Annotated in this window: 475 protein-coding genes, 1 tRNA gene, 10 pseudogenes, 2 riboswitches and 11 other annotated features (2 of these 499 only partly in view); of the genes and pseudogenes, 129 read left to right on the forward strand and 357 right to left on the reverse strand. The window is 36.5% G+C overall.

Translation table 11 applies throughout. From position 1 onward, the window contains the following. On the reverse strand, nucleotides 1-1,255 hold the 5' portion of the coding sequence (locus EGX95_RS20515) for an alkaline phosphatase (RefSeq protein ID WP_123805738.1). Its footprint begins 131 nt before the window's first position; 1,255 of the gene's 1,386 nt are visible here — the first part of the coding sequence; it begins with the start codon at nucleotides 1,253-1,255; the stop codon falls past the left edge of the window. Between the two features lie 261 nt (nucleotides 1,256-1,516). On the opposite strand from EGX95_RS20515, the gene EGX95_RS20520 reads away from it, so the two are divergent. Continuing rightward, nucleotides 1,517-2,350, forward strand: a complete 834-nt coding sequence (locus tag EGX95_RS20520) for a GNAT family N-acetyltransferase (protein ID WP_000691513.1) — start codon at nucleotides 1,517-1,519, stop codon at nucleotides 2,348-2,350. A gap of 15 nt (nucleotides 2,351-2,365) precedes the next feature. Continuing rightward, complete coding sequence (locus EGX95_RS20525; protein ID WP_000819828.1) at nucleotides 2,366-3,250, forward strand: alpha/beta fold hydrolase; 885 nt, start codon at nucleotides 2,366-2,368, stop codon at nucleotides 3,248-3,250. 36 nt (nucleotides 3,251-3,286) lie between these two features. Here EGX95_RS20525 and EGX95_RS20530 read toward each other — a convergent pair whose 3' ends face one another. The 3 genes from EGX95_RS20530 to EGX95_RS20540 all read right to left on the reverse strand — a co-directional run bounded on the left by EGX95_RS20530 (nucleotide 3,287) and on the right by EGX95_RS20540 (nucleotide 5,210). Continuing rightward, on the reverse strand, nucleotides 3,287-3,787 hold the full coding sequence (locus EGX95_RS20530) for a DoxX family protein (RefSeq protein WP_123805740.1): 501 nt from the start codon (nucleotides 3,785-3,787) through the stop codon (nucleotides 3,287-3,289). Between the two features lie 265 nt (nucleotides 3,788-4,052). Then, nucleotides 4,053-4,589, reverse strand: a complete 537-nt coding sequence (locus EGX95_RS20535) for a hypothetical protein (RefSeq protein WP_000267386.1) — start codon at nucleotides 4,587-4,589, stop codon at nucleotides 4,053-4,055. Between the two features lie 18 nt (nucleotides 4,590-4,607). Further along, nucleotides 4,608-5,210 (reverse strand): histidine phosphatase family protein, encoded by a 603-nt coding sequence (locus tag EGX95_RS20540; RefSeq protein WP_000766606.1) that lies wholly within the window; start codon nucleotides 5,208-5,210, stop codon nucleotides 4,608-4,610. A 170-nt stretch (nucleotides 5,211-5,380) separates the two neighbouring features. Between EGX95_RS20540 and EGX95_RS20545 the strand changes: the two genes are divergently transcribed. Together EGX95_RS20545 and EGX95_RS20550 are read left to right on the forward strand one after the other, a co-directional pair. Beyond that, nucleotides 5,381-5,719: a hypothetical protein gene (locus tag EGX95_RS20545; RefSeq protein WP_000871756.1), complete on the forward strand. Its 339-nt coding sequence runs from the start codon at nucleotides 5,381-5,383 to the stop codon at nucleotides 5,717-5,719. A gap of 75 nt (nucleotides 5,720-5,794) precedes the next feature. Next, a complete protein-coding gene (locus EGX95_RS20550; protein ID WP_000071861.1) occupies nucleotides 5,795-5,917 on the forward strand; it encodes a DUF4023 domain-containing protein in 123 nt (40 codons plus the stop codon). Nucleotides 5,918-5,964: 47 nt separating this feature from the next. Here the strand turns inward: EGX95_RS20550 and EGX95_RS20555 are convergent, their stop codons facing one another. Next, entirely contained in the window at nucleotides 5,965-7,197 is a 1,233-nt protein-coding gene (locus EGX95_RS20555; protein WP_000819448.1) for an eIF2A-related protein, read from the reverse strand. A 228-nt stretch (nucleotides 7,198-7,425) separates the two neighbouring features. Here EGX95_RS20555 and EGX95_RS20560 point away from each other — a divergent pair, with 228 nt between their 5' ends. The 3 genes from EGX95_RS20560 to EGX95_RS20570 all read left to right on the forward strand — a co-directional run bounded on the left by EGX95_RS20560 (nucleotide 7,426) and on the right by EGX95_RS20570 (nucleotide 12,420). Then, entirely contained in the window at nucleotides 7,426-10,179 is a 2,754-nt protein-coding gene (locus tag EGX95_RS20560; RefSeq protein ID WP_000754137.1) for a S8 family serine peptidase, read from the forward strand. 191 nt (nucleotides 10,180-10,370) lie between these two features. Further along, the gene (locus EGX95_RS20565) at nucleotides 10,371-12,125 is read left to right on the forward strand and encodes an aromatic amino acid hydroxylase (RefSeq protein WP_000163097.1); all 1,755 of its coding nucleotides are present in this window, start codon (nucleotides 10,371-10,373) and stop codon (nucleotides 12,123-12,125) included. Next, nucleotides 12,106-12,420 carry a 4a-hydroxytetrahydrobiopterin dehydratase gene (locus tag EGX95_RS20570; RefSeq protein ID WP_000979545.1) on the forward strand — a complete coding sequence of 105 codons (315 nt, stop codon included), beginning with the start codon at nucleotides 12,106-12,108 and terminating at the stop codon, nucleotides 12,418-12,420. Before EGX95_RS20565 ends, EGX95_RS20570 begins: the two co-directional genes overlap by 20 nt. A 16-nt stretch (nucleotides 12,421-12,436) precedes the next feature. Here EGX95_RS20570 and EGX95_RS20575 read toward each other — a convergent pair whose 3' ends face one another. Both EGX95_RS20575 and EGX95_RS20580 read right to left on the reverse strand, forming a co-directional pair. Further along, on the reverse strand, nucleotides 12,437-13,294 hold the full coding sequence (locus EGX95_RS20575; protein WP_000009820.1) for a VOC family protein: 858 nt from the start codon (nucleotides 13,292-13,294) through the stop codon (nucleotides 12,437-12,439). Nucleotides 13,295-13,315: 21 nt separating this feature from the next. Further along, nucleotides 13,316-13,720, reverse strand: a complete 405-nt coding sequence (locus EGX95_RS20580; RefSeq protein ID WP_001071560.1) for a DoxX family protein — start codon at nucleotides 13,718-13,720, stop codon at nucleotides 13,316-13,318. Between the two features lie 156 nt (nucleotides 13,721-13,876). On the opposite strand from EGX95_RS20580, the gene EGX95_RS20585 reads away from it, so the two are divergent. Then, on the forward strand, nucleotides 13,877-14,422 hold the full coding sequence (locus tag EGX95_RS20585; protein WP_001020700.1) for a helix-turn-helix domain-containing protein: 546 nt from the start codon (nucleotides 13,877-13,879) through the stop codon (nucleotides 14,420-14,422). Between the two features lie 32 nt (nucleotides 14,423-14,454). On the opposite strand, the gene EGX95_RS20590 is transcribed toward EGX95_RS20585, so the two are convergent. The 13 genes from EGX95_RS20590 to EGX95_RS20650 form a co-directional block, all read right to left on the reverse strand. Further along, nucleotides 14,455-14,832, reverse strand: coding sequence for a hotdog family protein (locus EGX95_RS20590; protein WP_000025005.1), 378 nt, complete (start codon nucleotides 14,830-14,832; stop codon nucleotides 14,455-14,457). A gap of 127 nt (nucleotides 14,833-14,959) precedes the next feature. Next, entirely contained in the window at nucleotides 14,960-15,418 is a 459-nt protein-coding gene (locus EGX95_RS20595; RefSeq protein ID WP_000276115.1) for a GNAT family N-acetyltransferase, read from the reverse strand. Nucleotides 15,419-15,474: 56 nt separating this feature from the next. Then, nucleotides 15,475-15,981 carry a GNAT family N-acetyltransferase gene (locus EGX95_RS20600; protein ID WP_000469123.1) on the reverse strand — a complete coding sequence of 169 codons (507 nt, stop codon included), beginning with the start codon at nucleotides 15,979-15,981 and terminating at the stop codon, nucleotides 15,475-15,477. 306 nt (nucleotides 15,982-16,287) lie between these two features. Next, complete coding sequence (locus EGX95_RS20605) at nucleotides 16,288-16,686, reverse strand: ankyrin repeat domain-containing protein (RefSeq protein ID WP_001258430.1); 399 nt, start codon at nucleotides 16,684-16,686, stop codon at nucleotides 16,288-16,290. After that, nucleotides 16,653-17,471 carry an ABC transporter ATP-binding protein gene (locus EGX95_RS20610; RefSeq protein ID WP_000626548.1) on the reverse strand — a complete coding sequence of 273 codons (819 nt, stop codon included), beginning with the start codon at nucleotides 17,469-17,471 and terminating at the stop codon, nucleotides 16,653-16,655. The genes EGX95_RS20605 and EGX95_RS20610 overlap by 34 nt, the downstream gene beginning before the upstream one ends. Further along, nucleotides 17,458-18,486 (reverse strand): FecCD family ABC transporter permease, encoded by a 1,029-nt coding sequence (locus tag EGX95_RS20615; protein ID WP_000445956.1) that lies wholly within the window; start codon nucleotides 18,484-18,486, stop codon nucleotides 17,458-17,460. Before EGX95_RS20615 ends, EGX95_RS20610 begins: the two co-directional genes overlap by 14 nt. A 5-nt stretch (nucleotides 18,487-18,491) precedes the next feature. Continuing rightward, a complete protein-coding gene (locus tag EGX95_RS20620; RefSeq protein WP_000748490.1) occupies nucleotides 18,492-19,439 on the reverse strand; it encodes a helical backbone metal receptor in 948 nt (315 codons plus the stop codon). Nucleotides 19,440-19,598: 159 nt separating this feature from the next. Further along, a complete protein-coding gene (locus EGX95_RS20625; protein WP_000661449.1) occupies nucleotides 19,599-19,826 on the reverse strand; it encodes a YrhC family protein in 228 nt (75 codons plus the stop codon). A gap of 126 nt (nucleotides 19,827-19,952) precedes the next feature. After that, nucleotides 19,953-22,556, reverse strand: coding sequence for a bifunctional acetaldehyde-CoA/alcohol dehydrogenase (adhE, locus tag EGX95_RS20630; protein ID WP_000260467.1), 2,604 nt, complete (start codon nucleotides 22,554-22,556; stop codon nucleotides 19,953-19,955). Nucleotides 22,557-22,815: 259 nt separating this feature from the next. Then, nucleotides 22,816-23,949: a bifunctional cystathionine gamma-lyase/homocysteine desulfhydrase gene (locus tag EGX95_RS20635; RefSeq protein WP_001201909.1), complete on the reverse strand. Its 1,134-nt coding sequence runs from the start codon at nucleotides 23,947-23,949 to the stop codon at nucleotides 22,816-22,818. 3 nt (nucleotides 23,950-23,952) lie between these two features. Further along, nucleotides 23,953-24,876, reverse strand: a complete 924-nt coding sequence (locus tag EGX95_RS20640; RefSeq protein ID WP_001103857.1) for an O-acetylserine dependent cystathionine beta-synthase — start codon at nucleotides 24,874-24,876, stop codon at nucleotides 23,953-23,955. An 82-nt stretch (nucleotides 24,877-24,958) separates the two neighbouring features. Beyond that, nucleotides 24,959-25,654 carry a 5'-methylthioadenosine/S-adenosylhomocysteine nucleosidase gene (gene mtnN / locus EGX95_RS20645; RefSeq protein ID WP_001217039.1) on the reverse strand — a complete coding sequence of 232 codons (696 nt, stop codon included), beginning with the start codon at nucleotides 25,652-25,654 and terminating at the stop codon, nucleotides 24,959-24,961. Between the two features lie 14 nt (nucleotides 25,655-25,668). Then, nucleotides 25,669-26,307, reverse strand: a complete 639-nt coding sequence (locus tag EGX95_RS20650) for a class I SAM-dependent methyltransferase (RefSeq protein WP_000536319.1) — start codon at nucleotides 26,305-26,307, stop codon at nucleotides 25,669-25,671. Nucleotides 26,308-26,443: 136 nt separating this feature from the next. Here EGX95_RS20650 and EGX95_RS20655 point away from each other — a divergent pair, with 136 nt between their 5' ends. Then, entirely contained in the window at nucleotides 26,444-26,659 is a 216-nt protein-coding gene (locus tag EGX95_RS20655; protein ID WP_000010984.1) for a YrzA family protein, read from the forward strand. A gap of 35 nt (nucleotides 26,660-26,694) precedes the next feature. Here EGX95_RS20655 and EGX95_RS20660 read toward each other — a convergent pair whose 3' ends face one another. From EGX95_RS20660 to alaS, 12 genes are all read right to left on the reverse strand, one after another. Next, nucleotides 26,695-27,345, reverse strand: a complete 651-nt coding sequence (locus tag EGX95_RS20660; protein ID WP_000897107.1) for a YrrS family protein — start codon at nucleotides 27,343-27,345, stop codon at nucleotides 26,695-26,697. A gap of 116 nt (nucleotides 27,346-27,461) precedes the next feature. Beyond that, the gene (locus tag EGX95_RS20665) at nucleotides 27,462-29,216 is read right to left on the reverse strand and encodes a peptidoglycan D,D-transpeptidase FtsI family protein (protein ID WP_000403940.1); all 1,755 of its coding nucleotides are present in this window, start codon (nucleotides 29,214-29,216) and stop codon (nucleotides 27,462-27,464) included. 92 nt (nucleotides 29,217-29,308) lie between these two features. Then, nucleotides 29,309-29,785 (reverse strand): transcription elongation factor GreA, encoded by a 477-nt coding sequence (gene greA / locus EGX95_RS20670; RefSeq protein ID WP_000179963.1) that lies wholly within the window; start codon nucleotides 29,783-29,785, stop codon nucleotides 29,309-29,311. Nucleotides 29,786-30,063: 278 nt separating this feature from the next. Next, on the reverse strand, nucleotides 30,064-30,702 hold the full coding sequence (gene udk, locus EGX95_RS20675; RefSeq protein ID WP_000537087.1) for a uridine kinase: 639 nt from the start codon (nucleotides 30,700-30,702) through the stop codon (nucleotides 30,064-30,066). Nucleotides 30,703-30,719: 17 nt separating this feature from the next. Then, nucleotides 30,720-32,000 (reverse strand): peptidase U32 family protein, encoded by a 1,281-nt coding sequence (locus tag EGX95_RS20680; RefSeq protein ID WP_000217969.1) that lies wholly within the window; start codon nucleotides 31,998-32,000, stop codon nucleotides 30,720-30,722. Between the two features lie 18 nt (nucleotides 32,001-32,018). After that, the gene (locus EGX95_RS20685) at nucleotides 32,019-32,948 is read right to left on the reverse strand and encodes a peptidase U32 family protein (RefSeq protein ID WP_000742781.1); all 930 of its coding nucleotides are present in this window, start codon (nucleotides 32,946-32,948) and stop codon (nucleotides 32,019-32,021) included. Between the two features lie 7 nt (nucleotides 32,949-32,955). Next, the gene (locus EGX95_RS20690) at nucleotides 32,956-33,597 is read right to left on the reverse strand and encodes an O-methyltransferase (protein ID WP_000389089.1); all 642 of its coding nucleotides are present in this window, start codon (nucleotides 33,595-33,597) and stop codon (nucleotides 32,956-32,958) included. 202 nt (nucleotides 33,598-33,799) lie between these two features. Further along, nucleotides 33,800-34,870 carry an endolytic transglycosylase MltG gene (gene mltG / locus EGX95_RS20695; RefSeq protein WP_063246698.1) on the reverse strand — a complete coding sequence of 357 codons (1,071 nt, stop codon included), beginning with the start codon at nucleotides 34,868-34,870 and terminating at the stop codon, nucleotides 33,800-33,802. A 215-nt stretch (nucleotides 34,871-35,085) separates the two neighbouring features. Further along, nucleotides 35,086-35,364, reverse strand: coding sequence for a DUF1292 domain-containing protein (locus EGX95_RS20700; protein WP_000392731.1), 279 nt, complete (start codon nucleotides 35,362-35,364; stop codon nucleotides 35,086-35,088). 12 nt (nucleotides 35,365-35,376) lie between these two features. After that, nucleotides 35,377-35,790 (reverse strand): Holliday junction resolvase RuvX, encoded by a 414-nt coding sequence (gene ruvX, locus EGX95_RS20705; protein WP_001221196.1) that lies wholly within the window; start codon nucleotides 35,788-35,790, stop codon nucleotides 35,377-35,379. A gap of 3 nt (nucleotides 35,791-35,793) precedes the next feature. Then, complete coding sequence (locus tag EGX95_RS20710; protein WP_000348590.1) at nucleotides 35,794-36,060, reverse strand: IreB family regulatory phosphoprotein; 267 nt, start codon at nucleotides 36,058-36,060, stop codon at nucleotides 35,794-35,796. Between the two features lie 76 nt (nucleotides 36,061-36,136). Next, nucleotides 36,137-38,779: an alanine--tRNA ligase gene (alaS, locus tag EGX95_RS20715; protein ID WP_000811836.1), complete on the reverse strand. Its 2,643-nt coding sequence runs from the start codon at nucleotides 38,777-38,779 to the stop codon at nucleotides 36,137-36,139. A gap of 40 nt (nucleotides 38,780-38,819) precedes the next feature. Then, nucleotides 38,820-39,039: a binding site (T-box leader), on the reverse strand. A 222-nt stretch (nucleotides 39,040-39,261) separates the two neighbouring features. Here alaS and EGX95_RS20720 point away from each other — a divergent pair. Next, the gene (locus tag EGX95_RS20720; protein ID WP_000209430.1) at nucleotides 39,262-39,606 is read left to right on the forward strand and encodes a PH domain-containing protein; all 345 of its coding nucleotides are present in this window, start codon (nucleotides 39,262-39,264) and stop codon (nucleotides 39,604-39,606) included. Nucleotides 39,607-39,645: 39 nt separating this feature from the next. Here EGX95_RS20720 and EGX95_RS20725 read toward each other — a convergent pair whose 3' ends face one another. Next, a complete protein-coding gene (locus EGX95_RS20725) occupies nucleotides 39,646-40,713 on the reverse strand; it encodes an AI-2E family transporter (RefSeq protein WP_000793110.1) in 1,068 nt (355 codons plus the stop codon). 176 nt (nucleotides 40,714-40,889) lie between these two features. Here EGX95_RS20725 and EGX95_RS20730 point away from each other — a divergent pair, with 176 nt between their 5' ends. Further along, nucleotides 40,890-41,102, forward strand: coding sequence for a hypothetical protein (locus EGX95_RS20730; protein ID WP_000242543.1), 213 nt, complete (start codon nucleotides 40,890-40,892; stop codon nucleotides 41,100-41,102). 35 nt (nucleotides 41,103-41,137) lie between these two features. Here EGX95_RS20730 and EGX95_RS20735 read toward each other — a convergent pair whose 3' ends face one another. The 7 genes from EGX95_RS20735 to cymR form a co-directional block, all read right to left on the reverse strand. Beyond that, nucleotides 41,138-41,266, reverse strand: a complete 129-nt coding sequence (locus tag EGX95_RS20735) for a YrzQ family protein (protein ID WP_001053553.1) — start codon at nucleotides 41,264-41,266, stop codon at nucleotides 41,138-41,140. Nucleotides 41,267-41,284: 18 nt separating this feature from the next. After that, entirely contained in the window at nucleotides 41,285-41,473 is a 189-nt protein-coding gene (locus EGX95_RS20740) for a hypothetical protein (RefSeq protein WP_000469281.1), read from the reverse strand. 127 nt (nucleotides 41,474-41,600) lie between these two features. After that, complete coding sequence (locus EGX95_RS20745) at nucleotides 41,601-43,937, reverse strand: SF1B family DNA helicase RecD2 (RefSeq protein ID WP_000528072.1); 2,337 nt, start codon at nucleotides 43,935-43,937, stop codon at nucleotides 41,601-41,603. Between the two features lie 95 nt (nucleotides 43,938-44,032). Further along, nucleotides 44,033-44,692 carry a tetratricopeptide repeat protein gene (locus EGX95_RS20750; RefSeq protein ID WP_000066391.1) on the reverse strand — a complete coding sequence of 220 codons (660 nt, stop codon included), beginning with the start codon at nucleotides 44,690-44,692 and terminating at the stop codon, nucleotides 44,033-44,035. 109 nt (nucleotides 44,693-44,801) lie between these two features. Beyond that, a complete protein-coding gene (mnmA, locus tag EGX95_RS20755; protein WP_001038006.1) occupies nucleotides 44,802-45,917 on the reverse strand; it encodes a tRNA 2-thiouridine(34) synthase MnmA in 1,116 nt (371 codons plus the stop codon). A gap of 16 nt (nucleotides 45,918-45,933) precedes the next feature. Further along, a complete protein-coding gene (locus EGX95_RS20760; protein ID WP_000439906.1) occupies nucleotides 45,934-47,079 on the reverse strand; it encodes a cysteine desulfurase family protein in 1,146 nt (381 codons plus the stop codon). 35 nt (nucleotides 47,080-47,114) lie between these two features. Continuing rightward, a complete protein-coding gene (gene cymR / locus EGX95_RS20765) occupies nucleotides 47,115-47,531 on the reverse strand; it encodes a cysteine metabolism transcriptional regulator CymR (RefSeq protein WP_000704116.1) in 417 nt (138 codons plus the stop codon). A gap of 292 nt (nucleotides 47,532-47,823) precedes the next feature. Here cymR and EGX95_RS20770 point away from each other — a divergent pair, with 292 nt between their 5' ends. Then, nucleotides 47,824-49,110, forward strand: a complete 1,287-nt coding sequence (locus EGX95_RS20770; RefSeq protein WP_000812930.1) for a replication-associated recombination protein A — start codon at nucleotides 47,824-47,826, stop codon at nucleotides 49,108-49,110. Between the two features lie 37 nt (nucleotides 49,111-49,147). Continuing rightward, complete coding sequence (locus EGX95_RS20775; RefSeq protein ID WP_000857699.1) at nucleotides 49,148-49,789, forward strand: RsfA family transcriptional regulator; 642 nt, start codon at nucleotides 49,148-49,150, stop codon at nucleotides 49,787-49,789. A 514-nt stretch (nucleotides 49,790-50,303) separates the two neighbouring features. Here the strand turns inward: EGX95_RS20775 and EGX95_RS20785 are convergent. The 13 genes from EGX95_RS20785 to EGX95_RS20835 all read right to left on the reverse strand — a co-directional run bounded on the left by EGX95_RS20785 (nucleotide 50,304) and on the right by EGX95_RS20835 (nucleotide 66,270). Further along, nucleotides 50,304-51,071 carry a tRNA threonylcarbamoyladenosine dehydratase gene (locus EGX95_RS20785; RefSeq protein ID WP_000903179.1) on the reverse strand — a complete coding sequence of 256 codons (768 nt, stop codon included), beginning with the start codon at nucleotides 51,069-51,071 and terminating at the stop codon, nucleotides 50,304-50,306. 656 nt (nucleotides 51,072-51,727) lie between these two features. Continuing rightward, nucleotides 51,728-53,503 carry an aspartate--tRNA ligase gene (gene aspS / locus EGX95_RS20790; protein WP_000840908.1) on the reverse strand — a complete coding sequence of 592 codons (1,776 nt, stop codon included), beginning with the start codon at nucleotides 53,501-53,503 and terminating at the stop codon, nucleotides 51,728-51,730. A 12-nt stretch (nucleotides 53,504-53,515) separates the two neighbouring features. Further along, nucleotides 53,516-54,787: a histidine--tRNA ligase gene (gene hisS / locus EGX95_RS20795; protein ID WP_000027087.1), complete on the reverse strand. Its 1,272-nt coding sequence runs from the start codon at nucleotides 54,785-54,787 to the stop codon at nucleotides 53,516-53,518. A 69-nt stretch (nucleotides 54,788-54,856) separates the two neighbouring features. After that, nucleotides 54,857-55,088 (reverse strand) — a binding site (T-box leader). Between the two features lie 54 nt (nucleotides 55,089-55,142). Then, the gene (locus tag EGX95_RS30505) at nucleotides 55,143-55,319 is read right to left on the reverse strand and encodes a hypothetical protein (protein WP_001242605.1); all 177 of its coding nucleotides are present in this window, start codon (nucleotides 55,317-55,319) and stop codon (nucleotides 55,143-55,145) included. Nucleotides 55,320-55,433: 114 nt separating this feature from the next. Beyond that, nucleotides 55,434-55,574: a hypothetical protein gene (locus EGX95_RS30510; protein ID WP_000271105.1), complete on the reverse strand. Its 141-nt coding sequence runs from the start codon at nucleotides 55,572-55,574 to the stop codon at nucleotides 55,434-55,436. Further along, on the reverse strand, nucleotides 55,574-56,269 hold the full coding sequence (locus tag EGX95_RS20800) for an alpha/beta fold hydrolase (RefSeq protein ID WP_000447391.1): 696 nt from the start codon (nucleotides 56,267-56,269) through the stop codon (nucleotides 55,574-55,576). Before EGX95_RS20800 ends, EGX95_RS30510 begins: the two co-directional genes overlap by 1 nt. A gap of 128 nt (nucleotides 56,270-56,397) precedes the next feature. Then, nucleotides 56,398-56,838, reverse strand: coding sequence for a D-tyrosyl-tRNA(Tyr) deacylase (locus tag EGX95_RS20805; protein ID WP_001266956.1), 441 nt, complete (start codon nucleotides 56,836-56,838; stop codon nucleotides 56,398-56,400). A gap of 17 nt (nucleotides 56,839-56,855) precedes the next feature. Continuing rightward, on the reverse strand, nucleotides 56,856-59,039 hold the full coding sequence (gene relA / locus EGX95_RS20810; protein ID WP_001262809.1) for a GTP diphosphokinase: 2,184 nt from the start codon (nucleotides 59,037-59,039) through the stop codon (nucleotides 56,856-56,858). A gap of 210 nt (nucleotides 59,040-59,249) precedes the next feature. Beyond that, complete coding sequence (locus EGX95_RS20815; RefSeq protein ID WP_000346214.1) at nucleotides 59,250-59,762, reverse strand: adenine phosphoribosyltransferase; 513 nt, start codon at nucleotides 59,760-59,762, stop codon at nucleotides 59,250-59,252. A 47-nt stretch (nucleotides 59,763-59,809) separates the two neighbouring features. Beyond that, on the reverse strand, nucleotides 59,810-62,149 hold the full coding sequence (recJ, locus tag EGX95_RS20820; RefSeq protein WP_000941259.1) for a single-stranded-DNA-specific exonuclease RecJ: 2,340 nt from the start codon (nucleotides 62,147-62,149) through the stop codon (nucleotides 59,810-59,812). A gap of 101 nt (nucleotides 62,150-62,250) precedes the next feature. Continuing rightward, nucleotides 62,251-63,144: a cation diffusion facilitator family transporter gene (locus tag EGX95_RS20825; RefSeq protein ID WP_001993152.1), complete on the reverse strand. Its 894-nt coding sequence runs from the start codon at nucleotides 63,142-63,144 to the stop codon at nucleotides 62,251-62,253. Between the two features lie 306 nt (nucleotides 63,145-63,450). Next, nucleotides 63,451-65,715, reverse strand: coding sequence for a protein translocase subunit SecDF (gene secDF / locus EGX95_RS20830; protein ID WP_001119088.1), 2,265 nt, complete (start codon nucleotides 65,713-65,715; stop codon nucleotides 63,451-63,453). A 270-nt stretch (nucleotides 65,716-65,985) separates the two neighbouring features. Then, nucleotides 65,986-66,270, reverse strand: a complete 285-nt coding sequence (locus tag EGX95_RS20835) for a post-transcriptional regulator (protein WP_000886980.1) — start codon at nucleotides 66,268-66,270, stop codon at nucleotides 65,986-65,988. A 172-nt stretch (nucleotides 66,271-66,442) separates the two neighbouring features. Here EGX95_RS20835 and spoVB point away from each other — a divergent pair, with 172 nt between their 5' ends. After that, nucleotides 66,443-68,002 (forward strand): stage V sporulation protein B, encoded by a 1,560-nt coding sequence (gene spoVB, locus EGX95_RS20840; protein ID WP_000198288.1) that lies wholly within the window; start codon nucleotides 66,443-66,445, stop codon nucleotides 68,000-68,002. A gap of 29 nt (nucleotides 68,003-68,031) precedes the next feature. Here spoVB and EGX95_RS20845 read toward each other — a convergent pair whose 3' ends face one another. Beyond that, nucleotides 68,032-68,679: a DUF421 domain-containing protein gene (locus EGX95_RS20845; protein ID WP_000455384.1), complete on the reverse strand. Its 648-nt coding sequence runs from the start codon at nucleotides 68,677-68,679 to the stop codon at nucleotides 68,032-68,034. A gap of 102 nt (nucleotides 68,680-68,781) precedes the next feature. On the opposite strand from EGX95_RS20845, the gene EGX95_RS20850 reads away from it, so the two are divergent. After that, the gene (locus EGX95_RS20850) at nucleotides 68,782-69,165 is read left to right on the forward strand and encodes a TIGR04086 family membrane protein (protein ID WP_000349147.1); all 384 of its coding nucleotides are present in this window, start codon (nucleotides 68,782-68,784) and stop codon (nucleotides 69,163-69,165) included. Between the two features lie 36 nt (nucleotides 69,166-69,201). On the opposite strand, the gene yajC is transcribed toward EGX95_RS20850, so the two are convergent. From yajC to EGX95_RS20885, 7 genes are all read right to left on the reverse strand, one after another. Continuing rightward, the gene (gene yajC, locus EGX95_RS20855) at nucleotides 69,202-69,462 is read right to left on the reverse strand and encodes a preprotein translocase subunit YajC (RefSeq protein ID WP_001068066.1); all 261 of its coding nucleotides are present in this window, start codon (nucleotides 69,460-69,462) and stop codon (nucleotides 69,202-69,204) included. 27 nt (nucleotides 69,463-69,489) lie between these two features. After that, nucleotides 69,490-70,629 carry a tRNA guanosine(34) transglycosylase Tgt gene (gene tgt / locus EGX95_RS20860; RefSeq protein WP_000125362.1) on the reverse strand — a complete coding sequence of 380 codons (1,140 nt, stop codon included), beginning with the start codon at nucleotides 70,627-70,629 and terminating at the stop codon, nucleotides 69,490-69,492. A gap of 12 nt (nucleotides 70,630-70,641) precedes the next feature. Further along, the gene (gene queA / locus EGX95_RS20865; protein ID WP_000354028.1) at nucleotides 70,642-71,694 is read right to left on the reverse strand and encodes a tRNA preQ1(34) S-adenosylmethionine ribosyltransferase-isomerase QueA; all 1,053 of its coding nucleotides are present in this window, start codon (nucleotides 71,692-71,694) and stop codon (nucleotides 70,642-70,644) included. A 19-nt stretch (nucleotides 71,695-71,713) separates the two neighbouring features. Further along, nucleotides 71,714-71,914 carry a DUF2905 domain-containing protein gene (locus EGX95_RS20870; protein ID WP_000138162.1) on the reverse strand — a complete coding sequence of 67 codons (201 nt, stop codon included), beginning with the start codon at nucleotides 71,912-71,914 and terminating at the stop codon, nucleotides 71,714-71,716. Next, nucleotides 71,911-72,912 (reverse strand): Holliday junction branch migration DNA helicase RuvB, encoded by a 1,002-nt coding sequence (ruvB, locus tag EGX95_RS20875; RefSeq protein WP_000344461.1) that lies wholly within the window; start codon nucleotides 72,910-72,912, stop codon nucleotides 71,911-71,913. Before ruvB ends, EGX95_RS20870 begins: the two co-directional genes overlap by 4 nt. A 5-nt stretch (nucleotides 72,913-72,917) precedes the next feature. After that, the gene (ruvA, locus tag EGX95_RS20880) at nucleotides 72,918-73,535 is read right to left on the reverse strand and encodes a Holliday junction DNA helicase RuvA (protein WP_000464508.1); all 618 of its coding nucleotides are present in this window, start codon (nucleotides 73,533-73,535) and stop codon (nucleotides 72,918-72,920) included. Between the two features lie 201 nt (nucleotides 73,536-73,736). Then, nucleotides 73,737-74,267 (reverse strand): BofC C-terminal domain-containing protein, encoded by a 531-nt coding sequence (locus EGX95_RS20885; protein ID WP_000871195.1) that lies wholly within the window; start codon nucleotides 74,265-74,267, stop codon nucleotides 73,737-73,739. Between the two features lie 451 nt (nucleotides 74,268-74,718). On the opposite strand from EGX95_RS20885, the gene EGX95_RS20890 reads away from it, so the two are divergent. Next, nucleotides 74,719-75,087, forward strand: a complete 369-nt coding sequence (locus EGX95_RS20890; protein ID WP_001033734.1) for a hypothetical protein — start codon at nucleotides 74,719-74,721, stop codon at nucleotides 75,085-75,087. Nucleotides 75,088-75,161: 74 nt separating this feature from the next. Here the strand turns inward: EGX95_RS20890 and EGX95_RS20895 are convergent, their stop codons facing one another. From EGX95_RS20895 to nadB, 5 genes and pseudogenes are all read right to left on the reverse strand, one after another. Next, nucleotides 75,162-75,803, reverse strand: a complete 642-nt coding sequence (locus EGX95_RS20895; protein WP_001093542.1) for a YhcN/YlaJ family sporulation lipoprotein — start codon at nucleotides 75,801-75,803, stop codon at nucleotides 75,162-75,164. A gap of 1,864 nt (nucleotides 75,804-77,667) precedes the next feature. Continuing rightward, nucleotides 77,668-77,824: pseudogene (gene safA, locus EGX95_RS31160) on the reverse strand (SafA/ExsA family spore coat assembly protein); the annotation flags it as partial. A 225-nt stretch (nucleotides 77,825-78,049) separates the two neighbouring features. Continuing rightward, a complete protein-coding gene (nadA, locus tag EGX95_RS20905; protein WP_000025295.1) occupies nucleotides 78,050-79,156 on the reverse strand; it encodes a quinolinate synthase NadA in 1,107 nt (368 codons plus the stop codon). Nucleotides 79,157-79,186: 30 nt separating this feature from the next. Continuing rightward, the gene (nadC, locus tag EGX95_RS20910) at nucleotides 79,187-80,020 is read right to left on the reverse strand and encodes a carboxylating nicotinate-nucleotide diphosphorylase (protein ID WP_001092218.1); all 834 of its coding nucleotides are present in this window, start codon (nucleotides 80,018-80,020) and stop codon (nucleotides 79,187-79,189) included. Between the two features lie 19 nt (nucleotides 80,021-80,039). Further along, nucleotides 80,040-81,569 (reverse strand): L-aspartate oxidase, encoded by a 1,530-nt coding sequence (gene nadB / locus EGX95_RS20915; RefSeq protein WP_001138550.1) that lies wholly within the window; start codon nucleotides 81,567-81,569, stop codon nucleotides 80,040-80,042. A 153-nt stretch (nucleotides 81,570-81,722) separates the two neighbouring features. Between nadB and EGX95_RS20920 the strand changes: the two genes are divergently transcribed. From EGX95_RS20920 to EGX95_RS20930, 3 genes are all read left to right on the forward strand, one after another. Further along, the gene (locus tag EGX95_RS20920; protein ID WP_000973746.1) at nucleotides 81,723-82,865 is read left to right on the forward strand and encodes an IscS subfamily cysteine desulfurase; all 1,143 of its coding nucleotides are present in this window, start codon (nucleotides 81,723-81,725) and stop codon (nucleotides 82,863-82,865) included. Continuing rightward, nucleotides 82,865-83,407: a transcription repressor NadR gene (locus tag EGX95_RS20925; RefSeq protein WP_000812272.1), complete on the forward strand. Its 543-nt coding sequence runs from the start codon at nucleotides 82,865-82,867 to the stop codon at nucleotides 83,405-83,407. Before EGX95_RS20920 ends, EGX95_RS20925 begins: the two co-directional genes overlap by 1 nt. 79 nt (nucleotides 83,408-83,486) lie before the next feature. Then, nucleotides 83,487-84,134 (forward strand): MOSC domain-containing protein, encoded by a 648-nt coding sequence (locus EGX95_RS20930; protein WP_001217663.1) that lies wholly within the window; start codon nucleotides 83,487-83,489, stop codon nucleotides 84,132-84,134. 63 nt (nucleotides 84,135-84,197) lie between these two features. On the opposite strand, the gene pheA is transcribed toward EGX95_RS20930, so the two are convergent. From pheA to hemA, 34 genes are all read right to left on the reverse strand, one after another. Next, nucleotides 84,198-85,049: a prephenate dehydratase gene (gene pheA, locus EGX95_RS20935; RefSeq protein WP_000621734.1), complete on the reverse strand. Its 852-nt coding sequence runs from the start codon at nucleotides 85,047-85,049 to the stop codon at nucleotides 84,198-84,200. Between the two features lie 96 nt (nucleotides 85,050-85,145). Beyond that, nucleotides 85,146-87,059: an ABC transporter permease gene (locus EGX95_RS20940; protein WP_001026323.1), complete on the reverse strand. Its 1,914-nt coding sequence runs from the start codon at nucleotides 87,057-87,059 to the stop codon at nucleotides 85,146-85,148. A 49-nt stretch (nucleotides 87,060-87,108) separates the two neighbouring features. After that, nucleotides 87,109-89,031, reverse strand: coding sequence for an ABC transporter permease (locus EGX95_RS20945; protein ID WP_001011383.1), 1,923 nt, complete (start codon nucleotides 89,029-89,031; stop codon nucleotides 87,109-87,111). Continuing rightward, nucleotides 89,006-89,782, reverse strand: coding sequence for an ABC transporter ATP-binding protein (locus tag EGX95_RS20950; protein WP_000114533.1), 777 nt, complete (start codon nucleotides 89,780-89,782; stop codon nucleotides 89,006-89,008). Before EGX95_RS20950 ends, EGX95_RS20945 begins: the two co-directional genes overlap by 26 nt. 93 nt (nucleotides 89,783-89,875) lie before the next feature. Further along, on the reverse strand, nucleotides 89,876-90,958 hold the full coding sequence (locus EGX95_RS20955; protein ID WP_000864967.1) for a HAMP domain-containing histidine kinase: 1,083 nt from the start codon (nucleotides 90,956-90,958) through the stop codon (nucleotides 89,876-89,878). Then, the gene (locus EGX95_RS20960; protein WP_000276715.1) at nucleotides 90,948-91,655 is read right to left on the reverse strand and encodes a response regulator transcription factor; all 708 of its coding nucleotides are present in this window, start codon (nucleotides 91,653-91,655) and stop codon (nucleotides 90,948-90,950) included. Before EGX95_RS20960 ends, EGX95_RS20955 begins: the two co-directional genes overlap by 11 nt. 139 nt (nucleotides 91,656-91,794) lie before the next feature. Beyond that, nucleotides 91,795-93,081 carry a GTPase ObgE gene (gene obgE, locus EGX95_RS20965; RefSeq protein WP_000497126.1) on the reverse strand — a complete coding sequence of 429 codons (1,287 nt, stop codon included), beginning with the start codon at nucleotides 93,079-93,081 and terminating at the stop codon, nucleotides 91,795-91,797. After that, on the reverse strand, nucleotides 93,081-93,629 hold the full coding sequence (locus EGX95_RS20970) for a sporulation initiation phosphotransferase B (RefSeq protein ID WP_001037006.1): 549 nt from the start codon (nucleotides 93,627-93,629) through the stop codon (nucleotides 93,081-93,083). The genes obgE and EGX95_RS20970 overlap by 1 nt, the downstream gene beginning before the upstream one ends. A 63-nt stretch (nucleotides 93,630-93,692) precedes the next feature. Beyond that, entirely contained in the window at nucleotides 93,693-93,983 is a 291-nt protein-coding gene (gene rpmA, locus EGX95_RS30515; RefSeq protein ID WP_000944958.1) for a 50S ribosomal protein L27, read from the reverse strand. Nucleotides 93,984-93,986: 3 nt separating this feature from the next. After that, entirely contained in the window at nucleotides 93,987-94,331 is a 345-nt protein-coding gene (locus EGX95_RS30520; protein WP_001993153.1) for a ribosomal-processing cysteine protease Prp, read from the reverse strand. An 11-nt stretch (nucleotides 94,332-94,342) separates the two neighbouring features. Further along, complete coding sequence (gene rplU / locus EGX95_RS20980; protein ID WP_000270908.1) at nucleotides 94,343-94,651, reverse strand: 50S ribosomal protein L21; 309 nt, start codon at nucleotides 94,649-94,651, stop codon at nucleotides 94,343-94,345. A 14-nt stretch (nucleotides 94,652-94,665) separates the two neighbouring features. Further along, nucleotides 94,666-94,743, reverse strand: a sequence feature (ribosomal protein L21 leader region). 77 nt (nucleotides 94,744-94,820) lie between these two features. Then, entirely contained in the window at nucleotides 94,821-96,209 is a 1,389-nt protein-coding gene (locus EGX95_RS20985) for an Rne/Rng family ribonuclease (protein WP_000855434.1), read from the reverse strand. 67 nt (nucleotides 96,210-96,276) lie between these two features. Continuing rightward, nucleotides 96,277-97,137, reverse strand: coding sequence for a stage IV sporulation intramembrane metalloprotease SpoIVFB (spoIVFB, locus tag EGX95_RS20990; protein WP_000599049.1), 861 nt, complete (start codon nucleotides 97,135-97,137; stop codon nucleotides 96,277-96,279). Then, nucleotides 97,130-97,876, reverse strand: a complete 747-nt coding sequence (gene spoIVFA / locus EGX95_RS20995; RefSeq protein WP_000797474.1) for a stage IV sporulation protein SpoIVFA — start codon at nucleotides 97,874-97,876, stop codon at nucleotides 97,130-97,132. Before spoIVFA ends, spoIVFB begins: the two co-directional genes overlap by 8 nt. 133 nt (nucleotides 97,877-98,009) lie before the next feature. Continuing rightward, nucleotides 98,010-98,807 carry a septum site-determining protein MinD gene (gene minD / locus EGX95_RS21000; RefSeq protein ID WP_000503310.1) on the reverse strand — a complete coding sequence of 266 codons (798 nt, stop codon included), beginning with the start codon at nucleotides 98,805-98,807 and terminating at the stop codon, nucleotides 98,010-98,012. 2 nt (nucleotides 98,808-98,809) lie between these two features. Continuing rightward, a complete protein-coding gene (minC, locus tag EGX95_RS21005) occupies nucleotides 98,810-99,496 on the reverse strand; it encodes a septum site-determining protein MinC (RefSeq protein WP_000391517.1) in 687 nt (228 codons plus the stop codon). 35 nt (nucleotides 99,497-99,531) lie between these two features. Beyond that, nucleotides 99,532-100,077, reverse strand: coding sequence for a rod shape-determining protein MreD (mreD, locus tag EGX95_RS21010; RefSeq protein WP_000975746.1), 546 nt, complete (start codon nucleotides 100,075-100,077; stop codon nucleotides 99,532-99,534). 14 nt (nucleotides 100,078-100,091) lie between these two features. Then, nucleotides 100,092-100,943 (reverse strand): rod shape-determining protein MreC, encoded by an 852-nt coding sequence (gene mreC, locus EGX95_RS21015; RefSeq protein ID WP_001135483.1) that lies wholly within the window; start codon nucleotides 100,941-100,943, stop codon nucleotides 100,092-100,094. A 41-nt stretch (nucleotides 100,944-100,984) separates the two neighbouring features. After that, entirely contained in the window at nucleotides 100,985-102,004 is a 1,020-nt protein-coding gene (gene mreB, locus EGX95_RS21020; protein ID WP_000466737.1) for a cell shape-determining protein MreB, read from the reverse strand. 157 nt (nucleotides 102,005-102,161) lie between these two features. Further along, nucleotides 102,162-102,839, reverse strand: a complete 678-nt coding sequence (radC, locus tag EGX95_RS21025) for a DNA repair protein RadC (protein ID WP_001013367.1) — start codon at nucleotides 102,837-102,839, stop codon at nucleotides 102,162-102,164. A 46-nt stretch (nucleotides 102,840-102,885) separates the two neighbouring features. Beyond that, the gene (locus EGX95_RS21030; protein WP_001226287.1) at nucleotides 102,886-103,461 is read right to left on the reverse strand and encodes a Maf family protein; all 576 of its coding nucleotides are present in this window, start codon (nucleotides 103,459-103,461) and stop codon (nucleotides 102,886-102,888) included. Between the two features lie 221 nt (nucleotides 103,462-103,682). Next, the gene (locus tag EGX95_RS21040; protein WP_000360988.1) at nucleotides 103,683-104,645 is read right to left on the reverse strand and encodes a hypothetical protein; all 963 of its coding nucleotides are present in this window, start codon (nucleotides 104,643-104,645) and stop codon (nucleotides 103,683-103,685) included. Between the two features lie 165 nt (nucleotides 104,646-104,810). Continuing rightward, the gene (locus EGX95_RS21045) at nucleotides 104,811-106,112 is read right to left on the reverse strand and encodes a bifunctional folylpolyglutamate synthase/dihydrofolate synthase (protein ID WP_000582085.1); all 1,302 of its coding nucleotides are present in this window, start codon (nucleotides 106,110-106,112) and stop codon (nucleotides 104,811-104,813) included. 93 nt (nucleotides 106,113-106,205) lie between these two features. Beyond that, nucleotides 106,206-108,851, reverse strand: a complete 2,646-nt coding sequence (locus tag EGX95_RS21050) for a valine--tRNA ligase (protein WP_000072232.1) — start codon at nucleotides 108,849-108,851, stop codon at nucleotides 106,206-106,208. Nucleotides 108,852-108,889: 38 nt separating this feature from the next. Then, nucleotides 108,890-109,122: a binding site (T-box leader), on the reverse strand. 113 nt (nucleotides 109,123-109,235) lie between these two features. Continuing rightward, nucleotides 109,236-109,643, reverse strand: a complete 408-nt coding sequence (locus tag EGX95_RS21055) for a hypothetical protein (protein ID WP_001206774.1) — start codon at nucleotides 109,641-109,643, stop codon at nucleotides 109,236-109,238. Between the two features lie 70 nt (nucleotides 109,644-109,713). Further along, on the reverse strand, nucleotides 109,714-110,136 hold the full coding sequence (locus tag EGX95_RS21060; RefSeq protein WP_000721399.1) for a hypothetical protein: 423 nt from the start codon (nucleotides 110,134-110,136) through the stop codon (nucleotides 109,714-109,716). A gap of 486 nt (nucleotides 110,137-110,622) precedes the next feature. Then, complete coding sequence (gene ysxE / locus EGX95_RS21065) at nucleotides 110,623-111,648, reverse strand: spore coat protein YsxE (protein WP_000367001.1); 1,026 nt, start codon at nucleotides 111,646-111,648, stop codon at nucleotides 110,623-110,625. A gap of 62 nt (nucleotides 111,649-111,710) precedes the next feature. Next, nucleotides 111,711-112,724: a stage VI sporulation protein D gene (spoVID, locus tag EGX95_RS21070; RefSeq protein WP_001973756.1), complete on the reverse strand. Its 1,014-nt coding sequence runs from the start codon at nucleotides 112,722-112,724 to the stop codon at nucleotides 111,711-111,713. A 79-nt stretch (nucleotides 112,725-112,803) separates the two neighbouring features. After that, complete coding sequence (hemL, locus tag EGX95_RS21075) at nucleotides 112,804-114,093, reverse strand: glutamate-1-semialdehyde 2,1-aminomutase (RefSeq protein ID WP_000712928.1); 1,290 nt, start codon at nucleotides 114,091-114,093, stop codon at nucleotides 112,804-112,806. Then, the gene (hemB, locus tag EGX95_RS21080) at nucleotides 114,093-115,082 is read right to left on the reverse strand and encodes a porphobilinogen synthase (RefSeq protein ID WP_001087058.1); all 990 of its coding nucleotides are present in this window, start codon (nucleotides 115,080-115,082) and stop codon (nucleotides 114,093-114,095) included. The genes hemL and hemB overlap by 1 nt, the downstream gene beginning before the upstream one ends. A 20-nt stretch (nucleotides 115,083-115,102) precedes the next feature. Further along, nucleotides 115,103-115,855, reverse strand: coding sequence for a uroporphyrinogen-III synthase (gene hemD / locus EGX95_RS21085; protein ID WP_000992370.1), 753 nt, complete (start codon nucleotides 115,853-115,855; stop codon nucleotides 115,103-115,105). 2 nt (nucleotides 115,856-115,857) lie between these two features. Then, nucleotides 115,858-116,787 (reverse strand): hydroxymethylbilane synthase, encoded by a 930-nt coding sequence (hemC, locus tag EGX95_RS21090; RefSeq protein ID WP_001226410.1) that lies wholly within the window; start codon nucleotides 116,785-116,787, stop codon nucleotides 115,858-115,860. 15 nt (nucleotides 116,788-116,802) lie between these two features. After that, nucleotides 116,803-117,636 carry a cytochrome C assembly family protein gene (locus EGX95_RS21095; RefSeq protein WP_000008995.1) on the reverse strand — a complete coding sequence of 278 codons (834 nt, stop codon included), beginning with the start codon at nucleotides 117,634-117,636 and terminating at the stop codon, nucleotides 116,803-116,805. Between the two features lie 17 nt (nucleotides 117,637-117,653). Beyond that, the gene (hemA, locus tag EGX95_RS21100; RefSeq protein WP_000547852.1) at nucleotides 117,654-118,988 is read right to left on the reverse strand and encodes a glutamyl-tRNA reductase; all 1,335 of its coding nucleotides are present in this window, start codon (nucleotides 118,986-118,988) and stop codon (nucleotides 117,654-117,656) included. Between the two features lie 416 nt (nucleotides 118,989-119,404). Here hemA and EGX95_RS21105 point away from each other — a divergent pair, with 416 nt between their 5' ends. Together EGX95_RS21105 and EGX95_RS21110 are read left to right on the forward strand one after the other, a co-directional pair. After that, on the forward strand, nucleotides 119,405-119,857 hold the full coding sequence (locus EGX95_RS21105; protein ID WP_000133918.1) for a MarR family winged helix-turn-helix transcriptional regulator: 453 nt from the start codon (nucleotides 119,405-119,407) through the stop codon (nucleotides 119,855-119,857). Nucleotides 119,858-119,859: 2 nt separating this feature from the next. Then, complete coding sequence (locus tag EGX95_RS21110; protein WP_000359780.1) at nucleotides 119,860-120,276, forward strand: organic hydroperoxide resistance protein; 417 nt, start codon at nucleotides 119,860-119,862, stop codon at nucleotides 120,274-120,276. Between the two features lie 32 nt (nucleotides 120,277-120,308). On the opposite strand, the gene ysxC is transcribed toward EGX95_RS21110, so the two are convergent. The 8 genes from ysxC to EGX95_RS21150 form a co-directional block, all read right to left on the reverse strand. Beyond that, complete coding sequence (gene ysxC, locus EGX95_RS21115) at nucleotides 120,309-120,905, reverse strand: ribosome biogenesis GTP-binding protein YsxC (RefSeq protein WP_000869113.1); 597 nt, start codon at nucleotides 120,903-120,905, stop codon at nucleotides 120,309-120,311. Next, entirely contained in the window at nucleotides 120,902-123,250 is a 2,349-nt protein-coding gene (gene lon, locus EGX95_RS21120; RefSeq protein ID WP_123805744.1) for an endopeptidase La, read from the reverse strand. The genes ysxC and lon overlap by 4 nt, the downstream gene beginning before the upstream one ends. A 182-nt stretch (nucleotides 123,251-123,432) precedes the next feature. Then, nucleotides 123,433-125,103, reverse strand: a complete 1,671-nt coding sequence (lonB, locus tag EGX95_RS21125; RefSeq protein ID WP_025991615.1) for an ATP-dependent protease LonB — start codon at nucleotides 125,101-125,103, stop codon at nucleotides 123,433-123,435. A 106-nt stretch (nucleotides 125,104-125,209) separates the two neighbouring features. After that, complete coding sequence (gene clpX, locus EGX95_RS21130; RefSeq protein WP_000472282.1) at nucleotides 125,210-126,469, reverse strand: ATP-dependent protease ATP-binding subunit ClpX; 1,260 nt, start codon at nucleotides 126,467-126,469, stop codon at nucleotides 125,210-125,212. Nucleotides 126,470-126,733: 264 nt separating this feature from the next. After that, entirely contained in the window at nucleotides 126,734-128,011 is a 1,278-nt protein-coding gene (gene tig / locus EGX95_RS21135) for a trigger factor (protein ID WP_000729258.1), read from the reverse strand. A gap of 309 nt (nucleotides 128,012-128,320) precedes the next feature. Beyond that, nucleotides 128,321-129,319, reverse strand: a complete 999-nt coding sequence (locus tag EGX95_RS21140) for a hypothetical protein (RefSeq protein WP_000358268.1) — start codon at nucleotides 129,317-129,319, stop codon at nucleotides 128,321-128,323. Between the two features lie 197 nt (nucleotides 129,320-129,516). After that, complete coding sequence (locus EGX95_RS21145; RefSeq protein WP_001993185.1) at nucleotides 129,517-129,765, reverse strand: hypothetical protein; 249 nt, start codon at nucleotides 129,763-129,765, stop codon at nucleotides 129,517-129,519. Nucleotides 129,766-130,051: 286 nt separating this feature from the next. Beyond that, nucleotides 130,052-130,465: a group I intron-associated PD-(D/E)XK endonuclease gene (locus tag EGX95_RS21150; protein WP_000274735.1), complete on the reverse strand. Its 414-nt coding sequence runs from the start codon at nucleotides 130,463-130,465 to the stop codon at nucleotides 130,052-130,054. A gap of 156 nt (nucleotides 130,466-130,621) precedes the next feature. Here EGX95_RS21150 and EGX95_RS21155 point away from each other — a divergent pair, with 156 nt between their 5' ends. After that, entirely contained in the window at nucleotides 130,622-131,236 is a 615-nt protein-coding gene (locus EGX95_RS21155; protein ID WP_000475206.1) for a PH domain-containing protein, read from the forward strand. 205 nt (nucleotides 131,237-131,441) lie between these two features. On the opposite strand, the gene EGX95_RS21160 is transcribed toward EGX95_RS21155, so the two are convergent. The 10 genes from EGX95_RS21160 to EGX95_RS21205 all read right to left on the reverse strand — a co-directional run bounded on the left by EGX95_RS21160 (nucleotide 131,442) and on the right by EGX95_RS21205 (nucleotide 139,552). Next, on the reverse strand, nucleotides 131,442-132,311 hold the full coding sequence (locus EGX95_RS21160; RefSeq protein WP_002028537.1) for a hypothetical protein: 870 nt from the start codon (nucleotides 132,309-132,311) through the stop codon (nucleotides 131,442-131,444). Nucleotides 132,312-132,351: 40 nt separating this feature from the next. Then, nucleotides 132,352-132,537, reverse strand: coding sequence for a hypothetical protein (locus EGX95_RS21165; protein ID WP_000715456.1), 186 nt, complete (start codon nucleotides 132,535-132,537; stop codon nucleotides 132,352-132,354). 327 nt (nucleotides 132,538-132,864) lie between these two features. Further along, a complete protein-coding gene (locus tag EGX95_RS21170; protein WP_000124456.1) occupies nucleotides 132,865-133,065 on the reverse strand; it encodes a hypothetical protein in 201 nt (66 codons plus the stop codon). A 774-nt stretch (nucleotides 133,066-133,839) separates the two neighbouring features. After that, nucleotides 133,840-133,913, reverse strand: a tRNA-Gly gene (locus tag EGX95_RS21175). Nucleotides 133,914-134,022: 109 nt separating this feature from the next. Then, nucleotides 134,023-134,526: a metallophosphoesterase gene (locus EGX95_RS21180; protein ID WP_000645498.1), complete on the reverse strand. Its 504-nt coding sequence runs from the start codon at nucleotides 134,524-134,526 to the stop codon at nucleotides 134,023-134,025. 13 nt (nucleotides 134,527-134,539) lie between these two features. After that, nucleotides 134,540-135,148 carry an XTP/dITP diphosphatase gene (locus EGX95_RS21185; RefSeq protein WP_000815941.1) on the reverse strand — a complete coding sequence of 203 codons (609 nt, stop codon included), beginning with the start codon at nucleotides 135,146-135,148 and terminating at the stop codon, nucleotides 134,540-134,542. A gap of 11 nt (nucleotides 135,149-135,159) precedes the next feature. Further along, nucleotides 135,160-135,897, reverse strand: coding sequence for a ribonuclease PH (rph, locus tag EGX95_RS21190; protein WP_001261765.1), 738 nt, complete (start codon nucleotides 135,895-135,897; stop codon nucleotides 135,160-135,162). Nucleotides 135,898-136,025: 128 nt separating this feature from the next. Continuing rightward, nucleotides 136,026-137,075 carry a spore germination protein GerM gene (gerM, locus tag EGX95_RS21195; RefSeq protein ID WP_001126764.1) on the reverse strand — a complete coding sequence of 350 codons (1,050 nt, stop codon included), beginning with the start codon at nucleotides 137,073-137,075 and terminating at the stop codon, nucleotides 136,026-136,028. Between the two features lie 131 nt (nucleotides 137,076-137,206). Then, nucleotides 137,207-138,016 (reverse strand): glutamate racemase, encoded by an 810-nt coding sequence (racE, locus tag EGX95_RS21200; RefSeq protein WP_000773996.1) that lies wholly within the window; start codon nucleotides 138,014-138,016, stop codon nucleotides 137,207-137,209. A 210-nt stretch (nucleotides 138,017-138,226) separates the two neighbouring features. After that, a complete protein-coding gene (locus EGX95_RS21205; RefSeq protein WP_000503383.1) occupies nucleotides 138,227-139,552 on the reverse strand; it encodes an MFS transporter in 1,326 nt (441 codons plus the stop codon). A 361-nt stretch (nucleotides 139,553-139,913) separates the two neighbouring features. On the opposite strand from EGX95_RS21205, the gene EGX95_RS21210 reads away from it, so the two are divergent. Then, on the forward strand, nucleotides 139,914-140,603 hold the full coding sequence (locus EGX95_RS21210; RefSeq protein WP_000728513.1) for a type 1 glutamine amidotransferase domain-containing protein: 690 nt from the start codon (nucleotides 139,914-139,916) through the stop codon (nucleotides 140,601-140,603). A gap of 43 nt (nucleotides 140,604-140,646) precedes the next feature. Here the strand turns inward: EGX95_RS21210 and EGX95_RS21215 are convergent, their stop codons facing one another. The 6 genes and pseudogenes from EGX95_RS21215 to EGX95_RS21240 all read right to left on the reverse strand — a co-directional run bounded on the left by EGX95_RS21215 (nucleotide 140,647) and on the right by EGX95_RS21240 (nucleotide 145,729). Next, complete coding sequence (locus tag EGX95_RS21215; RefSeq protein ID WP_001233027.1) at nucleotides 140,647-141,285, reverse strand: TetR/AcrR family transcriptional regulator; 639 nt, start codon at nucleotides 141,283-141,285, stop codon at nucleotides 140,647-140,649. A 156-nt stretch (nucleotides 141,286-141,441) separates the two neighbouring features. Continuing rightward, nucleotides 141,442-142,104 carry a type 1 glutamine amidotransferase domain-containing protein gene (locus tag EGX95_RS21220; protein WP_000919613.1) on the reverse strand — a complete coding sequence of 221 codons (663 nt, stop codon included), beginning with the start codon at nucleotides 142,102-142,104 and terminating at the stop codon, nucleotides 141,442-141,444. A gap of 154 nt (nucleotides 142,105-142,258) precedes the next feature. After that, the gene (locus EGX95_RS21225; protein ID WP_000780754.1) at nucleotides 142,259-142,546 is read right to left on the reverse strand and encodes a hypothetical protein; all 288 of its coding nucleotides are present in this window, start codon (nucleotides 142,544-142,546) and stop codon (nucleotides 142,259-142,261) included. A gap of 158 nt (nucleotides 142,547-142,704) precedes the next feature. After that, nucleotides 142,705-142,929 (reverse strand): spore germination transcription factor GerE, encoded by a 225-nt coding sequence (gerE, locus tag EGX95_RS21230; protein WP_000659484.1) that lies wholly within the window; start codon nucleotides 142,927-142,929, stop codon nucleotides 142,705-142,707. A 165-nt stretch (nucleotides 142,930-143,094) separates the two neighbouring features. After that, the gene (locus EGX95_RS21235; protein WP_000792693.1) at nucleotides 143,095-144,390 is read right to left on the reverse strand and encodes a purine/pyrimidine permease; all 1,296 of its coding nucleotides are present in this window, start codon (nucleotides 144,388-144,390) and stop codon (nucleotides 143,095-143,097) included. 97 nt (nucleotides 144,391-144,487) lie between these two features. After that, nucleotides 144,488-145,729 (reverse strand): annotated as a pseudogene (locus EGX95_RS21240) (amidohydrolase family protein). Nucleotides 145,730-145,909: 180 nt separating this feature from the next. Between EGX95_RS21240 and EGX95_RS21245 the strand changes: the two are divergent. Continuing rightward, complete coding sequence (locus EGX95_RS21245; RefSeq protein WP_000044337.1) at nucleotides 145,910-146,095, forward strand: PspC domain-containing protein; 186 nt, start codon at nucleotides 145,910-145,912, stop codon at nucleotides 146,093-146,095. A 70-nt stretch (nucleotides 146,096-146,165) separates the two neighbouring features. On the opposite strand, the gene EGX95_RS21250 is transcribed toward EGX95_RS21245, so the two are convergent. Next, on the reverse strand, nucleotides 146,166-146,738 hold the full coding sequence (locus EGX95_RS21250) for a helix-turn-helix domain-containing protein (RefSeq protein ID WP_000658051.1): 573 nt from the start codon (nucleotides 146,736-146,738) through the stop codon (nucleotides 146,166-146,168). 100 nt (nucleotides 146,739-146,838) lie between these two features. Between EGX95_RS21250 and EGX95_RS21255 the strand changes: the two genes are divergently transcribed. Both EGX95_RS21255 and EGX95_RS21260 read left to right on the forward strand, forming a co-directional pair. After that, nucleotides 146,839-147,804, forward strand: a complete 966-nt coding sequence (locus EGX95_RS21255) for a DMT family transporter (protein WP_001201652.1) — start codon at nucleotides 146,839-146,841, stop codon at nucleotides 147,802-147,804. A 143-nt stretch (nucleotides 147,805-147,947) separates the two neighbouring features. Further along, nucleotides 147,948-148,613, forward strand: coding sequence for an MIP/aquaporin family protein (locus EGX95_RS21260; RefSeq protein ID WP_000913198.1), 666 nt, complete (start codon nucleotides 147,948-147,950; stop codon nucleotides 148,611-148,613). A gap of 59 nt (nucleotides 148,614-148,672) precedes the next feature. On the opposite strand, the gene EGX95_RS21265 is transcribed toward EGX95_RS21260, so the two are convergent. The 3 genes from EGX95_RS21265 to EGX95_RS21275 form a co-directional block, all read right to left on the reverse strand. Next, nucleotides 148,673-149,104, reverse strand: coding sequence for an Rrf2 family transcriptional regulator (locus tag EGX95_RS21265; protein ID WP_000512998.1), 432 nt, complete (start codon nucleotides 149,102-149,104; stop codon nucleotides 148,673-148,675). 118 nt (nucleotides 149,105-149,222) lie between these two features. Further along, complete coding sequence (locus EGX95_RS21270; protein ID WP_001224962.1) at nucleotides 149,223-150,446, reverse strand: ABC transporter permease; 1,224 nt, start codon at nucleotides 150,444-150,446, stop codon at nucleotides 149,223-149,225. A gap of 2 nt (nucleotides 150,447-150,448) precedes the next feature. Next, a complete protein-coding gene (locus tag EGX95_RS21275) occupies nucleotides 150,449-151,333 on the reverse strand; it encodes an ABC transporter ATP-binding protein (protein WP_000058122.1) in 885 nt (294 codons plus the stop codon). Nucleotides 151,334-151,677: 344 nt separating this feature from the next. Here EGX95_RS21275 and EGX95_RS21280 point away from each other — a divergent pair, with 344 nt between their 5' ends. After that, on the forward strand, nucleotides 151,678-152,505 hold the full coding sequence (locus EGX95_RS21280; protein WP_000782776.1) for a 5'-nucleotidase, lipoprotein e(P4) family: 828 nt from the start codon (nucleotides 151,678-151,680) through the stop codon (nucleotides 152,503-152,505). A gap of 26 nt (nucleotides 152,506-152,531) precedes the next feature. Here EGX95_RS21280 and motB read toward each other — a convergent pair whose 3' ends face one another. Both motB and motA read right to left on the reverse strand, forming a co-directional pair. Then, nucleotides 152,532-153,317, reverse strand: a complete 786-nt coding sequence (gene motB / locus EGX95_RS21285) for a flagellar motor protein MotB (RefSeq protein ID WP_001256753.1) — start codon at nucleotides 153,315-153,317, stop codon at nucleotides 152,532-152,534. After that, entirely contained in the window at nucleotides 153,307-154,101 is a 795-nt protein-coding gene (motA, locus tag EGX95_RS21290; RefSeq protein ID WP_000344867.1) for a flagellar motor stator protein MotA, read from the reverse strand. The genes motB and motA overlap by 11 nt, the downstream gene beginning before the upstream one ends. A 265-nt stretch (nucleotides 154,102-154,366) precedes the next feature. On the opposite strand from motA, the gene EGX95_RS21295 reads away from it, so the two are divergent. Beyond that, the gene (locus EGX95_RS21295) at nucleotides 154,367-155,146 is read left to right on the forward strand and encodes a M15 family metallopeptidase (RefSeq protein WP_000720579.1); all 780 of its coding nucleotides are present in this window, start codon (nucleotides 154,367-154,369) and stop codon (nucleotides 155,144-155,146) included. Between the two features lie 36 nt (nucleotides 155,147-155,182). Here EGX95_RS21295 and EGX95_RS21300 read toward each other — a convergent pair whose 3' ends face one another. The 4 genes from EGX95_RS21300 to sdhC all read right to left on the reverse strand — a co-directional run bounded on the left by EGX95_RS21300 (nucleotide 155,183) and on the right by sdhC (nucleotide 158,909). Next, a complete protein-coding gene (locus tag EGX95_RS21300) occupies nucleotides 155,183-155,629 on the reverse strand; it encodes an acyl-CoA thioesterase (RefSeq protein ID WP_000822740.1) in 447 nt (148 codons plus the stop codon). Between the two features lie 92 nt (nucleotides 155,630-155,721). Further along, on the reverse strand, nucleotides 155,722-156,483 hold the full coding sequence (gene sdhB, locus EGX95_RS21305) for a succinate dehydrogenase iron-sulfur subunit (RefSeq protein WP_001291826.1): 762 nt from the start codon (nucleotides 156,481-156,483) through the stop codon (nucleotides 155,722-155,724). Further along, complete coding sequence (gene sdhA / locus EGX95_RS21310; RefSeq protein ID WP_000676735.1) at nucleotides 156,476-158,269, reverse strand: succinate dehydrogenase flavoprotein subunit; 1,794 nt, start codon at nucleotides 158,267-158,269, stop codon at nucleotides 156,476-156,478. Before sdhA ends, sdhB begins: the two co-directional genes overlap by 8 nt. A 13-nt stretch (nucleotides 158,270-158,282) precedes the next feature. Beyond that, entirely contained in the window at nucleotides 158,283-158,909 is a 627-nt protein-coding gene (sdhC, locus tag EGX95_RS21315) for a succinate dehydrogenase cytochrome B558 (protein WP_000678352.1), read from the reverse strand. A 300-nt stretch (nucleotides 158,910-159,209) separates the two neighbouring features. Here sdhC and EGX95_RS21320 point away from each other — a divergent pair, with 300 nt between their 5' ends. Further along, nucleotides 159,210-159,659, forward strand: a complete 450-nt coding sequence (locus tag EGX95_RS21320) for a YslB family protein (protein ID WP_000042220.1) — start codon at nucleotides 159,210-159,212, stop codon at nucleotides 159,657-159,659. Nucleotides 159,660-159,772: 113 nt separating this feature from the next. Here EGX95_RS21320 and uvrC read toward each other — a convergent pair whose 3' ends face one another. From uvrC to EGX95_RS21360, 8 genes are all read right to left on the reverse strand, one after another. Beyond that, nucleotides 159,773-161,557, reverse strand: a complete 1,785-nt coding sequence (uvrC, locus tag EGX95_RS21325; RefSeq protein ID WP_000544272.1) for an excinuclease ABC subunit C — start codon at nucleotides 161,555-161,557, stop codon at nucleotides 159,773-159,775. Nucleotides 161,558-161,706: 149 nt separating this feature from the next. Next, nucleotides 161,707-162,021 (reverse strand): thioredoxin, encoded by a 315-nt coding sequence (gene trxA / locus EGX95_RS21330; RefSeq protein ID WP_001018943.1) that lies wholly within the window; start codon nucleotides 162,019-162,021, stop codon nucleotides 161,707-161,709. Between the two features lie 211 nt (nucleotides 162,022-162,232). Continuing rightward, nucleotides 162,233-163,210 (reverse strand): electron transfer flavoprotein subunit alpha, encoded by a 978-nt coding sequence (gene etfA / locus EGX95_RS21335; protein ID WP_000101965.1) that lies wholly within the window; start codon nucleotides 163,208-163,210, stop codon nucleotides 162,233-162,235. Nucleotides 163,211-163,246: 36 nt separating this feature from the next. Next, on the reverse strand, nucleotides 163,247-164,020 hold the full coding sequence (gene etfB / locus EGX95_RS21340) for an electron transfer flavoprotein subunit beta (RefSeq protein ID WP_001029030.1): 774 nt from the start codon (nucleotides 164,018-164,020) through the stop codon (nucleotides 163,247-163,249). A 78-nt stretch (nucleotides 164,021-164,098) separates the two neighbouring features. Then, nucleotides 164,099-164,875, reverse strand: coding sequence for an enoyl-CoA hydratase (locus tag EGX95_RS21345; RefSeq protein WP_000911295.1), 777 nt, complete (start codon nucleotides 164,873-164,875; stop codon nucleotides 164,099-164,101). Nucleotides 164,876-164,886: 11 nt separating this feature from the next. After that, nucleotides 164,887-165,519 (reverse strand): fatty acid metabolism transcriptional regulator FadR, encoded by a 633-nt coding sequence (locus EGX95_RS21350; RefSeq protein ID WP_002001012.1) that lies wholly within the window; start codon nucleotides 165,517-165,519, stop codon nucleotides 164,887-164,889. Between the two features lie 61 nt (nucleotides 165,520-165,580). Continuing rightward, the gene (locus EGX95_RS21355) at nucleotides 165,581-167,266 is read right to left on the reverse strand and encodes a long-chain-fatty-acid--CoA ligase (protein ID WP_000414713.1); all 1,686 of its coding nucleotides are present in this window, start codon (nucleotides 167,264-167,266) and stop codon (nucleotides 165,581-165,583) included. A 188-nt stretch (nucleotides 167,267-167,454) separates the two neighbouring features. Then, nucleotides 167,455-168,762, reverse strand: coding sequence for a BclA C-terminal domain-containing protein (locus EGX95_RS21360; RefSeq protein ID WP_123805746.1), 1,308 nt, complete (start codon nucleotides 168,760-168,762; stop codon nucleotides 167,455-167,457). 362 nt (nucleotides 168,763-169,124) lie between these two features. Here EGX95_RS21360 and EGX95_RS21365 point away from each other — a divergent pair, with 362 nt between their 5' ends. Continuing rightward, complete coding sequence (locus EGX95_RS21365) at nucleotides 169,125-169,628, forward strand: DinB family protein (protein ID WP_000284986.1); 504 nt, start codon at nucleotides 169,125-169,127, stop codon at nucleotides 169,626-169,628. An 80-nt stretch (nucleotides 169,629-169,708) separates the two neighbouring features. Here the strand turns inward: EGX95_RS21365 and EGX95_RS21370 are convergent, their stop codons facing one another. The 7 genes from EGX95_RS21370 to EGX95_RS21395 form a co-directional block, all read right to left on the reverse strand. After that, on the reverse strand, nucleotides 169,709-170,404 hold the full coding sequence (locus EGX95_RS21370) for an ABC transporter permease (RefSeq protein WP_000945204.1): 696 nt from the start codon (nucleotides 170,402-170,404) through the stop codon (nucleotides 169,709-169,711). A 24-nt stretch (nucleotides 170,405-170,428) separates the two neighbouring features. Then, nucleotides 170,429-171,298 (reverse strand): DUF4097 family beta strand repeat-containing protein, encoded by an 870-nt coding sequence (locus tag EGX95_RS21375; protein ID WP_000720985.1) that lies wholly within the window; start codon nucleotides 171,296-171,298, stop codon nucleotides 170,429-170,431. 26 nt (nucleotides 171,299-171,324) lie between these two features. Next, entirely contained in the window at nucleotides 171,325-172,029 is a 705-nt protein-coding gene (locus EGX95_RS21380; protein WP_000475537.1) for an ABC transporter permease, read from the reverse strand. A gap of 34 nt (nucleotides 172,030-172,063) precedes the next feature. Then, nucleotides 172,064-172,225, reverse strand: a complete 162-nt coding sequence (locus tag EGX95_RS30525; RefSeq protein WP_000931765.1) for a hypothetical protein — start codon at nucleotides 172,223-172,225, stop codon at nucleotides 172,064-172,066. Next, entirely contained in the window at nucleotides 172,218-173,141 is a 924-nt protein-coding gene (locus EGX95_RS21385; RefSeq protein WP_000221086.1) for an ABC transporter ATP-binding protein, read from the reverse strand. Before EGX95_RS21385 ends, EGX95_RS30525 begins: the two co-directional genes overlap by 8 nt. Before the next feature lie 126 nt (nucleotides 173,142-173,267). Further along, entirely contained in the window at nucleotides 173,268-174,203 is a 936-nt protein-coding gene (locus EGX95_RS21390; protein ID WP_000247660.1) for a HAMP domain-containing histidine kinase, read from the reverse strand. 1 nt (nucleotide 174,204) lies between these two features. After that, nucleotides 174,205-174,897 (reverse strand): response regulator transcription factor, encoded by a 693-nt coding sequence (locus EGX95_RS21395; RefSeq protein ID WP_000018054.1) that lies wholly within the window; start codon nucleotides 174,895-174,897, stop codon nucleotides 174,205-174,207. A gap of 169 nt (nucleotides 174,898-175,066) precedes the next feature. Between EGX95_RS21395 and EGX95_RS30530 the strand changes: the two genes are divergently transcribed. Together EGX95_RS30530 and EGX95_RS21400 are read left to right on the forward strand one after the other, a co-directional pair. Then, nucleotides 175,067-175,240, forward strand: coding sequence for a hypothetical protein (locus EGX95_RS30530; protein WP_001293581.1), 174 nt, complete (start codon nucleotides 175,067-175,069; stop codon nucleotides 175,238-175,240). Further along, nucleotides 175,241-175,435, forward strand: coding sequence for a YwbE family protein (locus tag EGX95_RS21400; RefSeq protein ID WP_001014318.1), 195 nt, complete (start codon nucleotides 175,241-175,243; stop codon nucleotides 175,433-175,435). A 39-nt stretch (nucleotides 175,436-175,474) separates the two neighbouring features. On the opposite strand, the gene EGX95_RS21405 is transcribed toward EGX95_RS21400, so the two are convergent. Both EGX95_RS21405 and EGX95_RS21410 read right to left on the reverse strand, forming a co-directional pair. Next, nucleotides 175,475-176,674: a class I SAM-dependent rRNA methyltransferase gene (locus EGX95_RS21405; RefSeq protein WP_123805749.1), complete on the reverse strand. Its 1,200-nt coding sequence runs from the start codon at nucleotides 176,672-176,674 to the stop codon at nucleotides 175,475-175,477. Between the two features lie 90 nt (nucleotides 176,675-176,764). After that, on the reverse strand, nucleotides 176,765-178,555 hold the full coding sequence (locus EGX95_RS21410) for a cation:proton antiporter (protein ID WP_000230342.1): 1,791 nt from the start codon (nucleotides 178,553-178,555) through the stop codon (nucleotides 176,765-176,767). Nucleotides 178,556-178,898: 343 nt separating this feature from the next. On the opposite strand from EGX95_RS21410, the gene isdG reads away from it, so the two are divergent. After that, a complete protein-coding gene (isdG, locus tag EGX95_RS21415; protein ID WP_000587815.1) occupies nucleotides 178,899-179,222 on the forward strand; it encodes a heme oxygenase in 324 nt (107 codons plus the stop codon). Nucleotides 179,223-179,287: 65 nt separating this feature from the next. On the opposite strand, the gene srtB is transcribed toward isdG, so the two are convergent. The 12 genes from srtB to zapA all read right to left on the reverse strand — a co-directional run bounded on the left by srtB (nucleotide 179,288) and on the right by zapA (nucleotide 194,542). After that, nucleotides 179,288-180,052 carry a class B sortase gene (gene srtB / locus EGX95_RS21420; RefSeq protein WP_001086115.1) on the reverse strand — a complete coding sequence of 255 codons (765 nt, stop codon included), beginning with the start codon at nucleotides 180,050-180,052 and terminating at the stop codon, nucleotides 179,288-179,290. Between the two features lie 32 nt (nucleotides 180,053-180,084). Further along, entirely contained in the window at nucleotides 180,085-180,855 is a 771-nt protein-coding gene (locus EGX95_RS21425; RefSeq protein WP_000403771.1) for an ABC transporter ATP-binding protein, read from the reverse strand. Continuing rightward, entirely contained in the window at nucleotides 180,845-181,828 is a 984-nt protein-coding gene (locus tag EGX95_RS21430) for a FecCD family ABC transporter permease (RefSeq protein WP_001036818.1), read from the reverse strand. Before EGX95_RS21430 ends, EGX95_RS21425 begins: the two co-directional genes overlap by 11 nt. Before the next feature lie 27 nt (nucleotides 181,829-181,855). Further along, nucleotides 181,856-182,737 carry a heme ABC transporter substrate-binding protein IsdE gene (isdE, locus tag EGX95_RS21435; RefSeq protein ID WP_002081080.1) on the reverse strand — a complete coding sequence of 294 codons (882 nt, stop codon included), beginning with the start codon at nucleotides 182,735-182,737 and terminating at the stop codon, nucleotides 181,856-181,858. A 69-nt stretch (nucleotides 182,738-182,806) separates the two neighbouring features. Next, nucleotides 182,807-185,608, reverse strand: a complete 2,802-nt coding sequence (locus EGX95_RS21440; RefSeq protein ID WP_123805823.1) for an NEAT domain-containing protein — start codon at nucleotides 185,606-185,608, stop codon at nucleotides 182,807-182,809. A gap of 51 nt (nucleotides 185,609-185,659) precedes the next feature. Beyond that, nucleotides 185,660-186,385 (reverse strand): heme uptake protein IsdC, encoded by a 726-nt coding sequence (gene isdC, locus EGX95_RS21445; RefSeq protein WP_001226894.1) that lies wholly within the window; start codon nucleotides 186,383-186,385, stop codon nucleotides 185,660-185,662. Nucleotides 186,386-186,885: 500 nt separating this feature from the next. Next, nucleotides 186,886-188,211, reverse strand: a complete 1,326-nt coding sequence (gene brnQ6, locus EGX95_RS21450; protein ID WP_000842666.1) for a branched-chain amino acid transport system II carrier protein BrnQ6 — start codon at nucleotides 188,209-188,211, stop codon at nucleotides 186,886-186,888. Between the two features lie 117 nt (nucleotides 188,212-188,328). Further along, nucleotides 188,329-188,584, reverse strand: a binding site (T-box leader). Nucleotides 188,585-188,692: 108 nt separating this feature from the next. Next, a complete protein-coding gene (locus EGX95_RS21455) occupies nucleotides 188,693-189,382 on the reverse strand; it encodes a 23S rRNA pseudouridine(2604) synthase RluF (protein ID WP_000700731.1) in 690 nt (229 codons plus the stop codon). A 195-nt stretch (nucleotides 189,383-189,577) separates the two neighbouring features. Next, nucleotides 189,578-191,938 carry an endonuclease MutS2 gene (locus tag EGX95_RS21460; RefSeq protein ID WP_000893744.1) on the reverse strand — a complete coding sequence of 787 codons (2,361 nt, stop codon included), beginning with the start codon at nucleotides 191,936-191,938 and terminating at the stop codon, nucleotides 189,578-189,580. Nucleotides 191,939-191,957: 19 nt separating this feature from the next. Further along, entirely contained in the window at nucleotides 191,958-193,676 is a 1,719-nt protein-coding gene (gene polX / locus EGX95_RS21465) for a DNA polymerase/3'-5' exonuclease PolX (protein ID WP_000867556.1), read from the reverse strand. A 55-nt stretch (nucleotides 193,677-193,731) separates the two neighbouring features. Next, complete coding sequence (locus tag EGX95_RS21470) at nucleotides 193,732-194,271, reverse strand: CvpA family protein (protein ID WP_000565413.1); 540 nt, start codon at nucleotides 194,269-194,271, stop codon at nucleotides 193,732-193,734. Between the two features lies 1 nt (nucleotide 194,272). Continuing rightward, on the reverse strand, nucleotides 194,273-194,542 hold the full coding sequence (gene zapA, locus EGX95_RS21475) for a cell division protein ZapA (protein ID WP_000082701.1): 270 nt from the start codon (nucleotides 194,540-194,542) through the stop codon (nucleotides 194,273-194,275). Between the two features lie 124 nt (nucleotides 194,543-194,666). Between zapA and rnhC the strand changes: the two genes are divergently transcribed. From rnhC to EGX95_RS21490, 3 genes are all read left to right on the forward strand, one after another. Beyond that, nucleotides 194,667-195,602: a ribonuclease HIII gene (gene rnhC, locus EGX95_RS21480; RefSeq protein WP_000071600.1), complete on the forward strand. Its 936-nt coding sequence runs from the start codon at nucleotides 194,667-194,669 to the stop codon at nucleotides 195,600-195,602. Nucleotides 195,603-195,718: 116 nt separating this feature from the next. Then, nucleotides 195,719-195,988, forward strand: coding sequence for a hypothetical protein (locus EGX95_RS21485; protein ID WP_000925558.1), 270 nt, complete (start codon nucleotides 195,719-195,721; stop codon nucleotides 195,986-195,988). Further along, nucleotides 195,985-196,236 carry a hypothetical protein gene (locus EGX95_RS21490; protein ID WP_000994761.1) on the forward strand — a complete coding sequence of 84 codons (252 nt, stop codon included), beginning with the start codon at nucleotides 195,985-195,987 and terminating at the stop codon, nucleotides 196,234-196,236. Before EGX95_RS21485 ends, EGX95_RS21490 begins: the two co-directional genes overlap by 4 nt. Nucleotides 196,237-196,275: 39 nt before the next feature. On the opposite strand, the gene EGX95_RS21495 is transcribed toward EGX95_RS21490, so the two are convergent. The 5 genes from EGX95_RS21495 to EGX95_RS21515 all read right to left on the reverse strand — a co-directional run bounded on the left by EGX95_RS21495 (nucleotide 196,276) and on the right by EGX95_RS21515 (nucleotide 203,035). After that, the gene (locus tag EGX95_RS21495) at nucleotides 196,276-196,410 is read right to left on the reverse strand and encodes a YuzL family protein (RefSeq protein ID WP_000039587.1); all 135 of its coding nucleotides are present in this window, start codon (nucleotides 196,408-196,410) and stop codon (nucleotides 196,276-196,278) included. Between the two features lie 92 nt (nucleotides 196,411-196,502). Then, a complete protein-coding gene (asnS, locus tag EGX95_RS21500) occupies nucleotides 196,503-197,894 on the reverse strand; it encodes an asparagine--tRNA ligase (RefSeq protein ID WP_000432166.1) in 1,392 nt (463 codons plus the stop codon). Nucleotides 197,895-197,946: 52 nt separating this feature from the next. Then, nucleotides 197,947-198,198 (reverse strand) — a binding site (T-box leader). A gap of 245 nt (nucleotides 198,199-198,443) precedes the next feature. Then, nucleotides 198,444-200,864 carry a phenylalanine--tRNA ligase subunit beta gene (gene pheT, locus EGX95_RS21505; RefSeq protein ID WP_000498169.1) on the reverse strand — a complete coding sequence of 807 codons (2,421 nt, stop codon included), beginning with the start codon at nucleotides 200,862-200,864 and terminating at the stop codon, nucleotides 198,444-198,446. 18 nt (nucleotides 200,865-200,882) lie between these two features. Continuing rightward, nucleotides 200,883-201,917 (reverse strand): phenylalanine--tRNA ligase subunit alpha, encoded by a 1,035-nt coding sequence (pheS, locus tag EGX95_RS21510; protein WP_000388219.1) that lies wholly within the window; start codon nucleotides 201,915-201,917, stop codon nucleotides 200,883-200,885. 43 nt (nucleotides 201,918-201,960) lie between these two features. Further along, nucleotides 201,961-202,189 (reverse strand) — a binding site (T-box leader). Nucleotides 202,190-202,237: 48 nt separating this feature from the next. Further along, nucleotides 202,238-203,035, reverse strand: coding sequence for a TrmH family RNA methyltransferase (locus tag EGX95_RS21515; protein ID WP_001993769.1), 798 nt, complete (start codon nucleotides 203,033-203,035; stop codon nucleotides 202,238-202,240). An 82-nt stretch (nucleotides 203,036-203,117) separates the two neighbouring features. Here EGX95_RS21515 and sspI point away from each other — a divergent pair, with 82 nt between their 5' ends. The 3 genes from sspI to EGX95_RS21530 all read left to right on the forward strand — a co-directional run bounded on the left by sspI (nucleotide 203,118) and on the right by EGX95_RS21530 (nucleotide 204,900). Beyond that, complete coding sequence (sspI, locus tag EGX95_RS21520; RefSeq protein ID WP_000009513.1) at nucleotides 203,118-203,327, forward strand: small acid-soluble spore protein SspI; 210 nt, start codon at nucleotides 203,118-203,120, stop codon at nucleotides 203,325-203,327. Between the two features lie 161 nt (nucleotides 203,328-203,488). Continuing rightward, on the forward strand, nucleotides 203,489-204,046 hold the full coding sequence (locus EGX95_RS21525; RefSeq protein ID WP_000554789.1) for an HD domain-containing protein: 558 nt from the start codon (nucleotides 203,489-203,491) through the stop codon (nucleotides 204,044-204,046). 140 nt (nucleotides 204,047-204,186) lie between these two features. Continuing rightward, nucleotides 204,187-204,900 (forward strand): CPBP family intramembrane glutamic endopeptidase, encoded by a 714-nt coding sequence (locus EGX95_RS21530; RefSeq protein WP_001183249.1) that lies wholly within the window; start codon nucleotides 204,187-204,189, stop codon nucleotides 204,898-204,900. Between the two features lie 137 nt (nucleotides 204,901-205,037). Here the strand turns inward: EGX95_RS21530 and EGX95_RS21535 are convergent, their stop codons facing one another. Both EGX95_RS21535 and EGX95_RS21540 read right to left on the reverse strand, forming a co-directional pair. Next, complete coding sequence (locus EGX95_RS21535; RefSeq protein ID WP_000095287.1) at nucleotides 205,038-206,837, reverse strand: DHA2 family efflux MFS transporter permease subunit; 1,800 nt, start codon at nucleotides 206,835-206,837, stop codon at nucleotides 205,038-205,040. A gap of 12 nt (nucleotides 206,838-206,849) precedes the next feature. Continuing rightward, a complete protein-coding gene (locus tag EGX95_RS21540) occupies nucleotides 206,850-207,503 on the reverse strand; it encodes an HlyD family secretion protein (RefSeq protein WP_001071404.1) in 654 nt (217 codons plus the stop codon). A 297-nt stretch (nucleotides 207,504-207,800) separates the two neighbouring features. On the opposite strand from EGX95_RS21540, the gene EGX95_RS21545 reads away from it, so the two are divergent. Next, nucleotides 207,801-208,418, forward strand: a complete 618-nt coding sequence (locus tag EGX95_RS21545; RefSeq protein WP_000023670.1) for a TetR/AcrR family transcriptional regulator — start codon at nucleotides 207,801-207,803, stop codon at nucleotides 208,416-208,418. A 41-nt stretch (nucleotides 208,419-208,459) separates the two neighbouring features. Here EGX95_RS21545 and EGX95_RS21550 read toward each other — a convergent pair whose 3' ends face one another. The 24 genes from EGX95_RS21550 to EGX95_RS21670 form a co-directional block, all read right to left on the reverse strand. Then, nucleotides 208,460-209,545, reverse strand: coding sequence for a M42 family metallopeptidase (locus EGX95_RS21550; RefSeq protein ID WP_000163568.1), 1,086 nt, complete (start codon nucleotides 209,543-209,545; stop codon nucleotides 208,460-208,462). A 69-nt stretch (nucleotides 209,546-209,614) separates the two neighbouring features. Continuing rightward, nucleotides 209,615-210,106, reverse strand: a complete 492-nt coding sequence (locus tag EGX95_RS21555) for a dUTP diphosphatase (protein ID WP_000365050.1) — start codon at nucleotides 210,104-210,106, stop codon at nucleotides 209,615-209,617. Nucleotides 210,107-210,575: 469 nt separating this feature from the next. Continuing rightward, nucleotides 210,576-210,932 carry a 50S ribosomal protein L20 gene (gene rplT / locus EGX95_RS21560; RefSeq protein ID WP_001138362.1) on the reverse strand — a complete coding sequence of 119 codons (357 nt, stop codon included), beginning with the start codon at nucleotides 210,930-210,932 and terminating at the stop codon, nucleotides 210,576-210,578. Between the two features lie 37 nt (nucleotides 210,933-210,969). Further along, nucleotides 210,970-211,170, reverse strand: a complete 201-nt coding sequence (gene rpmI / locus EGX95_RS21565) for a 50S ribosomal protein L35 (RefSeq protein ID WP_001125945.1) — start codon at nucleotides 211,168-211,170, stop codon at nucleotides 210,970-210,972. A gap of 21 nt (nucleotides 211,171-211,191) precedes the next feature. Next, on the reverse strand, nucleotides 211,192-211,695 hold the full coding sequence (gene infC, locus EGX95_RS21570; RefSeq protein ID WP_000973214.1) for a translation initiation factor IF-3: 504 nt from the start codon (nucleotides 211,693-211,695) through the stop codon (nucleotides 211,192-211,194). 62 nt (nucleotides 211,696-211,757) lie between these two features. Continuing rightward, nucleotides 211,758-211,878: a sequence feature (ribosomal protein L20 leader region), on the reverse strand. A gap of 210 nt (nucleotides 211,879-212,088) precedes the next feature. Beyond that, complete coding sequence (thrS, locus tag EGX95_RS21575; RefSeq protein ID WP_000786084.1) at nucleotides 212,089-214,026, reverse strand: threonine--tRNA ligase; 1,938 nt, start codon at nucleotides 214,024-214,026, stop codon at nucleotides 212,089-212,091. A gap of 47 nt (nucleotides 214,027-214,073) precedes the next feature. After that, nucleotides 214,074-214,302 (reverse strand) — a binding site (T-box leader). A 31-nt stretch (nucleotides 214,303-214,333) separates the two neighbouring features. After that, on the reverse strand, nucleotides 214,334-215,215 hold the full coding sequence (gene ytxC / locus EGX95_RS21580; RefSeq protein WP_000569621.1) for a putative sporulation protein YtxC: 882 nt from the start codon (nucleotides 215,213-215,215) through the stop codon (nucleotides 214,334-214,336). 279 nt (nucleotides 215,216-215,494) lie between these two features. Next, nucleotides 215,495-216,433, reverse strand: a complete 939-nt coding sequence (dnaI, locus tag EGX95_RS21585; RefSeq protein ID WP_000400101.1) for a primosomal protein DnaI — start codon at nucleotides 216,431-216,433, stop codon at nucleotides 215,495-215,497. Between the two features lie 33 nt (nucleotides 216,434-216,466). Continuing rightward, nucleotides 216,467-217,873 (reverse strand): replication initiation and membrane attachment family protein, encoded by a 1,407-nt coding sequence (locus EGX95_RS21590; protein ID WP_000415043.1) that lies wholly within the window; start codon nucleotides 217,871-217,873, stop codon nucleotides 216,467-216,469. A 126-nt stretch (nucleotides 217,874-217,999) separates the two neighbouring features. Next, on the reverse strand, nucleotides 218,000-218,461 hold the full coding sequence (gene nrdR / locus EGX95_RS21595; RefSeq protein WP_001203687.1) for a transcriptional regulator NrdR: 462 nt from the start codon (nucleotides 218,459-218,461) through the stop codon (nucleotides 218,000-218,002). Nucleotides 218,462-218,746: 285 nt separating this feature from the next. Further along, nucleotides 218,747-219,130 (reverse strand): adenosylmethionine decarboxylase, encoded by a 384-nt coding sequence (gene speD, locus EGX95_RS21600; RefSeq protein WP_176504723.1) that lies wholly within the window; start codon nucleotides 219,128-219,130, stop codon nucleotides 218,747-218,749. A 389-nt stretch (nucleotides 219,131-219,519) separates the two neighbouring features. Beyond that, a complete protein-coding gene (locus EGX95_RS21605; protein WP_000198972.1) occupies nucleotides 219,520-220,548 on the reverse strand; it encodes a glyceraldehyde-3-phosphate dehydrogenase in 1,029 nt (342 codons plus the stop codon). 109 nt (nucleotides 220,549-220,657) lie between these two features. Next, on the reverse strand, nucleotides 220,658-221,260 hold the full coding sequence (gene coaE / locus EGX95_RS21610; RefSeq protein ID WP_000219296.1) for a dephospho-CoA kinase: 603 nt from the start codon (nucleotides 221,258-221,260) through the stop codon (nucleotides 220,658-220,660). Between the two features lie 53 nt (nucleotides 221,261-221,313). After that, complete coding sequence (gene ytaF, locus EGX95_RS21615) at nucleotides 221,314-221,946, reverse strand: sporulation membrane protein YtaF (RefSeq protein ID WP_000281751.1); 633 nt, start codon at nucleotides 221,944-221,946, stop codon at nucleotides 221,314-221,316. A gap of 72 nt (nucleotides 221,947-222,018) precedes the next feature. After that, the gene (gene mutM, locus EGX95_RS21620; protein WP_001114483.1) at nucleotides 222,019-222,849 is read right to left on the reverse strand and encodes a DNA-formamidopyrimidine glycosylase; all 831 of its coding nucleotides are present in this window, start codon (nucleotides 222,847-222,849) and stop codon (nucleotides 222,019-222,021) included. 12 nt (nucleotides 222,850-222,861) lie between these two features. After that, the gene (gene polA, locus EGX95_RS21625) at nucleotides 222,862-225,495 is read right to left on the reverse strand and encodes a DNA polymerase I (protein WP_000412813.1); all 2,634 of its coding nucleotides are present in this window, start codon (nucleotides 225,493-225,495) and stop codon (nucleotides 222,862-222,864) included. Nucleotides 225,496-225,780: 285 nt separating this feature from the next. Continuing rightward, nucleotides 225,781-227,544 carry a sensory box histidine kinase PhoR gene (gene phoR, locus EGX95_RS21630; protein ID WP_001032133.1) on the reverse strand — a complete coding sequence of 588 codons (1,764 nt, stop codon included), beginning with the start codon at nucleotides 227,542-227,544 and terminating at the stop codon, nucleotides 225,781-225,783. Then, nucleotides 227,537-228,256, reverse strand: coding sequence for a two-component system response regulator PhoP (gene phoP, locus EGX95_RS21635; protein WP_001065226.1), 720 nt, complete (start codon nucleotides 228,254-228,256; stop codon nucleotides 227,537-227,539). The genes phoR and phoP overlap by 8 nt, the downstream gene beginning before the upstream one ends. 148 nt (nucleotides 228,257-228,404) lie before the next feature. After that, nucleotides 228,405-228,641 carry a hypothetical protein gene (locus EGX95_RS21640; protein WP_000871418.1) on the reverse strand — a complete coding sequence of 79 codons (237 nt, stop codon included), beginning with the start codon at nucleotides 228,639-228,641 and terminating at the stop codon, nucleotides 228,405-228,407. A gap of 275 nt (nucleotides 228,642-228,916) precedes the next feature. Further along, nucleotides 228,917-229,390, reverse strand: a complete 474-nt coding sequence (locus tag EGX95_RS21645; RefSeq protein WP_000914181.1) for a MaoC family dehydratase — start codon at nucleotides 229,388-229,390, stop codon at nucleotides 228,917-228,919. A 216-nt stretch (nucleotides 229,391-229,606) separates the two neighbouring features. Further along, entirely contained in the window at nucleotides 229,607-230,545 is a 939-nt protein-coding gene (mdh, locus tag EGX95_RS21650; RefSeq protein WP_000153232.1) for a malate dehydrogenase, read from the reverse strand. A gap of 19 nt (nucleotides 230,546-230,564) precedes the next feature. After that, complete coding sequence (gene icd, locus EGX95_RS21655) at nucleotides 230,565-231,857, reverse strand: NADP-dependent isocitrate dehydrogenase (RefSeq protein ID WP_000206898.1); 1,293 nt, start codon at nucleotides 231,855-231,857, stop codon at nucleotides 230,565-230,567. A gap of 160 nt (nucleotides 231,858-232,017) precedes the next feature. Then, nucleotides 232,018-233,166 (reverse strand): citrate synthase, encoded by a 1,149-nt coding sequence (citZ, locus tag EGX95_RS21660; RefSeq protein WP_000503660.1) that lies wholly within the window; start codon nucleotides 233,164-233,166, stop codon nucleotides 232,018-232,020. Nucleotides 233,167-233,553: 387 nt separating this feature from the next. Next, nucleotides 233,554-234,015 (reverse strand): DUF441 domain-containing protein, encoded by a 462-nt coding sequence (locus tag EGX95_RS21670; RefSeq protein ID WP_000625507.1) that lies wholly within the window; start codon nucleotides 234,013-234,015, stop codon nucleotides 233,554-233,556. 419 nt (nucleotides 234,016-234,434) lie between these two features. Between EGX95_RS21670 and ytvI the strand changes: the two genes are divergently transcribed. Next, nucleotides 234,435-235,553: a sporulation integral membrane protein YtvI gene (ytvI, locus tag EGX95_RS21675; protein ID WP_001081397.1), complete on the forward strand. Its 1,119-nt coding sequence runs from the start codon at nucleotides 234,435-234,437 to the stop codon at nucleotides 235,551-235,553. A 574-nt stretch (nucleotides 235,554-236,127) separates the two neighbouring features. Here ytvI and EGX95_RS21680 read toward each other — a convergent pair. The 8 genes from EGX95_RS21680 to dnaE all read right to left on the reverse strand — a co-directional run bounded on the left by EGX95_RS21680 (nucleotide 236,128) and on the right by dnaE (nucleotide 246,960). Then, nucleotides 236,128-236,517 (reverse strand): FxsA family protein, encoded by a 390-nt coding sequence (locus EGX95_RS21680; protein WP_000871624.1) that lies wholly within the window; start codon nucleotides 236,515-236,517, stop codon nucleotides 236,128-236,130. Nucleotides 236,518-236,716: 199 nt separating this feature from the next. Then, the gene (gene pyk / locus EGX95_RS21685) at nucleotides 236,717-238,474 is read right to left on the reverse strand and encodes a pyruvate kinase (RefSeq protein WP_001232662.1); all 1,758 of its coding nucleotides are present in this window, start codon (nucleotides 238,472-238,474) and stop codon (nucleotides 236,717-236,719) included. Between the two features lie 53 nt (nucleotides 238,475-238,527). Continuing rightward, nucleotides 238,528-239,487: a 6-phosphofructokinase gene (gene pfkA / locus EGX95_RS21690; RefSeq protein ID WP_000821163.1), complete on the reverse strand. Its 960-nt coding sequence runs from the start codon at nucleotides 239,485-239,487 to the stop codon at nucleotides 238,528-238,530. A 128-nt stretch (nucleotides 239,488-239,615) separates the two neighbouring features. Next, entirely contained in the window at nucleotides 239,616-240,590 is a 975-nt protein-coding gene (accA, locus tag EGX95_RS21695; protein WP_000818794.1) for an acetyl-CoA carboxylase carboxyl transferase subunit alpha, read from the reverse strand. Next, the gene (accD, locus tag EGX95_RS21700) at nucleotides 240,578-241,447 is read right to left on the reverse strand and encodes an acetyl-CoA carboxylase, carboxyltransferase subunit beta (protein ID WP_000942861.1); all 870 of its coding nucleotides are present in this window, start codon (nucleotides 241,445-241,447) and stop codon (nucleotides 240,578-240,580) included. Before accD ends, accA begins: the two co-directional genes overlap by 13 nt. A gap of 185 nt (nucleotides 241,448-241,632) precedes the next feature. Beyond that, a complete protein-coding gene (locus EGX95_RS21705) occupies nucleotides 241,633-242,277 on the reverse strand; it encodes a FadR/GntR family transcriptional regulator (protein WP_000204437.1) in 645 nt (214 codons plus the stop codon). A gap of 14 nt (nucleotides 242,278-242,291) precedes the next feature. Then, nucleotides 242,292-243,500, reverse strand: a complete 1,209-nt coding sequence (locus EGX95_RS21710; RefSeq protein ID WP_011199012.1) for an NADP-dependent malic enzyme — start codon at nucleotides 243,498-243,500, stop codon at nucleotides 242,292-242,294. 133 nt (nucleotides 243,501-243,633) lie between these two features. Next, the gene (gene dnaE / locus EGX95_RS21715; RefSeq protein WP_000673755.1) at nucleotides 243,634-246,960 is read right to left on the reverse strand and encodes a DNA polymerase III subunit alpha; all 3,327 of its coding nucleotides are present in this window, start codon (nucleotides 246,958-246,960) and stop codon (nucleotides 243,634-243,636) included. 42 nt (nucleotides 246,961-247,002) lie between these two features. Here dnaE and EGX95_RS21720 point away from each other — a divergent pair, with 42 nt between their 5' ends. Continuing rightward, the gene (locus EGX95_RS21720; protein WP_002003648.1) at nucleotides 247,003-247,416 is read left to right on the forward strand and encodes a YtrH family sporulation protein; all 414 of its coding nucleotides are present in this window, start codon (nucleotides 247,003-247,005) and stop codon (nucleotides 247,414-247,416) included. Beyond that, nucleotides 247,413-247,916, forward strand: a complete 504-nt coding sequence (gene ytrI, locus EGX95_RS21725) for a sporulation membrane protein YtrI (RefSeq protein WP_001265736.1) — start codon at nucleotides 247,413-247,415, stop codon at nucleotides 247,914-247,916. Before EGX95_RS21720 ends, ytrI begins: the two co-directional genes overlap by 4 nt. Before the next feature lie 51 nt (nucleotides 247,917-247,967). Here ytrI and EGX95_RS21730 read toward each other — a convergent pair whose 3' ends face one another. Next, nucleotides 247,968-248,900, reverse strand: a complete 933-nt coding sequence (locus EGX95_RS21730; RefSeq protein WP_000545143.1) for a DHH family phosphoesterase — start codon at nucleotides 248,898-248,900, stop codon at nucleotides 247,968-247,970. Between the two features lie 236 nt (nucleotides 248,901-249,136). Between EGX95_RS21730 and EGX95_RS21740 the strand changes: the two genes are divergently transcribed. Further along, on the forward strand, nucleotides 249,137-249,442 hold the full coding sequence (locus EGX95_RS21740; protein WP_001144762.1) for a YtpI family protein: 306 nt from the start codon (nucleotides 249,137-249,139) through the stop codon (nucleotides 249,440-249,442). A gap of 7 nt (nucleotides 249,443-249,449) precedes the next feature. Here the strand turns inward: EGX95_RS21740 and EGX95_RS21745 are convergent, their stop codons facing one another. From EGX95_RS21745 to EGX95_RS21760, 4 genes and pseudogenes are all read right to left on the reverse strand, one after another. Beyond that, nucleotides 249,450-249,713, reverse strand: a complete 264-nt coding sequence (locus EGX95_RS21745) for a DUF3949 domain-containing protein (RefSeq protein ID WP_000099739.1) — start codon at nucleotides 249,711-249,713, stop codon at nucleotides 249,450-249,452. A gap of 88 nt (nucleotides 249,714-249,801) precedes the next feature. Then, nucleotides 249,802-249,981 (reverse strand): annotated as a pseudogene (locus EGX95_RS21750) (hypothetical protein); the annotation flags it as partial. A gap of 62 nt (nucleotides 249,982-250,043) precedes the next feature. Continuing rightward, nucleotides 250,044-250,367 carry a hypothetical protein gene (locus EGX95_RS21755; protein ID WP_000538201.1) on the reverse strand — a complete coding sequence of 108 codons (324 nt, stop codon included), beginning with the start codon at nucleotides 250,365-250,367 and terminating at the stop codon, nucleotides 250,044-250,046. A 198-nt stretch (nucleotides 250,368-250,565) separates the two neighbouring features. Continuing rightward, nucleotides 250,566-251,879: a CBS domain-containing protein gene (locus EGX95_RS21760; RefSeq protein ID WP_000201583.1), complete on the reverse strand. Its 1,314-nt coding sequence runs from the start codon at nucleotides 251,877-251,879 to the stop codon at nucleotides 250,566-250,568. Nucleotides 251,880-252,123: 244 nt separating this feature from the next. Between EGX95_RS21760 and EGX95_RS30535 the strand changes: the two genes are divergently transcribed. Continuing rightward, the gene (locus EGX95_RS30535; protein WP_000976309.1) at nucleotides 252,124-252,285 is read left to right on the forward strand and encodes a hypothetical protein; all 162 of its coding nucleotides are present in this window, start codon (nucleotides 252,124-252,126) and stop codon (nucleotides 252,283-252,285) included. Nucleotides 252,286-252,325: 40 nt separating this feature from the next. On the opposite strand, the gene EGX95_RS21765 is transcribed toward EGX95_RS30535, so the two are convergent. Further along, complete coding sequence (locus EGX95_RS21765) at nucleotides 252,326-253,009, reverse strand: metal-dependent hydrolase (protein ID WP_000868954.1); 684 nt, start codon at nucleotides 253,007-253,009, stop codon at nucleotides 252,326-252,328. A 149-nt stretch (nucleotides 253,010-253,158) separates the two neighbouring features. Between EGX95_RS21765 and pepQ the strand changes: the two genes are divergently transcribed. Then, nucleotides 253,159-254,256, forward strand: a complete 1,098-nt coding sequence (gene pepQ, locus EGX95_RS21770) for a Xaa-Pro dipeptidase (RefSeq protein ID WP_000994045.1) — start codon at nucleotides 253,159-253,161, stop codon at nucleotides 254,254-254,256. A 27-nt stretch (nucleotides 254,257-254,283) separates the two neighbouring features. Here pepQ and EGX95_RS21775 read toward each other — a convergent pair whose 3' ends face one another. The 11 genes and pseudogenes from EGX95_RS21775 to EGX95_RS21825 all read right to left on the reverse strand — a co-directional run bounded on the left by EGX95_RS21775 (nucleotide 254,284) and on the right by EGX95_RS21825 (nucleotide 260,999). Beyond that, complete coding sequence (locus EGX95_RS21775) at nucleotides 254,284-254,652, reverse strand: DUF3221 domain-containing protein (RefSeq protein WP_001038933.1); 369 nt, start codon at nucleotides 254,650-254,652, stop codon at nucleotides 254,284-254,286. Between the two features lie 20 nt (nucleotides 254,653-254,672). Then, the gene (locus EGX95_RS21780; RefSeq protein ID WP_000863717.1) at nucleotides 254,673-255,038 is read right to left on the reverse strand and encodes a hypothetical protein; all 366 of its coding nucleotides are present in this window, start codon (nucleotides 255,036-255,038) and stop codon (nucleotides 254,673-254,675) included. Continuing rightward, a complete protein-coding gene (locus tag EGX95_RS21785; protein ID WP_001248905.1) occupies nucleotides 255,039-255,245 on the reverse strand; it encodes a hypothetical protein in 207 nt (68 codons plus the stop codon). Between the two features lie 63 nt (nucleotides 255,246-255,308). Beyond that, nucleotides 255,309-256,322: an anti-sigma factor C-terminal domain-containing protein gene (locus EGX95_RS21790; RefSeq protein WP_000087163.1), complete on the reverse strand. Its 1,014-nt coding sequence runs from the start codon at nucleotides 256,320-256,322 to the stop codon at nucleotides 255,309-255,311. Then, entirely contained in the window at nucleotides 256,303-256,812 is a 510-nt protein-coding gene (locus EGX95_RS21795; RefSeq protein ID WP_000017722.1) for an RNA polymerase sigma factor, read from the reverse strand. Before EGX95_RS21795 ends, EGX95_RS21790 begins: the two co-directional genes overlap by 20 nt. Nucleotides 256,813-256,935: 123 nt before the next feature. Further along, a complete protein-coding gene (locus EGX95_RS21800; protein ID WP_001100222.1) occupies nucleotides 256,936-257,280 on the reverse strand; it encodes a DUF6176 family protein in 345 nt (114 codons plus the stop codon). Between the two features lie 86 nt (nucleotides 257,281-257,366). Further along, nucleotides 257,367-258,070 (reverse strand): annotated as a pseudogene (locus EGX95_RS21805) (GNAT family N-acetyltransferase); the annotation flags it as partial. Beyond that, on the reverse strand, nucleotides 258,067-258,399 hold the full coding sequence (locus tag EGX95_RS21810) for a cupin domain-containing protein (protein ID WP_000411496.1): 333 nt from the start codon (nucleotides 258,397-258,399) through the stop codon (nucleotides 258,067-258,069). The pseudogene EGX95_RS21805 and the gene EGX95_RS21810, both read right to left, overlap by 4 nt. A gap of 146 nt (nucleotides 258,400-258,545) precedes the next feature. Beyond that, nucleotides 258,546-258,755 (reverse strand): hypothetical protein, encoded by a 210-nt coding sequence (locus EGX95_RS21815; RefSeq protein WP_000540691.1) that lies wholly within the window; start codon nucleotides 258,753-258,755, stop codon nucleotides 258,546-258,548. A 105-nt stretch (nucleotides 258,756-258,860) separates the two neighbouring features. Further along, nucleotides 258,861-259,994, reverse strand: a complete 1,134-nt coding sequence (ald, locus tag EGX95_RS21820; RefSeq protein ID WP_001219405.1) for an alanine dehydrogenase — start codon at nucleotides 259,992-259,994, stop codon at nucleotides 258,861-258,863. 213 nt (nucleotides 259,995-260,207) lie between these two features. Then, a complete protein-coding gene (locus EGX95_RS21825; protein WP_002028605.1) occupies nucleotides 260,208-260,999 on the reverse strand; it encodes an SDR family oxidoreductase in 792 nt (263 codons plus the stop codon). A 147-nt stretch (nucleotides 261,000-261,146) separates the two neighbouring features. On the opposite strand from EGX95_RS21825, the gene EGX95_RS21830 reads away from it, so the two are divergent. The 3 genes from EGX95_RS21830 to EGX95_RS21840 all read left to right on the forward strand — a co-directional run bounded on the left by EGX95_RS21830 (nucleotide 261,147) and on the right by EGX95_RS21840 (nucleotide 264,000). Continuing rightward, nucleotides 261,147-261,605: a universal stress protein gene (locus EGX95_RS21830; protein ID WP_001066673.1), complete on the forward strand. Its 459-nt coding sequence runs from the start codon at nucleotides 261,147-261,149 to the stop codon at nucleotides 261,603-261,605. Between the two features lie 500 nt (nucleotides 261,606-262,105). After that, the gene (locus EGX95_RS21835; protein ID WP_226809500.1) at nucleotides 262,106-262,606 is read left to right on the forward strand and encodes an ArsR/SmtB family transcription factor; all 501 of its coding nucleotides are present in this window, start codon (nucleotides 262,106-262,108) and stop codon (nucleotides 262,604-262,606) included. Between the two features lie 104 nt (nucleotides 262,607-262,710). Next, a complete protein-coding gene (locus tag EGX95_RS21840) occupies nucleotides 262,711-264,000 on the forward strand; it encodes an MFS transporter (protein WP_000749779.1) in 1,290 nt (429 codons plus the stop codon). Between the two features lie 137 nt (nucleotides 264,001-264,137). Here the strand turns inward: EGX95_RS21840 and EGX95_RS21845 are convergent, their stop codons facing one another. The 5 genes from EGX95_RS21845 to EGX95_RS21855 all read right to left on the reverse strand — a co-directional run bounded on the left by EGX95_RS21845 (nucleotide 264,138) and on the right by EGX95_RS21855 (nucleotide 268,764). Continuing rightward, nucleotides 264,138-266,687 carry a class III lanthionine synthetase LanKC N-terminal domain-containing protein gene (locus EGX95_RS21845; protein ID WP_014298008.1) on the reverse strand — a complete coding sequence of 850 codons (2,550 nt, stop codon included), beginning with the start codon at nucleotides 266,685-266,687 and terminating at the stop codon, nucleotides 264,138-264,140. Nucleotides 266,688-266,722: 35 nt separating this feature from the next. Then, nucleotides 266,723-267,232, reverse strand: a complete 510-nt coding sequence (locus EGX95_RS21850; protein WP_000528928.1) for a GNAT family N-acetyltransferase — start codon at nucleotides 267,230-267,232, stop codon at nucleotides 266,723-266,725. A 64-nt stretch (nucleotides 267,233-267,296) separates the two neighbouring features. Next, a complete protein-coding gene (locus tag EGX95_RS30540) occupies nucleotides 267,297-267,386 on the reverse strand; it encodes a class III lanthipeptide (RefSeq protein WP_000994778.1) in 90 nt (29 codons plus the stop codon). Nucleotides 267,387-267,430: 44 nt separating this feature from the next. Beyond that, on the reverse strand, nucleotides 267,431-267,520 hold the full coding sequence (locus EGX95_RS30545; protein WP_000994777.1) for a class III lanthipeptide: 90 nt from the start codon (nucleotides 267,518-267,520) through the stop codon (nucleotides 267,431-267,433). A gap of 548 nt (nucleotides 267,521-268,068) precedes the next feature. Continuing rightward, nucleotides 268,069-268,764, reverse strand: coding sequence for a hypothetical protein (locus tag EGX95_RS21855; protein ID WP_001252900.1), 696 nt, complete (start codon nucleotides 268,762-268,764; stop codon nucleotides 268,069-268,071). Nucleotides 268,765-268,859: 95 nt separating this feature from the next. Between EGX95_RS21855 and EGX95_RS21860 the strand changes: the two genes are divergently transcribed. Next, on the forward strand, nucleotides 268,860-269,039 hold the full coding sequence (locus EGX95_RS21860) for a hypothetical protein (RefSeq protein ID WP_000342760.1): 180 nt from the start codon (nucleotides 268,860-268,862) through the stop codon (nucleotides 269,037-269,039). A gap of 95 nt (nucleotides 269,040-269,134) precedes the next feature. Further along, entirely contained in the window at nucleotides 269,135-269,701 is a 567-nt protein-coding gene (locus tag EGX95_RS21865; protein WP_000834361.1) for a DinB family protein, read from the forward strand. A gap of 54 nt (nucleotides 269,702-269,755) precedes the next feature. Here the strand turns inward: EGX95_RS21865 and argH are convergent, their stop codons facing one another. Beyond that, nucleotides 269,756-271,147, reverse strand: coding sequence for an argininosuccinate lyase (gene argH, locus EGX95_RS21870; protein ID WP_000041272.1), 1,392 nt, complete (start codon nucleotides 271,145-271,147; stop codon nucleotides 269,756-269,758). Then, a complete protein-coding gene (locus EGX95_RS21875; RefSeq protein WP_063246731.1) occupies nucleotides 271,144-272,349 on the reverse strand; it encodes an argininosuccinate synthase in 1,206 nt (401 codons plus the stop codon). Before EGX95_RS21875 ends, argH begins: the two co-directional genes overlap by 4 nt. Nucleotides 272,350-272,515: 166 nt before the next feature. On the opposite strand from EGX95_RS21875, the gene EGX95_RS21880 reads away from it, so the two are divergent. Beyond that, a complete protein-coding gene (locus EGX95_RS21880) occupies nucleotides 272,516-272,833 on the forward strand; it encodes a hypothetical protein (protein ID WP_000417212.1) in 318 nt (105 codons plus the stop codon). A gap of 28 nt (nucleotides 272,834-272,861) precedes the next feature. Here the strand turns inward: EGX95_RS21880 and EGX95_RS21885 are convergent, their stop codons facing one another. Further along, nucleotides 272,862-273,056 (reverse strand): hypothetical protein, encoded by a 195-nt coding sequence (locus EGX95_RS21885; protein WP_000910278.1) that lies wholly within the window; start codon nucleotides 273,054-273,056, stop codon nucleotides 272,862-272,864. 842 nt (nucleotides 273,057-273,898) lie between these two features. On the opposite strand from EGX95_RS21885, the gene EGX95_RS21895 reads away from it, so the two are divergent. After that, nucleotides 273,899-274,561 carry a YitT family protein gene (locus EGX95_RS21895; protein ID WP_001244517.1) on the forward strand — a complete coding sequence of 221 codons (663 nt, stop codon included), beginning with the start codon at nucleotides 273,899-273,901 and terminating at the stop codon, nucleotides 274,559-274,561. Between the two features lie 31 nt (nucleotides 274,562-274,592). On the opposite strand, the gene EGX95_RS21900 is transcribed toward EGX95_RS21895, so the two are convergent. Next, a complete protein-coding gene (locus tag EGX95_RS21900; RefSeq protein ID WP_001256869.1) occupies nucleotides 274,593-275,426 on the reverse strand; it encodes an EcsC family protein in 834 nt (277 codons plus the stop codon). A gap of 136 nt (nucleotides 275,427-275,562) precedes the next feature. Between EGX95_RS21900 and EGX95_RS21905 the strand changes: the two genes are divergently transcribed. Continuing rightward, on the forward strand, nucleotides 275,563-276,198 hold the full coding sequence (locus tag EGX95_RS21905; protein ID WP_001053723.1) for a DUF1796 family putative cysteine peptidase: 636 nt from the start codon (nucleotides 275,563-275,565) through the stop codon (nucleotides 276,196-276,198). A 226-nt stretch (nucleotides 276,199-276,424) separates the two neighbouring features. Further along, nucleotides 276,425-276,859, forward strand: coding sequence for an NUDIX hydrolase (locus EGX95_RS21910; protein ID WP_000283491.1), 435 nt, complete (start codon nucleotides 276,425-276,427; stop codon nucleotides 276,857-276,859). A 23-nt stretch (nucleotides 276,860-276,882) separates the two neighbouring features. Here the strand turns inward: EGX95_RS21910 and ackA are convergent, their stop codons facing one another. The 5 genes from ackA to EGX95_RS21935 form a co-directional block, all read right to left on the reverse strand. Continuing rightward, nucleotides 276,883-278,076, reverse strand: coding sequence for an acetate kinase (ackA, locus tag EGX95_RS21915; RefSeq protein ID WP_000034576.1), 1,194 nt, complete (start codon nucleotides 278,074-278,076; stop codon nucleotides 276,883-276,885). A gap of 299 nt (nucleotides 278,077-278,375) precedes the next feature. Continuing rightward, complete coding sequence (locus EGX95_RS21920) at nucleotides 278,376-279,362, reverse strand: class I SAM-dependent methyltransferase (protein WP_000084357.1); 987 nt, start codon at nucleotides 279,360-279,362, stop codon at nucleotides 278,376-278,378. 197 nt (nucleotides 279,363-279,559) lie between these two features. Next, the gene (gene tpx / locus EGX95_RS21925; RefSeq protein WP_000024528.1) at nucleotides 279,560-280,060 is read right to left on the reverse strand and encodes a thiol peroxidase; all 501 of its coding nucleotides are present in this window, start codon (nucleotides 280,058-280,060) and stop codon (nucleotides 279,560-279,562) included. Nucleotides 280,061-280,194: 134 nt separating this feature from the next. Further along, nucleotides 280,195-280,590, reverse strand: a complete 396-nt coding sequence (gene ytfJ / locus EGX95_RS21930) for a GerW family sporulation protein (RefSeq protein WP_000350002.1) — start codon at nucleotides 280,588-280,590, stop codon at nucleotides 280,195-280,197. 12 nt (nucleotides 280,591-280,602) lie between these two features. Next, nucleotides 280,603-281,241 (reverse strand): DUF2953 domain-containing protein, encoded by a 639-nt coding sequence (locus tag EGX95_RS21935; RefSeq protein ID WP_000620650.1) that lies wholly within the window; start codon nucleotides 281,239-281,241, stop codon nucleotides 280,603-280,605. Nucleotides 281,242-281,446: 205 nt separating this feature from the next. Here EGX95_RS21935 and EGX95_RS21940 point away from each other — a divergent pair, with 205 nt between their 5' ends. Beyond that, nucleotides 281,447-282,250 carry an NAD kinase gene (locus EGX95_RS21940; protein ID WP_000785168.1) on the forward strand — a complete coding sequence of 268 codons (804 nt, stop codon included), beginning with the start codon at nucleotides 281,447-281,449 and terminating at the stop codon, nucleotides 282,248-282,250. A gap of 234 nt (nucleotides 282,251-282,484) precedes the next feature. On the opposite strand, the gene EGX95_RS21945 is transcribed toward EGX95_RS21940, so the two are convergent. From EGX95_RS21945 to EGX95_RS21980, 8 genes are all read right to left on the reverse strand, one after another. Next, nucleotides 282,485-284,053 carry an amidohydrolase gene (locus tag EGX95_RS21945; RefSeq protein WP_000503956.1) on the reverse strand — a complete coding sequence of 523 codons (1,569 nt, stop codon included), beginning with the start codon at nucleotides 284,051-284,053 and terminating at the stop codon, nucleotides 282,485-282,487. Nucleotides 284,054-284,124: 71 nt separating this feature from the next. Then, on the reverse strand, nucleotides 284,125-284,556 hold the full coding sequence (locus EGX95_RS21950) for a VOC family protein (RefSeq protein ID WP_000600363.1): 432 nt from the start codon (nucleotides 284,554-284,556) through the stop codon (nucleotides 284,125-284,127). Between the two features lie 102 nt (nucleotides 284,557-284,658). Further along, a complete protein-coding gene (gene mbcS, locus EGX95_RS21955) occupies nucleotides 284,659-286,245 on the reverse strand; it encodes an acyl-CoA synthetase MbcS (protein WP_000817739.1) in 1,587 nt (528 codons plus the stop codon). A 222-nt stretch (nucleotides 286,246-286,467) separates the two neighbouring features. Then, nucleotides 286,468-286,665 (reverse strand): alpha/beta-type small acid-soluble spore protein, encoded by a 198-nt coding sequence (locus tag EGX95_RS21960; RefSeq protein WP_000124489.1) that lies wholly within the window; start codon nucleotides 286,663-286,665, stop codon nucleotides 286,468-286,470. Between the two features lie 80 nt (nucleotides 286,666-286,745). Continuing rightward, nucleotides 286,746-287,960, reverse strand: a complete 1,215-nt coding sequence (thiI, locus tag EGX95_RS21965) for a tRNA uracil 4-sulfurtransferase ThiI (RefSeq protein ID WP_000989282.1) — start codon at nucleotides 287,958-287,960, stop codon at nucleotides 286,746-286,748. Nucleotides 287,961-287,966: 6 nt separating this feature from the next. Next, nucleotides 287,967-289,109 carry a cysteine desulfurase family protein gene (locus EGX95_RS21970; RefSeq protein WP_000638965.1) on the reverse strand — a complete coding sequence of 381 codons (1,143 nt, stop codon included), beginning with the start codon at nucleotides 289,107-289,109 and terminating at the stop codon, nucleotides 287,967-287,969. Between the two features lie 168 nt (nucleotides 289,110-289,277). Continuing rightward, nucleotides 289,278-290,990, reverse strand: a complete 1,713-nt coding sequence (gene ezrA / locus EGX95_RS21975; protein ID WP_000377296.1) for a septation ring formation regulator EzrA — start codon at nucleotides 290,988-290,990, stop codon at nucleotides 289,278-289,280. 207 nt (nucleotides 290,991-291,197) lie between these two features. Continuing rightward, the gene (locus EGX95_RS21980; protein WP_000362562.1) at nucleotides 291,198-292,040 is read right to left on the reverse strand and encodes a LysR family transcriptional regulator; all 843 of its coding nucleotides are present in this window, start codon (nucleotides 292,038-292,040) and stop codon (nucleotides 291,198-291,200) included. Nucleotides 292,041-292,164: 124 nt separating this feature from the next. On the opposite strand from EGX95_RS21980, the gene EGX95_RS21985 reads away from it, so the two are divergent. Beyond that, nucleotides 292,165-293,109, forward strand: coding sequence for a DMT family transporter (locus tag EGX95_RS21985; RefSeq protein ID WP_001036060.1), 945 nt, complete (start codon nucleotides 292,165-292,167; stop codon nucleotides 293,107-293,109). 11 nt (nucleotides 293,110-293,120) lie between these two features. Here EGX95_RS21985 and refZ read toward each other — a convergent pair whose 3' ends face one another. After that, nucleotides 293,121-293,759 carry a forespore capture DNA-binding protein RefZ gene (refZ, locus tag EGX95_RS21990; protein WP_000814931.1) on the reverse strand — a complete coding sequence of 213 codons (639 nt, stop codon included), beginning with the start codon at nucleotides 293,757-293,759 and terminating at the stop codon, nucleotides 293,121-293,123. Between the two features lie 147 nt (nucleotides 293,760-293,906). Here refZ and EGX95_RS21995 point away from each other — a divergent pair, with 147 nt between their 5' ends. Further along, nucleotides 293,907-294,386 carry a GAF domain-containing protein gene (locus tag EGX95_RS21995; RefSeq protein WP_000494345.1) on the forward strand — a complete coding sequence of 160 codons (480 nt, stop codon included), beginning with the start codon at nucleotides 293,907-293,909 and terminating at the stop codon, nucleotides 294,384-294,386. Nucleotides 294,387-294,447: 61 nt separating this feature from the next. Here the strand turns inward: EGX95_RS21995 and megL are convergent, their stop codons facing one another. Then, a complete protein-coding gene (gene megL / locus EGX95_RS22000) occupies nucleotides 294,448-295,626 on the reverse strand; it encodes a methionine gamma-lyase (RefSeq protein ID WP_000726578.1) in 1,179 nt (392 codons plus the stop codon). Nucleotides 295,627-296,023: 397 nt separating this feature from the next. On the opposite strand from megL, the gene rpsD reads away from it, so the two are divergent. After that, the gene (gene rpsD / locus EGX95_RS22005; protein ID WP_000135319.1) at nucleotides 296,024-296,626 is read left to right on the forward strand and encodes a 30S ribosomal protein S4; all 603 of its coding nucleotides are present in this window, start codon (nucleotides 296,024-296,026) and stop codon (nucleotides 296,624-296,626) included. 54 nt (nucleotides 296,627-296,680) lie between these two features. Here rpsD and EGX95_RS22010 read toward each other — a convergent pair whose 3' ends face one another. Continuing rightward, on the reverse strand, nucleotides 296,681-296,809 hold the full coding sequence (locus tag EGX95_RS22010) for a hypothetical protein (RefSeq protein ID WP_000050944.1): 129 nt from the start codon (nucleotides 296,807-296,809) through the stop codon (nucleotides 296,681-296,683). Between the two features lie 150 nt (nucleotides 296,810-296,959). Between EGX95_RS22010 and EGX95_RS22015 the strand changes: the two genes are divergently transcribed. Then, nucleotides 296,960-297,262 (forward strand): YjdJ family protein, encoded by a 303-nt coding sequence (locus EGX95_RS22015; RefSeq protein ID WP_000154635.1) that lies wholly within the window; start codon nucleotides 296,960-296,962, stop codon nucleotides 297,260-297,262. A 78-nt stretch (nucleotides 297,263-297,340) separates the two neighbouring features. Here EGX95_RS22015 and tyrS read toward each other — a convergent pair whose 3' ends face one another. The 5 genes from tyrS to acsA all read right to left on the reverse strand — a co-directional run bounded on the left by tyrS (nucleotide 297,341) and on the right by acsA (nucleotide 302,177). After that, the gene (tyrS, locus tag EGX95_RS22020; RefSeq protein ID WP_000512078.1) at nucleotides 297,341-298,597 is read right to left on the reverse strand and encodes a tyrosine--tRNA ligase; all 1,257 of its coding nucleotides are present in this window, start codon (nucleotides 298,595-298,597) and stop codon (nucleotides 297,341-297,343) included. Between the two features lie 70 nt (nucleotides 298,598-298,667). Beyond that, nucleotides 298,668-298,897 (reverse strand) — a binding site (T-box leader). Nucleotides 298,898-298,973: 76 nt separating this feature from the next. Beyond that, nucleotides 298,974-299,219, reverse strand: a complete 246-nt coding sequence (locus EGX95_RS22025; protein WP_001293796.1) for a hypothetical protein — start codon at nucleotides 299,217-299,219, stop codon at nucleotides 298,974-298,976. Further along, a complete protein-coding gene (locus tag EGX95_RS22030) occupies nucleotides 299,200-299,745 on the reverse strand; it encodes an RNA polymerase sigma factor (RefSeq protein ID WP_000057178.1) in 546 nt (181 codons plus the stop codon). Before EGX95_RS22030 ends, EGX95_RS22025 begins: the two co-directional genes overlap by 20 nt. Further along, entirely contained in the window at nucleotides 299,726-300,181 is a 456-nt protein-coding gene (locus EGX95_RS22035; RefSeq protein WP_000066453.1) for a hypothetical protein, read from the reverse strand. The genes EGX95_RS22030 and EGX95_RS22035 overlap by 20 nt, the downstream gene beginning before the upstream one ends. 277 nt (nucleotides 300,182-300,458) lie before the next feature. Then, nucleotides 300,459-302,177 (reverse strand): acetate--CoA ligase, encoded by a 1,719-nt coding sequence (acsA, locus tag EGX95_RS22045; RefSeq protein WP_000862052.1) that lies wholly within the window; start codon nucleotides 302,175-302,177, stop codon nucleotides 300,459-300,461. A 176-nt stretch (nucleotides 302,178-302,353) separates the two neighbouring features. On the opposite strand from acsA, the gene acuA reads away from it, so the two are divergent. The 4 genes from acuA to EGX95_RS22065 all read left to right on the forward strand — a co-directional run bounded on the left by acuA (nucleotide 302,354) and on the right by EGX95_RS22065 (nucleotide 305,839). Continuing rightward, nucleotides 302,354-302,986 carry an acetoin utilization protein acetyltransferase AcuA gene (gene acuA / locus EGX95_RS22050; protein ID WP_000581401.1) on the forward strand — a complete coding sequence of 211 codons (633 nt, stop codon included), beginning with the start codon at nucleotides 302,354-302,356 and terminating at the stop codon, nucleotides 302,984-302,986. A 17-nt stretch (nucleotides 302,987-303,003) separates the two neighbouring features. Beyond that, a complete protein-coding gene (locus tag EGX95_RS22055; protein WP_000634569.1) occupies nucleotides 303,004-303,648 on the forward strand; it encodes an acetoin utilization AcuB family protein in 645 nt (214 codons plus the stop codon). After that, nucleotides 303,645-304,811: an acetoin utilization protein AcuC gene (acuC, locus tag EGX95_RS22060; RefSeq protein ID WP_000092805.1), complete on the forward strand. Its 1,167-nt coding sequence runs from the start codon at nucleotides 303,645-303,647 to the stop codon at nucleotides 304,809-304,811. The genes EGX95_RS22055 and acuC overlap by 4 nt, the downstream gene beginning before the upstream one ends. A gap of 152 nt (nucleotides 304,812-304,963) precedes the next feature. Then, the gene (locus EGX95_RS22065; protein ID WP_000515266.1) at nucleotides 304,964-305,839 is read left to right on the forward strand and encodes an alpha/beta fold hydrolase; all 876 of its coding nucleotides are present in this window, start codon (nucleotides 304,964-304,966) and stop codon (nucleotides 305,837-305,839) included. Nucleotides 305,840-305,890: 51 nt separating this feature from the next. On the opposite strand, the gene EGX95_RS22070 is transcribed toward EGX95_RS22065, so the two are convergent. From EGX95_RS22070 to EGX95_RS22080, 3 genes are all read right to left on the reverse strand, one after another. Next, complete coding sequence (locus tag EGX95_RS22070) at nucleotides 305,891-306,163, reverse strand: hypothetical protein (RefSeq protein ID WP_000502324.1); 273 nt, start codon at nucleotides 306,161-306,163, stop codon at nucleotides 305,891-305,893. Between the two features lie 118 nt (nucleotides 306,164-306,281). Next, nucleotides 306,282-306,971, reverse strand: a complete 690-nt coding sequence (locus EGX95_RS22075) for a response regulator transcription factor (protein ID WP_001993852.1) — start codon at nucleotides 306,969-306,971, stop codon at nucleotides 306,282-306,284. A gap of 1 nt (nucleotide 306,972) precedes the next feature. After that, nucleotides 306,973-308,427 carry a sensor histidine kinase gene (locus EGX95_RS22080; RefSeq protein ID WP_000023837.1) on the reverse strand — a complete coding sequence of 485 codons (1,455 nt, stop codon included), beginning with the start codon at nucleotides 308,425-308,427 and terminating at the stop codon, nucleotides 306,973-306,975. A 319-nt stretch (nucleotides 308,428-308,746) separates the two neighbouring features. On the opposite strand from EGX95_RS22080, the gene EGX95_RS22085 reads away from it, so the two are divergent. Together EGX95_RS22085 and mscL are read left to right on the forward strand one after the other, a co-directional pair. Then, nucleotides 308,747-309,673 (forward strand): Gfo/Idh/MocA family protein, encoded by a 927-nt coding sequence (locus EGX95_RS22085; RefSeq protein WP_063246732.1) that lies wholly within the window; start codon nucleotides 308,747-308,749, stop codon nucleotides 309,671-309,673. A 128-nt stretch (nucleotides 309,674-309,801) separates the two neighbouring features. Then, on the forward strand, nucleotides 309,802-310,203 hold the full coding sequence (mscL, locus tag EGX95_RS22090) for a large-conductance mechanosensitive channel protein MscL (protein ID WP_000267020.1): 402 nt from the start codon (nucleotides 309,802-309,804) through the stop codon (nucleotides 310,201-310,203). Nucleotides 310,204-310,253: 50 nt separating this feature from the next. Here mscL and EGX95_RS22095 read toward each other — a convergent pair whose 3' ends face one another. After that, entirely contained in the window at nucleotides 310,254-310,526 is a 273-nt protein-coding gene (locus EGX95_RS22095; protein WP_000636593.1) for a DUF3917 domain-containing protein, read from the reverse strand. A gap of 150 nt (nucleotides 310,527-310,676) precedes the next feature. Between EGX95_RS22095 and EGX95_RS22100 the strand changes: the two genes are divergently transcribed. The 3 genes from EGX95_RS22100 to EGX95_RS22110 all read left to right on the forward strand — a co-directional run bounded on the left by EGX95_RS22100 (nucleotide 310,677) and on the right by EGX95_RS22110 (nucleotide 311,655). Continuing rightward, on the forward strand, nucleotides 310,677-310,973 hold the full coding sequence (locus EGX95_RS22100) for a protein Dhp61 (protein ID WP_000389135.1): 297 nt from the start codon (nucleotides 310,677-310,679) through the stop codon (nucleotides 310,971-310,973). 81 nt (nucleotides 310,974-311,054) lie between these two features. Next, complete coding sequence (locus EGX95_RS22105) at nucleotides 311,055-311,291, forward strand: DUF3949 domain-containing protein (RefSeq protein WP_000637883.1); 237 nt, start codon at nucleotides 311,055-311,057, stop codon at nucleotides 311,289-311,291. Nucleotide 311,292: 1 nt separating this feature from the next. Next, nucleotides 311,293-311,655: a DUF4288 domain-containing protein gene (locus EGX95_RS22110; protein ID WP_033670313.1), complete on the forward strand. Its 363-nt coding sequence runs from the start codon at nucleotides 311,293-311,295 to the stop codon at nucleotides 311,653-311,655. Between the two features lie 34 nt (nucleotides 311,656-311,689). Here the strand turns inward: EGX95_RS22110 and ccpA are convergent, their stop codons facing one another. From ccpA to EGX95_RS22135, 4 genes are all read right to left on the reverse strand, one after another. Next, entirely contained in the window at nucleotides 311,690-312,688 is a 999-nt protein-coding gene (gene ccpA / locus EGX95_RS22115; protein ID WP_001103294.1) for a catabolite control protein A, read from the reverse strand. Between the two features lie 553 nt (nucleotides 312,689-313,241). Continuing rightward, on the reverse strand, nucleotides 313,242-314,258 hold the full coding sequence (locus EGX95_RS22125) for a CamS family sex pheromone protein (RefSeq protein WP_000738017.1): 1,017 nt from the start codon (nucleotides 314,256-314,258) through the stop codon (nucleotides 313,242-313,244). Between the two features lie 117 nt (nucleotides 314,259-314,375). Beyond that, nucleotides 314,376-314,702, reverse strand: a complete 327-nt coding sequence (gene ytxJ, locus EGX95_RS22130) for a bacillithiol system redox-active protein YtxJ (protein ID WP_001057466.1) — start codon at nucleotides 314,700-314,702, stop codon at nucleotides 314,376-314,378. After that, nucleotides 314,702-315,214 (reverse strand): DUF948 domain-containing protein, encoded by a 513-nt coding sequence (locus EGX95_RS22135; protein ID WP_001197726.1) that lies wholly within the window; start codon nucleotides 315,212-315,214, stop codon nucleotides 314,702-314,704. The genes ytxJ and EGX95_RS22135 overlap by 1 nt, the downstream gene beginning before the upstream one ends. A gap of 187 nt (nucleotides 315,215-315,401) precedes the next feature. Here EGX95_RS22135 and EGX95_RS22140 point away from each other — a divergent pair, with 187 nt between their 5' ends. After that, nucleotides 315,402-316,517, forward strand: coding sequence for an aminopeptidase (locus EGX95_RS22140; RefSeq protein ID WP_000654739.1), 1,116 nt, complete (start codon nucleotides 315,402-315,404; stop codon nucleotides 316,515-316,517). Between the two features lie 34 nt (nucleotides 316,518-316,551). Here EGX95_RS22140 and EGX95_RS22145 read toward each other — a convergent pair whose 3' ends face one another. From EGX95_RS22145 to EGX95_RS22205, 13 genes are all read right to left on the reverse strand, one after another. After that, the gene (locus tag EGX95_RS22145) at nucleotides 316,552-316,971 is read right to left on the reverse strand and encodes a hypothetical protein (protein WP_000899722.1); all 420 of its coding nucleotides are present in this window, start codon (nucleotides 316,969-316,971) and stop codon (nucleotides 316,552-316,554) included. 203 nt (nucleotides 316,972-317,174) lie between these two features. Next, nucleotides 317,175-317,579: a PH domain-containing protein gene (locus tag EGX95_RS22150; RefSeq protein WP_001010637.1), complete on the reverse strand. Its 405-nt coding sequence runs from the start codon at nucleotides 317,577-317,579 to the stop codon at nucleotides 317,175-317,177. Between the two features lie 77 nt (nucleotides 317,580-317,656). Next, on the reverse strand, nucleotides 317,657-318,148 hold the full coding sequence (locus EGX95_RS22155) for a GNAT family N-acetyltransferase (protein ID WP_001003138.1): 492 nt from the start codon (nucleotides 318,146-318,148) through the stop codon (nucleotides 317,657-317,659). Next, the gene (locus EGX95_RS22160) at nucleotides 318,145-318,693 is read right to left on the reverse strand and encodes a GNAT family N-acetyltransferase (protein ID WP_000494674.1); all 549 of its coding nucleotides are present in this window, start codon (nucleotides 318,691-318,693) and stop codon (nucleotides 318,145-318,147) included. The genes EGX95_RS22155 and EGX95_RS22160 overlap by 4 nt, the downstream gene beginning before the upstream one ends. A 198-nt stretch (nucleotides 318,694-318,891) precedes the next feature. After that, nucleotides 318,892-320,202, reverse strand: coding sequence for a UDP-N-acetylmuramate--L-alanine ligase (murC, locus tag EGX95_RS22165; protein WP_000219470.1), 1,311 nt, complete (start codon nucleotides 320,200-320,202; stop codon nucleotides 318,892-318,894). Nucleotides 320,203-320,454: 252 nt separating this feature from the next. After that, nucleotides 320,455-321,573, reverse strand: coding sequence for a nicotinate phosphoribosyltransferase (locus EGX95_RS22170; RefSeq protein WP_000658369.1), 1,119 nt, complete (start codon nucleotides 321,571-321,573; stop codon nucleotides 320,455-320,457). Between the two features lie 61 nt (nucleotides 321,574-321,634). After that, a complete protein-coding gene (locus tag EGX95_RS22175) occupies nucleotides 321,635-325,624 on the reverse strand; it encodes a DNA translocase FtsK (protein ID WP_123805751.1) in 3,990 nt (1,329 codons plus the stop codon). Between the two features lie 221 nt (nucleotides 325,625-325,845). Next, nucleotides 325,846-326,190: a hypothetical protein gene (locus EGX95_RS22180; RefSeq protein WP_000813326.1), complete on the reverse strand. Its 345-nt coding sequence runs from the start codon at nucleotides 326,188-326,190 to the stop codon at nucleotides 325,846-325,848. A gap of 222 nt (nucleotides 326,191-326,412) precedes the next feature. Beyond that, nucleotides 326,413-327,027, reverse strand: coding sequence for a YtpR family tRNA-binding protein (gene ytpR / locus EGX95_RS22185; protein WP_001006759.1), 615 nt, complete (start codon nucleotides 327,025-327,027; stop codon nucleotides 326,413-326,415). Further along, nucleotides 327,024-327,836, reverse strand: a complete 813-nt coding sequence (locus EGX95_RS22190) for a DUF1444 domain-containing protein (protein ID WP_000784614.1) — start codon at nucleotides 327,834-327,836, stop codon at nucleotides 327,024-327,026. Before EGX95_RS22190 ends, ytpR begins: the two co-directional genes overlap by 4 nt. A gap of 78 nt (nucleotides 327,837-327,914) precedes the next feature. Further along, nucleotides 327,915-328,229 carry a thioredoxin family protein gene (locus EGX95_RS22195; protein ID WP_000838188.1) on the reverse strand — a complete coding sequence of 105 codons (315 nt, stop codon included), beginning with the start codon at nucleotides 328,227-328,229 and terminating at the stop codon, nucleotides 327,915-327,917. An 83-nt stretch (nucleotides 328,230-328,312) separates the two neighbouring features. Then, complete coding sequence (locus EGX95_RS22200; protein WP_000869930.1) at nucleotides 328,313-328,822, reverse strand: DUF84 family protein; 510 nt, start codon at nucleotides 328,820-328,822, stop codon at nucleotides 328,313-328,315. A gap of 279 nt (nucleotides 328,823-329,101) precedes the next feature. After that, nucleotides 329,102-330,175 carry a M42 family metallopeptidase gene (locus tag EGX95_RS22205; protein WP_001031510.1) on the reverse strand — a complete coding sequence of 358 codons (1,074 nt, stop codon included), beginning with the start codon at nucleotides 330,173-330,175 and terminating at the stop codon, nucleotides 329,102-329,104. Nucleotides 330,176-330,323: 148 nt separating this feature from the next. On the opposite strand from EGX95_RS22205, the gene EGX95_RS22210 reads away from it, so the two are divergent. Next, the gene (locus EGX95_RS22210; RefSeq protein ID WP_000118540.1) at nucleotides 330,324-330,635 is read left to right on the forward strand and encodes a PepSY domain-containing protein; all 312 of its coding nucleotides are present in this window, start codon (nucleotides 330,324-330,326) and stop codon (nucleotides 330,633-330,635) included. 236 nt (nucleotides 330,636-330,871) lie between these two features. Here EGX95_RS22210 and EGX95_RS22215 read toward each other — a convergent pair whose 3' ends face one another. After that, the gene (locus EGX95_RS22215; RefSeq protein ID WP_000436882.1) at nucleotides 330,872-331,726 is read right to left on the reverse strand and encodes a YtnP family quorum-quenching lactonase; all 855 of its coding nucleotides are present in this window, start codon (nucleotides 331,724-331,726) and stop codon (nucleotides 330,872-330,874) included. 71 nt (nucleotides 331,727-331,797) lie between these two features. Further along, nucleotides 331,798-332,451: a tRNA (guanosine(46)-N7)-methyltransferase TrmB gene (gene trmB / locus EGX95_RS22220; protein WP_001239380.1), complete on the reverse strand. Its 654-nt coding sequence runs from the start codon at nucleotides 332,449-332,451 to the stop codon at nucleotides 331,798-331,800. Nucleotides 332,452-332,684: 233 nt separating this feature from the next. Between trmB and EGX95_RS22225 the strand changes: the two genes are divergently transcribed. Then, on the forward strand, nucleotides 332,685-332,963 hold the full coding sequence (locus EGX95_RS22225) for a YtzH-like family protein (protein ID WP_001122234.1): 279 nt from the start codon (nucleotides 332,685-332,687) through the stop codon (nucleotides 332,961-332,963). 3 nt (nucleotides 332,964-332,966) lie between these two features. Here EGX95_RS22225 and EGX95_RS22230 read toward each other — a convergent pair whose 3' ends face one another. The 4 genes from EGX95_RS22230 to pepV form a co-directional block, all read right to left on the reverse strand. After that, nucleotides 332,967-333,764, reverse strand: a complete 798-nt coding sequence (locus tag EGX95_RS22230; protein ID WP_001055736.1) for a phosphotransferase family protein — start codon at nucleotides 333,762-333,764, stop codon at nucleotides 332,967-332,969. Nucleotides 333,765-333,993: 229 nt separating this feature from the next. After that, complete coding sequence (gene pulA, locus EGX95_RS22235) at nucleotides 333,994-336,135, reverse strand: type I pullulanase (protein ID WP_000921722.1); 2,142 nt, start codon at nucleotides 336,133-336,135, stop codon at nucleotides 333,994-333,996. Between the two features lie 138 nt (nucleotides 336,136-336,273). Then, nucleotides 336,274-336,819: an RNA 2',3'-cyclic phosphodiesterase gene (gene thpR, locus EGX95_RS22240; RefSeq protein WP_000419004.1), complete on the reverse strand. Its 546-nt coding sequence runs from the start codon at nucleotides 336,817-336,819 to the stop codon at nucleotides 336,274-336,276. Between the two features lie 219 nt (nucleotides 336,820-337,038). Continuing rightward, nucleotides 337,039-338,445, reverse strand: a complete 1,407-nt coding sequence (gene pepV, locus EGX95_RS22245; RefSeq protein ID WP_001274281.1) for a dipeptidase PepV — start codon at nucleotides 338,443-338,445, stop codon at nucleotides 337,039-337,041. Nucleotides 338,446-338,802: 357 nt separating this feature from the next. Here pepV and EGX95_RS22250 point away from each other — a divergent pair, with 357 nt between their 5' ends. Next, nucleotides 338,803-339,024: a DeoR family transcriptional regulator gene (locus tag EGX95_RS22250; protein ID WP_000805512.1), complete on the forward strand. Its 222-nt coding sequence runs from the start codon at nucleotides 338,803-338,805 to the stop codon at nucleotides 339,022-339,024. 81 nt (nucleotides 339,025-339,105) lie between these two features. On the opposite strand, the gene EGX95_RS22255 is transcribed toward EGX95_RS22250, so the two are convergent. Both EGX95_RS22255 and EGX95_RS22260 read right to left on the reverse strand, forming a co-directional pair. Further along, nucleotides 339,106-339,834, reverse strand: coding sequence for a pseudouridine synthase (locus EGX95_RS22255; protein ID WP_001234935.1), 729 nt, complete (start codon nucleotides 339,832-339,834; stop codon nucleotides 339,106-339,108). A gap of 41 nt (nucleotides 339,835-339,875) precedes the next feature. Then, nucleotides 339,876-341,528 (reverse strand): putative polysaccharide biosynthesis protein, encoded by a 1,653-nt coding sequence (locus tag EGX95_RS22260; protein ID WP_001284042.1) that lies wholly within the window; start codon nucleotides 341,526-341,528, stop codon nucleotides 339,876-339,878. Between the two features lie 399 nt (nucleotides 341,529-341,927). Between EGX95_RS22260 and EGX95_RS22265 the strand changes: the two genes are divergently transcribed. Next, nucleotides 341,928-343,199 carry a BaiN/RdsA family NAD(P)/FAD-dependent oxidoreductase gene (locus tag EGX95_RS22265; protein WP_000558880.1) on the forward strand — a complete coding sequence of 424 codons (1,272 nt, stop codon included), beginning with the start codon at nucleotides 341,928-341,930 and terminating at the stop codon, nucleotides 343,197-343,199. A 284-nt stretch (nucleotides 343,200-343,483) separates the two neighbouring features. Then, nucleotides 343,484-344,920, forward strand: a complete 1,437-nt coding sequence (locus EGX95_RS22270) for an MDR family MFS transporter (protein WP_063246708.1) — start codon at nucleotides 343,484-343,486, stop codon at nucleotides 344,918-344,920. A 31-nt stretch (nucleotides 344,921-344,951) separates the two neighbouring features. On the opposite strand, the gene EGX95_RS22275 is transcribed toward EGX95_RS22270, so the two are convergent. Both EGX95_RS22275 and EGX95_RS22280 read right to left on the reverse strand, forming a co-directional pair. Continuing rightward, nucleotides 344,952-345,275: an ArsR/SmtB family transcription factor gene (locus EGX95_RS22275; RefSeq protein WP_000098837.1), complete on the reverse strand. Its 324-nt coding sequence runs from the start codon at nucleotides 345,273-345,275 to the stop codon at nucleotides 344,952-344,954. Next, nucleotides 345,276-345,707, reverse strand: a complete 432-nt coding sequence (locus EGX95_RS22280) for an SRPBCC family protein (protein WP_000441069.1) — start codon at nucleotides 345,705-345,707, stop codon at nucleotides 345,276-345,278. A gap of 424 nt (nucleotides 345,708-346,131) precedes the next feature. On the opposite strand from EGX95_RS22280, the gene EGX95_RS22290 reads away from it, so the two are divergent. Continuing rightward, nucleotides 346,132-346,359 carry a DUF3973 domain-containing protein gene (locus EGX95_RS22290; RefSeq protein WP_000498984.1) on the forward strand — a complete coding sequence of 76 codons (228 nt, stop codon included), beginning with the start codon at nucleotides 346,132-346,134 and terminating at the stop codon, nucleotides 346,357-346,359. Between the two features lie 34 nt (nucleotides 346,360-346,393). Here EGX95_RS22290 and EGX95_RS22295 read toward each other — a convergent pair whose 3' ends face one another. Next, nucleotides 346,394-346,576 carry a sporulation protein Cse60 gene (locus EGX95_RS22295; RefSeq protein ID WP_000621751.1) on the reverse strand — a complete coding sequence of 61 codons (183 nt, stop codon included), beginning with the start codon at nucleotides 346,574-346,576 and terminating at the stop codon, nucleotides 346,394-346,396. Nucleotide 346,577: 1 nt separating this feature from the next. Continuing rightward, nucleotides 346,578-346,814, reverse strand: a complete 237-nt coding sequence (locus EGX95_RS22300; protein ID WP_000533800.1) for a DUF2553 family protein — start codon at nucleotides 346,812-346,814, stop codon at nucleotides 346,578-346,580. Nucleotides 346,815-347,069: 255 nt separating this feature from the next. Between EGX95_RS22300 and EGX95_RS22305 the strand changes: the two genes are divergently transcribed. After that, complete coding sequence (locus tag EGX95_RS22305; protein WP_001993652.1) at nucleotides 347,070-347,564, forward strand: CarD family transcriptional regulator; 495 nt, start codon at nucleotides 347,070-347,072, stop codon at nucleotides 347,562-347,564. A 71-nt stretch (nucleotides 347,565-347,635) separates the two neighbouring features. On the opposite strand, the gene EGX95_RS22310 is transcribed toward EGX95_RS22305, so the two are convergent. From EGX95_RS22310 to moeA, 7 genes are all read right to left on the reverse strand, one after another. Then, nucleotides 347,636-348,421 (reverse strand): glucose 1-dehydrogenase, encoded by a 786-nt coding sequence (locus EGX95_RS22310; protein ID WP_000286685.1) that lies wholly within the window; start codon nucleotides 348,419-348,421, stop codon nucleotides 347,636-347,638. A 13-nt stretch (nucleotides 348,422-348,434) separates the two neighbouring features. Next, nucleotides 348,435-349,292 carry a glucose uptake protein GlcU gene (gene glcU, locus EGX95_RS22315; RefSeq protein ID WP_000350870.1) on the reverse strand — a complete coding sequence of 286 codons (858 nt, stop codon included), beginning with the start codon at nucleotides 349,290-349,292 and terminating at the stop codon, nucleotides 348,435-348,437. A 36-nt stretch (nucleotides 349,293-349,328) separates the two neighbouring features. After that, a complete protein-coding gene (locus tag EGX95_RS22320) occupies nucleotides 349,329-349,748 on the reverse strand; it encodes a DUF3888 domain-containing protein (protein ID WP_000717681.1) in 420 nt (139 codons plus the stop codon). Nucleotides 349,749-349,841: 93 nt separating this feature from the next. Beyond that, nucleotides 349,842-350,075: a molybdopterin converting factor subunit 1 gene (gene moaD / locus EGX95_RS22325; protein ID WP_000621786.1), complete on the reverse strand. Its 234-nt coding sequence runs from the start codon at nucleotides 350,073-350,075 to the stop codon at nucleotides 349,842-349,844. Nucleotides 350,076-350,077: 2 nt separating this feature from the next. Continuing rightward, nucleotides 350,078-350,542 (reverse strand): molybdopterin synthase catalytic subunit MoaE, encoded by a 465-nt coding sequence (moaE, locus tag EGX95_RS22330; protein ID WP_000185941.1) that lies wholly within the window; start codon nucleotides 350,540-350,542, stop codon nucleotides 350,078-350,080. A 17-nt stretch (nucleotides 350,543-350,559) separates the two neighbouring features. Continuing rightward, complete coding sequence (gene mobB / locus EGX95_RS22335) at nucleotides 350,560-351,054, reverse strand: molybdopterin-guanine dinucleotide biosynthesis protein B (RefSeq protein ID WP_000513620.1); 495 nt, start codon at nucleotides 351,052-351,054, stop codon at nucleotides 350,560-350,562. Beyond that, nucleotides 351,024-352,313 carry a molybdopterin molybdotransferase MoeA gene (gene moeA / locus EGX95_RS22340; protein ID WP_000229663.1) on the reverse strand — a complete coding sequence of 430 codons (1,290 nt, stop codon included), beginning with the start codon at nucleotides 352,311-352,313 and terminating at the stop codon, nucleotides 351,024-351,026. Before moeA ends, mobB begins: the two co-directional genes overlap by 31 nt. An 83-nt stretch (nucleotides 352,314-352,396) precedes the next feature. Here moeA and moaC point away from each other — a divergent pair, with 83 nt between their 5' ends. Continuing rightward, nucleotides 352,397-352,882: a cyclic pyranopterin monophosphate synthase MoaC gene (gene moaC, locus EGX95_RS22345; RefSeq protein ID WP_000094140.1), complete on the forward strand. Its 486-nt coding sequence runs from the start codon at nucleotides 352,397-352,399 to the stop codon at nucleotides 352,880-352,882. A gap of 38 nt (nucleotides 352,883-352,920) precedes the next feature. Here the strand turns inward: moaC and EGX95_RS22350 are convergent, their stop codons facing one another. From EGX95_RS22350 to EGX95_RS22380, 6 genes and pseudogenes are all read right to left on the reverse strand, one after another. Next, on the reverse strand, nucleotides 352,921-353,934 hold the full coding sequence (locus tag EGX95_RS22350; RefSeq protein ID WP_001158102.1) for a molybdopterin-synthase adenylyltransferase MoeB: 1,014 nt from the start codon (nucleotides 353,932-353,934) through the stop codon (nucleotides 352,921-352,923). Between the two features lie 16 nt (nucleotides 353,935-353,950). After that, the gene (gene moaA, locus EGX95_RS22355) at nucleotides 353,951-354,964 is read right to left on the reverse strand and encodes a GTP 3',8-cyclase MoaA (RefSeq protein WP_001157137.1); all 1,014 of its coding nucleotides are present in this window, start codon (nucleotides 354,962-354,964) and stop codon (nucleotides 353,951-353,953) included. A gap of 173 nt (nucleotides 354,965-355,137) precedes the next feature. After that, nucleotides 355,138-358,924 (reverse strand): annotated as a pseudogene (locus EGX95_RS22365) (BclA-related collagen-like exosporium protein). Nucleotides 358,925-359,040: 116 nt separating this feature from the next. After that, nucleotides 359,041-359,364, reverse strand: a complete 324-nt coding sequence (locus EGX95_RS22370; RefSeq protein ID WP_001110857.1) for a hypothetical protein — start codon at nucleotides 359,362-359,364, stop codon at nucleotides 359,041-359,043. 20 nt (nucleotides 359,365-359,384) lie between these two features. Beyond that, entirely contained in the window at nucleotides 359,385-359,609 is a 225-nt protein-coding gene (locus EGX95_RS22375; protein ID WP_000512463.1) for a spore germination protein, read from the reverse strand. Between the two features lie 77 nt (nucleotides 359,610-359,686). Beyond that, the gene (locus EGX95_RS22380) at nucleotides 359,687-359,992 is read right to left on the reverse strand and encodes a rhodanese-like domain-containing protein (protein ID WP_000141211.1); all 306 of its coding nucleotides are present in this window, start codon (nucleotides 359,990-359,992) and stop codon (nucleotides 359,687-359,689) included. Between the two features lie 200 nt (nucleotides 359,993-360,192). Here EGX95_RS22380 and EGX95_RS22385 point away from each other — a divergent pair, with 200 nt between their 5' ends. Further along, nucleotides 360,193-360,375: a hypothetical protein gene (locus EGX95_RS22385; RefSeq protein WP_000171887.1), complete on the forward strand. Its 183-nt coding sequence runs from the start codon at nucleotides 360,193-360,195 to the stop codon at nucleotides 360,373-360,375. Nucleotides 360,376-360,424: 49 nt separating this feature from the next. Here the strand turns inward: EGX95_RS22385 and EGX95_RS22390 are convergent, their stop codons facing one another. Beyond that, on the reverse strand, nucleotides 360,425-361,549 hold the full coding sequence (locus EGX95_RS22390; RefSeq protein ID WP_000706680.1) for a homoserine O-acetyltransferase family protein: 1,125 nt from the start codon (nucleotides 361,547-361,549) through the stop codon (nucleotides 360,425-360,427). Between the two features lie 152 nt (nucleotides 361,550-361,701). On the opposite strand from EGX95_RS22390, the gene EGX95_RS22395 reads away from it, so the two are divergent. The 5 genes from EGX95_RS22395 to EGX95_RS22415 all read left to right on the forward strand — a co-directional run bounded on the left by EGX95_RS22395 (nucleotide 361,702) and on the right by EGX95_RS22415 (nucleotide 366,666). After that, nucleotides 361,702-363,696, forward strand: coding sequence for a spore germination protein (locus EGX95_RS22395; RefSeq protein ID WP_000638103.1), 1,995 nt, complete (start codon nucleotides 361,702-361,704; stop codon nucleotides 363,694-363,696). A gap of 17 nt (nucleotides 363,697-363,713) precedes the next feature. After that, nucleotides 363,714-364,814 (forward strand): spore germination protein, encoded by a 1,101-nt coding sequence (locus tag EGX95_RS22400; protein ID WP_000049086.1) that lies wholly within the window; start codon nucleotides 363,714-363,716, stop codon nucleotides 364,812-364,814. Continuing rightward, nucleotides 364,784-365,869: a spore germination protein GerHC gene (gene gerHC / locus EGX95_RS22405; protein ID WP_000411404.1), complete on the forward strand. Its 1,086-nt coding sequence runs from the start codon at nucleotides 364,784-364,786 to the stop codon at nucleotides 365,867-365,869. The genes EGX95_RS22400 and gerHC overlap by 31 nt, the downstream gene beginning before the upstream one ends. 90 nt (nucleotides 365,870-365,959) lie before the next feature. Further along, nucleotides 365,960-366,145 carry a hypothetical protein gene (locus EGX95_RS22410; protein WP_000038783.1) on the forward strand — a complete coding sequence of 62 codons (186 nt, stop codon included), beginning with the start codon at nucleotides 365,960-365,962 and terminating at the stop codon, nucleotides 366,143-366,145. A 98-nt stretch (nucleotides 366,146-366,243) separates the two neighbouring features. Next, on the forward strand, nucleotides 366,244-366,666 hold the full coding sequence (locus EGX95_RS22415; protein ID WP_000180554.1) for a pyrophosphohydrolase domain-containing protein: 423 nt from the start codon (nucleotides 366,244-366,246) through the stop codon (nucleotides 366,664-366,666). Between the two features lie 44 nt (nucleotides 366,667-366,710). Here the strand turns inward: EGX95_RS22415 and EGX95_RS22420 are convergent, their stop codons facing one another. From EGX95_RS22420 to EGX95_RS22475, 11 genes are all read right to left on the reverse strand, one after another. Further along, nucleotides 366,711-367,661 (reverse strand): hypothetical protein, encoded by a 951-nt coding sequence (locus EGX95_RS22420; RefSeq protein ID WP_000677610.1) that lies wholly within the window; start codon nucleotides 367,659-367,661, stop codon nucleotides 366,711-366,713. Between the two features lie 203 nt (nucleotides 367,662-367,864). Then, nucleotides 367,865-370,273, reverse strand: coding sequence for a leucine--tRNA ligase (gene leuS, locus EGX95_RS22425; RefSeq protein WP_000009457.1), 2,409 nt, complete (start codon nucleotides 370,271-370,273; stop codon nucleotides 367,865-367,867). Nucleotides 370,274-370,338: 65 nt separating this feature from the next. Next, nucleotides 370,339-370,558 (reverse strand) — a binding site (T-box leader). A gap of 188 nt (nucleotides 370,559-370,746) precedes the next feature. Beyond that, nucleotides 370,747-371,940 (reverse strand): MDR family MFS transporter, encoded by a 1,194-nt coding sequence (locus EGX95_RS22430; RefSeq protein WP_001137564.1) that lies wholly within the window; start codon nucleotides 371,938-371,940, stop codon nucleotides 370,747-370,749. Between the two features lie 287 nt (nucleotides 371,941-372,227). Continuing rightward, nucleotides 372,228-373,451 carry a cation:proton antiporter gene (locus EGX95_RS22435; protein ID WP_000380202.1) on the reverse strand — a complete coding sequence of 408 codons (1,224 nt, stop codon included), beginning with the start codon at nucleotides 373,449-373,451 and terminating at the stop codon, nucleotides 372,228-372,230. A gap of 3 nt (nucleotides 373,452-373,454) precedes the next feature. After that, nucleotides 373,455-373,952 (reverse strand): cation:proton antiporter regulatory subunit, encoded by a 498-nt coding sequence (locus tag EGX95_RS22440; protein WP_001026045.1) that lies wholly within the window; start codon nucleotides 373,950-373,952, stop codon nucleotides 373,455-373,457. Nucleotides 373,953-373,986: 34 nt separating this feature from the next. Then, nucleotides 373,987-374,553 carry a tyrosine-type recombinase/integrase gene (locus EGX95_RS22445; RefSeq protein WP_000454219.1) on the reverse strand — a complete coding sequence of 189 codons (567 nt, stop codon included), beginning with the start codon at nucleotides 374,551-374,553 and terminating at the stop codon, nucleotides 373,987-373,989. A 331-nt stretch (nucleotides 374,554-374,884) separates the two neighbouring features. Then, nucleotides 374,885-376,729 (reverse strand): FtsX-like permease family protein, encoded by a 1,845-nt coding sequence (locus tag EGX95_RS22455; RefSeq protein WP_000897810.1) that lies wholly within the window; start codon nucleotides 376,727-376,729, stop codon nucleotides 374,885-374,887. Between the two features lie 16 nt (nucleotides 376,730-376,745). Beyond that, a complete protein-coding gene (locus EGX95_RS22460) occupies nucleotides 376,746-377,507 on the reverse strand; it encodes an ABC transporter ATP-binding protein (RefSeq protein ID WP_000165854.1) in 762 nt (253 codons plus the stop codon). Nucleotides 377,508-377,804: 297 nt separating this feature from the next. Next, nucleotides 377,805-378,827, reverse strand: coding sequence for a DUF418 domain-containing protein (locus EGX95_RS22465; RefSeq protein ID WP_000527722.1), 1,023 nt, complete (start codon nucleotides 378,825-378,827; stop codon nucleotides 377,805-377,807). 136 nt (nucleotides 378,828-378,963) lie between these two features. Next, nucleotides 378,964-379,113, reverse strand: coding sequence for a hypothetical protein (locus tag EGX95_RS22470; protein WP_001129345.1), 150 nt, complete (start codon nucleotides 379,111-379,113; stop codon nucleotides 378,964-378,966). Between the two features lie 15 nt (nucleotides 379,114-379,128). Next, nucleotides 379,129-379,392 (reverse strand): YtzC family protein, encoded by a 264-nt coding sequence (locus EGX95_RS22475; protein ID WP_000840865.1) that lies wholly within the window; start codon nucleotides 379,390-379,392, stop codon nucleotides 379,129-379,131. A 111-nt stretch (nucleotides 379,393-379,503) separates the two neighbouring features. On the opposite strand from EGX95_RS22475, the gene EGX95_RS22480 reads away from it, so the two are divergent. From EGX95_RS22480 to EGX95_RS22520, 7 genes are all read left to right on the forward strand, one after another. Next, nucleotides 379,504-380,463 carry a tRNA modification radical SAM protein MnmL/YtqA gene (locus tag EGX95_RS22480; protein WP_000868017.1) on the forward strand — a complete coding sequence of 320 codons (960 nt, stop codon included), beginning with the start codon at nucleotides 379,504-379,506 and terminating at the stop codon, nucleotides 380,461-380,463. Next, a complete protein-coding gene (locus tag EGX95_RS22485; RefSeq protein WP_000764489.1) occupies nucleotides 380,460-381,032 on the forward strand; it encodes a tRNA 5-(aminomethyl)-2-thiouridylate-methyltransferase MnmM in 573 nt (190 codons plus the stop codon). Before EGX95_RS22480 ends, EGX95_RS22485 begins: the two co-directional genes overlap by 4 nt. A 192-nt stretch (nucleotides 381,033-381,224) precedes the next feature. Beyond that, nucleotides 381,225-382,058 carry an ABC transporter ATP-binding protein gene (locus tag EGX95_RS22495; protein ID WP_000959711.1) on the forward strand — a complete coding sequence of 278 codons (834 nt, stop codon included), beginning with the start codon at nucleotides 381,225-381,227 and terminating at the stop codon, nucleotides 382,056-382,058. Nucleotides 382,059-382,076: 18 nt separating this feature from the next. After that, nucleotides 382,077-382,757, forward strand: coding sequence for a hypothetical protein (locus EGX95_RS22500; protein WP_000457763.1), 681 nt, complete (start codon nucleotides 382,077-382,079; stop codon nucleotides 382,755-382,757). A gap of 24 nt (nucleotides 382,758-382,781) precedes the next feature. Beyond that, nucleotides 382,782-383,456: an aspartate/glutamate racemase family protein gene (locus EGX95_RS22505; RefSeq protein ID WP_000579331.1), complete on the forward strand. Its 675-nt coding sequence runs from the start codon at nucleotides 382,782-382,784 to the stop codon at nucleotides 383,454-383,456. Continuing rightward, nucleotides 383,453-383,977 carry a tetratricopeptide repeat protein gene (locus tag EGX95_RS22510; protein WP_001024983.1) on the forward strand — a complete coding sequence of 175 codons (525 nt, stop codon included), beginning with the start codon at nucleotides 383,453-383,455 and terminating at the stop codon, nucleotides 383,975-383,977. The genes EGX95_RS22505 and EGX95_RS22510 overlap by 4 nt, the downstream gene beginning before the upstream one ends. Before the next feature lie 112 nt (nucleotides 383,978-384,089). Further along, entirely contained in the window at nucleotides 384,090-385,391 is a 1,302-nt protein-coding gene (locus tag EGX95_RS22520) for a PepSY-associated TM helix domain-containing protein (protein ID WP_000867806.1), read from the forward strand. 35 nt (nucleotides 385,392-385,426) lie between these two features. Here EGX95_RS22520 and EGX95_RS22525 read toward each other — a convergent pair whose 3' ends face one another. Genes EGX95_RS22525 through EGX95_RS22535 form a run of 3 tightly spaced genes read right to left on the reverse strand, consistent with a single transcriptional unit; the run spans nucleotide 385,427 to nucleotide 387,606 of the window. Then, nucleotides 385,427-385,660 (reverse strand): hypothetical protein, encoded by a 234-nt coding sequence (locus tag EGX95_RS22525; RefSeq protein WP_001993676.1) that lies wholly within the window; start codon nucleotides 385,658-385,660, stop codon nucleotides 385,427-385,429. Between the two features lie 40 nt (nucleotides 385,661-385,700). Then, nucleotides 385,701-386,765 carry a tetraprenyl-beta-curcumene synthase family protein gene (locus EGX95_RS22530; RefSeq protein WP_001102457.1) on the reverse strand — a complete coding sequence of 355 codons (1,065 nt, stop codon included), beginning with the start codon at nucleotides 386,763-386,765 and terminating at the stop codon, nucleotides 385,701-385,703. A 37-nt stretch (nucleotides 386,766-386,802) separates the two neighbouring features. Next, nucleotides 386,803-387,606: an alpha/beta hydrolase gene (locus EGX95_RS22535; RefSeq protein WP_000267415.1), complete on the reverse strand. Its 804-nt coding sequence runs from the start codon at nucleotides 387,604-387,606 to the stop codon at nucleotides 386,803-386,805. 74 nt (nucleotides 387,607-387,680) lie between these two features. On the opposite strand from EGX95_RS22535, the gene EGX95_RS22540 reads away from it, so the two are divergent. The 3 genes from EGX95_RS22540 to EGX95_RS22550 all read left to right on the forward strand — a co-directional run bounded on the left by EGX95_RS22540 (nucleotide 387,681) and on the right by EGX95_RS22550 (nucleotide 390,025). Beyond that, a complete protein-coding gene (locus EGX95_RS22540; RefSeq protein ID WP_000640212.1) occupies nucleotides 387,681-388,193 on the forward strand; it encodes a gamma carbonic anhydrase in 513 nt (170 codons plus the stop codon). Between the two features lie 143 nt (nucleotides 388,194-388,336). Continuing rightward, on the forward strand, nucleotides 388,337-388,870 hold the full coding sequence (locus tag EGX95_RS22545) for a phosphatase PAP2 family protein (protein ID WP_000868576.1): 534 nt from the start codon (nucleotides 388,337-388,339) through the stop codon (nucleotides 388,868-388,870). A 12-nt stretch (nucleotides 388,871-388,882) separates the two neighbouring features. Further along, nucleotides 388,883-390,025, forward strand: coding sequence for a glycosyltransferase family 4 protein (locus EGX95_RS22550; RefSeq protein ID WP_001261635.1), 1,143 nt, complete (start codon nucleotides 388,883-388,885; stop codon nucleotides 390,023-390,025). A 432-nt stretch (nucleotides 390,026-390,457) separates the two neighbouring features. Here EGX95_RS22550 and EGX95_RS22555 read toward each other — a convergent pair whose 3' ends face one another. Together EGX95_RS22555 and EGX95_RS22560 are read right to left on the reverse strand one after the other, a co-directional pair. After that, nucleotides 390,458-391,060, reverse strand: coding sequence for a molybdenum cofactor guanylyltransferase (locus EGX95_RS22555; RefSeq protein WP_000049609.1), 603 nt, complete (start codon nucleotides 391,058-391,060; stop codon nucleotides 390,458-390,460). Further along, a complete protein-coding gene (locus EGX95_RS22560; protein ID WP_000117134.1) occupies nucleotides 391,057-391,566 on the reverse strand; it encodes a MogA/MoaB family molybdenum cofactor biosynthesis protein in 510 nt (169 codons plus the stop codon). Before EGX95_RS22560 ends, EGX95_RS22555 begins: the two co-directional genes overlap by 4 nt. A gap of 239 nt (nucleotides 391,567-391,805) precedes the next feature. On the opposite strand from EGX95_RS22560, the gene EGX95_RS22565 reads away from it, so the two are divergent. From EGX95_RS22565 to EGX95_RS22570, 3 genes and pseudogenes are all read left to right on the forward strand, one after another. Then, nucleotides 391,806-391,985 carry a hypothetical protein gene (locus tag EGX95_RS22565; RefSeq protein ID WP_000424796.1) on the forward strand — a complete coding sequence of 60 codons (180 nt, stop codon included), beginning with the start codon at nucleotides 391,806-391,808 and terminating at the stop codon, nucleotides 391,983-391,985. Between the two features lie 6 nt (nucleotides 391,986-391,991). Continuing rightward, nucleotides 391,992-392,168, forward strand: coding sequence for a hypothetical protein (locus tag EGX95_RS30550; protein ID WP_000486791.1), 177 nt, complete (start codon nucleotides 391,992-391,994; stop codon nucleotides 392,166-392,168). Between the two features lie 23 nt (nucleotides 392,169-392,191). Beyond that, nucleotides 392,192-392,710 (forward strand): annotated as a pseudogene (locus EGX95_RS22570) (GNAT family N-acetyltransferase); the annotation flags it as partial. Nucleotides 392,711-392,757: 47 nt separating this feature from the next. On the opposite strand, the gene metK reads toward EGX95_RS22570, so the two are convergent. Further along, entirely contained in the window at nucleotides 392,758-393,957 is a 1,200-nt protein-coding gene (gene metK, locus EGX95_RS22575) for a methionine adenosyltransferase (RefSeq protein WP_000163127.1), read from the reverse strand. Between the two features lie 169 nt (nucleotides 393,958-394,126). Continuing rightward, nucleotides 394,127-394,248: riboswitch (SAM riboswitch) on the reverse strand. A 228-nt stretch (nucleotides 394,249-394,476) separates the two neighbouring features. On the opposite strand from metK, the gene pckA reads away from it, so the two are divergent. After that, nucleotides 394,477-396,063: a phosphoenolpyruvate carboxykinase (ATP) gene (gene pckA, locus EGX95_RS22580; protein ID WP_000108804.1), complete on the forward strand. Its 1,587-nt coding sequence runs from the start codon at nucleotides 394,477-394,479 to the stop codon at nucleotides 396,061-396,063. A gap of 290 nt (nucleotides 396,064-396,353) precedes the next feature. Further along, complete coding sequence (locus EGX95_RS22585) at nucleotides 396,354-396,551, forward strand: hypothetical protein (protein ID WP_000410593.1); 198 nt, start codon at nucleotides 396,354-396,356, stop codon at nucleotides 396,549-396,551. Nucleotides 396,552-396,785: 234 nt separating this feature from the next. On the opposite strand, the gene EGX95_RS22590 is transcribed toward EGX95_RS22585, so the two are convergent. Continuing rightward, the gene (locus EGX95_RS22590) at nucleotides 396,786-397,169 is read right to left on the reverse strand and encodes an ATP synthase subunit I (protein WP_000624930.1); all 384 of its coding nucleotides are present in this window, start codon (nucleotides 397,167-397,169) and stop codon (nucleotides 396,786-396,788) included. Between the two features lie 278 nt (nucleotides 397,170-397,447). Between EGX95_RS22590 and EGX95_RS22595 the strand changes: the two genes are divergently transcribed. Continuing rightward, nucleotides 397,448-397,669 (forward strand): hypothetical protein, encoded by a 222-nt coding sequence (locus tag EGX95_RS22595; protein WP_000639042.1) that lies wholly within the window; start codon nucleotides 397,448-397,450, stop codon nucleotides 397,667-397,669. A 28-nt stretch (nucleotides 397,670-397,697) separates the two neighbouring features. Here the strand turns inward: EGX95_RS22595 and EGX95_RS22600 are convergent, their stop codons facing one another. The 3 genes from EGX95_RS22600 to EGX95_RS30945 all read right to left on the reverse strand — a co-directional run bounded on the left by EGX95_RS22600 (nucleotide 397,698) and on the right by EGX95_RS30945 (nucleotide 399,711). Beyond that, the gene (locus tag EGX95_RS22600) at nucleotides 397,698-398,603 is read right to left on the reverse strand and encodes a DMT family transporter (RefSeq protein ID WP_001255383.1); all 906 of its coding nucleotides are present in this window, start codon (nucleotides 398,601-398,603) and stop codon (nucleotides 397,698-397,700) included. 217 nt (nucleotides 398,604-398,820) lie between these two features. Beyond that, the gene (locus EGX95_RS22605; RefSeq protein WP_000289577.1) at nucleotides 398,821-399,144 is read right to left on the reverse strand and encodes an iron-sulfur cluster biosynthesis family protein; all 324 of its coding nucleotides are present in this window, start codon (nucleotides 399,142-399,144) and stop codon (nucleotides 398,821-398,823) included. A gap of 372 nt (nucleotides 399,145-399,516) precedes the next feature. Beyond that, a complete protein-coding gene (locus EGX95_RS30945) occupies nucleotides 399,517-399,711 on the reverse strand; it encodes a hypothetical protein (protein WP_088294454.1) in 195 nt (64 codons plus the stop codon). A gap of 256 nt (nucleotides 399,712-399,967) precedes the next feature. On the opposite strand from EGX95_RS30945, the gene EGX95_RS31165 reads away from it, so the two are divergent. Further along, nucleotides 399,968-401,098: a collagen-like protein gene (locus tag EGX95_RS31165; protein WP_372684178.1), complete on the forward strand. Its 1,131-nt coding sequence runs from the start codon at nucleotides 399,968-399,970 to the stop codon at nucleotides 401,096-401,098. Between the two features lie 238 nt (nucleotides 401,099-401,336). Here the strand turns inward: EGX95_RS31165 and EGX95_RS22615 are convergent, their stop codons facing one another. Together EGX95_RS22615 and EGX95_RS22620 are read right to left on the reverse strand one after the other, a co-directional pair. Next, nucleotides 401,337-402,557 (reverse strand): ATP-binding protein, encoded by a 1,221-nt coding sequence (locus EGX95_RS22615; RefSeq protein ID WP_001030587.1) that lies wholly within the window; start codon nucleotides 402,555-402,557, stop codon nucleotides 401,337-401,339. After that, nucleotides 402,554-403,810: an ATP-binding protein gene (locus EGX95_RS22620; RefSeq protein ID WP_000664872.1), complete on the reverse strand. Its 1,257-nt coding sequence runs from the start codon at nucleotides 403,808-403,810 to the stop codon at nucleotides 402,554-402,556. Before EGX95_RS22620 ends, EGX95_RS22615 begins: the two co-directional genes overlap by 4 nt. Before the next feature lie 268 nt (nucleotides 403,811-404,078). Here EGX95_RS22620 and EGX95_RS22625 point away from each other — a divergent pair, with 268 nt between their 5' ends. Then, nucleotides 404,079-404,888 carry an alpha/beta fold hydrolase gene (locus EGX95_RS22625; RefSeq protein ID WP_000498290.1) on the forward strand — a complete coding sequence of 270 codons (810 nt, stop codon included), beginning with the start codon at nucleotides 404,079-404,081 and terminating at the stop codon, nucleotides 404,886-404,888. Nucleotides 404,889-405,094: 206 nt separating this feature from the next. On the opposite strand, the gene EGX95_RS22630 is transcribed toward EGX95_RS22625, so the two are convergent. Beyond that, a complete protein-coding gene (locus EGX95_RS22630) occupies nucleotides 405,095-407,164 on the reverse strand; it encodes an LTA synthase family protein (RefSeq protein ID WP_000873613.1) in 2,070 nt (689 codons plus the stop codon). Between the two features lie 290 nt (nucleotides 407,165-407,454). Here EGX95_RS22630 and EGX95_RS22635 point away from each other — a divergent pair, with 290 nt between their 5' ends. Further along, nucleotides 407,455-408,708, forward strand: a complete 1,254-nt coding sequence (locus EGX95_RS22635) for a glycosyltransferase family 39 protein (RefSeq protein ID WP_000956217.1) — start codon at nucleotides 407,455-407,457, stop codon at nucleotides 408,706-408,708. A gap of 275 nt (nucleotides 408,709-408,983) precedes the next feature. Here EGX95_RS22635 and EGX95_RS22640 read toward each other — a convergent pair whose 3' ends face one another. Together EGX95_RS22640 and EGX95_RS22645 are read right to left on the reverse strand one after the other, a co-directional pair. Beyond that, nucleotides 408,984-409,214 carry a hypothetical protein gene (locus EGX95_RS22640; protein ID WP_000227425.1) on the reverse strand — a complete coding sequence of 77 codons (231 nt, stop codon included), beginning with the start codon at nucleotides 409,212-409,214 and terminating at the stop codon, nucleotides 408,984-408,986. Nucleotides 409,215-409,225: 11 nt separating this feature from the next. Then, nucleotides 409,226-409,522: a DUF3986 family protein gene (locus EGX95_RS22645; RefSeq protein ID WP_000455572.1), complete on the reverse strand. Its 297-nt coding sequence runs from the start codon at nucleotides 409,520-409,522 to the stop codon at nucleotides 409,226-409,228. Nucleotides 409,523-409,642: 120 nt separating this feature from the next. Here EGX95_RS22645 and EGX95_RS22650 point away from each other — a divergent pair, with 120 nt between their 5' ends. The 3 genes from EGX95_RS22650 to EGX95_RS22660 are packed head-to-tail and all read left to right on the forward strand — an operon-like array spanning nucleotide 409,643 to nucleotide 412,225. Beyond that, nucleotides 409,643-410,650 carry an ABC transporter substrate-binding protein gene (locus EGX95_RS22650; RefSeq protein WP_000733213.1) on the forward strand — a complete coding sequence of 336 codons (1,008 nt, stop codon included), beginning with the start codon at nucleotides 409,643-409,645 and terminating at the stop codon, nucleotides 410,648-410,650. An 11-nt stretch (nucleotides 410,651-410,661) separates the two neighbouring features. Further along, a complete protein-coding gene (locus tag EGX95_RS22655) occupies nucleotides 410,662-411,426 on the forward strand; it encodes an ABC transporter ATP-binding protein (RefSeq protein ID WP_000009050.1) in 765 nt (254 codons plus the stop codon). Then, entirely contained in the window at nucleotides 411,419-412,225 is an 807-nt protein-coding gene (locus tag EGX95_RS22660) for an ABC transporter permease (protein WP_000368795.1), read from the forward strand. Before EGX95_RS22655 ends, EGX95_RS22660 begins: the two co-directional genes overlap by 8 nt. A 34-nt stretch (nucleotides 412,226-412,259) precedes the next feature. Here the strand turns inward: EGX95_RS22660 and EGX95_RS22665 are convergent, their stop codons facing one another. After that, entirely contained in the window at nucleotides 412,260-412,487 is a 228-nt protein-coding gene (locus tag EGX95_RS22665) for a hypothetical protein (RefSeq protein ID WP_000849111.1), read from the reverse strand. 214 nt (nucleotides 412,488-412,701) lie between these two features. Continuing rightward, nucleotides 412,702-413,817 carry a hypothetical protein gene (locus tag EGX95_RS22670; RefSeq protein ID WP_000827081.1) on the reverse strand — a complete coding sequence of 372 codons (1,116 nt, stop codon included), beginning with the start codon at nucleotides 413,815-413,817 and terminating at the stop codon, nucleotides 412,702-412,704. Between the two features lie 93 nt (nucleotides 413,818-413,910). Here EGX95_RS22670 and EGX95_RS22675 point away from each other — a divergent pair, with 93 nt between their 5' ends. Next, nucleotides 413,911-414,585 (forward strand): HAD family hydrolase, encoded by a 675-nt coding sequence (locus EGX95_RS22675; RefSeq protein ID WP_000617302.1) that lies wholly within the window; start codon nucleotides 413,911-413,913, stop codon nucleotides 414,583-414,585. A gap of 38 nt (nucleotides 414,586-414,623) precedes the next feature. Here EGX95_RS22675 and EGX95_RS22680 read toward each other — a convergent pair whose 3' ends face one another. The 3 genes from EGX95_RS22680 to EGX95_RS22690 form a co-directional block, all read right to left on the reverse strand. Next, a complete protein-coding gene (locus EGX95_RS22680) occupies nucleotides 414,624-415,163 on the reverse strand; it encodes a DUF3267 domain-containing protein (RefSeq protein WP_000370315.1) in 540 nt (179 codons plus the stop codon). Nucleotides 415,164-415,271: 108 nt separating this feature from the next. Next, nucleotides 415,272-415,751, reverse strand: coding sequence for an antimutator 8-oxo-(dGTP/GTP)ase (gene mutTA, locus EGX95_RS22685; protein WP_000276386.1), 480 nt, complete (start codon nucleotides 415,749-415,751; stop codon nucleotides 415,272-415,274). 84 nt (nucleotides 415,752-415,835) lie between these two features. Continuing rightward, nucleotides 415,836-416,153 carry a hypothetical protein gene (locus EGX95_RS22690; protein WP_000435818.1) on the reverse strand — a complete coding sequence of 106 codons (318 nt, stop codon included), beginning with the start codon at nucleotides 416,151-416,153 and terminating at the stop codon, nucleotides 415,836-415,838. Between the two features lie 83 nt (nucleotides 416,154-416,236). Here EGX95_RS22690 and ytzI point away from each other — a divergent pair, with 83 nt between their 5' ends. The 3 genes from ytzI to EGX95_RS22705 are packed head-to-tail and all read left to right on the forward strand — an operon-like array spanning nucleotide 416,237 to nucleotide 416,830. After that, complete coding sequence (gene ytzI, locus EGX95_RS22695; protein WP_000472802.1) at nucleotides 416,237-416,386, forward strand: YtzI protein; 150 nt, start codon at nucleotides 416,237-416,239, stop codon at nucleotides 416,384-416,386. Beyond that, nucleotides 416,379-416,585, forward strand: coding sequence for a DUF3953 domain-containing protein (locus EGX95_RS22700; protein WP_046940845.1), 207 nt, complete (start codon nucleotides 416,379-416,381; stop codon nucleotides 416,583-416,585). Before ytzI ends, EGX95_RS22700 begins: the two co-directional genes overlap by 8 nt. Before the next feature lie 14 nt (nucleotides 416,586-416,599). Next, nucleotides 416,600-416,830: a YczI family protein gene (locus EGX95_RS22705; RefSeq protein ID WP_000911961.1), complete on the forward strand. Its 231-nt coding sequence runs from the start codon at nucleotides 416,600-416,602 to the stop codon at nucleotides 416,828-416,830. Nucleotides 416,831-417,325: 495 nt separating this feature from the next. Here the strand turns inward: EGX95_RS22705 and luxS are convergent, their stop codons facing one another. Beyond that, entirely contained in the window at nucleotides 417,326-417,799 is a 474-nt protein-coding gene (gene luxS / locus EGX95_RS22710) for an S-ribosylhomocysteine lyase LuxS (protein ID WP_001141369.1), read from the reverse strand. A 128-nt stretch (nucleotides 417,800-417,927) separates the two neighbouring features. Between luxS and yidD the strand changes: the two genes are divergently transcribed. Further along, nucleotides 417,928-418,164 carry a membrane protein insertion efficiency factor YidD gene (gene yidD / locus EGX95_RS22715; protein ID WP_000809333.1) on the forward strand — a complete coding sequence of 79 codons (237 nt, stop codon included), beginning with the start codon at nucleotides 417,928-417,930 and terminating at the stop codon, nucleotides 418,162-418,164. On the opposite strand, the gene EGX95_RS22720 is transcribed toward yidD, so the two are convergent. After that, nucleotides 418,161-418,724, reverse strand: a complete 564-nt coding sequence (locus EGX95_RS22720) for a beta-class carbonic anhydrase (RefSeq protein ID WP_000838159.1) — start codon at nucleotides 418,722-418,724, stop codon at nucleotides 418,161-418,163. The two genes, yidD and EGX95_RS22720, sit on opposite strands and share 4 nt — an antisense overlap. 224 nt (nucleotides 418,725-418,948) lie before the next feature. On the opposite strand from EGX95_RS22720, the gene cydA reads away from it, so the two are divergent. Beyond that, nucleotides 418,949-420,298: a cytochrome ubiquinol oxidase subunit I gene (gene cydA / locus EGX95_RS22725; protein WP_001286199.1), complete on the forward strand. Its 1,350-nt coding sequence runs from the start codon at nucleotides 418,949-418,951 to the stop codon at nucleotides 420,296-420,298. Then, complete coding sequence (gene cydB / locus EGX95_RS22730) at nucleotides 420,288-421,316, forward strand: cytochrome d ubiquinol oxidase subunit II (RefSeq protein ID WP_000017662.1); 1,029 nt, start codon at nucleotides 420,288-420,290, stop codon at nucleotides 421,314-421,316. The genes cydA and cydB overlap by 11 nt, the downstream gene beginning before the upstream one ends. A 166-nt stretch (nucleotides 421,317-421,482) precedes the next feature. Here the strand turns inward: cydB and EGX95_RS22735 are convergent, their stop codons facing one another. Both EGX95_RS22735 and EGX95_RS22740 read right to left on the reverse strand, forming a co-directional pair. Beyond that, nucleotides 421,483-421,716 carry a spore germination protein gene (locus EGX95_RS22735; RefSeq protein ID WP_002028687.1) on the reverse strand — a complete coding sequence of 78 codons (234 nt, stop codon included), beginning with the start codon at nucleotides 421,714-421,716 and terminating at the stop codon, nucleotides 421,483-421,485. Between the two features lie 82 nt (nucleotides 421,717-421,798). Beyond that, nucleotides 421,799-422,617 carry an S-layer homology domain-containing protein gene (locus EGX95_RS22740; RefSeq protein WP_001211242.1) on the reverse strand — a complete coding sequence of 273 codons (819 nt, stop codon included), beginning with the start codon at nucleotides 422,615-422,617 and terminating at the stop codon, nucleotides 421,799-421,801. A gap of 710 nt (nucleotides 422,618-423,327) precedes the next feature. On the opposite strand from EGX95_RS22740, the gene EGX95_RS22745 reads away from it, so the two are divergent. Next, a complete protein-coding gene (locus EGX95_RS22745; protein ID WP_000007819.1) occupies nucleotides 423,328-424,362 on the forward strand; it encodes a YdcF family protein in 1,035 nt (344 codons plus the stop codon). 187 nt (nucleotides 424,363-424,549) lie between these two features. Further along, nucleotides 424,550-425,422 (forward strand): YitT family protein, encoded by an 873-nt coding sequence (locus tag EGX95_RS22750; RefSeq protein ID WP_000411240.1) that lies wholly within the window; start codon nucleotides 424,550-424,552, stop codon nucleotides 425,420-425,422. Between the two features lie 96 nt (nucleotides 425,423-425,518). Here EGX95_RS22750 and EGX95_RS22755 read toward each other — a convergent pair whose 3' ends face one another. From EGX95_RS22755 to EGX95_RS22775, 5 genes are all read right to left on the reverse strand, one after another. Beyond that, the gene (locus tag EGX95_RS22755; RefSeq protein ID WP_000180098.1) at nucleotides 425,519-425,737 is read right to left on the reverse strand and encodes a hypothetical protein; all 219 of its coding nucleotides are present in this window, start codon (nucleotides 425,735-425,737) and stop codon (nucleotides 425,519-425,521) included. 100 nt (nucleotides 425,738-425,837) lie between these two features. Then, a complete protein-coding gene (locus EGX95_RS22760) occupies nucleotides 425,838-426,653 on the reverse strand; it encodes a DUF4247 domain-containing protein (RefSeq protein ID WP_000071209.1) in 816 nt (271 codons plus the stop codon). Nucleotides 426,654-426,665: 12 nt separating this feature from the next. After that, entirely contained in the window at nucleotides 426,666-427,172 is a 507-nt protein-coding gene (locus tag EGX95_RS22765) for a DUF4178 domain-containing protein (RefSeq protein ID WP_000051759.1), read from the reverse strand. Between the two features lie 21 nt (nucleotides 427,173-427,193). Beyond that, nucleotides 427,194-427,598 carry a DUF350 domain-containing protein gene (locus EGX95_RS22770; protein WP_000220322.1) on the reverse strand — a complete coding sequence of 135 codons (405 nt, stop codon included), beginning with the start codon at nucleotides 427,596-427,598 and terminating at the stop codon, nucleotides 427,194-427,196. 228 nt (nucleotides 427,599-427,826) lie between these two features. Beyond that, a complete protein-coding gene (locus tag EGX95_RS22775) occupies nucleotides 427,827-428,492 on the reverse strand; it encodes a PspA/IM30 family protein (RefSeq protein ID WP_000110282.1) in 666 nt (221 codons plus the stop codon). A gap of 404 nt (nucleotides 428,493-428,896) precedes the next feature. Here EGX95_RS22775 and EGX95_RS22780 point away from each other — a divergent pair, with 404 nt between their 5' ends. Then, nucleotides 428,897-429,475, forward strand: a complete 579-nt coding sequence (locus tag EGX95_RS22780) for a lipoprotein BA_5634 family protein (protein WP_000737506.1) — start codon at nucleotides 428,897-428,899, stop codon at nucleotides 429,473-429,475. Nucleotides 429,476-429,589: 114 nt separating this feature from the next. Continuing rightward, nucleotides 429,590-429,709: pseudogene (locus EGX95_RS30840) on the forward strand (IS3 family transposase); the annotation flags it as partial. Nucleotides 429,710-429,765: 56 nt separating this feature from the next. Here the strand turns inward: EGX95_RS30840 and EGX95_RS22790 are convergent. The 3 genes from EGX95_RS22790 to EGX95_RS22800 are packed head-to-tail and all read right to left on the reverse strand — an operon-like array spanning nucleotide 429,766 to nucleotide 432,162. After that, nucleotides 429,766-429,933 (reverse strand): FeoB-associated Cys-rich membrane protein, encoded by a 168-nt coding sequence (locus tag EGX95_RS22790; RefSeq protein ID WP_000989595.1) that lies wholly within the window; start codon nucleotides 429,931-429,933, stop codon nucleotides 429,766-429,768. A gap of 16 nt (nucleotides 429,934-429,949) precedes the next feature. Next, complete coding sequence (feoB, locus tag EGX95_RS22795) at nucleotides 429,950-431,938, reverse strand: ferrous iron transport protein B (RefSeq protein WP_001044827.1); 1,989 nt, start codon at nucleotides 431,936-431,938, stop codon at nucleotides 429,950-429,952. Continuing rightward, nucleotides 431,935-432,162: a FeoA family protein gene (locus tag EGX95_RS22800; RefSeq protein WP_000060512.1), complete on the reverse strand. Its 228-nt coding sequence runs from the start codon at nucleotides 432,160-432,162 to the stop codon at nucleotides 431,935-431,937. The genes feoB and EGX95_RS22800 overlap by 4 nt, the downstream gene beginning before the upstream one ends. Before the next feature lie 194 nt (nucleotides 432,163-432,356). After that, nucleotides 432,357-432,458: riboswitch (TPP riboswitch) on the forward strand. Between the two features lie 87 nt (nucleotides 432,459-432,545). Between EGX95_RS22800 and thiT the strand changes: the two genes are divergently transcribed. Beyond that, on the forward strand, nucleotides 432,546-433,214 hold the full coding sequence (thiT, locus tag EGX95_RS22805; RefSeq protein WP_001246599.1) for an energy-coupled thiamine transporter ThiT: 669 nt from the start codon (nucleotides 432,546-432,548) through the stop codon (nucleotides 433,212-433,214). A gap of 207 nt (nucleotides 433,215-433,421) precedes the next feature. Here thiT and EGX95_RS22810 read toward each other — a convergent pair whose 3' ends face one another. The 7 genes from EGX95_RS22810 to EGX95_RS22840 all read right to left on the reverse strand — a co-directional run bounded on the left by EGX95_RS22810 (nucleotide 433,422) and on the right by EGX95_RS22840 (nucleotide 440,920). Beyond that, nucleotides 433,422-435,275, reverse strand: coding sequence for a sensor histidine kinase (locus EGX95_RS22810; RefSeq protein ID WP_001225363.1), 1,854 nt, complete (start codon nucleotides 435,273-435,275; stop codon nucleotides 433,422-433,424). Beyond that, nucleotides 435,272-435,961, reverse strand: a complete 690-nt coding sequence (locus EGX95_RS22815) for a response regulator transcription factor (protein ID WP_001097108.1) — start codon at nucleotides 435,959-435,961, stop codon at nucleotides 435,272-435,274. The genes EGX95_RS22810 and EGX95_RS22815 overlap by 4 nt, the downstream gene beginning before the upstream one ends. Before the next feature lie 37 nt (nucleotides 435,962-435,998). Next, nucleotides 435,999-436,619: a class D sortase gene (locus EGX95_RS22820; RefSeq protein WP_000771568.1), complete on the reverse strand. Its 621-nt coding sequence runs from the start codon at nucleotides 436,617-436,619 to the stop codon at nucleotides 435,999-436,001. Between the two features lie 89 nt (nucleotides 436,620-436,708). Beyond that, entirely contained in the window at nucleotides 436,709-437,113 is a 405-nt protein-coding gene (locus EGX95_RS22825) for an LPXTG cell wall anchor domain-containing protein (RefSeq protein ID WP_000728036.1), read from the reverse strand. 160 nt (nucleotides 437,114-437,273) lie between these two features. Next, on the reverse strand, nucleotides 437,274-440,018 hold the full coding sequence (locus EGX95_RS22830) for an S-layer homology domain-containing protein (protein WP_012580598.1): 2,745 nt from the start codon (nucleotides 440,016-440,018) through the stop codon (nucleotides 437,274-437,276). Nucleotides 440,019-440,186: 168 nt separating this feature from the next. Next, nucleotides 440,187-440,519, reverse strand: a complete 333-nt coding sequence (locus EGX95_RS22835; RefSeq protein WP_000415604.1) for a hypothetical protein — start codon at nucleotides 440,517-440,519, stop codon at nucleotides 440,187-440,189. Nucleotides 440,520-440,704: 185 nt separating this feature from the next. Then, on the reverse strand, nucleotides 440,705-440,920 hold the full coding sequence (locus EGX95_RS22840; RefSeq protein WP_002156638.1) for a hypothetical protein: 216 nt from the start codon (nucleotides 440,918-440,920) through the stop codon (nucleotides 440,705-440,707). Between the two features lie 160 nt (nucleotides 440,921-441,080). Between EGX95_RS22840 and hpt the strand changes: the two genes are divergently transcribed. Next, complete coding sequence (gene hpt / locus EGX95_RS22845) at nucleotides 441,081-441,608, forward strand: hypoxanthine phosphoribosyltransferase (protein ID WP_001019304.1); 528 nt, start codon at nucleotides 441,081-441,083, stop codon at nucleotides 441,606-441,608. 257 nt (nucleotides 441,609-441,865) lie between these two features. Beyond that, entirely contained in the window at nucleotides 441,866-442,768 is a 903-nt protein-coding gene (locus tag EGX95_RS22850; RefSeq protein WP_000167906.1) for a diacylglycerol/lipid kinase family protein, read from the forward strand. Nucleotides 442,769-442,828: 60 nt separating this feature from the next. Here EGX95_RS22850 and EGX95_RS22855 read toward each other — a convergent pair whose 3' ends face one another. Continuing rightward, nucleotides 442,829-443,509, reverse strand: a complete 681-nt coding sequence (locus tag EGX95_RS22855; RefSeq protein WP_001168098.1) for a DUF7003 family protein — start codon at nucleotides 443,507-443,509, stop codon at nucleotides 442,829-442,831. Nucleotides 443,510-443,690: 181 nt separating this feature from the next. On the opposite strand from EGX95_RS22855, the pseudogene EGX95_RS22860 reads away from it, so the two are divergent. Together EGX95_RS22860 and EGX95_RS22865 are read left to right on the forward strand one after the other, a co-directional pair. Continuing rightward, nucleotides 443,691-443,972: pseudogene (locus EGX95_RS22860) on the forward strand (Rpn family recombination-promoting nuclease/putative transposase); the annotation flags it as partial. Between the two features lie 152 nt (nucleotides 443,973-444,124). After that, nucleotides 444,125-444,814: pseudogene (locus EGX95_RS22865) on the forward strand (Rpn family recombination-promoting nuclease/putative transposase); the annotation flags it as partial. 53 nt (nucleotides 444,815-444,867) lie between these two features. Here EGX95_RS22865 and EGX95_RS22870 read toward each other — a convergent pair. The 6 genes from EGX95_RS22870 to EGX95_RS22895 all read right to left on the reverse strand — a co-directional run bounded on the left by EGX95_RS22870 (nucleotide 444,868) and on the right by EGX95_RS22895 (nucleotide 449,813). Then, nucleotides 444,868-446,772 (reverse strand): ABC transporter permease, encoded by a 1,905-nt coding sequence (locus EGX95_RS22870; protein ID WP_000059449.1) that lies wholly within the window; start codon nucleotides 446,770-446,772, stop codon nucleotides 444,868-444,870. After that, nucleotides 446,759-447,529, reverse strand: coding sequence for an ABC transporter ATP-binding protein (locus EGX95_RS22875; RefSeq protein WP_000855638.1), 771 nt, complete (start codon nucleotides 447,527-447,529; stop codon nucleotides 446,759-446,761). The genes EGX95_RS22870 and EGX95_RS22875 overlap by 14 nt, the downstream gene beginning before the upstream one ends. A gap of 215 nt (nucleotides 447,530-447,744) precedes the next feature. Then, entirely contained in the window at nucleotides 447,745-447,924 is a 180-nt protein-coding gene (locus EGX95_RS22880; protein ID WP_000928043.1) for a hypothetical protein, read from the reverse strand. A 75-nt stretch (nucleotides 447,925-447,999) separates the two neighbouring features. Next, the gene (locus EGX95_RS22885; RefSeq protein ID WP_000819355.1) at nucleotides 448,000-448,347 is read right to left on the reverse strand and encodes a YxeA family protein; all 348 of its coding nucleotides are present in this window, start codon (nucleotides 448,345-448,347) and stop codon (nucleotides 448,000-448,002) included. A gap of 297 nt (nucleotides 448,348-448,644) precedes the next feature. Continuing rightward, on the reverse strand, nucleotides 448,645-449,235 hold the full coding sequence (locus EGX95_RS22890; protein WP_000418912.1) for a DedA family protein: 591 nt from the start codon (nucleotides 449,233-449,235) through the stop codon (nucleotides 448,645-448,647). Further along, entirely contained in the window at nucleotides 449,235-449,813 is a 579-nt protein-coding gene (locus EGX95_RS22895; RefSeq protein WP_001176059.1) for a class I SAM-dependent methyltransferase, read from the reverse strand. Before EGX95_RS22895 ends, EGX95_RS22890 begins: the two co-directional genes overlap by 1 nt. 380 nt (nucleotides 449,814-450,193) lie before the next feature. Between EGX95_RS22895 and EGX95_RS22900 the strand changes: the two genes are divergently transcribed. Together EGX95_RS22900 and EGX95_RS22905 are read left to right on the forward strand one after the other, a co-directional pair. Then, nucleotides 450,194-451,423, forward strand: coding sequence for a helix-turn-helix domain-containing protein (locus EGX95_RS22900; RefSeq protein ID WP_001065630.1), 1,230 nt, complete (start codon nucleotides 450,194-450,196; stop codon nucleotides 451,421-451,423). Between the two features lie 413 nt (nucleotides 451,424-451,836). Next, the gene (locus EGX95_RS22905; protein WP_000099610.1) at nucleotides 451,837-452,136 is read left to right on the forward strand and encodes a YolD-like family protein; all 300 of its coding nucleotides are present in this window, start codon (nucleotides 451,837-451,839) and stop codon (nucleotides 452,134-452,136) included. 92 nt (nucleotides 452,137-452,228) lie between these two features. Here EGX95_RS22905 and EGX95_RS22910 read toward each other — a convergent pair whose 3' ends face one another. After that, a complete protein-coding gene (locus EGX95_RS22910; RefSeq protein ID WP_000176117.1) occupies nucleotides 452,229-454,178 on the reverse strand; it encodes an ABC transporter permease in 1,950 nt (649 codons plus the stop codon). Then, on the reverse strand, nucleotides 454,165-454,935 hold the full coding sequence (locus tag EGX95_RS22915; protein ID WP_000859654.1) for an ABC transporter ATP-binding protein: 771 nt from the start codon (nucleotides 454,933-454,935) through the stop codon (nucleotides 454,165-454,167). The genes EGX95_RS22910 and EGX95_RS22915 overlap by 14 nt, the downstream gene beginning before the upstream one ends. A gap of 305 nt (nucleotides 454,936-455,240) precedes the next feature. Between EGX95_RS22915 and EGX95_RS22920 the strand changes: the two genes are divergently transcribed. Then, on the forward strand, nucleotides 455,241-456,113 hold the full coding sequence (locus EGX95_RS22920) for an AraC family transcriptional regulator (RefSeq protein ID WP_046952054.1): 873 nt from the start codon (nucleotides 455,241-455,243) through the stop codon (nucleotides 456,111-456,113). Nucleotides 456,114-456,158: 45 nt separating this feature from the next. On the opposite strand, the gene EGX95_RS22925 is transcribed toward EGX95_RS22920, so the two are convergent. After that, entirely contained in the window at nucleotides 456,159-456,797 is a 639-nt protein-coding gene (locus EGX95_RS22925) for an SdpI family protein (RefSeq protein WP_001225598.1), read from the reverse strand. Beyond that, entirely contained in the window at nucleotides 456,794-457,066 is a 273-nt protein-coding gene (locus EGX95_RS22930; protein WP_001070531.1) for an autorepressor SdpR family transcription factor, read from the reverse strand. Before EGX95_RS22930 ends, EGX95_RS22925 begins: the two co-directional genes overlap by 4 nt. A gap of 208 nt (nucleotides 457,067-457,274) precedes the next feature. On the opposite strand from EGX95_RS22930, the gene EGX95_RS22935 reads away from it, so the two are divergent. The 4 genes and pseudogenes from EGX95_RS22935 to EGX95_RS22950 all read left to right on the forward strand — a co-directional run. Then, nucleotides 457,275-457,970 (forward strand): response regulator transcription factor, encoded by a 696-nt coding sequence (locus EGX95_RS22935; RefSeq protein WP_000276737.1) that lies wholly within the window; start codon nucleotides 457,275-457,277, stop codon nucleotides 457,968-457,970. Nucleotides 457,971-457,972: 2 nt separating this feature from the next. Beyond that, on the forward strand, nucleotides 457,973-458,995 hold the full coding sequence (locus EGX95_RS22940; RefSeq protein WP_000765352.1) for a sensor histidine kinase: 1,023 nt from the start codon (nucleotides 457,973-457,975) through the stop codon (nucleotides 458,993-458,995). A 94-nt stretch (nucleotides 458,996-459,089) separates the two neighbouring features. After that, nucleotides 459,090-461,063 (forward strand): annotated as a pseudogene (locus EGX95_RS22945) (FtsX-like permease family protein). A 79-nt stretch (nucleotides 461,064-461,142) separates the two neighbouring features. Next, nucleotides 461,143-461,373 carry the start of an ABC transporter permease gene (locus EGX95_RS22950; RefSeq protein WP_123805753.1) on the forward strand. Its footprint extends 1,725 nt past the window's final position, so 231 of the gene's 1,956 nt are visible here — the first part of the coding sequence; its start codon is at nucleotides 461,143-461,145; its stop codon lies beyond the right edge, outside the window.

The raw sequence follows: 461,373 nt of genomic DNA on the forward strand, positions 1-461,373 counted from the left end.
CTGTATGTCCACCTGTTGTCCATCCTGTAACCGAACGCTTATTGAAAATATCTTCAATCGCATTATCAATCTTTGTTACATCTTTTGAAGGAGCAATATCATTTACCGCTTTAATTTCTTCAGGTGTTAATTGTAAATCAATATATTTTTTCAATGTTTCTTCTACATTTGCACCGTTTGCAATCTCATTTGCCATAAAGTCTGGTGTGCGTTTTGCAGCTTTAATTGGATCTACTTTAAAGTTATACTCACCATTTGCACCTAAAGATAATCCACCAGTAGCGTGGTCTGCCGTTGCAATAACTAACGTATTTTTATCTTTTTTCGCAAACTCAATCGCAGCTTTAAATGCTTTTTCAAAGTCTTCCATTTCACTCATTGCACCAACGATATCATTATCGTGTCCTGCCCAGTCAATTTGACTTCCTTCAACCATTAAAAAGAAACCTTTTTTATTTTTGTTCAAACGCTCAATTGCTGCATTTGTCATTTCTTCTAATGAAGGTGTCTTCTCATTGCGGTCAATCATTTTATCTAAACCGCCTGGTGCAAATAAACCAAGAATTTGATCATTTTTATCATTTAACAATTGATCTCGATCTGTTACGTAACTATAACCAGATTTCTTAAATTCTTCTGTAAGATTGCGATCTTTTCTAACAAAGTTTTTTACGCCGCCGCCAAGCATAACATCTACTTTATGCTTCCCTTTAATTTTCTCATCAAAATAATCATTTGCAATTGCGTCCATATTTTTACGACTAATGTCATGCGCACCGAAAGCAGCTGGTGTTGCATGTGTAATTTCAGAAGTAGCAACTAGTCCTGTTGATTTCCCCTTTTCTTTCGCTTGTTCAAGAACAGTCTTCACTTCTGCTTTATCATTATCAACTGCAATTGCCGCATTATATGTTTTAATTCCTGCTGACATAGCTGTTGCTGCAGATGCAGAGTCTGTGATATTTTCATGTTCATCTTCTGGATATGTCTTTTGTGTTCCTACAAGATGTTTATCAAACTCTGTAGATTCCATCTCAAAAGTTTTTGGATTATCTTTCATATAACGGTGAGCTGTCATATATGAAGGGCCCATACCATCCCCAATTAATACAATGACATTTTTAATCTTTGTATTGCTTCCGTTCTCATCTGCACTCACTTCACTAGAACGTGTAAAATTCCATGTTGCTACCGAAGTAACTGCTAATGATGCCACAACTGCAAATGGCCATGCTTTTTTCACAAACTTTTTCACTGTCTTGTCCCCCTAATTAGGTTATTCATTTCCCACTATCAAATTTAATAGAAGACTATTAAGAGAAAATTAGTTATATGTAAATTTTTTGTTAACTTATGTAAATATCAGTTATAATTTGTATAAGTTTGTCTTTTCATATCAACCATCTTCACCTTTACAATCAAAATATAAACAAGTTGGATTTCATTTAACGTAAATCTCTTATTTAACATTTTCCATCTACTTTTATGCAAATTAATAGAAATGTGGTGAGCATTTATGAAAATAATAAAGCTTGATGAATCTTTTATTTTTGATTTACTCGACCTTTGTAAAGCTATTGGATGGTTACAAAATAAAGCATTTATGAAAAAACAATTCGAAATGTATCTTTCTCTCGGTACACTTGTCGGTTATATGCATGAAAATAAACTGATTGCAGCTGGAGGAGTCTTTTCTTTTAAAGAAAGTTTTTCTACTATTGGCATGTTAATCGTCCATCCTCATTTTCAAAGACAAGGCATCGGGCGTATTTTGCTTAATCACTGCTTAGAACACACTCTTACAAAACAACCAATTGCACTTATTGCAACAAAAGCTGGCGAGCCTCTGTATACATCATGCGGATTTCAAACAGTAACGACGATTCATCGTTTTGAAAAACAAACTACTAAGACACATATCACTCATACAAAACAAATAAAAGAAAAAGATCTTATATCGCTTATTTCCCTCGATCAAATTACAACTGGTGCCGATCGTTCTTTACTTTATTCATTACTATTACCAAGAACGAGCCACTCTTTTAAAATTGAGAGACATAACTGTATAGAAGCTTTTTCCTTATGCATACAAAAAGATAATATATTATGTATCAATCCACTTATCGCCAAAAGAGAAGAAGATGCTATTCAATTACTACAAAACATATGTGAATGTTGGAATGGTACAGTAAGAATTGATGTCCCACATTCACAATTTTCATTTCGCAAATTTCTTCAAATAGAAAATTTCCAAGAAACGCTCCTTTCACCTCTTATGATAAAAAATGGTAGCGAACTTCCTGGAAATCGTAATATGCTATTTGCTATGATAGATACAGCGTTATGTTAGAAAGGGGACACCTAATTGAAGCGATTTAGCTATTTTATGGTAGGTTGTCTTACTCTTACACTATTAGTAGGATGTAGTGCAGCAGAAAAGCCAGTAGAACAAGTAAAACAAGTTAAAAATACACTTACAGCAAAACTAGCTACCGAGGAAAAAATGGTAGAAATAGATGGTCAAACCATTTACTTCAAAAAGATTGGCAATGAAAAACCACCTTTACTTATGATCCATGGATTTGGAGGATCGTCAGATGGTTTTCAAAAGATTTACTCAGACTTAGCAAAAGATCATACAATTATTTCTGTAGATGCTTTAGGATTCGGGCGCTCATCTAAGCCGATGGATTTTTATTATTCTTTCCCAACTCATGCAAATTTGTATTATAAATTAATGAAAAAACTAGGTTACGATTCGTTTGCAATATTGGGCCACTCAATGGGCGGAGAAATTTCTCTTAATTTAACATATTTATATCCAGAATCCGTTACCCACCTTATTTTAACTGATGCTACGGGCGGTCCTCATACACTCGTTAATAAACAAGGATCACCAAGACCACAGTTGTCGACTGATTTAAATACCGTTTCTGCCATTGCAGATTATGATGAGAGCAAAGTGAAATTTAAACGTAATGATGAAGAGCATTACAATAAAATGAAATTATGGCCTAGACGTCTTCAAATCAACGCAAATGAAATAAAACAACCGACCTTAATTATATGGGGAAGAAATGATAGTAGCGTTTCGTGGAAAGAAGGAGAAACGTATCATCAATTCTTAAAAAATAGCACTTTCCATATTATCGAGAAAGGCTATCACGCACCATTTCGTCAGGAACCACAGGAGTTTGTAGGGTATGTGAAAGATTTCTTTGGCAAAAACCCTATAATAACTGAAAAATAAACGGGTATCTCATTTTGAGATACCCGCTTTCATATATTAAGCAGCTTGCTTTTGGCGTTTTTGAGTTTTTGAACCTAATACTTTTGGAATAGCGAAACCATCTATTCCAAATTTCCCAGCGTTCATACCGGACACAAGAACAAACATAGATAAGATAACCATTTCAGGGTTCACACCAATTGACCCACTAAACATATAGGAAAAGTTCATTACAAGACCGAAAAAGACCGCTGTTTTTGTTAAACAGCCTACAATTAAACCAATTCCGACTAAAATTTCTCCCCACGTTACAAGTGTATTAAATAGATCAACGTTTGGAATTGCGAAATCTTGTAAAAATGATGCCCACCAAGATTGAACAGCCGGTTGTGCTCCTTTAGATTTTTCAATTGCACCTTGTAAATAACCCGTTGCATCGAATCCTTTCCCTTGTAGTTTTCCAATTCCAGCCATTAACCATGTGTAACCAAGATACACTCGAATTACCGCTAACACAAAAGAAACTGCTTTGTTTTCTCTTAAAAATTGAATAACCATATATTCCTCCTAAATTTGTAATTAAGTTAGTTACAAGTTATAAAATAACATTAGTTACTTATTTTTTAAAATGTTAATTATGAATAATTCGTGAAATGTGTAGGAAACATCAAAAACTAACGTTTATATAGTAACTTTTATTACCTGTAAAAACTTGAACATATCATACCATAAGTGATAATGGTTTTCATTGAAGAAAATGTAAAAAAAATGTGAGTTAAATGTGAAACACGTTTATTCGAATATAGAATAAACGTGTTTCACACTACTTATATAATCGAAATGTATGTGTCTCTTTATCAATTAACCGTGCTTCTTCAAAAGCCTCTCCTAACGTTTTTTCATGGTTAATAAGCCCGTAAAATAAGCGTATTGTAAACATAAGTGCTGCATTTGCATCTACATAATCTATCGATCCAATATACGATTTCGCTCCACTGCGTAAAAAAGATTCTGCTAGTTTTTTCTCCCCTAACGTACACCCGCTATTTACAATATTTGTATTATGCAATTTTGCATATTTATAAATTTCTTCTGCACCAAAGTATCCGCTCGGTTCATCTTGTTCATATATATCTTCACCTAACTCTTCCATGACAAACTTGCCTTCCTCACCATGAAAGCAAAAGACGACATAATTAATATCGTTATATAAACCCTTTCCAGAAAGAATATCGATGAATTCTTTCGGTCTACCAATCCAGTACGTTATAACTTTCGCCCCAAAGTATTCAAGTGATGCTCGGATTGATTGTGCCTCTAAATCAGAATTAAAGCCAACTACTAGTGCAACATTCCACATACACCCACCATCCTATAATTAGATCTCCTCAATCAAAATTTTAAGGGATACATCCATTTCATATATACCCGTTTCTTGCAAAAAATCAGCTCTAGTTAAAACGACTTTTTGTAAATATTGCCGATACGCAGTAATTGTCCCGTCGTGAGATACAATGCAAATTCTTTCAGCGCCTAGCTGACAACACCAAAGAAGAAATTCATCTACGATTTGCTGAAAACGATTCTCTGGAATAGTATTTATACCTTCCGTCCATAGCTGTTTATTTGTACTTTTCTCTATCAGAAAATGTGGAAATAAATTTGTTATTACCCCCTGATCTACTATGTGGTCACATGGTAATGTTTTTGCTCCTTCTCGATAAGGAAAAATACGTGGGGATGCATATGGATGGACGATTTTTTGACAAGCTACTTTCTCACTCCATATCGCCGCCGTTTGTAAAGTTCTAATTGTAGGGCTAGCGATTAATATATCCGTTTCCTGTAATGGTACATTGTATTGAATGAATCCAGCCTGATTCCTTCCCTCATCCGTTAATGGTGGATGAAGCACTTTTAAACTTGCCGGCAAATCTTTTGTATGTTCTCCTTCACCGTGCCGAACAAAGATGAGTTTCATACCCATCCTCCTCTCACTATAAAATCCTCTTACATATTTCTTCCCTATTCCATCCTTTATTCCTGCTATATGAAACATCGATATGTAAAAAATATTTGACACAACGAATTGGAAAACATTACAATTATATGTGTAAAATACTTTTTACAAGAGAGAGGAGAAACATGCATATGAAATGGCTAACCATCTTAATTGGCATGATTATATGGGGATATATAAACGGATTTTTTAGCAGTGATAAAACTGCTAACCCTTGGATTACAGATGATGAACGCGAAACAAAAATTAAGCAAAAGGCAATCATTGCAAGCTGGTCCGGTGTTTTTATGTTTTGTACCATTAATCTCTTAAACAAATGGTTAGGTATAGAAACGAGTAATACATCACCATACTTACCAACTTCTGTCGCAACTATTTTAAAAGAAAATGTAGAGTTACAAATTTTATTTATGCTATTTATTACGTATGGCATATTTTACGTATACTATCGAAGAAAATTAAGCGCTTAACTTTTTATCTCATGATTATCCTCCTAAATGGTTATAGTAATTAGGACAAGATGAAAGGAAAGGAGCGATAGAAAAATGAGTAACTCGAATGACTTTTTAGATACACTGCATGAAAAACAAGCAAAAGATGAACAAAATAGAAAACGTCAGGGAAACGGAAACCCAGCGAAAAAGAAGCCAAATAAAACGCATAAATAATAATAAAAAATCTGCTTAAAATTATCTTTTAGGCAGATTTTTTATTGTTATTTCACCGATATAACATTTCCCCAATTCCATTTCTCATAATACCACTCTGGTACATCTATATTTTCAATCCACTTCATTTCATGCTTTCCATCTCTATGAGCAAGCCATACATCTGCTTTCTTACGGTCTGAACGTATCCATATTAATTGATTGCTCTTCTTCATAAAGATTGGATGATAATCACCCTGCTTATGAGGTGGCTTTGTGATTCGATGCTGTACATTGCTTGTACTATCAACCTCATATAAAGATGGTAGTGGCCTTTTTTCTGGCAATGTTTCAAATCCTCCCTCTTTTGCTCGAGAGACGATAATTACGTTATCGTTCTTCCATGCAAAATCCCAATCAACATATCCTTGCGGCGTAAATGTGTTCTGCTGAAGTGCTGGCAGTTCTTTTACTTTTAAATGTTTATTCTCTAACGCAACTCTCCCGCTTCCTTCAATATAGGCCAATATATTGTTGGCTGGCGCCCATTTGAACCATTGTGTGTTTAATAACATTTGATCTACCTTTTCAAAACGACTACCATCTGCACGAACTAAGCAAAGCGTATTGCTATCAGCTGACCATGAAGCTGTCGGTACTGCTAAAAATGAAATCCACTTTTGATCTGGCGACCACTGAAAGCCACTTGCAACTAATGCTAGGAAATCATCATGTTCATTTGGTAATGCATACAAATGCTTCATTTTGTGAGGATTCATATGTGCATCTTTTTGCACTTCATATAGCTGAGCCCCTGTCCATCCTGTTGGAAGTAAGTGTGCTTCAGAGGATACAAAAAACTTCTTTCCATCAGGATACCATGCATAATCTCCTACACCTGCCGATACATTTTCAAAATCTGTATTCTTTTTTTCTACATCAAATGTATGTAATGTACCTGTAAATATAAATGCAATTATATTTTCTGTTGGTGACCATTGATAATTCGATGCTTCTGAGTGAAACGGCGTAACTTTCTTTCCATCTTTCAGCCGATATAACTCAAGACTACCTTGTTTCTTTCCTTTTACATATGCCAGCCACTCTCCATCATGAGACCACTTTGGCCCTGTTATATACTCTCCTTTTGTAAGTTGTTTTTCTTTTCCATCAACTTTAATCCAGAGGTCATGATGACGAATAAAAGCAATTTTCGCTTCATTATTTTCTGCGCTACTATTAATGGATGAACATAAAAATACGACTAACATTGTACCAACGCTTACTATGAACCGTTTCATAACACCCCTCCATTTCCCTCATAGCATTCCTCAATGTCCACCTACAATATGTAAAAAATACCTATTCGACATAATCAGAAAAAATTTCCCAAGAAATTTTAAATTCATAGAGGATTGGTATGAATTATGTCGAAAATATAGTTTAGCTAACATCCGATTATGTAATTCGAGATAAATTTGTAAGATTATTTTTCGGAATATTAGCACTTTTTATTAGGGGGAGTTTCAATGAAAAAAACTACATCTACACTATTAAGTATGGCGCTCGTCTTTTCCAGTTTTGGAGCTTTAAGCGCACATGCTGAATCGCTACAAAAGGAGAAGCAATTTAGTCCACAGTTAAAAGCGAACATTGAACAATGGGGAGAAAACAAAATTGCGCAAAATGTTGAAACAAAAACATCAAAAGAAATTTCTGTCATTGTAGAATTGCAACATGCTCCACTCGCTTCACAAAGTAACATTCAGCATGCTCCAGATTTACAAAATAATCATGCACAGTCTTATCATACCGAGCTTAAAAAAGCACAAGAAGATACGACTAAGAAAATAAAAGAAAAAGCACCTGGTGCAAAAATTAAAGAAGTGTATAATACGTTATTTTCTGGATTCTCTATTTCAGTTCCTGGAGATCAAATTACCGCTCTTGCTTCTTTACCCGAAGTAAAAGCAGTCTACCCGAACTTAACATATAAATTACATGAAACATCAAAAAGCACTACTAATGAAGAGGCACCAAATATCGGCGGACCGACAATTGGTGCAACTGAAGCATGGAATTTAAAAGACCCATCTGGCAAACCGCTTGATGGAAAAGGTATGAAAGTAGCGATTATCGACTCTGGTGTAGACTATACACACCCTGACTTAAAAGCAAATTATATCGGTGGATATGACACAGTTGATGAAGATAACGATCCAATGGATGGTAACGTACATGGTACTCATGTAGCTGGAATTATTGCTGGTAACGGAAAAATTAAAGGCGTTGCTCCAAATGCTTCTATTCTAGCCTATCGTGTAATGAATGATGGTGGAACTGGTACAACAGAAGATATCATTCAAGGTATTGAACGAGCAATCCAAGACGGTGCTGACGTTTTAAATTTATCTCTTGGACAAAGCTTAAATACACCTGATCAGCCTGTAACATTAACATTAGAACGTGCAGCAAAACTTGGGGTTACTGCAGTTGTTTCAAATGGAAATGATGGCCCACATCCTTGGTCTGTTGATGCACCTGGAAATGCAAGCAGCGTTATATCAGTTGGAGCATCTACTGTTTCTATTCCGTTTCCAACGTTCCAAGTAGCTGGTTCCAGCAAAACATATCAAGGGTTACCGTTATCAAAGTCCGATTTCCCAATAGGAAATGATTCCCCTCTTGTATACGTTGGCTATGGTAATCCAAGTGATTATGCAAAACAAGATGTGAAAGGGAAATTTGCACTTGTTTTACAAGGTACTTCTAGTACGTTAGTAAAAGCAGAACAAGCGAAACAAGCTGGTGCAGTTGGTGTACTATTCATTTCTACAGAAAAAGAAATCAATATTATGCCAGAATATTTTATGCGTGAAAATCTAGCCCTTCCAGTTATGCAATTATCAAATATAAACGGTGAAGAGTTGAAAAACTTAATTACAAAGCGTAAGAAAAATATAAAAATTGGCCAACCAAATCCAACCGAATTGATTGCTAACTTCAGTTCCAGAGGTCCGTCACAAGGAAGTTGGCTTATAAAACCAGATATAATTGCACCTGGCGTACAAATTACGAGTACAGTACCGAGAGGCGGCTATGAATCTCATAATGGTACAAGTATGGCTGCTCCACAAGTAGCTGGAGCGGTTGCCCTCTTGCGTCAAATGCATCCTGATTGGACGACAGAGCAATTAAAAGCATCCCTTGCCAATACCGCAAAAACTTTAAAAGATGTGAATGAAAATACATATCCTATTATGACACAAGGATCTGGTTTAATTAACATCCCGAAAGCAGCTCAAACAGATGTATTAGTCAAACCTAACAATGTGAGCTTCGGTCTTATTAAGCCAAACAGTGGTAAAGTAAAACTGACGCAAAATATTACGTTACAAAATCTATCTAGTAAAAAGAAAAGTTTTTCAACTCGTGTGGAATTGCTAGATACAAACACAAAAACAAAAGTAAAAACTTCTGTACCTTCATCGATTAGCATACAGCCGAATAGTAGTACCGAAAAACCATTTACTATCACTGTCGATAGTTCGCTACCCCAAGGTGTCTATACTGGAAATGTGTATATAAAAGAACAAGGTAAGAAGGAAGAAACTCGCATTCCATTTACATTTAGTATCGATCCTAAAGATTACAAACGTATAGATGGACTCGAAATTATTAATTCTACATTTAGTCCAAATGGTGACCAAATATTAGACGATAATCTCATCAACTACTATTTAGTTGCACCTGTGGATGATGTAACATTGCATGCAAATTTAGTTACAAAAGAACGTGTAACGTACCAAGGGATTATCCATCAAGCTAAAAATGAAACAGCTGGATACAAACCTTTCAAATGGGATGGTACAAAAGCAGATGGTACTCCGTTAGCTGACGGTCTATACCAAATCGAAGCAGTTGCCTCTAATTCTGGTGGGGAAACAAAACAAACAGCTGCTGTATTTCTTGATAGAACTGCACCTAAGTTAACATACGAAATTGACCAAGAAAACCTTGTAATCACAGGAAAAGTGGATGATATCTTACTAGATTGGATGACAGAATCTGGTTGGGTAGCACCTGGAATTCCAGTGAGACTACAGTATGAAATCAACGGAAATGGTGTATGGGAAAGTGCATTCCTAAATCCTTGGGAGAAAAATTACGGCATTTATTTAGATCGTACTCAATTACAAGAAGGTAAAAATACAATTCACATTGTAGCAACAGATGCAGCTGGAAATACATCTAATTTAAATGTTGATTTAGATGTGAAATAAGGTAGTAACCCGATTCTTTCGCCCCTATCGGATTTTCCGATAGGGGCTTTTTCTATTTCTCACAGAAACAAATGTTAAATAATTCCGAATCTTATGATAAAATTTTATAAGCGCTTACAATTTTGAAAGGGGGTGATACAAGCTATACGAAACCGATACTTAATTTTATTTAAAAAAAGGAGGATGTCTAAATGACAAAGAAAAGAGAAATTCCATCGCATTTAAAACCATTCGTATCCACACAGCATTATGATCAATACACACCGGTGAATCACGCTGTGTGGCGTTACATTATGAGACAAAATCATAGTTTCTTAAAAGACGTTGCTCATCCAGCCTATGTAAACGGATTACAATCATCTGGTATTAATATAGATGCAATTCCAAAGGTAGAAGAAATGAATGAGTGTTTAGCACCAAGCGGCTGGGGTGCTGTAACGATTGACGGGCTTATTCCTGGCGTAGCCTTCTTCGATTTTCAAGGACACGGATTATTACCAATCGCAACAGATATTCGCAAAGTAGAAAACATCGAGTATACACCTGCTCCAGATATTGTACACGAAGCTGCAGGACACGCACCTATTTTACTTGATCCTACATATGCAAAATATGTGAAACGATTTGGACAAATTGGTGCAAAAGCTTTCTCTACAAAAGAAGAACATGATGCATTCGAAGCTGTTCGTACATTAACGATTGTAAAGGAAAGCCCTACTTCTACTCCTGATGAAGTTACAGCTGCTGAAAATAATGTACTTGAAAAACAAAAGTTAGTTTCTGGCTTATCAGAAGCAGAACAAATTTCACGTCTTTTCTGGTGGACAGTAGAATATGGATTAATCGGAAATATAGATGCTCCAAAAATATATGGTGCTGGTCTCCTTTCTTCTGTTGGCGAAAGCAAACATTGCTTAACAGACGCTGTAGAAAAGGTTCCATTCTCTATAGAGGCATGTACAAGTACAACTTATGACGTAACAAAAATGCAACCACAACTATTTGTTTGCGAATCATTTGAAGAATTAACAGAAGCACTTGAGAAATTCTCTGAAACGATGGCCTTTAAAACAGGTGGTAAAGAAGGATTAGAAAAAGCAATTCGCTCTGAAAATCATGCAACTGCTGAATTAAATAGCGGATTACAAATTACAGGCACATTTACCGAGACAATTGAAAACGATGCAGACGAATTGATTTACATGCGAACGAATTCGCCAACAGCATTAGCAATTCACAATAAACAACTAGCGAATCATTCTACGTCTGTACACAGTGACGGGTTTGGAACACCAATTGGATTACTCACTGAAAATATTGCATTAGAAAATTGTACAGATGAACAATTACAATCATTAGGAATTACAATCGGAAATAAAGCAGCATTTACTTTTGCAAGTGGTATTCATGTAAAAGGAACAGTAACAGATATTGTAAAAAACGATAAAAAAATTGCGCTTATTTCCTTTATCAATTGCACAGTTACTTATAACGACCGCGTTTTATTTGATGCTTCATGGGGCTCATTTGATATGGCTGTTGGTTCAACAATCACTTCGGTATTCCCAGGTGCCGCAGATGCTGCAGCATTTTTCCCAATGGATGAAGAAATCCAAGAAATTCCTGCTCCACTTGTACTGAATGAACTTGAACGTATGTATCAAACCGTTCGCGATATCCGAAATGAAGGTATTTTACACGACGCGCATATCGAGCAATTAGTTGCAATTCAAGAAGTATTAAATAAATTGTATCCGAAAGAATGGTTACTTCGCCTTGAAATATTAGAATTGCTTTTAGAGCATAACAAAGGGCATGAAACATCAGCAGCATTATTACAACAACTTTCTACTTTCACAACGGATGAAGCTGTAACACGTCTTATTAACAATGGTCTTACGCTACTTCCAGTAAAGGATGTGAAAAATGATGCTACGATTAACTGAAGAGGAAGTTCAAGAAGAATTATTGAGGTTAGATAAATGGGTAGTAAAAGATGAAAAATGGATTGAAAGAAAATATATGTTTTCCGACTACTTAAAAGGAGTCGAATTTGTCTCTGAAGCCGCCAAACTATCAGAAGAACATAATCACCACCCATTTATCCTTATCCAGTATAAAGCAGTCATTATTACTTTGTCATCTTGGAATGCAAAAGGTTTAACGAAACTCGATTTTGAGCTTGCGAAGCAATTTGATGAACTATTTGTCCAAAATGAAAAAGCCATTATAAGAAAGTAAAAAGGAGAAGCCTTTATTAGGCTTCTCCTTTTATTTTGAAATGGATACAATGTCCAAATGGATCCTCTACTTGTAATATTCCATCTTTGTACGTAGCAATCTTGCCAATATTTTTTAAGCTTTCACATACTTGCTCTTTTTGTTTTTCATTTGCTAATACAATTGTGAAATATTTCAAGCCAACGGAATTTGGCATTTGCGGTAGTATTCCTTCACCTTGCCACGTATTTAAACCGATATGGTGATGGTAGCCACCTGCCGATACAAAGAGCGCCCCATTACGAGCTGGGATCGTTACTTCAAAACCAAGACCATCCACATAGAAACGTTTCGCTTCTTCCAAATCAGCTACATGGAAATGAATATGTCCCATCACAGTACCAGCTGGAAATCCATTCCATGTAATTCCTTGCTGCAATAATTCTTCACCAGCTAACGGGTTACTAACAAATGGTAGCTCTCCATTCTCATCACGCCAAACTTCTTTTTGACGATCATGATAAATTTCAATCCCGTTCCCATCTGGATCAGCTAAATAAAGGGCCTCACTAAAGTAATGGTCAGCTCCGCCGTGCAGTGGATATACCATTGCTACAAGATGACGAAGGATATTCGCTAAATCCTGTCTACTCGGTAATAAAATTGCGTAATGATATAAACCAGTTCTCCCTCTTTGTTTTGGTAAAGCTTCTTTCTTTTCTTCAATGATCAGGAGTGGTTCGTTATTTTCATTCCCAAATGTAACGACCATTTCATCTTCTTTTAGTACTTTCATACGTAGTACTTCTGTATAAAACTCTAGTGATTTCTTTATATTTGATACATATAAATGAACAACATCAAGTGTTGTATCGGGATGAAGTTGAAAACTCATCTTGTTAGCCTCCCATTTAAATTAGTTCTTCTTTGACATTTTCTCTTTTAAGAAATTATCTACAAAACCATCCGCTTTCGCAACAAATAAGTAAACACCCATCGCTAACAACGCAAGCTCTAATTCGAAGCCAGGATTTTTTCCATCTCCTAATAAACCAGCTGACCATTTTACTTTTACAATTGCTCCAACCATAACTAGTGCAAATAATAATCCAATATATCTTACACCTAAACCTAGAATTAATAATAGACCGCCAACTAATTCAACTGTTGCTACACCGTATGCAAGTCCTCCTGGTAAACCAATGCTTGTGAACCACCCTGCAATATTGTCAATTCCCGATTGGAATTTTGTTAAACCGTGCATAAAGAACGTTACCCCTAACACGATACGAATAATTAAGTTACCAATATGTTGATTCATTTCTTTCTCTCCTTTATAGTTTTCTTATACAAAACTTTTATTTACATTACAAAACATACACTAATTTTTTTTATTCGTCAATTCATTTTCACTGGGAAAATATATATTTTTTTTGCTATGATACAAATAGTTGTTTATAAAAAGGAGCTTGATTTTATGAATATTGGTTCTGCAATACGTGAAATTCGTCAACGTAGAGGCATAACAATTGCACAAATTTGTGAAGGAACAGGTCTTTCTAAAGGATTTATGAGTCAGGTTGAAAATAATAAAACATCACCATCTATCTCAACTTTAGAAACAATCTCCAATTTTTTAAACGTTCCTCTTCCCTATTTATTGTTAGAACAAAAAGATCGATTGAAAGTTGTCAAAAAGGTAGAGCGTAAATATAGTGTATACGGAAAAGATGAACAAAGAATTGAACATGTTGCAGAGCAAGGTGGCCTTCGCCTAAATCTCGTAGAAATTCCTGCTGGGTTTCCGAAAGAAAACACACCAAATGCCCATGAAGGGGAAGAATGTCACCTTGTATTACGCGGAAAACTAGAAGTTCAACATGGTGAAGATATTGCAATTGTAGAAGAAGGGGATTCTTTCTCCTGGAATGCATGTGTTCCTCATATCGTTCGTAATATAGGAGAAGAAACTGCATTATTACTCATCTCTAGTCATGCAGAAAATCGAAAACGTGTTTATTAAATAAAAAAGAAGCCTGTAAATCAGGCTTCTTTTTATCCTCTTATAACTCCATAGCTTGTCCCAACTAGTACAGTCTTTTCGTGTTGATTACGATAAACTGACTCGATTGAAACCTTTTTGTATCCTTCCATCTGTTCAACATTCGTTAAAGTTAATTCACAAGTGATCGTATCTCCTGCAAAAACTGGTCTAATAAACTCACTTACTAATTCTCTTGCTATGTAATGTAATTCTTCTCCTACTTTCGTTCCAATACTAGCAGTCAATAAACCATGAACCATTAAACGTCCATTTTCATCATATTCCATATGATGCCTACCTTTATCCCCTGTAATGTTTGCAAATTCAAAAACTTCTTCCTCAGTAAATCTTCTTTCATATTTAAATACATCCCCAACTTTTATACTCATTTTTATCCTCCTAATAATAAACAGAATTTTCTTTCATTTTATCATAAAATGAGTCTCAATTCATTTTCTATTATAAAAAGAATGAAAAATACTTATAGCTGTACTATTTTTTTTGCTTTTCACTCCTTTACCGATGCCCATCCCTTTTTGCGGCTTGGTATCCATAGTACGCACATGTTCCATTTCTCGATAACTCTCTCACCTCAAAACCACAACTTCTATAAAAATCAAAATTACTCGCAGAAGTATGCGCAAACCAGTCACCATGTGGCAATTTTTGCAAACAAAGAGCAACAAGTTTCTTACCTAATCCCTTCCCTCTATATTCACATTTCACAACTAAATTTACTATGTTGGCGACCATGATTCCATCAGAAATGACTCTAACCATCGCAATCATCTCTTCTTCATCCCAAATTGTGAATGCCCATGTTGAATTTTCAAATGCTATCGTGAATTTTTCAATTTGCCAAGAAGGGATATTATCATTGCTCCAACCGGCATCTTCGAATAAAGTTTTAATTGCATATGCAGGTACACCATTCGTTCCCTCACGAATAATAAGTCCATTATGATAAATGTACATGTAATCCCCCCTTTATTTTTATATACCATTCTTCAAAAGATGCAATTAACCTTTTTTCATCCAACGCGCTTAATGGAATAAACGAGAACATCCATCCCATGAAATGAAGTTGTTTTCTCATAACTAAGCCCCGTTTTTCTAGCAACAAAGATTGAGGCGGGGTGATCCGGATTAATAAGAGAAATTAATTTATTCATTCGTAACGCTTGGAAGCCATAATCTCGAAATGCTGCCGCTGCTTCTTTCGCATACCCTTTTCCCCAATATTTAGGTAATAACCAATAACCAATTTCAATTTCCTCTTTTCCATTTATTTGCTGCTTAACTAATCCTGCATGACCAATTCGTATTCCCGTTTCCTTTTCAATCAATACAAATAAACCGAGACCGTTTTCATAGCTAGGAATCACCCACTCTTCCAAACTTTTTTTACACTGCATATATGTTTTTAACGTCCCATTTCCAATATAGCGCATTACCTTCTCATTTCCCCATAATGAAGCGTAGAACTGTAAATCATCCATTGTATATTTGCGAATTTGTAAACGATCTGTATGAAACATTTCTGCACTCCTTCCCACGAATTTGTACTTACCTATACGATCATGTTTTGGATATATACTAAATGTTACTATCTATTATAAAGGAACTAAATAATAAATACAGAATATTCAATCTCTAAAGAATTAAAAAAAGGCAGTAGACAAATATTGTCTACTGCATCCATATCATAACTAGCATAAAGAAAACTACAATTGAGGGGGGTGTAGGATTTTCAAATACACTAGGTATTTATCCCGTTCTAACGGGCGGTAAACTTTCCAATTATATGAAAGTGAAAAGTTTACCGCACATAAGAACTTTGGCGGTCATTGAGAAAGCACCGTTAAGTAGTCAAATACACGCTGTGCTTTTTCTCCGCCCATTCGTGCATGTTGAAGAAGAGAAATACCATGGGGGCCAGATGCATGTAATGCTTCTGGTTGTGCTACTAAAATAGCTTGTACAACTTCTAATTCTCCAAGCATAGCGGCCGCGAAAATATCCATTCGAGCACCCTTTTCTAGTAAATAGAGAGCAATATCTTTACGACCTACATGTGCCGCTGCTCCTAACGCACTTTCCCAATCTGATCCGCCCCAATTGTAAGAGGCATGAAGTAAAATTGGCGATTCAGCTAACAGTTCTTGTACTTTTTCTAAATCTCCGTGAGCTGCCATAACAAATTCCCTTACTAACTCAGTGGTAATACATTCTTCTGTTCGCATCTTGCTCCTCCTTTTTTAGAAATTCGTTTTGGTGTAAAAAATGGCTTGTCGCTTTCTTGAAAAATATCTACATCTATGCCAAATACATGCTGAAACATTTCATGACATAACACTTCTTCTGGTATACCGTCATACTGAAGCTGCCCTCGCTTTAATACGAGTAAACGATCACTATATTGAGCCGCTTGGTTAATATCATGTAAAACCATTACAATTGTCATGCCAAATTCCTCATTTAATCGTTTCACAAGTTCCATTACTTCCAACTGATGAACGATATCTAAAAAAGTTGTTGGCTCATCCAATAATAAGATGTTCGTACGTTGTGCTAGCGTCATTGCAATCCAAGCACGTTGTCTTTCTCCTCCTGATAAAGATTGTAAAAGACGATATTCATACCCTTCAAGATTTGTAACAGACAATGCCCAATCAACAATTTCTTCATCCTCTTTATTTAAACGATCTCTCCATGATTTATGAGGGCCTCTTCCAAATTCAATTAATTCTCTCACTGTTAAATCTAATTGATGATCATGCATTTGTGGTAACATCGCTAATTGCTTCGCTACATCAGCACTTTTCATCGTATGAATACTTTTTCCATCTAAAACGATATCTCCTTCGCTTTGTTTAAGTAGTCTTGCCATTAAACGAAGCAAAGTAGATTTCCCCGATCCATTCGGTCCAATTAAACTAACGACCTCTCCAGCTTTAATATGTACATTCATATTTTGCATTTGAAATCTTTCAGAATGTGCGTAAAACACTTTATTAACGGAAATCACGCTGTTTTCCCCCTCTATGAATTAAATATAAGAAGAACGGACCACCTAAGAAGGATAGTAAAATACCGACAGGTAATTCAATTGGATCGAACCAACTTCGAGCTATCGCATCTGCGAAAACAAGTAATATACCTCCGCCAAGGCATGATAATGGCAGTAAATATTTATAGTCATTTCCAACCAATAAACGTAACATATGTGGTACGACAAGGCCGACAAATCCAATAAGACCAGAAACACTAACTGCTATTCCAGCTAATAATGTGCTTACTACTATTAAATAAAAACGGCTTCTCTCCACGTTATGACCTAATAATTTCGCCATTTCATCCCCAAGCATTAATACTCGAATATGCTTAATACCAAAGAAAGCCAATACAATAGCGAATATTGCATAATAAATAATCATGTTTAAATGTGCCCAACTCACGCCACCAATGCCACCCGCTAACCACGGTAATACGGATTGTACTTTGTCACTATGTAATAACATTAATGCTGACGTCGCTGCACCAATTAATGCATTAATTGACACACCTACTAAGACAATTCTTGAAGGTGGTGCCCCTTTTTGCCATGATAAAGCATAAATGATCATCGCCGTTATGAAAGCTCCTAAAAACGCACCGAGTGGTAAAAACGCCATATGCTGAGGGAATAAAATCATAATTACAATTGCGACAAGGCCTGCTCCAGATGACACCCCGATAATACCAGGGTCTGCAAGAGGATTTCTCATCACCCCTTGCAGGAGTGCGCCAGATGCAGCTAAACATGTTCCTACTATAAATCCAACGAGCACTCTTGGTATACGAAGGTCCCATACAATTCGATGAACTGTCGAACCTTCATCTTGTATCCCTGTTAGAATATCACGTAAAGAAAAGGATAAGCTTCCTGCGAAAAGGCCGTAAAAAAGACCTAAAATCGTTAATAGCACTAAACTAACTGCTATGATCCACCTTTTTTTGGCAAAAGGATGTTCCTTTTCCCTTACTACTTCACTACTTTCCATACTTATCATTTCCTTACATCTTGTATACTTTTATACATAAAGTCCATCGCTTCTGTAACTTTTGTTCCAGGATTTGATCCAAATAAGTCTGGTGGCAAAATAACTACGCGATTTTGTTTTACTGCATCTAAATTTTTCCACGCTTCATTTTTCATCATTTCGCCTTCAAATGCTTTTTTAACGCTATTTGGATCTCCATGTGTAATTAAATAAATCACATCAGGATTCGCCTCAATAATGCGTTCTACACTTAGCTGTGCATATTGCGGATATTCCTTCATTTCTGGAAAATCAGCTGCAATATTTTTCCCACCTGTTTTTTCTAAAATATCACCTGATAAAGAGGTTGGTAATGCTGCTAAATAAGTACCAGGTGCTCCATACACTAGCAATGCTTTCACATCACTCTTTTTCTCATATGTCTTCATTTGATTCGTAATTTTTTGGTTAAGTTCTTTCGCTTTATCTTCTTTCTTCATTATCGTTCCGTATAGTTCAATATTCTTTTGAATATCTTGTACAGAATTCGCAGAAGAAATCATTACTTTCGTTCCTTGCCCTTCAACCGTTGGAACATTCTTTTGGAACCCATTATTAGCAATAAGTACATCTGGCTTTAAGCTAGCAATTTGCTCAAAATTCGGCTGATGTGCATTCCCGATTACTTGTACTTTCTTTATATCCTCTGGAAGAGTTATTTTTGCATCCGGACGACCCACTATTTTTCCGCCTAAAGCATGAATAATATTCATGTCTCCCATACTTAATGTTGCAAAACTCTCTGGCACTTTATCGAATGTTACCTTTCTTCCTGACAGGTCGGTAACTTCTATTTTCTCTTTTCCTTTTTCTGTTTTTGTTGCCGCTGTTCTTTCGTCTCCTTTTGCACTGCAACCTATTAATAAGAAAAAAACAGATAAAATCGCTGTAAATAGCGTAATAGATTTTTTCATTCTTCCACCTCTAATTGATAATGATAATCATTAACTACTATTCTACTTTAATTGATAAGGATTATCATTGTCAATATAAAACGCATACATTTTCTAGAAAAAAAACAAAAAGCGTTACAAAAAAGATTCCCTCTTTTTGTAACGCACTATTTACCAATATTATTCACATTCGTTTCCCTCTAACTCGTCTCGCATCACTTTCACACGCTGAAAGAAAAAGAAAGATAAACTTAAAAATATAACAATGCTTCCCATCATAACAAAAAATTGTATCGTTTCTTTTGCTCCAGTCGGGATCAATAAGCCAACCATTAACAATGTACTTACAGCGAGAAGAATTTGTCCGAACCGAGTATAATCTTCTATCTTTTCTTGTAATTCCTTCATTATATTCTCACTCCTCCATTTCACTGTATCATATTCTATTAAACTGAAAGACAAGTAAATACAGCCATTCGGGGAGATGTTTTCCAAAAGAAAAAGAGCCGCTTTATTGCGACTCTTTTATAACCATTACTCACCTTTATATGCTTTCATATAAATTTCTTTCAGCTCTGAAATGAGAGGTAATTTGGGATTAGCTGTTGTACATTGATCTTCAAAAGCTCTTTCTGCTAATAATCCAACAACCTCTTCAAATTGGTCTTTAGCAACTCCTTGTCCTGCAATACTCATATTTATATTTAAACTTTTTCCGAGCTCAATAATTGCTTTGACAAGTGATTCCACACCTTCTGCAGTCGAACTTGCTGGAAGCCCGAGCATTCTCGCAATATGTGCATAGCGTTCATCGGCTACAAAGTGCTCATATTTTGGGAACAATGCGTGTTTTCTTGGCTTAATAGCATTATAGCGAACTACGTGCGGCATAAGAATTGCATTCGCACGCCCATGTGGAATATGAAATTCTGGTCCAATTTTATGTGCTAAGCTGTGATTAATACCTAGAAAAGCATTTGCAAATGCCATTCCTGCGATTGCAGAAGCATTGTGCATTTTTTCTCGTGCTTCTTCATCATTTCCATCTTTAAATGCTCTTGGTAAATATTTAAATACGAGATCAATGGCCTTTAATGCTAATCCATCTGTATAGTCATTTGCTAAAACAGACACATACGCCTCGATTGCATGCGTTAATACGTCCATGCCAGTGTCTGCTGTTACATGTGGTGGTACTGTCATTACAAATTGTGGATCAACAATTGCTACATCTGGCGTTAATTCATAATCCGCGAGTGGATACTTTATATTATTTTTCTTATCTGTAATAACCGCAAATGGTGTCACTTCTGATCCTGTTCCAGATGTTGTTGGAATGGCAACAAACTGCGCCTTACTTCCTAATTCCGGATATTTACATGTACGTTTTCTTATATCTAAAAACTTCTGTTTAATTCCATAGAATGTTGTTTCTGGGTGCTCATAGAAAAGCCACATCCCTTTTGCTGCATCCATCGCTGAACCACCACCAAGTGCGATAATTACATCCGGCTGAAAACTTCTCATCATTTCCGCACCTTTAAACACAGTTTCATCTGATGGATCTGGCTCAACCTCAAAGAAAACTTCAACTTTCACATCATTTGCATGTTTACGTAAATAATGCGAGACCGTATCTACATATCCGTGCTCAACCATTCCTGGATCTGTTACAATAAATGCACGTGAAATGTTAGGCATATTTGCTAAATATGCTGTCGCATGTTTTTCAAAATAAATTTTTGGTGGTAATTTGAACCACTGCATATTCTTTTTTCTATTTGCCAACCTTTTTATATTTAATAAATGCGTCGCTGTTACGTTTTGAGAAACCGAGTTTTTCCCGTAGGAACCGCAACCAAGCGTAAGTGATGGAATAAATCCATTATATATGTCACCGATTCCACCTTGTGATGAAGGGGCATTTACAATAAGGCGGCAAGCTTTCATACGTAATCCAAATTGCTTTTGCACTTCTTTATTTACAGAATGGATAACTGCTGAATGTCCTAAACCACCGAGGTTTAACATTTCTTCACAATATGTAAATCCTTCTTCTAATGAATTTGCTTTTACACAAGCTAATACTGGACTTAACTTCTCACGAGATAGTGGATATGCGGCTCCGATGCCTTGTATTTCAGCTACAAGCATTTTTGTATTTTTAGGTACAGTAATTCCAACTAATTCGGCAATATACTGTGCGGGTTTCCCTACAATATCACTATTTACTGCACATGTATTTTCATTAATAACAAGCTTTTCTAATTTACTTCCCTCTTCCTCGGTTACAAAATAACAATCATTTGCAATCATTTCTGTTTTCACATCATCATAAATTTCCTTGTCTACAATAATTGCTTGTTCTGATGCACAAATCATACCATTATCAAATGTTTTAGATAAAATCAAATCATTAACCGCTCGTTTTATATGCGCTGATTTCTCTATATAACATGGTACATTACCAGGACCTACACCTAACGCTGGTTTTCCAGTAGAATAAGCTGATTTCACCATACCAGCCCCTCCAGTTGCCAAAACAAGAGCAACACCTTCATGGTTCATTAATTGTTTCGTTGCTTCGACAGAAGGTTTTTCAATCCACTGTATACAATGTTTTGGTGCCCCCGCCTTCACCGCTGCATCATATACTGTTTTTGCGGCTGCAATAGAACAGTTTTGTGCTGAAGGATGAAATGCGAAAATAATTGGATTTCTCGTTTTTATCGCGATTAATGCTTTAAACATTGTTGTCGATGTTGGATTCGTTACTGGTGTTACCCCAGCTACTACACCGACGGGCTCCGCAATTTCTATTATTTCTTCATGAGGATCTTCGTGAATAATCCCTACTGTTTTATCTTTCTTTATGCTATGCCAAATATATTCAGTAGCAAAAATATTTTTAATACATTTATCTTCGTATACACCACGACCTGTTTCTTCAACAGCCAACTTCGCAAGCGGCATATGTTGATCAACACCTGCTAATGCCATTTCATGAACAATGTTGTCAATTTGCTCTTGTGTAAAACTTTCTAATGCTTGTAAAGCTCTCTGACCGTTATTCACTAACGTATCAATCATCTCTTTTACTTCCTGCATTTCATTTACAACTTTCTCTTTGACTACCATGTAAATTCCTCCTACTCTGCTATCTTGGACTAAATAAGACCCTACAGGTCATAATTAGTCCTGATTAGCGCAAAAAAATAGAATTGCTTTCCTACATGAACCTCATCGTTTGTGAAACATTTCACAAGTTTGTTCGTGGGTAACACTTCATGAATTCAATATACATGAAATCATTTCATTTGTGTATGTCTATTTTGTGAAATGTTTCACAAAATAGACGTAATAAAAATGCACTGCCTATATTAGCAGTGCATTTTTATTATGCTAACGCTTGTGCTAAATCTTCAATTAAATCTTCTCCGTCTTCAATACCGACAGAAATTCGAATTAATGTATCTGTAATTCCTAATTCTTTACGACGATCTGCTGGAATTGATGCATGCGTCATTTGAGAGGGGATAGAAATTAAACTTTCTACTGCTCCTAAACTTTCAGCCAGCGTAAAGTATTGTAATCTCTCAAGTACTTTATTTAATGTTTCTTCGCTATCTACATCAAATGAGATAATAGCACCAAATCCATTTGCCTGTTCTGTTGCCAGTTCATGGTTTTGATGTGACTCAAGGCCTGGGTAATATACTTTATTTACTTTTGGGTGGTTATTTAAAAACTCAGCAATTGCACGTGAATTCGTTTCATGCTCTTCCATTCGAATTCCTAATGTTTTTAAACCACGAAGTAGTAAGAAACTATCTTGCGGACCAAGAATGCCACCTGTTGAGTTTTGTACAAAGTGAAGGTCTTCTGCTAATTGCGGGCTATTTACAACTACTAGACCTGCAACTACGTCACTATGACCTCCTAAATATTTCGTTGCACTATGAAGTACAATGTCTGCTCCTAAAGAAATCGGCGACTGCCAATATGGCGTCATGAATGTGTTATCAATAATTGTTAATAAATCTTTCTCTTTAGCAAGAGTAGATATTTTTTTAATATCAGTAATTTTTAGTAACGGATTCGTTGGTGTTTCTACATAAATCGCTTTCGTATTTGGACGAATCGCTTCTTCAACTTCCTCTAAGTTTGTTGTATCTACAAATGTATGCTCAATACCGAAGCGGTTTAACACTTTCGTAATCACGCGGTACGTTCCGCCATACACATCATCTGTTAAAATAACGTGGTCACCTTTTGAAAACAACATAATTGTAGCTGTAATAGCCGCCATTCCTGAACCAAATGCGAAACCAGCATGGCCGTTTTCTAATACCGCAATCATTTCTTCTAAAGCTGCACGTGTTGGGTTTCCTGTACGTGAATATTCATATCCTTGATGCTTACCAACTGCTTCTTGTTTGTACGTACTCGTTTGATAAATCGGTACATTTACAGATCCAGTTGAAGGTTCTCCTATGCGAATACCATGAATTAACTTTGTCTTTGCTCTCATTTTTTATTCCCATCCTTTGTATATGTCTTTACTTAAATAGCGCTCACTACTATCAGGAAAAATCGTTACAATATTTGTACCTGGCGCCGCTTTCTCTGCTTCAAGTAAACTTGCATGAAATGCTGCTCCTGAAGAGCTCCCAACAAGAAGTCCTTCTTTTTGCGCTAATTCTTTCACTCGTAAAAATGCATTTCGATCAGAAATCGTATGAATTTCATCAAAATAAGATGTTTTCAAAAATGGCGGGATGAATTCAAGGCCAATCCCTTCTGTTTCATGTGAGCCAGCTTTACCACCATTTAAAATAGATCCTTCTGGTTCCACAATAACCGTTTTTATATCTACATTTTTTTCTTTTAAATAAGATGCAGTCCCCATAAACGTACCGCCAGTTCCTGCTCCAGCAACAAATATGTTAATCTCTCCATTAAGTGCCGACCAAAGTTCAGGTCCTAATGTTTTAAAATATGCACGAGGATTTGCCTCATTTGCGAACTGACTTGGAGAGTATGAATTCGGTATCTCATTTACTAACTCTTTTGCTTTTGCAATTGCACCGGTCATTCCTTGCTCAGTCGGCGTATGCACGACCGTTGCGCCTAGTGCTTTCATTAATTCTTGTTTTTCAATGCTAAATTTCTCTGGTACACAAACGATAACGTGTAAATCATGTTGTAACGCTGCGAGTGCCAGTCCAATACCAGTATTTCCAGCTGTCGGTTCAATAATTGTTCCGCCCTCTGTAACAAGCCCTTTTTCTAGCGCATCTTCGATTAATTCTCTTCCTAATCGGTCCTTAACGCTTCCGCCTGGGTTATAAAATTCAAGCTTTGCAAATAAACGGACCCCTTCTGGAAGTGAAAAACGAGTAATTTCCACAATTGGTGTATGACCAATTAACTCATGAACTCCACGATATACATTCATCGTGTTCTCCCCCTTATTTGCCAATAAAGAAAAGGCAACTGTATGTATTTTCTTTATATGAGACAGTTGCCTTTTTGTTACATTACTTTAACTCTTCTAATACTTTTACGATAAAGTTTGTAGAATGAAGAGCTGCTTGATCTAAAAATTGATCAAATGAAACATTTGATTCTTTACCAGCAATATCAGAAAGTGCACGAATGATAACAAACGGAACTTCATATTGGTGGCATACTTGTGCAACAGCTGCTGCTTCCATTTCTACTGCATAAAGGTTTTCAAATTTATCACGAATGGCTGCAACTCGGTTCGGATCACTCATAAATGAATCACCTGTTGCAATCATACCTTTTACAACTTGAATATTTTCTTCTGCCTGCATACATTTTTCAGCTAATGCAACTAATGCTTCATCAGCTTTAAATCCAGGCGGCATTCCTGGTACTTGACCATACTCATAGTTAAATGCTGTTACATCTACGTCATGGTGACGAACTTCTGTTGAAATAACGACATCCCCAACATTTAGAGAATGATGGAATCCACCAGCTGAACCAGTATTAATGACTTTTTCAGGCTTATATCTTTCTAATAAAATTGTCGTTGACATCGCTGCATTTACTTTACCAATACCAGACTTTAACAAGATTACTTCATGTCCTGCTAATTGCCCTTTCGTAAATTCACAACCCGCAACCGTTTCTGTTTCTGCTTGTTCTAATTTATCACGTAAAATACGTACTTCTTCTTCCATTGCTCCAATTACAGCAATTCTCAATCTAATCCCTCTTTCTATTGCTTAGTTGCCTCCATTACCCACACGAAATGATTTAATCTCGTAAACGTTACATGGAAGCCATTGTTTTCAAAAATAGTCTGCATAACTGGAATACGTGTATAGTATTCCGTTTGCAAATCGTTTGCTAACTGATGAAAACCTCTTTGTTTTGCTGCTTCAACAGTTTTATCATATGCATCTTGATCTGCAAATATCGTATCAGCAAACACTATTTTACCACCTTTGTTTAGCAATTGACTATACTTCGCAATCGCTACATTTTTTTCATCATCTGTTAAATGATGAAATGCATAGGTGCTTACTATGGTATCAATGGAATTCGGGACTTCAAACGAAAGAAAATCACCTTCTGTAATGGAAAACTCTTTTGGCAATTTCTCTTTTGCAATCATGCGCATTTCACGTGACGGTTCTATACCGTAAACTGTGCGGCCAGCAAGTAATAATTTATTTGTTAAATTACCTGTACCGACACCAAATTCTAATACGTTACCAAATGACTTGTTAACTACATCCTCTAGAATGTCCTCATAATGGGCGAAAACTTCTTTATATTGTATATCTTCGCCTTGTACAAATGAGTCGTACGTATGAGCCCACTCATCAAATAAACCATTAAATTCTGTACCCATAAAAATTCCCCTTTTTCTTATCGGTTTTATCAGTATGATATTCCCTCTTTCTAAAAATGTCAATTGAAATGTACATGGTATTTCCTTCTTTTCTTTGTTACACTATAGTTGATTACATAGGAGAGGGGCCGTCTTCATGTCATTTACCTTTGAAATGTTAGAAGATAAAGTAGAATTTTTTGAAGCGGGAGACTTAGCTTCTTTAGAACGTAAAATCAGTGAACAAATCGATAATAATAAAGCACTTATGCTTGAAGTTCATCACATCTCGCATCAAATGGTTATGGATCCTGAAAGTAAAAGACCATATTATAGCGCGGTTGTTCATTTTAAATTAAAGAAATTACGCTAACTAAAAAAGAGAAGCTCCTAAGGAGCTTCTCTTTTTTAGTTTAGAGTTTGAACAAGTACTGGTTTCCAGCCTTCATTGTCTACCCAATCAATATTTACATAATATCTTTTACCTGTTTGTTTATCTTGTACGTTACCGTAAGCTTTATTCTTACCGTTATTTCCGATTCGATGAATAATTAATTGCTCTACTGGAACGTCAATTGCAGCTGAAATCGCTTGATTCATCTCATTCCAATCTGCTGTACCTTTTTTAAACGTCATCGCAGGTGTTGCACCTTGCTCTGTGCCTACTGGCTTCCAAGAAGGTTTCGTATAAGCGTCAGTTGCCTTTGGCTGTGTTTTTTCAGCTGGTACTTTCTCGTTAGCTTTCGCTTCTTCTTCAGCTTTTTTCTGTTCTTCTTCAGCCTTTAGCTTCTCTTCTTCTTCTTTCTTCTTAGCCTCTGTTTTCTCTTGTTCATTCTTCTTCGTCTCTTCTTTGCCTTTAGCTTTCTCAGACTTATTCTCTTTCGTTGTTTGCTGAGCTACCTTTTTATCGCTAGAAGACGCTTGCTCTTTCGTGTCAGGAACAAACAATTGATATGCTACAATAGCTACTGCTACTAGTACAATAGCGATTGCAATATTTAAAACACCGTTTTGACGACGTTTTTGTTGTTTCTGTTGGAATCTAGATCCTCCTGCCATTCTTCAAACCTCCATGCAGTTTTTCATACTTGCTATTGTAACATTAAATCTAGAAAGGTTGAACATTTACAATAATATTTTCATGAAATGAAAACATTTTACCATGAATTGCAAGATTACTTTTCATTCTCTAATCGATAGATTGATTCTACGATTGCTTTAAAAATAGGTGTAACTGCATTTACATTGCTACTCGTTTCTATATCCACGACAACTAAAGCATATCTTGGATTTTCATATGGAAAATAACCTGCAAACCAACGATTCTCTTTCGTTCCTTTTCCTGTTTGTGCTGTCCCAGATTTTCCAGCAACGCTTAATGGTAATGAACTAAATGCTGCTCCTGTGCCTTTCTCCGTTGTTACAACGCTCCTTAATAACTGTTGTAATGTTTTCACTGTTTCATATGAAAGCTGTTTTCCACCTAATGTATGGTCTTCAAATGTATAAAAATCCGTTCCATTTTTATACATTATTTTTTCAACAGCTTTCACTTCCATCTTTTCTCCCCCTCTAGCAATCGTCGCCATCATATTTGCAATCGCTAGAGGTGACATACGTACATCTTTCTGTCCAATTGCTGTTTGCGCTACCGCTTTTTTACTATTCTTATTTCCTTCACTCCCCCAAATCGTAACACTTTTCTCCTCTGGCATTTGCTCAAAATGAGTTGTATGAAATACAGAACCTCTCCATCCAACCTTCTCAGCGCCTCCTAAAGCCTCTACATAAGTTTCTAACACCATCTTATCCTTTTGTATTAGCTCATTTCCTAACTCTGAAAATGTCCTGTTACAGCTTCTAGCAAAGCTCTCTTTAAAACTAAGTGTCCCCATCCTAACTTGTGGGTGATCTTCACCATATAAATCTTTATTACAATTAAATACGCGATTAAAAACATTTTCATTTTGATCAATCGCTGCGGCCGCAATTATTGTTTTAAAAACAGAACCGGGAAAGTGTGGTGTTAACATTTGATTTTCAAGTGTAGTTTTATATAAACTCTCATCTTTCACCTGTACAGATGGTTTGCTAACCATTGCTAAAATTTCATTTTTCTTTACATCAAGTAGCACTACTCCTCCCTTCTTAATTTCACTTGCTTCAACTACTTCTTCTGCTTTTTTCTGTAACTCGTTATGTAAAGTAGTTTGAATCGTCACTGGATAAAACGGATTTCCAGGCGATGTATATTTCGCTTGTTTTCCAAAAATCGGTTCTCCTTGCCGATCCACTTGATACAATACTTTTGCCTCTCCATCGGTCAAAAGAAATTCATCAAATGATTGCTGCAATCCTGAAATGCCAATCGGTGTTTGTTTTGAAATTTTTCTAACTTCTCCGTATCGTTTTTGAAATTCTCGTTCATTCTCACCCACATCACCAATTAAATGATTCATCACGCTAGTTTGCCGCAAACGAACTTCAGCTGCTACAATGCCTAATACATTTAATTGATTCACCTTCTCCATCTGCTCTCGTTCCAAGCGAAGTGGTTCATTTCCTCTTTGCAGGATAAATGCACTTTTCTTATGTTTCATTTGACTTTCAATCTCTTGTCTCGACATACCAATGATATGCGCAATTTTCTCCAACATGTTATTTTTTAATTGTAGAAATGGAAAAACAATTAAAACAGGATACTTTTTCTCACCTATCTCCTTACCATTACGATCTATAAAATGGCCGCGTCCATCATCTACCGTAATGGATTGCGTCCGTTGTGTAACACTTTTTTCAATTAAGTTAATCTTACGATCCGTAAATGATTCCGTATCGATAATTTGTATTTGAATTAAACGACAAAGTAACATAAACATGACACATATAAAACAAATTAAAACAATTGTAATTCTCCGTTTTATTTCCATAAAAAAACACCTCGTCTAGTATAGTTTGGACGGAGTGTTTCATCTTTTATACAAATAAAAAAATCACTCGCTTTTACACGAGTGATTTTTAATTATTTTACAGAGATAATCTCTACTTGCATTTCTCCACCTGGAGTTTGGATTGCTACCTTCTCGCCAATTTGCTTACCTAATAAGCTTTTTGCGATTGGAGAATCGTTAGAAATTCTCCCTTCAAATGGATCTGCTTCTGCGCTACCTACGATTGTGTAAGCTTCTTCATCTCCATCTGGTAGTTCTTTAAATGTTACTGTTTTACCTAATGTAACAACTGTAGATTCTTCACCGTTATCTGTGATGATAACTGCGTTACGAATCATGTTTTCTAATTGTGTAATACGTCCTTCTACGAACGCTTGCTCATCTTTCGCTGCATCATACTCAGAGTTCTCAGAAAGATCTCCGAAGCTACGTGCAATCTTAATGCGCTCTACAACTTCTTTACGTTTTACCGTTTTTAAATCCTCAAGTTCGTTCTCTAGCTTTTGCTTACCCTCTTGCGTCATAGGGTATGTTTTTTCTGTTGCCATATTTTCCACTCCTTTTATATACCAATCCCCCGAAAAAAAGAGGAGTTCCATATGAAAACTCCCCCGCTTATATGTAAAGCGGAGGTTTCTAGCACGCCTGTACTAGCGGAGTTGTCACATACAACCCCGTATTCCCAATTCTTCTTTATATAAAGAAGATATGTATGGAAAGTTGATATAAATATGCCCTCACCTATATATAGATGAGGTTGCATGTTTCATTGTATTCGATAGGAAGGGAAAAAATCCCTTCCTACCGTATATCTTTTACTATGCTATTACAAATTTACTTTTTGTTCAAGAATTGTTGCAATTTTTGTAACCATAATATCAATTGCAACGTGGTTTTGTCCACCTTCAGGGATAATAATATCCGCAAATTTCTTAGAAGGCTCAATAAATTGATTGTGCATTGGACGTACAACATTTACATATTGATCAATAACTGAATCCATCGTACGACCACGTTCTTTAATATCACGCTGCATGCGGCGCAGGATACGAAGGTCAGCATCTGTATCAACGAATAACTTAATGTCCATTAACTCACAAAGACGTGGGTCTTCTAAAATAAGAATTCCTTCTAAAATGATTACATCTTTCGGCTCAACTGGAATAATTTCATCTGAACGCGTATGCAATGTATAGTCATATACAGGTTTCTCTACTTGTTTATATGCAAGCAACTGCTGCAAATGTTCAATTAACAAATCATTATCAAACGCTAATGGATGATCATAATTTGTTTTTAAACGTTCTTCCATTGGTAAATGGCTTTGATCTTTGTAATAATAATCTTGCTCTAAGATTAAAATGGAATGACCTTTAAAATGGTCAAAAATCGCTTTCGTTACACTTGTCTTACCTGACCCTGAACCACCAGCAATTCCAATTACAACAGGCTTATTCGTCCCCATTCGACTATCACTCTTTCTTATTGAAGTATGCTTTTGCGCATCATATTATTCACATACACTGGTTGATCCACTTTGAATTTCACGATCTGCAACGGATGTCTCGCTGCATCTAATTCGTTTCCATCCTCATCCCAAATTTTCTCCACCGTCTGCGTAAAGTTTTCTATTTCTGGTCCAAAGAACTCCACTTCATGTCCTGGTTTGAAATGATTACGTTGCTCAATCGTTACGATGCCCGTTTCTTCATTATAATCTAACACTAAACCAGCGAAATCATACGTTGTTTTCTTACTATGATTTCCAAACATTTGCTCTTGATGTCCTGGAACCCCTTCAAAGAATGCAGGAGCTGTATCACGATTTGCACATTTATCAAGCTCATCTAACCATTCTTGTTTAAACTCAAAGTTATCAGGATCCGCACAATATGCATCAATTACTTTACGGTATACTGTCGCTACAGTAGCTACGTAATGGATTGATTTCATACGTCCTTCAACTTTTAAGCTATCAATTCCAATTTCAATCATTTTCGGAATTGATAAAATTAAATTTAAGTCTTTTGGACTCATTGCAAAGTGAGCATCTTCTTCTTGAAATAGAGGAAGCTCTTTTGCATCTTTATGTTGTGATACTGTTTGAACTAAATCATAGTCCCAGCGACAAGATTGACAACAACCACCACGGTTAGAGTCACGCGCTGTCATATGGTTACTTAGCGTACATCTTCCTGAATATGCGATACACATTGCACCATGGACGAATGCTTCAATTTCAATATCCACTTTTTCTTTAATCTCTTTCATTTCTTCATAGCTTGCTTCACGAGCTAATACAAGACGATGTAAACCTTCTTCTTTCCAATACTGTGCTGCTTTCCAGTTGGATAGTGATTGCTGTGTGCTTAAATGCACCTCAACAGAAGGCGCTACACGTTTACAAGTCTCAATGATAAGCGGATCAGCAACGATAATTCCCGTTACGCCAGCTTTTTCAATCCCTTTTAAATATTCCTCTAGCCCGTCCATATTTTCATTATGTGCAAAGATATTTGTTGTTACATATATTTTTGCTCCATATTTCTTTGCAAATTCCACACCTTCTGCCATTTCTTCCAGTGTAAAGTTACCTGCATTCGAACGAAGACCAAATTCTTGTCCACCTAAATATACAGCATCTGCCCCGTAATGGATAGCTACTTTTAATTTTTCTAAGTTACCCGCAGGGATTAACAGTTCAGGTTTCTTCACAATAACGCGTTTGCCATCGATCACTCGTGAAATTTCTTGTACAGTCATTTCCTACACCCTCCTCGTTTAGTAAACCGTCTCTTTAAAGAAGAATCCTGTATCTAACGGACGATTCACCGGTTGCATTTCTTCTATCTCTTTATATAAGTCGTCTTTCACGTCGTAATACGCATCACGATCTTCTACACATAAATCAATTGCTTTACGATATTTCTTCGTTACCTCAATAATGTATGCAGAGCTTTTTAGTACACCATCAACTTTTAAGCTATCAATTTCAGCATCAATTAGCTCTTCTAACTCATCGATGAAACAAATATCATTTGGACTCATAATGTGAGTACCATTTTCATCTTCATAAATTGGATATTTATTGTTACGCTCTGGGTCATATAAGAACATATTCTCTTCATATTTTTTCTTTTCAATGTCAAGATGACGTCCTTGATACTCAAAGTAGTTTCCTACTAACGAACGCTTCGACTGGAACATACAAGTCATACCGTGAATTTGCACTTCAAGTTCCACTTCAGCATTTTCTTTTAATTCAACAATTTCATCTAAGCTAAGCTCGCGAGCTAATACAGCACGTTTTGCTCCTCTTTGTCCCCAGTAGTTACAAGTAAACCAGTTTGTTGCTGTTGTTTCTGTATTCCAGTGCAATTGCATATTTGGCGCTACTTCGCGAACCGCCATTAATACTGCTGGATCTCCGAAAACAATTGCATCTACATGTACTTCGTTTAAAAATGCAACATAGTCTGTTAATTCTTCTACTTTATCGTTGTGGAACATAGCGTTCATTGCTACGTATACTTTTACACCATTTTCATGTGCAATCTTCACAGCTTGTTTCACATCTTCACGTGAAAATTCCCCTGCTAAACGTAAACCAAACTTTTGCTCACCGATCATTACCGCATCTGCTCCTGCTTTCGCAAGAGGTTCGATATCCGCCACTGCTTTTGGTGTTACTAACAATTCTGGTTTCTTCATACCTTGGTCACCCTTTCTTTTTACTAACAGCTACTCCATCACCAATTGGGAAAATCGTTGTATCATATCCTTCATGGTTCATAAGCCATTCATTGTACGTCTTAATACGACGGATTAAACCACGTGTACGTCTGTTTTCAATTTTCTCTTTCGTCGTTACAAGGCCATGGTACATAACATTATCTGAAATAATTACGCCACCAGGATTTAATAACGGTTCATATAAGTCAAAAAAGCGACGATATTGTCCTTTTGCTGCGTCAATAAAAATAACGTCAAATGTTCCATGTTCTTCTACTTGCTCGCCTGTTTCTAACGCATCACCGTAAATAACGGAAATACGTTCTTTAACTGGTGAACGTTCTATATATTCAAGTGCTTTTTCATATCGATCGCGATTGCGCTCAACTGTCACAATGCGAGAATTTGGAATAGCTTGCATCATACGAATACTAGAATAGCCAATTGCTGTACCTAGCTCTAAAATGCTCTTCGGTCCAATTAAACGTAAAAATTGCAACATAAATTCCATTCCAAGTCGATCCATAATTGGCACATGATTTTCTTTCGCATAGTCTTCCATTTCAAGAATTAATTTATCTTTCGGATCAATAAATGATAATAGGTACTCGTTAACTGCATCCTCCATAATGGTCCTCCTTATTTACATGGAGAAGTGCCTCTATGACGTCTTTTCACACATAGAATGCAATAAAAATACAAGCCAGCTTTATCCTTAGCTTGTACGTCCCGTTTTGATATTAAAAACGATTCTTCTGCCAGTTTTTAACCCGATATATTTTACCACAAAAAAGAGGGATGTGCGACCTTTTTCGCTATCCCTCCCCATTTCACTGCTTTTTCGTAATATATTTTTGCTTTAGTGCATTATGCTCTTCCAATGTTTTCGCATAGTACACTTCACCAGTTGGTGCAGCTAAGAAATAATAATAATCTGTTTGCGCAGGCTCTAGCGCTGCTTCCATTGAATGTTTACCAGAGTTTGCAATCGGGCCCACCGGCAATCCTTTCACAACGTACGTATTGTACGGTGAGTTTATCTTTAAATCTTCGTATAATACACGTTGTTTATGCTTTCCAAGTGCGTATAATACCGTTGGATCCGTTTGAAGCGGCATACCTTTTGCTAAACGATTATAAAAGACACTAGAGATCTTTTGACGATCTGTAAAGCCTGTTGCCTCTTCTTCAATAAGTGAAGACAATGTTAAAAGCTGATGCACATCCCAGTTTTTCGCTTTCATTTTTGCTTCGTTTTGAACAATGATTGCATTCGTTTTCTCAAGCATTTGGATAACAATTTCTTCTAAAGTTGTATCTTTTTTATAGAAAGAGTACGTCGCAGGATATAAATAACCTTCTAATGGATATTTAATATTGCTATCAAAGATTTTATCCGTTAACAGCTTGGGATACTTTTGCTGCATTTTTTGAATAAATGCTTTATCGTTTAATTGACGTACAACATCATCTTTATTCCACTTTAATTCGTTTGCAACCGTTTCTGCAATTTCAGTTACTTGTGCCCCTTCTTTTACCGTCACTTTATAAAGAGCTGGACGATGTACATTACCAGATGACATTTGCTCAATAACATCTTTTGCACTCATTGAAGGATTTAATAAATATGTACCCGCTTGTAAATTTTTAGATTTAGCCTTTGTATAAAAACTAAAAACTGTACCGTTTTTCACAGCACCTTTTTCTTCTAAAATCTCACCAATTTTACTAGTAGATGATCCCTTTGGAATTTCTACTTCAATCTCTTTTTTATTCCCGCTATCAACCGGTCCTAATGCGGATGAAATATACGCATAGACTGAACCACAAACTAAAAGCAGTGCAATAATCGAAAATAAAAAAATGCGTCTGCGCTTCTTTTTCACTTGATTCTCTACCAAAACTCTTCCTCCTTATTCAATTGTAGGCCATATGTACATCTTTCTATACAAAACGATGAAAAATCACAATACATTTACCTATCATTTTTGACAGATACTTTATTTTCTACAATCCGTCTCATTATACTACAAAGGATTACGCAGTTTCGACAAAAAATCTTTCATTTTACATATAAAAAAGGCGGACGATATACCGTCCACCTTTTCAGTACTTATTATTCAGCTTCTTGCTCATCAGCAATAGTGTTAAATGTTTCTTGTACCATTTCCCACTCTTCTTCAGATTCGATTGGAAGTAATACTCCGCCCTCTTCTTCATTTTGCTCATAAGCCATTGCATCATAAATTGGGTCTCCATCTTCGTCTACTTCACCGATTGGAGAGAAGATTACGTATGATTTTTTACCAAATTTTTCAGCATCAAAAGTGAAAATAATTTCACATAAATGTTCGTTACCTTTTTCGTCTACAATTGTAATTTGACGTTCTTCCATTTTGGTCACCTCTTATTTTCTATCTAAAAATCCTTGTAAGATTACGACTGCAGCCATCTTATCAATTACTTGCTTTCGCTTCTTACGGCTTACATCGGCTGAAATGAGTAGACGTTCCGCTGCCATCGTTGACAAACGCTCGTCCCACATTACAACGTCTAATTGTAACAGCTCTCGTAGGTTTTCTGCAAATTGTTGGCATGCTTCACCACGCGGGCCAATTGTACCATTCATATTTTTAGGTAAACCTACTACTATCTTGTCCACATCATACTGTTTTACTAACTCAGAAATGCGGTCAAAACCAAATTGACCTCGTTCTTCGTTAATCTTGATTGTTTCAAGCCCTTGCGCTGTCCAGCCCATTTCGTCACTAATTGCAACTCCGACTGTTTTTGTACCTACATCTAAACCTAATATCCGCATAAATTACTCCTCACGATGATGTTTCAAGTAAGACTTCACAAGCTCTTCAATTAATTCATCACGTTCAAGCTTGCGAATGATGCTTCGTGCATCTTTATGGCGAGGTATGTATGCTGGGTCTCCACTTAATAAATAACCGACGATTTGGTTAATCGGATTATAGCCTTTTTCTTGAAGTGCATCATACACAGTTAAAAGTACATCATTTACATGGACACTCTGTTTTTCATCTTGAATGCTAAACTTCATTGTTTTATCAAAACCGTCCATTTCAAGCACCTCACTTATATAGTAAGTATAGGGAGAAGAACTTCTCCTCTCCCTACCATTGTACACTACTATCTGTTTATTTTGAAACAGATTTAACGTACTCTTGTACAAATGCTAAAGCTTCCTCAACTTGCGCTGGGTTTTTACCGCCCGCTTGTGCCATATCAGGACGGCCACCACCGCCACCGCCACAACGAGAAGCTACTTCTTTCACAAGTTTACCAGCATGGTAACCTTGGCTAATTAAATCTTTCGTTACGCCAGCTAAGATGTTTACTTTGTCATCATTTACAGACGCTAATACGACAACCGCAGATTCTAATTTATTCTTCAGATCATCCATCATCGTACGTAAGTTATTCATATCTGCAACATTTACTTTCGCTGCTAATACGTTCACGCCATCAACTGTCATTACAGAATCCGTTAAGTTTCCAGCTTCGATATTGCTTAATTTCGCAGCAAGAGATTCATTTTCTTTTTGCAATTGTTTCACTTCAGCAAATAGACCATCAACTCTTGTTAAAATGTCTTTTGGATTTGTTTTCATTTTTCCAGCTGCTTCTTTTAATAAACCTACTTGATCGTTCATTAATTCATAAGCAGACTTACCAGTTACTGCTTCAATACGACGAGTTCCTGCACCGATACCAGACTCAGCAACGATTTTGAAAATACCGATAGAAGCTGTATTATCAACGTGACAACCACCACAAAGCTCTAAGCTGTAATCGCCAACTTGTACAACGCGTACAACATCACCGTATTTTTCACCGAATAATGCCATTGCGCCCATTTCTTTCGCTTCTTCAATTGCTTTTTGAGAAATCTCAACATCAATACTTTCCCAAATTTTCTCGTTTACGATACGCTCAATTTTTTCTAATTCGTCAGCTTGTACTTGACCAAAGTGAGAGAAGTCAAAGCGTAGACGTTCAGAAGTTACAAGAGAACCTGCTTGGTTAACGTGTGTTCCAAGTACGTCTTTTAATGCTTGGTGTAGTAAGTGAGTTGCTGTATGGTTCTTCACAACGCTACTACGGTTTTTCGTATCGATAATAGCTTTTACAGCCGCATCTTTCGTTAATGTACCTTCTTCAACTACAACTTTGTGCAAGTTTTGGCCGTTTGGTGCTTTTTGTACGTCTTTTACAAGAACTTTCACGCCATCAGCAAGAAGATAACCACGGTCTGCAATTTGTCCACCGCTCTCAGCATAGAATGGTGTTACATCAAGCATTAATTGTCCTTCTTCACCAACTTGTAAGCTGTCTGTGTATTCACCGTTTTTCACAAGTGCAACAACATTACTTTCTGTTGCAACTGTACCGTAACCAACGAACTCGCTCGCTACTTTCACTTCTCCAAGGACACCGCCTTGAACTTGCATAGAATCAACATCTTGACGAGCAGCACGTGCGCGCTCACGTTGTTTTTCCATTTCATTTTCAAAACCTTCATGATCAACAGTCATACCAGCTTCTTCTGCATATTCTTCTGTTAATTCAATTGGGAAACCGTATGTGTCATATAGACGGAACGCATCTACTCCAGAAATAACCGTTGTTTTTTCTTCTTTAGCTTTTGCGATAACTTCAGCTAAAATTGCTTCACCATCATGAAGTGTTTCGTGGAAACGCTCTTCTTCATTTTTCACAACTTTTGCAATGAAATCTTTCTTTTCAAGTACTTCTGGATAGAAGTCTTTCATTACTTCTCCAACAACCGGTACTAATTCAAACATGAATGGACGGTTGATGTTTAATTTCTTCGAATAACGAACCGCACGGCGTAATAAACGACGTAATACATAACCACGGCCTTCGTTAGATGGAAGAGCACCGTCACCAACAGCGAATGTTACTGTACGGATATGGTCAGCAATTACTTTAAACGCCATATCTTTTTCTAAGTCACCATTACGATATTTCTCACCAGAGATTGTTTCTGTTGCACCAATCATTGGCATGAATAAGTCTGTGTCAAAGTTTGTAGGCACATCTTGAACGATAGATGTCATACGCTCTAGACCCATCCCTGTATCGATGTTTTTCTTAGGAAGTGGTGTATATGAACCGTCTGGATTATGGTTAAATTGAGAGAATACAAGGTTCCATACTTCTAAGTAACGCTCATTTTCTCCGCCTGGATATAATTCTGGGTCACTAAAGTCATTACCGTAAGCTTCTCCACGGTCATAGAAAATCTCTGTATTCGGTCCACTTGGTCCTTCACCGATATCCCAGAAGTTTTCTTCTAAGCGGATGATGCGCTCTTTTGGAACGCCCATTTTCTCATTCCAAATTGTGAATGCTTCTTCATCTTCTGGATGGATTGTAACGGATAGTAATTCTTTATCGAATCCGATCCATTTGTCGCTCGTTAAGAATTCCCAAGCCCATGTAATTGCTTCTTCTTTGAAGTAATCACCGATTGAGAAGTTTCCTAACATTTCAAAGAATGTATGGTGACGAGCTGTTTTCCCTACGTTTTCAATATCGTTTGTACGAATTGATTTTTGAGCATTTGTAATACGTGGATTTTGCGGGATTACACGTCCATCAAAATATTTTTTTAATGTTGCTACACCACTGTTAATCCATAGAAGAGATGGATCTTCATGTGGAACTAGTGATGCACTAGGTTCTACTGCATGTCCTTTTTCTTGGAAAAAGTCTAAAAACATTTGACGAATTTGTGCGCCTGTTAGTTGTTTCATTGTATTTTCCTCCTTAAATATAAAAAACTCCCGCCCCTATAAAAGGGACGAGAGTTAACTCGCGATACCACCCTAATTATGAATTGATTGCTATACGAATCAATTCATCACCTCATGGTGCCGTAACGTGGCAAGACGGCAGTGATTAGCTGCTCTCAGGATTAGCTTTCTGTTACCCTTCATTTAAAGCTTCTTTCAGCCATATGGAAGCTTCTCTCTATAAATGGACTGTAACGTACTTGTTCCGTCATTGATTTAATGTATTATATGACTAAATATAATAGAATTCTCTTAAGTTTGTCAATGTAGATAATCATTTATATTATATCAATTACTTATTAATCATAACTATTCTACTATTCATTTTTAACAGCCATTTCATATATTATGCATGTATTAATAAATTGTACTACCCCTAAATTTTTTTCTGAATATTTTATTTTTGTTATAATTAAATTATCAATAATAAAGGAGCGATTATAATGACAACCTTATTGGATAAAGCTAAAAATATGTTAACGACTGACGAAACAATACTATTTTACACAGCATGTTCACTAGATATATTTATTTATCGTTCCGTCGCAAGGCCGGGATTGTTAATTTTAACGAACAAACGCCTCTTCTTTTATGGACCAGATGTAAGTAAGAACCCATTATTTGAAGAGTACTCTTTCGCGAAAATTTCTAATTTAAAAGAACAACAGCGACTTTTCAGCAATCAAATTGTATTTATGTATGATAATGAATGGAAAAAAATAAAACATATTCAAACAAATGATGTAAGCTCTCTCGTTCAAAAAATAAACGAACAACTCTCTAAATAATGATAAGCCCTCTACTTTTATAAGTAGAGGGCCTTCCTATTACACATCTTCTTTTTTCCAAAGAGGCCTTACATGAACAATCACTGTACGAATGACCGCTAAAACAGGAACTGATATTAATAACCCTACAATTCCTGCCACTTCTCCCCCAACTAGTAGTGCAAGCATAATAACGACAGGATGCATGCGAAGCGACTTACCAACGATATAAGGGGATAAAATGTTACTTTCTACGAATTGCAAAATAGCAATCGTAATCCCCGCTTTAATGAGTAAACTTGTTGATACCGTTGCTGCAATCATCAACGCTGGAATCGCTCCTAAAATAGGGCCAAAGTATGGGATTATATCTGTTATCCCGATGATGATGCCAAGTAATAATGGATATTTCATACCGATAAACCAAAAAGAAAGAACCGATACTCCTCCTAATACTAAACAAACGAATAACTGTCCGCGAATATAACTTCCAAGTGATTTATCTATTTCTTTCGCCAGTATTTGCCCCGTACTACGCCACTTACTCGGGACTAGTTTCCAAAAAATATGATAAAATTCGCCGTAATCTTTTAATATGTAAAATACAATGAACGGAATCAAGAAAATAATGAGTAACGAATCCAGTACACCACGAGCTGTGCTCATCACTTTATTTAAAAGCGCTTGTATCTTCGTCTCTACTCCAATAAAAATTTGTTTCACCTTTTCATGAATAAATGATGGAAAATTCGCTGTTTGTTCTGTAACACCATCCATCCAAGAATCATACATTTTTGTAAACTGCGGGAATTGTTCATTGATTTCTTGTAATTGCTTAATCACAACCGGCGTTCCTTTATAAATTCCATAACCAATTCCGCCAAAGAAAAGGATGTAAATGAGCAAAATAGCGAGTGTGCGCGGCATCCCTTCCTTATGAATTTTTTCAATTAAAGGATGCAATAAATACGCAATGAAACATGCAATAAGAAACGGTGTAATGGCCACTTTACATACAAAAATAATCGGTGCCCATAGCGGCTTAATTTTTAAAAAGACGAGCAAACAAAGAAAAACAAGTAACAATAACCCTAAACGATATATCCAAATGATTTTAAGATTCTTCACACGAAAAACCTCCTCCACCTTTATTTTGAAAATAAATAGGGTAGGTTATGTGCAAAAGTTTTAAAATCTTTTCGTGCAGACCATACTGTTTTGTAAAGATGTACATATACATAACATAACAAGGACAACCACCCCTAAGAATGCAGCATGAAACATTATAATCAGGAGGGCTCATAATGGTTTTATTTATGCTCATATTATCTGCACTTTTTATGATTCTTGAATGGATTTGTATCGGGTTTGGTATTTGGAAAGGCTTCTTTATTCGTTCCTCACGAAAAGAAAAAGCGAAGCAATTATTTCATTACGGAATGCTTGGCGTTGGATGTTACGGCCTATCTTATCTCTTCTCTGAAATTGGACTTTTATATTTGCATACAAGTGCATAAAAAAACTCCCTTATCATGAAGGGAGTTTTTTACGCTTATAAATAAGATTTAATCATCTTACGTGCTTTTTTCATATTACGTTTTGAAAATACATCTTGTTTGCGAGCATATTGATATGCTGCCGCTCCAACACCTAATGCGATTAATGAATTGCGTAGATTCAAAGTAAATCCCCCTTTTCGTTATCCGATCGTTCTTTCATTCTCATCAAATAAATCATCAAGAGAGCTTAGTGAACCATCTTCTTCTACTTGATGCGTATGGATTTTCCCCTTTGAAACCGATAATTCGATATAACAATTCCAGCAATAAAATTGGTTGACACCTATTTTTCCAATGTCTTTTCCTTTGCAATTTGGACAAATAAACATATGGCGTTCATCTCCTTACAGTCTCCCGGATTCTATTCGCCATTATGTCCAAACTGCATTCATTTATACATTGCTGGATCCTTTCAACGTTATACGTTTGAAAGTTTCACTATATAATTTCACCTTGTTACATGAAATCATACGGTGAAATGTTTTCCACGTCCATTTCTTCGCCGTTAACCGTTACCATCTGTACTTCTCCTTGTGATTCTTGCAATCGACTAGCTAAAGTCGTTTGACGCATTGCATCATCAAGGCGATTTACACCAGACTGGAAAGCAGCTTCCTCCCCGCAAATAATAAGGAACTTCTTACTTCTTGTAATACCAGTATAAATTAAATTACGACGTAACATACGATTATAACTTTTTACTATCGGCATAATCACAATCGGAAATTCACTACCTTGTGATTTATGAATCGAACAGCAATAGGCATGTGTAATTTGATTTAAATCTGGTTTTGTATATGTTACCTCAATTCCATCAAATGAAACGATAATCATATCTTGTTGCTCAACGTTCTCTTTCGCATAAAACACCGAAACAATTTCGCCGATATCACCATTAAACACTTGGCTCTCCGGCTGATTAACAAGTTGCAAGACTTTATCGCCTCTTCGGTATACAACATCACCGTAAGCAATTTCTTTACTCTTTTCCCTTTTCGGATTAAACACTTCTTGCAACGCTTCGTTTAGTACATTAATACCCGCCGGTCCACGATACATCGGGGCTAATACTTGTACATCTCTTGCGCTAAACCCTTTTGTCTTCGCATTCTCACAAACCTTCTTAACAACCTCAACAATTTGAGCTCCTGTACAACCGATAAATGAACGATCTTTTTGGTTTTGCGCTAAATCTGGTGGGAGCGTTCCATTTTTTATCGCATGGGCAAGTTGAATTACTGATGAACCTTCCGCTTGACGATAAATCTCAGTAAGCTTTACTGTTGGAACTGCACCTGCATTCAATAAATCTTTTAATACTTGTCCAGGTCCTACAGATGGTAATTGATCTTCATCGCCTACAACGATAACTTGAATGTTAGTCGGCAATGACTTAAACAGCTGATTTGCAAGCCAAATATCAACCATTGAAAATTCATCAATAATGAGTAATTTCCCTTGTACCGGATCTGTTTCATTCCGCTGGAAAGACCCTTCTGGCGTCCAGCCAAGTAAACGGTGAATTGTACAAGCTGGAAGCCCTGTTGATTCACTCATTCGCTTCGCTGCCCTTCCTGTTGGAGCCGTTAATAATATCGGAAATGGATTATCATCACTGTATTCATTCGGATTTAACGATAGCCCGTGAAGTGACGCATACATTTCAACAATTCCTTTAATAACTGTTGTTTTTCCTGTTCCTGGTCCACCTGTCAATAACATCATCGGTTTATGAAGTGCCGTTTGAATTGCTTCTTGCTGAAACGGTGCATATTGTACGTTCAGTTGTTCTTCAATTTCACCTAATGTTTTTAACACTTCTGCCTCTGGAAATGAAGGTGTTTCTTCTTGATTCATAAGCCTGCGAATGGACTTTACAACACCTTTTTCAGAGTAGAATAACGTTGCTAAATACACTCGCTCTTCTTCTATGATGACTTTCCCTTCACTTTGCATCGTTTCAATACAACCTACAATATCTTCCTCAGTCACTCTTCCTTCTTGATTGTTTAAAAGTGACATCGTTTCTCTTACAAGTTGGTCTTTCCTCATATAAACGTGACCAAGTTGTAATGAGACATTCTCTAACGTGTAAAAACATCCTGCGCGTACACGGTCGTCGTGATTACCCGATATCCCTAACGCACGCCCGATATCATCCGCTCTTCCAAAACCAATTCCGTCCACTTCTTCAATAAGTTGGTACGGGTTATTACGAATTACTTCTAATGTCATCTCTTTATATTGCTGATAAATCTTAATAGAAAGCTTCGTTCCAAAACCGTAGCCATTTAAAAAGCTCATTACTTTCTCTAGCCCTTGATGTTCAACAATTGTCTCATAAATTTCTTGTGCTTTTTGCTTGTTGACAACACCATTTAAAGCCTCAGGATCATCCATAATTTTAGAAATAGCATGTTCCCCCAGATGGTCCACAATTTTTTCAGCTGTACGCTTTCCTATCCCTTTAAATAAATCACTCGCTAAATATTGCACCATACCGGCTTTCGTTTGCGGCAATTCTTTCTTAAACGTTTCAACTAAATATTGTTTCCCATACTTTGGATGGTCTTTAAAATGACCTGTCAACGTAAACACTTCATCTTCATGCATGCGGGGAAAATGACCGTTTATCATCACTTTTTTTTCGTCGTACGTTTCATTCGTTTCAATGACTTTCATACTGACAACGGAATAGAGGTTTTCTTCGTTGTGGAAAATGGTATGAAGAACTTGCGCTTTTATAAACTTTTTCTCTTCCTCAAACAAATCCATTGCATGTTGATTTCCCATCTTTCCTCTCCTTTCCGGTTTCGTTTCACTTTAATGAGCAGTACATCCCCCACCTATTTAGATGAGGGATAACTACCCATTAAACTACATTTTCCTTATTCAGCTTCTTGCTCTAATAAACGAACACCATTACCCGCTAAAAAGTGATCCGGCTGAATTTCAGTTGCTTTCTTAAATAAAGCGAGAGCCTTCTCATTTTTTTCCTCAAATACGTAGGCAACACCTAAATTATAATACGCATCTGCATGCTCTTCATCCATTTCTAATACCTTTTCAAAATAAGGTTTCGCCTCTTGAATATGTTCTAGTCGTGCAAAGCAAAGTCCGCACTGGAACAAAGCTTCTACATCGTTTTCGTCTAATTCTGTTGCTCTTTGTAAAAACGGCAGTGCAAGACGATCATTTCCAAGTTGCACATGTGTAATACCTAACATAAACGTTACATCAGCTGATTGTAATCCAGCTTGCATCGCTTGTTCAAATACAGCTTTCGCCTCTGCAAATTGCTCTTGACCGTAATATACGTTTCCTAATCCATAATACGCAGCCGCTGATTTATCATCTAACTCTAATGCACGTTTATAAAATAAAATTGCTCTCTCACTGTCACCTAGTACATCTAATAAGTTCGCAAAATTAATATATCCAAGCGCATCTTTCGGATTTTCTTCGATTGCTTCTGTGAAATTTTTAGCAGCTTCTTCCCAGTTTCCTTCTTGCATATATTGAATACCTGTTTCAAGTTTGTTTGACATGTCCTTCACCTCTACAACAAATTATAACAAAGAATGTATTTTCCAAGCGAACGAAAATTCGCCTTATGTAAAAGAAACCTCTAACCGCGAATCGGCAGAGGCTTCTCTTTTATCCTAAATAATCCAATTTCTTACCGCTACGGTACACTTCATCAATTGTAGCACCGCCTAAGCACTCATCTCCATCATAGAAAACAACTGCTTGTCCTGGTGTAATTGCACGAATTGGCTCGTCACAAAGAATACGAACTGTATTTTCATCAACGATTTGAACCGTTACTTTATTGTCTTCTTGACGATAACGGAATTTCGCTGTGCACTTAAATTCTTTTTCTTTCGCTTCATTACTTACCCAGCCAACATTCGTAGCAATAACTTCATCGCCATATAGAAGTTCGTTATGGAATCCTTGATCAACATATAAAATGTTTTCTTTCAAGTTTTTCCCAACAGCAAACCACGGATCACCGTTACCACCAATACCAAGGCCATGACGTTGTCCAATTGTATAGTACATTAAACCGTCATGCTTGCCTTTCACTTCGCCAGATAATGTTTGCATCACACCTGGTTGTGCTGGTAAATAGTTACTTAAGAAATCTTTAAAGTTACGCTCACCAATGAAGCAAATACCAGTACTATCTTTCTTCGCCGCTGTCGCTAAACCAGCTTCTTTCGCCATTTCACGAATTTGTGGTTTCTTCAGTTCCCCCAGCGGGAACATTGTTTTTGATAATTGCTCTTGGCTTAATTGATTTAAGAAATACGTTTGGTCTTTATTGTCATCAACGCCGCGAAGCATTTTATATTCGCCGTCCATATAAGCAACGCGTGCATAATGACCTGTCGCTACATAATCAGCACCAAGCGCTATTGCATGCTCTAAAAATGCTTTAAATTTAATTTCTTTATTACACATTACATCTGGGTTTGGTGTACGACCAGCTCGGTATTCATCTAAGAAGTACGTAAATACTTTATCCCAGTATTGTTTTTCAAAGTTTACTGCATAATACGGAATACCAATTTGGTTACACACTTCGATTACATCATTGTAATCTTCTGTTGCTGTGCAGACACCATTCTCATCTGTATCATCCCAGTTTTTCATAAAAATTCCGATTACATCATAACCTTGCTCTTTTAATAAAAGAGCCGCTACAGATGAATCGACGCCACCGGACATCCCGATGACAACGCGTGTTTCGTGAGGTAGTTTGTTCATCATGTCACCTCCCATGCTAATTTTGTGTTAATCGCTTCACGATTTTCACTGTTTCGTACGCCGCTTTCTCAACTTGCTCTTTCGTATTTCCAAGTCCGAAACTAAAGCGTACGGATGAACGTATTTGATCGGAGTCTTTTCCGAACATCGCCACTAATACATGTGATGGATCAATTGAACCAGCTGTACAAGCCGAACCACTTGATACTGCAATGCCAGCTAAGTCTAAGTTCACAAGAAACGGTTCAATGTTCATTCCTGTAAAACTAATATTAAGCACATGTGGTAAGCGATATTCTAAGTTTCCGTTTACCTCGAAAGTAATGTCTTCATTTTTGAAGACAGATACCATTATATCTTTAAACTCTTCATATTGGGCATTTTTTTGCTCACGAGTTTTTTCAGCTAGCAAAATTGCATGATGCAACCCAACGATACTCGGCACATTTTCAGTACCAGCACGGCGTTTTCTTTCTTGCTCCCCGCCTATTAATAACGGTTCAAATTTCACATTTGCACCAGCGTATAAGAACCCGACACCTTTTGGCCCGTTAATTTTATGAGCTGAAATTGATAATAAATCAATACCAAACTCTTTCACATTAATTTCTACTAAACCGTAAGCTTGTACCGCATCTGTATGGAAATAAGCTTGATGCTCTTTTAGCAGCTTACCTATTTCCGCAATTGGTTGCATCGTCCCAACTTCATTATTCCCAAACATAATAGATACAAGAATTGTCTCTTCTGTTAATGCCTTCTGTATGTCAGAAACTTGAACTCGTCCTGTTTCATCAACAGGTAAATATGTCACTTCAAATCCTTCACGCTCTAACAATTCACACGTATGCAAAATTGCATGATGTTCAATTTGTGTCGTTATAATATGGTTACCTTTATGACGGTTCGCACGCGCTACACCGATAAGCGCTAAATTATCAGCTTCCGTACCACCGCTCGTAAATATAATTTCATTCGGATTCGCATGAATGCTACGTGCACATGCGCGTCTCGCCTCATCTACTGCATGGCGCGTTTGACGTCCATAAAAGTGAATACTAGACGGGTTTCCGAATGTTTCTGTCATATATGGAATCATCTTTTCGACCACTTCTGGGTGAGTCGGAGATGTCGCAGCATGATCTAAGTAAATGCGTTCCATTAAATCTCCTTCTTTCCAAATCGTTTCACAAGGAATTAAATGTAAAACATATAGCCCCCGTGATTTTCTTCCTCATAACGTACTAAATCTTCTAACGTTGTACTATCTAACACTTCTTGCACCGCATCACGAACACGCATCCATAATTGGCGTTGTGCTGGTTCTTCTTCTTCTATCATTTCTACAACACTAATCGGACCCTCTAATACACGGATTACATCTCCAGCTGTAATGTTAGCCGGCTGATCTGATAGTACATATCCGCCATATGCCCCGCGTGTACTCTTTACTAGACGCGCGTTACGAAGTGGTGAAATTAATTGCTCTAAGTAATGTTCCGATAAATCATGTGCCTGCGCAATTGATTTTAAGGAAATTGGACCTTCACCAAACTTTTTTGCAAGATCGATCATAATTGTTAAGCCGTAGCGGCCTTTTGTTGAAATCTTCATCTATTTTGCACCTCTTTTCAAATTTTCACTTCTATTGGTTATATCTTATTTGTAAAAGAACACAATTTAAAATCCTATGAAATTATAGCATAATATAGTATTATAAGAAATTTCAACTTGTGTATCAAAATGATAACATAAAATCACATTGAAAAACTCGGAAATTATTACAATTGAAAGAAAAATGAAAATATTCACATTCATTTTTCCCACAAAACAGCATCCTATTTCAAATTCCACTAAAAAAAATGATACGATAGAAAGAGATTATACATTAAGGGAGACGGTAAAAATGAAACAACCACTCGCACATCGAATGCGCCCTACAAATATTCAAGAAATTATCGGACAACAACATTTAGTTGGTGAAGGAAAAATTTTATGGCGAATGGTCCAAGCAAATCATTTTCAATCTATGATTTTATATGGTCCTCCAGGCACTGGAAAAACATCCATCGCGAGCGCAATTGCAGGAAGTACCGGAACCCCTTTTCGCCTATTAAACGCTGTTACTCATAATAAAAAAGATATGGAAGTTGTCGTACAAGAGGCAAAAATGCATCGACACCTCGTTTTAATTTTAGATGAAGTACACCGTCTAGATAAAGCAAAACAGGATTTTCTATTACCTCATTTAGAAAGTGGACTCCTTACCTTAATTGGTGCGACGACGAGTAATCCGTTCCATGCTATTAATTCTGCTATTCGAAGTCGGTGTCAAATCTTCGAATTACACGCATTAACAGAAGATGATCTTTTAATTGGCTTAAAACGAGCACTTGAAGATAAAGAAAAAGGTCTTGGGGAATATGATGTAACTGTTACGCCTGAAGCATTACATCACTTCGCAAATGCATCAGGCGGAGATATGCGTTCCGCTTATAATGCACTGGAACTAGCTGTTTTATCTAGCTTTACAACTGATGACAAAGCTGCGGAAATTACGCTGGAAATCGCCGAAGAATGCTTACAAAAAAAGAGCTTCGTTCATGACAAAGGCGGAGATGCTCATTATGACGTATTATCGGCATTTCAAAAATCGGTGCGCGGAAGTGATGTAAATGCAGCACTTCACTATTTAGCACGTCTTATTGAAGCTGGTGACCTACAAAGCATCGGTAGACGTCTTCTTATTATGGCATATGAAGATATTGGACTTGCTAGCCCGCAAGCTGGACCGCGTACGCTAGCAGCTATAGAATCAGCGGAACGAGTTGGATTCCCAGAAGCACGCATACCACTTGCAAATGCCGTTATTGAGCTTTGCCTATCACCAAAATCAAACTCAGCTTATAAAGCACTTGACGCTGCCTTACACGATTTACGTAACGGGCAAACAGGTGACATCCCAAGTCATTTAAAAGATAGTCATTACAAAGGCGCAGAGGCACTTGGAAGAGGCATTGGCTACTTATATCCACACGACCATCCAAATGGTTGGGTACCGCAACAATACTTACCTGATAAAATAAAAAACAAACAATATTATAAACCGAAAATGACAGGGAAATTTGAACAAGCACTTTCTACTGTATATGAAAGATTACAAAGTTCGAATAAAACGAAAAATAAAGGGTAACATAAGCGAAAACGTCACCATTATGGAGGCTTCGCTTATGAAAACACGTCAAGATGCATGGACAAAAGAAGACGATCTCCTTTTAGCAGAAACTGTTTTACGACATATTCGCAGCGGCAGTACACAAATAAAAGCATTCGATGAAGTCGGCGATGCTTTAAACCGCACTTCCGCAGCTTGCGGTTTTAGATGGAATGCTGAAGTAAGACCGAATTATGAAGATGCGGTGCAGCTTGCGAAAAAACAACGTAAAGAATTAAAGCGTTCTGAAGCTAAAATAGAAAAAGATCAGTTCACAAAAACGAAACAACTCGTAATCGATGCTGAGTTTTCAGAAGATATTGTACCAAGTAAACAAGAACTTACAATGCAAAATGTCATCTCGTTTTTGCAAAACTTAGAGCACAATAATCCTTCACTCGCAAAGTTACAAACTGAAAATGAAGTATTACAAACTCAGCTCACTTCCTTGCAAAAAACGAATGATGAGCTTGAAACTAAATTAGCCGCACTCACAAAAAAACAACAAGCAATCGAAGAAGATTACGCAATGCTCGTTAGAATTATGGACCGTGCTCGAAAACTTGTTTCAGTTGAAGAACAAGAAGAACAAATCGCTCCCATTTTTAAGACAGATCAAAATGGTAATTTAGATATTATTTATTCTGCAGAGAATTAAAAAAGATGTCACCTAGCCCAATTTTCCGGCTAAGTGACATCCTTTTTTTGTCTCTTCGGTGGATAACATATTGGTAAATGAAATTATATCGACGATTTTTCGAATATATCTATCATAACTTACAATATATCAACGATTTTTTAATTATATCGACTATTCGACAAGGAATATCGATTTACCGACAAATATTTACAAAATAAGCAAACCCGCTATACAAAGAACTCCCTGAATCAACTGGATATTTTTTACTTAAATGTTACTATAAACATATACGATTGAAAGGAGCTGATTGCCATTTCATTAGTAGCCTTCAAAATAACACTCGGTATTCTCGTTCTAACGTTAGGCCTTTTTACCATTCACAGTTTAAAAAAGACCTCAGGTTATAAATCAGACAAATATGATTATTACTTACTGACCTTGCTTGCATTTGAACTAGTAGCAATGCAAATCCCCCTATTTCTTTAGCACATCTAAAAAAGCATATATCCAAAAATGGATATATGCTTTCACTTTATTCTTGCCCTACACGTTTCACTTCTACATTTTTAATGCGTTCACGTACAACGTGACTTGCCATAATTAAGCCTGCCACAGATGGTACGAATGCATTTGATGAAGGTGGTAATTTCGCTTTACGAATTTTTGCATTTTCGTCTGGTACGATTTCTTTACGTACTTCTTCACGAATTACGATTGGATTTTCGTCAGAGAAGACAACTTTTACACCTTTTTTAATGCCCTCTTTACGAAGCTTCGTACGAATGACTTTCGCAATTGGATCTGTATGTGTTTTAGAGATGTCCGCAATACGGAAACGAGTTGGGTCCATTTTATTTGCTGCACCCATACTTGAGATAATTTTAATTTTACGACGTAAACATTGTTTAATTAAATGAATTTTGAACGTAATCGTATCAGATGCATCCACTACAAAGTCTAAACCGTACTTAAAGAACTCTTCATATGTTTCATCTGTGTAAAACATTTCTAGTCCAATTACTTCACACTCTGGGTTAATGTCTGCAATACGCTCTTTCATTAATTCTACTTTTGAACGTCCTACAGTAGATACTAAAGCGTGAATTTGACGGTTTACGTTTGTAATATCTACAACATCTTTATCTACTAATACGAGACGCCCAACTCCAGAACGTGCTAACGCTTCAGCTGCAAAAGAACCTACGCCGCCAATTCCTAAAATACCGACTGTACTATTTTTTAATATTTCAAGTCCTTCTTTACCGAAGGCTAATTCATTACGTGAAAATTGATGTAACATTCAGCTCTACACTCCTATTACAAAAATGGTCTACCATGTATTCTAGCGTTTTTCCGACTATTTGTATAGAAAAAGTTATAGAATTCCTAAAAATACATATTTCAAAAATAAAAACATAGTGTAAACCGGGATTTTATTTCTTCCTAAATACACGTTTAAAAAGGAGGATTTAGAGAACCGAGCAGATCGAGGCGCTGAAGCCAGGAGGAGCACAGTGTAGCGTTACTACTCGAGCACCGGACTGGCGAAGCAACGATGAGATGCGACAGTTATCTGAACCGGACTTTTTAAACTCCCTTCCAATACACGTTTAAAAAGGAGGATTCAGAGGGCCGAGCAGATCGAGGCGCTGAAGCCAGGAGGAGCACAGTGTAGCGTTACTACTCGAGCACCGGACTGGCGAAGCAACGATGAGATGCGACAGTTATCTGAACCGGACTTTTTAAACTTCCTTCCAATACACGTTTAAAAAGGAGGATTCAGAGGGCCGAGCAGATCGAGGCGCTGAAGCCAGGAGGAGCACAGTGTAGCGTTACTACTCGAGCACCGGACTGGCGAAGCAACGATGAGATGCGACAGTTATCTGAACCGGACTTTTTAAACAACCTCTCAAAAAAAGCCTAGATGGTATTAGTATAACCATCTAGACCCTATTCTTACTTCTCTTCTTTTAAGCTTAATTTTAAGTTTAACTCTTCAAGCTGTGCTTCTGCAACTGGGCTTGGAGCTTCTGTTAATAAGCAGCTTGCGCTTGCTGTTTTCGGGAATGCAATTGTATCACGAAGGTTCGTACGACCTGCAAGTAACATAACAAGACGGTCTAAACCTAATGCAATACCGCCGTGTGGTGGCGTACCGTATTCGAATGCTTCTAATAAGAATCCGAATTGCTCTTGTGCTTCTTCTTGTGAGAATCCAAGCGCTTTGAACATTTTTTCTTGTACGTCACGCTCGTAAATACGAAGTGATCCACCACCAAGCTCATAACCGTTTAATACAAGGTCATATGCTTGCGCACGTGCTTTTTCTGGTGCTGTTTCTAATAGCTCAACATCTTCACGGAATGGCATTGTGAATGGGTGGTGAGCTGCGAAGTAACGATCTGCATCTTCATCGTACTCAAGAAGCGGCCAATCCGTTACCCATAGGAAGTTAAATTTACTTTCGTCAATTAACTCAAGCTCTTTACCTAGACGTAAACGAAGTGCACCTAAGCTATCTGCAACAACGCTCTTCTTATCTGCTACGAATAGTAATAAGTCACCAGCAGTAGCTTCTAATGTATTCATTAACACGTTTGCATCTTCTTCACCGAAGAATTTCGCGATCGGTCCTTTTAAGCCGTCTTCTTCCACTTTAAGCCAAGCTAAACCTTTTGCACCGTATACTTTTACGAATTCAGTTAATGCATCGATGTCTTTACGAGAGTATTTGCTCGCAGCACCTTTTGCATTAATTGCTTTTACTTGTCCGCCGCTTTCTACAGCACTTGTAAATACTTTAAATCCACAACCTGCTGCAAACTCAGATAAGTCTGTTAGTTCCATTTCAAAGCGTGTATCTGGCTTATCAGAACCGTAACGAGCCATTGCATCAGCGTAAGTCATACGAGGGAATGGTGCACTAATCTCTACACCTTTCGCATCCTTCATAACTTTCGTCATCATGCGCTCCATCATATCTAAAATTTCTTCTTGTGTTAAGAATGAAGCTTCAATATCGATTTGCGTAAATTCTGGTTGACGGTCTGCACGTAAATCTTCATCACGGAAACAGCGTGCTACTTGATAGTAACGTTCAAATCCGCCGACCATAAGAAGCTGTTTAAATAGCTGTGGAGATTGTGGTAATGCATAGAATTCACCATCATGTACACGACTTGGTACTAAATAATCACGAGCTCCTTCTGGCGTGCTCTTCGTTAAAATTGGTGTTTCCACTTCTAAGAATTCTTCTGTGTCTAAGAAGTTACGAATTGTTTTTGTTACGTCATGACGCATTTTGAATGTGTTGAACATTACAGGACGACGTAAGTCTAAATAACGATATTTTAAACGCACATCTTCTGATGCATCTGTATCATCAGCAATAATGATTGGCGTTGTTTTCGCTGCATTTAATACATTTACTTTCGTTGCTTGTACTTCAATACGACCCGTTGCCATATTGTCATTAATTGCGCCTTCACCACGCTCAACAACTGTACCTTCTACGTGTAGTACGTATTCGCTACGAATTGTTTCTGCTACTTCTAGCGCCTCTTTTGATGTTTCTGGGTTAAATACAACTTGTACGATACCTGTACGGTCACGTAAGTCGATAAAGATTAATCCACCTAAATCACGGCGTTTTTGTACCCAACCTTTTAATTGAACTGTTTGTCCAACTGCTTCTACTGTTACTTTTCCACATGCATGCGTTCTTTCAGCCACTGTAAGTTCCCCCTATATTAATTTCTCTGCTACGTATGAAGCAAATACATCTAATGCTACTTCTTCTTGTTCGCCTGTTGCCATATCTTTTAAGTTGATGATACCTTTATCTAACTCATCTTCCCCTAATACAGCTACAAATTTCGCTTTTAGACGATCTGCTGATTTAAATTGTGCTTTCATTTTGCGATCTAAATAATCTTTTTCAACTGATAATCCAGCTTTACGAAGATCAAACGCAACTTTTGCAGCATGGTCTTTTGCTTTTTCACCAAGCGCTACAACGTAACAATCAATGCTATGTTCGATTGGCAATTCAATGTTTTCAGCTTTTAGTGCCATAATTAAACGTTCAATACTCATCGCAAAACCGATACCTGGCATTTCTGGTCCACCGATTTCTTGTACAAGTCCGTTGTAACGTCCACCACCGCTTAATGTAGTAATAGCACCGAAACCTTCTGCCTCACTCATAATTTCAAATACAGTGTGTTGGTAGTAGTCTAAACCACGTACTAAGTTCGGATCTTTTTCAAATGGAACATCCATCATCGTTAATAGTTCTTGAACTTTTTCGTAGTATACTGCTGAATCTTCGTTTAAGTATTCTGTAATAGATGGTGCTGTTCCCATTAATTCATGGTTACGGTCCTTCTTACAATCTAAAATACGAAGAGGGTTCTTTTCTAAACGAGATTGACAGTCAGAACAGAATTCGCCGATACGTGGCTCAAAGTGTGCGATTAATGCATCACGGTGTGCTTGACGGCTTGCTGCATCACCTAAGCTGTTTAATACAACTTTAATATTTTTTAAGCCCATGCCGCGGTAAAACTCTACAGCAAGTGCAATGACTTCTGCATCAATTGCAGGATCGTTACTACCGATTGCTTCAATACCGAATTGTACGAATTGACGATAGCGACCTGCTTGCGGTCTTTCGTAACGGAACATTTGACCGATATAATATAATTTCGTTGGTTGCGTTGCGTCACCGAACATTTTATTTTCAACGTAAGAACGTACAACAGGTGCAGTACCTTCTGGACGTAATGTTAAACTACGCTCTCCACGATCTTGGAATGAGTACATTTCTTTTTGTACGATATCTGTCGTATCACCAACACCACGTAAAAATAGCTCAGTGTGTTCAAAAATTGGTGTACGAATTTCTTTGTAATTGTAACGACGGCAAATTTCGCGTGCTTGCCCTTCGATATACTGCCATAACTCAACAGTACCTGGAAGAATATCTTGCGTTCCGCGTGGGATTTGAATAGACATATTCAGTTCCTCCTCAAATTGTTTTAATCTTAATAAAAATAAAAAAACTCCCGCCTCTACTGTTTGAACAGTAGGGACGAGAGTATTATACCCGTGGTGCCACCCTAATTGAAGCACGTATGCTTCCACTTTTTTTAATAACGCTTAAATGTGCGTTCATCCCTACTAAGCGTATACGCCGTTCAAGTTGAAACCTCTAGAGTGTCATTCAATCAGTCATCATGTAGAAATGTTTTCAGCCTAAGACATTTCTTCTCTTTCCATGTGTGTCTCATTTACTCTTCTCTATCAAAGGTTATATTCATATGTAAATATAAAATTACTATACGTTTGTTCAGTAGGATTGTCAAGTGCTCTAAGAGCGTTCAATCTGCTTCTTTAGACGCTTTACATCTTGAAGAGAAATCCCAAACTCAGAAGCAAGCTCCATCGAAGTATTGTTTTGCTCTTTTGAAATAAAATCATGAAAATTTACGTTAAACAGTTGATTTGCACCATTTGTAACAGAATGCCCTTTTTCATTCATACGCATACGTATATCCCTCACATTCAATATGGATGTTTTACTTTTTATTGTTCCATATTGATTAGAGAGTTATACATAAACGAAAAAGCTATTGACTCAAAATAAACATTAGTATTGGATTTATAACAATGAGCTAGTCCACTTGCTAGCATATGATGCTTCAAATAATATAACGATACCTACCCCAATTACGAGAATTTCTAACATTACATGTAATACAACTTGCGCGGCCATTTCTTCTATAGGAAGTAAAGCATACATTAAATTACTTCTACACTCTGATTCAATATACGGACCAATGCCTCTGGATTAGTTTCCATTACCCAATGCCCACCAACTTCAATAGAAAAAACCTCCCATTTTCTATCTCTTGCTTTTTTTGCTGATTCTAAAAAGATAGACGTCATTGGCCAATGTTCTGGATTATCCTTTACTTCTACGTATATATGCGGTATACATTGTGCTTTAGAGTTTTTTATTTCAACCGATTGTGTAAAAGCCAACAATGGCATCGCTGATTTTCTTTCATCTATTGTATTTCTAGGAAGAACACGCCATCCCTCCCCGTATACTTTTACTTCTTCTATAAAATGCGCGGCCATTTCCGGTCCAGAAATATCCATAACAGAATCACCATCTTCCGGAAGCATTGCATCCACGTATACTAGCTCCTTAATGAACTCGGGAATCACTTCTGCCACCCCTGTAATTACCATACCAGAATAACTATGTCCTACCAAAATTACATCTTTTAGACCCTGATATTTAATAGTATTAACAATGTCTTGAATAAATGTCTTCAACCCTATATTAGGTTGCATAAGATGTGTTCGTTCCCCAAGTCCAGTTAATGTAGGAGTATATACACTATGACCCTCTTCCCTTAAAAGTTCAGCTAGTTTTTTCCAAACATAACCGCCATCCCATGCTCCATGAACGAGTACAAATGTTTCCATAAGTTTTACCTCCCATAATCCCCCGATTATATCGTTTATTTTCTTAACTATCATAACAATAATTAACAAAATATACCATTAAAAACCATAAAAGAAGAGAGGGGCTCATCCCCTCTCTTCTTGCAACACTATTTACTTTCCACAATTAAGGTAACCGGACCATCATTGATTAAAGAAACATCCATCATTGCTCCGAACTTCCCTGTTTCTACATGCAATCCTTGCTTACGTACTTCTTCATTAAAGAAATCATATAAACGCTCTGCATAGTCAGGTTTAGCTGCATCCATAAAGTTTGGACGTCTTCCCTTGCGGCAATCTCCGTATAATGTGAATTGCGAAATGGATAGAACTTGTCCTTCTACATCAAGTACAGAATGGTTCATCTTTCCGCTCTCATCTTCAAAAATACGTAAGTTCGCAATTTTTTCTGCAATGTAAGTTGCATCTTTTTCTGTATCTTCATGCGTAATGCCAACTAGTAATGTTAAACCGAACGGAATTTGTCCTACGATCTCACCGTCTACTGTGACAGACGCTTCTTTTGATCGTTGTAAAACAACTCTCATCTTTTCTACACTCCCTATTAATGCATCATGCGTCGTACTGCATAAATTTCTGGAACACGTTTAATGCGTTCTACTACTTTTTTCAAGTGCTGTAAGTTACGAATAGAGATTGACATATTAATTGTTGCCATCTTATTACGGTCACTTCTACCAGAAACTGCTGAAATGTACGTTTTCGTCTCTGTAACAGCTTGTAATACTTCGTTTAATAAACCACGGCGATCGTAACCTGAAATTTCAATATCAACGTTATACTCAATTTCTTTTTCAGGGCTACCTTCCCACTCTACTTCTAATAAACGTTCTATAGCTTCTTCTGTATGAACATTTACACAGTCACGGCGGTGAATCGATACGCCTCGGCCTTTCGTAATATACCCAACGATATCATCACCAGGTACTGGGTTACAGCATTTTGATAAACGAATTAATAAATTATCTGCACCACTTACTTTAACGCCAGAATCCCATTTTCGAATTTTCATCGGTTTACGAACTTCTTTAACTTCAACAATCTCTTCTTCTTCACGTTGCTTACGGAACTTGTCCGTTAGTCGCGTAACAATTTGCGATGCAGTGATACCATTATATCCAACTGCCGCAAACATATCTTCTTCATTTGCAAAGTTGAATTTTTCAGCAACTCGTTTTAAATTGTCAGGCGCTAACACTTCTTTCATCTCATACTCTAGGCTACGCACTTCTTTCTCAACAAGTTCACGGCCTTTTTCAATATTTTCATCTCTACGTTGTTTCTTAAAGAACTGACGTATTTTGTTTTTTGCATGAGATGTTTGAGCAAGTTTCACCCAATCTTGACTTGGTCCATACGAATGTTTCGATGTTAAAATCTCAATGATGTCACCTGTTTTTAATTTATAGTCAAGTGTCACCATTTTCCCGTTTACTTTTGCACCAATTGTTTTATTCCCAATCTCTGAATGCACACGATATGCAAAGTCAATTGGAACAGATCCAAGTGGTAATTCCATTACATCGCCTTTCGGTGTAAAGACGAATACCATGTCAGAGAATAAATCAATTTTTAACGACTCCATAAACTCTTCTGCATTAGAAGCTTCATTTTGCCATTCTAATATTTGACGGAACCATGTAAGTTTCTTCTCTAATGTACCTGTTGTTTCTGCTGTTTTTCCTTCTTTATACGCCCAGTGTGCCGCGATCCCGAATTCTGCAATCTCATGCATTTCTTTCGTACGAATTTGCACTTCAAGCGGATCACCTTTCGGTCCAATTACAGTCGTATGAAGAGATTGGTATAGATTTGCTTTCGGCATTGCAATATAATCTTTAAAACGACCTGGCATCGGCTTCCAGCACGTATGAATAATTCCAAGTACTGCATAACAATCTTTAATACTATTTACAACGACACGTACAGCTAATAAATCGTAAATTTCATTGAACTGTTTATTTTGCAGTGCCATTTTACGATAAATACTGTAAATATGTTTTGGTCTTCCAGAAATTTCAGGTTGAATTGCAACTTCGTCTAATTTCTCACGAATACCAGTCATTACTTCGTCTAAATACTCTTCACGTTCTGCACGTTTACGCTTCATTAAATTTACAATACGATAATATTGCTGTGGATTTAAGTAGCGAAGTGACGTATCCTCTAGCTCCCATTTAATAGTACTAATTCCGAGTCTATGTGCTAAAGGCGCAAAGATTTCTAACGTTTCATTCGCAATGCGACGCTGCTTCTCTTGAGGCAAATGTTTCAATGTACGCATGTTATGAAGACGATCAGCTAGTTTAATTAAAATAACTCGAATATCTTGAGCCATTGCAATAAACATTTTGCGATGGTTTTCTGCTTGTTGTTGCTCATGAGATTTATATTTAATCTTTCCAAGCTTTGTCACACCATCAACAAGCATAGCAATTTCTTTATTAAATTCCCGTTCAATATCTTCTAATGTAATCTCTGTATCTTCTACTACATCATGTAAGAAACCTGCTGATACTGTAGCTGGATCCATGTGTAAATCAACTAAAATACCTGCAACTTGAATTGGATGAATAATGTATGGTTCACCCGATTTTCTGTATTGTTCGCTATGCGCATCGCGTGCATATTCATAGGCACGTGCTACTAGCTCAATATCTTCATCCACTAAATATTGACTTGCTTTCTCGAGTACCTGTTCAGCTGTTAGTACCTGCTCATTTGCCATCGAATCACCTTTTATTGAAAATTGACTTTATCTTTATTAAATAGAATAAATTATATTCTATCATTATAACCCAATGATTGTGAATTGTGAAAAGGAAAAGATTTTACTGACATTTCACTATAATTTTTGGTTCAATTATACAAAAGTACCCGCTCCTCTCCAAGAGATTCACGGGTACTTTTTATCACCGTAGTTCTACCTATATAGTGATTAGTATTTTTCTAATACTAATACATCGTAACCATCTAACATTTTACGACCATCTAAGTAAGTAAGTTCTACTAAGAATGCAATTCCTGCTACAACTCCGCCTAGCTCTTCAACTAACTTAATTGTCGCTTCAATTGTTCCACCTGTAGCTAATAAGTCATCTGTAATTAATACGCGTTGACCTGGTTTAATTGCATCTTTATGGATTGTTAAAACATCTTTACCATATTCTTTACCGTAGTCAACTGTAATTACTTCACGTGGTAATTTTCCTAATTTACGAACTGGCGCAAATCCTACTTCTAATGCGTAAGAAACTGGGCAACCAATAATAAAGCCACGAGCTTCTGGACCTACTACAAGGTCGATGTCTCTCTCTTTTGCATACTCAACGATTGCATCTGTTGCTGCTTTGTATGCTTTACCGTCGTTCATTAACGGTGTAATGTCTTTAAACACAATACCTTCTTTTGGATAGTCCGGTACAATTGCGATATGTTGCTTGAAATCCATATTTCTGAATCCTCCTCAGATCTAAAAGGTTTGTAAATACAAATCCTTTACCCTAACTGTTCTACTTCTTTATGATTACGAATCGTTTCAAACCATGTATATAGTTGCTGATATGTGCTATAAACCAATTCTTTTTCTAATTGTAAGTGGTTCATTTTCTCACGATATGTGTTCGATTCAATTAAATCACGCTTTTGTTTTTTGTCTGCCATAAAAATGACGCCATCTTTTATTGTAACAAATTCTAACTCAAAAAACACCTGTGTCATGAAATTTACTGTATCTTTTGACCAACCTTTATGTTGACATAGTTGTTCTCCATATTGTCTTAAAGAAAATGGTGATTTTTGGCTCAAGAATGAATAGTACCATTTAAAGTGATCCCTCGTTGGAACAGTACTAAATAAATGATTATTCTCTTGATAAAATAGCGTATAAATTCGCGACGGGAACCCAACTTTAAATAGATCTCGTAATTCATCTGTTCCTTTTGGTAAATCAAGTAACACGATGTATTGCTCATCTAACTCGGTTACTTCTGATGCATGCATCATATGCTCTTTATAGTCTTCTAAAGAAAATTTATGCAATACCTCTTTAGAAAAATACACCATCGTGATTTTTTCTTTCGGAAGTTCTGCTAAATTTGCTTCTACGTTACGCATACTACGCCAATCAAATAATTGCCATGCCTCTACAGCAATATCTTGCACCATTAATTGCGGCTTCTTAAAATTATTCCATTCATTGATAGACGCTTCTCCTATTACAGATACTTTTGCAACTGGAGAAATTTCTTTCGCGTACGCACCAAAACCGAATCCAATTGTATCCAATGTTGCTTGTCCATCACGAAGAGACATCTTTAAATGAGAACCGTCTGATCCGATTGCACGAATACTTTCTAACTCCGCATCTTTCACTGCAATACGTGGCTTTGGATTTCCAACACCAAATGGCGCTAACTTTTGCATATCTTCAATTGCTGCAAGTGTTACGTCCTCCACTTTGCAAAAAGCATCGACAGCTGTAATTGGAATAAAATCTTCTTCCGTTAAAATTGTATCTGCCTGTTCATTTAAACGGCGGCGTAATTCATCTACATCATTCATATGTAGCGTCATTCCCGCTGCCATCGGATGTCCCCCGAAGTGTGGCAATAACTCTCTACAATCTGACAAGTTTGCAAACAAATCGAATCCTGCAATACTACGCGCTGAACCTTTTGCAGTTTCTTTTACAGGATCAATGCATAATACAATCGTTGGGCGATAAAAACGTTCAACTAATTTAGAAGCAACAATTCCAATTACACCTGGATTCCACCCTTCTTTTGCAAGCACTAATACTTTATTGTCTTCAGGCGGGAAATTATTTTCCACCTCAGCGATAGCTTCTTCTGTAATTTGCTTTACAATATCTTTTCGCAGTTTGTTCAGCTCATCAATTTCTTCAGCCAGCTCTTTCGCTTCTTCGGGATCCTCTGATAATAAAAGATGTACAGCCGGCGTAGCATCTTCTAAACGTCCAACTGCATTAATACGAGGTGCGATTGAGAAGCCAATACTCTCTTCTGTAATTTCACTTTGCGAAACGTTAGCAACTTTAAATAGCGCCTTTAGTCCAATATTTTTCGTCATGCGCATATGTTTTAAACCGCGCTTCACTAGCAATCTATTTTCACCGTGAAGTGATACTAAATCGGCTACTGTACCAATTACTGCAATTTCTAATAAATGTTCTGGTACACGGCCCAGTAGTGCATGCGCAACTTTAAACGCAACACCAACGCCCGCTAAATAGTGAAACGGATACACACCGCCATCTAATTTCGGATGAATAATCGCAAGTGCTTCTGGCAATTCTGGTGGTGGCTCATGGTGATCTGTAATAATTAGATCTATCCCAAGTTCCTTCGCTACTTTCGCTTCATGTACAGCTGCGATACCAGTATCGACAGTAATAATTAATGAGAATCCTGCGCTATGCGCCCAACGGAATGCTTCTTCGTTTGGTCCATAACCTTCTGTAAAACGGTTTGGGATATAAAATTCTACGTCTGCACCTAATTCTTGTAAGGCAAGATATAATACAGTCGTACTACTTACTCCGTCCGCATCGTAGTCACCAAATATTAATATTTGCTCTCCATTTTGAATCGCCTTATTTACACGTTCTACCGTTCTATCCATTCCTTCTAATAAAAATGGATCATGAAATTCTTGATTTTCTGTATTTAAAAAATCTAAAATCTTATCTTCTGTATCTAGTCCTCTACCGAGGAATAACGAAACGACAAGTGGTGATAATTGTAATTTACTTGCTAATTCACTCACTCGCTCGCCATTATATTCTTTTTCTTTCCAACGCGTCTTCGGTTGTAACACGAAATCACCCCTTAACCTGTTCATTATACAAGACAGATTAAGGGGTGACAATATAATGCAAACTACGATGCAATATCTATATACTAAAATGTTAATAATGTTTAATTTGGAGAATACGGATTTATATGTACAAACACATTTTGTACGTTATCTTGTTTCATAAGCGTTTCTTTCACATGCTTTCCAATGCGATGCCCTTCTTCTACAGTAATGTATGGATCTACAGAAACTTTAATATCAACAATAACGTAATGACCATGTTCCCTTGCGTATAAAGAACCAATTTTTTTTACACCATCTATTTGAAGTACTGCTTCTCTAAGTGGAATAACATCTTCCTCATGAAGAACATGATCAAGCGTTGCATGAATTGCTTCTGCCCCAATACTCCATGCCATTTTTGCAACAAGAAGTGAAACAAATAATCCTGCAATTGGATCGGCATACACAAGCCAATCTAACCCGAACTTACCACCAATAATCGCTGCACAAATACCGATTAAAGCTGCAATTGAAGAAAACACATCTGAACGGTGCTCATATGCATTTGCAATAATTGCATCACTATTTACCTTTTTCCCTAATCGGAATTTATATTGAAACATTCCTTCTTTCACGATAATTGAAAGAACGACAGCAAAAATTGTAATCCCTTTCGGCGGTTCTAGTTCCTGTGAAAAAGCTTTTATGGACGAAATCGCTATCTCGATTCCCACAATAAATAATAATACTGCAACAATAATCGCTGAAATCGATTCCGCTTTACCATGACCATACGGATGATCTTCATCGGGCGGCTGCTTTGCTGCTCGTAACCCAAACAGTACAGCTAGCGAACCAATTACATCTGATGCAGAATGCACCGCATCTGCTAATAGCGCTTTACTGTTCCCAATATAACCAATTACCGCCTTTATAATCGCTAATATAATATTACCAACGATCCCGACAATAGCACCAAACTCGGCCTGTTTAAAACGTTCATCTTTTTCCATCATTAAAATCCCTTCTTTTCTTAACCTATCTTTTTATCCCACTTTAATGGGCAGTAAGACCCCTACCTCAAAATTCAGTGAAAGCAAAAAATTTAGGTGGGGGTCGGGCTGCCCATAAAATTCCGATTGGTGAAGGCTAATAATCAGTGGGGGATGAAGAAAACCCCCACTGATTAAAGTTTCACTTTATTGTAACAAAAACAGCGATAACATCACCACTTTCTTCCATTTCATCATTTCAAAGTAACTATCTTATTGTATCCACAAACGAAAAAAGAGATGCCTCATAAAGAGACATCATCTTTTTTATACTTGCGGTTCAGATTCTACTTTCTCAACCTTTTTCTTGTTTTTGCCCTTTTTCAAACGACGGTTTTCAAGCATTAACCAAATTTGAGAAGCAACGAAAACAGAAGAATACGTACCTACAACTAGTCCAACAAGTAACGCAAACGAGAAGTTACGTAGTGACTCACTACCGAAGATAAGCAGTGCAATTACTGGGAATAACACTGTTAATACGGTGTTAATCGAACGACCAAGCGTTTGGCGAATACTTGCATTTACGATTTCTTCTAAGTCTTTTATATCGCGAACTCGTTTTTTCTGTTTGTATAATTCACGGTTTCTATCAAACGTAACAATTGAGTCATTAATAGAATAACCGATGATTGTTAACACGGCAGCGATAAACGTTAAGTCTACCTCCAATTGGAAAATACTAAATATAACAATCATAACGAATGCATCATGTAATAATGCAAGCACTGCAGATAATGCGTACGTAAATCGGAATCGAATACTTACGTATAAAATGATAACTGCAGAAGCAATTAATACTGCGATAAATGCATTTCTTGCAATTTCTTTACCAATTGTCGGCGAAACTGTACTTACGTTTGGATCTGTACCATATTTATCGTGGAAGAATGTTTTTGTTTTCGCAATTTCATCTTTTGATAGAACACCTAATGTACGAACTGCGAATCCCTTATTGTCATCTCCAGTCGGTACAATGTTTTCTTCCTTCACGTCAATGTTCAATTCTTTAAAATCTTTATGAACATCAGACACAGTAACTGATTGTTTTGATTGCAAGTCGATACGTGTACCACTCGCAAAGTCAATACCAAGATTCAATTTGAAAATTGGTAAAATAATTGCACCTGCAATTACAACTACCAGCGAGAAGATAAGGAATTTATGACCGACATTTACGAAGTTAATACGATCAAATCTTGTCGGTGGATGTACTACACCTTTTGTTAATGGAATAATATCCTTTTGTTTCACACCAAAGTATCCTGGTTTTTTATCGAAGTAACGGCTCTTTACAAGTAAACTTAGTAAGAAACGAGTACCGAATACGTTCGTAATAAAACCGACTAAAATACTTACGATTAAACTTGTTGCGAACCCTTTTACAGAGCTATTACCATAAACGAATAATACACCAGCTGCTGCAAGTGTTGTAATGTTCGCATCTAAAATAGTTGCTAATGAACGATGGTTACCAGCACGGAATGCCGACATCATTGACTTACCAATTTTCAGCTCTTCTTTCAGTCTCTCGTACGTAATAATATTCGCATCAACCGCGATACCTACCCCGAGCACTAACGCCGCAATACCTGGCAACGTAAGAACTGCATGCATCCAGTTAAAGACAAGTAATGTAACGAAAATGTATAAACCTAACATAATAACCGCTACAAGTCCTGGTAAACGGTAGAATACAAGCATAAATAAGAAAATAAGAGCGATACCAATCGCACTAGCGAAAATTGTTTGCTCTAACGCTTGTTGACCAAACTTCGCTCCAACAGATGTTGAATACATTTCTTTTAAATCAACAGGAAGTGCACCTGCATTTAATAAAGATGAAAGTTGTTTCGCGCTTTCAACTGTAAAGTTTCCACCCACGATAGATACTTCAGCTTGGTTAAACACTTGGTTTACTGTTGCTGCTGATAAGAACTTCGGATTCGGTTTTGCAGATTCTGCTTTGTACGAATCTTTTCCTTCTTCAAAATCAAGCCAAATTACCATTAAATTCGTTGGTGGTGGCATTTTTGAAATTTTTTCAGTTACTTCACGGAATTTTTCAGCGCTTTTTAGTGTAAGACCTACACTCGCACGACCTTGCTCATCAAATGTTTGCTTCGCTCCGCCGCCTTTTAAATCCGTTCCATCCATAAGAAGGTTGTCATCTACATCACGGAATGTTAATTTCGCTTGTGTTGATAACATTTCACGTGCTTTTTGCTGATCTTGTACACCAGCAAGCTGTACACGAATTCGGTCTTGCCCTTCAATTTGAATGTTCGGTTCACTTACACCAAGTACATTGACACGATTTTCAAGAGCACCTACTGTACTTACAAGTGCCTCTCGGTCAATTTTATCACCTTTTTTGGCTGGTTTTACTTCATAAAGAATTTCAAAACCACCGCGAAGGTCTAGTCCTAGACTAATTCCTTTTGCTATGTCTTTTCCTGCCGCACCAATTACTCCACCGATTAATAAAACGATGAGGAAAAAGGCGGCAATTCTCGTACCACGCTTTGCCATATGTACCCTCTTTCCGCTACTAACACTTCAAATAAATCTTTTACGATTCACCTTCACACGTGTGCATACGCCTAGTTAGTAGACTTCCTTTCTATAATTTTGCTAGTTCCTCACCAGCTGTGTCGGTAAGTTTTTCACATTACCTACACTTTCATTATTTGTTTTCTCTCTTCACTACCTCCTTTATATATGATCTTAGACATAATTATTTCCTCATTATCAATACCTATCATTATACTGCAAAAGGAAGAACAAACCAATTGCAGTCGGTTATTTATTTTCATATTCATCAAATGACCAAAGCGGGGCTTGATATGCTTCAACAGTTAAATACGTCATATATTCATTAGCTGTTACTGTTAATACGTCATTAACTAATTCATACAATCTAACGTCACTGTCTATCTTCTTCCACTTTTTCACTTTAAGAAACTTCCAAATGTCATCATCTGTTACTCGGTCGTAGCCGAACATTTGGAACTCTTCTACTTTACTTTCTAAAACGACTTGTAACTGTCCGCGGTATGATTCTACCAAAGCCTCTCTATCTAACATATATAACATCTCCTTCTTATTTCAGCACGAAAAGTCGCTTTTAATCCCGCTCTAATGGACAGCAATAACTACTTTCAAGAGTACTCTCTTAAATGCTTGTCATTCTTGTCTCGTACGTGCATATAAATTATTGTAAATCATTCCACTGATTTTGAGAAGGTAGGAGAAGACCATGACGAGACAAAGCTTTTTAAAAGGCGCATTTATTTTAATGATAGCCGGCTTTATTACCAAAATTCTAGGATTTATTAATCGTATTGTAATGGCACGTATTTTAGGAGAAGAAGGCGTTGGCCTTTATATGATGGCCGTCCCTACATTTATTCTAGCAATTACATTAACACAAATCGGTCTTCCTGTCGCAATCGCAAAATTTGTAGCAGAAGCAGAAGCTGTGAATGATAAACAAAAAGTTAAAAAAATATTAACAGTATCATTAGCTGTTACATCTGTTATTAGTATCATTTTAACAATTGGAATTATGCTCCTCACACCTATTTTAGCAAAAACATTATTAACTGATGAACGAACGTACTATCCATTAATGGCCATTTTGCCTGTCGTTCCTGTTATTGCTGTTTCTTCTGTTTTACGTGGCTATTTCCAAGGGAAACAAAATATGAAACCTAGCGCTTACGCCCAAGTGATAGAACAAATTGTCCGCATTACAATTATCGCTATATGTATTCAATTATTTTTACCTTACGGCGTAGAATATGCTGCAGCTGGTGCTATGTTATCAGCCGTTCTCGGTGAAGTGGCATCGTTATTATTTTTACTCACTTTATTCCAGCGCGAAAAACATTTATCTATACGCTCGGGATTTTTCACTACTGTAAAGGAAAGCAAGGGGACATTTTATTCTCTTATGGATATTGCACTTCCAACTACAGGAAGTCGTTTAATCGGTTCCGTTTCCTATTTTTTTGAACCTATCGTCGTTATGCAAAGCTTAGCGATTGCCGGCGTTGCTGCCTCCGTCGCAACTCAGCAATACGGTATATTAAACGGGTATGCATTCCCGCTTCTTTCACTACCAGCCTTTATTACATACGCTCTTTCGACAGCACTCGTTCCATCTATTAGCGAGGCAATGGCAAAAAGACAGCATAAATTAGTAGAACACCGCTTACAACAAGCTCTTCGGATCTCACTCATTACTGGCGGGTGGTCAGTCGTTATATTATACGTATTTGCTTCTCCTGTTTTAACTCTTATGTATGGATCGGATAGTGCAACAGCGTTCATCCAGCTTCTTGCACCTTGCTTTTTATTTCATTATTTTCAAAGTCCACTTACCTCTGTTTTACAAGCTTTAAACTTAGCACGTGCGGCCATGATGAATACGTTTATTGGTGCAATCGTGAAATTAATCGTTATTTTCGTACTAGCTTCAAGGCCAGAGTTTCAAATGATGGGGGTTGCCCTTGCAATTGCAGCAAATATCGTAACGGTAACATTTCTTCATTATGCTACTGTTTTAAAGAAAATTACATTTACCATTTACGCAAAAGACTATATTTTTGGCGGACTTACCATCGGTATCGCAGGCTCCTTCGGTTTTTACCTTCATAAGTATATAGTTTTCTCTCATTCACTTGGCATACAAACATTATGGGAAATCGCTTTAACAACACTCGTTTATATTGTGCTCCTCTTCATTTTCAAGCTCATTCGAAAAGAAGAGTTAAGTCGTCTCCCTATCATTCGAAAACTTTCATTTTTGAAGTAAATAGGCTTACTATTCCATATAGTAAGCCTCTAGTTTTCTTTCAAATCAACAAAAAATTGTCCATTTTGAAAGCTACAGTATAAAATTTGTGTTACATCGTTATAGCCTAAGTTTTTTAATTTTCCAACAAGCCACTCATCTGTATGTTCAATCATTTGCAAATGATTCGATTGAATTTCGCCATCGATAATAAGAGGAAGAGTAAACTGTAATACATCCTGCCCGCCTTTTTGTTTTTGAAAGACAGATAACTTCCCAGATGGTTCTAAAATAGCGTATTCTACATCCCGGATGTCTCCAACTCCTTGTTCCCTTAATTGCATCATTAAATCATCTATATTATAACGTTGCTTTCTCATCTTCTTTTCATCAATCTTTCCCGCATTTACAAGAATAGCCGGCTCACCTTCTATTAAATGCCGAAATCGTTGATACTTTAACGAAATAACTGACAAAATAATTTGTATACACATGAGAAAAGTCATCGGAACTAATTGGTGCCAAAGTGATTTATCGGTATTTTCAATTGCGACTACTGCCATTTCACCAAGCATAATGAATACGACTAAATCTAATACACTTAGCTCTCCAATTTCACGTTTACCCATAAGACGAAAAATAATTAAGATGATGATATACAAAAGCATCGTCCGGCCAATGATTGATACCCATTCCATTTCTACATCTCCTTTTTACGTATAGACTCCCCTATAAAAAAGAAAATAGTCTAACTTAGGCAAAAGGAAAATATGCTTGTATTAAAAAGGGGGAATGTATAAATGGATGGAACGAAAAAATTATCAACTGCAATCGGCTTCGGTATCGTTATCCTATTAATTCTCGCAACAGTTACTAGCATGATTATGGCTCTTTTATTAAAATTTACAGATATGAATGAAGGAACATTAGCTGTTACTATTTTTATACTAGCACTTTTATCTATGCTTATATCCGGGTTTACTGCCGGCAAAAAAGCACAAGGGAAAGGTTGGCTAGTAGGCTTCTCAACAGGACTTACATTCACTATACTTGTTTTTCTAGTTAACTATTTAGGTTTCTCTCAAACTTTATCGAACTCACAGTTACTTTACCAATTAGCATTAATGGGTGCGAGTACACTTGGTGGCATTTTCGGTGTAAATATGTCCAAACAAAATAACTAAAAAAAGCCCTGCACATTTCATGCAGGGCCTTCCTCATTAGTTTTTCACAACTTCACGAATCGCATTACGATCGAAAGTTAAGTGTGAACCACCAGATTTAATAACGATTTTCGTCTCATCTACTGATTCGATTGTACCGTGTAAGCCACCGATTGTTACGATAGCATCACCTTTTTTTAACTCACTTTGCATTTGAGCAACTGCTTTTTGACGTTTTTGTTGCGGGCGAATTAATAAGAAATAGAAAATCGCAAACATCGCAACGATCATAACGATATTCATCATACCTGGATTCATCTTTTGTTCCTCCTTTTAAATTATGTATTAGAAGTTTTTAGCATTCGGTTTATTAAAGCCATACTGTTCAAAGAATTCTTCGCGGAAATCGCCAAGACGGTCTTCACGAATAGCTTGTCTCACCTGCTCCATTAAGTTTAACAGAAAATGAAGGTTGTGATAAGACGTTAAACGAATTCCGAACGTTTCATCACATTTCATTAAGTGACGAATGTACGCACGAGAGTAATTTTTACATGTATAGCAATCACAGTTTGGATCAAGCGGACCGAAGTCTCTTGCGAATTTCGCATTTTTGACAACTAGACGGCCTTCACTTGTCATACATGTACCATTTCGAGCGATACGAGTTGGAAGTACGCAGTCAAACATATCGATACCACGAATTGCACCATCGATTAATGAGTCAGGAGAACCTACTCCCATTAAGTAACGTGGCTTATTGTCTGGAAGAAGTGGTGTTGTAAACTCAAGTACACGGTTCATAATATCTTTCGGCTCACCTACAGATAAACCACCTACCGCGTAACCAGGGAAGTCCATTGAAACAAGGTCTTTTGCACTTTGACGGCGAAGCTCTTCAAACTCCCCACCCTGTACAATACCGAATAAACCTTGATCTTGTGGACGTTCATGCGCTTTTAAACAACGCTCTGCCCAGCGGCTTGTACGCTCTACAGACTTCTTCATATATTCAAAAGTAGCTGGGAATGGAGGACATTCATCAAATGCCATCATAATATCTGATCCTAATGCATTTTGAATTTCCATTGCTTTTTCTGGTGATAAGAATAATTTATCTCCATTTAAGTGATTACGGAAGTGAACGCCTTCCTCTTCAATACGACGGAAGTCACTTAAACTGAATACTTGGAAACCACCAGAGTCCGTTAAGATTGCACGATCCCAGTTCATAAATTTATGCAAACCGCCTGCTTCACGAATGATTTCGTGACCTGGACGTAACCATAAATGATACGTATTACTTAAAATAATGCCAGAATCCATTGCTTTTAATTCTTCTGGTGACATTGTCTTAACTGTTGCAAGTGTACCAACTGGCATAAATGTTGGTGTATCAAATGAACCGTGCGGCGTATGTACACGTCCTAAACGGGCACCTGTTTGTTTACAAGTTTTAATAAATTCATAACGAATTGCTGTCATAATTTACTCCTTTTATTTGTTTCCCATTTTAGCGTGAGAGGCAACGAACATTGCATCACCAAAGCTAAAGAAACGATATTTTTCTTTTACTGCTTCATTATAAGCATGAAGTACATTATCTCTGTTTGCAAATGCACTTACAAGCATAATTAATGTTGATTTCGGTAAATGGAAGTTTGTAATTAAACCATCAATTGCTTTAAATTCATAACCTGGGTACATGAAAATGTCTGTCCAACCAGAAGCAGCACAAAGCTTGCCGTCATGATCTGTCGCAATTGTTTCTAACGTACGAGTTGAAGTCGTACCTACCGTAATAATACGTCCACCATTCTCTTTTACACGGTTTAATAATGCCGCCGTCTCTTCAGACATATGGTAATATTCTGCGTGCATATGGTGTTCTTCAATCGTATCAGCAGAAACTGGTCTAAATGTTCCAAGCCCTACGTGAAGTGTAATGAAAGCTAACTCAACGCCTTTTTGTTTTAACTTCTCCAGTAACTCTTCTGTAAAGTGAAGTCCTGCTGTCGGCGCTGCTGCTGAACCGATTTCTTTCGCATATACTGTTTGATAGCGATCGCGATCTTCTAGCGTCTCTTTAATATATGGAGGAAGTGGCATTTCTCCAAGTTCATCTAAAATTTCATAGAAGATGCCGTCATATGAAAATTCAAGCTGACGTCCACCTTGATCTGCAGTTCCTGTGCAAGTTGCTTTTAATTTTCCTTCGCCAAAAGAGATAACAGTTCCTTCTTTTACACGTTTCGCTGGCTTAACAAGCGTCTCCCACTTATCGCCTTCTTCTTGTTTTAAAAGAAGTACTTCAATGTGTGCGCCTGTATCTTCTTTCACACCGTGCAGACGAGCAGGCATTACTTTCGTTTCATTTAAAACTAAGCAATCCCCCTCATGTAAGTAAGAAAGAATGTCCGTAAAATGTTTATGCTCAATATCGCCTGTTTCACGGTCTAACACCATTAATCTTGATGTTTCACGCTCTTCTAATGGGACTTGTGCAATAAGTTCTTCTGGTAAATGAAAATCAAACAGATTAATATCCATAACTATATCCACCTATTTCTTATTTGAATCGATTTATTATATACATAATAAAAGATAATACAATACTTAACACAATACATGTAATGATAGGAAAATAAAAGGTAACGTTTCCTTTTTTCACAAAAATATCGCCTGGAAGTCTTCCAATGAACTTCCAAGCTAAGCCAACAACGATAAGTAAGATCCCTGCTGTAATAAGCAATTTTGGCATCTCCGTCATACTTTTGGCATCTCCATTCCGAAATGCTCATATGCAAGTGGCGTTACAATTCGACCCCTTGGCGTTCGTTGTAAAAAGCCAATTTGTAATAAATACGGCTCATACACATCTTCAATCGTATGAGATTCTTCTCCAATCGTTGCCGAAACCGTTTCTAATCCAACTGGACCACCACGGAACTTCTCAATAATACCAAGCAATAATTTATGGTCAATATGATCTAGACCTAATTTATCTACTTGCAGCAATTCTAATGCCATTTGTGTAATTTCCATCGTAACCGTTCCGTTACCACGAACTTGTGCAAAATCTCGTACACGTCGTAATAAACGATTTGCAATACGAGGTGTACCACGAGCACGTCTTGCAATTTCTAGTGCGGCTAACGAGTCAATTTCAACTTCGAATACTTCTGCTGTACGTTCAACAATCTCAGAAAGCTGATCTACTGTATAATACTCTAATCTTGAAAGCACACCGAAACGGTCACGAAGCGGCGCTGATAACGCACCTGCACGCGTCGTTGCTCCAACTAATGTAAATGGCGGTAAATCTAAACGTACAGACCGTGCTGAAGGTCCTTTTCCAATTACAATATCAAGGCAAAAATCTTCCATCGCAGGATATAGTACTTCTTCAATTGATCTATGCAAACGATGAATTTCATCAATAAATAATACATCCCCTGGTTGAAGCGATGTTAATACAGCTGCTAAATCACCTGGTCTTTCAATTGCCGGTCCTGAAGTTGTTCTAACATTTACGCCCATTTCATTGGCAATAATATTCGCAAGCGTCGTTTTACCAAGACCTGGTGGTCCATATAAAAGCACGTGATCTAACGTTTCTTCACGCATTTTCGCCGCTTCAATAAACACTTCTAAATTATGTTTCGCTTTATCTTGGCCAATATACTGACGGAGCGTCTGTGGCCGTAATGAATATTCTAAATCCGCATCTTCATATGCAGATTCCCCTGAAAGGAGACGTTCGTCCATTATACTCACCTCTTACCATTTAGTAAAAGACTAAGTGCCTTTTTAATATACTGATCCGTCGTCAATGATTCTTTTAATAACTCTGGTACAACGCGAGAAACTTCTCGTTCTGCGTATCCAAGTGCGCGCAGAGCTTCCAGCGCCTCATCAAGCTCAGCTGACGAACCTTTCTTCTCATCAAAACGTTCTTCGTCTGAGAATAAATCAACAAATGCATCTGGTACAACGTCTGCTAGTTTTCCTTTTAAATCTAAAATCATTTGGCGTGCTGTTTTCTTTCCGACGCCCGGGAACTTCACTAAAAACTTCTCGTCTTCATGTTCAATCGCTTGAACGACCTGTCCTGTTTGACCAGAAGCTAAAATTGCAAGAGCGCCTTTTGGTCCAATACCAGACACACCTAACAACTTTGTAAATAATAAACGCTCTTCACGTGTTTTAAACCCGTAAAGCGCCATAATATCTTCTCTCACATAATGATATGTATAGACACGGATTTCTTGCTTACTTCTTTGAAATACATACGGATTCGGTGTGAAAATTTGATAACCAATTCCATTATGATCAATTACGACATATTCCGGTCCTACATACTCCACGTAACCTGTAACATATTCAAACAAAATACGATCTCTCCCTCTTAAATCATGTATTCCATTTTAACATATTTAATGATAGAAAAGCGAGACTGCCCCAACAAATGTTCTCTATTTGAAACTTCTGTTATTTTCCTACGAAAGCTTTCAATCCAATCGGAAAAGATATGCTAATCGATGAAATCGCAAAACAAATTTTAGATAAAAATAAATAAGAAAAAAAGCAGCTCACCATGAGCTGCTTTTTTTCTTATTTTGCACTGCATATTGTTTCATTTTTTCAATCGTCTTCACAAAACCTTCTTTTGATTTAATACGAATACCACGTTTCAATTTCGCACGCTCATAACTCTCGAGCTTTTTCATATCAATTTGAAAGAAGGAATGAATCGCATTATCGCTTTTCGGTACACCTTTGAAAATTTGTAATATCCCTTCCTCTGACACTCCAAAATAACCGCTCGTTTTTAATAACGGAGAAATATCGTCAACTTTCTTTTGTAATACGATTTGTACATCATCACGATCAACGAGCTGCCATTCTTTATACTGCTGTAAAAACTTTTCTAAGTTTGCTACTTTTTCTGTAAAGATTTCCTCACTTACTTCTCCATCAACATACATTCGCTCTAATAAAATTGTAACTTGAGGGTCTTTCTCTGTTACTTCTGGTACTGGCCCTTCCGCCTTCGCACTCGTTCCATAAACGAAACAAAACATCATAACGAAAGCTTGCATCGCAATCAGTATCCATTTCATTTCCGTTCACCTCTTTTAGGCAAGATCATACTTTCATTAGTAGTTTTTCCGGAAATGGGGGTTTTATCCATATAAATGACCGTATTACATTTCTCTCAAAAATAAAAAAATGCAGATAAAGTTTTATCCTTATCTGCACTAGCATTTGTTTTATATAAAATGAAAGACGCCTGCAAAGCAGGCGTCTTGATGCGTTTACGGCGAGAGACCAGGCGACCACATTCGCGTGTTTAGCACTTAAGCATATCTCTCGTCTTACGTAAATTAGCTCATCGCTTTGCTAATATAACATTAATAAAAATAAAAAACAAGATATTTTTTATTATCTTTGTTTTGTATTTATTCTATATATATTTTCTATTCAATAAAAATGGTTTTATATGGAATTAAAAGCTTTAAAATGCAATAATTGATTAATCGAATTTTAAAATAGAATTGGAGAAAAGTTATTATGAACAAAATACTACAACTAACCTTACTTATTACATCTCTATTCATCTTATCAAGTTGCTCAAATGATTCAATAAAAGATGACATTTACGAAAACGATTCATATCTTAATACCAATCCCATTAATGATGAAGACAACGAAGATGATGATTCCGTTAATAACACCTCTTCTGAATATGATATTGATATTTCCAGTGAAAATAATAATTCAGAATACAATACTAAATCTTCCTCAAGTAACGGTTGTCCAGAGTTTCTAAATAGCGATGAATGTAAAGAGTATAACAAATGGGATTCCCATTATAAAAACAATCCTGATAAAATAAAAGAAGATGGTGAAAAAATGCTAGAAGAAGCACTCTATAGATAAAGTATATAGAGTTCAAATGTATACTATAGTCAAAAGCAATAAAGAGGCAGGGCTACCCTTCCTCTTTTATTTCGCTATCGTACTGTACCAGTTAAACCGTAACGAATGTCTCGGAACATATTTACTATGTCACGATTAAAGTCGTTTGTAACTGTACCGTTACGTAAGCGTGTACTCATTGCATCGACACGAGTAAACATGTCATTTCTTACAGAAACATATACGTTTCTGTTTCCAACTTCATTTGCAACAGCTTGACGAATTTCGTTCGCCATCGCCGTTTCATTTGTCACTGTGTTACGTGGTTTTACCGCAATCGCCACATCGTTTCCATATACAACTGTAGACACACGGTCTACGTTATTCATACGTTTCACACGATTTGTAATTCTTTCTGCAGTTTTACCATCATTGTTAATGTATGAATTGTTCATTGTAATATTACGTGTTGGATGCGGATTAGCAATTTGACCGTTGTAATTTACATCACGGTAATAGTTATATCCTGTATCGTTACGACCATTTCTATATGTTACATAGTCTGTATAACGATCGTTACGCGTCACATTATCACGATACTGGTGTGTATCATTATAAGATGTACGCTCGTAATTGTAGTTACGTCCATCCATTGCATTGTTTTTTGGTGTACCACATGCAGCTAATGCACTAGTAACTAACAAAGAAGCAGCAATCACTTTTACTTTCGTATTCAATACAAAAACCCCCTCTGTTAGAATGAACTTCTCTTCTGAAAAGCTCCCTCTTATGATGAGTAACAGAGAAGGTTTTTACACTGTTAATATTTCACTGGGGATTTTCTAACATTTGGTGTAAATCTTCCGTTTCCAGAACGAATCTACATACAAAAAAGGTGGGAATCATCCCACCTTTTTTAAACTTCTTCATCCTCTTCTTCTGAAACTGGCTCCCCAAATACATTTGGTGGATCTGGTTGATAATACATCGTTCCTGGCTGTGGTGCATATGCTGATTGAGTTGGTTGATAATATAAAGGATTCGCGTATTGTGGCCCTCCAGGTTGCGGACTATATAGCCTACTCTCTCCTCCGCATCCACAATCTTCCTCTCCTTGCACGAGCGGCGGCATATTATTATCTGTCGGCATCATATTTGGATTTGGCATAGACGTATATTGCGGTCCAAACGGTGCTCCTTGCTGATATGGCATTTGATATGGATTTTGTTGTTGATAATACGGATTCGGCGGCATCATAGGCTGTTGGTACGGCATTTGATATGGCATCATATTCGGTGGTTGATTATTATCCATAATCGGCATCATGTTTGGCATTTGATTGTTATCCATAATTGGCATCATGTTTGGCATTTGATTGTTATCCATAATTGGCATCATGTTCGGCATTTGATTGTTATCCATAATTGGCATCATGTTTGGCATTTGATTGTTATCCATAATTGGCATCATATTTGGTATTTGATTATTATCCATAATTGGCATTATATTTGGTGGTTGATTGTTATCCATGATTGGCATGATGTTTGGTGGTTGATTGTTATCCATGATTGGCATGATGTTTGGTGGCTGATTATTATCCATGATTGGCATGATGTTTGGTGGCTGATTGTTATCCATAATTGGCATTATATTTGGTGGCTGATTGTTATCCATAATTGGCATTATATTTGGTGGCTGATTGTTATCCAACATTGGCATGATGTTTGGCACTTGAATATTTGGCGGTATTACTTGCGGAATCACTACATTTTCTTTCGATACATTTGGTGACACTATATTTCCTACATTTTCTTTCTTTACTTGTGGTGATACTATGTTTCCTATATTTTCTTTCTTCACTTGCGGTGACACTATGTTTCCTATATTTTCTTTCTTTATTTGTGGTGACACTATATTCCCTACATTCTCTTTCTTCACTTGTGGTGACACTATGTTTCCTACATTCTCTTTCTTCACTTGCGGTGATACTATATTTCCTACATTTTCTTTCTTTACTTGCGGTGATATTATATTATCTTTTTTCGTTTGCGGAGAAATGATGTTATTAGGTTTCATTTTAGTAATTTGAGGAGCAATTAACTCGCTTCCTTTTTTAATTACATCTGAAATTTTATATTCTTTTTTCGTTTTTATTGGTGGTTGCGGCGGCTGCGGTAACACATTTACCGAAAACTTCGTATTTTCTTTTTCCGCTGGTTTTTGTTTTTCTATAACAGGTGGTTTTTGAATCACTGACGGTTTTTCAACTGGTTTTTCTTTTTGAATTGGCTGTTCTTTTTGCACCTCTTTTTGCGGTTTCACCTGTACTTCCTTTTGTGGCTTCACTTGTATTTCCTTCTGTGGTTTTACCTGTACTTCTTTTTGTGGTTTCACTTGCATTTCCTTCTGTGGTTTTACTTGCACTTCTTTTTGAGTTTGTTGCATAGCAGGCTGCTGCGTAATTGGCGCTGATTGATACGTAACTTCTTCTTCATCTTCTATTCCAAGCGGCGTTGGCGTTGCTGCAAATTCTTTTTGTTGTACTTCTTTTACGTATTGTTTTGGAGGTGCTGAGCCTGCACCAGCATGTTGTTTCACGTGAACACTGTTTGATGGTACTTTAATTTTCATACCTGGCATGATTAAATCTGGATTACTAAGTTGTGTATTTGTTTTTTTCAGCGTATCAAAATCCACTCCGTACTTTTTCGCAATTTTCCAAAGGGTATCCCCTTTTTGCACGATATGAATTTTCAAATTTTCCCCCTCCTGTATAACTTATCTATAAGTAACAAATCTCATGAAGTAACTCTTTCTACATAACGTTAACTTCTTTTCACTTTCATCACTTCTTCGATTTTCAATATCATTTGAATTGGAATAAGCATAAAAAAATCGCAATGATTTCTTCAAAACAATGTATGCCCATTTCGTTCTCGTTATGATTATGTGTATGAAAAAAAGCACCGGAATCCCGCTGCTTCATACACGCTCTAACATACGATTTAATGCAAGAACCGCTTCTTCGGTCACTTGTTTATCTACGCTAATAACGTTAATTTCTTCTCCTCTTTCTATCGTTTCAAGCGCCCATAATAAGTGTGGCAAATCAATTCGGTTCATCGTTAAACACGGACACATAAAGGGGTTAAGTGAAACAATTTCTTTATCTGGATGTTGTTGAATAATGCGGTTCACTAAATTCATTTCTGTACCAATCGCCCATTTACTTCCAGATGGGGCCGATTCAATCATATCAATAATGTATTTCGTTGAACCTGCATAATCCGAAGCAGCTACAACTTCATAGCAACATTCCGGATGCACAATAATATTCATATCCGGATGATTTTTTCGTACATTCTCTATATTTTTCACTGTAAAGTTTTGATGAACTGAACAATGCCCTTTCCATAAAATCACTTGAATTTCTTCTATATCTCCATCGTACTCTAATGAATCAGTATGCGGATCCCATACTGCCATTTTATCTAACGGGATACCTAAATCATACGCTGTATTTCTTCCTAAATGTTGATCTGGTAAAAAGACGAGACGCTCTTTTTGTGTAAACGCCCAAGATACCATTTGTTTTGCATTAGAAGAAGTTACTGTTGCTCCGCCATTACGACCGCAAAACGCTTTAATTGCAGCCGTAGAGTTTACATACGTTAACGGAATCATCGTATCTCCAAATAATTTCGTGAGCTCTTTCCATGCTCTTTCTGTTTGTTCAATATCTGCCATATCTGCCATCGAACAACCTGCACGCATATCTGGTAAGATGACAACTTGTTCATCTGTCGTTAACATATCTGCTGTTTCTGCCATAAAATGTACACCGCAAAATACAATATATTTCGCCTCTTTATTGCTCGCTGCAACTTGCGCAAGCTGAAGTGAATCTCCTGCTGCATCAGAAAATTGTACCACTTCATCTTTTTGGTAATGATGGCCTGGAATAAATAGTGTTTCCCCCATTTTTTCTTTAATTTCACGAACCCGCTTTTCCATATCTTCTGTTGACATCGTGTAATAACGCTCTGGTAACATCGTTTCAATTGGTTGCACTTTTTCTAAAATACTCATATTTCTTTCTCCCCCTCTAAACCACTTTCCTTACGCCTCAATATTGAAACTAATATCAAGTGCTTTCACTGAATGTGTTAATGCTCCAAGTGAAATATAATCTACCCCTGTTTTTCCGTATTTCGATAAATCTTCAATGGTAATACCTCCTGAAGCTTCGGTAACAATGGCACTTGGTACAATCTTTGAAAACTCTCGAATCTCATCTGGCGTACGGTTATCAAACATAATAATATCTGCACCAGCAGCTACAGCCTCCCTCACTTGTTCCTCAGTTTCTGTTTCTACTTCTACTTTCACCATATGTCCTAATTTTTCTTTCACCGATGTAACAGCTTTCGTAATAGAACCAGCAAAAGCAATATGATTGTCTTTGATCATGACACCGTCATATAAGCCGAAACGGTGATTAAATCCGCCTCCGCATACAACTGCATACTTATCAAACATACGTAGCCCTGGCATCGTTTTTCGCGTATCACAAATGCGTGTATGGCTGCTATCTAAAGCAAAAACAGCTTTATGTGTCATTGTCGCTATCCCGCTCATACGCTGGATAACGTTTAATATAACGCGCTCTGCCGTTAATAACGATGCGATTGGTCCTTGGACAGTTGCAATTATTTCGCCTTTTTCTACAAGATCTCCATCTTTTTTATGAAGCTCCACTTTAATTCTCTCATCAATTAATTTAAACCCTTCTTCAATGACTAAACGTCCCGCAAAGACTCCTGTATCCTTTGCAAGAAACGTTCCTTTTGAAAGTAAATTATCTGGAAAAATAAGCTGAGATGTTACATCTCTTTCTCCTATATCTTCTAGAAAAAATCGATTTAATGCTTCTTTAACCTTTATCGTATTCATAAAGCCCCTCTTCCCCTCATTACACAAGTTGTAGTTTTCTTTTCACTCGAACGATTTCTTTTTTTACGCTATTTCTATGTGGGTAATCACTTCGATAATGGCCACCAATGCTTTCTTCTCTTTGCAAAGCTGATACGACGATAAGCTCACAAACTGTTAACATATTCATAAGCGTTATCTCTTCATTTGTAAGAACATCATGTTGTAATATCATATTTCGAACACCGTACTTACTAAGCCATCTCTTTGCATAAGATAAACTCTGCTCTGTTCGCACAATCCCAACATATTTCATCATGCATTCTTGTATTTCTTCTTTCGTCGGCAAATGATTCAGAACGATAAACTTCTTTTCCTTCTCAGCAAAGTTGTTCAATCTGTCTTTTGTCGCTTTCGTTAAAAGATGCTGTCCTATTCTTTTTCCAAACACAAGACCTTCTAATAATGAATTACTCGCTAATCTATTTGCTCCATGAACCCCATTACAAGCTACTTCACCGACTGCATATAAATTTGGAATAGACGTCTCCCCATCAATGTTTGTTTTCACGCCACCCATATGAAAATGAGCACCGGGTACGACTGGAATGCGTTTTTTAGTAATATCAACACCATTCTTTTTACACAATGCTGATACAGTTGGAAAACGTTCTTCGAAATTTTGAATAGACTCGATATTCAAATACACTTTTTCACCCGACAAAAGCTGTTCATGAATCGCCCTTGCCACTACATCACGCGGTGCGAGATCATGATCTGGATGTATATCCATCATAAAACGCTGCCCTTTTCCGTTTATAAGGACAGCTCCTTCACCGCGGACTGCTTCAGAGACGAGACCGCAACATCGCTCGCTCGCGTATAACATCGTTGGATGGAATTGTACAAACTCTAAATCTACGAGCTCCCCACCTGCGCGGTACACCATTGCAAGTCCATCACCCGTAATTGTTTTGTCATTAGAAGTAAAGGCGTATAGACCGCCAATCCCCCCTGAAGCTAACACCGTATAATCTGCATCATAACGCTTCAACTTCCCTTCACTATCTCGCGTTAAAACTCCAGCACATTTTTCGTTTTCTATAATAAAATCAAGCACCATTTCCTGTTCCACTACCGTAACATGCGGAACTACTTCTTGAATGAAATGCTCTAATAAATTCTTTCCTGTCGCATCGCCACCTGCATGTAAAATGCGGCGTTTTCGATGTGCACCTTCTTTTCCAAGGTGAGGACCCGTTTCATCTCCATCAAATTTCATTCCACTTTCAATGAGATGATTCATTTCTTTCGGCCCTTCTTCAACTAAATAACGAACCGCATCTTCATTGTTATAATGACATCCTGCTACTAACGTATCTTCAAAATGATCATTTGGATTGTCATATGTAGCTACGGCTGCGGCAATTCCACCTTGCGCTAAATATGTATTATTATTACGATTTGTTTCCTTTGTGATAATAATCACATTCTTTTCGTGACAAATCTCTTTTGCAACACGAAGTGCCGCAACGCCACTTCCAATAATTAAGACATCTGCACTTGGCATAATTGTTGCCTCCTACTTTACACTTTTCAACTGTCTTGACACCTATATTTACATAGTTTTAAAATAATGACAAGAGTTTTTTTATAATTCTTATTTTCACTACCATTTAAAAAAATAAAAGAAATGTAACTCTTACTAGAGAGAGGAACTTACATGATGATATATCTTGATTATGCAGCTACTACACCTATGAGCGCGGAAGCATTACAAACATATACGAAAGCAGCATCGCAATACTTCGGAAATGAACAAAGTTTACACGATATTGGAGGAACGGCCTCTTCTTTACTACAAGTTTGTAGAAAAACATTTGCCGAAATGATTGGCGGAAAGGAACAAGGGATATTCTTCACGAGCGGTGGATCAGAATCGAACTACCTTGCGATTCAGTCCCTTCTCAATGCCCAAAATAAGAAGCATATTATTACGACACCTATGGAACATGCATCCATTCGAAGTTATTTTCAATCCTTACAATCAAAAGGGTATACAATTACTGAAATTCCTGTTGATAAAAATGGACTCATTCGTTTAATAGATTTAGAAGAAGCTATTACAGAAGATACTGTTCTAGCAAGTATACAGCACGGAAACTCTGAAATCGGAACCGTTCAAAATATCGCAGAGATTGGGGCACTTTTAAAAAAATATAACGTTTTATTTCATTCAGATTGTGTACAAACCTTTGGTAAACTTCCTATCCATGTTTTTGAGATGGGGATTGATAGTCTTTCTGTTTCAGCACATAAGATATACGGACCGAAGGGTGTTGGCGCTTGCTATATCAATCCGCAAGTTCGCTGGACACAAATATTTCCGGGGACTTCTCACGAAAAAGGATTTCGTCCAGGTACAGTGAACGTTCCTGGCATCGCAGCTTTTTTAACAGCTGCTGAGAATATATTAAAAAATCAACAAGAAGAAAGTTTACGTTTTAAAGGGTTACGATCTTACTTTTTAGAGCAAATACGAACACTTCCACTAAAAATTGAAGTAGAAGGTCATTCTACTTCTTGTTTACCACATATTATTGGGGTTACAATAAAAGGAATAGAAGGCCAATATACAATGCTAGAATGTAATCGCCATGGTATTGCCATTTCTACCGGAAGTGCTTGCCAAGTTGGTAAACAAGAACCTTCGAAAACAATGCTTGCAATTGGAAAAACGTATGAAGAGGCAAAACAATATGTCCGCTTCTCTTTCGGACAACAAACAACGAAAGATCAAATTGATACTACTATTCATGCACTACACACAATTGGAAATCAATTTTATAGAGGTGTTAAATCATAATGAAACAAAATGAACAAAAAAAGATTTTAGGTGAAGAAAGACGACAGCTTATCCTTCAGTGGCTTCTCGCTGCAAATGAACCGTTATCGGGGAATGAACTATCGAAAAAGACAAACGTAAGTAGACAAGTTATCGTGCAAGATATTTCCTTGCTTAAAGCACGAAACGAACCGATCATTGCGACTGCTCAAGGCTATTTATATTTAAAACCACAAGAAAAACAGCAAGCTTTCGAACGCGTAATTGTATGCCAACATAAGCCAGCAGAAGTACGTCAAGAACTTACAATGCTTGTTGACCACGGCGTTACAATTAAAGATGTAAAAGTAGAGCATCCTGTATACGGTGACTTAACAGCATCTATCATGGTAAGCAATCGCTTTGATGTAGAGCAATATTTACAAAAAATCGAAAACACAAATGCTTCCTATCTATCGCAATTAACAGACGGTATTCACTTACATACTATTGAGGCAGATTCAAAAGAAAAATTAGATGCTGCTTGCGAGGCTTTAGATAAAGCAGGATTTCTCGTTTATTAATGTAAAGCACAGAGTTTTTATAATTCTCTGTGCTTTTTTAATGCTATAATATTGTAATCAATTGTAAAGGAGATCAAATATGAGAATTGAACTCGTTCACTTTAGCATTGGCAAACCGAAACAAATGAAATATGGCGAAGATAAAGAAATGATAACAGGTATATGTAAAGATTCTACGGAAGAAGCTTTTCTCTCAAAAGATGGCTTCCTTGGTGATGACGTAGCGGATTTAAAACACCATGGGGGACCTGATCGCGCCGTTTGCGTGTATCCACACGAGCATTACGCACTATGGAAAGAAGAATTCCAAACAACACTCCCCGCTTCTGCATTTGGCGAAAACATTACCGTAACAAATATGTTAGAGCGTGATGTTTGCATCGGAGATACATACAAATTAGGTGAAGCAATCATTCAGGTGACACAAGCAAGAGTACCTTGTAGTACGATTTCAAAACGCCTCGGTATTCCTGGCATACTGCCGCGCATTGTAGCAACTGGATTTACTGGCTACCTATGCCGCGTTCTTCAGGAAGGTACTGTACGTAAAGATTCAAAAATCAAATTACTAGAACGTCAACCGGGTAATGTTTCTGTCTTGTTCTCTAACGAAATTTATTTTCATAATAGAAAAGATAGAGATGGCATCGAAAAGATTCTTGCTGTTCCAGAACTAGCTGACGTTTGGCGTGGTCAATTAGAAGAGCGTCTTGCGAAGTTAAAATAAAGAATCCCACCATCTATAGGTGGGATTTTATTAATCTATCACACGGTATAACCTAACTCCCCCTTATAACCAATAAGAAGAATAACTCCCCAGCACCGTCACAGAAAAACCGAGTGCTTCAAGTTCCATCGTTACGCCTGGCAATAATACGTCATCGTATGCTTTGTCGACATCGATTAAGAAAAAGTAATTTCCAAGTCCTGTTTTCATCGGACGCGATTCGATTTTTGATAAGTTTAGTTTTCTCCATGCGAAAGCTGATAACACTTGATATAGTGCTCCTGCATAATCAGCAGGTAACGTTATCATAAGCGTCGTTTTCTCTCCGCGGTTTTCTCCATTATTTGAGAGTATTGCTTTCTTTTTCTTATGGAGCACTAGGAAACGTGTATGATTATTTTTATGTGTATGAATGCTTCGCCTTACAATCGTTAATCCGTATTTCTCTGCAGCTGCTTCATTTGCAATGGCAGCAATTTTTTCTTCAGGATGTTCTTTTACATATTGCGCAGCAGCACTTGTTGATGTCATATCTCGGGCAGTTATTCCTTTTAATTCTTCATTTAAAAACTTATGACATTGTGCAATAGCGTGTGGATGAGAATGCACTGCATATACTTCTTCCCACACTTCTGCATACTGCGGATGTACAAGTAAATGTTGCTGAATGGGCACTGTAATTTCTCCTACAATAGAAAGTGGTTGCTCATGTACAAGATAATCAACCGTTATATTCACTGAACCTTCTATGGCGTTTTCCAATGGTACCACTGCATAATCTACATTTCCATTTGCAGCTGCATCCATACAGTCTGGAATCGTTCGATACGATACATGCTCTGCTTCCGGAAAAAAACGACTCACCGCCATATTTGTAAATGTTGCTTCTGGTCCTAAATATCCTACTCGAATCATCGTCTTTTCCCCTCTTTTTCGTTTTCTTACTGTTATACCATACTTTTTTATATTCTTCTATGTAAATTTCGAATATTAAAAAAAGACTAGCATTTGCTAGTCTAAATGTTTCCTATATTCTCTTTGAGCAAAAAAGAAATAAACGATGCATGCAACAATATAAAATAGAATAAACAAGCCTACTTTTCGTAATGAACCATCCATAAAGATTGTATTATGAAATGTATATAACGCAACCGCACTATGCATACTCCCGACTATAATAGGCGCAAAAAATAGCATACACAATTGCCAGCGAGAAATCTTCCACACTTCTTCTTTCGTCATTCCAAGCTTAGATAGCGCTTCGTACTGCTTTCTATCCGATGAAATATTATGAAACCATTTAAAATATACGATACTACATGAAGTAAGAAAGAATAATATACTAATGAATGAGCCTACAAATAGAGTAATATCGCCGAACTCTTTCATATTCACATATAACTCCATATTACTTCGAAATGCGTTATTATCATCTTGTTTTATATGTTTCCGTAAAGCTTCATTTAATTTTTTCGTATTTTCGATATTTGGTAATGTATATCCTCTATACATCATTTTTTCAGAATCCGGAACCTTATTTGCTATTCTGTCAAAATCTTCATCATTCATGACGAAAAACAGACCGTTAATGTGCGCAAGATGATAGTTAAATTGCACCCCTTCTTTCTGACCGTTAAATACGAATGGATACGTTTGATTCATTACTTGTAATTGAATCTCTTTTTGATTATATATATTCGAACGATTGTATTTATTATAAAAAACAAGTGTAACAGTTCCTTTTTTAGGATGATACGTTTTCTGTTTTTGTTTTCTTGCCTCCTGATTGTATTCACTTTCTTTAATGAGCGGCGCTACTTCTGCTTCTCCCTTGTTGGACTGAAAAGATGCATACACTCCAACAAAACTCATAAATTGAAAATCATCATATCCATATTGATGCAGTAATTGTTCAACCGTACCTTCCTCAAAGACTTCATGGGTAGAAACACCTTTTTCTATGTATGAAAATGAGTGTGCGCCCCCATCTCGCCACATATCTTGCATGCTAGAAAAATATAAGAACACCGTACCTGTTGCTGTAACTACAAATGTCGTTGCCATAGAAAGCATAAAGAAAAAGCGACCATTTTCCTTCATTCGATGTGACAATTGATTCACTATAAATACATACGGATATGTATACATAATCTTTTTATTTCGTTTTATTATTTCTAATATTTGAGCAGTGCCGTGTGTAAAAGAAAAATACGTTCCGAAAGAGACAAGTATAGACACAGGGAAAAAGTAGACCGCTATCGTTAGTATGGTCGCTTGTAACGCTAACGCATATCCTATACCTAAACAAATAAATCCGAATATACAAAGCCACATTGATGCTTTCTTCTCTTTTTTATCTGCTCGAAATTCTTTCAATAACCGAATGATTTTTATATTCCATATACGTAAAGCACTTATAAATGATAAGACAATAAATACGACCATATACGCAATAAATGTTCCCCCAATTGCTCTCAAGTCAAATATGACAGGGAGTTCTTTCGGAAGCCCCAGTAACATACTAAACACCATAAAGAAGAGCTTTAAAAAAATCATGCCAAGCCCAATACCAAAAATATTAGCAAATACCCCGATCAACATTTGCTCGGTCATAATTACACCAATTACGTTAGATTTCGTTGCTCCCATTAACATATATAATCCTAATTCTTTCTTACGTGCCTCTATGAAAATAGAAGTGGAGTACAAAATAAATATGACGAAAAAAGAAATGATAATAACATTACATATAACAAGTCCCCAGCGTACGTTTTGATACCACAGTGTCTCTTGCATATACGGATGTACAATAACAGACATGTATGCAAAAGACGCAAATATTGCAAAGCAACTACTTAAGAAAAACACTTTATAATTACGCCAATTTCCTTTTATATTTTGCAGCGCTAGTTGCCGAATGTTCATCTATCGTCCTCCTGTAACTTACTACATAGGCAAAAAGCTAGAGGTTCCCCTAGCTTTTTACGTGTTTTAAATATCCTCTTTGCGCGATCATAAAGTAAATCGCAGAAGCTAAAATGTATGCTCCAATTACAAGCGCACCTGATTTCCATAAATCGAGATAAAGCATTTTTCCTAACGTATGAAGAGCAAATCCACTATGAATGGCACCAATTACAATTGGGATAAAGAAGATAACGCCCATTTGTCGAATTGCAATTTTACGAATTTCTTTATCTGTCATACCGATTCTCTTTAACGATTTAAATTGAATACGATCTTGTTCTTTATCGTTAAACCATTTAAAGTATGTCATACTACAAGCGAAGAAGAAGAATAGTACAGCTACGAAGAAACCGATGAACATTGTAATTGCACCACCTTCTCTTATAGCCTTATACGCAAACACTGAATTTCTCAATTCCCCTTGCTTTTCTGGTGCAATTTCCTTTTTCAAATCTAGCACAAGATCTTCGGTACTTTTCCAATCTTCAATATAATAACCATAATATTTCGTCTTTTCTTCATCTGGTACAAGCTTTGCATATTTCTCAAAGTCTTGATCATTCACAATAAGATATTCGCTATCGTTAAAAACAGAATATGACGTTGGCTCGTTTAATTGAACAGACTGCTTTTGTCCGTTAATCTTAAATTCATACGGTTTCGTACGATCTATTTTCATAAGTTCATTTGCTGCATCAACCATAACCATCGTCGCGCTACCTGGTGCATTATGAACCTCTGTAATTTGCTCTTTCTTTTGTTTACGCACTTCCGCGTTATATTCTTTTTCTGAAATAATCGCCATTGGTACTTCACGTTCACTGTTAAACAACATTATTTTCTGTGTTGCAGGTAGTTTTACATAGGTTACTTTTCGTGCATCTTCAAACCCATTTCTTTTTACAATCTCTTGTACTTTTTCTTCATTAATAAGGCTATGCGTATTTAATCCCTTTTCCTCATATGAAATAGCATGTGGCGTAAGCTCTATCGTTTTCGCACTCATATTTTCAAAATATACGTACAGTGTACCTACTGCTGAAGATACTACCGCCGTAATGATAGAAATTACAAATAAAAAACGAGCATTATCCTTCATTTTATAAATAAGATTGCTAAGTACGAACATATTTGGGTATGTATAAAAAGATTGTTTTCGTTTTTGCAATGCTTTTAATACAACTGTACTTCCTTGTGTAAATAGTAAATACGTTCCGCCAATGGTCAATCCTACAATTGGTAAGAAATATATAATAAAATTCATAATGGTTACTTGGAAACAAAGAACATATGCAGCAATAATACATCCTATACCAACTATGCATAACCATGTAAATGCAAAAGGCTCTACTTTTTGTTTTCTTGCTTCTCTTAATAAATCAATAATTTGCAAGCGCCCTACTGTCCAAACACTAAACAATGATAGGATTAAAAAGAGAATAAAGTACACACCAGCTGTAATAAGAACTGCTTTACTATTCCATACGAGCGGTAGTGTTTTATCAATTTTTAGTAATACACTCAGTGCTTGGAAAAATAGTTTTGAGCAAAGCATTCCGACCCCAATACCAACTACAATTGCAATACTACCTAACATCAGTTGCTCTAATATAATCATTCGGCCGAGCTGCGATTTCGTTCCGCCTATTAATGTTAGTAGACCAAACTCTTTTTTTCTTGCTCGTAAAAACGTTGAATTTGCATATAAAATAAAGAGTGCCGAGAAGATGACGACAATATAATTCATCGATTCTAACCCTTTTGAAATCATCTCCCTCATACTAATATTACCGCCTACAACATCTGGATGATAAATGAAGGAAGCATACATGAAAAATACGACTATCGATAAACAACTACTTATAAGAAACGCTTTATAATTACGCCAATTTCCTTTTACATTATTAAGCGCGAGCTGGCGAAAGTTCATGATATTCCCCTCCTAGCATCGCAAGTACGTCCAGAATTTCTTGGAAAAAGGCTTGTTTCGTTCTTCCCTTATGTATTTCTGAGAAAATCTCTCCATCACGTATGAAAAGAATACGTTCGCAATAACTCGCCGCTACTGGATCATGCGTTACCATTGCAATTGTTACTTTCTTTTGTTCATGCAAATCTTGCAACGCGCTCATTAATGATTTTGCCGACTTAGAATCTAAGTTTCCAGTTGGCTCATCTGCTAAAATTAGCGTCGGTTCATGAATAATCGCTCTCGCAGCTGCTGCACGTTGTTGTTGGCCACCGGATACTTCATATACCTTTTTATTTAAAATGCCCTCGATATTTAAAAACTTTGCAATCTCAAGCACTTTTGCATCGATTTCATTTACAGATTTCTTCGCCATTACAAGTGGTAAAATGATATTTTCTTTAATCGATAACGTATCAAGTAAGTTAAAATCTTGGAAAATGAATCCTAAATGTGTACGGCGAAACTCCGCTAATTTTGCAGCACGCATTTGATTAATTTCTTCCCCATTTACAAGCACATGACCTGAAGTTTGCTTATCAATTGTTGCTAATAAATTTAAAAGCGTTGTTTTTCCGCTCCCTGAAGGACCCATAATCCCTACAAATTCGCCTTCTTCTATTTTAAAATTTATATCATTTAAAGCAGTCGTTGCTACTGAACCTTTTGATTGGTACACCTTCGTTAATCCTTTTACTTCAAGAACACTCATTTCTAATCCCCCTATGTGTTTTCTTCTTACATTTACTATAAGAAAAATAAGAAAAAGAAACGAGTGATTTCCCTTACAAAACGTTTTGTTATCTTACAGTTTTGTCATTTTTCTCATTAATGTATGATATTCTTCATCTTTTGCAAATTGGAACGTGAATGTTGTCCCTTCCCCTTCAGCCGATTGCACATACATACCGTGATGTAAATTATCACAAATTTCCTTCGTAATATATAAACCCATTCCAGTCGCTTCTCTCGTTTTCCGGCCATTTACCCCTGTAAAGAATGGATCAAATATACGCTTTACATCTTGCTCTGGAATACCGATTCCATTGTCCTTAATATGTAATAACACCTTTTGATCTTTCTCTTCAATTTGAAATTGAATTTCCTTTTTCTCTGCTTCCGAAATTTTTGTATACTTAATTGCATTTACAACAATTTGTCCTATAGCAATACTGAGCCATTTTCTATCAGAGGCAACCATACAAGTATCTTCCTCAAACATCACTTTCGGAAATACAGACGATTGAATGAAAGACTTTCTATTTTCATTAATAATACCTCTAATAATATCTATCACATTTACTACTTCTACTTTATAATCTTTCGCAAACTGTTCTAACCTTGCCATATGTAACGCTAAATCTAAACCATTTAGTATGCGATTATTTTCTTCACGAATACTTTCAACTGTTGCCCTTGCTTCACGATGCTCTTTACCAAACTTCTGTAATAGTAACTCAATAACAGATACCGGTGTTTTCATTTGATGAATCCATTGGTTCATAAATATCATTTGCTGTTGTTCTTTTGCATGTTGTTTATGAACTTCATTCATATATTGCTGTCTTAATAGCGTAAACGATTCAACGACCATCTCTTGCTCTGCCGTATAAGAAGTATCAATAAGTAAGGAATCATGTAATGTATTTCCGCCAGTAACATACTTTTCAATCCTCTTTAAAAACACACTCCGTTTTCGGTAATCGTAAATGAGATATACAGTAAAAACAACTGTCCCTAATAAAAGTCCGTATAACCACGTATTCCAATCAATAGATCGCTTTTCTAAAAGACTTTGCAACTGCAAAACGAGCCCAAATAAACAGAGGCTAACAATGTAAGAAAGAATTAAAGAAAAGCGGTCCATGAGGTAATCTTTAACCTTCATGGCCTTCTCCCCACTCTGTAAGAAGCGCATAACCGTATCCACGTTTCGTTACAATTGCATTTTTAATGCCTAGCTCCTCTAGTTTCTTTCTTACACGTTTTACATTTACGGTTAATGTATTATCATCAACAAAAGCTACCTCATCCCAGAGGGCTTCTAACAATTCTTCGCGCGTTACATATTGATCTGCTTGTTTCATTAAACACTCTAATAAGTAAAATTCATTTTTTGTCAGTTCTGTTTGTTGCCCTTGCCACTCAACAACGTGCTGAGATGGGAATAACAACAGTCCATTTACACCTAAACAATCGCTTTCTGCCGCAGAAGCATACTCACCATACCCACGACGAAGTGCACTTTTTACCTTAGCCATTACAATGTCTAAATGGAATGGCTTCGTAATGTAATCATCTCCGCCATTTTCAATTGCCATTACTTGATCCATTTCCCCCGTTCTTGCAGAAACAAAAATAATTGGTGCATTCGATACAGTGCGGATTTGACGACACCAATAGAAACCATCAAAATACGGTAAATTAATATCAAGTAACACGAGATGTGGATTTACTTTTACAAACTCATCTTTTATATGTCGTAAATCACTTGCTCTAAATGACTGATAGCCATACCTTTCTAAATGTTCCTCTAATATCCCCGCGATTTTCTCATCATCTTCTACAATTAATATTTTATACATTTTCACTTTCTCCCCATAAAATGTTCTTATAAAACTACTTCTTTTTCTATTATAAATTGAAAATTTAATTAGTGGGGATTTTTTCCTGTATAAATCAGACTTTTACGATATAAAAAAAGACTGCCGTATTTCGGCAGTCTTAGTCGATAAATTCAAATTCATATTCAAGAATTTTTACAATATCTCCGTCTTTTGCACCACGTGCACGAAGCGCTTCATCAATACCCATTCCGCGCATTTGACGAGCGAAACGACGTACAGATTCATCACGTGAGAAGTCTGTCATCTTGAATGTTTTCTCGATATCGTAACCAGAGATAACAAACGTGCCATCACTTTCACGTGTAATTTCAAATTTAACACCTTCAGTATCAAATTTGTACATTACACTTGTATCAGACTCATCCGCAACTTCATGTATTGGGAATTCTGGTGTTGTTTCTATTAAGTTCGCTACTTCAAACAGTAAGTCACGAACACCTTGTCTTGTTACAGCTGAGATTGGGAAGATTTTTACTTCGTCTCCCACTTTCTCTTTAAATGCTTGTAAGTTTTCTTCTGCATCTGGCATATCCATTTTGTTTGCAACAACAACTTGTGGACGCTCCGTTAAGCGAAGATTGTATTCTTTTAATTCATTATTAATCGTTACGTAATCTTCATATGGATCACGGCCTTCTAAACCAGACATATCAATTACATGCACGATTACACGTGTACGCTCAATATGACGCAGGAATTGATGACCAAGTCCAACGCCGGCATGTGCGCCTTCAATTAGTCCAGGAAGGTCAGCCATAACGAAGCTGCGGTTATCACCAGTTTCAACAACACCAAGATTTGGAACGATTGTTGTGAAGTGATACTCTGCAATTTTCGGACGTGCTGATGATACGACAGATAATAATGTAGATTTACCTACACTTGGGAATCCAACAAGTCCAACGTCTGCTAGTACTTTAAGTTCTAGAATGACATCACGTTCTTGACCTGGTTCCCCATTCTCAGCGATTTCTGGCGCTGGGTTCGTAGCTGTTGCGAAACGTGAGTTACCACGGCCGCCGCGGCCACCTTTTGCAATTACAGCTGTTTGTCCATGTGTTACTAAATCCGCAAGAATTTGACCAGTTTTTTCATCTTTTACTACTGTTCCTGGCGGAACTTTAACGATTAAATCTTCAGATTTACGGCCGTGCTGACCTTTACTCATTCCGTGCTGACCGCGATCAGCTTTGAAATGACGTTGGTAGCGGAAGTCCATTAATGTACGTAAGCCTTCTTCAACAACGAAAACAACATCTGCACCTTTACCACCGTCGCCACCTGCTGGACCACCTTTTGGAACATACTTCTCACGACGATACGCAACCATTCCGTTACCACCGTCGCCGCCTTTTACATATATCTTGACCTGATCTACAAACATTATTTCACCACACTTTTTTCAATTGGTTGTAATATAACTGAGACTTCTTCGTCTCTTACTGTATAAGAAATGGAATACCATTTATTGTTTTGGTTCGCAAGCCAATTCTGTAGTTCTTCTACACTCGTTAGCTTACCACGAAAATCAAAAAAGAAACGAGCATTCTCCGCGTCACATTCAATTGTGATACAAACATAATTTTCAACATATACGTCTAAACTATGCTGAAGCATTGAGAAAAATTGATTCGTCCATGTACATACAGTCTCATCTAAGTGAGATAAGTTATGTAAATTCCCTAATACTTCGTACTCCAATAAGCACGGCTGCTGTTTCCAATTATATGTTAAAATCCACTCTGAAAATAAAGGCATTGATAGCCCCATCAGATTGGATTCTTGTCTCGCTTCTTGGACAAAACGATCGATGAGACTATGAATTTCTTCCACTTTTCCAAGGGAAAGGTTTCCTTTCACCATCTGCATACGATTGAGCCAATCATGTCTTGAATGGCGCAATGCATCTATAATTGTCCATTTTTTATTCATTTAGATACTCCTTAATATAGAAAAACTCTAACCTGCACTCAGGTTAGAGTTTTCCGTGAGTTCTTATGCTTCTTGAGCAACAGGATATACGCTCACTTGTTTGCGGTCACGGCCAAGACGCTCGAAGCGTACTACGCCGTCAACTTTCGCGTATAAAGTGTCATCGCCACCACGACCAACGTTAACACCTGGATAAATTTTTGTACCGCGTTGACGGTAAAGAATTGAACCACCTGTAACCGTTTGACCATCTGCGCGTTTAGCACCAAGACGTTTTGACTGAGAGTCACGACCGTTCTTTGTACTACCTACACCTTTCTTAGATGCGAAAAACTGAAGATCTAATCTTAACATACGTTACACCTCCTGCACTTTTTCTATTAAACGGATATACTTTCCGTAATCAAGTTCGATCGTCTTAAGCGAAACAACCAATCCTTCTAAAAGTATCTGTGCTTTTTCTGCTGTATGAACGTCTAAATCATTAGGCAATTCATACGTTAAGAATCCACCATCACTTCCGAGTTCAATAGTTGCCTGCACATTACAAAGTTCTTCCACAGCATTTATGGAACCAAACACAACCGCTGTAGTTCCAGCACAGACAAGATCTTGTCCATGTGGCGCATAATCGGCATGTCCAGTCATTTTAAATGATTGGATACTTCCTAATTTCGTGCGACTTATCGTAATTTTAATCATGTTAACCAGAATTAAGCGTTGATAGCTTCAACAACTAGCTTAGTGTAAGGTTGACGATGACCTTGTTTCTTACGATTGTTCTTTTTCGCTTTGTATTTGAAAACGATGATTTTCTTAGCGCGACCGTGTTTTTCAACTTTCGCAGTAACTGTTGCACCTTCTACAACTGGGCTACCAACTTTCACGTTTTCGCCACCAACGAAAAGAACTTTGTCAAAAGTAACAGTTTCACCAGCTTCAACATCTAATTTTTCAATGTAGATTTCTTGACCAGCTTCAACTTTGATTTGTTTTCCACCTGTTTCGATAATTGCGTACATACTTGCACCTCCTCTTAATTACTAAGACTCGCCAAAAACGAGGTAGACATAAATGCCTTTAAGGAACCTGTCTTGTGCGGTTGTAGCATATAGCCGTTTAGGTGCTATAAACTATAACATAAAGATGTTATCATGAATCATAGACTATTGTCAATGAAAGTTCTAATAACTATTTTTTCCGTTCTATAATTTCTTTTTTACTTCCAAAACGGATAATAGCGTACTTTTCGATCATATCATCTTTGAAATAAATTTCAAATGGAATATTTTTTTGTAATTCTTTTTGCAAAAATTGTTTTTGTAATTCTTTAGGTGCAGAGATTAATACTGCCTCATCTTCTATATTGCCATATGTAATTAGCTCTCTCTCTAGCTCATACGCAATCGTTTCATATGACATGACATAACCCGTCGCTTTGCACGGTGCACACTCTTCAAGTAATACGTCGCGTAAAGAATGTTTTTTACGTTTACGTGTCATCTCTAAAATCCCTAACTCTGTGAACCCGAGCACTCTTGTATATGTGCGATCATGTTGCATAGCAGCGATGAGACATTCTCTTATCTTTTCTTTATCTTCTCTTCTTTTCATATTAATAAAGTCAATTAATATCATACCACCAATATCACGGAGTCTTAATTGACGCGCTATCTCTTCAGCTGCTACTTCATTTGTACGAAGGACTGTATCTTGTAAATTCTGTTTTCCAGTAAACTTACCCGTATTCACATCAATTACAGTCATCGTCTCCATTTGTTCCACAATTAAATAAGCACCATTTGGGAGCCACACAATTTTTTGAAGTGCTTTCTCAATCTCACGCTCTATGCCAAAATGGTTAAATATTGAAGACTTTTCATTATAAAAAGATATTTTTTCTTTGCCGACTTTTTCTTCTAATTCTTTTACTATACTTCTTGTATCTACAACTACTTTTTCAATCGTTTCAATTGGATTCTCTTGAAATACACGATCTAAAAAGGTTGCTGGCCGATGGACTAGTAACGGTGCCTTTCCTTGGCCCTCTTTTCTTTTTAACTCTTCATATAACTGCTGTAACCTTTGCATTTCAGCTTGTATTTCTTCAATTTCTCCTTTTTCAGAAGCTGAGCGGAAAATATAACCTCCTTTCCCTTCTACTTCAATTTGGAGTAATTGTTGCCTTCTTTTATTGTTTTTTATTTTCCGAGAAACCGCACGCATTTCATCATATGGCATATAAACGACATATTTCCCGGTAAATTCTATATTTGCTGTCAATTTTGGTCCTTTCGTATCAATTGCCTCTTTTACAACTTGTACGAGTACCGCTTTTCCTTCATGTATATGATAAGAAGATGGTACATCATCGTACGAAAGATAAGCATGTTTTTCTAAACCTATATTTACAAAAGCCGCATTCATTCCAGCAATCGTTCTTACGATACGTCCAACATAAATATGCCCAACAATCTCTTGTTCTTCATTTCGTTTCCATAAAAACTCAACAATTTTCTTCTTCTCTTCAATTGCAACGCGTTTTTCCGATCCAGCGTAGTTCATATATAACGTTTTCAAAATACTTTCCTCACTTTATAATCTTCTTTGCTTTTACAATAATAAAAGGTTAGTGCTAACGTCAACACTAACCGATTAATTCTTCAACAGATGAAGTTGTTCGTTTTTCAGTAAAATACGCATAAAGCAATTCATTTTCATCCAATGTGTAATGTTCTTTATATTTTCCGCGGACGATAATAGAATGCTTATATCCTCTACGAAATTTTGTGAATATCTTATATAAATGATCTTCTGATTGCACCTCAATCGGTGCAATCTTTTCAATTCCTCTTTTGTTCCCATAATAACGTTCTAATAAAAAACGCATAAAGGCATACCGTCTTTGCTTCCATTCTTGATATAACGACACCGCTAAAAATATGAGTAGTACCCACATCATAATATTATTACTATTCCAAAGTAACTGCCACCCTAGTATGACACTAAAAAAAACACATGATAATTTCATCATCTTTTCATGTGCTTGTAAATAAGGAAAACGATATGATAGTACGTTAAACAATACTTTTCCACCATCAAGAGGCCAAATAGGTAGTAAATTAAACGCTAAAATAATTATATTATTCCACATAAAGAAATAATATAATTCCGCATGAAGCCAACCAGCTTCAAACAACATATAGCCTACCGCCATCATCCAAATATGTTGAATAGGTCCTGCAATTACAACAACTAGTTCCTCTTTCAATGATTTATTCCCATGTTCCTCAAGCTCAGCCACACCACCAAACGGCAAAAGTTGAATCTTCTTAATACGCCAATTATAGTGTGCCGCTGCAAAAGCATGCCCAAGTTCATGGATGAGAACGATACAAAATAACAGTAGTAACTCTTTAAAACGTGCCGTGAAAATACCAATGACAATAATAACCCAAAACAACGGATGTACTGAAATCTTTGTTAAAACATCTCTATATTTAATCAAATGAAATCACCTGAATCGGATCAATAAATTTTTCGTCCTTTTTTATTGCGAAATAAAACTTACCATTTTTATTATTCGCATCATTATTCACTGTTCCAATTTTTTGTTTCTTTGAAACATAATCATATAATTTCACTGACATATCATTTAAATTTGCATACCATGACTCCGTACCATCTGCATGCTGAATTTGAACTGTATTACCAAGTTCCTCTTTCTTGCCCGCAAAAACTACTAGCCCTTCATTCACTGACTCAACAGTTGCATTTGTAGCTGTTTGTACAAATACACCTTGGCCATTTTTTTGAAACCCTTGCATCACCTTTCCGGAAGCAGGAATGGCATAATCTTTTTGCTGAATCATTTCTTCTTTTTTCTCATTAGGCGAATAGAACACGAGCGGTTTTCCAAACTGTTTTTCGTACCATTTCGCTACAGTAGCAAACTGAAATTCTTCTTTCATCACTTTTTCTGTAACAGCTTTAGCACCGTCGAAAGAAGCTGGTGCATTCTTATATAAAATAGCGACAGAAAGAACTAATATTGCTGATAACAATACTTTGAAGAAAAACACTTCTTTTCGAAATAAAGGATGAATTTCCTTTTCTCCATCTTCAATAAATACTGTTTCACTATCAAAATTCCCTCCAGTAAAATACTGCTCTTCCTCCATCCTTTCTTGCTCTGCCTTCCTCTTCGCAATCCGTTTTTTAATTTCTTCTACACGTCTATTCTTCATACTGTCTCCTTTCTTTCGTTAAGCTAATGTACATAGAAACAGTTGTATACAGTTTGTACATATGTATGAGCTAGGTATGGAAGATATTCGTGTGAAGAAAAAAGAAAGCACTCCGCAAATATGCGAAGTGCTTTTAACGGATTCCAAAGAAGTTTTTCATCTTTGTAAATACCGATACCTTTTCTTGTTCAAATGCTTGTAATGGGACATTCTCACCCAACAAACGTCTTGCAATATTACGATAAGCTAACGCTGCTTTTCCGCTCGGTTGCAACGCTACAGGTTCACCTGTATTTGTAGCACGAATAACTTCATCATCATCTTCGACAACACCAAGAAGCTCGATTGACAATGTACGTACGATTTCATCAACATCTAACATATCCTGTTCATGAAGCATATGACTACGCACACGATTAATAACAAGTTTCGGTGGTTCAATATCCTCTTTTTCTAAAAGCCCGATAATACGATCCGCATCGCGCATTGAGGATACTTCTGGCGTCGTAACAACAATTGCTTTATCCGCACCAGCTACCGCGTTTTTAAATCCCTGCTCAATCCCCGCAGGACAATCAATTAATATGTAATCATAATCTTGACGTAATACTTGTATTAATTCATCCATTTGTTCAGGTGTTACCGCTGATTTATCACTCGTTTGTGCTGCAGGTAATAAATAAAGATCATCAAAACGTTTATCTTTAATAAGAGCCTGAGGTAAACGGCAACGCCCTTCAACGACATCAACAAGATCAAATACAATACGATTTTCCAGCCCCATTACTACGTCTAAGTTTCGAAGACCGATATCTGTGTCAATTAAGCACACTTTCTTTCCAGATAACGCTAGGGCTGTCCCAATGTTCGCAGACGTTGTAGTTTTACCTACACCGCCTTTTCCAGATGTAATTACTATTGCCTCTCCCACAGCTATACAATTCCCCTTTCTAACTTTGTTAAATTAGGTCTAAGATGAGTGAGAAGTTGCAGTCGATCGACAACAATGTGATTGTTCTCATTAATATACGCACATTCTGCCGCCTCCGCTCCGTCTTCTTTCTCTTCCGGAGCCCGCATTGCCACATCACTAATTCGAAGTTGCATCGGGTTCATAACAGATGCAGCGATTACAGCATCTGAATCCCCATAATACCCCGCATGTGCAATTCCTCTTAATGATCCTACGACAAAAATATTCCCCCCAGCGATAACCGTTCCGCCTGGATTAACATCACCAATTAACAATAAATTTCCTTTTACATGTAAAACTTGTCCAGAGCGAACAATTTTGGAAATAGGGACGATTTCTGTTTCTTCTTTCCAAGCTATTGCTTCCTCTTTCGTTATAACATCACTTTCAATCGAATCCACAACGAGATTCTTTTTATTACGAATTAACGTACGAATCTCTTCTTGTTGGACTTCTGTTAAATAACGGTTTCCTACTTTCACATGCACTTCAATTAAAGAGCGTCCATCACCATCATAGTAATGTGTAGAAAGCTTTTCATCCAATTCCTTCAATAATTCAGAGAATGAACAACAATCATCTAAATGAAGGGTTATTCCGTCTTTTGTCCCTTTTATTGTTACATTTTGTTGCTTTTTTTCTTCCACTAAAGTTCACCCCACCGATTCAATTCGACATAAAATTAGAAAATCCTTTTTTCTTTTTCTTCCATCGCTTTTGAAAGACGCACTAAATATCGTCTCAGTGGGAAACAAACTATCAATAAGAAAATTGCATTTAGCAATAAAGTAGACAGGAGACGATCTGTGAAAAAGACATACGCCGACATATGAGTACGTCCTAACAAAGTTAAAAATCCATACACATAATACTCTAATGCTACTATGCTAGCTAGTACGATAGAAGTAACAATAAATAAATTCAATTGTAGTACCTTCATCACACTATAAACTAAATAAACTAAAATCGGATACGCAAAAATATATATACCAACAAGTTCCGTGTATACGGTATCAAATAAGAAACCAAATAATAGTCCGTAATAAATCCCTTGGACCGGACTATAGTACACAGTAATAAAACATAACACAATGATAAAGAAATGAGGTGATGCTATACTGTCTTTCCAAAAAACCTCTGTTGGAACAATAGTAGCAAACATATTTTCAAATAAAAAAGCAAAAAGGAGCAAAAGAGGAAGAGCTGCTCTTTTTAAAATCTTCATCATCTCTTCTCCCCCTCCTATTCTAATGGCGCTGAAGGCGTTTCACGTTTCGCAACTACAACATGCTCTACGTCATTTAAATCAGCGGCTGGCTTTACATAAGCTGTTTTTGTTAAACCGTATGGATCCTGCTGAACTTCAACGATTTTTCCAATTACAAGACCTTTCGGGAAAATATCACCGAGCCCAGATGTTACAACTAGTTGATCCTTATCTACCGGTGCATCAGAACCAATCTTTGTGAAAAGAAGTAAGTGCTTTTCTTTATCGTAACCTTCAATCAATCCAAAGATTTTCTCATTCCCTTGTACGATAGCAGAAACACGATTTGTTCGGCTCATAGAACTTAACAATTCTACTGATGATGTAAACTGAGATACACTTTTCACTCGTCCCACTAAACCTTGTGGAGTTAATACAGCCATATCTTTTTTTATTCCTTGCTGTGCCCCTTTATCAAGTCCAACTAAATCGTACCATTTATCTGGATTACGAGAAACAACAGTCGCTGGAATTTCAGTATAACCGCTATTTAACTTATCTTTACCCGTTAACTCTTGTAACTTCTTGTTATCATCTTCTAATTGTTTTACTTTCCCTGATAGACCTGCATAATTGTCTAATTTTGCTTTTAATTCTTTATTCTCTTCATACGTGCGCTTTACATCCTCTACATTTTCGAAGAATCCAGCTACGTATTTCGCTGGCTTTTGGAATACACGTTCTACAACACCGACAGTGTCTTTAACAAACTGCTCTGGCCATGTTAAACTGTTCCGTTCTTTCAATGAGATTCCAATCAATGCCACGAGAAGAATAATACTAACTAACAAAACAATTAATCTTTTGTTTAAGAAAAACTGTGGCACGTTCACACCCTCTTAATTTCATTGATTTTTATTTTGCAATATTATCGAGCAGCAGTTTTGAAAAGATCGATATTGTCTAATGCTTTACCCGTTCCAATTGCTACGCAATCTAATGGATCTTCTGCAACAAGAACTGGCATATTTGTTTCTTCACTAATTACTTTATCTAAATTACGTAGTAATGCTCCGCCACCTGTTAATACGATGCCACGGTCCATAATGTCTGCCGCTAATTCTGGTGGAGTTTTCTCTAACGTATTTTTAACAGATTCTACAATGGCATCTACTGTATCTTTTAATGCATCTGCAATTTCTTCTGGTTGAATTAGTACTGTTTTTGGTAAACCACTTACTAAATCACGACCACGAATTTCCATAGGCTCGATACCTTCTGGCTCGCCTGCAGAACCGATTTCTAATTTTAATGCTTCAGCTGTTCTTTCACCGATCATTAAGTTGTAGCTTTTCTTAATGTACTGAATGATTGAATCATCCATATCATCACCAGCAACACGAACTGATTGACTTGTTACAATACCACCTAAAGAAATGATTGCAACTTCTGTTGTACCGCCACCGATATCAACAACCATGCTACCAGTTGGTTCCCAAACAGGTAAGTTTGCACCAATTGCTGCTGCAAATGGTTCTTCGATAGGATAAGCATCACGAGCACCAGCTTGACGAGTCGCATCGATTACTGCACGTCTTTCTACAGCTGTAATACCAGATGGTACACATACCATTACATAAGGCTTACGTGAGAAGAATCCATTTGATTTTTGAGCTTGTTGAATGTAATATTTCATCATTGTTGCTGTCGTTTCGTAATCAGCAATTACACCGTCTTTCATCGGGCGAAGTGCCACAACGTTTCCTGGTGTACGACCAATCATTTGTTTTGCATCGCTACCTACAGCAACGATTTGTTTCGTATCAGTTTGTAACGCTACTACTGAAGGTTCACGTAAAACTACACCTTTTCCCTTTACATATACAAGCGTGTTCGCAGTTCCTAAGTCTATTCCAAGATCGCGAGTAAAGCCACCAAATCCAAACATATTATTTATCTTCCTTTCTTGTTTTCACGGACTCATTTTTTCTTACTTTATATTATAAAAACAGTACGTTTTTTATATCTTTATCCTTTTTGTAGATAATTTTCTACAAAAAACTCATAAATCACATTATAAAACAAAATAAGTAAAAAGCATAGTCTTAAATATGACCTTTTTCCTTTAAACTCACGAATTTATGGTCACCTATTATAATATGATCGAGCACTTCAATTCCGATAATCCTGCCGCATTCTACTAAGCGTTTTGTTACTTCAATATCTTCTCGGCTCGGCGCAGGGTCTCCTGAGGGATGGTTATGAAGACATATGATAGAGGCTGCTGCACGGCGAAATGCTTCTTTAAAAACTTCCCTGGGATGTACAATTGAAGAGTTTAAACTTCCAATAAAAATCGTTTGCCTATGTATAACTTGATTCTTTGTGTTCAAATAGAGACATACAAAATGCTCCTGCTGCAGGAAGCGCATTTCTTCCATCATATATCTGGCGCAATCTTCCGGGCTTCGAATGCTGTATCTATTTTGATATTCTAAACGCACCATTCTTCTACCGAGTTCAAAAGCAGCGATGAGCTGTGATGCCTTCGCAACTCCAACACCATGTATACTCACTAACTCTTCTAGCGTTGCGTCTTTCAACATACGTAAACCATCAAAATGATGCAAAATTTTATCCGATAACTTTAAAACTGTTTCGTCTTTAGAACCTGTTCTGAGTAACACTGCAAGAAGCTCCCGATTGGATAAACTTCCAGCCCCTTCTAACAATAAACGCTCCCGTGGCTGTTCTTCTTTGACAACATCACGAATACCGTTCATTTCTCCACCCCTTTATTTGTTCTCTCAAAGAAAATCCCATGCAGTTTTACGCATGGGTTACATCAATATTAAATTGTTTTAATTCCCGAACAAGACGTGAAATTGGTAACCCAACTACACTATAGTAGTCCCCTTGAATATGTTGAACAAAAATAGACCCTTTACCTTGAATCCCATAACTTCCTGCTTTATCCAAAGGCTCTTTTGATGCAATGTATGCGTCAATTTCCTCTTCTGTTAATTCCCAAAACGTAACTTCTGTACGCTCGTAAAAAGTGACTGTTTTGTCTTTTGCTATAATTGCAACACCTGTATACACTTCATGTGTTTTCCCTGATAACAATTGCAACATTTCTTTCGCCTCAGCCTCATTAGATGGCTTTCCAAGAATACGCGATTCATATGTAACAATTGTATCTGCACCTAACACAATATGATCACTGTTATATTCTGCTACCGCAGATGCTTTTTGCAGGGCGAGGGACATAACAATATCAGAAGGTGATGAATACGCACCAATCGTTTCTTCTACTTCACTTACAATAATTTCAAATGGTACACTCGCTAACTCAAGCAATTCCTTCCTGCGAGGTGATCCTGAAGCTAAAATAATTTTTCTCATATTTTCTCCTTCCTTTCTCACATGAAGCAGAATCATTTATATCAATCGTATCAAAGGAATAGTTTGTCCACAAATAAAAGAAATATTATTTTCTCTAAACAAAATAATACTTCCTTACTAAAACACGATTATATTCCTGTCATAGAGAAAGCACTTTACTCTAAATTCAAAAGAAAAGAAAGAAGCCTCTACACTTCTTCCTTCGTCATTTCATTATCCTATTATTTCACCTTTTGTGAAACAATTTTTTCGTATGAAAGTATACCATCAATGATAACTTGATTTAATTTCGCCAAAGACTCCTTATCACCTTTGCCGTCCTTCACTGTTTGCACAGCTACTGAAGTGTACATATACAATTTCTTTGCTTCCTCCTGCTTCATACTTTTCCCTTCTTTTTCAATCGCTTTCCACTCTTTTTCGATCGCACTTATATCTTTTGCATTACTTTTTTCACTAGCTTGTACGCTAGAAGCATATTTTGCTAAATGAGTATATAATGGCTGTACTTTTGTTAAAAACGCCCCAACTTCTTTATCATCTTTCAGTAACGCTTTATCTGTTATATCCCAGTCCTTTTTCAATACGGAGACATTATCATTTTTATACTGCGTCATTAATTGGTTTATGCCTTGTTCATCGCTAGCAATACCAACAACTAATGCATACTTATCACCGCTCGGTTTTAAGGCTGCTACACCTCCATTACCTTTCCACTCTTCAAGAGCGGCCTGTCCCTTTTCTTCAGAAGAATAGATTCCTCCTTGAACAAAAAATAATTTCATTGGATCTAATGACGTTCCTGTCTGTGCTTTTGTTTTTTCCTCTTTTGGTGCTGGTGTTTGTTCTGCCGTTCCACCCACCTTTGATTCTTCCTTTCGCATCTGCTTCGAAGCTGTTACTTCGCTTCCTCCTGTGGCACCTTGTCCTTTCAGTAACTGTAGCATCCCCATCCCAAACGCCGTACCAATAATAATTGCAGTTGCAACGATTGCAATTAACGTATTGCTCCACTTCTTTCGATTTTTTTCCGTAGACGCTACTTTCGATTTTTGAAACGGAACAACGTTTTTTGGCCTTTCACTTTCTACTACCATCCAGTCAAATTCATCTTTCTTCTTCTCCTCATACTTCGCTTCTGTTCCATTCACTTTCACTGAGATCGTTCGTGATTGCTTGTCCATACACTCACACCTCACCTCTTATCGTTGTCCGCATCATATCATATTCATTTCACAAAAAAACGAGATATTTGTCAGAGGAATTCGCCAAATAACCCTATATATTTATCTTATATGTATGCATTTGACTTCATTTGTAGAACAAAAAAACTAGATAGCAAAGACTATCTAGTTTTTTTCGCGAATATATTTTCGAACTTCCGAAATGAAATAAAGAGAACCTGTTATGATAAAAACATCATTTTCTCCAAGCATTTCAACCTTCGTATCAATTGCCTCTTTCCAATTGTCAAAAACTAATTTTGACTCTTCCTTTGCATACGATGCAAGCTCGCCTGCTGAAATAGCACGATCAAAGGCGAATGTTGTAAAAATAATTTCATCGGCGATGCTTTCTAATTGACCTACCATATTGTGCAATTGTTTATCACCAAGGGCAGTAAATAAAACTATTACATTTTTATCTTTGTAATGTGATTCTACCGTTTTCACAAGACTTTCAATACCTTCTGGGTTATGAGCACCATCTATAATAATATCCGGATTACTTTGCAGTTTTTCAAAGCGCCCCACCCAATACGCTTCCTGTAATCCAGTTCTTATTTCTTCTTCCTCAATTAAAAATGATAAGTATATTTTTACATACATGACTGCCATAAGTGCAAGTGCTGCGTTTCCTACTTGATGGCTGCCTTTCATTGTGATTCGCACATCTTCAAAAGAGGCGAAAGGACAAGTGAAATCGAACTGTTCTCCATCTTCACTAGACTGTTTATGTAACGATGTAAAATGGTTGCCCATCTCGTATAAGTTTGCCTGATTTTCCTTTGCAACTTTTTGAATGACTTGCAACGCTTCCTCATCTTGCACACCAGTAATAACCGGAACACCAGATTTAATAATCCCCGCCTTTTCATATGCAATTTCTCCTAATGTATTACCTAAAATATGCATATGATCGTGACCGATATTCGTAATAATCGTGAGAACTGGATGAATCACATTCGTAGAATCAAAGCGCCCTCCAAGCCCTGTTTCAAATAAAACAACATCACAGAAATTAACTTTACCGAAATAACAAATTGCCATAACAGTAATAATTTCAAACTCAGTCGCTTCCCCTAAATCCGTCTCATCTAGTTTTTCAACGACTGGCTTTACCATCTTTACAAGTTCAGTAATCTCTTCATCTGCAATTGGCGTTCCATTCACACTAATACGCTCGTTAAATGTTTCAATATAAGGGGAGGTAAATGTTCCTACCTTATATTTTGCATTTTCTAACATGTAGCGCATATATGTTAACGTTGAACCTTTTCCATTTGTACCAGCAAGATGAACACATTTTATGTGACGTTCTGGATTTCCGAGTTCTTCTAGCATCCATCTCATTCTTTCTAATCCTGGTTTAATACCAAACTTCAATCGGCTATGAATCCACCCTATCGCTTCTTCGTATGTATGTATCACGTATGCTTTCCCCTTTCAAAAAACAACCTTCATCATTCTATTATACGCAAAGAAAAGAGACTCACCAATATAGTGAGTCTCTAAAAAACATTTTTATTTCTCAAGATCCGCTAGACGTTGACGAACTGCTTCGCGTTTTTCTAGGTAATCTTGCTCTTTCGCACGCTCTCCTTCAATAACTGCTGCAGGAGCTTTCGCTACGAAACCTTGGTTTGAAAGTTTCTTCTGTACACGTTCTACTTCTTTATCGAACTTCTCAAGCTCTTTCTCAAGACGTGCTCTCTCTTCATCAAGATTGATAAGATCAGCTAACGGTAAGAATAACTCTGCACCTGTTACGATTGCAGTCATTGCTTTTTCTGGCGCTTGTAAGTCCGTTTGAATTGTTAATTCGCTTGGGTTACAGAAACGCTCAATGTAAGAGCTGTTTTTCGTAAGTTGAGCAAGTACAGCCTCGTCTTTTGCTTTAATTTGCATTTGAACTTTTTTGCTCATTGGCGTATTAACTTCTGCACGAATGTTACGAACAGAGCGAATGATATCAACTAGAAGGTGCATTTCTGCTGCAGCTTCTGTATCTTGTAAATCTTCGCGAACTGTTGGCCACGCTGCTACTGTAATAGATTCGCCTTCGTGCGGTAAATGTTGCCAAATCTTCTCTGTTACGAATGGCATGAATGGGTGTAATAGACGCATTGTTTGGTCTAATACGTAAGCTAAAATAGAACGAGTTGTTTTCTTAGCTGCTTCATCTTCACCGTATAGAGGAAGTTTCGCCATTTCAATGTACCAGTCACAGAAATCATCCCAAATAAAGTTGTATAATGAGCGACCAGCTTCACCGAACTCATATTTATCCATGTTACGTGTTACGCTTTCGATTGTTTCATTTAAGCGAGTTAAAATCCACTTATCTGCAACTGATTTTTCACCAGTTAAATCGATTTCTTCATATTTCATGTCATCCATGTTCATTAATACGAAACGTGATGCATTCCAAATTTTATTAATGAAGTTCCAAGTAGATTCTACTTTCTCCATGCTGAAGCGTAAATCTTGACCTGGTGCACTTCCCGTTGATAAGAAGAAACGCATTGCATCTGCACCGTACTTCTCGATAACTTCCATTGGGTCAATACCGTTACCAAGAGATTTACTCATTTTACGTCCTTGCTCATCACGAACTAAACCGTGAATTAATACATCTTTAAATGGACGCTCGCCTGTAAACTCTAAACCTTGGAAAATCATACGAGATACCCAGAAGAAGATGATGTCATAACCAGTTACTAGTGCATCTGTTGAATAGTAACGCTTGAAGTCTGCTGCATCTTCATTTGGCCAACCAAGTGTTGAGAATGGCCATAGTGCTGAACTGAACCATGTATCAAGTACGTCGTTATCTTGATTCCAGTTTTCAATATCTGCTGGTGCTTCTGTACCTACGTATACTTCACCAGTTTCTTTATGATACCAAGCTGGAATACGGTGTCCCCACCATAATTGACGAGAAATACACCAGTCGTGAATATTTTCCATCCAACGTAAATATGTGTTTTCGAAACGCTCTGGTACGAACGTTACTTTCTCTTCTTCTTTTTGCTGAAGCGCTACTGCCTTCTCAGCAAGTGGAGCCATTTTTACGAACCATTGTGTTGATAAGTAAGGCTCAACAACTGCACCACTACGCTCACTATGACCTACTGAATGCATATGAGGCTCGATTTCTACTAATACGCCCACTTCTTGTAAATCTTTTACTAACGCTTTACGGCACTCGAAACGATCCATACCGTTATACTTACCAGCTTTTTCGTTCATCGTTCCATCTTCGTTCATTACTAAGATACGTGGTAAGTCATGACGGTTACCTACTTCAAAGTCATTCGGGTCATGAGCTGGCGTAATTTTTACAACACCTGTTCCGAAATCTTTTTCTACATACTCATCAGCAATAATCGGAATCTCACGGCCTACGATTGGAAGTGTAACTGTTTTTCCGATTAAATGCTTGTAACGATCGTCTTCTGGATGAACTGCTACCGCTGTATCACCAAGCATCGTTTCTGGACGAGTTGTTGCAAGACGAATGTGGCCAGATCCATCTGTTAACGGATAGTTCATATGGTAGAATGCACCTTGAACTTCTTTATGAATTACTTCAATATCAGAAAGAGCTGTGCGTGTTGCCGGGTCCCAGTTGATAATATATTCACCGCGGTAAATTAAGCCTTTTTCGTATAATTGAACGAATACTTTATTAACCGCATCAGATAAACCTTCGTCTAATGTGAAACGTTCGCGAGAATAGTCTAGTCCTAAACCAACTTTCCCCCATTGTTGACGAATGTGAGAAGCGTATTCTTCTTTCCATTCCCAAGCCTTTTCAAGGAATTTCTCACGGCCAAGATCGTAACGTGAAATACCTTCTTCACGAAGTTTCCCTTCTACTTTTGCTTGTGTTGCGATACCCGCATGGTCCATTCCTGGAAGCCACAATACATCGTAACCTTGCATACGCTTCGTACGAGTTAAAATATCTTGAAGAGTTGTATCCCAAGCATGACCTAAGTGTAACTTACCAGTTACGTTCGGAGGTGGAATTACAATTGTATACGGTTGTTTCTTCTCGTCTCCTGTTGCTTCAAAATATTTGCCTTCTAACCACCACTGATAAAGGCCTTCTTCAACGGACATATGATCATATTTAGTTGGTAAATTCTTTTCCGTGTTTGACATTATTTTCCCTCCTTAAAATAAAAAATGCCCCTCATCCAAAAAAGGACGAGGGACATCGCGGTACCACCTTTATTTACAAACAAATTCAGGAATTTGCTTATACTCTTAATTTGATAACGGACAAATCCGTCTTTTCCTAATGAGAACTATTCCGTTCAGAAAAGATGCTCCAGGGCTACCTTCTAACATAACTATCTAGAGAATCTCCCAGCTAATGATTCTCCTCTCTGAAGACGTTTCTTGTTATACTCTTCCCCTTCAAGGCATTTATATGATTGTTAATTATTATATACAATAGTGTAAAAAACGAAACCTTATTCGTCAAGATAAATTTGAAACTACGACTTTTATCTCTTTATAGACTTGTTAAAAAATACAGATTTGTTATTTATCATTTTTCTCTAACTGTTCCCCCTTTTTTTGAATCCCTATTAAAAATATAATGATAAATATTATATATACAACCAATCCTTGACTAGAGAATAAAATTCCTTTTATCTTTGTATCTAACCAAATAATAAAATAAGAAAATAAAATTACATTTAATAACGCAACCAAAAGATTTAATATCGCTTTATTTCTAACACGAATACTATGTAGTAGTGATATTACCTCATATGGAATCATCCAAAAAAAAGTTCCAAGCGAAAAAAATACAATCGATTTCCACTCCAATATACGTATGCCTAAAAATGATATTAAACTCAATAAATAGATAAAAAAAGAGACACTAACTATATAAAAACAAATAATAATAAAAGCAACACTAGCAAAACTAAATATTTCTCGCATTATACTCCCCCTTATAAATAAAAACATAATGTTCCCCGTACTTTAATTAAGATACGGGAAACATTATGTTTTATAACACAAACGCTACTATAATTTTAGCCAAAGCTTTAGCTACATCATCAGGTAAGCCAACGGATCTAAGCCCACTTGCTACTACTAATATTGATACTTCTGTAATTTCATCTAACTTATCTGCAATGGCTTTAGATTTGGAACGAATTATACTCGCGTTTGCTTTACTAAAAGGTTTTATGATTTGTTCCAGTAACCATCCACCGCTTCTAAAAGCAACAGAAATAGATTTAAGCTTGACCCCATGAGCTGTATAATCACCTTGACTATTATAAACTTGATAAGACGAATTCACCGGAGTCTGTTCAATTTTTTTCGGAACAGATGCTGTTGCAGCAAAAGTGTTAGTAGACGGTATAACAACCAATGAAAACATAGTAGCAGCTGATAAAACGAGTATAGGTTTTTTGATTTTTTTCACAATAAAAGCAACTCCTTATAAAATGTTTTTATTACACGTGGTAAATTCTACAAAAAAAAAAACCATTTCTCCTTCTTTTTTTGAAAACAAATACAAAAAATTCTAAAAATTACCTTATCTTTAAATACAACCATAACGGCGTTAGAAATCCCTCTTATTTCGGATTGTTTCTCCCACCGTATCCCTCTCCTAAAGTAGATGAATATAACTATTAATCATCATATAAAAAAACAAAAACATTCCAGTAATATAAACGACTCTTTCAGCATTAATTAAATTGCCAGATGCTTTTATATTTCGATGATAATCCACATCCAAATCCTTGCAAGTCCTTTACACAATTAGAAAATGAAAAACTGTAAATCACTATAGATATCAACCCAATACAAAGAAGATGACTTCCGCCTCAACAGAAATCATCTTCTTTGTATTACATATTTTTTCGAAATATTCTTTAATAAATTAAAGCACCCTCTACTTACCGTTTTATCCGTTCCCTTGCTGGGCAGCTTGTAATTGCGAAAGAAAATATTCTATATTACTAACGAGCCAATGCGCTTGTTGCAAACTCTTTACTCCGAGAAGTTCATTTTCCTCATTACGCCGCTCTCTTCTTTTCTTATAAGACTGGATTTGCCGAATAAATTGCGATGGATACGTCATATACGCAAACATGAGTAGTTGCTCTTCTTTCGTAAAAGGGAAATTTTTTTGATACATTTGATACCATTCAAACCGATCACTTCGCGCAATTGGATATGTGTTTAAAGACCGAGAATAAAAGCCTACAATATCTTGCACAGGTGTTGCAAACTTCGATTTTTCTAAACTAATAAAATAGCCATTCCGTTCATAATCAAATAAAAAATGATTAAGCGATACGTTACCATGTACAAAAGTAATGCGCGTTGTTTCTTTTTCTTTCATTGCATCGTTCCACTCATTTAATTGCTTCGTTGCAAACTCACGCGCCCTCATTACATGATGATAGTACGTACAATATTGCAATTCAAACGGAGACATATACCACTTCGCTTCAGATTCTACAAGAAACTCTTCTAACATCTCTCCATCACTTTCCCAGCGATCGGATATATTTGTATAATGTTTTTCTAAATCCTCTTCTGTATACGTTTCTTCTTTTACCGTTTTTTGATGCAACGTTCCGAGAGTCTGAAACATTTTATGGTATTGATCATTATCCTCGCCGTTCCCTTCCGCACGCTCTAACCAAGGCATTAAATAATAATTATACGTACCGTCACTTAAAATATAATTTCCGTCCGTCGCATGATATATAGGTACATAATTTGAAAAGCCTTTCTCCTTTAAATATTGAATATGATGCAAAAAGTTATTCCGCTCTAACTTCCTGCCTTCTATTTTCTTGAGCGCATATGGACCTTGATTCGTATAAATTTTCGTCACGCTTCCGTGTTCTTCCATATGCTGTGTATCCAATCTATATTGCCTTACAATGGGTTCATAGCGATTTCGTAATTCCATATCCATACGAATAACCCTTTCTATTCAAAACATAGCCTTTAGAAAAATAAGTGAGTGAAAACACTCACTTATTTCGCTTTTGCTCTTGAAACAGGAATATAAATAATTTGTCCTGTAGTTAAATATATATCTTCTGTTTGATTGACACGGTATAAGTTTTGTACAGATGTTTCATAACGTTCTGCAACAGATTCAATCGTATCTCCTTCTTGCACGAAATACATTCTTAACTTTGTAAATTCTTCTTCCGGTTCTTTCGTAAATAATTTCGTTAAATAAAGCGCATTTTCATCTCGCTGTGAATACGTTTCTTCTTCTTGCTCTTCTTGTTTTTTCGCTTTTTCTTTCTTGAAATCTTTTCGTCCGAACAATTCAAATTGCGGCGTTGTTTCTTTCTCCTCTTCACGCTCTACAAATTCATGTTCTTCTATTTCCTCTTCTTCTACTTCCTGCTCTTTTCTTTCTTCTAGTTGGAACGGTTCAAACGCGTAATCTTCCCACTCATCTGATTCCTTATAAGCTGGTTCTTCTACTTGCGGCGTCGGTCTATTTTCATCCTCTTGCGCTGAATCAACTTCCAACTCAGCATACGCCGTTTCTTCCTCTTCCTCTTCATCCTCGATTCGTTCTTCATCACATAAACCTGTAATAGATATATCCGCTAATAATTGTAAGCAACCATTTTCCTTTAGTTCATAATCAAATTCCTCGATAGATACATATAGTTCTTCAATTACTTTCACACGGTTTCTCGGGATTGATATTTCAAGCGGAAAGGAATGAACAAGTTCATTAACCCCATCTTCTCTCGTTTCTACATAATCTATTGACTTCGCTGGCGATAAATCTCTTAATGAATAAGCTGAATCATCTTGCCTTGCAACATACTCTCCCGTTAAATCTAATTGCCCTCTCACAATTACCTCATGATCAAGCTCTTCTATCTCAACGTCTGGATCTAACGAAATTGACAAAAGTTCTTCGACTTCCTGTCCTTTTTGGAACCAAACAGATTCTTTTAATGAAAAACGTAATGAATGATCTGTTGCCACTTCTTTTCCCCCTCCCAAACTATATGTCATTACAGATTTATGTACGGAAAGCTGACTTTATGAATAAAAAAAATCGCCCCCCTTACGGAGAGCGATTTTCTTTATTCAATTAAGCTTTTAATTTTGACATGGCAATTTCAGCCGCTGCAATCGTCGCTTCAATATCTGCATCACTATGTGCTGTCGATAAGAATAAACCTTCGAATTGAGATGGTGGCAAGAATACACCTTGTTCTACCATTTCACGATAGTAAGCTGCAAAGAATTCTAAGTTTGAAGATTTTGCTGCATCGTAATTAATAACTGGTTCGTCTGTAAAGAAGATACCAATCATAGAACCCGCACGGTTAATATGATGCGGAATGCCATGTTTTTCAGCCGCTTTACGTAAACCAGCTTCTAACATTTCAGCTTTACGCTCGAATTCTACATACGATTCTGGCGTTAACTGTACTAACGTTTCATAACCTGCTGCCATTGCTAGTGGGTTACCTGATAAAGTACCCGCTTGATAAATTGGTCCGCTCGGTGCAACTTGGCGCATAATTTCTGCTTTACCACCGTATGCTCCTACCGGTAATCCACCACCGATTACTTTACCTAAACAAGTTAAATCAGGTGTTACACCGTAATAACCTTGTCCGCAATTATAAGCAACACGGAATCCTGTCATTACTTCATCAAAAATAAGCAATGCACCATTTTGCTCTGTTACTTCACGAAGACCTTCTAAAAATCCTGGTTGCGGAGGAACAACACCCATATTCCCTGCTACTGGTTCTACAATGACACAAGCAATATCATCACCGAATTGTTCGAAAGCGTATTTCACACTTTCTAAATCGTTATACGCTACTGTAATCGTATTTTTCGCTACACCTTCTGGTACACCAGGGCTATCTGGTAAACCTAGCGTTGCTACCCCAGAACCCGCTTTAATTAATAACGAGTCACCATGACCGTGATAACAACCGATAAATTTCAAAATTTTGTTACGGCCTGTATAACCACGAGCTAAACGTAGTGCACTCATTGTTGCTTCTGTTCCAGAGTTAACCATACGTACAATCTCAATTGATGGTACACGCTCAATAACAAGTTTCGCTAATTTATTTTCAATTTCCGTTGGGGCACCGAAGCTTGTACCTCTTTCAGCAACAGCTTTTAAAGCCTCAACAACACGATCATTTGCATGACCATGAATTAAAGGACCCCATGATAATACGTAATCGATGTATTCATTTCCATCGATATCATATACTTTAGAGCCTTTTCCACGCTCCATAAACAACGGATTCATACCGACAGACTTAAAAGCACGAACTGGGCTATTTACGCCACCAGGCATTAAATCTTGAGCCTCTTCAAACGCTGCAATCGACTTATCAAACTTTTTCATTATTTAGCACCTCCTTCTTGTAACCATCTTGCTGCATCTTTCGCATGATACGTAATAATTAAATCTGCTCCTGCGCGTTTCATACTAATTAATTTTTCAAGTACAACTTCTTTTTCATTAATCCAGCCATTTTGCGCTGCCGCTTTAATCATTGAATATTCACCGCTTACGTTATAAGCAACGACTGGTAAATTAAAGTTATTTTTCACATCACGAACGATATCTAAGTAAGAAAGAGCTGGCTTTACAATTAAGAAATCTGCCCCTTCCATTACATCTGATTCTGCTTCACGGAATGCTTCCATGCGGTTCGCTGGGTCCATTTGATATGTTTTACGATCACCAAATTGCGGTGCACCATGCGCCGCATCACGGAATGGTCCGTAAAATGCTGATGAATATTTAACAGCGTACGACATAACTGGTACATGTCCAAAACCATTTTCATCTAATGCGTGGCGAATTGCTGTTACGAATCCGTCCATCATGTTTGATGGCGCAATAATGTCCGCTCCTGCTTTCGCTTGGCTTACAGCTGTTTTTGCAAGAACTGCAAGAGACTCGTCATTTAAAATAATACCATCTTCAATTACACCGCAATGACCATGGCTTGTGAATTGACATAAACATGTATCCGCAACTACTACTAGATCAGGGAATTCACCTTTAATTTGCTGAATCGCACGTTGCACAATTCCATGATCACAATATGCTGATGATCCAACTTCATCTTTTTCAGCAGGTAAACCAAATACAATAACAGAACGAATACCTAAATCAACAACTTCTTGCATTTCAGCTTGCAATAAATCTAAAGATATTTGATATACGCCTGGCATAGAAGGCACTTCATTACGAACATTCTCTCCTTCTAATACAAAAATAGGGTAAATAAAATCTTCCGTATGTAAAAACGTTTCACGCACAAGCGCACGCATGCCTCCACTTTGTCTTAAGCGACGATGACGATTAAATTGTAAAGAGTTCATAGATTTCTATCCCCATTCTTTTATTTTATAGATTCACAAACACATTGTAGTAATGCTTCTACAGTGTACTCTTTCGGCATAATAATATGCGAAAAATAAAGGCTCGCCTCTTTTTCCGTAATAGGCCCTATACAAGCAATTGTACATTTTTTTGTCCATTCTCTCCAGTTTGTATCCTCAAGTAAACGAACAAAACTCGTAACAGTGGAAGGGCTCGTAAATGTAATAATGTCTACTTTCCCTACTTCTAACGCTTCTATAAGCTCTTGCCTTTTCTCTACATTTTCTTTCGTACCATATACGATAAGCTCATCTAGAGAAACACCCATTTCACGAAGCGCAACTGGAATTACGTCTCTTGCTAAATTCCCTTTCGGAAATAAAATACGTTCGTTTCCACTTAATCTTTTTACAAACTCTTCTGCAAATACTTCTGCAACAAATGAAGTTGGAACAAAATCCACTCGATAGCCTCGCTTTTCTAACTCTAACTTTGTTTTCACACCTACTGCAGCAATTTTAGTCGTTACAGGTAGCTTCTGTCTCAAACGATCTAGAAAAAAAGCTACCCCATTTTTACTCGTAAAAATAACCCAGTCATACGAATGTAACTGCCCTGCTATATGTTGAATTTGCCTATGAGACATACCTTCCATACGCAAAAGCGGAATTTCCAATGGAATTCCGCTCTTTTCTTTCACCGCTACACTCATTTGTTTTGCTTGATGCTGGGCACGCGTAACCAATACCGTTTTGCCAGCGAGAGCGTTCATACTTATTGTTGCTCCTTATTTGCAGCAAGAATGAGTTCTTTTGCGCCTTGGTTAATTAAACGGTCCGCAGCCTCTAATCCTACTTTCTCTGGATCAGTTCCTACTACTTTCTCTTTCAATAAAACAGAACCGTCCATAGACCCGACAAGAGCTGTTAATTCGATTGCATCGTTTTCCGTAAGAGTTGCATATCCAGCGATCGGAACTTGGCATCCCCCTTCAAGTTTATGAAGAAATACGCGTTCTGCTGCCACTGTTTTTTCTGTTACTCCATCATTCATATGAGCTAACAACTGCAGTAAATCTTTATCATCCTCACGACACTCAATCGCTAATGCACCTTGTCCTACAGCAGGTACACATAACGTCTCATCTAAATGTTCTGTAATAACTTCATTATCCCAGCCCATTCTTTGTAATCCCGCTGTCGCTAAAATAATTGCATCGTAATCTTCTTCTTTTAATTTGCGTAAACGTGTATCGATATTTCCACGAATCCACTTCACTTGTAAGTCTGGTCTCGCAGCGAGTAGCTGTGCACTACGTCTTAAACTACTCGTACCTAAAATAGCGCCTTCTGCTAACTCTTTAAACGACGCTCCGTTTTTTGAGATAAAAGCATCACGAGGGTCAACACGCTTTGGTGTACAACCAATCATTAATCCTTCTGGAAGTACGGCCGGCATATCTTTCATACTATGTACAGCCATATCAATTTCTTTCGTAAGTAGCGCATGTTCAATCTCTTTCACAAACAAGCCTTTGCCACCTACTTTTGAAAGAGTAACATCTAAAATTACATCGCCTTTTGTGACGATTTCTTTCACTTCAAATTCATATGGTAAACCTAGCGCTTTTAACTGATCAATAAACCAGTTTGTTTGCGTTAATGCTAATTTACTCTTTCGTGACCCTACAATAATTTTGCGCATAATTTTCTCTCCTCATTATAAATACCAAAAGTGGAAGTTGGATAAACTGCTTAATAGAAAAATGTTAATTAGCATTACGAGAAATGCTCCGATGTTCCACTGCACGATTTTCTTCCCTAGCAATACATCTGCCGCTCGTAAATAAAGACCCGCACAATATACAAATAGAACGACAAAAGACCCGATTACTTTCGTATCATACCAATGGAAATTGTCCAATTTTGTATATCCCCATATGCATCCTAATAAAATAGCTAGTAAGAAAAATGGAACAGAAAATAAATTTAATCCGTAAGACATCGATTCTAGCTTCGGTAAATTCCCTAACCTTCTTAATCTCGCATTCCATTTTTTCTTTTTTAATAGGCGATATTGCAATAAATACATAATAGAAAAAATGAACGATACAGTAAAAGTTGCATAAGAAATAATAGCCATACCGACATGTACATATACAAGCTCCGAAACTAATTGCTCTGCAAGTACCGGCGACATCTTTCCAAGCGGCGTAAAAATAGAAAAAGCGCTTACGCCAAATGCAACAACATTTGTAAAAAAGACTAAAAAATCGATTCTCATAAATCGATTAATGACTAACGACATCGTAATCAATAGCCAAACATAAAAATAAATGCCTGATAATAAGGTTAAAAGGGGGTTCGTTTCTGAATCTGTAGCTCTAAGCAACATAAAAATAGAATGCAGAACCCATACAATCGAAAGTAACCAAAAAGCAAATCGGTTCGCCTTTCGGTTACTTTGGAAATAATCTATAAAATATAAACTAATGCTACAAGCATATAAAATAATTGCAATATGATAAATAATACTGTTATTTAAAAAGCTCATCCGATCATCCTTCCAAATTATAAAGATGGAACGGATGGTGTCCACGCTCTTTTATGTTCTACTTCTTCCGCACGACTCTCTACGTCTTCCATTTCTAAATCGAAAATCTTTGCAAATAACGCTAATTTTTCGTCTGCTCCCTCTTCAGCAGCTATTTCTTTCGCTACTAAAATTGGGTCTTTTAATAATTGATTAATAATACTTTTCGTATGCTTACTAATTACTTTTCTCTCACGATCACTAAGAGTTGGTATTTTTCGTTCCAAACTTTCCATCGTTTCACTTTGAATAGCAAGTGCCTTATCACGAAGAGCTGATATTAACGGAACGACACCAAGTGTACTTAACCACGTTTTAAATACAACAATTTCCTCTTCAATCATAAATTGAATTTTCTCTGCTTCTTTTAAACGTTCAGCACGGTTCGCTTCCACTACTCCTTGCAAATCATCAATGTCATACAAGAAAGAACCTTCTAGCTCATCAATTGCTGGATCAATATCACGCGGCACTGCAATATCAACCATAAATAATGGACGACCAGAGCGCATTTTCTCTACCTTGGTCATCATCTCTTTCGTAATGACATAATCCGATGCACCAGTTGAACTAATTAAAATATCAGCTTCTAATAATGCACATTGTAATTCACTTAAAGGTTTTGCGTGTCCCATATATTTCTCAGCCATTATTTCTGCTTTTGAAAGCGTTCTATTCATGACTGTTACTTTACGAGCACCACTTCCATATAAGTTTTGTAGTGCAAGTTCACCCATTTTACCAGCACCAAGAATAAGTACGTGACAATCTGTTAACTCGCCAAATATTTTCTTCCCAAGCTCAACAGCAGCATAACTAACAGACATCGCGCTTTCACCAATTGTCGTTTCTGAGTGAGCACGTTTCGCCAATGTAATAACTTGCTTAAACAATTCATTAAAAATTGTCCCTGTTGCTTTTACTTGTTGCGCTTCTAAAAAGCTATCTTTTATTTGACCTAAAATTTGCGTCTCTCCAACTACCATAGAATCTAAACCGCACGTTACGCGGAATAAATGATCGATTGCACCATCTTGTTCAAAAATAGTTAAATATGGTGCGACTTCTTCTATTTCAAGCTGAAACCAATCAGCTAAAAACTTCTTAATATAATACCGTCCCGTGTGTAATTGATCGACAACAGCATAAACCTCAGTGCGATTACAAGTTGATACAATGACATTCTCTAACACGCTCTTTTGATTTTGTAATGTAGTCATTGCTTGCTCTAGCTCTGCTGCCTGAAATGTGAGTTTCTCACGAAATTCTACAGGGGCTGTTCGATAATTTACACTAACAACAAGAATATGCACGCAGCATGTCCCCCTTCACCCGTTTTATCACTTTATCTACTATCATAATACAACTTTCCTCTTATGAATCTGACAATCGTGTGAACAACCGATTATTTTTTTATTTATTCTCCATATGTAAGAAAGGAGATTCAGTAAAATGAATAAAATTTTTCTACTTTATAATGATTATAAATTAATAACTCTATTTGTACGTTACCAAAAAAAGCCCTCATAATCAAGTGATGGAAACTATTCCATATAAATTATAACATCATCTTTCCTATCTTCTTTCATCATGAAGGAAAATATGTATGATTGTTCCAAATTGTAGCACAAACTTTCTCAATACAATGTATTTGACATTGTATTTCTTTTTCGTTATATTGATTTTACAAAATTAAATTGTGCACAACTTAATTAGAAAGGAGTCATTCATGACAGAAGATTCTTTGCATCTAGATAATCAACTTTGTTTTTCTATTTATGCTTGTTCTAGAGAGGTTACACGCTTTTACCGACCATATTTAGAAGAAATGGGCATTACGTATCCACAGTACATTACTTTACTCGTACTATGGGAGCAAGATGGACTCACAGTAAAAGAAATTGGAGAACGTCTATTTTTAGATTCCGGTACGTTAACACCTATGTTAAAACGAATGGAATCATTAAACCTTGTAAAACGCGTTCGTTCCAAAGAAGATGAGCGAAAAGTGTGTATTGAATTAACAGAAAAAGGAAAAGATTTACAAGATAAGGCTTGTTCATTGCCGACAACGATGGCAACAAATTTAGGAATTACAGAACAAGAATATCGTTCTTTATTAATTCAATTAAATAAACTAATTGAAACAATGAAAACAATTAATGATAGAAAAGGGGAATAAACATGGATAAATTATATACTGCTTCAGTAACTGCTACAGGTGGAAGAAATGGAAAAGTAGTATCAGATGATGGCATATTAAATCTTGATGTGAAAATGCCGAAAGCACTAGGTGGTGCAGGCGGAGAGGCAACAAATCCAGAACAACTATTTGCTGCTGGTTACGCTGCTTGTTTTGATAGTGCATTACAACTTGTCATTCGTACGAAACGTGTGAAAGTAGAAAGTACAGAAGTAACTGCTCACGTTTCTATCGGAAAAGATACAGATGGTGGTTTCGGCCTATCTGCTGTACTTGATGTACATGTCGCTGGCGTTTCACATAGCGAAGCACAAGAACTTGTAGAAGCCGCTCACGGCGTATGTCCTTACTCTAAAGCAACACGAGGAAATATTGAGGTTACATTAAACGTACACTAAAAGTGTATAAAGAAAAAAACGCGCGACATTCGTCACGCGTTTTTTGTTTTTGTAAATTTATGAATTGCTTTCCATGCTTCTTCTTTCCCAAGTCCTGTTTCAGAAGAGAATAGAACGACTTCATCGCCACTTTCAATATCAAGCGTTTCTTTTACAACTTTTAAATGCTTTTGCCATTTCCCTTTCGGAATTTTATCGGCTTTCGTTGCAATAATAATGGTTGGAATGTCATAATGCTTTAAGAAATCATACATCATTACATCATCATTTGTTGGTTTGTGACGTAAATCAACTACTAATACAGCTGCATCTAATTGCTCACGTGTTGTAAAATACGTTTCAATCATTTTACCCCAAGCCGCGCGCTCTGTTTTAGATACTTTCGCATATCCGTAACCTGGAACGTCCACAAAGTGCATCATCTCGTTAATTAAGAAGAAGTTTAATGTTTGTGTTTTTCCTGGTTTAGAAGAAATACGTACTAACTTTTTACGATTTAAAATTTTATTAATAAAGGAAGACTTCCCGACATTTGAACGACCTGCTAATGCAATTTCCGGTAAGTCACCGTCTGGATATTGTTCTGGTTTAACAGCACTAATTACAATGTCTGCTTTTGTTACTTTCATTGTTTCACTCCTACTAATGCGTGCTCCAATACTTCATCTAAATGAGATGCAAGCACAAACGTAAGGTTTTCTTTTACGCTCTCTGGAATATCATCTAAATCTTTCTCATTTTCCGCTGGTAAAATAATCTTTGTTAAACCTGCGCGGTGAGCACTTAATGTTTTTTCTTTTAAACCACCAATCGGTAATACACGACCACGAAGTGTAATTTCACCTGTCATCCCCACTTCTTTACTTACAGGAATACCTGTTAGCGCAGAAATAAGTGCCGTTGCCATCGTAATACCTGCTGACGGTCCATCCTTTGGAACTGCTCCTTCTGGAACATGAATATGAATATCATTTTTCTCATGGAAATCAGGATCAATCTGAAGCTCTTCTGCACGAGAACGAATATAGCTAAACGCTGCTTGCGCGGATTCTTTCATAACATCCCCAAGTTTCCCTGTTAAAATTAATTTCCCTTTACCTGGCGCTACAGACACTTCAATCGCCAGTGTATCGCCACCTGCTGCCGTATACGCTAAACCTGTCGCCATACCAACTTGGTCTGTTTTTTCAGCTTGCCCATAACGGAATATGTGCTTACCAAGTAAATCAACAACGTTTTTCTCTGTTACTACAATACGCTTACGTTCTGCTGTAACGATAATCTTTGCTGCTTTACGACAAACCTTTGCAATTTGGCGCTCTAATGTACGAACACCAGCCTCACGTGTATAATAGCGGATAATTTCAAGAAGCGCTTCATCACGTACTTGTAAATTACCTTTTCGTAAGCCATGCTCTTTTAATTGTTTCGGCAATAAATGTTCACGAGCAATGTGAACCTTTTCAAGCTCTGTATAGCCAGCAATCGAAATAATTTCCATACGGTCAAGTAACGGACCTGGAATACTTGAAAGTGTATTCGCAGTTGCTACAAACATAACTTTCGATAGATCATATGGTTCTTCAATATAATGATCACTGAAGTTATGGTTTTGTTCTGGGTCTAACACTTCAAGTAATGCTGCTGAAGGATCTCCACGGAAATCGTTAGACATTTTATCAATTTCATCTAATAAGAAGACTGGATTAACTGATTTCGCCTTTTTCATACCTTGAATAATACGTCCTGGCATTGCTCCAACGTACGTACGACGGTGACCACGAATTTCAGATTCATCACGCACACCACCAAGGGATACACGGACAAAATTACGATTTAATGATGTTGCAATAGAACGCGCTAACGAAGTTTTTCCGACCCCAGGTGGTCCTACTAAACAAAGGATAGGCCCTTTTAATGAATTCGTTAACTTCTGTACCGCTAAATATTCAAGTACGCGCTCTTTCACTTTCTCAAGACCGTAATGATCTTTGTTTAAAATCTCTTCAGAATGAGCAAGATCAATCATATCTTCTGTTGCCTCTGTCCACGGAAGTGCTAATAACCAATCGATATAATTGCGAATAACACCGCTCTCCGCAGAACTTGCTGGTAACTTTTCATAACGATCTAATTCTTTCAGTGCGGCCTTCATTGTTTCTTCAGGCATTCCTGACTGTTCAATTTTCTCACGAAGTTCTTCAACTTCCCCGCCCTTACCTTCTTTATCGCCAAGTTCAGTTTGAATCGCCTTCATTTGCTCACGTAAAAAATATTCTTTTTGCGTGCGCTCCATTGAACGTTTCACTTTTTGTCCAATTTTCTTTTCTAAACTAAGTAATTCTTGTTCATCTTGAATAATTGAAATAAGTGTATGTAATCGTTCTTTCACAGATATGATTTCTAAAATTTCTTGTTTCTGCTTCGTTTTAATTGGCAAGTGAGAAGCAATTAAATCCGCTAATCTTCCTGGCTCTTCTACATCAGCTACCGTTGCAAATGTTTCATTTGAAACCTTTTTCGAAACTTTAATATATTGTTCGAAATGCTCCAGTAATGTGCGCATAAGAGCTTTCTCTTCTAAATCAGCTTCCACTTCTTCCGTTATCGTTTTAATAGAAACTTGCACTACATTTTCTTCTTCGATAAACTCTACTTCTTCGATAAACTCTACTACTTCTGCTCTATGTAAACCTTCTACAAGGACACGAAGCGTACCGTTCGGCAATTTTAACATTTGCTTCACTTTCGCCACTGTACCTACACTATATATGTCATCTTCTTTCGGATCATCGATATTCATTTCTTTTTGCATTGCTAAAAAGATGATATTTTCATCCATTGCCGCCTGCTCTAGTGCTTGTATCGATTTATCACGTCCTACATCAAGATGCAGAACCATCGTTGGATATACGAGAACGCCTCTTAATGGTAGGAGGGGCACGATTCTTTCATTCGTATTCATACTAGACATAGCACCTCCATAATAAATTAAACTCCTGTTCAACTATTTTATATTACAATACATCTAGATGCAATTGCAGAGATTCTCCGCAACTGTAAATCTCTCGTTTTTTCTCCCTTATAAAAGAAAAAAGACTCCGCTTAAGCATACAAACTTAAACGAAGTCTGGCAAATACTATTATCGTTCATTCTCACATTGATTGTGCATCTGTTTCGTCTATCGTAGTATGTACATCGAGCTCTCGATGTATATTTTCCTGTATAAACGTTAGCTCAAATACTTCCTTCAACTTCCGAACAGGAATAATTTCAATTCCTTTTATTGTATACAAAAATGGTTGCATGTTTTCAGCAGGAATGATAACTTTCTTAGCTCCTGCCTTTTTCGCAGCTTTTATTTTTGCGTACACACCACCGATAGGTTTCACTTCCCCGTGTATACTTATCTCACCAGTCATCGCTACTTCATTATTCACATACGTATGATGCACTGCTGAATACACACCTGTTGCCATAGCAATTCCCGCCGAAGGCCCATCAATCGGGATACCACCTGGAAAATTAATATGTATATCGTACCCTTCTGGCAATACATCTAGAGATCGAAGCACTGTTAATACATTATCTACAGAACCTTTCGCCATACTTTTACGACGAATGGATTTCGTTTGACTACCAATACTTTCCTCTTCAACAATTCCGGTAACATTTACCGATCCTTTATCTTTCGCCTTGATTGCTGTTACTTCAATTTCTAATAACGCACCTGTATTTGGTCCGTATACAGCAAGTCCATTTACAAGACCGATTCTCGGAATAGGGTAAATGCGTTTTTCATACTTCGGTGTAAGTTGACTAGAGTGAACAACCCACTCTATATCTTCATCTTTAATGAAAGGACGTTCTTCATTTATTGCCATTCCAGCAGAAATTTGTACAAGATTAATCGCTTCTCGCCCATTTCTTGCATACATCCCGATCATTTCAATACCATTTTCACCGATTTGCATTTCCACTTTGTCAGCCGCATTCTTCGCTACTTTTTGAATTTCTTCTGTATCTAACTCACGGAAGAACACTTCTAAACAGCGCGACCGAATAGCAGGAGGAATCTCCTCTGGCGAACGTGTCGTCGCCCCAACTAAGCGAAAATCGGCTGGTAAACCTTTTTGAAAAATGTCATGTATATACGTTGGAATCATCGTATTCTCTTCACTGTAGTATGCACTTTCCAAAAATACTTTTCGATCTTCTAGCACCTTTAACATTTTGTTCATTTGAATCGGATGTAATTCACCTATCTCATCAATAAACAAAATACCACCGTGAGCATCTGTTACCGCACCTTTTTTCGGTTGCGGAATACCTGCTTGCCCCATCGCACCAGCACCTTGATAAATTGGATCATGCACCGAACCAATTAAAGGGTCTGCAATACCACGTTCATCAAACCGAGCTGTCGTCGCATCCAGTTCAATAAATGTTGCATTTGTGCGAAATGGAGATTTTGGATTTCGTTTCGCTTCTTCTAATACGAGACGTGCTGCCGCTGTCTTTCCGACACCTGGCGGACCATATATAATCACATGTTGCGGGTTCGGACCACAAAGAGCCGCTTTTAACGACTTAATCCCGTCCTCTTGCCCTACAATATCTAAAAAGGATGTAGGACGCACCTTTTCCGCAAGCGGCTCTGTTAAAGAAATCTCGCGCATTTTACGAAGCTGTTCTAATTCTTTTTTCGATTCTCGATCAATTGAAACTTTTTGTGTTCGCTGATTTCGAAGTAAATGCCAAAAATACAATCCGACAATTACACCAAAAACAAGTTGAACAAGTAAAAATATATTTGTCCAGCTCATCATTTATTTCCTCCCGCAATGTTTTATCTCTTAGTATTTCCGCGGAGGAACATAGCTAAACATAAAGAAAAACAGCAATTATAAAAATTGCTGTTTCTCCTTCGCATTATGCAGATGTTTTTGTATCAAGTACAGTACCGTCTTGTAACACCAATTTTGGTGCTGCATTATCAGCTACTGTTTCTTTTGTAAGAATACACTTCTCGATATCTTTGCGAGATGGTAGCTCGAACATTACCTCAAGCATTAAGCCTTCAATAATAGAACGAAGTCCACGAGCACCTGTTTTACGTTCAATTGCTTTTTTCGCAATCTCAATTAGTGCGCCTTCTTCAAACTCTAACTCAACATCGTCAAGCTCCAATAGTTTTTGGAATTGCTTAACAAGTGCATTTTTCGGTTTCGTTAAAATATCAACAAGAGCATCTTCATCAAGCGGCTCTAGGTTCGCAATAACTGGAAGACGACCGATAAACTCTGGAATTAAACCAAATCTTAAAAGGTCCTCTGGTAATACGTGAGATAAAACATGCTTCTCATTTACATCAGCATTTTTCTTCTCAGAACCAAATCCAATTACTTTTTCACCAAGACGACGTTTAATAATTGGCTCGATGCCATCAAACGCTCCACCACAGATGAATAAGATATTCGTTGTATCAATTTGAATAAACTCTTGATGCGGATGCTTACGGCCACCTTGAGGTGGAACGCTTGCTACAGTACCTTCTAAAATTTTCAGAAGTGCCTGCTGCACACCTTCACCAGATACATCACGTGTAATTGATGGATTTTCGGACTTACGTGCCACTTTATCAATCTCATCAATATAAATGATTCCTTTTTCCGCTTTCTCTACATCATAATCAGCTGCTTGGATTAATTTAAGTAAGATGTTTTCTACATCTTCCCCAACGTACCCAGCTTCAGTTAAAGATGTTGCGTCCGCGATTGCAAATGGAACATTTAAAATACGCGCTAACGTTTGTGCCAGTAATGTTTTACCACTACCTGTTGGCCCGATAAGTGCGATATTACTCTTCGCTAATTCTACATCATCAATTTTGCTGTTAGAATTAATGCGTTTGTAATGGTTATATACCGCTACCGCTAGTGCTTTTTTCGCGTTATCTTGTCCGATGACATACTCATCTAAAATTTCACGAATTTCTACCGGTTTCGGTACATCTTTGAATTCTACTTCTTCGTCTTTCGCAAGCTCCTCTTGTACAATTTCAGTACAAAGTTCGATACACTCGTCACAAATGTAAACACCTGGACCTGCAACTAACTTTCGGACTTGCGTTTGTGTTTTACCACAGAAAGAACATTTTAATTGCCCTTTTTCATCATTAAATTTAAACATATTTTCACACCCCTTACAAAGTGCTAACCTCTTGCCTTCGTATGTACACGATAAATGTATCGTATGTAAATACATATTATGTCACTACGTGGCGAGAAATACAAATAATATGACTAGTTATGTACAAATAAAAAGTTTTTAAAACTTTTGAAATATGTATATTCGACTTATTAAGGAAGTTTTCCTTCTTCATCGAAAAGTTTTATAAATATATTTCTATATTTATAAAACAAGGCACGATTAAAATCGCGCCTTGTTATTTTATTATGCAGCGTTTTCTACTAAGAAGTCTACAGCTTTACGAACTTTAAGATCTTCAGCTAAAGCGTCTACGCTTCCAAGAGCTTGCTTGATAGCGTCTACTGGCATACCGTACATTTCAGCCATTTTTTCAACTTCTGCAGTTACTTCTTCTTCAGTAACTTCGATGTTTTCAGCTTCAATGATAGCTTCAAGAACAAGGTTGATTCTTACGCGTTTTTGAGCGTCTTCTTTCATTTGCTCTTTTAACTTGTCAGCATCAGTACCTGTGAATTGGTAGTAAAGCTCAAGGTTCATACCTTGTTGGCTTAAACGTTGCTCGAATTCACGAACCATACGATCTAACTCAGTGTCGATCATAGCTTCTGGAATGTCGATTTCAGCGTTAGCAGCAGCTAATTCTACTACTTCGTCACGTACTTTGTGCTCAGCTTCGTGCTTTTTGCCTTCTTCTAAGTTTGTGCGAAGTTTTGCTTTTAATTCATCAAGAGTTGCAACCGCTTCGTCAGCTTCTTTAGCGAACTCGTCGTTTAACTCAGGAAGTTCTTTTGTTTTGATTTCGTGAACTGTTACTTTGAATGTTGCTGGTTTGCCAGCTAATTCAGCAGCATGGTACTCTTCTGGGAATGATACTTCAACGTCTTTAGACTCACCAGATTTAAGACCAATTAATTGCTCTTCGAAACCTGGGATGAATGTACCAGAACCGATTGCTAGAGAGTAGTTTTCGCCTTTTCCGCCTTCAAATGCTTCGCCATCAACGAAACCTTCGAAGTCGATTACAGCTGTATCACCGTTTTCAACAGTTCCTTCTTCTTTAACAACTAGCTCAGCTTGACGCTCTTGTAAAGATTTTAATTCGTTCTCTACATCTTCGTCAGTTACAGTTGTTTCAACTTTTTCTACTGCTAAACCTTTGTACTCACCTAATTTAACTTCAGGTTTCACTGTAACTTTTGCAGTGAAGATAAGGTTAGCATTTTTTTCGAACTTCTCAATGTCGATTTCAGGATGAGCAACTGGGAAGATACCAGCTTCATCGATTGCTTCACCGTATGCTTTTGGTAAGATGATATCTAAAGCATCTTGGTATAAAGATTCAACACCAAAGCGTTGTTCGAATAACGGACGAGGCATTTTTCCTTTACGGAAACCTGGTACGTTGATTGTTTTTACTACTTTTTTGAACGCAGCGTCGATAGAGTTGTTTACTTCTTTAGCATCAACTTCGATTGTTAAAACGCCTACGTTACCTTCTAATTTTTCCCATTTTGCAGCCATTTATTCTTTCCCTCCAACTATAATAATGTATGCACATACCTCTATAGATTAAGATCTTCATTATCTCTTTTTTGAAATAACAAAAGTACAAATAATCCTCTAGCAAAAGCTTTCAGATATAATGTTCCAATCTACTAATTGCCTAAAAGACAACTACGGTATATTTTGTTCGAGAATAATATGAAACATATTAAGTAAGAGAATTACACTTCTCTTCTCTTACAAACAGGCAGATTTCTGCCTTTTGCAACCCTTACATTATAACATAGAATATGCTCGTTTCAAGAACCGAACGATTCTTTTTCATAATTATACGGGCAAATATCCTTCTCTTTCGACACGTAATAACCATTGATAGGCAATATGAAACTCTTCTAATTCAATATTATACGCTGTCATAAGCTCTTCTTCATCAATAGTCAACCCGAAACGCTTCCTACCAATTCTCTCTAAAACAGCAGCCCAAATCTCCACTTTATCCATTAATAGAGCGAATGGGAAAATGCTAATTTGCAATTCTTTCCAATATGTAACCATCGCATCAAATATATCAGGATAATTTTGCTCTAATCGACTTGATAATCTATGTATAATGTTATCGGATTGCTCCTCATTATGACCTGTAAATGCCGGAATTACTTTGATCGTATTCCCAAACTTTTCTACCTCTATCTCTTCTTCTATTTGATTTTCTATCATTTTATACAAAATAGAAGTTTTCAAATAAGGGTGCTGTTTTTCGTCTATTAAAAATTTCTTTAAAATAGGTAATGCAAGATCCAAGTCTTTTAACGAAAGTTGCTGAATCGCTCTTAGCTTTTGCCCAAAGTTTTCTCCAAATATTTCATTAGTAAATTCATCTAACTCAAAATTCGAATCAACTCGTGATGTATCTACTTCATGTAACATACCTTCTGCAAATAAAGCGAGCTGTGCTAATTTTTCCTTTTGCTCAGGCATTACATCTTTCGTTTGCAAAACTTTTTCAACAGTTTCAATAACGCCTTCATAATCATTTGTTTGAACTAAAATTGTCACATACGTTTCAAGAATATCACCAAATAAGACCGCTCCTGTTTCCAGTAACTGTTCACATTTCTCTTTCGCTTCTTCCATATGTTTTAATTCTAACAAACAAATAACCGAAGCTAGTTCCGTTTGTTCCGTTTCTGCATTATACTGACGTAATATTTCAAAGCAGCGCAATGCATCTTCGAATTTCCGCTCTTTCAGCGCTAAAAAACCTTCATCAATATAGCGCTCTGATAATTGCGGAAACAATACGACCGTATTTTCTTTTTTATCCATACGTCCGCCTCTTTTTCTAGATTTTAATTATCTTTAAAGTAAATATATCAAATGAGTAATGAGAACACAACATCCCGAAACCCTTTGTTTGAAATATAGAAATATTTAATTTTTACATTTCAATACAAGTGAATTCCTACTCAAAATTAAAAATATGCAAATAAAAACCCTCAGCAATTCAAGCAGAGGATTCATCATTAATGGAAAGCTTTTATAATAGTGGGGTATATAACAAGGGTAATAATTTGGAGAACAATAATTGCCATAACAATCATGCTAAAGTAGAAGATTGGTTTACTTCGCTTCATTAAAAACATAATGATGAGCATTGTACAAGCAAACAAACTTAAGAAGAACAAACTCGTTGTCGAACTAAGTATACCACTTGGGACAAAGAACAATAACGCAACACTACAAGTACCTATAATTCCAAATAACCATTCCATTCATTCACTCATTCCCTTTCCCTCTCATGGTAGTTTCCTCTACGCGATTAAATGTTTTACAACATCAACTACATACGTTAATTTCTCATACGCTACAAATCCAAAAGCAACTGTTAAACCCGTTACGATTAATCCCTTCATTATTTCTTCCTCCTCGTTTTATCGTTGTTACCTTCATTATAGAGGATTAACAATTTGTTACCATCGAACTACCTTACAGTTACCTTACAGAATTGTAAGATTTCAAAGAGAGATTGAAAAACACCCCATATCGCTTGAGGTGCTTTCACGGAATTTCTCTATAATCACTTGCAAAATTAACTTTTTTCTCTTGTTTATTTTTCGGAGAATCCACTCTTAAACTAATAGATTTACTAAATAATTTCGGATTGAAATAATAACAACAATCCGTTTGAGGACAATATACACAATACACGTCTATTTCTTCTTTATTCACTTCTTTTGTAGCGACTCCGCTTGCTGTAGAATAACTAGATCGGAATCTTACTTCCAGTATCCCTCTTGCATTCAACTCTCTATATTTCACTTGCACCCTTTTAAATACCCCGCCCTTATATACTACAAGATCAAAGGGCGAATGCTCTGTTTGTGGTATTAAAATCATATATCCTTTTTCATACAAATCAACTTGTGCCTTTAAAACAGCTAAATCTCCTTTTGTTTTTGTATGATGGTACACTTTTTCTCAGCACCTTTTTACATATTTTCAAAATAATATTCGTTCCTTTTCTTAACTTACCTCCCAACATTTTCTCATTAAAAGAAAACTCTTTGTTAAAACCATGTTAATATATTTTTGTATAATTAAGAATTTAATTTACAAGGGGGATTATATATGTTCAAAAAAGTAGCTGCTGATGTTTTAGGGTTAAGTGATGTAGGTTCTGTAATTACACCGAAAGATTATGACAAGGTCGATGCTGATGATTACGTAATGCATGAAGATGGAGAGAAAATTTATTTTCTAATTAAATCGAAATCAGATGAATATTGCTTCACAAACAAAGGATTACTTCACCTAGATGGTACAAGTGCGACAAGCAAAAAACGTACACTACGCCGCTTTAGCTATAGTAAATATCAAATTAAAAACGTAGCGCTTGAAACTGCGGGAACGATTGATTTAGATGTAGAAATTAAATTTCAAATGGGAGATGAACATTATTCAATTGATGTTCATAAAAAACATATCGAGGAATTAAAAGATTTATATAAAGCTTTACTTAAAATCGAAGAAATTTCATACGACAACGACATTACATTGCAGTATGCACATAAAAGTTTAGATATGGCATCTAACGCTTTTAGCCGTATTTCAAACGCACAAGTAAATTTAGCAGAGCAGTTTAAAGAAATGAATGAGATTGCCTTTAACTGGCTTGTTGATACGAAGAAACAATATAATGTGAAAGATTATGGTTTTGTATTTGAGAAGTTTATTAATAACTAATTTAAAATACACAAAAAACCTTGTTATCAAAAGATAACAAGGTTTTTATCTCAGGAGAAAGTTAAATTCCTGATCCATCTATTACCTATGTTCTATTACAATCCAGCAAAAATTTCTTTCCTTCCGCACTAATCTTCTACTCAGATTAGTGATATATAATAAAATTAAATTTCTTATTATATATACAAATGAAATATACGTTACTTTATTCCTGACTTTCCATCTCTTTCATTTCATCTTGCCACGTACCACCGATACCACCGCTAGGCGTATTCCAACGTTTTTCCTGTCTTTTGATTCTCATCTTGTCTTCTTCAGATAGTTCATATTGTTCCATTTCTTTACGTTGTTGTTCCTCATATTCTCTTTCCTGTTGTTCTATATGCCTTCTATGAGCTTCCCTATCAATAATCTTGTCGCAGCCGTGTGCTAACTCCTTCGTTTCATCATGTCCGTGTCCACAATAATCGTTCGGAATTTTAGCATTAGATTTCGTAGCTGGTTTAGAATCACGCTCATGGTTGCTTGTAACTCGACCTTCGTTTCCTCCGTTAGCTGTCGCATCTTGAATCCTAGTATTTCTAAGGCCATCTTGCTCTTTCTTCGTTACACTACCATCAGGATTAAACGTTATAGTCATGGTACCTTCTCCACCATGACCTAAATACCCGTAAATAGAAAACGACTTATATTTCTCGATAAATCTAGGCGCACCCGCTATTTCTTTAACTTTATTCGCAGACATTCCAACCTTAATTCCTTCGTACTGTTCTAACGACACGGTTGGTGCATCATTATTCGCATCTTTATAATATGGACGCCTGTCGTTAATCTCCTTATCTTCTTTTGTCGTTTCCTCCACTTGTTGTAACTCCTCGTCCTTAGCAGGTTCTTCGTCAATCTTCTCGCCCTTATCCGAATTAGATGTGCCCTCTTCCCTCTGCGCATTTTCAACAGATTCATGTTTCTTATATGGCTCATAGTTCGCTTTTTCTTTCGCGGAGCAAGCACTAAGAGTTAATAGAGACATGGCACCTAGTAAAAACAACTTTTTAAATGCTTTCTTATTAAACATCACAGTATAATTCCTCTCTTTACCTTCTTTGAATCGAACTTCAAGAGTCTTCTTTCCTCTTTCGTATAAAATTGCCAATCCGTGCAGTAATAACCGTAGCGACTACAGCCATTGCTAACACTACCGCAAGCCCACCTAATATTGAATTTCCTATAATACCTGTAACTATTAGCATCAGCAATGCAATTGTCATTAGATTGATAGTATCCTTCTTTCCCTTTTTCATTGTAATTTTGCTACACCAACTTTTCTATTACTTCTTTTTCGTATCCTCTGGCCTAGATCCTCGCACCATACCTCTAGCCGAATCAAACAAGTAACTTAATCACGTATCTTATTCTACAGAAATAGTCGACTACTCCATTTAATCAGCAATATGTAATACGATTTTATTTTTTCTATATAATTATTATCACATATTCCATTGTGATAATCTTCCATTTTTAATCAAAAATCAATTTTTAAACAAACAGAAAACCTTGTTATCAAAAGATAACAAGGTTTTGTTAGCGCCCTAGGAGAGGTTCGAACTCTCCACCCGCCCATTTCCGTACTATTTTATATATTTTGATCGCAGTCTTAATATATCTTCCTCTTCTCGAATACCTGCCGATCCTTTCCTCACATTTTTTACGATAGTCCAATCCGGGTTGGTTTCATCACCGATGTTCTGTACTGTAAAGTTGCCATCACCATATTTTCGGTGACCTTCTGCCAATTTCTCCGTTAAATCGTTCTCATTTGATCTCGCCATCTTTGCGCCATCTCCCTTTTTTATACAACCTTCTTAAACTGTCTAACCAATCACAGGTCTAGTCAATTGGAGATTCTCGTTTTCCGCTTCTATTCATTGTAACACACTAACGGGGATAAGTTTCGATAACGGTTGCTCAATCGTACGAGGGCGGTAAAAAGTTTTATAATATTGTAAGTGAACAGTTAGGAGAATCTGGATATGGATTTGAGTTCCATCATAAACCTATTGATTCTTGAAATGAAATAAGAGGAATAGGGCGCATAAATGGCACTCTTTTCTTCATGCACTTTAATCCGTTACACATAATAATTACCACATATTACGTTACATTTTTTACACCTTTTGCACATACATCAATTTGTAGACAAACAAAAAACCTTGTTATCAAAAGATAACAAGGTTTTCTTAGCGTCCCAGGAGAGATTCGAACTCCCGACCGACGGCTTAGCTTACCACCATAGCTTTCGCTACCAGCAATTACTGTTTGTAGTCTGGACTATATCTTCACCATTTCAGGTGCGACACGTGTAGTCTCTACGGAACCTCACGATGATTTTCATCATACTTCAGAGTCTTTACCATTAAGTTTTACTTAATCATTCAAAACTCCTTAATCTTTTTCAAGATCGTAAGTTTCCTCGGTATTACCATCAGCCGAACTGTTAAGGCTTCACCGATATAGTGTCGTCCACTTTATAGGTTCTTGTTTCCCTATAAAGGCTCCTATTTTTCTTGAAGGCCGTTGCTCTATCCTGCTGAGCTACTGGGACATGGAGCGGGTGAAGAGAATCGAACTCTCGACCAGAGCTTGGAAGGCTCTTGTTTTACCACTAAACTACACCCGCATATGTTATTTTATTTTTCTTCGTTAGCGCCGTTGCCCTATCGACAATATTTATTATATGTATAACCATACATAAAGTCAACACCTTTTTTAAAAGAGGATAATTTTTCTTATCCTCTTTTAAAAACTGCTTGTTCAACTAGCTGTCCGTCTAGTGTTTCAAAACGAACTTCCATTTGATTTTCATCCATTTCTAATAAAGCAAATGTTTTTTCTACACGCTGACGCGGTAATAAAATACTGCCTGGATTAATAAATAAAACGCCGTCGATTAATTCCGCACCTAATACGTGAGAGTGTCCGAAGCATGCAACTTGCGCCCCTACCTCTTCAGCATGGTACGCTAATGTTTGTAACGTCATTTTCACGTTATGACGATGTCCGTGCACAACTATGAAACGAACACCATCTACATCAGTTACAATTTCGTCTTGAAAGTTAGCATAATCACAATTCCCTTTTACAACATGGAAACCTTGCAACTCTTCATGAGCAGGCGTTAGCTCTGAATCACCGCAATGAATCATGATATCTACTTTCCCTTCATACTTCTCTTTTAACTGCTGTAATTCCTTCACAGAGCTATGACTATCGCTTACGATTAAAGCTTTCATCAATCTCTCTCCCTTATTCTCCTAAAAACCATTCAGGGATTTTTTCTTCTAGCTTACGTAGAGCACGTCCGCGGTGACTAATAGCATTTTTCTCATCTGAACTTAGTTCCGCCATCGATTTTTTATATTCTTCCACATAAAAAATCGGATCATATCCGAAGCCGTTTTCCCCGCGGCGTTGTTCTAAAATAAAACCTTCGCACGTCCCATTTACAATGACAGGCTTTTTATCCCCTTCAGGGAAAGCCACTGCTAATGCACAGTAGAAGCGAGCTTTACGCTTATCAAACGGTATTTCATTTAATTCTTGTAAAACTTTATCAATATTTGCTTGATCATCTTTCGGCTCTCCAGCAAAACGTGCTGAATACACACCTGGTTTCCCGTTTAAAGCATCTACAATAAGACCTGAATCATCCGCAATTACAATTGCATTCAATTGTCTACTCAAACTGTCCGCTTTTAAGATTGCATTTTCTTCAAATGTTTCACCAGTTTCTTCGACTTCTTCAATATGAGGAAAATCGTGTAATGATTTCACTTCTAAATCAAATCGCTCAAATAACTCAGCAAATTCACGTACTTTCCCCATATTTTTTGTCGCTACAACAACTTGTTTCATTTTTTCCACCTCTACTCTATATGAGATACGATGTCACCTAACGCTTCTTTTTGCATATCAATCAGTTGGAAAATGCCTTGTTCTGCAGCATCAAGTAATTCATTTAACTGCGCTCTACTAAACGTCGCTTCTTCTCCAGTTCCTTGCACTTCAACGAACTGACCTTTTCCAGTCATAATTACGTTCATATCAACGTCTGCTTTAGAATCTTCTGCATAGTTCAAATCTAAAACAACACCTTGCTCTTCAACAATCCCTACTGACGTTGCTGCTAAATAATCTTTTACTGGAATTTTAGATACTTTTTCTGCTTGTAATAACTTCTCAAACGCTAATACCATCGCTACGTATGCACCTGTAATAGAAGCAGTTCGCGTTCCACCATCCGCTTGAATAACATCACAATCAATCCAAACCGTTCTCTCACCAAGCGCTTCTAAGTCAACTACCGCACGTAATGCTCGTCCAATTAAGCGCTGGATTTCCATTGTACGTCCTGTTACTTTCCCTTTACTTGACTCCCTAATTGTACGTTGTTCTGTCGCACGTGGAATCATCGCATATTCAGCTGTTACCCAGCCCTTTCCTTCTCCACGCATAAAAGGCGGGACGCGCTCTTCAATTGTCGCTGAGCAAATTACCTTTGTATCCCCAACCTCAATTAACACTGATCCTTCTGGATGTTTTAAATAATTCGTATGAATATGTATATGGCGTAATTCTGTTTTTTCTCTACCATCTACTCGCATAAAAATAACCTCCTCATAACTACTTGTTAGTATAGCCAAATTTAAATGTATGATATGTATACAATAAAAGAAGAGGAACCCAAAAAGCAATTCCTCTTTCTTACTTAAGTATATCAAATTATTGACGATTAAAAACTACCTGTATTCACGTTTTCTGGACGATCTACAGGTTTTATTAACTTTCCGCCCTTTTCATCTACAAGATTTGCTTTACCATTCACTTCAATAGAAACGCTTTTCACACCTTTCTTTTCAGTTAAAGATAAAACTAATGACTTCAATACATAATTTGAAACCATATTTTTATCTGGGTTTATAAATATATTTTCGTTAAAGTTTAATGTAAGATTTCCGTCTTGTAATTTTGGATTCGTAATCAGCTTAACTCCTGGATTAAAATCATTTAGGAGCGATTGATGAATCGGCCCTTTTACAAGTTCATCTACAATTGCTGCATAATCATTTTCTTTTCCTTCTACAACGCGGCGTGTTACTGGTACGTAGTATTGCTGTTTATTATTATTTTGTGCCATAAAATAAAGTGTTACTGGTTTTGTATTTGTTACATCCGCTACTTGCTCATCATCGAAGTTAATACCGTTCGCACGGCTCACCCCTTCACCAAGCGGTGTACCACTAACAGGCATCTTCGCTAATTTTTCACCATTTATTTGGAACTGCACTTGTTTTATTTCTTTAAATTGCGTCAACGTCCATGCAATAGATTCAACGATTTGACGTTCTTCTTCTTTTGCATAGTTTTTCATTTCTTTAGAAAAATCAATGACTGCCGTCCCATCTTTTTTCAAGTTTAGGGTCATCGATGTATTCGCCGGAATGACTGCACGGAACCCATTCGGTAACAAATTCGTTACCGGTCCATCTTTCACAAGGTACTCTAACGTTTGCTGAATAACCTCATTTGCTTTCGGAGTAGGTATAGCTAACGTTTGCGGTACAACATAGCCATTTTTATCAACAAGGTATAGTTCTCTATTCACCGTTTGTCCTTGCTTATCTTTCTTAGATACTTCTTTCTTTCCACCCTCTGTATACGTAACTTGTTTTGGCGGATCAATTTGCTCCGTTGCTTTCTCTTGATTTATAAAGCCACACCCTGTTAGTAAAACAGCGCTCACAGTAGCACCAACAACCCATTTAAAAGTGGATTTAGGCATGCCATTCCCCCCTAAAATCTAAGTTTGTACTATTATGTATACGAGCTGTTTCATGTTTTAGAACAAGCTGTGCTCCCTATAAACAAAAAAACTCCTGATTTCTCAGGAGTTCACTTATATGAATTCTATTATTATTCTTTTTCTAAATAAATATGTTTCACATTTTCAATCGGTTGACCGAACCATTTTGATGCAATTTCTTTAAATAGGCCTATTTTTCCTGTTGTTAAGAAGAGATGATCACTTTGTTCCTCTCCCTCATTCAACATTTTACTATGGTATAAAATGGTACTTACTTCACGTGCCGTTTCATCACCAGAACTAATGAGTTGCACTTTATCTCCCATTACTTGTTTAATAACAGGACCTAAAATTGGATAATGTGTACAGCCTAAAATAAGCGTATCAATATCAGTGTTTTTCAGCGGTTGCAACGTTTCTCTTACAACTTCATACGCCATTTCACTTTCGAAATTACCGCTCTCTACAAGCTCAACAAAAGGTGGACACGCTAAACTTTCTACCATAACACGATTATTAATAGACTTTAACGCTTCTTCGTATGCACCACTTTTCACCGTTCCAATCGTTCCAATAATCCCAACATGATACGTGTTTGTCATTTTTAAAGCTGTACGTGATCCTGGGTGAATAACTCCTACCACTGGAATTGGTAATTGTTTCTGCATCTCTTCTAATACAACTGCAGTTGCTGTATTACATGCAATAACTAACATTTTGATATTTAAATCTAGTAAATGCTCCGTCATTTCCCACGTAAATTGACGCACTTCTTCTCGAGAACGTGGACCATAAGGGCAACGTGCTGTATCCCCTAAATATATAATGCGCTCTTTCGGCAACTGACGAATTAATTCCTTCGCCACTGTTAAACCGCCAACTCCTGAATCGATAACACCGATTGCTCTATTCAACTTCATCACCCGTTTTCTCATTCATCATCTTATTTTATCATTATATTTTTCACACTTTAAGTTCGCTCACTTAAACTGCTTCTATATGAAAATTTTCATTTGTACCTGTATAGACTAGGACCTTTTTTATTTTGCTCCTTTTTTTCATAATTTGCAAGACAGAAAAACAACCGACCTTCTATATGAAAGTCGGTTTCTTCTATATAAAGTACATCTTTAATGCTCCATCTTTTTTTGGAAAGAAGACATTCCTATTAATAAGAAGAAATGAGCAGAAATTAACATGACGATTAAAATAAAATTGAAACGATAACTATTTGTAGATTCCATAATTTTGCTCGCAACAGCTGGTCCAAATGCCATACCGAAAAAGTTAATTAAATTATATAAGCCGAGACCGACTCCAACTTTAGCTGCATGTAATGTTTTCGGTATAAATGTGTTCAATGATACTTGAATGGCAGAATAACTCATAAATGTCAAAATAATCGCCAATACAATAACGACTATACTTCCATTCGGAATAAACCCTAAAATTAAAAAGCCAACAATCATAATGACAGACGCTACATAAATCATATTCACATTTCCAAACGAAGGGACAATCTTTCCAGTAATAAAACTAGACACAATACCAAAGAGTGATGCAACAAATAATACAATTCCGATAACAAATGGAGACAATCCGTGCTCTCTTCCTAACAGTAATGGCAACAATAATAAATTAGCACATAACGCCACATTAATTATAAATCCGACTGTTATTAAACGAAGAAATGCTTTGTTCGAAAACAACTCAATATCGATAAATGGATGCTCCGCTTTCTTCATACGAACCGTGAATAAAAATAAAGAAATTATCGATAACACAAATAGCCAACGATTCATATTGATACCTAGTAAAACAGTCGTAATGAATGCAAATAGTAACGCCGCTCCAATATAATCAAAATGAAACGTTTCATCCGTATGCTGCATTTCTTCTGGCATAAATTTTATAAGCAAGAAAATCCCCACTACTGAAATAACCATAAATAAAAATAAATATGGCCATCCTAGTGTATTTGTAATAGCCCCGCCAACTAAAGGGCCAATACCTATTGCTAATGCAATAGAAGAACTAATCATCGCTAACGCACCAGGCTTCTTATGAGGAACAACTAATTTTGCCACCGCGATCATACTAAGCGCAATAAACGCCGCACCCCCGCTCGCCTGCACTAATCTTGCAAAAATGACAATCGCATAAGATTGATTTACAAATCCAATAATGGATCCAGCTACAAATATGATGATTGAAATAATCAATAGTTTTTTTACACTGTAACGATCAGCAAGCTTCCCATATATCATCGAACCAATACCGACAACTAAGGAATAGCCTACTACAACCCAACTTACTTTCGATTGACTAATGGATAAATCATGAGCAATATCCTCTAACGCAACATTAAATAAAACCGCATTCATCGGTCCTAATAAAACGATAAAACATAATGTGAAAACAAACCATTTTGAATGATTGTTTATATCTTCCCCCATGTGTAACACCTCTCCTGATTGTAGTAATTGAAAACGAAAAATGAAGTTGTTTAGCTCTTCTATTATCACTAGACAACTTCATCAAATGTATACATTTATCGCGCGACAAATTGAATTCGAAACGAAACATGTACGTTGTTCGATATTCATGGAACTATCATAGTTTCAGCATTACAGTTTGTCAACGAAAAATATACAAAGTAAACTAATTTAGTGTTTTTAGTTTACTTTGTTCGAAAATTGTTATACACTAATTTCGAATCCGATATAAGGAGGACTAACACGGTTATTCAAATTTGCAATTTCTAACTTAATAAAATAATGAACTTGTATACGGAAGAAACATTACAGGAGGATTATGATGAAGAAAAAAATGTTAGTTGTATTAACGAGCGTTGAAAAATATCCAAATTTAAATCGAGCTACTGGCCTTTGGCTTGGTGAAGCTGTCCATTTCGTTAAAAAAGTTGAAGAAGCTGGTTACGAAGTAGATTATGTTAGCCCACAAGGTGGTTATACACCGATTGATCCGCATAGTTTAGCAATGGCGGAGAGCATCGATTGGGAATGGTATCAAAAGAAAGAATTTATGAATCGCCTCGGTTCTACAATGAAACCGAGTGAGGTGAATCCAGAAGACTATGCTGTTATTTATTACGCAGGTGGTCACGGTGTGATTTGGGACTTCCCTGAAAATAAAGAACTCCAAATGATTAGCCGTAGCATCTATGAAAATGGCGGAATTGTTTCCTCTGTTTGTCACGGAACTGCTGGTTTATTTCATATTACATTAAGTAATGGGGAACGTTTAATTAGCGGTAAAAAAGTAACAGGATTCTCAAATGAAGAGGAAAAACTAGCTGAATTAGATCAATTCGTTCCATTTTTAACAGAAGATGAACTTATTAAAAATGGAGGACTTTACGAAAAAGCAGCGCAGCCTTGGGACGCTTTCGCTGTAGAAGATAGTCGTGTTATCACTGGTCAAAACCCAGCTTCAGGTGGTCCAGTAGCTGAATTAGTATTACAACACTTAAAAAAGAACATGTAATAAAAAAAGCAGATTTTCCATTCATATAGGAAAATCTGCTTTTTTACGAAATCATTTGCAAAATAGCCATAACTTCTTTTTCAATTTCCGAATCATCAATTGCTTCTATATACTCCGGTTTAAACAGTTGATACTTCTTTAGTTGATAAAAATCAAGTATCGCTTTCTTTAACGTAATATCGTACTGAATACAAAAAGAATGATCTATAATACGCCTTAACATCACATCATCTTGCACCATAAATAATTGTGCGTTCATCTTATTAAAGTAGCCTTGTTCCATACCAGCTTCAAAAAACATTTGCAAATTATGATTACGATTTTGTTGTGCAGCGACTAACCGATCAGATAAGTGCGGATATGCCTCTTTCAAATCTTGTAAAAAGACATCTGAAATGTATGTCACACATTTTAAAGAGTGAATAAACGTCTTTTGGAAACGTTCTGCAAAAGACATACTTTCATCTTGATTATCCGCATCCCCTTCAAGAAGATAGTTCATAAAATCTTCTACCACAGCTTCAATAATCTCATCTTTTGAAGAAAAACGTTTATATAAAGTAGCTTTACTAATATCCATATACTTCGCAATTTCATCTATTTTCAATTGACTAAAACTCGTTTTTCTAATAACGGGCTTTATTTTATTAATATAAGTATTTGCACACGCAACTTTTCTCATTAAAAGAGCCTCCCCTTTTGTCCATACAAAATAGTATAGCAAATTCACGATTAATTATAAATGAAGTCACTATACTCAATACATCTTTTTAGTTTAAGGGGTCATTTATCCTATAGAAAAAGTGCCCGCTACCTTTATGAGTAACGAGCACTTTTTCTATACTTTATTTACAGCTCTTCTTATAGCTTTCCCTATTTCCATACTAGACTGCGGATTTTGCCCTGTAATTAAACGCCCATCTACTACGACGTGCGGCGTAAAGTTTGGAGCAACATAAAACAAAGCCCCTTCTTCTTTCAATTTATTTTCTAACAAAAACGGCACTCGCTTTTCTAAATGTACAGCTTTTTCCTCATCATTTGTATAACCTGTTATATGCTTACCCGCACTAAAAAACGAGCCGTCCTTATTTTTCACACCGACTAAAGAACTTACTCCGTGACAAACAGCCGCTACAATTCGGTTGTTGTTGTACATATTCACAATTAAGTTTGCAACATATGGATTACCTGGAAAATCTACAATCGCCCCGTGTCCACCACCAAATAAAACCGCATCATAATCCGAAAAATGAACATTTGAGATTGGCTTCGTATTTTGCAATAAAGAAGCGACATGCTTAAATTCACGAGGTATCCCGTTCGGAATAGAAACTCTATCAATCGGCACTCTACCGCCCTGTATCGACACAATATCAACATCGAACTTAGCTTTTTTAAACAAGTTATAAGGAGCTGCGAGCTCTTCCAGCCACAAACCAGTCGGGTGTCCATTCATATCATGAGCGCTTGTTGAAACTAACAATATCCTTTTCAACATATCCCCTCCTTACTACCTATTTATGTATGGAGTGTTCTTATCATTCATATAGCAAGCGAAAAAACGATAACAATAAGCTGACCTTTTGTAAAAAGTGAGCTTATTGTTATCGTTTGAATTCTTTCATACGAAGATGTTCACAACTGTATAGCTTTTATCTCCAACGCCACGCAATTGTTGTATCCTCCATATGAATAGCAGGTATATCAATCCCTAAATACCGCTGAGCATCCTCATCAAAAATAGACCAATTTTCTTCATATAAAAATTCAGGGTCTATGCTTTCAAAATCAAATATACTATCTTCGTCTACCATCTCACGAAAATATTTTTGGAAAGGCTTACTATTCTCGAATAAACGAATTGTTCCATACATCCATGGCATGTCTCCAAAAACATCTTTAATTTCACCTATCTCCATATCCTTAAAATACAACTTCATATTTGCACCTTCTTATCCATGAATGACAAGGACACCTCATCATATGTTAAAATGGTTATTTTTAACACATCTTCTCCCTCACAGTCTGAGATACCTTTTTTAAGTTCAAAATATAAACAGAAAAATAGCCGACTCTCTTATAAAAGTCGGCTTTCTTTTTATAACTCGAGCTCTCCCATACGAAGAAGCTCAACAACTGCTTGTGAACGTCCTTTAACCCCTAGCTTTTGCATTGCGTTTGAGATGTGGTTGCGAACTGTCTTTTCACTGATAAAAAGTTCACCTGCAATTTCCTTCGTTGTTTTATCTTGAACCAGTAATTCAAATACTTCTCTCTCTCTCTTTGTGAGTAAAGGTTTAGATTGATACGCTTTTTCCTTCAACTGGTATAACCCTCCTTGCTTAAGCCAGAGCTGTGTATGTGTAAGTTGGGTGTTTATTTAGTCAAGATATTGTATGAACGAAATGTGCGGGTGGTGAATGAAAATGGGCTTTATTTCACATGTTATTTTAGACTTTTATACAGTGCGTTCACTCTTTGTATCCACTTACTTTTCGGTACGCCATATTTGTTCTAGTAATATGCTGACAACTGTACCTACGAACAAACCATTTCCAAATATATATTGTATGACAGACGGCAAGGACTGGAGCGCCCCAGACGGTAAAAACATAACGCCGCTACCAAATAATACTGCAACGCCTAAAATTGTTACATTCCTTTCATTAAGCTCCACTTGTTTTATATTATTTAACCCAATTCCAATTAACTGTACGAAAGAAGCCATTAAAACCGCAGATGCGACAGCGGGTGGTAAAGATGCTAAATAACGAATAATACTTGGAAACAGCGACATTACGACTAGTAACATACATGCTAATAAGAACGAACGTATATATTTTTGTTTCGTTAAACGTATAAATCCTGCCGTTGCCGGTAACGGCACGACACCTACAGTTGAAAATATGGAAGAAATGATGTGTGAAATCCCTCCAACCCACGTGCCATCCTTTAACTGTTTCTGTTCAATAGTCGCTTTTTGAATGGTAGCTTGATTAATGGCTATAATAGCTGCCACTGTATTTGAAACTAAAATACATACCATAACGAAACTTGATACTGCCATACCTGTATTCCATTTTGGAAGTCCCCAAGCAAATATTTGCGGAAGTTGCACAAAATGAGTTACTTGAGATGGAATCGTCACTTTTCCTGCAATGAGAAAAAGAATCCACCCACTAATTAATCCTATTAAAACCGCATAACTTTTGACAAAACCTTTTCCAAAATTAGATAGTATAACAACGAACAAAAATATACTAAACGCGATTATCGCTGTAAATCCATCGATTTGCGAAGCAGTAGCAGTAATTCCTAGCATTCCCTTTAAAAATACACCGCTTAATTGTAAACATAATAAAAGTAAAAACGTCCCTGTCACAAGTGGCGTAAATAAAAATAAAATACGTCCGATGAAACCAGTTACTCCTAGTCCTATTAAAATAACACCAGAAATAATCATTCCTAATTCTAAAATTTGCAATGTACTGTGTAATTGATCTTGTCCGGCCGTTGCGTAAGCAAGTACAGTAAATACTCCAACCCAAGATCCAGCTGGTCCATCTGCAATTGGTAGTCTATGTCCAAGCCACCCTTGTAAAAAAGAAGATATACCAACTACAAAAAATGTACGCTGCATTAAATAAAATATTTCCTCCGTCGTAAGATGAAATAATCCGCCAACGACAATTGGTAATGCGATTGAATTCGCTAATAAAAATATAAACCATTGCAAAGTTCCCATAATATGATTTTGGTTATGTTGATTGTCCAAATTTTTCATCCCTTCTAGCTTCCTTATAAAAAATATATTGTAAGCATAAAAAAGAAGGGTTCTACACACACAATTAGAACCCTTCCAAAACATTTAAACGATTCCTTTACACAAGATTATTTAATTCCACCTCATTTAAACTTCCAACAACAATATTTCCTTTATGCACGACTAAACGCTTCTCTGTTTGACGCGCTACCGCTTCAGCGACACATGTTGCATTCGTCAAAACAAAACTCGCTTCATCTCCTACATTCGGCCAAACTCGCTTCCCATCATCGTTTAACGTTTCTTTTCCTCCCGTAATAAAGCGAAGTGCCTTTCCTAAAGACCTTTCATCACTCCATCCGAAACGTTCCGCTAATCGATTTGCCTTTTGCAGCATATCACCCGTTCCAAACGGTGACCAATGATCTGTAATACTATCGTTTCCTAATGAAACTTTCACACCTTTTTTATCTAATAACGGAATTGGAATTACTTGTTTCCCAATTGGAACCGTTGAAGTAATATCAATGTTTAAAGCAGCTAGTCTTTCTGCCACTTCTTCAGCTTCTTTATCCGTAACACCACCAAGTCAAAGCGCATGACTAACTGTTACGCGCCCTTGCCATCCCGCTTCCTCTGTTAAACTTGCCAATCTTTTCATCGTAAACGTTCCAAGATTGTTCGCATCATGCAGATGAATATCAACGTCCGCATTAAATTCTACCGCGATATCCATAATGGTATGTAATGATTTTTCAATATCATTATCCACTGTAGCTGGATCCACTCCACCAACTAGTTGCGCACCCATACGCATCGCATCTTTCACGAGTTGCACAGAATTACTGCGCAATAATCCATGTTGCGGAAACGCAACGATTCTACTAGAAACCTGATCTTTATATGTTTCCAACGCCGCTAACGTCGCCTCCAAATTACCAAGTCCAATAATCGGATCAACATTACAATGCGTTCTTATATTCGTCGCACCGTTTCGAAGCAATAACGCTAGCATATTTTCCGCTCTATCTTGAGCAGTTGCTAGTTGCTTTGGCAAAATCTTTTCTTCTTCTTTAAAACGTGTAAAGATACTTTCTGCTGGCATACAAGCTTTCCACGGGCCACTATAATAGGTTTTATCAATATGAATATGCATCTCTTCAAAAGCCGGTAAAATTAATAAGCGATTGGCATCAAGAATGAGTAAACCTTCCTCTTGAACAGTCCCTGCTATGATGTTTTTAATTCGTCCCTCTTCAATAAGTAAACTACATAACTCTGTTTCTGTTTTTGAAATTCTTCCCTCTTCATATGTATACCCCGATTCAAGCGTTACATTAGTCAACCAATATGCTGTCATCTCTATTTCCCCACCCTTTATTAAAAGTTACGTCTTACTATAATTTTAATATCAACTGAAAATTAAGACAATTAATATGACTGTCCCCTAAAAAAATGTAATACAACCTCATAGTTTCCTCATAGATTTCCATATAGAATAAAAGTATAGAGTTTGCTATAAAAAGGAGTGTATTGGAAGATGTCAAAAAGATTATGTAAATCCGAAACTGATAAAATGCTATTTGGTATATGCGGTGGTTTAGGAGAATATTTTGATATTAGCTCTACTCTCATTCGCATACTTTGGGTCATTGCAGTTTTATGTTTTGGGACGGGGTTTTTAGTTTATTTTATTTGTTTATTACTTATGCCACGCTCTTACTAATAACATTCTTTCGTATATTTGAGCATAGTGTATACAAAATCCCCTATAGATTTTTCTATAGGGAATTTTTTCATGAAGAATATTTCATCGTTAAATGTAATACCGCCACTTCATCTTCTTCATTCTTATAACTATGTTTCTTATTCGCTTCAAATTGAATCGAGTCAAACTCATTTAATTCGTATACATCGCTTTCTACTTGAATCGATACTTTCCCTTTCATTACCGTTACAAGCTCAATAGCACCTTCATGATGAGCTTCTGGTTCATATATACTATTCGACCTTAAACAAGCACGATGCATTTCCATACCCGTTTCTTTCGTATAACGGAACATTGTTTCTAAATGCCATGCTTGTCCTACGTCTACTGCAAATCCTTCTCCGCAGCGCGCAACCGCTACAGGTTCTCCAACGACCATCAATCTCGATAAAGGAATCGATAACCCTTTCGTTATTTTCCAAATGACAGCTAACGTCGGATTCGTTTCGCCTCTTTCAATCTTTCCTAATGTTAATTTACTAACCCCTGTTTTTTGAGCTAATTCTTCTAAACTTAATTTTTGTTCATTTCGAATTTGCCTTAATAACTGACCTACTTGCTGAATGACTTCTTTCGTTTGCATATCTTCATGTTCTTTCATCTATAAAACCACCTTAAAATATAAAATAGTTTACTTTTATCTAGATAAAGTATATTATACTATACATAATCATTAAATTCCGAAAGGAGTGCTATACTTCATGCGCGCAATTTTATTAGGCCTTTTATCATCAGCCTTTTTTTCCGCAACTTTTATTATAAATCGAGCGATGAATGTATCTGGAACGAGCTGGGCTTGGACAGCTTCCTTCCGTTTTTTATTTGCTCTCCCTATTTTATTCCTTATCGTTTTATTTCGCAAAAACTTAAGGGAGTTATGGGAAGAATTAAAGAAACATCCATTGGCTTGGATCGGGTGGGGTTCTGTTGCTGGTATTGGTTTCTATTCTTTATTAAGTTTTGCAGCTGTCTTTTCTCCAGCTTGGCTCGTTGCTGGAACTTGGCAAGTTACTATATTAGCAGGTTTACTACTCTCGCCATTATTTTTCGTTAAAATAGAAACGAAATCAGGTACGAAACTTGTACGCGGAAAAATTCCACTTCGTAGTTTATACGTTGCATTATTTATTTTACTTGGTGTAATTTGTATGCAAGCAACTGCAGCAGGTCACATTACAATAACTCAGTTTATTTCAGGGTTTTTACCTGTCGTGTTAGCTGCTTTCTTATATCCGTTCGGTAACCGAAAAATGATGGAACTTGTTGGTGGGCGCCTTGATACATTCCAACGTGTATTAGGAATGGCAATAGGCAGTCTTCCTATAACAATTTTACTTGGTATATACGGATTTTCTACTACTGGTATTCCAACATCAAGCCAAATGCTACAAGGATTTTTGTTAGCATTATGTTCTGGCGTTATAGCGACAATGACATTTTTCTTTGCTACTGACTTAGCCAAAGATAATCTCGCTCTACTTGGAGCTGTTGAAGCAACGCAAGCTGGAACGATGGTCTTTACCGTGCTTGGCGAAATTGTTTTCTTAAATGGTTCATTTCCTGGGGGGCTTTCCCTACTTGGAATGATTATTATTATGTTAGGAATGGTTGCAAATAGCATTTTAAACCGTTCTGTTCCAGTCGTTAAACAGAAAAAAACAGCATAAAAAAAGAGTATGGTTCTGTGACAAAGAACTATACTCTTTTTTATTGTCCCCCTATTGCGCCTTATCAGAATAGTATTTCATTAACGGTTTATACTAAAACCTATGTTATAATACGGTTCATGCGCAACAATAGGAGGTAAATTATGTTAAAAAAAGCAATCGCTGAATTTATTGGTACATTTGTACTAGTATTATTCGGAACTGGAGTAGCTGTCATTGGCGGCGGAATTGAAGGAATTGGAACATTAGGAATCGCCATGGCTTTCGGTCTATCTATTGTGGCTATGGCATATAGCATCGGAACAATTTCTGGATGTCACATTAACCCAGCAGTATCAGTAGCTATGTTCATCAATAAAAGAATGAACGCTATGGAACTTTGTTATTATGTATTAGCTCAAATTTTAGGTGGTTTATTAGGAACTGCAACGTTAGTAACAATTTTAAAATCTGCTAAAACACCTTTAGATAATTTAGGACAAAACGGTTTTGGAACTCTTGGTTTATCTGGAGCATTTCTAGTTGAATTTATTTTAACTTTCGTATTCATTTTAGTGATCGTTGCTGTAACAGGTAAAAAAGGAAGTTCTTCTCTAGCAGGATTAGTAATTGGTTTCACATTAGTTTTAGTTCACTTATTAGGTATTCCGTTAACTGGAACTTCTGTTAACCCAGCTCGTAGTATCGCCCCAGCTTTATTCGCTGGCGGAGAAGCCCTTTCTCAACTATGGGTATTCATCATCGCACCAATTCTTGGTGGTATCGTAGCAGCTATCGTAGGTAAATTCATTTTAAATACTGAAAAATAGAATTTTCAATATTTCTGAATAAAAAAAGGCGAGCCCTCATTATGAGGATGCTCGCTTTTTTACTCTTTCATTTTAGACTTTAAATTTGTAACTAGTTGATCTACCGTTACATTTGCAAGTACATTTTCCATCGCTTCTTGTGCTTGCATTAAAATAATTTCTAATACTGATTGAATATTAGCTCCTACTGGACATTCAATGTTGGGATTTTCATGGAAGGAAAATAGCTGTCCTTCTTCTACAACTTCCACTGCTTTATATACATCAAGTAATGTAATTTCTTCTAAATCACGAGCAAGTGTCGTACCACCTTTACCAGCTTGTACATCAACAAGTCCTGCTCTCTTCAACATTCCTGTAATGCGACGAATCACAACTGGATTTGTATTCACACTACCGGCAATCCATTCAGAGGTACAGCGAGAGTTTCGATCTATCGCAAGTAATGTCAGCATATGAACACCTACTGTAAAACGACTACTAATCCCCATCTGCACACCCTCCTTTTTATTCATTCTATTAAAAGACGACTCTTATTATTATATACTATTTTTAATTTATACATAAAGAAAAAGCATGATTTCAATAGGAAATCATGCTTTTCTCTCATTATTGACGCTTTATAAATTTCGCTAAATCTTTAAATTTCACTTTATCTGAGTAATTCATTACGCCGTTTACGTAAATGCGGCTTGTAACAGCACTTAATATACCGATTGTCGCTAAAAGCCCCGCCAATGTTATCATAATTTCTAACATACCAGTTTCGCCAGCTACAAAGCGTGAGAATGTAACCATCGGGGTAAAGAATGGAACATAAGAGCTTATAACAACGATAGTACTATTTGGGTCGCCTAATGATTTAAGACTTATAAAGAATGCTGCAATTATTAAAATTGAAATCGGTAGCATTACACCTTGCAAATCCTCAGTCTTAGAAACAACCGCACCAGCAGCTGCATACATCATCGCATACAGGAAATATCCTGTAACAAAATAAATTAAGAACATACCGATTATTTTTGCATCTAACTTTGTAACATCAATTACGCCAAATAATGAACCATTTTCTAAATCTATCCACCCTAGTAAATAAGGAACTAAATAACCACATGCTAATATGATAAGTTGCAATAACGCCGTTGAAACAACCGCTAAAATTTTTGCATACATCATCGTAAGAGGTTTTACTTTCGGAATCATAACTTCCATAACGCGAGAAGCTTTTTCAGAAGCAATATTCATCGCAATTGTGCTTCCGAACGCAACAATAAACATATATAAAGCGAATATGAAGAAATATGCAATTCCGGCAGAGGCAGAACGATCTTTTATTGCTTCTTGTTTCACGGAAATGTCCGTTTGTAATTGTTGTGCAATTTCTGGTGAAACATTATGCTTAGCAACAGTTACCGCCATATATTGTCCCTTTAAATAACTACCTATAATTGTAGAAGTTGTTTCACTAGCGAACCCATTAAACATATACGTAATTTCTGGAACTCCATTCTTTTCAGTTACACGAAACAAGCCGTCTAACTCGCCTTCTTCTACTTGTTTATGTAGTTTATTAAAATCTTCTTTTGAACCAATTGTTAATTTAGCTGATGGTAATAACTTAGTTAACTCTTCTTTTTGGATTTTATATGTAGAACTCTCTGACACAACTGCAATTTTATCTTTATCCTTATTTTTATCATTATTTGAAGTAAGATGATTGAACGCAAAAATTCCAAAAACAATTAAAAATAAAATTGCGCTCATAATTAATGATTTTTTAGATAAAAATGCTTCTCTAAAATAAAATGAAAATACGTGAGAAAATTTACGCATCGTTATTTCGCCCTCTCTACAAAAATTTCGTTTAACGTCGGCTCTAACATTTTAAATTGTCGTAAGGTAATACCTTGTTCTTGTAATTGTTGTAAAATGTTTAGAGCTTCTGCATCATCTTGTACTCGCACATAAAGAAGGCCTTGTTGTTTTTCATACGATACATGTATAGATTCTAATCCCTTCCCATTCTCTTCTGTATCTTCAATCGTTAAATTACGAAAACCATATTGTTTTTTAATATCACTTAACTGGCCTTTTACGACTGCTTCGCCTTTTTTCAAAATACATACATGTTGGCAAAAAGCCTCTACTTGTTCCATACGATGACTAGATAAAATAATTGTCTTTCCGCTCTGTACTTGTTCTTCAATAATGCTAGCTAACATTCCAGCATTCACTGGATCCAGTCCGCTAAATGGCTCATCTAAAATGAGAAGTTCTGGATTATGAAGAAGAGCAGCAATTAATTGAATTTTTTGCTGGTTCCCTTTTGAAAGCTCTCCTGCTGTTTTAAATTTATATTCTGGTATTGCTAATCGATCTAACCAGTGATCAATAGCAAGATCTACTTCTTTTTTCGTCATTCCTTCTAATCTACCAAAATATCGCAACTGGTCTATTACTCTACTTTTAGTATATAAACCTCTTTCTTCTGGTAAGTATCCTATCGTTACCCCACTAGTCCCAAATGGTTTTCCATCCCATGTAATAGAGCCTTCATTAGGCGTTAATAATCCGAGAAGCATTTTGATTGTCGTTGTTTTTCCTGCACCATTTCGTCCAAGTAATCCTAACACTTCACCTTTTGGTAACGAAATTTGCAAGCCGTTAACTGCTTTTGATTCCCCAAATTGTTTCGTTAAGTTTTGAATTTGTAAACTCAAAGTATAAAGCCTCCCCTTTAGTATCATTCATACTCTCTTTCAAAGACTATGTTTATTCAGGATAAAATATAGCACTACACTCCATCCTCTTATTATGTAGCATCTCTCTAATCCATCATTTGTTTCATTTAGTTAAAATTGTAAATAAAATTACATGATTTGTCAATTATTATTGTCATTTCGACAATTAAACTTGTCAAAATAATTCCCATCATTTTTTCTCATCTTTCTAATATAGGACATACTACTATATATACAAAAGACAATATGCAAATGTTCATACAAAAAATATTATTTTTCGATATATAATATTAACTGGTTTTCTAACATCAAGGAGGGTACATATGAAGATGAAAAGGGGCATTACCACTTTATTATCTGTAGCGGTTCTATCTACATCGCTTGTAGCATGTTCAGGAACACAAGAGAAAACAGTGGCGAAAGAAGAGAAAGTAAAATTAACAGACCAGCAATTAATGGCTGATTTATGGTATCAAACAGCCGGTGAAACGAAAGCACTGTACTACCAAGGATACAATATCGGTCAATTGAAACTTGATGCAGCTCTTGCAAAAGGAACCGAGAAAAAACCCGCTATCGTACTTGATTTAGATGAAACTGTTTTAGATAACAGTCCTCATCAAGCAATGAGCGTAAAAACAGGAAAAGGCTATCCGTATAAATGGGATGATTGGATTAATAAGGCTGAAGCTGAGGCCCTTCCAGGTGCAATTGATTTCTTAAAATATACAGAGTCTAAAGGTGTAGATATTTACTACATCTCAAATCGTAAAACGAACCAACTAGATGCAACAATTAAAAATCTTGAGCGTGTAGGCGCTCCTCAAGCAACAAAAGAACATATATTACTACAAGACCCGAAAGAAAAAGGAAAAGAAAAACGACGTGAACTCGTTTCTCAAACACATGATATCGTCTTATTCTTCGGTGATAACTTATCTGACTTCACTGGTTTTGATGGAAAGTCTGTAAAGGACCGAAACCAAGCAGTAGCAGATTCAAAAGCACAATTTGGTGAGAAATTTATTATTTTCCCTAATCCGATGTATGGTGATTGGGAAGGCGCTTTATATGATTATGATTTCAAAAAATCAGATGCAGAAAAAGATAAAATCCGCCATGACAACTTAAAATCATTTGATGCAAAATAAAAGAGGATGGCATGTGCCCTCCTCTTTTATTGCATATTTCTCGTTAAAGGTAAAATAAACACTTCTACACGTCTATTTTTCGCTTTTCCTTCTTGCGTATCATTTGGAGCAATTGACCGATATTCTCCGTAACCAACTGCACTAAATTTTCCTGGTTGTAATTCTTTATTTTGCAGTAATACTTGCATAAAATTAACTGCCCGCTGCGTACTTAATTCCCAGTTCGATGCAAATTGCGCATTTGCAATAGGAACATTATCTGTATGTCCAGATACTGTGATTTCACGAGGTGATGCTGAAACAAGTAAATTAGACATTTCTTTCGCAATACTTAACGATTCTAATTTTACGTCCGCTTTCCCAGAATCAAATAGTACATTTTCTAATATCGTTACCTTCAATCCCTTTTCTGTTAAATCAGTTTTAAAAGAAGAAGATAATCGATTTTCCTCAATATACTTATCAATACCTTTTTGTACCGCTTTTAATTCGTTCATTTCTTGTTGCTTTACTTCAGCTTCAGCATTCTTTTTAATCTTCTCAGACTCTAAACTACTTGCTGATAATTCCTTTTCATCATTTGGCTTCTGATCACTTAAAAATTCTTTGTTACCTGTTCCACCAGCTAATTCACTTCGAAAAGCAACAGCCATCTGTTTAAACTTAGCAGCATCTATACTGCTCATTGCGAATAAAACGATGAACAATGCAAACAACAACGTTAACATATCAGAATAAGGGATTAGCCAAGTTTCATCGATATGTTCTTCGTGTTTTTTCTTTTTACTTCTTCTATTTTTTTTACTCCGCATTTTTTTCTGCCCCTTTTTCAAGCTTTTTGCGCTCAGTTGCAGAAAGTGCACCTAAAATGCGGTTCTTCATAATAAACGGATATGTACCTTCTTGTAACATTAATAAACAATCAATAATTAAACGTTTTTTCTCTAATTCAGCTGCAGATTTTTGCTTTAATTTATTTGCAAATGGATGCCATAGTATATAACCTGAGAAAATACCAAAAATCGTTGCAATAAATGCACCCGAAATAGCGTGACCTAACTTTTCAATATCAGTTAAATTACCAAGTGCAGCTACAAGACCAATAACAGCACCTAAAACCCCTAATGTTGGTGCATATGTACCAGCTTGAGAAAAAATTGCTGCCCCCTTTGCATGCCTTTCTTCAATTGCTTCTAATTCAGCTTCTAAAATCTGTTCTAAATCTTCTGCAGATACGCCATCAATCACAAACTTCATACCACGCAAAAGAAATTCATCTTGAATTTTGTCTAATTGCTGCTCTAAAGACAAAATACCGTATTTTCTACTTTCAGATGTCCAATGAACAAACAATTCTAGCAACTGTTCATAACTTAAATCTTTTTTATTAGAACCAAAAAGAACTTTAAATAATTTTGGAATCTTTTTTAATTGATCCATCGGAAATGCGATACATACTGCAGCAAATGTACCTACAAAAATAATTAATGCTGCGGCAGGATTAACTAAGGCCATTACGTCAGCGCCCTTGACGACCATCCCTACAACTACCGCCACTACTCCTAAAATGATTCCAATAAGTGTTGCAAAATCCATTCCCATTCACTCCTAGTCTATACAAGAAGTTCTTTATTCTCGATAATCGCTACATCTTCTTATGTATATATATTACATAAAAAATGAATTTCATGAAAGATAAGAAATGAATTATATAAAAAAATACTACAATTCCACACATTTTCTGACATTTTCTTTGCATTTCTATTACGTTACGACTCTTATATTTCTTTTTCAGTAAACTAGACTTATAATAAAAAACGATACATATTTTATTAAGAAAGGATCGTGATTACAAGGCATCATGAAAAAAATAATCCTTATTTCTGCCGCTACTATTGTAATCGGTATCACTTCTTTCGCTTACTTTGATTCTAAATCGCCACTACAAAATGAGGCGAAAGCTGTCGAAAGTCAACAGCATAATAATCACCAAAAAGAAGAGATTCCTGCTTTTCCAAAAGCTGATCATAACGCCAAGAAGCTAGACAATGATTTTTCCGTTGTAACAAATCCAGATTCTAACCTTGTATTAGTTAATAAACATCGAAAACTACCAGATGGATACACACCTGAAGACTTAACAAGACCAAATGTACCATTTACTAGTCCAAAAGATAAAGAAAAAACATTGCTACGCAAAGATGCTGCAGATGCGCTTGAAAATATGTTTGCAGCAGCAAAAAAAGAAGGACTTGAACTTACAGCTGTATCTGGTTATCGTTCATACAAACGCCAAAAATCATTACATGATACATACGTTAGACGTCAAGGAAAAGCTGAGGCAGATTCAGTAAGCGCCATTCCTGGTACGAGTGAACATCAAACTGGTTTAGCAATGGATATTAGTTCAAAATCTGCTAAATTCCAATTAGAGCCTATTTTTGGAGAGACAGCCGAAGGTAAATGGGTTGCAAAACATGCTCATGAATTTGGCTTTGTCATTCGTTATTTAGAAGATAAAACAGAAACAACAGAATACTCATATGAACCGTGGCATTTGCGCTACGTTGGAAATCCATACGCTACATACATATATAAACATCATTTAACATTAGAAGAAGCGATGGAAGACAAAAAATAAGAGAGCATGTTGCTCTCTTATTTTTCTTTCACTCTATTATTGTAGTAATTTTTTCTTCCACTCTTCAGGCCACGGTTCGCCTCTTCCTGTTTTTTTCGACGCTTGGACCATCATTCCACGACCAACTAAACAAACCTCTCCTTCTGCATTCTTCACCATATAATGCAAATCTAATGAAGAATTTCCAACTGATCCCGCTTTTACATACACCTTCAACTGTTCATCAAAATATATTTGTTTAATAAAATTACATTGTAAATCCGCAACAACAATCATCGTTTCTGAAGATTCATGCGTCCATTCTTGCATAAATCCAAGTTCTTTAAACAATGCGATACGCGCTTCTTCAAAATAGGTGAAGGCAACGACATTATTTACATGTCCAAACATATCTACTTCACCAAAACGAACCTTTACAGGATTGTAAAACGAAAAACCACTTTCCCATTGCTCAAAGTCTTCAATATAAGAAATCCTCTTCATTGTTCCCTCTCCTTTTCGCTTTAAAATAAACAGAATAAACAGAAAAATACAGTTATAAATATTGCCCCTTCGAAATGAAGAGGCAATATTTTTTAATAGTTATTGTCGCTACCAAAGAAATCTTTGAACGATTGAATTGTTGTATCACGGTTTAACGCCGCAATTGAAGTTGTTAATGGAATACCCTTTGGACATGATTGCACACAGTTTTGAGAGTTACCACAGTTTGCAAGTCCTCCATCACCCATAATTGCACGTAAGCGATCTGCTTTATGCATTTCACCCGTTGGATGTGAGTTAAATAAACGAGCTTGTGATAACGGTGCTGGTCCAATAAAGTCCGATTTACTATTTACGTTTGGACATGATTCTAAGCAAACACCACATGTCATACATTTTGAAAGCTCATAAGCCCATTGACGTTTCTTCTCTGGCATCCTTGGTCCTGGTCCTAAGTCATACGTACCATCAATTGGAATCCAAGCTTTAACACGTTTTAGAGCATTAAACATGCGACTACGGTCAACTTGTAAGTCACGAACAACCGGGAATGTCTTCATCGGTTTTAAGCGAATTGGTTGTTCTAATTGATCGATAAGCGCTGTACATGATTGACGTGGTTTTCCGTTAATCACCATCGAACATGCACCACATACTTCCTCTAAACAGTTCATATCCCATGCAATCGGAGTTGTTTTGTTTCCTTTTGAATCAACAGGATTACGACGAATTTCCATAAGCGCCGAAATAATATTCATATTCGGACGATACGGAATTTCAAACTCTTGGTCAAACGCTTGCGCATCTGGTCCGTCTTGTCTCGTAATGATGAGGCGGATTGTTTTCTCAGACATGTTGTTTATCCCCCTTCTCTTCACTCTTAGCAGCTACATCGTGTTTTGAAGAATAATCACGTTTACGTGGTTTAATTAATGAAATATCCACGTCTTCGTAATGGAATGCCGGTGCATTTCCTTCTCCTTCAAATTTCGCCATCGTAGTTTTTAAGAAGTTTGCATCATCACGATTTGGGAATTCAGGTTTGTAATGCGCCCCACGGCTCTCATTACGGTTATATGCACCAATTGTAATAACACGTGCTAATTCAAACATATTTGCAAGTTGGCGTGTAAATGAAGCACCTTGGTTGCTCCATCTCGCTGTATCGTTAATGTTAATACGTTTGTAGCGAGCCATTAACTCTTCAATTTTTGCATCTGTTTCTAATAATTTTTTATTTTCACGAACTACTGTAACGTTATCTGTCATCCATTCTCCAAGCTCTTTATGAAGAACATACGCATTTTCGTTACCATCGAGCGTTAAAATATTGTTAAATTTCTCTGTTTCGATTAATTCATTTTGTTCATACACAGTAGATGAAACAGCATCTGATGATTTAGAAAGACCTTTCATATATTCAATTGCATTTGGTCCTGCTACCATACCACCGTAAATTGCTGATAATAGTGAGTTCGCGCCAAGACGGTTACCACCGTGCATAGAATAATCACACTCACCTGCTGCAAATAAACCTGGAATGCTTGTCATCTGCTTATAATCAACCCATAGCCCGCCCATTGAATAGTGAACAGCTGGGAAGATTTTCATTGGTAGTTTACGAGGATCATCACCTGTAAATTTCTCATAGATTTCAATAATTCCACCAAGTTTAATATCTAGTTCTTTCGGATCTTTATGAGAAAGATCTAAGTACACCATGTTTTCACCGTTAATACCTAGTTTTTGCTCTACGCAAACATCAAAGATTTCACGCGTTGCGATATCACGAGGTACAAGGTTTCCGTAAGCCGGATATTTTTCTTCTAAGAAATACCATGGTTTACCATCTTTATATGTCCAAACACGTCCACCTTCACCACGTGCAGATTCACTCATCAGACGTAATTTATCGTCTCCAGGAATTGCCGTTGGGTGAATTTGAATGAACTCACCGTTTGCATAATATGCGCCTTGTTGATATACAGCAGAAGCTGCTGTACCTGTATTGATAATGGAGTTTGTTGATTTTCCGAAGATGATACCAGGGCCCCCTGTTGCCATAATCACGGCATCAGCTCGGAAACTTCTAATCTCCATAGTTTGTAAGTCTTGTGCAACGATTCCTCGGCACACACCTTCATCATCAATAACAGCTCGTAAGAAATCCCAACCTTCATATTTCGTTACAAGTCCTGCTACTTCGTGACGACGTACTTGCTCATCTAATGCGTATAGTAATTGCTGTCCAGTTGTTGCACCAGCAAATGCTGTACGGTGATGTTGAGTTCCACCAAAACGACGGAAATCAAGAAGTCCTTCTTCCGTACGGTTGAACATAACACCCATACGGTCCATTAAATGAATGATACCAGGTGCTGCTTCACACATTGCTTTAACTGGTGGTTGGTTCGCTAAGAAGTCCCCACCATAAATTGTATCGTCAAAGTGGATCCATGGAGAATCCCCTTCACCTTTCGTATTTACGGCACCGTTAATTCCACCTTGGGCACATACAGAATGCGAACGTTTTACTGGTACTAAAGAGAACAGTTCAACATTTACTCCTGCTTCCGCCGCTTTAATCGTTGCCATTAAGCCAGCCAAGCCACCGCCGACTACTATAAGTTTCCCTTTCATGCTCTCCCACTCCTTACTGGTTTGCTAGCTGTGGATCGATGAACGCTAATAATGCACTCACACCTACATAAGATAGACCTAAGAAAATAGCTAATGTTACATAAGTAGAGATTCTTTGTGAACGTGGAGATACTGTAATTCCCCAGCTGATGCAGAATGTCCATAGTCCATTTGCAAAGTGGAAAATTGTTGAAACAACACCAACTAAGTAGAATGCAAACATAGCTGGATTGTTTAAAATATCTGCCATCATGTCATAGTTTACCTCTTTACCTAACGCTGCTTGAATACGAGTTTCCCAGACGTGCCAAGAAATGAAAATCAGTGTAACGATACCTGAAATTCTTTGGAAGACGAACATCCAGTTGCGGAAATAACCGTAAGAAACCGCATTGTTCTTAGCTGTAAATGCAATATATAAGCCATATATAGCATGGTACAGTATTGGTAAAAAGATAATGAAAATTTCTAGCGCATACCGGAATGGAAGGAGCTCCATAAAGCCTGCAGCTTTGTTAAAAGCCTCTGCTCCTCGTGTTGCAAAGTTGTTTACAATTAAATGTTGCGTCAAAAAGACACCAACCGGGATGACCCCCATTAATGAGTGCCACTTACGAAACGTATACTCGCGGCCTTTCATGTCCCCATTACCCCCCTTGAATGATTGACTGCTGTTTTCAGATTAGTTTATGGCAATAATGTTTTTTCACTATTGGCATAAGAAAAACTGAAAAAATTATTCGAAATATTTCAGCATAATTTGATACCAAGTTCATTTTACTCCTATTTTTGTCGAAGCGTCAAGAAAACGTATACATAATTTGCATATAATTTGCCAATTCTTTTTTTCTTCTTATATATTCAGATTTTCCCAAAGAAAAATCTGTTTTTATAAATGAGAAATGTTATATAATAATCCCTATAGAAAGAGGGGAATATTGTGAGTAAAAATACAATCGATACAACATCTTTAGAAGATGTTTCATTGAACGCCTTCGCTTACGAATTGCTACGTGAAGAATTACTACCTGATTTAATCGGTAACGATCTAGATGGTATTTTATACTGGTCCGGTAGAAACCTTGCAAGAAAATATCCACTAGACACAATTGAAGAAGTCATTCAGTTCTTTGAAAAAGCTGGCTGGGGCACTTTAAGCATTATTGAACATAAGCGTCGTGAAATGCAGTTCCAACTTAAAGGCACACTCATCGCTGAACGTCAAAAACAAAAAAGACATTCTTCTTATCAATTAGAAGCTGGGTTCATCGCTGAACAAATTCAAAAGCAACGAAACGTCGTTGCAGAGTCCTACGAAGAAAAGAAAAAACGTTCAGACTCTATTACATTTCTCGTAAAATGGGATATAAAAGACCTCATTGAAGTGTAGCATTACCCACAGTCAACTAGACATATCAGTTTAGTTGACTTTTTGCATTTTCATTCATTTGAATTTATTTTAAATCTTCAGAAATTATACCAAAAAATAGAAGACGTTGTAAACTACAACGTCTTCTTATCCGCTAAATAACTATAAATCGTCTCTGCGACATTTTTCGGCATACCCGCTTCGACAAATTCTGTTACAGAAGCCTCTTTCATCTTTTTTAGCGATCCGAAATGTTTTAACAATATCTTTTTTCGTTTATCTCCAATTCCAGGAATATCATCGAGTGCCGATTGAATGACAGATTTCCCGTGTAATTGACGATGGAATGTAATTGCAAATCGATGCACTTCATCTTGAATGCGCTGCAATAAATAAAATTCTTGGCTATTTCTCTCAAGCATCACAGGTTCAGGTGGATCTCCAATAATTAAATGAGATGTTTTATGTTTGTCATCTTTTACAAGACCTGCCATCGGAATATATAAACCGAGCTCATTTTCTAAAACATCACTTGCAGCCGCCAGATGACCTTTTCCGCCATCAATAATGATTAAATCTGGTAAAGGTAACCCCTCTTTCAGCGCCCTTGTATAACGGCGTCTCACAACTTCTCTCATAGACTCATAATCATCTGGTCCTTGAACTGTTTTAATTTTATATTTCCTGTATTCTTTCTTAGCTGGTTTCCCATCAATAAAAGCAATCATTGCCGAAACAGGATTTGTCCCTTGAATATTTGAGTTATCAAACGCTTCAATACGATAAGGCGTTTCAATTCCAAGCTGCTTCCCTAAATTCTCTACCGCTTTAATCGTTCGTTCTTCATCACGTTCAATTAAATAGAATTTCTCTTCCAAGGCAATCTTCGCATTTTTATTTGCCAGTTCTACAAGATCTTTTTTCTTACCGCGTTTCGGCTGTGTCGCTTCCACTTCTAAAAAGCGTTCTACTAATTCAGAGTCTATACTTCCTGGAACGACAATTTCCTTCGGCTTAAAATGACTGCTGTTTTCATAAAATTGACCGATAAACGTTAAGAACCCCTCTTCTGGTTCATCGTAGATTGGAAACATAGAAACATCACGTTCAATTAGCTTTCCTTTTCGAACGAAGAAAACTTGAACACACATCCACCCTTTATCAACTGCATAGCCAAACACATCACGATCCACTAAATCACTCATAATCATCTTTTGCTTTTCCATAATCGCATCGATATGAGCAATTTGATCACGTAACTCTTTTGCACGTTCAAACTCTAGTTTCTCTGAAGCTTCATACATTTTTGTTTCTAATTCTGAACGAACTTCTTTATGTCCACCATTTAAAAACTTAATAATTTCATCTACAATTTCTTTATTTTGTTCTTCCGTAACTTCTTTCACACAAGGTGCTAAACATTGACCCATATGATAATATAAACAAACTTTATCGGGCATATTTGAGCACTTACGAAGCGGGTACATACGATCTAGCAGTTTTTTCGTTTCATGAGCTGATTGTGCATTCGGATAAGGACCAAAATACTTTCCCTTATCCTTTTTTACATTTCGCGTAATGAGTAATCGCGGCTGTTTCTCAGCTGTAATTTTAATAAAAGGATATGTTTTATCATCTTTTAATTGAATATTATATTTTGGATCATGTTTTTTTATTAAGTTTAACTCTAAAATGAGAGCCTCTAGATTTGAGGAGGTTACAATATATTCAAAATCTACAATTTCTCCTACTAACCGAAGTGTTTTCCCATCATGCGAACCAGTAAAGTACGAGCGCACACGATTTTTAAGCACTTTTGCCTTTCCGACATATATAACCGTTCCTTGCTTATCTTTCATTAAATAACAACCAGGTTGATCTGGTAAAATGGCCAATTTTTCTTTTAAATGTTCGTGCACTCGTTACCCTCCATTTCTACATGCTTAGCATTTTTATTTTCACATGAAAACATACTATGCCAAAATACCCAACATACGTTCTTTCATTGTAACGGAAAGGTGTAAAAAAGGAAAATAAAAAAAGCTACCAAATGGTAGCCTTTTTTATTTTAGAAGTGTTTAGAAACTAATTCTACTAACGCTTCTTTCGGTTTGTAACCTAACGCTTGATCAACTACTTTACCGTCTTTTAATACGAAAAGAGCTGGAATGCTCATTACTTCGAATTGACGAGCAGTTTCTTGATTTTCATCCACGTCTACTTTTACTACTTTTACTTTTTCGCCTAGTTCTGCATCAATTTCCTCTAATACAGGAGCGATCATTTTACAAGGTCCACACCAAGGTGCCCAGAAATCTAATAATACAACACCTTCGCTAGTTTCTGCTGCGAAGCTTTGGTCATTTGCGTTTACAATTGCCATTTTATTTCCTCCTTCAAGTATATTCTACCAAGAGTATATCATTAACTTATATACGTGGCGAATAATATGTATCGTTATGTATTGTAACAAAAAAGTGTTCCTTTATACTATATAAAAATACGGATTAAATACTAAAAAGATGAGAGACAGGGGATCTCTCACCTTTTTCTATATATAGGGGTACTTCACTTGGAACTCAAGGGTACTCAAATCATGAATGTACTTTTAACTTTTTAAACTCTTCTGTTAAAAGAGGTACCACTTCAAATAGATCGCCAACAATACCGTAGTCAGCTACTTTGAAGATACTTGCTTCTGGGTCTTTATTAATCGCAACGATTATTTTTGAGTTAGACATACCAGCTAAATGCTGAATCGCTCCAGAAATACCGCATGCAATGTATAGGTCTGGCGTAACAACTTTACCAGTTTGACCAATTTGTAATGAGTAATCGCAATACTCAGCGTCACAAGCACCACGAGATGCTCCAACAGCGCCGCCTAATACGTCAGCTAACTCTTTTAATGGTTTGAACCCTTCTTCGCTCTTCACACCGCGTCCGCCAGCGATAATAACTTTTGCTTCAGAAAGATCAACGCCTTCTGCCGTCTTACGAACGACATCTTGAATGATTGTACGCAAGTCTTTCACATCTACTGTAATAGAAGACACGTCACCACTGCGAGACTCATCTTTTTCGAGCGTTGCGATGTTATTTGGACGCACTGTCGCAAATAAGATGCCGTCTGTTACAATCTTCTTCTCAAACGCTTTACCAGAGTAAATTGGACGAGTAAAGATAACATTTCCACCTTCAACTTCTAAAGCAGTTACGTCAGAAACTAGACCAGCTTCAAGCTTCGCTGCTAATTTTGGTGATAAATCTTTACCAAGTGCTGTATGTCCAAATACAATTCCTTCTGGATTTTCTTCAGCATATACAGCTAAAAATGCTTGTGCATAGCCATCAGATGTATATGATTTTAATTTATCATTTTCAACTGTCACAACGCGATCTGCACCGTAATGAATCAATTCATTTGCAAAAGAAGCAACGCTATCTCCAACTAGAAGACCTACTACTTCACCGCCTTCTGCAATTGTTTTTGCTGCTGCTACCGCTTCAAACGAAACGTTACGTAGCGATCCATCACGAACTTCACCCATTACTAATACTTTACGAGCCATAGATTTTCCCTCCTGCATATATAATTTCGTATTTTATTAGATTACTTTCGCTTCTGTATGGAGCAACGATACAAGTTCTTTTACTTGATCTTGCAGCTCGCCTTGTAACACTTTTCCTGCATCTTTCTTAGGAGGCAAATAGATTTCAATTGTTTTTGTCTTTGCTTCCACATCATCTTCTTCTAAATCTAAATCATCTAATTCTAATTCTTCTAGTGGCTTTTTCTTCGCTTTCATAATACCTGGAAGCGATGGATAACGAGGTTCATTTAAACCTTGCTGTGCTGTTACTAAAACTGGTAATGAAGTTTCAATCACTTCTGTATCACCTTCAACATCGCGCTCAATCTTCACGTTTGTACCGTCAATTTCAAGTTTTGTAATTGTCGTTACGTACGGAATATTTAACGCTTCAGCTACACGCGGACCAACTTGTCCAGATGCACCATCAATTGCAACGTTTCCGCCTAAAATTAAATCTGCATCTTTATCTTTTAAATATTCAGCAAGCACTTTTGCTGTCGTGAACTGGTCACCATTTTCTACATCATCTTCAATATTAATTAATACCGCTTTATCGCAGCCCATCGCTAACGCCGTACGAAGTTCTTTCTCACTATCTTCGCCACCAACTGTTACGACAGTAACTTCTCCACCTTGTGCGTCTCTTACTTGAATTGCTTCTTCAATTGCATATTCATCGTAAGGGTTGATGATGAATTCCGCTTCGCCATCGTAAATTGCACCGTTTTTAATTACGATTTTTTCTTCTGTATCAAATGTTCGTTTCATGAGTACGTAGATGTTCATTCCATTTACCCCCTTGTTTTTCAGAAAGATTCTATCAATTTTAATTTTCTGTTAATTTATATTAAAAAAATAATTGAACTACCTGCCGCTAAATGAAGGCTTACGTTTTTCTAAAAACGCTGCTACACCTTCTCTTCCATCTTCACTCGTAAATACTTCACCAAAGATTTGAGCTTCGCGTTGTACACCTTCATAATAATGAGACGATTTCGTCGTTTGCAATAACTCTAGTACAGCACGAGTCGTCGCTGGGCTTTTTCCAGCAATCTGTTTTGCAACTTTAAGCGTATCATCTAAAAATGTTTCTTCAGCAAAAACTCCGTTAACTAGTCCCCATTTTAATGCTTCTGCACCAGTAATCGGTGTACTTGTTAACATCATTTCACAAGCTTTCGCTTTCCCAACATAACGCGGTAATCGCTGTGTACCTGCAAATCCAGGAATTAATCCAAGTGTTAATTCAGGTAAACCAAGTTTTGCACTTTCAGTTGCAAAGCGCATGTGGCAAGACATAGCAAACTCAAGGCCGCCGCCAAGTGCCGCTCCATGAATTGCCGCGATAACTGGTTTTGAACATTTTTCAACGCGCTCAAACGTAACTTGTCCAAGCTGCGCTAATTCAGTCGCTTGTTTCGCTTCAGTAACAGATGTAAATTCTTTAATATCTGCTCCCGCCGAGAAGAAGCGCCCTTCACCGTGAATAACAACAACACGAATGTTATCATCCTTCTCCACTTGATCAATTAATTCAGTAACGTCATGCATAACTTGTGAAGACATCGCGTTAGCTGGCGCATGATTTAACGTAGCCACCGCGATATGATCTTCAACTCTTACAGATAGGAACTTCAACATGATCCCTCCCATTATTGACGATAACCACAAGCTGCAATAAGTAGCCCATGTACCGTTTTTGAAAGTGCGACCAGATCATACTTATGATCGCTCATTACCCAATTGGTCACAACTTCATCTACTGTTCCAAAGATCATTTGTCTTGCCACGCGAACATTTAAATCCGCTTGGAATTCACCTTGCTTTATACCTGTCTCTAAAATCTCATCCATAACTTGTAAGTAGCCTTTTAATACTTCATTTATTTTCAGGCGTAAGTCTTGATTGGACTGTCTCAGCTCTAATTGCGTAACGATAGCAAGAGGATCATTTTGCGACAACAGCAAGAAGTGCGTTTCTACCAACATGAATAACTTCGATACAGCGCTTTCAATTCCTGCTGTTTTTTGACGAATTGTTTCGACAAATTCTCCCATCTTCTCTTGGAATAAGGATATTAATATATCTTCTTTATTTTTAAAATATAAATAAATCGTGCCATCAGCTACCCCAGCTTGCTTTGCTATTTTAGAAACTTGCGCTTGGTGGTACCCATTCTCCGCAATCACAATGACTGCCGCATCAATAATTTGATTGTATTTCGGTCTATTTTTCTTCACTTTACTGTCCCCTTCAAGAAGATGACTGAATGAATAGTCATTCATATTCTTATAATACTGACTATTTAGAAAAGTGTCAATCCTATTTTTTCAAAAAGAAAGGGCCTTAGCCCGTTTGCTCATCCTCATTCTTTCTTTTCTCTTCATCAATTAGGACACGGCGTAAAATTTTTCCAACTGTCGTTTTCGGCAGTTCATCTCTAAACTCATATACTTTCGGCACTTTATAGGCCGCTAAATATTTACGAGCAAACTGATTTAATTCTTCCTCAGAACACTCCGTACCTTCTTTTAACACAACAAACGCTTTAACTGTCTCTCCTCGGTATGGATCGGGAACTCCAATCGTCACTACTTCTTGCACTTTTTCATGCTCATATAATACTTCTTCTACTTCACGAGGATACACATTAAACCCACTCGCAACAATCATATCTTTCTTACGATCTTTCACATAGAAAAAGCCATCTTCATCCATGTAGCCAACATCCCCTGTATGGAGCCATCCATCTTGCAGTACAGCTGCTGTTTCTTCTGGCTTATTCCAATACCCTTTCATAATTTGAGGACCTTTTACTACAATTTCACCGATTTCTCCCGGTGGTAATGCCTCACCAGTTTCAAGCGACATAATCATTGCTTCTGTATCTGGCCACGGAACTCCAATGCTACCTGGCACTCGCTTTTCCCATAAAAAATTACTATGTGTAACTGGAGATGATTCTGTTAAACCATATCCTTCTACTAGTTTACCACCTGTAACTGTTTCGAACTTTTCCTGTACTTCTACTGGCAGTGGTGCTGATCCACTAATACAAGCACGAATAGACGAAATATCGTATTCTTTTAAAAGCGGGCTATTTAAAAGAGCGATATAAATAGTTGGTGCCCCCGGAAACAATGTCACTTTATGCTTCTTAATCGCTTCAAAAACCATTTTCATATCAAATTTTGGGATAAGAACCATTTTGTATCCTTGCATAATACTTAAATTCATAACAGCCGTCATGCCGTACACGTGGAAAAATGGAAGAACCCCAAGAACGACTTCTTCTCCTTCTTTGCAATTATATAACCATTGAACTCCCATCAAAGTGTTAGAAACGAGGTTTTTATGCGTTAACATAACGCCTTTCGGAAATCCAGTTGTTCCTCCTGTGTACTGTAAAAGTGCTAGATCGTTTTCAGGATCACACGGCAACTCAACATCCGTATTCACTTCTTTTTCTACTGAGTTCCAAAGGTGAATCGTTTCACTCTCTGATACTTTCACAACTAAATTCGACTGTTTTTTCTGCACAAATGGATACAATAGATTTTTAGGGAAGGGTAAAAAGTCCGCAATACGCGTTACGATAATATGCTCAACTTTTGTAGCAGATTGAACATTCGTTACTCTTGGAAATACTAAATCGAGGCAAAGAATTACTTTTGCTCCCGAATCATGAAGCTGATATTCTAATTCTCTTTCTGTATATAGTGGATTTGTTTGTACTACGATACCTCCTGCAAGTAATGTACCGTAATAACCAATTACAGCTTGCGGACAATTCGGCAACATAATAGCAACTCTATCACCCTTTTCCACACCGAGCTTTTGAAGATAATTTGCAAACTTCTTCACCTTATCATGGAAGTCCGAAAATGTAATATCCTTCCCCAAAAAGTGAAGCGCTTTCTTTTCTGGATAGCGAGAAGCCATCTGTTCTACATATTTATGAAGCGGCTGAATATCATAAGAAATCGTACTTGGAATTTCCTCTGGATAATTTTTCAACCATGGTTTTTCCACCTTCATTCCCCCTTCAAATACATAAAAATAAATGAATGTTCATTCATGAGGTTGTTTTCATTATATTATAGTCACCATAACGTTACAATCATAATATTCTGACTTTTATATAACTATGCTTCACTCCATTAACTTCTTATTATATGTACAAACTCTCCTAATCTATAAAAAAATAAGAGAGTTATTATTTAGCTTAATCTTATTATCGTTAACACAGCTCCTGGTGTAGTTGTTGATAATGTTGCAACAGCTAACAAACCAAATAGTTGCAAACTAATAGCATCTCCTGCTGCAAGAGTTGTAATAATTGTTGCGCTAAATGATGTAGTTGCTAACGCAGGAGAATTGATCGTTCCAGCAAGTGGTGCTCCATTAATTGTAATACGAGAACTGACTAATAATGAAGCCGTTATATTAATCGTATATGAAATATAATAATTCCCAGCATTTGCAACCGTAAATACTGTATTTCCACCAGAAACAGTAATTCCTGGACCGATGTTTTGATTATTCGGAAGCGGGACATTCGTTCCACCAAGAAGTACCGATATCGCTGAACCCGACGTATTATTTGCAAATGCATACGTCGCCGTGATACTTGTACCTGTTATTCCCGTTGGGCCGGTTGAACCTGTTGAACCCGTCGCTCCGGTTGGACCCGTTGCTCCCGTTACTCCCGTTGCTCCCGTTATTCCTGTTGCTCCGGTTGGACCTGTTGAACCTGTTGCTCCGGTCGGACCTGTTGCTCCCGTTGGACCTGTTGCTCCCGTTGGACCCGTTGCTCCTGTTATTCCTGTCGCTCCGGTCGGACCTGTTGCTCCCGTTATTCCTGTCGCTCCCGTTGCTCCCGTTATTCCTGTCGCTCCGGTCGGACCTGTTGCTCCCGTTGAACCTGTTGCTCCCGTTGCTCCCGTTATTCCTGTCACTCCGGTTGGACCTGTTGCTCCTGTTGCTCCCGTTACTCCCGTCACTCCGGTTGGACCTGTTGCTCCCGTTATTCCTGTCACTCCGGTTGGACCTGTTGCTCCTGTTGCTCCCGTTGCTCCCGTTATTCCTGTCGCTCCCGTTGAACCTGTCACTCCGGTTGGACCTGTTGCTCCCGTTGAACCTGTTGCTCCCGTTACTCCCGTCACTCCGGTTGGACCTGTTGCTCCCGTTATTCCTGTTGCTCCTGTTGCTCCCGTTGCTCCCGTTATTCCTGTTGCTCCTGTTGCTCCCATTGCTCCCGTTATTCCTGTCGCTCCCGTTGAACCTGTCACTCCGGTTGGACCTGTTGCTCCCGTTGGACCCGTCGCCCCAGTTGGACCTGTCGCTCCCGTTGGACCCGTTGCTCCCATTGGACCTGTCGCTCCCGTTGGACCCGTTGCTCCCGTCGGACCAGTTGGACCTAGCTTAGGCACTGTCCCATCGCAACTAAAACAACACGAATCAACATGTACACCATTTTGATTATTACACTCACAATACCCATTTATATTATTGCGCCATGAAGACATGTTGATCCCCTCCTTCAAATTCAATCTTTTAAGTATAAGCAACAAATAAAAAAACACCTATCAAATACCCCAGAATAACTTTACTCCGTACATTCTAATAATTATTACATGCGATTTTTACCCCTTTTGCTTGTACTTTTGCCTTCTTACTCAAACGAAATTCTTTTTCTTAATAAAACCACTTGATGTTCTCGTACTTGGAGCACCTTATTTCTTATAGTTGATGAGGGAGAGTGGGAAGAAAGTTAATAAAAAAGAGGCTTCTTGTTAGGAGTCTTCTTTTTTATTTGTTCTTATAGGCCAAAAGGAAACTATCTTTTTTTCACGAATGTAACCTATGAACATAACTAGGAGGGATAACTATGTACCAAACAATTGAAGGCTTCTTACAATCGTGGACATACGAGGCTGAATCTACTCAAAAGATGCTCGATGTACTAACAGATGAATCTTTGTCACAAGAAATTGCACCTGGACATTGGACGTTAGGAAGAGTCGCTTGGCATATCGTGACGGCAATTCCTGTTATACTATCTGGCACAGGGCTAAAGTTTGAAGGAGAAACGAAAGATTATCCTGTTCCAACTTCTGCAAAAACAATTGCAGCTGAATACCGTAAAGTAAACGCGGCTTTTGTTGAAACACTTCAAAGTAAATGGACTGATAAAGACTTAGCTACTATTAATGACTTCTTTGGTCGCCCTATGCCGAATTCTATATTTTTAATGACACTCATCAATCATCAAAATCACCACCGCGGACAAATGACAGTTTTAATGCGCCAGGCTGGCTTAACAGTTCCTGGCGTATATGGTCCTGCAAAAGAAGAATGGGCTACAGCTGGAATGGAAGCTCCTAAAATGTAACTACAGAAAAAGACAAGGTGTTTACACATCTTGTCTTTTTCTGTAACTTGTTTCATGTGAAACTATTTTACGTATTCTTATCATACAGTTATATCTTCCTTCTCTATATTTTTAATTCCGTAATATGCAATGGCAACTCCAATTGCTGCCAATGCTAGTTGAAGGGGAAGAAAAGTTGCCGTTGAAAACATTGGGGTGTTATTAATTGCAATTGATACAACGATAATTGATGAAACAATTGTAGTTGGCACTGAACGTTTACGCATTCCGAAATATAGTGGGATTAAACTTATTCCCGCAGTTGCAACGGCTAAAGGAACAAGGTTTATCCCTTCTTGCATCAATTGATCTACTGTGAATGAATGAGGAAGAATTGAAAAATAGCTATCTATCCCAAAGAAAACTCCTACTACTAAAATATTAGATAAAATAACTGTTATAAATGTTAATGTTGCTGTAATAATCAACTTACTAACCATCATTTTCTTTCGGTTAATTGGATAAGAAAACATAAGTAGTATTGTTTTGTTTTTATATTCACCAATTATTAACCTTGCGATTAACACACTACCAAAAATAATAAACGTTGCTCTTACTAATGTACTAGCCATTAACAAAACCATCTGTGGATCTCTTATTTCTGGATCGCCTTCTATTTGAGAAACGATGCTCGTAAAGATCAGTAATGTCAGTATAGCGATATTTGCAATAATCGCTCCCCTTACATACCATCCAAGCTTAAACTTCTTCATTTCTAGCTTCATAAGACGTAGCATAATAGTCCTCCTTTCATTTGAAATTTAATCGATATAAATCGCTCCTGTTTTACTTAAAATCTTCATTTCGTTTTTCGCATCACCAATGGTTCCTGCTTTTACATGTTCTGTATTTTTATCTTTCTTAAGTCCTTTTACATTCACCATTACGTCAGACGAATTACTTTTAGCCGTAAGTTTTAAAGAAGTCGGAACACCTTTATACCGTACGCCAATATCTCCTGATTTTGTTTCTACAAATAACGATTTTCCTTCTTTCATATCCTTCAGTAATACTTCTCCCGATGTTGAAGTGATGTTCATATTTGAGTTACTTACATTTGTTATATAGTTATCACCAGTCGTAGACTTTATATTTAATTCTTGTACTGAACTATCTTTTACAGCTAACTCTCCACTTTGCGATATGAATTCACCTTTCTCAGCTGATAGTCCTACAACCATTTCATCTCCAGACTTGCTTTTTGTCACGATACTTTTTACTACTATATCGCTTATTTTCACATCACCCGATTTATTATTTAATACAATTTTATCTATTTCTTTCTTCGGAATAGCTATACATATACTATTTTTCTTCCTAAACGTGAAACCATTAAAAAATCTGGTCGCCTTTTGTTTTTGCTTAACTATAACTTTATTCCCTGCCTGTTCTATTTCGACAGGATCTACCTCTTTATCTAAACGTTTACCTTGAGCCGAAATGACTATTTTGTTAGCTTCTGTACTTTTAAATTCAATATCCCAGTTTTCATTGTCCACTTCTATTTCTTTTATATTATTTATCTCAAAAGACTTTTCTTTCTTAAAATCTTTCCCCTGAAATACTTTAAAACAAAAAAACGCACTAGCAATTGTAATGAATAATATTGCAATTACTATTATTTTTTTCACTATTCATACCCCAGTTCGTTATTGTTTTATGCTACATCGATCTTGTCGATTTTACGATACGATAAATAACTAATAAAAATTCCTAATAAACAGAGTACAATTGGGATAAATATAAAATCATACATACTTACTTGACCGCTTCCAGGACCTACGTTACTGTTCATTAGCATCCCAATTATTACTGCAGAAGTAATTGTTGTCGGTGTAGATTTCTTTCTCATCCCAAAAAATAAAGGAATTAAGCTTATACCAGATATCATAAATGCACTTATAAAGGTAGCTGGAACAGTAGCTATTATTTCACCCATCGTAATAGGTGTTTCAATTAACCCCATCATTGGGTTCATAAAAAATATGAGCAAACTAATAGTGAACGTAGCAATAATCATGCTGATAAAACAAAAACTAAAAACAATTGTTAATTTCGCCCTCATTAGCAATTTCCTTTGTAATGGGTACATAAACAATAGTTGCATTGTTTTGTTCTTATATTCATCAATTACTAAACGCGATAAAATGACTGCACTAAAAATAAGAAATGTCATTCTTATAAAAATGTTTGCTAAAGTCATATATTTTGTGAAATCAGTGAGGGCTGCGTCTACTTCACCTTTCACTCCCATCCCCATAAGACTTACCGCAGCAAAAATTGCTATAATACAAATTGCTACCCCTTTAAAATAACTAGATAATTTATGTTTCTTCCATTCAAGTTTCATCAATTTAAACATATAAACCAAGCCTCCATTACTGACATAACTATCTCTATGCTACTAACATTCTAATTCCAGCAGTAACTACGCTCATCATTCCTATCACTATTATAATTAACAACCATTTCCGCTTAGGTTTTCTATAATATAAAATTGCACTTATAAACATTACGATTAATCCACTCACTAGATTCACTAACAATCCATTAAGCATGAATGCCCTCTCCATCCATTACATTTAAGAAATACTCTTCTAAGGAACTATGTTTCTTATTCATACTTTCTATTTCCACATCGTTCATAATAAGTGCTTTTGAAATAGCCTGCTGTGTCGCCTTCAATTCATACACGCGAATCATATTTCCACTCATTATTTTGTAATTTTTTATACCGAGTTTATCTTCTAAAATATAAGCTGCACGCTTCACATCAGGAACAGTAATTTCAATGTACTCTGTTTGTTTTCCGTTAATACTCTGCATTGAAACTTCTTTTATTAGTTTTCCATTTTGAATTACACCAATTGTATCCGCCATTAGTTCCATCTCACCTAAAATATGACTAGAAACTAATAACGTAATGCCATATTCTTTGCAGAGCATTTTAAATAAGTCTCGTAACTCTTTAATACCAATTGGATCTAAACCGTTAATTGGCTCATCTAAAATGAGTAATTCTGGCTTTGTCATGATCGCCCTTGCAATACCAAGTCGTTGCTTCATCCCTAATGAAAAATTTTTTACTTTTTTATTATCGATCCCTTGCAATTTTACTAAATGTAAAGCATGGTCAATTGCGTTTTTATCGTAATAGCCCATATATTCACAATGTAATTCTAAGTTTTCTTTCGCCGTTAATTTATCATAAAAGATTGGATATTCGATAATTGTCCCCATGCGCTTTAATACTTCATAAGATGTATCCGTTAACTTCTCACCGAAAATTTCAATATCACCGCTCGTCGGTTTTATTAAATTTGTGATCATTTTCATAATCGTTGTTTTACCAGCACCATTCGGTCCTAAGAAACCGTATATCTCTCCTTTTTTCACATGCATGTTAACGCTAGAAATAACTTCTTTCCCCTTAAACACTTTCGTTAACTGATTCGTTTTTAATATATATGTCATGTCGTTTTCTCCTTTCGCACTACTTTATACTTCTATAATAGACAACGGAAATCTCTTTTTTCTTACCCGTTCCTTACAAATTCCTTACGCTGAAAAAAAAGCTTGTAGAATCTACTTCTCTACAAGCTAAAACTGCATCTTTGTTAATACAATTGTAAAAATTGTTTTTTCATATGGCTTACTAAAAAGATGTATTTCTCCGTCCATCGCTTCTACAAGCCTTTTCGTAATCGTTAAACCTAGACCGCTTCCTTGGTACAATCTATTTCTGGAATCTTCAAGTGTGTACATACGCTCAAACACTTTATCAATATGAGATTCATCAATTCCTTTTCCTGTATCCCATACATCTATATACACATTCGTTTCATCATCTCTTAACGTCATACCGAGCGTCTTTCCATCATCTCCATATGTAATTGCATTTGATATTAAATTATTCAATACTCTACCTAATACTTCTACATTTCCAAGTGCATATATATTTTTTTCTGGTATATTAATATGAACATGAAAACCTTTCGTCGTCACTAAATCATAAAAAGATAAAATTTTCTCACGGCAAACTTCATTCATATTTACTTTTGTCATCTCGATTGCCTTGTCACCAGATTCTAGTTTTGCTAAATCAAAAAACTTATGAATCAGTTCCATTACTTCTAATGTTTTCACATGCACCTTTTCAAGTAATATTTGTTGTTCTTCTTTATTTATCGTTTTATCCTTATTTAACATTTCTGTATATCCAAGAATAACTGTTAGTGGTGTTTTCAAGTCATGTGAAATATTTGAAAGCATTTTTCTCATCGAAATTTCTACTTTCGCATGATCTGCATTCGTTTTCTGTTTCGCATCTAACAATTGATTAATTGCCACTAACAACTTTTGCAATTCTAGATCATCTGTCATAACGAGTAACTTCTCGCCTGTTTTTTCATTAACAATACTTTCTAATTTTTCATATGTGTATCGCAAATTTTTGCTACTATTTTTCCTCATTTTATATTGTATGTAAATGATACATAACAATATAAAAATAATACCTATTAACAAATTGACCATATTACATCACTTCCAATTTATAGCCGATGCCCCATAACGTTTTAATATATTCTGGATTAGATGGATCACTTTCGATTTTCTCACGCAATCTTCTCATATGAACATTAATAACGTTATCGTCACCGTAATACTCTTCGTTCCAAATTAGCGTATATATTTGCGCTTTCGTAAATACACGATTTTGATTCTTTACAAACAGTTTTAAAATCTCAAATTCTTTTAAAGTAAGTTTGAGAGGCTTCCCGTTTTTTTCCACAGTAAAATTAATTGGATCGATTGTTAAATCGCCAATTTGAATCATCTTTTCTGTTGTTTCTGTAGCTGAATATTTCGTAGACCTCCGAATACCCGCTTTTACACGCGCCGCCAATTCAATCATAGAAAACGGCTTACAAATGTAATCATCTGCTCCTAGTCCTAATCCAACAGCTTTATCAACATCTGTATCTTTTGCCGACATCATTAAAATCGGTACTGCACTTTTTTCTCGAATAATTCGTACAACCTCTAAGCCATCTAACTTTGGCATCATAATGTCGAGGATAATCAAATCAAATGAACCTTGTAAATATGTGTTCACGCCTTCCTCTCCATCAGACGCGATTGTAACTTGAAAGCCCTCTTTTATTAAATACTTCTGCACCATCTCTTGAATTGAAATATCATCTTCCACTAATAAAATATGATGTGACATATATCTATCCCCTTTTTTACAAACATTAACATTTTAATTGTATCGTAACTACTACAGACTGGAAACAATTATATGAATTTTCAAACCAACTTCCCTTCCTTCCATAACAATGATATGATGAAATTTACTACGATAGTTCATAATTAACTTTATATAAAGGAGACTTATCATGTCAGAAAACAAAAAAGTAAGCTTAGCTGATTTAATGCGTGAACAACTTGCAAAGAAAAAGCAAGGTAACGGTAATGGTCAAAATACAAAAAACCAAAGCCAAGAAACAAAAAAACTACAAAACCAACAAACAAAGAAAACAAACAACCAACGTAGACGTACAGGTGTATAAATGAACGGACAAAAACGTTCTAATATCGTACCCGGCCTTGAAGTTGATATTGTATTAAAACAAAATCAACGAACTGGCAAATTAACACGTGGCATTGTAAAAGATATTTTAACGAACTCCCCTTCTCATCCGCATGGCATTAAAGTGCGCTTGCAGGACGGGCAAGTCGGCAGAGTACAAAATATCGTTCAATAAGAAAAGGAGCTCAACTAAACTCGAGCTCCTTTTTCTTTATTACCCTTTAATTTTCTCAATGAAAACTACTTTTAAATAGTCTCCTTCTTTAAATTGATCGATTGTACGGAAATCTTCTGGTAAAGAATGTTCTTCTAATATTTTATATTTGCCATTCATTTCTTTAAATGCTGTATCGATAAAGCCTTTAAACTTTTTCATATCGAATGCGTTACAATTTGTTGAAGCAACGATAATCCCGTTATTTTCTGTAATGGCAATTGTTTCTTTTAATAAGTTTTTATAATCTTTCGCTGCACTAAATGTATATTTTTTTGAACGCGCAAAGCTTGGAGGGTCAAGTACGACCATATCAAATTTCATTTTTTTCTTCGCTGCATATTTGAAGTAAAGAAATACATCTTCTACAATGATATCTTGCGCTTCATAATCAACTTCATTTACACTAAACTGCTCAATCGTTTTACTTAAACTACGATTTGCAAGGTCGACACTCGTCGTTTTGCTCGCTCCACCAAGCGCTGCAAATACAGAAAAGGCACCTGTATAAGAGAACATATTTAACACTGTTCTTCCCTTCGCATACTTATCACGAATTTGTTTTCGTACGTTACGCTGATCTAAAAATACCCCAACCATCGCTCCGTCATTTAAATAAACAGCAAAGTTCACACCATTCTCTTTTACGATAAGCGGGAACTCACCGCGCTCTCCTGCTACGAAATCATCGCCTTCAATGTATTTCCCTTTCGTATCAAAACGCTTCTTCTCATAAATACCTTTAAAATTTGCTACTTTTTGAAGAGCTGCTATAATCTCATCCCTGAAAGTATAAATCCCTTCGCTATACCAACTAACTACATAATAACCATCATAATAATCGATGATTAAGCCTCCAAGCCCATCACCTTCACCGTTTAGGGCGCGGAATGCTGTCGTATCACTTGATTTGTAAAATTGTTTTCGTTTATGTAAGGCAGATTTAATTTTACTTTCAAAGAAAGATTGATTAATTTGTTCACTCTCTTTTCTCGTTAAAATCCAGCCGTATCCTTTATTTTGTTTTCCATAATAACCTTTTCCGACAAAGTGGTTTTTCTCATCTACCACTTTAATGATTGTTCCTTCTTCCTGAACATCATTTAAATTTTGAATCGCATCTTTTAAAATAAGCGGATATCCACTTTTAATTTCTTTTATAAATTTCGGTTTTATTTTTACAGTTACTTCTGATCGCATATCATAACTTCCTTTCCATTTGCATGCTTTCTCTATAGGAAGCATTTGAAAAACGAGACTGAAAAAACAGCCTCGTTTCACTATACCATATTATTGCTTTGCTAGTACAACTAGCTCATCCCCTGGCATAACAGCTATATATTTATACAATGTTGAAAAAGTAAGACTACCATCTCTATGGCGAATAAATAGTATTAAATCCTCTGAATCGATTTCTTCTTTATTAATCTTTTGTTCTTCTACAACTTGTATCGTTTTAAACGTATAACCATCTTCAATTTTTCTATTTAATTCTTCATAAATTTCATTTTGACCAAACAGTAAATGAGCTTTTTTCGAAAGGGAAATGCGTTCTTGTTCGATCTTTTCCACATCATGGATTGGAAGTAAAAATGTATTATGATGTCCAAACTGCGGTACGTATGTATTTGCGACTAATACATTATAAGAATCCGTATCTGTAACTGCAATTAAGTATTCGTACTGATTCATATCAACTTCAAATTGTAATTGTTCAGAAAGTACTTGGCCATTATATGTATTAAGCCCTTTCACCTTTGCACATTGCAAATGCTCTTCTGATACATCTACAATTAAGCTCGGAATACCCATCTCTTTACAGTGCAATGCAAAAGCAGATGAGAATGTACTCGCACCTGAAATTAAAATTCCTGGTGGCTCCGTATTCGCCAATCCCAATCTTTTCGCTAAAAATCCAATTGAAAATCCATGAGCACAAACCGTCGTAATAACGAGTGCAAATGTAAGTGCCGTTAATATAGAAGCATCTTTATAACCTTCTTGTAATAACTCCGTCGCAAAGTAACTTGAAACCGTTAATGCAACAATACCTCGCGGCGCAATCCAGCCAACTAGCGCCCGTTCTGCTTTTGTTAACTCTGTGCCGATTGTCGATATCCAAATCGATAAAGGGCGTACAACAAATAGCATCATAAGTACGAAGCTTATAATAGGCCAGCTGAAAATCTCCATAATCGTTGTTCTTGGAAGGGATGCTGTTAATATGATAAAAACAGTCGACGTTAGTAGCACAGAAATATTTTCGTTAAAATGACGAATATCACCGATAGAAGAAATATATTTTTTCATCCGCGCAAGCGTAATCCCCATTACTGTCACAGCTAGCATACCTGTTTCATGCATCACTTCATCCGCAATGCCAAAACATAACAGTACCGTAACTAGCAAAATTGGGGCTTTTAAATATTCTGGTACTTTTCCCTTTAAAATCATATAGCTCATAAAAATACTAAATACATAACCGAGTACCATTGCAAATAATGAACCTGCAAAGAAGTACAGCAACGTATGTAATTGTACATTTTCTTTCGTTAAGAAATTTACAATTTGAAAGGCGAATACAGCAAGCAAAGCGCCAAATGGATCAACGATAATCCCTTCCCATTTTAAAATTGCAGCTGTTCTTGGTTTTAATCGCGCTTGGCGTAACAACGGAATAATTACCGTTGGACCTGTCACAATAAAAAGTCCTCCAATAATAAATGCAACCGCCCAATCTAATCCAGCGACGTAATGAGCTGCAAGCGAGCCAGCAATCCACGCGATAAACGCACCAAACGTAACGATACGAAATACTGGTTTTGATAGCCCCCTCAGTTCACGTATATCTAAACTTAAACTACCCTCAAACAATATAATCGCAACAGAGAGTGATACGAGTGGACTAAAAACATCCCCAAGCACCTCTTTTGGATTAATAATACCGAAAACCGGACCAATTAATAATCCAGCAACTGCCATAACAACAATCGCAGGAAGCTGGAAGCGCCATGCAGTCCATTGTGAAGCAATACCTAATGTAATAATAATAACGATACTAAGTAAAAGTGATTCAACCATAATGCCCTCCTTGTTCATAGTATTGCGACAGCAAAGTATAAACCATACTTTACTTCTATATATTTTCGATTGATTCTATTTTCATAATATATAACTAAGTTAAATATATAGTCAACAGGAGGATATTATACTACATAAAGTGAAACTTTAATCAGCCCGCCCTCCACTTAACTTCTTCGCTTTCGCTAAATTTTGAGGTGGGGGTCTTACTGCCCAACAAATAGCGGGATTAAAAATATTATCATAATTTAAGATTACCATTGACAATGATAATGATTTTCATTATCATTTAATGTATATGAATTCTCGAAAATAAAGGCTACAACTTATAGGAGGAATAAACATGATTATTGTTACAAATACAGCTAAAATTACAAAGGGAAATGGACATAAATTAATTGATCGTTTTAATAAAGTAGGTCAAGTCGAAACAATGCCAGGATTTTTAGGATTAGAAGTTCTTCTAACGCAAAATACAGTTGATTATGACGAGGTAACAATTAGCACGCGCTGGAATGCAAAAGAAGATTTCCAAGGTTGGACAAAGAGCCCAGCATTTAAAGCTGCTCACTCCCATCAAGGCGGAATGCCAGATTATATTCTTGATAATAAAATCTCTTACTATGATGTAAAAGTTGTACGTATGCCAATGGCTGCAGCACAGTAAAAACTGTTTTTTAAAGTATAGAATATGAGAAGCGTTACCACTTCTCATATTCTATACTTTTTTATTTACTGTCTTTTTACTAGTTTCGCATGTACGACTAATCTTCCTGCTTCTGGATCAAGTGCATAGTCACATGTAGAAAGTGTTATAATTTCATCATTAGCCGTCAATTTCGTATCCGTTTTGTAAAGGGATTTATCTTGAATCTGCTTTAAGAACGCTGTATACGCTGCATCGCTTTCAAAATCCGTTTCAATGTAATAAAAGTCCGTCGTTGTCGTATATACTGAAAAAACTTCAACGTCGTATCCTTCAAATAATGTATCGTAATACAATTTACGATGGGACATGAAGAAATCTTCATCCAACATCTTTTTTAAACTTCCAAACATAGAACCGTCCTTCATACGATGACCATATAAAATAGTATTTCGGTTTTGAGATTTCACATCATTACGATAATCCATAAAAATACTTCCCGCTCTCATATCCTCGCCTTTATAATTACGAAATAAATAGTAATCATTATCCTTCGCTTGAACGATTGGATAATTGATTTGTGTATCATCCATCGTAATCCATCCCACTATTTCTGGATTAATTTTTTGGAGAGCTTGAAACTGTTTACGTACTTCCCCATCTCCTGATTTTTCTTCCATTGGACTTCTTTTATAAATATGTTGCGCTTCAGCCATTACTTTACGATTTTCATAATAATCCATGAAAATCCCACCCAATTCATACATTGAATAGAAAAAGATTCCTAAAAATACAATTGTAAGTATTCGTTGAAAAAAAGAATTCTTTTTCCGTTCTTTCTTACTATTCAAATTATCACCTCAAAACGGATTATGCCCAGCCTTTAAATTCCCATTGGTACCATGTATAACCCTGTATCTTCGTCTTGTTTTACAACGACATCTACACCATATATTGCTTTAACCATTTCTTCTGTTATTACCTCATTAGGATTACCTTTCGTAACAATTTCCCCATCTTTCATAACGATAATATGATCACTATAGCGAATTGCCTGATTAATATCGTGTAATACCATAACGATCGTCAATCCATGTACTTCATTTAACTCTTTTACTAGCTCTAATATTTCAAGTTGATAATAAATATCTAAATAGGTCGTCGGTTCATCTAAAAAGAGCATTGGTGTTTTCTGAGCTAACGTCATAGCAATCCAAACACGTTGTCTTTCTCCACCAGATAAAGCATGAATCTCTTTATCACGTTTGCTTAGCAAATTCGTACATGCTAAAGCCCTTTCGATTGCTTCTCTATCTTCATCGGTTTGCGCGGAAAAAATATTTTTATGGGGCATACGACCAAAGCTTATTAGTTTTTTCACTGTAATATCTGCTGGCGCCTCATTTTGTTGATGGACAACAGCTAACTTTCTAGCAAACTCTTTCGGTTTATACTCACTAATCGTTTTTCCATCAAGTATTACTTCCCCACTATTAGGAGCATGATTTCTAGACATAACACCAAGTAATGTTGATTTTCCGCAACCATTCGGACCAATGATTGTTGTAATTTTCCTAATCTCTATTTCACTACTAACAGACTTTAAACGATTTGTTACATTATCGTATGAAAAGGTTACATTTTTAATTTCCATGAACTTTATCACTCTTTCTAAGCAAGAATATTAAGAATGGGCCACCAATAACTGCCATAATCGTCGCCGCTGGAATTTCGTTAGGTGGTACAATTAACCTTCCAATCGTATCCGCCGTCAAAATTAATAACGCTCCTGCAAGAGCAGAAAATGGAATTAATACTTTATGATCTGAACCGACTAATTGCCTTGAAATGTGCGGAACAAGTAATCCTACAAAAGCAATAACACCTGCAATCGCTGTTGATACTGCAGCTAAGAGTACTGCAATAGCAGAAATAATAAGACGAACTCTCGTCACGTGCAAACCTAAGTTTTTCGCAGTCTTATCTTGTAGCGATAATAAATTACACCAAGCTCCTACAAACAGTGCAAGAATAAGACCAATTGTTCCATACGTAACCATTATTTCTACATCGCTCCACGTCTTCATCGTTATATTAGAAGTCGTCGTTTGCTTAATACTCTTAATGAAATATCCACAAATCGTAATGAAAGATTCATTTAATCCAGTAAACATCGCATTAATAGCTATACCAACTAAAATAATACGAAGTGGACTTAACCCTGACTTCCATGAAAAGGCATAAACGAGATAACACGCAAACGCACCACCTAAAAAGGCGAATACTGGTGTCCAGAAAAAGAATTGCGGGAATAACGTAATAATAACAAGTGTCATAAAACTTGCTCCTGAAGATATACCGATCACTCCAGCATCAGCGAGTGGATTTTTCATAACAGCTTGAAAAAGCACACCAGAAACAGCAAGAGCTGCCCCAGTGAACAGTGCAATAATAATGCGCGGGAAACGTAAATCTTTAATGACCTCAACATCTTCATTTGCCCCTGTAAATATCCCTTGTAAAAGGTCAACGATACCAACCTCTAAACTTCCTTTCATCGCTGACAATGACGTCATAACAATAAGCAATACAGTAACAATGAAGAAACTCCAAGTTTTTTTATTCATTTCACTCTTCCTTTATATGAAAATGCATCACGGATACATCATTTTCTTCAATTCATCTAAAGCTTCGATTGCTGCTAAATTTCCTGTCGTTCCAAATAAACGCTCTTCTAAATCGTAAACACGATTATTTTTAACTGCAGCGAAGTGTTTCCAAATATCATTTGTTTTAAATTCTTTATCAAACATTTTTACAACTTCATCAGGCATACCATGAGCTGCTCGTAAAATAATATCCGGATCAGCTTTCTTTAAATACTCTGTATTAGAAGCTAAATATTCTACTTGTTCACCTTGTACAATATTTTTACCACCTAATTGTTTCACTAAATCTCCAATATAGGAATGCTCTGTTGCTACTAAATAGCTCCCCGGCACACCTAGTAAAATAAGTACTGTCGGTTCTTTCTTTCCTTTTACTTCTTTTCGAATGCTAGCGACTTTTTTATCTAACTTAGTTACAACTTCTTCAGCTTGCTTTTCGCGTCCATATTTCTTACCTAAATCGCTAATGGAATTTTGCATATTTTTCAAGCTTGTTAAATCTAAAAAGTTTGCTTTCATGCCCACGCCATCAAAAACCGGCTTTAATTCATATTCAAGTGTTGTCACAGATAACACTTCTGATGGCTTTAATGATTTTACTTTTTCCATATCTGGACTCATTGGATTCCCGACTTCAGGTAAACCTTTATATCGCTTCGGTAAGGTTTTAGAACTAGTTGGAACACCAACTAGTTCTACTTCTAACGCATCCATAATTTCAGTAACAGCGACTGTCGTTGCAACAATTCGCTCTTTACTTTCACTCTTTACTTGCTTCGCGGTTTCTTTTTTAGGTGATGAGCACCCAGCTATACTCATTAACAGAATGATAACCATTAGTACACTTGCAATTTTCTTCACTCTCAATCACCACTCCTTTCAAAACAATATGAAACAAGTCTTGATGCACGCGAACATGCATCAAGACTCCAAAAATTACAATCTACCTGCTCTATATTTACGAACTAGTAAAGCAAGTGAACCTAGCAGTAACACCATGTATAAACCAAGTTGTGCTGTATCTGCAGTTTTTGAGTTTTTCTCTTTTTTCGAATCATTATTTGTAGCTTCGTTTTTCTTTTTACCATCTGCATTTCGGTTAAAATCAGGAGTTCCTACTGTTTTTACATTATCTACTTTTGGTGTAGTTACTGGGTTTTTCGGTTCATTCTTTGGCTCTTCTTTTACCGTTCCTACAGCGCCAATCTTCGTCGTATCAAATTGAATTTGTACGTCGTAGAAATGATGGTAATTCATTGAATCGATATCTACTTTTACTTTTGCATTTAATTTTGCAAATAAATCATTAGCTTCAAATTCTACGACTCTTGTATTGGCAGCCTTATCTTCACTTACTACTTTTGCATCTGCAAATCCACCATTATTTTCTGTTTGGAATTTCGTAATCCAGTCACTATTTTTCAGTGTCATTGCAACATACTTCTTGCCATCTTTCACTGTTAATCTTGCTGGACTTACAACATATTGATTCATCATTGAAATTTCTTCTGTCTTATCTTTTAACACTTTAAAGGCAATATCGTACTGACCATCTTTTAAATTTTTCGGATCAACTGTTGGGTTTTCATTTAGATTATTCGTTCCACCTTGGTTGTCGTTTCCGCCTTGGTTGTCGCTTCCGACTTGATTACCATTACCATCTTGGTTAGTATCTCCACCTTGGTTACCTAAAGCTTTAATACTTCCTTTATCGAATGCAAATTGAATATCATAGAAATGATGATAATTCATTGCATCGATATCTACCTTCACTTTTGCATTTAACTTTTTCGATAAATCATCTACTTCCACTTCTACTACTCTTGTATCTTTCTCTTTATTTGTACCTAATACTTGCGCATCGACGAACGCACCATTCTTTTCAAACTCAAACTTCGTAATCCATGAGCTATTTGTTAATGTGAAGGATACATATTTCTTTCCATCTTTCACTTTTAATACACCTGGATTCTTCGTATATGTGTTCATCATTGAATTTTCTTCTGTTTTATCTTTTAACACTTTAAAACCGATACTGTATTCACCGTCTTTAAGAGCGTTTGGATCAATTGCTGTGTTATCGTCTTGGCTGTCGTTTCCGCCTTGGTCGTTATTTCCACCTTGGTTGTCGTTTCCACCTTGATGGTCATTTCCACCTTGGTTGTCGTTTCCATCTTGGTTGTCATTTTCACCTTGGTTGTTGTTTCCACCTTGGTTGTTGTTTCCACCTTGGTTGTTGTTTCCACCTTGGTTGTCATTTTCGCCTTGGTTGTCTAACGGTTGAATACTATCATTATCAAATGCAAATTGAATGTCATAGAAATGGTGATAATTCATTGAATCAATATCTACTTTCACTTTTGCATTTAGTTTCTTAGATAAATCAGCTACTTCCACTTCTACTACACGTGTATCAGCTTTCTTATCTTCACTTAATACACTTGCATCAACAAATGAATTATTCTTTTCAAATTCAAACTTTGTAATCCACGAGCTATTCGTTAATGTGAAGGATACATATTTCTTTCCATCTTTCACTTTTAATACACCTGGACTCTTCGTGTACGTATTCATCATTGAAATTTCTTCTGTTTTATCTTTCAATACTTTAAAACCAATATTGTATTCACCATCTTTAATGGTATCTCCGCCTGATTGTTTATCTCCGTCTGGTTGTTTGCCTCCGTCTGGTTGTTTACCTCCGTCTGGTTGTTTACCTCCGTCTGGTTGTTTGTCTCCGTCTGGTTGTTTATCTCCGTCTGGTTGTTTGCCTCCGTCTGGTTGTTTGTCTCCGTCTGGTTGTTTGTCTTCACTTTTAATAGCTTCCAATTTGTCTTGTTCAAATACAAGTTGTACGTCATGCGTTTGTTTATAATTTCTTGATGCCATCTCAATAAATACTTTTGTATTAAGTTTTTTCGATAAATCAGTTACTTCAAACTCTACTACTCTTGTATCTTTTTCTTTATCTTCACTCACTACTTTTGCATCAACAAATGCACCATCTTTTTCCGTTTGGAAATTTTTAATTAATGAGCTACTTTTTAACGTTACAACCGCTTTTTTCTTACTATTTTCTACTTTCAATACTCCTGGATTTTCCATGTAACTATTCATTTTAGATTCTTCATCTGTTTGATCTTTTAACACTTTGAAAGGAATGCTGTACGCACCATCTTCAATTGTGTTAGAATTTGGTTGTTGATCTGGGTCAGGCTTTTGGTCGGGCTTCTGACCTGGATCCGTAGTTTCATTTGGATCTGGCTTATTAGCTGGGTCCTCTTTTTCATCTGGTTTTTCTACATGAATTGGTGTAATGCTATTTTGATCAAATGCAATACGAACATCATATTTATGATGATAGTTCAGAAAATCAATATCTACTTTTACTTTCGCTTTTAATATCTTCTCTACATCTTCCACATCGAATTCTACTACTCTTGTATCTTTTTCTTTATCTTCACTAATTACATTTGTCTCAACAAGTTGACCTGCTTTGTCTGTTTCAAATTTCGTAATCCATGAACTATTTTTTAATGTAAAGGACACTTTCTTTTTCCCATCCTTCACTTTTAAAGTTCCTGGACTTACAGAGTATTCATTCATCATGGATACTTCATCCGATGCGTCTTTAAGAACTTTAAAACCGATTGAGTATTCACCGTCAGCTAATTGAGTAGCTGCTTGAACTGCAAGTGGTTGTAGTGTTGATACGAATGTAAATATCATTAAAAACATAGCAACAACAATCTTAAGATACCTGTTCAATGAAATAACGCTCCTTTTTATTTATTTACTAAACTTCACGTTACGAATTAAGAAAACACCTGAAATAAGAATTAACACCGCAAATAATCCGATACGTGCTTCATCGCCTGTTTTAGGATTATCTGTTTTTTCAGCTTTACCATTTTCATTTTTTGTATCTTTATTTGTTTCTTTGTTCGCTTCTTTTGTTGTTTCTTTATTCTCTACTTTTGTTTTCTCTTCTTTGACTTGTGTACCTGTTTTCGTTTGATCATTGTTTTTTGTTGTAGCAGCCGCGCCGTTATCTCCACCTACAGCTTTTACATTTGCATCAAAAGCAAAACGAATTGTGTAGTGGTGGTCATAGTTTGCACTTGGTACGACAACATGAATTTTTACTCCTAATGGTTTTGATAAATCATCAATTTTAAATTCAACCGTTCTTTTATCAGCAGCCTCGTCCTTGCTAACTACTTTTGCATCAACAAAATTCCCGTTTTCAGGTGCTTTAAATTCTGTAATCCAAGCACTATGATTCATCGGGATTTGCACTCTCATCTCACCATTTTTCACAATTAGCTTAGCTGGTTTTTCAAAATAATCATTTGCCATTGAAGCTGAATCATTTTCCGCTTTTTGAATGACATAGTTAATATCATACGTACCGTCAGCTAGTTGTGCTGCAACTTTCCCATATGGCATGACAAGAAAAGCTAGCATACATACGAACGTTATAATAAAAGCGGGTAATACAGAAATCTTTCTCATTTGGCTTACTTCCTCCTTGTTTATCTTTCATCCATACTTTTTTTGAAAATGATAATTATTCTCATTATATTAGAAAAAAATAATAATCTTCTATCCTTATTTAATTGTAATTTGTTTATGTAATACAGATATTATTGATTATCATTCTCAATTCATGTTAAAAATAATATCCCTCTCTATTCTTTATAAAGAGCGATTCTTATTTTAACATAAGTCTCTATTTATTTTATTGATTATCATTCTCAATGAATCTCAAAAAAATAAAACTATCCATCTTCCTACTTGATCACCTCTATCTACAAAAATAATATTGTTATAGAAAACCTTATACCTTTCACTCCTCACTTTCCTTCCAATATTTCCACAACTAAGTCAATCTTAGCCTACTCATAATTTTTTTGTCAACTATATTACGTATAAAACTTTAAATATCTGAATTTCCTTATATGTGGCTTTTTCTACAAAAAAAGAGGCTTTCTTTCATAGAAAGCCTCTTTTCTCTATTTTTCTACAGCAACTTCTTGCTTTTGAAACAATGAAATGACATATCCAATTACAATACCTACTAGAGCAGGAACGAACCAACCAATCCCAACACTATATAATGGAATTTTATTTAAAATTGGTGTTAATGCTGTAATCTCAAGATTTGCATTGTGTAATCCATCAAAGAAGCTAATCATGAATGCTCCTACAATACCACCTACATACATTACTAAAGGAAGACGAATATAGTTTTCAACCAGTGATAATATAATTAGCACGATACCAATTGGGTAAATTGCGATTAAGATTGGTAATGCTAATGCATTTAACTGAGTTAAACCAAGATTCGCTACCATAAATGCTAATACACAGAAAATGAAAACAACTTTTTGATAAGAAAGCTTCGGTAATAAAGAAGAGAAATATTCTCCGCAAGCTGCGACAATCCCTACTGAAGTTGTTAAACATGCTGCTGAAATTGCGATTCCTAATAATAAAGTTCCGTAACTACCGAATAAATGATTTACAACGTTTGTTAAAATAATTCCGCCGTTTGCTCCCATTCCAAGAGAGACACTAGAAGCTCCGAGATAAGCAAGCGCTAAGTAAACGAGTAGTAAACCAAGTGCTGCAATAAATCCTGCAAAAATTGTTACTTTTGCAATGCTATTTTTATTTGTAATACCTTTTTCTTTTAACGCATGAATTACAACATTTCCGAATACAAGTGCTGCAAGTCCATCTAAAGTTAAATATCCGTCAATAAAACCTTTAAATAGCGGAGCACTATATGCTTCTGTTGGTGCACCAAATTCACCCATTGGTGTAATAAGTGCTTTCACTATAATAATTGCAATAACAGCTAATAAAATCGGAGTTAATACTTTACCGATGCGGCCCACTAATTTTGATGGGTTTAAAGCTAAATAAAAAGTTACAGCAAAGAAAATAAATGTAAAGATAACAAGTGGATACGATTGACCAGCTATCTCACTTGGTAAGAACGGTGCAACACTCATTTCATAAGCAACTGTTCCTGTACGCGGCACACTTACGAATACGCCTAAACATAAATAAATTGCAGTAATAAAAACTAGTGCGAATATAGGGTGTACACGCCCTGCTAGCTCATTAATATCTCCCTTTAAAGCTATAACGATAACTCCTAATAAAGGCAATCCAACGCCTGTTACGACAAAACCAAATAGCGCGATCCATACATCTGTTCCAGCGCCTTGTCCTAATGCTGGTGGAAAAATCATATTACCCGCACCGAAAAATAGTGCAAATAACATTAAACTTATTGCAAACATCTCAGAAAACTTTAAAGATGATTTCATTTCTACTAACCTCCTACATAATTATAAATTAACAAAATATTCTGAATTAAAATCCGTCACATATCCTCTTTCAAGCATACTTCCCCGTAAAAGAACGCAAAAAACACCCGTCCCTAACAAAGGGACGAGTGTTGAAATCGTGGTTCCACCCTTATTCTAATAAAATGAATTTATAGCGAAATAAGCTCATTTTATAGCTCGTGTAAATTGATAACGGTTTTATCCGCCAAGAATTACAATGCATCATGTATGCAGTTCACTCTTGAAGTTTAGAGGTGGTAAGCTTGTCTTTTCGTATTAGGAAGCTCACAGCCTAAGGCTTCCCTCTCTGAGAATCGTAAAAAACAACTCATGTCCTCATCATTACTTTTATAAAATATCTTGTCGAAACTTGTTGTTTTTTATTATATGGGCTATTTTTTAAAAAATCAATAGTTTTATTTTTTCTGACAAAAAAATATAGGGAGAAAATTTCCCCTCCCTATAACTGCCCTATTAAAATTTCTAACTCTTCAGCTGTAACGCTCCGCCACTTTCCAACTTCAAGCTCATTTAGCTCTATATTCATAATGCGTACTCGCTTTAACTTTGTTACAGTAAACCCGAAAACACGGCTCATTCTACGAATTTGTCTGTTCATTCCTTGCGTTAAAACGATGCGAAATGTAGACTGGTCCACTCTCGTCACTTTACATGGCTTCGTCATTCCATCTTTAATCTTTACACCGCTGGACATCTCATCAATAAACCAGTCCGTAAAAGGTTTATCGACTGTGACAACATATTCCTTCTCGTGCTCATGATCACCATGTAAAATTTGATTCGCAATGCCGCCATCATTCGTTAATAAGATAAGTCCTTCTGACGCTTTATCTAATCGCCCAACTGGAAAGATTCGCTCTGGGTAATTGATATAATCAATAATATTATCTTCAATATGATCGGCTGCTGTACAAGTAATTCCGACTGGTTTATGAAATGCGATATACACTTTTTCTTTCTCTTCTTTTACAATAACTTGCCCATCAATCGTTACCCTATCACCATCGCTTACGAGTGCACCGTGCGTACATATTTCGCCGTTAATAGCCACGCGTCCAGCTTTAATAAGGCGATCTGTTTCCCGTCTTGAACAGGATTTTGCTTCGCTTATGTATTGGTTGATTTTCATGTTTTATTCCTTTTCACATATATTAAAAGCGTCAATCTATGGCAATATCATTATGCCACGATTGACGCTCGTTTACTTCGCAAAAACAACTAAATAAATAACCCCAATCACCAAAAATATTCCGCAACAAGCTAACAATACTTTTGCAAGTTTGTCCATAAACATATAATGGTTTCCCCTTTGTTTCGTTGTTTTCTATTTTAATTCGACAACTGTTACGCCTAGGCCTCCCTCGCCCATGTCACCGTAACGGAATGTTTTCACACCGCGGTGCTTCTTCAAGTAATCTTGAACACCTTGGCGAAGTGCTCCTGTTCCTTTACCGTGAATGATTGATACGCGAGGATAGCTTGCAAGCTGGGCATCGTCTAAATATTTCTCGACGCGCGCCATTGCATTTTCAAATCGTTCACCACGAAGGTCAAGTTCTAGCGAAACATGATAGTCTCTACCCTTTACTGTTGCAACTGCTTTTTTCTCTGTTTGTTTCGGTGTATTAATGTATTCCATATTAGATTCTTTTACTTTCATCTTCAGAATACCGATTTGTACGCTCCACTCTGTATCGCTTACTTTTTCGAGTAATTGACCTTTTTGACCGAACGTTAATACTTTTACTTCATCACCTGCACGTAACTGTTGTTTCGGCGCAGTGTTTTTCACATTTACTTTTTGTTTTTTCACAAGCTCTGGTGCTGCGCCTTCTAGACGGCTCTTCGCTTCAATTAGCTCGTGATCTTTTACATTTGCAAGTTGGGCTTTACGCAATTGACGAAGTTCTTGAATAATGCCTTCTGCTTCTTTCTTTGCAGCTTCGACTTTTTCTTCCCCTTCTTTTTGCGCTTTTAACAATCGTTCATCACGCTCTTCGTTAAATTCAATAATTTGACGTTGTAATTCACGATGCAGTTTTTCAGATTGCTTACGAAGTGCTTCTGCTTCGTTCCAGTCACGCTCTGCATTCTTTTGACTTTCTTCTAACTTCGCAATCATATTTTCAATTTTGTTTGTATCTGTACTAATGTGATTGCGTGCTTGCTCAATGACGCGATCAGATAATCCAAGACGTTTCGAAATTTCAAAGGCATTACTACGCCCTGGTACACCGATTAATAATTTATACGTTGGGCTTAATGTATTTACATCAAACTCAACGCTCGCATTAATAACTTGCTCACGATTATATCCGTATGCTTTTAATTCTGGGTAATGCGTTGTAGCAACAACGCGAGCACCGCGGTTACATACTTCATCTAAAATTGAAATGGCTAGTGCAGCCCCTTCTTGCGGGTCTGTTCCAGCACCTAATTCATCAAATAAAACTAAGCTTTCAAAATCAGCTTTTTCTAAAATATCAACAATGTTCACCATATGTGAGGAGAACGTACTTAAACTTTGTTCAATCGATTGCTCATCACCGATATCAGCAAAGATATTTTTGAATACACAAATCTCTGACTCATCCATTACTGGAATATGAAGGCCAGATTGCGCCATTAATACACAAATACCAACTGTTTTCAGCGTAACTGTTTTACCACCTGTATTCGGTCCTGTAATAACAATTGTCGTGAAATCTTTACCTAGCATAATGTTATTTGGCACAATAATTTCTGGATCGATTAGCGGATGACGAGCTTGTTTTAAATCCATGTAACGCTCGTTATTTACGATTGGTTTCGTTGCTTTAATTCGCTTCGCATAGAAAGCTTTCGCAAAAATGAAGTCAAGATTTGCAACTACTTCTACGTTTGATAAAACGATATCGGCTTCTACTGCCACTTCTTCTGTTAACATTAATAAGATGCGTTCGATTTCTTGTTTTTCTTTCACACGTGCTTCTTGGAGCGCGTTATTTAACTCTACAATGACTTGCGGTTCAATAAATAACGTTTGTCCCGAAGCTGATTGATCATGAACAATACCGCCATATACGCCGCGGTATTCTTGTTTTACTGGGATTACGTAACGTTCATTACGAATCGTTACAATTGAGTCAGACAGCATCTTTTGCGCGTTTGAAGAACGCGTCATATTTTCTAACTTTTCACGAATACGGCTTTCCGCAGTACGAATTTGAGTACGAATACCACGTAGTTTATCACTTGCGCTATCGACTACTTCACCACCATCACCGATACAATTTGTGATTTTCTTTTCTAAATCATATAAAGATACAATTTGAGCGACATGAGTTGCTAAAATGGGAAGCTCGACACCATTATCAACCATATCTTCAATGAAACGTTTCATATTGCGACTACCATACATCGTATTCGCAATATCAAGTAGTTCATTTGGACTTAACATACTTCCAATCTTTGCACGCTTCACATTGGAGCGAATATCCGTAATACCACCTAATGGCGCACTACCTTTTAAACGAATGACTTTCGCTGCTTCATCCGTTGTATCTTGCATCTCTACAATTTCTTCAAAATCAGTGCTCGGCACTAAGTTCTTCACTTTGTCACGACCAAGTGAAGATGCTGTATGTTCAAGTAATTGTTCTTTTACTTTATTATATTCTAATACACGCAACGTTCTTTCTAACATGTTGCAGGTCCCCCTTGTGTTACTTATTACGTTTAATATAGTCTAATAAACGTTCAATATCCCACGTGTTAATCACGTTATCTTTTTGAATCCAACCTTTACGTGCTGCCGCTACACCTGTTTCCATATCTTCTAACATTTCAAGTGTATGAGCATCCGTATTAATCGCTACTTTTACACCGGCATCTTGTGCTTGTTTTAATAATTTTGCGCTTAAATCTAGACGGTTTGGATTCGCATTTAATTCTAAAACTGTATTTGTTTCTTTTGCGAGTTCGATTAATAAGTCTGTATCTACACCATAACCCTCACGGCGTCCAAGAAGACGTCCTGTCGGATGAGCAATCATTGTGACATGCTTATTCTCTAGCGCAGCACGAAGACGTTTCATAATCGTTTCACGGTCTTGTGAGAAGCTAGAGTGAATTGCTCCAATGACATAATCTAATTCAGCTAATACTTCATCATCAAAATCAAGCGAGGCATCCGGTAAAATATCCATTTCAATTCCACGTAAAATTGTAATGTCTGGATACTTTTCATTCATACGTTCAATTTCTTTCGCTTGTTCACGAAGGCGCTCTTTCGTTAAACCGTTCGCCACTTTCAAGTATTGTGAGTGATCCGTAATTGCCATAAACTTATATCCACGAGCACGGCACGCTTGTACCATCTCTTCAATTGAAAAGGCACCGTCACTCCATGTTGTATGCATATGTAAATCACCTTGTATGTCAGAGAACTGAATTAAGTTAGGATACTCTTTAATTAATTCAATTTCTTTTCCATCTTCACGCACTTCTGGCGGGATAAATGGAAGACCGAAATGAGCAAAGAATTCTTCTTCCGTCTCAAATGTTTTCACTTCACCTGTTTCCAAGTTCTCTACACCGTACTCACTAATTTTCTCGCCTTTATCTTTTGCGATTTGACGCATTTTTACGTTATGGTCTTTGGATCCTGTGAAATGGTGAAGAGTTGTAATAAACTCTTCTGGTTTTACTAAGCGAAAATCAATTGAAATATCATATTCATATTGAAGACGAACAGAAACTTTCGTATCCCCGCTCGCGATTACTTCAATCATATTATCAAATTGTAGTAAATGCTCACGTACTGCAGCTGGTTCTGTCGTTGCAATAATAAAGTCTAAATCTTTTACTGTTTCACGAACACGGCGCAAACTACCAGCGCGAGAGAAACGAATTACCTCAGCAATATTCGACAATTTCTCCTCTATTTCCCCGGCAATAGGCAATACCATCGCGATTGGTAAACGCTCTGGACGAGATCCTACTTGATCGATTGCTTCTAATATTTTCTCTTCTGTTTTTTTGCCGAAACCAGCTAAAGCTTGTACTTTATTTTCCTCACAAACCGCTTTTAGCGATTCCATATCAACAACACCAAGTTCTTTATATAACTTAGCTACCTTTTTACCACCAAGGCCTGGCAATTTTAATAACGGTAATAAGCTACTTGGCACTTCTTGTTCAAGCTCTTGTAATACTTCAGATGTTCCCGACTCTATATATTCTTGAATAACTGCCGCTGTTCCTTTTCCAATGCCCGGAATCTTCGTGAAATCTTCAATCTCAGAAAGACTACGATCATCACTTTCTAATGCTGCTGCCGCTTTACGAAATGCAGATATTTTAAATGGATTCGCGCCCTTTAGTTCCATAAAAAGCCCGATTGTCTCTAATAATTTGATAACTTGTTTTTTATTTACTTTCATCATTACCCCGCCTTTCTTTCATAGAAAAAAACTTCTCTTTCCGAAAAAAGAGAAGTTATACTCTGCTACCTGTCTGCCATAGTTCCTTCACCTTTTCAGAGAGAATCGGTGTATCGTCTACAATTATTTTGCTAATTGATGATTGTTGTAATGGTGTTTGTAATTGTTCAATCGGAAGAATGTTTCCAATGATAATTAAGACAAACAAAATAATATATACTTCTAAAAATCCGAGGAGTGCCCCCGCAAACGCATTTACTTGCTTTAAAACCGGTATTTCTGCAAACATATTTAACAAATTACCAAGTAATGAAAGTGCAATTTTTGTAATAATAAACAATATGATAAACGCAAGCGCTTGATAAAATACTGTCTCAATATTATTTGCATCAATCCATTCTGGAACAGATACGTTTTTATCAAATGGATACGGAATAAATTTCGCAAGTGCTGGCGCTAAATCTTTACAGTACCAGTATGCAACAAGGTATGCGATAATAAAGCTTGTTAACTTTACAAGTTGCAGAATAAACCCTCTGCGTAAGCCGAGGAAAAATCCCATAACAAGCAGTAAAATGATAATAATATCAATCATGTTATTCCATTCCTTTTTTTGTCATACTTTCTTTCAATTTCTCATGTTCTTCTTTTAATTTTATGTAATCGTGTATGACGTTTACCGCCGTCAATACCGCTAGTCTACTCGTGTCAAGCGAAGGATTCTTGGCATTGAGTTCGCGCATTTTATCATCCACAATCGCTGCTACCATGCGGATATGACTTGTACTTTCATCGCCAACAACTGAATATTGCTGACCATAGATTTCTACATTAATTCGACTTTTCTTTCCCTTTTGTTGTGACAACTCACCGGCCTCCAATCACGTACAGAATCCTAAAGTTTATCATACCATGAACCTTCATAATATGGAAACAGAAAGAACAATCCGATATGATAAAAATAACAATATAAAAAAAGGGGTGACCATTATGTCAAATTCTATCGTAATTCAAACAAATTCTACAGTAATTGAAGACATGAAACAACAATATAAACATTCGCTTAGCCCGAAAACTCCACAAGGCGGAATCTTCATGGCAAAAGTGCCATCTTGCACAATCACAGCGTATAAATCTGGAAAAGTAATGTTCCAAGGTGGACGTGCTGAAGCAGAAGCTTCTCGTTGGCAAACTGTCTCTCAAACACCGAAAACAGCTGTAAAAAGATCTGTTGATTCACACCGTTATGCACCGCCTGCTTCCATCGGTACAATGTCGATCGTAGGGTCAGATGAAGTGGGGACTGGTGATTTCTTCGGACCGATGACAGTCGTTGCTGTATATGTGGATGCGAAGCAAATTCCACTACTAAAAGAACTTGGTGTAAAAGACTCTAAAAACTTAAATGACGAACAAATTACTGCCATTGCAAAACAACTTCTACACGTTGTTCCTTACAGCTCTCTCGTTCTTCATAACGAAAAATATAACGAGCTATTTGATAAAGGAAACAACCAAGGTAAACTAAAAGCTTTGCTACATAATAAAGCTATTACAAACTTATTAGCTAAAATGGCACCTATAAAACCTGAAGGCGTCTTAATCGACCAATTCACACAGCCTGATACATACTACAAATATTTAGCAAAACAAAAACAGGTACAACGTGAAAATGTTTACTTCGCAACGAAAGGCGAAAGCGTCCATTTAGCAGTAGCCGCCGCCTCCATTTTAGCTCGTTACTCATTCGTAAAACAATTTAACGAACTAAGCAAAAAAGCTGGTATGCCCCTTCCAAAAGGTGCAGGTAAACAAGTTGATATCGCCGCCGCTAAATTAATTCAAAAGCTTGGTAAAGAACGATTACCTGAGTTTGTGAAACTGCATTTTGCTAATACGGAAAAGGCGTTTCGCTTACTAAAATAGTATCGACAAAAACAGGAGCCTACAAACTCCTGTTTTTTGTTTTACCCTACTATTATCCTTATAGTTTTGTTATAATTATAATATACAGATTATTCTAACATAGGAGGGGATCCCTATTGCTACTTCTACAAATGATTCTAAATATTTTACTAGGTAATCCACACGAAAGACAGTTCGAAATTAGGGAAAACATTCAGCTGCTAAGTGAACAACGAGCGTTCAACGATTTAATAGAGCGCTATGGCCGATCTTTCTTATTAAACTTTCGGATTCGAAGATTTATCGGGAAACACGATGCCCGCTTGTTAATACATAATCCAGCAAAACTACAACACTTCTGTGAGGAACTTGAATGTATGATTAGAAAAAGGCGGTCTTTCATATGAACGCTGTAAAAGTTAAAAAGGTACTTTATGCATCCGTACACATCGTAGGTCCTCTTTCTTATCTCACTATTTCTACCATTTGGGGCGCTTTTTTCACTACTAAATCTACATTTGAAAATATATCTGATAATCTTGGCGTGATGGCCATCTATTACGTGTTCATGAGTTTACTGTGGTTTTTCTATTTCGATCGATTAGACAAAGATGTAGATACTATTACAAAAGAGATTCATGATAAAAAGATGTAACACATAAAAAGGAGAGTCGCCAAGACTCTCCTTTTTATGTTAGCTTTGTTTCTGCTTCTTATTAGATGAAGGTACTTTATGAGAACCTGTTTCATGTGTCGTCGTTCCTTGTCCTTCTACTTCTGGAGAACCGAGGCCCGATCTTGAATGATCTTTTTTCACTTTTTTACTCATTTATATTCACCCCTTCGCGTTACTTTTTGCTACGAGGCAGTAAACTATACAAAATAAAAAGCGAGAGGAAATCCTCTCGCTTTTTTCATATTTTAGAATTCAGAAGAACCTGGAGTTCTTGGGAATGGAATTACGTCACGGATGTTAGCCATACCAGTGATGTACATTAGGAAGCGCTCGAAACCTAGACCGAATCCAGCGTGTTTTGTACCGCCGTATTTTCTAAGTTCTAAGTACCACCAGTAGTCCTCTTCTTTCATGCCTAATTCTTTAATTCTATCTACTAAAACGTCCATTCTTTCTTCACGTTGACTTCCGCCGATTAATTCGCCGATGCCAGGAACTAGAAGGTCAGTAGCAGCTACTGTTTTACCGTCGTCATTTAAGCGCATGTAGAATGCTTTAATGTCCTTCGGATAGTCAGTTACGAATACAGGGCGTTTGAAGATTTCTTCTGATAAGTATCTTTCGTGCTCTGTTTGTAAGTCAATACCCCATTCTACTGGGTATTTGAAGTCAGCACCTGATTCTTGAAGTACTTTAATTGCTTCTGTATAAGTGATACGACCGAAGTCAGAGTTAATTACGTTGTTCATACGCTCTAAAACTGTTTTATCAACGAAGCTGTTGAAGAATTCCATTTCTTCTGGTGCATGCTCTAATACGTATTTCATTGCATATTTCAGCATATCTTCTGTAAGGTTCATTACGTCACCTAGTTCAGCAAATGCAATCTCAGGCTCAACCATCCAGAACTCAGCTGCGTGGCGAGTTGTGTTTGAGTTTTCTGCACGGAATGTAGGTCCGAATGTGTATACATCACGGAATGCTAATGCATAAGCTTCAGCGTTCAGCTGTCCACTTACTGTTAAGTTTGTTTCTTTGCCGAAGAAGTCTTTTGATTCATCAACTTGTCCGTCTTCGCCTTTTGGTACGTTGTTTAAATCTTGCGTTGTTACGCGGAACATTTCGCCCGCACCTTCTGTATCACTACCAGTAATGATTGGTGTGTGAACATGTACGAATCCACGCTCTTGGAAGAATTGGTGAATCGCAAATGCTGCGATAGAACGTACGCGGAACGTTGCAGAGAATGCATTTGTTCTTGGACGTAAGTGAGCAATTGTACGTAAGTATTCAAACGTATGACGTTTCTTTTGAAGTGGGTAATCAGAATCTGATAAGCCCTCAATATCAATTTTTTCTGCTTTAATTTCAAATGGTTGTTTCGCTCCAGGCGTTACAATTACTTTACCTTCTACTTTAACTGAAGAGCTAAGTGGAAGTTTTGCAATTTCTTTGAAGTTATCTAATTCTGTATCGAAAACGATTTGAACGCTTTTGAAGAAGCTACCGTCGTTTAATTCGATGAAGCCAAATGCTTTTGAATCACGTAAATTACGAATCCACCCTGATACTTGTACTGTTTGACCTGCGTATTTATCTGTATCTCTATACAGACTTTTTACTAATGTGTTTTCCATAGTGAAATTCTCCTTTGCTGATATATTTAAATACAAAAAAACCTTTCATCCATAAAGGGACGAAAGGTTAAACTTCGCGGTACCACCCAATTTGTCATAAAGACCAACTTTAACTCGTATGTAATACATACTTCCCGGTTTGTAACAGGCCGGATTCCCGTCTAAGTCTACTCTTGAATACAAGATTCAATTTCGGTTAGCAACTCCAAGGTGTTCTTCACATATACCGCCTCATCAGGCTCTCACCGTCCCTGACTCGCTTTGGATTATAGTATATACTACTTTTCCTTATCATCGTCTTTCATTTTGTTAAACTAAAATTAATGTACTACATTCGAGAGAAAGATGCAAGATGTCGGAAAATATATCAGCGATTTTTGTAATATATCGATCGTAACTCCAAATATATCAGCGATTTTTATAATATATCGATCGTAACTCCAAATATATCGGCGATTTTTGTAATATATCGACTTACCGACATTTTCCGACATTTTCCGACAACCAATCCAATAAAAAAATTGCCGGAATAAATCCGGCAATTTCTTATTACTTACGTAACTCCGCACCAAATTTCTCTTCTACCGCTGTTAACACGCGGTTATGTGCTTCTGTTACTTCTTCATCTGTTAACGTACGCTCTGGATCGAAGTAGTTCATAGAGAATGCAAGTGATTTCTTGCCTTCTTCCATTTTTTCACCTTCGTATAAGTCAAATAGCGTTACGTCTTTCAGAAGTTCTCCACCAGCTTCAGCAATAACTTGCTTCATTTCGCCAGCTTTTGTTTCTTTCGTTACGACAACAGCCATGTCACGTGTCATAGATGGGAAACGTGGAATTGCTGAGTAGTAAGTTTCTTCAGCGTCTGCACCGAATACTTTTACAAGAGATAGTTCGAATACGAATGTATTTTTCACATCTAATTGTTTTTCTGCTTCTGGGTGCAATTGACCGATGAAACCAATTACTTCGCCTTCTAATACGATGTCAGCTGTACGACCTGGGTGCATACCTTCACGTTTTGCTGGTGCATATGTGATTTGGTTTGAAACGCCAAGTACGTCAAATAGACCTTCTAGTACACCTTTCACAACGAAGAAGTCTACTACTTTTTTCTCACCTTGCCATGCATGGTGAAGAGCAAGACCTGTCATAACACCCGCAAGATGTTGTTCTTCTTTCGGAAGTTCTCCTTCTTCTGTCGGTAAGAAGATAGAACCTACTTCGTATAAAGCAACGCTATCGTTTTTACGAGCGACATTGTATGAAACTGCTTCTAACAATTGTGGCACTAAGCTTAAACGAAGTTGGCTGCGTTCTTCACTCATTGGAAGTGCAAGAGCTACAGGCGCTTTTTCGTTTGGCTCCACCATATATTGTTTCGCTTTGTCAGCGCTTGTTAATGAATACGTGATTGCTTCATATAAACCAGCACCTTCTAAGAAGCGACGTACTTTACGACGTTTCGTTTGTGCTGCTGTTAATTTACCACGAGTCATTGTTCCAGAAGGTAATGTAACTGGAATGTGGTCATAACCGTATAGACGGCCCACTTCTTCTACTAAGTCTTCTGAAATTGTAATATCAGGACGACGTGCTGGTACATTCACGTGGAATGTTCCTTCTACTTCTGTGAATGGGAATTTCAAGTTTGTGAATATTGTACCCATTTCACTCGCAGAAATATTTGTGCCTAATACTCGGTTTACTTTTTCAGCAGTAACAGATACTGTACGCTCCTGTACTTGTAAGTTATCAACTTCTACGACACCTTCAAGCGCTTCTCCGCCAGCATATTTCGCCATTAAAGCGGCTGCGTGTTGAATTGCTTCAAATGTACGTGTTGGATCGATTCCTTTTTCGAAACGTGCACTTGATTCACTGCGAAGACCTAAGTCTTTTGATGTACGACGTACTGTTTGACCTGCAAAGTATGCAGACTCAATTAGAACGTTTACTGTCTCATTTGTAACTTCTGAATCCGCTCCGCCCATTACACCAGCAACAGCTAACGCTTTTGTGCCGTTTGTAATAACAAGGTGGTGGCTTTGTAACGTACGTTCTTGATCATCTAACGTTTCAATTTTTTCGCCTTCTTTTGCAAGACGAACAACGATTTCTTTTGAACCTAATTTATCGTAATCGAATGCATGTAACGGTTGACCGTATTCCATTAGAATGTAGTTTGTAATATCAACTACGTTGCTAATCGGACGAATGCCAGCTGCCATAAGGCGAGTTTGCATCCACATTGGTGATGGACCAATTTTTACGTTCTTCACCATTTTTGCAATGTATAATGGATTTTCTTCTTTCGCTTCTACACTTACAGAAATGTAATCGGCAGTTTTTTCTGCTGTTTCTTGTAAGTCGATAGCTGGAAGTTTTACTTCACGGCCGTAAATAGCAGCTACTTCATATGCAACACCTAACATGTTTAAGCAATCTGCACGGTTTGGTGTTAAACCAAGCTCAAGTACTTCATCATGTAAGTTTAAAATTTCAAGTGCATCTGCACCAACTTCAGCGTCACTTGGGAAGATGAAGATACCATCTGCGTATTCTTTTGAAACTAACTTTCCATCAATGCCAAGCTCTTGAAGAGCACAAACCATACCGTGAGAAGCTTCACCACGTAGTTTTGCTTTTTTAATTTTGAAATTACCAGGAAGTACAGCGCCAACTTTTGCAACTGGTACTTTTAAACCTTTTGCAATGTTAGCAGCACCACAAATAATTTGAACTGGTTCTTCTTCGCCGATGTCAATTAAGCATTTGCTTAACTTATCAGCTTCTGGGTGTTTTTCACATTCTAATACGTGACCAACTACAACACCTTTTACACCTTTATTTAATACTTCAACACCTTCTACTTCAATACCACTTTTCGTGATTTTGTCTGCTAGTTCTTGTGCCGTTACATCTTTAATATCTACATACTCTTGTAACCAACGATATGATACGAACATACTTATCCTCTCCTTCCCTTACGCTCGTTTGAATTGTTGTAAGAAACGTACATCATTTGTATAGAAATGACGAATGTCATCTACGCCGTATTTCAACATTGCGATACGCTCTGCGCCCATACCGAATGCGAAACCTTGATATTCTTTTGAATCATAACCAGCCATTTCAAGTACGTTCGGGTGAACCATACCTGCGCCTAAAATTTCAATCCAACCAGTTCCTTTACAAGTGCCGCAACCTTTGCCGTGACACATCATACAAGAAATATCCATCTCTACAGATGGCTCTGTGAATGGGAAGAAACTTGGACGAAGACGGATTTCACGATCTTCACCGAACATCTTTTTCACGAATACTTGCAGTGTACCTTTTAAGTCACTCATACGAATATTTTTATCAATTACAAGACCTTCAATTTGCATGAACTGGTGTGAATGCGTCGCATCATCGTCATCACGGCGATACACTTTACCAGGACAAATAATTTTAATTGGGCCTTTTTCTTTATTATTTTCCATCGTACGTGCTTGCACAGAAGATGTATGTGTACGTAGTAACGTTTCTTCTGTAATGTAGAATGTATCTTGCATATCACGCGCTGGGTGATCTTTCGGTAAGTTTAATGCTTCGAAGTTGTAGTAGTCTTTTTCTACTTCTGTTCCTTCCGCTACTTCATAACCCATACCGATGAATACATCTTCAATTTGTTCAACAACAGCTGTTAACGGATGGTGACAACCTGTTTCAACAGGACGACCTGGCAATGTAACATCAATTGTTTCAGTTGCTAATTTCGCTTCAATTACTGCTTTTTCTAAGTTGCTGATTTTGTCGTCTAGACGCGTTTGAATCGCTTCACGTACTTCATTTACTAATGCTCCCATACGTGGACGCTCTTCTGCTGATAATTTTCCCATGCCGCGTAATACTTCTGTAATTGGACCTTTTTTTCCTAAATACGCTACGCGTACGTCGTTTAAGCCTTTTAGCTCTTTCGCTTCTTCAATAAGCTCTAACGCTTTTTGCTTTAGCTCTTTTAAACGTGCTTCCATTTGGAACCCTCCTAATTTTAAAAATAAAAAAACCTCGCTCCCAAAAAGGGACGAGGTAAATTCGCGGTACCACCCTAAATTGACAGAACATGTCTGCCCACTCATTAGTTATAACGATCAATTCTGACCGGAACGCCTTTACATATACATGGTCCTGGCGTCAACTCCAGAGGTGAATTCACTTCCGTCTACCATAAGAATGCTTTCAGTCTACGGCATTCTCTCCCTATATGGCGATTTTGTAAGCTACTCTTCTCTATCAACGTTTTTCGTTATTTAACTTTTAATATAATGTACTTCAACTTATTATAAGAAGTTTTTTATTTGTTCGCAACCGGGCTTTGCAAATAATACGTTAAAATCCCTGCTGCAACTGCAACATTTAATGATTCTGCCCCGCCGTAAATCGGAATATACAAGTTTCGATCCGTTTTTGCAAGAATTTCTTGGCGTACGCCGTTTCCTTCATTTCCTACAATTAATGCAAAGCTACCAGCTGGTGTTACTTCCCCGTACGGAACTCCATTTTCAAGAGCTGTTCCATATACAGGAACGTTATTTTCTTTTAGCTTGTCTACCCATTCTTCTAAGTTCCCTTTTACAATTGGTAAGTGAAAAATAGAACCTTGTGTAGAACGGAGTACTTTACTATTATAAACATCAACACAACCTTCTCCAAGCACAACGGCATGAATACCAGCTGCATCAGCTGTACGAATAATTGTCCCTAAGTTACCTGGGTCTTGCAGGCCATCTAATAAAAGAAACTTCCCATCAGCAAGAGCTACTTCCTTCTCATGCTTTTCACAAACAGCAAATACACCTTGCGTCGTTTCTGTTTCACGAAGTACTTTTACGATTGCTTCCGGTACGATATACATTTCTACATCATTAACTGTCCAATCTTTCGGAAGGTCTGTCTGATCTGAAACGATAAGTTCTGTTACAACTCCTGCTTTTAAAGCTTCCTCCACTAAATGGAATCCTTCTACAAAAAATAAACCTTTTTTATCGCGCTCTTTCTTCGTTTGCAGCTTTTTCCACTGCTTCACACGCGGATTTTGTACTGAATCAATGTTTTTCATAATATGTATTTCCCTCTCTTCTTGTCTTATCATTATAGCCTATTTTTCATACATATTTACAGAAAAAAGAACAAAAACTAACGTCAGTTTCAATTCTGAAGAAGAGGTGAAAACAATGAGTTTTAATTTACGCGGTGCTGTATTAGCAAATGTATCTGGTAATACACAAGATCAATTACAAGAAACAATTGTCGATGCAATTCAAAGCGGTGAAGAGAAAATGCTTCCAGGTCTTGGTGTCTTATTTGAAGTCATTTGGAAAAACGCTGATGAAAATGAAAAGCATGAAATGTTAGAAACACTAGAGCAAGGATTAAAAAAATAAGCAATTTAAAAATCACCTTTGCATAAGCTAAGGTGATTTTTTTCTTCTCCTAAACATTTCTACTTTACTAACGCTACTCGATGGAGTACAATGTTCAAAATACATTTAAACCGATCGATTTTTCTTCATATACACCATTAGATAAAAGGAGTGAATGTTTTATGCACCGTATTACGCTTGAACAAATTTTTAAACACCACATTACACAAAAATACGTAAATCGTTCTGGGATGGTCCACGCGATCGCTGTCGCTTACCATGCGTTTCACTTAGCTAAAAAGCATCACGCCTCAGTCGATGCTGCGACAAAAGCCGGTTTCCTTCATGATATCGGACATCATACATGGTACACAGGCGGCGAATGGGACTATGATTTATATAAAAAGAATGATATACACGCAATTAAAGGAGCAGAAAGAGCTCATAAATTGCTTATTAGATTAGGAGAACACCCTAAACTAGCAAAAGAAATTTCTATCGCCATTCTTCTTCATACAGATTCTTTCTTAGTGGAACAAGAAATTGAAAGAACGTCTCTTCAAAATATTATTAAATGGGCAGACGAAGCAGATGAAGAACCGGGCGGAGCGCATCATTATCGAACAATTTCTTATGAAAAAGCACTAAAAGCAATTCAACAGTTAGATCGATTGGTAGAGCGTGAATTACAAATAGAGCAATCGAAATCAAACAACAAAACAGAACATAGTTATCAATGAGAAAGAGGCATCACTATAGGGTGATACCTCTTTTATTATTTTATGGAAAATACACCTTTATATGTAATATTTAAATGTTACATTCAAAAATCAAATACTTTATAATTAAATATACAAATATAAAGAGGTGGTTTAAACATATGCAACCTACTACACAACTTCCGCACGAACAAAAACAATCCATGTCATGGGGACAATTTATCCCCTCTACTCTATTTGCATTTTGGGGCACTGGTTTTATAACTACATTCCTTATACTCCCACTAATAATGTATAAAAGTATATTTGCAGATAAAACACAAATCGCCTTATACGAATCTATTATAGATACGACAGGTACTGCACTACAACTAATTATTCTATTGTTTTTCATATTTAAATACGAGCCTGCCAAAACATTATTATTACCATCATTTGACTTTAGTGTATTAAAAAAATATCGTACATACGCATACTTGTTCATTATCTTTTCATTAAGTATCCTTTTCAATTCATTCGTATTACAACACGTATTTCCAGATGCATCAGAAGAACAATCGTCTGCGTTAAACTTACATATTTTAAGCCAATATCAAATATTGTTACTTATCGGGTCCGCAATACTTACACCCATTTTTGAAGAACTCATTTTCAGAGGTTTTATGCTTCGCTTCTTCTCAGAACGGTTCCCATTCTGGATTGCTGCAATTTTGACAAGTTTATTTTTCGGAGTCGCCCATACATACTCACTGGGAATAATGGTGAGTGCGTTCTTCGCAGGGCTAATGATGGCTTTTTTATACAGGAAAACAAATTCCATCATTCCAACCATACTATTTCATATTATAAATAATATAGTAGCACTTTTAAGTTAAAGAGAGATATCATCACGATTTCTCTCTTTATTCTTTTATAACAACTTCAAATTCCTCTTTCTTTAACATTTTTCAATAATTTGGATCGTTATTTCTCATTTATTTATTAATACTATCCAAAATAAAAAGCAGGGAAATTAATTCCCTGCTTTTCTATTTGGTTTATTGCCTGATGGTAAGAAGAACGATAACACCCAAGCAATCCCTGCAAGTATCGTTGCAATTAAGAAGGCATCGTTAATACCGTTAATTGCAGATAACTTTGAAATTTGTCCGAATAATAGTTGCGTGCTCATCGCATCTCCTGCTTGTGCTGAGCCGGCTAAGGCCGCTAAGCTTTGCCCCATGCCGTGTACTTTATCAACTAAAATTGGGTTTGACGTTGTTAACATGTTGCCATAATCTGCTACGTGAGCAGTCGTTTGTTGCGTCATAAGTGTAATTAATATCGCTGTTCCAATTGAACCAGCTACTTGTCTTGACGTATTTTGCGTTGCTGTACCGTGAGAAATTAATTTCATCGGTAGCGCGTTCATACCAGCTGTCATAATTGGCATCATAATGAATGACATACCAATTGAGCGTATAATATAATCCGTCATAATAACGCTATACGGTGTATCCATCGATAATTTTGTAAATTCATATGTCGCATACGTCGTAATTGCCAATCCAATTATCGCTAATGGACGAATGCCATATTTATCGAATAATTTACCCGCTACTGGTCCCATGATCCCCATAATTAATGATCCTGGAAGAAGTAGTAAACCAGATTCAATTGGCGTAAAGCCACGAATGTTTTGCAGATATACCGGAAGTAATAACATACCTCCGAATAATGCCATTGTAACGATTGCGTTAATTACTAAAGTGAAAGTAAATACTGGATATTTAAATACTTGTAAATCAAGCATTTTATTGTCCGTTGTTAACTCTCTCCAAATAAATAACGCTAAACCAATTACACCGATAATAAGTGAAATAACAACTTCTGCACTAGTCCAACTATTATTTCCAGCTTCACTAAATCCGTACAATAAGCTTCCTAGTCCAATACTTGAACTAACCACACCGAATATATCTAATTTTGTTTTAGACACCGGCTGAGCTAGTGTAAAGAATTTTAAAGATAGGAACGTAATAATTAAACCGATAATAAACATCGCATAGAACATTAAGTTCCAGCTGTAATTTTCAATTACCCAACCTGTTACAGTTGGTCCGATAGCTGGTGCTAAAATCATTGCTACGCCTAGTAATCCCATCGCTGCTCCGCGCTTATGAGGCGGGAATAGTGTCATGAAGATATTCATACCAACCGGCATTAAAATACCCGCGCCAACCGCTTGAATAACACGGCCCGTCATCATCATTGTAAAGTTTCCTGAAGTAGCACAAATGATAGATCCTACCGTGAAGAATAACATTGCTGCTACGAATAATTTACGATACGTAAATCGTGAAACTAAAAAGGCACTAATCGGTACTAAAATACCATTTACAAGCATGAAGCCTGTAATTAACCATTGTGCTGTTGAAGTTGATACGTTAAATTCATTCATTAACGGAGGCAATGCAACGTTAATGATTGTTTGGTTTAAAATAGAAACGAACATGCCGAGAATTAATACAGCTACCACTGCTTTTACGTTCACATTCTCTACAGGCATAGACATTTGTTTTTTCGGCACTTCTTTTTCTTGCTTTACTTCTTCTTGCTTTCCTGTTTCCAACTCAACTACATTAGAAATTTCTGGTTCTTGCTTTCGTTCAATGTCTTTCTCTTCTGTTTCAACTTTACTTACTTCTATTTTACTTACGGCTGGGACTTGTTCTTCTCCCATTTTCGTTTTTTTCTTTCGTAAAAGACGATTTACAAGGAAGAAGACGATTATACAAAATAGTGCATATCCTGCAATTACAATTGAGGACATCTCATCTCCCCCTTACTTATGAATACGAACTGTCACATTCATGCCAGGAACAATATTTACTGATTTACTATGATCTAAAGAAATTTTAACTGGTACTACTTGTGTTACTTTCGTATAGTTCGCTGTTGCGTTGCTTGATGGTAACATAGAGAATGTGTTCGCTGTTGTTAAGCCAACTTGTTCTACTTTTCCTGTTAACGTTGTATCTGGGTATGCATCTACATACACATCTACATCTTGACCTTTTTGAACATCATCAACATCTGTTTCTTCAATATTTGCTGTTACCCATAAATTGTTCATATCAAATGCATAAGCGATTGGGCTACCTGCTCCAACGAAAGCATTTGTTGTTGCGTTTGATTGTACAACTGTTGCATTTTGTGGAATTGTTACATCTACTGTTTGTTCTCCATTCGCTGCTGCTACAGTCACAGCACCTAATTTATCATTCTCGTTGTAGTTCTTACCTACTTCAGCTTTCCAGTCAGTTAATTTCCCTGCTACTGGTGATGCAATCGGAATTACCTTTCCATCAATTTTTGCATTGTCTGTTTTTAAGTAATTTTCCGCTTGATTGTAATAGTAATAACCGCCAATACCGCCGCCAACTAGTACAATTAATGTGATAATGTTGATAATCACCATTCTTCGAAACTGATTCATTGCATTCCTCTCCTTATATCGCATATAATTTTTTTCTAAACTATTTACGTCCTTATTGTTTAGATTGTTTAATTGTTAATTATATTAACTTTTAAACAAAAAAATCACACCATCTGCAGTGTAAATCGAAATTTATCTACCTGCGAGCGGTGCTGATTTCTGAAGGACTATCGTTTATAATTATAAATAATTATTTCAAATCTACAACCGACAATTTACGTATGAAATGTCGCTTAAACAACAATATGATACCGATATGTTGTTTAAATACAGAAAATTAAACGAGGTGAAGTAAAAATGTCTATTAAAAATACAAATGATCCACGTGTAAAACGGACGAGACAACTCATACAGGATGCTTTTGTCGCTTTAGTAGGCGAAAAAGGGTTTGAAAATGTAACTGTTCAACATATTGCAGAACGTGCTCCTGTAAATCGCGCTACGTTTTATAGCCATTACCACGATAAATATGACTTACTAGACAAAAGCATTGAAGAAATGTTAGAGAAGCTAACAGAAGTTATTAAACCGAAAAATAGAAATAAAGAAGATTTTCAACTTACATTTGATTCACCACATCCAAATTTCTTGTCTTTATTTGAACATATCGCAGAAAATGCGAACTTCTATAACGTCATGCTTGGTGATAAAGCTGCCGGAAACTTTACGTATAAAATGATGAAAGCCATTCAGACACATTTAACATTAAGCCTCTCTATTGCACAGCCTAACGATGAAAAACTAATGGTTCCACGTGATATTCTCCTTAGTTATGTTACTGGTGCCCATCTCGGCATGATTATGTCATGGCTAAAAAAAGGGATGATATATACCCCGCATTTTATGGCCATGCAATTAACTCGTTTAATCATTTTAGGGGCTCATACTGCCGCGGGATTAGAACGACCTTTTTAAAACACAAAAAAAGCGAAGGAGAGGCTCCTTCGCTTTTTCTATTAATTAAATGTAATGTTATGTACAGCCTCTTTATCAAGACGTTTAATAACTTCTACAATTAACTTCACTGCATTTTCATAATCATCACGGTGTAACATTGCCGCATGAGAATGAATGTAACGGGTTGCAATCGTAATTGCCATAGACGGAATACCATTTACAGCAATATGAATTGCACCTGCATCCGTTCCACCGCCCGCTACTGAATCATATTGGTATGGAATTTGTAATTCATCAGCAACATCAACTACAAAGTCACGTAAACCTGTATGACCAATAACAGAAGCATCATATAAAATGATCTGTGGTCCATCACCCATTTTACTTTGCGCTTCTTTTGACGTTACACCAGGTGTGTCACCAGCAATACCAACATCTACCGCGAACGCGATATCTGGTTTAATATAGTTTGCAGATGTTTTTGCACCACGAAGACCAACTTCTTCTTGTACAGTCCCTACGCCATATACAACGTTTGGATGCTTTTCATCTTTTAATTGTTTTAATACGTCAATTGCAATTGCACAACCAATTCGGTTATCCCATGCTTTTGCAAGTAACATTTTTTCATTCTTCATCACTTGGAATTCAAAATAAGGTACAACTTGATCTCCTGGTCGTACACCCCACTCCATTGCTTCTTCTTGGCTAGAAGCACCAATATCGATGAACATGTCTTTAATTTCAACTGGCTTTTTACGCGCTTCTGGAGGTAAGATATGCGGTGGTTTTGAACCGATAACACCTGTTACATCTCCTTTACGCGTTACAATTGTTACGCGCTGTGCAAGCATAACTTGTGACCACCAGCCACCAACCGTTTGGAAACGAAGGAAACCTTTGTCATCGATTTGTGTAATCATAAATCCAACTTCATCTAAATGACCTGCAACCATAATTTTCGGGCCGTTTTCTTCCCCTACTTTTTTCGCAACTAAACTTCCTAAATTATCAGTAGAAAGTTCGTCCGCAAACGGCTCAATATATTTCTTCATTACTTCGCGTGGTTCACGCTCGTTACCCGCAATACCACGTGCATCTGTTAATTCTTTTAGCATTGTCAATGTCTCGTCTAATTTTGTCATTGCCAACACCCTCCTTTTTCTTCAGTCACTTCATTATACAAAAGGAAATTGAAATATTCAAAAATTAACTTAGTATCCTTGTGTTTGACGCTGATGATTTACTTCGTTTTTATCTAAATATGCCTTTTCAATCTCTTCTTGTTCAAACTCAAGTGCTTGTCCAAGTCGAAGGTAGCTTGTAAATAATTCAATATAGTTCGTAATAGATGGTTGATCTGTAAAACGAATCACCTTCGCATACGTGTCTAAGAAAATTTCTACTTGTGTTTTATTCGTCTGTGCACACTTATAGAATAAGAAGTTTTTATCAATACCTAAATCAATTCCGATTGATAAAATAAAATGTAAACCATCTACGTATTCTTCTAGTATGACTTCACGTTCTGATGCTGGTTTGTTGCTCCAATATTTAAAACAACGTGTTTCATTTGCAAGTTCTCCAATTTCTACAAGAAGAGCTAACATTTTCTCTTTTAACAATTTTTTCGGTTGTAAGTCATGTTCTTTCGCAATACGGTCATCTAATTCTTTTTGTAATTTAAATAGTTGTAGTAAGTCCACTCTATTGTCCTCCTCCAACATCGCATTTTACGCAACAATGTTGTTTCATCTCAAAGTTCATTATTATTTTTCGTTTCTTATTAATAAGTCAGCCATTTACCTCTTTACAAAATAGCTTGTCCTTAATTTACAAATACGTTTCAATCATCACGATTAGATTGTTCACTCCGATTGGTGATAGTTAATAATTATCCAGGAATTGCCCACTATTAAAAATATTATTTTATCTGATGAAAGTTCCATATCATCTTTCCATTATAGCAGTGTCGTTTCAGGTAGGAAAGATACTCTTCTTTCCAGAGGATGATAATTAAAAGAAGCCAGGAGGATTCTCCTGACTTCATATGCATATTCTTCTATATTGCTATAACTTTTATATTGATTTTGTCATATCGATAACGACACACTTCTCTTTGCATACAAATAAAAAACCTTAGAAGAAAAATCTTCTAAGGTTTCAACTAATTAATTAGTTAATGTTGTTTTTTGCAACTGTTGCTAATTCAGCGAAAGCTTTTTCGTCATGAACAGCTAAGTCAGCAAGCATCTTGCGGTTAACTTCGATGCCAGCATTTTTAAGACCGTGCATTAAGCGGCTGTAAGAAAGACCATTCATACGAGCTGCTGCGTTGATACGTGTAATCCATAATTTACGGAAGTCACGTTTCTTTTGACGGCGGTCACGGAATGCATACATTAGAGATTTCATAACCTGTTGGTTAGCAACCTTGAATAATGTATTTTTTGAACCGTAGTAACCTTTTGCTAATTTAATTACTTTTTTACGACGTTGACGAGTAACTGTACCACCTTTTACTCTTGGCATAATATTACCTCCTAATTGTTCTATATATCAGCCGAACTTATTTTAAGTTGTCAAGCATTTGACGAATGCGTTTGAAGTCACCAGCGCTTACTACACCAGCTTTACGTAGTTTACGTTTAGCTTTTGTAGATTTGTTAGCGAATAAATGGCTTGTGTAAGCGTGAGAACGTTTCAGTTTACCTGATCCAGTCTTTTTGAAACGCTTTGCAGCGCCGCGATGAGTTTTTTGTTTAGGCATAGGTATTTCCTCCTCTATCTATTACTTATCGTTTTTCGGTGCTAAAACTAAGAACATACTGCGTCCTTCCATTTTAGGCTTAGATTCGATTGTACTAACTTCAGCACAAGCTTCTGAGAAGCGATCTAAAACACGTTGACCGATTTCTTTATGAGTAATGGCACGTCCTTTAAAGCGAATTGACGCTTTAACCTTGTCGCCTTTCTCTAAAAACTTGATAGCATTACGAAGTTTTGTGTTAAAGTCGTGTTCATCAATTGTTGGACTTAAACGAACTTCTTTCATGCTAATTACTTTTTGATTTTTGCGCTGTTCTTTTTCTTTCTTCTGTTGCTCAAAGCGGAATTTACCGTAGTCCATAATGCGGCATACTGGCGGTTTCGCATTTGGAGCAACTAATACTAAATCAAGATTAAGATTTGCAGCTAAGTCTAAAGCGTCATTACGAGACTTGATTCCAAGTTGATCGCCATTTGCGCCAACTAAACGTACTTCACGTGCACGAATTTGCTCGTTAATCATCATATCCTTGCTAATAGTAAGCCACCTCCAAGGTTTTCTCAGAACATAGTTTGTAGTCATAGAACCCGACAAAAAAAGTGCGGGCATACGACACCCACACTTGTAAAATCTTAAGTAAGAAATACATTTACCTGTAAACTGCGAATGCGTCCATCAGGTGAGAAGCGGGTGCTTCTACTTGTTCCACAAAACAATATTCTATTATCCTTGATGAGTTTATCATAGGACATGACGTCTGTCAAGAAGACGCGATGTGTTTTACTAACAACAAGAAATATTGTAACAAACAACTAACATACTTGCAATACTTTTTTACGATAAGTGTTACATGGTTTTTTTTTCTAATTTTTCTTACTCATATTACATAGAAAAGCCGCGGTATACCGCGGCTTTTTCTTATCGTTTTCCTTCTACTTTAATCATATCAACAAAAGCATCTAATGCGATTGTTTCTGATTTTTGTTCACCGTATTTACGTACGTTTACGCCGTTTTCAGTTACTTCATTGTCACCTACTACAAGCATGTACGGAATTTTTTGCATTTGTGCTTCACGGATTTTGTAACCAATTTTCTCTTCACGAGTATCTAATTCAACACGCATACCAGCACGGCGTAATTCGTCTTGTACTTTCTTCGCATAGTCTAAATGTACTTGCGGAGAAACTGGAATTACTTGTACTTGAACTGGAGCTAACCAAGTTGGGAATGCACCTTTGTATTCTTCAATTAAGAAGGCTACGAAACGTTCCATAGTAGATACAACACCACGGTGAATTACAACTGGACGATGTTGTTTACCGTCTTCACCAACGTAAGATAGTTCAAAGCGTTCTGGAAGTAAGAAGTCTAATTGTACAGTTGAAAGTGTTTCGTCTTTTCCAAGAGCAGTACGAACTTGAACGTCAAGTTTTGGACCGTAGAATGCCGCTTCACCTTCAGCTTCATAGTAATCAAGACCCATTTCATCCATAGCTTCTTTTAACATACCTTGTGCTTTTTCCCACATCTCATCATCAGCATAGTACTTTTTAGTATCTGCTGGGTCGCGATAAGATAGACGGAATGAGTAGTTCTCTAAACCGAAATCTTTGTACACTTCTAGAGTTAAGTTTACAACACGTTTTAATTCTTCTTTAATTTGATCTGGGCGTACGAAAATGTGCGCATCGTTTAAAGTCATTCCGCGTACACGTTGTAATCCAGATAACGCACCTGACATTTCATAGCGGTGCATTGTTCCAAGTTCCGCAATACGGATTGGTAATTCACGGTAGCTGTGAATATCGTTTTTATAAACCATCATGTGGTGAGGGCAGTTCATCGGACGAAGAACTAACTCTTCATTATCCATTTCCATTGATGGGAACATACCATCACGGTAGTGGTTCCAGTGACCAGAAGTTTCATAAAGCTCTCTGCTTCCTAGTACTGGAGTGTATACGTGATCATAGCCTAAGCTTGCTTCTTTATCAACGATGTAACGCTCGATAATGCGGCGGATTGTTGCACCCTTTGGTAACCAAAGTGGTAAACCTTGTCCTACTTTTTGGCTATTAGTAAATAGTTTTAATTCTTTACCTAATTTACGGTGATCGCGCTCTTTCGCTTCTTCAAGCATGCGTAAATGCTCATCTAATTCTGCTTTCTTAACGAATGCAGTACCGTAAATACGTTGTAACATTTTATTATTGCTATCGCCGCGCCAGTAAGCACCCGCAACGCTTAATAATTTAAATACTTTAATTTTCCCTGTAGATGGAAGGTGAACGCCACGGCAAAGGTCGAAGAATTCGCCTTGCTCATAGATTGAAATAACAGCATCTTCTGGAAGATCGTTAATTAAATCTAATTTTAACTCATCGCCGATTTCTTCAAAACGACGAATTGCTTCTGCACGTGGTACTTCATGACGAACGATTTCTAAGTTCTCGTTCACAATTTTTTGCATTTCTTTTTCGATTTTCTTGAAGTCTTCAACTGTAATTGCTTCTTCCATATCAATATCGTAGTAGAAGCCATTTTCAATTACTGGACCAATGCCAAGCTCAACCTTAACATCTTTATATAAACGTTTTAACGCTTGCGCTAAAAGGTGAGCTGTTGAGTGGCGTAAAATATATAAGCCATCTTCAGAATCTAATGTAATGATAGAAACTGCACCATCTTCTTCGATTGGTGTAACAAGATCAATCATCTCATCATTTAATTTTCCAGCCACAGCTTTTTTCTTTAAGCCTGGGCTAATAGAAGCTGCGATTTCTTCAGTTGTTACGCCTTTTGGAAACTCCTTCACAGCTCCATCAGGGAAAGTAATTTTAACTACATCTGCCATCACTGGTCACTCCTCTTTTTCTCAAAATAAAAAACACTCATCCCGTAAAAAGGGACGAGTGTTGAATTCGTGGTTCCACCCTTGTTCCAATTAACATAATTGTTAATTGCTCAAGTTCAACATAACGGTGTTGTCCGTTAGCAATTACTTGAAAAACCGTTCACTGCTAAAGTTTAGAGGTGGTAAGTAATAATCCCGTACTAGGAAGCTCACACCCTAAGGCTTCCCTCTCTGAAAATCGTAGAAAATTACTCATGTCCTCATCATGACATTTCAATATATTTCATTTATGTAGGTAATTATATGCTCAAAAACTTAGAAAATCAAGGGCGTTACCTTTATTTTTTAAATTTTTCACATTGCGCTCAAACTCATGTAATCCATGTAATTGTACCCGTTCTTGAAATACATTTCGCAAAGTAATAATCATATTATGGTCTTGTTCTTTCGTATATAAATAAATTTTTTTCGGCGAAATAGAAAGAAGTGGTGCAATTACTTTCGTATCAATATATACATCCTTTTGTTTTAATAAGTCTTCATCTATATATTGAACCAATTTCTCTTGTTTTAAACGTCTACCTTTATCATCATAGAAAATAAAACTTTCATCAAAAATAAGATGTACACATGACAAACGTGATTTCCGGCTACGGACTTGTTGCCGGAGCGTCTCAATAAACATTTGATATTCTTGTTCTAACTTATACTCATCAATCGCAACTTCAGCAAGCTTAGCTACCATTTCCCTATATGTACGAAGACGAAAACGAACATATGATGAAAACGAGAATGAAAGCGGATCACAAAGCCAGTTATTTAAAGAGGATTTAATATATGATTCAAATGTGTGACGTGTTAATTCACGAGCAATTCCTTTTCTTCTTCCTTTTAAAATCTCTTGTGCCATATGCAATATTTGATGGCACTCTTCCTCTTCTTCATAAAAAAACTTCTCTTTTAAGATTGTATATATCCACTCATTTTGTTTCACATTCACAATGAAATATACCATTACTGGCAATAAAATCTTTTCAATATAATTTGATTCACGTACTGGTATGTGAATCACCACTTTTTGTTCCTGTAAATACACACTCGTTTCCTTATATAACAGTTCCGCTCTTTTCAATAGTTGTCTATATACGTGCATAGCATCATTTTTTTCTTCGAAGCAAATTTCAATCACTTTTGTCCCCCCTTTTATCCCTGCTCTAAAGGACTGTATCTATACGTTACAAATCCTATAAGAGTCCGTCCCGCTTGAAAGTTCACTCTTAGTAGAATTACCTTTCCTATCGTTAGAAAATCTACTCGATATGGCTTGCTAATTTTATATATATTAAGGGAGGGAGAAAAAAATGATACAAGCTAATAGGAATTTTCAATAAGAACTTTTCATTTTATAATTCGACTACTTTAAAAAGCGTTTAACTACAAAAAAAGAGCAAGCTTTTCAGCTTGCTCTTTACTTATGACGACGGTTTTTCCCGCCAATCGGAATTGGTTTCGCCAAATATTTAATGCGTTCCATAATACGAGCTGCTTTCATTTCTTCCGCTTCACCGCGCTGCGTATATGTTAAATGATGTTCTAGCTGTTTAAAATCAAAGTTAGACGTAAAGAACGTCGGTAAGTTTTCTAACATACGGAATTGCAAAATTGCACCGAGTACATCATCACGCACAAAGCTTGACATCGCTTCTGCTCCAATATCATCTAACATTAAAACTTGTACGCGTTTCACCGCATCAATCTTTTCCCCAATCGAATTATCTTGAATTGAACTTTTAATTTCACGTAAAAATTCAGGGAAATATACGAGCATTGAACTTATTTTCTTTCGAGCAAGCTCATTCGCAATTGCTCCTAATAAATACGTTTTCCCTACACCAAATTTACCGTACAAATATAAACCTTGTACTTTTTTACCAGGTTCATATGTACTTAAAAATTCATTAGCTGCACCAATTGCATCAATACGCGCATCTAAATCTGAAGGATCTAAGTTTTCCATCGTTGCTTGTAAAATATCAGTTGGCATATATACACTTTGAACGAGCTTTTCATATTTCTTCCTCTCGTCATATGCTACTTTTCTAACGCAACGATCATATTGAATATCAATCATCTTCCCTTGGATAACGAGCTTTGGCTCATATCCTTGCAGCATGTTTTTACACGAACCTAGATCCGGACAATCCGCGCAACCTACACTTTGTCCAATATATTCGTATAATTTCACAAGACTGCGTTCAATCATAGACGTTGTTACTTCCCCTTTATGTTCGTCTATAAATTCTTTCACACGCGGATGTGCCATTACTTCCGCCTTTAATACTTCATATCTATTTTTAAAATTTTCATTTTCCATTAATTTTGCAAATGAATTTTGAATATGCTCCATTTCCTCACCTCAAAGAGCGTTCATTCTCTTCTATTAATCACGCTTATATTTTTTTAACACTTCTTCTAGTCGTTTCCGTTCATCCTCTAACGTACTTGCACCTTTTTCAGCACTTGCATCTTTTTTCACAGTTTCTTTCTCTTGTTCTTTCGGCTCTTCTTTCAGCCAATCTGGTACCATTTCTTTTCGTACCGTTTTCTTCGATGTACGGCCTTTCTTCTTCGTCTCAGCCCATTCTTGATATTGACGGTTTTCTTCTTTCGCTAATGCCATCGCTTCAGCTACTGTACCGACCTTTTTACGTGCCCAATGTCCAGCAATCTTCTCCACATACGTTTTCGCAAGTTTCATATCTGAGCGTAGCATAACGTAATAAATAAGTACATTCACAACACCTGGCGTTAATTTTTGATTGATCATTACATCTTCAACAATTTGCAAGTCAGCCTTCGTCGCCTCTGCACCACCAGAGATTTCTTTCAATAGTTGTTTTGGTGAGATTTCCTCTAGCTGTTTGATTAACATCTCTTCTTGCGTAGAAGGCTCTTTTTCTTTCATCATACGTGCAGCGTGAGGCTGTACTCTTTCACTTAATACAGGTAACGCTTGGCCGTTTTCGAACTGATACCAATCACGTGCTCCTTTTCTAAGCCTTTCGATATCAATTGTCTGCATCTCTGTCACCGCACCAAGAACGATATTTTGCATCGATAACACATCTACATCATACACGTAAGCAAGTGTAATGACACATTCTCGCACTTGATCTGTAATCGCCTTTTTAGGAACAAGAGCGGACAAGCCATCTACAAATAAGGAGAAATCAAAGAAATCATTCCAAACTTTTGGAGCGTCTCCCTTTTCATTACTTGGCATAGCTGTCGTTTTTGGAATACGAAGGTCTTCTTGCGCATGCTCAAGCTGCCCTGGATTAAACGAACCAAACACATCATTAAAAGAACGCGTAACATTTTCATAAGATGCAAAATCAAATTCTTCTTCTAAGAAATAATGCTTTACTTGATTATATTTTGTCCGACTCAATCGATTGTATAAAAAGATACTTAAAACAATATCATCAAAAAACTGCTTCGGAGATAAAGGTGGTTGCAGCTCATATATAAACATTCGAATATCTTTTTCTTTCTTAATATATACTTTCAAAAGTCCAATTGCCTCTAACTTTACTCGTTCCTCATATACTTCAGGAAGCTGCATTTGCATGGTCACCATAAGGGAATGATGCGTATTCTCTTTTCCAAATACACGATCTTGTTCTAACTCTCCCCATAGCGTCATGTACAAGCTAAAAGCTCTACTACCTATTAACGGCTGATATAACATCGTTAACACTTTTCGGTCGTAATTATGCAATAATCCTTTCGCACTTACTTTATAACGATCAATCGGCAATAGCTCCATCCATGACTGTTTTTCCATTCTTGCTTTCCTTTCTCTCATCCAATCTTCACTATATAATTTATTAGCGAAAAAGAGCTATTAGCTTTCGCTTCTAGCTCTCTTATCTCATTACTTACGGTATGTAAAGAGAATACGATACAGATTCTACTCTCTTTCTTTTTGCAGTATATCTTTTAATTCTTCAATAAATACATTTAAATCTTTAAATTGGCGATATACAGAAGCAAAACGCACGTAAGCAACATCATCGATATCACGTAGTTCTTCCATAACAATTTCACCAATCATATCACTTTTCACTTCTGATATACCTAAATTACGAAGTTCACGTTCCACACTTTGAGTTACTTCTTCTAATTGTCTTAAAGATACTGGTCTTTTTTCACACGCTTTAATTAAGCCACGTAAAATCTTTTCTTTATTAAACTCTTCTCGTGTTCCTTCTTTTTTTACAACGATAAGAGGTGACTCTTCCACTCTTTCAAATGTCGTAAAGCGGCTTAAACAGCTTTCACACTCTCTCCTTCTTCGAATAGAGCGCCCCTCGTCTACCGGACGCGAATCTAACACTCTTGTACCATTATGAGAACAGGATGGACAACGCAATATATTCACTCCTTTACACTATACTCTTTATTTTTTCTCTACTTACTTCATCTGACAATATATATACATTATTATATAACTCATTTTAACTCTCTTACCACTTTAAGTTTAAACGCATTATGTTATCATCTCGTTTTCAAAAATAAGATAGTAGATAGGGCGTTAACTCATTCGTAAGAGCTCCATTTATTCAACTAACGAGTACGTTATATTTTCCCTTTTTTATAAACTAAAAAAGAGGTGCATTATACACCTCTTTACATTTTAAATCAATTATGTTCTTTTTTAAAGAGCTTTTGTTTCTCTCTGCTTAATTTCGAAGCTACCAGTGCCTCGAGGAAGCTCGATGCTCTCACGCGTTTTCGCGCTTAAACCTTCTGCAATATATTCTGCAGCAACATTTGGATCAATACGATCCCCACAAGTATAAACATCAATACTTGCGTAACCGTGCTCCGGAAAGCTATGAATTGTTAAATGTGATTCCGAGATAATTACTACTCCACTTACACCTTGTGGTGCAAATTTATGGAAAGCAACCTCACGCACTTCAGCACCAGCTCTTAGTGCTGCATCCACAAATAATTGTTCAATATACGGCATGTCATTAAGCTTGTCGAAATCGCAATCCCAAAGTTCAGCGATCACGTGACGACCCATCGTATCCATAGTATCCATTCTACAGTTCCCCCTTGTAAATTTATTCTAACTGTTCGAATTGAAAACTAATTTGCAATTTGGCTTGCTCCACTACCACGGGGGAAAGTTAGTCCAGAGAGGTCCTAACCCTTTAAGTAGTGACTACGTACCTCAGCTCTTAAGTTTACGAGTGTTAGTATACTTTGTTTATTTTCATTTTGCAACAACAGTTTTTTCGATTTTCTGTCATATTTTCCTCTTTACTTTTCCCTAAAAAAAATAAATGATTCACAAATACAGTAACCCCAACGTTTCGTGGTATGTCCACTTTCAAAAATATACTCCTGTAATTTTTTTCCTTTTCAGAAAAAAATAAAAAAAAGAGGGCAAATATTCCACTTGCCCTCTCCCTTATTCACTTAAATATGTTGCACATTTTCTTGCTTCGCTAATTCGTCAACAACTAACGTTACAAGATCTACAACACGACGAGAGTAGCCCCACTCGTTATCATACCAAGCCAGCACTTTCACTTTACGATCACCCATTACCATTGTAGATAAACCATCAATGATAGCTGAGTGTGTATTTGTATTAAAGTCAATAGATACTAAAGGCTCTTCGCTGAATTCTACAATGCCTTTTAACGCACCGTTTGCAACAGTTTTGAATGCATCGTTAATAGCTTCAACTGTTACATCACGTTTTACATCTACTACTAAGTCAACAAGAGACACGTTTGGTGTTGGTACACGAAGTGCCATACCATGAAGTTTTCCATTTAAATGTGGAAGAACTTTTGCTAGCGCTTTCGCAGCACCTGTCGTTGTCGGAATAATTGATTGTCCGCAAGCACGTGCTCTTCTTAAATCTTTATGTGGGTTATCAATATTTTTTTGGTCATTTGTATAAGCGTGAACTGTCGTCATTAAACCGTTTTCAATTCCAAACTGCTCATCTAACACCTTCACAACAGGTGCTAAACAGTTTGTTGTACAAGATGCATTTGAAATAACAGTATGTTTTGTAATATCTAATTGGTCTTCGTTCACACCTACTACAATTGTTACATCTTCATTTTTACCAGGCGCTGTTAAAATAACTTTTTTCGCTCCAGCTTCAACGTGAAGAATTGCTTTTTCTTTTGAATTAAATTTACCAGTTGCTTCAATTACAACTTCAACACCTAAATCTGTCCAAGGCAATTCCTTTGGATCGCGGTTGTTTAAAAGGCGAATCATTTTCCCATCAACTAATAAGTGATCTTCAAATGCTTCTACTGTTCCGTCAAACTTGCCGTGAACTGTATCATATTTAATTAAATGTGCTAACGTTTCAGATGGATAGCTTGCATTGATTGCTACAATTTCGAATGCGCTTTCTTTTATTGCCTGACGAAATACCATTCTCCCAATACGTCCAAATCCATTAATTGCCACACGAGTCATAATATGTTATCCCCCTTGAATGCGTTATACTATTTATCTCCAATCCCAATAATAGTATAACACAAAAAGGGGATATGTCACTAAGCATTTTCATTAATTTCACAATTTTTTAGTCAATAACGTTCCAATTCTTTAAAATCACCTGCAATTGTGTTTTCGTTCCCATAATTGTGCCATCATTATTTATTACTTCATCTGCATGCTTCACTTTTTCTTCTAACGGCATTTGAGATTGAATACGAGCTGTTGCTTCTTCTTCTGAAAAATTATTTCGCTTCATTAAACGTTCTAATTGCGTATGCGGCTTAACTGCTACAACTAAAACGCGGTCAACGAGACTTGTTAATTTACTTTCAAATAAGAGAGGAATATCTAACACAACCGCTTGCATACCTTCTTTTATGTACATTTCCTTTTGCCTATTCATTTCCTCACGCACTGCAGGATGAACAATTTTGTTTAACTGCAATCGTTTCTCTTCATTATAGAAAACGACACTTCCTAATTTCGGTCGATCCAGTTCTCCATCTTCTTGTAGTACTTCCGTTCCAAACACTTCTACAATTTTGTTATATGCTGGCTTTCCTCGTTCTACAACTTCTCGCGCAATAATATCTGCATCAATAACTGGTATATTTAGCTCGCGAAACATTTGAGATACTGTACTTTTTCCGCTTGCAATACCTCCCGTTAATCCAATTACTACTGTCATCATATAATCCTCCTCATAATAAAAGGCGCGAAACTAATGTTCCACGCCCGTACTTACATTTTCCAAATTCCAATAATAATGAGTAATACCCCAGGCAGGAATGTAAATTTTTGCAACCATTTCATATTTGATAAAACCGTTCCAAGTTTCATTCCAATAAATAAAAACAAAGAACTCATCACTGCAACTAATATCGCCATCATAGCAGGTGCATACCCTAATAAAGATGCACCAATTCCAGCACCAAATGAATCTACAGAAAGAGCGATACCAAGAAGTAACGCTTCTCCTGCAGAAATGGTGCCTGATTTATCGAAATCTGCTACAGTCGGTTTCCGTAAAATTTGAATGACTAACCCAAGCGAGGCAATCTCTAATTTCCATACCTTCTCCTCTTGCTTCGGTTCTTCTTTTTTCTCACTTCGAAAAAATTGGTATAATACCCAAATCCCTATTCCAATAAGAACAAGCCCACCGATACGCGTTGCGATAACAGGTGAAAATACTTTCGCGATCATATGTCCAATTCCCATTGAAACAAGCATAACAGCCGCTGAACACATTCCGATAATTACAATTGATCTTAGTGGAATTCTTACGCTTCTTAAACCATATGTTAGCCCTACACTACAGCTATCTAAGCTTAATGTAAAAGCTAATAAAATAAGAGATAAATAAAGGTACATCGGTAAGCTCCTCCCTTATACATAGCTCTGCTGTATGTATATGACAAATGCCTATCCGATGTTATCTCTTTTCTATATTCTTGGCTGACAAATTGGGCAGTAATGCGTTCCTCTTCCACCAACAACTGTTTTTTCTAATATCGTACCGCAAGTCACACACGGTTCTCCTTTTTTTCCATATACATTTAGAAGTTCTTGGAATGAGCCAATTTGCCCTTGTGAGTTGATATACGTTCGAATTGTACTTCCGCCACGCTTCACTGCTTCGCCTAACGTTGTAACAGTCGCCTCATAAATTCGCTCAATTTCTTCTACTGTTAAAGATGATGCTTCTCGTTCTGGATGAATTTGAGAACGGAATAAAACTTCATCTACATATATATTTCCAAGTCCTACTAAAAGACGCTGGTCTAATAATACAACTTTTATTTTACGATTTGTCTTCTGCAATCTCTCTTGTAAATACTGTGGTGTCAATTCAGCATCAAATGGCTCCGGACCTAAGTCAGCAAGAGGCATTTGATTCATTTCCTCACCTTTTTTAAAGAGATGCATCGTACCAAACTTTCTCACATCTTTATAATGTAATTCAGTTCCATCTGTAAATAAGAAACGGACGTGCGTATGCTTATCAATTGGCTCATCCTCTTGATGCAGTAAAAACTTACCTTCCATACGCAAATGTGAAACAATGACATAATTTGTTACATATAAAAGCAAAAACTTTCCTCTTCGCTTTATATTTTCAATCGTCTCGCCTTTTAGCATTTCTTTAAAGATTTCTGCATCATCCGGTCGTTTCACTATTTTCGGATAAGTAACAATAACATCCTCAATCGTTTTTCCTGTTACAAGATTTTCAAGTGTCCGTCTGACGTTTTCAACCTCTGGTAATTCAGGCATTTCATCACTTCCTTATTTTGCGTCGTACCAAGTTGGACCGTAAGAATAATCAACTTTCAACGGAACTGCGAGTTCAATTGCATGCTCCATTACTTCTGGTACAAGCTTCTCTAATTTTTCAATTTCTTCTTTTGGTGCTTCAAATATTAATTCATCGTGTACTTGCAATAGAAGACGCGCTTGTAATCCTTCTTCTTCTAAACGATCTGCCATAATAATCATCGCTTTTTTAATAATATCTGCTGCAGTACCTTGAATTGGTGTATTCATAGCTGTACGCTCAGCAAAGCTACGCAAGTTAAAATTACGACTCGTAATTTCCGGAATGTAACGGCGGCGATTTAATAATGTAGCTACATATCCTTTTTGTTTCGCATCTTTTACGATGTCATCCATGTATTCTTGTACACCTGGGAAACTTTCTAAATACTTTTCAATAAATTCCGCTGCTGCTTTTCTTGTAATTCCTAAGTTTTGTGAAAGACCATAATCACTAATACCATACACAATTCCGAAGTTAACAGCTTTCGCTTGTCGTCTCATATTTGAAGTTACTTCATCTTTTTCAACGCCAAATACATCCATAGCTGTTTTCGTATGAATATCCATGTCATGTTGGAACGCGTCGACTAGCCCTTTATCATTTGCAATATGAGCTAATACACGAAGTTCAATTTGTGAATAATCCGCTGCGTACATAATCCACCCTTCTTCTGATGGAACGAATGCCTGACGAATCTTTCTTCCTTCTTCTAATCGAATCGGGATATTTTGTAAGTTTGGATCCGTTGAACTTAATCGGCCCGTTTGCGTTAATACTTGATTGAAACGAGTATGGATTTTAGATGAATCTTCATGTACAACTTTTAATAAACCTTCAATATAAGTTGAATTTAGTTTCCCTAATTGACGGTAATGTAAAATGTTTGGAATAATTTCATGGTGATCCATCAGCTTGTCTAGTACATCAGCTGACGTAGAATAACCTGTTTTCGTCTTCTTAATAACCGGTAAGTTTAAATTCTCAAACAGAATAACACCAAGCTGCTTCGGTGAATTAATATTAAATTCTGTTCCCGCCAGCTTATAAATTTCCTGTTCCATTTCCTTTAATCTACCTGCAAGTTCTTCTCCCATATTACGAAGACGTTCTGTATCAACTTTTACACCTTTTACTTCCATATCAGCTAATACACGTGCAAGTGGTAATTCTAACTCTGTAAACAGTTCATATTGCTCATTCTTTTCTAACTCTTCAACGAATGTTTGCTTCACATCATATAATACATGCACTTTACGAGCTACATGCTCCGCTACTATCTCTAGCTCTGGAACAGCACGCTTCGCACCTTTTCCGTAAACTTCTTCATCAGATTTCACAGCATGTGTTTCTTTCATTTTCGCTACAGTACGGAAATCTTTATCTGTATCAGCCGGGTCAAGTAAGTAAGCAGCAATTAATAGATCAAAGTCAATCCCTTGCATATCTATACCGTTCCATTTCAGTGCAACGATCGCACGCTTCGCATCAAATGTATACTTTCTCATTTCTCCATCTGCAAGCCACTCTTTAAAAGCATCTGATTTAAGTGCAATATCTGTCTGAATAAAGTAACATCCATTTTCATTTTGAATACCGAAACCTTGAATGTCTGCTTTATGATAATTATCTTCTTGTACTTCAACGATAAGCGCACTATCTTGCTGAAGCATTTCTTCTGTAACTTCTTCCACAATATCAAATGTAATATCATCTAATTCAGCTGGAGCCGTTTCTTCTGGAGTAACACCTAATTTATTTAAAAGAGATGTGAATCCTAAATTCTCGAACATTGGAATGACATCACTTGGCTCATATCCTTTATACTCCATATCATCCACATGCACAGTAATCGGTGCGTCTGTAATAATGGTTGCAAGATCTTTACTCATAAGAGCTTGGTCTTTATTTGCTTCCAGCTTTTCTTTTAATTTCTTCCCGCTTACTTGATCTATATTTTCATACACTTCTTCAACCGTTCCAAACTGTGTTAACAATTTAATCGCAGTTTTTTCACCAACTCCTGGTACACCTGGAATATTATCTGATTGGTCTCCCATTAAACCTTTCATATCGATAATTTGCTTCGGTGATAAGCTGTATTTCTCAAATAAAGCTTCTTTCGTATATTCATCTACTTCCGTAATCCCTTTTCTAGGAATGCATACAAGCGTGTTATCAGAAACAAGTTGAAGTAAATCTTTATCTCCTGAAATAACTTTTACACTAGCTCCTTGTTCACTCGCTTCTTTCGCTAGCGTTCCCATAATGTCATCCGCTTCATAATTTTCTAATTCATAACGCGGTACATTGAATGCATCAAGCATCTCACGAATAAATGGGAATTGCTCTGATAACTCAGGCGGAGTCTTTTGACGTCCTCCTTTATACTCACTATACGTTTTGTGACGGAACGTTGTTTTACCCGCATCAAATGCAACTAACATATGCGTCGGTTTTTCTTCCTCTAATATTCTCATTAACATCATTGTAAAACCGTAAATTGCGTTCGTATGTATACCTTTGTCGTTATTTAAAAGCGGTAGTGCAAAGAAAGCACGATACGCGATATTATTACCATCTACTAATACGACCTTTTTTTCCAAATCAGAAACCTCCCCATACAAATTTGAAATGATTTTTTTCACAGAAAAAAACCGTTTCTTTCCTCTCTCTATATTAACATGACTAATAGAGAGAAGAAAAATAACGGTTATTTTCTTTCATATATAAAACAGACTGATATTGGCATAAAGGGAAGTGACGAGAACAGCTTAACTATTCTCGTCCAAAATTACTCCTTGGATGAAGGGGTTTTCATGTATTATATTAACAGAGCTTTATTAATATTTAATTAAGCCATTGTTAATATATTGTAAACATCCTTCATCCTATTTTTCAGTTGCTGATTTTGGTAAAACAACTGTAAATGTTGTCCCTTCCCCAATTTCACTATCCACTGTAATTGTACCGTGGTGCGCCTCAACTAAATGCTTTACAATCGATAACCCAAGGCCTGTACCACCAGTATTTCTACTTCTCGCTTTATCCACTCGGTAAAAGCGTTCAAAAATACGTGGAATTTCATCTTTACTAATACCAATTCCAGTATCCGACACTTTTATATAAGCATTATATTTATCTTCTACTAATTCTACAGAAACAACGCCTCCAGCCGGTGTATATACGATTGCGTTATTCATTAAATTAATAAAGATTTGCTGCAAACGACTTGGATCTCCAATGACAGAGACACGTTTTAATGCATTTACTTGTAAAGAGATTTCTTTTTCTCCCGCTTTATTATCAAGCACCATATGAATATCTTCAAGAAGTCCCTTCATATCAACGGTACCCATATTCAATTTAAATCCTTGTTGCTCAATCTTTGATAAATCTAATAAATCTTCAATTAATCCTTGCATACGTTCACTTTCTTTTAAAATAATGTGCAAGAAATGTTCGCAGAATTTTTTATTATCCATAGCACCGTCTAAAAGTGTTTCTGAAAAACCTTTAATAGAAGTAATCGGCGTTTTTAGTTCATGAGAAACATTCGCTAAAAAGTCTTTTCTCATTTGTTCTAACTTTTTCAGCTCAGTAATGTCATGGAATACAAGGACAATCCCTTTCCATTCATGGTTCGTCCCGATAATCGGTGCTCCATATACCTCGAAATGCTTTCGCTCAATTCCAAGTGGCAATAACATTTGTTTGCGCACTTTCACTTCTGTCATAAAGATTTCTTCCACAAGTTCTATAATTTCCGGATGATGAAACGACTCATAATATAAACGATCTAAATATTCTTCATCTGTGACGTGGAAAGTTTCCTTATACGAACGGTTTACAAGGTTGATATAACCGCGGCTATCAATTAAAATCATTCCGCTTCCCATATTTTCAATTAACGTATGCAGACGATCTTGTTGCATTTCTTGCTCAAGTGTCATCTCTTGTAAATTACGAGCTAAAATATTAATCGCTTTACTTAACATTCCCGTTTCATCCGAATGACTTTCATAAGCGCGTGCTTTATAATTCCCCTTCGCTAATTCGATGGCAACTTTCGTAACGGACTCAATCGGCCTAATATATTGCCCTGTAATTTTCATACCTAAAAATACGACTACAAGACACGCAATAACAAATCCGATAATTAATAATCCCCACGTTTTTTGATGAACGTCTTTCAAAGGCTCAATTGTGCTCTTCACCAAAATGTATCCTTGTTTCCCTGCTACATCTTGCACGAACACCGCATGGTAAAATTCATTATTTTGATCTGTTTCTTTCGTAATGACTTTATTTCTTTGTTTCGTTGTTTCAGAGGAAAGTTCTTTTATTATCCCTTGGCTAAAAGCAGACGATTCTCCCCCGCTATATTGAACCTTCTTTTTTTCATCTACAAATGCAATTGAAGCCTGTATTTTTTCTTCTAACTTCTCAAATACATATGGATTTTTTAAAACATCATCAAAACCTTGTTCTTCTGCTAATACCGCAACATACTCTGTCTCTTTTACCATTCTCTCTTTCGCATGATCTATATAATAGTTTTCAAACACGGTTTCCAGCAATAAACCGAGTCCGACTAAAATAAAAACAATAAGAGAAACAAATGTAAAAAGAAGCCTGGAACGAAATTTATTCATCCCCTTTTGGCTCCTCTAATTTATATCCTAAACCACGTATCGTTTTAATGTACGTCGGTTTTTTCGTATTTTGTTCAATTTTATCACGCAAATGGCTAATATGAACGTCAACAATTCGTGTATCACCAGCGAAATCATAATTCCATACAGCACTTAATAATTGATCACGCGTTAATACGCGACTTTTATTTTTCGCAAGATAAACAAGTAGTTCAAATTCTTTTGGTGTTAATTCAAGCTTTCTTCCTTGGAAATAAGCCTCATAAAACTCTGGTAAAATTTTGAGTTCAGCAATCGTGATGCTCTCTTCATCTGACGTTTCTGTAACTTGCTCTTCTTGTTGTAATTTCGTACGGCGTAAGATTGCCTTCACACGTGCAACAACTTCCCTTGGGCTAAATGGCTTCGTCATATAATCATCTGCTCCAAGTTCAAGACCTAACACCTTATCAAATTCATCATCTTTTGCTGTTAACATTAAAATTGGCGTCATAACGCGCTGCAATCGTAATTCTTTACACACTTCCATACCATCCATTTTTGGAAGCATTAAATCTAATATAATTAAATCTGGGCGTTCTGTTGTCGCTTTTTGAAGCGCCATTTCTCCATCCATCGCTGTTATCACTTCAAACCCAGCTTGTTGTAAATTAAATTCAATTAAAGTTAAGATAAATTCCTCATCATCAACTACTAAAATACGATTGTTCATTCTTTTCCTCCAAGTTATAGACTTGAAACCTTCTTCATCCTAGTATTTTCCCCGTTATTCTCATCATACTAGAAAACAAGGTCCCTCTCAATATAATTGTCTATTCATGGATTCGGATTGTGCCATTGTTATTACTCATTCACTTCCATTAACGTGTTGTTATCCATACTTTATACACATCTATATTTTCATTCCATTCTACTTCCGTATGAATATTGAATTCTCGATTTTGCGCTAGAAAAAAAGAAAGAGCATACGCTATTTTATAATCTAGCGTTTCATATCCATCAAATAGTCTTCCATGCATTTCATTCGCAACCCCGTCCGCCCACACTTCAGCTTCTCTTATCGTTTCAAAGATAACGTCTTCTCTCTTCCACTTCATCTTAAAAAACCCCTTTAATTGACTTTAATTATCAATTTATATATTATTAATTTTAATATATAAATAAACACAACAAAGGAGCTATTATGCGAATATTACTACCTATTTTAACTTTAGTAGTAACATGTTTCCTTACTTTTAACGTACCGAGCTGGGGATACGATTAAAACGGGGTGTTCAGATTTTGCTGAAGGGTTCAAAGAGGGATTCTTTAACTAAAAATAGCGCTAGCTCCCTTATAAAAGGTATGCTAGCGCTATTCATATTTTCATGTTTTAAAAATTATCTAATGCTTTTTCCATAATAGAGACTGATTTATAAGGTGGCGTTACTGTTAAGGAACCTTTTACAACCGTTTCTCCTTTTTCATCATGAGCAGATACAAGCATATCAATTGTATGTTCCTCCTCAGAAACAGCCACAACTTCAAAGTGGATTTGTAACGTTTCATAATGGTGAACATGTTTCACGAATGTAAGGTCCTTTCTCGTAATATGACTTCCTGGACCCGGTAAATATTTCGTAACCGCCGTTGTAATCATTCCCGTTAGCATAATGCTTGGTACAATCGGCTTTTCATACGGAGTTTGGGATGCGTAATCATGCTGAATATATAATGGATTGGCATCATTCGTTAACCCTAAGTACAATAACAAATCTTTATCCTCAATTTTTTCAGTGATAGATAATTTCTCTCCTACTGTAATTTCATCCATTTTACGACCAATTTGAACTTTTTTCTTTAACATGTTACAACCCCCTCCGATTTTTTCACCTTATTATCCTACTAAAAGCGATACTTGATCCGACATTTACTATGATGAGGGCAATGTATAGTATAAATCTACAGTTTCATTATAGGATATTACAAATGATAGCGTTTTCATGTTATTTCAAAAAAACATTTGTATAAATAGTAGAAAAAGATTCGGGGCCCCGAATCTTTTTCTACTTAGATTTAATGATTAAACAAGAACCTTCATAACATTACGTACAGATTCTACAGAGCGATCTAACGCTTCTTTTTCATCTGCAAGAAGTTCTAATTCAATAATTTTTTCAATTCCGTTACCACCTAGAATTACTGGTACCCCTAAGTAAAGGTCACTATAACCGTATTCACCTTCAAGGTACGCAATAGCCGGTAATACACGGCGTTGATCTTTTAAGATTGCTTCTGTCATTTCAACTAAAGAAGCAGCTGGTGCGTAATATGCACTACCGTTTCCTAATAAGCCTACAATCTCGCCGCCACCTTTACGGGTACGTTCTACGATTGCTTCTAAACGCTCTTTCGGAATTAACGTTTCTAACGGAATGCCACCTGCATAAGAATAACGTACAAGAGGTACCATATCGTCACCGTGTCCACCAAGAACAAATCCTGTAATGTCTTTCACAGAAAGATTTAATTCTTGTGCGATGAATGTACGGAAACGAGCTGTATCTAATACGCCCGATTGACCGATAACACGCTCTTTCGGGAATCCAGCTTCTTTAAATACAGAATATGTCATTGCATCAACTGGATTTGTTAACACAACAATAATTGCATTTGGTGAATGTTTTGCAATGTCGCGCGTAATACTTTTCATAATTTTGGAATTTGTTGCTACTAAATCATCACGGCTCATACCAGGCTTACGCGCAATACCTGCTGTAATCACAACAACGTCAGAATCAGCAGTATCTGCGTAATCAGATGTTCCAATAATGTTAGCATCAAAACCTTGTACTGGGCTCGCTTCTAACATATCTAACGCTTTCCCTTTTGTTGGATTTTCCAGCTGTGGAATGTCCACTAATACAACATCTGCAAGTTCTTTTTGTGCTAATAAGAATGCTGTTGTTGCTCCTGTAAATCCTGCACCGATGACTGAAACTTTCTTGCGTTTGATTGTCATAATTTACCCCCCACTTTAATTATGCGTTTTTGATTATCGCTACATCCATGTTTTTAATAAGTTCATTAGCAAACTCAGAACATTTCACTTCTGTTGCACCTTCCATTAAGCGTGCGAAATCATAAGTTACTACTTTTGAAGCAATTGTCTTCTCAACTGAAGCAGTTACTAATTTCGCAGCTTCGTTCCATCCTAAGTGTTCTAATAATAATACACCAGAAAGAAGAACTGAAGATGGGTTTACTTTATCTAAACCTGCATATTTTGGAGCTGTACCGTGCGTAGCTTCAAAGATAGCATGTCCAGTTACATAGTTAATGTTTGCACCAGGTGCAATACCAATTCCACCTACTTGTGCAGCAAGTGCATCAGAGATGTAGTCACCGTTTAAGTTCATTGTTGCAACAACATCGAACTCACGTGGACGAGTTAAAATTTGTTGTAAGAAGATGTCTGCAATAGAATCTTTTACGATGATTTTTCCAGCCACTTCAGCGTCTGCCATCGCTTTATTCGCTGCATCTTTACCATCTTTCTCAACGATACGATCATATTCAGCCCAAGTAAATACTTTGTCGCCGAATTCTTGTTCCGCTACTTCGTAACCCCAGTTTTTGAAAGCACCTTCTGTAAATTTCATAATGTTTCCTTTATGAACTAATGTAACAGAAGAGCGTTTTTCGTTAATTGCATATTGAATTGCAGCACGAACAAGACGCTTTGTCCCTTCTTCTGAAATTGGTTTAATACCAATACCAGATGTTTCTGGGAAGCGGATTTTATTAACACCCATTGCTTCTTTTAAGAAAGCAAGAACTTTTTCTGCTTCTGGAGATCCTTGCGCATATTCAATTCCAGCATAAATGTCTTCTGTATTTTCACGGAAAATAACCATATCAGTATCTTCCGGACGTTTTACAGGTGAAGGAACACCTTCAAAATAACGAACTGGACGTAGACATACATATAAATCTAATTCTTGACGAAGTGCTACGTTTAGAGAACGAATACCACCGCCAACTGGAGTTGTAAGTGGACCTTTAATCGCGATTAAATATTCACGAATTAAATTTAAAGTTTCTTCTGGTAACCACTCGCCTGTTTGGTTGAATGCTTTTTCCCCTGCAAGCACTTCTTTCCAAACGATTTTCTTCTCACCATCATAAGCTTTTTCAACTGCTGCTTCTAGTACACGAGATGCAGCTGCCCAAATATCAGGACCAATTCCATCTCCTTCGATAAATGGAATAATCGGATTGTTTGGTACATTCATAACACCATTAGTTACAGTAATTTTTTCACCTGTCGTCAATGTGATAACCCCCATGTTTGAAATTTCATATGTATGAAACTGAGGGAATAACCCCTCAGTTCAAACCGTTAGTCAAATTAAAATATTCTAATCATTACATCTTTCCGAAAAAATCAGACTTTTGAAAGCGTATTTTCACTATCAAAATAGTGTTATTCGCTTATCGTTGTGCAATTGGAACATACACTTGATGTGTTGGTCCATTATAATCAGCACGCGGACGGATTAAACGGTTATTTTCATATTGTTCTAGAATATGAGCTAACCAGCCTGACATACGGCTAATTGCAAAAATAGGTGTAAATAAGTCATGGTCAATTCCTAAACAATGGTATACAGAAGCTGAATAGAAATCAACATTTGGTGGAAGACCTTTTTCTTTTGTTACAATGTCTTCAATTTTGATAGACATATTATACCATTTCTCTTCTCCTAAAAGCACGCATAATCTCTTAGACATTTCGCGTAAATGTTTTGCACGCGGATCACCCTGCTCATATACACGGTGGCCAAAGCCCATGATTTTCACTTTATTTTGAAGAGCATTATGAATATATGATTCTACATTTTCTTCTTCGCCAATTTCAGTTAACATCTTCATTACATTTTCATTTGCCCCACCGTGAAGAGGACCTTTTAACGCACCGATTGCTGCTGTAATGCCAGAATATACATCTGAAAGTGTAGCTACACAAACGCGTGCAGTAAATGTAGAAGCGTTTAACTCATGATCTGCGTGAAGTACAAGCGCCTTATCAAAAGCTTCAATTTCAACTTCATTTGGCTCGCGATCATTTAACATGTACAAGAAGTTTGCAGCTAATGATAAATCATTTCTAGGCTCAACAACATCTAAACCTTTACGGATTCTTGCATAAGCAGCAACTAAAGTACCCACTTGAGCCTGTAATTTAACCGCTTTCAAATAATTGGACTTTTCATCCATAATTTCAGCGCTCTCATCGTATAATGATAGCATGGAAATTGCAGTTCGTAAAACAGACATCGGATGTGCGATTTTTAAATCTACTTGTTTCAAATATGCTAAAATCTCACCTGGAACTTTATAGTATTCCGATACAATCTCATTAAATTTCGCTAGTTCTTGCTCGTTAGGAAGCTTGCGATGCCATAATAAGTACACTACTTCTTCAAATGTAGCATTCTCAGCTAAATCATCAATATTATACCCAACATAAGTTAATGTATCATCAATAATAGAGCTCACAGATGATGTTGTTGCTACTACCCCTTCTAAACCTCGAATAACAGTCATGACATTCTCTCCTTTTCCTGAAAATTCTCCCAACCTTGCTCCTTATATCTATTTGCTCCCCTTTTGAATTATGAACGCCCGTTCACTCTTTAGGCAAGCAAAATGCACGATCATGCAAATTTGTTGCGATGTTCCCCTCTTATTGTCCATTGTCTACATGGAAAGCATGAGCGTGAATGTCTCCCCGAATCCTCACGCTCAAAACAACAAGTTAGTGAGGAAAATGAATTCCGAAGAGTTTTATGATAAAAACAACATAAAACAATATCATTATAAAATTGTTTTATGTTGTTTTTATTTTATCTGGTGTAAAGTCTCTGCTGTTATGTAACTTTTCAAAGTTTCTAATCCTATTATAAACAATTATCTGACTTTTGTGAACAGAAAGAATTCAAAAATTTTATATTACTATAAAATTCCTTATTTAAACATCTGTATAATACTCATTACTGCATAGGCAATTCCAGCCCCAATTAATGGACCTACAGCGACCCCATTAAATAAAGCAACTGCTATAATTGTCCCGAAAACGAGCGCAGTTGTAATATGAGGATCTGTCGTTAATAATTGTACGCCACCTTTTGCTAACAGAGCAACTGCTACCCCTGAAGCTAAAGCAATCCATGCATAATACGATTTCGCTGCTTCTCCAAGTTGCTTAAACCCTATTTCCCCCGTCGCAATCGGTACGAGTACTGCTATTGTAATAACCGTAACACCGAGGTTAATCCCTTTCGTTTGTAGATAAGGAAAGACTTTATCCCCTAGAAATGTAAATTTTAATAGAAATAACACACCAATAGCTACAGTAAGCGATTGGTTTTTCGCAATAAGCCCTATAATAAGTAGTATGAATAAAAATAACGTTGACTGACTAATCATGTTTGCACTTCCTTTCTGAAAATAATGAACTCATTTCCAAACAAAAATACCTTTAAACCTATCGTTATACATGCTATATCGATGCCTATTCAACATGAATCACTTCATTTTTTTACGCATTTTAAAATGACAAACTGAGACTTTCACCATCCAAATGCAAGCATGTATACATTTTAAAAAACGGGCGTCTCTCCTTTCTTTTCTAATTAGAAACAGGTAAAATAAAAAGAAGAGAAAATGAAGTTTTTACCATATAGTAGAAGCATCAACACCAAGCTTTCACAGTCACTCACATACTGAAAAAGCAGGAAAATCCATCATTCCACTATAACATAAAGTGAAACTTTAATCAGTGGGGCACACTCGTTATAAGTTGAACGAATTAGGATAATCCAAATTGGAATGGGAGGTATACATCTTTGAATCGAAACTTACTATATATGATATTGCGACTCGTATTTGTCATTGTAGCGACGGTAGCCGGGTTCTATGCATTACTATATATGTCAGGACTTATCTATCCTTTTATTATCGCTTTCGCATTTGCTTATTTAATTAATCCTGTCGTCAATTTCCTGAATCAAAAACTACAATTTCCTCGCGCACTCGCAGTACTCGTTAGCTTAATTCTCGTATTTGGAGCTATCGTCGGACTCGTTACATATCTTGTAACAGAAGCAATATCTGCCACAACATACTTACTACAACTTGTTACAGTAAAATTTCCGGATATCGTTGCATTCGCTCAGCAGTTTGCACTTAATCATATTATGCCTCTCTACGATGATTTAATCTCTAAATTTAATCATCTTGGGGAACCGCAGCGCTATACGATTACACAAAACATTCAAAACTTAGGAACCGAAGCAACGACGCAAATGAAAGAACTTTTAACCGCTATTATAAGCGGGTTAACAAATTTTATTAGTGCACTACCAACTACTTTAACTGTACTTGTATTCGTTTTATTAGCCACTTTCTTCATTAGTTACGATTGGCATCGTCTTGCTCAGAAAGTAAGAAAGTTTTTGCCCAACCGTGTTCATGGCTATGGAAAAACTATTTTTGTGGATTTAAGAAAAGCTTTATTCGGTTTTGTTAAAGCGCAACTTACACTCGTATCTATGACAACTGTTATTGTACTAATCGGACTTTTAATATTACGCGTACCATACGCCATTACTATCGCGATTATTACAGGGGTTGTAGATTTACTCCCGTATTTAGGAACAGGAGCTGTCTTCGTTCCTTGGGTTATATACGTATTTTTCACTGGCGACACTGCTTTCGCCATCGGTCTTCTCATTTTATACATCGTCGTGATTGTCCAAAGACAAATTATGGAGCCGAAGGTACTTTCATCTAATATCGGCCTTGATCCATTAGCAACACTGATTGCTCTATTTGTCGGCTTTAAGCTCTTTGGCTTCTTAGGATTAATCATCGGTCCAGTCACCTTAGTACTACTTAATACATTACACAAAGCTCGTGTATTCCATGATTTATGGAAATATATTAAAGGCTCACCTTCAAAATAATAGTTTCTAATTCATACACAACCAAAAACTTACATGTAATCAGTGGGAAATTCCCACTGATTATTCCTTGTACTTATTTTTCATACTCATTACATAAAACAAGAGAATTGCACTCAAAAAAGATAATTCTCTTGTTTTTTTGCATAAAAAACGCATATTTCGTGGTGTTTTTACATATTTATTCTATTAATTTTATAATTATTACTTACATTTATTACTTTTTATGTAAATGAATAAATATACAAAATAGCGCAGAATGAGACTTAAACTGACCATTTCCCTGCCCTTATTTAACTTTTTTCATTCCAATTCATTCTTTTACATACAAAAACAATCTTAAGTTCAGATTCCCACTTTAAACACACTGATTAAGAGCTAATAACTCCTCAAATCGAAAAAATACACAACAAATACAACAAAGTAAAACTTTAATCTACAAGGATCCTATCCCCATCGATTATTAACCGTCACATTCGCCGCATATTAAAACACATCTTTCATTAACTGAACTTTAACCACTCTCTCATCCTTTTACAGACAAAAAAATAGTGCTTAGATCGCTATAATCTAAGCACTATTTCTGCACAATAATAGTTGAGTTTTTTCTAAACTTCCATTCCATCCACTTCATAACAAACGGCTTCAATAAAGCCCTCGTCATAGGGATAACAAAGATGAAACCTATTATATCCGTTACATATCCAGGAAGCACTAAAAGAATACCCCCTACAAAGATAAAAATACCATCTAAAACCGCTGCTCCTGGCATTTCTCCTCTATTCAACTTAGATTGAATCTCTCCAAGTACTTTAAACCCTTGTCTTTTCGCCAAATACACACCTACAACGCCTGTAAATACGATCATAGCGAACGTAGACCACAAACCTATTACATGACTCGATCCAATTAAGACTGTAATCTCAATAGCCGGTATTAATATAAACAAGAATAGTAACCACTTCATAGCTCTACACTCCTTTCATATCCTATCACTTTAAACACCCTCACAACGTCCATATACACCATATAAAAGCTAAACGCACTTTCCCATCAAACTTCATAATAAACAGCTTTTAAAAGCAATTTCAGACGTTTAAAGCTAGTTTCACCTCATTTTTGTGTAAAAAAAAAGAGAAGGACTCCGATCCTTCTCTCCGTATTACTTATAGCACTTCCGCATGTCCATTATAAACAATTCCGCGTGCTGCATCAACTGTTACTTCTTGGCCATTTTTTAAAGTTGCTGTTACGCCGTTTACACCAACGATAACAGGAATACCGATTGATACACCTACAACAGCCGCATGGCTTGTTAGGCCGCCTTCTTCTACAACTAGAGCAGCAGCTTTTTCAATTGCAGGAATCATATCTTTATCAGTGCTTGTTGTAACAAGGATATCACCTTCGTTTACGTTTTCTACAGCTTCAGCAGCTGTTTTCGCTACAACTACTTTACCTTTTGCAGCTTTACGACCGATCCCTTGCCCTTTAGCAACTTCTTCACCAACAACGTGGATTTTCATTAAGTTTGTTGTACCAGTTTCAGCAACCGGAACACCAGCAGTGATTACTACAGTGTCTCCAAGTCCGATTAGACCTGCATCCATACCTGTTTGAATCGCTGTATCTAACATTTCGTCAGTAGAAGCTGCGCGCTTCTCAGCCATAAATGCTTGTACACCCCAAACAAGTGCAAGACGACGTCCTACTTGCTCGTCAGATGTTACAGCTACGATTGGAGATTTTGGACGGTATTTAGAGATCATTTTCGCAGTATATCCACTTTCTGTTGGAGCTACGATTGCAGCTACATCAAGAGCAAGTGCTGTATGCGCAACAGATTGGCTAATTGCATCTGTAATTGTTGGAGTGAACTCTTTAATACGTTTTTTGAACATATCTTCATATTGTAATGATTTTTCAACACGTACTGCAATGTTAGCCATCATTGTTACTGCTTCTACTGGGTATTGTCCAGCAGCTGTTTCACCTGAAAGCATGATTGCGTCTGTACCATCGAAGATTGCGTTAGCTACGTCACTTGCTTCCGCACGAGTTGGACGTGGGTTACGTTGCATAGAATCTAACATTTGTGTTGCAGTAATAACTGGTTTACCTAACACGTTACATTTTTTGATTAGACGTTTTTGTACTAATGGTACTTCTTCTGGTGGAATTTCTACACCCATATCACCACGAGCTACCATTAAACCGTCAGAAACCTCTAAGATTGAATCGATGTTGTCGATACCCTCTTGGTTTTCGATTTTTGGTACGATTTGGATGTATTGAGCGTTATGCTCTTCTAGTAATTCACGGATTTCTAATACGTCAGCTGCTTTACGTACGAATGAAGCTGCGATGAAATCAACTTTTTGCTCGATACCGAAGATGATATCTTTTACGTCTTTTTCAGTGATACCAGGAAGCTTAATGCTTACGTTTGGTACGTTAACACCTTTTTTATTTTTTACAGTTCCGCTGTTAAGAACTTTTGTACGGATGTTTCCGTCAGCTTTTTCGATTACTTCTAGCTCGATAAGACCGTCATCGATTAGAATACGAGAACCTGGGTTTACATCGTCATAAAGACCAGCATAAGATACAGAGAACTTCTCTGCAGTACCTAATACTTGCTCAGTAGAAATAACTACTTCTGCACCTGTTACAAGCTCAGCTTGTCCGTCTACGAAGTCGTGAGTACGGATTTCTGGACCTTTTGTATCAAGTAAGATACCAACTGTTTTACCAGTTTTCTTTGAAGCTTCACGAATGTTTTTAATACGAGCGCCGTGTTCTTCATGGCTACCATGAGAGAAGTTTAAACGAGCAACGTTCATACCTGCTTCGATTAATTGCTCTAATTTTTCAATACTTTCACTAGCAGGACCTATAGTACATACAATTTTAGTTTTACGCATATTGCACCTCCGAAAATTATGAAACCGTTCCCAAATATCCGACATTACGCCGATTAGATGGATAATTCTTTAGATAATTGATACATATCTTTATCGATTGTATGCTTTTGAGCTAACGCTTCGATAATATCATGATCAACAAGTTTGTTATCTTGAATACCGACACAACGTCCACCTTTACCAGCAATTAATAATTCAACTGCTCTTGCACCAAGACGGCTTGCTAATACACGGTCTTGTGCACTTGGTGATCCACCACGTTGTACGTGACCTAATACAGTTACGCGAGTATCAAAGTTTGTTGCTTCTTCAATGTGCTTACCGATGTCAATTGCACTTCCAACACCTTCAGCTACAACGATAATACTGTGTTTTTTACCACGTTCACTACCGCGCTTCAGACGAGCGATAACATCTTCCATGTCATACTCTTCTTCTGGAATTAAGATTGTTTCCGCACCATCAGCTAAACCAGCCCATAATGCGATATCACCAGCGTGACGTCCCATTACTTCGATAACATATGTACGTTCATGAGATGTAGCTGTGTCACGAATTTTATCAATTGCATCAATAACAGTGTTTAAAGCTGTATCGAAACCAATTGTGAAGTCTGTTCCAGGGATATCATTGTCAATTGTACCTGGTACACCAACACATGGGAATCCTTGTTCAGTTAATTTTTTAGCGCCTTGGTAAGAACCATCTCCACCAATAACAACAAGTCCTTCGATACCGTGTTTCTTTAATTGCTCGATACCTTTTAGTCGTACTTCTGGGTCTTTAAACTCAGGACATCTTGCTGTATATAATTTCGTACCACCGCGGTGGATAATATCGCCAACAGAACCTAGTTCTAATTTTTCAATGTGACCAGAAATTAATCCAGCGTATCCATGGTAAATACCATATACTTCAATATCATGGAAAATCGCTTTACGAACAACTGCACGAATGGCAGCATTCATACCAGGTGAATCTCCACCACTTGTTAATACACCAATACGTTTCATTTGTACTCACCTCATAAAGATTATTTGCCTTATAATAAAATAACACGAAAAAATATAAAAATACAATGGAGAAGATGTGTCTTTTCATAATAAAAACGTGCATTCGCGAAGTGGAACGCACGCTTTTCTTATTTTATCCAAATGGAAGCGTTTGAAAACGAAACTTGCCCAATTTTCATATATTTTTCATAACGTTTTTCGATTAATTCATCTTTCGAAATTCCGTTTAATTGTTCAAAAGTTTTTCTAAGCATTAAATCTATATTTTCTGACTGTTTCAAAACATTACGGTGTGCTCCACCTTTTGCCTCTGGAATAATTTCGTCAATTACACCTAATTCTTTCAAATCTGCTGCTGTAATTCTCATCGCCTCTGCAGCTTCCTTTGCTTTTCCTGCATCTTTCCAAAGAATTGCCGCTGCACCCTCTGGCGTAATAACAGAATAAGTGGAATTTTCTAGCATATGAATGTAATCTCCTACTCCAAGACCTAGTGCACCACCACTACCACCTTCGCCGATAACGATACAAATAACAGGCACCGTTAAGCCTGCCATTTCAAATAAATTGCGGGCGATCGCTTCACTTTGACCACGTTCTTCAGCAGCTTTACCAGGATAAGCTCCTTTCGTATCAATAAAACAAATAATTGGACGATTGAACTTTTCCGCCTGCTTCATTAAACGCAATGCTTTTCGATATCCTTCTGGGTGAGGCATCCCAAAATTACGGCGAATATTTTCTTTCGTATCTTTTCCGCGTTGATGCCCGATTACAGTTACAGGCATCCCTTTATACTTCGCAATGCCGCCGACAATCGCTGCATCATCGCCAAATAGACGATCTCCATGACATTCAAAAAAATCAGTAAATAAGTGCTCAATATAATCGAGCGTTGTCGGTCGTTCTGCATGACGAGCAATTTGAACACGGTCCCATACTTTCATATTGCCGTATATATCTTCCTCTAAATTTTCTAGCTTGTCTTCCAAAATACGAATCTCCTCACTGAAGTCCATCTGGCTGTTTTTCGTATAGTCTTTCAGTTCACGAATCTTATTTCTTAGCTCAACAACTGGTTTCTCAAATTCTAGCTCTGCCATACAGCCATTTCCCCTCCTTGATGAACTTCTAAAATCTTACGAAGCGATTCTCTCATATCATCACGATGTACCACCGCATCTAATTGACCATGTTCTAGTAAGAATTCTGCCGTTTGGAAATCTTCCGGTAGTTTCTCACGCACCGTTTGTTCAATTACACGTCTACCAGCAAATCCGATCAGCGCCCCTGGTTCTGCAAGATTATAATCACCAAGTGAAGCGAAACTCGCTGAAACCCCGCCCGTCGTTGGGTGAGTCATAACAGAAATAAATAATCCTCCTGCATTACTATGCTTTTTCAAAGCTACGCTTGTTTTTGCCATTTGCATTAAACTTAATATCCCTTCTTGCATACGGGCACCACCCGAAGCAGTAAAGATAATAAATGGAACTTGTAAGTCGTACGCCTTTTCAACCGCACGGGCAATTTTTTCTCCTACAACAGAGCCCATGCTCCCCATTCGAAAACGAGAATCCATTACTGCAACAACAACAAGCATGTCATCAATTGTTCCTTCACCAGTTACAACCGCTTCGTTCAAGTCAGTCTTCTTACGATCGCTCTCTAGTTTCTCTTCATAATCTGGAAACTCGAGTGGATTTAATGAAACCATTTCTTTGTCATACTCACGGAATGACCCTTCGTCCAATATACTATCAAGACGTTCCCATGCATTCATAGGATGATGATATCCACAATTCACACATACTTTTAAATTTTTTAGAAGCTCTTTCGTATACATGATTTTTTTACATTTCGGACATTTTGTCATAACGCCGTCTGGTACATCTTTTCGTACTTGTTCTGAAGGTATTGCAGCGTACTTTTTCTTTTTCACGAATAAATCTCTTAGCACAATTTGACCCCCTTCGTTGAGAGCTAAGGTTAGCGCAAGAAGAAAATTGGGCTAACACCAAAGTTTGATGTTAGCCTTATCTTCTCAATCTGTCTAATAACCTCACTCTTTACGTTTAACTTTAACCGCTACGCGATAGAATGTTTGTCATAACGTGTCATGGTCATTTCGACAAATTTTATACATTACGAGTGAAACTGTATATTCTCTACTAATTCATCGTAAATTTTTAGTGCATCATTTTCTTGTTTTTCTTCCAAAGTAGCATAAAGCTTTCTATACATATCGATAGAATCTCCTGAAACTTTACAAGAAAGCGTTGATACGTAATCATTTACGATCATCCAAATGCGATATAGTAAATAATTATCGACTTGTTCAATAAGTGTTTTAAAGAACGTTTGGTGAAGCATTGGAATTGAGTTTTCATTTCCTTCAAGCACTTGATGTAATTTACTTAGCACTTTAGAAAACGTTTCTTTCGGTAAATTACATACAATTCGAATCATATCTTTCTCAAGCAATCGTTTTGTTTGTAATAAATCACGAATTGTTTTCTCATCTTGCAGCAAGAACGGAGCAATCAATTGTACAAGACCGTTATCGTAAAAGTTTCGAATAAATGTCCCTTCACCACGTCTCGTTTCAATTAATCCTACAAGTTCTAAAGCACGCAACGCTTCTCTTACAGAGGAACGCCCTACATTTAAACGTGAACTTAACTCACGCTCAGACGGCAAACGATCCCCTGCTACCAATCCATCCTCTTCCATAATGGAACGGATTTTTTTTACAATTTCGAGATATACTTTTGTATTTGATGATGTCAATGGAAATTCCTCGCTTATTCTTTACCAATCAGCGCTAATTGTTTTGTTTTCTCAGCAACTTCATTTGGATCTACTTGACGGCGAGCTACTCCTGTCTCCATTGCAGCTTTCGCAACGTAAGCTGCCACTTGAGGCGCTACACGCGCATCAAACGGTGCTGGAATGATATAGTCTGCATTTAACTCATCTTCTGCTACAAGCTCAGCAATAGCCTGTACAGCTGCCATCTTCATTTCTTCATTAATTTGTGTCGCATGTACGTCAAGTGCACCGCGGAAAATACCAGGGAACGCTAGTACATTATTTACTTGGTTTGCGAAGTCAGAACGACCCGTTCCAACAACAGCTGCGCCCGCTGCTTTTGCCAATTCTGGCATAATTTCTGGAACTGGATTCGCCATTGCAAAAATAATTGCATCGTCATTCATTGTACGAACCATTTCTTCTGTTAATGCACCTTCTGCAGATACACCAATGAATACGTCCGCACCTTGTACAACATCAGCTAAAGAACCTTCGATACGATTCTTATTTGTATATTTTGCAACTTCATCCTTCACCGGATTCATACCTGTAGGACGACCTTCATAGATTGCCCCTTTACGGTCACACATAATAATGTCGCGTACGCCATAGCGATATAAAAGCTTAATAATTGCAATACCTGCTGCACCTGCGCCATTTGCGACAACTTTAATGTCAGACATTTTCTTTCCAACTAGTTTTAGCGCGTTCACAAGACCCGCTACTGTTACGATAGCTGTTCCGTGTTGATCATCATGGAAGATAGGAATATTTGTTTCTTTTTTCAAACGTTCTTCAATAATGAAGCAGTTTGGTGCTGCGATATCCTCTAAGTTAACGCCGCCAAAAGTTGGCTCCATTAATTTTACAGTTTCAACAATTTTATCTACATCGTTTGTATTTAAGGCAATTGGGAATGCATCTACACCAGCAAAGCTCTTGAATAATACAGCTTTACCTTCCATTACTGGAAGAGATGCTTCAGGTCCGATGTTACCAAGACCAAGTACAGCCGTTCCATCAGTCACAACTGCTACCATATTTCCCTTCATCGTATATTCATATACCTTACTTTTATCGTCATAAATTTCTTTACAAGGTTCTGCAACCCCTGGAGAATATGCAAGACTTAAATCTTTTGCATTTTCTACTTTTACTTTTGATACAGTTTCTAATTTTCCTTGATGCACTTTATGCATGTGAAGTGCTTCTTCACGAAGTGTTGACAAACTATCCACTCTCCTCAAATTATTCTTGCTGATATCAATTTCTCCAAGTGGTCTGACCACGAACACTACTACTATAATAATCGAAGTGTAGGGAAATTGTCCATTATATTTTCACAACCACATTTTCTTCCCCGACAATTTCACGAAGTGCTCCTAAACATTCTTCACTTGGATGAATCGATAAACTTCGTGATAATTGTACCATTTTATGTTCCTTTTCATAATAAATTAGTACTTTCGCAAAACCCGAATAGTCAAACAATATTTTAGTAACCTGATTTAAAAGCTTTTTCTCATATTGAGACGGCAATTTCACGTAAACAGACGCATCTTTCTTTTCTTCATACACATCCATTTCTTCTAACGGATATAGTCCATTTACAATCCATTGCAGCTTATGATTTCTAAGCTCAATCATGCCGTCAACTAAAACAATTGCTCCTTCTTGTAACTTATCTGAGAAATGTATATACGTTTCGGGGAAAAGAACTGCTTCCATTTCATCATTTTGATCACAAAATGTAATAAATGCCATCTTTTGCAACTTTTTCGTACGAATCACTCTCACGCTTGTTATGTACACGATAGCTCTTTGTACTTTTTTCTTATGTCGCATCGCCTGAGCGAGAGTTGGAATTTCTAATTCTTTCGCTAACTTCACATACTGCGCTGTCGGATAGCTTGATAAATAAAAACCTAGTACTTCCTTCTCTTTATTTAACTGTTCAATAAAAGAGAGCTCTTCTCCTTGTACGTATTTTGATTTCGGAACAGCATCTCCTAAATCACGTGCAAGATTGGCATACTCTAACGCTCCTTTAAGACTTTTCCATAAATTCGTTCTCGAAACACCGAAATCGTCAAAACACCCAGACCAGACGAACGCCTCTAAATTTCGCTCTGTTACAAACTTTGATGGCATGCGCAGACAAAATTCAAATAAATCTTCAAACATTTTTTTCTCTCGTTCTTCGATTAATGCTGTCACTGTAGCCATTCCGATGTTTCGAATGGAAAGTAAGCTGTAACGTATCGCATTTCCTTCTATTTGGAAATTGTAACCACTTCTCTGAAGAGACGGCGGCAAAACATGAAAACCTTTTCGCTTCGTTTCTCGTATATACTGCACAATCTTATCTTCATTTCCAATTGCACTCGATAATAGCGCCGTCATAAATTCCAACGTATAATTCGCTTTTAAATAGGCAAGCTGATATCCAATCATACTGTAGGCTACAGCGTGACTTCGGTTAAAACCGTAATTTGCGAATCTTACAATTAAATCGTAAATTTTCTCTGCAGATGTCTCGTCATAACCATTTTGTAAACAACCTTGCACAAAATGCTTACGTTCCTGGTCTAAAATATCACGATTTTTTTTACTAACTGCACGGCGTAATAAATCTGCTTCTCCGAGCGAGAAGCCCGCTAACTTCGACGCAATTTGCATAATTTGTTCTTGGTATACAATTACACCGTATGTTCTTTCTAAAATCGGTTTTAAGTCCGGATGTATATATTCAATTTTTCTTTTTCCATGCTTTGATTCAATAAAGGTTGGAATTTGTTCCATCGGTCCTGGTCTATATAACGAGTTAACAGCGACAATATCTTCAAATTCATTCGGCTTTAACCCGCGAAGTACATTTCGCATACCACCTGATTCAAGCTGGAATACACCTGTTGTATCCCCTCTACCTAACAATTGGAACGTCTTTTCATCTTGAAGTGGTAAATTTCTTATATCGATTTCTTTCCCTGTTTTTTGCACGATAAACTTTATAATATTTTCAAGTAACGTTAAATTACGTAATCCTAAAAAGTCCATCTTGAGCAACCCAAGTTCTTCTAACGCATCAGCTGGGTATTGCGTAACATACACATCGTTATGCCCTTCTTGAATCGCTACACTTCCCGTTAACGGTTCTTGACTCATAATAACGCCAGCTGCATGAATAGACGTATGACGCGGTAAGCCTTCTACACGTTTTGCAATCTCAAATACACGCTCATGTAAAAGATTTCCTTGAATAAACTCACGAAGCGATTGCGACTCTTCATAAGCATCTTTTAACGTTATCCCAAGCTTTGATGGAATAAGTTTTGAGAATATATCAATATCTCTCGGCGGAAGCCCCATTACACGCGCAATATCTCTAATTGCCGCTTTCGCTGCAAGCGTCCCAAACGTTACAATTTGCGCAACACGAAGCTGACCATATTTATCTTTCACATATCGAATCATCTCATCACGTCTTATATCCGGAAAATCGATATCAATATCTGGAAGTGTCACACGTTCGGGGTTTAAAAATCTTTCAAATAATAGATCGTATTCAATTGGATCAATATCTGTAATTTCTAATACGTAAGAAACGAGTGAGCCAGCCGCCGATCCACGGCCTGGTCCTGTTAATATATGATTTTCATGCGCATACTTCATAAAATCCCATACGATGAGGAAATAATCACTAAACCCCATACTAGAAATAACGTTTAATTCATGATTCAAACGGTTTATATGTACTTCTTTCGGCGTACCATAACGTTTCTGTAATCCCTCTTCACAAACGCGGCGCAAATACATATCATTCGTCTCGTTAGATGGAACAGGGAATTTCGGTAATTGATTTACATGAAACGGTATTTCTACTCTGCAACGTTCTGCAATTTCTACTGTGTTATAAATCGCTTCTTCTACGTGAGAAAATAGGGCTTCCATTTCATCTGATGATTTTAAATAATATTGATCTGTTTTCAGCCTCGGCCTATCGGGATCTGTCATTTTCGTTCCACTTTCAACAGATAATAAACATTCATGAACAAGTGCATCACTTTGATTGATGTAGCGTACATCGTTCGTCGCTACAACCGGAATATTTACCCTATTCATAAATGCAGGTAATTTTTCTTGCAGAAGCAGTTCATCTTGAATCGCATGATGCTGTAAACTCATATAAAAATTGCCGAACATATTTTGATATGCACGAGCTACTTCTTCAGCCTGACTTTCTTTGTTTTCTAATAATAATTGTTCAATTTCTCCATCTTTCCCTGGTGAAATTGCAATTAGCCCTTTCGCATAATGCGCAAGCCATTTCTTCGGAATACCTTCTTTTGACTTCGTCATAATGCTACTAGAAATCTTTAATAAATTTTGATAACCTATTTCATTTTCAGCAAGTAAGACAAGCGGATAAGACTTTTCTTCTTCTTCACTAAAAATAGAAGCTGTTAAGCCGATAATAGGATGTATACCATGTTTCTTACATGCTTTATAAAACGGAATCACGCCATACATAACATTTTCATCCGTAATAGCAAGTGATGAATAACCGAGCTCTTTCGCCCTAACTACAAGTTCATCAATTTTACAAGCACTTTTTAATAAACTAAAAACGGTTTGACATTGTAAATGCACAAACTTCACTGTTGTACCCTCTCTTTACCTATTTGACTACTTTTATTATAGGTGAAGAGGAAAGCGGAAATCAAAACATACTTCTTATACTTTGTCCATATATATGAAGAAGAAAGGGGAATGACGATGGATGTAAGAGAACATACTTTTTTCTCTCTGCTTATTATTAGTTATTTTATTGCCTTTGGGGTTATACTTGGTGGTTCATTAATTGGTGGATTTGGTGCGTTTCTTATCGGAAAACCAACTCTAACGTACATTAATCAATTCGCCCAAAATTTAAGAATTTGGGCACTCGTTGCAGCGATCGGCGGAACATTTGATACTTTTTATAGCTTTGAAAGAAGTTTCTTTGGCGGGGATATGAAAGATATCGTAAAACAAATTCTCCTTATTTTTTTCGCAACGGGTGGTATGCAAACCGGTCTTATTATTATTAAATGGCTAACGCAGGAACATGTATGAGAGTACCAAGTGCCAATACAGCAAAAAGATGGTATTTAGTTTTAGCTGGGGCTGCTGTTGGAGGCGTGTTGAGCTGGTTTATTTTTTTGTACATATACGGTGTTTTTCAAGAAGAACAAGCTAGTAAAATAGCAGAACAAAGAGAAATTATAGAAAAACAAGAAGCAAAGCTCCACGTCCTTCTCGAAGATCAAGAAAAATTAAATACTGAAAATAAACGGCTCTTAACCATTCAAGAGATTAAAATAAAACTTATAAATCGAGAAAAATACGATTTAGACAATCTTACACTCGAAAATATGACTACATCTATCCATAATGACCTCCAGCATCTTTTAACGAAAAACATACAAAGTATCGCAAAAAATAAAGACCTACTCAAAAAGGTAATCGAAAACAAGACGTACAAACATTACGATCGGCTATACCGTTTTAAAGTCGATACAATATCTTTCGATACCGTGCTTGAAATTAGCATTACGATAGAGAAAGAAAAATAAAGAAGGAGGGGTTTAGCGCCACTCCTTCTTTTCGTTCTAACATATAATTTCTTATTTACAAATCTCACGTAAATCAGCAAATAGACGATCCGCTTCTTCCCAAGAAGATGCTTTTGCACCAGAAGCCATCGGATGTCCTCCGCCGTTATATTGCATTGCTAATTTATTTATAACTGGTCCTTTTGAACGAAGGCGAACACGAATCACATCGTCTTCCTCTAAAAATAGAACCCATGCCTTTAATCCATCAATATTACCAAGTGCTCCAACAACGCCGGATGCCTCAGAAGGAAGTACATCAAACTCTTCTAATACTTCTTTCGTTAATTTAATGTAAGCTGCTCCTTCTTCTACCATCGTAAAGTTTTGTAAAATATAACCGTTTAAACGAGCGATTTTTTCTTTTGTCTTATACATTTCATTGTATAAATCTGTGAATTTCACACCCATGTCAACAAGCTCACTTACGTAACGAAGTGTTTTTGCTGTTGTATTCGGGAATAAGAAACGACCTGTATCCCCAACAATACCCGCTAAAATAAGACGAGCTGCTTCTTTCGTTATTTTTAATCCTTTATCTTTTCCATAATTATAAAACTCATAAATCATTTCACTTGTAGAACTTGCTGTCGTATCTACCCACGTAATGTCTCCGTATGGATCTTCATTTGGATGATGATCAATTTTGATTAACATCTTCCCTTTTGTATAGCGTTGATCGTCAACACGTTCTTGGTTTGCTGTATCACAAACGATAACGAGCGCATTTTCGTATATACTATCTTCAATATCATCCATTACTCGTAAATATGCTAATGACGGTTCATTGTACCCAACCGTATAAATATTTTTCTCTGGAAACGATTCTTGTAGAATTGTACTAAGACCGCCCTGTGAACCTAACGCATCTGGATCCGGACGCACATGACGATGAATAATAATTGTATCAAACTCTTTAATTGCTCCTAAAATTTGCTCATGCATATGTATAATCTCCTTTTTATTCAACTTCTTCACTTCAACGTGCAGTAAAAGCCCAATGAATGTGGGCTAATCATTAGCGCGGAAACATCCCTACACTAATGAAAGTCTCACTTTATCCTCCATTATAACGGAAAGTATTTCATACATGCGAACAATTGCTTTATAATAAAAATTAGAAAGTTTAGATATTTCTTTTTTCTCTACTATTTTTTCATAAAGCGATGGGAGTGTGCATGATGCCAGTATTAGTCTTCTGTATTATCGTCTCATTTATGTTGTACCTCTTCTACAAAACAAAATACTTTCGTACAAACCGCCCAATGGAGAAAGGTTGGCTCTCAGGAAAATCCGCAATGGCACTCGGTTCATTCGTCTTATTCTTCGGGATAAACCAATTCTTTTTAGAACTTTCAACCGCTCGTATTATCGTTGGTATCTTATTCGTTCTATTTGGCAGTGCAAGTGCCTTTAATGGATTTCGCCAATACAAACATTTCTTACCATTAGCAGTTGAAGAAGCCGAAGCTTATGAAGCAACGTAAAAAAGCATCAACATTGTGATGCTTTTTTACGTCCTCTAACTTTTAAAATCATATATGCGACAAACGCAGAAGGAATATTGAATGGATTGCCTTGCACATGGAGATGTAATTGTTCTTCCCCAAAAGACATTTTTTCATATAGCTCTCGCTGAGATAATCCTGTTTTTTTCTTTTTTTCATGTAAACCTTGTAAGTATAAATATTGAATCGGTATCATCACAAGGAAGTAAAATAGTGCGATACTACCAAAAAAGAGTACTGTTGATGACATCATGCATACCACCTTTCAGGAATCCATTTTCTTACAATTAAATTATAACATAGTCTAGAATCCAAATGAATTAATATTCTGTTTTTTATCAGACAATTGTCTTACTGCATAACTCCTCTTCCGCATACTGAATATATCGGCGAATGAAATAATCAGGATTCTTTTTAATAGGTTCAATATCAAGTCTTAATGGTATTTTCCCTGCCATATAAAAGATTCTTGAAGCAGTTCCAAGTCGAATGGCTGCTTCTGAAATATTTCCCCCATACAACAATGAAACTTTCTTATCGACTAATCACCAATTTTCTATCCGCACCGATACATATCCTGCTATTTTTTCACTTCTCTCCCAAAACTCTGACCGAACTTAAGTAATAGCTTCAAAATCCAATAAAACAAAATAAAGTTAAAGAAAAAACCTAATGGATTAAATAAAAATTCCCATCCGCCATAATAAACAAATGTTTCAGCTGGTACACCAAAGTAAAGAAAATCGCTCTTATTTTCTCCAGTTGTAGGGATAAAGGAACAAATAATAGCGAAAATCAAACTTATTACATACAATTTCTTTTTACTTAAATCCATTATTCTATGAGTTATCACATGAACAGTAATTACAAGTATGAAACCTAAAAAGAAAAATATGACTCCCATTCGACACCTCCACAATTATTGTTCGAGCATCTGCAAATGATTACACGCTTCTATTTATAAATATGAAACAGAACGTAATTTACCTTTTTCTTTTGCAATTCAAAACATAATAGATTCAGTTGATAACTAAATTTTAAAAAGCTCTACTATACCTTCTTAAAAAAAATGGAACAAACCAAAGCGGCTTGCTCCATCTTTTTATTTATCGATCAATTGCACCATAAGTAATGCTTTCCCAACAACATTACCTTCATGATGCACTTCTACATCAACCTTACCAAATTTACGTCCAATTTCTAATACTTTCGGATGAACCGATACAACATTATCAATTTGAACTGGTTTTACGAAATAAATTGTTAAGTTCTCAACAATTAAATCGCTCTTCTTTTGCGCACGAATAACGCGATTCGTTGCTTCTGTCACAATCGTTGCAAATACACCGTAAGATAACGTTCCGATTGAATTCGTCATTTGCGGTGTCACTGAAAATTGATATAGATGCTCATTTTTCGCTTCTTTCGGCGTCATAAATTGATTCGTTACAATATCATCAATTGTTTCACCGACTTGCGGTTGACGCTGAATCATTTGCAACGCCTGAAGTACATCTTGACGGCTAATAATACCTTGCAACTTATTTCCTTCATCAACAACTGGAAGTAACTCAATACCTTCCCACACCATCATACGTGCCGCAGCTGCGACAGACATTTTTCCATTTACCGTAATCGGATGTTTTGTCATCACTTTATCAATTGGTGTTTCTTTCGCTACACCGATCATATCTTTTGAAGTTACAATACCTAATACCTTTTTATTTTCATCAACAATCGGATATCTTCCGTGCATCGTCTCTTCGTTATACGCATGCCATTGCTGCACTGTATCATCTGGCTTTAAATATAACGTTTCTTCAATTGGCGTTAAAATATCTTCAACGAGTACAATTTCTTTCTTAATAAGCTGATCGTAAATCGCACGGTTAATTAACGTTGCAACTGTAAATGTATCGTAACTACTTGAAATAATCGGCAGTTTTAATTCATCTGCTAATTTCTTCACATGATCTTCCGTATCAAATCCGCCCGTAATTAACACCGCAGCTCCGGTTTCTAACGCTAATTGATGTGCGTTCGTACGATTACCGACAATAAGTAAGTTTCCAGCTTCTGTATAGCGCATCATCGCTTCTAATTTCATTGCTCCGATTACGAATTTATTTAACGTTTTATGTAGTCCTTCTCTGCCTCCAAGTACTTGACCATCGACAATGTTAACGACTTCTGCATATGTCAGCTTTTCAATATTTTCTTTCTTCTTTTGTTCAATTCGAATTGTTCCGACACGTTCAATCGTACTAACATACCCTTTATTTTCTGCATCTTTAATTGCACGATAAGCTGTACCTTCACTTACACTCAAATCTTTTGCAATTTGCCTTACAGAAATTTTATGCCCTACTGGCAGGCTATTAATATGTTCTAAAATTTGGTTATGCTTGGTAGCCAAAAGGTTTCACCATACTTTCTTTTCCCTAAATTCTTCATGTGTTGTATTTTCAGTATACTATATTTTCAAAACTGTTACACTCTCTCTTTGTATATCTGTACTATTTTTTTTATAACAAAATACACCTTACATTACACCACTTCTTCTATTACAACAATGTAATGGTATTGTCATCTCGTTCGATAGTTTGTCCAGCCACTTCCATATACAATGAAGACAAGAAATGAAACAAAGGAGCGGATACATGATGAAAAAATTATTAGAAGTTGTAGGTGCTGTATTGTTAGCTTTCGTAGACGGGAAAAAAGTTGCAATGGAATTGAATGAAACACCTGAACAGCCACTTCCAAAAAGAAAAGAATCATCAAAACAAGTACAACCTTTAAAAGCTGTCCTACACACGTAAAAAACCCTTCACTTGTCTTTTCAAATGAAGGGTTTCTTTTCTATAGTGTAATACTTTCTCCAGCTTCTAATACTTTCCCTGTACAATTTTGTAGCTTTTCTACAAATTGATATGGATCTTGTTCAATAACCGGGAACGTATTGTAATGCATCGGTACAACAGTTTTCGCTTGAACCCATTTTGCTGCTAAAACAGCATCTTCTGGTCCCATCGTGAAATTATCACCAATTGGTAAAAATGCTACATCAACGTTATTGAGTTCCCCAATTAGTTTCATATCAGAGAATAGAGCAGTATCCCCTGCATGATACACAGTTTTCTCTTCTGCTGTAAATAAAATACCCGCTGGCATACCTGTATATGTAATCGTCTTATTTTCTTCATCAATATAACTAGAGCCGTGGAATGCTTGTGTAAACTTCACTTTTCCGAAGTCAAATTCATGTGAACCACCAATATGCATCGGATGTGTTTTTACACCTTGCCAACTTAAAAATGTCGCTAGTTCAAATGGCGCCACTACAACTGCATTATTTTTCTTCGCAAGCTCTACTGTATCTCCAACATGATCACCATGACCGTGGGATAAAAGAATCGCATCTACTTTTACATCTTCAGCCTTTAAATCTGTTTTCGGATTTCCCGTTAAAAATGGATCAATTACAATCACTTTTCCATTCGTTTCAATCTTTACAACTGAATGCCCATGATAAGATACTTTCATTATTACATTCCTCCCCTATTCACATTCTCACTTTTTATTCTACATGATTTTTCAATTCCCTGTCTTTTCTAACATCTATTTACTTGTCATAACGCTTTCTTCCGAGTTAAAGTTATATTTGTAATTAAATATCTCGGGGGTGCCAATCGATGAATGCTAGATTAGAAAATTTAATGCAATGGCTAAAAGAAAAAAACGTAGAAGCTGCGTTCTTAACTTCTACACCAAACGTCTTCTACATGACAAACTTCCACTGTGAACCACACGAAAGACTTCTTGGTATGTTTGTATTCCAAGAAAAAGAACCTATTTTAATTTGCCCTAAAATGGAAGAAGGCCAAGCACGTAACGCTGGCTGGGCACATGAAATTATCGGATTTACTGATACTGACAGACCATGGGATATGATTGCAAAAGCAATTAAAGACCGCGGTATCAATGCAAATGCAGTTGCAATTGAAAAAGAACATTTAAACGTAGAGCGCTACGAAGAATTAACAAAATTATTCCCAAATGCAGCTTTCACGTCAGCTGAGGAAAAAGTTCGTGAACTTCGTTTAATTAAAGACGAAAAAGAACTTTCTATTTTACGCGAAGCAGCTAAAATGGCAGACTATGCTGTTGAAGTTGGTGTAAATGCAATTAAAGAAGATCGTAGCGAACTAGAAGTATTAGCAATTATTGAACACGAATTAAAAACAAAAGGCATACATAAAATGTCATTTGATACGATGGTATTAGCTGGTGCAAACTCTGCTCTTCCACACGGTATTCCAGGTGCAAACAAAATGAAACGCGGCGATTTCGTACTATTTGATTTAGGCGTAATCATTGATGGCTATTGCTCTGACATTACACGTACAGTAGCATTCGGCGAGATTTCTGAAGAACAAACTCGTATTTACAACACTGTACTTGCTGGACAACTACAAGCAGTTGAAGCATGTAAACCAGGTGTTACGCTTGGCACAATCGACAACGCTGCTCGTTCTGTTATCGCAGATGCAGGTTACGGCGACTTCTTCCCGCACCGTCTTGGTCACGGACTTGGAATTAGCGTACATGAATATCCAGATGTAAAAGCTGGCAACGAATCTCCATTAAAAGAAGGTATGGTCTTCACAATCGAGCCAGGTATTTACGTACCAAACGTAGGTGGTGTTCGTATTGAAGATGATATTTATATCACAAAAGACGGATCAGAAATTTTAACGAAATTCCCGAAAGAATTACAATTTGTAAAATAATAAAAAGGCAGCTTAATTGCTGCCTTTTTATTTCTCTACTATTTCAAATTTCTCTACTATCATTTTCGCTGGATAACTCTCAAGCGTTTGAGAAGACCATACTTTTATTTTATCCCCTGTTTTTAATTGATTATATGCGTCTTTATCCTTAAAACTCAACACTATATCTGATGGATGCTCTTTATTCATTTGTTTTTCCATATAATGTTGCAACTCTACTTTTGTATGAAACATTCTATCACCGACAAAAAATACCGCATCATTTCTTACTATGATATACCCTTCTTCAGGTACTTTTTTTACCTCTACTTGTTTTGTAGTACACGCTGATAATACGAGTAGAAATATACTAAAAAATATATACATAGAAACTCTCTTATTCTTATTCTTATTCATTTTCACCCCCTCACTCTATGCTATTTCCGATTTAAAACCATCTTCTCTTCATACTTATCATCCCATTTAATCACAATCTCTATCGGTTCATCTTTAGATAGAGGTGCACAACTTACACAAGAAGACTTCATTTCAATCTTTGCTCCTTTATGATTTTCTGACGTTTGTGTCATTGTGCTAAAGGCTCCATTAATAGCAATCTCTAAATTTTTAAATTCTGTATTTCCATCTCCGCCCTTATACCGAAATGTAAACATTCCATCTTCACTGTCATCCTTAATATGGCCTTTATATTGTCCCGTCCAACTTTTGCTCTCGCTAGAAAAAGTAACATACCAAATCGAGCAGCTTCCTAAAAAGAAAATACTAATGAAAAAGAAGGCCACTTAAAAAGTGCCTTCTTCTATTTCACTAATATTTAATTGAAATTTCACGATCCAAACTGAGAAAAGGTGGACAAGAAGCGCAAACGCCATACATGCTCCGCTTAAAAAAGTTAGTATAGGATGCGAATACACGTGCCCTAATCCATAAGATATCGCCACGAAAAACATTGTTATGTAAATATAAATTGCTCCATGTATTTGCCTCATATGAACCTCCTTTTCATATATTATAACATAAATTTTCTGATTATTCACATTAATAGACTGTAATTAATATTTCTCAACTGTTACACCTCTAACAGCAGCCTTAATATATGGTGCTCCTTGTAAACTTTGTAAATCCTCTGTTTTGCCTGTTACGACTACACCGTATATTGGTAGGTCTTTCGGTTCGAAGTTTTTCATTTCATTATAATTTTCCCTAAAATATTCTTGATATCCCCCTTTATTTTCGCTTAAAGATTTCATAGCATCAATAAACCCCATTGAGTTCCCTTCAATATCCTTGTACTCGTCTTCCTTCTTATCAGCATAACTACCCTCAAAGCCAAAAATGTTCATTGATACCTCTGCATTTAACACTGCTCCAGTTTCAGGATCCGTTAACCCAGTATACGTCTCTGCTTTCGTTTCATCATATGTATCTACCCAAAGCCACACAGGTCGTATTCCTTCAGGGAGCATTTTTACTACTTCCTCCGCTGTATATGCCTTATCAAAAGATAGAGCTACCTCTGCGACTTTATTCTGCAATTCACTAATTCTCTCTAAATCATTCACATAGTTTAAATACTTTACAAAAGGTAAATAAAACCGCATTTCTCTTTGCATTGTCTGTCTATTGTAATCTTGCCTTGTAGCAAATTCTGATTGTTTATTTATATTCTCTTCTTCTAAACCTGTATTTCCATTATCATTTTTTTGACTGTAACCAAAAATCGAATACTCATAAATTTCATCAATCCATTTAACTGGTTGTCCTTGAATGTTTTTATAGGAACTGTACATCATTGTACCGCTAGCTATTCCCATGCTTAACTTTGTATGTCCATTAAAAATAATATTAGGCCCTTGAACACTGTGTCTGAAATATACTCTCTGATCCATTTCCTGCTTATTCTTTTCATTAAAATAAATTAATAAACTAATACCACCTACAATCAAGACTACTGTCACAACTACTGAGATTACTAGATTTCTCCAAAACTGCTTCCTCTTCGCTCTCTTCATCAAAGCTTTCATCTGTTTATCATCCATATTCAAATCAAAGTCCTTCCGACTCATCATTTCTCCTCCTATACAATTTTTTAAATTGATTCCTTGCACGGTACAAACTTGTTTTCACTGTTTCTTCTTTCATATTTAATAAAATGGCAATTTCCTTATAAGATAGTTCATATTCATATTTCAACAGTAAAATATGGCGATATTCCTCCGTCATCGTCTCCAATATTTCTTGTACCTCGCCTTGTAGTTCACTTGTTAAAAGCACTTCATCTAATGACTTTTGACCAATAAGAACGACAGATTCAATCGCAATTGGATTTAGTCTTTTTTCTTTTCGGTGTAAATCTCGGTGCTGATTGATCGCAACTCTAAAGAGCCACGGTGTTAAATGTTCTAACGGTATTTCCTCCATAAGCAATAAAGCTTTATACAACGTATCTTGTACAATATCTTCTGCTTCTTTTCTATTTGCTCCAATCTTAATTAAGTATCCAAACACAGCTTTTGACTTCTCTATTAATAACGATTCAAATGTATCATGGCTCATCTAGCTCTCCTTTCTATATACTCAACGTTTGAGAGCGTAAAATGTATACAGCTTTTCTTAAAAAAATTTTAATAATAAAAAGCACATCCATTTTGATGTGCTTCTCTCAAAAATACTATTCTATTATTTCATCGCGTCCTTCACAACATCTTGAATCATAACGACTTCTGTTTTCATATCAACAGACGGTACTTCTTCATCAATACACTCATACCAAAATTCCAAGTGCTTTTTATCAATTTCATGATGAGAATTTTCGACAAGAGCCCCGCCTTCTCCTTGCACAGAATACCAATATAAGTACTCTTCCCCATCTCTTATTTCCCGGAAAATTGTCTCAACGTACATCTTTTCGTCGTTTAATGTCAAAAGTACTTCTTTCATATTGTCATTCAGAAGCTGCATCCATTCATCTACACGATGACTTTTATCTTGTTTCACTTTAAATCTCGTTAACTCCACATTCATTTTTATTCCCCCTTTTTCTTACGTACAAACAATCTATATTCTATTGGATTATAAAAACTTAATTTACTAGCTAATTTTTGCGAAGGAATATTGTCTACATAACAATCCCAGCACGGTATAATATCATTTTGTATGCAATGTTCAATAAAACTTGCTGCAACAGCTTGGGCTAATCCTTTCCCTTGATATGCTTTATGCGCACAATATCAATTTCAGCAAATCCGTTCCCACTAAATATTGAAACACATTCCGCTACAATTATTCCCTCTAGTTCTATACAAAATCCAAAACCACCGTTTAAAAACGTTTCTTTTGATCCCCAATATTCTTTGTAGTACTCCTCTGTAAATTCACCGCTTCGTTCTATATCTCTTCTATCAATACGCTTCACTTCATATATATTTTTGTTACAATCTCGTTTTCTCTCTTCAAAGGTTACGCTTTGAAATTTCATTCGCGGAATGTTTCGAAGTACATGACTAAAACGTTCTTCTATCATCATTTCCCACTCGTCACTCGAAGAGAACAATGTAAATCTCTTCTCTGTTTTTTCAATAGCCTTTTTTATAAACGAAAATAAATCTTCGTTATAATTTTGATCATCCGTATGACCAAATACATAATAAATACCGTTAACTGTACGAATTAGTCCTGCTGTTAATTTCTCGTTTGCAAAAACCTCACCATCTATTACTTGATCACATACCGCATAAGCAAACGTTGTCGTTTTTGTATGACTTTCTAAAATCGGAAAGATCTTTCTATACTCGGCTACAGATAATTTTTTCATAATTGCTCCACTTTAATCGTATCCGCCTCTATATGTTCAAAACAAAGATTTACCGTTCTCTTTAATGCTCTCGTTCTATGAATCGTACATGCTGGAATTAAAATAGAATCATTTGGCTTTAATACCGCTGTTTCTCCATCTTCAAAATCAATAAGTAATTCTCCCTCTAACACAATAAATAATTCATCTGAATTAGAATGATAGTGCCAATCATATTCACCAGTAAACACAGCGATTCGTAAACAATGACTATTTACATTTGAAACGACGAAGTTTTTATGTTGATCTTGAATGTCTTTTGTTAGCTCTATTAAATTTATTTTTTCCATAGAATCTCTCCCCTTTACACCCCTTTATATACTTATCTTAAAATTAGCATAAGAGGTATTTTACTAACAAGAAAAAAATCCCATATTCTGAAATCAAAAAAGATCCCTAATCTTTCCTAACTATAAGAAAAATTAAAGATCTTTTTTTATTTTATCGGAAATGTACTATCTCCAGCAGAAAGTACACCTTTCATATAACCTTTTGCAAAATCAGGCAATCCAATAATAAGTACTGCGGTTACAATTCCAATACCAATACCTCTTAGTTTCGGATTATTCTTCTTTTTACCTAAAATCATTGTAATAATTCCTGCTATAAGCAAAACAGATGACAAAATATCATAAATATACCCCATGTCGTGCCTCCCATTCTTATCCTAATTTCTCATTATTTATATTATAAGATATTTTTATTTTAAATAAAAGCCCTCCTAAAAAAAGGAAGGCTACATATATTTTAATTATGATAAAGCAGGAGCTTTTTCAAGAAGCTCTTTCGCATCAGCGTATTGTAAACCGTGAGCTTCTGCAACTGCTTCGAATGTTACGTATCCATCTAATGTGTTAATACCTTTTAGTAATGCAGTGTTGCCTAAGCAAGCATCTTTGTAGCCTTTGTTCGCAATTTGTACTGCATATGGTACTGTTACATTTGTTAATGCAAGAGTTGATGTACGTGGAACCGCACCTGGCATATTAGCAACTGCATAATGAACAACGCCATGTTTTTCGTAAGTTGGGTTGTCATGAGTTGTAATACGGTCAGTTGTTTCGAAAATACCACCTTGGTCAATCGCGATATCTACAACGACAGAACCTGGTTCCATTGATTGAATCATTTCTTCTGTTACAAGTTTTGGCGCTTTTGCACCTGGAATTAATACTGCACCAATAACAAGATCAGATTCTTTTACAGCTTCTGCGATGTTGTATGGATTAGACATTAACGTTTTTACTTGGTTACCGAAAATGTCATCTAGTTGACGAAGACGTTCTGCACTTAAGTCGATGATTGTTACATCTGCACCTAAACCTACTGCAATCTTCGCTGCGTTTGTACCAGCTTGACCACCACCGATAATTGTTACTTTGCCGCGTTTTACCCCTGGAACGCCTGCAAGTAAAATACCTTTACCACCCTTGTTTTTCTCAAGGAATTGTGCACCGATTTGTGCAGACATACGACCTGCTACTTCACTCATAGGTGCAAGTAATGGTAATGAACGATTGTCTAATTGTACTGTTTCGTATGCAATTGATACAACTTTGTTATCAATTAATGCTTTCGTTAATTCTGGTTCTGGAGCTAAGTGTAAGTATGTGAATAAAATTAAACCTTCACGGAAATAACCGTATTCACTTGCTACTGGCTCTTTTACCTTCATAACCATATCTTGATTCCATGCTTCTTCAGCAGTTTCAACAAGTTTCGCACCAGCTTGTACGTATTCTTCATCCGTAAAGCCAGATCCTAAACCTGCTCCTTTTTGAACAAAAACTTCATGACCATTTTGTACTAAATGTACTGCTCCCGCTGGCGTCATTGCCACGCGGTTTTCATTGTTTTTAATTTCTGTTGGAATACCGATACGCATTATTAGTTCCCCCTTGAGTTATGAAATGACCCCTGAATCATTTTTTAAAGCGCTTTCTACGCTCTTATATTTTAACATAATATCTCAATATTTGACAAAAAATAATACAAGTTTTCCGATAGATTTAATTTTATATTAAAGGACAGTATTATCCGCACCTCTTTGCATAAAGGATAAACTGTCCAATTATTCGAAACTTCTCTTTATTTTTCTCTATCGATGTCTATGAATAACATCAACTGCACCAGTCACTTCAATAATTGTACCGGTAATCATATCGGAATCGTCCTCACATAAAAACGCAATCGTTCTTGCAATATCTTCACCTGTTCCAGATCTACCAACTGGTGTGTTACGTTCTTTCAACTGACGTGCTTCTTGAATCGTCGCTTCTTTCATTTCACCAATAATATCACCAGGACATACCATGTTTGCAGTAATACCATATTCAGCTTCTTCGTAAGCCACTGTTTTCGTTAATGAAACAAGTCCTACTTTCGCTGCGGCAAAAGCTGAACGATAAATCCATCCCGGTGCGCTATCCGCCCCTTGAAATCCGTAATTAATAATACGGCCAAAGTTCTGTTTTCTCATAATCGGAACGACAAGTTTCAACAAATGAAACACCGCTGTTAAATTACCCTGAATCATTTCATTCCATTCATCTTCTTCATAATCGACTAACTTTTTTCGTTCAAATACATATGGACCAGCATTATTAACTAAGAAATCGATTTTGCCAAAACGGCTTATCGCTTCTTCTACTATTTTATGTAAATCTTCCTTTTTCGTGACATCCGCTTGTACGAATTGTAGACGCTCTTCCATATTTTTATATGTTTCTTTCATCTTTTCCATAGCCGTGATATCGCTATGATATGTTACTGTTACTGAATAGCCTTTAGCCAATAATTTTTCTGTTACTTGCTTTCCTAAACCTTTCGTACCGGCTGTAATGAGCGCGTGTCTCACAAAACGGCCCCCTTTTAAATTGCTATAGTTCATATGTAACAAGTTCTCGCACCAATTACAACTAAAATGAATCAAAACAGAGTTTTCGAAATTCTGTAACGTTTCCGACAAGCACATTACCAAAATTTGTTTTATAATAAAGTTGTAAACGGTAATAAAAATGATTGGGAGGAATTTACTATGAATAATACATATACAAATATTTTAATCGCGGTGGATGGTTCTAAAGAAGCAGAAAAAGCCTTTAAAAAAGCAATTCAAGTCGCAAAACGCAACAATGCAACATTAACTATTGCTCATATCGTTGATGTAAAAGCATACTCAGCAGTAGAAGCTTATAGCCGTGCAATTGCTGAACGTGCAAATCTATTTGCAGAAGACTTATTAGAAGACTACAAAAAAACTGCGCTTGAAGCTGGCCTTGAAAAAATTGAAACTGTATTAGAATTTGGTAATCCTAAATCAAAAATTTCAAAAGAAATCGCTCCAAATCATAAAGTAGATTTAATTATGTGTGGTGCAACTGGTTTAAATGCTGTTGAGCGTTTCCTAATTGGTAGCGTCTCTGAACATATTATTCGCTATGCGAAATGCGATGTCCTTGTTGTTCGTGGTGATGAGGAGCAAGGTGAGCTTTAATTTATAAATAAAACTTCAAATCAAATTTGTAATACTGAATCTAAAGGAATTAAAGATAAATACGCTAAATTACACGACAACACATGTTATTTTACAATATATTTTTAAGGCGTATCTAACAATGTTTTAGATACGTCTATTTTTTTATGCTTTTATCGCTTGTTTATTACTACATTTAGTGCTTTTTAATCCGCTCTATTTTCTGAATAAAGATCATCATTCATACTAATATTAGAAGGAGTTATGAACGACTAAAATAACAAAGAAATACTAAATCAAATGAATTTTTTTGTTTCTTATACAACCAAAGTTCATTTTTACCATTTTGGGAAAGAACGTGTTTCTTTATTTGATAGTGATGTAGTGGTACTCTAAAATGATTAATAACCATAACTGAAAATATCTCATTTTAATAAGTCGTGAAATTCATATAGATGTGATATGTATAGTCTATTAAAACCACAAAAAAAAAACGTTACTGTTTAAAAAAATTGACTGTTATGAAAGTTGATGATATACTAAAAAAAATTGGAAGGATGGTATTATTAATGAAAGAAATTTACATGATAGATAGCTTAGAACAACTTAAAAGTATTAGCGATCCTCTCCGAGTGAAAATTATACACCTAATTGGTATAAAACCTCTAACAAGCCAAATGTTGAGTGATGAACTTGAAGTTCCACGTTCTAAAATTCATTATCATTTAAAAGAATTGGAAAAAAACGGTTTAATAGAAGTAGTCAAAACTGAACAAGTCCGAAATTTCATACAAATGTTTTATCAGCCAATTGCTCAATCCATCATCGCTTCTCCTGATTTGCTACTTAAACAAAATGAATCTAATAATAATTTTATTAAAGCATTCAACGTTCAATTTGGTGAGAGTCTAGCTGAAGAATTTTATGAATCCCTTAAACAGCTTTGCAAAAATTTTGAAGAAAAATCATCTCAAAATGATTCTAAAATACAAATGCATATTTCTTTAACAAAAGTAGATTAGAAGTACTTATATAAGTACTTTTAATTTTTAATATACAGTTTATTTTTTTTTACTGTAACAAAAAAATAAACAGTATAAGAACTAAAACGAAGGGGACATGTGTTTTGAAAAAATCATCTTTATTTCAAATAATAAAAGTATTAACAAGCCACTTTATTAGTAATTTTGGTAGCCAAGTGTTTTCATTTGGTATAGGTTTATTTGTCTTAAAAGAAACTGGATCTGCATTAAGTTTTGGGATAACAATATTGATTGGACCTTTAATATCCCTTCTACTAACCCCCTTAGTGGGATATACGGTCGATAAATTAAACCGTAAAATAATTGTACAAGGAGCTCAAATATTAAGCATATTATCATTGATATTCTTTTTTATTTTTTCAAAATCATTTGATTCATATATGTATATTACAACTATATTATTATTAATTGTTTTACATACGTGTGATAAATTTTTAAGCGTTGCATTTAACGCTTCCATTAGTTCACTTGTCTTTAATAAAGATATTCAGAGGACTAATTCCTTTCTACAAGTATCATCATCTTTATCTATGATTTTAGCACCAGTGTTCGGCAGTTTGTTGTATGCCTACCAAGAATTCCCTTCATTTGTATTAACAATAATTTTTACAGAAGCACTTTCTTTTGTTGTTAATATCATTATTAATTTTAACTTTAATAAAAGTGTTAACGAATCCACTGAATACGAAAAAAATGAAGAGGGCATTTGGTTATCTTTTCTTTCAGGTATGAATTATATTAGGGGAAATTCTATTATTAAATTTGTTATTGGTATGGCGGTATTTGTTAACTTATTCATTACTGCTTTGTTTATAGGGTTACCTTTTGTAGCAATTAAAACCTTTCAGGTCAACGATATTCAATATGGATTAATTGAATCAGGAATCGCAATTGGGATATTTATTGCCGGTATTATTATGAGTATAAGAAAAGATATAGAAGATCCTTTAGGAAACTTACAACTTGGTATTATCGGTATTGGCATATTAGTATCTTTAATAAGTATTCCTTTCCTATTCTCGTTAAATAATACATGGATAACTGTATACTATTTTATAATAAATGCCTTAATTGGAGGTATAACTACAAGTGTAAATATACCAATTATGGTCATCTTACATAAAACTATTAAAGAAGAATTTAAAGGAAGGGTTTTTAGTATATTTTTTACTTCCGTTCAATTGTTTAATCCGCTAGGAATAGTTATTTTTGGTATTCTTTTTGAAAAGATAAATCCTAATATGATATTTATTTCTGTAGGAATCTCGATAATTCTAACAGTAAATCTTTCTACCTATCAACTCTTAAAAAAAGAAAGAAGATTAATCTTAGAGAAAAGTGTGTTACGTAAAGGTAACAAGATTATTTCTTAGTTGAAAATATATTTAAAATCCTTTCATATAGAGGAGAAAGCCGGATGGTATCTAATACCATCCGGCTTTCTCCTCTCGATTATTACTTATCATCCAGTCTATTAGTATAGAAAGTTATATATGAATATTATGTATAATCAACAGGAAGTATTTTGTAATAAAGAATTATCTTTAGATTTCATTGTTTGATTTAATTTTTTATAAAAATAGAGAATACCCGCTAATCCTTTTTCAAAATCCAAACCTAAATTCAGTAAGTCAACTCCTGGATAATAATGATTCCCTTCAAATGGCACCTTAAATGATTGTATACTCTGGAATATTTCATATGCTTTTTGTAGATATAATTCATTATTAAAATAATGGTAAGCATCAAGAAAAGCATCGCCAATACCAGCTAATCCATAGAAGTATGACGGGTTAGAGGCGAATTTACTATCTATTCCATCCAAGAGTAGGAGTAGATATTTTTCAAATACATCTTTACTTGCAGTACTATAGTTCAAATGCCTTATTATTGTTTTTACTAATCCGGCTCCACCATTGGCTAAATATGGTGAAAAAACATTTGAATTGGATTTAATTGGAAGTGAAATTCCCTTAAAAATATTTTTTTTATGAGACAGTATTTTTTTTATAAGAGATTCAGATAAAACTAAATATTTAGTTTCTAAAGTAAATTCATATAAATATGTATAGAAATATGCAACCCCCGTCAATCCATCTAACAATCCTAAGTTTATTCCTATTAAGTCTTTTTCAAGTTCAGAGATAACTAATTTCTGAATCCTTTTTTCTAAATCTATAGCTTTAGTAAGAAATGATTTATCTTGTGATTTTTTATACATGTGTAAGTAAGTAATACCAATACCACATAAACCATTGCGTATATTTATATCAGATAAATGTTTAATTTCATTATCAATTTTTTTTATATAGCTTTCAATATCCTTGAATTGACCGATTAAAGACTTGTAAAATAGGTATCCAGAAATACCATTAGCTAGACTTATATCATTAATTTTTAAAATTTGATCCTTCATATGATTTTCTTCTGAAATATGAATTCCACCCATTAAGGATATTAATGGATATCCGTATAATAAACTATAATCATTTTTCTCAGGAGAATTAATAGGATAAAAAGCTTTGCTATGTTTATTATAGTGGTATTGGATAGTTTTCTTTAAGCTATTAATTTCTTCTGATAAACAGGGATAAATTTCTTTTTTGATAGCATTATCATATGTAACTTTTAAATTATCATTTTCAAGTAACTTCAAGACATATTCAAGCTCAATATTTTTAGACTTTATCAGCAGATTTATGATTTCCACAAAAATTTTCGGTACTTGATATTCAATAGCAAAGGATTGGAAAATACGATCTGTCATCCCTCCGGTTCGATCTAAATAGAGCAGTTTATTACTATTACTAAACATATTTAAGAATAAATATCCTAACTTTTGTTTATCCTGATTTTTAAGGCTTAATTCATCTATTCCCTCATTATAAAATCCAACTGTTTTCGCATTAAATTGAGGCTTTTTATCAATTAATTGTGCATCTTCTAGATCAATAAAAGTAATACTCGTATTATTTACTATTATATTATCAGAAGAAATATCTCCTAATACTATTTCAGATTTATGAAATTCAATAACCGCTTTTAAAATATTTATAAATATTTCTTTAATTTTTTTATAACAATGAATAAGTTCTTGTTTATTTTCTTTATGCATCACCGCTGGTCCAGCTGATGCAGCATAATCACTGAAATTAATACCTTCAATATATTCTAGAGCTATATAGTAATGTTCCCACTCCCAAAATTCATCTATTATATTAGGAGTATAAGGAGACGAAGCCAATATTCCAAGATTTCTTTTCTCATTCTTCCGAAAATATATACTTGTTAGTTCTTCTGAAATTCCAACGTATGGACGTGCTTCTTTTAAGACCACTTTTTTATGCATCTCTTTTGCATAAGCTATATATATTCCTCCACTATTATTAATATTTATAGCACTTTCAACTAAATACTTTTTAGATAAATATTTAGGTTCCTGTATCAGCTCCTCACTAAAAGGAGGGGTAACAAAATCGGGCTGAAAATAGTAACAGTCTTTTAGATCCTTTATTGTCTCTCCATCAGGACCAATTAAATAATCTTGATAGGAATCACTTTGAGGATTAATTAAACCATATCTATAATATATAACTTTTGCGTCAAGATATCTTTTATCAGTCAATATGTATGGACCATTAAATAATTTTAATTCATCATATAAAGATTCCAATATGTATTTGAAGCTTTTTTCATCATCTGGATAAATTGTAATGTATTTACCAGCACTAAATCTATTAGCAGATTTCTCAAGAAGAGAAAAAAGAATATTCGTGTTATTTATGTATTTAAATGTAATTTTATTTCTAAAACAATAATCACTAACTATATTTAATATATCTTGATAGTTATCATAGTAACAGGAAATGTGTATTTTCCAGCCCTGTCTAGGTAATGGTTTAAGCGACAAATCAAATTGAGTGAAGAAATTATAATCACAAGATACATCTTTCATAAACGAGTTTTTTATATATATATTTTTTTCCGTTTTATTATTTTGACTATAATAAAAAAAAGAATCATTCATTTGCGATAAATCCCGTTCATTCAAATTATTCACACTACTTTCTATATTTTTTCTTATGCATTTTAACTTTAAGTTAACCAAGTAGAATATATTTTAAAGTCATAAAATTGATTATTTTTCTTTATATGTTTTTGAAAAGTACATTCATTTATAAACCCTTTTTTTTCTATAAATCGTATTGCAAGTGGATTATATTCAAATACCTCTGCTGAAATTTTAATAATAGCTTCTTTTTCTTTTAACTTCTCCATTAAAAAATTAAAAATTACGCTTCCAAATCCTTCGTTAGTGCAGTCTTTCAATAAAGATATTCCAATTTTTGCCCTTTGATGAAACTTGGAGTAATCGTAAATTATACCAACACCAATGGGTTTAGTATGATTTTTAACAATATAAAGGGCTCCATTAGATTCGTCTCTTAAAAATTCTATCGTATCTAATAAATTTTCAGGGTTATTTAACTTAATGTCTGGACTTAATGCCTGCTCCACAACTTCATCTGATGTATATAATTTAAAAAGAAAATCTAAATCCTTTTCTTCAGCTTTTTTAAAAGATATATTTTGATAATTCCCCATCTGAATTCCTCCAAAAAAATTATAGAAAAAATGGATAGATCAATATCTATCCATTTTCACTCTATTAATCAGCCATTTTGCATCTTTTAGTAATAATGATACCTTTTTTCTCAACTTCTACATTCATTTTTTGTAGGTTTAATACAGCATTCATTAGAATCTCTCCTAGTATTTGATTTATTAGTAATTTCTTTTAAATTAACCTTCGTATTTGCATTTACGAGTATAAATAATACCTTTTTCTTCAACTTTAGCACTAATTTTTTGTAAGTTTAATACAGCATTCATTAGAATCCCTCCTAGCATTTGATTTAAGATTAAATTTTTTCAGTAAATTCAATCTGTTGGTAATATCTTACCATTTCATTTTAACTTTATCAATAAAAAAAAATGAATAGTTATTTTTTTTTATTACTGTTTGTTTTTTTAAACAGTAATCTTTTTAAAACTCACATTTCCTATGAGTTAACTATGTTATAGAATATTAAATCACAATTTTAGTAAAATATAAAGGTGCATGAAGCTGGTTATACGACAATATCCGAAACTATCAATGAAGCTAAATTATTTTCTTTTAATATTTATAAAAATATATTAAACTACTTATCCTCTAAATTTCTTACTAATCTTGAAAATTTAATTAACATAAATACAAGGTTCATAACCATTTCTCTAAAAAATTACTTGTCCTCAAAAACGAAGAAAATGATTTAAATCTCTAAAAATAATTGTAAAGATATAAAGTTTGGTACTGTGCTAAGAATCATTTTTTTATCAAGGTCAAAAAAGCATAACCCCGCACTAAATTTAGTACGGGGTTATGCTTTTTAACTCTTCTATGTGAGATACTTCACTATAAATACAAGACAAACTACCACAACAATAGCAATCGCCAACACATAAGGCGGAAGAAACTTCAAAGACCATAATGCCATCATAATCGTAGCTACTGTTAAATAAGATTGCCTTGCATCTTCTGTCATTTTTTTACGAAGGCAGAATACATACAAATAACCGATTGGCGGCGTAATAAAGCAAAGAACATATATAATTTTAGATTTCAAATACCATTTTTGTTCCCCAAGTTTCTGTATATCTCCTTCTATTCTCTTATGCTCTTGTTCTCTCGCTTCTTCTACAAGCGGATCTTCCCCTTCTCCTCGCTTTTCTTTCATATAAGGAAGAAAATGCATGAAAAAATAGTATGCAAATACGAACGCTCCAAATCCAATATTTACTCTTTCTAATGGAATATGTTCACTAAAACAAGCAGCGGCAATCACTAAAGAAAAACAATACGTCGTTATCCAAAATGAACGTTTTCTCTTTTTTCGTTCCATTTCTTTTTTATCTTGTACAGGTTTTCTTTTCGAAAGCCATATCGAAATACAGCAGTCTACTACAAATAGAATAAAGATAAATATCCCGATATGTACTGTTTCTACATCCTCAAATGAAAAGATATTTGGGAATGCAACGTGCAATACAATTAGCGTATACAAAATTAACCCTATAAAATAAATACGTCTCATTTTCCATCCCCTTCTTATTTCCTAACATTAGGTTAACATACATTTTTTAGAAATAGACGGACAAAATATATATGTTTAAAAAAGGAGGATGCCACATGGATGATTCTGAACGTATTATTTTAGATGTGAATGGGAAAGAAATCGAAATGTTAGATACGATTCGTACTCATTTTAAAGAGAAACATGGAGTTGAACTAAGTAACGGTGCACTGCTTAGAGATTTGATGGATATTGAGTATATTCGAATTACGGAAGATCGACATAAGTATGATTAATCGATACATTTTAGGCCTAGAGCAAATTGCTCTAGGCCTACCTACATCCACACGAAAAATGCTATAATTAGGAAAAATGTGGAGGGTGTCAAAATATGAAATCCGAAAATATCTCAAAACATTTTCAAACATTACATGTACAAAGGAACGAGTTCCTTCCTCATCTCCATTCACTATCTCAAGAACAACTATGGTATCGCCCGCAGAATGGAAAATGGTCTATTGGGGAGCATTTTTATCACTTATATTTAATTGCAAAAATGCTCAAAGTAGCGATTAAATTCTCATTCACCCTTATCCCTTATGCAAAGCTAAGAAAAAATGCCTCATTTTCCACTGAAATACATGACATTTATGCCGAATATAAAGAAAAGCATGGCAAAGGAATGAAAGCACCTTGGATTTTAATCCCTTCAAAAAAAGTCTATCAATCTATGAATGTAACTCAATTAGAAGAATTACTTACACGTGAAACAAATGAAATAAAAAAACTCGTTCAAAATATAGAAGAAAATGTTGCAGGGCATATCGTATTTTTAGATCCAATTGCTCACTATCCTAATTTGATTCAATCTATTCAACTATTAGCGATACATGAGAAACATCATTTTATGATTATGAAAAATAATTATGAAATGATAGATACTCCCCTGAAAATCTAAATATAAAAAGATAAGGTGCTTTCTAAAAAAGCACCTTACCTTCTATCTCATACATCATTTAATTCCTACAAACTCTCCAACCAATCCCTTCGCCTTCTCCAAAGCTTTTTCAATTTGCTCAAATCCAGTCCCGCCAGCACTGTTACGACGCTTTACAGCTGCATATGGTGACAGCACTTCATACAAATCTTCTTCAAATAACGAGCTCATTTCTTTATACGTTTCAAGTGGTACATCTACTAAATAAATTCCTTTTTGTGTACAGTGCAGCACTAGCTTTCCAACAATTTCATGAGCTTGACGGAATGGTAGTCCTTTGTTTGCTAAGTAGTCAGCAATTTCTGTTGCGTTAGAGAAATCTTGCGTTACAGCTTGCCCCATTTTTTCTTTGTTGACAGTCATCGTCTCTAGCATGCCTGCCATAATATGAAGGCATCCTTCTACTGTTTTTACTGTATCAAACATTCCTTCTTTATCTTCTTGCAAGTCTTTATTGTAAGCGAGCGGCAATCCTTTCATTACTGTAAGTAAGCTAAATAAATTACCGTACACTCTGCCTGTTTTACCACGAATAAGTTCCGCCATATCTGGATTTTTCTTTTGCGGCATAATGCTGCTTCCCGTTGCGTATTGATCGCTCATTTCAATAAATTGAAACTCTTGGCTACTCCATAAAATAAGTTCTTCGCAAAAGCGTGATAAGTGCATCATAAGCATAGATGAGTTACTGAGGAACTCCAATATGAAATCGCGATCGCTTACTGCATCTAAACTATTTTCATAGATTCCATTAAATCCAAGAAGCTCCGCACTATATTCTCGGTCAATCGGGAATGTTGTCCCAGCTAACGCTCCTGCTCCTAATGGTGAAATGTTAATACGCTTTAATGAATCTTCATAACGATTCACATCGCGCTCTAACATCCAAAAATAAGCGAGAATATGATGCGCAAATGAAATTGGCTGGGCACGCTGTAAGTGCGTATAGCCAGGCATAATCGTTTCAATATTATTTTCTGCTTGATGAACAAGAACAGTTTGCAATTGTTTTGTAGCTTTTATAATATGCTCTACTTTTTCATTTAAATATAAGTGCATATCTGTCGCTACTTGATCGTTACGACTTCGGCCAGTATGAAGTTTCCCGCCTACTTCACCGATTTTTTCAATTAACATCTTTTCGATATTTAAATGAATGTCTTCCGCTTCAACGGAAAAATGCAATTTATTTTGTTTCGCTTCTTCTAATAAATATTGAAGACCTATCTTTATTTTCTCTGCTTCTTCTTTCGTAACGATGCCTTGCTTTGCTAGCATCGTTACGTGCGCAATACTCCCGTTTATATCTTGATTTACTAATTGTTGATCGAAGGAAATGGATGCCCCGAACTCTTCAACCCACGCTTCCGCTTCTTCTGTAAAACGTCCGCCCCAAAGTTTGCTCACGCTTCCACCTTCTTTTGATTCACTTGGCTGTATACTTTCGTCGGTAAACCGAATAATGAAATGAATCCAACTGCTGCATCATGATTAAATTCATCCTGAGCAGTATACGTTGCTAATTTTTCATCGTATAAAGAGTACTCAGATTTACGTCCTTCTACAATTGCATGACCTTTAAATAATTTCACACGCACCATGCCTGTTACATTCTTTTGCGTTTCTTGTAAGAAAGCATGAAGCGCTTGTTTTAAAGGCGAGAACCATAAACCGTTATAAATAAGCTCTGTTATTTTTTGCTCAATCATCGGTTTAAAATGTGCTACTTCTTTTACGAGTGTTAAATCTTCAAGTTCTTTATGCGCCGTAATTAATGTCATTGCTGCTGGGCATTCGTATACTTCACGCGATTTAATACCGACAAGACGATTTTCTACGTGATCGATACGTCCAACGCCATGTTTTCCAGCAAATGCATTTAACGTTTTAATAAGTTCTGAAAGTGGGTATGCAGTACCATTTAAAGTCGTCGGTACGCCTGCTTCAAAGCCGATTTCTACAAACTCTGGTTTATTCGGTGTATCTTCTAATGCTAATGTCATCTCATATGCATCTTCTGGCGGTGCTGCCCATGGATCTTCTAAAATGCCACATTCATTACTGCGTCCCCATAAGTTTTGATCGATTGAAAATGGGCTGTCTAAATTAATCGGAATTGGTACATCGTTTTCTTTTGCATAGGCAATTTCTTCTTCACGTGACCATTTCCATTCACGTACAGGCGCAATCACTTCTAAGTAAGGATTTAACGCTTGAATAGAAACTTCAAAACGAACTTGATCATTCCCTTTCCCTGTACATCCGTGTGCCACTGCAGTCGCTCCTTCTTGTTCTGCAATCTCTACTAATTTCTTTGCGATAAGTGGACGAGATAACGCCGAAATGAGAGGATATTTCCCTTCATATAACGTGTGTGCTTGCATCGCCATCAATGCATATTCGTTTGCAAATTCTTCTTGAACATCAATCATATATGATTTAATTGCACCTACTGAAAGTGCTTTTTCTTTTACAAATGCTAAGTCTTTACCTTCCCCTAAGTCTAAACAAAGCGCAATAATATCATAATTCTTCTCTTGTAACCATTTAATTGCAACGGAAGTATCAAGGCCTCCAGAATATGCTAATACAACTTTTTTCTTCTCCATTTTGCATCCCCCTAAAGAATAAATATTCACTTTCTTTTATAATAATTCACACTTTAACACCTTTTACAAAATGTATCAAGAGTCATTTTCAAATTTTTTCAAACAATTTCGTCGAACTTCTTTCTGTTTTTTTGTACAATATAAGCAGGAAAACGGGGGTGAACTTATGGAAAAGTATTTCTTATACGATGAACATCTCGGAATTGAAATTCCGCATTTACAAGAAGACTGGGAAGATATCCCCGAAAAAATGCAACATGCGATTTTATTAAAATGGGAACAAGTTCGCGGAAAGATTCCTGATCGTATAAAAGAACTCGAACATTATATTAATGCAAAACAGCATCATTTAAATAACGAAGAAGACTTCGAAATTTCTTGCAAACTGAATTCAGAAATTGCCGATCTCGCTTCCATCATTAATGACCTTTGGCTTTGGTATCGACTCACTCAAAATGTATCTGAGGGGAAAGCACACCAATAAAAAAAGCATGCCCCTCAATTACTTTGGGTCATGCTTTTTTGTCGTAACACGATTTACAATATATTTCTTGTGCTGTTTTTGCCAAACACACATCAAATGGACCAACTAATATACTTCTTTCTTTCGGCAACTTTACAAAAGCAACAAGCTCTTCTTCATATTGAATCTTTTTCTGACATGAAACGCATATTAACTCTTTTCTTTTAAACATGTCTTTTAGCATATTCTCACTCTCCTCTTCATCTATCTATATTAATATACTCTCATAATAGTTAAAACTTGTAAAAAAATGACACATTATAAAGTAAATGATTCATATACTATGTACAAAAGGAGGCCTTACACTTATGCGCGCTTTCGTTATTATCGCTTTAACTTTTTTAAGTGTGATTAGCTGGGATGCGTTTTTTAAAGATAAAAATACAACTGAATAGAAACTCTTCTTTTCTTACTTATTGGACAAACTAAAAAAACGGTCCAATTCTCCAAAATAACTTAGGCTTTTCTACAAAAATATTTAAACATAACAATTTTTGTAGATTTCCTCCGTTTATTGTCGGTTTCCATCCGCATACATTTTTTGAAAGTATGATATAATAATATAAATCTTGAAGGAAGGGATTTTGATATCATGATCGCTCGAAGGAGCATGTGGCATCGTATTGACGAATCATACACGTAGCGTATTTTCCAGCTCAGATACTTTAGTCTAGCGAAAAAAATACGAGAGTGGGGAAATTATGATTGCCCGAAGGATAATTTGGCAAAAAAAAGACTCTTCTTACACATAGCGTTTTGTTTAGGGCTTAATTGTTACTAGCTAAACAAAACAAAGAAGAGTAGGATTGCTAAATGAAGAATCCTACTCCACGTTTTGTTTAGTCGTTTTAAGACTTAAACTAAAACGAAAGTAGGGAGAATTGATGGACGAGAGGATTATTCGTTATTTCTTCAGCGACATATAGCGTAGTTAGTTTTTTCGTAAACTAACTGAAAGCTACATGTGAGCTCGTAGTTAGTTTACAACACAAAAAGGACTACTAACTACGGAAAGAAGGAATAACGATGAGGAACATCCAAAGTCGACAAATTATTAAAGAAATTTTTATGGTTTTAATCGGTTCATTTATTTTAGCAGCAGCGCTATATCACATTCACTTCCAAAACCACTTAACAGAAGGTGGCTTTGTAGGTATTGCACTATTCATCCAAAATTTTTATGATATTTCACCATCTATTTCAACTGTAATGATGGATATCCCAATTATTCTACTATGCGCTTCATTGTTAGGTAGAAAAATGGTTGGCTATTCATTCTTAGGTTCAATTTCATTCGGAGTATTTTATTCTCTTATGGAAAATTATTCTCCATTTACGGTCGATTTATCAAACAATTTATTTATAGCTGCAGTAGTTGGCGGTGCGTTAGCTGGTATTGGACTCGGTTTTATATTGCGATTTGGCGGTGCAACCGGTGGGGACGATATTTTAACAATTGTATTAAGTAAAAAAACACGTTTTACAATTGGGCAAATTTTCTTCGTCTTTGACGCGATTGTTCTTGCGCTTTCATTATATTATTTAAATTGGACAGAAATTGCTTTTACTATTCTTTCGATTGCCGTACAGGCAAAAACATTGGATTTAATTTATTATCCAAAAACAGAAAAAGCAGAAGAAAAGCAGCCAGTATCTATTCCAATGTCCAAAAAGCATGCAACAAATTAAAAAAGCGAAAGGCTTCGGCCTCTCGCTTTTTTTATGCTCTTTTTTCCTTCTCGACTATGTGGCGCACTTGATAAAATCTATTTGCAAATTCAGTAACGTTTCTTGTTAAACGATAATTCACTGTAGACCCGATTGCCATTCCAATTACCGGAATACCTTGGAATAATTTACGACGAAGAGCATAAATCGAAAATGTTTTCAAAATTTGTTTTAAAATAATTTCAGTCGAAGCTGGTTGTAACACCGCTTCATCTCCTTCGTAGAAGAAGGAATCTTCTTGTTCTAGCTCTTGCAGTAAATTGTACCATGCGTATTGCTGAAGTCTTCCTGGTAGTAATGACGCATGAAATACCTTTAACGCAAGCATCATTTCATAAGGCTTGTTCACATCATGCCCAAATGACGTTGCAATAAGTTGGACAGCCTTCACATTTAACGCAATCATAACAGGAAAATCAGCTGTTAATAATAATAAACCTCCAGCACCCGTTGCTCCGCCTTGTACGAATGAATATAGGCGATGGCGTGCTGTTTGCTGCTCTGCTATGTATGTTAATTGATCAATAGATAATGCTTTTAAATCCTCTAGTTGCTCAATCGATTCATCAAATAATCTCGATGTTCCTAAAATACGATTACGCGCCTCTAACTGTGATTGTGAACTTTGAATCAATGCATGCAAATGAAAGAGCCATCCATCTGCTTTCGTAAAGAAATCTTTTCGTTTTTTCTCAGGTAGTTTCGCAATTGTATTATGTACCCATTTATCAAACAGTTTTTGAAAATCAGTCGCTTCTTGCTCAACTAATTGCGATTCCCATTCTTTTATATTGTCTAAAATGGCTTGTTCTCGCTTCGATCGCATCGTAACAACCACCTCGTTCGATTTTTTTCTATTGTAACATATTTCTGCTTATTCTTTGCAAATATGCTTGTCTATCTTTATTCACATACCACTTTTAGTGACATAAAATATTAACAAAAAGGATGAGATAAATCACATGAATCTATCCGATATAAAAAAAGAATATCATGCAGTATTTAGTTTAGGACAAAACTGCTGGCCTGCTTGGGCGTTATATCAATTCAAATTATCGCCATTTTTTGGCGTTATTGATTTTATGCTAAGCCCATCATTAGAAAAGGTGAATATATTATTACAAAATCGATTTGACCGTTTTTTACAGTTAGAAAACTTATCCTTCATCTCATTTTGGGATGATGATGCGAAATTAAGACTACGGGACAATCTATATGAAATCGACTCCTGCCACGACTTTAAAACAGATGTAAACACACCAACTTCTTGGCCTTCTTATACAGAAATTAAGTTAAATTATGAGCACCGAATTAATCGTTTTCTAACAACAATTGACACAGCACAATCCATATTATTTATTCGAACTGGAGGAACATACGAAGAAGCACGTTCCTTGGAACACATTTTATCTCAAATCGTTACACATACATTCTCTGTCCTATTACTCATTCCTGAAGATGTACCAACTGTTACGGAAGAAGATTGGGGATTGCAAAATATTTGCGTTATAAAATGTCCTATTATGGATGTATTTCAGTACAATGAAGCATTTTGGAATGACTTATTTAATGGCATTGTAATTCGACCACATTCTTAAATACACGACACTTTTATTACGCAATACATTATAATCATCCTTATACAAAATAAAGTGAAACTTTAATCAGTGGGGGTTTTGTTCATCCCCCACTGATTATCAGCCCTCACCAATCGGACTTTTACGGACAGCCCGACCCCCACCTAACTTCTTTGCTTCCGCTGAATTTTGAGGTGGGGGTCTTACTGCCTGTTAAAGCGGGATAAATAAGGAGTGATTGTATTATATGTATCCACGTGCAAAAGCTTTCGGTCTTGCTTTACATCACGAGCGGCTTCTCGTACAAGAATATCATACAGGCGATGAAACATATTACCGGCCTCTTGGCGGTTCAATTGAACTTGGTGAAAAATCAGCACATACCGTTATTCGTGAATTTCAAGAAGAGCTTCATACAGAAGTGGAGATCACTGCTTATTTAGGTTGCTTAGAAAACATCTTTCACCTTGATGGAGAAATTGCTCATGAAATCATTCAGTTATATTCTTTACGCTTATTAGACACGTCACTATATGGAATGGAAGTACTGAATATACAAGATGAACAAACAGTATCGTATGCGAAGTGGATTCCCATTACAGCATTCATTCAGGAGAAAAAAGCACTATATCCAGATGGAATCTTAAACTATATCCAAAAGAAAAAAGACGAAATCCTATAGGACTTCGTCTTTCTTTTCATATATTAACCGATGTTTCCAAGACGTAGTACGTCACGAGCGATCATAACTTCTTCGTCAGTTGGAATTACAATAATTTTTACTGGAGAATGTGGGAAGTTGATGAATGCTTCCTCACCGAATACGTTATTGCGTTTTGCATCGAAGTATACGCCCATGTATTCAAGGCCTTCTAATACGCGTTCACGAATAATCGCACTGTTTTCACCTACACCAGCTGTGAAGATGATTGCATCTACACCTTTCATACGAGCAGTGTAAGAACCGATGTATTTGTGGATACGGCTTACGAATACATCAAGTGCTACTTTCGCACGGTGATCGCCTTCTTCTTCTTTCGCAATGATGTCACGTAGGTCACTAGAGTAACCAGTAAGACCTAACATACCACTCTTCTTGTTTAATACGTTAACTACTTCTTCTACTGTTTGGCCTGTTTTTTCCATGATGTATGGAATTAACGCAGGGTCAATGTTACCAGAACGTGTACCCATTGTTACACCAGCAAGTGGAGTGAAGCCCATAGAAGTATCGATAGATTTACCGCCTTCTACTGCTGCGATACTTGCACCGTTACCTAAGTGACAAGAAAGTAAGCTTAAGCTTTCAAGTGGACGACCTAATAGTTCAGCCGCACGTTCAGTTACATATTTATGAGAAGTTCCGTGGAAACCGTATTTACGGATACCGAATTTTTCATAGTACTCATATGGTAAGCTGTATAGGAATGCAGATTCCGGCATTGTTTGGTGGAATGCTGTATCGAATACTGCTACTGCTGGTACGTTTGGTAATACTTCTTGGAATGCTTTAATACCAACAACGTTTGCTGGGTTGTGAAGTGGTGCTAAATCGCTTAATTCTTCGATATCAGCTAATACTTCATCAGTAATTAGAACAGAGTCAGCAAATTTTTCGCCGCCGTGAACAACACGGTGACCGATACCGCCAATCTCATCTAGAGATTTAACGATTCCGTTTTCAGTTAATTTTTTAAGAAGCATATTAACTGCTACTGCGTGATCTGGAATGTTTGTAATTTCTTTTTGTTTTTCGCCATCTACAGTAATAGTGAAGATACTATCTTCTAAACCGATACGTTCTACTAAACCTTTTGTTAATACTGTTTCACTTGGCATTTCAAATAATTGGAATTTTAAGGAAGAGCTTCCTGCGTTAATCGCGATGATTTTTGACATCTAGTCTTTCGCCCCTTTTTCTCTTGGTAGTTGTGTGGATGTTTCCACAAACCGCTCGATTTTATCTGATCAAATTTACTAAATATGAAAACGTTTCATCATTAGTAAATTTTATACTCACGATTTTAATTTAAACATCGTACGACATATATTTCAAGTGAAAAAATTGTAACACCAAGAAAAAAAATATATTACAGATTTCAAAAAAATTCAGTTAAATCTTGTATATATTTAAAAATATGACATATCATATAAAACTGTACTACATGAATTACTAACCCTGTTACATATACCTAGCCTTATTTATGCGTTGCAAACCAAGTATTTAATTGGTCCATAATGTCCTCCATCGCCTTCATGTTGGAGAATTTAGGTAACTCCACTAATAACGCCTGTTTTGGCATCGTTACACTAGGACCTTTCTTTTGGAGAACAAATATACTTTTTGCATTTTTCTCGTTTTTAAACATGGAAACAGGTAGCTGTAATAACCCCTGAATAAAGCATGTTTCTTTAATAAATGCATGTAATTTCGGTGCTTGATCACTTTCAAAAATGAAGTTCGGTACTAGGAAGAATAAGTATCCGCCTTCTTTCGTATGCTTCACACTTTGTTCAATAAATAGGTGGTGGGCATATGACATTCCTTCATCTGCTTTTAACTTATATTCACTTGCACCGATTTCATTTGGATAGTAACCAACCGGTAAGTCTGAAACGACTGCATCAACTGGATCGATATAAAGCGGTGCTAGTCCATCTTGATGGAAGAATTCGATTGCATGCTTTTGTAAATTCGCATTTACTAAAGCAAGTTTAATTAGCACTTCGTCCACTTCTACACCAAATCCACTCATCGTAACGTTTTCTTGAGCACTATTGAAAACTGTCGTCATCAAGTTACCTGTTCCAATTGCAGGGTCTAACACAGTAATTTCATTTTGACCCTTCATAAATTTATGGAATAAGTAACTCATGAACATACCAACTGCATCAGGCGTCATTTCGTGATTCGCTTGTACGCCTTCCTTCATTCCTTTTAAGATGGCTAACTGAAATGCTTTACGAATTTCTTCACCTTTATATGTTTCTTCATTAAACGTACTATATTCACGATTCAGCCTTTCAATTGCTGATTCTGATAATTCCTCTTGTAAAATCGCTCCTTCAAACAAGTTATCCCCTGTTTCTACAAGCGCCTCTAAATATGTTACATCTAATTCTTTACGTAAAACTACCGCAGAAGAATCAAAAATAGAAAATAAAGTTTCTACTGTCTGACTCACGTACATTCCTCCTTCTCTCTTTTACACATAACTTATATCATACCATAATCTGATTTTTTCCCAAAAGAAAAAGCGACCTCTTTTTAAGAGCTCCCTTTTTAGTGATGTATGATGTAACGTCTTCTCTCGTATATCGATTCCATATAGCAATATATGAGAGAAGACGACCTCTTACAAAGAGGTCATCTTCGTTCACATTATTTTGCAGCTTTTGCTGCTTCTAATGCTGCTTCATAGTTTGGATGGCTTGTACCTTCGCTTACGTATTCTACGTAAACTACTTTGTCATTGCTATCTACTACGAATACTGCACGAGCAAGTAAACGAAGCTCTTTCATTACTAAGCCGTAAGCTTCACCGAATGAAAGGTCACGGTGGTCAGAAAGTGTAACAACATTTTCTAAACCGTTTGCTGCACACCAACGTTTTTGAGCGAATGGTAAGTCAGCGCTAATCGTTAATACTTTCGCGTTTTCAATACCTGCTGCATCTTGGTTAAAACGACGTGTTTGTGCATCACATACACCTGTGTCGATAGAAGGTACAACACTAATTAATTTCACTTCACCTTTGTATGTTTCTAAACTTACTGGAGATAAGTCATTTGCTAACACTTGGAAGTTTGGCGCTTGATCGCCAACTTTAACTTCTGTTCCAACTAAAGTCATTGGGTTACCTTTAAAAGTTACGTTTGCCACTTGAAAATCCTCCCTTATTTAAACAAAATATGTACAATGTAAATGATAGTTTGTCCCTATCGATAATGCAAATAAAATCGCTTTATTTACAAAAAAATTAAAGAAGCTAATCTATTGATCAGCTTCTTTATTCGTTAAATTTGAAATTCAGGATCGTCTTCTTTTCGTTTATCCATCATTTCTTTCACTTTATCAACAGCTTGTGGCGCTAATTCAATTATTTTATCGATGACGTGTGTTTGCTTATCTAAGTGCAACACTTTTACGCCTTCTCCATTTATAACAAGAAAAGCAACAGGATTAATAGAAACTCCTCCACCGCTTCCCCCGCCAAATGGATGGCGGCCTGAATGTTCTATTTTACCAAATTCACTTCCACCAGCCGCAAATCCGAAGCTAACTTTTGAAACGGTAAGAATTACACTTCCATCAGCAGCTTTAATTGGATCGCCGACAATTGTATTTACATCAGTCATTTGTTTTAAATGCTGCATTGCAGTTGTCATTAAACCTTGAATTGGATGGTCCATTCTATATCCCCCCTATGCTTGAACAGATTTTTCTGTCGTACCAGATCTTTGTCTTCTCATAAACACGAGTAATTTCACCGCTGTTTTTATAGTACGGAATATACGAAAAGATGCTGTTAACTCACATCTTGATGCAAATCCTTTCCCTTGAAAAACAGGAGTAATTTCAAATTCTGGTACGTCGACAATATGCATATATTGTCCTACAACTCCAGCAGCCATTCCTTTTGTCCCCCATGCATATCCGGTGACAATTCCAGTACTAGCTGCGTCGCCTGCTCCAATTTGCGTATGCCATTTCCAACCATTGATTTTCACTCGTTTGAGAAAATCTTTAACGATAGTATGAACTTCTTGAAGCTTTTTTATCAGTTCCCCCATACTATCAAGTTGTGCCATAATTTTATTGTCTAGTCCGCCGTCCTCTTCAGCTTTTTCGATTTTTTGTCCTGTTTTCTTCTGCTGTTTCTCAATTCTTTCCAACACATCAAATGTATATCGAATCATCCATATTTTCACTTGAAGCAAACATTGCTTTTCCATTTCTGAATATAAAAATGTCACTTTAAGCTTTATTTTCGACAATAGTATAAACAAAATAAAAAGGAGAAGAATTATTATTCCAATTACGAGCCACTTCATACGTATCATCCTTTCACTCCGTACCCATTATCGACAACTTTATTCATCATTAAACAGCGTTTCATAAGATTGAATATAAAAATTTTTCTAAAAATAAAAAGGTATTTTGACAATTTATATCGAAATATATTATTTGAACATATCATCAGGGAACGGACTCTAATGATATGTAGCACGAAGCATAGAAAATTTAACTGCAGTGGAGGGATACATAATGGCAGATCGTCGCAATTTATTTTTCTTTTATGGTGATGACAAAGCAAAGCTCGTTGAAAAAATGAAACCAATCTATCGTATTTTAGAAGAGAATGGATTTACCATATTAGATCATCCAAAAAATGCAAACGCTATCGTCAGTGTTGGAGATGATGCAACTTTCTTACAAGCCGTTCGTAAAACTGGTTTTAGGGAAGATTGTTTATACGCAGGGATTTCTACGAAAGATGAAATTTCATTCTACTGCGATTTCCATATTGATCACGTTGATACAGCCCTTCAAGAAATTACAAAAAATGAAATTGAAGTGCGAAAATATCCAACAATTGAGGTAGATGTAGATGGTAGCACATCTTTCCATTGTTTAAATGAGTTCTCATTACGTTCTAGCATTATTAAAACGTTCGTTGTAGATGTTCACGTTGATGATTTATATTTCGAAACTTTTAGAGGTGACGGTTTAGTTGTTTCTACCCCAACAGGAAGTACAGCTTACAATAAATCGTTACGTGGTGCAGTTGTTGATCCGCTTATCCCTTGCTTCCAAGTAAGTGAATTAGCATCTTTAAATAACAACACATATCGTACACTTGGTTCACCGTTCATTTTAAATCACGAACGTACATTAACTTTAAAACTAAGACCAGACGGTAACGATTATCCTGTTATCGGCATGGATAACGAAGCGCTTAGCATTAAACAAGTGGAAAAAGCTGTTGTACGCTTAAGCGATAAACAAATTAAAACAGTTAAATTAAAAAACAACTCTTTCTGGGAAAAAGTACAGAGAACGTTTTTATAGTATTAAAATAACCGTAGAATTATGGTGGCCCATAATTCTACGGTTATTTATTTACCCTGATTGGTGCGAGCAACAACCTCTCGCTATCCGGCCGATATTCTTGTCAGTTTTTGTCGGTAAGTCGATATATTCTAATAATCGCTCATATATTTGGAGTTACGGTCGATATATTTCAATAATCGCTGATATAATTCAGGTTACGGTCGATATATTCCGATAATCGCTCATATATTTTTACGCACCTTTTCTATAGACGACTTTGCCATCTATTACGGTCATCTCTGCTTGTACTTCTTTTATTTCCTCTGCCTCTATTTCAAAAATATCGCGGTCTAATATTGTAAAGTCTGCCTCATATCCTTTTGTAATTCGCCCTCGCTTCGCTTCTTTTCCGATTGCATAGGCACTTCCTGTTGTAAATAAAGAAACAGCCTCATATACCGTTAATCTTTCTTCTGGCATATAACATAAACCGTCAATAAAACTTCTACGTGTAACAGCGCTATATATGCCTAGAAACGGATTTACTTGCTCGATCGGAGCATCAGATCCCCCGTTACAGTGTAATCCCGCTTCCAGTAACGTCTTCCAAGCATACGCATAACGAAGACGTTGCTCGCCTAGTTTTTCAATGACTGATGGAAAATCCGATGAAACAAAGACTGGTTGTATATCAATAATGGCTTGTAAGTTTTTCATTCTTTCAATCAACTCTTCACGAGCTAGCTGACAATGAATAATACGGTCACGTAATCCTTCTGCTGGCGGATACAATTCAAGTGCATCAATGACATATTCAAGCGATAAGTCACCGATAGTATGAATCGCAACTGGCATATATAAATCTCGTGCTTTCTTCACTAATTCCGCAAGTTCTTCACGTGAGAAAATCGCAACCCCATTCGTTTCCTTCGCATCTTCATACGGTTCACTTAATAATGCGGTTCTTCCGCCAAAAGAACCGTCAGAAAAAATTTTCATTGCCCCAAATTCAATATAATGCTCATTTTCATATTCCTTTCGTTCATGTGCTACTTCATGGTGAACGAGTAAATGTGCTTTAAATGGCATTTCCTTTATGACATGAGAAAACGCATTATGCGTCTTTCTAAAACCACCGTAATAATTTAAATCTTCCGTATGCCCGCCAACGAGTCCATATTGCCAGCAGTCTTTAATTGCTGTTTGCAAAGCACTTTGTAAGTAGGCTTCATCAATTTCAGGCTGGACATGTTTGATTAACTCTTGGCCTTGTTCATATAAAAGTCCTGTTAATTTATTGAATGAGTCCCGTCCAACTTTCCCGCCTTTTGGATCTTCTGCCTTTTCTGTTATGTTCGCTTCTTGCAGTATGTATGAGTTCACCCATGTAACATGGCGACAAACTCTCTTTAATAAAATGGGATGTTCTTTCGAAATTTCATCTAAATCACGCGCGTGAACATCTTTCGTATCCTTAAAATTATTTTCGTTCCAGCCCTCTCCGATAATCCAAGAACCTTTCGGCGCTTCTTCTACTCGCTTCCGAACGAGAGTCAGCACTTCTCTATAAGATGTGCAGTTTGATAAATCTAAACGAAGTAACCTCTCCCCGTGACCAATAAGATGCATATGGCTATCAACGAGACCTGGAATCATCGTTTTGCCTTTTAAATCGCGCAATTTAGCCACAGCATATCGGTTTTCTAACTCTTTTTTACTTCCAACATCAACAATCATACCGTTTTCAACGTAAATAGCGTCCACTTTTTCATTTTCTTCTCTCATTGTGTAAATGTTGCCACCATACCAAATTTCCCCCATATATTTCATCTCCTTTATTTTTTATTGTATAAAAAAAAGCACCATTTCAAAACATGGTGCTTTTCTAAACATTACTTTTGTTCAGTAGTAGACGTTGTAACTTGCCATTCAATATTAAATTTATCTTTTACTTGTCCGTATGCTGGGCTCCAGAACGTTTCTTGAAGGGGCATAATAACTTCGCCACCTTCTTGTAACTTATCGAATACTTCTTTCGCTTTTTCTGCGTTACTAATTTGAATTGCGATTGTTACTTGAGATCCAATTGCATGCCCTTGACCTGGGAATGTATCAGAAATCATAAGATCCGTATTACCAACTTTTAAAGTAGCGTGTAAAACGCGTTCTTTCGCTTCAGCTGGAACCGGGTATTCTGGATTTTCAGGCATATCACCAAAAGTTTGCATGACTTCCACTTTTGCATCTAACGCCTCTTTATAAAACTGTACAGCTTCTTGCCCACTACCATCTAAAACTAAGTACGGATTAATACCTAAAATCATACGGACACCTCTTTTTTCAATTTATAAAATCGAACTTGTGTTCGTTTTTATATTATCATTGTTTGCCATTTCATTCAACTATTTCCTTCACTGTTTTCAAATTTATTTTGACGGAATCTCCATCTCTTGTTTTCTAAGCTCAATACGGCGGATTTTTCCAGAAATCGTTTTTGGTAGTTCATCTACAAATTCAATTTTGCGAGGGTATTTATATGGTGCAGTAAGTTCTTTGACGTGTTGTTGGAGTATTGGAATTAATGTTTCTTCGTTCTTTTCTATATTCTCTCTTAATACGATAAATGCCTTCACGACACTTCCGCGAATTTCATCAGGACTTGCGACAACCGCACATTCTCTCACGTAAGGGTGCTTTACGAGCGCATCTTCTACTTCAAACGGCCCGATTGTATAACCAGAGCTAATAATAATATCATCACCGCGCCCTTCAAACCAGAAATAGCCGTCTTCATCTTTTTTCGCTTTATCACCTGTAATATAATAATCACCGCGGAATTGCATCGCTGTACGCTCATCGTCTTTGTAATATTGTTTAAAGAGTGCCGGCGTTTCAATGTGAACTGCAATATCACCAACTTCGCCTACCTGTACCGGAATACCTTCCTCATTTACAATATCAACGTGGTTACCCGGCGTCGGTTTCCCCATTGATCCTGGTCTAATATCCATTCCTTTCATTACACCAACAAGCAATGTGTTTTCCGTTTGCCCATAGCCGTCTCTTACTGTAATATGAAAGTGCTTTTGGAACGTTTCAATGACTTCTCTATTTAACGGCTCACCTGCGGATACAGCGCTATGTAACGCTTCTAAATTGTATTCACTTAAATTTTCTACTTTTGCCATTAATCTATACTCAGTCGGCGTACAACAAAGCACATTCACCTTATTATCGTCTAATAAATTTAAATACGTTTTTGGTTCAAACTTACCGTGGTATACAAATCCTGTTGCCCCCGAGCCTAGAGTTGCTAAAAACGGGCTCCAAATCCACTTCTGCCAGCCTGGACTAGCTGTTGCCCACACAACATCATTCTCTTCAATTCCGAGCCAATTTGGAGCGCTCGTACGTAAATGAGCGTATGCCCACGCATGTGTATGAACAACACCTTTTGGATTTCCCGTCGTTCCTGACGTGTAAGATAAAAAGACCATATCTTCTTTATCTGTCTTCGCCATTTCTAACATGTCACTTTCTGTTTCTAACGCTGTTTTTAAATTGATCCATCCATCTACTGGCTGCTCGCTCAGAACGAATTTTTGAAGGGATTCCATCGCTTCTATATCATCAAACTGTCCAATGTACGGCTCATAACTTACGATTGCTTTTACTTCCCCATGTCCAATGCGGTACTCGATATCCTTTTTGCGTAACATTTCCGAACTCGGAATTACGACAAATCCTGCTTTAATCGCAGCGATATACGTCATGTATGCTTCAATTAAACGCGGCATCATAATGAGGAGCTTGTCCCCCTTTTGCAGACCACTCTTTATAAAAGCGTTTCCAATTTTATTTGCACCTTTCATTAACTCCGCGTATGTAACTTCTCGGCGATTCCCTTTATCATCTTGCCAAATTAAAGCAAGCTTCTCTTTATCACCTGTATATTTCTCTATTTCAGAAACTAAATTATAAGACGGTGGTGCCAACAATTCCTCTCTCTTCATAAACATCCTCCTTTTTCTTTATGCCTCCCTTATATAATAAAGAATTTTCTGTTAATTTTGAACCCTCATCTTTTGACAAATTTTTTAGTTCTGTCGAATATATCAAACACAACTTAGAATATATTAACAAAAAATTAAATATATCAATTTACCGACAAATGGCGCCACAACATAAAAAAGAAAGAGCGGGAGAACCCGCTCTTTCTAAGCCATCATATGGGATTATTTTTGGTAACCGCCTAATTGTTGCTCAGCTAGTGAAACTAGACGTTTAGTGATTTCACCACCAACAGAACCGTTAGCGCGAGCTGTTGCATCAGCTCCAAGTTGAACACCAAACTCTTGAGCGATTTCGTATTTCATTTGGTCTAATGCTGATTCAGCACCAGGAACCGCTAATTTATTTGTGCTACGTGCCATGTTATATCACCTCCTTGTGAGTATAGAGTGTGATAAATAACATGACTTCATACACGGTTTACATATGGTAATTTATGGTTTTAGAAAAGTTCTTCGAATTTTTCTTCTTCCGCCACTACTTCTACCGTTTGTAATACCATAGTTTCTTTGTTCGCTACAGCTTCATCGATTAATGGTGTGAAATCGTATTTCGCTTCAAAACGATTCGCTTTTTCACGCTTCGGCTTCGTCGCTGGGCTTGCTGGTGTGAATACTGTACAGCAATCTTCGTACGGACGAATTGAAATATCATATGTGCCGATTTCTTCAGCGATTTTAATAATCTCTAATTTATCCATCGTAATAAGCGGACGAATAATTGGATAGTTTGTTACTTCGTTAATCGTATGCATACTATCTAACGTTTGACTTGCTACTTGTCCAAGACTTTCACCAGTCGTGATTGCTAGAGCGTTACGCTCCTCTGCGATACGCTCTGTAATACGCATCATCATACGGCGCATAACTGTCATTGAGTAACTAGATGGGATTTCTTTATTAATCGTTTTTTGCACTTCTGTAAATGGAACAAGGTGAAGTGTTACACGTTTACAGTATTTCGTTAACTCTTGTGCTAAATCGATTACTTTTTGTTTTGCGCGCTCACTTGTGAAAGGTGGGCTATGGAAGTGAACTGCTTCCACAGATACGCCGCGTTTCATCGTTAAGTACGCTGCTACTGGGCTATCAATACCGCCAGAAAGAAGTACCATTACTTTTCCGCCAACGCCAACTGGTAAACCGCCAGCTCCCATACGCTCATCGCACATAATGTAGCTATAGCCACTGCGAATTTCTACACGTACATTTACATCTGGATTATGAACATCTACAGTAATATCTTCTGTATTTTCTAGAATGTGTCCACCAATCTCAGGTAATAATTCCATCGTTCTCATTGGGAAATGCTTATAAGAACGGTGTACAGTAATTTTAAATGTTTTCACATCGCCTTTTACTTGTAAGAAAGCTGCTAATGCACCTTTTTTAATGTCTTCTAATTCTGATGGTACTTTCATCGCTAAGTTAAACTTATGAATACCAAACACATCTTTTAATCTTTCAGATACCGCTTCATGATCTTCGCCATTTAATTGGATATACATACGATCATGTGTTGCATCGATTTTAATATTTGGGAATTTTTTCAGTTTGAACTTTACGTTATCTTTTAATGTGCTTACAAATTTAGAACGGTTCTTACCTTTAGTCGTCATCTCTCCATAACGAACTAAAATATATTCATATGTCATCATATTCCTTTACCTCATCACTTCATATAATTTTGGCATCGTCTCTTTCACAATACCTTCAAATTGCTTTACTTCTTCCATCGTGTTTTCTGGTGCTAAACTAATGCGAATAGCACTTGCAGCAGCGGCATGTGGTACTCCCATTGACACTAACACTCTGCTCACTTCATTTGCTTTTGAAGAACAAGCAGATTTCGTTGATACATATACACCGTGCTCTTCTAAAGCATGAACGACCACTTCTGGTTTTAAACCTACAAATGATACATTTAAAATGTGCGGTGCTGCATATGCAAGCGACGTATTAATCGTTACATCTTCCATCTCTTTAAAGAAACGAACAAGCTCTGCTTGTAAACTTTGCAAATGAGCTACCTTTTCTTTCACTTGCTCCATTGTCATGCGAAGTGCTTTCACCATCGCTACAATGCCAGGTAAGTTCTCTGTACCAGAGCGATACTTCAGCTCTTGTTGACCACCTGATAAAATTGGATCTAACCTTACGCCATCACGTACATAAAGAAGACCCGTTCCTTTTACACTGTGGAATTTATGTCCAGATATTGAGCAAAGATCAATATGAGAAGCGTATAAATTAAGCGGTACTTTTCCTATCCCTTGTACATGGTCCACATGGAATCTTATTTTCGGATAATTCGATAATAACGTTCCAATTTCAGCAACAGGCTGAATTGCTCCAGTCTCGTTGTTCACGTGAATAATTGACACAAGAATCGTATCTTCACGAAGCGCTCGTTTTACATCCTCTACCGATACAACACCATGCTCATTAACCGGTAAATATGTTACATCAAAACCGAGATCTTCTAATTGTTTATATGCTTCAAACACAGACGCGTGTTCAATATTTGTTGTAATGATATGTTTACCGCGCGAACGATTCCTCATCGCTATTCCTTTAATCGCAAGGTTATTCCCTTCCGTTCCACCTGATGTGAAAATAATTTCAGAAGGCTTAACGTGAAGAAGCTGCGCTGCAATTGTTCTTGATTGTGTTAATAGACGCTCTGCCTCTCCTCCAAGCGAATGAATAGAAGAAGGATTCCCAAAATATTTCCCCGCAACCGTTACGTACGATTGAAGAGCTTCTGGATATGGCTTTGTCGTCGCACTATTATCAAAATAGATCATCGTTCTTCCCCTTTCAGCGCTGTCACATCATATAATCATATCACAAATACGTGTCATTACGCTAAGACTACTCAAAGGTTCCGTTATATTTTAAAACGAATAACCTTACTGTATTCCGCTATTCATTATAGCAACATCGCCTGCAAAATTACACAAAAAAACAAACCCTTATGAAAGGGTTTGTTCATTGTCTACATATTCAGCTATTTTTTGAACAACGCCAGGCTCAAGTTGCTCTAGTACAGAAGCCGCTTGTTCTAAAGCCGCATCGTATTGATATTCACGGAATAATTTCTCCGCATAATTTAAGCTATCTGCAAGGTTCTCATCATGACTGCGGTAACGATTACCGTATTGAATTAATTTTTCAACTAAATATGCCTGTCCAATTAACTCTTCTGTCATTTCAGCAACACCATTAACAGTTGTGTAAGCTTCTTCTAAACTACTATTTACAGCATTCATATTTAACGGCTTCACTTCTAATTGTTCATATACAGCTTGCATTGCCATTTGTCCTCTTTTTAAATCTTCCATAATACTCTCTGGAAGACCTGGCAAATTCGACTTTTGCATAAAGCGTTTCGTTTCGAAAATAGTATTTCGCATTTCTTGTAACTTCTCACGCGCTTCAAATTCTTCTTTACGCATCGTTTGCAGCATTTCTTTATATTCTGCATGAAGTACTTTTAATGTTTCACATTGCTCATAAATCTCTTCTAGTTCCTCACGAATAATAGAGAAGGCAATATCTTGTTCCGCAACCCGTAATTGCAACATTTCAAAACGTTTCATTAAAATGTGCATTTGCTTTTCAATTACTTTTTGAGACTCAATGTCCTTATCTTGTAACTGATAGCTTTGTTTCACGAGCTGTGTTTCTGCTTTTGTTTCAATCGTTTCAATGCGAATTTCTTCTAAGTCTTCATAAACAGAAAGTGTTTTTTGCTCCACATAATGTCTCGCATGTACTTCTTGTTCTAGTTGATCATAGAAGCTATCTAAACTTGTTTTTAAGTTTTCTACTTTTTCAGCCGCTTCTGTTATGTGAAGCTCCTGTATATCCATTAAACATATTTGTAGTTGTTTCTTCATATCGCGAACTTCTTTAGGAATTTCCAAATACTCTAATACATAACCTTGTCTTACCATATCATTATGTCCGTGTAATAAATCTTCCAACTGAACCGGTAACGTCGCTTGACACTCTACCAATAAATCTGGAATTTGGTGAATAATGATTTCTAAATCTGCTAAACCTTCTTCCAAACTAATAACAATTTCTCTCGCTTTTAAATAGTCGCCATTGTTTGTTGCTTCTTCAAAGGTTTTAAATTTCTCAGATTCAGCGTCTAGCATCTCTTCGATTTTCTGCTCTGCTGCTCCATACATATGTCTATGAGCAAGAACACTCTTCTTCATACTACGATATGTATCACGTAACCCTTCGATTTCCGAGCTATTTTTTTCATGGCTTTCTAACAATTGCTGTAATTCATTTAAAATGTCTGTAATACGATTATCAGCGTCATCTAAACCACTTATGGATTCATTCATCGCATGCTTTGCTTTTCGGAAGGAGAATTGCGAGGCGAATTTTCGCGCTTGCGCTAAATCTTTTTCAGCTTTCGGAATGGTTGTTGATACAATTTCATCCCATTCTTCACGCCATTTACCAAACAGTTCTTCTGTTTGACCCGTCATATTTAAATCTTTCACCCGTTTTAGCTCATCTGCCACAGGTTTATCTTTTATCTCTTGTTTCCACTGCTCAAGTGCTTCAATATCTTTATATGAACGATTTCTTATCACAAGCTCTATCATGAGCAGCACTAGAATAGAGCTTACTACAATGATAACGATCGTCAGGATAGAATCCATGCAAAAAAGCCTCCTAGTTATATCTCTTTTTTTGTCCGTTCCGTTTATGAAATGGAAGGCATTATGTATAAAAAGGGAATTCCCCTATATTTAACAACTAACAATGTACTAATCATACCATGTAATCGTTTGTTTTTGACCTAGTTTTTTTTAAAATTTCATGTTTCTTTCAATGCAATTGTAATCTTTCTCAATATTCCGTTTGGATTACCTCTCATCAGCAAATGAATGCAGCAAAGGGCCTTCTTCCATATGAGATGCGAAATATATTTTACGTACAATTGTCGGTTCAATAGAAATCGCATGCACATTTCCTTGTCTTACCGCTTGCTCTACTGCTATTTCTGGAAGTAACGTGATGCCAAGTCCAGCACTGACCATCGCAAGCATCGGTTCTGCATAAGAAGTTTCAAATGCAATAATCGGTTTCGCACCTATCCCTTGAAACAGATTCGTAATCATTTTCCTTACATCGCAGATTTCTGGGTATACGATTAACTTTTCATTTTGCAAATCTTCCATTCGAATTACTGTTTTCTCTTTATAAAGATGATCATTTGAAACGACACACACAATTTTTTCTTCTCGTATTTCTTTTATACACGTAGCACCTTCTACTACTGAATCGATGAACATCGCTTCAATCTTCCGTTCTTTAAAAAGTCCTATCAGTACTTTCGTATGCTCAATTTTCCATTCTATTTCGAACCCGTCACCTAATATATCTTTACATTTCGCTATGTAATGTGCTGCTAAACTTGGCAATATGCCTATAGAAATGTTCCGCTTCTCTTGAAATTTCTTCATTTCGGCTTTCACTTCATGTATGTGTCCCAAAATCGGTAACATTCTTGTTATAAATAGCTCTCCAGCACTTGTTAATTCGACTCCTTGCGCGGAACGTTTTAATAAAGTAACCTCTAAATCCGCTTCTAACCTTTGAATTTGTTTACTAAGCGCCGGCTGAGAAATATGTAAAATCTTACTCGCCTTTGATAAACTTCGCGTATTCTTCACTTCAATAAACGATCGTACTGCCTCTAGATCCATCGTACACACCTCTAACAAAAAGTTATAACTGTCATAAAAAATCGATATTTCCTTCTATAAACAATTACTCTTTATACTTATTTCATCAACTTACTATAACGAAATGTAAAGGGGAAAGATACTCTTGAACAAAAAACAAATGCTACTCGGGTCCCTCCTATGCTTACTTGCCGTAACGGCTTGGGGATTTATGTTTCCTGTCATGGCAAACGCCTTACAGTTTATCGATCCGTTCTTCTTCACAACGATTCGCTATGGATCAGCAGCTATTATTTTTCTTATTCTGCTATTACTTACCGAAGGGACAAAGTCACTCCGCTTAGAAAAGAAAACACTTTCGTTACTCTTTTACGGAACAGTCGGTTTCGCAGGATATGGTTTTCTCGTTTTCTATGGACAACAACTTGCCGGACCGTCTGGAGCCATCCATGCCGCGATGATTCAGTCTCTTATGCCACTCATCGCTTTATTATTGCAGTGGATAACAAAAAATAAACGCCCACAAAACTATACATTCCTTTGTATGTTTGTTGCATTATTCGGTGTTATGCTTGTCATTTCAAAAGGAAATATTCACTTATTATTTGGAGCTGCCAGCCATCTCTCAACAAATATACTTATGCTGTGCGGCGTTACTTGCTGGGTCATTTATACAAACGGTGGTGCTAGTTTTCAATCTTGGTCGCCACTTAGGTATACGACGTTAACTTGTTTATTTGGCTCAATTTCACTCATCACTATCGTCACTTTTTTAACTTATACAAACGTCGTTACTGTACCTTCACTATCGACAATTATGAACGTTCGTTTTGAACTCTTATATATGTCTATTATTGCAGGCGTTATCGCAGTATTTTGCTGGAACGCAGGAAATCGCTATATTTCATCCATTAATGGCATATTATTTATGAATTTAGTTCCTGTACTTGCACTTATCGGTTCCATCTTTCGAGGTTATACAGTCGACAAAATTGAAGTTGCTGGAGCCTCATTAACAATTATCGCGCTATTATGCAACAATTTATGGCAAAGAAAAGAAAGCACAAAAATCCCCACCTCAGTTCGTTAGGTGGGGATTTCTCACATATGAACAGCTCTTGGCCATTCATAATACATATTCGTTATACATAATGTTTGTTCCATCCATTGTTCAATTTCTTTCGTGTACATTTCTAAGAAAAAGGTCTCAGATGGAAAAGAATGCAACACTTCTGATATATATTGCGGATATAAAAACGGCATATTTATCATGCCTTTTAATTGCGTCATAAACATTGTAAAAGATACCTTTTTAAATTCTTGTTTCATTTGTCCTTGTCTAATCATTTGCTCTATATAATATCTTTCTTTAGAAAAATAAACGGTCATCACTTCGCGAATTAATGTCGTATCAAGCGACAGCTCTCGGTAAAAGAAACGTGTCAGCTCCCTATTATCAAATTGATATCGTAAAATCCCGCGCACCATTTGCACCATCACATCTTTAGCCGACAAATATTCTCTCTGTTCAAAGGACGTTTCAATCACATGAATATACCCTTCTAAAAAATTAGTAATAAGCTGCTCTAATAGGCCTTGCTTTCCAGCAAAATAATATGAAATATTCGCTACATTCACATCCGCTCGCTTTGCAATGTCTCGCACCGACGTTCCATCATAACCTTTCGTGTTAAACAACGATATTGCCGCATCAATTACTTTTTGTTTCGTCTGTTTCATGCGCTCACTTCCTCTCACTGAACAGCTATAGTGTAAATTTCTTGACTTTTAAGACAAATTCCTTTAATTTTCTATCGACAAAGTCATGTGAAATACATCGTATTTTGCTAATGTTTTACACATCTCGATAAAAAAGGAGCTGTTTCCATGTTTACTAAAGAAAGTTATACAGGATCTCGCGTGCAGCAATATGAGACAGTAATAAAACAACTGGATGCATTATTAACTGGCGAATCAAACGTAGTCGCAAACTTATCAAATGCGTCCGCATTATTAAACCAATTTTTGGATCGTGTTAATTGGGTTGGCTTTTACGTAACAGAAGGAAATCAGCTTGTTCTTGGACCATTCCAAGGAATGCCTGCTTGCGTGCGCATTCCATTTGGACGAGGCGTTTGCGGCGTTGCAGCTGAAACGAAAACAACACAGCTTGTAGCAGACGTTCATCAATTCCCAGGACACATCGCTTGCGACAGTGCTTCAAATTCAGAAATCGTCGTACCGATTATTAAGGATGGGAATGTCATTGGTGTACTTGATATTGATAGCCCTGAAAAAAAACGTTTCGACGAAGTAGATCAGCGCTATTTAGAAAAGTTTGTGGAAACACTCCTAAAACATATGTAACAAAAAAGAGCTAGTTATCGATTAAGTACATGACGTACAAAACCGATAGCTAGCTCTTTTTTTATTGATTACTAACAGTAGATATTTTCTTTAACGCTTGCTCTAAATCAGAAACAATATCCTCCCACGATTCTAAACCGACAGATAAACGTATTAAATTATCATAAATGCCCATTTCTTGTCTTAACGCAGCTGGAATCGCGGCGTGCGTCATCGTTGCTGGGTGCTGAATTAACGTTTCTGTATCTCCTAAACTTACCGCAATTGTAATAAAGTGAAGGTCATTAATAAACGCCTGCGTCTCTTCTTTCCCGCCTTTAATTGAAAAAGATATAACACCGCCCCCACGTTTCATTTGGCGAGATGCTAACTCTCCTTCTGGATACCAAACACCTTCTACCGCATCATGATTTTTTAGGAACGATACAATTTTTTCTGCATTATCACAATGACGATCCATTCTTACTGCTAGTGTCTTTAATCCGCGTAACAATAACCATGCGTCAAACGGTGCCATAATACCGCCGATATCTTTTCGCATCGGGCGGATTTTTTCAGCTAACGCTTTCGTTTTACAAATTGTTACACCCGCCACAACATCACCGTGACCACCAATATATTTTGTCGCACTATGAACAACCGCGTCACAGCCAAGTTCAAGCGGTCTTTGTAAATAAGGTGAACAAAACGTATTATCAACAATAACAAGTAACCCATTTCGCTTCGCAACCCGAATCACTTGTTTTAAATCAATTAATTTCATTGTCGGATTAATCGGTGTTTCAACGAAAATAAGCTTTGTATTCGGGCGAATTTTATTTTCCATATCAGCCTCTGTCTCCATATCACAAAACGAATGCGTAATCATAAATTTTTCTTCTAACACTTCTAAAAAACCGTATGTGCAGCCGTATAATCCATTTGAACAAATAATATGATCTCCAGCTTTTAGAAAACCAATTAACGTTGCGGAAATAGCTGCCATACCAGATCCGAAAGCAAGCGCTTCTTCTCCTCCTTCTAACACCGCCATACGTTCTTCGAATAATTTCACAGTCGGATTTCCAAGTCTTGAGTAAATATAAGATGGATCCACTCCCGCAAAACTCGCCTCTCCTTGCTGCGCAGTCTCAAATGTAAATGTAGACGTTTGAAATAAAGGCGGTGTTAAACTTCCTTTATGTGCCTCTGATGTATAACCGTGATGAATTAACGCTGTCTCCATATGCTTCTTTTTCATAAAAACATCCCCTTTTATGTTTTTATTGCCGCATATTCATCATTAAAACTTTGATGAACGTTTTACTTCATTTTATGTAAGCGTTTTATTTGTGTTTCTATCTCTTCTTTTATATCGTTTTAAATTCCTTCTTGTTCATTTCCAAAATTTATATGCATAAAACAAAAACGTACTCGCTTGACGAAACTCTCGGTAAAAGATATAATAGCGTTTGTGTAAAATAAAAAGGCAGCCTTGTAATGTGAGTTTATCGTTTGTATTTTGTTCCTCTACGGAGGTGTATCTCGTAACTCCCTGCTGCTGGAGCGAAGGTACATGAAAACAAAATGCCCGTAAATATCGATTACGTCTGTTTTTATTTTACGTAAATAAAAACATTTTAAAGGAGGAGTCAACTATGGCTCGTTATACAGGTCCAGCTTGGAAACTGTCTCGTCGTCTTGGAATCTCTCTAAGCGGCACAGGAAAAGAATTAGAAAAACGCCCTTACGCACCAGGTCCTCACGGTCCTAACCAACGTAAGAAACTTTCAGAATACGGTTTACAATTACAAGAGAAACAAAAACTTCGTCACATGTACGGCATGACTGAGCGTCAATTCCGTCGCACATTTGACCAAGCAGGTAAAATGCCTGGTAAGCACGGCGAAAACTTCATGATCCTTCTTGAAGCTCGTCTTGACAACTTAGTTTACCGTATGGGCTTAGCTCGCACTCGTCGTGCAGCTCGCCAATTAGTAAACCACGGTCACATCATGGTTGATGGCGCTCGCGTAGATATCCCATCTTACCGTGTAAAACCTGGTCAAACTATCAGCGTTCGCGAAAAATCTAGCAACCTTGTTGTTGTTAAAGAAGCGATCGAAGTTAACAACTTCGTACCAGAATACTTAACTTTCGATGCTGACAAATTAGAAGCTACTTACACTCGTCACGCTGAGCGTGCTGAGTTACCAGCTGAAATCAACGAAGCATTAATCGTAGAGTTCTACTCTCGTTAATGACAAAAAGCCAATCCTGTGGATTGGCTTTTTTCGTTTATATATAAAATTAAATTATTTATTTTCCTCTTTCTGAACATATACATAAGCATCTTTCTGCTCTTTATGTACATCCACCTTCGAATTCTCTGCAAGCTGACCCGCATTTAGCAAAGAAAAAATAATGAGCGCTTCTAGTGACATTTCGTTTTACCACTCCTTTCTAGTTGTTATACATTTATCATACCGCTTACATGTGATTTCCGTATGAACTCGAAAAGGAGATTACAACAAAATGGTTACAAGTATATGAATGCACGCTATAATAACCATAAAATAGGAGGTTGATTCATTTTGACAATAAACCAAATGGTTCAGTTAGGCAGTGCATGTATGTTGTTTATTACTTCCGCGCTTATTAATTGGTATCAGGGAAGTAATTTAATAGATGATCCTGATGAATGGAAATATAGCGCTAAGTTTACGAATTACTTCAAAGGCACCGTTTCAAATTACGAAGATATTTATCAAATCGATTTTTTTATATACGCAGCAAAATTTTATCCGACAGCATTTATCGTTATGCTAGTGAGTTTACTTTATATGCTCATATTAATTCTTTATATTCTATTCAAAAGAAAAGATACGGCGTTTTAAATCCATACATAAAAACCCCCGAATCATAAACTTTTCAGCCTACAATTCGGGGTACTATTTGTTTATATTCGTTTCGGATTAGTAACGAATTAAGAAATATTTCTTTTTACCGCGGCGAATGATTGTGAATTTACCTTCGATGCGGTCTTTTTCTGTTACAACGTAGTCTAATGCTTGTGTACGCTCACCGTTTACGTAGATTGCGCCGTTCGTTACATCTTCACGCGCTTGACGTTTTGATGGAGAGATTTTGCTTTCTACAAGTAAGTCGATTAATACTGTATCTTCTGCAGTGCGTTCTACAGATGGTACGTCTTTGAATCCTTGCTCGATTTCGCTTGCAGTCAGTTCTGCTACAGAACCGCTGAATAATGCAGCTGAAATTTTAATCGCTTGTTCTAATGCTTCTTCGCCGTGAACAAGTTTTGTCATTTCTGCACCTAATGCTTTTTGTGCTGCACGTTTTTCTGGTGCCTCGGCTACTTGCTTTTCAAGCTCAAGAATTTCTTCATGAGATAAGAATGTAAAGTATTTTAAGTATTTAACAACATCACGGTCATCTGTGTTAATCCAGAATTGGTAGAACTCGTAAGGAGTTGTTTTCTCTGGGTCTAACCAAATTGCGCCGCCTTCTGTTTTACCAAACTTCGTACCGTCAGATTTAGTAACAAGTGGAATTGTTAAACCGAATGCTTTCGCATCTTCTTCTGATTTACGGATTAATTCAAGACCAGCTGTAATGTTACCCCATTGGTCACTACCACCGATTTGTAAGCGGCAATTATGGTGTTGGTATAAGTTTAAGAAGTCGTATGATTGTAAAATCATGTAACTAAACTCAGTAAATGAAATACCAGTCTCTAAACGAGATGCTACTGTATCTTTTGCTAGCATATAGTTTAAACCGAAGTTTTTACCGATATCGCGTAAGAATGAAATGACATCTAAGTTACCAAGCCAATCATAGTTGTTAGCCATTGTTGCTGGGTTGTCCACGTTTTCGAACTCTAAGAAGTTTGAAAGTTGGTTTTTAATGCTTTCTGTGTAATAAGCAACTGTATCTTTCGTATTTAATGTACGCTCTGCTTTTTTACCACTTGGGTCACCGATCATACCAGTACCACCGCCAACAAGTGCGATTGGTTGGTGACCAGCTAATTGGAAACGACGTAACATTAATACTGGTAACATATGACCGATGTGTAAGCTATCCGCTGTCGGGTCGAAACCACAGTATAATTTAACGCTTTCTTTTTCTAATAATTGCTCAAGGCCCTCAGCGTCTGTTTGCTGATTAATTAGACCGCGAAATTCAAGATCTTGTAAAATACCCATATCCTACATACTCTCCTTTAAGTTCATTACTGGCGTGAAGGTTAAAAACATAAAAAAATCGCCCCTTCAAATAAGGGACGATTTTGATTATCGCGTTACCACCCTAGTTGCAGACCAAAAAAAGCCTACCACCTTATTTACATAACGGCTTAGCACCGTCTCTTCCCTTTTGAATACAATTCAATCGAAAAAAGATGCTCTAGGGGCGTAATTCGCGATCATCTATGTGCTGATTTTCACCGACCATCAGCTCTCTAAAACAGGGAAATGATCACTACTTCTCCCTTTCCACGCTCAATTATTCATATACTTTTCTTTATACCATCATTTATATAGGCGTGTCAAATAAGGTCGGGTTTCTCTTCTTGCCAATCCTTTACAACGTCATAAAGAGTATCGTAATAAGAGAAAGAATTGGAACCCCAACTAATAACGATACGTGAAACACAACTGATAAATCATTCCCAATCGTAGCCTCCACAGGATCTTTCGCCGGGGAACCAAGAAACCCGATTAATCGATCGAATCGACTTACCGTTTTTGGAAAGTCCGGTACTTCTACATGGTCACTATCTAAATGCTGTTTTAATTTATATTCACTCTTAAAGGGATTTTCGCTCAATTTCGTCCACCTCCAGCAATTGTTTCAATTTCTTTATCCCGTTATGAAGTCTCGACTTCACCGTTCCGACTGGAATATCTAATACCTCTGCAATTTCTTTTTGCTGCATATCATGATAATAAGAAAGGATTAGGACCGCTCTTTGCTCTTCTGGAACTTTCAAAATTGCTTCTCTTACTGTGAGCCGATCTTCGTGAGAAAATTCTTTTTCCTGAATCGGCACTAAAAATGGAAAAAGCGTACGCCACTTTTTTCTCCTATTTAATTTATTAATCATAAGACGATAACCAATTTGAAATAAATACGTTTTTATTTTTCCTTTTTCAAGTTCATACATATGTTTCTTACGCTCTAGCGTCAAAAACGTATCTTGGACAAGGTCGATACTCAATTGTTCATCTCGGTTAAATCGATATAAAAATGTGTATAGCGCTGGTTTGATTAAAACGTATAGTATTTCCCCAGCCTGCTTATCTCCACTTTGATATGCAAGCATAAGTTCCTCCTCAATCCCAATCTGCGCCATGATTTTTGATCTCCTTTATTCCTTTTAACGTTAATGAAATACGGGAAATTAAATAGCAGCTTGCGACAATAATCCATACTTGTGATTGATTCGTAAAAAATTGAACGTACGGGTTTTGAATTGTATGGCCAGTTGAAACTAAAATATTTAATGCTTGCACACATATGCATGCATACACTGCAAGACAAGCCGAAATCGTATCAAATACATTCCAGCGAAAATATACTTTTGTTTTCATAAAATCAATTTTATATCCATTTTTTCTTACTATATGTTTTCTATCAAATGGAATAATAATTGAAAACATAACAATCATCATAACGCCAGCTGTAATCATTGATACTTTAAATCCGATTGGCATCGGTAATAGCAAACCACAAGAAAATACGACTATAACTCCAATTAAAGCAAAAGTAAGAAGTAATTTATTAGACATAAAAAAGCCTCCCTCATCTATTCTTTCATAAATGTATACAGACGAGGAAGGCACTTCGTTCAAATATTATTTTATTTTTTTATAATCTTTGCAGGATTTCCGCCAACTACTACATGATCTGGCACATCTTTTCATACAACTGGATCAGTCGGTATATATATTTCTCCTAGTATCATTTTTTCTTTTTCTGTTTTCATTTTCTTCCCTCTTTATATGTAGGTTAAAGAGGGAAGAAAAAAGAAAGGCCTGAACACTATTTCGTTCAGACCTTTCTCTCTTAATCTTCCATCGTTGATAAGTCACCTGTTGGTAAGTTTAACTCCCACGCTTTTAATACGCGGCGCATAATTTTACCGCTTCTCGTTTTCGGTAATTTATCTCTAAATTCAATTTGTCTTGGCGCTGCATGAGCTGCTAGACCTTTCTTTACAAATTGACGAATTTCTTCTTTTAATTCTTCAGATGGTTCGTACCCTGCACGAAGCGCGATAAATGCTTTAATAATTTCGCCGCGCACCGGATCAGGAATACCAATTACACCAGCTTCTGCAACAGCAGCATGCTCGATTAATTTGCTTTCTACTTCAAACGGACCAACGCGCTCACCTGACGTCATAATTACATCGTCAATACGTCCTTGGAACCAGAAGTATCCATCCTCGTCCATATAGGCAGAATCACCTGATACGTACCAATCGCCCGGCATAAAATAAGACTCATATTTTTGCTTGTTATTCCAAATTCCACGCATCATAGCTGGCCAACCTTTACCAATTGCTAAGTTACCCATTGTGTATGGAGGCACTTCATTTCCTTCATTATCAACAATCGCTGCTTTCACACCTGGAATTGGTTTACCCATTGAACCTGGACGGATTTCCATGCAAGGGTAATTACAAATAACTTGTCCACCTGTTTCTGTCATCCACCACGTATCATGAATACGAAGTCCAAATGCGTTCATACCCCAGCGAATTACTTCTGGATTTAACGGTTCACCAACGCTTAATACGTGGCGCACTTGTGATAAATCGTATTTTTTAATTGCATCTTGTCCAGCACCCATTAACATGCGAAATGCTGTTGGTGCGCTATACCAAACTGTTACACCGTAATCTTGCAGCGCTTCATACCACGCTTCTGGACTAAAGCGTCCGCCTAAAATAACATTTGATGCTCCGACTAACCACGGCGCGAAAATACCGTAAGCAGTTCCCGTTACCCAGCCTGGGTCAGCTGTGCACCAATATACATCGTCTTCTTTTAAATCTAATACCCACTTCGCCGTTTGATAGTGCTGAACCATTGCGTTTTGCGCATGAAGCACACCTTTTGGCTTACCAGTAGAACCAGACGTGTAATGTAGAATCAAACCGTCTTCACGGCCTAACCATTCAATATGTAATTCTTTTGAAGCTTGTTCGAATAAAGGATTGAATGCTACCGTTTTACCGCCTTCTTCTACATTATCTCCAACAAGAAAGACTGTTTTTAAAGCAGGTAAATCATTTAATGGTACACGCTCTAACAATTCAGGTGTTGTAATTAACACTTTTGCTTCGCTATCTTCTAAACGATCGCGAACTGCGCCTTCCATAAATGCTTCAAATAGCGGACCAACAATTGCTCCCAACTTCACTGCACCAAGAAGTGCGAAATATAACTCTGGGGAACGCGGCATAAAAATAAAAACGCGATCGCCTTTTTCTACATCGCCATAATTTTTTAGGACATTTCCTGCTTTATTAGAAAAATCCTTCATTTCCTTAAATGTATACTTCTCTTTTCGAGATCCATCTTGATAATAAAGGGCTACTTTATTCTTCCGATCGGATTTCGCATGCTTATCAATTGCCTCATACGCCATATTCACTCGGCCTGTTTCATTCCAAGTAAAGTTTTTATTAACCTCTTCCCAGTTAAAATTCGCGTATGCCTCATCATAATTCGGCAAATTATTTTCTCCTTTAATGACAGGAAGCGTTTCTACTTTCATACTTTACATCCCCCTCCTATGTATTCTATTATCTATTATAATAACATTATTTAAAATTTTCAGTATATTTGTTGATTTTTAGACAAATTTTTAATGACAAATTTCGATTCACATCGCATATATTATAAAGTACGATATGAATAGATTCACAAACCCTCAAGGTGGTGAGCAATACATTGATCCATAAAAAAATATATAATGCTAGAAACTTAAAAACAGCGAAAGGCACTTTAATTATTGAAGGGCCTGTCTCTACACATAACTTAGAAATGTATGAATTTCATCCAGATTTAGTTGCGTTTCGTCCTGCCGAGCAGCAATATAAAGCAATTGTCGAAATTTCTAAATTGCCAGAAGCTCGTCTCATTATTGCTAGACATGAACAAACGATTGTTGGATATGTTACATACTTGTATCCTGATCCACTTGAACGATGGTCAGAAGGAAAAATGGAAAACTTAATTGAGCTTGGGGCAATTGAAGTGGTCCCAGCCTTCCGCGGGAGTTCTGTCGGAAAGAATTTACTAGAGGTTTCTATGATGGACGATTATATGGAAGATTACATTATATTGACGACTGAATATTATTGGCACTGGGATTTGAAACAAACAGGCTTAAATGTTTGGGAGTACCGAAAAGTAATGGAAAAGATGATGAATGCTGGCGGGTTACAATGGATGGCTACAGATGATCCTGAAATTTGTTCACATCCTGCTAACTGTTTAATGGTCCGCATCGGTAAACGCGTTGATACGGATTCTATTCAAGCATTTGATCGTCTACGTTTTCACAATCGTTTTATGTATTAATAAAGGGGGCAACTGGAATGATTGTAGAAGAAATTATGAATCAAGATGTGGTGACACTACATCCAAACGATACAATCGAAACAGCAATCCGAACGATACGCACGAAAGGCATTCGGCACATTCCAATTGTCGATCAAAATAATCATGTTGTAGGCATTATTTCTGATCGGGATGTAAGAGATGCAAGTCCGTCTATTTTAGATGAACAAGTTTCACTCGATATGCTGAAGCAACCGCTCGAACTGATTATGAAACATCCTGTTATGACTTGCCATCCTCTCGACTTTGTTGAGGAAATTGCTACTTTATTTTTTGAAAATAAAATTGGCTGTCTTCCTGTTACAAAGGCAGGAAAGTTAGTTGGAATTATTTCTGAATCTACTGTACTGCACACGTTAGTGAAATTAACAGGAGCACATCAACCGAGTTCACAAATTGAAATTCAAGTAAAAAATGAACCTGGCATTCTCGGAAAAGTCGTTGCTATTTTTAGTGAGTTACAAATAAATATCGTGAGCGTTCTCGTCTACCCAGCAAAAGATGAGAATGATAAAGTACTCGTTTTCCGCATTCAAACGATGAATCCGCTAAAAGTGATTGATGCACTTGAAACAGAAGGCTACCGCGTATTATGGCCAAACATCATGGGGATGCAAGCATGAGTAGCGCGTTTATTTATTCGGATGACTTTCGGGGCTATTCATTTAGCCCTGATCATCCTTTTAACCAACTGCGCGTCACACTTACGTACGATTTATTACAAAAGGGCGGTTTCATCTCTCCTTCTCAAATCATCTCACCACGGATGGCTACAGATGAAGAGATTGCCTACATTCATACAGAGGAGTACATAAATGCGGTAAAACGTGCTGGAGAAGGAAAGTTAGAAAAATCAATTGCGATGACATATGGACTCGGAACAGAAGATACACCGATGTTTCCAAATATGCACGAAGCAAGCGCATTACTCGTTGGTGGTACGTTAACAGCTGTCGATGCTGTTCTTTCCGGAAAAGTAAAACACGCACTTAATTTGGGCGGCGGCTTACATCACGGCTTTCGCGGCAAAGCATCTGGCTTTTGTATTTATAACGACAGTTCCATCGCAATGAAATATATTCAGAAGAAATACGGTTTACGCGTTTTATATATTGATACAGATGCTCATCACGGTGATGGTGTACAGTGGTCCTTTTATGACGATCCTAACGTATGCACCATTTCACTACATGAAACTGGTCGATATTTATTCCCTGGAACTGGCGCTGTAAACGAACGCGGACAAGGTAATGGCTATAGTTATTCTTTTAACGTTCCACTCGATGCTTTTACAGAAGACGAATCGTTTTTAGATTCCTATCGAACTGTCGTAAGAGAAGTGGCCGCATACTTTAAACCGGATATTATTTTAACGCAAAATGGTGCTGACGCGCATTATTACGACCCACTTACACACCTTTGCGCAACGATGAATATTTACCGCGAGATACCGAAGCTCGCTCGCGAAATCGCTAACGAATATTGCGAAGGTCGCTGGATTGCTGTCGGCGGCGGTGGCTATGACCACTGGCGCGTCGTCCCAAGGGCTTGGGCACTCATTTGGCTCGAAATGAACAACATCCAAAACATCTCAGGTTATCTCCCTCCAGAATGGATTGAAGCTTGGAAAGGACAAGCAGAAACAGAACTTCCTCTCACATGGGAAGATCCAGACAACATGTATAAACCTATCCCCCGAAAACCAGAAATTGAAGAAAAGAACGCATTAACTGTAGCGAAATCCCTTGAAATTATTCGGAATAATATGAAAAAATCTTTGTACTAAACGAAAAGGAGGCTCGTTTTTGAATAGCCTCCTTTTATTTATTGTCGATTTCTATCGGTAAGTCGATATATTTTAATAATCGCTGATATATTTCGAGTTGCGCCGATATATTTTGATAATCGCTGATATATTTTTATGTACTAACGGACTTTATGGGAAAAGGTCGTGATATTATGTGGAAACAACAAATGGTCAACACGAAACGCGGCACATTCGAGCTTTTTACTAAAGGCAGTGGCGAACCACTTTGCATTACACATCACTATTCCCAATTTAATGAAACCGGTGATTACTTTGCGGATGTTTTCACTTCTACGCATCGTGTATTCCTCATTAATTTACGAGACGCTGGTAACTCGGTAAAAGCCAATTCAGAAAAAGAATTAAGTATGATTGAAACGATTCACGATTTAGAAGCTATACGAGAAGCTTTACAACTTCCAACATGGCATTTCGCTGGTCATTCAACAGGTGGTATGCTTGGACTTCTATACGCAATCACATATCCCAAATCCTTACAATCACTAGTCGTCGTTGGAGCCGCAGCAAGTAATTATACTGAAACACCATTTTGTATTTATCATCCCGCACACCCAAAGTTTCATTATATGCAACAGCTCATCGAAAATTTAAAAAGCCCTCACCTTACAAATGAAGGACGGAAAGAACTATCTACTGAGAGAACAAAATTATCATTGTATAAACCAGAAAACTATAATTCTTATTTTTGTAAACCAATTGTAAAAACAATGTCTGCTAGCCGGATGAATGCTTTTTCTCACGAATATCCAGCATTTAATTTACGAGAACATTTACCTTCTATGAAAACAAAGACACTTATTATATGCGGAAGACACGATGTGCAATGCCCGATTCAGTATTCTATCGATATGCATGAGGATATATGCGATTCTACTTTTGTGACATTTGAGGAGAGCAACCATTATCCTTTTTTAGAAGAAGCTGCTCAGTTTACTTCTACTACTCAAACATTTTATAAATCGTTACGCCAGTACCGTTATTATTAAAAAAAGCTCACAGTCTCCATAAGACTATGAGCTTTTTTTAAAAGAAGTATTTCAACTAGTAACAATTAAAAGAAGAACACACAAAACCACTAAACCTAAATCAATAAATACTGCCTTTTTATCTCCTTCTTTTAAACTTATTAGAAAACTAGAAACTATTTTAATTGCAAAAAAGACCATCATAAATAACCAACCGAAATGATCATTTGTATAATCTTCATCATAAAACATTTGTATTGCACCAATAATTAATAAGATAAGTATAATATTAGTCCCGATTTTTAAAGCCTTGTTTGATTTATTATCTTTTAATATATCCCCCAAAATGTAGCACGCCCTCTCACACTCTCCTATGTTTTATCTCTCTTTATATTTTAACATGAATTACCTATTATTCCCTTTTGATCACATAAAAAAACCTGCCAAAGCTTTGACAGGTTCCCTACACGTTAAAACGATAACCAGCTCCCCATACCGTTTCAATATATTGCGGGTGAGCTGGATCTCTTTCAATTTTTTCACGTAGCTTTCTAATATGAACGACAACAGTTGCTAAGTCACCAGCGGAGTCTAATCCCCAAATACGTTCAAATAGCTGTTCTTTATTTAATACTTGATTTGGGTTTGTGACAAAGAATGTTAATAAATCAAATTCCTTCGTTGTAAACGCAACTTCTTCATTGTTTATAAAAACTTTCCTCGCCCTTTGATCAATAGAGATTCCGTGAATATATAGCGTATCGCGTTGCTTACTTACATTTCCTAATAATCTTTCATAACGAGAAATATGCGCTTTTACCCTTGCGACTAATTCACTCGGGCTAAACGGTTTCGTTATATAATCATCCGCTCCTAAACCGAGCCCGCGAATTTTATCTATATCTTCTTTTTTTGCTGAAACAAGTAAAATCGGAATATCTTTTATAGCTCGAATTTGCTTACAAATTTCAAATCCATTCATTTTCGGAAGCATAATATCTAAAATAATTAAATCGTAGTCTTCTTGCAGGGCCATTTGTAAACCTGTTTCTCCTGAATGTTCGACATCAACTTGAAAATCATTAATTTCTAAATAATCTCGCTGTAATTCTGCAATGCTTACTTCATCTTCTATTAGTAAAATTCTTTTCAATTTACTCACCACATTTCTCTACTTTTTCCAATGAGAAGAAAATGCTTGTGCCTTCCCCAAGCTCGCTTTCCGCCCAAATTTCCCCGCCATGTTCTTCAATAATTTGCTTCGCTATCGCTAAGCCAAGTCCACTTCCACCTGTACTAGAATTTCTCGATTGCTCTGCACGATAGAAACGTTCAAAAATATAAGGAAGTGTATCAGATTCTATACCTGATCCGTTGTCCATTACTTTCACAATCACTTTATTGTTATCACTCGATACTGTTACAGTAATTTTCTTTTCTTCTTTATCCATGTATTTCACACTATTATGAATTAAATTTGATATCACTCTATTTATCTTTTCGCAATCAGCCTTTACATAAAGTGGTGATGCATGTAATTGTAAGTTAACTTCTATACCTTCTTTACTTAAATCCATCTGCATCTCTTCTATTAATTCTTGCATAAACATATTTAATTCAACCGTTTCAAACTGAAAGGGAACTCGATTCAAATCGAGCTTTGAGAATAAAAATAATTCATCAATGAGTGTATCCATATGTCTTGCTTTCGTATGGATAGTTGTCAAATACTTATCCATTTTTTCTGGCGTATTTGCTACTCCGTCTTTTATTCCTTCTACATATCCAATAATAGATGTAATCGGTGTTTTTAAATCGTGAGAGATGTTTGAAATGAGCTCTTTTCGATTTTCTTCATACTGCGTTTGCATCTCTATCGATTCTTTTAATTTCTTCCTCATTTCCTCAAATCCTTGATTCAATTGCCCAATTTCATCGTGCGATGTAACTGGTATTTGAAAATCTAAATTTCCTTCTTTAATTTTTTCAGTCGCATCTTTCAATACAAAGATTGGTTTTATAACACTTCTTGAGACGAGGTAACTTAATAATCCAATAAGTAAAATAGCTAACAGTAAAAGTGATACGAACAAAATCGGAAATAACTTTTGTGTAAGATCTACAAATGAACTTTGCTTCTTTAATACAAATATACTCCCCTCTTCTTCCTGAGGAAAATAAAAATCAAACTTTACATATCGATAAAATGTATCGCCGAGTTCCGTTGTACCACGACTATTAATATTTGCAGATTCAAATTTCGGAAGGGCTTCCTTTAAAGCCCCACTTTCAAATACTTTTGTAGCATAAGAAATGTTTTCTCCCTTTCTTACAACGATTTTCACCCCTTCTTTTTCAAGTGATGAAACGAACGATTCATCTAATAGTTGCGATTGATGTTTCTTTGCTGCCATCTTTAACTCAATATACGCATTCTCTTCTTCTGACGTAAGCGGCTTTTGAATATAGGAGCTTTTATAGAAATTTTTCACTGCTTCCAAATCACCTGTTATCGAAAAAACGATTAAAAATCCCGCGATTAATATAAGCGTAATGGAAACGAGAATGACAGCGATATAAGAAAATAAAAACCTTGTTTTAATAGACATATGTTACATCCTCACTTTATCAAACCTTATTACTCATAAGCATAAAAATATATGTTCAAATACTCAAGCGATTTTATAGTAATTTTAGCGTCAGTTTATAAAAATTTAATGTTCTTCTTTTACAGTTGAACACGGTGCAGATGTAAACATTCCAGATAATGATGGTGTTACTCCGCTAGAGCATGCTCGTGCTCATCACTTTGAAGAGATAGAGAAGATTTTGTTAGAAGAACATAAGTAAAACGCTAATTTTTGCTTTCCTTCCCCGCCCTATGCTACATTTAAGCCGTTATATCAATATGAATAGGTGGGAATACACATGAAAAAACCTAAAATTGGAATGATTGGACTTGGAAGTATTGCACAAAAAGCTTATCTTCCAACACTTACAAAAGAAACAGATTGGAATTTTGTAGGGGCGTTTACACCTAACGCAGAGAAAAGGAATCAAATTTGTCAGCAATACCGCATTCAAGAATTCCATTCTATTGAAACGTTAGCTTCAGAATGTGATGCAATCTTCGTTCATAGTTCAACTGCTACTCATTATGAAATCGTTTCTGAACTTCTGAAAAAAGGAATCGATGTTTACGTAGATAAGCCGCTAGCTGCTACAGTGGAACAGGCTGAAAAACTAGTCGAGTTGAGCGAAAAATATAACCGAAAGTTAATGGTCGGATTTAATCGCCGCTTCGTTCCTATGTATGTTGCGGCAAAAGAGCAAGCTCATCATATTTCATGGATTCGAATTGAAAAGCATCGTACAAATAAAGTCGGGCCCTATACGTACGACTTTACGATGTTAGATGATTACTTACATATTGTAGATACTGCTCGCTGGTTAGCTAACGATGAGCTTAACGTCGTTCATAATATGATGCAAATCAATGAAAAGAATGAACTTCTTTACGGACATCATACATATACAACGCCAAGTGGACTGTTACTTTCTACCGCAATGCATCGCCATGCCGGTACAAATTTAGAACAAATTGAACTTGTCACAACAGGAAAAATCATTCGCGTAAAAAACATGAACACATTTGAAGTTGAGCAAGAAAATGCAGTTTCTCAAATTGGTTCCCCATCATGGGATACGACGTTAAAACAACGTGGTTTTGAAGATGCTGTTCATCATTTCATTGAATGTGTGCAAGGAGATACAAAGCCTGTTGTAGATGGATTAGAAGGATTAAAAACGCAGCAGCTTTTGCAATCTCTGCTGAATAATGTAAACAAAAATTAAAACGGATACATTTTTCAGAATTTACTTTCATTCCCATTCCCTCTTTATTTCTCTCGAAAATTTCTATAGAATATGTTGATAGGAATTATAAATTTCATAATGAATCGTGGAAAGGATGGGATTAACACATGTGGAACGAGTTTAAGAAATTCGCGTTCAAAGGGAATGTCGTTGATTTAGCTGTCGGGGTTGTAATCGGTGCTGCATTCGGTAAAATCGTTAGTTCTTTAGTAAAAGATGTTATTACACCATTACTTGGTATGGTATTAGGTGGCGTTGACTTTACAGATTTAAAACTTACATTCGGTAAGTCATCTATTATGTACGGTAACTTCATCCAAACAATTTTTGATTTCTTAATTATTGCAGCGGCTATCTTTATGTTCGTTAAAGTGTTCAACAAACTAACATCTAGAAAAGAAGAAGAAGAAAAAGAGGAAGAAATTCCAGAACCAACAAAAGAAGAAGTTCTTCTTGGCGAAATTCGCGACTTGCTAAAACAGCAAAACTCTTCTAAAGATAGAGCATAATTGAACGGATAAAAAGGCATGTCCCGAGAGGGACATGCCTTTTCTATATGCTATAACGTTTCCGAATTCATATGAATAAATAAAATAATACCAGCAACCATAAGTACCATAATACTACTTGCAAATAGTGTAATCCCCATAAACATTAAACTTGTGCTCATATCCACCGATACACTTTCAATAAAAATAGAAATTACATACGTGATAAGGGCAATTCCTGCAAGAATACTTCCTGGAACAAATCGCTTTAAACCATTTTGTTTTAACGTCATATATGCAAAAATAGCAGTCATACAAAGCGTAATTATCCAAAGAACGATCATCTCTTCTCCCCCCTCACAAGCCTTTTCTTTCTATTATACATGACATTGCCCTATAATAGTTATTTTTACACTTATGTGACATATAACAAGGAATCATACAATCTATATAGAAGTCTTCCAGATAAGCTATAGTACTTGGGAAGGTTTCAATTGGAAGATGATATTGTAGGATACTTTAAACAAGTAGAGCGATATGATTATATTATAATTGACTTAGACAAAAAGTTTTTTTACATGGAAGTTGTACAACTAAAAACAAATATAACTTCGCTAAAAATATCACTTAACTTAGATAAAGATGAAACTATTATTGCTGGCAATGTGAAACAATATGATCCTTCTAGGTTAGAACAATTCATACAAAGCTTTAAACACACTGCACAAACATGTCTTGCACATAATTTACGAAGTCCTGAAGAACTTTTTGCATTTTGGAAAGGAAATTGACCACTAGAAACAAATGGATATTATTCGTATAATTTGATATAATTACCATATATAAATATTCTTTATAAGGGAGTGTTCATAATGATTTGGATTTCACTAATCGTATTAGCCTATTTCATCATTCTCGTCCCAATACAGTATAACTACATTAAAATACTCAAAGAAAAACAGAAGAAAATGAATGTGTCACAAAACGAATTATATGACAACATGTCTTATGAAGAATCTCAAGTACATTACCATTACCAAAGTAACGTATTTACAATACCTGCTTCGCTTGTCGCAAGTATTATTTATAAGGTGAAACATGCAGCATGATATATATGCTGTAAAATTATTGTTTGAATCTGTTCATTCTGGTGAGCCTGATCCTACGAAAATGGATGAGCATTATGAAAAGAATCACGATACACTTTTTGAAGAGAGTATTATTCTTGTTAAGGCACACAGTTTGGAAGAGGCCCATGCACTAGGTGAACAAATCGCTATACAGTCTGAGCATACGTACGATAATATGTACGGTGAGCAAGTAACGTGGACGTTTCGAAAACTATTACATGTGTTTGAATTAGACATTGCCCCATTTGAAACTGGAAAAGAATTATACGCAAGATTTTTACACGTTAAGAAAAATGAAACGGTGGATACTATAGTTCAAACATACTATCCTGAATATAAATAAAAGCTCACAGCAATCGCTGTGAGCTTTTTTATACTTACTTCGTTGAATCTCTAAATTGGATACGGTGAGGTAAGATAACAGTGTGATCTTCCACTTTTTCTTTGTTCATATACTTTGTTAATAGACGCATTGCTACTGCACCGATATCATACATCGGTTGTACAACTGTTGAAAGTTGCGGACGAACCATTAATGCAAGGCGTGTATTATCGAAACCAAGTACTTCTACATCAGTTGGTACATTTAATCCAGTGTCTTGTGCTGCGTGGATTACACCTAGTGCCATTTCGTCAGAAGATACGAAGATCGCTGTTGGCTTTTCATCAAGGCCCCAGAGCTTTTCGAATGCTTCGATACCTGAGTCATATGTGTAATCTCCATCGATTACAAGATTTTCATCATATGAAATACCTGCTTCTTCTAGAGCTTTTTTATAACCTTGTAATTTCTTCGCGCTTCCCGCTTTATCAATGAAAGGACCAGAGACGAAACCGATACGCTTATGTCCTTGTTCAATAAAGTGCTTCATTGCGTCGTAAGCTGCTTGTGTATAATCAATGTTTACTGATGGCGTTTCATTTTGCTCATCAAATGACGCTGCTAATACGATTGGTACTGGAGACTTTTTAAATTCTTCAATGTGAATGTCTGTAATATCTTCACCCATGAAAACAATGCCGTCCACTTGTTTTCCAAGCATCGTATTTAATAAATGGAACTCTTTCTCTTTGTTTTGGTCAGAGTTACTTAAAATGATGTTATATTTGTACATTGTTGCGATATCTTCAATTCCACGAGCAAGTTCTGCATAAAACGTATTTGAGATATCAGGAATAATAACACCTACTGTAGTTGTCTTCTTACTTGCTAGTCCACGTGCTACCGCATTTGGGCGGTATCCTAAACGATCAATTGCTTCTAATACTTTCTTTCTTGTTGTAGGCTTTACATTTGGGTTACCGTTCACAACGCGTGACACGGTAGCCATTGAAACGTTCGCTTCGCGCGCTACATCATATATTGTTACGTTCATCTCATCGCACACTCCTTCTATTTTTGCTATCTATTTTTATGTATCGGTTACTTGAATGAAAAAAAGACATCAACTCTATTTGCAGATGCCACCAATCGTCCCGAGTTCTTCCTTTTACTAATGATACGATAAAAACGCAGGGTCATACAATATTTTCCCGCAAAAGTTTCGAAAAAATTCGCTTCTTTTCTCGTATTTTCGTATTTTTCATGAAAAAAAGGGTATTTTTTGTAAAAATATAGATGTTTCATAAGTAGAAATCTTATTTTAAGCAGTACACTAGCTAGTAATTGAAATTTATATCAGCGATTTTTTGAATATATCGACTTACCAACAAAAATCGACAATGATAGGCATTTGATGCGCTGGATCTGGAAGTACTCTACAATTGGCAATAAGAAGATCCCATCCCCCTGTAGAATGCGTTACATCGACAATGCAAGGGGTAAATTGAAATTAGTACAGCGGAAATATAGAGCGTATTACGTGACGCCCTGTCCCATCGTCCCCTTTCATTTACAGTAAAAAAAGACAGTTTAAACACTGTCTTTTTTTATAAGAAGGAAACAAACGGTTTATCGCTGTTTTTCTCTTTTATAACAATTGCCTCAATTTTATTCTCGGACTTTATCTGCAATTGTACTTTTGCATCTTTCGGTAATTGGTCTAACATACTTTGAGCGGCGAGTTGAGTAAGAGCCATTAATTCTGTTTTACCGTTATATTTAATAACAATATCCATATTTAATGTATCCATTTGATTTTTCTTATAAGAAACTTTAGCATTTACTGGGATAAAGTCTCCAGGAGAAAAACCTTTCATTGCCTCAGCAAATTTATTTATTTTTTCATTATCTTCTCCATGTGCTTGTGTAAATTCATCGGAAGGATATAAATACGCTTTTTCTTCAATTGCATTCCAATTTCCAAGGTTCTTATCATTCTTTTGAACGGTAGCACTAGCAATATACGTGCCATTTTTTAAAGAACTTGTACTTTCTTGCTTAAAGATAGCAAACGTAATTGGGGATTTATTATACTTGTCATTTTTATGAATAGCTTCAATAAGTTGCTTAGCAACTTCAGTCCCCTTAGACATTGCCTCTTCATTGGATACACTTGAAGACATAGCTAACCCAATTACAACGCCAGATAAACTTAATTCATTTGAATTCTGTTTCCCGAAATAGTCTTGTTCTATAATATTTGTCAAAACGGGTGCTTCTACTTTTGCGACTAGTTCATCAACTAACTTCTCAGGAATATACTGATTTAATTGAAGCACATGGTTTTCTGTATCAAATTGCTCTTTTGCAATATTCATTAAACCATTTTCATACTCTGCTAAATCTAATTTAGAATTTGTTTTTACATTAGCTGTATTTATAACCTTTTGTTCTTTTAAAGGAATTACAGTTCTATAATAATCTTTAGAAACAGCAGTTCTCGGAATCATGCTTTTTTCTTTCGTATCTTTCTGTATAACTTCATCCTTCTTACTAATCGTATCATTACTACAAGCTCCTAGTAATAAACTTACGACTGCGAAGGATAATGCCATTTTCTTCATTACTTAAAACCTACTTTCAACAATCTAGTTATTTAGTTTGAACTATTAACAGTTTACCATTAAATATATTTCAACAAAAACAAAAAAAAGAAGCAAGCACCTTTTGCTTGCTTCTTTTTACTTAATATTCTCTTCTAAAGCATCTTTTTTAATGTTCCAATGAGACGTATTCCATACTACCATCCCATCTTTTATGTATAACACTTGCGGAGATTCATGTTTAATGCTGTACTGTTCTGCAACACGATTCGAAACATCTCTCGCATCTTGTACGTATAAGTAATACGCTGGTACCGCTCTTTCTTCACTACAATAAGCTTGAAATTCTGTATAGGCACCATGACTAATCGGGCATGTCGTACTATGTTTAAAAAGAACATAAGGCTCGTTTTTTTCTACTAGTACTTCAAGCTCTTCAATTGTTTCAAGTTTTGTCATATTCATTACGATTCACCTCTCATACGAAGTCTAGAGCGCTTTTCTTTCTTTTCAGCTTTTTTCTCGAGTCTTTCTAATTTACGTTCTTCTTTTTCAACCTTTTTCTCTTGTCTTGTCGCACGATAATGATTGTATACTTCAATTGCTGCGCTACTCCACTGTACAACTTGCGCTACTTTATCTGCATTATTTTCAATTTCATCCGTAACAGACTCTGATACATTACGAAGTTTCGTATTTAAAGAATGGATTGTCGTTCCAATTCCATCTACACCCGATACTACTTTATTTAATGATTGTGACTTCTGTTGAATGTCATCAGCTAACGCATTTGTTTTATGTAATAATTGCTCCGTCTCTACGCTAATCCCTTGCATTTGCTTTTCTAAACCTTCTAACGTGCTTGCAACGTTTTCTAACGTCTTCTGAACCGATAACAACGTTCTGCATACATACACTACTAATACAGCGAAAGCAACCGCGATAATAGCTGCACTTACATATAAAAGAACTTGCATTTCATCACTTCCTTTATCTTTTTCATACTTTCCCCTATTATACAATCATTTTCCGTTTCGTTCTAATCCCTATCTTCCCATTAGAATTTTCATACTTATTCGTTAACTTTAACATAAATGATTCAACAAATTCCACTAAGTAGGTTACAATAGGAGAGGATACATAATTAGTAGGGAGGCTTTACATATGAAAGATCCACGCATTGAAAAGTTAGCATACAATTTAATTAACTACTCTATTCGCTTACAAAAAGGCGAAAAAGTATTAATTGAAAACTTTGGCTTACAAAAAGAACTTGTAACTGCACTTGTTAAAGAAGCATATGCAGCTGGTGGTTTCCCATTCGTTTCTTTAAAAGATCATCAAGTAGATCGCTCTTTATTAATGGGTGCTACTGAAGAACATTTTGAACAAATCGCTGCATATGAAGCAAGCGTAATGAAAGATATGGACGCTTATATCGGTCTTCGCTCTGGCGATAACATTAACGAACAAGCTGACGTGCCAAGTGAAAGAATGCAAATTCACGGTCAAACAGTTGGTAAGAAAGTTCATAGAGACATTCGCGTTCCGAAAACACGCTGGGTTGTTCTTCGCTACCCAAATGCTTCTATGGCGCAGCTTGCTAAAATGAGCACAGAAGCTTTCGAAGACTTCTACTTCGAAGTTTGTAACTTAGACTACGGTAAAATGGATAAGGCGATGGATAGCCTTGTTACATTAATGAATAAAACAGATAAAGTGCGCCTAACTGGACCTGGAACTGACTTAACATTCTCTATTAAAGACATTCCAGCAATTAAATGCTCTGGTCATTTAAACATTCCAGACGGTGAAGTATACTCTGCACCAGTTCGTGATTCTGTTAACGGTACAGTTTCTTACAACACGCCATCTCCTTACAACGGTTATACATTTGAAAATGTACAACTTAAGTTCGAGAACGGACAAATCGTTGAAGCAACTGCAAACGATACAGAGCGCATTAACAAAATCTTCGATACAGACGAAGGCGCACGCTACGTTGGTGAGTTCGCAATTGGCGTAAACCCATACATCTTACATCCAATGGGAGATATCCTATTCGATGAAAAAATCGATGGCAGCTTCCACTTCACTCCTGGACAAGCTTACGACGATGCTTGGAACGGTAACAACTCGAACATTCACTGGGATTTAGTATGCATCCAACGCCCTGAATACGGCGGCGGCGAAATTTACTTCGACGACGTACTAATCCGTAAAGACGGACGCTTCGTTGTACCTGAATTAGAAGCTTTAAATCCAGAGAACTTAAAATAATGAAAAACGCTCGGGATTTTTTCCGAGCGTTTTTTTAATACTTTAATAAGTCTTTCGCCACATCTTCTGGCACTTTAAAACTCATTTTCTTATTTTTCATTTCAACTTCAACATACGGGACATCTTTATATACTGTCATCGTACCAATTTCATGTAATTCCTTTTTATCTTTACTCGACTCCGATAATTTTGTTGTACCTTCTTGATACATTTTAAATGTTTTCCCTTGCGGAGTATCTAAAGGAGCCGACTGCATTTCCCACTTATTCATTTTCATGACTTCAAACAGCTTTTCAATTTCTTTCTTATCGGTAATTACTTTCTTTTCACTTGAATCAGTAAGTGATTCAATTTCAACTTTTTGTGCCTTTTCTAAGTTTAGATTCGTCTTTTCCTTCTTCGTACTACATCCTAGTAAAAGAAAAGATGCGGTTAGCAGAAATACAAATAACATAAGGACTTTTTCATTTCTAATTCTCCTAACTATATAGAGCTACTTTTCTCGCCTTTCGTTTGCTGAAAATGAAAATAATATAAAAGCACCACTGCGATAGTACCTATTAATATTGGTACATATAAAGGCAGATCCCATTTCATATATACTCTAGTGCAACCAATAAGCACAAATAATATTTCTAAACAAAGGTTTTACATATTTCATTTCTTACCTGCCATTTCTATTTTCACATGTGGGTTCTCTTTCTCAATAAGCGCCAAGAATTCAGTCATATGTTGCGGCATCGCAACCATATGTACTTTGTATGCATTGGTCGTAATTTCAAGAGATTTCCCAACTTGACGAATGATTCTTATCTCTTTCAATACGATATCGTCATTTAAAACACCGTACTTTAATACACCATTTTCTACTTTATGCTTTTTAATAAACACTTCCCAAACGAGTGGTACATTAACAAGGAAGCATAAACCCATCCCAATTAACGCTGTCATCCACTGCTCTTTATTTGTGACAATCATGACAAGTGGATACACAAACATAAAAGCTAACGTGAGACAAACGAAAATGACTACTGACTTACTTCTTTGAATCGGAAAGTTCATACACGCACCCCCTAACCTAAATTATACCACTTTTTCCATTTTAGTTCATAAAAAAAGGCCATTTCTACATGACCTTCTTAAACAATATATCTATAAAATTTCTTATCTACCTGCAACACTGGAAAACTTTTTGGCAACTCATCTATACTCACACTTTGAAAACCATTCTTTTCATAAAAGCGATGTGCTGCTAAAAATTTAACTGTCGTTCCTAAGTAAATGTCTTTCAGCTTTTTATTCTCAGCCCACGAAATTGCTGTTTGGAGCAACTTATGTGATGCGCCCCAATCTTTTCCGCGAAATTCTTTTTTTACAAACATTTTTCTTAACGCTACTTGATGATTCTCAATATCTAATAAAGCTACTGTTCCAACTACTTTACCATCATAAATTGCTACCCAAAAGTTGCCATGATTCCTTTGATAAAATGTTTCTATTTCAAGCAAGTCCGGCTGCTCTTCTTTCGTAATGGGAACATTGTACTCTTTTTGCTGAATATGAACGATAAGATCTACTACTTCATCTTGAAACGTACTTTCATACGGAATAATGCGTATCTTCTCGTTCATCGAATCTCCTTCCACTCTGAAGCTAGTAAACTATATACTGCGACATCATGAAAATGATCATATAACCATTCTTCATCTCTTAAAACACCATCTAACTTAAACCCTAAACGTTCTGGAATAGCGCGACTTTTCACATTTTCAACACCGCATCTAATTTCCATTTTATTTAATTTTAAATTCTCAAATGCATAGTGAAGTACAGCCTTCACGCTACGCGTCATAATACCTTTCCCGCCAGCATCTTCTGCAAGATAATATCCGAGACTTGCCGCTTTCTTCCCCCAGCTCACTGGATGAATACCTACCATCCCAACGAGCTTTCCTTTATAACGTATGCCACTTTCAAAACCGTCTCCCTCTGCAAACTTCTTTAACCACATCGGACAAATCTCATTATAAGCATCAGCAGATTTCGTCCCATCTACCCAAGGAAGCCATCTTCTTAAATGATTACGGTTTTGATTTATTAATTGATATAGTTCCTCTTTATGATGTTTTTCTAGTAATTGTAGTTCGATTTCGTCGTCTACCCGGAGTGTGAACATGTTTTTTAGCTCCTCTTTTTATTTTTCTTATTATTCTAACATTTCTAAATAGAAAATTCCCATCTAATATATCAACGATTTTTAAAATATATCGACGATTCGACAAGGGATATCGACTTACCGACTAAATTCGACAACATTACTACACCCTACAACACAACAAAAAAGACGCACAGCCACCGCTATGCGTCTTTTCTATTACTTCTCTGCAACTTGAACTTCTTTTACGTAAGCTGCTTCGAATTTTTGGATGTCTCCTGCGCCCATGAAAATGAGAACGCCGTTTTTATGTTTCTTTAATACATCCGTTGTTGTATCTGTAATTAATTCTGCACCGTCAATACGCTTTTGCAGATCTTCGATTGTTAATTCACCTTTGTTTTCGCGCGCTGATCCGAAAATATCACATAAGTATACTTGATCCGCTTTGCTTAGGCTTTCAGCGAACTCATCTAAGAACTTTTCTGTACGTGAGAATGTGTGCGGCTGGAATACAGCGACAATTTCACGCTCTGGATGTTTTTGACGAGCGGCTTCAATCGTTGCATTAATTTCTGTCGGATGGTGTGCGTAGTCATCAATAATAACTTGCTCTCCCATCGGCTTCTCATTAAAGCGACGTTTTACGCCTTCAAAAGTTGTTAACTGATGCTTAACTGCTTCTACATCAACATTTTCATAATGGCAAAGCGCGATTACTGCTAATGCATTTAATACGCTGTGATTGCCGTATCCTGTAATTTTGAACGTGTCATAGTACGTATTACGAACGAATACATCGAAAATAGTACCATCTGTTCTCTTTTGAATGTTACGTGCTTGGAAATCATTATCTTCTCCAAATCCATAGAAAATAACAGGTACTTTCGCTTGAATTTTTTGAAGTTCTTCATCATCTCCACATGCAATAATGCCTTTTTTCACTTGCAATGCCATCTCTTGGAATGCACTGAATACATCATTGATATCTGTGAAATAATCTGGATGATCAAAATCAATGTTTGTCATAATCGCATAGTCTGGATTGTAAGACAAGAAATGACGACGATACTCACAAGCTTCAAATACAAAATACTTACTATTTTCTACCCCATGCCCTGTTCCATCTCCAATAAGGTAAGATGTAGGGTGTGCACCTTGCATTACATGGGCTAACAAACCAGTTGTTGATGTTTTTCCATGTGCACCAGTTACAGCAACACTTGTGTATTGGTTCATAAGGTCACCTAAGAAGTGATGGTAACGATGTACTGGGATGTTTAATTCTTTTGCTGCTACGATTTCTTCATGCGTATCAGGAAATGCATTTCCTGCAATAATCACTTGTCCTTCTTTTACATTACTTTTATCAAAAGGAAGAATCGAGATACTACGCTTTTCCAACGCTGTTTGTGTAAAGAAACGCTTTTCATAATCAGACCCTTGAACAGTATGCTTCATGTCATGAAGAATTTGCGCTAATGAACTCATTCCTGTTCCTTTAATTCCTACAAAATGGTAAACTGTCATCTTAAAGAACCTCCAACATTTCGAACTAATACAACGGCCTATCTATAAGACAGTATATGAATCTTTTCTTATTTTGGTAATCATCATACATTTTTGATGTAGTGAAGTTATTCTTCCCTTCACTTATCAGGATAAACTCGTACGTACTTCTTTTTTATGTCCATAACAAATCCATTATAGCAAAAAAGAAGCCGCTATACTATGATAACAGAAAAACTGATAGGGTCAATCACCTATCAGTTTTTCTCTCTCTTACATATCTTCTCTTTTTTCTAATTGAACACGTTCTAGACGTGGGTTTGGACGATATTTACGACCAGCTTTCGCTTCCGGTTTTCCATTTAATTCTACGTTATCACCAGTAAAGCCAATATTCATTTTTAATAAGCTACTTCCTACTCCGTATATATCAACAGGTACGTTTTGAGCTTCAAATTCACGAATACGTTTCTCATCAAATCCACCAGTTACAACGATGTCTACATGCTGGAATCCTTCTTCATCAAGTGCTTTACGAAGTGCGAATACAAGCGATGGGTTTACACCACGTGGATCGAATGTTCCAAGTACTTCTGGGTGGCGAATGAAGTATTGATCAATCATCGTGCGAGACGTATCTACACGTACACCTTTTAATGTTGATCCAAATTCACGTGCTACACGAAGTGCATCTGTAATGACATCATTGTTGTAATCAATTAATACAACTAATTCATCTTCTGGGAATTTTTTATGATATGCTTTTGCCGCTTCCACAACATCACCATTAAACATTTGAATTAATGCGTGAGGCATTGTCCCCATACCACTTTTGCCCCACCATTCATTCATCGCATGCGTCGCTTGTGCGCTCATACCACCGATGTATGCTGCATAACCGTCACCAGCTTGTTGTGTATAATGATCATCACGGTCTCCCATGAAAATAACTGGTTTTTCTTTATCTACGCTACGCGCAGCTTGGACAACGTTATATACGTTTGTTGCAACCGATGTACGACGAGCTAAAATCCCATCAATAACACCTTCTAAAAATCCGAAATTTTCATAAGGACCATGAATTGTTAACACTGTTTCAAATGGACTAATTTTATCGCCATCTTTTAAAGAGTTAATCTCAAGTTCCTCAGGATTTTTAGCGAATGTTTGTAGCAATGCAATAACTTCATCTGTTCCGCAAAGAACTGCATTTTCCTTTTGGAAAAATTGCATCGTTACAACACTTTTCGGGCGAAATTCTTCGATGATTTCTCTAGTCTTTAAAAAGTAAACGGCAGAGAACCAACCTTCTCCAACGCGTTCGTCAAATTTAAATGTTTTATTTGTTAGTCTATTTATTTCACCTTTTAATTTTAATTCAATTTCTTTCATGTCGCTTTACTCCCTACTTTACTATCCAACATTTTCTCTTAGTATACAGCAAAACCGTTTACTATACATTTGTTTCCTGCATAGCGGCAAATTCATCCTCAGAAATAAGGACATCTCTTGGCTTCGTTCCTCTTGCTTCAGAAATAATTCCTTGCGATTCCATCTCTTCAATGAGACGTGCCGCGCGATTATAACCGATGCGGAATTTTCGCTGTACAGAAGATGTGGACGCTCCCCCTTGTTCTACAACAAATTGACATGCATCAAGGAACAATTCGTCTTCCGACTCAGCTTGTTCTGTTTTCGCTAATAAATCCTCTTGCTTAAATAAGTAATTCGGCTTCATTTGCTTTTTCACATGATCAACTGTCTTTTCAATCTCATCATCCGATACATATACACCTTGTACACGAACTGGCTTAGATGTACCGTTCCCTAAGAATAACATATCACCACGGCCAAGTAATTTCTCCGCGCCCCCAATATCAATAATCGTACGCGAATCAACTTGAGATGATACAGTAAACGCAATACGCGTTGGAATGTTCGACTTAATTAAACCTGTAATAACATCTACAGATGGACGCTGCGTCGCTACTAATAAATGAATACCACAAGCACGTGCTTTTTGCGCAATACGACAAATCGCTTCCTCAACATCACCAGGTGCTACCATCATTAAATCGGCTAGCTCGTCAATGACAATAACGATATAAGGTAATGTCTCTCCCGGAATTTCTCGCTCACTTACAATCGTATTGTAACGAGTTAAATCACGAGCTCCTGCGTGCGCAAATAATTCATAACGGCGCTCCATTTCTTCAACTGCCCATTTTAATGCAGCTGTCGCTGCTTTTACATCCGTAATAACAGGTGCTACAAGATGTGGAACAGAATTGTATGGTGCAAGCTCAACCATCTTCGGATCGATTAACATTAACTTCACTTCATGTGGTTTCGCTTTATATAAAATGCTCGTTAAAATGGCGTTAATACACACACTTTTACCTGAACCTGTTGCACCCGCAATAAGTCCGTGTGGCATTTTTCGAATATCCGTTACAATTGGATCACCTGAAATATCAAGTCCAAGCGCAACCGTAAGCGGTGATTCACTCTTTGTAAACACAGGACTTCTTAAAATTTCACGAAGAAAAACTGGCTTACTTTCTTTATTGGGAACTTCGATTCCAATCGCACTCTTCCCTGGAATCGGCGCTTCAATACGAATATCTTTCGCCGCTAAACTTAGCTTAATATCATCACTTAAGTTTGTAATTTTATTTACTTTTACACCTGGATCTGGCTGTACTTCAAAACGAGTTACTGCTGGACCTTGCGATACATTAATAACATGTGCGCCAACGTGGAAATTATTAAACGTTGTATCTAATAATTCTTTCTGTTCTTCCAACCATTCCGTATTATCTAACGCTGCTTGCTGCGGAATCGATAGTAATGTTAACGATGGAATCGTATACGTCGGTGGCGTTTGCAATACATTTCGCACATCATTCTCTCTTTGATTTACAACATATGCTTTCTCTTCTACTTCCGTACTTGAAATTGGCTTTTGTACTTGCTCTGCCACTACTTGTTGTACTGGTTTTTCTTCCACTTGTGGTTCTACTACTACTACTTGTTGCATTGGTTTTTCTTCCACTTGTGGTTCTACTACTACTACTTGTTGCATTGGTTTTTCTTCCACTTGTGGTTCCACTACTACTTGCTGCACTGGTTTTTCTTCCACTTGTGGTTCCACTACTACTTGCTGCACTGGTTTTTCTTCCACTTGTGGTTCTACTACTACTTGCTGCACTGGTTTTTCTTCCACTTGTGGTTCTACCACTACTTGCTGCATTGTTTTTTCTTCTACTTGATGTACAGACTTATTCTCTACTCGTTCACTCATAGAAGGTTGCATTGCATTTGTTCTAGCCGCATGTCTTTCCATTAATCGCGTTCTATCTTGTTTCAACATAACAACATTAAATGGTACGTGACGCTTTTTCTCACGTTTTGGTTCTTCTTTTTGTACAACTGGTTGTTCTTCTACAATCGGTATTTCCTCTGCAACTGGTTGTTCTTCTACAATCGGTGCTTCTTCTACAACTGATTGTTCTTCTGCGACCGGTGTTTCTTCTACAACTAATTGTTCTTCTGCGACCGGTGTTTCTTCTACAACTGATTGTTCTTCTGCGACCGGTGTTTCTTCTGCAACTGGTTGTTCTTCTACAACTGGTTGTTCTTCTACAACTAATTGTTCTTCTGTAATTAAAACATCCGCAAAGCTTTGAACATCTTTTTTCGTTTGTTCATCAGTCTCAGCAACATGTATGAATTCATTCTTTTGTTCAATTGCTTCATTTAACACCATTTCTTGCTGCGTTTCCTCAAGTACTACAGGTTCCACTTCTTCTGGTGCTTCTGTTTCTGCAATTACTTCTACTTCTTTTCGCTCTTCCGCTTCCGCAATTGCTTCTACTTCTTCTTGCTCTTCCGCTTCCGCAATTGCTTCTACTTCTTCTTGCTCTTCCGCTTCTGCAATTACTTCCACTTCTTCTGGTTCTTCCGCTTCCGCAATTACTTCCACTTCTTTTTGCTCTTCTGTTTCCGCAATTACTTCCACTTCTTCTGGTTCTTCCGCTTCTGCAATTACTTCCACTTCTTCTGGTTCTTCCGCTTCTGCAATTACTTCCACTTCTTCTGTTTCTTCCGCTTCCGCAATTACTTCCACTTCTTCTGACTCTTCTGCTTCTGCAATTACTTCCACTTCTTCTGACTCTTCTGCTTCTGCAATTACTTCCACTTCTTCTGACTCTTCTGCTTCTGCAATTACTTCCACTTCTTCTGACTCTTCTGCTTCTGCAATTACTTCCACTTCTTCTGACTCTTCCGCTTCCGCAATTACTTCCACTTCTTCTGACTCTTCTGCTTCTGCAATTACTTCCACTTCTTCTGACTCTTCTGCTTCTGCAATTACTTCCACTTCTTCTGGTATTTCTACAACAATTGTTTCTTCAAGTTTTTCTTCTGCTTTGACAATCACTGATTCTTCTGGTGCTTGTTTTTCTACTTCAATAGTAGGTTGTTCTATTTCTGTACTACGTTTAATTTCTTCTGATAATATTGTATCCTCGTGCTCTACTTTAGAATCTACTAATTCCTCTTGTAGAATGTTTTTGTCCACTACATCACTTTCTTGCTTCGCACCTTCCATGCGCTCAGCAATTGTTTCATGAAGTAATTCAGCCGCTGGAACTTCCTGCGGTGCACTCATTTCTTGAACCACTTCTTTTTCTTCCACTATAGGCTCTTGGCGTTCGATTTCATAACCGTTTTTCTCTAGCCATTGATCAACAACTGACTTTTCTTCCTTTTTACTCTCTTCATATTGTTGCTCTCCTTGCTCGTTAGCAGCTCTATGACTAGAAGAAGTCGGTGCTTGTCCTTCTGAGAAATCAGATAGTGTATATCCTTTTTTCTCTAACCATGCATCAACGACTGATTTGCCCTCTACAGATATTTCAAGGTCTTCTCTTTCCTTTACTTCCTCCTGCTTTTCTTCCTTTTTCTCTACTGAAGGACGGTTATATCCGTAAATTGGCGAAATCATTTCTGTTGGACGAAATGGTCTACGGTTACTTTCTTGCGCTGGTGTAGATGCTTTCTTTACGACAGGCTCTCGCTCCGGTTCATATTGTATTTCCGGCTCTTCATATGTAGAAACTACCTTCTCCACATACTGTCGTCTGCTTCTTTCCACTTTGATTCCTCTTTGAATAGGCTGATTCTCATATGTTACAGCTTGAACAGGTTGTTCTTCAAAACGCCCTGTTTCTATAACATCCTCTTCATCGAACCCATTATCCGGTACTAATGGAAAACGGCATTTACCTGCATTCCTACTTGCCATTTGTGCTTCTCTTGCTTCAGTGTAGTGGTTTACACGAGGAATTTTCGGCTGACTTTCAACTTGCTTTTGTACTTCTTTATTCATCGCTGTTTGTTCTTCCTCTTTGTTAAACAGCTTTTTCATCCAATCTAACATGCTTACCACTCTTTCTACTAAATAGTAACATCCTTTATTGTATCAGCATTCGGCAAAAAGTGCAGGTAAAATTAAGCATGTCATATTTATCCATAATATTCTAATTTACGAGTGTTTTCATATAGAAAAACGCATTCTTACATGTAAGAATGCGTTCAAGCTTTACTCTTCCGATACTCATCTACACTATCCGTTACACTTTGCACCGGTCTCAAAGTTTTTTATAATTGTTTTATAATCTCATCCATATTTCCAATATGAACGGGTTGCCACGCTTCTGTACCACGCTCTGCAGTATAAACGAAATACGCATCATCAGACACATTTACGAAAACTGGGTCCCCCATATCTGTTTCATATCCGATAACAATCCATTCTTCTTTCCATTTTCCGTTTTCTTCACTTATTAATGAATTTTTATGTTTATCATATCGATAGCCGATTTGTCCTTTTTCTAATTCAATTTCACTAAACAAATAGATTTCATAAGAACCTAACTCGATATCTTGCTGTTTTGAAGTTTCAATTCGTTTCAGAAGTTCTGCGATTTTTGGTTGTTGTTTCATACGTCTATCCCCTTCTTTTTTCTAAATTTTAACTAGTTTGTTTATAAAATACAATATAGATTCAAAGAAAAAAGGTGACATCCTTATAATATGAACGATTTTTTGAATATATCTATCACAACTCGCAATATATCAACGATTCAACACAGGATATCGATTTACTGACAAAAAAAACGAAAAGAGAGGTCATCCAAAAGGACAACCTCTCTTTTCTTATATCAATTAAAATTTAAACTCTTGTCCAACTTCAAAGCTATCTTCTAATACAAGAATACCTTTTTCTTGTGGAGCATCTGGAAGCTCTAATTCACGTGCTGAACAAATCATTCCAGCAGAAGGAACTCCGCGAAGCTCAGCTGGCTTAATTAACATACCGCTTGGCATTACAGCGCCGATTTTTGCAACGACAACTTTTTGTCCTGCATCAACGTTTGGTGCGCCACATACGATTTGTAATGTTTCTGTACCGATTTCTACTTTACAGATGTTTAGCTTATCGGCATTTGGGTGTTTCTCTTTTTCAGCTACATAGCCTACAACAAATTTCGGAGAAAGATCTGCTTCTACTGTTTCTTCAAAGCCGTTCTTCGCTAAAATTTCGTTAATTTTTTCTACAAGTTCTTTCGTTAATGTAAGGTTACCTGTTTCTTTTACTTCTAAGTAAGAAGATGCATTAAAGATGTTGAATCCTGCTGTTTCATTGCTTTCACGATCGTATACGCGTGCAACATCTCCTTTGCGATCAAAAGTACGGTTCTCTAAAGTAATATCTTGTAAGGCAACAATTAAAGTGTCACCAATTCCTTCAAGGTTGTAAAAAACGTTCACTTCGTTCATCCTTTCTCTTTTCCATCTGTCTTCTTCCGATTCTTCGCTAAAATAAAGATTGGTTCAAAGTCCCCATCTTCATATACGAATGAAAGTGATGTAATCGGAACATGCCCTTCGGCAAAAAATTTCATTGTCATTTGTGCAATAATATCATAACCGATTTCGTTGACGATATCAGCAATAATTAATACATCTTGGTGAGGAACAGCAACAACCATGTCACCAGAAATCTTTTCACGCATCGATTGTAGTAACGATTCGTTTAAAATACGAGTGGCATCATACCCATCATTTGTGTTTAAAAAGTAGAATGTATTACCTGCTACTGTGTCTTGTTTAAATTCATAACTTAATGAGCGAGCGTTGAATAATGCCATTTCACGTACTTGTTGCTCTGTAAGCCCTAATTTTTGTAATAAACGCTCGTCAATGAGACGATATGTTTTATTCGAATCTAGCGCATAGTAAATACGTGTTTCCGCCGTATGATCCGTCATAATAAACGGATTTCCTTCTTCTGCTTGTTTCGGGAAAGAAGTAGAGCGAATAACAGGTAAAATTTTCGCCGCGCTATTTTCTTCCTTATGCATCGCAATTAACGCTTCTTGTACGTAGTAGGCAACCTCTTCAATCGCCTTTTCTTTATTCACTTCCCATTTTGCTACAACTCCTGGAAGCGATACGTTAATACCTTTTTTTGAGTCTTTCTGTTCTATACGTAGAACTTCTTTCTCACTATCATACTGAAAGTCCCATTCCGGGCGAGATAATCTCTTCATTAACTCGTCTTTCATCTTTTTACTTGTCATCTTCATCTCTTTTTCCTCCCTTCCAAAAAAATAACCTCCCCCGCGAAGGTAGAGGTTGTTTTACAATTCAATTGGCAAATTGCCTTATTTTAAACCTTCAATGAACTCTTCGATTTGTTCTTGTGTTTTACGATCTTTGTTTACATAGCGACCTGTTTCTTCACCTTTATTGTACGCTACAAAGCTCGGAATGCCAAATACGTCTAATTTTACGCATAGATCAATAAACTCATCACGATCTACGTAGTAAAATGAGAAATCACTATATTTCTCTTCTACTTCTGGCATAAATGGATCTACGAAGCGGCAGTCTGGACACCATTCTGCTGAGAACATAAAGATTACATTCTCTTCATTTTTTAACTCTTGAAATTGCTCCATGCTTTCTAATGATTTCATCTATATTTCCTCCTCTAACGAGTGCATTTTTTCATGTTATAATCTTTCCTTTATACTACCATACATCGCGCACGGTGCAAGGTTTATGCTTGCTTTTTATCATACTTATATTGCCCAACAAGTAACTTAACAACGTGTACAAATAATTCCGTACGGTCCACATAATCATCCGTAAAAATACCGATAGCACCTTCATGACTACGAATATCTTTTCTCTGTACAAACTCTTCCATCACTTCACTTAACTCCTTGCCCTCTTCAAGAGGTGCTAAAAAATCATCCGGTAACGTAATACGCGCCCCGCCGGCAACGAATGTTTTACCATCACTTGTTGCTAGTGCGCCCCAATTACACATAAATAAACCGTACTCCGTTTTCATCACGCCGCCCTCTAGTCCAATGCCAATTTGAGCTTCCCCTTCCTCTAGCGCTCGCTTCGCTCTATTGATCGCTCCTTGCATCGTCTCTTCATCTGAAAACGGTTGTGCTGCTACTCCTGAAGGAACAGAAAGAGATGTAATTTCGGCATCTTTCCAAACCTTCTCCACAGCTCCAACCTTCGTTTTATTCTTCGATCCAACTACTACTTTCATTTCATTCACCTCTATAAAAATTTATCATTTTCCCTTAATCAAATTGTTCTTTATACACGGGAGCACGGCCACCACACATCGCTTGTTTGTCTCTTCACTCTGAAAAAGAAGAGTTTTTCTCACAACATTGCGGACCTCGAACTCAAAAGCAACCTTACTCTCACTTCCTACCCGGGGTTATAATCCCCCATGCGAGAATCAATTAAGCACTGACCGCTACCATATATCGCTCGAGCATCTATTCAATCTAAAAAAAGAAGGGTTTTTCGCCCTTCTTCTCTACGCGTTATTTTTAATTGTCTCTAACGTCGTTTTATCCGTTGCTCTTACAAGCTTCGTAATTAACTCTTTTGCTGCCGCATAGTCATCAACATGTAAAATAGAAGCATGTGTATGAATGTAGCGTGCGCAAACACCAATCACTGCTGATGGGATACCTGAGTTACTTGTATGTACACGGCCCGCATCTGTACCACCTTGTGAAATAAAGTATTGGTACGGAATGTTGTGTGTTTCTGCTGTATCTAAAATGAATTCGCGCATTCCTCTATGCGTTACCATCGTACGGTCATAAATACGAAGAAGAGCACCTTTTCCTAATTGACCGAACTGTGTTTTGTCACCAGATGCATCGTTAGCTGGACTTGCATCAAGCGCATAGAAAATATCTGGTTGAATCATATTTGCAGCAGTTTGAGCACCGCGAAGACCAACTTCTTCTTGTACAGTCGCACCAGAGTACAATGTGTTTGGTAATGTTTCGTCTTTTAATTCTTTTAGTAATTCGATTGCAAGGCCACATCCATAACGGTTGTCCCAAGCTTTCGCCATAATTTTCTTTTCGTTTGCCATCGGCGTAAACGGGCAGATTGGCACGATTTGTTGTCCTGGTTTTACACCAATTTCAATCGCATCTTCATAGCTATCTGCGCCTATATCAATTAACATATTTTTTATATCCATCGGTTTTGCACGTTGCGCGTCACTTAATAAATGAGGAGGAATAGAACCAACAACCCCAATAACAGGGCCATTCTTCGTCATAACTTGAACGCGCTGAGCTAATAGTACTTGGCTCCACCAGCCGCCTAAAGGTTGAAAACGAAGCATTCCGTTTTTCGTAATTTGCGTAACCATAAAACCTACTTCATCCATATGACCTGCTACAAGAACACGCGGGCCAGTTTCGTCCCCTTTTTTCAGACCAAATACACTACCTAAACCGTCTTGTACAATTTCATCTGCATATTTGCTTAATTCTTGCTTCATAAAACGGCGTACATCATGTTCGAAACCTGATGCACCTTGTAATTCTGTTAACGTGCGAAATAATTGTAATGTCTCTTTATTCACGAAGTCCCCTTCTTTCAAACCTTAGTAGAATACCTCTTTTATTGTAACGAAATTTTCGAAATGTTTCTAGTTTCTTCTTTTTTAGCTGTATTTGCTTTATAATTATTATCGGTACACTATTTTTATTTTATAGAATTGAGGTGAATATATGAGCTGGAAAGGTTTAGTAGCAGGTCTTGGCGTTGGGTTCGCAGCTGGTTATTTCGTTGCAAACAAAGTACAAGAACAATCCCATATTTCTTCAGAAAAAGCATTGAAAATGGTAAAACAAGCATTAAGTCATAAAGGTGAAATTACTGGCTCTTGGGTACATATGGTTCCAGAGACATTTGAAAAATATGATGTCGCGTATGAAGTGTATCGCGGCGGTCTTACAACGATGTTAAATGATATACAAGAACGATTTGAATTTTTAGTTGATGCTAAAACAGGTACTGTTTTAGAGGTTATAGCAGCATAAAAAGGAGGGTTCCCATTAGGTGAACCTCTTATTTTTTAATTGCAGATAGTGATTGAAATTATATCGGCGTTTTTTCGAATATATCGGCTGCAACTCCAAATATATCAGCGATTTTTGAAATATATCGACCGTAACTCAAATTATATCGGCGATTTTTGAAATATATCGACTTACCGACAAAAAACGACAACAAAAAGGAGACTGCTCCAACAGACTGCTGGAACACCCTCCCATTTTTATGCTTCTATACCCGTTTTCCGTTCTATTTTTTCTACGATATGACCTTCCTCATTCCACTTTACTGCGCGATAATACGCGTCATGATAAAAAGTGAACCAAGCATCGTTTTCAGCACCATACTTCATCCACTTTTGCTTATTTTCAATCGATGTCATCGGATAATCATCATAAGCCATGACCCATAATACATTTTGATGGGCGTGCGTCGGCAATAGGTCTGCTAAATGCAGCATCGTTTCCCCTTTGCTTTCTAAAGCGATCACTGCGTGTCCGTCACTATGGCCGCCCGTATGCGCCATTTTTATTTCATCCGTAATTTCTATTTCTTGCTGAAACGTAACAACTTGGTCTACAATCGGCTCCCAATTTTCCTTCCAATATGTATTACGGGATCTAATATTTGGATTTCTCATTTCATTCCACTCTGTTTCACTTACGTAAACTTTCGCATTTGGAAAAGTTGGTACAAGTTGATCACCTTCCCATTTCGTTAAACCAGATGCATGATCAAAGTGAAGGTGCGTCATTAAAACGTAATGAATATCTTCAGGCTTTAGTCCCATCTTTTCTAAAGAATTCTCAACTGACGACTCTTCCGTTACACCTTGATTCCGCTTCATCTTTTCATTCAATTTACCATTTCCTATACCAGAATCAATGAGCATGTTGCCATCTTTCGTTTGTAAAAGTAACGGATCTGTTCGTAAATAAATATGATTTGTATCATTATGTTTATATTTACGTGACCAAAGTACTTTCGGCACAACGCCAAACATTGCTCCTCCGTCTAAATGTGTGTTCCCACCTTTTAGCCACGTCACTTTTATATCTCCAACTTGTAACTGTTCCATTTTTCATCCCCCTTTTCTTTTAATACTAACATAAAATTCTGATTATTTTAGACACAAAAAAAACCTATGCATTACTGCATAGGCTCTGTACGATATTTTGCTTCTACTCGGTAAATGCGATGACCTTTACTAGAGAATTTCTCTTCGTACTCAGTCATAATGTTACCTTCAAAGTCGCTGTTATGAAGATCTAAGCTTAAGTAAGTTAGTAACATACCATACTCCGCCATACTCATAAGAGAATATTCAAATAAACCTTGGTTATCTGTTTTGAAATGAATTTCTCCGCCTTCTACTAACACTTCTTCATAATTGCGTAAAAACGTTTTGTACGTTAAACGACGCTTCGTATGACGTTTCTTTGGCCATGGATCTGAGAAGTTTAAATACACGCGATCGATCTCACCTTTTGCAAAGAAAACTGTTAAATCTTCAGCATCTTTATTAATTAACTTTAAGTTTGGTAATTCTTCTTCAATTAATTTATCCAGTGCATCTACAACAACACTTGTGAATTTTTCAATTCCAATATAATTAATATGTGGATTGGCTTTTGCCATATCATACATAAAGCGGCCACGACCTGTACCTACTTCGATGTGAATGGGCTGCTCATTTCCAAATACTTCTTTCCAGTTACCAGCGCGCTCCTCTGGGTTTCCGATTACGATATGTGAATACTCATTAATTCGATCCATTGCATATGGTTTATGTCTTAAACGCATAGATGTTTCCCTCTCTTTACATAGCTATTTTAAAGGAATAATTCCTTCTTTCTGTTTTTAATCAATCTACCAAACAAAAAACCAAGTACGTACGAGCACTCGGTCCGTTTCTTTCAAGTATAAGATGTACCATTTTGATAAAAACTACATACAGCATTAAACATTCCATGACGAAACAGCTTTTTCTCTTACTTTTCTAAGAAGAGAAAAACAATCGAAAGGATGATCCGTTCATGCCAATTAATCAACAACATCAATTAGAAGTGCTGAAAGATATTTTAGTCAATCACCAAAGTGATTGTTGCGGGACAGTTTCTGAATGCGAGCAATTAGAGCGTCTCATTCAATCGTTACTCGCAAACGATAATATAAGTAGTGACGCTAAAGCAATGCTAAACGATGTATATTCTTATAGTCAATCGGGTAAATCTTCCTCTAATTTGGACAACCACATTTCCAATAATCAAGAACAACTTACTCAATGGATTGCTGGAATGGACAATTTTTCTTAAGTATTACTCTGAAGCAAGTAGTTGCTGTAAATATTGATGCCAATATTCAGCTTCTGCTTGCTGTTTTTTTGTTGTATGCCATTGAATAGACAAAATCGTTTGTGCTATCACATACCATCTCATACGTTTAAGCAGCGATTCATCCATTTCAATATCATAGTAACCGAGCCACTCACTCCATTCTTGGCGCGGAATGTACCAATATAATAACATACCGAGGTCTAGAGCTGGGTCAGCAATTACAGCTCCATCCCAATCAATTAAAAACAACTCATCTTCATCCGACAATAGCCAATTGTTATGGTTTACATCACAATGGCATACAACGAATTCATTGTATTCAATATCTTTTAATGAATCCATTAAATATTGAAGACCTTGCTGAATTGTTTCCTCATCCCTTATATCTCCTCTTAAAACAAGTTGCAGTTGTTGTAATAACTCTTGTGCGTGAAGCGGCTGCTTCCCAAGTCTCTGAATCATCTGCACAAGTGCTTTAGAGGAGTGTATTTTCTTCAAAAGTTTCGCAACACGTTCTAGTTTCATATCCTCTGGCTCTAACTTCTGTCCCGGAAGCCATTTTTGAGCAGAAATTACATCACCGTTCGTTACCCTTCTTGTCCAAAGTAATTTTGGAACAATTCCTTCTGCTGACAATACCGCTAAAAAGGGCGATGTATTCCGCTTTAAAAATAACTTCTGTTGTCCGTTTTGCGCAATATATGCATCGCCCGTTACTCCACCAGCCGGTACAAGACTCCACTCTTTTCCTAATAATTGTTCCAACCATTCCATATTCATTACCCGTTAACAAATCCTTATCTTTTATAGTTATGAAAAGAAAAACCGCAACATTTCTACACATGTTGTGGATTCATATATATTTTACTGTAAATGAAAAGAAAACTTGGCATAAGCCAAAAATTCTCTATTTTATTTTACAAAACCAGCCATAGAATGACAACTTATCAAAATCGTCACCTTTGTCAATTCTACATTTATTACATTCTCATCGTCAAGTAGCGATTTGTCACATTATCGTCAATATATACGTGCTAATCGGAGCGAGCCTAAGTTCCTTTCCTCTAAATGAAGAAATTGGCTCTATTTTCGCTTGCTTTTCGTTTACTAACACATGCCACGTTTCTTCTTTCGGCAGTTGCACCGTTTTCGCTTCTAAACTGCTATTAAATAAAACGACAATTTCTTTCCACGGTCCAAACGACTCTACATTTTCTAAATGATATGCAAGTACTTCTGGGGATGTTTGCAAAAAAGTCATATGCTTTTTTATAAGGTCTGCATTTTGTAACCGGAATGCTCCGTGCTCTTTACGAATCGCAATTAAACCTTTTATATAGTTAACGGTCTCTATTTCTTTCTCTTTTCGATCCCAATCTAATTGATTAATTTCATCATTTGCATTATAACTATTTTCATTTCCTTGCTTCGTACGATAAAACTCTTGCCCAGCATGTAAGAAAGGGATGCCTTGCGACAGAATCACCATTGCAGTTGCTAGCACGTGACGTTTTTTCAAAATCTCTTCCGACTCTTCATTACTGCGCATTAGTTTATCCCACATCGTCATATTGTCATGACATTCTACATAGTTAATGCTTTGCACAGGCTCTAGAAACAAACCTGTTTCTTTCATACTCAAAAGGCTTCCTGATGCAATATACTGCAAATGATTACAGTCTACATACCCACCAAATGCAAAACCACGTTTATTTATATGAAAGGTACTCCCTTTTATCCCATCACGAAATTGATCATTAAATTGCGCAATATGCGGCATTTTCTTTGCGTTATTTAACGTTGCTTTTTCCTCTAGAAGAAGTGGTGTTTGTAAATCCCAGCCTTCTCCTAATAGCAGTGCATCTCGCTTTATGTTTCGCACTTCTTTTTCTATTATATTTATTGTATCAACATCTAAAATTCCCATTAAGTCGAACCGAAATCCATCAACATTGTACTCTGTAAGCCAATATAAAATAGACTCTACAATGAATTTCCTCATCATTTTCCGTTCAGATGCTATATCATTTCCGACTCCCGTCCCATTAGAAGGCATACCATTTTCACCATGACGAAAATAATATCCTGGAACAAGCTTTTCAAATGACGATAGCTCTCTTTCATACACATGATTATATACAACATCTATAATCACCCTAATGCCGTGCTCATGAAATGTTTCAATCAGCTGTTTACACTCTACGATCCTGTTATACGGGTCAGAAGGATTTGTAGCATAAAATCCCGTTGGTGCGTTGTAATATAATGGATTGTAACCCCAATTATACGCAGAGGAAGGGTTTGCCTCATCTACACCACCGAAACAATATAAAGGTAATAGTTCAACATGTGTAACACCTAAATCTTTTATATGAGACAAACCTGTTAACGTCCCATTTTGTCCTGTTGTTCCTTCTTCCATTAGCCCTTTATATGTTCCTTTTTTACTCACTCCACTATTCGGATGAATAGTAGCATCACGAATATGCAGTTCATACAATATGGCATCTGTCATTGCTTGTAAAGGTGGTAATTGCCCTCGCTTTGTTACATTCGTCTTTTCCAAATCAATAACAACGCCGTACTTCCCATTTACAGTCACTGATTTTGCATAAGGATCCACAGCTTCGTTCCATATTAAATTTATACAAACAAGAAATGTATACTTTTCACCGGCTAAATCGCCGTGCAATGTATGAGCCCAAACTCCATTTTCTTCTCTGTACATTTCGTAATCTGTATATTCTTTATCACTTTTATAAATTCTTACTTTCGCAAGCCTCGCAGTTGGAGCCCATACTTTAAATGTAGTTGCTTCCTTTTGGTGTACCGCCCCTAAATCTGTACCTTCGTAATAATACTTTTCATCGAAAATCGCTGTTCTTATGACAGCACCTATTTGTAAATCTGTTTCTTCATTCCGTTCATCTCGTACTGTATAATACTTCCCCACATCTAGCGGCTCTTCTATAAAGCACTCATACTTCGTTGCATCCGGAAGCGCAATTGTATGAGCAATCGGTAAATCTTTCACGTTACTTCCTTCTTGCAAACGAAATGTCCGACTTGTTCCATACGCATGTGGGAGCAAAATTGTAATTTTATTCATTTCATCTAAATAGGCATCAAATGGACGTTTTACTTTCAACATAAAAAAATCACCATCATTCTTAAAGTTAAAATGAAACGAGCTGCAAATGATAAGGCTTTTCTTATCAGCGAAGCCCTATACAGTAACACATTGTTCTTTATAGTATATTCACCTGTATAAAAAACGTTTTCATACATTCTATTTTTGTAATTTTATTTCAGCAATTGCTTTATATTTCGGTGTCTCCTTTACGTGAGATTCGTATAAAGTAATCGTATCCGCTTGAAATGATATTTCAGGCACTTCCTTTATATGTTCTAAATCAAACTTTTCTTCTCCTACCCATTTACGTGCAACAGTAATATGCGGATGATATGGGCGCGTTTCTAAAGAAAATCCATTCTCTTCACACATAACGTGTACTCGCTTTTGCAATTGAAACAAATCTTGATTTTCGCTTACCTTTGCCCAAAAAATACGCGGCCTGTCTTCCATACCAAACGTTGAAAATCCTTGTAATGTGAACGATAGTTCTTTCATTTGTATAAGTGTTTGTAATCCATTCTTTATTCCTTCTAATTGTTCCTCTGTCGCACTACCTAAAAACGAAAGGGTAACATGATAGTCTTCTTTATGTACCCATGAACGAAATGGTAATTCCTCTTGCATTTCCTCTTTATAGTTAGACAGCACTTCTTTTATATGATTTGGTAACGTAATCGCGACAAAATAATGCAGTTCCATGTACATCTTCTCCTTCTTTCTATTGTTGCTTTTCTTTCTTATCTCATTCCATTAAAAAGAATCCAACTTCCCTACAAGTCTAACCAAGTTCAGGTCGCGTTAATAGATGAAATGATATCGACATTTCGACAAGGAACATCTGCTTACCAACAAACGACACGTAATAGAAAACCGTCCCAAAATATGTATCGGGACGGTCTTTTATTATTTATATATCCATTACTTCGCTAATTCATAAATTGCTTGCGCGTAAATTGCTGTTGCCTTTAATAAGTCTTCAATTTCAATATACTCATCTTTTTGATGCGCAAGTTCTTCTTTTCCAGGGAACAATGGGCCAAATGCAACACCAGCTTTTAACGAACGAGCGTAAGTACCACCGCCAATTGCTAATAGTTCTGCTTTTTCACCTGTTTGTTCTTCATATACGCGCTGCAACGTACGAATTAATACGTGGTCTTTATCAACGTGATGCGGACGAGAGTTTGAATAATCAGCTACTTCAAATCCATGATTACCCACATATTCTTTTAACTTTGCAATCATTTCTTCAAAGTTAGTCGTAACTGGGTAACGTACGTTTAATCCTAAATTGCCACCATTTTCTTTCGTATAAGAAAGACGACCAACATTCACTGTTAATGGACCACTAATATCGTCTTTATAAGAAATACCAGCTTTCTCTCCTAAAGTATCTCCTGTAAATGTTTCTGTTGCAAACGATACAAACGATTCCCCTTTTCCATCAAGAGCAACTTTCGTTAAGAAGTTTGCCAGTAATAAACCTGCATTTTCTCCTTTTTCAGGAGTAGATCCGTGAGCTGAAACCCCTTTAATTTGCAACGTTACTGTATTACCTTCTACAATTGCTTCACCTATTTTTTTAGCAGTTTGTAAATACTCTTCATATGCTACTGTAAGTGCACTTACATCCTCTCCTGTAACAACCGCTTCTGCAAAATCAGGAACCATATTTAAACGGCGACCTGACTCAAATGAAACAAGTTCATATGTACCTTTCTTCTCTTCACTACCATTTTGCACAACTTGTATATCAGAAATTCCTTTTTCTGCATTAATAATTGGAAAGTCCGCGTCTGGCGCAAAACCGATTGTTGGCATTTCTTCGTTTTTAAAGTAGTGATCTACACATTTCCAATTGCTTTCCTCATCTGTTCCTAAAATCATACGAACACGTTTTGAAAGAGGTAAACCTAATTCTTTCACAATTTTCATCGCATAGTAAGCTGCCATCGTTGGGCCTTTATCGTCAATTGCACCACGTGCAAAAATCTTCCCATCACGAATATCTGCACTATATGCAGGAGTCGTCCAGCCATCTCCTTCTGGTACAACATCAACGTGACAAAGAATACCTACTAATTCTTCTCCTTGTCCCATTTCAAGATGACCTGCATACCCTTCTAAATTTTTAGAAGTAAAGCCTTCCGTTTCTCCTTTATGTAACATGAAAGATAAAGCTTTTTCTACACCTTCACCGAATGGTGCGCCCTCTTTCGCCGATTCTTCTTCCCATACACTTTTAATTTGTAAAAATTGTTGTGTATCACGAATTAAATTATCTTTTCGTTTTGCAACTTCTTCTGTCCAATTAATTGCTGACATCACGCATCCATCCTTCACTATATTGTTTCTTTCATCATAACAAACCAAAATCTCTTATGCCATACACGAAAACCAAATACCGAACAATTGTAATATTTCAGATATTTCTTATTAGTTTTTCTTTTATTTTTTCAAAAAAATTTGCAGGAATTTGGCGTTTTACGTAGAATTTTATGTGTTAGTTGACTGACCATATATACAATGTCAACTACCAATATTTTTCTATATAAATATTTGTTAAATTTCTGTAAAATTTAAGTAGATTAAAGCATGAATTTTATCATGTAGAGTACAATGGTAGTAACGACCTTCTTTCCTGAATGGGGTCAAAAAAACTAGTAGAGGAGTGGTTTTCTCTTGAAACCTACAACTACTCGTATGCTAACACGCATTAAATCAATTTATATGTACATCAATGAAAACGGAACGGTAACGACGAAAGACCTTGTAGATGAGTTCGGGATCACACCACGAACGATACAACGTGATCTAAATGTGTTGCAGTTTAATGAACTCGTGTATAGCCCTTGCCGCGGTAAGTGGACAACAACAGGAAAGAAAGTGAGAATGACCTCATAACGAAAAATAATTGTATGTAAATAAATACATACCCCTTTCTAACTCATTAGAAAGGGGTCTTTTCTGCGCCTAAAAATAGCACTATTTCTCAGTATCTACTTGATATGTTTTTAACATCTCTACTTCTTCATCTGTTAGCTCTCGGTATTGTCCAAGTTCTAGCTCTTCATCTAACACTAACGGTCCCATCTCTGTTCTCTTTAAGTAGACTACTTTTTTCCCTACCGCTTCAAACATACGCTTCACTTGATGGAACTTTCCTTCTGTAATGACAAGCTCGATTTCAGAAATATCATCGCTTTTTAATATTGTAAGTGCACCTGGCTTTGTTTCATAGCCATCATCTAAAATAACACCTTTAGCAAACTCTTTTACATCCTCTTCTGTTACTACTCCTGCAACGTGTGCATAATATTTTTTCGGCACATGTTTTTTCGGAGATAACAATTGATGTGATAACTTCCCATCATTTGTTATTAATAAGAAACCTTCTGTATCAATATCAAGTCTTCCCACTGGGAACGGATTAAAAATCGCATCTTCTAACTCTAATAAATCTATTACCGTTTCATGATTATCATCTTCTGTCGCTGAAATAACGCCTTGTGGTTTATGCATCATTAAGTAAACAAACTCTTTATATTCCACGACTTCACCGTGAATCATAACTTCTTGTTCTTCTACATTTACATGAACCTTTGCATCTTTCACTGATATGCCATCAATTTTCACAACGCCGTCTTTCAATAATTTCTTTACTTCTTTTCTACTTCCATATCCCATGTTTGCTAATAATTTATCTAATCTCACGTTTTTCACCTTCTTTATTTATCATAGAAAAGGGGACGTAATTACGCCCCTTTTGATTTCAACTTTATTTTGAATCTATTGCCAAGTTTACGTTGGATCTTCTCTAACGCTTCTCCGCCAAATACTCTTTCAAGTACTCCTGTGCGAATTGCTAACAATCCGTAAACGAGACCGCCAAGACCTGCACAAATCGCAACTGTAATAAGAGCGCCAACTCGGCCATCCGGCGAAATCATGAAGGATAGAATCCATTGTGATAGTTTTACGACCACAACCATTACAAATGTTAATACTGCAATTTGGAACGTTCTCTTATATACAACACCGAATGAATAGTGTGCGTATTTTTTAATTTGTTGATTTGTGTACCAAACAGAAGCTAGGAAACCAACAGCTGTTGCTAGAATCGCCCCTACTGTACCGAAATAACGAATAAAGATTACGTTACATACAAATTTCAAAATAACACCCATTATAAGTGCGATAATCGCATGCTTTTGTTGGTTAATACCTTGCAGAATTGCCGCTGTTACTGTAAATAAAGCAAATAACAACGCAACCGGTGCATACCACATTAATACTTGTCCACCTAATGGATCTGCATCGTAAAATGCAGTATAAATCGGATAGGCAAGTGATGAAATACCGACAACCGCTGGCAATGTTAAGAACATATTTGCCTGGAATGTTTGTGTAATCTGTAACTTTAAATAACGGTATTGCTTTTCAGTAAATGATTTTGTAATCGCTGGTACGAGCGTTAAACTAAACGCTGTCGCAAGTGATACAGGAATCATAATTAATTTATGCGTCCACATTGTGAAAATACCGAGCGCTCGCTCTGCAATATCACCTTGACCAATTGCTTGCATAATTGAGTTAAATGTCAATGTATCAATTTGTTGATATAAAGGAATTGTTAACCCAATTACAACATAAGGAATCGCATATGCAAATAATTCTTTAAATAATTGAACAGTACTCACTGTCGATTCTGGTACAGTTTGTTCAATTAAATATTGATCCAAATGTTTTTTACGTTTTAGCCAGTACCAAATGAGTACACCGAGCGCTCCAACTGCTGAAACGAATGCAGCAAATGTCGCTACCCCAACTGCTGTTGCAACTGTACCACCAAGTACTTTAATAACGATAAAACTACCCGCTAATAAAAAGACGATACGAATAATTTGTTCAATAATTTGCGAAACAGTAGTTGGTCCCATCGATTGGTGACCTTGGAAATAACCACGAATTAAACTCGCTGCCGGCACAACAATAAGCGCAAAACTTACAAGACGAATAATCGTCGTAACTTCTCCTATATTACTGTGTACACTTTGTTTACCAAGCATTGCTTCTGCAAACAACGGCGCCGTCATGTACAGTACTAGGAATGAAAGAACTCCTGTTACTATCATCATAACCATTCCCGAGCGGAACATTCTCCGGCTCGTTTTATAATCGCCAAGCGCATTATATTTGGAAACGAATTTTGAAACCGCAAGCGGCACCCCTGCCGTTGCAATACTTAAAAAGATCGTATATGGAATGTATCCATATGTATAGAGCGTTCCGCCTTCTGTCCCTACTAATGCATGAAACGGAAAGACGTAAATCATGCCTAAGAACTTCACTAAAAATGTCCCTAACGTAACGATGAGCGTTCCGCGCAGAAATTTCGAATCGGACATACAAAAATCCTCCTACATCTACATAAAGTGAAACTTTAATCAGTGGGGTGTTCTTCCCCACTGATTATTAGTTGACCAATCGGGCATTTAGGGGCAGTTAATCTCCCACCTACTTCTTTGACCTAAGCAAACTTTAAGGTGGGAGTCTTACTGCCCGTTAATGCGGGGTAAAGTGAAACTATAATAAATTGAACTATTCGAGCATTCGAGAACTATTAGACTTCCCCTAACTCTTAAGGTTTTAGTCCTATGGCCCACAAATAGCAGGATAGTGCTGAACTCTAACTTTTGTATTGTACCACAATTCTCTCCTTAAGCAGTACTTCACTCTATTTTTCTTTTAAGGGAAAACATGCTATTCTTTTAGGCAGGAAATGTAGAAAATGAGGTCGATATATTATGCATTATGATGTTATTGTCATCGGCGGCGGGCCTTCTGGGCTAATGGCTGCAATCGGTGCTGCAGAAGAAGGCGCAAGCGTCTTACTTCTTGATAAAGGAAATAAACTAGGGCGTAAACTTGCGATTTCTGGTGGCGGCCGCTGTAACGTAACGAACCGTCTACCACTTGATGAGATCGTTAAACATATACCAGGAAATGGCCGCTTCTTATACAGCGCTTTTTCTATTTTTAATAATGAAGATATTATTACATTCTTCGAAAATCTCGGTGTAAAACTGAAAGAAGAGGATCATGGCCGCATGTTCCCTGTTTCAAATAAAGCCCAATCGGTAGTAGACGCACTTTTAACACGATTAAAAGATTTAGGTGTAAAGATCCGCACGAATACACCTGTTGAAACGATTGAATATGAAAATGGTCAAACGAAAGCAGTCGTACTAAAGACTGGCGAAGTGCTAGAAACAAATCACGTCGTTATCGCTGTCGGCGGAAAATCAGTTCCGCAAACCGGTTCTACTGGAGACGGATATGCTTGGGCAGAAAAAGCTGGTCATACAATTACAGAATTATTCCCAACAGAAGTACCAATCCTGTCAAACGAACCATTTATTCGAGACCGTTCACTGCAAGGACTTGCTTTACGAGACGTAAACTTAAGCGTATTAAACCCGAAAGGAAAGGCTATCATTTCTCACAAAATGGACATGCTCTTCACTCACTTCGGTTTATCTGGTCCTGCTGCTCTTCGCTGTAGTCAATTCGTTGTAAAAGCACTGAAAAAGTTCAAAACGAATACAGTGCAAATGAGCATCGATACATTGCCAGAAGAAAATAGTGAACAACTATTCCAGCGCATGCTGAAACAAATGAAAGAAGATCCGAAAAAAGGAATTAAAAACGTGTTAAAAGGTTATGTTCCTGAACGTTACTTCCTATTCTTATTAGAAAAAAATGAAATTGATGGCAGCGAGCAAGCTGGACAAGTTTCTCACGAGAAGATTCGTGCACTTGTGAAAGACTTTAAAGAATTTACTGTAAATGTAAATGGTACGCAGTCAATTGAAAAAGCATTCGTTACTGGCGGCGGTGTATCCGTTAAAGAAATTAATCCGAAAGAAATGTCGTCTAAATTCACGAACGGCTTATATTTTTGCGGAGAAGTTCTTGATATTCACGGTTATACTGGTGGCTATAATATTACATCTGCTCTCGTTACTGGTAGAATTGCCGGAACGACAGCTGGAGAAAACGCGAAAATGCAATATTAAACTGAGAAACAGGGATTCCTGTTTCTTTTTTTATAGGTACATGAAATTATATCGGCGATTCTGTAAATATATCAGCGATTCTACTACTTATATCGGCGATTTTTCAAATATATCAGCGATTCTGCTACTTATATCGGCGATTTTTCAAATATATCGACTTACCGACAAAAAACGACAAATATCCCCTCCCCTTAACTTTCCATTGCTTTTTTGTTGCTTTATTTACCTTAGTACCTTTATATTTTATATTGTTGAATATTTGAAAAAGGGTAAGGGGAAAACATATGAGAAAAAAAGTCATGATGTCTTTAATGCTAATGACGTTTCTTTCTGCGGTAGAAGGAACGATTGTTAGTACAGCAATCCCTCGTATAACGAGTGATTTATCCGGCGTTGAACTTGTTAGCTGGGTTTACGCAATTTACATGCTTGCCACAGCGGTTTCAACTCCAATATACGGAAAGCTAGCTGATTTATTTGGCCGTAAAAAAGTTTTACTTATTGGAGCTACAATCTTTTTAGTCGGTTCTGCACTTTGCGGTGTCGTTACATCAATGGAACAATTAATCTTCTTCCGCGCTCTTCAAGGTATCGGTGCTGGTGCTGTTATGCCGATCACAATGACGATTATTGGAGACTTATATAGCGAAGCGAAAGACCGCGCGAAAGCACAAGGCTGGATGAGTGCCGTTTGGGGTGTCTCAGGTGTTATCGGACCGTTAGTAGGTGGATTTTTAGTTGATTCTCTTTCTTGGCGTTATATTTTCTTCTTAAACGTTCCTTTTGGAATTATCGCCTGCTTAATGATTGCCATTTACTACAAAGAATCTATTAAGCCTGCTAAACACCATATCGACTATCTTGGTGCAACAGTCTTCTCATTAAGTACGATTGCTCTACTATACGCGTTATTAACAGGTAGCAGTAAGCAAAACTGGGGAGACATAACAATTATTGGCCTATTAATCTTCGCCGTCGTTTCATTCATTATTTTCTTATTCATCGAGAAAAAATCTCCGGAACCATTAATTCCGCTAACACTTTTCTCTAACCGTACATTATCTACGATAAATATATTAACACTTATTGCTGGCGCAATGATTATTAGTATTACGATGTACCTCCCAATTTGGAGCCAAGGTGTACTAGGAAAAAATGCGACAGAAGCTGGACTTATTTTAATGCCAATCCCTGTTATGTGGACATTTGGAGCTATTTTCTCTGGTAACTTAGTAGGAAAATTAAAAACGAAACAAATCATTTTACTTGGGGCTAGCATTTTATCAGTCGCTACGTTCTTATTATTTACATTATCAACACATTCACCATCGTTCCTTATTTATGTGGCAGTCGGATTATTCGGCTTAGGAATGGGGCTTGTGACACCGATTTACATGGTAACAATTCAAGCAGCCGTACCAGCTCATACACGCGGAACAACCGTTGGTTTAAACACATTTATTAATACATTTAGCCAAACGTTAGGTGCGGCAATATTCGGTACAATCTTCAATACGATGATTCACGCACGTGGTATTAAAAACCTTGATCTTGTATCTGGCGGACATGGAGGTACTACAACAAACGTAGTAACCGAATCGCAATCCGCATTAGCATCAAGTGTACACGTCATTTATATGAGTACTTTTGTATTGGCAGTATGTACATTAATTATCGCTTGGCTTTTATTAAAGCCCGCTACACAAACAAGTGAGCAATAAGAAAGAGGATGACTATTTCGGGCATCCTCTTTTACTCTTCATTCTCCACAATATGTTTCAACATGGACAATTTATTATCCCAAAAACGTTCATAATACGAGAGCCACTGTTGTAATTCCTCTAATGGTTCTGGATGCAAGCGATATATTTTCTCTCTTCCGCTTTTTCTTCCACTTACTAAATTCGCTTCTGAAAGAATATGAAGGTGCTTTACAACCGCAGTACGACTCATCGGAAAATGATCCGTTATTTTGGAAATCGGTAACTCTTTATCACTTAATAACCGTATTACTTCTCGGCGGGTTGGATCAGCAATTGCTTGAAACACATCATATTTCGCTGCTGATGAGGACACTTAGCCTTCGACAACCTTTTTCAGTTTTTCATTTACAATCGCTACCCAGCCTCCGCTCATTCTGTCGCGAATAATAGAGCTCTTCGCATTCGCCTTCGGAAGAATTTCATCAGGGTGTTTCCAGCCGCCGTGAATTAACGTAAATTCTGTTTTATTATCTCCTAGGTCTTTCAGATGAAATGAAACAACCCAGCCATCTGTATCCCATGAAAAAGATAGATGATTTGGCTCATCGATTTCTAATACTTTACATGGTGATGGTCCAAATGGTGATTGTATATGAAATTCATGTCCTACCTCTAATACGAAATCATTTGGCATAAACCATGAGGCAATCCCTTCTGCAGTTGATACTACATTCCACACCTTTTGAATAGACGCGTTAAAAACGATCGTTTGTTTAATGTCAGTTAATGTATGTTGTCGTTCCATTTCCATTCTCCTTTATTCGGCAATCAAATATAACACCTTTTGGTTATACGTCGATAATATAACACCTTTTAGTTTCATGTCAACGCTAACTCTTTTTTACTGTTGAGAAATTCTCAACATTTTTTCAACAGGACAAACACCCTCCGAGCATTTCCTCATAATATACTCACAAAGGCAACAAAAAATAAAAACTTCTCTCAACATGAAACTCCATCATTCATCTTGGAAGAAGCGCCTTACGTATATCATGCGTATTTCGTCTCTCCTCCTTCCCTCAGGGACACTACGCGAGATATGAAAAATCAGAAGGAATATGCCCACCATTTGAGTAGGTAGTTATTTCTCTTCTCCTCAACATTTCCTTAGGAGCGAAATGACTACCGACTCACTTTTTTCAAACAAAAATAAAAAGGGGTTGAACGCTATGTTCTATTGCATTAACTGCTCTGATATTCACCATGAAAAACATCCGAATGATAAAGTATTCAAAAACGGTTTTTATATTGATCCATTTTTAGGTGATCGTTATCACCTTGGTATGTGTAAAGATGCCCAAAATCATGAGACAGGGGAGCCTCTTTTAACGACAAAGAAATTAGGCGCAACCCAATCTATTATGAACGTATTACCGACACATGTTGTCCCAACATAAAGCATAAAAAAGAGCTGGCTCATCCAGCTCTTTTTTATGCTTTATAAACGATCATTGCTGAAAAACAATAAATTTGGTTTTCGTCATCGTTAATAGAAACACCGACTTGGTACTTAATGTCTACAAAGTTACTATCATCAATCTTTTTCAAAAAAACATTTACAGCGTCTTCTAAGTCTTTTTCGTGACTTTCATCAAACACTTTTACACGAATCATGTTAACACCATCCTAGATCGCAGCCCTCCGCCGCTTGATTATTGCCACGGTGCGTATCTATGATGCGATAAAACTTTCCGTCTTCATATATATATCCGTCTTCTAACACATATTGTTTACCTTCAGTATAGACATAAAACTTACCTATCATAAATTTACTCGTATACAATTCCAAATAATCTGGTCTAAATTTAGCTACCACTTTATTTGTAATATCAATTTTTATTGTGCGCCCCACCTTCTCTCCCTCCTTTGCAAAGAACGGATTTAGGTATATTGTATTAGCGATTTTACATTTTATGCTTAAAAATAAGTGGATATGCCTCCTTTCTCCACCTGTACTATTTTTCTAAAAAAATCATCCATAAACAAAAGCAAAAAAAATATATATAAAAAGAGCTTTTACTTATTGACTCAAATATAATTATTATGGTATTATATAAAATTTGACATTCATATTCACTTATGCTATCATTAAAGATGGTTACCACATATGGAGGTGGATGATTTGTTTCAAATTGGTGATAAAATCGTTTATCCAATGAACGGCGCAGGAGTCATCGAAGCCATTGAAGAAAAAGAAATATTAGGAACAACACGTCAATATTGTGTAATACGTATCATTAGTAAAGATATGCAAGTAATGCTTCCGATGGATCAATTACAAAAATCAGGTATTCGTTATATCGTAGATAAAGGTACGTTAGATGATATACTTCTTGAATTTCAAAACGGGGAATCAGATACATCACTTTCCTGGAAACAAAGATATACAATGAATATGGAAAAAATGAAAAACGGCAATCTGCAAGATAGTGCAGAAGTTGTTCGAGATTTACTTCGCCGCAATAAAGAGAGAGCTTTAAATGCGAGCGAAAAACAAATGCTAGATAATGCCCGAAAAATGATGATTAGTGAAGTTGCACTCGTACAAAATGTTTCTGAACATCAAGCAACAGAATATCTTCAAGATACAATTAATCACTAAATTTAAAATAGCTGGCCGCTATTTTTTTTTGTAAAAAAGGACGAAGAGTTTTATCTCTTCGTCCTTTTCTATTACCCTCGCCCAGCTTGAAATGATGGGTATAACGTCATTCCACCATCTGCAAATAGCGTAATTCCAGTTACATAACTCGCCTCTGAGGAAGCGAGCCACGTTGCGACTGCTGCAATTTCTTCCGGTTTTCCAATGTAGCCCATCGGTATCATACTTTCTACGTCAGCACGTTTTTTAGGATCAGCAAACTTCTCTGCATTGATCGGCGTATTAATTGCACCTGGCCCTATATTATTTACTCGAATACCTTTTGGTGCATATTCCATCGCTAACGTTTCTGTCATTAGTTTCATACCGCCCTTACTAGCTGCATAATGCACGAATAGCGGCCACGGAATTTTCTCATGAACACTCGACATGTTAATGACAGATCCTTTAATATCATGTTCTACAAAATATTTAATCGCTTCACGGCTTCCTAAAAAAGCACCTGTTAAATTTGTGTTAATTACCCTATTCCAATCTTCAAGCGGCATTTCATGCGATGGTACCGCATTTTCTATCCCTGCATTATTAATCATAACGTCAAGCGTACCAAACTCTTTCACAGCAGATTGAATGAGATTCGCCACATCTGATTCGACCGTCACATCACCTTTTACAGCAATCGCTTCTCCGCCTACCTTTTTAATTTCTTCTAACACATCATTCGCTTCTGACTCCCGTGAGCGATAATTAATCACTACCTTTGCTTTCTCCGCAGCAAACCTTACTCCCATTGCTCTTCCAAGACCACTTGCTGATCCTGTAATAACGACAACCTTTCCTTCTAAATCACTATACATTTCCATACCTCCTTTAACTTTTTGCTATACCTAGCATAATTCCGGCTGCAATAATAAAAACGATACCAACAACGATACCCGTTAATTGGCGTTTCGTTTTTCTTTCACCTAATATAAGAATCCCGCCAAGTGTCGAAATAATAATTCCCATTTGCGATAACGAGAAACTTGTTGCCACTCCAACACGCGGTTGCGAAATGAATAAAAACATATTTCCAGCTGCCCAAATTAATCCTGGAATAATATTTCGTATTGCATATTTATTAAATGGATGATGTTTAAACGTAAGCAAAATCCCTCCTAACACCATACCAACTGCTTGTGGCAACAAAGCTGACCAACCATCTACTTTAAATAGTCTAATCACTACTACATAAACTAAATAACCGACTGTTGAAATCAATAAAATGATAATGCCCCTTTTAAAATTTCCCGCTTGCTCTGCATTCTTTTCTTCTTCACTTTGAAGAGATGTTAAAATAACACCAATAATAATACAAACGAGAGCTAATACACCAAGGACGACTGATATTGTTGTGGACCACTCATGAAATACGATGACTCCAAATAAAGTTGTCGCAACTAATTGAAGTCCTGTTGAAATGGGCATCGTCCTTGAAACGCCCATTAAATCAATACTTTTTAATTGATTCGCCTGACCAAGCGCCCAAAATAAACCTGACACAATACCAACTCCGATAACAGTAGGAGTCAATACTGGTTTCATAAAAATATAAACAACAATCGAGAAAATAAGCGCGCCAAGCGTTGTTCCGAGCGTTTGACTATACGGTCCCCCGCCCAGTTTCACGTTAAATAGCACAATACTTCCCCAAAATATAGCTGGTAAAATCGCTAAAAATATATCCATCGCTCATTACCTTTCTTTACTAAATGTCATAGGTTATCACTCTGAATCAGTAGAGTGAGCTTTTATTTTTTCTTTTTCCCTTTCACAAATCTTTTCTGCAATAGCACCAGAAACATTCTTTTCTCGCTCCACTTTCTTTATCCTTACGTGATCTAAATAATCTTCCAAAGTAAGCGTAACTTTATCATTCGGCGGATTATGTGCTCCTTGAAATGTAAGAAATTGTAGCGTCACTTCATATCTAGGAACAAACTCGCCATTCTTGCCGAGACGCTTTATATTTATAACTGCAGCACATTCATATTGATCTTCTGTCACTTGTCTAATAACTGAATAGTACCTATTCGATAATGCACTCTCTAAAAGCTGTTCTCTTGATTCTTTCGCGAAAGAATCACTTGGAGAAGAGAAAAAGGCCGCACATAGCATTGTCATAACTACACATATTTTTTTCATAATTCCCTCCTTGTTCTATAGATTAGTGTTCTCAAAACTGCCATAAAAAAACGACTTTCCCTATATAGGAAAGTCGTTTTAATGAATCCAATATTAACCACCACTCACTGGTGGGATTAGTGCAACAACATCACCAGATTGAATCGTATCATCTTCATTTGCATATTCTTCATTAATTGCAACCATAATTGGTGCCAATACTGGCACATTATATTCAGTTGCAACAATATCTTTTAACTCTGCAACCGTAATATTTTCTTTCTCTATTTGTAATTCACTTCTTCCTGCTTCTTCTTGCAAGTTCGCAAATAACAATACTCGAATCATACTTATAGCTCCTTCCCAGGCTCTCCCGCCGGATATGGCGTTTTTTCTAATTGATCGCCAATCCAAGAGTCTCCATCTTCCCAAAACTCTTTTTTCCAAATCGGAACAATTTGTTTTATGCGTTCCATAATATATTCATTTGCTTCATAAGCCGCTTTACGATGCGGCGTTGAAACGGCCACAACAACCGCAATATCAGAAATTTGCAGTGTACCGATGCGATGTGTAATCGCAACGTGTGTACCTGGCCATTTCTCTTTCACTTCTGATCCGATTTTCTCTAGCATCTTTTCTGCCATCGTTTTATAAGCGACATATTCTAAGTATAATGTACGACGCCCTTTCGTAAACTCTCTAACCGTTCCAATAAATGTTGTAACAGCACCACATTCGCGGCGAATAACCTTATTCGCTACTTCTTCAATTGAAATTTCTGTATCAATTACTTCATAATACGTATTTGTCATTTCGCACTCCTTACCGTTTATAAAAACCAGTCTATGTACAATTCGTCTTCTGCTATATGAAATACTTTATATTTTTCTCGTAAGTTTGTAGGAGCATCATACCACGTAATAACTGCTACTATATTTTCTACTTTATGTAAAAGTTCAACGTCTTCCTCAGAACGAAGTAACACCACTTTTGGATAGCTCTCTTTTTTATAGCCCTCAATTAAAATTATATCCACTTCAAAAAACTCGTATAAACGGATAATTTCTTGCAAGGACCATTCTTCTCTTAATGACGACAATGAAAGTAATCCAGCGCCTTCTACACTACTTACGACAGCACCGGCCTTTCGGTGCCTTTCACTATCTTTTTGCGCTACTTCTGGAAACCCTCCATGCCCGTGATGTTTAATCGTAGCAACTTTTATTTTCCGTTCAGCTAATGCATGTACAATTTTCTCTACAAGTGTTGTTTTCCCGCTATTTTGATACCCTACTATTTGTAAGATTGAAGGGGCTTTGCCCATGGCCAATCACATCCCTCAGCGTGCTCTAACAATAATACAGACACTTTCATCCCTGCCTCAAAGCCTCTCGTTCCTCCAGGCAACACAATAAAAGCATTCGCATCTGCAAGTGAAGATACCGCACTCGATTTATCTAAACCGACCGGCATCGCTTGTAATGCCCCGTCCACAATTGTCACCTTTGCTCTTACAAAACGAGTAAACGGATTCGGCTTTGGAAAATCTTTTTGTAAAATAGCATCTGCTCTATATACGTGAGGTTCTTTCGCATTCAAATATGTTTTTATAACTGGATGCACAAATAGCTCAAATCCTACGTAACAAGCTGACGGATTCCCTGATAAACCGAAAAGTAACTTTCCATCAACTTCAGCTACAGTCGTTACACTTCCTGGTCTCATCGCTATTTTATTGAAGAGTACATTCGCTTGTAATCTTTCATAAATAGCCGGCAAGTAGTCATAATCTCCTACCGACACACCGCCTGTCGTAATTAAAATATCCACCTCATCTATCGCCGATTGAACGGCTGTAAAACATGCATCTAACTCGTCAGCAAGTTGACCATAATAACGGACTTTACCTCCAGCTTTCATAATTTGAGCAGCAATCATATAAGAGTTACTATTTCTAATTTTCCCCGGTTGTAACGACTCATGTACTTCTAACAATTCACTTCCTGTCGTCACAATACCGACAACAGGCTGTTTTACAACTTTCACAGTACTATATCCAAACGTCGCTAATAAGGCCGCAACACCTGGATTAATTGCAACACCTTTCTGAACGAGAACTTGATTTTGTTTTATATCTTCCCCTTTAAATGACACATTGTCGCCACTATGAAAAGGACGCTTTAACTTCATATATGTTTTTCCGTCCTTCTCAAAACCTTCCGTCAGTTCTAGCATGACGACTGCATTACAATCCGCTGGAATAGCTGCTCCTGTCATAATACGAACCGCCTGAAAAGATCCTACTGTATCTAGAAAAACAGACCCCGCTCCGATTTCTCCTATTACTTCAAACTCAATTGCATTCTCTTGATTTGCTTCTTTCGTATCTTCCGCTCGAATTGCGAAACCATCATAAGGAGAACGATCAAAATGAGGAACGTCATGATCAGAGACAACATCCTCCCCAAGAATTCTCCCGTAACTTTCCGTAATAGAAACTTCTTCTACTTCACCAAATTTCGCATATTCCATTACTCTCTCTACTGCATCAGCAACTTGAATCGGAATTCGTTTTTCTACCATCGTTTCTCACCCCATATTTGCAATTTTTTTTATCTCGATTAAACTTTATATATTAAATAGAAATTACTTCAAGGAGGAATTCCATGTCTTCATTCACACACTTTAATGACCAAGGACGCGCGAAAATGGTTGATATAAGCGATAAAAAAGCAACCGTTCGAACAGCAATTGCGTGCTCTAGCATTGTCGTTACGAAAGAAATTTACGATAAAATCTCTCATAATGAAATCGGGAAAGGTGACGTATTAGCAGTTGCACAAATCGCTGGTATTATGGCTGCAAAACGCACTTCTGATATTATCCCAATGTGTCATCCTTTATTATTAAAAGGTGTTGACGTTTCTTTCGATTGGAAACAATCCGATGAACAATATCGATTACTGATTGAAGTAAAAGTTAAAACAGAAGGTAGCACCGGTGTTGAGATGGAAGCCTTAACAGCTGCTTCCGCTACCGCTCTTACCGTGTACGATATGTGTAAAGCTGTTGATAAAGGTATGATTATCGGCGAAACGTACTTACTTGAAAAAACAGGTGGAAAAAGTGGAGATTATGCGAGAAAGTCTTAACCTTCTCCTTGTTGAACCTAAAGGACTTCCCTTTAGGTTCAACCTATATATCTTGTATATAAACGTTTTGCTACATTTATATCATTCGTCCCATGAATAAAAGCTCTGCCATCTGTAAATAAAACAAAACGAAATTCCTCTACCAGAAACGATACTAAATACGGAGTAGCCTTTACATCCACACTTCTTTGTAAGCGCTTTTTAATTTCTTCTAAATTAAATTCATTCCGCACACCTGGACGGATTTGTACTGTATTTCGTCCACATAACACTTCTGTTTTCGTTTGTGCTTCAAATGTTAAACTCGGATATGTACGTAATCTTCCGCAAGATAAACACGTTTCTTTTTTCTGTCTATTCACTTTAAATGCCATCTGTTGATTATTCCAAAGATCAAACGATAACATCGTTTCGCGAAGTGCCCCATAGTCTTCTACTAATATTTTCAGCGCTTCCGTTATTTGATGCGCAACTACTAATTGTACTGCCGGCTGTATAATACCAGCCGTATCACATGTTGCTCCGCTTGCTGGATGTTCCATTAAACAGCGGAAACACGGTGTTTTTCCTGGTACAATTGTATACGTTACTCCGTAGCTTCCGACACAACCACCATATATCCATGGAATATTATACTTTTGTGAAATATCATTAATAAGAAGACGCGTTTCAAAATTATCTGTCGCATCTAATATTAAATCTACACCCTTCACTAACTCTTCCATTTCTTGTACTGTTACATCAGTTACAACCGGATTTATTTCCACCTCAGAATTAATCGCTTTTAAATGCTCTGCCGCTGCTACCGCCTTCGGTTTATACTGCTTTGCATCTTCTTCTGTATATAATTGTTGCCTTTGTAAATTACTCCACTCTACATAATCACGATCCGCAATTGTTACTTTTCCAACACCTGCTCTAACAATCGCTTCTGCATTTGCTGCACCAAGTGCTCCAGCACCAATAATAAGCACATGCTTCTCTCTAATTTTTCTCTGTCCTTCTTCTCCAACACCAGAAAATAATATTTGCCTTGAATATCGCTCCTGCATACGATAGCCTCCCTTCTTATCCCCCTATATAAGACATTTCAATTTTCGGACGATTTTTCGCACTTTCTTCTGTCCGTTCATCCGAATACCTATCTTTTCTATTCATCCATACATCTTGTATAACGCTTACTAACTCCTCATCCGAAAGATTTCCTCTAAGAAGTTCCCTTAGGTCGAGTCCCTCTGTCGCAAATAAGCAAGTATAAAACTTTCCATCTGCTGAAATTCTCGCTCTCGTACAAGAGGAACAAAAGGACTCAGAAACAGAAGTAATAAAACCGACTTCAACATTTGTTCCAACGTAACGATATCGCTTCGCAACTTCACCAAAATAATGCGCTTCAGCTGGCTCAAGCGGATACACGCGATGAATCATCTCAATTAACTCTCGCTTCGTAACAACTTGATCAAAATTCCATCCATTTGTACTACCAACATCCATAAACTCAATGAACCTAAGCGGGATTCCTTGCTCTTTAAAATACGCAGCCATCGGAAGTACTTGATGATCATTCATTCCTTTTTTCACAACCATGTTTACCTTTACATCAAGCCCAGCCTCTTTTGCAGCCATAATTCCCTTTATAACAGGTTTCGTATTAATATTTCGGCCATTAATAGCCTTAAATACATCATCATCTATTGCATCCAAACTAACATTTACTCTATGTAATCCAGCTTCTTTTAATACTTTTGCTTGCTTTGTTAAATGAATTGCATTGGTCGTTAACCCTATATCTAATAGCCCGTCAATTTTCACGAGACGTGCAATAAGTTTTGTTAAATCTTTACGAAGTAGTGGCTCGCCACCAGTAAGTCTAATTTTTCGTACACCGATGCTAACAAATAGTTTTGCTAAACGCTCAATTTCATCAAACGTCAGTAAAAACTCATCTTTTAAAAAAGCATAATCTGGCCCAAACACTTCCGCTGGCATACAATATGTACATCTAAAATTGCAACGATCAATGACAGATATGCGCAAATCTTGAAGTGGGCGTCCAAAAAAATCTGTAACCATCTCCTGCATCGCCACCCTCCCTTTCTGCCAAATTTCTTTCTTTTCATTCTATTATAATATATTTTCGAACTGCGATGTTTTTGCTCATGTGAATAAAGTAAAACTTTCCTAATCAATGAGACTACATACAAACAAGGAGATAAAAAACCTTGAAGCATAAAAGCCCCAAGGTTTTCTTCTTATTAACTCAATCTAATAATCGTTAGAGTAGCTCCTGGCGTTGCCGTAGATAATGTAGCCACTGCACCTACTCCAAATAACTGCAGACTGATAGCAGCCCCAGCAGGCAAGTTAGCAATGATTGTTGCACTAAATGAACCAGTAGCCACTGTCGGGGCGTTTATCGTTCCCGCAAGCGGACTGCCATTTACAGTTATACGAGAACTTACAACTAATCCTGCCGTTAAATTAATTGTATAAGCTATATAATAGTTTCCTGCATTCGCAACTGTAAATATAGTATTCCCACCACTAACAGTTATTCCCGGTCCAATATTTTGATTGTTTGGTAACGGAATATTCGTGCCACCTAACAAAACAGAAATAACACTTCCTGATGTATTATTCGCAAATGCATATGTTGCAGTTGTACTAACTCCAGTCGCACCGGTCGCTCCAGTGGCTCCAGCTCCGGTTGGACCTGTATCTCCAGTTGGACCTTGTGAACCGGTTGCTCCTGTTGCCCCCGTTGGACCTTGAATCCCTTGCGGGCCTTGAATTCCTTGGGGACCTGTCGCTCCGGTTGCTCCTGTTGCTCCCGTTGGACCTTGAATTCCTTGCGGGCCTTGAATTCCTTGGGGACCTGTCGCTCCGGTTGCTCCTGTTGCTCCCGTTGGACCTTGAATTCCTTGCGGGCCTTGAATTCCTTGGGGACCTTGAATCCCTTGGGAACCTGTCGCTCCGGTTGCTCCTGTTGCTCCCGTTGGACCTTGAATTCCTTGCGGGCCTTGAATTCCTTGTGGGCCTTGAATTCCTTGGGGACCTGTCGCTCCGGTTGCTCCTGTTGCTCCCGTTGGACCTTGAATTCCTTGCGGGCCTTGGATTCCCTGTGGGCCTTGTGGGCCGGTCGGACCTATGTCACCTTGCGGACCTTGGATTCCCTGTGGGCCTTGTGCTCCTGTTGCCCCCGTCGCTCCTTGTATTCCTTGAGGACCTTGTGGACCTTGAATTCCTTGTGGGCCGGTTGGACCTATGTCGCCTTGTGGACCTTGAATTCCTTGGGGACCTTGTGCTCCTGTTGCCCCCGTTACTCCTTGGATTCCTTGCGGACCTTGAATACCCTGTGGACCGGTTGGACCTATCTCTCCTTGAACACCTTGGATTCCTTGCGGCCCCTGTAAACCCGTCACTCCGGTTGCTCCGGTTGCTCCCGTTTCTCCTGTCGCTCCGGTCACTCCAGTTGAGCCTGTCGCCCCGGTATCTCCTGTTACTCCGGTTGCTCCCGTTGCTCCGGTCGGTCCAGGCGGTCCTCCTGAAGGACCTGTTACCCCCGCCGGACCTGATGGACCTGTTGGGCCAATCGGTCCTGCTGGTCCTCCAGATGGGCCTGTTACCCCTGTTGGACCGGTTACTCCTGTTGGGCCTGTAGTGCCTTCCCCTGTCGCCCCAGTTGCTCCCGTATCTCCTGTTGCTCCCGTCGGACCTTGTATCCCTTGAACCCCTTGTGGTCCTTGCACTCCTTGTGCACCTGTTGCTCCTTGAATCCCTTGTATTCCTTGCACTCCTTGTGCGCCCATCGGACCTGTTGGACCAATCGCCCCTTGTATTCCTTGCACTCCTTGAGGCCCCTCTGGACCCGTTGCTCCTATTTCCCCTTGTATCCCTTGAATTCCAGTTGCTCCTTGTGCTCCAGTTGCTCCCGTTATCCCTTGCACACCTTGTATTCCCTGAATTCCTTGCGGGCCTTGTGGACCTGTTGCTCCTTGCACTCCTTGAATGCCTTGTATCCCCTGTCGCTCCTTGGATTCCTTGAGAACCTTGTGGGCCTTGAATTCCTTGTGGGCCGGTTGGACCTATGTCGCCTTGTGGGCCTTGAATCCCTTGCGGACCTTGATCTCCAGTGGCCCCCGTTACTCCTTGAATTCCTTGGGGACCTTGAACACCTTGGGGACCCGTCGGACCTATCTCTCCCTGCACACCTTGTATTCCTTGCGGACCTTGCAAACCCGTCACTCCGGTTGCTCCCGTTTCTCCTGTCGCTCCTGTCACTCCAGTTGAGCCTGTCGCCCCAGTATCTCCTGTTAGTCCTGTCGCTCCAGTTGCTCCTGTCGGGCCAGGTGGTCCACCAGATGGACCAGTTACTCCCGCCGGACCTGATGGCCCCGTTGGGCCGGTCGGTCCTGCTGGTCCTCCAGATGGGCCTGTTACCCCTGTTGGACCAGTTACTCCTGTTGGGCCTGTAGCGCCTTCTCCTGTCGCCCCAGTTGCTCCCATATCTCCTGTTGCCCCCGTCGGACCTTGGATTCCTTGAATTCCTTGTGGACCTTGCACTCCTTGTGCACCCGTCGCTCCTTGAATTCCTTGTACTCCTTGCACTCCTTGTGGCCCCATCGGACCGGTTGGACCAATTGCCCCTTGAGCACCTTGCACTCCTTGGGGCCCCTCTGGACCCGTTGCTCCTATTTCCCCTTGTATCCCTTGAATTCCAGTTGCTCCTTGTATTCCAGTTGCTCCCGTTATCCCTTGCACACCTTGTATTCCCTGAATTCCTTGTGGACCTTGTGGGCCTGTTGCTCCTTGCACTCCTTGAATTCCTTGTATCCCCTGAGGACCCTCTGGACCCGTCGCTCCAACTGGCCCTGGCACACCTTGTATTCCTTGCGGCCCCTGAAGTCCCTCTGGACCTTCTGGACCTGTTGGTCCTATATCACCCATCGGACCTTGTATCCCTTGCACTCCCTGTGGGCCTGTTGCTCCTGATGGCCCTGGTACTCCTTGTATTCCTTGTGGACCCTGATCTCCGGTTGCTCCTGTTACACCTTGAGGCCCTATAACCCCCTGTATACCTTGCGGGCCTTGATCACCAGTTGCCCCCGTGATCCCTTGAATTCCCTGAACTCCTTGAATTCCTTGTTCACCAGTTACGCCCGTCGGACCAGGAATACCTTGAATTCCTTGCGGACCTTCTGGACCCGTTGGCCCAATTGGTCCTTGAATCCCTTGTATTCCTTGCAAGCCCTGTGCTCCTGTGCTTCCAGTCGGACCTGTACTTCCCGTTGCTCCTGTTATCCCTGTATTTCCTGTTGCCCCTGTATTTCCTGTTGCTCCAGTCGCCCCTGTACTTCCACTCGGTCCGCCCCCCGGACCTGTTGCTCCAGTCGGACCGGTTGGACCTGGAGGTCCTCCTGATGGTCCAGTTATCCCTGTTGGGCCTGTTATCCCAGTTGGACCTGTTATCCCCTGACCAGTCGCTCCAGTTGCCCCTGTATTTCCACTCGGTCCTTGTGGACCTTGTATCCCTTGCACTCCTTGTATCCCTTGTGAACCTGTTGCTCCTGGTAATCCTTGGACTCCTTGAATTCCTTGTGGACCCTCAGGTCCCGTCGCTCCAATTGGTCCCTGTAATCCCTGTATCCCTTGTACACCTTGTGCCCCAGTCGCTCCCGTTGGACCAATCGGACCTTGTAACCCTTGCACACCCCCCGGTCCTGTCGCTCCAGTTTCTCCTTGTGGTCCTCTCAACCCTTGTGGCCCCTGCTGTCCTTCTGGTCCCGTTGCGCCTATTGGTCCAACGGGTCCTTGAATTCCCTGCACACCTTGAGGTCCTGTCGGGCCCATCTCCCCCATCGGACCTTGAAACCCTCTCGGTCCTTGTGGGCCAGTCGGGCCTTGTGGACCGGTTGGACCAGTAATCCCAATACCAGTAAATCCCGTTGGAACGGGAGGAAAAGTGGGCCCAATAAGTTCTGGTGAAATTCTAAAATTAGGGTTTAACGAATGTTGTTGCCTTTTATTATCGCGCTCTCTCACACTTTCACCACCTACACACCATCTTTTTTACATTACAAACCTCTTCTTAATATGTATTTACAAAAATAATCTCAAAGACTATTTTTATTTTAAATAATAAAAACTCCCTTAATTCCTTAAGGGAGTCCAGCAACTGAATCCATATTATCTGTATTAGGGACAGCTTGTGCTATACCCGATGCATTTACACTTTGCCCCATATTTGTTCCTGTTACAGTACCAGCAGGAGTACCTCTTGTATATGTTGTCGTCACCGAATCTCCTGGCTGTAAACAAAGCTTTGTCTCCGTCCCTATTACTGTAACAACATCAACCCAAGTACACCCCATCGAACCACTATACGATTTCGAAGCAGTAAATGACGTATCACTCAGATTATCACCAGTAAATATATTCCCAGTGTTATTCACAATAACGAACTCTTTTATATGAGCAGGCATAATTACACTCTACCTTTCTTCTATGAGCCTAATGTACGTGTACTTGTTGCTAATGGCGGAAGAAACACCGATGTTCTAATGACCGCTTCTGGCTGTCTTTTCCCATTTAAAAAAATAGCCGCACTCGATCCTCCAGCACCTGCATACACTTTCGCTACAGCTAAAGGTGAGATATCATAACAATCGCCGACATTAACAGCCCCTGTATTATTTATAATTTTTACTTTCCGTAAGTTAATCCCCATTTACCTATCCCCCTTTTGTACACTGTATGCAAAAGAAAAAAACTTGAAACAGACTCGTTTCAAGTTTTTTAAACTACTTATTTGATTTCGCCTTCATATTGAAGCATACCGCCAACCATGTTCACTGTTTTAAAGCCTTGCTCATTTAAATAATGGCATACATTTTCACTACGCATTCCCGAACGGCAAATAAAGATATATTCATTCTCTTTATCAAAGAAATCTACTTTATTTGGGATATCGCCCATTTTAATATGTACAGCTTCTGGAATTTTCCCTGCCGCTACTTCTTCATCTTCCCTTACGTCTACTAGAAATAATGTTTCTCCATTCTCTAAACGTTCTTGCACTTCTTCTGTAGTAATTGTTTTCACTTCTGTCATATTTCGTTCCTCCTTATATACAATAAAAACCTTTAGTTTCTTCCTTGAATAATCATTCCTCATCAATTTTAGCATGCGAAAGAAAGAACGCAAAGAACGGAGAATTTATTTCTCAATTTTCTCGCAAAACTTATTCTTTACAAACATAACTCGTGCATTGTATCCTCAATATACTTGTTTGATGAAAGGAGCCAATGAAAATGACACTTTTTCTTTTCATTATGGGCATCATTTTCTTACTCGCTGCAATTATTGCACTTAGTATGAAAAATAATAGAAAGATAAAATCACCACAAGAAATGTCATTCTTATTTCTATTACTTAGTATTGCATTCTTCGGTATAGCAATTGCCACATATATTTTCCGCCTACAAATCATGTAAAAAAAGGTGCCTACTACATACATTGCACCTTTTTCACATCATTTATTTTCTACACAAAACTAGACACTTTCCGATTTAAAAATTCATAAACTTTCTTTTCAAATAAATGAATATCAAATACTCCCGCCATATGCCCATTTATACTTTCTATCTCATATACTTCCGCATACTTCCCTTGCTTTTGCAATAGGTCTACCATTTTATAATTATAACGTGACGGCTGAAGCAAATCTTGTTTACACGGAATCATAAGTACATTTGCTTCTACATTAGACAGCGCCTCTTCTAAAGACGAAAATCCATGCGCAATGTCATGTAATAAAACTGCTTTCGCAGTGTACATCCATGAATTTGCATCTACTAAATCTATACTTCTATTTGTCACTTTTTTAATTTCCTTCTCAAATGATGTTAATGTAGAAAATGTTTCATAAGGTGCTTTCTCTATACTATTACGAGGAAATGTCGTTTCATAAAAATGCTCATCAAACGCGTTCATAAACATCATTCTATTTGCTAAATGAAGCCCCTTCATTGGCTGCACTTCTCCATATTTTCCGCCCTTCCAACTTGGATCCAGCCGGATAGCCTCAATTGCATTTTGCGCTACATTTACCGATGTAATAATTGGATTTTGCGGGTTCGTAATCACACCAATCATCCGCTCTACCATATGAGGATAACGAACAGACCATTGCTGCGCAATCATCCCGCCAGCTGACGGTCCCATTACAGCATGTAGCCTTGCGATTCCCATATCTTTTATCAACTCATATTGCATACGAGCTACATCAAGAAATGTAAAAACCGAAAAGTCCATCGCATATTCATCTCCAGTTTCCGGATTAATCGATTTCGGTCCCGTTGTAATTACATAAGGGTTCTTCACCTGCACATTACAAAGATTATCAGTGCATATAACAAAGTATTTATTTGTATCAATTGCTTTTCCCGGTCCAATTAAACCATCCCACCAACCAGACTCCTCATCATGCGCTGTATATTTTCCTGCTGCGTGACTAGTTGCACTAAAATAATGACAAATCAAAATCACATTGGATCTCTCTCTATTTAAAGTACCATACGTCTCATACCCCATTTGAACAGGAATTGTCCTACCATTTTCAAATGTAAACTCCTTTAAAATAAACTTCTCCTTTTTTACAATTTTCACAGACTCGCCCTCTTCTCGTCATAGTATGAACTGCTTACTAAAAGATTTTTTCTATGCAAACCCATCTCCTCCTTCTTTTCATAAATAAATGAATAATATACAAAATTAGCCACAAAATAGCACTATATTACACAATTAAAGAGGGCATACATATGATTTGGAATTGGCTACGTAAGAAAAAAAAATCAAATACAACAGAGAAAAACGAAACAGATAATTCGGAGCAAAAACCTAACAATCAAGAGGACGACAACAAAGAACAGACTAGAAGTACGAAACATAATAAAGGTAACAATAGCGAGCAAAAAAAAGAGGAACACAAGGAATCTTCTCAAGATAATCAGCAAAATCAATCGAATCAAAATCAGCAACAAAGTGCTAAACAAGATGAATCTTCTCAAGAGCAACAGAAGCATTCTAAGCAGAACAACTCCGATCAGGGTCAACAGCAACACTCTAAGCAAGACGACTCGAATCAAGAGCAACAGAAGCATTCTAAGCAGAACGACTCCGATCAGGGTCAACAGCAACACTCTAAGCAAGACGACTCGAATCAAGGGCAACAGAAGCATTCTAAGCAGAATGACTCCGATCAGGGTCAACAGCAACACTCTAAACAAGACAACTCAAATCAGGATAAGCAACAAAATTCTAAAGGTAATAGTATTTATGATTTTTCGAAACCAGAAAAAGATCGTATTCATTCTTTACAAGATTTAATAGAGAAGCTGAAAAAGTCTAGTGATTTTGTGAATTATCATACATCCGACGACGAAACGATGCCTTATTGGATTTCTTACTATCGTCCTTCGCTTGATGGAGAGAAATTACAAAAATATTTAATGCCCACTCTTTTAGAACGACCTAACGCATCACTAGAAGAGCTGAAGGAACATATTCCGATGAGCGGCATTACAATTACGAACGATTTACAAAAAATTGAGGACATGGTTTTAAAGGGGCATGCGATTGTTCAAGTAAATCAACAAGATCAAAAATGTATGCTCGCAAATATTGCAATTGATAATTATCGTGCACCAACTCCTCCTTTAAACGAATCGACTGTTATTGGTCCGCAAGAAGGTTTTGTAGAGGATATTGATACAAACATAAATTTAGTACGAAAACGTCTTCCTGTTTTAGATTTACAAACAAAAGAGATGATTATCGGTGAGTTTTCCAAAACAAAAGTTGTCATGATGTATTTAGACAACCTTGCTGAAAAAGATAATGTTGATTTTCTAGAGGAGTCTTTACGTGCTCTTGAATATGATCAAATTAATGATAGTGCTTATTTACAAGAATTGATGGGAGAAAAGTCGATTTTCCCTCTCTATATCAATACAGAACGCACTGATAGAGTTACAAAAGCACTAATCGATGGGAAAATCGCTATTTTTGTGGACGGTTCTCCAAGTGTTTTACTAACACCTGTATCCTATTTTGATTTTTTCATTTCACCAGAAGACTACAACGTCTCTTGGCTATACGCTACATTCTCAAGGGTTTTACGTCTTATTTCCGTTTTATTCTCTATATGCGCTACACCGTTATACGTTGCAGTTTTAAATTATCATTATGAACTCATTCCGAGTGATTTACTTGAAACTTTAATTTTATCAAGGGCGCAAGTACCATTCCCGCCTTTAATTGAAGCACTCTTTTTAGAACTCGCAATCGATTTACTGAGAGAAGCTGGGGCAAGGTTACCGATGAAAGTTGGTCAAACGCTCGGTATTGTAGGCGGTATCGTAATCGGGCAAGCATCTGTACAAGCTGGTTTAACGAGTAATATTTTATTAATTATCGTTGCCTTATCAGCACTCGCTTCCTTTATTACACCTATTTATAAAATGGGTAATGCGGTTCGATTACTACGTTTCCCGTTTCTCATATTTGCAGAAATAGGAGGACTTTTCGGGATTTCACTTGGATTTATCTTCTTATTTACGCATCTATTTAGACTTACTTCTTTACGCAAACCGTACGCTTTGTTCTACCCAACAAGACAACAATCTGTTAAAGATTCTTGGATTCGTTTCCCTTTAACAATGATTGATACACGTGATGTACAAGCAAGGCCACAACATGTAAAAAAAGCAGCGAAAGGAATTTCAACAAAACATAGATCAGACTTTGATGATTGAGAAATGAGGTGCATTCGATGAGTAAAGTTCAAGAAAAATATCAAATATCTCCTGTCTTTGTTTTCTTCTTAATTCACGGTGCACAGTTCGGTGCTGGCGTTCTCGGATTCGCTCGAATCACCGCAAAGGCCGCTGGATACGACGGATGGATGGGCGTTCTAATTACAGGACTCTGTATCCATCTTCTTATATGGATGATGTATTTTTTATTAAAAGAAACAAATGGAAATTTAATTGATTTACAAAGGCAAACGTTTGGAAAGTGGATAGGGAATGTCTTTAATATCATCTTTGCAGCTTATTTTTTAATCGTCAGTATTTCGGTTATTCGAACGTATGTTGAAATTATTCAAGTATGGATGTTTCCTACCGCTTCCACCTTTATGTTAACACTCTTTTTGTGCTTAGTTAGCTATTACATTATCTCTTCTGGATTTCGTGTAATTACTGGTATTTGCGTCATCTCTATTGGTGGTACATTAGGATATTTATTTCTAAGCTTATTCGTTTTGAAATATTCACATTGGGATAATTTACTACCTATATTCACACATTCTTTTTCAGACATTTTAAAATCCGCTCAACTGTCAATCTACAGTATGACCGGTTTTGAGGTTTACCTCATGATTTATCCGTTTGTAAAAAAGCCTATGCAGTCTCATAAATTTGCTCAATACGGAGCACTATTTTCAAATCTTCTATATCTATTTAGCACCCTTTTAGCCTTTGCATTTTTTAGTGAAAAACAATTGTTAAAAACGATATGGCCCCAACTTTCTATGACCCAAGTCATTCAATTACCATTTATAGAAAGGCTCGAGTATATTGCAATTTCAGGCTATGCACTCGTTATTATTTCAAGTTTTATCCTCCCTTTATGGGCGTCAATGAGAGCAACTCACGAAATATTTCGTGTAAAACAAAGAGGTATTTTAATTGCTTTTATCTTTATTACGCTTATTGTTTCACAACTTTTAACAAACAGGCACGATATTAACAATTTTATTAGTAATGCAGCAAAAGTTAGTTTTTGGCTCATTTATGTATACATCCCAATTCTATTTATTATTGTGTGGGTGAAAAGAAAATGGAAAAAATCAAAAGCACAAGCAAATTAATACTTATTTCTTGTATAACATTCCTCAGTCTAACTGGATGTTTACAAAAAAATATTATCGACGATGTACAACTTATTCAAGGAACCGTATTTGACGTTGCAAAAGATCATAAAGTAAAAGTGACATTCGTTTGTCCCATTCAGAAAAAAGGAAATAAAGTTCAAGTTTTTGAAGGAACTGCAAATGCGGTAAAACAAGTAAAAGCAGACACATCGTTAGAGTCTTCTCAACCTTTTGCTAGTGGACAAATGCGTGTCGCTCTATATACGATAAAACTTGCTAAAACAGGAATGGCTACTTCATTCGATACATTACTTCGAGATGTGAATATAGGGAACGCTTTATATGCTGCTTTATTAGAGGGGAATGGTACTGAACTTTTAAAAGGCAAATATTCGACTTCATACAACGTTGCAATTTATATAAAAAAATTGCTAGAACATAATATGGAGACCGGACCTTTACCAGCGGATAATCTACATATAGGAGCATTTCGCTATTATCAAGAAGGAAAAGACTACTATATCCCCATTCTAAAGAAGCACGGTGATAAAATAAAAATTACCGGAATTGGTCTTTTTAAAAAAGATAAATATATCGGAAAAATTGCGGAAAAAGATATGTTCATATTTAAAGGACTATTAGAGAAACATAAATTAGATTCACATGAATTTAAAACAGATTCTGCGTATGTAATGATTAATAATATTCGTTCTGTTCCAACTTACGATATAAAAATTAAAAACGGGAAACCTTCCTTTTTCATTAACGTTCGTCTTGATGCACGTATTCAAGAACTATCAAAACAAATTAACTTAGAAAATAACAAGAACACAAAAAACATTGAAAAAGATGTCCAAAAACAATTAGATAAACAAGCTGCTAAGTTAATTAAGCACCTTAAATCTTTAGGCGTCGATCCTCTCGGGCTAGGTGCAAAGTATAAGCAACATTATCGCCCATTCAAATTAGAAGAATGGAGACAAATGTATAAAGATGTTCCGGTTCATATAAAATACACCGTAAATATTACAAATTCTGGTGTAATTGAATGAGAAATGATTGAACTCCTCTCTCCAGCATGATACAACGGAAAGAGGAGTTTTTATTTTAGATAGAGAGAGAAGATATTTATGGGGGAGCTTATGTCTAAAAAATTAGTAAAGCCTATTTTAAATGGTATTTTATTTCTCGGCGTCTTTTTATTTGCTCATACATACTTAAAAAATGTTTCCTTCACACGTTATTTACTTGTCGTTATACCAATGTTGCTCGTTGGTATGTTTGGCATCGACCTTATTTTATCCATTTTAATTAAGAAAGAAGAATAACAGGCGAGCATCTTATTTTCTATAAGATGTTCTTTTCATTTCATAATCACCTTATGTTACAATGAGATTCGGCACTAAGCGAGAAAGGATGAAACAACATGACAAACGAAAAAGGTTTAGATAAAGGGTACGAACTTGTTGCGAAAATGCATGAAGTATTCGGACATCCTGTGACAAATACTCCAACAAAATTAACAGAAGAACGCGCAAAAATCCGTGCGAGTTTTATGCAAGAAGAGCTAGAAGAATTTCTAGAAGCAACGACTGTTGAAGATCAATATGATGCACTGATTGACCTTATTTACTTTGCATTCGGCACGTTTGCCGAAATGGGCGTACGTCCTGATAAAGGATTCGAAATTGTAAATAACGCAAACATGGCAAAACTATTCCCTGACGGGAAACCTCGATTCCGCGAAGGTGACGGTAAAATTCTAAAACCTGAAGGCTGGCAAGCACCAGAACCACAACTTCGTGCTGAAATCGAACGTCAACGCCAAGAAGCTGAAAAAAACTGCTAGGAAATCCTAGCAGTTTTTTATTATGTCTTTTTTTCTAGCAATCATTAATGACCCACGTGTCCCGCATGTCCTGCTGCTCCACTAATGCTAGCCGCTCCTGCTGCTGCCCCTGCTCCTCCTGCCCCAATTCCACCTGTCCAAGGAGAAGATTGTTGTTGTTGTTGATACTGTTGATATTGTTGGTGTTGTTGGTGTTGTTGGTGTTGTTGACCTTGATGACCATGTTGGCCATGATGACCGTGCTGACCTTGATGGTGATGCTGGCCATGGTGACCGTGCTGACCTTGATGGTGATGCTGACTATGGTGACCGTGCTGACCTTGATGGTGATGCTGACTATGGTGACCGTGCTGGTGGCCTTGATGTGTTTGATAAAGAACAGCTTGCGGATGAATGTGGTGTTGACCGTGGTGATGTACTTGTTGTTGATGATGATGACCGTGTTGACCTTGGTGGTGGTGTACATGATGACCGTGTTGGCCTTGGTGATGGTGATGACCATGATGACCGTGCTGACCTTGGTGATGGTGATGACCATGATGACCGTGCTGACCTTGGTGGTGATGATGTACATGGTGGCCGTGTTGGCCTTGGTGATGGTGATGTACATGATGACCATGAACAGTTTGCGGATAACCACCTACTCCTCCTGCCACAACACCTACTCCAGGTACCGGAAATCCTGTTTGTACTCCTCCAACGAAAGATGGGAATGTAGTTGGTACGCCTACTGGTACTCCTCCCGCTGCTCCGCCTACAAATGTTGGGATTCCTGTTTGCACTCCAGCTACTGATGATGGAAATCCTCCTGTTAATGTTGGAATTCCAGTTTGTGCTCCAGCTACTGATGTGGAAAATCCTCCAGGTGTTCCACCCATCCAGCTCGGAATTCCGCCATATCCTTGTTGTCCGCCTCCCATTAACATCATTTGTTCATAACTATCCGATCCACCTCCGAAAAATCCGTGTGGTGCATTATTGTCCATCCCTTTCATTCCTTTCACCTCTTCTACTCAATTTAGCCTACCTTTTTTATCATATTTCCTATAGAAAAATAGGTGTTTGTCTGTATTGGAATTCCGCTCTTTTATTTGTACGTAGTGAAATAATTGAAAGCTTAGACTAAGGTGATCCAGAAATTATTTTCTACACAAAAAAGCTCAGAGCATAAATACTCTGAGCTTTTATTTAGAATACATTAGTTTGCAACAACGTTAACAAGTTTTCCAGGAACTACAATTACTTTACGAACTGTTTTCCCTTCAATTTGGTCCTTAATTGCTTCAAGTGCAAGTTGTTCCATTTCTTCTTTTGATGCGTCTTTACTCATTGTTAGTTTTGCGCGAACTTTACCCATAACTTGAACAACGATTTCAACTTCATCTTCTACAAGTTTAGACTCATCAAATGTTGGCCAGCTTGCATATGTGATTGTTTCATTGTATCCAAGTTTGCTCCATAGCTCTTCCCCGATGTGAGGTGCAACTGGTGCAATCATTTTTACGAAACCTTCTACATATTCTTTCGGAAGTGTTTCAGCTTTGTATGCATCGTTGATGAATACCATCATTTGAGAAATCGCTGTATTGAAGCGAAGCTCTGCATAGTCTTCTGTTACTTTCTTCACTGTTTGGTGGTAAGCTTTTTCAAGTTCTTTATTTGGTGCGTCAGTAATTTTCTCACTTAATTCACCGTTATCTTGAACGAATAGACGCCATACGCGGTCTAGGAAACGACGAGCTCCGTCAAGGCCATTTTCAGACCAAGCGATTGAAGCATCTAATGGTCCCATGAACATTTCGTATAAACGAAGTGTGTCTGCACCGTGGCTTGCTACGATATCATCAGGGTTTACAACGTTACCTTTTGATTTACTCATTTTCTCGTTGTTTTCACCTAGAATCATACCTTGGTTGAATAATTGTTGGAACGGCTCTTTCGTTGGAACTACACCGATATCGTATAATACTTTATGCCAGAAACGAGCATATAGTAAGTGAAGTACAGCGTGCTCTGCACCACCAATATAAATATCAACTGGAAGCCATTGTTTTACTTTTTCAGGATCTACAAGTGCTTCGCTATTGTTTGGATCGATGTAACGTAAGTAATACCAGCAGCTACCAGCCCATTGTGGCATTGTGTTCGTTTCACGACGACCTTTTTTACCAGTCTCAGGATCAACAACATTTACCCACTCGTCAATGTTAGCAAGTGGTGATTCACCTGTACCTGAAGGACGGATGTTGTCTGTTTTCGGAAGAACTAATGGTAATTCTTCTTCTTTTACAGCTGTCATTGTGCCATCTTCCCAGTGAATAACTGGAATTGGCTCACCCCAGTAACGTTGACGGCTGAATAACCAGTCACGTAGACGGTATGTTACTTTTTGATTTCCTGCGCTCGTTACTTCAAGCCATTCAATCATTTTTGCGATTGCTTCTTCTTTATTTAAACCATCAAGAAATGCTGAGTTTACGTGTTCACCATCACCTGTGTATGCTTCTTTCGTAATGTCTCCGCCTTTTACAACTTCCTTCATTGGAAGATTGAACGTTGATGCAAATTCATAGTCACGCTCATCATGAGCTGGAACTGCCATTACAGCACCTGTTCCGTAAGTTGCAAGAACGTAATCAGCGATCCAGATTGGTAATTTCTCACCATTTACTGGGTTAACTGCGTAAGCACCAGTGAATACACCAGTTTTTTCTTTCGCAAGTTCTGTACGCTCTAAATCACTCTTCATTTTTACAGAATTAATGTAAGCTTCTACAGCTTCTTTTTGTTCAGCAGTTGTAATGTCAGCAACAAGTGCATGTTCTGGAGCAAGTACACAGTAGCTTGCACCGAATAATGTATCAGGACGCGTTGTGAAAACTGTGAACTTCTCGTCTGTACCATCGATATTGAAGTGTACTTCGGCACCTTCAGAACGACCGATCCAGTTACGTTGCATATCTTTTAAGCTTTCTGGCCAATCAAGCTCATCTAGATCTTCTAATAGACGATCTCCGTAAGCTGTAATTTTTAACATCCACTGTCTCATCGGACGACGCTCAACTGGATGTCCACCGCGCTCACTCTTACCGTCAATGATTTCTTCGTTTGCAAGTACTGTACCAAGTGCTGGGCACCAGTTTACAGGTACTTCATCAACGTAAGCTAAGCCTTTTTCAAATAGTTTTAGGAAGATCCATTGTGTCCACTTATAGTAGTTTGGATCTGTTGTATTTACTTCACGGTCCCAATCGTAAGAGAAACCTAATGATTTAATTTGGTTACGGAATGTATTAATATTATGCTCTGTAAATTCAGCTGGGCTGTTTCCAGTATCAAGTGCATATTGCTCTGCTGGAAGACCGAATGCATCCCATCCCATTGGATGAAGAACGTTATATCCTTGCATACGCTTCATACGAGATAAAATATCTGTTGCTGTATAACCTTCTGGATGTCCTACGTGTAAGCCTGCACCTGATGGATATGGGAACATATCTAGTGCATAAAATTTTGGTTTTTCTGTCTCATCTGGCGTACGGAATGTTTTATTCTCTTCCCAGTACCCTTGCCACTTCTTCTCAATTTCTTGATGATTAAAGCTCATGAGATACCCTCCTTGAAATTCTATTTATTTTCACCGCCCAAAATACAAAAAACCTCTCATCCCTAGAAAGGGACGAGAGGTTATAGATTCCCGCGGTACCACCCTAAATTAATGTACAAATATACATTCGCTTAGATCCGTAACGTGGATTAACGGCAATTGCTACTATTAGTTTCACAACTGCAACTCAAAGGCGAGTTCATAACGAAACGTGGATTGACTTGCACCGACCGTCAACTCTCTAAACCAGCTTCTATTACTACTACTCCTTCTCACTGTTATTACACATATGAGTTAATTTGAACTACCCTCCACTTCGTATCTCTAAAGAGCTTACTTAAAGCGGGGCTTCTCGGTTAATCGTTACTTTTACTAACTAACGAATTCGTCTTAAGACAGCCGAGCAATCTCCCTTGTTCCAAAGGTTGTTTTATTTAAATATATTCTAAAACATGTGAACATGTTCCGTCAAACTAAACTGCAATTTTTTCTTCAACTGTTTCTTCTACTTTTACTCGTTTATCATAAATACTCGTTGCTATAAGCGCTACTACAAGCATTACCATGATTGCTATAAACAATACTTCCATATTGTATAAATCCACAATTGCTCCGCCAACGACCGGCCCGAACATTTTCCCTACAGTCGCCGCACTATTTACAACACCTTGATAAAACCCTAACTTATCTTTTGGCGCAAGTATATTTGCAATCGTTGGAACTGCTGGCCATACGAATAACTCACCAATTGTTAATGTTACCATCGCAACGAGGAACATCGTAAATTGCTGCGCTTGACTTAATACAATGAATGACACTGCAAAAATAAGAATCCCAATCATAATTTGTTGTTTTAACGAACGCTTCATCCAGCGAATTAACATACTAACTAGTGGCTGTGCACAAACGATCATCGCTCCGTTTATCGTCCATAATAAACTATAGTGACGAAGACTAATATTTAACTCTTGCATATGTGTTGCAATTGCTCCTTGCCATTGTACGTATGTAACCCAGCATAAAGCATATGCTACACATACGATAAGAAGTGCTTTGAATCCAGGTGTAAGCGACCAACCTTTTTTCGTTTCAACTTCTTTTTGCACCCCTGGCTCTTTCTTGTCTTCCATACCACGGAATCCAATAAAAGCAATTAAGAAGAAAACAAAGTATAAAATAAAGTTTGCTAAGAAAATATAATCAAAACGATATGATGCAACCAATCCACCACACGCTGTTCCAATCGCAATACCAACGTTTTGTCCAACATACATCGCATTAAATGCTCGTCTTCCGCCCTCTGGCCAAACCGTACCAACCATCGCATACATCGATGGAAAGACCATTCCAGAACCAAAACCGATTAACGCTAGCCACACAACATATAAAGGCCAACCGTGGAAGAACACAAGACCTAAAATCGATACGAGTGTAATGACAATCCCTACTAAAGTTGATTTATAGCCGCCCCATTTATCAAATAAAACACCGCCGAGCAAGTTTCCGATTACACCAGTAAGCGAGTTGATCATTAATACCATTCCGGCCACAGATAAAGATTTCCCTAGGTGATCATGCAAATAAATTGTATTAAAAGGCCATAAAAAAGAAGCACCCGTGACATTAATAATCATCCCAGCTACTAATAGCCATACTTTCCTTGGCATAGTTTCCCCTCCTATTCTATTTTTTTCGTTCATATATATAACAGTAAAATTGTAGTCGTTTTTAAATAGGAAGGCAACTGATTAATAGTTGATGAAATTCAGATAATGGTTTTGCGGTAAATGAAATTATATTGATTGCTTCTTGGATTATATCAGCGATTATCAAAATATATCGGCGCAACTAAAAATATATCAGCGATTATTAAAATATATCGACTTACCGACAAAAAATGACAACAGCAACAATATATAAAGAGGCTGCATGAAGTTCATGCAGCCTCTTTATACTATCCAACTTCCTTTTCTCGCTTTGCACGTTCTTTCGCACTCCATTTAAATACCTTATCTAGTAGAGAGTATATTCTCCCAGACTCTTTCGTTAATAACGGTCCTAACGATGCCAATATTAAAACATATAAAGCAGAGAACGGTTTAATCGCTGCCATTAAGCCACCCGCAATGCCGATATTAGCAACAATAATGGAGAACTCTCCACGCGATACAAGTGTTAAACCGATATTCGTAGAAGCCTTATGCGATAACCCGGCTTTACGTCCCGCCATCATTCCAGCAGTAAAATTGCCGATTAGAGTAATGAAAACTGCTCCTAATGCCAACCACACTGCTCCTCCAAGCGAAAACGGATCTATGCTTAAACCGAAGCTGAAAAAGAATATGGCTCCAAAGAAATCACGGAATGGGACGACGAGCTTCTCAATCCGATCACTATGCTCTGTTTCAGAAAAGACGAGTCCTAATAATAACGCTCCAATTGCCTCAGCAACATGAATCGTTTCTGAGAATCCTGCTACGAAGAATAAAATAGCGAATATTACGATAATAAAAATTTCATTTGAGGAAATATCTAATATTTTATTTAAGAACGGCGTAGCTTTTCTAGCGATTACAAAGAATAGTAGCATATACCCTACTGCGATTAACACCGATGTAAGAGCACCTACAAATGATGTGGCACCACCGAGTACTAACCCTGAAACGACCGATAAATATACAGCTAAAAAAATATCATCAAACATGATGATTCCTAATATTAATTCAGTCTCTTTATTACCAGATCTTCTTAAATCAACAATGACTTTTGCAACAATTGCACTTGATGAAATTGTAATGATTCCAGCAATAATTAACGTCTCTAATAAGGGAAATCCCACCACATATCCATAAAGCAAACCTAATAAGAAATTAAGTGATATGTGAACAGTCCCCCCAAAAGCAATTGATTTTCCTGATTTAATTAATTTTTTAATTGAGAATTCTAAACCTAAGTAGAATAGGAGGAATATGACGCCAACACGGCCGAGGAAGGAAATAACTTCTCCGCTTTCAATAAACCTTAAATCGATAAGTCCTAAATCGGGGGCATGAGGCCCCACTAACATACCAAGTATAATGAGAAACGGAATAATCGAGAACTTTAACTTCGCAGCGAGGATAGCTGCAAAAGCTACTAATACTAACGCAGTTCCAACTTCAAAGATTAAAGTATCCATCGATTATGAATCACCTCCTGATGAAAGCAATTCATTAATAATTCTTTTCACTTCATGTCTCGCGCCCGATAACACGAGCATATCGCCAGCTTCAATAATAGAGTCTGGACCTGGATTAAAGAATTTCTTCATATTCTTTTTTAAAATAGCAATAATCGTTACGTTATATGTTTTTCTGACATGTAAGCTACCAATTGTTTTTTGTACGACTGGTGCATGATTCTCCACCTTAAACCATTCAATTGATAATCCTTCAAAAGCCATCTCAATTGTGTCTAAAGCTTGCGGTCTATATACCATTCCGCCTAATATAGCCGCAATTTGTCTCGCTTCAGAATCACGAAGAGAAATGCTTGAAATACTTTCATCATGATCTGCATCAAAATGATACATTTCTCTTCGACCATCATCATGAATAACGATAACCATTTTTTCATTACCTTTTGTTATAACTTCAAATTTACATCCAATGCCCGGTAGTTCACTCTCTCTAATATTCATAATTTCCGCCTCCTAAAGTTTTTAGTTACGGCTTTTACAAATCTACATCAATCTCAGTTTTAAACTTCTCATCTTTTGAGATTCCTAAATACTTAAGCGTCTCTGATGGAGTCGCGTGATGGAAATGCTTTTGCAATAGTGCAATTGCTATTCCTCTTTTATACGCATGAAATCCAAATGTTTTTCGCATTGAGTTCGTTCCAATCTTTCCAACAATCCCAACCGCTTCCGCTGCGTTATGGATTACACGATACGCTTGTTGGCGTGAGATTGAATTTGTCGTTTTATTAGATTGAAATACATAGTTTTCTCTTTTCACATCAATAGATTGTACGTACTCTAAAAGTGCTTCTTTTACTTTTGTATTTAAATAAATATCTTGTTTAAACTTTTCATCTTTCACAGGAAGAGAATAAAACTCTTTAACAGTTCCATCTTCATTTAATACTTCTTCGAATTTCATACTAAGTAGCTCAGTAATCTTTAATCCTGTGTTAATTCCAATAACAAATAAAAGATAATCTCGCTGCGAGTGCTCTTTTAAATACTTTTTCATAGCCTCAATTTGGCTTATATCTTTTAATGCCTCTACAACTTCCATACATGTATTCTCCTCATCTTATGAACGGTAATTTTCTCATCATGTTGTCCATTTTACCTTATCACGCTATGAGATTTCCATGTATTATCCATTATTTTTACAATATACTTTTAGGTTTGGAAATTTATAATTGTGCAAATACAGTAGGGGTAGGAATAATAGGGGGATACAAGTTCAACCTCTTTCTACAGATCGGATTCCTCCTTTCATTTTACAGCTGCTTCTACTTTTATATTATGTTACTTATTTATATTATATTATACATTTCAGTAACATTAAAGTGTTTTTTCTGAAAATAATAAAAACCGAGCAGTTTCGCTCGGTTTTTTTATTAATCTTCTTTCGGAAGAACAATTCCTTTATACAATTGAACGGTAATGAAGTAATAAATTGCATAAATAATTACGAAGATAACAATCGGTACCCAAATACGGAAGTACGGATCAACTAAAATAAACCCGAAAATATTCATACCAACTAATACGTGAGCAATACCTACAATTGCTGGGAATAGGAAGACTAAGAATAACTCTTTATAAATTGATTTTGTTAATAATTCACGGCGCACCCCGATTTTACGAAGCATTTGATAACGCGTAATATCTTTTGATGCACCAGAAAGAATTTTAAACATTAGGCAGCTTGCCATCATTGCTAAGAATGCAATTCCAAGGAAGAATCCCATAAATACTGTCCCGCTCGCAAGACCGTAGAACATGTCATACATTTGATATTTACTACTCATTTGTTCAGCTTTTATATTTTTATATTTAACTAGCTGCAACTCGTCAAGTTTTTTCCATTCTTTTGTGTATGCTACGAAATTGTCTGTTTTTCCAATAAATACGATTCCTTCTTTACCGTTTACAGTATCGTACATTTTTTGATCTACAATTTTAACGGCATGATCTTTGTATATATAGTATGGTTGAATTGTTCTAAATGCCTCTTCCCATTCTTCAGGCATTGCTTTTTCATTTTGATCTTGCACTGCTCCTGCTACTGTACCTACTGGAGCTTCTCCTGAAACTTCTTTATATTTACCGAAATTTTCCTTACCTACACCATCTCGAATAAATGGTTTATGTTTCTCTAAATCTTCTTTTACATAATAAATATATTTGTCGTCTACTTTATAACGATACTCAGTTTTATTTTTAAATGATATACCATCTAAAATTTTCTTCTCTTCAGCTGTTGGATTATGAATAATCGAATCATAAATTTCAGATCCATCAACCGTTTTGATAACGTTATTTTTAAACGCCATACCACCTGAAATTGCACCGGCTCCAAGCGCAACTAACATCGCTACTGTCGCAAGCACCTTTGTTAAGCTATTAATACGGAAGTTTAATTGTGCAAATGTAAAAGCATTAAGTCCTTTTTCACTACGCTTTTTATTGCTTTTTAACTTTTTAATAATAACCGGAAGAAGTGAGCCAAATAGCATGTAAGTACCAGCTGTTGTTGTAATTAATGCAATAAGGATTCCCATTTCTCTTAGTTTTTCCATGTAAATCATTGATGCATAGCCAATTCCTAATAAAATTACCGCAAGGAATGCAACTAAACCTGTCATTTTTCCTTTTACTGCAACACGTTCTGTTTGTGCATCTGCATGTACAAGTTGCAGTACAGAAATACGTGATAACTTAATACTATTCATAATTGCTGATAATACAAATAGTGCAAAGAAGAAAATACAAGTAACAGTCATAGATGGCAGGTAAAATGCTTTATAACCTTCACCAGCAAACTCTAATTGTTTCATTAATAACTGTCCGATACCTTCTGCAAGTCCTACACCAACTGTAATACCAATCGCAAGAGATGCAACACCTAATACAATCGTTTCAATAAACATAAGTAATGTAACTTTATGCTTTTTTGCTCCTAACATCATATACATACCAAACTCTTTTTGACGAAGAGATAATAAGAAAGAGTTTGCATATAAAATATAGAAGAACGTTATTATTGCTAATAAAAATGAACCTGCTTGGAATACGAATCCGATAGACCTAATTATTGAATTAGATTCAAGAAATGTTTTATTCAGCGCTAACGTTTGAAACATATAAAAAATCGAGATAGACATAACAAGACCAACAAGTAAGACGATGTAATCTTTCAGCTTACTTTTCAATCCTGACATGGAAAGTTTAAATAACATACTGGAGCCTCCTTTCTTACGCTTTTTGTGTGCCTAAGTCTGCTAGCACATCTAAAATCTCTTTATAAAACTCTTCACGCGTACCACCGCGGTGAATTTCTTTATATAGCTCACCATCTTGAATGAATAAAATACGCTGACAGTAACTTGCACTGTAAGGATCATGTGTCACCATCATAATCGATACACCTTGATCTTTATTTAAGTTTGTCATCGCATCAAGTAAACTCGTTGCATTTTTAGAATCAAGCGCTCCTGTTGGCTCGTCCCCTAAAATAATTGCAGGTTCATGCACTAATGCACGCGCCGCTGCTGAACGTTGCTTTTGTCCACCAGATACTTCAGATGGGTACTTTTGAAGTATTTCTGTTATTCCTAACATCTCCGCTACCTTCTCAACTTTCGGTCCAATGTTACGTGATGAAACACCTTGTAGTGAAAGTGGAAGTGCGATGTTTTCATAAATAGATAAGTTTTCTAATAAATTAAAGTCTTGGAAGATGAATCCTAACTTTTGTGAACGGAAATCTGAAAGCTCACCTTGCTTCATTTTTGTAATATCCGTTCCCGCAATTTCAACAACGCCGCCCGTTGCTTTATCTAGCGTTGAAATTACATTTAATAATGTCGTTTTACCAGAACCAGATGGTCCCATAATCCCAACAAACTCACCCTCTTGAATTGAGAATGATACACCTTTTAATGCGTGTGATTGGTTCTCACCTTTTTTACCGTACACTTTTTGAACGTTTTTCACGTCTACAACTGGTTTCGTCATATATATCCTCCTACGCTTGTTTTTCCATTACCTATTTTGCGCCTTTTGGAGATGAACTGCTATTTGTTAACATTACAATTACCTTACACTTTTGTAAGATAACAAAGGTGTACTTGTAAGCTTCGCTATTAATACTAGTGACACAGTGAATCGGTAACTGAAATTATATCGGCGATTTTTCAAATATATCGACGATTCTCCTACTTTTATCAGCGATTTTTTTAATATATCGACTTATCGACAAAAGCCGACAATATAAATAGGCTGTTCCACAAAAGGAACAGCCCACTTCTCTCTTTATTTCTTTAAAGGCGTTACCGTCCAATACGTAATAACACGCCAAATCCATTCTAATGGACCCATTTTAAAGATTTTCATCCAAATCACACTAAACACAATTTGAATTGCATAAATTGCAATACACACATATAACGTCTGCACGTACGTTAAGTTACCTGCAAAGTTACATACACTTCCTGCGATTAAAATCATTGCAGTTTGTCCAATATAATTCGTTAAAGCCATACGACCATAATATTTCAGTGGCGCTAACAATGTTTGAACTGGTTTTAATTGAAGTAGTAAAATTAATGCTCCAACATAGAAAGCTGAAATAATTGGGCCAACTGTAATACCAATTTTTAAAAATTGGCTTGCAGCATCCATTGTTCCATCTTCAGTTTCCATTATCCCATTTATAAATGGTTCAGCAGGAACGTGCCCATATTGATACCATACAGCTATTACGCTTAAAACAAACATAATACCTGTAAAAATAGCGACTTTCTTTATGTTCTGCGTAAGATTTTCAAATACACGATATTGTCCTGCAGCAAGCCCTAATAAAATTAAGCCAAGTGGTAATAGTTCTTTCGCTCCCATTACACTGAAGGTAATTGTTAAAATAAGCCCTAGTACTAGGTTCACTTCTTTTTTCGCCTTATAAAATGGTAAAACGATTAACCCACAAATTGCATATAACGCTAGTGCTTCTCCAGGCTGAAACATTTGATGAATCAAACCGAAAATAAATAGTGCAACTAAGCGGCGGAAAAATAAAACATATCCATTTTTGCCATTTGCAATTGCTCTAGAGATAAAGATATAGAATCCCACTCCAAATAAGAATGAGAAGATTGAGAAGAAACGACCTTCTACAAATAAGTATAAAAACCTTTGATAACTAGCATCCACTGTATTAGGATCCGGAATTTTAATGTTAAGTAGTGCAAGAATATTTACTAAAATAATCCCCAGTAATGCGAAGCCACGAATGTAATCTAACTCATCAATTCGTTTGTTTGTAATATTGTTCCCCATAAAGCAACTCCTTGTATAAAATTTAACCCTTCCTTACTCTACTGGAGAAAACGGCTCGCAACTATCGACAAACCTTACAGAAATCTTACATTATTGTCATATAACCAAATAAAACCAGGTCATATTGCGACCTGGTCTACTCTGATTGCTTCGATCTTTGAGGTTGTCCTTTTTTACTGTTACGCTGTTTCACTTGAACAACTGGATCAAGCTCATTCGAAAACTCAGCGTTATGTCCATTTTGCGTTTTTTGCTCTGGGTTATTTTGATCTGAACGTTTCGCCATTACATTCACTCCTTATTAGTGCGGTGTAATAATCATTTGATGTTGCAACTGGCGAATTGCCATACGCGCTCTATTTAACTGCTCACGTTGCTCATCATTCGCATGTTGTTGCATCGTTTGTAAATCGTTATATGCTTGTTCTAATTGTAACTGTGCATCTGAATACTCCATCGTATTGTAATGCTCTTGTCTCATACCAAGATCTAATTGTTCTTTCGCATATTCCACCGCTTGTTCCGCTTGTGTAATATACGATTCAAGTGATTGACGCTCTGCCATAATTGTCCCTCCTTGCTTCAATTCCCCTTTAGTGTGTCCCTTCCATATGAACCTTATGAGTATGTTATAATGGATTTTGTTTCATTTTGACTCGGCTTAGGAGGGAAAGTAATGAAGGTTCAAAACCCTTTTCCATATACAAACGACAATAAACGTTATCATACATGGAATTACCATTTACGAAATGAATTTGGTGAAAAAATCTTTAAAGTTTCATTAGATGCTGGCTTCGATTGTCCGAACCGTGACGGTACAGTTGCTTATGGCGGTTGTACATTTTGCAGTGCTGCTGGATCTGGTGACTTCGCTGGCGATCGCCGCGATGATGTTATAACGCAATATCATGAAATGAAAGAAAAAATGCGCTCAAAGTGGAAAGATGGAAAATGCATTGCGTATTTCCAAGCGTATACAAATACACACGCACCACTTGAAGTATTAAAAGAAAAATTCGAACCGCTTCTAGCAGAAAAAGACGTTGTCGGTCTTTCTATCGCAACTCGTCCAGATTGTTTACCGGACGATGTCGTTGCATATTTAGCGGACTTAAATAAACGCACATACCTTTGGGTTGAACTCGGACTACAAACTGTTCATGAACGTACTGCAAACCTTATTAACCGCGCTCACGATTATCCTTCTTACGTTGAAGGCGTAAATAAATTACGTAAGCACGGCATTCGAGTTTGCTCTCATATTATTAACGGCCTTCCACTTGAAGATTACGATATGATGATGGAGACAGCTCGTGAAGTAGCGAAGCTTGATGTACAAGGAATTAAAATCCACTTACTTCACTTATTAAAAGGAACGCCAATGGTAAAACAATATGAAAAAGGACAACTCGAGTTCCTTTCTCTTGAGGATTACGTAAGTCTCGTTGTTGATCAACTTGAAATCATTCCAGAGGACGTAATTGTGCACCGCATCACAGGTGACGGTCCACCTGATTTAATGATTGGTCCAATGTGGAGCTTAAATAAATGGGAAGTATTAAATTCCATCGATGCAGAATTTGTACGCCGCGAAAGCTGGCAAGGAAAATATGCAAATGAGGAGAAACAAAAATGAAATTAGAACGTGTATTACCGTTTGCTCGCACTCTCTTGCAAACGGCAGTAAAAGAAGGCGATTACGCTGTAGATGCAACTTTAGGAAACGGACATGACACTTGCTTCCTAGCTGAAATCGTTGGCGATAACGGAAAAGTATTTGGATTTGATATTCAAAAAGAGGCAATTGAAAGCTCAACAACTCGTCTAAAAGAAAAAGAACTTTTCGAACGTACTGTTTTAGTTCACGATAGTCACGATACACTGCTATCCGTATTACCAGAAGATGCAAAAGGAAAAGTAACAGGCGCAATTTTCAACTTAGGTTATCTTCCAGGCGGAGACAAGCATATCGTTACAAAACCGAACTCAACAATTTCGGCAATTGAACAATTACTAGAAGTAATGGCACCTGAAGGAATCATCGTCCTTGTTATTTACCACGGACATCCAGAAGGACAAGTAGAACGGGACGCTGTTCTCAAATTTGCCGAAGAATTAGACCAAAAACAAGCACACGTACTGCGCTACGGCTTCATTAACCAACAAAATAACCCGCCATTTATTGTGGCGATTGAGAAGCGATAAATATATCGACGATTTTTCAATTATATCTATCGTAACTTAAAATATATCAACGATTTTTTCGATATATCGACGATTCGACACACTATATCGACTTATCGACAAAACATAACAAAAAAAGACGTGCACTTACTGCACGTCTTTTTGTTATTCTCCTATATAATGGATATATACACTGTATAGGAGGATAGAACTTTGCTAGTAGAACTAAAGGGAATTCAAAAGAAGTATGGCAAATCACTTATACTAGACAACATTGATTTATCCATTCCAGAAGGAGAAGCACTCGCCATTGTTGGCGGGAACGGGACTGGAAAAAGTACTCTACTCAAAATAATTGCAGGCTTTATTTCACATACGGCAGGGACAATTCAGAGGAAAGAACATATACAAATCGGTTATGTACCTGAACATTTTCCTGAAGGGATTCGTTTTACATTAGAAGATTATCTATATCATCTCGGTCGCATTCACGGTTTATCAACAAAATATGTAAAAGATAAAATTCCGCTGCTTCTTGAAAGGTTTCATTTACTTCATGCAAGGCATTCCGTTGTACGAAACTTTTCAAAAGGTATGAAACAAAAAACAGGCATTATGCAAGCATTACTTACGGACGTACATTTATTAATTTTAGACGAACCGCTTTCTGGACTCGATCCGAACTCTCAGCAAGAATTAGAACATATTTTACTCTCATTAAAACAACAAGGTATATCTATACTCTTCACATGTCACGAAAAACAGCTACTAGAAAACTTCGCCGATAGAATTGTGACGTTAGCAAATCATACAATCACAGAAAATATCTCTGCACAAAAAGGAGCAGAACAAGTCTATATTGAAGCAATTGTTCACGAAACATTTTCAGCGATAGAACTACAAAAACAATCCGGTTTTATACACGTTGCACACAATTCAAATCAAAACCTTATTCAATTACAAATCGAAAAAGAATATACAAACGAAATGCTTCAGTTTTTATTGCATAAAAAAGCATCTATCACACTGCTACAACCTAACTTTTAAATCGAAAGAAGGTTTATTATGTTTGCTCTTATTCGTTACCATTTTCTCGACTATACAAAATCGTATAAGTACGTCCCTCCTATTGCGATGTACTTCATGAGCTTACTTTTTGTATATACATATAAACCGACTCCTATTGTACCGACATATTTAGAAACAGCAATTGCGCTTTATTTATTATCTGCCTGGATTACGGTCACAATTTTTCATACGGAAGATCCTGTACAAGAACAAATTACGATTTCTCACACAAATAATATTTCCGCACTATATGTAGGGAAATATATTACAGCTCTTCTCATTTGTACTGTTTTATCTTTTATATCCGTAATCTACCCAATTATTTTGCAAATGTTTAATGAAAAAATGACAGTTTCTTTATTTTTAGTCGGATTTCTCGCTCATATGTCTTTCTCTATACTTGGAATTTCAATCGCATCTTTATTTACTAGAAATATGATTCCAAAAGCAAGCACCGCTTGGCTTAGTCTTACATTTATATTGCTTATAACGATTGCATCTATCCGGTTTAAAAAAGAGTTACTATGGTTTTTACCACCTGTCGAAAGCTTTCTAATGCTTGGACAATACAAATATAATATACTGACTCACACGCTATGGCTCACAGCTTGGGCTATCGTATATTCATTTTTATTATTTACCTTATTTCTTTTTATCGTTCGCAAAAAACGTTTTTAATTACATATTGAAGGAGACGAAACAATGATCGGAATACTAGCAGGAATGGGGCCAAAATCAACTGGACCATTCGTCGATACAGTTGTAGCAAAGTGCCAAACAATATACGGAGCAAAGCATGACATGGACTTTCCTCATATGATGATTTACTCGTGCCCAACACCGTTTTACATGGATCGCCCTATTGATCATGAAGCGATGAAAAAAGCGATTATTGAAGGAGCACAAAAACTCGAGAGTACTGGCGCAAGCTTTATCGCTATGCCGTGCAATACAGCGCATCTTTATTTTGAAGAATTACAGCAATCTCTTTCTATTCCTATTTTGAATATAGTTGATGAAACGTTAAAAGCGATTCCTGAAACTGCAAAAAGAGTCGCTCTTCTCGCAACAGAAGCAACTGTTCAAGCTGGTATTTACCAAGATGGGATTGCAAAGCGTAATATAGAGTACATTCATCATGAAAAATGGCAGGATATGATTAATCAAATTATTACTTATATTAAAAGTGGAAAAGTTGAAGAAGCTCGCGAATTGTGGAATGCGCTCGTTTTACAATTGAGAGAGGAAGTTGATACTGCAATTATTGCATGTACTGATTTGAATGTGGTGGCGATTGAGGATTTTGTTGATTCCTCTCAATGTCTTGCGAAAGCGGTTGTTAGGATGTATGTAGAAAATATAAGGGGGTCCAAATGAATATACCTTTTGAAATGGGATACACATTTGATGAAAATCTTAGAGAAAAGCCTATATCCCTTGCTGAAATGAAGCAGGGGATTTTATTTTTGAAAGAGCATTTACATGAAAGATCGTTATATGGAAAAAACTGCGGATTAATCGGTGTTTATGAACGAATCGCTGGCAACCTTTCTGACAGTAAGTATTACTTACAGGAAGCCATTGAATATTACACACAAACAGACAACATCCAAGGGATTTTTATTAACAAACTTCGTCTCGCACATACATATCATTGGGAAAGCAATTTTTCTGCTGCAAATACAATCTTTGCCGAACTTCTACAAACACTACCAGACTTACCCGCTTATGAAGATTTTTTCTACCAACATTACGGAAAAAGTAAATTAGATGAAGGTGACTTCCAAACCGCCCTTACTTGTTTTCAAAAAGCACTTCAAATTAGGCTACAAAAAGGAAATGAAGAGCTAATTCATTCAACTAAGCTTTGCATTGCGTATTGTATGTCTCGCCGATAAAAATCCCCAAAACTTTTAACTTTCTTCACAATTCTTTCAAAGTAATCACACTTAATCTCGCTATATTAAATAAGTAGTTATTCATATAGGGAAGGTTAGGGGAACTAAGAGCATGAAAGTAAATCGTTCGCTTCATTACATTTTTTGGCGTTGGCATTTTTATGCTGGGCTTTTTATTACGCCGCTTCTTATTACGTTGTCACTGAGCGGAATTGGGTATTTATTTCGGGAAGAGGTTGAGGATTTCATCTATAAAGATTTATATTTTGGGAAGAGTGCTCAAACAGAATCTATTTCGATGGCTGATTCTATTTCCTTAACAGAGAAAAAATATCCACATTATAGTGTGGCGAAAATTAGTGAGTTTAATGGGGATTATAATACGAGACTTACGATTGCAAATGAGTATACTGGGCAACAAAAATATGTGTATTTAGATAGTAATAATCAAATTGTTGGGGATCAAAACGCAAGTGAAACGTTTGCCAATATCATGAGGGAATTACATAGTTCTCTTTTAGTTGGTGGCACTGTCGTTAACTATACGGTAGAACTTGCGGCATGTTGGACAATCTTTTTAATTGTAACTGGGTTGTACATGAGTATACGCCAATTCAAAAATACACCGGCATCCAATAAGCGAGAAAAAGCAAAACGACGTCATTCTATTATCGGTATTATATTTACAATTCCTCTCGTTTTGTTAGTTGCATCTGGGTTGCCATGGTCAGGATTTATGGGTAACCAAATTTATAAAATTGCATCGTCAAATGAATCACTCGGATATCCAAAATTGTATATGGCACCTCCTGAATCGAAGGTAAAAGAATTGCCGTGGGCAACTAGAAAAGAAGCACCTCCTGAATCGAATTCGAATGAGCCAAAAGCAATTTCTGTCGATGAATTGCGAAACGGAATTAAAATAAAGAAACCATATGTTATTTCACTACCAGCTGATCCAAAAGGTGTGTTCACTGTTTCGAAATCGAGCGGTTCTGGTATTACAGGTATGCATGTTGCACCAAATGAAGAAATAACAGCTTATTTTGATCAATATAGCGGAGAGCTCATTTCCAAAACGGACTATCGTGATTATGGATTACTTGCGCAATGGTTCACTTACGGTATCCCGCTTCACGAAGGTCATTTATTCGGATGGCCAAATAAAATATTATGCTTACTAACGACATTATCTTTATTACTTCTTATTTATTACGGAATAAAAATGTGGTTAGCAAGAAAGCCGAAAGGAAAATTAGCAGCACCGCCAAAGCAAAGAGATAAGAAAAGCATAATCGTTTTCTTTATCATGATGGTTATACTAGGCGCTGTCATGCCTTTATTCGGACTATCTGTTTTAGCTATTTTTGTGATTGAACTTCTTATATATGTATTTTCAAAAATACGATCATAATAAAAAGCATTTGTACTACCGTGTACAAATGCTTTTTATTTACTATTTTCTTTTTTTCTACCACTTATTAAAAAGACAATATCTACTATAATAATCAATACAATAATAACTTGAGCTACATAATCCATCGTTGTAGGACCACCGGCTTTATTCATCATTATATACATTCCGGTTACAAATGAAATGGAAAGTAGCACGAGTAATGTAACCTCAATATGGTCATATAGCTTTTGAAACAATCTCTTCATTTCTGCCACCGCCTTTACCATATTATAACAAAAAACCACTCTACATGAGTGGTTTTCTTCATCACTGCGCCGTTTTCTTTCGGTACATCTTCCCGTTCCAATAGAAGAATCGTGAAGTGAGACCACCGTATTTTACAATGCGCCGTGCCATTTTGTGCATATTCTTTTGTGCTGATACTTTTTGGTCTGATAAATAAATACCAAGTAATCCTCGGCTTATGAGACGATGAAACTTCGCATGAGGCAAATCACCAATGCTCTTCTCTGCTTCTTCTACAAAATGTTTCATACGATCTAATATCACTTGCTCGTTTTCATAATAACTACAGAAATTCAAATCCCCGCCGATGCGGTCTTCTTCTTGATCAATAAAATAATCAAGTAAGATATGAAGTCCTTGTACGTAAGGAAAATATCCTTGTCTAATTTTCGCAATATCTTCATCATGTAATTCATCATGAAAGGCATATGCGACAAGACAGAAGATTCCAAGCGTAGAACCGGCACATGCTGAAAATTCAAACCAACTCATCTCAGGTAAGTTTTCTTTATGTGCTTCAAACCATGTTTGTAATCGTGGTTCTCTTTCTTCTAATTTCACATGTTTATGAATTTGCAAATCACAATAATAACAAGCAAGTTCATGAAGAATAGGAGCAATTTTGTCATAGTGCTTCGTTTTCTTTAAAACATCTTGGCATGTTTCAACAAGTTCATCTAAATAACCACCATCATCTTGATCATCACGATAGCGATAATAATTACCGCCACCTTCTACTTCAGGTGATAATGCCATTAACATAGATTCATGCAGTGCGGCAAAATCATTCGGATCAAGTGATGTACTGCGATCACATAAATTATCTAAGTAGTCACTAATCGTTTGATATGCGACGATAAAACGAATACATTCCTCACGGTGTTCATTTGCTAATAATGCTAAAATGCCACCGCCTTCGCAATGAAACGTTTTATGCTCAATACTTGCGATTGCCTGACTATGAAGCTCATCATTCGGAATATGGTAGGCACGCTCTTTCCACATCGCTAGCTCATGGTGTACAACCGGAAACACATCACGGTATACTTTCGCCATGAGCGTTATGGGATTACTCGGTACGTTCACTTCTTCCTTCATCTCCTCTATTCAATGTACAAATAATTTACTTATTTGTTTCTATTATGTTATTGATGCGTATTTCAGTAAATGACTGAATATAATTCAAAATTTCGTCGCGCTCATACTCATTTAATAACTCATGATAACAATTCGGCCATTCTTTAAAAGCCTTATCACTTATTTTAACATTATCAAACCAAGTGCGGACACGTGTTTTATCTACAAGTTTATCCTCACATGCTTGCATTAGCAAGAGCGGAACATCTGGAAAATCGTTTATTTTCTTATGAGCCATTTCGATAGACTTAATCAATTCACTATACCAACGTACTGATACTTTGCGCAAGAACAATGAATCATTCTCCATCGCATCTCTCACTTCATGATTACGAGTTGACATTTCCACTGTAAGATTCGTTGCAAATTGCAATTTTGGAGCAATAATATTTAATATTTTTGAGGCAGCTTGCAGCGGTGCAGAAGGTCCAGCTAATACGCCTAAACATGGCGAACTTAAAATAATGCCATCTACATCTTCTCTTTTCGTTTCTTGCATCATACGAATGACGATAAGACCACCCATACTATGACCAAATAAAAAGATAGGCAACCTATACTTTCTTGCCTCTTTCACCCATAATTTAACTTCCTCTATGTATTCATCAAATGAATCAATATGTCCTCTATTTCTTGAAGTCGTTCCATGTGACGGAAGGTCCCCCATCACAACGTGGTAGCCGATATGATTCCACATTTCCGCAACGGCTTCATAACGCCCGTGATATTCCATTGCGCCGTGTACAATAACGATTACAGCCTTTGCTTCCTCCGCTTCATAATTCCACATACGGACCTCCTCCATTTCACTCTTTCTCATAATTTGATACACTGAAACTAGTCTCTAGGAAAGGAAGGCTTTACATGATATATCCTTACAAAGAAAAAAATCCGAAAATTGCGAGTAGTGCTTTTATCGCTGACTACGTAACCATTACTGGTGATGTGACAGTTGGCGAGGAATCAAGTATTTGGTTTAATACAGTCATCCGAGGCGACGTATCACCAACAATCATTGGTAACCGGGTAAATGTACAAGATCAATGTACACTTCATCAAAGCCCGCAATATCCTCTTATTTTAGAAGACGATGTTACAGTTGGGCATCAAGTGATTTTACATAGCTGTCATATAAAAAAAGACGCTTTAATTGGAATGGGATCTATTATATTAGATGGTGCTGAAATTGGCGAAGGAGCCTTTATCGGTGCTGGAAGCCTCGTTTCACAAGGAAAGAAAATCCCGCCGAATACATTAGCTTTCGGTCGTCCAGCGAAAGTCGTTCGTGAGTTAACAGAAGAAGACCGTAAAGACATGGAGCGAATTCGCACGCAATACGTTGAAAAAGGCCAATATTATAAATCACTACAAAAATGATTTTACAGCTGCCATAATACTGGCAGCTTTTTTATATAAAATCTAACTTTTTCTTTACAAAACATTATTACTCGCTCAACAAAATCTTATTAAAATAAAAGCTAATATCTCCATATATATGTAAACGAGGGAGGAGAATTTTCATGAAGGTCAGTGGACTGTATAAAATAGAATGTTACATTTTCAAAGGAATTAACCGCTACTTTGATCAAAAAACGTTAAATATCTTTTTCAGCAATATTACTCATATCGGTGGCGCGACTTTCTCTATCGCACTCACACTGTTCTTTTTAATTTTCGCAGATGGAACTTTGCATCAAGCTGCAATTGCAACTGCTATTTCGTTAGCAATTAGCCATGTCCCTGTGCAAATATTAAAAAGATGGTATCCACGAAAACGTCCTTATTTAACAATTCAGGATGCAAAATATCCAGTCCATCCATTACAAGACCACTCTTTCCCGTCTGGTCATACAACAGCCGTTTTCTCTGTCTTTATTCCATTTATTTGCTATAATCCAAGCTTACTTATTTTCCTATTACCGTTAGCATTATGCGTCGGTATTTCTCGCATTTATTTAGGGCTTCACTATCCATCTGATGTATTCGTCGGTATGTGCCTCGGCACTTGCTCTGGCATCATCTCTTTTTATCAATTCATCCCACTTTTCACATAAAGGAGTGATATGATGAGAGTCGCCATTTTTACCGATACTTTTACGCCACAAGTGAACGGGGTTGCGAAAACGTTAGAGCGGTTAACACGATATTTTCAGAAAGAAAATATCGCCTATTCTGTTTTCGCACCTCAGCATACAGCTGAAGATAATTTCGTAGCGAATGTGAACAAGATGAGAAGTATCCCGTTAACAATATTATATCCAGAATGTCGCTTTTCTTTTCCTACTCCGCGCATTAAACGAGAACTTCTTTCCTTTAAACCTGACATAATTCACATTGCTACACCTTTCAACATGGGACTTTGTGGATTGTATTATGCGAAAAAGTTAAACATACCAGTTGTCGGTTCTTATCATACTGATTTCGATGCTTATTTACGCTATTACAAAATCGAATTTCTCTCCAATATGCTTTGGAACTATTTAAAATGGTTTCATAGTCATATGCAAAAAAATTTCGTTCCATCCCCTGAAACATTACATCAATTAAAACATAAAGGTTTTCAAGCCCTCTCCATATGGGGACGTGGTGTAGATTGTAATCTCTTTCATCCAGCTTACAATACAGACCTATTCCGAAAAAAATATAATATTACAGCGAAGTACGTCCTTTCCTATATTGGACGGATTGCTCCTGAGAAAGATATTGATACGTTGCAAAATCTTATCGTTAAATCAACGCATACTCGAAACGATATTCATTGGCTTATAGCAGGAGACGGTCCTCTAGCAACAAATTTGCGTGAAACTGTTCCGCAAACAAATGTCACGTTTACTGGCTATTTACAAGGCGGGGATTTAGCTGAAGCATACGCTTGTTCTAACTTGATGGTATTTCCATCAGCCACTGAAACATTTGGAAATGTTGTACTTGAATCGCTTGCATGCGGCACACCTGTCATCGGTGCAAATAGTGGCGGGGTTAAAAATATTATTACAGATGGAAAAACGGGAGTTCTTTGCCCGCCAAAAAATGAGGACGCATTTCTATCATCCATTTATTTTTTATTGCAAAATGAAGAAAAATTGGAGCAGATGGGAGTAGCAGCTTTATCTTATGCGAAATCAAAAAGCTGGGATGAGATCTTTCGTGGCTTGCTTAACGAATATGAAGAAGTCCTTCAGCATAACGAATCAGAGTTGCTTGCTTAAACAGAAAAACTCCCTTCAAAAAACGAAGGGAGTTTATTATACAATTGTAAAATTTACTTAAATAAAGTGAAACTTTAATCAGTGGGGGTTTTCTTCATCCCCCACTGATTATTAGTTGAACCAATCGGACTTTTATGGGCAGTTGATCCCCCACCTAACTTCTTTGCTTTTCCTGAATGTTGAGGTGGGGATCTTACTGCCCATTAAAGTCGGATAAATGATACACAAGGTGAAATATTATATTATTTCTATATTCATTATAACAAAAACAAGCATAAACAAATAGACTTGTAATAAAAACCCATAAAAATTAATATATGGTTATACAGTATTTTAACTGTATAGTGATTTTAAGAATTCCCCTTAAAATCAACTTACTCACATACCTTTATACAGTAATTGTTCCCCAATTTCTGTATACAAAAAAACCTTTCATTCATTTGAAAGGTCTTTTTGAGCCTGCACATATTCTTCTTTCGTATTCACATTTATAAACCAATCCGCATTTGCTTGTATATCTTCACCAGCAATATATTTCACATTACATTGTGATAAAAGCTGACCCATACTTCTTTTTTCTTCTTGAAGCAAAGTATAAATCTTTTCTTTCACGCGGTTATGGTACGCTGCAAGTAGCGGTTGTTTCCTTCCATTAATAATAGGTACAACTGCATCATACTCATTGCTTGTTTGCTCCAGTAAAATGGTAAACCATTCATGCGAAACATTTGGCGCATCGCAAGGCATAATAGCGTACCAATCTGCTTCTATGTATTCCATTCCTGATACAATTCCAGCAAGTGGCCCGTTCCCTTTATAGTGCGGAATATCTTCGATAACAGGAACTTGTACGAGTTTCTCTACTCGCTCTTTTATATGAGAATGACTAATGACTACAACTTCTTGGAGCGTGCTTGTCATCACTTTCAAAATATGCTCAATAAACGTACTCCCTTGCCAACTCGCTAACGCTTTCGGCTCACCGAATCTACTCGACATACCACCTGCTAATACAATTCCAGCATACTTACTCATTGGCGATGCAACTCAAATGTAATATGACCTAATTCTGGTAAAATTAATTTATTCATCGCAAGGCGAACCGCTCCGCTAGATCCTGGCATCGAGAAGACTACTTTGCGCCCAATTGTGCCGCCGATCGCTCTACTTAACATTGCGCTGCTTCCGATATCTTCTAAATAACTAATCATGCGGAACAACTCACCGAATCCAACAATTTCTTTATGTAATAACGCTGATACTGCTTCAATCGTTACATCACGCTTCGTAATACCAGTACCGCCATTTGTTAACACGACATCAACATCTTCCCTATGATAACCAGCTAACACTGCTTGCTGAATACTTTCTTTATCATCTTTCACAATTTCATAAGAAGTCACTGTATGGCCTGCTTCTTTTAACAATTCATGTAATAGTTGTCCGCTCTTATCTGTCTCTTCTGTACGTGTATCGGAAATCGTTACAATCTTGCAGCGCACTTCTTTTGGCGCTTGTTTTTTATGTTCGGTTACGCTCATTTTTTCATCTTTCCTTTCTTAAAGACTTTTCTTCATTTTATCATACATATCTTTACACAATTATGTATGAAGCCAACAATGCGCCATGATACAATATAAGTATAATAACCCACAAAAAGGAAAGTGTACTTTCTTATACTCCTTAGACTACACACCTTTAGCTACTCTTTATATTTTCTACATACATAGAATTCAATTTTAAAACTTGTACTAAAAAATAAATTGGAGGTCTACCTATTATGGAACTATACAAAAAATTAACAACAACATTCATCCTCTTATTTATCGCTTCCATCACTGTCGGCTTTTCTCTAAAAGGCGCAATTCCATACGCTACATTAGTAAGTATTATATGCGCCACGCTATTTTTACTAAGCAGTGCATTTTGTGCGGGCAAAGCACGTCAAATGAAAAGTTAATTTCACATGTTTCAAAAAAAGCCAACTGTTTGTAAATCATGCCAAAAAGAAATACAAACATATGAAAAAGCATGGATTCATATGCCGCTTCCGGCAAATGGCATGACGAATATGAAAAAGTATATTGAGCTAGAAGGAGAGATTTATTGTAGCTCTTGTGTTGAAATAATGAACAAAAAATAGTAAATACAAAAGGGGGACTTACATTGTTTGAATCAAACCGTATCCAGTTACGAAAGTTTTCCGAAGATGATATTCTAACATATTATAAATGGCATAATGATATGGACGTTATGAGTTCAACTACTCTCACTCTTGATAAATATTCCCTTCAAGACACAGAAAAACTTTGCCAGCAATTTATTCATTCTCCGAACTCTAAGAGCTATATCATTGAAGAAAAAGCTACGCATCTTTCAATTGGTATTACTTCTTTAATTCATATTGATTCGTATAATCGAAACGCTGAATGTATTATTGATATTGGTAACAAGAGTTACTGGGGGCAAGGTTATGGGAAGGAAGCTTTCATCTTATTATTGGATTATGCATTTTTAGAATTAAATTTACATCGCCTTTCTTTACGAGTATTTTCTTTTAACGATAGAGCAATTAAATTATATAAATCGCTCGGTTTTCAACATGAAGGAACTTGTAAAGAAGCTATATTCCGCAATGGCACTTGGCATGATATTGAATTCTTCGCTTTATTCCAACGTAATTATATAAAAAAAAAGCTTTGCGCTCACTGCGCAAAGCTTTTTTTCATATATTATAGACCAGCTTGCTCTTTTAAAGCTGCAGCTTTGTCTGTACGTTCCCATGTTAGATCTACATCAGTACGTCCGAAGTGGCCGTAAGCTGCTGTTTGTTTGTAAATTGGGCGACGTAAGTCTAGCATTTTAATAATACCAGCTGGGCGAAGATCGAAGTTGTTACGAACTAGTTCTACTAATACGTCTTCAGATACTTTACCAGTGCCGAATGTATCAACTGAAATTGATACTGGTTGTGCTACACCAATTGCGTATGCAAGTTGTACTTCTGCTTTTTCAGCAAGACCAGCTGCTACGATGTTTTTCGCAACATAACGAGCTGCATATGCTGCAGAACGGTCAACTTTCGTTGCATCTTTACCAGAGAATGCACCGCCACCATGGCGAGCGTATCCACCGTAAGTATCAACGATGATTTTACGTCCTGTTAAACCAGCATCACCTTGTGGTCCACCAATTACGAAGCGGCCAGTTGGGTTAATGAAGAATTTCGTTTCTCCATCGATTAATTCTGCTGGTACTACAGCTTTAATTACGTGCTCTTTTAAGTCGCGATCGATTTCTTCCCATGTAACATCTGGGTGATGTTGTGTAGAAATTACGATAGTATCAACACGTACTGGTTTACCATTTTCATCATACTCAACTGTAACTTGCGTTTTTCCATCCGGACGTAGGTATGATAATGTATCATTTTTACGTACTTCAGTTAAACGGCGAGCTAATTTGTGAGCAAGCGAGATTGGAAGTGGCATTAACTCTTGTGTTTCATTACATGCGAAACCAAACATTAAACCTTGGTCTCCTGCACCAATTGCCTCAATCTCAGCGTCAGTCATTTGACCTTCGCGTGCTTCTAGCGCTTGGTCAACACCCATAGCGATGTCAGCAGATTGCTCATCGATAGATGTTAAAACTGCACAAGTTTCTGCATCGAATCCGTATTTTGCGCGTGTGTAACCAATGCCTTGAATTGTTTCACGAACGATTTTTGGAATATCTACGTAAGTAGAAGTCGTAATTTCCCCCGCTACCAATACTAAACCAGTTGTTACAGTTGTTTCACAAGCTACACGTGCATTTGCGTCTTTTGATAAGATCGCATCTAAAATTGAATCAGAAATTTGGTCACAAATTTTATCTGGATGTCCTTCAGTTACAGACTCAGATGTGAACAGATGACGTTTTTTTGTCATGTGGTAAACCTCCCTACAGTAATTGTATATATTGTACGGAACTCATCCTTAATTTGCCACAGATTGCGACATACATTTATTCTCCCACACAAGCATACAGAAAAACCTTTCCTACATAATAGAGAGGAAAGGTTTAATTTGCTACTTGCATACTGCTTTTTGCCCTTCGCTCTTATCGTTCGAGACCTGTAGCCTCGCACAGGTTTTAGCACCTATTCACTTGTGTTTACCAATACAAGTGAGGTTGCTGGGCTTCATCGGGCCTGTCCCTCCGCCAGCTCGGGATAAGAGAGTATCCGTCCCAACCTATACTAAAGAAATGATATTCATTTGTCAATTAATATTCACATTTTCGTGAAAGTTTTTCTCAATGCGCCTAAAATGAAATATTAATAAGGAAATAATGTATTCACACAAACAAAAAGAAATAAATAGTATACATTATTTATATAATTGTGTTATACTCTTGTTGGGGATTACGAGAAATATTTCATTAAATGAAAAGGATGGTATATAAATATGAGTACTGTGAATGTCCAAATTGGTTTACACGAATTATTGAACGGAAGCAATGCACAGATTCAACTAAGTGTTCCGCAATTAGTGGAAAAAGTATTAATGCGAAATGAAGGGAAATTAACTTCGACTGGTGCCGTTTCTGCTTCAACTGGAAAATATACAGGACGTTCTCCTAAAGATAAATTTATTGTGAAAGAAGCATCGGTTGCTGACAAAATTGCTTGGGGAGCAGTGAACCAACCGATTTCTGAAGAACATTTTAATAAATTATATACGAAAGTTTTAGAATACTTAAAAGAGAAAGAAGAGTTATTCGTCTTCAAAGGATTTGCAGGCGCTGACCGCAATTACCGCCTACCAATTCAAGTTATTAATGAATATGCATGGCACAATTTATTTGTACATCAACTATTCATTCGTCCAACTGAAGAAGAATTAACAACTCATGAATCAGAGTTCACAATTGTTTCTGCACCGAATTTCAAAGCTGATCCAGCTGTTGACGGTACAAACTCTGAAGCATTCATTATGGTTTCATTCGAAAAACGTATCGTACTAATTGGTGGTACAGAATACGCTGGAGAAATGAAAAAATCAATCTTCTCTATTATGAACTTCTTATTACCTGAACAAGATATCCTTTCTATGCATTGCTCTGCAAACGTAGGTGAAGAAGGCGATGTAGCATTATTCTTCGGTTTATCTGGAACAGGTAAAACAACATTATCTGCTGATCCAAACCGTAAATTAATCGGTGATGATGAGCACGGTTGGTCTGATAACGGTGTATTCAATATTGAAGGCGGTTGCTACGCGAAATGTGTAAACCTTTCTCACGAGAAAGAACCACAAATTTTCGATGCAATCACATTTGGATCTGTTTTAGAAAACGTTATCATTAATGACCAAACGCGTATCGCAGACTATAACGATACTACTTTAACAGAAAATACTCGTGCTGCATACCCTATGCATGCGATTGACAATATCGTACTGCCAAGTGTTGCAGGACACCCAAATACAATTATCTTCTTAACTGCTGATGCATCTGGCGTATTGCCTCCAATCAGTAAGTTATCAAAAGAACAAGCTATGTATCACTTCTTAAGTGGTTACACTAGTAAACTAGCAGGAACAGAGCGCGGTGTTACATCTCCGCAAGCAACATTCTCAACTTGCTTCGGTTCACCATTCTTACCACTTGATGCATCTCGCTATGCTGAAATGCTTGGTGAAAAAATTGAGAAACACGATGCGAAAGTATTCTTAGTAAACACTGGCTGGACTGGTGGCGAATACGGCGTTGGTAAACGTATGAACTTAGGTTACACTCGTGCAATGATTCAAGCAGCATTAAGCGGTGAACTTGCGAAAACTGAAACAGCTAAACATGACATCTTCGGTCTTGAAGTTCCACTTCACGTACCAGGTGTACCTGACGAAGTGTTAATGCCTGAACAAACTTGGGCTGATAAAGCTGCTTATAAAGCAAAAGCAATCGAACTTGCAAATGAATTCAAAGCTAACTTCAAAAAGTTCGACAGCGTATCTGAAGACATTATTAACTTAGGCGGCCCAATCGCTTAAGCGCAAACTTTCTGTTGGAATAACCCTTTACTCATATGAATAAGTGTCGTGTAACCGTAAAGTTTCGCGTACTCACCGACAAAACCCAATGCGGCTTAACGGTTACACACACTTACATAAAAAAGAAGCTTACGTTTTTTACGTAAGCTTCTTTCTATATCTTATATAAAGTGAAACGTTACTCTCTTCATCTGTGACTTCGTTTGTTAATTTACATAATTTTCACTTTATAGTTATTTGTTTTTAGTTTTTCATGATATAATTTACATATATAGGAAGGGGTGAAGCCTATGGAAAAATTTTCTTGTACAGGAAAAATTTTATTCAGTTATGGAGCGATTCAAATGTTTTGGGGACTTGTAATGCTTAACGTTCATTTATTTGAGCATACAAGTGAAACGATAAAATATATTATTCTAATTACCGGAATAGTTTTTTGTATTATATCCAACTTTTTTAAAGAACATAAAAGTCATACTAATACGTAATTTCATGTTAACTTATCGGAAGCAAAAACCTATATTTTATGCAACGTTTCGCTTCCTGTTGTACTATTCATCGCTGGATCCCTTATTCTAGGGTAAATTCATTTTTACACATACAACTTACGGATTCGAACATATAAATTACATCCCTCTAGTTTCACAACGTATGGAGCTAAAAAAGGATTTAAACGCTTCTATCCCTCGCTAGATCCTCTATTCCATCTAAAAAGAGGCTTTTTATCTTTTTGTTAGTTCCTTTTCATCTTTCATACTATAATAACCTAAGTTCACAACAATTAAGAAATAACCGCCCATAATCCCTACTGCAAATGCCCACATTACCATATGGTGCTCAATTTCGTACATAATAATAGCGCCTAAAATAGCAGCAGCAAAACGATTAAACATACCGAGCGTCGGCGCTTTCGTTTTCTTTACGATACTATCTCCAAGCTTCTCAATTCGTCTCCCTAAAAGCCAAACGCAATACATACTTACGATAAGTCCAATTCCTGCACCTAAAAAATGTGCTGAAAACGGCGTTACCATCCAGCCTAGTAAAAGAATACCTAGTATATAATACGATTGAATTTTAAACGACCTTAATGACATACTAATCATGATGTTCTCCTCTTCCGTAATTTTTATCTATCCAACAATAAATTTTTTCAAGTCTATACTACTTACATTCATTTCACTCAAATTAAAAACAACATAAACGGTATGTTTATGTTGTTTAAATATTTTTAGAAAATAATATTATACAAGATTTCAAAGATCATCCCCCCATAATTTGTGACGTTTTTTCAAACATTTTTCGTCCATTTATGAAAAAATTGATATCAATCTATGAACATACGGATATGATGTAATAAGTACACAAATAAAGGGGGCGTCTAATGATTTATTTTTTAATGGCTCTCATTCACCTTATTATCCCTGCACTTATTGGACTTTCATTATATTGGTACACGAAAAACCATAGTATTTTCTACGCTGTCCTCGGTGTCCTTCTTCCGGGTATTATTCTTATTACACTCTTCCGTATTCCATTTTTAAACTTAATTCCACTTATTACTGCGATCTTATTTCTCATCTTCTTACCAAAAATAAAAAAATAGGAAAGCAGATCATAGGTGATCTGTTTTCCTATTTTGATATAGGTTCCCCCACAGTAGAATGCAATTTTACTTTCTCCGATTTCACAAACCATAAACCGAAGAAAATAATAATTCCACCGATTATTTGTTGAAACGATACGTATTCATTTGCCCATACAGCTGCAAATAAAACAGCTACAAGTGGCGTTATATACATATATACCATCGTATGTGATGCTCCAATTTTTTGAACACCAACATACCACATTACTAAACCAAATACTGTTACAAAGAAAATAGAATATAGTAAAGCGAATAGTGTTATTCCATGTGTAATATGAAATGGCATTATAAATACGTATGGTCCACTTAAAAGCAAGAGTGGAATCGCGCCAACTAGTGCTGACCATGCGGTAACACGTAGCGCTGAATATTTTTTAATTAATGGACCAGCTAAAACAGGATAAAGCCCCCAACATATTGATGTAATGAGTCCAATCCCATTCCCGTAAAAAGAACTAGCCAGTGAATGCCCTGCTACTAAAACTAAGGCTGCACCACAAAAGGCAATAATCGAACCGATAAGCTTTCGAGAAGAAAACTTTTCTTGTTTTAAGATAATCGCAAATACAGTTGTAAAAATAGGTGAAATAGAAATGAGTAAAGAGGCATTTGTAGCGGATGTATATTTAACAGTTTCCATAAATAACGTTTGATACAGTACAATACCTACAACGCTAACGATGATTAATCTAGGTATATCTTTTCTCTCCATATAAACCGACTTTTCAATAAAAAATGTAAGGAGTAACTTAAGCGGTGCCGCCGATATCATCCGAAGTGCAGTAAACTCAATTGCTGTAAATTCTAAAAGTCCATATTTCGCAATCGTAAAATTAATCCCCCAAATAATAACGACTGCTAAAATTAATAACTCAATTCCCCATCTTCTCATGCGTATCCCCTCCGCAAATAAGATTATACAGAAAATTCAATCACATGTACATTTCATTATGTGAAAAAACCTTTGTATTGTATGAAACGTTTTGGTACATGAAATTATATCGGCGATTTTTTAAATATATCGACTTATCAACAAAAAACGACAATACTAGTACCTTATACAATAAAAAAGGTATCCCAGAAAACATTTCAGGGCTACCTTTCCTTTACTACACTCGAACGTGTAACTTCATATTTGGATTATAAAACTGACTCGGACTCTTCAACTGAAAAGTTCCTCCACCTTCATGCCAATCGACAGTCAACTTATCATCCATAAATACAAGCTTTGTACGATCAGCGATAAAGCTAAACTGGCTAGATTCAATATCTACATCGCGCTCATCTTTTTCTGCTACAGCTACTAAATCGATAATTCCGCTCATTACACAACCGCAACCTTCATTATCGTAAAATAACTTTATATATTTCGCTTCATTTGGAATCGTATCCACAATCTTTTTATATGCTGCTTCTGTTACAGTAACGTACATACTCTAATCTTCATCCTCTCTTCTCGTATCCTTCATATATTGTACCACCATTTTTCTTTTAAAATATATACAGAAAATTATGAACAATATACAATGTATGTAGTAAGTGAAAGAAACATTGATGTATGATTGGTTTAAAGAGAATTTTGAAGTGGATGTTACTTTGGTTCCACAGGAAAAATGGTGGTTATAAATTTTTAAAGAGATAGCTAATTTAGCTATCTCTTTTTACTAAACTTAAAATAGAAAAAAATTCGATATACAATACACTTTCACCCTACTGTTAAAATCTAAACACACTATACAATCAACCGCACAAAAATATAGAATTTCTAATATACATATAGTAGTTCTATTTTAAAAACTAGATTTTCAAAATATAGAAAGGAGAACATACATGTACCGACGTAATTGTTTTAGTTGCGATGGCAGACGCCCCAGTGGTTCTAACGGGAATACTGGACCCACTGGCATCACCGGACCTACCGGCATCACTGGACCTTCTGGCATCACCGGATCCACTGGCATCACTGGACCCACTGGCATCACTGGAAGTACCGGACCCACTGGAGCTACCGGCGCTACTGGGGGTACAGGAGCTGGTTTACAAAGTACTACCGCCTTTAGTCTTGCAGCCGCTCCAAACTATAAAGCCGGACAAGTTGTTACTTATACGAGCAGCGGCTATGTTGTAAAAAAGGATGCACCTCAAGGATTTCCTAATGTATCTCCAGATTATATTGTCTTAGTAGAAAGTGGGGCTACTGGAAGCACTGGACCTTCTGGTAACACCGGATCTACTGGAAGCACCGGACCCACTGGCATCACTGGACCTTCTGGTAACACCGGATCTACCCGAAGCACTGGACCTTCTGGTAACACCGGATCTACCGGAAGCACTGGACCCACTGGGAACACCGGATCTACTGGAAGCACCGGATCTACCGGAAGCACCGGACCCACTGGCATCACCGGATCTACTGGCATCACCGGATCTACTGGAAGCACTGGACCCACTGGCATCACTGGACCCACTGGCATCACTGGATCTACTGGCATCACTGGACCCACCGGCGTCACCGGATCTACCGGAAGCACTGGACCCACTGGCATCACTGGATCTACTGGCATCACTGGATCCACCGGCGTCACCGGATCTACCGGAAGCACTGGACCCACTGGCATCACTGGATCTACCGGAAGCACTGGACCCACTGGCATCACTGGACCTTCTGGTAACACCGGATCTACCGGAAGCACTGGACCCACTGGCATCACTGGACCTTCTGGTAACACCGGATCTACCGGAAGCACTGGACCCACTGGCATCACTGGGCCCACTGGCATCACTGGACCCACCGGGAATACTGGACCTACCGGAAACACCGGATCTACCGGAAGCACCGGACCCACTGGCATCACCGGACCCACCGGCATCACTGGAAGTACTGGACCCACTGGCTCCGCTGGTAGTGCTTCAGCAAAAAGTATTGTGTTTCAAGGAACAAATGCTGGTTTTCAACGTATAGCGGGCTCCCCTGGAATTGACTCTAATGTTATTCCATATGTCACTGCTGGATTTGGTAGTATAGTTGGGTTTACGGCGTCTATAAATGTAAATAACTTACCTGCTGCTGCTTATACGATTGATATTTGCAGGAATGTCCCCACAAACCTCACCGCTCCTACTTCCAGTTACATTCTAACTACTATTACTTTAACTACCACAAACAAAATTACCGGAACTATAGTATTTTCCATTAAACCGACGGATACTGGATCGGGACAAATTCAAGTATTTAATCCTACTCCCGTAGTAGGTCCCGCTACTGTAACTTGGACTAGTATTACCACTGGAAACCTTGTTTCGAGAGGAGATGCTATATCCCTTTATATTAACCCTGGAATTACTGCCAGTGCTGTATATTCTGTTTTTTTAATCACTGACATATAACTCACACTTAAAACAATTCATTCCACAAAAAAGACCCGAGATTCGGGTCAACAAATAACAATACAAATGAATTAAAACAAATAACAGACAAGTTCATTATATACTTTCACTGCAAAATAACCATATTTCGAATTTTATTTTCCATATACTGCACTAATAGTGTGAACAATTTTGAATTTTTATTCAAAAAAAAGGAGTTCACTCTCAAATAAGTGATCTCCCTTTTTAAAATAACTTTTCATGATATCGGCAATACAACCTTCACCGTCGTTCCAACCCCAACTTCACTTTCAAAACTCATTTTACCGTTGTGGTCTTTAATAATTTTTTCTGTAACTACTAAACCTAAACCTGTTCCAGTTTCTTTCGTTGTGTAAAATGCTTCATTTAGCTTCGGAATTTTATCTTTTGGAATACCGCAACCCTCATCCTTAACTTGAATAATGATTGCATCTTCTACAGTCACTTTAATCGTAATCGTTCCGCCAACTGACATTGCTTCAATCGCATTTTTAATTAAATTAAAAAACACTTGTTTTAATCGTTTTTCATCGCATGTAATCGATGGTATGTCTTTACTATAAATACCTTGTATGTGTACGCCTTGATTTAAAGCAGGCTTCCCCATAACTCGAATAACATAAGCGATAATTTCTTCTATATTATGAACTTCTGATTCTATTGATTTAGATTTCTCAAATCCACTAAGTTCTGTAGCGATTGTATGAATTCGTTCTACTTCTTGTTTCATAATATCACTATATATTTTATCCTCTGGATATTTACTCGCTTGCTTATTTACAAATTTATCTAAATTCGCTAGAGGTCTTCTAATTTTGTAACCAATAACTGTAGCCATTTTCCCAACAGTTGCTAGCTTTTCTGTTTGTTGTATTTCTTTATTCATCATCTCAAGCGTACGAACGTAAGATTGGAACCTTAAAAACATAATCCAACATATGATAGTAAATACGCTATATAATGCCATCGGAATTAAAACGAGTGATGAATGAATAATGATTCCTATAAGAGCATATTTGCCAACCAGTATGCTCGGAACTAACCAAAAATATCTTTTATTCACAAAGAGTGGGGCAAATAAAATAAAAAATCCTTCTACTATATTCCCACCATCAAACTCAGCATCACTACCGTAGTAAATCATAAAATTATGGATAAAATCTAATAGATTATATCCAATTAGAATAATATACTTTACTGCAAATGGATTTTTCCATTTCATAAAGTATATTCCAGTACAAAATAGAACCACCATCAGAAAATAAAGCCATAAACCTAAACCATCTTCAAATTGTCCTACTCCTTCTTGCTCTCCTCCTATTAAAGGTACAATAAATTCGTAGGCAAGATCGTATACAAAAAATATAATGAAAAATAAACTTAAATATATTTTCAGCGCCTTCATTTCTTCATTTTTAAATATATCGTCTTTATTCATATGGTAACTCCTAGCTTTTCTCCCCCTTGGATTTCACTATTTCCACGTTGCTTCGGGAGAATGATATCTATTCTAGTTCCAATATCTCTTTTACTTGAAATATGTAATTCACCAAGATGCTGCTCCGTAACAAGCCGATTCGCTACCGTAAGTCCCAAACCAATTTTATCTTGTTTCGTTGTATAAAAAGCTTCTGTAACACGAGCCAAATTTTCTTTCTTAATACCGTAACCAGTATCGATTACACTTAGCATTACATAATCTTGTCCTTTATTTTCTAATCGTAACTCTAGTGTGCCACCTTGCTCCATTGCCTCCAGAGCATTTTTTATGACATAGAGAAAGACTCCTCGTATTTTCCGCTCATCACATTCAACTTCTATTATCTTTTCTTCTATATTAGAAATAAGCTGGACACTAGATTCATTCATTTTTTCTCGAAGAATTGCTACTGCTTGTAATGCAATTTCACCTATATTATGTTTCTTATAAATAGAGGGTTTACATGTAGCAACTTCCATCAATTCACTTATCATATTATTCATATTTTCTATTTCAAAAATCATCTGTTTGTAAATAGGGTCCTCCCCATGCTTCTCTCGTTGTAATTGCGTAAATCCTTTTAATGAAGCAAGGGGATTTTTAATTTCATGTCCCACTGTCGCTGCCATTTTTCCGATTACTGCTAATTTTTGTGATTCACTAGCAATCTTAATACTTTCCTTTACCGCTGAAAGGTATTGTATAAATCGATTTAAAATGATGTATGCTGCTATTAATACGAGTGTATACATAATGAGGAACATAAATCCTTTTACTTCTTTTAATACAAATAAATAAATCACATATTTCACTACAATAGTTGAAAGTACAAACACAAAATATTTTTTATTTAAAAATATAGGTACAAAGAAGATGAGAATAATTTCTATTATATTTACCCCATCAAATGCCGCCTTATTATAAAGCATATACGAAAGTATATTAGCAATTTCTATTCCTATGTATGCAAATAAACATGCATATTTAACAAGATTCGCTTTCTCTTTTTTTATTAAATATACATTCACACCGAGTATTACAGTTCCCCAAATTACTTGCCATATTATGCTATGTCCCTTATCCGTTAGTGATTTATTCTCTAATACGATTGCATATAAAACTTGGTATGAAATAACAATGACGTATAGCACCCACAAAAAGATTTTGGCATTCCTTTCTTCTTCTTTATATGATAGAAAACTTTCTTTCACTTCAACACCCCTTCAACATAATATCTCGAAGAATACCATTTATTATAATAAATGATTTTCTTATACAAACAAAGATAAATCGAACATTTGAGGAAAATCATCCCAACGTTTTGATATTTTCAGACGATATGTAATCATAAAAATTATAAACAATAATACGTATATTATGTAGGAGAGATTTTATATAAATGGTAAAAAATGAAGGAAAGCTTGATGTCTTAATAGAACGAAATCCTACGCTTCTGGCGTATGAATAGGAGGCTCATTCATGTTTGTTACCGTCGAGAAAGATGTGCATATTTTTGTGCAAGATGTTAATCCCGGTCCTGGTAGTAAAACTGTGTTCTTCGTCCATGGTTGGCCTTTAAATCATCAAATGTACCAATATCAACTCAACGTGTTACCACAGCACGGTTTCCGCTGCATCGCTATGGATATACGCGGAAATGGGCAGTCTGATAAACCATGGACTGGTTACACATACGATCGTTTAGCAGACGATATCGCCATCGTTTTAGAAGCACTTCAAGTCGAAAATGCTACATTAGTCGGTTTCTCAGTAGGCGGTGCCCTTTCTATTCGGTACATGTCTCGCTATAATGGTCAGCGTATTTCTAAACTTGTATTAGTCGATGCCGTTTCCCCCTCTTTCGTTAAAAATCAAGAATCTCCCTATGGTGTCCCAAAAGAACAAGCAGATACTCTCATTAATCAAATGTATGCCAATCTCCCTAAATTTTTAAATGATGTATCTTTATCATTTTTTAATAGAAACTTAGGATCTGCTACGTTAGAATGGTTTTCTTATCTCGGTATGCAGTCTGCTTCCTATGCCCTCATCAAAATATTGCAAGCAGCTGCAAATGAAGATGTAACGAAAGATTTAAGTAAAATTAACGTGCCAACAAAAATATTCCACGGTATTCACGATCAACTTATCCCATACAAAAGCGCTGAACTTACACAAAAACAGATTAAAAATTCTCAGTTACATCCTCTCACCAATAGTGGTCACGGCTCCCCAATCGATCAAGCGGATGAATTAAACGAAGAACTTATAAAGTTTTTACATTCATAAAAACCTATGCCAAATCGTATCGATAGGAACGTAGTTTTCAAAAACATTAAAATTCACACATTTCTCACAAATCAGCTAATACAACGATTACATTTTCATTTATACTAAAGGTACAAGTAATACTCCCTAAACCCAGCTTGTCTGGTTACCCCGTTAAATACTATAAAAAAGAACTTGTATCGTTATACAAGTTCTTTTTGTTTCTTTTATTTAAAAAGGATATCTTTACTATATTGATTTCCGACGAGTAAATCATATTGGAGTATTTTATATTGTTCTAACATTTCTTTTTGTTTCTTTGTTAAATCATTGATTACTTCTCCATTTTTATCAACTTTTAATTCATCTCTAAGTACTGGTATTTCCTTGTAAAATGCCGATAAAAATTGATAAAATACGGATTTATTTAATCCTGCATAATCAAAAATAAGATTAGAAAAATAAATTGGACTTACTACACCTAAATTATCATTTGGCATATCAAAGTTTGCGTACATTAATAGCGGCGTTTGGGCCATCGCTAAACGTTCGCTCGGTGTTTTTTCATTCGTTATATACCCATTCTCTTTATAAAAAGATTTATTTGTTCCTAATGATGGAAGATGATCTCCAAAGAATACTAATAATGTAGGTCTATCTAAATTATCTAGTTGCTCTATTAAATATTGAAGGGCCTCATCTGAACGTCTTAACCCTTCTGTATACGTCTCTAATTCTCCCTTTGATTCTTCATTTTCTAGCCCGCTAATTTCTATTAGGTTTTCACCAAATCGGCCCTCTGTAAATGGAAAATGATTTTGCATCGTAACTGCATGAATAAATGTAGGTTGTTTTTGTTTCTCTAACTCAGCAATTATCTCTTTACTCATCGCTAAATCACTAATATAATCTCCATCAACATCTACATTTTCCATCGTATCAGCTGCATTAAATTTATCAAATCCTAACACCTTATATACATCATCACGTTTAAAGAATGTGCGACCAAATGAATGAATTGCACTTGTGTAATACCCTTCTTTTTTCAACGCCGTAGGGATTGATGGAATTTCTTTCTTATTTGTAATAACCTGCTGATATGGTATAGAACCTGGCTTTAACAAACTCATTGAATAACTCGTTAATGCCTCAAATTCAACATTCGCCGTATTTCCCCCAAATGTAGGAGAAATAGTTTGTCCACCAGGAAAGTTTTCTATATAATGATGTAAATTTGGTACAGGATCTTCACTAAAAGAAAGGTTAGTTGCTTTCGTCGGATCCCAAAACGATTCACTCATTACAAAAATAATATTCGGTTTCTCTTTTTTCTTTTGGCTCCCTATATTTCCACTATATTGTTTTTTTATATCGTTTGCTATTTGAAGCATATTTTCTTTAGAATAATTTTTTGGTTTTTCCATAACTGTTGTATCTAAATTGCTAATAAACCCAAGTACAAAACCATTTGAAGCATAGTTCTCATTTTGATCCCACAAAACAAAATCTACACCTGATTTTTGAAATACTTTATTCATAAATGTGTTCGCAAAATTACCGTACGCATATAGAACAAAAATAGAACCTACTACTAATAAGGCTCTTATTCCTAGATGAGTCTTTACATTTTGAATATACCTTCTCATATATATCCCTGCTACAATACAAGCCACGATACTTAAGATAATGACAAAAATATAACTCCAGCTAAAATAGTCCATCACCATCGGTATAACAGATTGCATATGCATAATTTGTGTGAAATCAGAAGGATACAGCGGATCACCTCTAAAAATAAGCTTTAAATAATTCACAATACCTAAAATGACTAACGTACAGCTCGTTAAAATCATACTTAGAAAAACCTTGCCTATTAAATTATAAACAAGAATGTATATTGCATAAATTACTACAAAACTTAATATAAACTGCATGTTATACAAGTAAATCCAATTCATTGCCTCTATGAAACTCATATTAACTTGCATGACAATATAAAATAACGCTACTGTATGAGCTAGTAAAAATAATACAAAATGCACTCGTAGGGATGCCCTAAGTGTAGACATCTCTTTTTTATTAAAATGTGAAATATAAAATGTTATGCCCCATATGAAAATCATCATAACAATTAAAACAAGATTTTGATTTAAATGAGCTTTCATTATGTCTAAATTAAAAACCTTTAAAAGCATAAACAGCATAGTTATTACTAATAAAGTCACCATACTACTTATAATGCTAGAAATTAATATATTTCTTTTTGGAAGATCAAAAAGTGTAGAACCATACTTCAATTCATTCCCTCGTTTCTATGTCTTAATTTCCCCCGCATCGAAAGAACTATTTCTATTAAAATAACATATATGACATATTTCGTCTGCATACTTGCTTCTATCATAAATGTATTGTCTTAATATTCCCTTAGTAAACAGTTAAATTATGGCATACAAATTACTCATTCTTGAAAAACTTAATTTCAGCATTCCACTTTATGATATAATAACTATGTTTTGGAAATCCTTAATATTATTAAAGATTTCACATGAAAATACGAAAGAATTAATAAAAAAGGAGTTGCTCATTTTTGCTTACTAAGTTTAAGAGTTTGCCTAAAGCGGTATATGCAATTTTGGCGCTTTCTTTCCTGTTGCACGTTTTTTGTTTAGTAAAACAGCCAGGATTAGATGGAGAGTTAGTCAAAGTAACATATGGTGCAAATGATGCCTTTAACTATTCGTTAACAGCTGAACAACTATTAAAACATGGTGTATTTGGTTATGTGTATTTAGAACCTAGTGAAGTTCCAGGGAAAAATGCATATATCACACCAGGTCAGCCATTACTATTAGCTGGCGCTATGATTATTTCTGATATTACATCAATTCCTTACTATTACGTAGCAACTGTTATTAACATGATTATGAACCTATGCACAGTGCTATTAGTATTCTTAATAGGAAAAGAATTGTTCGAAAAAAACATTTATGGAATTGTTGCAAGTATTTTATATGCTATCTATCCAAGTAACTATACATACTTCCGTACATTGCTAACAGAAGTTCCATCCATATTCTTATTAGCGTTATGTGTATATGTATTTGTTCTCGCATGGAAATACAATAAAGTGAAATTCCATATATGGTTTGGAATTGTCGTTTCAATTTTACTTATGTTCCGTCCAAATCCAGCTCCAATGATGCTCATTCCTGTTCTTGTTGTATTATTTACATATGGATTTAAAGACTCCATTCGAATCGGATTGTTATGGTTTATCGGACCTTTCTTTATTATTGGTGCATGGGTTGTTCGTAACTATTTAGCACTCAACCAATTTATTTTATTCTCAACCCAAGGTGCTGATCCACTAATTGCGGGTGCTGATCCATTTAATAAAATTGGATATGAAAATATAGTAAATGAAATGAGAGCCAAAGGCTTAGATGACAAAGGGGCATACGCAAAAGAATTAATCAAGAACGGCTTTAAGACGGACTTCACTTATTGGTTCTCTTGGTTCACTGTCGGTAAAACAATTGAATTATTCAAAACAGCTCCTGCTGTAGACCAATACCGTATTCACAACTTTATGCAACTATGTCATAGAGTGTTTATCATCGGTACATTCTTGAGCAGCTTCTGCTTCATGCTAAATTCATTTAAACATAAACGCGTTATGATGTTAGTAGCAAGTTCTATTATTTACATTATCTTCTCAAACTTATTCTTAGCAATTAATCGCTATGGATTTTTCATTAATCCCCTTATGTGCTTAATTCTTGCATACGGATTAATTCACATTGTGCAGAAGCTTCCATTCTTCCGCACGAACCAAGCATAATAAGAAAGAGGTCGTCCAACGGTGGACGACCTCTTTCTTATTACCCCACACTTTACAAACAGCCAATTTATCCATTCTGTAATCACACTTTAATTCCGTATGTATGTGTTTCTGTATTTGTCAAAATATTTGTCAAAATATCTTTCACAATACTACTCACTATTTTACTTATAAATGCAAGTTTTTTACAACTATTGCTATAACGAAAAAATCCTGCCACAAGACAGGTTCTTTTCGTTATTTTATGATAAAAGAAAAAATCATTAGCATGTATATTATATAAAAGGAAACAGGCATATTTTCCATACGATACATACGAGTACAATAACTACAAAATCAAAAAAATCTAATCTCGGACCCTTTTTCATATTCATCTCTAGCCACATATGAACCCATTTTATCTTTGTATATTTTTGGATGTTTTTCTTTGCAAATCGGTAGATGAGCACTTGCATAATAAAAAATCCCACTACAAAAATGAATAAGAAAATGAGAAAATCGACCACAAAATTCCTCCTTATTTTTGCAGCGATTTTTCTACTATATGATTTTTCAAAACCCACTCTTCAAATTGAGCACTTCCAAATTCCCAACTAAGATCACGAGCATGTACAGAAAAAACGTAATAACCAGCATATTCGTCCATAAATTTCCCCGTCTCAATCCCATCTTTCTGAAGACCATATGCTCCAAAATTAAAATATACATCCCACACGTCTTCATTCTTCCGTTTATAAGCAATCGATTCCATATCACATTCTGTTCCGAAATAGTCAAGATGTAAATGTACGCTATCATCATATTCGTACTCCATTTTATCACCCCTTATATTTGTACTTCTTTATCCCCAAAAAAATTCCTGCTATCTACACTCACATATGGGCACTTACCTACATATCATGCTTGTAGAGTGACTTCTAGGAGGTGTTATATAGTGAAAAAATTAATAGCTGTTTTTTGTATCATGTTACTAGCTGTCTTCACACTTGTTGCTTGCAGTAGTAAAAAAGAAGATACGAAAGAACAAACTCAAAATGTTCGAGTCGGCGAAGTTACCCACTCTCTCTTCTATGCCCCGTTATATGTCGGGATTGAAAAAGGATTTTTTAAAGATGAGGGATTACATGTTGACCTCCAAACAACAGCTGGAGGAGATAAAACGATGACTGCCTTATTATCTGGCGGGATTGATATTGCTCTCGTCGGTTCTGAAACGTCCATTTACGTTCATCAACAAGGCGCAAAAGATCCCGTCATTAACTTCGCACAACTTACACAAACAGATGGAACATTTTTAGTTTCGCGTAAAAAATTAGACTCTTTTAATTGGAATGACGTAAAAGGTGTTACGTTTTTAGGACAGCGTAAAGGCGGTATGCCGCAAATGGTTGGAGAATACGTTTTAAAGAAAAATGGCATTGATCCTCACAAAGATACAAATTTAATCCAAAACATCGAATTTGCTAATATTGCAAATGCCTACGCATCTGGTACGGGAGAATTTGTCCAGCTCTTTGAACCGACTGCAAGTATATTTGAAAAAGAAGGTAAAGGTTATATCGTCGCTTCGTTCGGAAATGAATCTGGTACTGTTCCGTATACATCGTTCATGGCAAAAGAAAGTTTCTTAAAGAAAGATAAAGCTGCTGCTGAAAAATTCACACGGGCGCTGTATAAAGCACAACAATGGGTTGATACTCATAGCCCAGAAGAAATTGCTGATGCCGTTTCTCCGTTATTTAAAGACACTTCAAAAGACATTACAGTAAAAGTAATTGAACGGTATAAAAAGCAACATTCTTATGCGACAAATCCGCTATTAGATGCTGAAGAATGGAAACAGCTCCAAACGATTATGAAAGACGCTGGCGAATTACAAAAAGAAGTTCCATATGAAGCGCTCGTCAATACGAAAATTGCCGAGAGCGTTATTAAGAAATAGAGGCGAAGTGTATGAGCTTTTTACAAATACGTAACGTTTCTCACTGCTTTTTCGCAAAAGAGAATGCCAAATTGATTCTCGAAGATATGAGTTTACAAGTGGAAGAAGGCGAATTCATTTCGATACTTGGTCCAAGTGGTTGTGGCAAAACGACACTCCTCTCCATTATTGCCGGGCTGCTTGATCCAATTGAAGGTATCGTCTTTTTAGATGGTGAGCCCATTACAACGAAAACTTCATCTATGGGATATATGTTGCAGCAAGACTACTTGTTCCCTTGGAAGACAATTGAAGAAAATATTATGCTTGGACTTCATATCCGAAACATTTACGATGAACAGACGAAAGAACATACTTTACAGCTTTTAAAGCAAGTCGGTCTACATGATGTAGAGCAGCAATACCCTCGTGAACTATCCGGTGGTATGCGTCAACGTGCCGCCCTCGTTCGAACATTAGCGACCGATCCAAAAATTTTATTGCTAGATGAACCTTTTTCGGCGCTCGATTATCAAACGAAATTGAAACTAGAAAATCTCGTTTTCAGCTTACTACACAAATATAAGAAAACTTCACTACTCGTGACGCATGATATTGAAGAAGCCATTGCGATGAGTGATCGTATTTATTTGCTACAAGCGAATCCCGGAAAAATTGCAAAAACATTTATCGTCCCAGAAAGCATCCGTTCCTTATCACCGTTAGAATCACGCCATCACCATGACTTCCCATCCCTCTTCCAAAATATATGGAAGGAGCTGGAGCGTCTTGGATAATATAAAACAACTACATGAACAGTTTCGGAAAAAAGAACGCAGGCGCGCATGGTTAGCACGCTCTTTGCAACTTTTACTGCTCATTCTTCTCTTTGCACTATGGGAGATAGCTAGCAAAAAGGAATGGATTGACCCTTTACTCTTTAGCTCTCCTTCAAGCATTTGGGATCTCTTCCTTAATAAATGGATGGACGGTTCGCTTTTGGTTCACATATGGACGACATTACTTGAAACGGGAGTAGGCTTCATTCTTGGAACAGTGCTCGGAGCTATTATCGCTACTTTCCTTTGGTGGCTACCCCTTCTCGCCCGCGTACTCGATCCATATCTCGTCGTCCTAAACGCCATGCCAAAAGTGGCACTTGGTCCGATTATCATTGTAATCTTCGGCCCAAATATTTCTTCGTCAATTGCAATGGGAGTAATCATTTCTATCATCATTACCATTCTCGTTATTTACAGCGCATTTCAAGAAGTCGATTCTAACTATATAAAAGTGATGGACACATTTGGCGCAAATAAATGGCAATGTTATAAACAAGTCGTTCTCCCTGCATCTTTCCCAGCCATTATTTCAACATTAAAAGTGAACGTTGGATTATCGTGGGTCGGTGTTATATTCGGCGAACTTCTCGTCTCTAAACAAGGCCTTGGCTACTTAATTAGCTACGGATTCCAAGTATTTAATTTCACACTTGTCTTACTAAGCGTACTACTCACATGCGTCCTCGCAACACTTATGTATGTGTTTGTTGAGGCATTTGAAAAACTTCTAATTGGGAAACGAAAAAGAAGCTGACTTAGAGCGATAGACTATAGTCAGCTTCTTTCTTTTACTTTTTATCACACATCTTTGTTTCATTTTTAACATTTCCATCCGCAACCGTAACTGTATGGAAACAATCTTTCACACGTACTGTAACGACATTATCTTTTCGATCTATTACATGATAATCACTAAACTTTTTATCCAATGCACTACGAATTTGCTCCCCTTCAAAAATCGGAAAACCGTGAGACATTACCCAAATGAGACCAGCGACAGCAAGAATCGTTTTCATACGTTTCATTACCTCCTCGAGAGTAAACTTATAGTCCCTATAACACGCGCATTATAATTGTGTCTAAATTGTGACATTTTTATACTAATTCTATTTTATAGTGATAGTTCCTTCTTCTTTTTAATAAAAATACAGAATTTTCAATTTTATCAACATGAAAAACGCAAAGAACTAAAATTCTTTACGTTTTCTTAACTAACATATATAACTCACATTAGTTTCCACTTTGTTGTTCTATCGTTTTCGAAATATCATATAATCCAGACAACACTTCCGCTCTCATTTTTACAAGCTCAGGGAATTGATAGAAAAAGGCGATTTTTTTATATTTTAACTCTGTTCCTTCCTTCACCTTTTTTGAATCTTGTAAAATAAACGCTGTAAACGTATCTGCAATATCTTCCGCTACATTTGACGTTCCATACTGTGAGACAAACTCATCATGCTTTTCTTTAAAAAATTCAATTTGCGTTTCTTCACTTTCTTCTACTTTCTTTTCTGTCCACTCCTGCTCAATAGACTTCCAGAAAGAATTATAAAATTGATTAATATAAGAGTTTTCCTCCGCACATCCCTCTTGTAAGAAAAGATTTCCACATTTATTTCTGTACGTTAAAATATCTTTATCCTCTTCAAAATCCTTTATATAGTTTTCATCTACTGGTATTTGCTTATGCCCGAGCGTCAACACGTGAGCTGTCTCATGAATTAATGTTTTCATCACTTCATCGATATTTACTGCAGAATCAAGCGTATCTAAGCTAAGAGTCCAGTCTTTCGGATTCTCTATACTAGGCATAACGTGAGCAACAACACCGTCATAACCATCCGTTATTAAATCAAATTCTGTTATATTCTCGCGATATTTAGCTGGAATGAGCGTGCGATACATATCCCACAAGTCTTCATGATACCCTCTATCTTGACGTTGTTGCAGTACTTCTTCTTTCGCTTCTTTATCTTCAGCAAATACTTTATTTAAACGTTTCCGTTCTATTTTTTCAAAATAAGGATCTACAATTTCATCACCATCAATATAATAAGAAGCTAAAAAGAAATAATTTTCATCATCATCTTCTTTTTTCTGCTCTGCCTCTTTCATATCCGCACTTTCATGCTCTTCTATTTCATAATCTTCTACTGCTTCAAGCTCAGATAATCCATCTATTTTTTCATATACTTTTTGAAGTTTCTTATCTCCTATTTCCACACATTCTTCGTCTGTTTTACACACTTCTTTTTCTTTCACACTCTTCATAGAACTTTCGCATCCTGCTAGTAAGCCGATTGCAACGATAACCACTACTAACTTTTTATACAGTCTCTTCATACAATCCTCCATCATTCCATTCTACAAAAATATAATAATCTCTTTTTAACGAATATGCGATAATTAATTATAAAAATTGCAAGGAGGTTACCCATGATTCGAGCAGTCCTATTCGACTTAGATGGAACACTATTAGACCGTCATCAATCTTTAGAACAATTTATTCATGATCAATATAATCGCTTTGCCTCTCACTTAATGACCATAGAAAAATCCGAGTATTGTTCTCGATTTCTCGAACTAGATAATAATGGCTATACGTGGAAGGATAAAGTATATGCTACTCTCCTTTCCGAATACAACATTACTACTTTAACGCAAGAGCAACTGCTGCACGACTACATTACAAATTTTCAACATCATTGTATCCCTTTCCAAAACATGCATGAATTACTTCGACGTTTAACACAACAAAATATTAAAATTGGTATTATTACAAACGGCTTTACTGACTTTCAAATGAATAATCTTCGCGCACTAAACATACATACGTATACAAATACAATTCTCGTTTCAGAAGCGGAAGGAATAAAAAAACCGCATCCTGAAATTTTCGAAAGAGCTTTAAAAAAGCTAGATGTGAAGGCAGAAGAATGTCTTTACGTTGGGGATCATCCTGAAAATGATGTACTGGGTTCTGAACAAGTAGGGATTCTTGGTGTTTGGAAAAGAGATTCATTTTGGGGTGATTTTGAGCATTCACGTGTGGTGGATGATTTGTTGGAGGTGCTTTCGCTTTTAGAGATAGAGACAAAAACAAGACAATAGTAAAAGGAGGCTTCGTTTCCCGGACGCCTCCTCTTCCTTTATGATTCATATACTGTAAACTGCGGTTTACTCGGATGATCTTTCACTAGCGCATCATCTGGAAACTTTGAAACTTTTTGATATAAGGCAATGTCACCGATACAACTCGCTGTTAGTAAAATTCCTAAAAATGAGAGTGGCTCCAGATTCATAACTAATCCCAATACAATTGGCAAAATTCCAGTCGGTAAAAACGGTAACATTAACACTTTCTTCATTTGCTTTACTGTAATCGCCTGTTTAGAATGAGCATATGCAACACCTAATTTCCAATTGACGCCCCATTTTAGTTCACTCCACGGAACACCTCCGATATAACGAAATCCAATTAAATGTATTGCCTCATGAATACAAACGAAAACAATCATTCCAATAATCAAAAGAAACATAACGGGCAATGTAAATTCAAATTGCACCCCGCCTGAAAGAAATATATGCAAATAACCAATTCCAAACGCCAAAGCGAATATTATAAGAAGTGCATAGATATTTAATTTAACCATCGAAACAGTAACAGTCGTTTCTTTTCTGTTATCCATCTTCCTCCTCCTAAAATGTAAATATATCTTTACAAAATTGTATAATATACCCAAAATAATGTAAAGATATATTTACATTTGATCTTATAAAAAAAGAAATCGGCCACTTTACTTCGTAAAACAGCCGATTTCTTCTATATGTTTCATCGTACGCGCCAATACATCGTCGCGCATTATAAAGCTAAATTTTCTATCCGTTTTAATGTTGTCAGGAATGTCTGTTAATAAAACAGAGCCTTTCGTTTCTTCGTAATGCGTATGTTCTTCTACCGCACTAATTGTTGCAAAATAAATGTTTTTAATGATTATTTTGTCTTTTCCAGATACTTTATATTGTCCTAAGTAAGTTAAATCAGAAACTATGCCGCCGGTTTCTTCATGAACCTCTCGAACTGCCGCTTCTTCCGGTGTTTCCCCTAGTTCTACTTTTCCACCTGGAAATTCAAGACCGCGACGTAAATGATGCGTTAATAACCATTGATCCCCGTACCGGCATACAACCCAAACATGCTTTGGCTCAGGAGAAAATGGATAACGTTCAAACGATAATTGTACAGTGTTGTGGTAATAATCTTTAAATTTGTACATGCCATTACTCCCCTATTGATGGTTACAAGTTTTTCCTACCACAAATTGTAGCATATTCTCGCTTTTCTGCATAATATTATCCAATTATAATCCATTGATTATTCCCATTTGCGCGACTAATTCTTTCGTCTCATGATTTCCTAAATCGTAAATCATTTTATATGCTTTTTGTAGTTGTTCATCATATCGGTCATTATTTGAATCATGATGATACTCAACAAATGGAACGTGGGAGCGTACAAATGAACCTAAATCCTCTACATACGCTTGATCAAAGTACTCTCTTAACTCCGTAATTTCCTCATCATTTGCGGAAATCTCAAAATTATACGTATCCGCTGTCTTCACTTGTGAAATTTGACCGTTTGCTATTGATATATAATATGTTTTTTTCTGCTCCATGTAACACCCTTCTTTCATCCTTTTTATTTCTATTGTTTTCATCAATTACAAAATTATGTAAAATAAAGAAAAGGAGGGATTCCATGTTTAAAATATTAATTATCGGTATTATAATCGTCCTAGTCATATTAGTACTCTCCGTCATGACGATTAATAAAGGCTACGCTTATAAACATTCCGTCGATAAACCAGAAGATAACCCGTATACAAAAAACAGCAAGAAGAATTCATAATACGCTTCGTATACTACTACTTATTTTAGGCCACATCATATCCAGTATTCGTTTACTAGCAGTTCAACATAACTTTCTACCACTTTCACAATTTCTATTAGGAGCTTTACTATTCCTTATTGCCCTTGAACAAATAAAGAAAAAAGATTCAGGAACCGGATTTATTTGGATTTTCCTCATCATTAGCTATATAAAATAACAGGGGGGATATATATGCTAAAGGGATTACAGATTATTTTTGCACTCATTGCATTATGTATAGTAATTTACGGATATTTTACTGGTAATAGAGAAATGATGCCTTATATGTTCATTTTCTTAGGATTAATGACTTTCACTATAGGACTAGGAGAAATAAAACAAGACAGAAAATCTAGTGGTATATTTGCTTTCATAGCTGGAGCTGGTGCTTTATTTCTTAGCTTCTCAGAAATATTCCGATAAATAATCTATTTAAGGGGGAATTACATGCTAATTGGTTTACGGATTGTTTTAGGACTTTCCACGCTTCTCATACTCACTCTTTGCACTTATATCCAGATTACCGATCATTTCTCACTTCTCCCATACGTACAATTTATTCTCAGTTGTTTCTTTATTCTTGTCGGAATTAACGAATTTATATCCGGACGAAAATCAATGAGCATTCCGTTTTTTTTCGTTTCTATTCTTACACTCTTCGTTCTCATATCAAACTACCTTCGCTACGTATAGAATGAAATCTTGAGCAATTTCGCATTTACAAGCACGTAATAAAATAGGGATGATTTTTTTGTCAGTTTTTGTCGGTAAGTCGATATTCCATGTCGAAACGTCGATATATTAAAAAAATCGTTGATATATTTCAAGTTACGGTCGATATATTCGAAAAATCGTCGATATAATTTTATTTATTATCATGACAAAAAAAAACTGCCCTTTCACAGGCAGTTTTTCTTCCTATCCAAATACTTTCTCAAGTTCATCTTTATCTTGGCTTAACCAGAAGTTCATTAAGCGTTTTGCTCCTTCTAAATCGTGAAGCTTCGCTTGACCACATTGCGTTTCATTTGCAGCTGGAATTTCTGTAATTTGAACCGCATCTTTTAATGTTAATTCTAATAAATCAATGATTTCTCGAACTGTCGGTGTTCCGCTTACTACAAGGTAGTATCCTGTTTGGCAGCCCATTGGTGAAATATCGATAATATCGAAATGCGGATAACGATCAATATATTTACGTAAATTAAATGCTAATAAATGTTCTAACGTATGAATAACATCTGGTTTCATCGCTTGTTTATTCGGTTGGCAAAAACGAATATCAAATTTATTTACAATACCGTCACTACCTACATTGTGAACTCCGCAATGTCTTACATAAGGTGCCTTTACAATCGTATGATCTAATTCAAAGCTTTCTACTGATGGCATACAACATCTCTCCCGCTTTTAATTTAATTCCGTTATATCCAATATGATATAACGGAAATGCACATTAGTAAAGTATTATGTACAGTCGTGCTATAATACTTTAAGAATATGCTGAAAAGGAGATCGTTATGAAACAGATTTTTATTGGGATTATACGCTTTTATCAAAAGTTCATTTCTCCGATGACACCACCCACTTGCCGCTTTTATCCAACTTGTTCTCATTACGGATTAGAGGCGTTTCAAAAGCATGGTGCACTCAAAGGCTTTTGGCTTACTTGTAAGCGTATATTAAAATGTCACCCTTTCCACCCAGGAGGATTTGATCCTGTCCCAGATAAAAAGGATGACAAAGTACATTCTTAATTGTCGTAACCATTCACAACTAAATCTAATTTTCCTGTATCAGGATCGATAACAAGACCGTGAACAGGTACTTCTTCCGGAAGTAATGGGTGGTTGCGAAGTACTGATACGCTATGTTCTACACTTTCTTCTACACTAGAGAAACCGCGCAAGAATTGTTCTAAATCGATTCCAGAATAACGAAGCATATCTAATTTCTCTTCTGTTATACCGCGCTCTTTCATTTTCTCAATCGTACTACTTGCTTGAATTTTTGCCATACCACAATCATGGTGACCAACTACACATACTTCATCAGCGCCAAGTTCGTATACAGCGACCAAAATACTACGCATAATACTTCCAAATGGATGTGAAATAACAGCGCCTGCTACTTTAATAATTTTCACATCGCCGTTACGCATATTCATCGCTTTCGGCAATAGTTCAACAAGTCTTGTATCCATACAAGAAATAATGACCATCTTTTTATTTGGAAATTTCCCCGCTACAAACTCTTCATACTTTTTCTCTTCCACAAATTTCTCATTGTATTGCAAAATCTCTTCTAATGACTTCATAGTAAAAGGCCCTCTTTTCTCTCGTTTACACTACATAAATAGTGTACCAAAATATGAAAAACTCAAAAAGGATATCGCTTTATAGTAAAAATAAGATATTTTCAGATAATCGACATAATTCTTTCAAAATATACACACAGCTTTGTAACAAGTCTCACATACTTTAAACGCATTTTCACTATAAACTGATTGTAGATAATGTAAAAAAGGAGTGAATATTTATTATGTCCGACGTTCTGTTACTGAGTCGTTTTCAATTTGCAATTACTGTTTTTTATCATTTTTTATTTGTACCTTTGACAATCGGACTTGTTATTTTAGTAGCGTGTATGGAGACTCAATACGCCCGCACATTGAATCCAACATACCGCAAAATGGCAAATTTCTGGGGTAAATTATTTACAATTAACTTCGTAATGGGGATTATAACCGGGATTACGATGGAATTCCAATTTGGAACAAACTGGTCTGAGTACTCCAAATATATGGGAGATATTTTCGGATCACCTCTCGCAATCGAAGCACTCGTTGCCTTCTTCTTAGAATCTACTTTCATGGGAATATGGTTATTCGGTAAAGACAAAATTTCACCAAAGTTCCGTGCCTTCTGTATGTGGATGGTTGCACTTGGAACAAATATTTCCGCCCTTTGGATTATTACAGCAAACGGCTTTATGCAAAATCCTGTTGGCTACGTCGTGCGTAACGGCCGCGCTGAATTAAATGATTTCTGGGCACTCGTTACGAATCCATACGCTTGGAATATGTTCTTCCATACTGTAGTTGGTTGTTATATTGTTGGTGCTTTCTTCGTTATGGCAATTAGTGCCTATCACTTATTACGTAAGAATGAAGTTGAATTCTTCAAAAAATCATTTAAATTTGGCTTAATGTTAGGCTTATTCGCCGCAACAATTACACCGTTTATGGGACATCAATCTGGTGTATCAGCAGCTAAATATCAACCAGCTAAAGGTGCTGCGATGGAAGCTGTTTGGGAAACTGGAAAAGGACAAGGCTTCTCGATTGTTCAAATTCCTGATGTAAAAAACGAAAAGAACTTTGAATTCCTAACGATTCCAAAGTTAGGAAGCTTCTTCTATACAAATTCATTTGATGGCGAAATTGTTGGTTTAAAAGATATTCCGAAAGAAGATCGTCCAAATGTTAACCTCGTGTACTATAGCTTCCGCTTAATGGTTGCCCTTGGTATGTTCTTTATGGCATTAACTTGGTACGGTTTCTACTTAAACCGAAAAGGAAAACTAGAAAACTCAAAACGTTACTTAAAAATGACAATATGGTCTGTTTTACTACCATATATCGCAATTAACGCTGGTTGGATTGTTGCCGAAGTAGGTCGTCAACCATGGACAGTTTATAAACTCATGCGTACAGCGGAATCTGTATCACCTATATCTGTCCCGCAAATTTGGTTCTCATTAATTAGTTTAATCTTGTTCTACACTTTACTTTTAATCGCAGACGTATACTTAATGCTGAAGTTCGCGAAAAAAGGACCCGCAGCATTAGAAGAACCTGCTACTGAAGGAGGTGCGGCTCATGTCTCATGATATGCTTGCAATCATCTGGTTTGGTTTATGGGGCGTGATTTGGACAGTTTACTTTATTCTTGATGGGTATGCACTTGGTAACGGAATGATTTTCCCTTTCGTTACGAAAGACCGACAAGAACGAAATCAATTACAAGAAGCAATTGGCCCGTTCTGGGGCGGTAATGAAGTGTGGTTAATTACAGCTGGTGGCGCAACATTTGCTGCCTTCCCAGTCACATATGCAAATATGTTTAGTTATCTATATACACCGTTATTCTTAGTATTACTTGCACTATTTGCTCGTGCTGCTGGACTTGAGTTCATGCATAAAGATGATTCACCAATTTGGCAAAAAACTTGTAAATGGGCATTTGCAATTGGTAGTTTCTTAATTGCTTTCCTATTCGGTGTTACATTTGCTAATCTTTATTACGGACTGCAAATTGGAAAAAATGGCTATGAAGGAAATTTACTTAGCTTACTAAACCATTATGGTATTTTAGGAGGGTTGTTCTTCACTGCTATATTCGTCGTATCTGGTGCCCTTTGGGTTATGATTAAAACGACTGGTGAAGTATCTGACCGTGCTTATAAAATCGCAAGACCATTTTCAATGGCAGCTGCTATCATTTTAGCTATTTTCTATGTAGCAACTGCAAATCGTACAAATTTATTCCAAAACTTCACAGAGTACCCGGTACTATTCATTCTTCCAGTACTTGCAATGTTAATGAGTGTACTCGCACTTATTATGGTGTACAAACATAAAATCGGTCTTGCATTCACATTCGTTTGCTTAACAATCGCAATGTTTATGACAACTGGCTTTGCGGGTATGTTCCCAAGAATGTTACCATCTCGTATTAATGATGCTTATAGTACAACGTTATACAACGCAGCTGGTAGTCAATTAAACTTAAAAATTATGTTCTTCGTTGCAATGGTTATGGTACCAATTGTTATTGGATATCAACTTTGGAGTTACAGTATCTTTAAAAATAAAATTCATAAAGACTCTGCTAAAGGGTATCACTAAAATGAAAAAAGACACTTCGGTTGAAGTGTCTTTTTTATACGTATGATTTTCGATAAGATGTTATATTTCTAATCTAACAACTATAATACAGAAGAATCATTAACAGCTCACAGCTAGATTGTAGCACAGGGTAAGTTCATCATTTGATGCAATTTTGCATATTTCTCTATAAAGTAAACTGCATTCCCTGATCATTCACATCGCTATCTCCTACATCCGCTGTACTAACCCCGCTAAATGTTTGTACTTTAATCCCTGTATTCGATGATCCCGATCCATTATAAGCTTTCGTTTTTTCAATCGGCTGCACGTTATATTTATCTCCTAAATTAATCGTTCCGTTGCAGTTTTCAATAATAACGCCTTCCACAACTGACGGCATTTTGTCACCCACTTTCATTTCCTTACTTTCATTTTATGAAAAGCTCCTAAAAAAATAGCATGTCTCCATAAGAAAAAGCACTCAAATTGAGTGCTTTTTCTTATTTACCTTTTTTCTTTTTCTCACAAGCAATTCCATCGCCATCACGGTCTAAATGCTTACCATAATACGGGCTATCTCTTGTAATGTCATAATATCCCGCATCGTTTGCTTCTTTACAGTTCGCAAAACGTTTCGGATCTGGTTTCACTTCCGGTTTTACTTCTGGTTTCGGTTGTGGCTGTGGTTGTTTTGCTCCTGGTCTTTCTTCAAATGGTAACGTTGCATTATATAAGAACTGAACGTATTGCTCACGACTTACATGCATTTTAGGTGCGAATTTACCATCACCAGTTCCAGCCGTAATATAATTTGATTTAATTGCAGTAATCGCAGGATTCGCCCATCCATTTCTATCTACATCCGGGAAATTATGATCCCCTCTAATTTGCAATTGGAATCCTCTTGTCAAAATTTGTGCCATTTCTTCACGAGTTAACGAATCTTTCGGTCTAAATTTTCCTGTGTTATCTCCAACAAATATACCCATCTCTGTTAAAGCAAGAATCTCTTTTTTAAACATAGTTGAACGATCCGTAATATCTTTATATGGATTGTTATACTGTTCTTTTACTGTCGGTTTTAAATGGCGGAACATAAGAGCTGCAACTTGCTCACGCGTTACATCATCACCAAATCCAAAAATCCCATTTCCGTATCCAGCAACAACGTTTTTATTTGCTAAATCCATAATTGCTTTATAAGACCAATGATTGTTTGGAACATCTTTAAAACCTGCGCTTGCCTCCGCTGTTCCAATTGAAGTAAATGCTGTAGTTGCAACAAGTGCACCTGTTAAAATTAATTTTTTAAATCTCATACTTAAGTCTCCTTCTCTTTCCATAATAACCATTTAACAATATAACAAATTATTCAAATGTACTTTGTCATATTCTGTCGAACACAAAAAAGAATCCTGCAGGATTCTTTTTTGCTAAGCATGAATGGCAATTTTGGAGACAGTTGACTTCTTCAAAAATTTATTAGGGGTAATATTTTGAAAAAGAAAGCCTTTCATATGTAGGTTAACACTACTGGAATATATAGTAAATTGATAATATTTATACGGAAGATTGCTAATGTTTAGTATAGATACTTTCCACTATACCAACAGTGAAAAGTATCTACATGAAACAACAAAAAAGGCGCCTTCAAAGAAGATGCCTTTCATAAACAGACACTATAAAACAGAATTATTTATTGTTATACGATTGTTAGATACAAAAAGTAGAGGGAAATGTTTGTATTACATTCTGTTTTATAAAGTATGTCTACCACTTATATTTTAATCCTCTTCACTTGAAAATAAATATAATATGCATAATTACATACGAAAAAGAAAAGACACTCCATAGAGTGCCTCTTCAACCATTTTACTTTTAATATATCGCTTTACATACATTGTAACATATGTATCCATATATTTTATTGAGAAAATTCTAAATCATTTTTTCTTTCGTTTTCAATTATAAAATCATGTAATATAAAAGGTATGTCAAATTCTTATACAAATTGAGGTGTACTATATTTATGTCTTTCGGAATCATTCCTCTTATATTGTTTATTATTTTTCTTATCTCCTATTTAAAAGATCCACGAAAAATAATAAATGGGTTTTTATTTAATACTTTTATCTGTTTTTTCCTTCTGTTTTGTATACTTGTCTCTTGGAACTCCAGTAATACTATCCTAGGCTACATAATAGTCTTACCTATTTTAGCACTTATCGTTATGATTCCTTTTGGTATTGTTGCTTTAATGTTTGGACTATTTCTGAATGCGAGAATTTTAATGAAACGAGAAGGCCGACGTTTTACTAACTGTTTAACACTTATTGCTGCTTTAGGTATTTTATTCTGTATATTATTCCTTTTCATAAGTCCAGCAAGTTTCTTCTCATCACATTTCCAGCCTATTTTCGCTGGTATTTCTCTTATAACCGTATATTTCTTTATACACTTATCTAACTTCTTAAGCGCTTATTTTCTATATCAATTCAACAGACCAAGGCGTAATCAAGATTTCATTATCGTTCTCGGTAGCGGCTTAATTAATGATAAAGTACCACCTTTACTTGCAAGTCGTATTCATAAAGCGATCGACTTTTACTGGAAACAAGCCACTGTGAATACGCCACCAACAATTATTTTCTCTGGTGGACAAGGTCCAGATGAAGGCCTTCCTGAAGCAGAAGCGATGCAAAAGTACGCTGTTGAAAAAGGAATTCCGCTTGAACATACAGTGCAAGAAAATCGCTCTGTAAACACATATCAAAATATGTTGTTCTCTAAAGAAATTATGGATTCTTTAAAACCAGACGGTAAGTATAAAAGTATTTTTACAACGAATAATTTCCACCTTTTCCGGGCTGGTATATATGCAAGACAAGCAGGGCTTAATAGCCAAGGAATCGGATCAAAAACAGCCTTTTATTATTGGCCTAATGCAATGATTCGTGAATATGTCGCAATTATTGTGATGGGACGTAAACGTCATATGAAAGTTTGCGGAGTTATTTTAGGATTTTCTTTATTCCTATCCTTACTTAGTTTTATCATTTCTTAATAGTCTCCCATCCTTTGAAAGGATGGGATTTCTTATACTCATTTCAAAAATATTTTAAAGTTAATATGGTCATAATATTCCCTGCATACATCCATTAAAGGAGAATTTTTTCAAATAAAATGTTAAAATAAAATTTAAGTGTGAATGACGTAACAAATAAGAAACTAGTTTGAAACGAGGAAATCATATGGAGAAAATTATCAAAAACAAGCCCAATAAGCTTAAAATCGCTTCAAAAGCTTTGATGATTATTATTGGGGCATTTATTACAGCGTACGGATTAGAGGCAGTATTAATTCCAAATAACGTATCAGACGGTGGTGTAACTGGTTTAAGTATCGTTAGTTCAAGATTATTTGGATTGCCATTAGGAGCTCTAATCGCAGTTATTAACATTCCTTTCGTTTGGTTAGGATATAAGCAAATCGGTAAAAGCTTTGCGATTTATTCTATTATCGGGATTGCTTCATTAGCAATAGGTACCGTTGTCATGCACGGAATACCAGCTATTATTGAAGGCGATACATTATTAGTTACAGTTGTTGGTGGTATTATCATCGGTTTTGGTATGGGACTAGCATTGCGTAATGGCGGGGCATTAGATGGAATCGATATGCTAGCTGTATTGCTTTCTCGTAAGTTACCATTTGGAACGAGTGACCTTATTTTATTCTTAAACATGTTCGTATTTATTTTCGTATCAACCGTATTCGGTCTTCAAGGAGCTATCCTTTCGGCAATTGCTTACTTTATTGCTTCGAAAGTGATTCATATCGTTGAAGTTGGTTTAAGTGGTTCGAAAGCATTTAAAATCATTACGAAAGAGCCTGAATTGATGGTAGAAACCATTCGTGATCGTTTAGGCCGAAGTGCAACATATAACGAAGTATACGGCGGTTATTCTAGAGAGAAATTCAAAGAAATTTCTTGTGTAATTAACCGTTTAGAAGAAAGTAAAATGAAAGAACTTATTAATGAAATCGATCCACACGCCTTTATTACAGTTTATGACGTAGCAGAAGTAAAAGGCGGTAACTTTAAGAAACGTGATATTCATTAATCATTATGAAAGAAGAGGGTGTGCCAATATGTTGGCACACCCTCTTCTTATTATTTGTCAGTAAGTCGATATATTCCAATAATCGTTGATATATTTTTACTCGCCCCATCTTCCCCCGCTCTTAATCCATGCCACGTATTTTTGAAAGGCTGGCACTTCTTGTTGAAAACGAAGCGGAACATATAGAAAAAGAGTACACGTACATAGTATCCATAGAATACCTACTACAAAGTGAAATTTCATCGTTGTGCTAATAAACAAACTTAAGAATAATACGAGGAACATAATTACACTAAATCTTTTATACATAGTCATAATAATCTCCTCCTTATAACTTCATTGTACCAGCTATAAGGAATTAATTTCCATAATAAAAAAAAGACCAAAAAGCAAATTTCACTTTTCGGTCTCTCTACTATCTTCTCTTCGTAATCTTTCCTGAACCACCGACCCTCGTTTTTGGGGGAGATGTATTCCTTGGCGGCGTTTTAATAGATGATTTCGGCTTCACATCTGATCCGCTCGAACCACCTGGTGTTTTCGTTATTTTCCCTTTGCTTCCAGTAGAAGGCGGAGGCGTGCTGCTTCCTTTTTTCGTAATACTTCCTGTATCTCCTACAGAAGATTTCGAATCTACATTATCGCCACGCTTAATGATAGACCCTTTCCCTTCCTTCGTAATTGGAGGCGGGGTTTTCTTTTCTTCTTTCGTAGGCGGTCTCTCTGGAATAACTGGTTTATGATTTTGTCTGTCATTATATCCGCGATAATCACCGTACGATGATTTTCGTGAACCGAATATATCATTTAATATACTACCCATAATATATCCTTGCAGGAAGGACGGTTGGTAATTTTGACGGACAAACTCTTTATTACTTATTTCAATTAACGTATCAGATGGCTTCTCTTTATCCTTTTGCAGATTATAAATCTTATCAGAATAAACGAGGAACATTTGATTTTCGTCTTCTTTAGATGCTTGCTGCGGTTCTCTTTCATTAATGAGTTCCTTTGCGACTTCTGGAACTGACCGATTGGCGGCCCTATACACGTAAGATTCTTGTTTACCTTCCTTTGCGACAGATTCAAGTGGATAACGGTCTTGAATCGACTTTGTCTGTCCGCCCTGACAACCTGATAAGGCATATCCAGCAACAACAAGTAATGTAACGATAGCAAGTATAGGGATCACGAACGATTTAATCATGGTAAACAATCGGTTTGACATGATTACGCCCCCTTACGTTGCTCTTATAATTTGTACATCAGCGGGAATAATTGCTTCTCCCTCATACATCATTGTGCGACCATTTTGCCATTCAATACGTAATAATTTTCGATTATCCGATTGGAACTCCCATACATACTGTTCTTCTGAAGCTGAGAATGGTGTTTTCCCCATCACAACAACACGTCCGTTATATTGCTCTTCCATATGGTACTCTGTATCATCCATCTCAATTGTCGTCGGAATTTCATCAATCGAATCTAAACGACCATCAATTGGTGTATATAATTTGTAATACGTATTTTCACGATCTTCAATTTTTAAATAACGAATATCTTTCCCGTCTTGCAGTGTTAAAACAATTTCTTTACGAGAATGCATACTCGTTTTCCCAATTAATTCATACATGACTAATGAAACTTCAACCATATCGCCAGGAGCTAACGTTAACAAACTTTTCTCTGGTTTCGGCGGTTCTGGGCTTTTCATTATATTTTTAATTCGTTTAAATAAACTCATGAGCTACCCCTCCTTCTCTCTTTATAAACAAGCACCTAAAATAAGTGCACCCACAATATGTAATGATCCGGCCAACATCGCGTGCGCAACACTGCCTTCTTTCGTACCTTCTTCTAAATCTAAACCAGCCATTTTCTTTAACACAAATTCGATAAACATTTCTACCACTAATAAAATAACGAAAGAAACTGCTGATGCAAGTAGCGCTTGCCATAAGTCATTTGCTTTCGTTATCGATTGAGATAAAATGTACCCTTGTGCGAATAATTTCATAACGAAACGAGTTGTTACAGCTGTATTCCCATTTTTTATTTCTTTTAAGTCATTGTATTTAGTAAAAATTGAATCAACCCACATAATTGCAAATAAAAGTACTGCACTCGCTCCAGTCCATACAAGCATGGCTAATACATTTGTCCATGTCATTGCAAAACCTCCTCTAAATATAAAGTGAAACTTTAATCAGTGGGGAGGTGTTCATTCCCCGCTGATTATTAGTTGAACCAATCGGGCATTTACGGGCAGTAGATCTCCCCCCACCTCTCTGCTTTCACAAAAAGTAGAGGTGGGAGTCTTACTGCCCGTTAATGCGGGGTAATAGAAAACCGACATGAATTTGTTTAGACATGTCGGTTCATTTGTCTCTATTCTATATTATTTCTCATACTGCTTCATAATACGAGCTAATTCATCGTCAACAGCAGAATTTTTGTTTAAGCTTGCGAATTCATCATCTAATGATTTTTCTTTCTTGTACACTTCACCGCTTGCTTCTGCTTCAGCCTCTAATTGAAGAGCTTTCTCTTCCATACGGCTTAAACCAGCTTTCGCTGAGTTTGAATCAAATCCAGACATCGCCTGATTAATATTCTTTTGTGCTTTCGCCGCATTTACACGTGCTACAAGTGTCTCACGTTTATTTTTCAGCTCAGTTAATTGCTTACGCATTTCTTCTAGCTTCAGGCGCAGATTATCAGCAGCAACTTTATTTTGCTCATAGCTTGCTTTATACTCATTCATCTTTTGCTCTGCATTTTGTTTTTCTTCTAATGCACGGCGCGCAAGATCTAAGTTGTTAGCTTGAACAGCCATATGAGCTTGCTCTTCACGTTTTTTCACAAGCGCTTCTTGCTCTTCAAATAAGATTTTGAATTTCTTCTCAAGTGCAATTTGAGCGGCTACACTTTTCTCAGCTTCTTGTACATCCGCTTGCATATCGCGTAAATATTGATCCGTCATCTTAACTGGATCTTCCGCTTTTTCAATTAATGAATATACGTTCGACATTGTTAAATCTCTTAATCGTTTAAATACAGACATCTAAATTCCTCCTATGATATACCTCATATTTCAAATTCACTACTTGGAAAACTGAAAAATCTCCCTTTACAGTAAAGAATATTCATTTTTACAGCCTATGTGTTTATTATAACAAAACTAATATGTCCTTACATGTTATTTCCAAAATACATCCATTATAATATGACATTCTATATATAATATTGTATTTCTAATATATTCTCATTATCCCTCTTTAAAATTAACTTACTTTTGTGCAATTTCACTAAATTACATAAGTGTAATGTTACTGTAAGCTAACTCGATAGTTGCGTCTCCCTATTTCTTATACACTAATACCAGAAGCAACAAAACAAGCTTCTCATCATTTCAAAACTAATACAAAAATTGTATTTACTATAAAACAGATAAAAGGAGAAATCATCATGAAAAAATTAGTAGGAATCGGATTAGCAGCAGCAATTTCACTTGGAGCATTATCAGGTTGTTCTTTATTAGGAGAGAAAGCAAACGGTTTTGTACTGTACGGAACAGAAGATCAAGTAACACAAATTGCAGATAAAAACAAAAAAGAAGTGAAAGAAAAAGACTTCTATAAAATGAAAATGACAACATTAGAAGGTAAAAAAGTTCTTGTCATGGATAAGAAAACTGGTGAAGAACTTGTAAAAAAAGAATTGCTTAACAAAGTGGATGAAAAAGACGATACGAAACCACTTGATAAATTACCAGCTGTAACAGCAGAGCAAGGTGTATTATTTGCTAAAGAAAAAGTAGAAAATGCTACACTTGATGGAGCAAAATTAAAATATGAAGGCAACACAATTATCGGCAGTGGCCGTGCATATGCCGACATGTTCGCAATTGTTGATGATGCAACTTACGGAAATGTAAAAGGTGAAGAAAAATCTGTAGGTGTATTAAAATTCGATAAAGATCCAAGTAAAGAGTTCCCTGGAAAGAATGGTGTAGAATCATCACAACTTGTAAAAATTAAAAAGTAAAACAAAAAAGCTTCACGAAATGAAGTGCACCCCAATTGTTAGACACATAATTAACAATTGGAGGTGCATTTTTTATGGCTAAATTTTCTTCAAAGGATAAAATACAAGCAGTAAATGGAACAATTTAAGCAAGAACTAGAAACTTATATTTATTACTACAATCATAAAAGAATTAAAGCAAAACTAAAAGGATTGCCCCCTGTGCAATACAGAGTTCAATCCTTAGTAGCTAGCTGCTTAATATATTTGTCTAACTTTTTGGGTTCAATTCAAATTCGAAAAGCTTTTTTCTATTTATGAGCAATTTGCTCCATATCCGGACTACAAGTATTCGACTGACACGACTTATTTAAAGAACATGCCGCGCATTTTCCTTTTTTACTTCTCTTTACAAAATTAACTAACGTGTATGCTGCATAACCAAAAATGATAGCTCCAATTATAATATTGACCATCATCACAATACATCTCCTTCTAGAATCCGAGTAGGGATCCAACTTGGTATATAATGAGCGTTAATACATAAGCAACTACGAGTGGATACACGACTGAGAAAATCGTCCATTTCGCTGATCCTGTTTCACGTTTAATAACAGCTACCGTCGCTAAACACGGAACATATAATAAAATAAAGAACATAAATGCATAAGCTGATAATGCTTTATAATGTGCTCCCATTACATTTCCAAGCACATCTTCTTTCACCGCATAAATAATGGCCATTGTAGAAACGACAACTTCCTTCGCTAAAAATCCTGTTAAAAGGGAAGCTGCAGCTTGCCACGTTCCAAAGCCAAGCGGTGCAAATAGTGGTGCGATAAATCCACCAATCATTGCTAAGTAACTGTCTCCCATATCAACACCAAATCCTGATGGCCCTGCATAATTTAATAGCCAAATGACAACAGAACCACCGAAGATAAATGTACCTGCTTTACGAACAAATCCTTTCCCTTTCTCCCACGTACTTAGCCATAATGTTTTCGCTTGCGGCACGCGGTAAGGCGGTAGTTCAATAACGAAAATAGATTTTTCCGCTTTTAAAATGGTAAGAGACATAATCTTTGTAACTAATAACGCAAGGACAATCCCTGCAACATATAGGGAGAACACAACAGTTGCCTGACTATGAGGGAAGAATACTCCCGCAAATAACGCATATACAGGTAAACGTGCCGAACAAGACATAAATGGTGTTACAAGAACTGTAAGTAAACGTTCTTTTTCTTGTTCAATCGTTCTCGCTGCCATAATACCTGGAACATTACATCCAAAACCGATAATCATCGGAATGAACGCTTTTCCGTTTAAACCGAAGAACTCCATAATTCTATCCATAACAACTGCAATTCGCGCCATATATCCTGAGTCTTCTAATAATGAAATGAAAAAGAATAGTGCAAAGATTTGTGGAACGAATACTAATACGGCACCAACACCAGCAATAATACCTTCTGTAACGAGTGCTTGAATAAAATCAGAAGCCCCAACACTTGTAAGCCCAGCTGTCACCCAATCCGTAAGCTGTCCAGCAAAAAACTCATCTAACATATCAGATAACGGTGTCCCAATCCACGTAAACGTAACCTGAAAAATAAAAAACATAACTGCTAAAAAGATTGGAAGTCCTAAAATTTTATGTGTAATTAATCTATCAATTTTTTCCGAAAAAGGAATTTTTCCTTCTTTCTCATGCTTCATAACATTTGTTTTTAACTTTTCAATATACGCTTCACGAGTCTTGTAAATGTGCTCTTCCAACGTACAATCAAGTTTTTCTTCTAAGCGAGATCGAATGGCTATGAGTTCCTTATAGATTGGTAATGCTTTCATTTCTTTTTCTACTACTTCGTTATTACTTAAAAATTGAAGAGCTAACCATCTCGGATGCTCATAATTCGCTGTCTCTAAAAGAGAAATTACTTCTCCAATTCCTTCATCCATTCGTACACCATATGAAATAAGGAATGGCTTTTTCTCGTTTTTGTCATTTTCTTTAAGAGTCGCAAGTAATTCTTCACAGCCTTTTCCACTTCTTGCAACGACAGGAACGACTGTTACACCTAATAGTTCTGATAATCGTTTTACATCAATGACAATTCCTCTTTGCTTCGCCACATCAATCATATTTAAACCAATTGAGACCGGCTTACCAAATTCAAGTAATTGCAACGTTAAATGCATATTTCGTTCGAACTGCGAAGAATCCACAATATTTAACATATGCTGAAATTCTTCTGTTAATAGAAAGTTTGTTACAACACCTTCATCACGTGAAACTGGATTTAAATCATAGACGCCTGGTAAATCAATTAATGTTCCTTGCTTATCTTTTAATTTACCAACCTTCTTTTCTACTGTTACACCACTCCAGTTTCCTACATACTCATAAGAACCAGTAAGTGCATTAAATAATGATGTTTTCCCCGTATTCGGATTCCCTAGCAAAGCTACCTTATTCACGCTAATTCCACCTTTATCATTTTCGCGTCACAATGACGAATACTAATTAACTGTCCACGACACTCCAATGTACAAGGACCTTTAAACATCGCCTTCTGTTTCAGGCGAAGTTCGCTTCCTTCAGCAAGACCGAAAGCAGCTAGTCTACGCTTTAATAGCTGATCTAAAGACTGAATACTTTTTACTAACACTTTCTCTCCAATTTTAATATCTACTAAGCTCATAACCTTCCCCCTCAGAAGAGAATGATAATTATTTTCAAAAAAATTATAGCATACTCTATTTCTCTTGTACTATACCCTTTTGCTTCATATTTATTAACATTTCACTACAATTCTATTTCAATTATTGTCATACTGTATTCGTTTGCCATTCTCATCCATTTCGCTTACAATAAACAGTAGCAAATAAAGAATCTCGTTATCACAGGGGGAGCCATGCCGCTGAGAGGGAACACTTCGTTCCGACCCTTCGAACCTGTTAGTTAATGCTAACGCAGGGATTGTGCAAACGTCCGAAATACATACCTCTTTTTTTATTTACGTATTTCGTATCCTCCTATGATATCTATTCTTTTTTGTACAACTTGGATTTAGGGGGAGACAACATGCGTAACACCAATTTACAAGCGATGATCGAATCTGCTATTCTTGCAGCCTTCGCCATGGTCATCGACATTTTACCATTATCAATCAAACTTCCAACAGGCGGTTCCATTTCATTTGCTATGATTCCTATTTTTATTATTGCATACCGCTGGGGCTTTAAATCGGCTTTCTTAGGTGGTTTAGTTTGGGGACTATTACAAATTGTTGTGGGAGATGCTTACATTTTAACACCTGTTCAAGCATTCATTGAGTACTTCATTGCCTTTGCTTTTATCGGATTTGCTGGCTTATTCTATCGTCCAATTCAAAAAGCACTTTTAACGTCCAATGAAAATAACTTAGAACAATCAAGTTTAGGTAGCCGTAAAGACAAACCTTCATCAAAACAAAACGAAGGAAAGAAAGTCCTTGCTTATATTATCCTTGCTACATTTATTGGTAGCTTTGCCCGCTACTTCTGTCACTTTATTGCCGGTATCATTTTCTGGGGACAATATGCGCCGAAAGGTCAATCAGCTGTGCTTTATTCATTAATCGTAAATGGTAGTACAATGATTGGGTCTTATATTTTATGTACCGTTTTACTTATATTTTTATTCCTCACTTCACCACGCTTATTCAAGAGCATCAATGCTTATCAAATAAATGCAAACAAAAAGGGCGCTTAATAAGCGCTCTTTTTTCATATCGTAATATCAATTAAAAATACAATAAATGCACAAAAGAAAATAAATACCATTATACTTAGCCAATTGCTATGCACGGTTCATCTACTCCTTACATAACCTCATTTTCTAAACAAATTATACTGATTAAAGATAAAGATTAGGTAAAGATAATATGAAAATAAATTAAAAAAGCATAGATCATATTGTCTACGCTTTTTTCAATAAGTAGAAATAAAATAATACACCATCTTCTGTATTCTTTACTCCATATTCAACTTCATGCAGTTCTAAAATATTCTTTGAAATGGCAAGCCCGAGCCCTGTTCCACCTTGCGAACGCTGACGAGCTGCATCCACGCGATAAAAACGATCCCAAATTTTATCTAATTGTTCTTCTTCAATATGAGTACCTTTATTTTCAATACACACTTTTATACGATTTTTTTCATCTATTGTAGAAATAATAATATCTTCTTTATTTGGTGTATAACGTATGGCATTCGTAATGAAATTCACGATCACTTGTTCAATCCGGCCTTGATTTGCGACTACTTCAAATGGACCTATATTTTTATGAACACGAAGCTCTTTTTTCTCTATTTCTACAGAAAGTTGTTCACATATATCTTCCATTACTGTATCGATATAAAATGAATCCATTTTCATTTTATATGTGCCTGACTCAAATTTAGCTAACTCCAGCATATCCAAAATTAATGTATCCATTTTGTCTACTTCTCGTTCCATCGCTTGAAAATAATACTCCTTTTTATGCTCAGCTACTCCATCTTTTAAAATAGAAATACAGCTTTTCATAATACTCAGCGGTGTTTTTAGTTCATGCGAAACACCAGAAATGAATTCTTTCCGCGTATTTTCTAATTTTCTTTCCTTTTCAATATCTTGTTCTAGCTGTCCAATATGTGAATGGAGCTTATTGGATAATACATTAATATTTTTCGATAAATCCCCAATTTCATCTTTTGAAGTAATCGGTATTTGTTCTGTGAAATCTAAATGCGCTATTTTCTTCGTTGTATCATTTATTTTTAATAACGGCTTTGCGATTTGTTTAGAGTAATAGAACGAAGCTAGAAAAATGAGAACGACTACAAATGCAATGATGTAAATGTAGTAATCTTGCACCATTTGTACAGCTTCATCTACAGGCTGTAAAGAAGCCATCGCATATATATATGTTACGGATCCGTCTTTTTCTTTTATTGGTTTCACTAATAATTTATATTTAATATCATTTTTTTCATAGTCCATTGTTTGTATTGCATATTGTATGTGCTTGCTCTCTTTTAATAATAAATCCTTTTGAAATTCTTTTATGTTATCTAAGAATATACTATTTTTATAAATTGGATTTACAAGACCTTTTACATCGGGAAATTGGACTTTCGTAACACGCCCTCTTATGTAAACATCTGGTTCTTGGGCAGCTGGCTCCTGAACGACCGGCTGCTTTTCCTTACCAACTTGTTCTTCAGCTACTTTCTTTTTCTCCTGATCTAATTTACTCATTTTTTCCTTAAACGCTTTTTCTAACGGTTTATTAGATCCGCTTAAATTTTGCTTACCTAACGTGAAAGAGAATGGAATATAACTATCATCTTTTTTCACGCCAGAAAAATAAATTTCTTGTCCTAAAAATGGATCTGATGATTTATTATCAATCTCTTCTATATTGACGAGATTGTATAAGGGAATTTTAAATATTTGTTGTCCAAAGCTTTTTTGTTGCCTACGATCTATCGTTACCTCAAAATAAAAATCATCCGCATGTTTTAAATTTCCATTTTGATCTAATGTCGTAATCCACGTATTATTTTCTCTTAAAAAGTCTTGCTCTAGCTTCTGAATTCCTTCTGCACTTCCTACATAGTTCAAATAATTCTTTTCGAAGGAATTTAAATTCACTTTAATATCTTCCACTTTTCGATTCGCATAATATTGTTTAAAAAATATCGTTTGTCCAATAAATATCGTCGCTAAAATTAACATACATAATGCTGTTGTAAGGGTAAATAATTTTAGTACAATCCCTTTTCTCATACATTCCCCTCAAATTTATAACCTGTTCGTACTACAGTTGTAATGTACTTTGCTTTCTCTCCTAATTTATTTCTTAAATTACGAATATGACTATTAACCGTTCGATCGTCACCAGCAAATTCATATCCCCAAATTCTCGAAATGAGTTGCTCTCTTGTTAAAACAATCCCCTGATTTTTCATCAAGTACGCTAATATTTCAAATTCTGTATGAGTTAAATTAATGTCTGTTTTATCTACCGTAACAGTACGCGATGGAAAATGGACATGAATACCATGAATTGATAATGTATCATCTTCATTCTCTAAAAGTTGTTTTGTTATTTTTCTACTTTCTAACAATCGTTTCGCTCTTGCTAATAAAATTGGTGGACTATACGGCTTCGTCACATAGTCATCCGCCCCAAGTTCAAAGCCAAGTAACGTATCATCTTCATCAACACGTGCCGTTAGCATAATGATAGGAACCTCAGATGTTTTACGGATTCTTCGGCAAACGGACCACCCATCAAGTTCTGGCAACATAATATCTAAAATAACTAAATCAACCACTTCTTCTTCAAATACAACTAAAGCTTCTTTCCCATCCCTTGCTTCAAACACTACATATTGCTCACTTAAAAAATAATCTTTTAATATTTCACGCAAAATATCTTCATCTTCTACAATTAAAATGTTTTTTGCCATAACTTATATCCCCCTCTCGCTTTCAGAAACTACAATTTCATTTTGAATAACTAGCAGTTAACTTCGCCTCGATAATATATCTATCTGGCGCATCCCCTATATAATTAAATGGATAGCAAGTCGTGAGTGTTAGTATCGGTTCTTCTTTTTTTATAATAACAGTACGATCATCCGCATGGGTAATCCATGTTTTTTGAATTTCATATGTGTAAGTTTTATTATCATACTCTAAAATAAGAGTGTCTCTTTCTTTTAACTCTCCTAAATCTGTAAAGACAGTATCTCGATGTCCACTTAGTACAGTATGTCCCCCTCCAGATGGTGTTGTCGTTACATCACTAACGAACATTCCAACCCCTTTTTTCAGCGTTGCATCATCTGCTCCCCAATATATAGAAAACTTCTTTTTTATTTTCGGTATATGTAACATCGCTACCTTTTCTCCTTCTTTATGCTCTGTTTGAGAAGAAGGCACTTGAGAAGTTACGGGTGTTTCATGTGAAAGTTGATTATGTTGTATATTGTTAAGACTCTTTATTTCTTCTTCTGTCAGTTGCTGAGCAGAGCTTTTTCCTTTATACCATTCCATAGCGTAATATGATCCCATAAATAGTCCTATAGCCATCAATATGATACCGATATAATTGAGTAACTTCATTCTTCATCCCTCCATGCCAAAAATGGTAGGAATAACCTACCATTTTTAATATATGAAATTATCCCATTCTTTATAGAGCAATATTGTAATTACGCCTTAACTTTATTGCGACGATTCAAACGGAATAATGTCCCTATCCCTATAAGGCATGCACTTAATGCCATCATTGCTCCATTGTTCGATGCTGTATTTGGTAATTTTTCACCTTGTACAACTGGCTTTGCTACTTCTTTTTTTACTGCGGCATTTTTTTGCTGTTCCTTAATTGCGGCTTCTTTTTTTGTCATATCATTTTTTTCTTGTACTTGCGCTGCTTGCTTTTTCTCCGCATCACTTTTTTGCTGTATCTTAATCGCTTCTTCTTTTTTAGCTTTATCTTGCTGCAGTTGCGCCTCTTCTTCCTTCGTTACTGTTCCAGTATCCGCGCTTGCTACTGAAGAATGTCCTACTGTTAAAAGTGCCATTGTACAGATTGATAATAGTTTCTTTTTCATTTCATTTCTCTCCTTTTATACGTTTTACATCACTTCGCATCGGATGTATCACTAGAATAAACAAGAGATATAAATATAAGATGCAGATGAAATATATTTCATTTAAAGATTTCATTGTAAAAAAGGTTATCCGAAATCATCTTCGGATAACCTTTTAAAATTAATCTACACTTAAGGCCTTCTTGCCCATTTGATTATAAATACTTGCAAACCGGCTCTTACTCACTTTTACATTTTTCGTTCCATAGAACGGATCATTATAGTATACGTAATTATCATCCACTCCTGTTAAAACAACCGCATGCGTATTCATTCTTGCAGAAATTGTCTTTCCACCTGGTGTTTTCCACGTTGTAATTGGTCTTGGATTATTTAAAGCGACAGTCACCCACGTTACTACTGGTTTTCCATTTCTCACATAGTCTTCTAAAACAGAAAGATCATTTCCAGTTAAATTCGTTCCTCTTGCATATTTATCTAACAAACGTTTTAGTGGTTCGGGATTAATAGAATATCCTGGCGTATTTCCTGTCACATCACCTACAAACCCTACATCTGGATCTCCCCAAATTTGTGATGATGTTTTATAGTTCTTTAATTTCGTTTGATCAAAAGGCATTTCAAAAGCAAATACTACTTTATTTAACGAGCGACCAATTTGATGTTCTACAAGCATTTGTAAAGAAACGACTTCACAGCCATTATGCAATTCTGGGAATTGATACAGTGACGGTACGTTCAATATAACTTGACTACGATTAATATTTCCTTCATTAACCCACTTTAACCCATTACTAGTTTGAATTTGAATCCAACCACCGTCTCTTTCACCATAAACCTCGACTGTCTGTGGTGCATACCTTCCTGATACACGAGATACAAAACTTGGACTATCATAAGCAAAGAACACTTTAGATAAATACTTCGCTTCTTTTTTCGTATCCAACCATTGATAGCCTGCATATGTACGTATACGAAGCCAAGTTCCTCTTTCCTCTACAACCGTTACTGCTTGAGGCCCATAATAATCTAGTATATTCGCAGACCTGAAAGGAGCATCATAAGTAGTAAAGTCTCTATCAATCTGAACTTTTTTGTCTATTAAGCAGACCCACTTATAGCCTAAGGCCGTATAAACTTTAATCCAATTTCCTTCTCTTTCTTCAATAACCGTTACACTTTGCGGAGCATACTCACCTGAAATCCCTGAAGATAAGGATGCCTCATTATATGTCAAAAAGTTTTTATTCATATTCACTTTCTTTTCAACTAAACAAACCCACTTAAAACCAGTATCCGTATGAATTCTAATCCAGCCACCATCTCGCTCTTCATACACTGTTACTTCCCTAGGGCCATATTCCTTTGAAATTCCAGATGATAAAGATGGTCCATTATACGTAAAGAATTTTTTCGAAATGCTTATCTTCTTCATCTTCAATTCATTGTCTTTAGACTTATCTGTAACTGCGACGAGCTGTGCTGCCTCTGCACGTGTAATGGATCTATCTGGTTGCCAACGTCCTCCATCAACACCACTTGATATACCCATGCTTACTAAAATATTAATGAATTTCTCACCCCAATGATCTTTTACATCAGGAAATAATGTTGATAATTCTTCATGAACCTTTTTCTCTAGTTGATAGGCTTGTACTAACATCGTTGCCATAGCAGCTCTTGTCATTTGACCATTCGGATTAAATTTCCCATTTCCTTCCCCTTTAATGACTCCTGCCTTTTCCACAGCAGCAATATAAGGAGTTGCCCAATGATCTTGAGAGTCTGTAAAAGTTGGTTTCTCCCCCTCTTTAACTTCTAATCCTAAAATTTTCGCCATAATTGTTGCTGCTTCAGCTCTGCTTAATACTTTACTTGGTGAAAATGTTCCATCTGGCATCCCAGAAATAACTTTTTTATTAACTAAATAATATACAGACTCTTCCGCCCACCTTGGAACGTCAGGAAATGATTGTGGTGCTGCTTGCATCGTAATGGTAGCTTGTTTTAACTCTGTCTCTCTCTTTTCTTGTTCTTCTTTTTGCTTCCATTCAAGTTCTTGTTTTGCTTGTTCCTCTTTTTGTTTTAATTCAAGTTCTTGTTTTGCCTGTTCTTCTTTTTGTTTTAATTCAAGTTCTTGTTTTGCTTGTTCCTCTTTTTGTTTTAATTCAAGTTCTTGTTTTGCTTGTTCCTCTTTTTGTTTTAATTCAAGTTCTTGTTTTGCCTGTTCTTCTTTTTGTTTTAATTCAAGTTCTTGTTTTGCCTGCTCTTCTTTCTTTGTTAACTCAAGCTCTTGTTTCGTTTTCTGCTCCAATTCTAGCTGTTGCTTCTTCAATTGTTCCTGCTGTTTTCGTAATTCCTCTTGTTGCTTCTTTAGCTCTTCTTTCTTTTTTTGTTCTTCTAATTCTTCAAGTTTTTTTTCTTCTTGGCTATTATTTTCTTTTATTTCTAATGCATTCTTCTCTTCAATTTCTTCTTGTTTCTTTAATTCAGTAGTTTTTTTCTCTTCACTATTATCCCGTACTTGTAATTGGTTCTGCTCTTCAATTTCTGCTTGCATCTTTTTCAATTCATCTAATTCCTGCTGCACTTCTTCCAATTGTACTTTCTGCTCACCATCTTGTTTCAGTAACTCATCTTTTTTCCGTTTTAATTCATCTACCTTAACAAATAATTCTTTCTGCTGTTTTAAAATTTCTTCTCTTTTTTCTAATTCTATTTGTCGTTCTTTTACAGCTTCTAATTGTTGTTGCAGTTCGCTTTTCTCATTGCTCTGTATATAGGAGAAAGCTTCTATACTATTTCTCGTTTTATTTTCAATTTCCGCTAGCGAACTAGAAGGAAAGGTTAATAGATTTGTCGCTAACAAACTCGCTACTGCAATTACACTATATTTTTTCATCATACACACACCTTTTCAAATTTTATTACGATCATACTTTCATAATAAATGTAAAATGTAAGATTCCTCCATAATCATAGCAAATTTTTCCTCAAACAAAATACTTTTTTGCAAAAAAGAAAAAGAGCACTGTATGATACAATGCTCTTTTCGGGTGTGTGTCTCAATTATTTACATGTTACTTTCGCGTGATTTAGAAGTAGAATGGGCCGGAGCGATAACTAATTGTCTCGGCTCAGTTTTCTTTAAGTGATTTTTGACGTTACACTTACGACGTTGAACAACCCACGCTTTAATAGGGTTTGTCAAAATAATTTTTTGCGCTTCGTTAGGGGCCTCTTCTTCAAACCTACAACTCTCGCTCCACTTACTCCATTTCATTGTAAATTTAGAAGAAGAATGATCGTCTTCTCGATCAAACAAGTGCAAAAAATCCATTTCGCCAGCTAGCATTACGGTGTTGCTAGTTGCTAAAAAAGAAAAAGTCGTCCAACGTTTCTCCATGCCCTCCTACTCCTTTTTCACATATAGAGTGCCTAAAACTGAATTTACCTAAAATATGCTTGCCTTTTACCTTACACCCATAGTTTATCCAAAACACTACTATGCAACTATCGATTTCCCTTACAACTACCTTACATTTTTGTAAGAAACAAAAAAAACCTTCACTATGCCTATGTGAAGGTCTCTTATTTCTTATCTATATGATCTTTCATATCATCAAGTCCAGCTTCTTGTAGCTGCGACATCATACCATGAGAAATTGCGCCTAATACTAAAGTCATTCCAATTAGTGAAATCCGAATCGCTGGTACATCAATTATATAAGCCAACAATCCAAGAACAATTGTTAAAAGTAATGCTTTTATAAATGTTACAGTTGTGTACTGTTTCTTCTTCATTATCATCACCCTTTATGGAAGCGTTTTCTTAATACAATTAGTATATCATATCATCAGATGATTTTGTTCGTATTTTGTAAAAAATTACTATCTCCTTTGACTTTTTCCTTTCTATCCTTTACAGTCGAAATGTTCACAAGTTTTACACTGTAGGAGGACTCCAATGAATATTGAAATAAAAGACACTTTAATTTCTGAAGAACAATTACAAGAAAAAGTAAAAGAACTAGCACTTCAAATCGAACGTGATTTTGAAGGAGAAGAAATCGTAGTAATCGCTGTATTAAAAGGATCTTTCGTATTCGCTGCTGATTTAATTCGTCACATTAAAAACGATGTAACAATCGACTTTATTTCTGCATCTAGCTACGGAAATCAAACAGAAACAACTGGAAAAGTAAAACTATTAAAAGATATCGATGTAAACATTACTGGCAAAAACGTAATTGTCGTAGAAGACATTATCGATTCTGGTTTAACACTTCACTTCTTAAAAGATCACTTCTTTATGCATAAACCAAAAGCATTAAAATTCTGTACGCTACTTGATAAACCTGAGCGTCGTAAAGTGGACTTAAAAGCTGAATATGTTGGCTTCCAAATTCCAGACGAATTTATCGTTGGCTACGGCATCGACTGCGCAGAAAAATATCGTAACTTACCATTTATTGCCTCGGTTGTAACGGAATAATCGTATAACTTAAAAAATCGATAGTACATGAAATTTATATCGGCGATTTTCAAAATATATCGACCGTATCTTAAATTATATCGGCGATTTTTCAAATATATCGACTGTAACTCAAATTATATCGGCGATTTTTTCAATATATCGACTTACCGACAATAACCGACAATCTTAGCACCCTATTAATAGGAAGAAGCTGTTCTGAAATACATCGGAACAGCTCCTTCTTTCCATTACAAAAAAACAGGGAGAGATGAAAAATGACAAAGACAAAATTTGAAAAAGTACTCCTCATCGTAAATCCAAAAGCTGGACAAGGCGACTTACATACAAATTTAACGAAAATCGTACCACCTCTTGCCGCAGCTTTTCCTGACTTACATATCCTTCATACGAAAAAGCAAGGTGATGCAACGAAATATTGCCAAGAGTTTGCTAGTAAAGTAGATTTAATTATCGTCTTTGGTGGTGACGGCACTGTATTTGAATGCACAAACGGCTTAGCACCTCTTGAAACTAGACCTACACTTGCAATCATTCCAGGCGGAACTTGCAATGACTTCTCTCGCACACTAGGCGTTCCGCAAAACATTGCAGAAGCAGCAAAACTTATCACAAAAGAACACGTAAAACCAGTTGACGTTGCAAAAGCAAATGGACAACATTTCTTAAACTTCTGGGGCATTGGACTCGTATCTGAAGTATCAAACAATATTGATGCAGAGGAGAAAGCAAAGCTTGGTAAAATTGGTTACTACTTAAGCACAATTCGAACTGTCAAAAATGCTGAAACATTCCCAGTTAAAATCACTTATGACGGACAAGTATATGAAGACGAAGCTGTTCTTGTCATGGTTGGAAACGGTGAATATCTTGGCGGTATCCCATCCTTTATTCCGAACGTAAAATGTGACGACGGAACACTTGATATTTTCGTAGTCAAATCAACAGGCATTCAAGCGTTTAAAGATTATATCGGAAAGAAACTATTTGAAGACTCAAATGAAAATGACATCTTCCACGTAAAAGCGAAATCCATTCATATCGAAACAGAAGAAGAAAAAGAAGTAGATACAGATGGAGAAAGCTCACTGCATACACCTTGTCATATTGAAGTATTACAAGGGCACTTTACGATGATTTATAATCCTGCGGTTGTGTAATACAAAAAGACGAGCTAAAGTTTTAACATTTTAGCGCGTCTTTTTTATTACAAAGATATTTCAATATGAATTTTCGTAATCAAACTCCACCCAATTTTTCCAGTGCGTATTAGCATCCTTCTTCACAATAATACTTGGATCTTTCTTCTCTATTGCAGCGGCTACTGATTGGAAGAATTCATTTTCACTTACTTTCTCTTCCTCAACATGTTGCCATTCTTCCGTTTCATACGCTACTTCCCAGTTGCCTTCTAAATCAAACTCTTCTAAAATCTCTTCTTTACTCCACCACAATAAATTTCGTGCTTCATTATTAGTAGCAAGCATACGCATGAAGTATGTTGGATAAGAATCTGTCGTTTTTACTTCTATTCCATTATTCACATAATCCTCTTCTGTAAATTCATACTCAAAATGATGATCACGAATTTTCACACTGTCATTATAAATATTTGGCATAAATTCACCTTCATCATCAAACAACTCATACTCTCCATCATTTAATTGTAAAATACCATCATCACCAATTGAATGATTTATTCTATCACCGTATACTTGAATATCATTACATACACCTAATGATCCTACACCGACAACCTGAAATACCATTAACCAATCTTTATTATCTTTAAAGAAAAGAGAGAATTTCACTTGTGAAATATCCATATATTCATTATCAAAGGCAGGAAATTCATAGTTACTTTGCTTTTTATCTAATAGTTTCAAAATATCTTTTTGCATCTGTAGCATCTTCACCTCTATATAAATTTTTCAAATTTACTAGAGTATAACATAGCTATACTTACCTCTGACATTATAATAATCCTACTTAAAAATAGCAGAATGGTCTATTTGCATCCTCTAGTTATTTTTAGATACAATTAAGAAAAGAAGCACCTTCATATAAGGGAGAGGGCATACTTTGTTCAACCAACAATTAGTGAATTTACGCATTGATTTTGCATTTAAACAATTGTTTGGTACGAATGGTAGTGAAGATATTCTCATTGCCTTTTTAAACGCGATGTTACAAGAGTCTTTAGAGTCACCTATTGCTTCTCTACAATTAGAAGATCCACATTTACACCGAGAACACGCAAATGATAAATTATCAATTCTAGACATTTCAGCAACATTAGACACAGGGACAAAAGTAAATGTAGAAATACAGCTTAATAATAATCACGATATGATGAAACGCAGTTTATCCCACATTAACGGGCAGTAAGACCCCCACCTCAAAATTCAGCGGAAGCAAAGAAGTTAGGTGGGGAATCAACTGCCCGTAAAAGTCCGATTGGTTCAACTAATAATCAGTGGGGGATGAACAAAACCCCCACTGATTAAAGTTTCACTTTATATTATTGGGGAAAATTATACACATCTCAGTTACAAAAAGGTATGCCCTACAGTGCACTTCGTAAAACCATCACCATTAATTTATTGAACTTCATAATGTTTTTAGATCACAAAGAATTTCATACAAAGGGCACATTGTGGAATACACAACAACAGAAACTCTTGAGTGATGACATAGAAACTCACATTGTAGAAATTCCAAAGTTAACAGAACAGTGGCATGAAGAAAAAGTAAATCCGTGGAAAGACCCATTTGCTCGTTGGCTTTTATTGCTTTCAGCAAATGAGGATGAGCACTTAACTAAACTATTGGAGGATATTGCTATGAACCAAGACCCTATTTTACAAAAAGCAATAAACAAATGGGAACGTATGAGTCAAGATTCCTCTTTCCGACAAGCCTATGACGCAAGGGAGAAAGTTTTAATGGATGAAGCAGCAAAATTCGCCCACGCAGAGACAGAAGGTATAAAAAGAGGCATGGAAAAAGGTATGGAAAAAGGTATGGAAAAAGGTATGGAAAAAGGCTTAGAACAAGGTATAGAAAAAGGTCGAAAAGAAGGAGTTCAACAGGGAAAAATCCAAATGATTAAAAGTATGTATGATCTTGGTATACCACTTGAGACGATTGCTAAGGCAAGTAAATTAAGTGTACATGATGTTGAACGAATTTTAGAAAATAAATAATGATAAAAAGCGAAAGAGAACATAATTTTCACTATGCTCTCTTTCTCTCTTTTCTATTTACTAACGATCCCAAAATAAGCACGAACCGTCAACAAATAATAACCAATATAAATAACACTATACACGCCGATGCTAATTAACAACGGAACTGCAATTTCATACGGAAGTACTGTCGCTAATCCTGTTAATGCAAATAAAGTGTGTAATATGCCAACTACTAAAGGAATGAAGAAAATAAATCTCATTTGTTTTGCGATTGCCCTTTTCATTTCTTTTTTCGTGACACCTAGTTTTCGAAGAACAATGTAACGCTCACGATCTGCATGTGCTTCTGTTAATTGCTTGAAGTAAATGATAGACCCTGTTGCGAGTAAAAATACAAGTCCTAAGAACATACCACTAAACATCATTAAACCTGATACCTCAATACCATCACGGAAAATAGTATAGAAATCACTGAATTGTTCTTTACCTTCTGCATCTTCTTCCGGTATTACTTTCTTTAAATTCTCCGTTAATACTTTACTATTTCTTTCATCTTTCACATCAATATTTTTTACAGTATGAGAGCCAATTGTCTTCTTTGCTTGCTCATATACTTCGTCGGGAACAACAACTAGAAGTTCATATAAGTTTGTAATGTTTTTTGCTTGTACATCTTTCACTTGTACTGGTGCTACTTCTTCAATTGGGAATGTAGCTTTTCGATTTTTATATACCCCACTATCTCTCTTACCTTCACTGTACATACCATCAAATGCATACAATTCGTTCTTCTTTAAATCTAAAGTTTCTTCATTTAAATATTTTGCAATTTTATTAAATGATGATTGTGCGATAAGTTCTGTTGTTCTTGATTGTAATGAAGTTCCATCACCGTATTTTCCTACTACTTTTACTGTCTCTAATTCATATTGATGAATGACTTCATTCTTTCCTTCTTTTAAAATCCCACTCACCTTACGATCCAATTCTATATCTTTCTTTTCATATGAATAACTAACTGGGTGATATTTCTTCGCCTGCATATATGTGTTGTAATACATCGTAACAGACATTCCAACCGCTGTTAACGTTACTGCGCTTAATACAGCAATTGTCGCTAACGATTTTGCATTTCCTTTAATGCGGTATAGTAATTGAGATGTCGTCACCATTTTCATTCCATTATAAAATGAAGATTTTATATCTCGCGCTCTTTTTAATGCAAAAACAGTAAAGAACCTAAATAATAAATACGTTCCAAGTACTGTTGCTAATACAATATAAAGCGCAAGTGGCATAAAGTTATCGTTGCTTGCATTTTTAATAGCCGTTACTGACAAGAAATAACCTGATCCAATTAATAATAAAGACATGATAGCCATTATTTTAGAATCTTTTGGCATAACTTCGCCTTCGTTATCTGCACGAAATAGCTCGATTAACTTAAATTGATAAATAACGCGGTATCCTTTAAATGACGTATATAAAATAATGAAACAAAAAATAACTGCCGTATCTATAATCGCTCCAATTGGTACTTCAAAATGAACATTTACATGTAGCTCTAACATATTTACAAGTAGCTTTAGGAATCCTTTTGAAAGTAAGCTACCAATTACAGTTCCGATTACTAACGATAATAAACCCATTAACATATTTTCATAAAAAAGCATTTTACCTATTTCTTTCTTTCGAATACCGAGTAAAGAATAAAGACCTATTTCCTTCTTACGCTTTCGTGTAAAGAAACCATTCGAATATATAATAAATACCGCAACGAAAATAATGAGCATAACACTCGCGAGCTGGAATCCTCGTCCGATGTTATCTCCAGCTTCACTTATTTGTGAATTGTATTGCAACGCCTTAAACGTAAAATAAATGACGATGCTAAAAATCATAGAGGCAAAGTATATAAAATAATCTTTAAAATTTCGTTTTATATTACGAAGTGCAATACTAGATAAGCTCATTTGTCGCACCTCCAGATATGGAAGACATCATATCAATAATTTGCTGGAAGAACTGTTTTCGTGTCATCCCTTTACGATGTAACTCTTTATATAACTTTCCATCTTTAATAAATACAACACGTTTACAATAACTTGCCGCAAACGCATCATGCGTTACCATTAAAATCGTTACAAGATCTTTTTCATTTAATGTCTTCATACTTTCTAATAAATCCGTCGCTGACTTTGAATCAAGCGCACCAGTTGGCTCATCTCCAAAAATCATACTTGGACTTGTTACAATTGCCCTTGATGCTGCGCAGCGTTGTTTTTGTCCACCGGATACTTCATACGGATACTGATTTAAAATATGATCTATTCCAAACTTCTTCGCGATCTTCTCAACGCGAGATTCTACTTCTTTCGCCTTCACCTTTGACAAAGCAAGTGGCAATGCAATATTTTCTCGTACCGTTAACGTATCTAATAAGTTATAGTCTTGAAAAATGAACCCTAAATGATTACGGCGAAAGAGTGCCAATTCATCATCATTCATCTTCACAATATCTTTTCCATCAATTAAAATCTCACCCTTTGAAGCCGTATCAATAGTAGAAAGAACATTCAAAATTGTCGTCTTACCAGAACCAGATGGTCCCATAATACCGACAAACTCTCCTTCTTTCACCTGCAGATGAATATCTTTCAACGCTTCAAACGTATTCCCGCCTGTATTATATATTTTCGAAATCCCTTTCGCTTCTAACATCGTTTTCATCTATCTGTACCTCCTGTTATAATTCTTGCTGTTCGTTTTAAGCAACAGAATTCAGTATAGATGCATTTTCTTAACAAATAGTAATGGGGTTTCTTAATATTTTCTTAAAAGAAATGTAATAACCATAAAAAATTCTGCAGTTGTTACACTGCAGAATTTCAAATGTTTAATAAATGGATTAAGCTAAACATGTTCGTTGTGGCCTTTTACCTTCTTTAAAAGATTACATTACATTTCGAACAAAAAGGAGCAGAATTCCCTTTTCTAATTTTCGCATCACATTTTGGACAATATACGTATCGTTCTTCTATCTTTTGTCGTTCTATCATATGTAAAGATACTATCCTCATACTACACATAATCCCAATTAATATAAGACTAACAACGAGTAGCATTCCTCTCACTCCTCCCCTTTAAATTTTACCATAAAATAATAAACCCGATTCTCTCATCGAGAATCGGGTTTATATTTACAATCCTAACTTTGCCTTTGCACCGTCAGGAATTATTTCTTCTTCTATTTGTACCTTATCGTGCACAGACTTTCCTCTCGTAATTACATGCCAGTATGAACCTTTTTGCAATGTATCCACTCCATCAATTGTTATCTCTTTTTCGTTTCCATCCTTATCATATGTGTTCACTGTGTATACACGGCCTTTATTTCCACCTAAATCTTTTCCATCGTTATCAATTACGGCATAACGATATTCTAATTTAAGAAACGGGTTCATGGAATCTACTGTAGCACTCCCACTTAATAAATATGCCGCTCCTGCGACGATAACAAGTAATGATCCAAAAATAAATCTTTTCATTTATATTCCGCCTTTTATTATGTTTTCTTGAGAACATTTCTAAGTATAGAGCGCATTTCTTAATAAAAACTCGTACTGTTTCTTAACTTTTTCTTAATGTAGAAGAAATGTGGCGTTACATCTAGGTACATGAAATTATATCGACGATTTTTCAAATATATCGAACACAACTCAAAATATATCGACGATTTTTCGAATATATCGACGTTTCGACAAGGAATATCGACTTACCGACAAAAACTGACAGTAGAAACAACAAAAGAGGCTGTCCAAAAATATATTTTGGAACAGCCTCCGCTACTTACTCACTACTGCACTTCTTTTTACATAAAACAAACTACCAATTAAAACGACAATTACGCCAAAATATACGCCATACTCTATCGCAACTGCTACAATTCTTTCAATATGTTGTCCGAATAAAGAACCGAGCACAAAATAAATGAGCGTCCAAACAAATCCTGTCGTATAGGAATACAAAGCATATATCCGAAATGACATGTTATTCATTCCAACTACATACGGTACAATATGTCTTACAACTGGTATGAAGTAACTTGTAACTAACGCATAATGACCATATTTCTCTACCATTTGTTGAGATTTCAAAAGATATTTTGCCTTTTTCTTTTTCATTAGTTTATGAAGTACTTTTGTACCAAATATTTTCCCTAGTATATAACCTAAAGAAAGTCCGGATACAACTCCTAAATACGTTAATAAAAATGCAGGAATGATACTTAATATCCCTAGTGAAGAGACAAATCCGCCACTCATTACAATCATTTCGTCTGGAATTGGCATACCGATAATACCTAACCATAAACAGAAAAATAATGCCCAATAACCGTATTGTTCAATATAAGATAATAATTCATGTAATTCCATTATGCATACGCTCTCCTTAGTTCTTTTTTACAACTAAAGACGTAGGCTGGCGGGAAATTGAGCCACACTTTCTCTAGCGTAATTTCAGGAAAGAAATGCTGTATAAATCCTTTTTTCACAAGTGAATATTGAAATGTAATAAATTCACCATTCTCATGTATCGCTTCCATTACATTGTTTAAAATACGCTTTGAAACTTCTTCTGGTAAAGAGGTAAAAGGTAATCCCGATAAAACGTAATCCACGTATTCTATATGGAACTCTTCCATATACTTCTTTATATTTTCAGCTGAACCATGTACAACAATGACGTTCTGCTCATTTTTAAACTTTCTCTTTAACTCTTTGCAAAACACTTCATTAATTTCAATAAGAAGAAATATTGTTTCCTTCTTCTTTCTTTTCATAATTTCCTTCGTAAAAACCCCTGTACCAGGCCCTAATTCTACGATACATTTCGCCTTATTAAAATCAATTACATCGACCATTTTCTTTGCTAATATTTTTGAACTTGGCGCAATTGCACCAGTATGTTTCGGATGTTTAATAAATTCGTGTAAGAATGTTATGAGTTGCATATAAACCTCTCCTCATTCGTTCGATAGTTTTTAACTTGTTTTTAAGTATAACTATCGTTTCTTAACAAAAATTGAGGAGATTTCTTAAGATTTTATGAAGAATGAAACATTTCGTATTCCATATATAAATACCTCTTTTATATTTATTAATTTAGTATAATAGATATAAAAGGACTTTTATGGAAGGTACCATCACTACGTCTATTTTCATACAACATCTGAGGAATATTATTTGTAAATCACCTTTCATTATTATCCAATATATGTAATCCTTTTCGTATAACAATAAAATTCAAATAATAAAAACTTTATACTTTATAGAAACAAATGTAAATCTAATTAATATGTAATATCTCAAAACGATTGAAAAGGAGAAAATAATGAATAATTCCATCGATATACAGCACTTATGCGATCTTGTACATAGCACTTTTCATGTACCCGTTCAATTTTTATCTACTAATAAAAAAATTGTATATGAATCTACTTCTCATACGATTGTTAGTCCGTTTTATTCTTCTAAAGAGGAACATCTGAATGAAATTTATCAAGAAAATGCTCCTTGTAATTTTCCAATTTTCAAAGGGAATAAATATCTTGAGAATTTCATTAGCATTCATATAACAAAACATGAACATATAAAAGGAACAATTATAATCGGCCCTACTACTTATCCAAAAGTATCAGATGAAATGGCGATTAAACTTATGAAATATTTTAACTGTACGAATAACATGCAACAAGGAGTAGACTACTATCAATTTCTACCTGAGATTAAAAAAAGCACACTAATTGATATAAGTATTTGGTTACATTACGTCATTTTTAATGAAAAATTAGATCGCGATATTATTTGGAAAAAAAATAAATTGCTCGAAGACGTTTCTTATAAAATCGTAAATCCTGATCTATACATTTCAAAACGTCTTCGGCATGATCCGCAACATTATGACATATCATTGGAACGTAAATTTTTTTCTGCAATTAAAGAAGGCAATAAAGAAAAAGTCATACAATATGCATATTCCTTCCCGCAAGAAGATTCAGCAATTTCATCTAAAGGAGATCAACTGAGAAACCAAAAAAATAATGGCATTATCGCCATTACGCTAGCTATTCGATATGCGATAGATGGTAATCTTCCATCACATATTGCTTTTTCACTCGGTACTTTATATATTCAAACCATTGAAAAACTAGACAACATGTATTCCGTAAATAGATTAATTGAAGATGCATTATGTACTTTTGCAGAACGTGTGAAGGAATATAATAATCAAGCATATTCTAATTCCATTACTACATGCTTAAATCATATTCACAAACATATTTACGATGAAATAACTCTCAATGATCTTGCTAACCTTTTACATATTTCCCCTACTTATTTATCAAAGCTATTTAAAAAAGAAGTGGGAATCCCTTTAAGTGAATACATTCAGAGAGAACGAGTAGAAGAAGCAAAAAAGTTATTAACATTAACGACCTATCCTTTATCAGATATTTGTGCCTGGCTTAATTTTAATGATCAAAGTTATTTCACAAGAGTCTTCAAAAAAATTACGAGTATGACTCCTAGACAATATCGTGCAAATCATACTGTAATATAAAATAAAACTTTAATCAGTCGGAGTTTTGCTCATCCCTCACTGACTATTAATCCTCCCTCTACCTAACTGCTTTGCTTTCGCTGAATTTTGAGGTTAGGATCTTAAGCGGTATAAAAATGCTTTCCTAATAGAAGGTGAGATAGTTAGCATACTAGCTCACCTTCATTCATTTATTCTTCTTCATCCAAATTCACCTTAATAAAGTTTTAATCCCATTCAAAAAAGTACAAGAATGACAAATAATTACTATAAATAAGTGAATGAATTTGATAATTTTTTAGTGCTAAGCAAATTCGACTCCCAATCAGACATAATAAAACTAACACAAGGTACTTCTGAATAATCAGTAGTAGCTACTTCCATAGTGATTACCCTTCCTATATAGAAAATATATTGTTAGGAGAATAGAAAGCATGAGTAGTACAAATATATCAAAACCGGTTCAATTGACTATTATGTCTAAACAATCTGCTGACATGAAAGGATCGCGAAAAGCATCACCATACGATGATAGAGAAAGAATTGAAGATACTTTATTACGCTCATTCATTTCAGAAAAAGAAATATTGATCACTTGTTATAAAGATGGTTATTTCCCTACAAGCTATATGACTGTAATTGAATTAAATCCTTTAAAACGTTCTTTAATTTGCATAGATGCCTTTGACCGAAAACATACTTTTAGTTTCATCGACATAATCGATGCACGTTAATTATCTCTTCATTATAATTAGATCGTAAAAAAGCCATTCACCTCATAAAAAATGAGGTGAATGGCTTTTTTATTTTCTCACAGCTTCACTTATTATTTCGCACTCACAATCTTATAATAAGAACGAACTGTTAAGAAGTAATATCCGATATAAATAGCGCCGTATACTCCAATACTAATTAGGAGTGGGATCATGATTTCATACGGTAATATGTTCCCTAAACCTTTTAGTGCAAACAAGCTGTGCAAAATTCCGATTACTAACGGAATAGCGAAGATAAAGCTTACTTGTTTTGCGATAGCTTTCTTCATTTCTTGCTTCGTTACACCAACTTTATGAAGGACAATGTAACGATCACGGTCAGCACTTGCTTCTGTTAATTGTTTAAAGTAAATGATTGAGCCTGTCGCTAATAGGAAGACTAATCCTAAGAATAACCCAATAAACATCATTAAGCCTGTCGTTTCAAGCCCCATTTGGAATCCTGTATAGAAATCGTTAAATGGTTTTAAAATTTCTGATTCACCAGCTGGCATAACGCTTGCTAATTTCGCTGTTAACTCTTTACTATTTCGCTCACCTTTTACATCAATATTTTTTACAGTGCGCGTTTCGTTTACTTGTTTCGCCTGCTCATATGTTTGATCAGGAACGATTACAAATAGTTCATTTAAGTTTGTAATACTTCTACTATTTACACCTTTAATCTTTAACTCTTTCGATTCATTTCCAACAGGGAATACAGCTGTATTTCCTGTGTAAAGAGGACCAAAATCAAGTGTTTCAATATATAAGCTATCATATACAAAAGCTTCATTCGCACTTAAATTTACAGGTTCTATATCTAAATGTTTCGCGATTGTATTAAAGTTTGATTGAGAAATAAGCTGGTACTGCTTCGTCACATTATAGTGTGTGTTCAGAACTTGATCCGCTCTTTCACCTTTAAATGTTCCTTTCACAGGAATCATTTCAACTTCTGCTTCATATGTCACTGGATGATTCTTCTTTTCTCCAGCAAGTATTTCATTTACTTTTTTATCTAATGCTGTATCTTTTTTCTCATAGGAATAACTATACGGCGCAGCCACCTTTGATTGCGTGAATGTGTTGTAATACATCGTAACTGACGTACCAACCGCTGTTAATGTAACTGCACTTAAAATAGCGATTGTCGCCAGTGATTTCGCATTTCCTTTAATACGATATAGTAACTGCGATGTCGTTACCATATTCATACCATTATAAAATGCTGACTTATTATTTCTCGCACGTTTCAATATAAATACTGTGAAGAACATGAACAATAAATAAGTTCCTGCTACTGTCGCTAATAAAATGTATAATGCAACGACCATAAAGTCTGCATACATAACTGCTTTCATGTACATTAGCGCTAAGAAGTAACCTGAACCGATTAAGAAAACTGAAATGAATGCCATAATAACAGAGCCCTTCGGCATTGCTTCTCCTTCACGTTCTGCACGGAAAAGTTCAATTAGCTTGAATCGATAAATTAAACGATATCCTTGAAGTGATGTATATAAAATAATCACAAAGAAAATAATTGCTGTATCAATAATGGCAGCCATCGGTACTTCAAAATGAACATTTAAATTTAATCCCATCATATTTACTAATAACTCAAGGAATAATTTTGAAAGGACACTACCAATCGCAATTCCGATAATTAAAGACATTAACCCCATTAACATATTTTCATAAAAGAGCATTTTACCAATTTGTCTTTTACGAATACCTAATAATGAATATAAGCCAACTTCTTTTTTACGTTTACGTGTAAAGAATCCGTTCGAATATATAATGAACACCGCTACGAAAATGATAAGCATCACACTGGAAACTTGGAATGCCCCGCTAATTTTTTTAGAAGCTTCCGCTGCTTTTTCCATTTGTGAATTATATTGCAGTGCTTTAAATGTAAAGTAAATAACGATACTAAAAATCATAGATGCAAAATATACAAAGTAGTCTTTAAAGTTCCGCTGTATGTTGCGGAGGGCAATGCTAGATAAGGTCATCAGCCATACCTCCGGAAATAGAAGACATTACGTCAACGACTTGTTGGAAGAACTGTTTACGCGTTAACTCGCCGCGGTGCAATTCTTTATATAACTCACCATCTTTAATGAAAATAACTCTTTTACAGTAACTTGCCGCAAACGCATCATGCGTTACCATTAAAATTGTAGAGTTATCATATTCATTTAGCGACTTCATACTTTCAAGTAAATCTGTCGCTGATTTCGAATCAAGTGCTCCCGTTGGCTCGTCCCCGAAAATCATACTTGGATTTGTAACGATTGCACGTGATGCCGCACATCTTTGCTTCTGTCCACCAGATACTTGATATGGGAACTGACTTAAAATATGATCAATACCGAATTTCTTTGAGATTTCAAGAACACGACGATCAATCTCACTCGCTTTCACCTTTGATAACGCAAGAGGTAACGCAATGTTCTCTTTTACAGTTAACGTATCTAATAAGTTATAATCTTGGAAAATGAAACCTAAATGATCGCGGCGGAATAACGCTAACTTATCATCATTCATTTTCACAATATCTTTTCCATCAATTAAAATTTCACCGTTCGTCGCATTATCAATTGTAGAAAGAACGTTTAGTAAAGTCGTCTTACCAGAACCAGAAGGTCCCATAATTCCAACGAACTCACCTTCTTTTACTTGTAAGTTAATACCTTTTAACGCTGCAAATTTATTACCACCCGTGTCATATACTTTTTCAATATTTTTTGCTTCTAACACTGTTTTCATCTCGACATCCCTCATTTCATCTATTCTCTATTTTCACTATATACATTCTCTACTTTTTCCACTATCGATGTTTCTTACACAAACATGACAGTTATGTAAGACCAGTAAGCAAAGAAATCAAAATTTAACCTAATGAATCAAAGTACTTTGTTACTATAACATTGGGATATCATGCCATCCATTCATTCTCCTTACAGGAACATTACAATTTTGTAAGGTACAAAATGTACCCTACAAAGTTGTGCACGAAATGTCGGATGGAGCTATTTCGTTCCTGCTATTCTATGTACAGAGGAGGTCATCATATGGATTCACTTAAAAATATGAATGCTGCAATGCACTATATTGAAAACAACCTAACAAATGAAATTAATTTTAAAGAAGTTGCGAAGCTAGCTTACTGCTCGGAATATCATTTCAAAAGAATGTTTTCTTTTCTAGCTGGCATATCACTATCAGAATATATTCGTTGTAGACGTCTGACTCTCGCTGCTTTTGAACTAAAAAATAGCGATGCAAAAGTCATTGATGTCGCTATCAAATATGGATACAACTCACCAGATTCATTCTCTCGCGCCTTTCAAAACTTACACGGCATAACACCTTCAGAGGCCCGAAATAGTAGTCATTCCTTAAAAGCCTATTCACCAATGACCTTCCAATTATCCATCCAAGGAGGAAACGAAATGAACTATCGAATTGAAGAAAAAGAACCATTTCGAATTATAGGTATTACAAAACGAGTACCGATTGTATTTAACGGTGTAAATGAAGAAATCGCTTCTATGTGGAAAAGTTTAAATCCAAAGTCCATTCAAACGTTAAAGTCACTTTCAAACATGGCACCGAATGGAATCATTAGTGCTTCTACTAACTTTTCTGAAGGCAGAATGGAGGAAAAAGGCGAACTCGATCACTACATTGGAGTAGCCACAACGAAAGATTGTCCAGAGCAATTCGCGCAACTTGAAGTCGCAGCTTCAACGTGGGCTATATTTGAAGCTGTCGGCCCATTTCCTGAAACATTACAAAACGTATGGGGCCGTATTTATTCCGAATGGTTTCCTTCCTCAAACTATGAACTAGCGGAAGGACCGGAAATATTGTGGAATGAACAGAAAGATACATCCTCTCCAAACTTTAAAAGTGAAATTTGGATACCGGTTTTGAAGAAGTGATAAAAAAACAAAGCAGCTTTTCCTTGAAAGGAAAAGCTGCTTTGTTTACATTTTTAGTTCTTTTTTATAAGCAACATAAGAATATCCCATCGTTAATCCTACTGCCCCGACAATAATTCCAATGATTAGGAAACCTTTCCACGCTACGGGGGCAAAAATACTTAAAATCATAATAACCCCTAATACAACAAACACTTTTCCGCTAAAACGGTGTGTCTTTCTCCATACTTCCTCGTTACTTAATGTCCACGGTGTTTTTATACCTACAAAGTAATTTGGTTTACATTGTGGTAAATAGTTACCTATAACTATAAATAAAAGACCAACAAGAATATGCGGTGTACTATTCATTGGAATTTCATAACCTAATCCAGCTCCAATTCCAATGATATTTACTAAAAATAATAAGATCAATACACTATAATTTATTACATTATACCCCTTAGAAAACTTATCATAATTCTTATACTTCGGATCTATCTTAGGCAATACAGTCAATAAAGCATATATAAAAACCATAATTGCCACATCAAAAATCATACCTCCCATTTTAGACATATGTCCATCTACTTCACCCGAAACATTCCAGTGACTCGGAACTTCTTCTGGTAAATTCGGCCAAGCAACGCACCATGCAATAATCGTTAAAGCAATTAATAATAACGGAAATACATGTTTTCTCATTTCCCCTCTTCCCCCTTATTCGTAAACGTAAACACCCAAGTTAACAAATCTTGAAAGACAGTTGTGTTTAAAGAGTACACAACGAATTGGCCTTTCTTTTCATCTTGAATAAGTTCAGCATTTTTAAGTGCGCTTAAGTGGTGTGAAATACTTGGTTTTGTCATATTGAAATGTTCAGCAATCTCACCAGCGGTTAGATCACCTTCTTTTAATAAGTCTAAAATTTTTCGCCTTGTTGGATCTGCTAATGCTTTGAATGCTTGATTCAATGTCTTTCTTCCTTTCACTAATTAGACATTTAGATATTTATCTAAATGTTAAAATATTTTCAGTTAATTGTCAATTATATACGAGGCCCTTTTTACTTTCTCTGCTTTTGACCTATACTGTTTATTAGCTTATCTTTCAACATAATGAAAAGACTTGAAACACATGATACACTATATCTACAATTGTTTTTTTAGGAGGAATATACATATGTATAAAATTTTAATCGTTGAAGACGATCCAAATATTTCATCATTACTACAATCTCACATTCAAAAATATGGCTATGAGGCTGTTGTTGCAGAGAATTTCGATGATATTATGGAATCGTTTAACGCTGTGAAACCACATCTTGTTTTACTTGATGTAAACTTACCAAAATTCGATGGGTTCTACTGGTGCCGCCAAATCCGTCATGAATCTACTTGTCCTATTATTTTCATTTCAGCGCGTGCTGGTGAGATGGAGCAAATTATGGCGATTGAAAGCGGTGCGGATGATTATATTACAAAACCGTTCCACTATGACGTTGTAATGGCAAAAATTAAAGGTCAATTACGCCGTATTTACGGTGATTATGCACCAAACATTTCTGAACGTATCGTTGAAGTAGAAGGATTAAAATTATTCCCTGAACGTCCAGAAATTCATTTTGGATCTGAACAAGTTCTTTTAACGAAGAAAGAAGCCATTTTAGCCGAAATGTTATTATCTAAATTCCCTCGTACAGCGAGCCGTGAAGATTTGTTAGCTGCGCTTTGGGATGACGAGAGCTTCGTTGAAGAAAACACATTAAACGTAAACATTACGCGTCTTCGTAAAAAGTTCAATGAGCTTGGTATTGAAAATGCTATTGAAACAGTGCGCGGACTTGGGTATCGTTTTAACGCAACTTGGAGTGAATAAGCATGAAGCTATTTCTACGTGATCATTTTGCATTTTTTCTACTGTACGTATTAAACTTCGGTATCATTTTCGTTCTTTATGATGCAGTAGATGGATTTCAAAATAATAAATTTTACTTCGTCGTTTTAAGCTTATACTTATTTATTTGTTTCCTCGCTTACCGTTACGTTCGTAATCGTAGAATGTACCATAGATTAAGTGAACAACCAGAAAAAATGGAAGATGCATTTATTGAAAGAGCAACTGCTCCGATGCCTCACGGTGTAAATGAACTCGTGCGCACGCAGTATCGCCTATTCCAAAAAGAACTACAATCGTACGAAGTAAAACAACAAGAACATCAATTATTCATTAACCACTGGGTGCATCAAATGAAAACGCCCGTTTCTGTTATGCAACTTATGGTACTCGAAATGGAAGATGAACATTTAATTCCGAAATTCAAAAAAGAATTAGAACGTCTAAACCAAGGGCTTGATATGGCTTTATACATGGCAAGGTTAAATAACTTCCATGAAGACTTCCATGTTGAGACGATTTCATTAAAAGATACGGTAACGAAAAACATTAATGGATTAAAAGAACTATTTATCCGAAACGGAGTCTTCCCTGTTTTAGAAGTTCATTCTGATTTACAGGTTGCTTCTGATGCGAAATGGCTAAAATTTATCATCTATCAGTTAATGACAAATGCCGTTCGTTACTCTGGTGAGCGCGGCAAGAAAGTATTCTTATCCGCTTATCGAAACGGAAAAGATATTATTTTAGAAGTTCGTGATGAAGGTGTTGGTATTCCGCAAGAAGATATTCGACGAGTATTCGAACCGTTTTACACTGGGAAAAACGGTCGTACATTCGGAGAATCTACTGGTATGGGACTTTATATCGTAAGTAAAATTTGTGATTATTTAGGTCACTCTGTCAAACTAGATTCTGAAGTTGGGAAAGGAACGACGATTAAAATCATCTTCCACAACGCTGCAAATAATCAATCAGAACATACGGAGAAGGTGACCGAAGCATGATCGTAACATATGCTAGCAAAATGTATGAGAACTTACTCTCATACATTTTTTGCAATAAAACTACATATTTGTCTTCTAGCGGGAGGTACGTATTATGACATTTTGGCAGTTTGCCTTTAAAAATGTAACACGTAATTCCAGAGCTTATTTTGCTTATTTCGTAAGCAGTTCCTTTTCGATTGCTGTTTTCTTTTCGTTTGCTGTTTATTTATTTCATCCTAAATTACAAAATTTCAGTATGATCTCAGAAATTTCAGGATTAATGATTTTTTCAGAAGTTATCATTGTCTTGTTCTCGTTCTTCTTTCTACTTTATTCAATCGGATCGTTTTTAAAAGTTCGGAAAAAGCAATTTGGTGTGTTAACCGTTTTAGGTATATCAAAAAAGCAATTACATCGACTCATTTTCACTGAAAATATGTTAATTGGTATTTTATCTATCTTTTTCGGCATGCAGTTTGGACTTGTCTTTTCGCAATTTTTCTTATTAGTAACAGCGAAAATTACATATCTACCAGGACTATATTTATATTGGCCAACGAATGCTTTTATTTTAACAACAATTGTATTTCTCAGTCTCTTTATCGCCGTATCTTCATTTACACCAATGCTGATTCGTACGAAAAGGGCGGTAAACCTTTTAAAAACGAATAATAGTGGGAAACAAAAAGAAAGAAAACCATCCATATTCATCTCTCTATTTGGTGCGATTTGTTTATTAAGTGGTTATATTTTAGCTGCAAATCCTAAATATTTCTTCTCAATAAACCCACAAGTAGGCGTTATATATATGGTTTCAAGTATTTTTGTGATCCCATCACTTGTGACAGTTGGGACATATTTTTTCTTTTCTCAAATTAGTTTCTTACTTATTTATATTTTAAAGAAAAGAAGAAAGTTTTATATGAAACGAATTAATATGCTGTGGATTTCGGATTTAGCAAGCCGCATCCGAACGAATATTAATATGTTGTTTATTGTAGCGATGCTATCTACAATCGCTTTCACAATGATTACGTTCCTATATGGGGTCGGAAAGTTTACAAAGCTAGAGGTTACGCGAAGTTCACCTTTTCCATTCTCTTATTTTTCTTATGACGCAAATCCTTTTGTGAATGATCATTTAAATTGGCTTGAACAACAATTACGAAAAGAGAATTTCTCTTATAAAAAAATAAAAGCTGATTTATATGAAACACCACTGAAAGAAGATGAAGGCATAACAGCTTATAATGACATATACGCAATAAAACAAAGTGACTATAATAAACTCGCAGCTTCCCTGCAAATGAAACAACTATTCATGAAAGATAATGAAGCATATGTCTTAACAGGTAGCGCTTATGTAACATTATTCAGCGAATTTGAGCCAAGCTACAATAGAAAGTCTATTACACTTTCTAGTACAAATACGCAATTACAAGTAAAGGGCTATGAACAAGTAGGGGCCATTCCATCTAACTTTTCATACCAAACTTTAATTTTACCTGACGCTGTTGTAAACAACTTACCAAATACAACAAAACACGTAACAGCGTACAATTATAACGTACAAAATTAGGAAAAGACTTATGAAATTGCTGATGATTTTATGAAAAAAATACAAAGAGATCGACAGAAATTCCAATACGAAGGCCCTCTTATTCGCTCCTATGAATCAGCAGGTTCATTATACAGAATCACATCTGGTAGTGCCGCGTACTTCCTAATCGGGACATTCTTAGGTGTCATTTTCTTTATTGGAGCAGGGAGCGTTCTTTACTTCCGAATGTATACAGATTTAACGAACGAACAAGAAAAGTATGTAGCAATTTCAAAAATTGGGGTAACAGGTGCAGAGATGAAAAGATCTGCAACCATTCAACTTAGCATTTTATTTTTCGTTCCGTACGTTATGGCGTCCATTCATACAATGTTCGCAACAAAAATGCTTCAAGACGTAATTGCCTTATCACTATTCAAAGAAATTTCAGCTGTTCTTATTATTTTTGGCGTAGTTGAAATCGTCTTTTTCTTATTCATTCGTTCCTTTTACATGCAAAAGTTATCAGAGTATACAAATGGTTAAATTTTATGCATGTATTTAGTAGGGGGAAAGGGTATTTCTTATATCCTTTTCCTCTTCATCCTACTAGGAGGCTAGGCAAATGACATTTTGGCAGTTTGCATTTAAAAACGTGACGCGGAACGCCAGAGCTTATTTCGCCTATTTTGTAAGCAGTGCGTTCTCCATCGCAATCTTTTTCTCATTTGCAGTTTATTTATTTCATCCGAAATTGCATATGACAGACGTAAATTATTCTCTGAACATATTAATGACAATTTCAGAAATTGTCATCGTATTCTTTTCATTTTTCTTTTTACTATATTCAATCGGT

Source organism: Bacillus sp. FDAARGOS_527, assembly GCF_003812125.1.
In the GTDB taxonomy this organism is placed as follows: Bacteria; Bacillota; Bacilli; order Bacillales; family Bacillaceae_G; genus Bacillus_A; species Bacillus_A paranthracis.

Bases quoted from the DNA above. Each gene is read 5' to 3' on its own strand.
- EGX95_RS20520 (WP_000691513.1), top strand. From the start codon at position 1,517: ATGAAAATAATAAAGCTTGATGAATCTTTTATTTTTGATTTACTCGAC.
- EGX95_RS20530 (WP_123805740.1), bottom strand. From the start codon at position 3,787: ATGGTTATTCAATTTTTAAGAGAAAACAAAGCAGTTTCTTTTGTGTTA.
- EGX95_RS20535 (WP_000267386.1), bottom strand. From the start codon at position 4,589: ATGTGGAATGTTGCACTAGTAGTTGGCTTTAATTCTGATTTAGAGGCA.
- EGX95_RS20540 (WP_000766606.1), bottom strand. From the start codon at position 5,210: ATGAAACTCATCTTTGTTCGGCACGGTGAAGGAGAACATACAAAAGAT.
- EGX95_RS20545 (WP_000871756.1), top strand. From the start codon at position 5,381: ATGAAATGGCTAACCATCTTAATTGGCATGATTATATGGGGATATATA.
- EGX95_RS20550 (WP_000071861.1), top strand. From the start codon at position 5,795: ATGAGTAACTCGAATGACTTTTTAGATACACTGCATGAAAAACAAGCA.
- EGX95_RS20555 (WP_000819448.1), bottom strand. From the start codon at position 7,197: ATGAAACGGTTCATAGTAAGCGTTGGTACAATGTTAGTCGTATTTTTA.
- EGX95_RS20560 (WP_000754137.1), top strand. From the start codon at position 7,426: ATGAAAAAAACTACATCTACACTATTAAGTATGGCGCTCGTCTTTTCC.
- EGX95_RS20565 (WP_000163097.1), top strand. From the start codon at position 10,371: ATGACAAAGAAAAGAGAAATTCCATCGCATTTAAAACCATTCGTATCC.
- EGX95_RS20570 (WP_000979545.1), top strand. From the start codon at position 12,106: ATGATGCTACGATTAACTGAAGAGGAAGTTCAAGAAGAATTATTGAGG.
- EGX95_RS20575 (WP_000009820.1), bottom strand. From the start codon at position 13,294: ATGAGTTTTCAACTTCATCCCGATACAACACTTGATGTTGTTCATTTA.
- EGX95_RS20580 (WP_001071560.1), bottom strand. From the start codon at position 13,720: ATGAATCAACATATTGGTAACTTAATTATTCGTATCGTGTTAGGGGTA.
- EGX95_RS20585 (WP_001020700.1), top strand. From the start codon at position 13,877: ATGAATATTGGTTCTGCAATACGTGAAATTCGTCAACGTAGAGGCATA.
- EGX95_RS20590 (WP_000025005.1), bottom strand. From the start codon at position 14,832: ATGAGTATAAAAGTTGGGGATGTATTTAAATATGAAAGAAGATTTACT.
- EGX95_RS20595 (WP_000276115.1), bottom strand. From the start codon at position 15,418: ATGTACATTTATCATAATGGACTTATTATTCGTGAGGGAACGAATGGT.
- EGX95_RS20600 (WP_000469123.1), bottom strand. From the start codon at position 15,981: ATGTTTCATACAGATCGTTTACAAATTCGCAAATATACAATGGATGAT.
- EGX95_RS20605 (WP_001258430.1), bottom strand. From the start codon at position 16,686: ATGCGAACAGAAGAATGTATTACCACTGAGTTAGTAAGGGAATTTGTT.
- EGX95_RS20615 (WP_000445956.1), bottom strand. From the start codon at position 18,486: ATGGAAAGTAGTGAAGTAGTAAGGGAAAAGGAACATCCTTTTGCCAAA.
- EGX95_RS20620 (WP_000748490.1), bottom strand. From the start codon at position 19,439: ATGAAAAAATCTATTACGCTATTTACAGCGATTTTATCTGTTTTTTTC.
- EGX95_RS20625 (WP_000661449.1), bottom strand. From the start codon at position 19,826: ATGAAGGAATTACAAGAAAAGATAGAAGATTATACTCGGTTCGGACAA.
- adhE (WP_000260467.1), bottom strand. From the start codon at position 22,556: ATGGTAGTCAAAGAGAAAGTTGTAAATGAAATGCAGGAAGTAAAAGAG.
- EGX95_RS20635 (WP_001201909.1), bottom strand. From the start codon at position 23,949: ATGAGAGCAAAGACAAAGTTAATTCATGGTATTCGCATAGGAGAACCT.
- EGX95_RS20640 (WP_001103857.1), bottom strand. From the start codon at position 24,876: ATGAATGTATATCGTGGAGTTCATGAGTTAATTGGTCATACACCAATT.
- EGX95_RS20650 (WP_000536319.1), bottom strand. From the start codon at position 26,307: ATGGGTACAGAATTTAATGGTTTATTTGATGAGTGGGCTCATACGTAC.
- EGX95_RS20655 (WP_000010984.1), top strand. From the start codon at position 26,444: ATGTCATTTACCTTTGAAATGTTAGAAGATAAAGTAGAATTTTTTGAA.
- EGX95_RS20660 (WP_000897107.1), bottom strand. From the start codon at position 27,345: ATGGCAGGAGGATCTAGATTCCAACAGAAACAACAAAAACGTCGTCAA.
- EGX95_RS20665 (WP_000403940.1), bottom strand. From the start codon at position 29,216: ATGGAAATAAAACGGAGAATTACAATTGTTTTAATTTGTTTTATATGT.
- greA (WP_000179963.1), bottom strand. From the start codon at position 29,785: ATGGCAACAGAAAAAACATACCCTATGACGCAAGAGGGTAAGCAAAAG.
- udk (WP_000537087.1), bottom strand. From the start codon at position 30,702: ATGGGGACGAATAAGCCTGTTGTAATTGGAATTGCTGGTGGTTCAGGG.
- EGX95_RS20680 (WP_000217969.1), bottom strand. From the start codon at position 32,000: ATGACTGTACAAGAAATTTCACGAGTGATCGATGGCAAACGCGTTATT.
- EGX95_RS20685 (WP_000742781.1), bottom strand. From the start codon at position 32,948: ATGAAGAAACCAGAATTGTTAGTAACACCAAAAGCAGTGGCGGATATC.
- EGX95_RS20690 (WP_000389089.1), bottom strand. From the start codon at position 33,597: ATGGAGGATGCAGTTAACGAGTACCTATTATCATTTATTGATCCGAAA.
- EGX95_RS20700 (WP_000392731.1), bottom strand. From the start codon at position 35,364: ATGGAAGAACGTCAAATTACAATTGTAGACGAAAAAGGTAACGAACAT.
- ruvX (WP_001221196.1), bottom strand. From the start codon at position 35,790: ATGCGGATATTAGGTTTAGATGTAGGTACAAAAACAGTCGGAGTTGCA.
- EGX95_RS20710 (WP_000348590.1), bottom strand. From the start codon at position 36,060: ATGGACGGTTTTGATAAAACAATGAAGTTTAGCATTCAAGATGAAAAA.
- alaS (WP_000811836.1), bottom strand. From the start codon at position 38,779: ATGAAACAACTAACAGGCGCACAAATTCGTCAAATGTTTTTAGACTTT.
- EGX95_RS20720 (WP_000209430.1), top strand. From the start codon at position 39,262: ATGACAACCTTATTGGATAAAGCTAAAAATATGTTAACGACTGACGAA.
- EGX95_RS20730 (WP_000242543.1), top strand. From the start codon at position 40,890: ATGGTTTTATTTATGCTCATATTATCTGCACTTTTTATGATTCTTGAA.
- EGX95_RS20740 (WP_000469281.1), bottom strand. From the start codon at position 41,473: ATGTTTATTTGTCCAAATTGCAAAGGAAAAGACATTGGAAAAATAGGT.
- EGX95_RS20745 (WP_000528072.1), bottom strand. From the start codon at position 43,937: ATGGGAAATCAACATGCAATGGATTTGTTTGAGGAAGAGAAAAAGTTT.
- EGX95_RS20750 (WP_000066391.1), bottom strand. From the start codon at position 44,692: ATGTCAAACAAACTTGAAACAGGTATTCAATATATGCAAGAAGGAAAC.
- mnmA (WP_001038006.1), bottom strand. From the start codon at position 45,917: ATGAACAAACTACCTCACGAAACACGCGTTGTCATCGGGATGTCCGGT.
- EGX95_RS20760 (WP_000439906.1), bottom strand. From the start codon at position 47,079: ATGGAACGCATTTACTTAGATCATGCTGCGACATCTCCGACTCACCCA.
- cymR (WP_000704116.1), bottom strand. From the start codon at position 47,531: ATGAAGATTTCAACAAAAGGCCGCTACGGCTTAACAATTATGATCGAT.
- EGX95_RS20770 (WP_000812930.1), top strand. From the start codon at position 47,824: ATGAAACAACCACTCGCACATCGAATGCGCCCTACAAATATTCAAGAA.
- EGX95_RS20775 (WP_000857699.1), top strand. From the start codon at position 49,148: ATGAAAACACGTCAAGATGCATGGACAAAAGAAGACGATCTCCTTTTA.
- EGX95_RS20785 (WP_000903179.1), bottom strand. From the start codon at position 51,071: ATGTTACATCAATTTTCACGTAATGAATTAGCCTTCGGTAAAGAAGGA.
- hisS (WP_000027087.1), bottom strand. From the start codon at position 54,787: ATGTCTATTCAAATCCCACGCGGAACGCAAGATATTCTTCCAGGTACT.
- EGX95_RS30505 (WP_001242605.1), bottom strand. From the start codon at position 55,319: ATGCGTATGAATGAAAAAGGGCATTCTGTTACAAATGGTGCAAATCAA.
- EGX95_RS30510 (WP_000271105.1), bottom strand. From the start codon at position 55,574: ATGTATGCTTTACTTCCTATAGAAGAAATGGCCGCGCAAGTTGTATTA.
- EGX95_RS20800 (WP_000447391.1), bottom strand. From the start codon at position 56,269: ATGGAAACATTTGTACTCGTTCATGGAGCATGGGATGGCGGTTATGTT.
- EGX95_RS20805 (WP_001266956.1), bottom strand. From the start codon at position 56,838: ATGAGAGTTGTTTTACAACGATCAAAAGAAGCGTCTGTCACAGTAGAC.
- relA (WP_001262809.1), bottom strand. From the start codon at position 59,039: ATGGCAAATGAGCAGGTACTAACAGCTGAACAGGTACTCGAGAAAGCA.
- EGX95_RS20815 (WP_000346214.1), bottom strand. From the start codon at position 59,762: ATGGATTTCAAGCAACATATCGCAATTGTACCGGACTATCCAAAAGAA.
- EGX95_RS20825 (WP_001993152.1), bottom strand. From the start codon at position 63,144: ATGGAAAAAGATGAACGTTTTAAACAGGCCGAGTTTGGTGCTATTGTC.
- secDF (WP_001119088.1), bottom strand. From the start codon at position 65,715: ATGGCAAAGCGTGGTACGAGAATTGCCGCCTTTTTCCTCATCGTTTTA.
- EGX95_RS20835 (WP_000886980.1), bottom strand. From the start codon at position 66,270: ATGTTAGATAGAGAGGCTTTGGTAGAATCATACCGCGGACAGTTACAA.
- spoVB (WP_000198288.1), top strand. From the start codon at position 66,443: ATGACGAGACAAAGCTTTTTAAAAGGCGCATTTATTTTAATGATAGCC.
- EGX95_RS20845 (WP_000455384.1), bottom strand. From the start codon at position 68,679: ATGGAATGGGTATCAATCATTGGCCGGACGATGCTTTTGTATATCATC.
- EGX95_RS20850 (WP_000349147.1), top strand. From the start codon at position 68,782: ATGGATGGAACGAAAAAATTATCAACTGCAATCGGCTTCGGTATCGTT.
- yajC (WP_001068066.1), bottom strand. From the start codon at position 69,462: ATGAATCCAGGTATGATGAATATCGTTATGATCGTTGCGATGTTTGCG.
- tgt (WP_000125362.1), bottom strand. From the start codon at position 70,629: ATGACAGCAATTCGTTATGAATTTATTAAAACTTGTAAACAAACAGGT.
- queA (WP_000354028.1), bottom strand. From the start codon at position 71,694: ATGGATATTAATCTGTTTGATTTTCATTTACCAGAAGAACTTATTGCA.
- EGX95_RS20870 (WP_000138162.1), bottom strand. From the start codon at position 71,914: ATGACGGAGATGCCAAAATTGCTTATTACAGCAGGGATCTTACTTATC.
- ruvB (WP_000344461.1), bottom strand. From the start codon at position 72,912: ATGGACGAACGTCTCCTTTCAGGGGAATCTGCATATGAAGATGCGGAT.
- EGX95_RS20885 (WP_000871195.1), bottom strand. From the start codon at position 74,267: ATGAAATGGATACTGATTGCGATGCAAGCTTTCGTTATGATGTTTTGT.
- EGX95_RS20890 (WP_001033734.1), top strand. From the start codon at position 74,719: ATGAACAAAATACTACAACTAACCTTACTTATTACATCTCTATTCATC.
- nadA (WP_000025295.1), bottom strand. From the start codon at position 79,156: ATGAGTATTTTAGAAAAAGTGCAACCAATTGAAACGATGTTACCAGAG.
- nadC (WP_001092218.1), bottom strand. From the start codon at position 80,020: ATGAATACGATAAAGGTTAAAGAAGCATTAAATCGATTTTTTCTAGAA.
- nadB (WP_001138550.1), bottom strand. From the start codon at position 81,569: ATGCCAAGTGCAGATGTCTTAATTATTGGAAGTGGCGTTGCGGCACTT.
- EGX95_RS20920 (WP_000973746.1), top strand. From the start codon at position 81,723: ATGATGATATATCTTGATTATGCAGCTACTACACCTATGAGCGCGGAA.
- EGX95_RS20925 (WP_000812272.1), top strand. From the start codon at position 82,865: ATGAAACAAAATGAACAAAAAAAGATTTTAGGTGAAGAAAGACGACAG.
- EGX95_RS20930 (WP_001217663.1), top strand. From the start codon at position 83,487: ATGAGAATTGAACTCGTTCACTTTAGCATTGGCAAACCGAAACAAATG.
- pheA (WP_000621734.1), bottom strand. From the start codon at position 85,049: ATGATTCGAGTAGGATATTTAGGACCAGAAGCAACATTTACAAATATG.
- EGX95_RS20940 (WP_001026323.1), bottom strand. From the start codon at position 87,059: ATGAACATTCGGCAACTAGCGCTGCAAAATATAAAAGGAAATTGGCGT.
- EGX95_RS20945 (WP_001011383.1), bottom strand. From the start codon at position 89,031: ATGAACTTTCGCCAGCTCGCGCTTAATAATGTAAAAGGAAATTGGCGT.
- EGX95_RS20950 (WP_000114533.1), bottom strand. From the start codon at position 89,782: ATGAGTGTTCTTGAAGTAAAAGGATTAACGAAGGTGTACCAATCAAAA.
- EGX95_RS20955 (WP_000864967.1), bottom strand. From the start codon at position 90,958: ATGAAGGTTAAAGATTACCTCATGGACCGCTTTTCTTTAATTCTTTCT.
- EGX95_RS20960 (WP_000276715.1), bottom strand. From the start codon at position 91,655: ATGTATAAAATATTAATTGTAGAAGATGATGAGAAAATCGCGGGGATA.
- obgE (WP_000497126.1), bottom strand. From the start codon at position 93,081: ATGTTTGTAGATCAGGTCAAGATATATGTAAAAGGCGGCGACGGTGGT.
- EGX95_RS20970 (WP_001037006.1), bottom strand. From the start codon at position 93,629: ATGAATAAAAAATGGACAATTATAGATGCATTGCGCCATTCAAGACAT.
- rpmA (WP_000944958.1), bottom strand. From the start codon at position 93,983: ATGTTAAGATTAGATCTTCAGTTTTTCGCATCTAAGAAAGGTGTAGGT.
- EGX95_RS30520 (WP_001993153.1), bottom strand. From the start codon at position 94,331: ATGATTAAAATTACGATAAGTCGCACGAAATTAGGAAGTATCCAATCA.
- rplU (WP_000270908.1), bottom strand. From the start codon at position 94,651: ATGTACGCAATTATCGAAACAGGTGGAAAACAAATCAAAGTTGAAGCT.
- spoIVFA (WP_000797474.1), bottom strand. From the start codon at position 97,876: ATGAAGAATAGACGTGTAGAAGAAATTAAAAAACGGATTGCGAAGAGG.
- mreD (WP_000975746.1), bottom strand. From the start codon at position 100,077: ATGATGAAGATTTTAAAAAGAGCAGCTCTTCCTCTTTTGCTCCTTTTT.
- mreB (WP_000466737.1), bottom strand. From the start codon at position 102,004: ATGTTTGGATTTGGTGGCTTTACTCGCGATCTTGGAATAGACTTAGGA.
- radC (WP_001013367.1), bottom strand. From the start codon at position 102,839: ATGAACGGTATTCGTGATGTTGTCAAAGAAGAACAGCCACGGGAGCGT.
- EGX95_RS21030 (WP_001226287.1), bottom strand. From the start codon at position 103,461: ATGAGAAAAATTATTTTAGCTTCAGGATCACCTCGCAGGAAGGAATTG.
- EGX95_RS21040 (WP_000360988.1), bottom strand. From the start codon at position 104,645: ATGGACAAGCAATCACGAACGATCTCAGTGAAAGTGAATGGAACAGAA.
- EGX95_RS21050 (WP_000072232.1), bottom strand. From the start codon at position 108,851: ATGTCAAACACGGAAAAGAATTTACCAACTAAATATGATCATATGTCC.
- EGX95_RS21055 (WP_001206774.1), bottom strand. From the start codon at position 109,643: ATGCGAGAAATATTTAGTTTTGCTAGTGTTGCTTTTATTATTATTTGT.
- ysxE (WP_000367001.1), bottom strand. From the start codon at position 111,648: ATGGATATGGAATTACGAAATCGCTATGAACCCATTGTAAGGCAATAT.
- spoVID (WP_001973756.1), bottom strand. From the start codon at position 112,724: ATGACATATAGTTTGGGAGGGGGAAAAGAAGTGGCAACAGATCATTCA.
- hemL (WP_000712928.1), bottom strand. From the start codon at position 114,093: ATGAAAAAGTTTGATAAGTCGATTGCAGCGTTTGAAGAGGCTCAAGAT.
- hemB (WP_001087058.1), bottom strand. From the start codon at position 115,082: ATGAACTCTTTACAATTTAATCGTCATCGTCGCTTAAGACAAAGTGGA.
- hemD (WP_000992370.1), bottom strand. From the start codon at position 115,855: ATGAACGCTCTCGCTGGCAAAACGGTATTGGTTACGCGTGCCCAGCAT.
- hemC (WP_001226410.1), bottom strand. From the start codon at position 116,787: ATGCGCAAAATTATTGTAGGGTCACGAAAGAGTAAATTAGCATTAACG.
- EGX95_RS21095 (WP_000008995.1), bottom strand. From the start codon at position 117,636: ATGAGCTTTTTAAATAACAGTATTATTTATCATATTGCAATTATTTTA.
- EGX95_RS21105 (WP_000133918.1), top strand. From the start codon at position 119,405: ATGACAGAAGATTCTTTGCATCTAGATAATCAACTTTGTTTTTCTATT.
- EGX95_RS21110 (WP_000359780.1), top strand. From the start codon at position 119,860: ATGGATAAATTATATACTGCTTCAGTAACTGCTACAGGTGGAAGAAAT.
- ysxC (WP_000869113.1), bottom strand. From the start codon at position 120,905: ATGAAAGTAACAAAAGCAGACATTGTAATTAGTGCTGTTAAACCAGAA.
- lon (WP_123805744.1), bottom strand. From the start codon at position 123,250: ATGTCTAGTATGAATACGAATGAAAGAATCGTGCCCCTCCTACCATTA.
- lonB (WP_025991615.1), bottom strand. From the start codon at position 125,103: ATGAGCTGGACAAATATATTTTTACTTGTTCAACTTGTTTTTGGTGTA.
- clpX (WP_000472282.1), bottom strand. From the start codon at position 126,469: ATGTTTAAATTTAATGATGAAAAAGGGCAATTAAAATGTTCTTTCTGT.
- tig (WP_000729258.1), bottom strand. From the start codon at position 128,011: ATGGCTGCAAAATGGGAAAAATTAGAAGGTAACGTAGGCGTTTTAACA.
- EGX95_RS21140 (WP_000358268.1), bottom strand. From the start codon at position 129,319: ATGGATAAAAAAGAAAATACGGTCGTATTGTTTCCGCAATTATCAGAG.
- EGX95_RS21145 (WP_001993185.1), bottom strand. From the start codon at position 129,765: ATGGAATGGTTATTTGGAATTATAGGTACTTGTAGTGTTGCGTTATTG.
- EGX95_RS21155 (WP_000475206.1), top strand. From the start codon at position 130,622: ATGTTCAAAAAAGTAGCTGCTGATGTTTTAGGGTTAAGTGATGTAGGT.
- EGX95_RS21160 (WP_002028537.1), bottom strand. From the start codon at position 132,311: ATGTTTAATAAGAAAGCATTTAAAAAGTTGTTTTTACTAGGTGCCATG.
- EGX95_RS21165 (WP_000715456.1), bottom strand. From the start codon at position 132,537: ATGAAAAAGGGAAAGAAGGATACTATCAATCTAATGACAATTGCATTG.
- EGX95_RS21170 (WP_000124456.1), bottom strand. From the start codon at position 133,065: ATGGCGAGATCAAATGAGAACGATTTAACGGAGAAATTGGCAGAAGGT.
- EGX95_RS21180 (WP_000645498.1), bottom strand. From the start codon at position 134,526: ATGAAAGCTTTAATCGTAAGCGATAGTCATAGCTCTGTGAAGGAATTA.
- EGX95_RS21185 (WP_000815941.1), bottom strand. From the start codon at position 135,148: ATGAAACAAGTTGTTGTAGCGACAAAAAATATGGGGAAAGTACGTGAA.
- rph (WP_001261765.1), bottom strand. From the start codon at position 135,897: ATGCGAGTAGATGGTAGAGAAAAAACAGAATTACGCCATATACATATT.
- gerM (WP_001126764.1), bottom strand. From the start codon at position 137,075: ATGCCTAAATCCACTTTTAAATGGGTTGTTGGTGCTACTGTGAGCGCT.
- racE (WP_000773996.1), bottom strand. From the start codon at position 138,016: ATGAAGTTGAATAGAGCAATCGGTGTTATCGATTCAGGAGTTGGCGGT.
- EGX95_RS21205 (WP_000503383.1), bottom strand. From the start codon at position 139,552: ATGGGGGAAGATATAAACAATCATTCAAAATGGTTTGTTTTCACATTA.
- EGX95_RS21210 (WP_000728513.1), top strand. From the start codon at position 139,914: ATGAAGAAAAAAATGTTAGTTGTATTAACGAGCGTTGAAAAATATCCA.
- EGX95_RS21215 (WP_001233027.1), bottom strand. From the start codon at position 141,285: ATGAGAAAAGTTGCGTGTGCAAATACTTATATTAATAAAATAAAGCCC.
- EGX95_RS21220 (WP_000919613.1), bottom strand. From the start codon at position 142,104: ATGTTGAAAAGGATATTGTTAGTTTCAACAAGCGCTCATGATATGAAT.
- EGX95_RS21225 (WP_000780754.1), bottom strand. From the start codon at position 142,546: ATGAAGTTGTATTTTAAGGATATGGAGATAGGTGAAATTAAAGATGTT.
- EGX95_RS21235 (WP_000792693.1), bottom strand. From the start codon at position 144,390: ATGAAAAATTTGGACAATCAACATAACCAAAATCATATTATGGGAACT.
- EGX95_RS21245 (WP_000044337.1), top strand. From the start codon at position 145,910: ATGTCAAAAAGATTATGTAAATCCGAAACTGATAAAATGCTATTTGGT.
- EGX95_RS21250 (WP_000658051.1), bottom strand. From the start codon at position 146,738: ATGAAAGAACATGAAGATATGCAAACGAAAGAAGTCATTCAGCAAGTA.
- EGX95_RS21255 (WP_001201652.1), top strand. From the start codon at position 146,839: ATGCGCGCAATTTTATTAGGCCTTTTATCATCAGCCTTTTTTTCCGCA.
- EGX95_RS21260 (WP_000913198.1), top strand. From the start codon at position 147,948: ATGTTAAAAAAAGCAATCGCTGAATTTATTGGTACATTTGTACTAGTA.
- EGX95_RS21265 (WP_000512998.1), bottom strand. From the start codon at position 149,104: ATGGGGATTAGTAGTCGTTTTACAGTAGGTGTTCATATGCTGACATTA.
- EGX95_RS21270 (WP_001224962.1), bottom strand. From the start codon at position 150,446: ATGCGTAAATTTTCTCACGTATTTTCATTTTATTTTAGAGAAGCATTT.
- EGX95_RS21280 (WP_000782776.1), top strand. From the start codon at position 151,678: ATGAAGATGAAAAGGGGCATTACCACTTTATTATCTGTAGCGGTTCTA.
- motB (WP_001256753.1), bottom strand. From the start codon at position 153,317: ATGCGGAGTAAAAAAAATAGAAGAAGTAAAAAGAAAAAACACGAAGAA.
- motA (WP_000344867.1), bottom strand. From the start codon at position 154,101: ATGGATTTTGCAACACTTATTGGAATCATTTTAGGAGTAGTGGCGGTA.
- EGX95_RS21295 (WP_000720579.1), top strand. From the start codon at position 154,367: ATGAAAAAAATAATCCTTATTTCTGCCGCTACTATTGTAATCGGTATC.
- EGX95_RS21300 (WP_000822740.1), bottom strand. From the start codon at position 155,629: ATGAAGAGGATTTCTTATATTGAAGACTTTGAGCAATGGGAAAGTGGT.
- sdhB (WP_001291826.1), bottom strand. From the start codon at position 156,483: ATGTCTGAGAAAACAATCCGCCTCATCATTACGAGACAAGACGGACCA.
- sdhA (WP_000676735.1), bottom strand. From the start codon at position 158,269: ATGAAAGGGAAACTTATAGTAGTCGGCGGTGGCTTGGCTGGCTTAATG.
- sdhC (WP_000678352.1), bottom strand. From the start codon at position 158,909: ATGAAAGGCCGCGAGTATACGTTTCGTAAGTGGCACTCATTAATGGGG.
- trxA (WP_001018943.1), bottom strand. From the start codon at position 162,021: ATGGCAATTGTAAACGCAAATGACCAAAGCTTCGCAGCAGAAACTAGC.
- etfA (WP_000101965.1), bottom strand. From the start codon at position 163,210: ATGGCTCGTAAAGTATTAGTAATGGGTGAAGTTCGTGATGGATCGCTA.
- etfB (WP_001029030.1), bottom strand. From the start codon at position 164,020: ATGAACATCTACGTACTCATGAAACGAACATTTGATACAGAAGAAAAA.
- EGX95_RS21345 (WP_000911295.1), bottom strand. From the start codon at position 164,875: ATGTTGAAGTTCCTATCTGTAAGAGTTGAAGATCATATCGCGGTGGCT.
- EGX95_RS21350 (WP_002001012.1), bottom strand. From the start codon at position 165,519: ATGAATGACTATTCATTCAGTCATCTTCTTGAAGGGGACAGTAAAGTG.
- EGX95_RS21360 (WP_123805746.1), bottom strand. From the start codon at position 168,762: ATGTCTTCATGGCGCAATAATATAAATGGGTATTGTGAGTGTAATAAT.
- EGX95_RS21365 (WP_000284986.1), top strand. From the start codon at position 169,125: ATGTACCAAACAATTGAAGGCTTCTTACAATCGTGGACATACGAGGCT.
- EGX95_RS21370 (WP_000945204.1), bottom strand. From the start codon at position 170,404: ATGCTACGTCTTATGAAGCTAGAAATGAAGAAGTTTAAGCTTGGATGG.
- EGX95_RS21380 (WP_000475537.1), bottom strand. From the start codon at position 172,029: ATGTTTAAATTGATGAAACTTGAATGGAAGAAACATAAATTATCTAGT.
- EGX95_RS30525 (WP_000931765.1), bottom strand. From the start codon at position 172,225: ATGCTTAATGGATTGTTAGTGAATCTAGTGAGTGGATTAATCGTAATG.
- EGX95_RS21385 (WP_000221086.1), bottom strand. From the start codon at position 173,141: ATGACATATATATTAAAAACGAATCAGTTAACGAAAGTGTTTAAGGGG.
- EGX95_RS21390 (WP_000247660.1), bottom strand. From the start codon at position 174,203: ATGGTCAATTTGTTAATAGGTATTATTTTTATATTGTTATGTATCATT.
- EGX95_RS21395 (WP_000018054.1), bottom strand. From the start codon at position 174,897: ATGTCACATCATATTTTATTAGTGGAAGATGATATTTCAATTCAAGAG.
- EGX95_RS30530 (WP_001293581.1), top strand. From the start codon at position 175,067: ATGTCAGAAAACAAAAAAGTAAGCTTAGCTGATTTAATGCGTGAACAA.
- EGX95_RS21400 (WP_001014318.1), top strand. From the start codon at position 175,241: ATGAACGGACAAAAACGTTCTAATATCGTACCCGGCCTTGAAGTTGAT.
- EGX95_RS21405 (WP_123805749.1), bottom strand. From the start codon at position 176,674: ATGCGATCAGAAGTAACTGTAAAAATAAAACCGAAATTTATAAAAGAA.
- EGX95_RS21410 (WP_000230342.1), bottom strand. From the start codon at position 178,555: ATGGTTGAATCACTTTTACTTAGTATCGTTATTATTATTACATTAGGT.
- isdG (WP_000587815.1), top strand. From the start codon at position 178,899: ATGATTATTGTTACAAATACAGCTAAAATTACAAAGGGAAATGGACAT.
- EGX95_RS21425 (WP_000403771.1), bottom strand. From the start codon at position 180,855: ATGGAAATTAAAAATGTAACCTTTTCATACGATAATGTAACAAATCGT.
- EGX95_RS21430 (WP_001036818.1), bottom strand. From the start codon at position 181,828: ATGAATAAAAAAACTTGGAGTTTCTTCATTGTTACTGTATTGCTTATT.
- EGX95_RS21440 (WP_123805823.1), bottom strand. From the start codon at position 185,608: ATGTTTTTAATGATATTTACATTCGTATCAACACTACAACCACTTGCA.
- isdC (WP_001226894.1), bottom strand. From the start codon at position 186,385: ATGAGAAAGATTTCTGTATTACCCGCTTTTATTATAACGTTCGTATGT.
- brnQ6 (WP_000842666.1), bottom strand. From the start codon at position 188,211: ATGAAATCATCTTTAAAGTTTTCTGAGATGTTTGCAATAAGTTTAATG.
- EGX95_RS21455 (WP_000700731.1), bottom strand. From the start codon at position 189,382: ATGAAAATCAACCAATACATAAGCGAAGCAAAATCCTGTTCAAGACGG.
- EGX95_RS21460 (WP_000893744.1), bottom strand. From the start codon at position 191,938: ATGTTAGAAAGAACGTTGCGTGTATTAGAATATAATAAAGTAAAAGAA.
- polX (WP_000867556.1), bottom strand. From the start codon at position 193,676: ATGAAAGTAAATAAAAAACAAGTTATCAAATTATTAGAGACAATCGGG.
- EGX95_RS21470 (WP_000565413.1), bottom strand. From the start codon at position 194,271: ATGATTGATATTATTATCATTTTACTGCTTGTTATGGGATTTTTCCTC.
- rnhC (WP_000071600.1), top strand. From the start codon at position 194,667: ATGTCAAATTCTATCGTAATTCAAACAAATTCTACAGTAATTGAAGAC.
- EGX95_RS21490 (WP_000994761.1), top strand. From the start codon at position 195,985: ATGAACGCTGTAAAAGTTAAAAAGGTACTTTATGCATCCGTACACATC.
- EGX95_RS21495 (WP_000039587.1), bottom strand. From the start codon at position 196,410: ATGAGTAAAAAAGTGAAAAAAGATCATTCAAGATCGGGCCTCGGTTCT.
- asnS (WP_000432166.1), bottom strand. From the start codon at position 197,894: ATGGAAAACACATTAGTAAAAAGTCTGTATAGAGATACAGATAAATAC.
- pheT (WP_000498169.1), bottom strand. From the start codon at position 200,864: ATGTTCGTATCATATCGTTGGTTACAAGAGTATGTAGATATTAAAGAT.
- pheS (WP_000388219.1), bottom strand. From the start codon at position 201,917: ATGGAAGCACGTTTAAAAGAGCTAAAGCAAAAAGCGTTAGAGCTTATT.
- EGX95_RS21515 (WP_001993769.1), bottom strand. From the start codon at position 203,035: ATGATAAGACAAGAAGAGAGGGAAATACATATTATGAAAAACATTGAT.
- sspI (WP_000009513.1), top strand. From the start codon at position 203,118: ATGAGTTTTAATTTACGCGGTGCTGTATTAGCAAATGTATCTGGTAAT.
- EGX95_RS21525 (WP_000554789.1), top strand. From the start codon at position 203,489: ATGCACCGTATTACGCTTGAACAAATTTTTAAACACCACATTACACAA.
- EGX95_RS21530 (WP_001183249.1), top strand. From the start codon at position 204,187: ATGCAACCTACTACACAACTTCCGCACGAACAAAAACAATCCATGTCA.
- EGX95_RS21535 (WP_000095287.1), bottom strand. From the start codon at position 206,837: ATGTCCTCAATTGTAATTGCAGGATATGCACTATTTTGTATAATCGTC.
- EGX95_RS21540 (WP_001071404.1), bottom strand. From the start codon at position 207,503: ATGAATCAGTTTCGAAGAATGGTGATTATCAACATTATCACATTAATT.
- EGX95_RS21545 (WP_000023670.1), top strand. From the start codon at position 207,801: ATGTCTATTAAAAATACAAATGATCCACGTGTAAAACGGACGAGACAA.
- EGX95_RS21550 (WP_000163568.1), bottom strand. From the start codon at position 209,545: ATGACAAAATTAGACGAGACATTGACAATGCTAAAAGAATTAACAGAT.
- rplT (WP_001138362.1), bottom strand. From the start codon at position 210,932: ATGCCAAGAGTAAAAGGTGGTACAGTTACTCGTCAACGTCGTAAAAAA.
- rpmI (WP_001125945.1), bottom strand. From the start codon at position 211,170: ATGCCTAAACAAAAAACTCATCGCGGCGCTGCAAAGCGTTTCAAAAAG.
- infC (WP_000973214.1), bottom strand. From the start codon at position 211,695: ATGATGATTAACGAGCAAATTCGTGCACGTGAAGTACGTTTAGTTGGC.
- thrS (WP_000786084.1), bottom strand. From the start codon at position 214,026: ATGGCAGATGTAGTTAAAATTACTTTCCCTGATGGAGCTGTGAAGGAG.
- dnaI (WP_000400101.1), bottom strand. From the start codon at position 216,433: ATGGAGCATATTCAAAATTCATTTGCAAAATTAATGGAAAATGAAAAT.
- EGX95_RS21590 (WP_000415043.1), bottom strand. From the start codon at position 217,873: ATGGAAAAACAGTCATGGATGGAGCTATTGCCGATTGATCGTTATAAA.
- speD (WP_176504723.1), bottom strand. From the start codon at position 219,130: ATGGATACGATGGGTCGTCACGTGATCGCTGAACTTTGGGATTGCGAT.
- EGX95_RS21605 (WP_000198972.1), bottom strand. From the start codon at position 220,548: ATGACTCGTGTGGCAATTAATGGATTTGGACGTATTGGGAGAATGGTA.
- coaE (WP_000219296.1), bottom strand. From the start codon at position 221,260: ATGACAGTAGTAATTGGATTAACGGGAGGTATTGCAAGCGGAAAAAGT.
- ytaF (WP_000281751.1), bottom strand. From the start codon at position 221,946: ATGTACCTTTATTTATCTCTTATTTTATTAGCTTTTACATTAAGCTTA.
- mutM (WP_001114483.1), bottom strand. From the start codon at position 222,849: ATGCCTGAATTACCAGAGGTTGAAAACGTCAGACGGACACTTGAAAAT.
- phoR (WP_001032133.1), bottom strand. From the start codon at position 227,544: ATGAATAAATTTCGTTCCAGGCTTCTTTTTACATTTGTTTCTCTTATT.
- phoP (WP_001065226.1), bottom strand. From the start codon at position 228,256: ATGAACAATCGTATTTTAGTAGTTGATGATGAGGAATTTATCTTAACT.
- EGX95_RS21640 (WP_000871418.1), bottom strand. From the start codon at position 228,641: ATGAAGTGGAAGAGAGAAGACGTTATCTTTGAAACGATAAGAGAAGCT.
- EGX95_RS21645 (WP_000914181.1), bottom strand. From the start codon at position 229,390: ATGTTAAAGAAAAAAGTTCAAATTGGTCGTAAAATGGATGAAATTACA.
- mdh (WP_000153232.1), bottom strand. From the start codon at position 230,545: ATGACAATCAAACGCAAGAAAGTTTCAGTCATCGGTGCAGGATTTACA.
- EGX95_RS21670 (WP_000625507.1), bottom strand. From the start codon at position 234,015: ATGATTAGTCAGTCAACGTTATTTTTATTCATACTACTTATTATAGGG.
- EGX95_RS21680 (WP_000871624.1), bottom strand. From the start codon at position 236,517: ATGAAGTGGTTACTATTCTTGTTTATATTAATACCGGCTATTGAGATT.
- pyk (WP_001232662.1), bottom strand. From the start codon at position 238,474: ATGCGTAAAACTAAAATTGTATGTACTATAGGTCCTGCTAGTGAAAGT.
- pfkA (WP_000821163.1), bottom strand. From the start codon at position 239,487: ATGAAACGTATTGGTGTATTAACAAGTGGTGGAGATTCACCTGGTATG.
- accA (WP_000818794.1), bottom strand. From the start codon at position 240,590: ATGGCAGAGCTAGAATTTGAGAAACCAGTTGTTGAGCTAAGAAATAAG.
- EGX95_RS21710 (WP_011199012.1), bottom strand. From the start codon at position 243,500: ATGCATAAAGTGCATCAAGGAAAATTAGAAACTGTATCAAAAGTAAAA.
- ytrI (WP_001265736.1), top strand. From the start codon at position 247,413: ATGAGAGTACCAAGTGCCAATACAGCAAAAAGATGGTATTTAGTTTTA.
- EGX95_RS21730 (WP_000545143.1), bottom strand. From the start codon at position 248,900: ATGCATGAGCAAATTTTAGGAGCAATTAAAGAGTTTGATACAATTATT.
- EGX95_RS21740 (WP_001144762.1), top strand. From the start codon at position 249,137: ATGCCAGTATTAGTCTTCTGTATTATCGTCTCATTTATGTTGTACCTC.
- EGX95_RS21745 (WP_000099739.1), bottom strand. From the start codon at position 249,713: ATGTCATCAACAGTACTCTTTTTTGGTAGTATCGCACTATTTTACTTC.
- EGX95_RS21755 (WP_000538201.1), bottom strand. From the start codon at position 250,367: ATGGGAGTCATATTTTTCTTTTTAGGTTTCATACTTGTAATTACTGTT.
- EGX95_RS30535 (WP_000976309.1), top strand. From the start codon at position 252,124: ATGATGAAAAAATTATTAGAAGTTGTAGGTGCTGTATTGTTAGCTTTC.
- EGX95_RS21765 (WP_000868954.1), bottom strand. From the start codon at position 253,009: ATGAAAGTATCTTATCATGGGCATTCAGTTGTAAAGATTGAAACGAAT.
- pepQ (WP_000994045.1), top strand. From the start codon at position 253,159: ATGAATGCTAGATTAGAAAATTTAATGCAATGGCTAAAAGAAAAAAAC.
- EGX95_RS21775 (WP_001038933.1), bottom strand. From the start codon at position 254,652: ATGAATAAGAATAAGAATAAGAGAGTTTCTATGTATATATTTTTTAGT.
- EGX95_RS21785 (WP_001248905.1), bottom strand. From the start codon at position 255,245: ATGAGGCAAATACATGGAGCAATTTATATTTACATAACAATGTTTTTC.
- EGX95_RS21790 (WP_000087163.1), bottom strand. From the start codon at position 256,322: ATGAGTCGGAAGGACTTTGATTTGAATATGGATGATAAACAGATGAAA.
- EGX95_RS21795 (WP_000017722.1), bottom strand. From the start codon at position 256,812: ATGAGCCATGATACATTTGAATCGTTATTAATAGAGAAGTCAAAAGCT.
- EGX95_RS21800 (WP_001100222.1), bottom strand. From the start codon at position 257,280: ATGAATGTGGAGTTAACGAGATTTAAAGTGAAACAAGATAAAAGTCAT.
- EGX95_RS21810 (WP_000411496.1), bottom strand. From the start codon at position 258,399: ATGGAAAAAATAAATTTAATAGAGCTAACAAAAGACATTCAAGATCAA.
- EGX95_RS21815 (WP_000540691.1), bottom strand. From the start codon at position 258,755: ATGGGGTATATTTATGATATTTTGTCATCTGTTTTGCTTATAGCAGGA.
- ald (WP_001219405.1), bottom strand. From the start codon at position 259,994: ATGCGTATCGGTATTCCAACAGAAATTAAAAACAATGAAAACCGCGTG.
- EGX95_RS21825 (WP_002028605.1), bottom strand. From the start codon at position 260,999: ATGAACTATAGCAATTTAAAAGGGGGCCGTTTTGTGAGACACGCGCTC.
- EGX95_RS21830 (WP_001066673.1), top strand. From the start codon at position 261,147: ATGAATAATACATATACAAATATTTTAATCGCGGTGGATGGTTCTAAA.
- EGX95_RS21835 (WP_226809500.1), top strand. From the start codon at position 262,106: ATGAAAGTTGATGATATACTAAAAAAAATTGGAAGGATGGTATTATTA.
- EGX95_RS21850 (WP_000528928.1), bottom strand. From the start codon at position 267,232: ATGGGGAATTATCAAAATATATCTTTTAAAAAAGCTGAAGAAAAGGAT.
- EGX95_RS30540 (WP_000994778.1), bottom strand. From the start codon at position 267,386: ATGAATGCTGTATTAAACCTACAAAAAATGAATGTAGAAGTTGAGAAA.
- EGX95_RS30545 (WP_000994777.1), bottom strand. From the start codon at position 267,520: ATGAATGCTGTATTAAACTTACAAAAAATTAGTGCTAAAGTTGAAGAA.
- EGX95_RS21855 (WP_001252900.1), bottom strand. From the start codon at position 268,764: ATGAGACGTATTTATTTTATAGGGTTAATTTTGTATACGCTAATTGTA.
- EGX95_RS21860 (WP_000342760.1), top strand. From the start codon at position 268,860: ATGGATGATTCTGAACGTATTATTTTAGATGTGAATGGGAAAGAAATC.
- EGX95_RS21865 (WP_000834361.1), top strand. From the start codon at position 269,135: ATGAAATCCGAAAATATCTCAAAACATTTTCAAACATTACATGTACAA.
- EGX95_RS21875 (WP_063246731.1), bottom strand. From the start codon at position 272,349: ATGGAGAAGAAAAAAGTTGTATTAGCATATTCTGGAGGCCTTGATACT.
- EGX95_RS21880 (WP_000417212.1), top strand. From the start codon at position 272,516: ATGGAAAAGTATTTCTTATACGATGAACATCTCGGAATTGAAATTCCG.
- EGX95_RS21885 (WP_000910278.1), bottom strand. From the start codon at position 273,056: ATGCTAAAAGACATGTTTAAAAGAAAAGAGTTAATATGCGTTTCATGT.
- EGX95_RS21895 (WP_001244517.1), top strand. From the start codon at position 273,899: ATGAGGAACATCCAAAGTCGACAAATTATTAAAGAAATTTTTATGGTT.
- EGX95_RS21900 (WP_001256869.1), bottom strand. From the start codon at position 275,426: ATGCGATCGAAGCGAGAACAAGCCATTTTAGACAATATAAAAGAATGG.
- EGX95_RS21905 (WP_001053723.1), top strand. From the start codon at position 275,563: ATGAATCTATCCGATATAAAAAAAGAATATCATGCAGTATTTAGTTTA.
- EGX95_RS21910 (WP_000283491.1), top strand. From the start codon at position 276,425: ATGTATCCACGTGCAAAAGCTTTCGGTCTTGCTTTACATCACGAGCGG.
- ackA (WP_000034576.1), bottom strand. From the start codon at position 278,076: ATGTCAAAAATCATCGCGATTAACGCAGGAAGCTCTTCCTTAAAATTC.
- ytfJ (WP_000350002.1), bottom strand. From the start codon at position 280,590: ATGGACCATCCAATTCAAGGTTTAATGACAACTGCAATGCAGCATTTA.
- EGX95_RS21935 (WP_000620650.1), bottom strand. From the start codon at position 281,241: ATGATACGTATGAAGTGGCTCGTAATTGGAATAATAATTCTTCTCCTT.
- EGX95_RS21940 (WP_000785168.1), top strand. From the start codon at position 281,447: ATGGCAGATCGTCGCAATTTATTTTTCTTTTATGGTGATGACAAAGCA.
- EGX95_RS21945 (WP_000503956.1), bottom strand. From the start codon at position 284,053: ATGGGGGAAATTTGGTATGGTGGCAACATTTACACAATGAGAGAAGAA.
- EGX95_RS21950 (WP_000600363.1), bottom strand. From the start codon at position 284,556: ATGATTTTAGGTATTAATCCGTACTTAGTTTTAGATGGTAGTGGGCAA.
- mbcS (WP_000817739.1), bottom strand. From the start codon at position 286,245: ATGAAGAGAGAGGAATTGTTGGCACCACCGTCTTATAATTTAGTTTCT.
- EGX95_RS21960 (WP_000124489.1), bottom strand. From the start codon at position 286,665: ATGGCACGTAGCACAAATAAATTAGCGGTTCCTGGTGCTGAATCAGCA.
- thiI (WP_000989282.1), bottom strand. From the start codon at position 287,960: ATGATGACATATGAATATATTTTAGTTCGTTATGGAGAGATGACGACT.
- EGX95_RS21970 (WP_000638965.1), bottom strand. From the start codon at position 289,109: ATGATCTATTTTGATAATAGTGCGACGACAAAGCCATATCCAGAAGCT.
- ezrA (WP_000377296.1), bottom strand. From the start codon at position 290,990: ATGGATTCTATCCTGACGATCGTTATCATTGTAGTAAGCTCTATTCTA.
- EGX95_RS21980 (WP_000362562.1), bottom strand. From the start codon at position 292,040: ATGGATCTAGAGGCAGTACGATCGTTTATTGAAGTGAAGAATACGCGA.
- refZ (WP_000814931.1), bottom strand. From the start codon at position 293,759: ATGAAACAGACGAAACAAAAAGTAATTGATGCGGCAATATCGTTGTTT.
- EGX95_RS21995 (WP_000494345.1), top strand. From the start codon at position 293,907: ATGTTTACTAAAGAAAGTTATACAGGATCTCGCGTGCAGCAATATGAG.
- megL (WP_000726578.1), bottom strand. From the start codon at position 295,626: ATGAAAAAGAAGCATATGGAGACAGCGTTAATTCATCACGGTTATACA.
- rpsD (WP_000135319.1), top strand. From the start codon at position 296,024: ATGGCTCGTTATACAGGTCCAGCTTGGAAACTGTCTCGTCGTCTTGGA.
- EGX95_RS22010 (WP_000050944.1), bottom strand. From the start codon at position 296,809: ATGTCACTAGAAGCGCTCATTATTTTTTCTTTGCTAAATGCGGGTCAG.
- tyrS (WP_000512078.1), bottom strand. From the start codon at position 298,597: ATGGGTATTTTACAAGATCTTGAATTTCGCGGTCTAATTAATCAGCAA.
- EGX95_RS22030 (WP_000057178.1), bottom strand. From the start codon at position 299,745: ATGGCGCAGATTGGGATTGAGGAGGAACTTATGCTTGCATATCAAAGT.
- EGX95_RS22035 (WP_000066453.1), bottom strand. From the start codon at position 300,181: ATGTCTAATAAATTACTTCTTACTTTTGCTTTAATTGGAGTTATAGTC.
- acsA (WP_000862052.1), bottom strand. From the start codon at position 302,177: ATGAAAGTAGAAACGCTTCCTGTCATTAAAGGAGAAAATAATTTGCCG.
- EGX95_RS22055 (WP_000634569.1), top strand. From the start codon at position 303,004: ATGATTGTAGAAGAAATTATGAATCAAGATGTGGTGACACTACATCCA.
- acuC (WP_000092805.1), top strand. From the start codon at position 303,645: ATGAGTAGCGCGTTTATTTATTCGGATGACTTTCGGGGCTATTCATTT.
- EGX95_RS22065 (WP_000515266.1), top strand. From the start codon at position 304,964: ATGGGAAAAGGTCGTGATATTATGTGGAAACAACAAATGGTCAACACG.
- EGX95_RS22080 (WP_000023837.1), bottom strand. From the start codon at position 308,427: ATGTCTATTAAAACAAGGTTTTTATTTTCTTATATCGCTGTCATTCTC.
- EGX95_RS22085 (WP_063246732.1), top strand. From the start codon at position 308,747: ATGAAAAAACCTAAAATTGGAATGATTGGACTTGGAAGTATTGCACAA.
- mscL (WP_000267020.1), top strand. From the start codon at position 309,802: ATGTGGAACGAGTTTAAGAAATTCGCGTTCAAAGGGAATGTCGTTGAT.
- EGX95_RS22095 (WP_000636593.1), bottom strand. From the start codon at position 310,526: ATGATCGTTCTTTGGATAATTACGCTTTGTATGACTGCTATTTTTGCA.
- EGX95_RS22105 (WP_000637883.1), top strand. From the start codon at position 311,055: ATGATTTGGATTTCACTAATCGTATTAGCCTATTTCATCATTCTCGTC.
- ccpA (WP_001103294.1), bottom strand. From the start codon at position 312,688: ATGAACGTAACAATATATGATGTAGCGCGCGAAGCGAACGTTTCAATG.
- EGX95_RS22125 (WP_000738017.1), bottom strand. From the start codon at position 314,258: ATGAAGAAAATGGCATTATCCTTCGCAGTCGTAAGTTTATTACTAGGA.
- ytxJ (WP_001057466.1), bottom strand. From the start codon at position 314,702: ATGAATATGACAAAACTTGAAACAATTGAAGAGCTTGAAGTACTAGTA.
- EGX95_RS22135 (WP_001197726.1), bottom strand. From the start codon at position 315,214: ATGCAAGTTCTTTTATATGTAAGTGCAGCTATTATCGCGGTTGCTTTC.
- EGX95_RS22140 (WP_000654739.1), top strand. From the start codon at position 315,402: ATGAAAGATCCACGCATTGAAAAGTTAGCATACAATTTAATTAACTAC.
- EGX95_RS22145 (WP_000899722.1), bottom strand. From the start codon at position 316,971: ATGTTATTTGTATTTCTGCTAACCGCATCTTTTCTTTTACTAGGATGT.
- EGX95_RS22150 (WP_001010637.1), bottom strand. From the start codon at position 317,579: ATGAACTTTCCGATTCAAAGAAGTAAGTCAGTAGTCATTTTCGTTTGT.
- EGX95_RS22155 (WP_001003138.1), bottom strand. From the start codon at position 318,148: ATGAACGAGAAGATACGCATTATTCCGTATGAAAGTACGTTTCAAGAT.
- EGX95_RS22160 (WP_000494674.1), bottom strand. From the start codon at position 318,693: ATGTTCACACTCCGGGTAGACGACGAAATCGAACTACAATTACTAGAA.
- murC (WP_000219470.1), bottom strand. From the start codon at position 320,202: ATGACAGTTTACCATTTTGTAGGAATTAAAGGAACAGGAATGAGTTCA.
- EGX95_RS22170 (WP_000658369.1), bottom strand. From the start codon at position 321,573: ATGAAAGAAATTGAATTAAAATTAAAAGGTGAAATAAATAGACTAACA.
- EGX95_RS22175 (WP_123805751.1), bottom strand. From the start codon at position 325,624: ATGTTAGATTGGATGAAAAAGCTGTTTAACAAAGAGGAAGAACAAACA.
- EGX95_RS22180 (WP_000813326.1), bottom strand. From the start codon at position 326,190: ATGAAACAACAACCAAAAATCGCAGAACTTCTGAAACGAATTGAAACT.
- ytpR (WP_001006759.1), bottom strand. From the start codon at position 327,027: ATGAACGAAGTGAACGTTTTTTACAACCTTGAAGGAATTGGTGACACT.
- EGX95_RS22190 (WP_000784614.1), bottom strand. From the start codon at position 327,836: ATGAAGATGACAAGTAAAAAGATGAAAGACGAGTTAATGAAGAGATTA.
- EGX95_RS22195 (WP_000838188.1), bottom strand. From the start codon at position 328,229: ATGAAATCATTAGAAAGCATGGAGCAATTTCAAGAGTTAAAAAATGAA.
- EGX95_RS22200 (WP_000869930.1), bottom strand. From the start codon at position 328,822: ATGAAAGTAGTAGTTGGATCGAAGAATAAAACGAAGGTTGGAGCTGTG.
- EGX95_RS22210 (WP_000118540.1), top strand. From the start codon at position 330,324: ATGAGCTGGAAAGGTTTAGTAGCAGGTCTTGGCGTTGGGTTCGCAGCT.
- EGX95_RS22215 (WP_000436882.1), bottom strand. From the start codon at position 331,726: ATGGAACAGTTACAAGTTGGAGATATAAAAGTGACGTGGCTAAAAGGT.
- trmB (WP_001239380.1), bottom strand. From the start codon at position 332,451: ATGCGTTTAAGACATAAACCATATGCAATGGATCGAATTAATGAGTAT.
- EGX95_RS22225 (WP_001122234.1), top strand. From the start codon at position 332,685: ATGCCAATTAATCAACAACATCAATTAGAAGTGCTGAAAGATATTTTA.
- EGX95_RS22230 (WP_001055736.1), bottom strand. From the start codon at position 333,764: ATGAATATGGAATGGTTGGAACAATTATTAGGAAAAGAGTGGAGTCTT.
- pulA (WP_000921722.1), bottom strand. From the start codon at position 336,135: ATGTTGAAAGTAAAACGTCCATTTGATGCCTATTTAGATGAAATGAAT.
- thpR (WP_000419004.1), bottom strand. From the start codon at position 336,819: ATGGAACTGCATTATTTTGTCGCGATTACGTTACCAAATCATATAAAA.
- pepV (WP_001274281.1), bottom strand. From the start codon at position 338,445: ATGTCAGCAATTAATTGGACAGAAGAAGTTGCAAAACGAAAAGATAAT.
- EGX95_RS22260 (WP_001284042.1), bottom strand. From the start codon at position 341,528: ATGTCCGATTCGAAATTTCTGCGCGGAACGCTCATCGTTACGTTAGGG.
- EGX95_RS22265 (WP_000558880.1), top strand. From the start codon at position 341,928: ATGCATTATGATGTTATTGTCATCGGCGGCGGGCCTTCTGGGCTAATG.
- EGX95_RS22270 (WP_063246708.1), top strand. From the start codon at position 343,484: ATGAGAAAAAAAGTCATGATGTCTTTAATGCTAATGACGTTTCTTTCT.
- EGX95_RS22280 (WP_000441069.1), bottom strand. From the start codon at position 345,707: ATGGAACGACAACATACATTAACTGACATTAAACAAACGATCGTTTTT.
- EGX95_RS22290 (WP_000498984.1), top strand. From the start codon at position 346,132: ATGTTCTATTGCATTAACTGCTCTGATATTCACCATGAAAAACATCCG.
- EGX95_RS22295 (WP_000621751.1), bottom strand. From the start codon at position 346,576: ATGATTCGTGTAAAAGTGTTTGATGAAAGTCACGAAAAAGACTTAGAA.
- EGX95_RS22305 (WP_001993652.1), top strand. From the start codon at position 347,070: ATGGAGGTGGATGATTTGTTTCAAATTGGTGATAAAATCGTTTATCCA.
- EGX95_RS22310 (WP_000286685.1), bottom strand. From the start codon at position 348,421: ATGTATAGTGATTTAGAAGGAAAGGTTGTCGTTATTACAGGATCAGCA.
- glcU (WP_000350870.1), bottom strand. From the start codon at position 349,292: ATGGATATATTTTTAGCGATTTTACCAGCTATATTTTGGGGAAGTATT.
- EGX95_RS22320 (WP_000717681.1), bottom strand. From the start codon at position 349,748: ATGAAAAAAATATGTGTAGTTATGACAATGCTATGTGCGGCCTTTTTC.
- moaD (WP_000621786.1), bottom strand. From the start codon at position 350,075: ATGATTCGAGTATTGTTATTTGCGAACTTGCAAGAAGAAGCAGGAAGA.
- moaE (WP_000185941.1), bottom strand. From the start codon at position 350,542: ATGACAAATACGTATTATGAAGTAATTGATACAGAAATTTCAATTGAA.
- mobB (WP_000513620.1), bottom strand. From the start codon at position 351,054: ATGGGCAAAGCCCCTTCAATCTTACAAATAGTAGGGTATCAAAATAGC.
- moeA (WP_000229663.1), bottom strand. From the start codon at position 352,313: ATGGTAGAAAAACGAATTCCGATTCAAGTTGCTGATGCAGTAGAGAGA.
- moaC (WP_000094140.1), top strand. From the start codon at position 352,397: ATGTCTTCATTCACACACTTTAATGACCAAGGACGCGCGAAAATGGTT.
- EGX95_RS22350 (WP_001158102.1), bottom strand. From the start codon at position 353,934: ATGCAGGAGCGATATTCAAGGCAAATATTATTTTCTGGTGTTGGAGAA.
- moaA (WP_001157137.1), bottom strand. From the start codon at position 354,964: ATGCAGGAGATGGTTACAGATTTTTTTGGACGCCCACTTCAAGATTTG.
- EGX95_RS22370 (WP_001110857.1), bottom strand. From the start codon at position 359,364: ATGCCTGCTCATATAAAAGAGTTCGTTATTGTGAATAACACTGGGAAT.
- EGX95_RS22375 (WP_000512463.1), bottom strand. From the start codon at position 359,609: ATGGGGATTAACTTACGGAAAGTAAAAATTATAAATAATACAGGGGCT.
- EGX95_RS22380 (WP_000141211.1), bottom strand. From the start codon at position 359,992: ATGACAGAAGTGAAAACAATTACTACAGAAGAAGTGCAAGAACGTTTA.
- EGX95_RS22385 (WP_000171887.1), top strand. From the start codon at position 360,193: ATGACACTTTTTCTTTTCATTATGGGCATCATTTTCTTACTCGCTGCA.
- EGX95_RS22395 (WP_000638103.1), top strand. From the start codon at position 361,702: ATGATTTGGAATTGGCTACGTAAGAAAAAAAAATCAAATACAACAGAG.
- EGX95_RS22400 (WP_000049086.1), top strand. From the start codon at position 363,714: ATGAGTAAAGTTCAAGAAAAATATCAAATATCTCCTGTCTTTGTTTTC.
- gerHC (WP_000411404.1), top strand. From the start codon at position 364,784: ATGGAAAAAATCAAAAGCACAAGCAAATTAATACTTATTTCTTGTATA.
- EGX95_RS22410 (WP_000038783.1), top strand. From the start codon at position 365,960: ATGTCTAAAAAATTAGTAAAGCCTATTTTAAATGGTATTTTATTTCTC.
- EGX95_RS22415 (WP_000180554.1), top strand. From the start codon at position 366,244: ATGACAAACGAAAAAGGTTTAGATAAAGGGTACGAACTTGTTGCGAAA.
- EGX95_RS22420 (WP_000677610.1), bottom strand. From the start codon at position 367,661: ATGAAAGGGATGGACAATAATGCACCACACGGATTTTTCGGAGGTGGA.
- leuS (WP_000009457.1), bottom strand. From the start codon at position 370,273: ATGAGCTTTAATCATCAAGAAATTGAGAAGAAGTGGCAAGGGTACTGG.
- EGX95_RS22430 (WP_001137564.1), bottom strand. From the start codon at position 371,940: ATGCCAAGGAAAGTATGGCTATTAGTAGCTGGGATGATTATTAATGTC.
- EGX95_RS22435 (WP_000380202.1), bottom strand. From the start codon at position 373,451: ATGGATACTTTAATCTTTGAAGTTGGAACTGCGTTAGTATTAGTAGCT.
- EGX95_RS22440 (WP_001026045.1), bottom strand. From the start codon at position 373,952: ATGAATATTAGAGAGAGTGAACTACCGGGCATTGGATGTAAATTTGAA.
- EGX95_RS22445 (WP_000454219.1), bottom strand. From the start codon at position 374,553: ATGGAAGTTGTAGAGGCATTAAAAGATATAAGCCAAATTGAGGCTATG.
- EGX95_RS22455 (WP_000897810.1), bottom strand. From the start codon at position 376,729: ATGTTATTTAAACTTTCCATGTCAGGATTGAAAAGTAAGCTGAAAGAT.
- EGX95_RS22460 (WP_000165854.1), bottom strand. From the start codon at position 377,507: ATGACGAAACCAGTTGTAGACGTGAAAAACGTTCAAAAAGTGTACGGT.
- EGX95_RS22465 (WP_000527722.1), bottom strand. From the start codon at position 378,827: ATGGGGAACAATATTACAAACAAACGAATTGATGAGTTAGATTACATT.
- EGX95_RS22470 (WP_001129345.1), bottom strand. From the start codon at position 379,113: ATGGCGAAACGTTCAGATCAAAATAACCCAGAGCAAAAAACGCAAAAT.
- EGX95_RS22475 (WP_000840865.1), bottom strand. From the start codon at position 379,392: ATGGCAGAGCGTCAATCACTTGAATCGTATATTACACAAGCGGAACAA.
- EGX95_RS22480 (WP_000868017.1), top strand. From the start codon at position 379,504: ATGAAGGTTCAAAACCCTTTTCCATATACAAACGACAATAAACGTTAT.
- EGX95_RS22485 (WP_000764489.1), top strand. From the start codon at position 380,460: ATGAAATTAGAACGTGTATTACCGTTTGCTCGCACTCTCTTGCAAACG.
- EGX95_RS22500 (WP_000457763.1), top strand. From the start codon at position 382,077: ATGTTTGCTCTTATTCGTTACCATTTTCTCGACTATACAAAATCGTAT.
- EGX95_RS22505 (WP_000579331.1), top strand. From the start codon at position 382,782: ATGATCGGAATACTAGCAGGAATGGGGCCAAAATCAACTGGACCATTC.
- EGX95_RS22510 (WP_001024983.1), top strand. From the start codon at position 383,453: ATGAATATACCTTTTGAAATGGGATACACATTTGATGAAAATCTTAGA.
- EGX95_RS22520 (WP_000867806.1), top strand. From the start codon at position 384,090: ATGAAAGTAAATCGTTCGCTTCATTACATTTTTTGGCGTTGGCATTTT.
- EGX95_RS22525 (WP_001993676.1), bottom strand. From the start codon at position 385,660: ATGGTAAAGGCGGTGGCAGAAATGAAGAGATTGTTTCAAAAGCTATAT.
- EGX95_RS22535 (WP_000267415.1), bottom strand. From the start codon at position 387,606: ATGTGGAATTATGAAGCGGAGGAAGCAAAGGCTGTAATCGTTATTGTA.
- EGX95_RS22540 (WP_000640212.1), top strand. From the start codon at position 387,681: ATGATATATCCTTACAAAGAAAAAAATCCGAAAATTGCGAGTAGTGCT.
- EGX95_RS22545 (WP_000868576.1), top strand. From the start codon at position 388,337: ATGAAGGTCAGTGGACTGTATAAAATAGAATGTTACATTTTCAAAGGA.
- EGX95_RS22550 (WP_001261635.1), top strand. From the start codon at position 388,883: ATGAGAGTCGCCATTTTTACCGATACTTTTACGCCACAAGTGAACGGG.
- EGX95_RS22555 (WP_000049609.1), bottom strand. From the start codon at position 391,060: ATGAGTAAGTATGCTGGAATTGTATTAGCAGGTGGTATGTCGAGTAGA.
- EGX95_RS22560 (WP_000117134.1), bottom strand. From the start codon at position 391,566: ATGAGCGTAACCGAACATAAAAAACAAGCGCCAAAAGAAGTGCGCTGC.
- EGX95_RS22565 (WP_000424796.1), top strand. From the start codon at position 391,806: ATGGAACTATACAAAAAATTAACAACAACATTCATCCTCTTATTTATC.
- EGX95_RS30550 (WP_000486791.1), top strand. From the start codon at position 391,992: ATGTTTCAAAAAAAGCCAACTGTTTGTAAATCATGCCAAAAAGAAATA.
- metK (WP_000163127.1), bottom strand. From the start codon at position 393,957: ATGACAAAAAAACGTCATCTGTTCACATCTGAGTCTGTAACTGAAGGA.
- pckA (WP_000108804.1), top strand. From the start codon at position 394,477: ATGAGTACTGTGAATGTCCAAATTGGTTTACACGAATTATTGAACGGA.
- EGX95_RS22585 (WP_000410593.1), top strand. From the start codon at position 396,354: ATGGAAAAATTTTCTTGTACAGGAAAAATTTTATTCAGTTATGGAGCG.
- EGX95_RS22590 (WP_000624930.1), bottom strand. From the start codon at position 397,169: ATGATTAGTATGTCATTAAGGTCGTTTAAAATTCAATCGTATTATATA.
- EGX95_RS22595 (WP_000639042.1), top strand. From the start codon at position 397,448: ATGATTTATTTTTTAATGGCTCTCATTCACCTTATTATCCCTGCACTT.
- EGX95_RS22600 (WP_001255383.1), bottom strand. From the start codon at position 398,603: ATGAGAAGATGGGGAATTGAGTTATTAATTTTAGCAGTCGTTATTATT.
- EGX95_RS22605 (WP_000289577.1), bottom strand. From the start codon at position 399,144: ATGTACGTTACTGTAACAGAAGCAGCATATAAAAAGATTGTGGATACG.
- EGX95_RS22615 (WP_001030587.1), bottom strand. From the start codon at position 402,557: ATGAATAAAGACGATATATTTAAAAATGAAGAAATGAAGGCGCTGAAA.
- EGX95_RS22625 (WP_000498290.1), top strand. From the start codon at position 404,079: ATGTTTGTTACCGTCGAGAAAGATGTGCATATTTTTGTGCAAGATGTT.
- EGX95_RS22645 (WP_000455572.1), bottom strand. From the start codon at position 409,522: ATGGAGTACGAATATGATGATAGCGTACATTTACATCTTGACTATTTC.
- EGX95_RS22655 (WP_000009050.1), top strand. From the start codon at position 410,662: ATGAGCTTTTTACAAATACGTAACGTTTCTCACTGCTTTTTCGCAAAA.
- EGX95_RS22665 (WP_000849111.1), bottom strand. From the start codon at position 412,487: ATGAAAACGATTCTTGCTGTCGCTGGTCTCATTTGGGTAATGTCTCAC.
- EGX95_RS22670 (WP_000827081.1), bottom strand. From the start codon at position 413,817: ATGAAGAGACTGTATAAAAAGTTAGTAGTGGTTATCGTTGCAATCGGC.
- EGX95_RS22675 (WP_000617302.1), top strand. From the start codon at position 413,911: ATGATTCGAGCAGTCCTATTCGACTTAGATGGAACACTATTAGACCGT.
- EGX95_RS22680 (WP_000370315.1), bottom strand. From the start codon at position 415,163: ATGGATAACAGAAAAGAAACGACTGTTACTGTTTCGATGGTTAAATTA.
- mutTA (WP_000276386.1), bottom strand. From the start codon at position 415,751: ATGTACAAATTTAAAGATTATTACCACAACACTGTACAATTATCGTTT.
- EGX95_RS22690 (WP_000435818.1), bottom strand. From the start codon at position 416,153: ATGGAGCAGAAAAAAACATATTATATATCAATAGCAAACGGTCAAATT.
- ytzI (WP_000472802.1), top strand. From the start codon at position 416,237: ATGTTTAAAATATTAATTATCGGTATTATAATCGTCCTAGTCATATTA.
- EGX95_RS22705 (WP_000911961.1), top strand. From the start codon at position 416,600: ATGCTAAAGGGATTACAGATTATTTTTGCACTCATTGCATTATGTATA.
- luxS (WP_001141369.1), bottom strand. From the start codon at position 417,799: ATGCCATCAGTAGAAAGCTTTGAATTAGATCATACGATTGTAAAGGCA.
- yidD (WP_000809333.1), top strand. From the start codon at position 417,928: ATGAAACAGATTTTTATTGGGATTATACGCTTTTATCAAAAGTTCATT.
- EGX95_RS22720 (WP_000838159.1), bottom strand. From the start codon at position 418,724: ATGAAGTCATTAGAAGAGATTTTGCAATACAATGAGAAATTTGTGGAA.
- cydA (WP_001286199.1), top strand. From the start codon at position 418,949: ATGTCCGACGTTCTGTTACTGAGTCGTTTTCAATTTGCAATTACTGTT.
- cydB (WP_000017662.1), top strand. From the start codon at position 420,288: ATGTCTCATGATATGCTTGCAATCATCTGGTTTGGTTTATGGGGCGTG.
- EGX95_RS22735 (WP_002028687.1), bottom strand. From the start codon at position 421,716: ATGAAAGTGGGTGACAAAATGCCGTCAGTTGTGGAAGGCGTTATTATT.
- EGX95_RS22740 (WP_001211242.1), bottom strand. From the start codon at position 422,617: ATGAGATTTAAAAAATTAATTTTAACAGGTGCACTTGTTGCAACTACA.
- EGX95_RS22745 (WP_000007819.1), top strand. From the start codon at position 423,328: ATGTCTTTCGGAATCATTCCTCTTATATTGTTTATTATTTTTCTTATC.
- EGX95_RS22750 (WP_000411240.1), top strand. From the start codon at position 424,550: ATGGAGAAAATTATCAAAAACAAGCCCAATAAGCTTAAAATCGCTTCA.
- EGX95_RS22755 (WP_000180098.1), bottom strand. From the start codon at position 425,737: ATGACTATGTATAAAAGATTTAGTGTAATTATGTTCCTCGTATTATTC.
- EGX95_RS22760 (WP_000071209.1), bottom strand. From the start codon at position 426,653: ATGTCAAACCGATTGTTTACCATGATTAAATCGTTCGTGATCCCTATA.
- EGX95_RS22765 (WP_000051759.1), bottom strand. From the start codon at position 427,172: ATGAGTTTATTTAAACGAATTAAAAATATAATGAAAAGCCCAGAACCG.
- EGX95_RS22770 (WP_000220322.1), bottom strand. From the start codon at position 427,598: ATGACATGGACAAATGTATTAGCCATGCTTGTATGGACTGGAGCGAGT.
- EGX95_RS22775 (WP_000110282.1), bottom strand. From the start codon at position 428,492: ATGTCTGTATTTAAACGATTAAGAGATTTAACAATGTCGAACGTATAT.
- EGX95_RS22780 (WP_000737506.1), top strand. From the start codon at position 428,897: ATGAAAAAATTAGTAGGAATCGGATTAGCAGCAGCAATTTCACTTGGA.
- EGX95_RS22790 (WP_000989595.1), bottom strand. From the start codon at position 429,933: ATGATGGTCAATATTATAATTGGAGCTATCATTTTTGGTTATGCAGCA.
- EGX95_RS22800 (WP_000060512.1), bottom strand. From the start codon at position 432,162: ATGAGCTTAGTAGATATTAAAATTGGAGAGAAAGTGTTAGTAAAAAGT.
- thiT (WP_001246599.1), top strand. From the start codon at position 432,546: ATGCGTAACACCAATTTACAAGCGATGATCGAATCTGCTATTCTTGCA.
- EGX95_RS22810 (WP_001225363.1), bottom strand. From the start codon at position 435,275: ATGAGAAAAGGGATTGTACTAAAATTATTTACCCTTACAACAGCATTA.
- EGX95_RS22815 (WP_001097108.1), bottom strand. From the start codon at position 435,961: ATGGCAAAAAACATTTTAATTGTAGAAGATGAAGATATTTTGCGTGAA.
- EGX95_RS22820 (WP_000771568.1), bottom strand. From the start codon at position 436,619: ATGAAGTTACTCAATTATATCGGTATCATATTGATGGCTATAGGACTA.
- EGX95_RS22825 (WP_000728036.1), bottom strand. From the start codon at position 437,113: ATGAAAAAGAAACTATTATCAATCTGTACAATGGCACTTTTAACAGTA.
- EGX95_RS22830 (WP_012580598.1), bottom strand. From the start codon at position 440,018: ATGATGAAAAAATATAGTGTAATTGCAGTAGCGAGTTTGTTAGCGACA.
- EGX95_RS22835 (WP_000415604.1), bottom strand. From the start codon at position 440,519: ATGGAGAAACGTTGGACGACTTTTTCTTTTTTAGCAACTAGCAACACC.
- hpt (WP_001019304.1), top strand. From the start codon at position 441,081: ATGAATATTGAAATAAAAGACACTTTAATTTCTGAAGAACAATTACAA.
- EGX95_RS22850 (WP_000167906.1), top strand. From the start codon at position 441,866: ATGACAAAGACAAAATTTGAAAAAGTACTCCTCATCGTAAATCCAAAA.
- EGX95_RS22855 (WP_001168098.1), bottom strand. From the start codon at position 443,509: ATGCAAAAAGATATTTTGAAACTATTAGATAAAAAGCAAAGTAACTAT.
- EGX95_RS22870 (WP_000059449.1), bottom strand. From the start codon at position 446,772: ATGAGCTTATCTAGTATTGCACTTCGTAATATAAAACGAAATTTTAAA.
- EGX95_RS22875 (WP_000855638.1), bottom strand. From the start codon at position 447,529: ATGAAAACGATGTTAGAAGCGAAAGGGATTTCGAAAATATATAATACA.
- EGX95_RS22880 (WP_000928043.1), bottom strand. From the start codon at position 447,924: ATGCTACTCGTTGTTAGTCTTATATTAATTGGGATTATGTGTAGTATG.
- EGX95_RS22885 (WP_000819355.1), bottom strand. From the start codon at position 448,347: ATGAAAAGATTTATTTTTGGATCATTACTTGTTATCGTCGCAGGAGCG.
- EGX95_RS22890 (WP_000418912.1), bottom strand. From the start codon at position 449,235: ATGGAATTACATGAATTATTATCTTATATTGAACAATACGGTTATTGG.
- EGX95_RS22895 (WP_001176059.1), bottom strand. From the start codon at position 449,813: ATGCAACTCATAACATTCTTACACGAATTTATTAAACATCCGAAACAT.
- EGX95_RS22900 (WP_001065630.1), top strand. From the start codon at position 450,194: ATGAATAATTCCATCGATATACAGCACTTATGCGATCTTGTACATAGC.
- EGX95_RS22905 (WP_000099610.1), top strand. From the start codon at position 451,837: ATGAGTAGTACAAATATATCAAAACCGGTTCAATTGACTATTATGTCT.
- EGX95_RS22910 (WP_000176117.1), bottom strand. From the start codon at position 454,178: ATGACCTTATCTAGCATTGCCCTCCGCAACATACAGCGGAACTTTAAA.
- EGX95_RS22915 (WP_000859654.1), bottom strand. From the start codon at position 454,935: ATGAAAACAGTGTTAGAAGCAAAAAATATTGAAAAAGTATATGACACG.
- EGX95_RS22920 (WP_046952054.1), top strand. From the start codon at position 455,241: ATGGATTCACTTAAAAATATGAATGCTGCAATGCACTATATTGAAAAC.
- EGX95_RS22925 (WP_001225598.1), bottom strand. From the start codon at position 456,797: ATGAGAAAACATGTATTTCCGTTATTATTAATTGCTTTAACGATTATT.
- EGX95_RS22935 (WP_000276737.1), top strand. From the start codon at position 457,275: ATGTATAAAATTTTAATCGTTGAAGACGATCCAAATATTTCATCATTA.
- EGX95_RS22940 (WP_000765352.1), top strand. From the start codon at position 457,973: ATGAAGCTATTTCTACGTGATCATTTTGCATTTTTTCTACTGTACGTA.